Raw genomic sequence first — 461,373 nt, 5'->3', positions numbered from 1 at the left:
GAAATCAAACTGCAACAAAAAGATAGATAGTGGTCGGCCCGATGGTTCGCGAGAGCGAAACGTCGGAGTCGATCCACTAGCGCGTCAATGCGCGCTCAAGAAAGTCGAGACGGTCCTGGCCCCAAAACTTCTCGTCCTCCAAAACATAAAACGGCGCACCGAAAACTCCCGCGGCGATCGCTTCATCCGTATAGCCCTGGTAGGCGTCCCGCACCGCCGGATCCTCGGCGCGCGCCAGCAAGGCGTCACCGTCCAGACCGACCTCACCGGCCAGTTGACGCAGGGTGTGCGTATCGGCGATGTCCATTTCGCGCGTCCACACCGCACCAAGCACCGCGCCGACAAAAGCGCCCGGATCCTCGCCTTGCACGTTCAGGGCGGTCACCATGCACGCCGCCTTGGTTTCATCGGCGGGAAAGAATTTCGGCTTGAGGTTGAGAGGGATGTCCAAAAAACCCGACCATCTTTTCAGCTCGATCAAGCGATATTCCTGGCGCTGTGGCGCGCGCTTGGGCAACGGCAACCCCCCGGAGACGGGGAAAACCTTTCTCAATTGCATCGGCCTGTAGGCGATTGCGGCGCCGTGCTTCGCGGCGATGTCCCGAAGGCGTCCGTCGCCCAGATAGGTCCACGGAGAAATCAGTGAAAAATAATAGGTAATGCGTGCATCCATGACATGGCCTTCTCTTATTGAAATCTTGGATTGTGTTTTTTCCGGCTCCCGGCGCCATCGCCGACAAGAGCGCGTGGCGTAAACCTAGTGGTTTGAGTTTAACATTTGAGTCCGATGCAATTGGACACAAATGTGTGAAGAAATCAAACTGCAACAAAAAGATAGATAGTGGTCGGCCCGATGGTTCGCGGGAGCGAAACGTCGGAGTCGATCCACTAGGGTCAGGACCTAGTCGCCTGGAACCGAAATACGGTTCAGTTTCTCGCCTATTTTTTTTCCCATCAATGTCTTTCTCGCTTTGGCGTACTTTTCGTCGTTCCAAAACATTAAGCAGCCGTTACACCCCAAACCACAACAGCCGTCCAACCCCAATTTCGGGGCCTTGCCCTGAAGGGTGCGGCCTCTGAGGGCCGGGCGGGCGTTTTCGGCGCCGGACCCGCCACCGTCACCGCCAAGCCCGCGTTCGATATCCATCGCAACCAAGTTGGCGCGGAGCAATTCCCGGCGATCTTCGCTAAGATCCGACTTGATCCGGGCGATGGTTCCCACGGGTAATTTTTCTTTTATCCTCGCCGTGTCCTCGCTGTGAAAAAGCGCCGCGGGCAGACGCAGCGCCCGGTCGGCCCCCGGCGACGCCTTCTCGAAACGACCGGAGCCGTCCGCGCGTTCGAATGCGTATAGGCGCAGGCGGACGACATCCTTGTCATCGGGAGGCAGAAACTCGATCACGTCGCCCGCCCTCATGGCGTTTCGCGGCGCGAAGATCAGATCGTGGCCGTCCCACCGCTCGACGACGCCAGCGAACAGCCATCCGCCAACGGTCTCGGTCCGTTCGAAATTATGCGCCAAGGGTCCCAGCCGCCCGTCGTGAAAGCCCAACGTGTAGCCCCGGTTTTGCAGGCTGTAGATGTCCTCCAGATACGGCTCGGGGGTCCAGGCGTCGGGGTCGCGATACCACGCGTCGATCGCCCGACGGTAGGCCCGCGCCGTCACGCCGACGTAGTATTCGCTTTTATTGCGCCCTTCGACTTTCAGGGAATCGACCCCGACCTTCAAGAGATCGTCCAATTTGCCCATTAGGCACAGGTCCTTGGCGTTGAGAATGTACGCACCGCGGGCGTCCTCCTCGATCGGCATCAATTCGCCGGGGCGATACTGTTCCTCGATATAGAAATCGAAATCGTCGCGATTGTCCGGCGTAATCTCCACCTCCGCACCGTCCTTACACCGGGCCTTGCGCCGGGCGATGACCTTGTAGTTCCAACGGCAACTCTGCGCGCAATTGCCCTGATTGGCGCCGCGCTCGGCGAGAAAATTCGACAGCAGACAGCGCCCGGAATAGGTCATGCACATCGCGCCGTGGACGAAAACCTCCAGTTTGATGTCGGGGCATTTTTGCCGAATTTCCGCCAATTCCACAAAACTGACTTCGCGCGCCAGAACGCATAAATCCGCCCCCTGCGCCGCCCAGCTTTGCACCGTCAACCACGAACACACGTTGGCCTGGGTCGAAACGTGCAATTCCAGATCGGGGGCGTTTTGGCGCACGTAATGAAACACCCCCGGGTCGGACACGATCAGCCCATCGACCCCGGCGTCGCGCGCCGTGGCGACGAATTGGGCCAGTTTATCGACATCCCGATTATGGGTAAACAGGTTCACCGTCAGGTAAATCCGGCGCCCCCGGGCATGAACGAAACGCACGCCCTCGATCAGTTCGTCCAGGGTAAACGCCGACTGGGTGCGTAAAGATAAGTCCGGCGTACCCGCGTAAACGGCATCGGCCCCGTACAAAATCGCCGTCTTCAACTTGGCGAGCGATCCGGCGGGCATCAACAGTTCCGCTTGGCGCGGACGGGACGAACGGGGCATGACGGCACTCGTTATTGTGATTTTGAATGCGTGATTTTGAATACGGGGCGCGCTTAGCCCGCCATTATGGGATGCGCACCGCGCCGGGTTGGACCCAAGCCGTTATAGCAAAGATCACGCCGGGCGCGCGAAAATTTATCTCGGGGGCCGCCGTAATTAAAAAAAAGCGCTTGGCGCGGCCCTCCGCAAGGATTACGTCTAAGAGGTAACGCACACGCATTGGGAGAATGCGACCCAAGGAGAACACGGTCATGGGAAAGCGTATCGGAGTGGCGAAAGCCGCCAAAATGCTCGGCGTATCACGCTTGGAATTGAACAAGCGCCTTCTTGCGGCGGATATTCCAACTTTTGAAGGCCAGGTCGATTTTGAAAAAGTTAAATGTATCGCACCGGCGTTGGGGTTCAAGGAAAACGCCATCAACGAACGGGTCGAATTCATCCGTAAATTCGCCGTCACCAAGCGCCACACCTCTGCGAAGAACAGCCCCCCCAGGGAACCCGCGAACATTGACGTTAACAAACTGAAGACCGACCTTATGGTCGAAATGAACACGGCGCGGCAGTATCGTCAAATTATCGAGGATGTCGCCGCCAGACTGGGCGAGATGCAGGCCTGCGAAACCGGTGAACGACGCGAACTCGCCTTCGAAATCTGCGAATGGCTGCGCGGGCGCATCAGCGAGGGGGACGCAGAAAAATAACCTCCTAACGGTGCGGGCAAATCGAACGAGTCAACGCTTCGCTTTTGGCGTTCAACTGAATCCAGACGGTGATCCCCTCGCGGTAGGCTTTTTGAATTTCGACGCCGTTCTTTGGACACGCCAGCTTGGCGACGGTGAACTGTTCCATCCGGCTCAATTTTTTAATCTGGTCAACCTGTTGCTGCGAGGGGATCAGCACATCGACGATGATCTTCTTTCCCGATTCGGCGCGCACCTCGCGCGCCACCCAGTTGCCGTTGGGCGGGTTTTCCGCGTAATAGCCTTTCAGCCATTGGGCGACCTTGCCGGCATGGGAATTTTCGCCGCAAGCGCTTAGCGTCACCGCGCAGAAGAGGGCGCCGCCCCCCGCAATCATCATTTTTACCGATCTTTCGGAAAACAGCCCCGTCTTTCGCCAAGGCTTGAGGGCAATTCGCACCACGTCAAAAATCTTCAACGCATTGTCCGCCCCATTATCCGCCCAGGGCGCGCTTTTCTGCGTGTATTTTATCTGGGGCGTATTTTTTATACATTCCCCCGCCTCCTTGTACATTTTTAACATAACCGCAAAAACTTCCCGATCGCCACAGGGAAATCCCTACTTTTAAGGAGGGTTTCACCTAATTTCATCGCGCAAAAAGTGTGTTTAAAATCTTTCTATTCTAAAAAATATACCATAAAATAGGGAGGAATAACAATGCGATGGAAATGGGTCATGCAATCTATGCTAATCGTATCGGGCATCGGCCTGGGCGCCGCAAGCGGGTGGGCCAGCAGCGCTACCGAATTGAACAAGGACTACCGCACCTATTATCAAGATGGGCGCATCGAATATGGCAACATCGGCGATTCTTATAACGCCGATCTCGTGCTTTATCTCGCCGGCAATCAGTTCATGGTGATGGATGAACTGATCAAGGATTTCATGAAAAAGCACCCCAACATCAAGACCACCTACGTCGAGACCATCCCCCCGGGACAAATTCTCAAGCAAATACTCGGGCAAGGCCAAATCAACGGCCAGAACACGGCGATGAACCCCGACGTCTACGCCAGCGTCAATTTGGGGCACCTCAAACAATTGCACGAAAAGGGGCTGATGGACCGCTACGAAATCTATACCCACAACAAACTCGCCCTGATGGTCGCGGCGGGTAACCCCAAGGGCATTGCCGGACCGAAGGATTTGGCGCGCGACGATCTGGTGCAGTCCCATCCCAACCCGATAACCGAGGGCATTTTCAAGTTCTACGGCGCACAAATGCTCAAGGATCTGGGAATTTATGAAAAAGTGACGGGCAACGCCATGTGCAAGGAATGCTGGGCGATCAAGGGGAAGACCTGGTTCACGCAACGCCACCACCGGGAAACTCCCGACCGGATCGAACAGGGGCTCGCCGATGTCGGCATCGTCTGGACAACGGAAATCATCGAAGCCAAAAAACACGACCGCAAGATCGACGGCATCGCCATTCCCGCGCCCTTGAACATGGCCGACAAAGTCGGTTATGCCGCCGGCGTCCTGAAAACCGGACGCAACCACGACAACGCCATGCACTATGTCGGCTACCTGCGCACCAAGGCGGCCCAGGACATATACGCCGAATACGGCTTCATTCCGGCCACCCGCGAAGAAACCGCCCTCAAACCCATCCCGGCGATGTAAGGCGGCGTTATTTCCTTGGATTCTTGGGGGCCGTCTTCGCGACGGCCCCCCTTCACAGGGAAATTTCAGTAAAGAGGCGGGTCACCTCATCGATCGCATTGCGCTCGGAAGGCGACAGTCCCCGCGGGGTGTTGAGTAGAGGCAGATCCATTACGCTCAAGCCCTGCATGTACAAGTCCCGATAGATCACCCTTTCCGAAAATCCGGCCACCACCTTAAACCCAAAGTGACGCGCCGCGGCGTTTAGCGCGGTCGTCACTTGACGTTTATTTTGGGTGAACAACGTCGATATCCGATTGCGCATGACCAACCATTCGAAATCCTCGGTTAGGCGAAGCCTGCCGCGCGCTCCGGTTTGCTTTAGAACCATCGCGCCGTAATGACTGGGACCGATTACCGACATGTCCTCCTGGCGAATTCGAGCCAGGACGCCGATGTCGATAAAACTGTCGTTCAGGGGTGTGATCAATGTATTGGCGTAACTGTGGGCCAGCCGGGACAAGCCGCCGTCGAAGCCGGGCGTATCGATAACGATGACATCGTACGCATCGGATATTCGTGACATCAGTTCGTGAGCGCGCTCCTCCTCCTCGAAGGCGCGCATATAGCCGTCGGCGTCGGCGCTGGGGCGTAACTGGCGAAAATCGGGCGTCGGCAGATCTATCGCCTTTTGCGCGATGACGCGACGACGGTGGATCAAAAACTGACCAAAACTGGCCTGGCGATGATCCAGATCAAGGGCATGCACACGATACCCCATCATGGAAAAATACACGGCCACATGGATGGCGGTCGTGGTCTTACCACTTCCCCCTTTTTCGTTTCCCACGACGATAATGTGCGCACTCACGATAATGGTCCAAACTTCAAAAATCACGCGCCTCGCCGCATGCGCCCCATACAAGAAAAGAACCCCACCAAAACAAGGAATGCAGGTCCAACGTTCGCATGACGGTCACCCGGTGGCGTCGCAAAGGTTAAGCCCTAACCCAATGTCGCGCAACGGCGCACGAAAGACGCCCCTGCGGGCGTGAGCGCGCCCCCTCCCAAGAAAGACGCACCCCCAATTTCGTTCAAAATGATATTACCCGAAAAAAATATAGTATACATGCTTATAATATGTATGTATATTATAAGCACAATGTCCAATACACACATCCCCGAACGCAGCCTTGGCTTTATGATTAACGACGTCGCCCGCCTCATGCGGCGCAACTTCAACCGTCGTGTTCAAAAGCTGGGGTTGTCCCAGTCCCAATGGAAGGCGCTGTCGCACTTGGCCCGTAACGAGGGCGCCAGCCAAGCCTTCCTCGCCGACGTCATGGAAGTTCAGCCGATCACCCTGGCGCGCTTGATTGACCGCATGGTCGCCGCGGGCTGGGTCGAACGGGTTCCTAACCCTTCGGACCGCCGGGCCGTGCGGCTGTACATCACGGACAAGGCGCGTCCCTTTTTGGAGAAAATGCGCGTCCTGGCTGCGGAAACGCGCGAAGAAACCCTTCAGGGATTGGCTCCGCCCCTCCGGGAACAGTTGTTCGCAATACTGGAAAAAATGAAGTGCAATCTCATCGCGCAAGAAAACCCGCCCGCGCCGTCCTCCGGACAAGCGCCCGAACGCGCCCCTAAAAATAACACCAAAAATCAAGGCCAATAACCATATGACCACGAATCCCACGTCCGACTCCCCTTCGGCGACGTCTCCACGAAATGCCCCGAGCGCCGATCTCGCAGGGGATGAGGCGGCGACACAGACCCAGGCCAAGCCTTCGTCCAAGCGGCGTATTTTCAGGCGTATCGCATTATACCTTATTCCCGCGATCGTGATTGTGGGCGGGGTGTCCTTCTATTTTTCCCAGGGCCGCTATATCAGCACCGAAAACGCCTATATCAAAGCCGATAAAGTCGATATCAGCACACAGGTCTCCGGCCCCCTGCTTTCCGTCAACGTCCGCGAAAACCAGGACGTTAAAAAGGGCGATATTCTGTTTCGCATCGACCCCGCGCCGTTCAAGGTCGCCCTTGAGCGCAGCGAAGCCGAACTGGCTCGGGCGCGCAGCGCCATCGCGACGCTAAGGGCCGATTATCAGCGCATGGAGGCCGAACGCAAACTGGCCCAGGTTAATCTTGCTTACGCCCGAAAGGTCTTCGATCGCCAATCCCGCCTCGCCAAGACCAATGTGGTCTCGGTGACGGCGCTGGACGCCGCGCGCCATGACCTAAACGTCGCCCGGCAGCAACGCGACGTCGTCAAACAGCAAGAGGCGGGCATTGTCGCCAGTCTGAACGGCGACCCGAAGACCCCGACCGAGAACATTCCCAGCTTTCAAGCGGCCCGGGCCGCCCGCGATCAAGCCGCTCTGGAATTGAGCCATACCGATGTCAAGGCCCCGTTCGACGGCATCGCGAGCCAAGTCCCCCAAGTCGGTCAGTTCGTCGCCACCGGGACCCCCGTCATGAGCCTGATCTCAAGGCGCAACGTGTGGGTCGAGGCGAATTTCAAGGAAACCGACCTGACCAACGTTCACGCGCTTCAACCGGCGACGATCACCATCGACACCTATCCCGGGCGCACCTGGAAGGCCCGGGTGCAAAGCATCAGCCCGGGCACGGGGGCGGTGTATTCCGTTCTTCCGGCGCAAAACGCCACCGGCAACTGGGTCAAGGTGGTGCAGCGCATCGCGGTGCGCATCGCTCTTCTGCCCGAGACGGGCGCCCCACCGCTGCGCGCCGGCATGAGCGCCGTCGTCACCATCGACACCGGCGTGCGACGCACCCTGGGCTCGTTGTTGAGCGATCTTGGGCTGACGTCGAACAAGCGGGCGGACCGGTCGTAATGTCCGTCGCCACCCGCCTCGCCCCGAATGGAGAGCCGTCGCGCCCCCTGATCACCATATCGATCATGTTGGCCACCGTGATGCAGGTCATCGACACCACGATCGCCAACGTCGCCCTGCCCCATATGCAAGGCAGCCTTTCGGCGACCCAAGACCAAATCGCGTGGGTGTTGACCTCCTATATCGTGGCGGCGGCGATCATGACCCCACCAACGGGGTTTTTGGCGGCGCGGTTCGGGCGTAAGCGCATATTCCTGGCCGCCGTCGCCGGGTTCACTGTCGCCTCTATGCTGTGCGGCATGGCTACATCGCTTACGGAAATCGTTTTCTTCCGCCTGCTGCAAGGGGTGTTCGGCGCCAGCCTCGTCCCCCTGTCGCAGGCGGTTCTTCTGGACACCTACCCGCGTGAGCGCCACGGCTCCGCTATGGCGATTTGGGGCATGGGGATCATGGTCGGCCCGATTTTAGGGCCGACCCTGGGCGGATATCTCACCGAATTTTACAATTGGCGCAGCGTCTTCTTCATCAATCTTCCGTTCGGCATTCTGGCGTTTCTCGGCATCCTGACGTTCGTTCCCGAAACCGGACAGAACCGCACCCGACCCTTCGATTGGTACGGCTTCGCTTTGCTCAGCACCGCCATCGGCGCCCTGCAGCTCATGCTTGATCGTGGCGTCTCGCAAGATTGGTTTTCCTCCGGGGAAATCATCATCGAAACGTTCCTCGCCGCCATCTGTTTTTACATGTTCGTCGTTCACATTTTGACCGCCGACAGACCATTCCTCGAACCGGGCCTGTTCCGCGATCGCAATCTGGTCTCCGGGCTGTTCTTCATTTTCGTGATCGGCATCGTTCTCCTGGCGACAATAGCCCTGCTGCCGCCGTTCCTTCAAACCTTGATGGGCTATCCGGTGCTGACCATCGGCCTCGTCCTGGCCCCCCGCGGGATCGGCACGATGGTTGCGATGATGATCGTCGGGCGCATCATCGCGCGCGTCGATCCGCGTTACTTGATCGGTCTCGGGCTTACTTTGACGTCGTTTTCCCTTTGGGAAATGGCCGCCTTCAACATGGATATCGGCGCTTGGGATGTCGTTCGCACGGGGCTCGTCCAAGGTTTTGGCCTGGGCTTCGTCTTCGTTCCCCTAAGCACCCTGACGTTCGCCACCTTACAGCCCCATTACCGCAACGAGGGCACGGCGTTGTTCAGCCTGGTGCGCAACCTGGGCAGCAGCATCGGTATCTCCATCGTCGTCAGTCAGTTGGCCCGCAACACGCAAATCAACCACGCCGTGATCGGAGAGTCCGTTACCGCCTTCAACCCCGCGCTAAAATGGGCCAACACCGCGCATTTTTGGAATCTGGATACATTGCGGGGGTTGCTCGCCCTCAATGGGGAAGTCACTCGACAGGCCTTGACGATCGCTTACCTTAACGATTTTAAATTGATGATGTTCGTCACCCTCATGGTTTTTCCGGTCTTGTTTTTGTTACGCAACCCCAAACACAAACCGGAGTGATCGCGCCGACAAAACCGGTGCGCGCATGGGGAAAATTCGTGCTTTTCCCCCTCGACGGTTGACACCGGCATGGGGAAACATCCATCTTCTTTACGGAACCTCACCCGGATGGGAATAACCGCAAGGCCGCCGAAGTATCCCTGAACGCGGAAAGACGATGGATCGACAAAACATAAATTTCTTTCGCGGCGCGGCGGGACCCGTTCGCCCCGTTTCCTTCTTTTTTTACCATATTCCCAAATGCGGCGGCATGAGCATTCATACGCTGGCCAAGACCTGTTGGGAACAAATGGCGAAACATGAAAGGTTCGCCGAACCGCTCGTCGAACGGGCCGACGACAAAGCCTCCGAGGCGCGTCTTAGAGGTCGCTCCTATGCGCTGATATCCTCCCATTTACCCTACGGGGTACACGCCCGGTTAATGGGCGCCCCCCTCCTTCTTACCGTGCTCCGCGATCCCGTGAGCAGGGTGCGCTCGGCCTACGCCTACCACTGCATGCACCACGGCGAAACGGTCGATCCGATCGGATTGGAGAAATTCGCGCGCCGGAAAGAAAACCGGAACACAATGACCCGGTTGCTGTCCGGCCTTGACGCCGGCGAAGAGGTCGATCCGGCGGCGCACGAACAAGCGCGAGAAAACCTCACGCAGAACTTCGCTCTGTTCGCCACGACAAAAGATATCCCGGCGCTTTGTGAAACCGTTTTGCAGGCATGCGCCTTGCCCAACGTCATTGCGCCGCACATAAACAAAACACCCGCCGAATATGGCATCGACGCAAGCGCGTTCACCGAAGAGATTAACGCCTGCAACTCCTATGATGCGCGCCTCTTTCAATACGTAAGCACGCATAAAAAGTGTGCGCTGAACGCGACCGACGGCGGCCAACCAACGGCCCGGGAACACCCGTTCACGGTCATACTCGTCGAGCAACGCCACGGGGAGGAAATGATCGCCAAGGGCTTCATGGTTCCCACCGCGTTCCTACGGGAAATCAAGCTCCTGGGGGAGGACGCCACCATCGATGATGATATCTACCGCGACTTTATCCGTTCCGTGCAGGCTCAGGGCGCCTTGGATTGACCCCCCTGCCCCCGCGACGGTTTCCCGATCAATACCCGCCCTTGCGTTTGGTTTCGGGGAGTCCGGCGATTTTGGCCGCCTGCTTGGACGGCTGCATCGGAAACAGCTCGTACAGTCCCTTGGTGGAAAATTTCTCCCCCCATTTTTCCGACATCGCCTTGACCATGGCCCGTTCATTGGGTTGATGCTGGTTATTGGAAAAATATTCGTCGCGCAAAAAATTGATGACGTCCCACTGCCGCGCGTTCAATGGCGCCAAGTCTTCGACCGCTGCGATTTCTCCGGCGATATCCTCGCTCCAATCGGATGTATCGAGCAGATACCCATTTTCACTTTGTTCCAAGTTTGCATAACTCATTTGTCTTTATCTCCCTTGCCCTTATTCTCAATCTACGCTCCCTTATCCGACCGCCGGTCGGCGTGGCGCTTTATACATTAGAGAAAATACATATAAACGAGTCGGGGTTCGTTTTCTAGAACTCTCTCCACCATAACGATAAAGCGACCTCGGAACGCAAACACGGGACGCTCCAACGCATTTTACCGCCTTGAAACGCCCCGTATTTTAAGAGCAACCAGGAAACACACCCGAAAGACCGATTATTCGCGCCGCCTCTCCGGCGTCCTTGTGCTCTTCCCCCCTTAGTCCACGATGGTTTTCAGCCCCCTTAAACCGACGGCTCGCGAGAGGGTGCGCCCTTGGCGTCTTCTTCGCGGTCGCCGTCATCGACCTCCTCGTATCCGGTGATCATCGCCTTGATATGGGATGTCGCAGTATGCCCCGTCGTCGCGAAGTAAATGTGCACGATGAAGAAGATCACCATCAGGAAGGCGGCGAATAGGTGAACCATGGCGACATCGCCCAAATGCAGCCACCCCAAGCCCAGCGCCTCCCACTGCGGGTAATACAGATAAAGCAATCCACTGATCCAGATCAGAGGATTGATCAGCAACTTGACGAACAGGTAAGCCAAGCGCTGCAACGGGTTATGCTTGGTCAATTGGGTCTGACGGAAGGGATGAGGGGCGTGGGTGAAGATGCCGGTCACGTAGTAGCGCATCATCGCCAGCAGATTTTCCGTGGTCGGAATGTACTGTTTCCATTCGCCGGTCGTGAAGTGCCAGAAAATGGCGAACACCCACAACCCGATCAGGAACCACGCCGCCGTGGTATGCGTGCTTTGCGCCGTCTCGTAGCCGAGCCAATGGTACGTGCCGTGGATTTCAAACCCCGTCACCCCCATGGTGACGATGAGAAGGGCCTGCGACCAGTGCCAAAAGCGTTCGAACCGTTTGAAGATATAGATCCGTTGCATGACTTAGCCCTCCTTCCGATGCATCCAGTAACGCAGAGCCCCATGGCCGAGCACGCCCAGCAGGGTCAGACCGGCGATCGTCCAGGCGATGGTGTCCAAAAGTCCGAAGCGGTCGCGACCGGGGATATAAAGGCCCGGGACGTCTTTCAGCCGGCTGTTCAGGCTGTGGCAGGATTCGCACGCCAGCGCATCCTCCTTGGGCGCGACCATATGCGTGATCGGCCAGGACATTTCGGTCCTCACGAACCCCATTTTTCCGCTATAGGTGGCGCCCACGGCCTCCATGCCCGCCGTCAACGCCTTGTCCCAATTGAAGTTGGTCCAATAGGCGCTGTCGTCGGCGCCAAAGGTGTGCACCACCGCCAGCGTTTGCAGACCCTTGTCATAGGCCTGCTTGCCACGCATCACCTTAAACGGCCAGATGCGTGAATTGGGGTCATTGGCGCTGCCGCCGTATTTATTGATCGGAACGACCTCGTCGCCGGTGACCTTGTCGCCGAACAGGGTGAACTTGACGTTGCCGTCGAACCAGCGGTATTCCGGGACCACATTGGCGCCCCAAGCGAAATCCCCCTTCATACCGTTGTAGATAACCTCACCTTTGGCGTTTTTGATTACCAAGGGCTTGCCGTCGGGGGTCAATTTTCCGGCGGTTGACCAGTCCCACCACATCTTGGTGGGATATCCGCCGCGGGCGAATTCCGGAATATGACAAGTCTGACAGGCGACACGATCGGTATGGTCGTTCAGTTTCGGATTGGCCGTGGCCGGATGGGGCCTCGCGCCATGGCACGATTCGCAGGTCGCCCGGCTGCCGTCGGTTCGCCCGGGAACGTCGATGCCGGACATATCCTTGGCGTTGGCGGTATAGCGGCTACCCTGCACCAAGTGTTTTTCCCCGCCATGACATTTCGAGCAGGTGAAATTCAATTTCTGCGGGCTCATATGGACATCCAGGTAGCGCCCGGGATTAATCAGCGAGACGTCCAGATCGCCGTGTTTGACGGCGTTTCCGCCGCCGCCCAGGAAGTGGCACATACCGCAACTGCGCCGGCTGGTGGGGCCGACGTGTTGCGCGATGTCGGCGAGATTGAGCGGCTGGATGAAGCGTCCGCTCTTGGCCGGCCATTCACTGGGCGTGTAGGCCGGATGCCCCGCCCCGGCGGGGAATTTACGATATTTCGATGTGCCGTCGTGACACACCAGGCAGTCTACGTTTTCCTGCTTGGCGAAGTCGAACTTGCCGTCCTTCCAGCCATAACCGATGTGGCAACTGGTGCAGCGCGGCTCGTTCGACACCACGGAACCGCAGAAATTGTTAATGATGTTCTTCTTGCCCAGGCGCTGGCCGGAGCGTTCGTTGACCACGTCCCAATTCCAGTGCTTGGTCTTGTGGACCTGTTTGGCGGCCTCGGTATGGCACTTCAGGCACGCCTTGGTGACGTCCGGTCCGGTGGCGAAGGGACCTTTGAGTTCCTCGAACTTGCTGTGATCGGCGGTGGACGATATGGCTTTGATCTTCGCCATCGTCGTTGATTGCGCCGCCGCGTCGTCCGACGCCCGCGCCACCTCGCACGGCGTCACCGCCGAGAGGGCCACCGCGCCCGTGAGAACAAGAATTCCGCTCAAGACGACCTTAGGAACTCCTGCCCATAGCCCTTGGGCTATTTTGAATACCTTGATCATTTTAATCCCCTACGTTTTCCCTGGAAGACCCTGGCGCGCAAAAGGTCGAGCGGCTGCGATCAGCAGCCCCCCAAATCCTTGATGCCGCCCTGACCGGATCCGCCGCTTCCACCGGGGCTCTTGCGAATAAGCGCCGGAGCGGGCTTGCTCGGATCGAAGGTAATGAATTTTTGCTGGTCGGCGGCGACCTTGCCCATGACCTCGGAAACCAGAGGTCCGAACAATTTGCCCATCAGACCGGAATTCAAAAGGCCGATGTAGGTTTTGCCGTCACCGCCTTCGTAGACGGTGATCGTGCACGGCATCAAAATCGAGAGAATGCGCGTGCCGTCATTCTTGAGCAGAGGCTTTGAGTAATCGGGATTGCAGGCTTCCACCAGAAGAACGTTGGGCACGGTGGCGCCCAGATGGCGGATGGTGTTCGACGGACTACGCAGCCCCGAAAGGGACCATCCCGCCTCTTTGATGTTGTGTTGAATTCGGGCCGCGGTTTCTTCCACGCCATAGGGGCTTGGATACGCCTGTATCATCAACTGGCCCGCGAATTGCCACGCCAAGATCGCAACGAACGCGATCCCGGCGAGAAAGCTTGAGAGGATCTTCAGCATGGCGATGCTCCTCTTCACTAGGATAGGCTTGATCCCTATATATTAGAGTGAGATAATATAAGTAACGCCTAATGAATGCAAGCTAATTCATTGATTTCATTAATTTATCAAAAGATAATTTCCACAAAAAATTAGTAGAATCCGAATGCTGGAGCATATCTTTTAAACTCTCTTTTCGAACCCTCCGGGCGCTGTGGGAGACGCTGCAATGATTGAAAAAATATCGCGATTCGCTATTTTGTTCTTAGCGGCGCCATGGTGCGCCCTCACCGCCTCCGCCCAGGGCGCCAGTCTCGACAAGGGGGCCGTGTTAACCCACTTCGACCAAGCCGCCCGAGACGGCTATCGGGCCTATTCCGCTGCGCCCGCGAACCGCGCCTTCGCCATCGCGCCCGGCGGCGCCTGGGCCTGGGTTTCCGGCGCCGACTTGCAGGAACAAGCCGAAATTCAGGCCCTCGACGCCTGCCGCGCGCACACCGAACAGCCTTGCCAACTCTATAGCGTCAACGACCAGGTGGTGTTCGACGCGGCGGCATGGTCGGCGTCTTGGGATCTGCATATGAGCGCCGCTGCCGCCACCGAGGCGCCAATGGGAACGGGACGCGGCCAGCGCTTTCCCGATCTCGCCTTAAAGGCGCCGGATGGTCGCAAGGTCGCACTTTCGGCCCTGCGCGGCAAACCCGTGGTGGTCCATTTCTGGGGCAGTTGGTGCCCGCCCTGCCAGGTGGAATTCCCAGACCTGCAAAAATTTTACAATGCGTTGACGAAAGACGACAGCGCCGCCTTCGTCCTGGTTCAAGGGCACGAGCCCATCGCCAAATCTCGGCGTTGGGCGCAAAGGCGCGGCTTCACCATGCCCCTTTACGACTCGGGGCAAAAAGGGCGCGGAAACGACACCTTCACCCTGGCCGACGGCACCGTGCTCAACGACCGCCGCTTGGCCGGCGTTTACCCGACCACCTACGTCCTCGACGCCAACGGCTTGGTGGTTTTCCGCTTGGATGGGCCGGGCAAGGAATGGGAACAATATGAAGGCATGATCCGCCATATCGCCGCCGAAGGCGCGAGGTGACGCCACGGCGATTGTGAGGGGACACTTGTTATTGGAGTAGGCGGGAAATAGAGGGAAATAGGGGGAAATTGTGGGATGGCCCTTGTGAACCGTCGGTTTCAGGCGTCAAGCGAAGAAAATTTCGCCGGGCGTTTTGTTTTTAGAGTGCGGCCCAAAAAAGGGTTTTTCGACACTTCGTTTTAGAGTTAGTACTTGTAAGGTGGCAGGCTGGCGAGGAGGGCGCGTCGGCGAGCGACATGCGCTGGTTCGTCATGGGCGGATTGGCCACTACTGACGCCATGTATGGCCTCGCAACTCATTTTTTTGTATATATTATATATAGTTACAGTTACCGGGACGTAAACGGTTACTTTATATGATCGGCCCTTAGCAAGGTGCTCGTCGCTATTTTCAAAAAGGCTTTTGCCTTTTAAGTTATCATTGTGGCCACACGCGTGGTTAACAACTCTTCTCAGCCTATCCTCAAACTCCATAACCACCCCACTCATATCAGCTACCTATAATGGTTGATGGTATCAGCACTTCTTCTTTTCCTCCAAGCCCTTTTCATAAATTATCATTAATATTTTTGCCTTGTATTCAGGCGTAAATCCCTGATTCCCAAACATTTCCTCGGCAATTTTATAGCTCACCTCAAGAACATCAGCATCCAATATGTCCGTCGGCTCCGTTACGTTCTTCGGTCCTTGACCTGTCGCAATCCAGTCGAGGGACACCCCGCATGTCTGAGCGATCTTTGAGAGGCTGACGATTTTGGGCTCAGTTGTTGCCGTTGTGTAGTTTCCAACCGTACGCAATGGAACACCGCTTTTTTCAGCAACGACGGCATTTCCCCCAGAATCTCGAATTACAGAACGGATTCGCTCCGCGATTTCGGACTTTAAGTCTGAAACTCCGAAATCTTCTCTGGAGTTATTTTTCTGTTGCGGAGTTTGGCTAACCATTTAAAAACACCGAATAATTTACAAAAAAAGCCGTATACATCATTTTTTAAACACCGAAAAACCGATAACGGCTTTACAAAACACTGAATATGGCTAAACTTGGTCCACATATTGACCAACTAGACCTTTAAAAAAGCGGCTCCCGCCGCATCTATGGGCACCCAATGGCCAAACAAAAAGACACGCACTGGTGGGACGTAAAAGCGGCCCTTGGCAAAAAGGGCATTAGCTTGTCCGAAGTCGCCCTCCGCCACGGCGTTAGCACGGCCGCAATCGCCAAGATCAAGCGTGTTCCCAACGCCCGTCTGCAATCGGCCATCGCCGAAGTCCTCGGCGCCGCGCCGCAAGACATCTGGCCGTCGCGCTATTACGTCTCCAGCGGCAGGCCTGTCCGTCCTTCCACCTGGTTGAGGAAGAATAACAGGACCATGCGCCGCGCACATGTAAAAAAATCGGAGGCCGCCTGACATGATGAATACCCCCTTTTCTGACCGCGATGCCGCCAAGGCCCATGCCCGGGCGCGCCGGGAATATTTCAACCAAGTATGTCAGTCTCGGTCCGCCGCTCCTGGTCCCATGGGTCAGGCCCATTTTGGCCGCGCTGAAGCCAGTCGTCGCGTTCGGCATATGTTACGCGGGTTGGCGGCCCGTCTTCGTCCTGGAGGTCTGCGATGACCTCAGTGCGCAATAAAGCCTTTGCAACGTCCTCGCGGGTGAGGAGACCTTTGGCCTCCAGCGTCACCACGATCTCTCGCAATGCGGTCTCGACCACGCCGAGGGCATCAAAGCCAGCTGGATTCATTTTTGCCTCCTGTTCTTCCGGTTTGTTAGCAGTTTCCCCGAGCATAGGAGACGGGGCGCCGTCCGTCACGCATGTGCTTCCTTGCCGATATGCTGGCGGCGCCCATCTTTTTGAGGAAACTCAGAATGCTCATTAAAATGATCGACATCGACAGCATCGAGGTTAAAAACCGTCTACGGCCGGTCACACTGAGCGCCGTCAAGGGGCTGGCCGAGGACATCGCCCAGCGCGGCTTACGCCAACCGATTGAGGTCGCGGCGCAAAGTGGCGGAAATAAATATCGCCTGGTCGCCGGCGCGCACCGATTGGAAGCGTGCAAGTCCGCTGGATTAACGGAGATTGCAGCCGTTGTCATTGTCGGCCCCGCCGCGGCGTTGCGCCGTCATGAGATTTTGGAAAACATTACGCGAAACGACTTAAGCAAGTTGGAGCGCGCACAGTTTTTGGCCGAACTGAAGCGCCTTTATCAGGTAGAAAACCCTCACGCCCGCCACGGCGGAGACCGCACAAATGAGCAAGATGCCACTGTTGGCAACTTGAACGATTGGTACGCAGAGGTCGCCACACGTTCGGAGCGCGCCGGCCGGACCATCCAGCGTGAAGCGTCCATCGGCGAACACTTGACGGCCGCCGCCGCCGCCGCGTTGCGAGGGTCCGATTTCGAGGACAACCAAAAAGAACTTTACGCTCTATCGCGGCTTCCCTTCGAAAAACAAGACGCGGTCGCCCAACGCCTGACCGCCCCGGAAGGCGCGGCGAGAACCGTCGCCCAGGCGGTCAAGATCATCGATGGCCACGTCGATCGCGCCGCCGCCGGCGACCCGTCTGAAAAAGCCCTCAACAAACTGAAAGAAACATGGTCCCGGGCCGACGCCAAGGCGCGCCGGCTGTTCGTTGAGCATCTGATCGATGAAGGCAGTCTCTCCGCAGACTGCACCAAGGGGGTGAAATGACCCGGCGCGACGGCCTGACCCTGGACCTTTTGAGTTGGGAACCGCCGACTTTGATTGAGCGGTTCGACGATGCGAGGGTCCGCACCGCGACATTGCGCTCGCGCATCGCTCGCGCGGTGGCCGAGACCCTGAAAGGCTCCGACATCCCCCGCGCCGACATCGCCGCCGCCATGAGCGACTGGCTGGGCGAGGACGTCAGCAAGGCCATGCTTGACGCTTATGCCAGCGAGGCGCGCGAAGATCATACCATCCCGTTTTTGCGTCTACTGGCGATGGTCCACGTCACCGGCGACGTGCGGTTGTTGCAAATGGGCGCGGAATTGTTTGCCCACAGCGTTGTGGACGACAAATATTTGCCGTGGGTCGAGGTCGGCCAACTCGCGGACCGCAAGGAAGACATCGATAAAGCATTCGAATACGCGCGCCGATCGGCGCGGCGGGGGGTCAAGCGATGAAAGAATGGTTCACCGCCGCCGATCTCGCCGCCCGCGCGCTGCCCGGATTGCCCGCGACAGATCGTGGCGTGCAAAGCCTTGCCCAACGCGAGGCCTGGGGCGATCGTAAAAACATGGCGGGCGGGGCGCTGGCCCGCAAGCGCGCCGGGCGGGGCGGTGGCGTTGAATATCATTACACCCTTTTGCCCGCCGCTGCGCAGGCCAAGATCATGATTGATCTGGCCCCGGAAAAGGCGAAAAAATCGGCCGCGCGGGACGAGACGTCCACCGCCGCCGCGTGGGCGTTTTACGAAAGCCTTCCCGATGCCCGAAAGGAAAAAACGATCGCGCGACTGGCGATTATCGAGGAGGTCAATGGGCTTTATCGTGGCGGACTGACCAAGAACCTGGCGGTCGTCACGGTGGGCAAGCGCCACGGGGTGACGCCGGCGACGATATATAATTGGTTCGGCTTGATCGCGGGCGTGGCGCGCGCCGACTGGCTGCCCGCCCTGGCCCCGCGCCACACCGGGCGGACGAAAACCGCCGCGTGCGATGAGGCGGCGTGGGAAATGGTCAAGTCCGATTACCTGCGCGCCGAGCGCCCGACCTTTGAGAGCTGTTATCGCCGCCTTAAAAGTGCCGCCGCCGCTCACGGTTGGGCCGTGCCATCGTCGCGGGCGTTGGAGCGCCGGATGGAGCGCGAGATCGCCGCGCCGGTCAAAATCCTCGCCCGCCGCGGCGTCGATACGCTGAAGGCGATGTACCCCGCGCAGCAGCGCGACCGGTCCGTTTTCCACGCGCTCGAAGCGGTCAACGCCGACGGACATAAATGGGACGTGTGGGTCAAATGGCCAGACGAAGACAAGCCCATGCGCCCGATGATGGTGGCCATCCAAGACCTTTATTCCGGCATGTTTTTGGGCTGGCGCATCGATAAATCGGAAAACCGCGAATCCGTGCGCCTGGCGATCGGCGACGTGGTCGAGGTTTACGGAATCCCCGGACACATTTATTTGGACAATGGGCGCGGTTTCGCCGCGAAGTGGCTGACTGGCGGAATCCCGAACAGGTATCGATTTAAAGTCAAAGACGAGGAGCCGGTCGGCATCCTCACCCAGTTGGGGGTCGAGGTCCATTGGACGAACCCCTATTCCGGCCAATCGAAACCCATCGAACGGGCGTTTCGGGACTTTTGCAACGATATCGCCAAACATCCCGCCTTCGCCGGTGCTTGGACCGGCAACACGCCGCTAAATAAGCCGGAAAATTATGGGTCGAAGGCGATCCCGATCGATGATTTCGTGCGCGTCGTCGCCGAAGGGATCGACGAGCACAACACCCGCACCGGGCGTCGCGCCACCGTCTGCAACGGGCGGTCTTTCGTGCAAACGTTCGCGCCGTCGTACGTCACCGCGCCGATTAAAAAAGCGACCGAGGAACAAAAACGCCTGTGGCTTTTGGCCGCCGAGGGGATCACCGCCGCCCGGCGCGACGGCGGACTGACCTTGATGGGCAACCGCTATTGGGGCGACTTTCTGCACGGTCACCGGGGTCAAAAACTGGTGGTGCGTTTCGACCCCGACAATCTGCACGACGGTCTACACGTCTATCGGCTTGACGGGTCGTATTTGGGTTTCGCCGACGTGATCGAAGATACCGGATTCAACGATGCCGCCGCCGCCCGTGATCACGGTCGCACCCGTCGCGCCTTTATCAAAAACACCAAGGTCCTGCTTGACCAGCACGTCAAGCTGACGGGCCGGGAGATCGCCGCCGGGCTGCCGACGCCCGAAAACCTACCTCCGCTGGAAAGTAAGGTCGTGCGCATGGCCGCCCAGCCCGGTTACGAGCCCTTGATGAAGCGCCCAAACGGACCGGAACCCGTCACGTTAAGCCCTGATGAGGAAGCCGAAGCCGCCCGCATCATCGCCGAAATGAACGGCGAGGACGCGCCCGGCGCCGAAATCGTCGCCCTTCCGGTATCGCCAGGACAGCGGCCCGATTTCAAAACCGACGAGGATTACGCGCACTGGGTTTTGGATAACCCAGAACTTGCGGATGAGGCGGATCGCGCCCGGGTTGGAGAACTGATGAACAACCCGTCGTTCCGCCTGTTGATGGGCGCTGAAGCCCAAGAAAAAAGCCGCCACGCCTGAGCGCGCAACGGCTTTGGTCGTCAAAAGGATGGGACATGCACAGGAATAAATTTGTTCACACGTCAAATGTAAAACGATTCCTCTTGGGGTTGTCGGAGCTCAACGAGCGCGGCGCGCCCGAAGCGTCGATCCTACTCCTGGAAGGCAACGCCGGCCTGGGCAAAAGCCGCACCGCAGAATGGTGGTCGATGCAACAAGACGCAATTTTCATCCGCCTGAAAGCGGCCTGCACGCCGCACTGGATGCTGACTGACCTGGTCAAGGAGCTGGGCGAGCAAGCCCCGGCGCATAGTTGCGAAAATCTCTACAATCAGGCCGCCGGAGTGTTGGCCAAAGACCCGCGGCCAATCGTTGTCGATGAGGTCGAGGCGGGCCTGAAAAACATCAAGGTGCTCGAAACCGTCCGCGACCTTTCCGATCTGGTCGAAATCCCGGTCGTTTTCGTCGGTCGTGAGTTTGTTTGGGGTGAATTGAAGAAAAAGCAGCACTTTCGCACCCGGGTCGGTGCGCATGCGTCATTTTTTCAGTGCACGTTCGATGACGTGCGGCTGTGCTTTGACGAACTTTGCGAGGTTCGGGTCGATGATAGCATCGTCGAAAAGACGCATACACAATCGGACGGCTATATCCGCGAGATCGTCAACGCGGTGGCAAATATTGAACGCATCGCCAAGCGCAAACGTCTAGATCTGGTGACCTCAGATGACGTCGATGGCGTCGATCTGGTGCGCGGGTTCCAACGTCCCGGCAAGATCAAGCGGGTGGCGTGACATGGCCAGCCTCACCAATCAGCTTTTCGAACGGATGCCGCCGCCGGGCGCGCCGGTGACCATCGCCGAGATGGCCGCCGCCCTGGCGCAGCCCAACCGAAAGGTGGTGTATGCGATGGACAAATTGCGCATCCAAGGCTTCGCGCAGCGCCTGCAAACGGGCTGCTATCAGCTGACCGAAAACGGGCTCGAGGCCCGCGCCGCCGGCAAGCGCGTGACGTCCGGCCCCAACGGTCCGTTGACGGGGCAAAAACGTGGCGGCAAAAAAACCCTGAACGCCAAGGTGTGGAAGGCGCTGCGCGCCCGGGGCAAGGCGACGCTGGACGATCTGATGCAACTGATCGACGATCGCACCCTGAAGGACCCGCGCGCATCGGCGCAGCGCTACCTTTGGACGCTCGCCCAGGCGGGTTATGTCCGCCCGCTGAAAAACCGCCGCCCGGGCACCGCGCCGACATCCAACGGATTTAAGGTATACGTCCTTTTGCCGGGCATGAACACCGGCCCGATGGCCCCGCTCTACAGTCACAAGCACCGCGCAGTTGTCGATTTTAACGTGATCGACCCCGCCACCGGCGCGCCTCAAAAAATCATCATCGCGGCGAAAAACCGCGAAGGCGGCGCGCGATGAGCCGCACCGGGAACACCCGCGACACCCGCAGCAACGTCGAAAAGGCCCGCGCCTCTTGGGGCGACCCTTTGCCCGACTGGGTGCTGGCGCTGGCCGATGAATGCGACGCCACCAGCCAGGGGAAAACCGGGCCGAAGATTGGCTACAAGGGCGCGGCGGTCGTTTGCGCCGTGCTGGGCAACAATTATCGCGGCGACCTCGCGTGTGTTGAAGACGCGGTGCGCGGCGCACTAATGGCCGTCACCGTCGCTTGTCCGGTGGACGGCGAGATCGCCAAGAACCTGTGCATCAAAAACCAACGTATGAAACTGACCACCACCAGCAACCGGCGCATCCGCCTCTACCGCGCGTGTCGCGGCGGCTGCGTCCATTCCAGGCATGGAGGGAAAAATGCTTAGCATCGACCTTAAAAATTTCGCCGACAGTCTCGGCAAGTATTCCGACACGGGGATAGAAATTTCCGGCGTGGGAATTTTGGCGATCGTCGAAACGGTCAAGTCCTTCGCCGATCAGGCCCGCGCGCTGGAGTCCAGCACCGCCCACCGGGTGGTCGATTTCGCCGCCGCGCGCGCCCGGCGCGACGGCGCCGCGGGGGCGCGGACGCAGGGCCTTAAAGCCCCCGCCGGCGTCGATGGCGATCCCGATCCGAAAGGGGCGGCGTGATGAACGCCCTGGAGACCCGCGTCGCCCTGGCGACCCTGCCCACGATCAAGCGCGCGGTCGCCCGCGAATTTTGCGTTCACGATCGCGCGCTGGACGCTAAATGGGGCGGTCGTCAAGCCGTCCGCGCGCGCTGGGTCGCCATCCACCTGGCCTGTCGCGTGATCGGCCTTCAGGCCGCCTTGGTCGCCGCGGCCTTCGGCTGCTCGGCGGCGACAGTCTACAGGACGAACCAGTGCATCGCGGAGATGCGGCGCGAGGCGGACACTACGGCGCAGATACGAAAACTGACCGATTTCACCCGCGCTGCGATCGCCCGCGCCCGTCGTTTCGCCGCCTTCGCCCGCCCGCCCGAAGAAGTCGCCCCCACCGACGACGACGCCATGGACGGCGCGCCGGAAACCCTGCGCACATGTCTTAAGTGCCGCAAGGCGTTCGCCGCCGACGGTCCGTTTAACCGCATCTGCCCCCCCTGCGCGCGTGTCAACGCGAACGCATCGGGCTCGCTTGGGGGGCTATATTTATGATCCGCCGCCGCGCCCGCGCGCGCCTCAAAAACCGCTTCATCCGCCCCGTTTTGGGCCTGATCGCGGTCCCGATAATGGCCCTTATACGGGTCCTTATCGACCCCCTTAAAAGACCGTTTTGACAAGGAGCCCGAACCATGGCGAAAACAGCCCGCATCAAACAAGCCGCCACGGCGCCCGTCCCGCAAAACGAGGCCGACGTCAACGCCGCGATCCGCAAAATCGGCGATCTGCAACGCGTGCAGGACGGCCTGAAAAACGCGATGGACGGCGAGATCGCCACCGTCAAGGCGGGCTACGAGGCCCCGCTGGCGCTGGCCGCCGCCGATCTTGAAACCCTCGCCCAGGGCGTGCGCACCTGGTGCGCCGCCAACCGCGACGGACTGACCGGTGGCGGCAAGGTCAAGACCGCGCGCTTTTTGGCCGGCGAGGTGTCCTGGCGCACCCGTCCGCCCAAGGTCACCGTGCGCGGCGTGGTCGCCGTGATCGACCGGCTGACCGACCTCGGACTGACCCGGTTTATCCGCACCAAGCGCGAAGTTGACAAAGACGCCATGCGCGCCGACCCCATCGTCGCCGCCGCCGTCGAGGGCGTCAAAATCGCCTCGGGCGGCGAGGACTTTGTCATCAAGCCGGACGAAACCAAGCTGGAAGAAATCATCTGACATTCCCCGGACAGGAGATCCCCGATGACCGCCCGATCGCCCGAACTGATGCAGGCCGCCCTGATCGATCTTCTGATCGCCGCCGCGCCGTTTCGCTCCGGGCGCGGGCTATCGGTTCCCCGCACGCGGCTCGGTTGCGCCATCGCCCGCGCCCGGCGCGCGCTGGACGCCGCCGCGCTGGACGGCGTCGCCGCCGACTGGAACGGCCTTAAACGCCTGGCGGCCGAGGCCGACGCCGAAGCCCAAAACCGCCCCGGCTACCGCGCCGATCTGGAGGGATAGCCATGGACGAGACACTTTTCCCCCACCTTTGCGCCGCGCCCGCGCCGGGTTTCGCCACCCTCGCCGATCAGGCCGCGGCGGCCGAGGCATGGGAGACGCCGCGCTGGGCCATCGCGGCTATTCTCGACGTCGAAATCATGACCGCCGCCATCCTCGACCCGTGCTGCGGCGCCGGCGCGTTGACCGTGGCGGCTGAGGACTACGGCTATGAGGTTCTCGCCATGGACCTCTACGATTGGGGCTTTTCCGCCCGCACCGGCGTCGATTTTTTAACCCTCAAGACCGCCGATCTTCCCGAACGATTTCAAGGCGGCGACTTCACCGTCCTGATGAACCCGCCGTTCAGCCGGGCGTGCGAATTCGTCGATCGGGCGCACGCCCTGGGCGCACGAAAGATCGTCTGCTTCCAGCGTCTCGCCTGGCGCGAAAGCGGGCGTCGCCGCGCCTGGTGGGACGCCCGGCCGCCCGCGCGCGTCTGGCTGTGCGGCGATCGCGCCCACACCTGGCTGTTCACCATCCCGCCCCAAGACCGCAAGGGCGGGCGCTTCATGCCCACGGCTTGGTTTGTTTGGGAGCGTGGGCATAAAGGCGCCGAAATCGGCGGCACGATTTGGAGGAATAAATCATGACGGCCCATCGCAAATACAAAACCACCCCGGTGCGCCGGGGGATGATCGCCAAGATCAAGATCGCGCAAAAGCAACTGGGCTGGTCCGACGACGCGTATCGCGACGTCTTGGCGCTGCGTTTTTCCGGGCGGCGATCGGCGACGCAACTCAACATCGGCGAGTTGGAAAACCTAATCGCCCACATGAAAGACGCCGGCTTCCGCCCCAAAAAGGCCGCCCCCAAACGGGCGGGCGTCCGCCCGCTGGCGGGCGGCGAGGAGGCGGCGAAAATGCGCGCCTTGTGGCTATCGCTCTATCACCTCGGCGTCGTGCGCGACCCGGCCGAACGCGCCCTGGCGCACTTCGCCCGCCGCCTGACCGGCAAGGAGGCCCTCCAATGGATGGACCCGTGCGAAACGGTCAAGGTGATCGAGGCGCTGAAGGCGATGGCGACCCGCCAGGGCGGCGTCGATTGGTCGCCGATCGCGGCGATCCCCACACCGCTTAACAACCCCCGCGCGCGCGTGATCGAGGCGCAGTGGCGCATCCTTTCCGCGCGGGGCGCGGTCGCGGACGGCAGCGACGCACTGCCGTTTTACGCCGCGAAAATCCTCGGCGAATGCCCGCCGATACCCTTGATCAATCTCACCGTCCGCGCCGCCGACCGCGTCATCGAGATTTTAGGCAAAAAAATCCGCGCCGCGAAGGGGGGTAAGCCATGACCGCCTCCGACCCCGCGCATCACCGCGCCGCTTGCGCGCGGCATGTCCGCCGCCGCGCCCGCCAGCGGGGCGTCGTCATTCGCGGCGACGGGATCGTGCGCCTGGAAGCCGCGATCGAGCGCCTGCGCCCGGCGTTCGAAACGCCGGACAGGCACCGCTTTTGGCTCACCGTCAAACGCCCCGGCCGGCGCATGCGGGTGCTGTACGACACCCGCCTGCACTGCCTGGTCACCGTTTGGCGTCTGCGCAATGGGGGTCTTTAATATGAACCTCCCCGGCATCCTGGCTGAGATCGCCGCCGTCGCCGGCGACGGCGCGGCGCTGGCGCTGGCCCGGGCGCGCGGCGGGACCGAGATCGAGGTTCCCAAAAACCCGCATCCCGATTGCCAGTTGGCGCGGATCGTCGGCCTCGACGCCGCGCGCGCCATCGCGCGGGAAATCGGCCATGGCCGCCTGGCGATACCGATGGCCGCCCTGCGCGGCCCCGCGGCGCGCCGCGCGGCCGCCGCCGCGATGTCCGATAAGGGCGCGTCGGCGGTGACGGTGGCGCTGTCGTGCGATATGTCCACGCGCACGGTGCGCCGTATCCGCCGCCGGTTGCGCCGCCCGTTGCCGCTGTTTGACGCGGGCGGCTAATCGGCGCACAATCGCCGGACGGCGGGCGCCCCCTGACACCCCGCCCCCCTGACATTTGTCACGGGGGCTTTGTTGCGCCCGCCGCCATATCCTCGCGGCATGGAAGACAAAGCCTTCACCGCCGCCGTCGAAACCGTCCTTAAACACGAGGGCGGATTTTCCGCCGACCCCAACGATCCGGGCGGGGCGACCCATTACGGAATCTCGCTGAGGTATCTGCTCTCGATCCACGCGGTCGATACCGACGGCGACGGATTTTCCGACTTTGACTTTGACCGTGACGGCGATATCGACGCCCACGACATCCGCGCCATGACGCGCGGCGCCGCGATCGAAATCTATCGCGACCATTTTTGGACGCCGAACGGGTACGGCGACCTGCCGCCTTTCGTCGGGCCGAAGGTGTTCGACTTGGCCGTCAACATGGGGCCGCGCCAGGCGCACAAATTGTTGCAGCGCGCCGCGCGCGCTTGCGAGGCGAACCTGACCGACGACGGCGTCCTCGGACCCAAGACCCGCGCCGCCATCGCCGGCCTGCCGCCGATGCAGGTGGTGGCCGCGACGCGATCGGAGGCGGCGGGCTTTTACCGCACCCTGATCGCGGAAAAGCCCAAGCTGGAAATCTACCGCACCGGTTGGCTCAGGAGGGCCTACGCATGAGTGGACCCGATATTTGGGACGCCGCGAAGGGCATATTGGCGACCGTCGCCCCCGCCCTGGGAGCCGCCATCGGCGGCCCCTTCGGCGGGATCGCCGCGCGCACCATTACCGGCGCCATTTTGGGCGCGCCGTCGGACGACCCCAAGGCCGCCGCCGCCGCCATCGCCGGGGCCACGCCGCAGCAGCTTGTGGCGCTTAAAAAAGCCGAGTCCGATTTCGCCGCGCACATGCGCGAATTGGACATCGAAATGGAATCCCTCGCCGCGCGCGACCGCGACAGCGCGCGACAGCGCCAGGTCGAAACCAAGGACAAAATGCCCGCCCTGATCGCGCTCGCCGCGCTGGCGGGTTTTTTTGGAATCCTGGGCGCGATGATCTTCGTCCCCATACCATCTGACGCCATGCAGCCGCTGGCCATCATGCTGGGGGCGCTGGGCACGTTGGTGACGCAGATAGGCGCGTACTACTTCGGCTCCTCGTCCGGCAGCTCGCGCAAAAACGCCATGATCGAACGCCTGATGGCGGGCAGCAAGGGGGGCGCCTGATGGATTTCGTCGCCGCCAAGTTTTGGCTCGACACCCTGGTGTTGGCGGGGATGGTGGTCAACGCCCTCTACACTTGGGCGATGAGCCGCCACCGCGCCAACCGCTCGGAGATCGAGGCGGTCAAAAACGACCACCTCGCCCTGATCCAGGACCTTACCCAGCGCGCGCTGGTGATGGAGGCGCGGATCGACGCGCTGCCCGGCGCGCGCGATTTTCACGGCGCACTGCAACAGATGACCAAGATGGACGGCGAAATCGGCATCCTCAACGAGCGGCTGGCGGGGTTCAAGGAATCCCTAGAACGGGTCGAACGCCCGCTCAATTTATTGGTCGAGGCGCAGATGAAAGGGGCGAAGATATGAGCGTAGTCAAGGACGTTTTCCGGCAGGACCGCCGTCTGGTCATCCTACGCCTGCTGGGCGAGGACCGCGCCGGATCGCTCAACGAGCGGGTCGTGCAAAAGGCGCTCGCCGCCTACGGCCATAATCTTAACGACGCCGAATTGCGCGGCGAATTGCAATTTTTGCAAAACGAGCTGGCGATCGATATCGAGCAAATCGCGGACGGCGCCCTATGGGTCGCGCACCTGGCGCGGCGCGGCGAACTGCACCTGACGCGCCAAGACGTCATCGCCGGCGTCGCCCGCCCGTCCCGCCGTTAAAGGGGGCTTTAATGGGCCAAAAAAGCACCATTCAGACCGGCCTTGAAGACGATGACCGCAAGGCGTTGGACGGCCTGATCGTCTCGGGAAAAATGACCCTGATGGGCCTCTTGGAATGGCTGGGCGAGCGGGGCTACGACATCTCCCGCTCGGCGCTGCACCGCCATGTCAAGAAGGTCGAAAAAATGGGCGCGAAGCTGCGCCAAAGCCGCGCCATGACCGAGGCGCTGGTCAAGGACCTGGGTCCCGACATCACCGAAGGAAAGCAGGGCCGTTTGCTGGTCGAGGTCCTGCGCTCATTGGTCTTCGACCACCTGTCCGCGAGCATGGAGAGCATGGACGATGACGGCGGTTTGGATACAAAAGACCTGTCCTTCTTGTCCAAAGCCCTGAAAGACTTGGCGGGGGCCAACAAAATCGACCTCGACCGCGAGATGAAAATCCGCGAGGACGCCGAGAAAAAAGCCAAGGCGGACGCCGCCGCGCGGGTCAAGGCGGTGCTCAAGGAGACCACAAAACAAGGCATCACCAAGGAAACCAGGGCCGCTATCATCGACGGCATCCTGGGGGCGGCGTGATGGACGCCGTCAAGGGATTTTTGGCCTATCAGCAGCGGGCGCTGGCGGCCATTTTCGCGTCGGCCGTCGTCGTCATCGAAAAGTCGCGGCGCATCGGCATGACCTGGGCGCTGGCCGCCGTCGCCGTTCTGCACGCCGCCGCCGCGAAGACGGCGGGCGGCATGAACGTTTTTTACATGGGCTACAACCTGGAGATGGCGCGGGAGTTTATCGACACCTGCGCTTGGTGGGCCGGGCTGTTCGACCAGGCCGCGCGCGCCGTCGAGGAGATTGTCATAAAGGACGAAGGCAAGGACGTCCTCGCCTTTCGGATTAAATTCGCCAGCGGTTTCGAGGTCGTCGCCCTACCGTCCAACCCGCGCTCCCTGCGCGGCATGCAGGGCCTGGTTATTTTGGACGAGGCTGCGTTCCACGACAATTTAGACGAGGTCCTTAAGGCCGCCTTCGCGCTGCTGATCTGGGGCGGCAAGGTGGTTGTGTGCTCGACCCACAACGGCGACGCGGGCGCCTTCAACGTCCTGGTCGGCGACGTGCGCGCCGGGCGCAAAAACTACCGCCTGATCCGTACCGATTTCGACGCCGCCCTGGCCGACGGTCTTTACAAGCGCATCTGCGAGACCCAGGGCAAGGCCTGGTCGGCCGAAGCCGAGGCTGCGTGGCGCGGCGAGATTATCAATTTTTACGGCGACGGCGCGGACGAGGAACTGTTTTGCATCCCGGCCCAGGGGTCGGGCACATTTATTTCCGCCGCCCTGATCGAGGCGCGCATGGACGCCGCCGCCCCGGTGGTGCGTTGGGCACAACCCGCCGGCTTCGCCGAGCTTGCCGACCACCTGCGCGAGGCCGAGTGCCGCGATTTTTGCGCGCGCGAACTGTCGCCGATTTTGGAAAACCTGGACCCGGCGCTGCGCCATGTGATCGGCGAGGATTTCGGCCGGTCCGGCGACTTGACCGTGTTGTGGCCGCTGGCCGTCGATCAATCGCTGATCCGGCGCACGCCGTTCGTTGTCGAATTGCGCAACATTCCGTTTAAGCAGCAAGAACAGATTTTGTATTACATCTGCGACCGGCTGCCGCGCTTCGGGGCGGGCGCGTTCGACGCGCGCGGCAACGGCCAGTATCTGGCGGAACGCGCCATGCAGCGCTACGGCGCGGGGCGCATCTATCAGGTCATGCTTTCCGCCGAGTGGTACCGGGAAAACATGCCGCCCTACAAGGCCGCGTTCGAGGACGGGGCGATCGCGTTGCCAAAAGACGCCGACATCCTCGCCGACCACCGCGCCATCGTCATGGACCGGGGCGTCGCCCGTATCCCCGAGAACGCCCGCACCAAGGACAAACAAGGCGGCCGGCGCCACGGCGACAGCGCCATCGCGGGCGCGCTCGCGCACTTCGCCAGCCGCCAGGACGCCATGGAGTACGACTACACCGCCGCGCCGCCGCCCGGGCGCGACGGGGCGGCGGACGGTCTGGTCGGGCGGGCGCGATTTAACGCAAAAGGAGCTTGGTGATGCTTACCGATCAATGGGGCCGGCCGATGAAAAAAAGCGACCTCGCCCGCGAGTTGTCCGCCCCGACCCTCAAAGGGGTGCGTGGGCTCCAGGGCGGCCACCCGGCCCAGGGCCTGACGCCGGGCCGCCTGGCGGCGATCCTGCGCGAGGCCGAGACGGGCGACGCCACGCGCTACCTGGAGATGGCGGAGGAGATTGAAGAAAAGGACCTGCACTACCTGGGCGTGCTGGGTACCCGCAAGCGCCAGGTCGCGCAGCTGGAGTTAACCGTGATCCCCGGCGGCGACACCCAGGACGATCTCGACAACGCCGATCTAATCCGCGGCTGGCTCGATCGCGAGGAGTTGGAGGATGAGCTGTTTGATATTTTGGACAGTGTCGGCAAGGGTTATTCCGTTGCCGAGATCATGTGGGACACCAGCGGCGGGCAGTGGACGCCCACCCGCCTGATCTGGCGCGACCCCAGGTGGTTCCGCTTCGACCCCATGGACGGGGTGACGCTGCGCCTGATCGGCGCGGGCGGCGCGCTTGAACCGCTCGCGGCCTATAAATTCATCCGCCACCGGACCAAGGCCAAATCCGGCTTGCCGATCCGGGGCGGCCTGGCCCGCGCCGCCGCGTGGGGATATCTGTTTAAAAATTTCGACGTGCGCGATTGGGTGATTTTCGCCGAACGCTTCGGCCATCCCTTGCGCGTCGGGCGCTATGGCGCGCACGCGACGAAAGAGGAAAAAGAGGTTTTGCTAAGCGCGGTGGCCAACATCGCGTCGGACGCCGCCTGCATCATCCCCCAGGGGATGGAGCTGGAATTTATCGAGGCCAAAATCACCGGCAACGTCGATATGTTCGAAAAGTTCGCCGACTGGATCGACCGGCAAATATCCAAGGCGGTGCTGGGCCAGACCCTGACCACGGAGGTCAAGGGCGGATCGCTGGCCGCCGCCCGCGTCCACGGCGGGGTTAAAGACGACATCGAACGGGCCGACGCCAAGGAGCTGAGCGCGACGCTCAACCGGGATCTCGTCCGGCCGATGATCGATCTCAACAAGGGACCGCAAAAACGTTATCCCAAAATCAGGATCGGCCGCGCCGACGAGACCGACCTTGCGCAGATGACCGACAGCCTCGCCAAGCTGGTGCCGGTCGGCCTCAAAGTGTCGGCCAAACAAGTCCGCGATAAACTGGGCCTGTCGGCCCCGACGGCGCCGACGACGTGCTCACCGCGCCCGCCGCCGCCCCGCCATCCGCCGCGCCGCCCGGGCCGTCCGTGTCCGCCTGGGCGAGGGCCGTCGCCGTGGGCGAAACCGCCGGCGACGTCCACATTGCCCCGCCGCCCCCGCCGCCCCCGACGCCATCGAAACCTTCATCGCCGAGCTGGCCGCCGGCGACGATTGGGCGGCGGCGATCGACGATATCACCGGCCCGCTGATCGATCGCGTCGAAAACGCGAAAAGTTACGACGACCTGATCGCCACCCTGGCCCGGGCGCTGGACGGCATGGACGCCGGCGCACTCGCCGAAAAGCTGGCCCGCGCCACCTTCCAGGCCCGCCTCGCGGGCGGCGAGGCCGCCGACCTAAAGGCCAAAAATGGCGGAAATTAAATTCAAAGACCTGCCCCCGAAGGAGGCGGTCGCCTATTTTAAGCGCAAGGGCTATGCCGTCGGCTTCGCTTGGCAGGATGTCTTGAAAGAAGAACACGCCGTCGCCTGGACCGTCGCCAAGGTCGTGCGCCTGGACGTCCTAGAGGACATCCGCGGCGCGGTAGACGCCGCCATCGCCAAGGGCGTCACGCTGAACGATTTTAAAAAAAACATCCGCCCCATCCTGCAAGCCAAGGGATGGTGGGGTCAAAAAATGATGACCGACCCCAAGACCGGGAAAGTCAAAATGGCGCAGTTGGGCTCCGACCGCCGCCTCAAGATCATTTTCGACATGAACATGCGAACGGCTTACGCCGCCGGTCATTGGCAACGGATCGAACGGGTCAAGGCGCGGCGACCGTATTTGCGCTACGTCGCCGTGATGGACGGGCGCACACGGCCCCGGCACAAGGCGTGGAACGGCACCGTGCGGCCGGTGGACGATCCGTTTTGGTCCACCCACTACCCGCCCAACGGCTGGCGTTGTCGATGCACCGTTCAGCAGCTGTCCGAACGCGATCTGAAACGCTTTGGCCACCGGGTTTCCCCACCGCCCAAAACACAGACCCGTCCCTGGACCAATTCGCGCACCGGCGAAACCTCCCATGTTCCCGTCGGCATCGACCCCGGATTCGATTACAATGTCGGCAAGGCCGCTCAGCGCACGCCTATCGACCCGGCGAAATACCGAATGCCCGCCATCGGCCACGAGTCCGCACGCTTGGCCGTGCAGCAGCCGGACTTCGAAAATTTCCTGAAGGGCCGGACGGACGGGACATTCCCGGTGGGCTATGTCGACGACACTCTGGCCAACGCGATCGGCGCGACCGTGCGCCGGGTGGACTTGAGCCGGGACACAATGCTCAAGCAGCTGGACAGCCACCCGGAGCTCACGGTCGATGAGTATCGCGTACTCCCCAACATCATGGCGCTCGGGCGCGTGGTGCAGGACGGAAAGCGCACCTTGGCGCTCCATCACCAGGCAGGCCAGTTGTACTACGCCGCGATGAAGACGACTCAAACCGGGAAGGCCATGTTCCTGCTCAGCTTCCGCCGCGCGAATATGGATGACGTCAAGCGCGTCACCACAAGGGGCGAGGTCATCAGGGATTGGCCCGAGGATTTTAAGGGGAAGTGACGCGCGGGGTGAGGACTCCCAAGTCCCTCACATAGCACTCCGGTTCCAGGCGATGCTGTGACCGTGTTACGGCTGGGAGGTTCACCGCGTCGCCCGCGCGTTCTCAGATTATAGCCCCAATCCCCCCCAAAATCCACTTCCACGAAAATTCGCCCCGTCAGGCCCTTTACGGGGGTTTGAGCGACCAACCCCGCCGCGCCACCCCATGACCCATTAAATGCCCCCTTAAATGGCCCGGCAATCGGGCACATACGCCCGCAAGCGGTGCGCCGTTCGTGGCGGGTGGGATGTTTATGGTGGGCTTTTCTATGGCGGGGGTGGGATCGGTTTTGCGGGTCGGTCCCCTGACACCCGGGCTTCGGCCCCCCCTGACAATTGTCCGGGGGGACGGCCGCGCCGCATCCCCATAAGCTGCCACCAACAGCCAAGCGAGGCAACCCTTTATCAACCAGCCACGAGGACGCGAGAATATGTCCGCCATTTACGCCACCTGCGCCAGCCGGATCCCGGACGGCGCGCCGGACTGGATTAAATTGATGCCCGCCGGCGCGATCGACGCCGCCGATGGGCGTAAATGGCGCGTGGCCGATCCCGCCGCCGTCGCCGCCGCCAGCGACGCGGCGATCGACCTGGTCATCGACTACGAGCATCAAACGGATTTTTCCCCCAAAAACGGCCAGCCCGCGCCGGCCGCCGGTTGGATCAAACGGATCGAGGGGCGGCCCGACGGCGTCTGGGCGCGGGTCGAATGGACCGACCGCGCCCGCGCCCACCTCGCGGCCAAAGAATACCGCTACCTGAGCCCGACGTTCGAGATCGACAAAAAAGGCGACGTTCGGCGGATCATCCGCGCCGCCCTGACCAACAATCCCGCCATCCACGACCTGCCCGCCCTCGCGGGCGCCCAAACGAAAGGACCCCAAGTTATGCCTCCCCAAGTTATGGACGAAGAACACCTCAAGGCGCTCGCCGCGGCGCTCGGCCTGCCCCATGCGGCCAGCGCCGACGCCGACGGCCCCGCCATCATCGCCGCCGCCACGGCGCTGGCCGCCGCCAACGCCCAAAACGTCGGCGTCATCGCCGCGACCGCCGCCGCACTGGAATTGGAGGGCGACGCCCGGCCCGAAGACATCGCCGCCGCCGTGGCCGCCCTAAAGGACGGTAACGTCGCCACCGCCACCGCGCGGCCCGACCCGAGCCAATTCGTCTCGGTGGCGGCCTTTCGCGAACAAAGCGCCGCCTTGAAGGCGTTGCAAGACGACCTGGCGGAAAAAGACGCCGCCGGCGCCGTTCAAAAAGCGATGGCGGCGGGCAAGATCACGCCCGCCAACAAGGACTGGGCGTTGGCGTTGGCCAAAAAGGACTTGGCCAGCTTCAAGGAATTCGCGGGCAAGGCCCCGGTCATCGTCGCCCCCGGCGCCGCCACGGGCGACGCCCCGCGCGGCGTGAAGACGGGCGAAATCGCCATCGCCGCGCGCGCCTATCAGATCGAGATGGCGGGCAAGGGCGTCACCGTCAGCACTTCGGACGCCGTCGATCACGTTATGAAAGGAGCCAAGTGATGGACTTGGGATTGATCAAAAATTACACCGCCGCCGCGGCCATTTTGCCCCGGCGCATCGTCAAGTTCGCCGCCGCCGCGGGCGCGGTCGAACAGGCCGCCGCCGCCACGGATACGCTCATCGGCGTCACCGGCGCGCGCGGCGCGGCGCTGCCCGGCGATCGCATCGACGTGATTTTTAGCGGCGTCGTCGATGTCGATTTCGGCGGCGCGATCGCCCAGGGCGACCTGGTGACGACCGACGCCACCGGGGCCGCCGTCGCCGCCGCGCGCCACACCCACACGGAAAACACCGCCGCCGCCTACACCCAGAACGCCACCACGTCGGCGGCCACCGGCGAGCGCATCATCGGCATCGCCATGGTCGGCGGCGTCGCCGGCGACATCGGCGGCATTTTGATCGCCCCCGGCGTCGCCTGACCCAGCAAAAGGAAAAATCCATGCCCACGTACACCCAATACACCGAAGACCCCGTCCTGACGGCGATCGCCGTCGCCTACCACAACCCCGACGCCAGCCTGATCGCCGACGACGTGTTGCCCCGCGTCAAGGTCGGCGGGCTGAAATTCGGCTACCAGATCTATAACGAGGCGGACGCCTTCGCCGTGCCCGACACGCGCATCGGGCGGCGGTCCAGCCCGAACATGGTCGAGATCGACGGCCAGGATGCCACCGCCGAGTGCACCGATTTCGGCATCGCCGTGCCGCTCGACAACGACACCATCGCCGAGGCCGACCGAAAGGGCTTCGACCCCCGCAAGCAGGCCGCCGAACGGGCGACCAACATCGTCGTCCTCGACCGTGAGCTGCGCGCCCGCGACATCGTCTTCAACGCGGCGAGTTACAACGCCGCCAATAAAATCCAACTGGCCGGAACCAGCCAGTTTTCCGACTTCGTCAATTCCGATCCGATCGGGCAGATTACCGACATGCTCGACGCTTGCTTCATGCGGCCGAACAAACTGGTCTTCGGTCAACGCTCCTGGTCGGTCACCCGCCGGCACCCCGATATCCTCAAGGCGATCAACCACAACGGCGGCGACAAGGGTATGGCGTCGCGCCAGGCCATGGCCGACCTGTTCGAGGTCGATCAAATTTTGGTCGGGGCCTCGCGCGTCAACCTCGCCAAGCCCGGCCAGCCCGCGGGGATCGCCCGCGTCTGGGGCAACCATATCGCGGGCGTCTTTATCGACCGGACGGTCAACACCGGCGGCGGCGTCACTTTCGGTTTTACCGCCCAGTACGGCGATCGCGTCGCGGGGACCAAGGACCTCGACATCGGCCTGCGCGGCGGGGTCTCGGTGCGCGCCGGCGAGACGGTCAAGGAGCTGGCCATCGCCAACCGCGCCGGGTGCTTCATCCAGGATGCAGTGGTGTAAGGGAGACCGGATCATGACCACGAAAAAATACCTTTTAAAGGGCGACATGCCCCTGCTGATGGACGGCAAATTGTACGCCGACGGCGACACCGTCGATATCGACGAGGCCGCCGCCGCGGCCCACGTCGCCGCCGGACGCCTGGAGCCCGTCACGACCCCGACCCCGAACACGCCCTCGCCGGACGGAAAGGCGCCGGGCGCAAAAGCGGGCAAACCGCCGAAGGAATAACCCAGAGGCCGAAACGGTCCGGGCGGTGGATCGTTTCGCAAAAGCCTAAAACTTCCTCGGGCGGACGCCGCCCCGCCCGCCCGAGGACTCTCTTATATATAAGGAACCATCCGTGTGACCTACGCAACCGCGCAAGACATGATCGACCGTTTTGGTGCGCAGGAGCTGATCGAGCTGACCGATCGCGCCGACCCGCCGCTGGGCGCGATCGACGCCCAAGTGCTCGCCGGCGCGCTGGCCGACGCCGACGCCGCCATCGACGGCTACATCGCGGTGCGCTACGACCTGCCGCTGATCGCCACGCCCGCCCTGTTGGTCAAGGTCGCCTGCGATATCGCGCGCAAACATTTATACAAGGACGCGCCGCTGGACGAGGTCACCGCTGCTTATAAGGACGCCATCGCCCTGCTGCGCGATATCTCGCGCGGCGTCGCCGAATTGGATATCGCAGGGGCGGAGCCCGCCGCCGACACCACCGGCGCGCCCGCCATCGCCGGCCCGGCGGCGGTCTTTAACAAAGACAGCATGGGGGGCTTTTGATGACCGGCGTCGCCATCCATATCGACACCCGCGATCTCACCGCCATCGACGCGCGTTTTAAACGCCTCGCCGCCCGCGTGGCCGACATGACGCCGTTGATGGACGAGATCGGATCGATGCTGGTCGCCTCCACCATCGATCGATTCGAAAACGGCGTCGATCCCACCGGCGCGCCCTGGACGCCGTCGATCCGCGCCCTCAGCGAAGGCGGCAAGACCCTAATCAATAGCGGACGCTTGATGACGTCGGTCACCCACGACCCCGGTCGTGACGCGGTCGAGGTCGGCACCAACGTGATCTATGCCGCGATCCAGCAGGCCGGCGGGCGGGCCGGGCGGGGCCACGCCGCGACCATCCCGGCGCGACCGTACCTGGGCCTGTCGGCCGGTGACGAACGCGAGATCGGCCATATCGTCGATGACTATCTGGCGGAGGCGATCCAATGATCGGGGCCATCGAACAGGCGATCATCGACCGCGTCGCCGCCGCGGTTGCCGCCGGCGCGTTGGGGTGGACCCCGCGCGCGGTGGAAAGCTACGGCGATCAACTGGGCGGCGCGAACCTGCGCCAGGCCACCCAATCGTTCCCCGCCGTCTTCGTCATGTACGGCGGCGAGCCCCGGCCCGAGGACGGCCCCGGCGGCAAGACCCGCCACCGACCGGCGTTCACCGTCTTCCTCTGCCAAAAAAACCGCCGCAACGAAGCGGCCCAGAGGCGCGGCGCGGGCGGCAAGGTCGGCACCTACCAAATGCTTGAGGATATTCGCGCCTTGTTGGACGGCCGGGACCTTGGCCTCGCCATCGATCCCATCCGCCCGGGCGCGGTGCGCTCAATCCTGCAAAACAAGGACGCCAGCATCTACGCCCTGGAACTGCACACGTCCTACGACGAAAACCCGCGCGCCGTCGATGCCGGTGCGCTGGGCGCATTTTCCACCTTCCACGCCGATTGGGACATCCCGCCCCACGGCAACGTCGCCCCGCCGCTGCCCGCCGCGACCCCGGACGCCGCCGACACCCTGACCAATTTGGAGATCTAACGATGCCCCCCGCCAAAACCGTCCACATTATTCCCACCGCCGGGCTCAAGGTCCGCGATCCCAAGGGCGGCCATCTTCCGCCCACCGGCGCGGACGTTGACGCCGCCGATCCGTACTGGCGGCGCCGTCTTCGCGCCGGCGACGTGGCGAAATCCGCCGCGATCGAAAAACCCTTCGAAATCGCCGACGGCGACGCCGCCAAGCCCGCCCCGGCCCCCACAAAGGCCCCCACCAAAGCCCCTGCCAAAGCTAAGGAGTCCGGCAAATGATTTCCTTCAACCAAATCCCCATCGATCTGCGCACGCCCGGCGCATATCTGGAATTCGACAACAGCGCCGCCGTGCGCGGCCTGCCCGGGATGCCGTCGCGGATTTTGGTCATCGGTCAAAAATTGGCCGCCGGAACCCAGCCCGCGTTGACCCCGGTGCAAATCCTGGACGAGGCCGCCGCCGAGGCCGCCTTCGGGCGCGGCTCGATGGCGCACCTCCAGTTCCGCGCCCTCAAAGCCGCCAACACCTGGACGGAAAGTTGGGCGATCGCGCTGGATGACGACGTCGCCGCCGCGCCCGCCGCCGGATCAATCCTGTTCGGCGGCGCCCTCGGCGCTGCGGGAACGATCAATTTATACATCGCGGGCCAGCGCGTGCGCATCGGCGTCGGGGCCGCCGACACCCCGGCCGCGGTCGCCACCGCCACCGCCGCCGCCATCAACGCCGCGACCGATCTGCCGGTCACCGCCGCCGTCAACGCCGTCACATTGGCGCAGGTGGACATCACCGCGCGGGGCGCGGGCGCTGCGGGCAACGACATCGACCTGCGCGTTAATTATAATTTCGGCGAGGCGCTGCCCACCGGGCTGACCGCCGTCATCACGGCGATGGCGGGCGGGGCGACCAACCCCGATATCGCAGGCGCGATCGCCGCCTTCGGCGACGCCTGGTACACCGACATCGCCATGCCCTACACCGACGCCGCCAACCTGACGGCGTTGGAAAGCGAGCTCGCCCGCCGCGCCGGTCCCCTGGTGATGATGGACGGCCACGCTTACGCCGCCGCCACCGGAACCCACGCCGCGCTGACCACCTTGGGCAATGCGCGAAATTCCGAACACCTAACCATCATCGCGGCGACGGGCAGCCCGTCCGCGCCGTGGGCGTGGTCCGCCGCGCTTTGCGCCGTCGCCGCTTTCCACATCCGGATCGACCCGGCGCGCCCGCTGCAAACCCTGGCGCTGGCCGGCGTCATGGCCCCCGACGCCGGCCAGCGTTTCACGCTGGAGGAACGCAATTTGCTGCTGTTCGACGGCGTCTCCACTTTCCGCGTCGATGACGGCGGGCGGGTGTTGATCGAACGGGCGATCACGACGTACGAAACCAACGCGGCGGGCATCGCCGACCCGTCGTACCTCGACTTGACCACGATCAAGACGCTGGCCTATCTGCGTTACTCGGTGCGCGCGCGCATCGTCTCCAAGTTCCCCCGCCACAAACTGGCGTCGGACGGCACGGAATATGGCGCCGGCCAGGCGATCGTCACCCCGTCCGTGATCCGCGCCGAGCTGATCGCCCTGTTCAAGGACTGGGAAAACGCGGGGCTGGCCGAAGGCATGGCGCAGTTCAAGGCGGACCTGGTCGTCGAGCGCGACGCCGGCGACGTCAACCGCGTCAACGCCCTGATCCCGCCCGACGTCGTCAACCAGTTCCGCGTCTTCGCGGGCAAAGTTCAATTTCGCCTGTAAGGAGGGCTGAGACATGAATCCCAACAAAAAAGTCGGCAGGGTCACGATCAAGGTCGATGGCGACGTCATCGAAAGCCACCCCGACGCCGAAATTTACGTCGGCGGCCCGGAACGCACCGACAAGGAAAACGGCAATCACCCCGGCCACTGGTCCGAACAACTCAAGGCGGGCGAGGTCAAGTGCAATATCGACTGGGGCGCGGGCGACAGCACGGCGAAAATGGCCGCCTGGACCGACGTCACCCTAACCTGCGAGCTCGACACCGGCCAGACCTATGTCGGAAACCACTACGTCCTCAAAGCCGTACCACACATCAAAAACGACAAAGTCGAACTGGAGTTTTTCGGCCCGGTGATGGAGGAGATGAAAGTTGCTTAACGATAATACCGTCCGGCTTCAGTACCCGATTGTGCGCACCCTGACCGGGAGTGGCGGCGTGCGCGAGGAAAACATCGAAACCGTCACCCTGCGCCGCGCCAAGCTCAAGGATCTTCGCGGCCTCAACCTGAAGGCGTTGGAAACGCTTGAAGGCGATACGCTGGAAACGTTGATCCAACGCCTCTCGGGTTTAAGTAAGGTCGAGGTCGGAGAACTTGATCTAGCCGATCTGGAAGGACTGAGTTTGGTGATCGAGGGTTTTTTTCCGAAACCCAAAAGTTAGGCGGGGTCCCCGCCGACCCGTGGGCGCTGGCGGGGGAATTGGCGTTCGGGTACCACTTCGCGCCCGATGACATTTGGAATCTCGATCTGATCGACGCGGTGCGTTGGCATCGCGAACTGAGGACAATCAATGAGCGACATGACAGCACGCTTTCGGTTTGAGGCCGTAGACAGAATGTCGTCTACACTTCGGCGCGCAACGCGTCAAATTCAGGCGAGTATGCGACAGGCCGGGCAGGCGGCGGAAGCGACGGCGCGGCGGCTCGAACATGTGCGCAACGCATCGCGTAAAATCGGCGATGTGGGAAAATCCATGTCGCTGAAAATGACCGCGCCGATCGTCGGGTTGGGCGCGCTGACGATCCGTTCGGCGGCGCAATTCGAACAATCGATGAACCGCGTCGGGGTGCTCACCAATGCCACGGGAGGGGACTTCAACCGCCTGCGTGCGCAAGCGCGCAACCTTGGGAAAACCACCCAATACTCGGCGACCCAAGCCGCCGAGGGCATGGGATTTCTCGCCATGGCCGGGTTTAAGACGGAAAAGATTATTGCGGCTCTGCCAGGGACCTTGCAATTGGCCGCATCGGCGCAAATGGACCTGGGCCAGGCCGCCGATACCGTCACCAACATTATGTCGGGGTATGGTTTTAAGGCGGAAAGTATCGGGCGAATTAACGACGTCTTGGTGAAGACCTTCACATCGTCAAACACCGACCTACAGCAGCTGGGAGTGGCGTTAAAATATTCCGGTTCGGTCGCCAAGGGAGCGGGAATTAAATTCGAAGAAGCCGCCGCTGCATTGGGGTTAATGGGTAGCGCCGGATATCAAGGATCAATGGCCGGAACGGCGCTGCGCGGGGCGCTGTCGAGATTACTCAACCCGTCGCGGGAGGCGCAAAAGGTTTTAAGTCGCCTCGGCATCAAAAAAAGCGATATCAAAACCTCGGAAGGCGGCATTGTCTCGCTCTCGAAAGTGATTCAAGAGCTCAACAGTCATGGCGCGGGCATCGCTGAAATGATGACGATTTTTGGGGATCGCGCCGGTCCCGCATTCCAGGCGCTGGCGAAGGAAGGCGCGCCGGCGCTGGATAACCTCACTAAATCCTTGGAGACGTCAGGCGGCATTGCCAAAAAGGTATCCGAAGCGCAAATGAAAGGCGCGACAGGTGAATTGCGCCGCCTTACATCGGCGTTCGAAGGGTTGCAATTAACACTCGCTGACGCCGGTTTACTTCGATGGTTCACAGACATGGTCAAGGGACTCACGAGGTGGATAAGCGCCCTCTCGAAATCGTCCCCGATGATGTTCAGATTCGTTTCCGTCCTCGCATTGATCCTCGCTGTCGTCGGACCTCTCCTGATGGTTATCGGGCAGTTGGGAATGGGGTTTTATGGCCTGTCAATCGGAATCCCCGTCATCGCATCCCTTGCCGGATCGATCTGGGGCGCCGTGACGGCCACATGGGCCTGGACGGCAGCGCTGTTGGCCAACCCAATATCATGGGTCGTCATTGGCATCCTGGCCGTGATCGCGGCCCTGGTTCTGCTGTGGCGAAAATGGGGCGCCGTGACGGCATTCGTCAAAAAAATAGGGGCCGAGATCGAGGCTGTTTTTTACAGCGGCATGATGTCGCTGGTTAAATATCTCCTTGGCACTAACATGGTTTCCGTCGGGGTAAAGTGGATTGGCGGATTCGTCGATGGCGTCGTCGCCAAATGGCGCGCGTTGACGACATGGTTGTCCAATGCAATAGCCGGGTTGACCCGGATGATACCCGATTGGGTCAAAAAACGGTTGGGGATTTCCGCCGCCGTGACGACGACCAATGTTAATAAATCGGATACGACACCTAGTTTCACGAGTGCTTATAGGGGCCGGCACAGCGCTGCACACGCCACCGTTGGCGGTGAGCTGCACATCAAGATCGACAGCGATGGCCGCCCGCATGTCAAGGCGCTCAAAAGCGATAATCCTAATTTTGGAATCAATGTCGATGCCGGGCTGGTGATGGGGGGAGCGGGGTGAAAAACTGCGTCTCAATTATAAGCCGACAAGGTGCGCATTGGTCTCAGTGCGGGAACGCGCCGAAAGCCTGTCTCATTGATGTTGCACAAAATTCGAGCGGGCTTTTTCGTCGCTTGGATCCCCGTGTCCACGCCGCTGCCCAGAAAGTAAAAAAGTGTCTGGTACGCCGCGCTTCTGATCATCGTTTTCGGATCGTCGGTCACGTCAATTTCGACGGTGAGATACTTTTTCCAGCCAAATTTATTTGGAACGCTCCCCTTAGCGGACTCACGCAGGGTCGCCCGCGCGCCGGTGACGTCACCCCAACTTTTGAACAGCGGCCCGCAGCTTTTGCGAAACGTACCAAGGGCATTGGCGACAATATCGACGTCCCCTTTTTTATGCACGCCGGTGACGGTAAAGGTGACGTCCTTTGCCGCCCCATCTCCACACGCCGTAAGGGCCAGCAAGCAGAAGATCGTCGCAATCAGGTTTTTCATCCCCACTCTCCCATCCAATCGACAAAAAGGAGAGTAGCACGATGAGCTGGAGAGACAACCTTCGCAAAGCATCGTTTCGGGGCGCGTCGTTTTTCTATTCGTCGGCCGACGGCGAGTTGGGGCGGCGGTTTCAGGTTCACGAGTATCCCGGGCAGGACCGCGCCTATCACGAGGACTTGGGCGCGAAGACGCCGCGCCATCGGATCGAGGCGTATGTTTGGGGCGCCGGCGCCCTGGACCGGGCGGCCCGCCTGCGCGCCGCGATCGCCGCGCCGGGATCGGGCGCGCTGGTCCATCCGGTTTTGGGCGAGCTGACGGTGGCGTGCACCGAGGCCCGCGAGCGCCACACCACCCGCGACGGCGGTTATGTCGCCTTTTCATTGACCTTCGAGGAGACCGGAGACGTCCCCCGGCCGCGCGCCCGGGCGGCGACGGGGGCGCGCATCGACCATGCGGCGGGGGGCGCGATGGGCGCCGCGCAAAGCGACTTTAAAAACACCTTTAACGTCGGCGGATTGCCTCAGTTCGTCGCCGCCGACGGCGCGGATAAGGTGCGCGCCGGGATCGATGCGCTGACGCGGGCGTTTTCGGGGGTGCGCCTGGGCGGGGCGGACGCCGCCGCCTTCGCCTCGGGCGCCGGGGCGGCCCGCGATCAGGCGGCGAGCCTGGTGCGCGATCCGGCGGGCCTGGCGCAAAAACTGGGCGGCCTGATCGCCCTGCCGCTGGACCTGCCGGGCGGGCGTCTGGCGGGGGCGCTGGGCCGGCTTTACGATTACGCCGGCCCCGCATCCGCCCCGACCGCCGCCGCCCCGCCGACCGCGACCCGCCGCGCCCAGCAAGGCAACGCCGACGCGCTGAGCGCCCTGATCCGGCGCACCGCCGTGATCCACGGCGCACGCGCCGCCGCGCGCGAGACCTTCGCCAACCGCGCCGCCGCGCTGACGCGCCGCGACACCCTGGCCCAGGCGTTGGAGGGCGAGAGCCTGACCGCCCCCGATCCCACCTATCGCGCCTTGACGGCGCTGCGCGCCGAAGTCGTCCAAGGCCTGGACGCGCGCGCCGCGGGGTTGCCGCGCTTGCGCGCCGTCACGCCGATCGCCACGCGCCCGGCGCTGGCCCTGGCGCACGATATTTACGGCGACACCCCGGCGGCGGCGGTGGGGATGGCCGATGCATTGGTCCGGCGCAACCGGGTGCGTCACCCGGGCTTCGTGCCCGGCGGCGATACGTTGGAGGTCACGGTCGATGCCTAACGCCGCCCGCGCCAGCCTGATCATCGACGCCGCCGCTTGGCGGGGCTGGGAAGATATCTCGATCACCCGTGGGATCGAACGGATCGCGGGGACGTTCCAACTGACCTTGACCGATCGTTGGCCGGGGCAGACCACCCGGCGGCCGCTTGCCCCCGGCGCGCCCTGCCGGGTCGAGCTTTACGGCCGCCCGGTGATCACCGGACATATCGACGACGTCGAGGAGGCGATCGAGGAGACGTCGCGCACCTTTACGGTGCGCGGGCGCGACCGGGCGGGCGACCTGGTCGATTGTTCCGCCGTGCACAAATCGGGCGGCTGGAAAAACGCCCGGCTGGAGGACATCGCCGCCGACATTTGCGCGCCGTTCAAAATCAAAGTCACCGCGCCGGCGGGGACCGGCGCGCGGTTCGAGACCTTTCGGATTCAAGAGGGCGAGACCGCGTTCGAGGCCATCGAGCGCGCCTGCCGACAGCGCGCCCGCCTGGTTCGTTCGGACGGCGTCGGCGGCATCGTCATCGCCGCCGTGGCGGGCGCGGCCAACCCGAACGGGGCGCTGAAACTGGGCGCGGGCGGCAACGTCCTCAAGCTGCGCGCCACGGCGTCGCTTACCGAACGGTTTTCGACCTACACCGTCAAGGGCCAGGACACGGGCGGCGGCTGGAAGGACGCCACCGATATCGCGGGCGCGTCGGCTACCGCCGCGGACGGCGCCGTCACCCGCTATCGCCCGCTGATCGTCATCGCCGAGGAGCCTGGAAACGGCCCCACCTTCGCCGAGCGCGCGGCGTGGGAGTCCCGCGTGCGCGCCGCGCGGGCCAAGCGCATCACCGTTACCGTTCAGGGCTGGCGCGATGCGGCGGGCGCGCCGTGGCGACCGGGGGACCGGGTCGGCGTGGACTTCCCCCGGCTAAAGGGCGAGATGCTGATCGCCCAAATCACCCACACGTTGGGCGCGGGCGGCACGTTGAGCGACATCGATCTCGTCCTGCCCGGCGCGTTCGACGTGTTGCCCAAGCCCACCGACACGACAAACGCGGGGGGCGCGGGCGCGGGGGGTGCGGGATGGTGACCGAATCCGTGATCAACGCCATCGCCAAGATGACCCGGCCGCTCCAACGCCGGGTGCGGTTGATGATCGGCCGCGCCGTGATCGCCGCCGTCGCCGACGGCGACAGGTGCCAGACGGTGCAAATCACCGCCCTTGCGGGCGAGGTGCTGGACGGCGTCGAGCGCATCACCGACTACGGCTTTACCGCCCATCCCCACCCTGGGGCGGAGGCGATCTTGCTCGCCGTCGGCGGCAACCGCGACGCGGGCGTGGCGATCTGCGTCGGCGATCGGCGTTACCGCTTGACCGGCCTTGCGCCGGGCGAGGTGGCGCTGCACGACGATCAGGGTCAGATCATCAAGCTGGCCCGCGCCGGGATCGAGGTCGCCACCACCCGGCCCGGCGGCGTCACCGTCACCGCGCCCGCCGTCACAATCAATTCCACGGATATCCAATTGGCGGGCGCGGGCGGCGCGCAAATCGCCCGCGTCGGCGACCTGGTTGACGTGGCGTCGGGATCGTCCGCCGGAAGGTGGCCGATCGTCACCGGCTCGGCCAACGTGAGGAGCGCTTAATGGACGCAGTGATTTACCTTGACGAAAAAACCTTAACCGGCGATCTGTCGATGGACGGCGCGGGCCTCGCGGTCGATGGTGGGCTCGGCACCGCGATCGCCATATCGCTGTTTACCGATCGGCGCGCGCACCCGGACGACATCCTGCCCGGCGACGGCGCGCCAAGATCGGGGGGCCGGGGCGGCGGCGACCGCCGCGGCTGGTGGGGCGACGGCGCGCCGCCCGTGGTGGACGGCGCACCCGCCGAGGGCGATCGCATCGGATCGCGATTGTGGCTGCTCGGCCGCGAAAAGATCGTCCCCGAAACCATCGCCCGCGCCCGTACCTACGTGCGCGAGGCGCTGCAATGGCTAATCGACGACGGCGTCGCGGCGCGCGTCGATGTCGCGGTCGAGGCCGCGCCCGGCGGCGTGCTGGCGATCGCGATCACGGTCCGCCGCCCGACCGGCGCGAACGGGCGCTTCGATTACGTTTGGCGCGCACGGGCGGACCAAACCGCGAAGGGGGGGAACGGTTAAATGGCCTTTCAACGCCCGACATTAAGCGAGCTGATCGCCACCGCCGAGGCGGAGATCGCGGCCAACTTGCCGGGGGCCGACGCCGCCCTGCGCCGCACCGCCTTGGGCGTTCTCGCGCGCACCCTGGCGGGTGGGCTGCACGGCCTGTACGGATATCTCGACTTTATCGCCGATCAGGTGCTGCCGGATACCGCCGCCGCCGAATATCTCGACCGGCATGCCGACATCTGGGGCATTCAGCGTAAGGTCGCCGCCTTCGCCGCCGGCCAAGTCGATTTTACCGGGACCGACGGCCGGGCGATCCCCGCCGCCACGGTTTTAACCCGCGCCGACGGCGTGCGTTACGCCACCGTCGCCGAGGTCGCCATCGCCGCCGGGGTCGCCACCGCCGCCGTCGTCGCCGAGGTCCCGGGCGCGGCGGGGGCCGCCGCCGCCGGATCGCCTTTGTCCTTGATCACCCCGATCGCGGGCGTCGCCGGGGTCGCCACGGTCGCGGCGGGCGGCCTCGGCGGGGCCGCGGACGAGGAGGGCGACGCCGCCCTGCTGGCGCGCGTTCTGGACCGCATCCAGGAGCCGCCCCACGGCGGGGCCGATTTCGATTATGTCGCCTGGGCGCTCGGCGTCGTGGGGGTCACCCGCGCCTGGGTCTGGCCGCTGGAACTGGGTCTGGGCACGGTGACGGTGCGTTTTATGATGGACGGCGCGTATGCGGACGGCATCCCCTTGGCGGCGGACGTCGCCGCCGTGCAGGCCGCCCTCGACGCCGTGCGGCCGGTGACCGCCGCCGTCACCGTGGTCGCCCCGATCGCCGTCCCGCTCGACCTCACCATCGCCGGACTCAACCCCGCGACCCAGGCGGTCAAGGACGCCGTCACGGCGGAGCTGACCGACCTGATCGGGCGCGAGGCGGCGCCGGGCGGCGCGATCCTGATCAGCCATATCAGGGAGGCGATCTCCATCGCCGCCGGCGAGGTTGATCACGCCCTGACCGCGCCGATCGCCGACGTCGCCCACGCGACCGGCGAGATCGCGGTGATGGGAGCCATAACATGGGTGTGACGCATGATGGATAAATCCGCCTACCTCGACCAACTGCAACAGCTGCTGCCGCCCGGCGCGGCCTGGCCGCGCGAGCCCGCGGCGACTCTGACCCGGTTGCTCGCCGCCATGGCCGACGGCCTGGCCGACGCCGATGGCCGCGCGGGCGACCTGATCGACGAGGACGACCCGCGCACGACGTTGGAGATGCTCGCCGACTGGGAGCGGGTCGCCGGCCTGCCGGACAAATGCGCCGCCGGGGCGGCGGTCACCATCCAGCAGCGCCGCGCCGCGCTAACCGCCGCCCTGACCGCGCGGGGCGGACAATCTCGGCAATACTTCATCGACCTCGCCGCCACGCTGGGCTACGCGGTGACGATCGTCGAGCACGGCCCATTTCAGGCGGGATTGTCGGCGGCGGGCGCGCCCGTGAGCGCCGAACAATGGCGCTTCGTCTTCACCGTCGCCGCCCCCGCCGCCACTGTGCGCGATTTTCGGGCCGGCCTCTCGGCGGCGGACGAACCGCTGCGCACCTGGGGCAACAAGCCGATGGAATGCGCCATTACCGCCGATAAACCGGCCCACGCCTACGTCATTTTTACCTACGGAGGATAACCATGTTTAAGATCGACAACACCACCGCCGCCGCCGCCGCGCCCGCCGTCCCCGCCGCCGGCGTCGAAGGGTACTTTACCGGCGGCGACCCCGCCACCGGAACCCCGGCGACCATCGTCGAGGCTTGGTTCCTCAATATGATTCAGGCCGAGGGCGACAATCTTGTCACCGGCGCGGGTCTGGCGCGGGACAAGGCCAACAACGGCCAAGTCTACCAAGCCGTCAAGGCGCTTGTTGCGCGCGGCGATGATTTGGCGATGTCCATCGCCGCGCCGGGTTACGTCACCCTGCCGGGGGGATTAATTTTGCAGTGGGGCGAGGCCACCGCGGACACGGTGGGGGTCGTATCGCTATTTCCGATCGCCTTTCCAACGGTCGTCCTCGCCCATTTCGTAACCCTTCACGCCATCGCCGCGCCGACGCAATTTGTCGGCGGCGCGCCGACGACGACGCAAATAACAACCTATTGCAACACCGCCACGGCGGGGGTGCGGTGGCTCGTGATCGGGCACTAAAAATTAAAAAGGAGACGATTATGACGAAATATTTCAGCGCGGCGGCGACGGCTTTTTATGACGACTCCGTCGCCGGACTCCTTCCGCCCGACGCCGTCGCAGTAAGCGACGCCGACTGGTCCGCCTTGCTGACGGCGCAATCGGCCGGGCAGATCATCGCGGCCGACGCCGCGGGTCATCCGGTGGCCACGCCGCCGCCCCCCCCGGCGCTGGCGGACGTCCGTACAACGTCGCTCGCGGCCATCGACGTCGCCGCCGAAACGGCCCGGCGAAAACACATCACGCCGGGCGCGGGACAGGCGATGAGTTACCGCGGAAAAGCCGCCGAGGCCACTAATTGCCTGACCACTTACACCGCCGCCGCGCCGCCGCCGATCGGCGCATACCCCCTGCTCGACAGCGAGGTCGGCATCACGCCCAACGCCGACGGCACGGCGACGACCGACGCCTACCAGATCGCCGTCATCGTCGATGCCGCGCGCCGGGCCTGGGTGACGGCCGAGGCCGCCATCAACAAGGTGCGCGCCCAGGCCAAGGCCGACGTCAAGGCCGCCGCCACCGTCGCCGCCATCGACGCCATCCTCGCCGCCGTCGTGTGGCCGTGATGGGCGATCTCGACAAAATCCGTGCGCGTATCCGGCGCCTTCGCAAGATGACGACGGCAAACGGCTGCACCGAAGCGGAAGCGGCGCAAGCCGCCGACATCGCCATGAAACTCATGGGTAAACACGGATTCGGCGCGTGCGATTCAAAAAGGTGACCCGGCTTCGGCTTCCCGACCGGCGCTTCGACGGGGCGCGCGTGGCGGGCCATAAGGCGGGCAACCGCATCCAAATCGACCCCGGCGTGACCGGTCATAAATCGGCGCCGATTATGCTGGGGTAATAATCCTCCCGCGCGGCCTTTACCGGCCGGGCGGGGGCCGGGGTGCTTCAACACCCCGAACCGGGCGCGGACACGCCCACGACCAAGACCGGCCGAAATCTTGGCCACCCCGCCACCGGCGCACCGGCGGGGAGATTGTAAAGATATTATCCATGGAGTCTATAAAACCCATTCTTCCCATCGCCCCTTACATCGGGGGCAAGCGCAACCTGGCCAAGACTATCGTGCCGATGATCGACGCCATGGCCCACGCAACTTACGCCGAGGTGTTCGGCGGTATGCTGGGCATCTTCCTCAGGCGTGAGATCCAGCCCAAGGCAGAGGTCATCAACGACGCGTCGAAGGACGTGGCCAACCTGTTCCGCGTGCTGCAGCGCCATTACCCCCAGTTCATCCAGACCCTGCAGTTCCAGGTCACGTCGCGGGCCGACTTCCAGCGCCTGATGGCGGCCAACCCCGACACCCTGACCGATCTGGAGCGCGCCGCCAGGTTTCTCTACCTGCAGCGCACCGGCTTCGGCGGCAAGGTCACCGGTCGGGTGTTCGGCGTGCAGGTCAACGGCCCGGCGCGGTTCAACCTGTCCAAGCTGGAACCCATGCTCGCGGATCTGCACGAACGTCTCGCGGGCACGGTGATTGAGTGTCTTGATTTTCGGGAGTTTATCCCGCGTTACGACCGCAAAACGACGCTGTTCTACCTCGACCCGCCGTACTGGGACTGCGAGGGCGACTACGGCAAGGCGCTGTTCAAGCGCGAAGATTTCACCGATCTGGCGGCTATTTTAAGGGGCCTTAAAGGCCGCTTCATTTTATCCCTAAACGACGTCCCGGAGGTCCGCGAGCTGTTTTCCTGGGCCACCATTAAGGCCGTGGAAACGACCTACAGCGTCGGCGGCGGCAACAAGACAAAAAAAGCGGGCGAGGTGATTATTACGACCAAAAAAGACTGAAAAACCCGTTGACAAACACCTAGCCTAAGGCTAATGTGTAGTTATCAGGAGCCAGCGCGGCTCACCTTAAGCAAAGGAGATTATCATGGCTGGTTATAGTTTTATCGACGGCATGAGCAACAATGCCGTTGACGCTTACAACGCAGGCGTCAAGCCCCTCTCAAAAATCACCATAACCGATCTACGTGCAGCCGGCTGGGCGGGCACGAAAAAGCTCGCCGTCGCGCTGGCGAAAGATGGTTTTTGGCCCTCCTCCGAGTGGCACCACTCGGGCGGCACTTGGTACAATCGTGTTGATTTTTACGACCCCGCGCTCCTGGTTGATGCGTGGTCCGAGTTGGACGCCGCCGAGCGCACCGAGAAAAAGGCGATGGTCGAAAAAAAACCTGCGCAGCCGGAAGGCCGCCGCGTCACCGGCCAATATGCAACGTTCGGCGGATCGCGGCGGCGCCCAAGGTTTTTGGGCCACGTCGATTTTACCGGCACCCTCGTCGGCGACTGGATTGAAATCGATGGCGGCGGACGGAAAAAAGCCGCCGGAAACAACATTATTTGGAGCTACGCGGATGATTAAGGACAATGGTGTTCCAACCATGGTGCGCACCGCGCGCGCCATGTTTGGCAAGATTCTCGGCGTCGATCTCGGTCTAACCGACTTTGGGCACATCATCGGCTACGACGGCAAAAATGTTTTTCAAACAATCAAGCGAATTGAAACGGGCGATCGTGGCCTGTCCGGTCCCGCCGCCGTTCGCCTGCGCGACATGGTGCAAGCCGCGAGCTACGCCGCCTACCCCTTGATCATTATCCCCGAATGGTCGTTTGTGATCTCGACCAACGAAGACGATGACGACGGATCGACCTTGATGATCGAACGGCTGTGGTGGCCGCGCATGATTTTTGTCGCCACAGTCCAGGCCGAGGCGTGCCTGGCCGAGCTTAATTTTGAGCAGATTGGAATGATCCGATCGGACGAAATCGACCTCGATCAGATGTCGGTCTGGTGTTTGCAGATCGATCTTTTACCAAAATCAGAGTGGTACGCAAAATTTTACGAGCAGGCCGTAGACCTACTCGCCGCCGAAGCCAATCGGCAATATACTCTCGGAGACGTCTAGGGGGTCGGCGTTATTGGAGGCGGGTTCGATCCGTCCGGCGCTGGACGGGGAGTGGAGCGAAATTTTGGGGGAGTTCGGCCGACTGCTTTGGGGGGGTAACTGGCAAACGGAGATGAGCAGAGCTTTAGACGTTTCTGACAGGACGATACGACGGTGGGCTAAGGGTGACGAGATCCCAAGACCTAACGTTATCGGTGACCTGATGGACATCGCCGATGAACGGTCACGTGGCCTCAATCGCGCTGTGAGCAGGATGCGGGCGGTATTGACAAAAAGAACCCTCTAACAGAGCACAAAAATGGGGTCTCAACGTCGATTAGAGACCCCATTTTTGTGCTCAAAAAACAAGTGACGCTAACTCAAAAATCAAAAGTCGCGCTACAGCGATACGCCAAGACAAAAATCCCCGGCGCCTTGCAAGGCGCCGGGGATTGATTGGTAGCGGAGGAGGGACTCGAACCCCCGACACGCGGATTATGATTCCGCTGCTCTAACCAGCTGAGCTACTCCGCCACAGAATTGGAAGCAGCCCTATAGCGCTCGGCGGGGTGGGCTGTCAAGCATCGATCATCCTTCCCCGACATCCTTCCCCGACACCCTTCACGGCCCCCTCCGGTTCCTTCGATGGGCGCGCCGCCGAAAAGACGGCGCTTCCCCGCGATAATTCAGGCCCTAACATCGACCACGGTACGTCCCTTGACTTGCCCCTTGAGGATGGCCTTGCCCAACTCGATCACCTGTCCCAGGCCGACGACGGTGGTCATTTCATCCAGCTTGTCCATCGGCAAGGTCTCGGTTAAACGTCGCCACGCCTCAATCCGACGAGGTGTCGGACAGGTCACCGAATCGATCCCCAACAGGTTGATCCCGCGCAATAAAAACGGCAGCACCGTGGTTTCCAACTTAGGGCTGGCGGCGAGACCGACGGCGGCGCAACTGGCCCGCGAACGCAACCCGGCGAGAAGATTGCCAAGGATCACGCCGCCGACGTTGTCGATCGCCCCGGCCCAGCGTTCCGATCCCAGCGGTCCCTTGGCGGGGGTTTCCAGTTCCCCGCGCGACACGATGGTATGCGCGCCCAAATCCTTCAGGTAATCGTGGCTGGAGGCCCGGCCCGTTCCCGCCGCGACCTTGTAGCCGAGCGCCGCCAGCACCGCGACGGCGACGCTGCCGACCCCGCCCGCGGCCCCGGTGACCAACACCTCGCCCTCGCTCTCGGGCGTCAGCCCGTGTTCCTCCAGGGCCATGATCGCCATCATCGCCGTCACCCCCGCGGTGCCGATCGCCATGGCGCGTACGGGGCTGAGCCCATCCGGCTTTTTGACCAGCCATTCGGAGCGGACGCGGGCGCGGGTGGCGTAGCCGCCCCAGTGAATTTCGCCGACCCGCCAGCCGGTCAGAATCACGGCGTCGCCGGGGGCGAAATCGGGGCTGTCGGAGTGCTCGACAGCGCCCACCAAATCGACGCCGGGAACGTGCGGGTAATCGCGCACCAGCCGCCCCAAGCCGTTCATCACCATGCCGTCCTTGTAGTTCAACGACGAATGCGAGACGCCTATGGTCACGTCGCCATCGGGCAAGGCGTCGTCATCAAGGGTTTGGATCGACGCCGCGACACCGCCATCGGCTTGTTCCAGCACGATAGCCTTGAACTGATCAGGTGGGGTCATGATCTGGAAACTCCGTTTTGACATCTTCATTTTCATTTGATCGACGTGGAAATTCGTCTATTGTCCGCCGCCGACACGGCGACGTCAATCGCCTCGCGCCGCTTGCGCACACTTGACACATTTGTTACACAGATCGAGACTATCTCGACTTTGCGTAAAATTAAACACATTCACCACGTTTCCGCCCCGACGCCGCGACGCCGAGAAGGCTATATCTGGCGTAACGTCGGTGTGGAACACGAAGCCTTGGGCATGGATATGATCAGTAGCGGCACACCCGCCCTTGAAGTCACCGACATTCACAAACATTTCGGCGGCACCGACGTGCTTAAGGGTGTCTCGCTTACGGCGCGCGACGGCGACGTTATTTCGATCATCGGCTCCAGCGGGTCGGGAAAAAGTACGTTTCTGCGCTGCATCAATTTGTTGGAACACCCCAATCGGGGTTCGATCCGCGTCGCCGGCGAGGAAATGAAGCTGAAACCCGGCAAGGACGGCGCGTTAGAGGCGGCGGACGCCAAGCAAATCACCCGTCTGCGCGCCGAAATCGGGTTTGTTTTCCAAAATTTCAATCTGTGGTCCCACATGACCATTTTGGAAAACGTCATCGAGGCGCCGATCCACGTCCTTGGGCTATCGCGCGCCGAAGCGGTCGAACGCGCCGAGGCCCTGTTGGAAAAAGTCGGCATCAGTGAACGCCGTCACGTCTATCCGGCGCAGATCTCCGGTGGACAGAAACAGCGCGCCGCCATCGCCCGCGCCCTGGCGATGCGCCCCAAGGTGCTTTTATTCGACGAGCCGACCTCCGCGCTCGACCCCGAACTGGTCAGCGAAGTGCTGGCGGTGATGCGCAAGCTCGCCGACGAGGGCACCACCATGTTGGTCGTTACCCACGAGATGGGATTCGCGCGGGAAGTTTCCTCCAAGGTCGTGTTTCTACATCAGGGCCGGATCGAGGAGGAAGGCGCCCCGGCGCAAGTCTTCCAAAACCCGACATCCGATCGCTGTCGGCAATTTCTTGCCAGCCATTTGTAAAATACGGCCCATCGCCTCCGCGCGCGGGAGAACGCATCCACGACACAAATAAAAATTTAAAAATTTCATCACCGACGAGTTGAACGCATCGTTTAAAAATCGCGATTTTTTCGCACCTTGATCTGCCGTTTTTATCGCCGTTGTGTGTTTTTTGACACCCTGCTAAGAACGATACAAAGAAACGTCCCATTTTTACGTCCAGGGAACGACCGAAAGTCAACACCACAGGAGGAGTCTTTTACATGTTTTTCAAGAAAATCGCCCTAGCGGCCGTCGCCGTCATGGCCTTCGGCGCAACCGCCCAAGCAAGCGAGACCATCCGTATCGGGACCGAGGGCGCGTACCCCCCGTTCAACCAAATCGATCCCAACGGGAAGGTCGTCGGCTTCGACATCGACATCGCCAATGCGCTTTGCGATGTGATGAAGGTCAAATGCGAATTCGTCACCCAGGACTGGGACGGCCTCATCCCCGCCCTCAAGGTCAAGAAATTCGACGCCATCATCGCCTTCATGTCGATCACCGACAAACGTAAAAAAGCCGTTGACTTCACCGATCCCTACTGTTCCAACACCCTGGGCTACGTCGCCAAGAAGGGATCGACGCTGAACATCGACGATCTGAACGGCAAGACCATCGGCGCCCAACGTGCGACGATCAGCGCCACCTATCTCGCCGATCACGTCAAGGGGGCCAAGGTCAAACTGTACGACACCCAGGAAAACGCATATCTCGATCTGTCTACCGGACGCACCGACGCCGTGCTCGCCGACAATCCAGCGAACTACGAATGGCTGCGCTCCGACGCCGGCAAGGGCTTTGTCCAGGTTGGCAAGCCGGTCGACATCAACGATAAGATCGGCATCGCGGTGCGCAAGGGCGATCCCCTGCGCGAACGCCTGAACGCCGCCCTGAAGGTCATCCTCGCCAACGGAACCTATCAGAAAATCAACAAAAAATATTTCCCCTTCAGCATTTACTGAGGATAGGAAAAACGAAGACCGGGGCCGCTTCCCGACACGAAGCGGCCCCCCTTCATTTCCGCCCGCGACATGATCGATTTTCACGGATTTTTCGACCAACTTCTGCTCGGCGCGCTGATGACCCTAAAGGTCGCCTTCGGCGCCCTGGCGCTGGGTCTCGGCCTCGGACTTGTCGCCGCCGTCGCCAAGCTATCGCGCTCCACCGTGGCGCGCGCCATGGCGGGAACGTTCACCGGCGTCATCCGGGGCATTCCCGAACTGCTGGTCGTCCTCATCATCTATTTCGGCTCCGCCGGGCTGCTGACGCGCCTCGCCGAGGATTTCGGCCATACCGGTTTCGTCGAGATCAGCCCCTACGGCGCCGGGGTCATCGCGCTGGGTATGACCTTTGGGGCCTACGCCAGCGAGGTTTTTCGCGGCGCGATCATGGCGATCCCGGTCGGTCAGATCGAGGCGGCGCGCGCCATCGGCATGTCCAACAGTCTCATTTTCAGGCGCATCACCCTGCCTCAGTTGTGGCGCATCGCCCTGCCCGGGCTGGGCAATCTTTTTCTCGTCCTGCTCAAGGATACCTCGCTGATCTCGGTCATCGGGCTTGAGGAACTGATGCGTAAAACGACGATCGCGGTGGGCTATACCAAGGAACCTTTCACCTTTTATCTGGCCGCCTCGGTGCTTTATCTGCTGATGACCGTGGTGTCGATGACCGCGCTTTATTTCGCCGAAAAATCGGCCAACAAGGGTTTTATCCGGGACGGCGGTTGAGGCCCCCCGGGATTATGATCGGACAGCGATGAATTTTTCCGTTATTTTCGAAAATCTGCCCCAACTGTTGGACGGCGTGGGGGTGACCCTGGAGCTGGTGGGCGTCTCGTTGCTGATCGGGGCCTGCATCGCCCTGCCCATGGCCTTGATGCGGGTCAGCCGCAACCCGGCCCTGAAGACCTTCGCCTATGGTTATATCTTCTTTTTCCGCGGCACCCCACTTTTGGTGCAGATTTTCCTGATCTACTACGGCGCATCACAGTTTCCCAGCGTACGCGACAGCTTTTTGTGGCCGATCCTGCGCGAGGCGTACTGGTGCGCGATCATCGCCTTCGCCCTGAACACCGGGGCCTATACGGCGGAAATCCTACGGGGCGCCATTCAGGCCGTCCCCGCCGGCCAGATCGAGGCCGCCCGCGCGATCGGCATGACGCGCGCCAAGATGTACCGGCGTATCATCCTGCCCCAGGCCTTTCGCATCGGGCTGCCCGCCTATGGCAATGAAATTATTCTGATGCTCAAGGGATCGGCGCTGGCGAGCACGATTACCCTGCTCGATCTGACCGGCATGGCGCGCACCATCATCGCGCGCACCTACATGCCGGTAGAGCTGTTTTTCGCCGCCGGCGTCATTTATTTTATCCTGACCGCCATCTTGACCCAGGTCCTGAAACGGGTCGAACGACGCGTCAACCGCCATATGACGACGGCGAACACCTAAAAAAGGTTATCCCATGTCGCCGTGCTGACGCCACAAAATGGTCTCTCCGGCGCAAAACGGCGCGATCACGCCCTCCCTTTCGACGTCTATTTTTTCCGCCATGGGCCATGGCTCACGCGACAGGGTCAGGATTTCATCGTTGAGTGGTAGGCCGTAGAAGCGCGCGCCGTTGAGTGCGGCGAAGGCCTCGAACTTATCGAGGGCGTTTTGTTCGTCGAAAACCTGGGCGTATAATTCGATCGCCGCCGGGGCGCTGAAAATGCCGGCGCAGCCGCATGCCGCTTCCTTGGCGCTGACCGTATGGGGCGCGGTGTCGGTGCCGAGGAAAAAGCAGGCGTCCCCCGACGTCGCCGCCTCGACGAGGGCGAGGCGATGCTGCTCGCGCTTGGCGATGGGCAGACAATACAAATGCGGGCGTATGCCCCCCTTGAACAGGGCGTTGCGGTTGATCATCAGGTGATGAACCGTGATCGTCGCCCCAACCCGGGGGCCTTGGGCGCGCACGAAATCCACCGCCTGGGCCGTGGTGATGTGCTCGAGGACGACCTTCAGCGCCGGAAAGTCGCGAAGCAACGGGCTTAACACCCGGTCGATGAAGACCGCCTCACGGTCGAAGATATCGACCTCGGGGTCGGTGACTTCGCCGTGCACCAGAAGCGGCATACCAAGCGCCTCCATCCGTTCGAACACCGGATAGATGCCGCGCAGGTCGGCCACGCCGCGCGCCGAATGGGTGGTCGCCCCCGCGGGATACAGTTTGGCGGCGGTGAAAATGTTTTCATCGAAGCCTCGGGCCAGATCGTCGGGATCGGTCTTTGGCGTCAGGTAACAGGTCATTAGCGGTGTGAACGCGCCGTGCCCCGCCACCGCGGCGTAAATCCGCTCGCGATACGCCACCGCGTGGGCGGTCGTGGTCACCGGGTCGGGCAGGTTGGGCATGATGATGGCGCGGGCGAAACTGCGCGCGGTATAGGGCGCGACGGCGCGCAAAACCGGCCCGTCGCGCAAATGAACGTGCCAATCATCGGGTTTGGCGATCGTTATCGTCTCGGCAATCATGCATCCCCCATTGGCGCGGCCGACCCCGACCATGCCCCTTGTGTCGTCACCCCATCTTGGTAAATCCCCCGTCGGAGGCGGTCAAGGGGCGAGACCGTCGGACAGGACCTCGAAAACGTCGCCATCCGCATTCTTCCCCTCGATATGGACCCGGCGCCACAAGGCGTAGAACAGGATCGTCCACGCCGCCTTGCCGAGTTTTTGACGATCGCTGTGGGCGAACAGACGGCGCACCGCGTCGGGGCGGAAAATTTCCAAGATCGCGTCCTGGCGGGCGACAAGATCGCCCAGTTCGTCGCCACGCCGGGCGATCCACGCGCCGACCGGCACGGTAAAACCGCGCTTGCGTTCGAACGGGCGCGCGCCGGGCAGACCGGTTTCCAACCAGCGGCGCAGCAACCATTTACCCAGTCCCTTGTGCATTTTCAAATGATCGGGAAGGGTGAAGGCGAACGCCGCCAGCTTGGGGTCGAGAAACGGCACCCGACCTTCGATGCCATGGGCCATCAAGCAGCGATCGAGCTTGGTGAGAAGATCGCCCGGCAGCCAATCGGCGCAATCGACCGCTTGAGCGATTTGAAGGCGGGTGCGTCCCTTTAGCGCCGCCTCCATCTCGGCCCGCGCCATGCCGGCGCGCCAGGTTCGGGCCGTATCCTCGTGGCGCAAAATGCCCAACTCCTGAACAATTCCCTTCCTGCGCATCGCCCGGGCGAAGGGCCAAGTACGACATGCGGTACGGTAACGTCCGTAACCCGCGAAAGTCTCGTCGCCGCCCTCACCCGACAGGACGACCTTGATGCCGTTTTCACGCGCGGTTTGAGCCAGTTTCCAGGTCGGTAAAATGGCGTAATCGGCGGCGGGATCATCCATCGCGCGGGCGATCCTGGGCAGCAGGGTCCAGAAATCGTCGGCGCCGAATTCGACCTCGACATGATGGGCGCGCATGCTTTTGGCCAGCGCCCGGGCGTGGTCGCGTTCGTCGTGCACCCCCGCCCCCTCGGCGTCGCGAAAGCCCGCCGTGAAGGCGGTCACGGGTTGTTCGTTTAGCCGCGACATCATCGCCAACAACACCGACGAATCGATGCCGCCGGACAAAAACATGCCGTAGGGCACGTCGGCGCGCTGATGGACGGCGACGGCCTCGTTGAGGCCGTCGTCCAGGTCGCGCAACGCCGCGCCCTTGCCCGTGCGGCGCGGGCCGCCTTCGGGCAGCGCGGCGATGCGGTGGCGCACCGTGATCCGCCCGCCCTCGACAACCAGGGTTTCGCCCGGGGCGACGCGGCGGATACCGGCGAAGGCGGTTTGCATCCCGGTGGTGAATTGCAGGTTGAGCAGTTCATCGCGCGCCCGCGGGTTTTCCGCACGCGGACAAAGTCCCGCCGCGAGCAATGCCTGGGGTTCCGAGGCGAAGGCGAAACCGTCCTCGTTTTCAACATAGTACAGCGGCTTGACGCCGAATGGATCGCGGCTGAGGACGAGACGCCCCCCGGCGGCGCTCCCGCCGCGCGGGTCGTAAATCGCGATCGCGTACATGCCGCGCAAATGGCGCGCGAAATCCACACCATCGCGCAAATACAACAAAAGCGGCGGTTCGCAATCGGAACGGGTTTTAAACCGCTCTTCACCCAGGGTCGCGCGCAATTCGATGTAGTTGTAAATCTCGCCGTTGGCGATCAAGACCACGTCGTCGTCGCCACCCGCGCCACCTCGACTTCCCCCGGTTCGATCGGCGTACAAAGGTTGATCGCCACCCTCGATGTCGATGATCGACAGACGGGTCTGAACCAAGGCGACCCCCGCGCCGCGATAGCGTCCCGCGCCGTCCGGCCCCCGATGGGCGAGCGCCCGACCCAAGGCGTCGAGTTGGGCCTCGCCCGGAATCGCCGCCGCCTTCGTCATCACCCCGGCAATGCCGCACATCAGAACGCCTCCCGCCTGTTTTTTCCTCCGGCGAGCGTCTCGAAAAAATCCATGTAGCGCGCAACGACGACCTCTTCGGTAAAGTTTTCCCGATAGGCGTCGTGGCCACGCGCAACCATCTTCGCCCGCAAGGCGTCATCGGTCATCACCCGCGCGATCGCCCGCCCCATCGCATCGTCGTCGTCGATAGCCACCAGAAGACCGCTTTCGCCATCCTCGATCAGCGCCGCCGGGCCGGCGCTGGCGGCGGCCACCACGGGGGCGCGGTGGGCCCAGCCTTCGATGACCACGTTGCCCAGCGGTTCGTGGCGCGACGAACAGACGAAAACATCCGCCGCCGCCAACAGGGCCGCAACGTCGTCGCGCCAACCCGGCATGTGAACCCGACCGGCGACGCCCAGGTCCCGCGCCAGTTTTTCCAGTTCGCCGCGCAAAGGTCCTTCGCCGCCGATCACCAGATGGACGCCGTCCAGCCGCGCCACGGCGCGGATCAGCACATCGAACGCCTTGTTCTCATGGAGCCGTCCGAGGCCGAACACCAGCGGCGCCCCCGCAGGCACGCCGAGCGCCGAGTGCGAAACCGGCGGCGCGCCGTCGCCGGCGACGAAATTAGGCAAATAGTGCGCTCGTCCGGCGGGCCACCCCGAACGGGTCATATACTCCACCAAGTCGTGGGTATTGCCCACCAGATGGTCGCAGCGGCGGTAATATTTCAAATCGTAATAGCCCCCGAGGCGCGCCGTGAAGACGAACGGGTGCGCCTTTGTCGAACTGGGCATCTTGGCGGTGGCGCGGTTCATCCAGGTCATCACCACATCGGGGCGGAAGGCGGCGATTTCGCGCTTCAAGGCGCGCCGGGTTGTCCCATCGAAAACCCCAGAAAAGGGCAACTGAAGCGCCGAGACCCCGCCCTCGGCCAAGCGGGCGGCGCGCGCATCGTCGGTACGGATAACCACCCTTTGCGCCACGCCGCGCTTGTTGAGGGCGATGACGAGGCGTTCGAAAAAGCCCTCGGCCCCGCCGCTGTGCGCGCCCGCCATGGCTTGCAACAGGCGCATCAGTCGTCCTCCAGGCGGGCTTTGATATGCGACAACAAGGGGAACAGCCCCGCCATCAAGGCGATCAGGAAGCCGTAGACGCCCTCGCGATAGCCCTTGCGTCCGACATAGCACTTGAAAAAGCGCGAGAACAATCGCCGGATGTTGTCGGGCAGGGTGCCGATCTTGCCCGAGGCCCGCAGATCGCGCGCCCGCGCGCTGGAATAACGGTCCAGGCGCAAGATCATATCGGAAATATTCTTATCCACGTAATGGACCATGCGCTGCGTCAACCAGCCGCGTTCCCCCTTGAGGGTGACGCCGGGGTGGATGCGTTGATCGCCCCAGTGCTTGGCCCCCTTGGCGAACAAGCGCGCGGTGGCGCTAACCCCCCAGGACGCGCCCCAGCCATAGCGAACCAAGTGGTCGCCGACGTAATTGTCGAACGGAATCAGAAAATAGCCGAACGGGGCGGTCTCCATGGTGCGGCGAATTTCTTCGGCCAACGCGACGCCGACCCGCTCGTCGGCATCGACCTCAAGGATCCAGTCGCCGCCGCACGCCTCGATACCGGCCATCCGCCGGGGTCCTTCGATATCCCACGACCCCTCGATGATTTTTGCGCCGTGGCGTTCGGCGATCGCCTTCGAGCCATCGGTGCATTTGTCGAGCACGACGACAAGTTCGTCGGCGAACATGAGACGGTGCAAGCAATCTTCCAACTGCGCTTCTTCGTTATGGGCGACGACAAGCGCGCTCAACCGTTTTTTTCGTTCGCTCATCTTTTTCGTCCATCCATAGGGGCCGCTTTCACCCATTAGCGACCCTTCGATAAAGCCGCCGCGCGCACGCGCAAACGTCATCCACCGACAACGAGTCCATCAGACTTTCCGTCGTGCGGTGATTATAGTCGTCGGGGAACAGCCCTTCGATAGGAATTCGGGTCCGCACGAAATCCCCCTTCGCCCCCCACGGCGCGTAGTGTTCAGGGCGCGACGGGCCGAACAAGCCAACCGTCGGCACGCCCGCCGCCGCTGCCATGTGCATCAGCCCCGAATCGTTGCCGATAAACAGGCCCCCTCGGCGGAGACAGGCATGGATGGTCAACAAATGATGCGCCCCAATTAGGGATATCCGGCGCTCTTCGGGCAAGGCGTCCAAAACCGGGTCGAGCATCGCCCGCTCGCTTTCGTGGCCCAGCACGGCGATCCGCCCCCCAGGCAGGATGTCGCCGTCCGCCGTCAAGCGCAGGGCCGTCGCAACGAAGCGTTCGGCCATCCACACCTTACCTCGCCAATTGGCGCTGGGGGCGAGCAGCAGCACCGGTGCGCCCTCAGGCACAAGGTCCCGGGCGGCGCGTTCGTGCTCGGGCGACGTCCATAGCCGCGGCATGGGGGGGGTGTCCTCCAGCCCCAACACCGCGGCCAGGTCGATAACCCGATGGCGATCGCTGTTTTTCATCCGCGCCCCCAAACGACAGCGCCGCTTGGCGAACAACGCCAGAGTCAGAGGCGCGTTGCGCAAATCGACGACGATATCCCAAAACCGTCCGACGCAGCGTTTCCACAGATCGATCCAATGGCGTGAATAGGGCTTTTTGGTAAGGACGATAATTTCCTCGATACCGGGCACGGCCTCGAACAATTGCGCCGACGCCGGTCCACAAGCTACCGTGACCCGCGCGCCGGGATGGCGCGCGATCAAATGATCGAGAAGCCCCGTTGACAAAACACCATCACCAATGCGGGTCGAGGTGACGAACAAAATACGCATGCGTTTATGGTTCCCAAGGGACGCCCTCAATCAACGAAAAGCGCCTCGAACTTAAAGTCGCGCCTTTTATACGGCCTGCGTCACCCCTTGCCTAGGCCCAACTCCCTCTACCCCCGGGCTTGCCAAAATCAATTTCCCGCACCACCTTATAGCCTGGCTTACGGCCTGGATTTACGCCTCGAAAGCGAAGGATAACATTCCATGACAACACCCGCGTCCGCACCCCCCTCGCCGCCCGCACCTCCGGCCCCCATGCACGTCTGGCTTGAACACCGTGGCGTAATCGGCCTCGAAGGGCCGGACGCAGCCGATTTTCTTCAAGGCTTGGTGTCCAACGACGTCTCCCACGTCTCCCCGCAGAACGCTATCTGGGCGGCCTTTTTGACACCCCAGGGGAAATACCTGCATGATTTTTTCATCGCCCAAAACGACGCGCGCCTACTGATCGATTGCGACGCCGGGCGCCTTGGCGACCTGTTGCGCCGGCTTTCCATGTACAAGCTGCGCGCCGACGTCACCTTATCGGATCTGAGCGATCGGTTCGCCGTCGGCGTGGGGATCGGCGCGGCGGCCAGCGCCATCTTAAATTTAAACGAAGACGTCGGCGCGACCATCGCGATGAACGATGCAATTGCTTTTGTCGATCCGCGCCACCGCCAATTGGGCTGCCGCATCATCGCGCCCAAGACGAACCTGAATATCCTGAACGATGCGGGCATTCCTTCTGGAAAATTCGACGACTACGAAACCTTGCGCATATCCCTCGGCATCCCCGATGGACCGCGCGATCTGCGCGTGGAAAAATCCATCCTCCTGGAAAACGGCTTCGACGAATTGCATGGCATCGACTGGGACAAAGGGTGTTACATGGGGCAGGAATTGACCGCGCGCACGAAGTACCGCGGCTTGGTGCGTAAACGGCTGATGCCGGTGGCCATCGACGGCCCCGCCCCCGCGCCGGGAACCCCGATCATGGCCGGAGATCGCGAGGCCGGTGAAATGCGTACACACGCGGGCGACATGGGTCTCGCCCTACTGCGTCTGGAATTCGTCGCCGAAGATGTTCCTCTAATCGCGGGGAGCGCCCGCCTCAGCCCGAGAAAACCGGAATGGGCCGAGTTCTAGGGCATGCCTCCATCGCCCCCGAAACGTCGCAAGGGTACCGGAGCGTCCCTGGAGAAAATAGCCAATCACCTGCTGGTGATCGCGGGGGCCTACAGTTACCGGCTTCGCGAACGGGGACCGTCGGCCGGTGGCGTTTTCTGGAAAAACGACGACGGGCAAATATTGCGTTACGATATCTTACTGAGCATCCTCGACGAACGCGATCATCGAGACGGCGTCTCGATCAACGATCTGGGCTGCGGTTACGGGGTGTTGTTCGATCTGATCGAAGACCAACCGTTCATGCGCGAGGGACGCTTTTACGGCTACGACATCTGCCCCGACATGGTCGAGGAGGCGCGCAAGCTCCACCGTGACCCCCGAGCGCACTTTTCGATCGCCGCAACCCCCACTCACGAGGCCGATTACTCCTTCGTTTCGGGAACCTATAACATGTGCATTGAGGCCGAACGCGGCGCATGGAGCGATTATATCTTCGAAAGCCTGGCGATGCTGTGGAACAAAAGCCGGCGGGGGATCGCCTTTAACATGCTGGACGCCCGCACCCGGGTGCACATCGACGATCTGTATTACGCCGACCGCGCCGACTTCCTCGATTTCGCCCATACCTTGTCGGACGACGTCACCATCGTCGATGACTATCCCCTCGACGAATGGACGATCTTTATCCGCAGATCCCCGAAATGATACGGTCTTACACCACCGCCAATTCTCATTCCAAGCTCCGACGCAAAACGGGGGGCTGAGGCGGACCGATGGACGCCGCTACGGTTTCGTTCGATGAAATTCGCGGCAAAACACGCATCATCTTCGTCCTGAAATTGCGCACTCGTTTTATTTTGGACCCTGAAGCGGCGCGCGGACCCCCGGACGGGCTTCCGACGGGATCAGACGATCGCGGCATCGAGCGCCAAACGCCAATAAGCCACACGCGCCTTCAGATGCGATTTTCTGCCGTGGGGCGAAATATCTTGCGCGAGCCGCTCGACAATTTCAAACGTGAAGCTCTCGGCCCCGTGATCGCGCCAAGCCGCCTGCATATCTCGATTGGGGTTGCTGGCGAAACGCAGCGTGAACCATATCCGATTCTGGACGGTATCTAGGTTTGGACTTTGCCCGACCCATACCCGACCCGAAACGCGACACCGAACGGCGTATATTCCGGCGACGGTCTTGCGTTCTTTGTAGGCCATAATCGCCGTTTTTTTATCGTCACTACGCATTCGCCCACCTCATTCGGAGATACTCTGAGCCGTGCCGACGCACGACGGAACAAGATATTATTATACGGGTAATATTGACGCAAGAAATTTTACCCGTATAATAATATGGACCATCAATCATTCCGGGCCCACCGACATGTCTGAATACCATTCCAAACCCTGCACGGCTTTCGAGGGTACCCGACGGCTGCTCTGTGGCCCACTGATCGAAGTCGCCCTGGCGGTCAAGACGGCAACGGAACGCGGCGCGGCGGCGCCCATACTCACCTTTGACGATGCGACGGGCCACGTCATCGATTTCGATCTGCGCGGAACAAAGGCCGATATCGTAGAGAGGCTGACCCGATTATCGCCGAAAAATATCGATCCATCGTCGTCTCCACGGGCCGCCTCTTCGACGGCTTCGAAGAAATCGGGTGAGTCTCGCGGACGGGGACGTCCCAAGCTGGGCGTTGTTGGACGCGAAGTAACCTTGTTGCCGAAGCAATGGACCTGGTTGGCCGCGCAGCCGGGCGGCGCGTCCGTGACGCTCCGAAAACTGGTGAACGAGGCGCAGCGAACCGGGGGAGCCGCGCAAAAGATGCGCGCGGCGCAAGAACGCGCCTATCGCTTCATGTCGGCGATGGCCGGCGACTTACCCGGCTTCGAAGAGGCGACGCGCGCCTTGTTTTCAGGCGATCGGGCGCGCTTCGATCAACACGTCGCGGGCTGGCCGACGGATGTACGCACCTACGCAACCGGGCTCGCATTTGGCGCGGCGACCGATGGGCCTCCCGTCAAGACGACGCAAGACACCTAAAACGCCTCTTCCATCTCGAACCGACGCGACGAGCCGATCCCCGATGCCGTCCCGCAGGGATTTGTGAAAAATGCCCCAGGAACGTCGTCGAAGACTTTTGAGAGTGAACGGCACTTCCGGCAAGTCTTCTCCTAGTGGTTTGAGTTTAACATTTGAGTCCGATGCAATTGGACACAAATGTGTGAAGAAATCAAACTGCAACAAAAAGATAGATAGTGGTCGGCCCGATGGTTCGCGGGAGCGAAACGTCGGAGTCGATCCACTAGGCCGGTGACATTTTGCACAAACCAGACGCATCAGATGAAGAGGTCCTGACCCTAATATTGAAAAGTCGAGACCCTTAACTCGGTGGAAATTCCACAATCGACCCGACACGAAAAAGGAGAACACACCATGGCGAGAGTCAAGACAAACGGGATCGAAATCGAATATGACTGCTTCGGAGCGAGCGCCGGAGAACCGATTGTGCTGATCTCGGGTTTGGGCATGTCGATGATCCGCTGGACCGCACCGTTCTGCACCATGTTGGCGGCGCGAGGTTGCCGCGTGATCCGGTTCGACAATCGCGATGCCGGCCTTTCGACCCACTTCGACGGCGCGCCGACACCCAATTTCGCCGCCCTGACCGCGGCCGCCACACGCGGAGAACGTCCCCACGCACCTTACACACTCCACGACATGGCCGCCGACGTGGTGGGGCTTCTCGATTCCTTGGCGATCGCGCGCGCCCACATGGTCGGCAGATCGATGGGCGGAATGATCGCTCAACTGATGGCCAGTGAGCACCCGAAACGAACTCTGTCACTGACGTCCATCATGTCGAGCACGGGAAATCGAGAATTACCGCCGACCGCGCCCGAAGTGATGGCGGCGCTGTTCCGGCGCGCACCACACCCGCTTGAGGACGAGGAGGGTTTTCTCTCCCACAACATCGCCTTGTCCCGGCTGATCGCCGGGTCCGGCTACCCGTTCGACGAAATCGCCCAACGCGACCAAGCCTTGGCCGAGGCCAAACGAGGATACAACCCCGCCGGATTTGGTCGGCAAATCGCCGCTATCGCCGCGACCGGCGACCTACGCGCGCTTTTGGCGACGATCACCGCGCCGACTCTGGTGATACATGGGTCTGATGATCCTCTGGTCCCCCCATCCGGGGGAAAAGACACCGCGGCCAATATCCGCGGCGCTGAACTGCTTATCATCGAGGGCATGGGTCACGAACTGCCCCTAGCGTTGTACGAGACCGTAGCCGATGCTATCGCCCGCAACGTTCACCGTGCCTCCAGGGGGAATATGCCCTAAAAGGCGCCATATTCAGAAGTCGGGTTTTCTCGCACCTCGACCCGAGGAAAATCGGCGTGAAAACCGGCTAAACAAATATACCTTTAAAGACGCACGAGGTTGCTCTCGTGCGTCCGTGAAGATACGACAACGATGGATTGCGAAAAAACCTTTTCGAATTTCGACGTTCGAAAAGGTTTTTTCACCGCGGCCAAACCCGATGGATCAGGCCTCTTTCGCGTCCCTCTGCGCCAACGCCGCCTGGGCCGCGGCGAGGCGGGCGATGGGCACGCGATAAGGCGAACACGACACGTAATCCAACCCGACGCTTTGACAAAACATGACCGATGCCGGATCGCCGCCATGTTCGCCACAAATGCCGGTTTTCATCCCCGGACGCGCCGCCCGACCGCGTTCGACGCCGATGCCGACCAGTTCGCCAACCCCCTCGCGGTCGAGGGTGACGAAGGGATCGTTCTCGATGACCGCCTTTTCCCGATAAATCTGGATGAACCGTCCGGCGTCGTCGCGCGACAGGCCAAAGGTGGTCTGCGTTAAGTCGTTCGTTCCGAAACTGAAAAACTCCGCACCATCGTCTCCCGCGGCGATCTCCCCGGCGCGCAGGGCGGCGCGCGGAAGTTCGATCATAGTGCCGACCATGTAGTCCAGCGCCACGCCTTTTTCCGCGCGAACCTGCGCGGCGGCATGGTCGATCACCGCCTTCAAAATGGAGAATTCTTTTTTCGTGGCGATCAACGGGATCATCACCTCGGGGGTCACTTTGCCGCCGCCCTGGATAATTTCGGCGCACGCCTCGAAAATCGCCTGGGCCTGCATTTCGTAGATCTCGGGATAGGTGATCCCCAATCGGCACCCGCGATGACCCAGCATCGGATTAATTTCATGCAGGCTTTTCGCCCGCTCTTCAATAGCTTCGTCGGACACGCCGAGCGCCTTGGCGACGTCGGCGACATCCTTCGCGCCGTGAGGTAAAAATTCGTGCAGCGGCGGATCCAGCAGACGCACCGTCACCGGCAGGCCATCCATGATTTTAAACAATTCGATAAAATCGCGACGCTGGTAGGGCAACAAATTCGCCAAGGCGGCGCGGCGGTCCGCCTCGTTCGCCGCGAGGATCATCTCGCGTATGTGAATGATCCGCTCCTTGTCGAAGAACATGTGCTCGGTACGGCACAGGCCAATGCCTTCGGCGCCGAAATTGCGCGCCGTCTGCGCATCGAGCGGGGTTTCCGCGTTGGCCCGCACCCCCATGGTCTTAATCGCATCGACCCAATCCATCAGGCGCGAGAAATCACCGGACAATTCGGGTTCGATGGTCGGCACCCGACCGACCATGATCTCGCCGGTGGCGCCGTCCAAGGTAATAATCTCGCCCTCACGGACGACCTCGCCCAAGGCGCTCAAGGTCTTGGCGGCATAATCGACCGTAATTCCCCCCGCGCCCGACACGCACGGTTTGCCCATGCCGCGGGCGACCACGGCGGCATGGGACGTCATCCCGCCTCGGGTGGTCAAAATACCCTGAGCGACATGCATCCCACCGATGTCCTCGGGGCTGGTTTCGATGCGCACCAAGATGACCTTTTCACCTCGATCGGACCAGGCCTCGGCGTCTTCGGCGTTAAACACCACCCGCCCCGACGCCGCCCCCGGCGACGCCGGCAGCCCCTGCCCCAAAAGGGTGCGTGGGGCGTTGGGGTCCAACATCGGATGCAGAAGCTGTTCCATCTGACCGGGGTCGAGGCGACGCACCGCTTCGCTTTCATCGATTAGACCTTCATCCACCATGTCCACGGCGATTTTCAAAGCCGCCTTCACCGTACGTTTGCCGGTCCGGGTTTGCAGCATCCACAAACGCCCTTCCTGAACGGTAAACTCCATATCCTGCATGTCGTGATAATGCTGTTCGAGGCGATGACGCACGCCATCCAGTTCGGCGAACGTTTCGGGCATGGTTTCTTCCATCGCGGGAAGTTCGGTGTTCGCCGTTTTCTTTTCCAAAATGGTCAAGGGCTGCGGCGTGCGGATGCCCGCGACCACATCTTCGCCCTGGGCGTTGATCAGATATTCACCATAAAACAGATTTTCGCCGGTGGCGGGATTGCGCGTGAAACACACACCGGTCGCCGACGTATCCCCCATGTTGCCGAACACCATGGCCTGGACGTTGACCGCTGTGCCCCAATCGGCGGGAATATGGTGCAACCGGCGATAGGTGATCGCACGCTGGTTCATCCAGCTGCCGAAAACGGCGCCGACCGCCCCCCACAGCTGGTCGTGCGGATCCTGCGGGAAGGGTTGGCCGAGTTGGTCTGCGACCTTTTCCTTATAACGTTCGACCAAGATCTTCCAATCGTCGGCGGTCAAATCGGTGTCCAAGGTCAGGTCGCGTTCGTCCTTGTGGTCTTCGAGCAGGTCTTCGAAATGATGATGATCGACCCCCAAGACCACGTCGCCGTACATTTGGATAAAGCGGCGATAGCTGTCATAGGCGAAACGGGCGTCACCCGAAACCCGCGCCAGAATTTCCACGGTTTCATCGTTCAGACCCAAGTTAAGGACGGTATCCATCATACCCGGCATCGACGCCCGCGCCCCGGAACGAACCGAAACCAGAAGCAACCCATCGCCGCCCTTACCCCCGAACGAGGCCGACATGTCCTCTTCGACACGCGCCAGCGCGGCGTTAACCTGATCCTTCAGGTCGGCGGGATACGTTTTCTCGTGCTCGGTAAAATAGGTGCAGACCTCGGTCGTGATGGTAAACCCCGGAGGCACCGGCAGGCCCAGCGCGCACATCTCGGCAAGATTGGCCCCCTTGCCGCCCAGTAGTTCTTTCATATCCGCACGACCGTCCGCTTGGCCCTTGGCAAAAGGATACACCCATTTCGTCATCGTTATTAGCCTTCCAATTTGGAGAAATCCGCGATTTCTCCCATTGCCGATTGTATTTGCGAGAGAAGTTTAAGCCGGTTTTCACGCACCGGCGCATCGTCACTGTTGACCGTGACCTTATCGAAAAACGCATCGACGGGCGCGCGCAGTCCGGCCAAGGCGCTCATGGCGTCCTCGAACCGTTCCGCGCGAAGCGCCGGCGTGCTGTCGGCGCGCACGGCGGCCAGGGCCCGAAGCAGGGCGCGTTCCTCGTCCTGAGTGAACAACGCCTGTTCTGGATTCGCATCATAGCGCCGCCCGTCTTTCTTTTCCTCGATCTTCAAAATGTTCGCCGCACGGCGGTAAGCGGTCAGCAGATTGACGCCATCCTCGCGCCCGATAAACGCCTGCAGGGCATCGACCCGGGCGAGCAGACGCACCAGATCGTCCTCACCCCCCAGGGCGAGCACGGCGTCGATCATGTCGTGACGCACCGCGCGCCCTTTCATGTGCACCTTCAGGCGGTCGATGAAAAAGGCCAGTAGATCGGAGGCGATATCCTTGCCGTCGGCCCGCTCGAACACCGCCAGCAAGGGAAGGCGCAGGCCGTTCTCCACAATCAGGCGGATCACCCCCAAGGCGGCGCGGCGCAGGGCGTAAGGATCCTTCGATCCGGTCGGCTTCTCGTCGATCGTCCAGAACCCGACCAGGGTGTCGATCTTGTCGGCCAGGGCGACGGCCACCGATACCGGCGCGCGCGGGCACGCGTCATGGGGACCCAGCGGGGCGTAATGATCGCGGATGGCGTCGGCGACATCCGCGTGCTCGCCGTCGTGCAGGGCATAATAGCGCCCCATCACGCCCTGAAGTTCGGGAAATTCGCCGACCATGCCGGTCACCAGATCGGCCTTGCTGAGGCGCGCCGCCGAGCGCACACGATCCTTGTCCGCGCCGTCGATAAACCCGGCCAATTCGCTGGCCAGGGCCTGAACGCGATCGACCTTTTCGTCGATATTGCCCAGTTTGGCATGGAACACGATGTCCGCCAGATGAGTGGTCCGCGCCGCCAGCGAGGTCTTGCGGTCCTGATCCCAGAAGAACTTGGCGTCCGACAAACGAGCGCGCAGGACCCGCTCGTTACCCTTAATCACCGCCGCCCCTCGATCCGGGGTCTCCATGTTCGCCACGACGATAAATTTCGCCGCCAACGCGCCATCCGAGTTAAGCAAGGAGAAATATTTTTGGTGGCCACGCATGGAGCCGATGAGAACCTCGTCGGGCAGCGCCGTGTATTCGGGGGAGATGTCTCCCATAAGTACGACCGGCCATTCGACCAGACCCGTCACCTCGTCCAATAAAGCGTCGTCAGCGCGCAACGAAAGCCCGACCTCGGAAGCCAGTTTTTGCGCCTGCTCGAAAATTGACGCCCGTCTTTCCATGGGGCGTAACATCACCTTCGCCGCAGTCAACTTGGCCTCATAGTCGGAAAAACCGTCAACGGAAAAAGAATCCGGGGCGAGAAAACGGTGCCCCGCGGTTTCGCGACCGGAATCGACGCCGCCATAAGCGAGCGGAACGACCGCGCCGTCGAACAGCGCTAAAACGCCATGCAAGGGGCGCACCCAACGCTTTTCCTGGGTCCCCCAACGCATCGATTTCGGCCATGTCAGGGCGGTGACGGCATCGAGAAGAATGTCGCCCAGGACATCCACCGTCGCCCTCCCGCGGCGCTCAAGAACGGCGACGTAAAAGGTCTTGCCTTTGATTTCGCGTTGTTCGCAATCGTCCAGCGTCAACCCGCCCAACGATTTCAAGAAGCCGTCGATCGCCCGCTGCGGTGCGCCGGTTTGGGGACCTTTGCGTTCCTCTTTGACGTCCGGCTGTTTAATCGGCAGGCCATCGATAACCACCGTGATCCTTCTTGGGGTGGCGAAGGCTTCGGCGCGCGAGAACGCGAGTTCGGCGCTCTTGAGGCCATCTTCGATCAGGGCCTTCAACTCGGCGGCGGCGCGCGCCTGCATGCGCGCGGGAATTTCCTCGCTGAGCAATTCGAAAAGAAGCTCGGCCATGGCTCAGACTCCCTTCCCGGCGGCGCCGACCCAGGCCTCGCAACAGCCCTTGGCCAAGGCGCGGACGCGGCCGATGTAGGCCGCCCGCTCGGTCACCGAAATCACCCCGCGCGCATCGAGCAGGTTAAAGACATGGCTCGCCGCGATGCATTGCTCGTAGGCGGGCAGCGCCAGCGGCGCGGCGCGGCCGAGCAGGGCCTGGCATTGATGTTCGGCGTCGGCGAAGTGGCGGAACAAAATCTCGGTATCGGCGACCTCGAAGTTAAAGGCCGACTGCTCCCGCTCGTTGCGCAGGAAAACATCGCCATAACGCACCCCGCCGGCGTCGTCGGCAAGGCCGTTCCAATCCAGATCGTAGATATTTTCGACCCCTTGAATGTACATCGCCAAGCGTTCCAGACCGTAGGTCAGTTCGACCGCCACCGGATCGCATTCGATGCCGCCGACCTGTTGAAAATAGGTGAACTGGCTGACTTCCATGCCGTCGCACCAGACCTCCCAACCCAGGCCCCAGGCCCCCAGGGTCGGGCTTTCCCAGTCGTCCTCGACGAAACGGATGTCGTGGGCCAAAGGATCAACGCCCAGGGCGCGCAGACTGTCCAGATACAGCGCCTGGCTGTCGATCGGCGACGGCTTGAGCATCGCCTGGAACTGGTAATAATGCTGCAGGCGATTGGGATTTTCGCCATAGCGCCCATCGGTCGGGCGGCGGCAGGGCTGAACGTAAGCCGCCCGCCAAGGCTCGGCCCCCAAGGCGCGCAGCGTGGTGGCGGGATGAAACGTTCCCGCGCCGACACTCATGTCCTGAGGCTGCAAAATCACACAGCCCTGGCGCGCCCAGAAAGTCTGAAGCTTCAAAATCAGGGATTGAAAACACGTTTCAGGGTTAGGCGCGGGGGGCATGGGCGAACCGGAGAGATAAATGTTGCACTGCAGCGAAAGATAGCCCGGGGGTGTTTCCACGGTCAAGGCTCCCCTCGCCCCCAGCCTTTTCGAAACCGAACAGGCGCAAGAGTGTCATCGAATGATCTGGCACGTTTTATCCCTTCACGCGCCTTCGCGCGCATCCCCAAAAATCCCCGAAGGCCTCCGACCTCGCCTCAATCGTGCGGGCTTAAGCGTGTGGCCTTAACCGACATAAGGGCAGCCGTCGCGCCCGCACGATGTCGTCCCCTTGGCGGCGACATAGCTTTCGCAAACCGGGCACTTCACCATATCTTCGACGCTTTCGTCCGCGGCGCGCGCGCCCGACGCCCGACGCCCGGCGGCGGGATGGGCGGCGGGGCGACCGTTGCGGCGCACCTCCTCGCGAATGCTCTGGACCCGGTTCAGCCATTTAAAGCCGTACCAGACGACACCAACGATGAAGACGGTGAAAATAAACTTCGAAAGACTTAATCCAAACATGATCCCTTATTAGAGGCCCTTCGGGTAGCTGGTCAACAAAAGTCTCTAAAATTTAGCGCGCGCGCCTCCTGCAGAATATCTTGAGCGCGCGACGTATAGCCCCCACCCGCGTCATGCACGATCAAGGCGCTCAGCAATTGCAGTGGACCGGATACGCCCTTGCGCGCCCGCACGATCACGCGTTTGGCCTGCCGCCCGCTCCGAGAACGAATGGGCAGCACCGTGATCGCTCCGGCGCGACCGTGAAGGGCGGCCAGTACGTCGTCCAGTCGGTCGGCGCGATGAACAAACGTGACGTCGCCTTTGGTTTTGGTCATCGCCAAGGCGAATTTGACCCAATCGTCCAGACTCGACCGCCCCTCGACATGGGCGGCGGCGCGTGAGGTTTCCGGCGGAGGGTGTCCCTGGCCACGCTCCATATAAGGTGGATTGACCATGACGTGGTCGAAGCCTCCCCGTGCGATGGCGTCCGGCGGCGCGGCGATATCGCCAAGGACGACATCAACCCTGCCCTGAACGCCGTTCAAGGCGATATTGCGCCGGGCGAGGGCCGCCAATGGTTCTTGGAGTTCGATCCCCGTGACCGTGATATCCGCCACCCGCCGCGCCAAACACAGCGCCGCCGCACCGACCCCCATCCCGGCGTCGAGAACCCGCGCCCGGGACCTCGGGGCGATCGCCGCCGCCAGCAATACCGGATCGATCGCCGCGCGATAACCCGCCAAAGGCTGAAGCAGGCGCACGCGCCCACCCAACAAGGCGTCGTCGCTTACCTCCTCGGGAATCTCGCAGGATGCCGGGGAATCTCTGGAATCAAGGCCGGGATCGTTCGCACCGGGGGAATTCATGACCTTTTGCTCTCACCCGGCGCCATGGCTCAATCCTCGGCGCGAGCCAACGCCTCGCCCTCGGCCAGGATTAGACGCGCCAAGGGCAATTGGTCTTCGTCCACCATCACCCGGCGCGGCACCGCGCCGATCGACCCGTCCATCAACGCGGCATGTTGATCGAGCACGACAAAACGCACCCCCCGACCTTCGAGATGGGCGTTCAGCCAGGATAGAAAAACGGGGTCGTTGGTGCGGACTAATTCAATCATATGCGCGTGTAAAAACTTGACCGGATTGCAAACTGCGTTCTTATATGGCCTTTCTCGGGTGATAGTATAGACAATCGATCCAAAAGGGCAGGAGTTTTCAACGTGGGTGTGGCCGTCAATTTCGACGCAAAACAAGACGCGAAACAAAATACGGCCTCTGCGCTGGATCGCCTGACGGCCTTGCTCGCGGACGACCTGAAGGCCGTCAACCGGCTGATCATGGAACGGATGGACAGCCCGGTGGTGTTGATCCCGCAACTGGCCGGGCACATCGTCGCTTCGGGCGGCAAGCGCCTGCGCCCGCTGTTGACCCTGGCCACGGCCCGAATGTGCGGATACCCCGGCGAACGCCATGTGACGCTGGCGACCTGCGTCGAATTCATCCATACCGCGACGCTGCTGCACGACGACGTGGTCGATGAAAGCGATCTTCGCCGCGGCCAGGATTCGGCCAACGCCATCTGGGGCAACAAGCCCAGCGTGCTGGTCGGCGATTTCCTGTTCTCGCGCGCCTTCGAACTGATGGTGCTGGACGGGTCGCTGGAGGTGCTGCGCATTCTCTCCCAGGCCTCCTCGGTGATCGCCGAGGGCGAGGTGCTGCAACTGATCACCGCCAACGACACGACGACCGACGAGGCGGCCTATCTGGCGGTCATCAAGGCGAAAACCGCGGAACTGTTCGCCGCCGCCTGCGAGCTCGGCTCGGTGGTCGCCGACCGTCCGGCGCACGAACAGGACGCTTTGAAAAACTACGGCCTTAACCTGGGAATCGCCTTCCAGTTGATCGACGACGCCCTCGATTTTTCCGCCAAGCAGGCGACCTTGGGCAAGACCGTGGGCGACGATTTTCGCGACGGAAAAATCACGCTGCCGATCATCCTGGCGTTCGAACGCGCCGGCGAGGACGAACGCGCTTTTTGGCGGCGCACGTTGGAGGACGACGAGCAAAACGACGGCGACCTGGAACACGCCATCGCCCTGATGGAAACCCACGGCAGCCTCGACGACACCGTCGCCCGGGCCCGCGAGTATGGCAATATCGCACGGAAATCACTGGATATTTTCCCCGACGGCGAGGTCAAGAACACGCTTTTGGAGGTCATCGATTTCTGCGTCGAGCGCGCCTACTAATTTTCCCACACGATGGCTTGCCCTCGTCCGCACAGGGGTATATAAAACGCCACTTCAAGGTGACGGAGTGTAGCTCAGCCTGGTAGAGCACTGTCTTCGGGAGGCAGGGGCCGGAGGTTCGAATCCTCTCACTCCGACCAATGGAACCAACGCCTTAGCAGAATTTTGCTAAGGCGTTGGTTCGTATCTCGTCATATCCCCGAGAAACTCAAGCTTAAGAAATCGTCCTCTGCGCTCCCTGGATCGGAGCCAATGGAGCATTAGCGTGCCGTGTGGTTGCGGAGCATATAAAATTTCCCATATTTTTTATCCAGAGGCTTCCCCCATAATTTTTGACATGCGAAAAATTTATCTGCGTTTGAGTGTAATGCTGTCATAAGCTGTGTACATATATAACACTCTACCTCAAACTCGCTCATTGAGCAGATTGATTAAGAGGGAGCACATATCAATGACAGCGTCAACGTATGGAAAAATCGCCTATATGGTCGGGACTGTATTGTCCATCGCGGGGTGTCAAACTACGGCAGTTGGCCTCACCACGCCGAACGCAAGTTTGGCGAGAGAAATCGCATCCAGAAATTGTGCCATTGGCAATAAAAAAAGTGGAATATTTAGAGCCACTACAGAAATTAATCCATCAGAGATTTATGTCTATTCTGTCACTGAGAAAAAAAATGGCTGGAAAATTGCCAATTTCAGTACTCCTATGCTAAGAAGTAGGGTAAATCTTTACTTCAATACGGAAACGGCTGAATTTGCGTGTGGGACCGATAATTGGAGAGAATTATCAGATTCTCCGGTAACCAAACAGATGCCCAAAACATTCCTGATCACCCCAAACCAAGGCTTACGCGCCTCAGCTTCGCCGAGCAACGTTCAAAAACAAGCTATTGCGGTTCAATGGGACGGCTTTAGTCATTTAATGTCTGGCGTTATCGAAGAAACAAGAAAGGGCAAGGGCGGTGACATAAAAGTTATTCTGCCTGACAACCAAGGGACTTGTCTCGGTCGATATAACTACACCCAGGAGGGGAAAGGTAACTGGAGCATTGCCTGCGCAAACAATCTTGCCGCTTCGGGAAGCTTCACGGCTTTCGGCGATGGGAAAGGCACCATAGGCAAAGGCTTTGACGCGCGGGGCCGCGAAGTATTATACATGATGGCAGGCGCACTATGACCGAAAGCCAACGCAACAATTGACTATCGGTCTCGGCATGCATTTCGTGGTGATTTGACTTCTATTACAAAGCTCGAGGGTGGCGAGGTGAGGAGTGGTCATGTACGCCCTCATCACACCACCCGCCCGAACAAAGCGCCGATGGCGGCGGTGGCGGCCATGGCCATGGCGCCCCAGAGGGTGACCCGGAGCGCCGCGCGAAAGATGTTCGCCCCCCCGGCGCGTGCCGAGAGCGCGCCGAGAGCCGCCAGGGCGATCAATGACGTCAGGGAGACCCCGGGAATCGCCTGGCCTACCGGGAGCAGGGCCGCCGCGGCCAACGGCAGGGCCGCGCCCAGGGAAAACGTCAGTGCCGAGGTCAGCGCCGCCTGCACCGGGCGGGCGCTGAGGGTTTCGGAAATGCCCAGTTCGTCGCGGGCATGCGCGCCCAGGTCGTCGTGGGCCATCAGTTGCACCGCAACCCGCCGCGCGAGGGCGATTTCGACCCCGCGCCCGGTGTAAATCTGGGTCAATTCCTCAAGCTCGACCTCGGGACTGTCATCCAGGGCGGCGCGTTCTTTTTTCAGGTCGGCACGTTCGGTGTCGGCTTGCGAACTGACCGAAACATATTCCCCCGACGCCATCGACATCGCCCCGGCGACCAGACCGGCGACGCCGGCGAGCAAAATTCCGCTGCGGTCGGTCGCGGCCGCCGCAACCCCGACGATCAGGCTCGCCGTCGAAACGATACCGTCGTTCGCCCCCAGAACCGCCGCACGCAGCCAGCCGGTGCGATGAATGTAATGATGTTCACCCATGACTGAAAACCTCCCGAAAATGGGAACGCCTTATCTTTATTGGATATCTCGTCGAAAATTTCATCACAGCGTCTTCCTCGCCTTTCTTTTCGGCCCTCTTAAGCTTCGGCTCATGGCGTATTTATACACCAGGTCGAGGGAAAAGCGGACGATCAAGATTGTATTTTAGAAGGGTCCCACCTTCGATATGCCTTGCGAGAACATCCAAAGGTCGTCACAATTCGAGATTGCATTTCACCATCATAACAAGCAAGCCACCGTGCTCATAAAAAAACGGGGACACAGCAAAACGCGATACTAGGGAGGTTCACAGAATGTCGGAAACGATAAATATTGCACTGTTGGGGCTGGGCGCCGTCGGTCAGGAATTCGCGGCTCATTTTTTAGAACAAATCCAAGAAGGCCATAAACCCATTAAAATTGTCGCCGTCGCCGAAAAAGACGTCAAGTCACCGTTCGCGATGGGGTTCGCACAAAACAACGTCCCCGTATTCGAGGACGCCTGCGACGTCGCCACATTAGGCGATCAGGTCGACATCATATTCGACCTTACGGGGAACGCCGATATTCGCCAATCCCTGCGCAACGCCCTGCAGGAGAGCGATAACCGCCACACCGTCATCGCGCCGGAAGTCTTCGCCCGCTTACTTTGGAACTTTTTTGACGGCGCCGCACCCAATTTGCCAAAAAGGAAAAACGGAGGATACTGAGCAGGTCCGCTCACGAGAAAGCGCCCCTAGGCCCAATAGATACGCTGAGGCGTGATATACGGCGAGACCTGAAACATGTCGAGGCTTGTTGCCCCCGGCATTCCCGCACCAACCGTAATCCCGGGCCATCGACGGCGGCATGGGCGAGCGGACGGGTCGGCGTGAAGGCGCGCATGTCCGTCTTGCCGCTTGTGCGCGGGGCCGTTCCCTCATACCATTCCCGCCGCCTCGAAGGACAATGACCTTGCAAAGTCAGGGGGGAGGGAAAAATGCGCGACGCCGTGGTCGGAATAGTCATCGGATGCGTTGTCGGGATTATGCTCGGCGCCACCGTCATCGCCCCACGCATGAATGCGGCGCGTACGGATCATCCTCCCAAGCCGGCGGGATCGGAAACCCTGAATGCGTCACCGTCCACAGGCGAACAAACGTCCCTTCTCACCACGCACGATGGCGGGGCCACCACACACGGTGGCATGGCGCAAAGCGGCGTAACATTGAAGCTGGCCAGCGCGTTTTCCTTGCAAAGCCCCGATATGGGCGCACAGATCACACGCTTCACCGATCAAATCCAACGCGTTTCCAATGGCGCGGTACACGTGTCCGTACAAGCCCCAAACGCACCGATAGCCCCGACGGATTTCTTCGACGCGATTTCCGGCGGAGCGCTGGATGGCGCATTTATCGACCCTGGATTATGGGCCGGTCGCGCCCCGGCGCTTAATTTGTTTTCGTCCGTGCCTTTTGGTCCCGAAATGAACGAATTTTCGGCTTGGTACGCCACCGGCGGCGGACGCGAGGCTTTTGCCGACATCGCCAAGGGACTATCCATGCACGCCCTGGCCTGCGGCGTCGCCCCGGGCATGGCGGCGGGGTGGTTCCGCGTTCCGGTTACCTCGGCCCGCTCTTTTTTGCATTTGCGCATCGCCGCCCGGGGATTGGGGGCGCGCGTCCTCGCCCGCGCCGGGGCCAAGGTTTTCGACATGAAGCCCGCCGATATCTTCATGGCCATGGAGGAAGGTCTGTTGGACGCCGCCCAAGTGCCCCTCCCCACCGACGATTCCCGGATGGAATTCAATCCGGCGGCACAAACCTATTATTTTCCGGGGTGGCACAAACCCCTGACCTTGCTGGCCTTGATGATCCGACAACAACGCTGGGATGCGCTTACTCCAGCGCGCAGGGCACAAATTGAAACGGTATGCGGCGACACCATGCGCCAGGGCCTAGGATCTGGCGAAGCCGTGCAATTCGCCGCCCTGAAGACCCTAACCGCCGACGGCATAAACATCCGACGCCTCCCTCAATCGGCGATCAATACCCTGAAAAAAGCATGGGGCGCTGTCGTCCGTGAGGAAGCCGCCAAGGACAAAACCTTCGCCGCACTTTGGCGATCCCTCAGCGATTTTCGCGAGAATTACGGGATCTGGCGCGAACTGAGCACCCCTTAAGCGCACCCTGAGCGTCATGGGGAGCCTCGCGCCTTGGTCTTCCGGCCGTATCTTCCGGGGTTATGTCAATGCCCGAGATTTTGCCCCGCGCCACGCGCCAATGCGACCGGCAACTTCCCCACCCTGGACAGTAGGTATTCCAGATCATCGGAATCGAAATCGACCCCCAAATCGCCGTATTGCGTTAAAATCCGTTCAAGCATGCGCCGAGAATAACGCGCACGGTCGTTTTCTTCTCCGTCGTAATCCGTTTCGGTCGCGACATCTATGGCCGCGCGCACGGCAGGAAAAAAACTTTTCGGAAGATGCGCCCGATCAAAGATCGCCCGCAGCCCCAATTCACCGGAATCATGCACCAATATCCGGGCGTTCACCAAGGGCGTCCGCGCGAGAACGGCCATGGAGACCTCGAAAAAAGGCATATCCCCCATACACAGAGCGCGCAACACGATCGAGGGCGTTAATCGCCCGTTGTCGTGCATTTGATGGATCATGCCATACAGATCATGATCGCTTGAACCTTCCGTCAACCCAACGGTTACCCGCTCGCGGGACTGAAAAATCAAATCCGAGGCCAGCGAGGGGGGCAACTCATGGTGCTTCACCAAATCCTCGCGCAAGGTTTCCGAAACAAGAGCCACCAACCGCTCACCCACTTTAAGGGGGAGCTTGGGCCGGTGCGCCATTGCACCGTGAACGCGTTCGCTTTGGGTGAAATCATCTAGGACTTTCTGCAAGGCTCTTTCGGAAATTTCGGCCCCGTGGTTCTCGACCAAGACCGTCACCACGTTTTCGTTTTGCGTTTCCACCAAAGCATCCGAAATCGCGGGCGAGACATGCGTACGCTCGGCGATTGCGACCTGTTTCGTTTCGGCGTTTTCACGCACCAGTTCCAATAAATCGACGTCATTCAACACGTCGGAAAAACGTATCATCGGTAGGGAAACCCGATCCACATCGCGCGCCAAATTAAGCGCCACGTCATGGGGAACGTCCGGGTTTTCCTTGAGGTTTTGCGCCAACGCTTCGCGCACGCGTATGGCCGCATCCTTGACCATGACCCGAAAAATTTCTTCCGCCAGGGCGCGTTCGGACGAACTGAGCGACCCTAAATTAAAATCCATCGCAATTTTTGATGCGGTTATCGCACGTCGTTCCGGCGAAGGATCCTGCAACAATTTTTGCACATCGGTTTCGCTCAAAGTAGGTTTGATCATGATCGTCCTAATGGCCAAAGGCGATAAGTACCGCGGGGTCCCTGAGGAGGCACGGGGCCCTCTGCACGCACTGGGCCGCCATGCGTGCGAAAAACATGCATGCGAGAAAATTGCTTATACCTTTCCTCTCGTCACGCGGCCCTTAAGTATACCGCAGGTGGGCGCATCAAAACAAACATGTTCGCGATCATGACCAAAACACGTGTTCATTGCGCAACCACCTCATTTTTCCTAAAGACACAACCCATTAAATATATTAGATTTTTTACATGTCTCTCGGAGGCAGTTGCAGATTATTTTCAGTTAAGCTAATAAATCACACTGTTGTCCTTATATATTCTAAAGGCTCATTGGGACCTTTTGCATCGATTTGGAGTACGTTAAACCATGAAAGCATCACGTATACTCGCCCTTGGACTCGCCACCACGTTCGCGCTCGGCGTGGGCTCGGCCCAGGCCGCATCCAGCGCTGGTGAAAAACTTTTTCAAAGGAAATGTTCCACCTGTCACAAGCTGGACAAAAACGCCGTCGGACCGGAACTGACCGGAATCATCGGACGCAAGGCCGGTAGCGTCGCGGACTTCAAACGCTACAAAGCAATGAAGGGGGCGAAATTCACTTGGGACGAAAAGTTACTTGATGAATGGATCGCCAATCCTCGGAAATTCCTTAAAGAGCACGCCGATATCGTCGGCGGCAAGAGCACAAGCATGGTCGTCAAAATCAAAAAGGAAAAAGAACGTCAGGCGATCATCGATTACCTCAAAACCGCGAAGTAAGACACCGATAGAAGATCTATTTTCGAAACCCCCGCCCCTCACAACGAGGCGGGGGTTTTCTTTCCTCTAATTCTAAGATATTCTGTACCCCACCGTACACAGGTGTCTTTGATTGAAACGCCCCATTCCCTGGTTTGAGCGAGGGATTTTTGCGTTTTTTTCTGTGACCAAGACGATTTCCGGTTACGGGCGCATGAACCATTCACGATCTTTAGGGAAACGCATCCGCCCCTGGTCAGGGCGTGCGTATTTGGGAGGAGTTTAGATGAAAAATAAGACTGTATTAGGCCTTCTCATGGCGGCAACCGTGGCTTTCTCCGCCAGTTCGGCCATGGCCGCAAGCAAGGGCGAGAAGCTGTTCAAACACAAGTGCAGTGTCTGCCACAAAATCGATAAAAACGCCGTCGGACCGATGCTGAAGGGTGTCATTGGTCGCAAGGCGGGCAGCGTTGCGAGCTTCTCACGCTACAACGCCATGAAGGGCGCCAACTTCACCTGGAATGAAGCCCTGATCTCCGAGTGGATCACCAATCAGCGAAAATTCTTAAAAACGCACAAGGATATGGTTGGCGGAAGCCGCACGGCGATGATCGTCCATATTAAAAAGGAAAAAGATCGCAAGGCGATTATTGACTATTTAAAAACGGCTCAGTAACCCTTCTCGATTATTTATCCACCACGACCCGCCGTATCTTTATTGCGGCGGGTTTTTTTTATGAAGATTAGGGTCAGGACCACTTCATCTGATGCGTCTGGTTTGTGAAAAATGTCACAAGCCTAGAAGAAGACTTGCCGGAAGCGCCGTTCACTTTCAAAAGTCTTCGACGACGTTCCTGGGGCATTTTTCACAAACCCCTGCGGGACGGGATGAAGAGGTCCTGACCCTAAAGACATCTCCCTCTCTTGGCGCGCACTCTTAACGGTTTGAAAAAAGTATTTTTCCATCCGAAAGAGGATATCCTCGGCAAGTTCAAGACCGATCCGGCAATTGACGAACCGGAAAATTTAAGGCACTTGTGATTCTTCCCGCCCAAGCAACCGGAGCCCCCCATGTCCGCCGAAAACACCGCACCCGCCCCCCTGCGTTCCGACGAGGACGAGGACGATATCACGGCCATTCGCGAGGGCGTGCGCGCCTTGTGCGCCCAATTTCCGGGAAAATACTGGCGCGACGTAGACCGCGAGCGCACCTACCCTCAAGCTTTCGTCAATGCCCTCAGCGAGGCCGGCTACCTTGCCGCCTTGATCCCCGAAGGCTATGGCGGCAGCGGCCTGGGCATTCGCCACGCGGCGGCAATTTTGGAGGAAATTCACAAATCCGGGGGCAATGGGGCGGCCTGTCACGCACAGATATACACCATGGGCACCCTTCTGCGCCACGGAAGCCCCCGGCAAAAAGAAACATGGCTGCCGCAGATCGCCAGTGGCGCAGTGCGCCTCCAAGCGTTCGGGGTCACGGAACCGACCAGCGGTACGGATACCCTGAACCTGAAAACGACGGCGGTGCGCGACGGCGATAATTTCATCATCAACGGGCAAAAAGTTTGGATATCGCGTGCCGAACATTCCGATTTGATGATTCTGCTCGCACGCACGACCGCCGTGGACAAAGTGGAAAAGAAGGGGCTTGGGCTCTCGGTTTTTCTAATCGACATACGCGAGGCGCTAAAAAACGGCCTGACCATCCGCCCGATTCGCACCATGATCAACCATGCCACGACGGAACTGTTTTTCGACGACCTCGTCGTGCCCGCCGAAAATCTGATCGGCGAGGTGGACATGGGTTTTCGTTATATCCTCGACGGGATGAACGCCGAGCGCATCCTGATCGCGGCGGAATGTATTGGCGACGCTCGCTGGTTCATCCAAAAGGCGAGCGATTACGCCCGCGAGCGGGTTCTTTTCGGGAATCCGATCGGAGCCAATCAGGGCGTTCAATTTCCCATCGCACGCGCCTACGCCGCCACCGAGGCCGCCGATCTGATGGTGCAAAAGGCGGCCCGCTTGTTCGATCAAGGCGACAAACCCGCCGCCCAATCGAACATGGCCAAACTGCTGGCGTCCGAGGCGTCGTGGCAGGCCGCCGACATGTGTCTGCAAACCCACGGCGGGTTCGGCTTCGCCGAGGAATACGACGTCGAACGCAAGTTTCGCGAAACCCGCCTGTATCAAATCGCGCCGATCTCGACCAACATGATTTTGTCGTACATCGGCGAACACGTGCTGGACCTGCCCCGGTCTTATTGAGGGAACCGTAGCGCCCATGAATGCTCCACTGCAAAATCTTCTGGTGATCACCCTGGAACAGGCCGTCGCCGCGCCGTTCGCCTCTGCCAAGCTGGCCGAGGGCGGCGCGCGCGTGATCAAGATCGAACGGCGCGAGGGTGATTTCGCCCGCGGCTACGACAGCGTCGTGGACGGCGAAAGCGCTTATTTCGTCTGGCTCAACCAGGGCAAGGAATCGATCGCCCTGGATATCAAGGAGCCCGGCGACGCGGCGCTTCTAAAACGCATGATCGCGTCGGCCGACGTCTTCATCCAGAACCTCGCCCCCGGGGCCGCAGGGCGGGCTGGGCTGGGCGCGGACGATCTGCGCGCCCGTCATCCGTCCTTGATCACCTGCGACATCAGCGGCTATGGCGAGGACGGCGCGTACCGCGACATGAAGGCCTATGATCTTCTGGTGCAGGCCGAAACGGGCCTGTGCGCGATCACCGGAGGAGAGGCCGAGCCCGGGCGCGTCGGCATCTCCATCGCCGATATCACGACGGGAATGCAGGCGTTCAGCGCCATCCTCCTGGCCCTGCGCGCGCGCGATCGGAGCGGTCTTGGCCAAGCGATCAAAATTTCCCTTTTCGACACCGTCGCCGAACTGATGACGGTGCCCTATCTGCATCAGCGCTACGGCGGCGCGGCCCCGCAGCGGGTGGGGATGAACCATCCCTCGATCGCGCCTTACGGGGCTTACCGGGGCAAGGACGGCCGCCGGGTCGTGCTATCCATTCAAAACGAACGCGAATGGGTCCGCTTTTGCCGCGCCGTCCTGGATAACGAAAGGCTGGCGGACGATCCTCGCTTTGCCGATAACGAAAGCCGCGTCGCCCATCGCGGCGCGCTCGACGAGGCCATCGCCTCCGTCTTCGCCGCCCTCGACCGACCCGAGATCATCCACCGCCTGCGCGACGCCAAGATCGCCTTCGGCGCGCTGAACGCCGTCGCCGATCTTCAGACCCACCCCCAATTGCGCACGCACGCCTTCACGACGCCCTCCGGGACGGCCTGGGCCCCCGCCACGCCCGCCCGCATCACCCCCTCGTGCGACGACGGCTCGGCGCGCACGCACGTCCCCGCCTTGGATCAACACGGCGCCGACATCCGCCGGGAATTTGGCGACGCCCACCCCATGACCGAGGCGCACCGTCCATGAACACGCCTTTTGACGACATGACGCGTTGGATCGGAAACCGCACGCAAAGCGACGATGTGATCACACCGTCTTCCTGCGCCGCAATGGCCGCGACTCTGGGATGGGTCGGTCCGCCGCCGCGAGACGGCGAGGCGATCGGCCCGCTGTGGCATTGGATGTATTTCACCGACAAGGCGCGATCCGGACAACTGGGGGCGGACGGACATCCCGTTCGTGGCGGCTTCCTTCCTCCCATCGCGCTGCCCCGGCGCATGTTCGCCGGCGCGCGGGTACGCTTCGACGCACCACTTTATGTGGGTGAAAAAATTCACCGCCATAGCGAAATTACCGCCATCGCCGCCAAAAAAGGGCGCAGCGGCGCGCTGGTTTTCGTCACCATTCGCCACCGCATCGAAGGGCCGCAGGGTCCAGCCTTGGAAGAAGAACACGATATAGTGTTTCGTGGCGCACGAAGCGCGCAAGACGGGTCGCCCGAACCGAAGCCTTTTACCGGAGCCGTCACCCGACGCAGACGCGTCATGCCGGATCCGGTGCTCCTGTTCCGCTATTCCGCGCTGACCTTCAATGGACACCGTATCCACTACGACCACCCCTACGCCACCCACGTGGAAGGTTACCCGGACCTTGTCGTGCACGGCCCTTTGATCGCCACCTTGCTGGCCGACTTCGCCCGCGAAGCCGCTCCTGAACGGTCGCTGGCGTCGTTCACCTTCCGCGCCAAAGCCCCCTTATTCGCCAATCGCTCCTTCGATATTGTCGCCCTGGAGGAGGGCGGCGACCACGACAACGCGCCCGACACCGACGCGCGCGCCAGGGTGTGCGCCCTCACCCCCGAGGGCGCGCGCGCCATGGAGGCAAGCGCCACGTTCCACGTCCGACCGCCTGTCGGTTAATAAACCGAAATAGTCTTTGACGTCCCCCTCCGGCTCGGGGATAAGGTGGCCTCTTCCGCCCGAGACGGATGATCACGGAACGGGACGCCCAAAAATACGAAAGCCGTTTCCATATGAGCGCCAACGCCACATTGATTAGAATTTTCGCCCTCCTCCTGGGCGCCGGCGCTCTGAACCTGGGTTTAGGGCTGCAAGCAACCTTGCTCGGCGTGCGCGCGGGGATCGAAGGTTTCAGCACCAACGCCATCGGGTTCGTCATGTCCGCGTATTATGTCGGCTTTATCGCCGGCACCTTCTTAAGCCCAAAACTGATCAATCGGGTCGGCCATATCCGCACCTTTTCGGCGTTGGCGTCGTTGGCCTCGGCCGTCGCCTTGTGCTACATCCTTTTTGTCGATCCGATTTCATGGATGGTGTTTCGCGCCATCACCGGTATATGTTTCGCCGGACTCGCCATGGCGACGGAAAGCTGGCTCAACGAAAAATCGACCAACATCAACCGCGGCACCGTCCTTTCGGTATATATGGTCGTCATCCTAAGCGCGACGGCGGGGGGGCAAATGTTACTCAACCTCGCCGAACCGGGGGGGCATCTTCTATTTGTTCTGGTCTCCATCGTGATTTCCGTCGCCCTGGTCCCGGTCGCCCTAACCACCAGCGCGATGCCTGTGCAAATTCACACGACCCGCATGTCCCTCGGTCGCCTGTTTGGACGAACCCCGGTCGGGGTCATCGGGTGCATCGGCGCGGGGGTCGTGATCGGGTCATTCTGGAGTCTCGGCGCCGTTTATGCGCACGCCATCGGCCTATCCACTTTGAAAATATCCATTTTCATGACGTTGGTGATCGGCGGCGGCGTGATCTCGCAATTTCCCCTGGGCCGGTTATCCGATCACCATGACCGCCGCTACATCATTTTCGGCCTGAGTGTCTGTATCGCCGTCGTCGGATTTTTGATCGCGGTCCTGAACCTTGGACTGGTCGGCCTGTTTGTTCTCGCGTCGCTGTACGGCGCGATGATTTTGCCTCTGTATGGCCTGGCGATCGCCCACGCCAACGACCTGATGGAACCGGAGGAGTTCGTTCCGGCCAGCGCCGCATTGCTGTTGCTGTACGGCATCGGCGCGGCAACCGGCCCCATTCTGGCCGCCGTGGCGATGAGCCATGCCGGCCCCGGCGGACTGTTCCTCAGTTCGGCCACGGTCGCCGTTATTCTCGCGGCTTTCGTCGCTTTTCGCATCAGGAAGAAATCCATCCTACCGACCCAAACTCAAAGCGATTTCGTCCCCGCCCCGCGCACGACATCCGTAATTTACGAGATGGACCCACGCAGCGAAAGCGACGACGAGGCGCCCGAAGGCACACCCGAAGTCACACCCCCATAACATTCTCGTTTTTCCGTTCGCGCCTCACCCCGCCCGTTCTTTAGCCCCACCCGGCCCCCACCGGGGGCGTTCTAGTGGATCGGGCCGACGTTTCGCTCCTGCGAACCATCGGGCCGACCACTATCTATCTTTTTGTTGCAGTTTGATTTCTTCACGCATTTGTGTCCAATTGCATCGGACTCAAATGTTAAACTCAAACCACTAGATCTCGGTTTCGAAACCGGCCATTTTCCAGGCGAATATTCCCCCGGACAGGTGGTAAACGTCGCAAAAATCGCCAAGCGCCCGCGTCAGATGATGACCAAATTGAGCCGTGCGCGCACCCGAGGCGCAATAATAAACGACACTTTTTCCCTCGGCGACGGGAATTCGAGAGGGGTCGAAACACGACAACGGAACGTGGTGGGCCAACGCGATATGCTCACGCGCATGCTCATGGGCCTCGCGCACGTCCACCAAAATCGCCTTGTCCTGAACCAACCAGTCCTTAACCGTGTAGGGATCAATATCCTTAATGCCCATCTTTGCCTTCTCCATAGCCGATTGTCGTGCTTCGCCGCCCCCGGGATCGCTTTCGCGCCGGAAGGTTATGCGTTATCGCTTAATTGTTGAGGTTTATCTAATATAAAAGACGGGGGAATACAACGGCTCTGCATTCCCCCTCTTCGCAAGAAAGTTTCGTTCGCCGTGGAGCGCCAGACAACGTTCAATCAAACGCCTTCAGGTAGTCCATGAATTTATCCAGGGGAAGGGGGCGGCTGTAATAAAAACCCTGGATCAGGTCCCCCCCTTCTTTGGCGAAAAAATCAAGTTGATCCTCGGTTTCGACACCTTCGGCGATCACACACAACTCAAGGGAATGGGCCATGGCGATAATCGCGCGCACCAACTCGGCGTCTTCCTTATCGACGGTGACGTCATTGACGAAGGATTTATCGACCTTCAACGTATCGAGAGGAAACCGCTTCAAATAGCTCAAAGACGAGTATCCGGTGCCAAAATCATCGATCGATAATTTAACGCCGAGCGCCTTTAGACGGTCCAATTCGCTACTCACGTTACCTCCCTCGATCAAGAGGCTCTCCGTGATTTCAACTTCAAGACAGTCGGGCGGCAATTTGCTTTGCGCCAACGCCGTGTTTATGGTGTCGGCCATCGCCCCGTCCCTGTACTGCCGCGACGAGGTGTTGACCGCGACGAAAAGGTCACGCCCCGTTTGCTTGCGCCAGAGTTCGGCGTCGCGGCACGCCTTGTTCATCACCCACGCGCCGATCGGAACAATCAGGCCCGTGCTCTCGGCGATGGGAATAAAGGTGTCGGGACCGATCGCGCCCATTTGCGGGTTGTTCCAACGCAGCAACGCCTCGGCGCCGATCGGTCGGCGCGTTTGAATATCAACGATGGGTTGGTAATTTATGCTCAGTTCATTGCGTTCGAGCGCATAACGCAACGCCGTCTCAAGGCGCACGCGGCGCGCGGTTTTCTCATTCATTTCCGCGGTGAAGAACTGGTAGTTGTTGCGCCCGAGGTCTTTCGCCCTAAATAAGGCCGCATCGGCGTGCGATCGCAAAACCTGGGGATCATCGCCATCGGAGGGAAACAGCGTAATGCCAACGCTGGCGGAGATGAAAAATTCGTAACGATCGATATGAAAAGGGACGGTAAAGGCGTCGATGATGTCGCGGGCGGCCTGCTCGATCATAACGGACGATTTTTGAGCTTCTATAATAATTTCAAATTCATCCCCACCCATGCGCGCCACGGTGTCAACCTTACGCACACAACCTTGCAGCCGCCTGCCGACTTCGATCAAGATGCGGTCGCCGACATCGTGCCCCTTGGTGTCGTTGATCGATTTGAAATCATCCAAATCGACGAAAAATACGGCGCCGGTGCCGTCATCGCGCTTGGCTCTTTCGATGCTCTGGGTCAAACGATCCAAAGACAGAACCCGGTTCGGAAGGTCGGTCAGGTCGTCGTAGTTCGCCCGGTGCAAAAGTTGTTCCTCATATTTTTTGCGCACCGAAATATCTTCCATGATGGCGAGAAAATTGGTGATCAGACCGTGCTCATCCTTGATCGGCGAAATAGAGCTGTATTCCCAGTACTCTTCTCCGTTTTTACGCCGGTTAAGGACCTCTCCGCTCCATGTTTCCCCGGTTTCCATTTTTTCCCACAACTTGAGGTAGGCGCCGCTCGAAATTTCTCCGCTCGCCCCTTCGGTGGGGTTTTTCCCTAGTATTTCATCGGGCCGATACCCGGTGGTGTCACAGAATCGCCGGTTGACATACTCGATGACCCCATTGACATCGCTAATCACGACGCTGGCGGGGCTTTGTTCAACGGCCAAGGATAATTTACGGAGCAATTGGCGGTCGGCCTCGTGATCGGTAATATCCTGTACGATCAAAATGATTTTTACCGCACGATTGGCCACGCATTCGGCATTGATCAGAAAACGCAGGTAGCGGCGCTGACCATCACGGCGCACAATCGTGCACTCGATTTCATGATCCTCACACCCATGACGGCTATCATCCAGGGTTTTCAAAAAGCGGTCATGGTCGTTTTCGGAAATCGCCTTAACGATATCCGTGAGAAGCACCCTCGATTCGGACTCAACCCCGAAAATCCGGCAAAACTCCGCAGAAGCCCACACCGCGCCGCTATCCACCGACCACTCCCAGTTGCCCAGTTGCGCGATACGCTGCGAATTGGCCAACGACGCCCCGACCTTGGACAGGGCGTCTTGGGCGCGCCTGCGTTCAAAAACGCGCCCCAGCTGCCCGCCGATATCCAGCAGCATGTAAAACAGGCCGGCGTCCTGTTCCATCTCATCGGACGAAAAAAATTCCAATACGGCGACGACGTCTCGCCCGGCGAGAACGGGAAAGGCGAACGCCGATTTCAAACCAAGACCGACGGCCACCCGGGCGCGCGGAACATCCAGTTCATCGCGAATTTTCGTCACCCATACCGGCTCGGCGGTTGCGAGAACGCGCCCGGCCAACCCTTCCCCCCGGCACAGCCCCGTAGCCATGGTCAAACGGGTAAATTCTCCGTAACGCCTGGGATGTTGGTTCACCCAAAGATCCGAAGGTTTAAGGAGGTCCGGGGCGTCCTCGTGCACCATGTAGGCATGCGCCACGGGGCACCCACAATATGCCGCAATATCGCGCAAACAGATCAACAAAGCCTCTTGCGGCGTCTCCGACACGTTGGCCGCCGCCGCCACGGATTGTTGGAGGTCAATCAGCCCGCTCGATTCGCGCAGGGCCGTTTCGGCGCGGATTCGGCTTTCGATTTCCGCCTCCAAGGTCCGCGTTCGCTTTTCGATATTTTGTTCTAGGTTTTCATTGGCCTCCTTGAGGCGCAGTTCAAACTCCCGGCGCTTCGCCATGGCCGTGGCGATGGCGACGGCGCCGCCAAACACCAACATCACGATCGGAACAAACAGCCACAAAAGCTTCCACTTGATGCCGGCCACCCTGGCCTCTAGCGCCGATTGCGGCACAAAAGTGATTAGTTTCCAAAAATATTTCCCATCCCCATTGCTTGTCGGGCGCGCATCGACGTCTCCGCCTCTATGGGGGGGCGACAGCCGATTGTCTAGAGGGTGGATCGTTCGAAAGGTAAACAGACCGAGTTCCTGGTAAAATTGCCCCCGATCGCTGGTGATGATCTTACGCCAAGCTTCGGGGTATTTTTGTCGGAACGACCCGCCGTGATCCAATTGAAATCCCCACAATTCCCTCGGATCGGGACTGTGCAACCAATATCCACCGCGATTGAGGACCATGGCGTAACGCGCACTTTCCCCCAGACCGTCAAGGAACGTGTTGATAATGGCCTCCCCCGCGAGGGTAATGATCAGGGCGCCTTTTTTACGCCCCGCGCCGTCGAACATCGGTGCGCCAATGTGAATTTGCAGTCTATACGGATGAACAATTTTTCTGTTTTTACGCTCCAACTCAAAAGGAGAAATAAAAACCTGCCCTGCGTTCAGCCTGAAAACATCGGAGAAAAAACGTCGGTCGCGGTCGCGCTTCAGGGCCTGATCGGAAATCACCGTCCCCTTGCCTTTGTTGAAGTCGATGCGAACGCGTTCTTCCCCTTTTGCATCGAAAAGGCGAATCCGTCGATAGCTGTCGCGCCATCCCGCAAAAGCAAGGAGATGCTTGGACAGCACCTCCAGTCTCGCCTGTTCGGATTCATTTTCAAAGCGGCTCAGGCTCTGCAATCCGGTCAGGGAACGCAAATTCTGCAAGGCATGCCCGAGATGATCGCGCACGCGCTGAGCGCCCATTTCCAAATGTAATTCCTCGCGTTCGGCGACAAATACATTCTGGACCTCTTTTTCGGAGTAATAAGCGTATCCGAATACGGCTGCCAAAAACAAACAGCTTGGAACAAACAAGCGTAAAAAATACCGGCGCGCCCGACTGCGATACCCCAAAAAATCAATCCCATTTTCTATTCGAAAGGACGCCGAGAGTCGAAAACTCCATATCGTCCCGCCGTTGCCGAGAGTTGGTTATACCCGATCGGATGAAAACTATCCATCAAGGCGTTGTCTTACAAAAAGGCGCCCAATCGCCCTATTCCCGTATCTTGAGGTTGCCCCACCCTTGCGGAGGAGGACAGCGCATGCTGGACAGGATGTTATTTTTCGTCGCGGCGACCTTTTTGGTTTTGATGGTATACAGCGCGAACATATACATATCCCACAACATTCTTGCGCCAGGCGCGCACGCGCCGGGCCTTACGCCTCCCCCCTCGTTCCTTTTCAACCATCCCCTCATTTCCCATATCGGGATCGTACGCCAATACCCCTCACCCCATGGAGAGGCGCGCACGTCACGGAAAAAAAATAACGCCACTTCTACTTCAAAATAAACAAGCCATACGCTTAAGTACAAATAATAGTATTCATACCATAAAATGTAAATTTTAATTTTATAACTCAACTATAATTCAATAATTATAAAACATTGCACAATACATTGAAATATATTTATGTTTTTGTTTTATACATATGCAACTATAAATTATATATTTATATAAATCACAATAATTATACAATTAAAAATACAATATCCGTATGTAAGCATGCCGACCCCCTGACGTACCCCGGGCTTTATCTTCACGGGGCCGCCTTGTCCGCACGCGCAAGCCCCCAACGCGGATACGGCAGGCCCGTCGAGATGGCGGCGCATGATCGATATGCGAATATTTCGCGCGTCCCACGTAAAGGTTCTTCTCCTTGACGTCACGGTATTCTATATTCCGCACATGAATACGATATCCGGCCTAGATACGATATCTCTGATCGGTGAAAACGACCCTCCCGTTTTCGACGTTGTTTCCGCGCGCGCCTCGTGCCCTCTGTTCATCGTCGCGGACCATGCGGGGCGCGCGTTCCCCGACGCGATGAACACCTTGGGGCTGGCGCCATCACACCTTGACATGCACATCGCCTACGATATCGGCACGCGGCGCATCGCGACATCGCTCGCAAAAAAGATGCAGGCGACGGCGGTAATTGCGAATTATTCCCGCCTCCTGATCGACCTCAACCGTGCGCCGGGGCACCCACAATCCATCCCTGCCGTCAGCGATTGCGTGACCATTCCCGGCAACCAGGATGTCGGCGAGATCATGCAACACGCACGGCGTAAAACCTTTTTTACCCCCTATCACCGCGCCATTCACCGGCATATCGAAACCCTCGAAGGGCAAGGAACGGCGCCCGTCGTTTTTTCCGTGCACAGTTTCACGCCGCACATGAACGGGACGCATCGTCCATGGGAAATCGGCGTCTTGTGGAACCGCGACCCTCGTCTGGCGATACCGCTCATGGATAAATTACGCCAAAGCGGGCGTTTGAACGTGGGCGATAACGCGCCGTACTCCGGCCGGGATGTCGCCTATACCATGGAAAAGCATGCGGGAAGCCGAGGGCTGCCCCATTGCGCCGTCGAAATACGACAGGATCTTTGCGCGACCCCCGACGATTGCGACCGGTGGGCGGGCCTTCTGGCGAACGTCCTGACGCAAATTTTGGCCGAAAAAAAGCTCTACCGCTCCTCCGTCTTGGCCCAAGGTGCGAACGATAGCGAATTTTAAAGTCGTTTTTCCCGCACGCCCCAGGGCGGCGGGTATGCTTTATCGCCCCTTCTCATGATCGCCCCCTCTCATGGCGAACGTCATCAAACATTGAATTCGCAACGGATGGCTTGCCTCGCGGAAGGCGGCGCGTGTATCTTCGCCCTGCGCGAACGGTGGAGCCGTTCGCCGATCGTCAAACACACGACAAACCGCAAAAGGATATTTCATGACTGACGTAGGCGGCGTTGCGGCCGATCATCTGCGATCCTTCGTCGAACGTATCGAGCGTCTCGAGGAAGAAAAAACAGCCCTGGCCACCGATATCAAGGAAGTCTATTCCGAAGCCAAGGGAACGGGGTTCGATGTCAAAATTCTGCGCCAAATCATCCGGTTGCGCAAAATGGATCAGCAAGACCGTCAGGAGCAGGAAGAAATTCTCGACATCTATAAGCGAGCCCTGGGGATGTAGCGCAAAAGCGCTTGCCTCTCCAACTTATCCGCCCTGCCAAACTCCATGTATTGACCGTCGAAAACCCCGCCGGGGCGCGAAGTCAGCCGACCGCGCCGACGATGTGCGCGATCGCCGTGCTGACCCGGCGCACCAGGTCGTATAGTTGCCGCATCGGTTCGAACAATTCGGCATGTTCGCGCTGATAACTTTGCGAATCGTCCGACTGATAGCTCGCCGGTTCGCCGAAAAGTTCGGCGCCGAAGGTGCGCACGGTCTTGGGGAAGGTCGTACACAAAACTTCGAGGGCGTGGTCCAGATCGAGATGAAGAATATCGCTGATGACATCGTCCATGGTGAATTCCTGGTGGCTCGTAAACTTGGGCAGCTGGGTCGCCAACAGAAATATCTCGTGTATCAGAGCGATGCGCACGGCGTGCAGAAGATCTAGATCCGGATAGCACGCGCGCGCCATATCGGGCAGCATTGTCTCGGCCTTGACGGCCTCCAGCCCGCGATCGAGGTTGAGGGTGTCGTTAAGAAAAATCCGCAGGACGCGATTCATCTCCTCGTGCCGCCCTCCGGTGCGCAAAAGCCGCGCCAGAAGCTGCATCTGCTGCGCCCGTTTCGGGTCCTTTTCGACGAACGCCCGGCGCAACCAGATCACCGGATCGTAAAGGGCGACGTAGCCGTTCATGGCGTCTAGGTTGGACAGATTGCGCGCCGAGGCGACCAACGACACGAACCGTCGGCAACGGTCGGAGGCGGCAAAAATCTCGACAAAACGATCCGGATCCTTGGCGATCGCCTTGCCGATACCGCTCATTGAATTGGATAGGTACCCGATCTGTTGCAAGATACTGTTGTGAGGGATCGCTCTAATCTGCGAGGGATGGCTTTGGTCCGCGGCTCCCGCGCCTTCATATTGGCGCTTCACCTTGCGCGAGCCCGTCGGATACATCAGGTTGGGGCCGAACAAGTTCAGCATTCCGGCGTAATCGGGATTGTCGATCAGGCGATCGTTGAAATCCTTGGCGGTCAGGAAAAAGTCCAAGGAATAGTCCGTATCTTCGTAAAAAACATCGGGATCGTCATCCGCGCGATACGCCTTGCCGACGGCGTGGGTGAGCAGGCGGCATACCGTCGCGAACGCCATGTCCGGGGTGGAAAAATAAACATAGCCGTCGCCACCTTGAAAACTAACCTCTTGTTTGACAAAAACCCCGGCTCTGGCGAACGCTGCACGGGACGCGGGCGGATAGGTGTAATCCAAACGGTCGGCGAACGAAACCGGGTGCGCCCCGCGGCCTATGGATTCGCCGTGCGTGTCAAAAATCACAAGATCAATGCCCACCAAATCGTGCTTGGCGAGGCGGCGCGCCAACAGCATACGAATGCGTTCGATCGCCAGGGACGCCGAAACCTGGCCGATATAGCGCCCGGCGTCGGAAAATCCCGTTTGGATGCACAATCGCCCGCGCACGCGGATGTAGTCGCGGTAATGCGGGTTTTCCAAAAGCTCGCCAATAATGTCGTGGCCGTGTTCCATCGCCACGGGGGTTTCGAACAGTGGAGAGATATCGATTTTACTCTCGACGCCAAACAATTTGGCGAAATATAGCGCACATAGCACCGTGAAGGAGGTGTTGCACTCGGCGATCAAGAAGCGCACCGGTTCGTCGGCATCGACATACTTGAGCATTTTCGCGACAACCATGAAAATGCGCCGCGCCGACATGTTTTCACTGAGGATCGAGCCGAAATTGATCGCCACCGTTTCGACGTCATCCAACAGTTCGTTCAATTCGCGCATGAAACGGCGCTTATTGGTGGAATCGTCCGGTGCGCCATCCAACCCAATCTGTTTGCGAATGGCGTTGGTTAACTGGTTGGCGTTGATCCGCACGTGCGTATGGGCGTGGGCAAGACCGAAGTTGGCCATTTCCGCGCGCAGTACGCTCAACCGACGCACCCGATCCTCCCGCACGCTCTCTTGCGCACATTCCTCGGCAATCGCCGTGTTAACCGCATCAATCAGTTCCGCCACATGGACCAAGCGCGTGGGCAGCGTCGCCGACAAGCGACGCGCGAAGGCGGCGACCGCGTCGGGAGTAGACATTTCCGTTTTCAGTGTTTCAATTTCCGCGCACAGTTCGTCGTGACTGCGCACGAGCCGCAGGGCGCTTTCGCGCAGGGCATCGACCGCGCTCCGCCGTCCCTCATCCTGGTCCAGTTCTTCGGCGAAATCGTGCAGAGCATCGCGATAACGCTTGATTTGAATCGCCTCGACGACCATGCGCGCACACAAGGTGTCCGACCAGCCAATATCGGAACGGCCATCGAGATCGTAGCCGACCCAACTGGCGACCGTCAGCACGCGGGGCGTCAGCGTGCGCCAATCTTCCGGGTACAGGCGCGAGGCGACATCCAAGATAACCCCGTACACCCGTTCCAGGGCCGCGTGAATATTCCCGATCGCCATCAGGGCGAAGGCGTTTTCCGCCTCCAAATCAATCCGTTTCGCATCGCCGTGGGCGGCCTGGGTCGCCTCGCGCACCAGCGCGGCGACATCATCGCCGCTCAGCGAAACCCCCTCGCCATCGGTCCCGCTCGCCAATTGGGCGAGAATCCGGGTCAGACGCTGAGAGATCGAAAAGGTCGGGTGGGCGGTGATCACGATACCGAAAATTTCCCGCTCGACGCGTGCGCGAAATTCCGCGAAGGGTAAAAGGACGCCGTCCCCCCCCTCCGATGTTGGATTTTCGTGGGCCAATCCCTCGAACACCGCCGTCAGAAGGCGGGTATTTTCCGCGATCCCGGTCTCGCCGACGTAACGGCGCAGTTTTCGGGCGCGGTATAAAAAGGCATTCCCCGTCAGCAAATGGACCAAATCGCCCAAGTCTTTTTGCGTTACCCGTCCACCTTGGACCTGGCGAGAGAGGTAAATCGCCAATTGCCGCGAGGGTGATTGCAAGTGGCTTTCGCGGGCTTCTTCTTGATAGCCCTCCATGGCCGCCACCAGTTCACCGCGCAAAGCGCAAGCTTCGGGCAAAATCGATTCTTGGATCCGGCAAAGTTCATCCGGCGTCAATGTGCGTTCGGCGCTCACGGTCACAGCCCCCCCCTAATCGTTCCGGCGTTGCGCAAGAAAAAACTGAGCAAGAAACATACTGTCCGTTCGCGCTAAGGTCGGGATCGGTATATTTCTAAGAATGGAAATAACGTTGAGGTTGTAGCCCATCGGACGACGTTTGCAAAGGGTCGGCGCATATATTACAGCCCCTTAATTTATTACAGCCCCTTAATTTTTTAGATCTTTTTATCTTCGCCACCGTCGAACGGCCCCTTCCATCGCGCCCTTCTTTCGCCTTCCCCTCCCCCGGCCCAGCCCGGCGCGGCGCGCGCGTTATTTCTTAGCGAACCCGGCGACCAGTTCGACGTGCGCGGAATACGCAAACTGATCGATCGGCGTCAACGATTGTAAGGCGTAGCCGCCGTCAACAAGGATGCGCGCATCGCGGGCGAACGTCGCCGGGTTGCACGAGACCGCAACAATCGTGCGCGCCGCGCCGTGCGCCAAGGCCGCCGCCTGCGCCGCCGCCCCCGCGCGCGGAGGATCGAAAACAACGGTGTCAAATCGCTTAAGCTCCCGCGCATCTAGGGGCGCGCGATCGAGATCGCGCACCTCGGCCCTAATCATGCCACCCAAACCTGCCCGACCTGCCGCCCTTTCCAGTGCGCGTACTGCGGGAGCGAAGCCCTCGACGGCGAAAACCGGCGCGATTTGCGCCAGGGCGAAGGTAAAACTGCCCATGCCGCAATACAGCTCGGCGATGCGCGCCGCCCCGCCGACACGCCGGGCGATGGCCGCGGTAATGGCGCGTTCACCCTCGGCGCTGGCTTGTAGAAATCCCCCCTGGGGCAAGGCCACGCGCGTACCCGCAAAGGTCATATACGGTTCCCGATGCACGACGATGGCTTCGGGACCCGCGCCGTCGGCGTTGTCCCACGACACTCGGGCTAGGTCGAAGCGCGCGGCGAAATCGACGAGCCGTTGACGCATATTCAGGTTGGGCGCACAAGAAGCGCGGAACACGGCGTCGAGGCCGCCATCGCAGGCCGTCAGCAGGACTTGCACCGCCTTGTCCAGCGCCAGCCCCTCGCGCGCCAAGGCGGCGAACAGGTCGCGCAGCGGCGCGAACAAAGCGCACAACGCCGGCGCCGCCAGCGGGCACCCTTCCAGATCGACGACACGATGCGCGCGGCGCGCGTTGAACCCCAGGGAAACTTTGCCCCCACGACGCACCGCACTGAGCGTAAGGCGGCGGCGCGCGCCCAGCGGCGTCGTCACCAGAGGCTCAATTTCAACGTCGCCCAGCCCTCGGCGCGTCAAGGCTTCGCCAATCCGTTCAACTTTCCAAAGGCGGTACGCCGCATCCGACATGTGTTGTGCGACGCAACCGCCACATGCGCCGGCATGCCCGCAAAACGGACGGATACGCGTGGGACCGTCCTCATGGCGCACGATATCTTCCAGAACATGGCCGCCGCCGCGCGCAGCGCCCACCCGCGCCGTGATCCGGTCTCCGGGCACCGTGTCGGGAGCGAAATAAAGGGCGCCATCAAGGTGAACGAGGCCGTCGCCCTGCCCGCCGATGGTCTCGACCTCGGCGTCTATTTTGCGCCCATCTTGGGGCGACTTGGCGCCCTTCTTCGGGCGTCGCTTGCGCGGGCGCGATGCGAAGGTTCCCTGTTTCATTGGCCTTCCTGATTCATTGGCCTTCCCGATTCATTGGCCTTCCCGGGCCGAAACGCAGCCTTCTATAAAACCGGAAACACTCTCGATTTTGCGTCGAATTGTTCCGTGACATCGTCATTTTATACGAATGCGTCCCTGTATAGGCATAAGTCTGTGCACTGCAAAGCCGAAAGAACTAGGGGCAAAGCCGAAAGAACCTGGGGCGAAGCCGAAATGGGGGGATACCCACGGCCAGAATGGACATAAAACGCGAGCGCACGGGAAACACCTCGAAAAACGCGCCGGAACACGCCCGTCCGCACTGAATTTTGAGGACTCAAAAAAATATGAATCCTAATCAAATGTAATGATAATTACATATTATTATATACACGATATTAAACCACAATATACCAAACGAATCATCACCACATGAATATTAGATATTTAAAATAAACTCCATGTATGTATATGAAGAATATCTAAATAAAAGAAAAATTAATAATTTTTATGATTCTAATGAAAATTATATTTTTATATAAAAAACCAAAAACCGCTCTTTAATATGCCCCCTGAAAATTATCAAATGAAAATTATCTTCCCATCACCGCGGGCGTAAATATCCGTGCAGGCGCAACGCTTATCCATCCCCTTACATTCATGCGTATATGTAATTTAATCATTTGATATCAATATAATTTTTTAAAAACCCCTCCCCTAAACGGATGCGCCATTCCAATGAAATTTGGCTTTAATTCCCTTCTTTTTAAAAACACGTATAAGGGGATAATTTAAAAATTATTATCGTTTTTAGATTATTCATCTTTAGATTAGTTTAATAATTATCCTAAAAAATTTAGGGTATTACCCTATACAATCTATTTGACAGGCTATGGCGTAACACCATAATAAAAATAACTATTGGCTTGTAGTTATGCTCGGTTCCCGCGTGGAGATTTAATCAGGGATTGGAACCGCAAAGACACAACGCAAGACATCACGTATGCAGTCCGACACGCCCCTTGGGAGAGAGGGAGGACATGGATACGGGCTATTTTTATCTTTGTCGTCCAAAGGGGAGGGACAATGAACGAACACGCACCAGCGTCTGCTACGCACGTGGAATCCGCGCCGGAACAGCATCACGAACATCATTGGGAGACGAGTTGGGCGCCCTTGGCCATCGTGGCCGGGGTTTTCTTTTCCGTCATCTTGGCGTTCTCCGCCCATTTCCAATATGAAGACAACACGTTAACGATGGTCTTTATGGGGATCGGCGTTCCCCTGCTCCTCGCCGGGATCGCCAAATGGACCGATGAAGGGTTGAGCCAAACCCCCTTGATCGCCAACGTCGCCAGTGTCGGCTTGCCGATTTTCATCGTTTCGGAAGTGTTCATCTTCCTCGCGTTGTTCACCAGTTACTGGATGATGCGCCTCAGTTTCCATTCGTGGCCGCCCGAGGGCACGCCCGAGATCGAGCTTCTCAATCCCGCCATCATGACGGTGCTTCTGGTCAGCTCCTCGGTCACCATCCACATCGGCGAGGAAAAACTCGACCACGGCAACCATGCGGGCTTCAACAAGTGGTTGATCATCACCATTTTGCTCGGCGCCACCTTCCTGGGCTTCACCGTTCACGAATACCGCCATTTGATCGACCTGGGCTTCGTCCCTTCGACCAATGCCTACAGCACCGCCTTTTACGCCATCACGGGTTTCCACGCCTCGCACGTTTTCGTCGGCCTGGCGACGTTCCTCGCGGTTCTGATCCCTTCGCTGCGCGGGCGAACCAACCGGACGTTCGTGTTCTGCGCCTCGGTGTATTGGCATTTCGTCGATGTGGTGTGGTTCTTCGTCGCCTCGCAAATTTACTTCTGGTGAGAGCCGCCGTCGGACGGTGTATTGGGAACACAAACATGAACGCGTTCATACATTCCATAGCGCTTGCCCTCATGGGGTCCGTTATCGCCGTTTCCTCGGCGATGGCGGAATACGGCGGCGCCAACCCCAACTCGGACATCGACCCAAAAACATTTCAAATCAACGAGAAAAAGGTGTTAGGGACCAAGCTTGACGGCAAGACCGTGCTTATTGACGAGGCCGGCAACGCCTTTACGTTGGGCGATTATTTCGGCAAGCCGCTGATTTTGGTGCTGTCGTACTACACCTGCGACGGCAGTTGTTCGGTCATCAATCAGGACCTGCATTCCCTTTTGAATCAAGTCAAGGGGCTAGATATCGGGCGCGATTATCACGTCTTGACGGTGTCTTTCGATTCACATGACAGCCTAAAAACCTTGGGCGCTTTTAGGAAACATCTCGGGCTGACCGACAAACTGGGCCGAGGATGGACGTTCGCCACGTTCCAAAACCCGGATGACATCGCACCGTTTGCGAAAAAGATCGGTTACAAGTTTTTCTGGTCGCCCCGCGACGCGACCTTTTTTCATCCCGGCGCTTTTTTGTTCATCACGCCGAAGGGGCGGCTGAACCGGGTTCTTTACGCCCTGAACAGCAGTCCCAGCGACGTCAAACTTGCGGTTCTCGATTCAAAACAGGGGAAATTCAAACCGCGAGAGATTATCAATTTCGCCATAAGTCTTTGTTATAGCTATAACTATTCACAGGGCAGCTACACACTGAACATTCCACTATTCGTCGGCGCCGGGTCCCTCACTTTGGGCATTAGCGCCTTTTCGATTTCGGTCTTGGTTTTTCGGAGGCGGAAAATGAGGGAGGTACAATCATGAGGAGACTGGAAACAACGCTGTCCGGGATTTTTCTGGGGACCCTGGGCTCGGCCTTTGTGGCGGCAAGCGCTTTCGCCGAAGGGACCGGAGCGGACGGTTCGGCGGACGGATTTCCCGACCCCGCGGCAGGATGGGATCATCTATGGAAAGAAGTGCTTACGGACATCACCGTGATCGGTGTCGTCTTTATGATCGCCGCGCTTTACATGCTGATCAAGTTTAGGGCGAAAAGTCCCGATCAAGTCGGCGGCGGGCGCAAACTGACCGCCGCACAGGCGGTGGCGTGGGCGCTTATTCCGGCGTCCTTGTTCATGGCCGACGATTTTTTCCTCGCCGCCAATGGATGGACGCAATGGAACGTCCAACGCCGAGTCCCGGCGAACGCCATGGAAATCAAGGTCACCGGCCAGCAATGGTATTGGTCCTTCGAATATCCCGACGGCACGGAAACCGACCAACTGGTGGTTCCAATCGGCCAACCCATCGTGTTGCGCATGTCCTCCGATGACGTCATCCACTCGTTCGGCATGCCCGCTTACCGCGTCACCGAAGACGTCATGCCCGGACGCATCACTTACATCTGGTTCAATCCCGACAAGCCCATGGATACGGTGGTGACCTGTCGCGAGTTCTGCGGAATGAACCATTCGGTGATGTACACCAAGGTGCGCGCCGTTCCGCAAAAAGATTACGAGGCTTGGCTCAAAAAACAAGCCGCCGCCGGCTGATCGCGAGGGAGAGAGATCAATGAGTACACCTGCAAGTGCGACGCTACCCCATCACACCGGGTTTAATTTAAAAGAGTGGATACTCACCACCGATCATAAGCGGATCGGCATTTTGTACCTGATCGGATCGATGGCCGCGTTCGGCGTCGCCGGAATCATGGCGCTTCTGATTCGGATGGAACAAGCCCAGGTCGGCGCTCAACTCATCACCGATCCGACACAATACAACAGGTGGCTGTTCTTTCACGGCGCGGTGATGATTTTGGCCTTTTTGATCCCCGGATTGACCGGATTCGCCGCCAATTACTTTTTACCACTAATGATCGGAGCCAAGGACGTCGCCTTTCCGCGCATCAACGCCTTCAGTGTTTGGCTGTTTTATTTCGCCATCATCCTAGCATTGCTCAGTCTGGTCATTCCCGACGGCCCCGACATCATGTGGACGGGATACCCTCCCTATTCGGTCACCACGATGGCGAACACGTCGTTTTACGTGTTTACCATCCACCTGCTGGGGTTCTCGTCGATCTTGGGCGCCATCAACTTCCTGGTCACCGTGATCTACATGCGCGCACCGGGGATGGGATGGAACCAATTAAATATGTTCGTGTGGACGACGGTCGCCGCCTTTGTCCTGCAGTTGGTCTTTATTCCGGTGCTTGCCGCCGCCGTGACGCTTTTGCTGTTCGACAAGTATTTGGGCACCCACTTTTATGACCCCAGCGCGGGCGGTGACGTGCTGCTTTATCAGAACTTGTTCTGGTTTTATTCCCACCCTGCGGTCTACGTGATCTTCCTGCCCGCGGTGGGAATTTTATTCGAAATCATCGCCACCATGTCGAAGAATCGGATTTTTAATTATAAAATCGCGGTTTACGGCGGAATTTGGGGGATTATCGCCATCGGCGGTATCGTCTGGGTTCATCACCTTTACGTCGCTGGAATGCCCGACTGGCTCCGCCTGGGCATGATGGTGACCACCCTGCTGATTTCGGTGCCCGTGGGGCTTTTGGTGATGTCCCTATGGGGCACCTTGTACAAGGGGGCGATCACCTACAACGTCGCCATGATGTATGCGGCGGCCTGCCTGTATCTGGTCCTGGTCGGCGGTTTAACCGGCATTCCGCTGGCCCTGCCGTCACTGACCTTGCACCTGTCGGACACATCGTTCGTCCACGCTCACTTCCACTTCATCATGGCGTTGTTTTCGGCGTTCGCCCTGTTTGGCGGAATCTATTACTGGTTCCCGAAGATGACGGGACGCTTGGCCGACAGCAAAATGGCCGTGGTCAGTTTTTGGTGCAATTTCATCGGCGTCAACGTCACCTTCTGGCCGCTGTTTATTATCGGTCTCGAAGGCATGCCTCGGCGCTACTGGAATTATGAAATGTTCCCGCAATTCCAGCCCTACCACGAAGTCGCCACCGCCGGAGCCTTTCTCATCGGAATCGGCATGTTGTTGCAGTTTATCAACTTCATATACGCCGCCATCAACGGCCCGATCGCCGAAGACAATCCCTGGAAGTCGAAATCCTTGGAATGGACGCACTGCCCCAACCCTCCGGGTCCGGGTAATTTTCCCGAGGATGTCGTCGTCGATGAGAATTGGACGCCATACAACTACAACACGGACTGACCTGCTGGGCGGACGGGCGAAAACGGCGGAGATCGCAACACGATCTCCGCCCCGCCCCTTTGTCATACGGCAGATGGGTAAACGCAAAGCGACATAAACAATAAAGAAAAGATGCGGAGGGTTAAGGTGAATCAAAACAACACGACACCACGAAAAAAGTGGTCTTTATTTGCCGTTTTACTTGGTATATCGCTCCTTTTTTATGTGACGATCTTCTTCAAAATCGTTGAGTTTGGGCCATGATCCGCTTCAAAAAACATAAAAACCATAGCCGTTGATTCAGGCGTAATGGCAACCGAAGGCGGCATCCTCTCATGATTCAAATTTCAACGTTTCCGCACATTCTCGCGGCGCTGAACGCCCTCACGCTGATCCTGTTGATCGCGGGACGGATATTGATCAAAAACGGCAATCGTCAAGCGCACAAAAAAGCGATGATTTCGGCGCTGGCCGTTTCCGTCGTTTTCTTGACTTTTTACATCATCTACCACGCCAATTCCGGCCTCGCCCGGTTCGGCGGACACGGAATTATCCGCCCTATCTATTTCACCATCCTACTTATCCATGTCATCGGCGCCGCCGCCATCGTTCCCTTGGTGCCGCTGGCCGTATGGCGCGCCGCCAAGGGAGAGATCGAGCGGCACAAAAAAATCGTCCGCATCACCTGGCCGCTATGGGCGTTTACCGCCGCATCCGGCGTCGTCGTTTATTTTTTAGCCGTGCGGTTGTACCCCTATGCTTAGCAGATGTGATCACGCCCCATCATCGCCCCGCCCCCCTTTGTTCGAACGCTACGCCGAGGCGATGGACGATCCGACCAACCGCAACGAGTTGATGCGATGGATGGCGCTCGCCATCGGCGCCTTGGCGATCGCCGGGACCTTCGCCCTGCTGCTTGCGTTTTCACGCGTTCCCGATATTCAGGATTTTTTCCCCTGGCCCCTAAATTTTTTCAAAAAAGGGCTGGTGGTTCATGTCGTATTTTCATTCGTCGTCTTTTTTCTATGCGTCTTCGCCGCCATCGCACACTTGGCGACGGTGCGCCTATCGGGCGGCGCACCCCGCTTCAGGCCTCTTGGGTATCTTGCCTTTCGTGGTGCGGTCGTCGCCTTTGTTTTTCTGTTCGTACCGGCCTTGATGAACCGCGGCCAGCCGACCTTGAACAATTACATCCCGGTCATCACCGACCCGCTCTACTACATGGCGCTGGGCGTGTTGGGGGCGGCCATGGCGCTCATGGCGATCCGACTTTTGCTTAACATTCCGGCCCCATCGCGCACGGCGGCCCATCGTTTCGACGTGCTCAATCTGGCCGCCATCGCCGCCGCCGTTTTCTTTCTGTTCGCCGTGATTTATGTGCTATGGGCGTGGAAAAATCTGGCGGGAACCCCCATCGGCCATCCGTTCAACGAGGATCTGTTTTGGGGGGGCGGTCACATCCTTCAATTCGTCAACACAGCCCTGCTGATCGGGGCGTGGTACGCTCTGGGGGCGACCGCCCTCGGGCGCGCGCCGGTGTGTCCCATGGTCGCGATCGCCGCCCTAGCATGGTTAATGCTGGCGGTGGTGAGTTCGCTTGGGTTTTACCTCGCCTTCGATATGTTCTCCGGCGGGCAGATCATGGCGTTCACCCACCTTCAATACGCCCTTGGCCCCGCGCCCGCCGTCGTCGCGCTGTTCGGACTGATCAATCTACTTAAGCATCGCCGCGCGGGCGAAAAACTGCCGTGGCGCGATCCCGGATTTTTATGCCTTACGCTGTCTCCTCTGGTTTTCGCCATGGGCGGCGTTTTCGGCCTGTTCGTCGATGGCGCGGACACCCGCACGCCGGGACACTACCACGCCATCATCGCGGGCTTGACCCTGGCGTTTATCGGCATGTTCTACAGCGTTTTTCTGCCCCTTCTGGGGCGTAAGCCGAAAGCGGGAAAACTGTTGTTCGCCACGATTTGGTGTTTCTTCGTCGGACAAAGCACCGCGGCGGTGGGTCTGTTCATCGCCGGGGATTACGGCACGGCGCGCAAGGTCGCCGGCGCGGCGCAAGACCTGAGCGCGCTGGCCGCCAAGATCGGTATGGGATTGAACGGCGCGGGCGGCCTGCTGGCGGTGATCGGCGGCGCGCTTTTTGTCTGGGTTGTCGGATCATCCTTAATCCGGCGCCCTGAAAGGATTTAAACAATTGTAATTCGCAATTTCTAAACCAGGCGCCGCATAGGCCTGGCGGCACAAGGGACCGGTACGAAAACAATAGGGTTCCAATCACGGGATTTGTACCCAGGGGAGGGAGAGCACAATGATCGTATCTCAAGACACGACACACAAAAACGGCCTGGCCGAAGGTATCGGCACGGTCGCCGCCGAACGCGACAGCATCCGCTTTCGCATGGCGGACTACGCCAATCTCTTGAAACCACGCGTCATGGCGCTGGTCGTCTTCACCGCCCTGGTCGGTATGATGCTGGCCCCGGTACAGGTCGATCCCCTAAAGGCGTTGATCGCCATTGTATGCATCGCCGTCGGCGCGGGCGCATCGGGCGCAATCAACATGTGGTATGACCGCGACATCGATATCGCTATGGAACGAACGAAAAAGCGTCCCATTCCGGCGGGGAAAATCGAACCGGACAAAGCCTTGACGTTCGGCGTCATCCTGGCGGTGGCGTCAGTCGCCGTAATGTATATGTTCGTCGAAACCCGGGCCGCTGGACTCCTGGCGTTCACCATTTTTTACTATATCTTCGTCTATACCATCTGGCTGAAACGGCGCACCCCGCAGAACATCGTTATCGGCGGCGCGGCGGGGGCCTTCCCGCCGATGATCGGCTGGGTCGCGGCGACCGGCGAGTTCACCTTCGCGTCGGGCATTTTGTTCGCCATCATCTTTTTATGGACGCCGCCGCATACCTGGGCATTGGCGCTCTTTCGGCGTGGCGATTATGAGAAAGTCGGCGTTCCGATGATGCCCGTCGTGGTCGGCGCGAGAAAAACAAAAATCCAGATTCTTCTGTACACCCTCTTGCTGACGCCGGTGACCTTGATCCCCACGTTGATCGGACTGTCCGGCATTTTTTACGCCCTGGCGGCGCTGGCGTTGGGAACGTGCCTGATCCGCCACGCCGTATGCCTGCTTCGCGACACCGACGAACGGCGCGCACGAGGGATGTTTTTCTTTACCATCCTTTATTTGTTTTTGATCTTCGCCGCCCTTTTGCTAGACAAGACGATCTACTTTCCTCTGGATCGCCTGATCGGCTAAACGGACGCATTGATGCAAAAAACACCCTATCGAGACCTCGAAGCGCGGTTCGCGCGCCTCGACGCGCTGGAAGGCGCATCGGCCATGTTGCACTGGGACATGTCGGCAATGATGCCCGCCGGCGGTGCGGAAAGCCGCGCCGAACAGTTGGCCGTTCTCAAAACCCTGGGCCACGCCATGCTCTGCGCGCCCGAGATGGCCGATCTTCTCGGCGCGGCGGCCACGCAGAGCGACCTCGACCCATGGCAGCGCGCCAATATCACCGAAATGCGCCGACGCTGGGTTCACGCCACGGCCATCGACGACACCCTGGTCGAGGCGCTCTCGCGCGCCTGTTCGGCATGCGAAACGGTATGGCGCGGCGCCCGCGCGGAAAACGATTTCGCCCGCGTCCTGCCGTTCATGAAGGAGGTGCTGGCGCTGACCCGCGAGGTCGGCGCGGCGAAGGCGGAAAAATTAGGCGTTTCGGTGTACGACGCCTTGCTCGACGAGTACGAGCCCGATGGCCGCGCCCACGATATCGACGCTATTTTCGCCGACCTCGAAGCCTTTCTTCCCGATTTCCTATCCGATGTCATGGACGTCCAGGCGCGCAAGCCCGCACCCCTTCCCTTGGACGGCCCGTTTCCCATTGACCGACAGCGCGGGTTGGGCCTTTCGATCATGAAGTCCTTGGGCTTTGATTTCGAACACGGTCGGCTCGACGTTAGCCTCCATCCTTTTTGCGGCGGCGTTCCCGACGACGTGCGCATTACCACCCGTTACAGCGAAGACGATTTCGCCTCTTCTCTCATGGGGGTCATCCATGAAACGGGGCACGCCCTGTACGAACGCGGACTGCCGACGCAATGGAGCCGCCAACCCGTCGGCAAGGCGCGCGGCATGAGCTTGCACGAGAGTCAGTCCTTGCTGATGGAAATGCAGGCCTGCCGTTCGCTCCAGTTCCTCAGTTTCGCCGCGCCCATAATGCGCAAAGCCTTTGACGCCCAAGGGCCGGCGTGGACGGCCGACAACTTGGCGCGCCTATACACCCGTGTCGAGCCGGGTTTCATCCGCGTTGACGCCGACGAGGTGACCTATCCCGCCCATGTGATTTTACGCTACCGTTTGGAAAAGGCCCTGATCGGCGGCGACATGCGCCTCGAAGAACTGCCCGGGGCATGGAACGAGGGCCTGCACGCCCTGCTCGGGATCACCCCACCCAACGATCGCCTGGGGTGCCTACAGGATATTCATTGGTATGACGGGGCGTGGGGCTATTTTCCGACCTACACCCTGGGCGCGATGACCGCGGCCCAGTTGTTCGACGCCGCCCGAAAGGCGCAACCCGGATTGCCGGACGCTATCGCCCGGGGGAACTTCGCGCCCCTACTCGGCTGGCTGCGAAGCCACGTCCACGAACGGGCGTCCAGCGCATCGAGCACGGATATCATTACCGCGGCGACGGGAAAAGCGCTCGACGCCGACATCTTCAAAAATCATCTCAAGGCGCGCTACCTGGAAGCGACGTAAGACGGTCCGATCGGACACCGCCCCCGAATGCTCCCGAATGCTCCCACACGCCAAAGGGCGCCGGATTTCTCCGGCGCCCCCTGTCTTGGGATAGCTTCTCTCGGGGGGGATAGCTTCTCTCGGGATACCTCCCGCCGTCCTAAAACGGTCTGTCCGACGTCACTCGCCGTACCAGCCCTTTTCCGCACCGCTGTGGCAGGCCTTGCAGTTGGAAATGGTCTGCACCCGCTTGCCCGGTCCCACATAACGCGCCTCGACGCCGCGATGGGTGCCGACGAACCAACGCTGTTTACTGATCCGCAGCGAATCATTACCACCATTGCGCGGCGCCATCGCCATCATGTAGCGTTCGATATGAATACGCGTTTTTTTATCCAACGAGGCGTCTTCACCGAAGTGATTGCTCAGGTTGGTCATGATTTTTTTCCATGAGCGAGCCGGTAAAAGAGCCGGAGGATAGGGCATGTGACACGCCGAACATTCGTGTTTGGTGATCGCATCGGAGACTACCATGCTCGCCTGTCCCACCTTATTTCCCCGTTCGTCGTTATCGTTATCCGCCCACGCCAGCGACGATACGGCGAGCGCCGGTAAAATCACAGCTATGGCCAAGAGCTTTTTCATCATGGTCGTCGGTCCTTTGCGTTGGTGATTTCTTAAATAAGAGGCACCCTAACGGGCGGGCGCTGAACATATCCTGAACGCAGCGGACGAGACGTGGGTAACCCTGTGAATGGGTAACCCCATGAAGAAGAAGGCGGAAGGATGTCTCCCCCCGCCCCCATTCTTGCCAGGATCGAGAGCTTAGAGACCGGGGATGCCCCCGATGTACCCCACCGACGCTTTTTGCCGGTCGGTCCTTTGCATGATCTCCGCCTTCAGCGCCTTGTCGGCGACATCGACGCGCTCTCCGGCGTGTTGGAAGTTGCTCATGATGTAGGCGTGCCCGCCCAGGTTCTCGACCACCTGGAGCCCGGTCGATTCGGCACCGATCGGGGTCGAAAGGATACGCGACAGCTTCCGGCTATCGACATTGAACGCCCACAGATAATTGTTGGCGTGCATGCCGCTGTCCTCACCGATGAACAGCGTGCGCATCTTGTCGGAGAAATACAGGTTATCGGGATTGGCCACCTTGTTGAGTTCGGCGGAGTTGCCCATGGCGTCCATTTTCGCCATATCGACGCCGACCAGTTCGGGCACACCGCCCATGTACACGGCGACCAAATCGCTGTCGATCGGACGCCCTTCGGAGTCCTTAACGCCCCTATCCAAAGTCAAGGCAAAGGTTGCACCCGCCTTGAGTTTCGGAATACGAATGTCGTCCTTCGGACCGCCATCGTGCGGGGTCATGCCCTTTTCCATGTAAGACATCGCAATATAAACCGTGCGGTTGGTCGGATCAAAAGCGACGCCTTCCATCTTATTGAATTCCGTTGTCGCCCCGAGATAAGCCGCATAGCGCCGCGATTCCAGAAAAGCCGCGGCTTTTTCCTTGCCCGGGCGCAGGCGCACGAACTCGTCTTTCTTCTTCAGGCCGGCGCGGATGCGCTTGAAGCCGGGCTTGGGTTCGTCGGCGAATTCGAAAATCGTGCTTTCGCTGCCGGAGAATTTCTCCTGATTGGCCAACTTCTCGATCTCGCTGTCGGAGCCATGACCGAGGCGAATCCAAGTCAGCTTCGCCTCGCCGGCGTGCTTGTCGGAAACCTGATTCCACTTCGCCGCGTATAGCGTGCCCACACTGAGATCGCCGGGACGATCGGCGATAAACATGAACAAGCCGGTATAGGCGCCGTCATCGCCGAAATAGACGGTCCGTTCGTCCGACAACACCCGAGATTTTTCCCAACTGGCGCGGCCCATGGCGAAATGCTTGACCACCTGGGTTTCGCCGCCGGGGTTCACGCTGACCTCGACGATATGTCCGTACTGATAGGGGTTGGCTTTCTTTTGACCATCGAAATACAGATCGCTAAGGCCCTTGATCGCCTTATCGACCTTCGAGCGTTTGAACAGATCGTAATCTTCCTCGGACCCCAGGTGGGTATTCCAGGGCGATTGCGAGCCCGCGCAGGGAATCCACAAACCGCCGACCCCGGAAAAATCGACGTTGCTTTGATCGACCGCCTTCAGCCGCCCGCTAGCGACGTCCTGCGAAATTTTGGTCAACGACATGCTCATCGGCATGCGCGAATACCAGTTTTTGGCCTTGTAGGCGATCTCGCCGTTTTTCAGCAGCCAATCGTATTCCCAGTGGGTGACGAGGTACACATCGCCGCCCGGCAGCATCAGCAAGCTGTTGGCGTCGGGGGTCTCGGCGACCACCGGATCGCCGTTCATATCCTTGATCGGCGCGCCCTTGACGTCATAGAGCTGGCCCGCCTCGTTCGGATTCGAGCCGACCTTGTCGATATTGTTGAACAGCGTGACATAGTCCAGATTCTTGGTTTCCACCCGACCGTCGGCATAGCGCACCTCGACCTTGGCGTCGCTGTAGGTCTTGGTCATCTTTGCGGCGGTCGTCGGCGCGGGCATGCCGATGAATTCGACCGCGGCGACGCCGCCGGCGGCCAGCGCGCTCGACGACATCAACGCACCGGCGGAGAATATCCCCGCCGCCATGAAATTCTTAATCGTTCTTTGCATCATTTTCCCTCCAGATAAATGACACCGCGCGCCTGGTCACGCGATGATGCTTGCGAGAAAAAGACCTAACGCGATCGTGTTACAGTTTGATGTTTCCCGCCGCGCTTCACGTTCGCGAAGGCGGCCCGCGCGACGTCGGCAATTGCCATTTGCGCCCACCCGGACTATACCGGGTGCTCGATTGTTCGTGACAGCAAGGTTGCCCGTGAAATATATCAGCACCCGGGGACAGGCCCCCGCCCTTTCTTTCGACGACGTGTTGTTGAGCGGCCTCGGCCGCGACGGCGGTCTGTACGTTCCCGAAACCTGGCCACGGTTTACCCCGCAAGACATCGCCGCCATGGCGAGGATGAATTACCGGGACGTGGCCGCGGCGGTGATCGCGCCCTTCGTCGAGGGCGCGATCGGCATGGACGACTTGAAGGCCCTGATCGAAACGGCTTACGAAAATTTCGACGATCCCGAGATCGCGCCCCTCAAACGCCTGAGCGACGACGAATGGCTGCTCGAATTGTTCCACGGGCCGACCTTGGCGTTCAAGGACGTGGCCTTACAGTTCCTGGGCGGCATGTTCGATCACGTCCTCGGCGAACGGGGATCGAAAATCACCGTCGTCGGCGCAACTTCGGGCGACACCGGATCGGCGGCGATCGCGGCGTGCCGCGATAAAGACAGTATCGAGATTTTCATCCTCCACCCCGAAGGTCGGGTCAGCGACGTTCAACGCCGCCAAATGACCACGGTGCTTTCGAAAAACGTGCATAACATCGCCTTCAAAGGTAATTTCGACGATTGTCAGAATGCCGTGAAGGCGCTGTTCAACGATCTTGAGTTCCGCGACCGTATCCACCTGTCGGCGGTCAACTCGATCAACTGGGTGCGGATCATGGCCCAGATCGTTTACTATTTTTGGGCGGCGACGCGGATCGGCGCGCCGGAGAAAAAGATCCAGGTCGCCGTTCCGACAGGAAATTTCGGCAACATTTTCGCCGCTTACGGTGCCCGGAAAATGGGGTTGGGGATCGAAAAATTCATCATCGGATCCAACAGCAACGATATCCTGATCCGCTTCATTCGCTCGGGGAAAATGACTCCAAAGGGAGTTCGCCCGACCATCAGCCCGAGCATGGATATCCAGATTTCAAGTAATTTCGAGCGCCTTTTATTCGAAGTCTGCGATCGCGATCCGGCGCGGGTGCGCGCGTTTATGGCCGATTTCCGAGACAAGGGCGAATACGCCGTTCCCCCCGAGATTTTCAAAAAAATCACTGACCTGTTCGACGGCGAATATTTCGACGACGCCGAAACGAAGGGCATTATGCGCGCGGTATACGTGGAAACGGGCGAACTTCTCGACCCTCATACGGCGATCGGCGTCGGCGCGGCGCGGGCCGTTCGCGAACCCGGCGACGCCCCGGTGATTTGTCTGGCGACGGCCCACCCGGCGAAATTCCCCGATGCGGTTCACGACGCCTGCGGCGTTTATCCCGAATTACCGAAACGCCTGGCTGATTTGATGACGCGCGAGGAACGCGCCGACGCCTTGGACAACGACCTTGACGTCTTGCGCGAGTACATCGTTCATCATATCGAACCACAATAGGTTTTTCATGACCCGCACCATCCGCATCACGACCCTGGACAACGGTCTGCGCGTCCTCAGCGACCCCATGGACAGTGTCGAGACCGTCTCCGCGGGAATTTGGATCGAAGCGGGCTCGCGCTTCGAACAGCTGCCGATCAACGGCGTATCCCATTTCCTCGAACATATGACGTTCAAGGGGACGGCGCGGCGCTCGGCCCAGGCGATCGTCCAGGAAATCGAAGACGTCGGCGGACAAATCAACGCCTATACCTCGCGCGAGAATACCGCTTACTACGCCAAGGCGCTGAAGGAAGACTTGGGGCTAATTGTCGATATCATCGCCGATATCGTGCAAAACGCCCGGTTGGACGCGGAAGAATTGGAACGCGAACGCAGCGTCATTTTGCAGGAAATCTCCCAATCCGTGGATACCCCCGAAGACATCGTTTTCGATTATTTTCAGACCGCCGCGTTTCCCGACCAACCGATAGGGTGGCCTGTGCTGGGTTCGAGCGAAGGCGTGCGCGCCATGCCCCGAAAATCCATTCGGGACTACATGACGCGGTACTACACTCCTTCGCGCATGATTTTATCGGCGGCGGGCAAGATCGATCACGACCATCTTGTGGCGTTGGCCGAGAACGCTTTCCCCCGTGCATCGGGCGACGTTCGGGAAACCGTCGCGCCGCCGCAAAAATCCCGCTACCAGGGCGGCGAATTCCGTCAGTACCGCGATCTGGAGCAGGTTCAAATCATACTCGGGTTCGAAGGCGTGTCGTTCGACGACCCCGATTATTACGCCGCGTCGGTGTTTTCCACCCTCCTTGGCGGGGGCATGTCGTCTCGTCTTTTTCAGGAAATACGCGAAAAACAGGCCCTGGTCTATTCCATTTATTCTTTCTTGACCGCCTATGACGATGGCGGCGCCTTCGCCATCCATGCCGGAACCGGCGAAGAGGAGGCCCAAACATTGATGCCCCTGATTTGTGCGGAAATCCAAAAAGCGCGCACCTTCGTCAGCGCGGAGGAAATCGCCCGCGCCCGCGCCCAACTGAAGGCCGGCATCCTGATGGCCATGGAAAGCACCAGCGCGCGCAGCGAACAGTGCGCCCGACACGCCCTGATCTATGGCCGTGTCCTGGACAGCGCGGAAATGATCGCGAAGATCGACGCCGTCGATGAAAAGGCCGTCGGGCGCGCCGCCGAGCGCCTAACGTCCAGCCTGCCGACCTTGACCGCCCTGGGTCCGGTCTCGAAAATCGAATCGTTCGAGAAAATTTGCGCCCGCCTGACGTGACGCCCCCGGGACGCATCGGGACGCATCGGGGCGCGGGCGGACGGCGCGCTAGGCGTGCCCGGCGTACTCGCTGAGCATTCGCACATCGACGCCGATCTTAGCGAAGGCCCGTTCCCATTTGGTGTCTTGATCGTCACCAAAAACCAACGTCGTATCGGCATCGACCGCCATCCAGCCGTTGTCGAGCAATTCCCGGTCCAATTGACCCGGACCCCACCCGGTATAACCAACGGCGAACACCTTGTTTTTTGGGCCGTGTCCCTCGGCGATGGCGCGCAAAACATCCAGGGTCGCCGTCATGGCGACGGCGGAGTCCACGACCATCGTCGAATCGCGCATGTAGTCGGGGCTGTGGAGCACGAAACCCCGTTCGGATTCGACCGGTCCGCCAAAATGGACGGCGATATTTTCCGAAGGATGGGCCACCTCAATCTTCATTTGTTCGAGCAGTCCATCGAAGGAAACCTCGTCGAGGGTGCGGTTCAACACCAATCCCATGGCCCCATCCGCATTGTGAACACACAGATAGATAACCGTTTTTTCAAAACGCCGGTCATCCATTCCCGGCATGGCGATCAACAGTTTTCCCGCCAGATAGGGAGATTGTTTTTCCGCATTTTCCTGTGTTTGCGCCATCGTTTCACACCACCGACTGACAAAAAAACCCCCGTTTCGGCGCGTTTGCGCCAATACGATCGACACATACCGTGTTCGGCAGTATACGTCCGATAGTCAAAAGATAGGAAGAAAAACAAAAAAACGAAGCCATTCCGCCCATTATTTTTCATCAACACATCGTGAACGGGGCGATTCCAACAGCTTTAGGCATGATTTCGCCATGTTCTTCCCCTATCGTCACCCGTGACACTTTTTTTCGTATCGGGGAGCGCGCACCTCCCCTTCAGGGGAGTTACGCCGACGCCATGGCCACGTTTGTCTTTAATTTATTTCCTCGCACTCTACGCCGCTTTTCCCTGATCGTTGCCGCCGCGTTGGCGGTCGTAACGACGATCGGCGTCCCCGTCAACGACGCCGATGCGCAAGGCGCACCCTCGCTGGCATCGCCATGGTCCAGCGAACAATACGCCACTGTACGTCTGGAATCCGAACGCATCGCCACCGGCGACAAGTCGGCGATTACCCTAGGTCTGCATTTCAAGCTGAAGGAAGGCTGGAAAATTTACTGGCGCGCGCCGGGAGACGCCGGCTACCCGCCCCGGATCGATTGGTCCGGATCGCAAAACCTCGACGGCGCGCACTTCATATGGCCGCACCCGAAGCGATTTTCCGTCCTCGGTTTCGAGACCATGGGCTACAAGAACGAGGTCGTGCTGCCCATCCGCGCCCGCATCACCGACCCCACCAAGCCGCTCGTCCTGCACGCCAAAGTGGATTATTTGGCCTGCGCGGAACTGTGCGTCCCCTATACCGCCAACATCACCTTGAACGTACCCAGCGGCCCCGGCGCGCCGTCGGCCGAAGCGCACCTTATTCAACAATACGTCTCGCAAGTTCCGCTCACCGGCGCCGCCGCGCCAATCGCGGTAAAATCCGCGATTTTTCGCCCCGACCCAAACGATCCCGACAAGGGGATCCTGCGCATTACCGCCACGGCGCGCACGCCCTTCGTTTCGCCCGACGTTTTCATCGAAGGGGCGTCGGAGTTGGTTTTTTCCGCCCCGAAAACGACTCTCAACGGTGTGGACGCAATCCTGGACGTTCCCGTCGAGGGGGTCAAATACCTAAGCGCCCCCTTCACGGGACGTAAAATTACATTGACCGTCGTGGACCCTCCACTTTCCGCGCAGAGCGACGCCACGGTGAAGGCGGGCGCGCCCCTTGCCACGGGCCCCGCGCATACCGGAGGCGTTTCCCTGTTGGCCATCCTCGGGCTCGCCTTGCTCGGCGGGTTGATCTTGAATTTGATGCCCTGCGTGTTGCCCGTCCTATCGATCAAACTCCTCGGTGTCGTCCGCCACGGCGGCGGCGACGTACGCGACGTGCGCCTCAGTTTCATCGCCACGTCGGCGGGGATCGTCGCTTCCTTTCTGGTGCTGGCGGGCGCGTTGGCCGGACTGAAGGCCGCCGGAACCGTCATCGGTTGGGGAATTCAATTTCAGCAGCCCTGGTTCCTGATCGCAATGACCGTCATCATCACCCTTTTCGCCGGTAACCTGTGGGGATTTTTTGAGTTTCGCCTGCCTTATGCGTTTTCCGCCATCGGGACCGGCGGGCGCGACCATCAGGGCCTGGCTGGCCATTTCTTCAGCGGCGCCTTCGCCACCTTGTTGGCGACCCCCTGTTCCGCGCCTTTCTTGGGCACCGCCGTGGGATTCGCCCTAGCACGCGGAACAACCGAGATTTTCGCCATTTTCGCGGTGCTCGGTATCGGCCTCGCCCTACCCTATCTTCTGGTCGCGGCCTTTCCCCGGCTGGCCACGCGACTACCCAAACCGGGACGCTGGATGGAGGTCCTGCGCCGCATCCTCGGATTTGTCCTGGCGGCAACCGCGATATGGCTGTTGAGCGTCCTTAAGGCGCAAGTCGGCGACACGGCGGCAATCCTCATCGGCGCGTTGATGGCGACATCGATCGGCGTGCTTTGGCTGCACAAACGGCTACCCGAACGCTTCGCGCCCGCCGGCTGGGCCGCATTATTGTCCCTGTTCATCGTCGCTTTCCTTGTCCCCACGATGGCGTTTTTACGCCCCGCGACACCCCAGTCTCAATCCACGCCGGCTCTGAACGCCCTATGGAAGCCCTTCGACGAGGCCGCCATCTCCCGACTGGTCGCCCAAGGCAAGACGGTCTTTGTTGACGTAACCGCCGACTGGTGCATTACCTGTCAGGCCAACAAGGCGCTGGTGCTCTCCAAGGACGACATCATGAAACGCTTGGAGGCCGCCGACGTCATCGCCATGGAGGCCGATTGGACGCAACCCAACGACGCCATCGCCCGGTTTCTGTCGCGCTACGACCGTTACGGCATCCCCTTCAATATCGTTTACGGACCCGGCGCGCCCAAGGGGGTAGTGCTCCCGGAATTGCTGACCACGGACGCCGTTCTGAACGCATTGAACGCGGCCGCCCTGCATAAACGCTGAGGGGAAAATAAATAGCCGCGCAGACGCCCCCCGGCTTGTTCCGCGCCAATGTCCGACTATCTTTGTCTACGAGGTTTCGACTTATTTCATTTTAAAGAGGGAGCACGCCATGACCATAACCCCCGGAAGCGCCATTCCCACGGCAACCGTCTACGAGATGACCCCCGATGGCCCCCAGGGCGTGAGCACGGACGAACTGTTCAAGGGAAAACGCGTCGTCATGTTCGGCATACCGGGTGCGTTCACGCCGACCTGCTCGGCGCATCACCTGCCCGGTTTTGTCCAACATGCCGAGCGCCTGCGCGAAAAAGGGATCGATTCCCTGATTTGCATGGCGGTCAATGACGCCTTCGTGATGGGCGCCTGGGGCAAGGACCAGAGCGTCGGCGATACCGTGCGCATGATCGCGGATGGCGATGGTGAACTGACCAAGGCCATGGGCATGGAATTGGACTTGACCGGCAAGGGCCTGGGGCTACGCTGCCAGCGCTTCGCCCTGGTGGTCAACGACGGCGTCATTGAACGCGTCGAAATCGACCCCGCCGGAACGTTCGAATTCACAAGCGCCGAGGCCATTTTGTCGTCTCTTTGAAGACGGGAAATTTGGAATGAAGTCACGGGAGGCGCGGACCGGGATTGTATCTTAGATTTTTCCGCGCAATAAAAGCGCTGGAAATTGTTCGGCGGAAACCGGACGACTAAAGTAAAAACCCTGCACCTCGTCGCAGCCGTTGGCGCTGAGATGGGCGAGCTGAGCCTGGGTCTCGACCCCCTCGGCGGTGACCATCATGTCTAGGGCGCGACCGAGGTTAATGACCGCGTTAACGATCGCAGCGTCGTTGCCGTCGCTGATGATGTCGCGCACGAAAGACATGTCGATTTTAATCCGGTCCAAAGGAAACCGCTTCAGGTACGCCAACGAAGAGTAACCCGTGCCAAAGTCGTCCAGGGATATCTTCACGCCAAGCTGCGTGAGGTGATCCAGGATATCCGCCGTCTTGCTCGCGTCATCCATGGCCGTGCTTTCGGTAATTTCCAATTCGAGATATTGGGGATCCAATCCCACCTCGTCGAGAATATCGGCGACCATGCCGACCAAATAATCGTCGCGAAATTGAACCGCCGATAGATTCACGGCGACACCCAACGGCTTCAGACCCATATCCTGCCACGCCTTATTTTGGCTGGCCGCGGTGCGCAGGACCCATTCGCCGATGGGAACGATCAGGCCACTTTTTTCCGCCAGGGGGATAAAGTCCGACGGAGGGATATTGCCCCGTTCCGGATGATTCCAACGTATGAGGGCTTCCATGCCGACAATTTCACCATCCTTGCTCAGCACCTTGGGCTGATAAAGCAGATAAAATTCCTTGTTTTCCAAGGCGCGACGTAGGTCCTGCTCCATCTCGTTACGCGAACGAATGATGTCGCTCATATTGATGTCATAGAAGGCGAAGGTGTTGCGCCCTCTGGACTTGGCTTCATACATAGCGATGTCGGCGTTGCGCAGAAGTTCTTCGGGATTTTGATCGTCGAGCGGGTAGACGGTAATCCCGATACTCCCCCCGATGAAGATGTTTTTCGCACCAATTTGAAAAGGCTCGCTCAACCCCTTGAGTATCTTTTTCGCCAGCAGTTCGGCATCGTCAACATGGCGGATCGAGGGCTGAATCACGGCGAATTCATCCCCTCCCAGGCGCGCGACGGTATCGGTTTTGCGGATGACCGATTTGAGTTTTTTCGCCACCCCCACCAGGAGGGCGTCGCCCGCGCCATGACCCTCGCTATCGTTAACGTCCTTGAAAAAATCGAGATCGAGGAAGTGCAGCGCCACCATCCGGTGATCGCGGTCGCCCTGCAGTTGGGCCATCTCCAAGCGATCAAAAAAAACAGCCCGGTTGGGAAGCCCGGTCAAAGAATCGTAATTGGCTTGCTGCCAAATCGTTTTCTCCGCCTCCTTGCGATCCGTGACATCCTGAATGGCGGCGATGAATCCCCCACCCCCGCCAGAGGTATGATGTTGCAGATGCACCTCCACCGGATACAACGTTTCGTCCTCACGCATCAGCACCGTTTCGAAAATGTGGATGTCCTTTTCACCCTCCAAGAGGCGACCCAACATCTGGCGGAACTGAAGGTCGGTGAAGGTCGGCATCAGATCGAGCGGGGTCATCCGGCGCAATTCATCCAGGGCGTATCCCAGATTACGCCGGGCGGTTTTGTTGACGTGACTGAAAAGAAGCGTTTGCGCATTGAAGGCGTAAAACTCTTGCCCCACCAGATCGAACAAAGTCAAGGCATCGTCTTCAAAGGGGCCGTCGCCGGCCTTTTCGTAATGAATGACGAACCCGCCGTCACTCAACGCGTTAATCACGCCGTCAAGGTCCGCCCCATCGTACTCCTTGGGCAACAAAAAAGCGGCGTCGCATTTTTTTATCAACTCCAGGCCGCGCCCGATATGCCCATCGGGATCGCCGGGACCGTAGTCGCCACGCAATGACATTTGACGGATGAGGTCATCGACATACATGCCGACACTAATATCGGGGGGGAGAATATCCAACGCCCGGTAAAATGCACGATTGAAGACCTTCAGCTTTCTATCCGCGCCAAAGACCGCGATTCCCTGTCCTATGTGGTCAAGAAACTCAAATGGGCGCGCGCCACCGTCCGTCAGTTCATCGATCGGCACATCGTACATGTCCTTCATGCCATCCATATTTCGAGTCTTTTTCCCAGGGCGCACGCGGAGCCAGACCGCACACGGACAAATCGTTCGCGAAAAATACTTAAGACGGCCTAGCAAATCGATCCGCGAGAACAATTGGGCCGAAATCCCCCCGCAAACCGACCTTTATAAAACAATTGTACATGAAAATGCGTTCATATGTGAAGACTCTGATATATTTTCCACGAACGTGGAAAACTAAAAAATCAACACGCGGCGCCTGGACGCATCAGATTTAAGAGGTCCTGACCCTAGTCGGGGTTTAACACGACGCCCCGGCGCGCGAGGGCGTCGGCGCGCTCGTTCTCGGGGTGCCCGGCGTGCCCCTTGACCCAACGCCACGCCACGTCGTGGCGCGAAAGCGCGGCATCCAAACGCCGCCACAAATCGGCGTTTTTAACCGGCTTCTTGGCGGCGGTCTTCCATCCGTTTCGCTTCCAGTTATGGATCCATTTGGTGATCCCGTCGCGGACATAGGTGCTGTCGGTATGAACGATCACGCCGACCGGGCGCTTCAGGCTCTCCAGCGCGCGGATCGCGGCCATCAGCTCCATTCTATTGTTGGTCGTAGCGTCCTCGCCACCGAACAGTTCCTTTTCGTTACCATTCCAAAGCAGCAGGGCGCCCCAACCGCCGGGGCCAGGGTTCCCGCTGCATGCCCCATCGGTGTATATTTCGACGGATTTTGCCGGCGCTTCGCTCATATTTTTTCAATCCCTTGAGTCAATCTCTTGAGGTTGTATTCCTTCGCACGCGCCGCGCTTATTCGAGGCCATAATCCGACGGGTGGCTCACTTCTTGATGAAATCGCAGTTTCGCCAAATATTCCAATGGGTTTTTCGGCGTGACAAAAGCATCCTGCGGCGTGTTCAACCAATCATAAAGGCGGGTCAATAAAAAACGCATCGCCGCACCGCGCGCCATCAAAGGCAGCGCCGCCAACTCCCGTTCGGAAAAGTCGCGGTGACGACGGTAGGCGCTCAACATCCGCCGCGCCTTGGTGATGTTGAAGCTGTTGTCGGCCTCGAAGCACCAGGCGTTCAAGCATATCCCAACGTCGTAGGCGAAAAAATCGTTACAGGCGAAATAGAAATCAATAATCCCCGAAAGGCGTCCGTGGCGAAAAAAAACATTATCGGGAAACAGATCCCCGTGAATAACACCGCCGGGCAATTCTTTCGGCCAATGGGCCTGCAGATACGCCAACTCCCGCGCCAATTCCTCGGTCAACCCGGCGCGCACTTCATCGCCGCGCCCCCGGCACGAAGCCAAAACCCCTTCCCAGGCGTCGATCGTCAACCTGTTCGCCCGGCGCATCGGAAAATCCTGCCCCGCCAGATGTAGTTGCGCCATGCCCGCCCCCACTTCGGCGCAATGCTCCACCAGGATTCGCCGCGGCCACATTCCCGCCAAGAACGTCACGACCGCCGCCGGACGACCGCACAAGGTTCCCAAAGATTTTCCGTCGCGCCGTTTCAACGGCACCGGACAGGGAATACCCTTAGCCGAAAGATGCCCCAGCAAGTTCAAAAAATACGGCAAATCATCAGGCTCGACGCGCTTTTCATAGAGTGTCAGAATGTAGTTGCCGGTTTCCGTAATAAGTTGAAAGTTCGAATTCTCGATTCCCTCGGCGATCCCCTTGCAGGCGAGGATTTCGCCAAAATCGTAGCACCCGGCGAAGGCGTTCAATTCGGTATCGGAAACTTCGGTATATACAGCCATGCGGTCAATCCGGGGATGGGGATAAAGGGGGATCTGTGTTTTCATAGATACCCTCCATCGTTCTGACAAGGGGGTATCGAGACGACGGCGGGGTATCATCGAGACGACGGCAAGCCACGACAAGGGCACACGATGCGCTATTTGGAGACACACCCCGGAGTTTACGCCGAGGTTCGCCGAAAAAAAAATGTCCGGGGCCTTCGCGGCGCCCTCGGCGTGTTTTTAGGCCTCGGCCTGCTCGGGGTTCTTCATTTTTCCAACGCTTGGGCGGCCTACGGCGTGGATAGCGCGAACAAACAAATGGACGATGCCGCGCGAACCACCGGCGCGCCGCTTTTGTTGCCCGGATCCACGCTTTCCAAGCAAGCCATATTGAAAATTCAGCATTTCCTACGCGCCCAGGGCCTCTATCTCGGCCCACTCGACGGACGTGAAAGTCCAACCTTATCGCGTGCCGTGCGCGAATTTCAGAAAAAAACGGGATTGCCGATCGACGGACAAATCACCGACACCCTGGCGCGACGCATAGAGCAAAGCGAAAAAATAGACACCCTGCTGCGCCGTCTTGAAAAAAACCGGCGCGCCTCGACCATCAAGGCGCGCGACGCCTTGCGTAACCATCCCGAAACCCGATATCTGATCGAGGATCGAGACCGGATCAGCCGAGAGACGGCGGACCCCACGCGCCACCCCGACGCCTGCTTCGCCCATCCCACGCCGCGCTGCCTGCTTAGCGAGGCATTTCAAAGCGCCAAAGCGATCTATAAACCCGAGATGCGCGACTGGGCCCTAGGGGAGATTTTGGTCTCCCAAGCCAAGGCCGGGATTGCCGATGACGCCATGGAGGCCGCCCGACGCATTCACGATCCCCGTTTGATCATGCGCGCCTTGCGCGATATCGCCATAGGACAAGCTCAAGCGGGGCAGGACGCCGCCGCCATGAACGCCGCCCGGATCATTCCCGATCCACAAAAAAAGATCGAAGCCCTTATCGCCATCGCCGAGGCCCAATCACGGTCCCGAACTCAATCCCGAACTCAATCCCAAGTTCAATCCCAAGCCCGGACGCACGCCAAGTCCCACGCCCAGGCGATGGGTCGCACCATCGCGCGCGCCCGCACCCTGATCGAGACGTTCCCAAACTCGCGTCAACGCATTGAATTTTACGCCCGTTTAGGCGCCATTGCGCTGCGCGCCAACGGCTCGACCGCACGCATCGCCGAGGATATCCTTCGGCGCGCCGAGAGTCTGGCGCGTGGCCTTCCCACCCCCCGGGAACGGGCGCATGCTCGCGATCAACTGGCCCTCGCCTACGCCAGGGGCGGCCAGCCCGACATCGCCCTGCGTCTCATGAAAATCGGCGGTGACGCCAAACCCCGGGCACAACAAACGCCGGTGTTGGTGGCCAGCGCCCGTCAGCAAGTCCTGGCGGGCGACACCGCGGGCGCGCTCGACACCGCGAAAGCCATCGCCGGGGCGCGCTACCGCGCGGTCATCCACGCCTCCATCGCCGTTAGTCAGGCCAAGGCCGGCGCTTTCGCCGCGGCGCAGGACGCCATCGACACCGCGCTCAAGGAAGCCGAAGGAATTAAACTGCCCTTCGCCAAGTCCTACGCCTTGGCGCATATCGCCCTTTCCCTGGCCGAAATCGCCGATCTCGCCTCCCCTCGCCGCGAAGCGTCCACCCTCAATACCCGCGCGCTTCGCACCGCAAGCTCGGTCGGCGACGTCCGGCTGCGCGCTCAAACCCTGTGGTCTATCGCCGACATTCGCGCCGCCGGCGGCGACAACGACGCATACCGGCGTATTTCCTCCCGCGCCGAAGCCGCCAGCGCAAGCATCAAAAGCGCGCTCGCCCGGAGCTGGATGTTTGCCGATATCGCCACCCGGCGCGCCCAGGAAAACGACATTCCCGGCGCACGGCGCGCCTTCGCCCGCGCCCTGGACGAGGCGAAACGCATTGAGCCGTCCTGGGGCCGGGCGCGGGCGCTGGCGAAAAGCGCCGCCGCACTCAGCGAGATAGAAAGCATCGCGATGAACGCCGAACCATGACGCCCCCCCGGGCGCTTGAACGCTTGTAAGCGATCGTGCGCTCCTCTACATTGCGCAATTGCCGATAGGCTTTTCATTTCCCGACCGTGAAGAAGGATTCCTTTATGACCACCCCACACATTGCGCAAAAGGCCCCCTACGCCACCGAGCTTGAGGAAGGCAAGACCTACTACTGGTGCGCCTGCGGACACAGCGCCAAACAGCCGATGTGCGACGGCGCCCACAAGGGAAGCGATTTCAAGCCGATGGTTTTCACCGCCGAGAAAACCGGGACGGCTCACCTGTGCGGGTGCAAGGCCACCAAGACGCCGCCTTATTGTGACGGAACCCACTCGAAACTGTAATTTCCTCAACGTATCGGGCTCCGTTTTCGAATAACGCCCCTCCCCTTTCCACGCAAGGAAGCCTCACGCAGGAAAGCTCATGAAATTTCCCCCACGCACGGTTTTCGCCATCGCCGCCCTGGCGTTTCTGGGGGCATGTTCCTCTTTGCCCAATCCGTTCGCCGAAAAAATTCCCCCCGCGTGCCCGCGTATCGCCATTTTACAAAACGCCGGCGCAATCACCCACTTCACGCCGGATGGCGGACATGACATTACCGACATCCGCTATTCGGGCGATATCCTGCGCCTGAATTCGCTGTGCGAAAACGCCTTCGACAAAAACGGCGCGGGGACGATGACCGTGCAAGTCAGCCCCGTCCTTTCCCTCTCCCGCGGTCCCGCCAATACCGAAGGGACTGCCGCGCTCGCCTACTTCGTCGCCTTGTCGAGCAAGCAACACCCGTTGTGGATGCGCCGAACCTTTCCGTTGCACATCACCTTTCCCCAGAACCTGACGCGGGTGCTGTGGTCGGACGATGTCCCCATAACCCTGACAATTCCCGTTGAAAAGGGACAAAAACCGAGCGACTTCACCGTCTATGTCGGCTTCGTCTTGAGCCGGGACGAATATCAACACAACCTTAAAATCCGGGCCCAAGGCCAATAACGCCCACCGAAATCGAACTCCCCCCCCACGGTTATCAAAAAAACCGCGCATATCGCGCGCATGGCGATTGACGTGGTAAAGGCAATCTCTAGAATACCCCCGTCGGGGCGTGCTCCGACACAAGGACGAAAATAAGGTACCTCAACTACGTACCGCCACGGGAGAGACCGCCCCTTTCGCGTTTTCTTAATGCGAAGCGTCGGCGCCGAAGGAGCAACCACCCCGGAAACTCTCAGGCAAAAGGACCGTGGACGGCTAGAGGCTCTGGAAAGCAGGCGCCCGCAACATCCCGTAAAAGGGAAAAAACGGAGCGCCTCACCGAAGATGTAACCTGCTTCTCGCGAAGGTTCGTGGGGCGCCGGGAATCTTTCAGGTTCCAAGACAGAGGGGGCATTCACCGGCTCACGAACCGCGCCCGCGGGCCAGAACGCCGCCGATCTGTTGGAGAATTCCGTGAGCGACACCCCCCAGACTCCCCCCCTGAAAACCACTCCGTTGGACGCCCTGCACCGTGAATTAGGCGCCAAGATGGTGCCCTTCGCCGGTTACGACATGCCGGTGCAGTACCCGGCGGGCATTCTCAAGGAACATCTGCACACCCGCGCGCATGCCGCGCTGTTCGACGTCTCGCACATGGGCCAGGCTTTTCTGCGCGGCGAAAATGCCGCCAAGGCGTTCGAAAAAATCGTCCCCGGCGATTATCAAGGCATGGCCGCGGGCAAAACCCGCTACAGCATCTTGACCAACGACAAGGGGGGCATCCTCGACGATCTGATGGCGACCCAGTTGGGCGGCGATCTTTATCTGGTGGTCAACGCCGCCTGCAAGGAGCAGGATTTCGCCCACATCGCCCACCACACCGAGGGCGCGGCGACGTTGGAGATTATCGACGACCGCGCCCTATTGGCGCTGCAAGGACCCGAGGCCGAAACGGTGCTCGCCCGCCTCTGTCCGCCTGCGCGCCATATGCTGTTCATGAGCTTCGCCGAATTGACGATCGCCGCCATCCCCTGTTTCGTCACCCGTTCGGGTTATACCGGCGAGGACGGCTATGAGATATCGGTTCCCGCCGATCGCGCCCTGGAATTGGCGCGCATCTTGCTGGACGAACCCGAAGTCGCCCCGGCGGGATTGGGCGCGCGCGATTCGCTGCGCCTAGAAGCCGGATTGTGCCTCTACGGCCACGACATCGACCAGGACACGACCCCCAGCGAAGCCGGCCTGAATTGGGTGATCAACAAGCGCCGCCGCGAAGAAGGCGGTTTCCCCGGCGCGGATATCATCCTCGATCAGATCAAAAACGGCGTCCGGCGCAAGCGCGTCGGCATCCTGCCCGAAGGGCGCGCCCCGGCGCGCGAACACACCGAAATTCAGGATATCGACGGCGCGCGGATCGGCGAAATCACCAGCGGCGGTTTCGGCCCCAGCGTCGGCGGCCCCATCGCGATGGGCTATGTCGCCAGCGCCCACGCCGCCCCGGACACGCCGGTGCAACTGATCGTGCGCGGCAAAGCGCTGCCCGCCAAGGTCGTCAAAATGCCGTTTGTCGCCCATAACTACAAAATCAAATAAGACCGCTTTTTTCACCCCCATCACCAAGACCGTTAAAGGAACGCCCACCAATGAGCACCGTCAAATACACCAAGGAACACGAATGGGTCCGCGTCGAAGGCGACAGCGCCTACGTCGGGGTCAGCCAATACGCCCTGGAGCAGCTTGGCGATCTGGTCTTCGTCGAGGTGCCCGAGGCCGGGCGCGAACTGAAACAGGGGGACGAAGCCGCCGTCGTCGAATCGGTCAAGGCCGCCAGCGAGATCTATGCCCCCCTTTCCGGCGCCGTGCTTGAAGGCAACGCCGCCGTCGCCGACGACCCGACCGCGGTCAGCCCCGACGCCAATGGCGACGGCTGGTTCTTCAAGATGTCGATCGCCGACGCCGGCGAACTGGACGGCTTGATGGATGAAGACGCCTATCGGGCCTACACCGCGGGCCTCGAATAAGGAAAGACACCATGCGTTACCTGCCCCTGACCGACGCCGATCGCAGCGCCATGCTGGACAAAATCGGCGTCGGCGCGACGCGCGATTTGTATTGCGACGTCCCCGCCGGCGCCCTACTCACCGACCCCGTGGACCTGCCCCTGCACAAGGGGGAACAGGATGTCGAACGGACGATCGCCGCGCTGGGGGCGAAGAATATCAGCCCCAGCGACGCGCCGTGTTTCCTGGGGGCGGGGGCTTACCGCCACCACATCCCCGCCACCGTCGATTATATGATCCAGCGCGGCGAGTTTCTCACCGCCTACACCCCCTACCAGCCCGAAGTCTCACAGGGCACCTTACAGGCATTGTTCGAATTTCAGACCCAGGTCGCCCTGCTGACGGGGATGGATGTCGCCAACGCCTCGATGTATGACGGCGCCAGCGCCTGCGCCGAGGCGGTGATGATGGCGGCGCGTATCACCCGACGCGGGCGCGCCGTGCTTTCCGGCGGACTGCATCCCCATTACCGCGCGGTCGCGGACACCCACGCCCGCTTCCTGGGCCACGAGATGACCGGCCCCGCCCCCCGTCTTGAGGGCGACGAGGATATCGCCGGCCTAATCGACGACAATACCGCCTGCGTCGTGGTGCAGACCCCCGACGTCTTCGGACGCCTGCATGACCTCACCGCCCTGGCCGAGGCTTGTCACGAAAAGGGCGCGCTTTTGATCGCGGTCTTTACCGAGGCGGTTTCCCTCGGCCTGATCGCCCCACCGGGGGAAATGGGCGCGGATATCGTCGTCGGCGAGGGCCAGTCGATCGGCAATGCGCTGTCGTTCGGCGGCCCCTATGTCGGCCTGTTCGCCACCCGCGACAAATACGTGCGTCAGATGCCGGGCCGGGTCTGCGGACAAACCCGGGACAGTGAGGGTAAGCGGGGTTGGGTGCTTACCCTGTCCACGCGCGAACAGCATATCCGCCGCGAGAAGGCGACCAGCAACATCTGCACCAACGCCGGACTGTGCGCCCTGGCGTTCACCGTCCACATGTCGTTGCTGGGCGAGGACGGCCTGCGCCGCCTTGCCGAGATCAACCATGCCAAGGCGGTCATGCTGGCCGATAAGGTGGCCGCCATCAACGGCGTGCGCGTGGTCAACGACACCTTCTTCAACGAGTTTACCGTCGAACTGACGCGCCCCGCGGCGTTGGTGGTCGAGGACCTCGCCGCCAGGGGCATCCTGGGCGGGGTTCCGCTGTCGCGCCTGATGCCCGGGCGCGCGCAATTCGCCAACCATCTTCTTCTCGCCGCCAGCGAAACGGTCGGCGACGACGACATCGCGCGGCTGTGCGCCGCACTTAAAGAGGTTCTGTAAAATGGACGTATCGCAAGGACGCAAGGGCCAGCCCATGGCCGGCTCCATTTCCCCCGCGGGCGAGACTTTCACCGGCAATCGCGCCCTTCATCTGGAAGAACCGCTGATTTTCGAATTGGACGCCCAGGGCCGTTGCGGGGTCGATCTCGATCCCGCCCCCGCCGTCCAAGACCGCTTGGGCGGGTTGAAGCGCCGCGCCCCGGTCGGTCTGCCCGGTCTCAGCGAGCCTCAGGTCGTGCGCCATTTCACCCGGCTCAGCCAGAAAAACTACGGCATCGATTCGGGGATGTACCCGCTCGGCTCGTGCACCATGAAGCACAACCCCAGGCTCAACGAAAAGCTTGCCCGCGCCAAGGGATTGGGCGATCTGCACCCGATGCAGCCGGACAGCACCGCGCAAGGCGCGCTGGAGCTGATCGACACCCTGGCGCATTGGTTAAAAACGATCACCGCGATGCCCGCCGTCGCCATGTCGCCCGCCGCGGGGGCGCACGGCGAATTATGCGGAATGATGGCGATCAAGGCCGCCATCGACGTCCGCGGCGAGAAGCGCGGTCGCGTCCTGGTTCCCGAATCGGCCCACGGCACCAACCCGGCGACCGCCGCGGCATGCGGGTTCAGTGTCGATTCGATCCCCGCCAACGCACGCGGCCGGGTCGATCTTGACGCCTTCAAGGCGAAACTGGGCGACGACGTCGCCGCGATCATGCTGACCAACCCCAATACCTGCGGCCTGTTCGAAAACGACATGATCGCCATCGCCGAGGCGATCCACGACGCCGGCGGCTACTTCTACTGCGACGGCGCCAATCTGAACGCCATCATGGGCCGCGTGCGCCCCGGCGATCTGGGCATCGACTGCATGCACATCAACCTGCACAAGACGTTTTCCACCCCGCACGGCGGCGGCGGCCCCGGTGCGGGCCCGGTGGTGTTGTCGGCGGCCCTGGCCCCCTTCGCCCCGCTGCCCTATGTGGTTCATGACGCGGCGGGGTACCGCCTCGTCGAACACGACGAAGGCGGCGACGCCCAGCCGTTCGGCCGCCTGAAGGGCTACCACGGCCAGATGGGAATGTTCATCCGCTCGCTGGCGTATATGCTCAGCCACGGCGCGGACGGCCTGCGCCGAGCCTCGGGCGACGCGGTGTTAAGCGCCAACTATCTGCTCGCCAGCCTGCAAGATGTGATGAGCGCCTCGTTCCCGGGACCGTGCATGCACGAGGCCCTGTTCGACGATCATTTCCTTAAAGATACCGGGGTCACCACCTTGGATTTCGCCAAGGCGATGATCGACGAAGGCTTCCATCCGATGACCATGTACTTCCCGCTGGTCGTCCACGGCGCCCTGCTGATGGAACCGACGGAAAGCGAGAGCAAGGAAACCCTCGATCAATACATCGCGACCTTGCGGGCGCTGTGCGCGCGGGCGAAATCCGGCGATATCCAGACGTTTAAGGACGCTCCGCGCTTCACCCCGCGACGCCGGCTCGACGAAACCGCAGCCGCGCGCAAGCCGGTGCTGCGCTGGAAAGCCGAGACGGAGGGAACTTCGGCGGCGCAATAAAAACATCCCCCTCGGACGCGGCGGCGGTTAACGGACGACCCCGGACTCGGGCCGCCGCCCGCGTTCTTTCCGGGCCGGCGGCGAAGACATCAGAGCAGCAGACATCAGAGCAGCAACGAAGACAAGGCCGGCGACACGGCGGCGGGTTTAAAACAATCCGTCCTCGTCGGCGTCGGTCTGCGGCAAGGCGTCCTCGCCGCCGCCGAATAAGTCGTCCATATAGGCGAATTCCTTGCGCAGGCCGCGACGGGCGAGCAGCTTGCGTTGCGCCGGTTCGGGAAAATCGGAAAACATGATCGCACCCCGTTCGATCAGGATGTCGATCAAATCTTCCAAAATACGAATAATGCCCAAATCCGATTCGAGCAATTCCTGCTGGGCGCGGGCTTCGGGGCTATCGTTCTGAAGAAAGGACGTCAGCTCGTGATCGTTGGCCGCCACGAATTCGGAACCCTCGACCTCTTCGCTCAACACCGCAATAATGCGCCCTTCGGCATTGCGCATGATGTAGGGCATAAAACCCCTCCCGTCCAATCATTCGGAACATAAAAAGTTTATTATTCAATGATATAAAAAAGACCGCATCAAATGCCAGCGCATTATTCGCGCTAAGCATTATTTGCGCTAACGCCGGTTCACCGCCATCGCAGTTTTTCGGCACGCCTCCTAAATTCGGAAACTTTCTAGAAGGCGAGATAATCGCTCAAACCCGTTTTCCCGACACGGATATTGAAGGACAGGGCCTTGTGATATTTCCGTTTATAATCGCGGTACAGGGCCGCCGTGGACACGCTGTGGGGGAGATTGACGGCGATCTTGCTATTATCCCAGGCGAAAACGTCCTGGGGAAAGGTCAGCCCCTTAAACGCCGCGGACGGCCAGCGATAAGCGGCAAAATGGGTTTTTCCCCCGACACAGGCCACCACGGTCCAGTAAAAATCGGCGGAATTTAGTTCCAGCCCTTCGGGCGCGCCGGCGAACGCGCCGTCGCGGCCAAGATCGTCGCGCAAGGTTTGCATCTGCGTCGGGCTGAGCGTACGGTGCGCCTCCGCGCCGCGCCACGGCGCGAAAAGATCGCCCGGCGTCCCGACGGTAAAATCACTGACATCGGCGGGGCCGAGAACGCGTGTTTCCATGGTCGCGCCGCGCGCGCCGGTTTCCATGGCCGCGCCGGGCGCGCCGCCAATCTCGTACATACGCACCTGCTGAAGGTAAATGCCGTTGTAAACAAGACGATAGTGATCCGGCGCGCCCGCCGTGCACTGGCGGCGGATATCGTCTCCGTTAAGGTAGGAAAACCACGACAGTTTGCGCACCACGGGCTGATCGATCCCCCCCCGATAGGCGCATCCGGCGAGGAACAAGACAAAAACCAACACGGCGCCTTTTTTAATCATCACGATCCTCGATCACTTCGAAGTCATGGGTAATCTCAGCGCATTTCGCCAGCATGATCGAGGCCGAGCAATACTTCTCCGCCGAGAGGTCAATCGCGCGGGCGACGTGTTTGGGGTCCAGATTTTTGCCGCTAATTTTAAAATGGACATGAATCCGGGTAAACACTTTAGGGTCGGTTTCCGCCCGCTCGGCGGTAATTTCGGCGATGCAGTCATGCACCTTCTGGCGCGCCTTCTCGAGGATCATGGTCACATCGAACGACGTGCACCCCCCCAGTCCCAACAACAACATTTCCATCGGTCGCACGCCCATATTGCGTCCGCCATGCTCCGGCGCGCCGTCCATGATCACCGCATGACCACTGCCCGCCTCGCCGATGAACATCTTGTCCCCGGCCCATTTTATACGCACCTGCATGAAAATCCCTTTCGAGCGCCGACCTTCGGACCTCATCCGGGTCCATATCGGCATGCGATGACACGCCGCTTTTCCGCGAGCGACGCGTCATCGTAGCAAATTCATCGTGACGGTGCGATCTTTTCCACACGAAAAACCGGCGGCGGCGCACGGTGCGTTACGGCACGTCCACCAAGACCACTTCACTGTCCTCGCGGGCCTTGACGACGATCCCGTCTTCTTCGTCAATCGCCGCTCCCGAACGTTCGGAGAGCGCCACGCCATTGACCTCGATCACACCCCGAGCGGGAACGACATAGGCCTTGCGCCCCTTTTCGAGAGGATAGACGGCCTGTTCCCCCTTGTTCAGCACCGTGGCCGACAATGCGGCGTCCTGATGGATGAACAATGCGCCGTCATGCGCCTCGCCCCCTCGCCCACTGACCAACACTTCGAATCGCCCCTCGCGGGCGGGGGTATCGAAGCTGCGGGTTTCCCATCTCGGTTGGTGACCCGCGCGATCGGGTTCGATCCAGATTTGAAACAGGCGCAACGGCCCGTCCTCGCGGTTATGTTCCGCGTGCACTATTCCGGTGCCTGCGCTCATCACCTGAACCTCACCCTGGCGGGTGCGCCCCCGGTTGCCTAGGCTGTCTTGGTGGCTGACCGCCCCCTGACGCAGGTAAGTGATGATTTCCATGTCCCGATGCGGATGCATGTCGAAACCGGTCTGCGCCGCGATCAAATCGTCGTTCCACACCCGAAGCGCGCCGAAACGGGTACGTTCCGGATCGAAATAATCGGCGAAACTGAAATGATGGCGGGCGTTCAACCAACCATGGTCGGCATGACCCAAACTTTCAAATGAGCGAACATCAATCATCGTCTTTCCTTTTCTCCATCGGTTTTTCCGCGTGTGCGTTCATGCGGGAAAGGCGGCGGCCTAGGCGAACAATTTTTGAGCGATCTCCGCCACATGTGCGCCCTGAAAACGGGCGATGGCCAATTCGTTCGCGCTGGGCGTGCGTGAACCGTCGGGCGCCGCCATGGTTCCCGCGCCATAGGGCGTCCCACCGCTAATTTCATCCATGACCATCAATTCCTGACACGTACAAGGCACCCCGACCACGATCATGCCGTGATGGAAAAGGGTGGTGTGAAACGAGGTGATCGTGGTCTCATGACCGCCGTGCTGTGTCGCCGTGGACACGAACACGCTGCCGATCTTGCTCGCCAAAGCGCCTTTCATCCACAACCCACCCGTCTGATCGAGGAAATTACGCATCTGCGCCGCCATGTTGCCGAAACGGGTCGGTGTGCCGAAAATAATCGCGTCGAAATCGGCGAGCGCCTCGGGCGTCGCCAACGGAGCCTTTTGATCGACCTTAAACCCCGCACCCTGGGCGGCTTCGGACGACATCACCTCGGGAACGCGCATCAACGTCGCCTGTGCGCCGTCGATCGACCGCACACCGTCGGCCACCGCCTCGGCCATCGTTTCGACATGGCCGTAAGAACTGTAATAAAGCACCAAAACCTTACTCATGAGTGACTCCTTCCTGATAGATGGACGCCCGCAGCTGTGATCTCGTTCACGGGGGCAACAAAAATTCCGGCTGAAAGAAACCCTATTCATTTAATAAAAAATTGACAATCATAGCAAAATTCACAATATTGTTTCCCATTAAGAAACAATATTGTGAACCCTATGGACAAGCTCGCCGCCATGACGGTCTTCGCCCACGTCGCCGAAAGCGAAAGCTTCACCGCGGCGGCGAACGAACTGGGCATATCAAAGGCGGCGGCCAGCAAAATGGTCTCGACCCTGGAAGATCACTTAGGTGTGCGACTGATCAACCGCACCACGCGCCGGTTAAACCTGACGGAAGTCGGCAGCGCCTATCTGGAACGCACGGTGCGTATCCTTTCCGACGTCGAAGAGGCCGACGCCCAGGCCGGAAGCCTCAACGCCGAACCCCGAGGCACCTTGCGCATCAGCGCGCCGATGACCTTCGGGACCAAGCACTTGGCTCCGCATATCGGCGCATTGATCGCCAAACACCCTCGTCTGAGGGTTGATCTCGACCTCAGCGACCGCATCGTTGACGTCATCGATGAAGGGTATGATTTAGCGATCCGTATCGCGACGTTGTCCGATTCCAGTCTGATCGCGCAAAAACTGGCTCCGGTGCGCATGCTTGTTTGCGCATCGCCCGAATATTGGCGCGACGCCCCCGCCGTCCACCGCCCGGAAGACCTGAGGGCGCATAACTGCCTGCTTTATGCCTATACGCCGCCGGAATGGCGTTTCGAAACGTCCGAAGGCCCGATAATTGTCAAGGTATCGGGAAATTTTCGCACCAATAACGGCGAAGCCCTGCGCGCCGCGGCATGCGACGGCTTGGGGGTCATCCTCGAACCCGACTTCATCGTCGGACAAAGCATTCAATCCGGACGGCTGGTCAGCGCACTGGGCGACTTCCCCATCCCTTCGAGCGCGGTGCACGCGGTTTACCCGCCGGGACGCCACTTGTCGGCTAAGGTCCGCGCCTTTATCGCCTTCGCAAAAGAAACCGTCGGACGACGCCCCTATTGGGGTATCCCTGGAAACAACGCCCCATAAGACGTAACCCCAACGTCCCTCCCGGACACCCTTCCCCCCACGAGAAAACTGTAAAAGTATTTCGCAACCCGGCATGCGGATACCTATATCTAAGGTGATGACATGCGCTACAATGGGGAATTATGGCTAAAGGTTTTTCAAATATACATGGCGTCATACCCTTCCCCACCGGAACAGAGAACGATAAGGGTGGGGAGCATGCGCCCATGAATTCCAGATTTTTTTGCGGCGATCTCGACATTCGGATCGACCGCGAAGGTGGGTGGTTTTATAATGGAACTCCCGTCTTGCGTAAGGAGATGGTCTGCCTGTTCGCATCCGTTTTGCTGCGCGATGAGGAAGGTGATTTTTGGCTGGTCACCCCCGATGAAATGGGCCGCATCGAGGTTGAGGATACGCCGTTCATCGGGGTTGAGCTGTTCTTCGTGGGTAGCGGGGAAAATCAAGTGATCAGCCTACGCACCAACATTGACGAAATTATCACCATCGACGCCGCCCACCCGCTGCGCATTTCGATCAATCCCACAACCCACGAGCCGTCACCCGTCGTCACCGTGCGCGATGGGCTTGACGCCCGCTTGAGCCGTGCGGTTTATTATGAATTGGTCGAACGAGGCGAAGAACGCCGGGTCGGGGAAAAAACCTTGTTTGGGGTATGGAGCGCCGGCCTGTTTTTCGAACTCGGCTCACTTAACGAGCATGAGTGACAGGAGCGTGAGTGACGCGTGTCAGAATCAAAAAAGAGTGGCTTGTTCGCCATCTGAAAACACCTTCTCGTGGACAGAACCATGGCCTCGCGGGGGATCGCGACGTTGACCCCACCCTGCCGCGCGGCGACGTTCTGCGCGACGCCGCCGTTCTCATCGCTATCGTCCAGAACCCCAGGGAAAGCACCATTTTGCTGACCCGTCGCACCGATCATCTCGCCCATCACCCCGGCCAAATCAGCTTCCCCGGCGGACGTCTGGAGGACGGCGAAAGCCCCGCCGAGGGGGCGCTGCGTGAAGCCTGGGAGGAAACCGGGCTCGACCCACACGACGTCGATATCATCGGACGGCTCGATACCTACGTCACCGGCACCGGATTCTCCATAAGCCCCATCGTCGCCCTGGTAAAGGCCCCACTGACCCCGGTCCCCGACCCTTTCGAGGTCGCCGAGATTTTCGAAGCGCCTCTCTCATTCTTGATGGATCCGACCAATCACAAACGCCACGATGCCGTCATCAAGGGCGTGGCGCGCCACTATCACGCCATACCTTATGGCCCTTATTACATTTGGGGCGCGACGGCGAGCATACTGATAAATTTGTATCGACGTCTCGCCTAGGCTCAGGACCTAGTGGTTTGAGTTTAACATTTGAGTCCGATGCAATTGGACACAAATGCATGAAGAAATCAAACTGCAACAAAAAGATAGATAGTGGTCGGCCCGATGGTTCGCGGGAGCAAAACGTCGGCCCGATCCACTAGACCAGGGTTCCCCGCCACGAATGCCGCCGTCCCGCCCCACTCGGTTAACGCTTTCTTGCCGTACACACGATTAGAAGCGTATTTTTAGACGGAGCGCGCCCACGGCGCCCCATACGCATGCCCCAATGTCGCAAAAGGACGCCCCAACGTGGATCCGACAGGACAAATTCCTCGCCAACCGTGGATGCTTTGGCCCGAAACTCAGTCCGTGATGGCGGCCCTAACCGCGCGGGGGGACGAGGCCCGCTTCGTCGGCGGTTGCGTACGCGACAGCATTTTAAAGCGTCCCGTCAACGACATCGACATCGCGACCCCCGCCCCGCCGGAAACCGTGATCGCCTTATTGGAGGCCGCCGACATCAAGGCGATCCCCACCGGGATCGACCACGGTACGATCACCGCCGTGATCGGCTCTACGCACTTCGAGGTCACCACGCTGCGTATCGACGTCGCCACCGACGGCAGGCGCGCCCAGGTTGCCTATACCGACGACTGGACCCAGGACGCCGCCCGGCGAGATTTCACCATCAACGCCATGTCTTGTACCCAGGACGGCGATATTTTCGACCCTTACGGCGGCCTCGAAGACCTTGGGCTAGGCCGGATTCGCTTCGTCGGCGACGCCCGCCAACGCATCACCGAGGACGTCTTGCGCCTTCTGCGTTTTTTCCGTTTCCAGGCCGCTTACGGACGCCCGCCGCTCGATATCGAGGCGCGCAACGCCTGCCGGAATCTGGCGTGCCGCCTTCCCGAGCTTTCCGGCGAGCGGGTGCGCGGCGAGCTGTTTCGTATTCTGACAGGCCCCAATCCGGCCGACACCCTGATCGTGATGCGCGAGGAAACGGTGCTCGACTATATCCTGCCCGAGGCCCGCAATATCGCCCGCCTTAGGATGACCGAATGGCTCAGCACCCGGGCGGTCAGGGTCGAAGGGCTGGAACCCTCGCCCGTACGCCGATTGGCGGCGTTGATCGGCAAAGGCGGCACGCCCACCGATGGCGATCCCATCGCCGACCGCCTGAAATTTTCAAATAAGGAACGCGCCCACTTGCGCCTGATGTTGGCCCCACCGGAAGCCATCAGCCCGGACCTTCCAGTCGCGGCCCGCCACCGAATGCTCTATCGCTTCGGCAATACCAACGTCCGCGATCTCGCCCTGCTCGCCTGGGCCGATGAATTGACGCTAAACGCCCACCTTCCCCGCCCGCGCACCGACGCCTGGATCGCGATTGTCGAGGAAACGGCGACGTGGCGGCGACCCGAATTCCCACTCAAGGGCCGCGATCTTCTCGACCTGGGAATCCCGCCGGGCCCCCAAATGGGAAACTTTCTGAAGAATACGGAAGCCTGGTGGCAAGACGCCGACTTCGTTCCCGATCGCAGCGCTTGCCTGGAGCACCTGCGCCGGATCGCCGAAAGTTAATCCCCCCCCGGCAAGAAAAAGGGGTTGCGCCTCAAGGAGCGGCGTTTTATATGATGCCCACCCAAACGGGACCGGACCCATCCGCACCAAAAACCCACGCGCCGTCGTGACGCCCCTTGGAACGGATGCAAAGCCCTCTCCCTCAATCGCTGAAGCGCGATGAAAAACATTTGGGGCGCATAGCTCAGTTGGTAGAGCAGCTGACTCTTAATCAGCGGGTCGTAGGTTCGAGCCCTACTGCGCCCACCAATTCAAACAACGCCTTAGCTGGTATCGGCTGAGGCGTTGGTTTTTTCGGGTAAGCGATAGGTAAGCAGTGCAGGGATGGTAATGCCCCCGAAAAAGAGTGGTGATGGATTCAATTGGTCACAGCAACACCGTGTCGAGTCTATGAGCTGGCGTTTCGAAGTCCAATGTTTTTCTTGGGCGACTGTTAAGTTTTTCAGCAACTCTATTGAGGTCGCGCTGTGAATATCCTGACAAGCAATGTCCCTTGGGAAAATATTGCCGCAGCAATCCATTCGTATTCTCGTTTGTTCCTCGCTGCCAAGGGCTGCTTGGATCACAAAAATATACGTCCATGTTCGTTGCCATTGAGAACTTTCGGTGTGCGGCTAATTCTGTGCCCCGATCCCAAGTTAGACTTTGCCTCAAAAGGTTCGGTAGTTTTTTCATTTGCTTCGATAACGCGGTCACAACGGTCTCCGTGTCTTTTCCATCGACTTTCACCAAGACTGTAAACCTCGATTGGCGTTCCACAACCGTCGCAATGTAACTGTTCTTTGAACCGCAGATGAGATCGCCTTCCCAATGCCCAGGAACGGCCCGATCTTCGATTAAGGCCGGTCGTTCACTGATCGAAACACCGCCAACAATCGCTCCCCTGGAGGCCACTTTATGGTTTTTAGAATGCCTGAACTTGCGTTTGGTTCTCAGGTGGTTTCGCATTTCCTTTCGAAATAAACCACGCGTTTGTATAAACAAACTTTTGTAAATTGTTTCGGGGGACACGCGTAAACTTTCATCGTCTGGATATGTCAGTTTTAGCCAACCCGATATTTGTTCAGGTGACCAATTTTCAGACACTTTACGCGTAACCAGTCCTTTTAAGAGGATGTTTTTAGCAAGAAGGCATGGCTTTGGCCGTTTAGATCGTTGCCAAGCGGCCTTATCGGCATCTGCGGCTCTATATCGAAGGCGTCCTCCATTCTTCTTGATCTCCCGGCAGACAGTAGAGGCACTTCGACCCAGAAAGCTGGCAATCGATCGAATACTTTGACCCGTCACCACGCCTCTCGATATTTCTTCGCGCTCGCCCAAAGATAAAGACCTCGTGGATCGTATTCGATGACGAAGCTGGATCCCGCCGTGGTAGCGTAAATATGAGAATATCGTTGCTGGAGGTTTTTCAATGGCTCGGGCAATCTGAATCATGGGAATCCCATTTTTCCATTCATCCCAAATAACCGCCTTCTTTTGATCGTTCATAGGGGGTGGCTTTTGCATATACCGTAATCCTCATTATCTATAAGGCGTTCAGAGTATGTTGCATCGACCAATTGAATCCATCGTCTTCAAAAGTAGAATTTTCTCGTAATGTTTTTACAGGAGATTCAAATGAAGAAATCCCGATACACGGACAGCCAGATCATCAATATTTTGAAGCAGGCGGAGGCTGGCACGCCGGTTCCGGAGCTTTGCCGAGAGCACGGTATGAGCAATGCCTGCTTTTATAAATGGCGGGCCAAATATGGCGGCATGGATGCGTCACTGATGGGGCGGATGAAGGAACTTGAGGCTGAAAACAGCCGACTCAAGAAGATGTACGCCGATGTGCAACTTCAAAACAATGTCATCAAGGAAGCCCTGGCAAAAAAGTGGTGAAGCCGTCCCGGCGTCGTGAGATGGCACAATGTGCTGTCAACACGGGGCGGCTTAACATCCGGTCAGCGTGCGCGGCCTTCACGATCAGTGAAAGCTGCTATCGCTATCAGCCGAAGCTGAGCGATGAGAATGCCGAGATTGCCGACGGGTTGATCTTGCTGACGAACCGGCAACGCAACTGGGGCTTCAAGCTGTGCTTTTTGTATTTGCGTAACGTCAGGGGCTTTGGCTGGAACCACAAACGTGTTTATCGGATTTACTGCGAGCTGGCGCTGAACCAATATATTTTTGAAACGATTGACGAGGTACAGGAAGCAGCCACAGCATGGTTGTGGACTTACAACAATGAACGGCCCAACATGGCCATTGGCGGAATAACGCCAAAACAAAAACTTGCCATGGGCATGCCCATGGCAGCTTAAAACATTCTACTTGCAGAGACCATTCAAAAAGGGGGTATTACCCAGTAAGTTCCTTGCCTGCCTCTGCATCCCTGATCGCAACCTAAATCCGCCAGAGACCAGTCCAGAATCAACGCTCAGAATCGCAAAGGCTGCATCAAGCCGGGTTTTGATGGTCGTCTGCCGAGGCTTTCTCACAACCGTTTTTGCATCTTCCCTATCGATCAATATTCAGAAAAACGGGTCGCACGTCAGTTCCAGCCTTTGTAACCTGTCCGGGTTTCCAGGTTCACATCAGGCTAAAATTCCTGTTCCGAATATGGTTAAGGGCGTTGTGCTCACGTACGATCATGGCTATGTTGCGTTAGGTCGAAAGAATTATGGACAGTGAGGGAGCGGGAATCCAAATCAGGCCGCGCCGAGAGGCCGAGATGGATTCGGTGTGAGCTTACTGAGCTTCATTGAGTTGGATCAATATCCCTATGGGTGCACCTGTTCATTTCATCCGCAGCATCGTAAAATACCGCGAGATGGTCCTTGCGTTGGCGTGGCGCGATTTGCAAAGCAAGTATGCTGGGACCCTGGGAGGATGGCTTTGGATGATAGCCCACCCCGTCGCGATTGTGACGGTTTTCTACTTTGTATTTGCCGTTGGCTTCAAGGCGAAGGGGGGAGGTAGCGCACCCTACATACTTTGGTTCGTCAGTGGGTTGGTACCGTGGATTTTTTTTAATAGTTCTTTGATTTCCATAACAAATTCAGTTTCGAGAAATATGCATCTTGTTAAAAAAACAATTTTTCCGACCGAGATATTTCCGATTGTGTATCTCAGCTCTGAACTATTCACGCACGCTGTGTTTTTTGTGATATTATGCGGAATGCTTGTATTCTTTAATATAACATTTACTCCCGGTAGGTTGCTTTTCTTGTATTTTCTTTTTTCGACGTCGTTTCTTTTGCTTGGACTAGGGTGGCTGTTGTCGGCGCTACAAGTTTTTTATAAAGATATTTCTGAAGCGCTCACCATACTTCTTAACCTCTTATTTTGGGGAACTCCGATAGTGTGGTCGCCAAGTATTCTCCCAAAGGAGTATCTGGGAATAGTCGAATATAACCCAATGTACTACATCGTGGAAGGTTATCGTGGAACTTTAGTTTATGATCACGTTGTTCTACCTGGGATAACGCAAACAATTTCCTTTTGGACTATCGCGGTACTGGTATTTCTTGTCGGAAATTATGTTTTCCGACGTTTGCAGCCTGAATTCGCTGATATTTAGCAACTGAAATTACATGAACCCTGATTTATCCATTTCGATCCATAACGTTTCCAAGAAATTCAGGCTATTTAGTTCTCCGAAAGAGCGCCTTTACGAAGCCTTGCATCCCTTTCGCAGGCAATATCATCGTGAATTTTGGGCGCTGAACAAAGTTTCCTTTGATGTTGGTAAAGGGGAAATTGTCGGTATTTTAGGGCGAAATGGCTCGGGGAAATCGACCTTACTGCAAATTATCTGTTCCGTTATGCGTCCCACGTATGGCGATGTTCAGGTCAATGGGCGAATATCCGCGCTCTTGGAGTTGGGAGCTGGCTTTAACCCTGAGTTCACCGGGCGGGAGAATGTCATTATCAATGGCGCGATCATGGGGTTTTCGCGGAGGGAGATGCTGGAAAAGATGCCTAAAATTAAGGCATTTGCGGATATAGGCGAATTTTTTGATCAGCCCGTTAAGACATATTCATCCGGCATGTATGTGCGCGTCGCCTTTAGTGCAGCCATTCACGTCGATCCGGAAATTTTGATTGTTGACGAGGCATTGAGTGTCGGTGATGCCCGGTTTCAACATCGCTGTTTTCAACGTGTTCGTGATATTATGGAGCAGGGGAAAACTATTTTATTCGTCTCCCATAATACGGATACTTTGCTGCGCATTTGTAATCGTGGCGCTGTTCTGGATGGTGGCCGCCTGTGTTATTTCGGACCAATCGCCGATGCTGTTAATCATTATGCGAAACTTTTGTACGCGTCTACTGAAACGTCTCCGGAAGATGTTGCCGTTGAGAGCGAACCTCTTCGTAAGTCAACACATGACCGTCCAAGTTCCCTAACCCCAGACGTTCGAGATGCTATAGCCAACAATCCCTATTATAATCAGCATGAAACGCGCCTCGGAAATAATGAAGCCCAAATCATTGATTTTGACATTATTGTTGACGGGAGAATTAACCCGGAAGAAATACCAGCTCATAGGAGTGTGGAATTAATTATAAAAATATTTTTTCATAAAGATATAGATAATATTTCCACAGGGTTTGCTTTTGTAACTGTTGATGGAACGTACGTTTTTGGGACAAATTTTGAAAGTTTGGAGAGACCGCTGTTTTCTGGGCGTAATGGCAAGAGTGTTGCCGTTAAATTTTCTTGGAAATCCCATTTCACGGGGGGGGATTTATTTTTAAACGTTGGATGTCATACCTTCGTTAATGGTGAGGTTACGTTCCTCGACGTCCGGCGCTCCGTCGCGAAACTGAAATTTGCCGATACACCGGGTATTGCGGGCTTCGTTGACCTGGAAGTCGGGACGGAACTTCTTCAGATATCAGACGCCCCTTCATAATATTTTTGCCTGATGACGTGAGACCCGAGTTCCCTCCAGTTATGGGTAGGTCCCGGTTTCAAAACAATGCCCTTTGTGAGCACTTTGATCAAGCCGATATGGGGCATGCCCCATATCGGCTTGATCGGCAAATTCCACCGGCGTTGCTCCGCCATGCGCGGAATGCGGCCGGACGTAATTATAATCATGCTTCCAAGTTGCTAGTACGGCCCTGGCATGGCGCACAGAGCTGAACAGCGTCTCATTAAGGCATTCATCACGCAGCCGCCCGTTGAAGCTTTCCACGAAGGCGTTCTGCGTTGGCTTGCCCGGCTGGGTGTAATGCCACTCGATCCGCCGCTCCTGAGACCACTTGAGGATTGCGATGGAGGTCAGTTCGGTGCCGTTATCGCTGACCACCATGTGCGGCTTGCCTCGCCGCATGATGATCGCATTAAGTTCCCGCGCCACACGCAGACCTGACAGGGATGTATCAGCGACAAGCCCTATACATTCGCGCGTGAAGTCATCGACGACACACAGAATGCGAAACCGCCTTCCGTCGTCCAAGGCGTCTGAGACAAAGTCCAGCGACCAACGCTGATTCGGCCCCTGAGGCAGCAGCATCGGTGCCCGTGTGCCCAAAGCACGTTTGCGCCCGCCGCGTTTACGCACCTGAAGGCCTTCTTCTCGATATAAGCGCCTCAGCTTCTTCTGGTTCATGTGTACGCCTTCCCTGGACAGCATAATGTGCAAACGACGATAGCCAAATCCCCGACGTTCCGCAGACAACGCACGAAGACGCCCCCGGATCGGTGCATCGTCCGGTTTGATGGACCGGTAACGAACCGAGCTACGGTCCGTTCCTGTGGTGCGGCACGCCCGCCGCTCGCTCACCTCATAGGTTTTTCGAAGATGAGCGACAGCCTCTCGCCTGGCGGCGGGCGTCACCACTTTTTTGAATTGATGTCTTTAAGCATGGCGTTGTCGAGCATGGTCTCGGCCAATAGCTTTTTGAGCCGGTTGTTCTCCGCCTCCAGCGCTTTTAAGCGCTTGGCGTCTGACACGTCCATGCCGCCAAATTTCGACTTCCATTTGTAAAACGTGCCTTCGCTGATGCCGTGGCGACGACAAACATCAGCCGTCTTCTGGCCAGACTCTTGCTCCCGCAAAATCCCGACGATCTGTTCTTCCGTGAAACGTGAACGCTTCATATCCATCTCCTTCTTCGGTGATGGACTCTACTTTAAAATGGAGGAAATTTCGGGTCTCACGTCAGTTGGAAAGGCTTCTCCGGCTTCCCACGCTGCGATCTTCTTGAAGGAGGCTAGTGCCTCATCGACGGAATACCCTGCACGCTTACGCGCCCACGTGATTAAGGCAGGAGTGACAGGGATTTCTTTGCCGGACATATTCTCTCACACAGTCAATTTGTGATTCGTAACCAAACATACTGAACATTTGCCTTTTCTTAAACTGTCCAACTACACGGCGGACTGCCGATCCGCAGTGTGAGACACATATCATTATTGTAACCCATTGATCATAATAAATTTTTAGCTGCCGGAAAATTGCAGAAAGTCTGACGAAACCCGACCTAAAAATTGGTCGAAAAAGCAAAAAAACCAGCAGCTAAGCTACTGGTTTTTTTGATTGGCGGACAGGGAGGGATTCGAACCCTCGGTACGGGTTTACCCCGCACGGCGGATTAGCAATCCACTGGTTTCAGCCACTCACCCACCTGTCCTGCGTAGCGCTCGAAATGAGCGGCGAAGGCCCCTTACATAACCGCTGTTGCGCCATCAATCAAGCGCTTCGCGCACGACGGAGAAAACTATTCTCGGCGACGTTTTTTTTCGCGTCCGAACGACGGCGCGCCGCCTTACCGCAGGTAAAGAAAACGTCTTACTTCGGCACCTTCATGCCCTTTTGCACGGCGGGACGTTGGGCGATGGCGTCGAACCAGCGTTTGACGTTGGGGTAATGATCCAGGGAAACATCCTGCCAATCGCAGCGCGACACCCAGGGGAAGGTCGCCACATCGGCGATCGAATAGGCATCGCCCGCCATGTAGGCATTGTTTTGCAAGCGTGCGTCGAGGACGCCGTAAAGCCGCTTGGTCTCGTCACCGTACCTTTTTTTGGCGTAGGGAATGTCCTCGGGGGCGAAGCGCATGAAGTGGTGGCATTGGCCGAACATCGGCCCAACGCCACCCATCTGGAACATCAACCATTGAAGCACCTCGTAACGTCCGCGCGCGTCGGCGGGCAACAGGTCGGAGCCGGTTTTTTCCGCCAGATAGATCAAAATCGCGCCCGATTCGAACACCGTGATCGGCTTACCGTCCGGTCCCTCGGGATCGACGATGGCGGGAATCTTGGAATTGGGGTTAATCGCAATATATTCCGGCGTGCGTTGCGCCCCTCCGAGGATATCGATGGGATGGGCGGTATAGGCCAGCCCCACCTCTTCCAGCATGATGGACGCCTTGTAGCCGTTCGGCGTTGACCAGGTATATAGATCGATCATTTTTCCACTTCCTTTTTCGCGGCGCGGCGCGCCAATTCCACCTTCGTTGGCCAAGTACCCTACGCCTTCGACCCTACCGGAGGCAAACCCAATACGGCGGTGGAAAACTCTTGTGTGAAAAGTGGCACAATCAATGCACGAAACCGAGTATTAACGGCCCTGGCATTTAAATTTGCCGTTAAACATAGGTGACTTTGGCAAAATGAAACGCAAAATGCATTTGCCGTCGCACGTTACCGATTTATCCGTCGGCCAGAACACGCCGACATCCGCAACAACAGACCAAGAAATGGCCCCCAGGCTTCCTGCTGAGCAGGACGTCGCGCGAATGCTGATCGCCATGCACAAGCATGGGCTGGCATTAAGAAAATGCGTCATGTTGCATTTAAACGAGGTCGGTAAATACGTGCTACTGGATCAAGCCCGCAAGGAATTGGGCTACCCCCAAGCGTGGCCGATCGTCCGGACAACGGAAATTGATCGGCGATATCGCGAATTGCTCGCGTTTAGCGATCTAAACACGCCATAATAATTTGTGGGGAGCCCGCCGTGGAGAACGCGCGATTTTCAAAATGGAAACTCGCCGCCGTTCACGCATCCTCCGCGATCATTTCCTGCGCCCGGAGGAGAAGCTTTTTCATCAGATTATCCAGTTGAGAAATTTCTTCGGGTGCGAGACTGTCGAGCAACTGGCGCTCGCGGGCGCGGGCGCGCGGGATGATGTCCTGGTAAATTTTTCGGCCCTTCGCCGACATGCGCAGGCGCGAACGGCGTTTATCGCTAATATCCTGGCGACGTATCAACAAGCCGTGTTCCAGCATCCGCCCGATAGCGCGGGAAACCTGCACTTTATCCAAGTTCGCCCGCAAGCCAATCTCGCTCGCGATGAGGGGCTGCTCGTGCCCCAATACAGCCAAAATACGCCATTCATAAATGGTCAACGAAAACTGTTGAGCGTAAATCTGGGCGATGGTGCGCGTCACGAGACCCTGCAAAACGGAAAGGCGGTAGGGAAAGAAGCGGTCCAACTCCAATCGAGCCGAACCCGGCTCCAGAGCCTCAACCTCGCCCCCATGCGCCGCGCACGCGCGCACGCCTTCTTTATAGTCCGACATCCCCCCCCTCTGACGTGTCCCCGTGGACACTAGCCCCCATTGCCTTCCTCTTCCGCTCTCTCGGGTCAGGACCTAGTTCATCTCCGCCAGACGCTCAGATGAATAGGTCCTGACCCGAGTATTGAAGTTATTTCCAAAATACCAGCAAAGCAAGAAAATCGGGAATATTTTGCACCGCATTATTCTTGATTCTTGTCCATCTCGGGCGCGACGACGCCGAGCGTTCTTCCCCGGGTTTGCACGTGGATCGCCCTGTTAAAGCGATCCCACCGTGACGAAAATCGGCGCGCATCTACCCGCGACCATCACCTATTTCATAACGATTTCCATAACGGTCGTCGAACGCAAAGCAGAGCGGCAAACGAAAAAGCGAAGGGATGCCCCCCAACGGGCGCCACGCGAACGGGCGATTCCCCACTCCACGGTAAAAAATAGCCATTAACGATGGAAAAGGTCACCGGGGAGAACAACATACACAGGAGTATTTAACACAGTCATACAAGCTTAAGATCGATTGTCGGAACATGAATAAACGCATCCTTTTCGTCGACGACGAGGCGAACATCCTATCTGCGCTGCGGCGCATGCTACGCCCCATGCGCGATTCATGGGAAATGGCGTTTGTCGATAGTGGCGATAAAGCCCTGGAAATTCTTAAAAAAAGCCCCGTCGATGTCATCGTTTCGGACATGAAGATGCCGACAATGGACGGCGCCGCCTTTTTAGGCGCCTGTCGGAAAATTCAACCCGAAGCTCTGCGCATCATTCTATCGGGCTATGCCGATCAAGAAAGCGTTATCCGCACGATCGGCCCCGCGCACCAATACTTAGCGAAACCGTGTTCCAGCGAAGAACTTATCTTGAGCATCCAAAACGCGATGAAACTGCGCGACATCCTTACGGAACCCGAATTGCGCCGCCTCGTCTCCAAAGTAGAGCACCTGCCGACACCCCCGGCAAACTTCGGCGAACTTCTGCAAGAGCTGAACTCGGAACACGGGTCCGCAGGCAAGATTGCGGAAATCATCAACCATGACGTCGCCATGACGGCGATGGTGTTGAAATTGACAAACTCCGCTTTTTTCTCTCTCGCCGCGCCCGCGACCTCCCCCCTTCAGGCGGTGCGCGTCCTGGGTTTTGAGACGATCAAAACGCTCATCCTTTCCGGCGCTATTTTCAGCCGCTTGGAGCCTCATAAGGAATTGTCCGCAACCTTCGACACCCTGTGCTTGCGTAGCCAAGTCATCGGTCAGCTTTCCAAGGAAATCGCCATAACTCACGGTGTCGATAGACACGTGGCCGAACATGCCGAAATCGCGGGCGCCCTATCCCATCTTGGGATCATTCTCGAAATTTCTGAAATTCCCGATCAATTTCAGAAGATTATGTCCATGACGGACCGCGAAAAATGTTTGGTCACCACCGCCGAAAAACACGTCCTGGGCGCGACCCATAGCGAAATAGGCGGGTATCTTCTTGGCCTTTGGGGATTTTCCCACCCCATCGTCGAAGCCGTATCGTTTCACCACGCGCCATCGGATGCCCCCGATCAAGGGATTTCGCCGCTCCTGTTTCTCCATATCGCCCAGGAACTCGTACGTTTTTCCATCGACGAACTGGAAAATTTGCCTCCCACGCACACCCGTCTCGATCTCGATTATCTTGGAAAATTGGAGGTATTAGGGAAATTCCCGGATTGGATTTCCTGCGCCGTAAAAACCAAGCAGGGGTATGAAATATGAACACATCCACCGTGTCCGCCTAGGAAAGCGAGAGGTATGCCAGAGCAAGACGTCGTTTTATTGGTCGATGACGAGGAAAACGTTCTGTCCGCCCTGCGCCGGCAGATGCGGGGGATGCCGTTCGCCCTGGTTACCGCCAATAGCGCCTTACAAGCCTTGGAATTAGCCCATCAGGGCGGAAAATTTTCGGTCATCATCGCCGATATGAACATGCCCGCCATGAACGGAATACAATTATTGGAGGTGTTTCAAAAACATTTTCCCGACACTGTGCGCATCATGTTGACGGGTAACGCCGACCAGAAAACGGCCATGGACGCCATCAACCAAGGCAGCGTGTTTCGCTTTTTCACCAAGCCGTGTGAACGCGAACAGCTACAAAAGGGGATCGACGATGCGATCAAGCAATACCGCTTGGTCATTTCGGAACGGGTCCTGACCGAACAAACCCTGGCCGGAAGCATCAAGGTGCTCTCGGACGTGATGTCGATGATGAACCCAAAAGTCTTCGGACGCGGGATCAAAATCCGTGGGTGGACCCAGAAGGTCACCAAGACGATGGGCATACCCAACCCTTGGCAGTTGGAACTGGCGGCGATGTTGGCCCAGATCGGCGTCGTCGCCCTTCCCCAGGAGGTATTGAAAAAATCGGGTACGAGCGAGGCTCTCTCTCCGATGGAACAGGACATGGTCGCGAAAGTCCCCGAGACCGGCAAGAAGTTGTTGCAAAACATCCCCCGCATGCAGGAGGTCGCCCAAACGGTCTATTACCAAAACAAGTGTTTCGACGGGACGGGTTTTCCGCACGACAAGATCAGCGGTAAGGAGATTCCGCTAGGGGCGCGGTTGCTTAAAATTTTCCACGATATCGACGCCATACAGCCCGACCCGGAACCCAGTCCCGCCGCTATCGCGGCGCTTGAAAACAGGACCGGGTTGTACGACCCCCGTCTACTCAAGGTCGTCAAGTCGATTTTCCTAAGCAAAGAGGACCGCAGCAAAACGGCGCAACAGAAAGTACTCGAACTCAATGTTCCACAACTACGCTCCGGCTTGACATTGCTTTCCGACATCAAACTTCAACAAGGGCACCTGATTCTCGCCAAGGGAACGAAATTGACGGACACCCAAATCGAACGACTAAGGAATATTGCGCAAATTCGAAAATTCAACCTGCCCATCCTGGCTGTTCAGGAGACCGCCTGAGACGGCGGAAAACCGACTATTTTTCGTGAAATCGAAGGTATGACATGCTGTTATTCGTTGATGATGATCCAAATTTACTGGCGGCCTTCCGACGCAACCTTTCCATGAAGTACGACATGGATATCGCCCTCAGCGGAGACGAGGCCCTCAACCTGATCGCGACGCGTGGCCCTTATGCCGTGATTATCAGCGACATCAATATGCCCGGCATGAACGGCGTCGAATTTCTCACCAAGGCGCACCAAATCGCCCCCAAATCGGTCAAGATCGCCCTTTCCGGATGGGGCGAGAAGGATGATGTCATTCACGCCATCAACGAAGGACATATCTATCGCTATCTTACAAAACCGATCGCGCCGGCCAATTTGCGCGACGTCCTCGACGACGCCATCCGTCTTTTCCTGGAAAATCGCCAGGGCACGCATGTTCAAGAATTAACACCGGAAGATTTCGTCCGTTACGGGCGCGACCTGAAGGTCGCCGTCGAACAAAATCAGTTCTTTATCCGCTATCAACCCCAAATTAACATCGCCACCGGTCGCCCGCACGCCGTCGAGGCGCTGATCCGCTGGCGCCACCCCGAGCATGGCGTCATCGCACCCGCTCAATTCATTCCAGCGGCGGAAATCACGGGAGAAATTATTCCCATCACGCAATGGCTGCTGCATACGGTGTGTGAGGATATAGCGCAATTGCGAGAGCAGGGCCGAGAAATCATCGCCTCGGCCAATATTTCCGGGGCCTACTTCACGCAATTGGATTTGGTCACCTCGGCGCTGAACGCCACCAAATCCGCCGGAATTCCACCGCGTTTTCTGGAATTGGAACTCACGGAAACCGTTTTTATCGAAAACATCAACGACCTGAAAAAAACCCTTATCGAGTTGGCCAAGGCCGGCTTTTCCATCGCCCTGGACGATTTTGGCAGTGGATTCATGGGGTTTTCCTACCTCAGCGATCTTCCGGTACACAAACTAAAAATTGACGGGTCGTTCGTCCGTCACATGCTGAACGACACAAAAAGCGCCGCAATCGTCAAATCCCTCATTATCGCGGGTCAATCCATCGGTCTTGGCGTCGTCGCGGAGGGGATTGAAAACGCCCAACAGGTCGAAGTCCTAAAAACACTCGGCTGCAACATGGGGCAAGGCTTCCTTTATAGTGAGGCCCTCGATTTCGACGCATTGAGCACATGGTTATCCGCCCCCGAAAATCGCCCGGAAGGCCTTCCAAAGGCCGCGTGGGGAATTCACCATTGAGCGGAGAGACATCATGAATTTTCATTTCCTCCCCCCGGAGATGGATAAATCGTTGGCGCATACCGGGTCGTATGATCCCGTTTTGGTCGTTCTGTCCTATATCATCGCGGCGCTCGGCGCTTACGCGGCATTGAAGATCGTCGCCCATATTCGACACTCTGAAAACACGAAAAAGGCCCGCTGGGGCTGGATCATGGCCGGCGCCCTGGCGATGGGAAACGGCATTTGGTCGATGCATTTCATCGGGATGTTGGCGTATTCCACACCCGATTCGATTGACTACGATATCAATCTGACCGTTCTGTCGGGCGTAATCGCCATGCTGGCCAGCGCCGCCGTCATTCATATCGTCGGGAATTCCACAGTTTCCCTCAAACGTATCGCCGGCGGCGGACTCGTTCTCGGCGCCGGAATCGCCGGCATGCACTACGTCGGGTCCAGCGCAATGGTGATGGATGACGTGATATTCTATGATCCTGCGCGATTCTTGTTTTCCATCATCGCCGGCTTGTTGTTGTCCTCCTTTGGTTTGTTTGTTTTTTTTATCGTCGGGCGCCATAACTCTTCTTCAAAATCGCACGCGCTTGCATCGGATTTTTTCGGTGCGGCGATTTTGGGGCTGGCGGTCAGCACGACCCACTACATCGCCATGTCGGCGACGTATTTCTTCCATGCCGATTTTCAGCATGTCCCCAAATCCACAGAAATACACCCTTCCACCCTGGGCGCGGCCGTCGCCGTCGCCGCCCTGCTCGTCGTCGGACTCAGCGTGATCGCGACGTTCGTAGACCGCCACCTGCGACAAGCGATGGCCTCGGCGCAAGAAAGCCGCACGGCGATGTTCGACATCATGCGGGCGACGCCCCAGGGGGTGGTCGTTCTGGACGAGAACCTCAATATCGTCACGCACAACGATGCCTTCACCAACCTATTGCGGCCAATTTCTCGGCTTCTTGTCAAAGGCACGCCCTTGGAAACGTTGATTCGCGGGTGGTGCGAGGCGGGCATCGTCGATACCACGCCCCTTGATATCGAGAGCTACGTAAGCGCGCATCTTCAACGATACACCACGGCATCCGGAATTTACGAGGAACAATTTCGAGACGGCCGCTGGTTTTCAATCAATACAAAAAAAACATTTCAAGGCGGCGTCATCGGAATATGGACCGATATCACCAAGCACAAGCAGGCGGAGTTAGAGTCCCGTTCGCGTGAAGACTACGTACGCAAGATTCTCGACAACATCATTTCCGGTGTCGTCATCGTTGATGAGCAGGGAACGATATTGATGTTCAACTGCGTGGCGGAGGCCACGTTCGGTTATGAAAATTCCGAAATTCTGGGTGAAAACGTGTCGATACTCGTCCCTCACCCGCACCGCGATCGACACGATGACTATATCGCCGCACATAATTCGACCGAAACGCCGCGCATTCTTGGAACCGGCACTCGGGAGTTGGAGGGGCTGCGCAAAAACGGCGAGACCTTTCCCATTGAATTGGGCATCAGTAAATTAGACACCGAACAAGGACGGCAATTCATCGCCGTCGTTTCCGACATCAGCCAGCGTAAGAAAGACAAATTACACCAAGAAGAGCTTGAGCGGGATCTGATGCATGCTTCGAAAATGGAGGCCATCGGGCTTCTCGCGGGGGGCATCGCGCATGAAATCAACACCCCCACGCAATACATCGGCGACAACTTAACCTTCCTACAGGATGTTGTGGGAAATATCCTGGCGGTTTTGCGCCCGACGCATACGCTTGTGGAAGCCTTAAAAAATGCCCCCGATGGATGTCCCGTTGACGCCGAAGAGCTGGAAAAACTGGCGACACGCCTAAACGATCTGGATATCGACTATCTTGAAGAGGACATCCCCCAGGCCATCGAACAATCGCTGAACGGCGTCAAGGATGTCGCGCGTATCGTCCTGTCGATGAAGGAATTTTCCCATCCCAGCACCAAGGAAAAAACACTCGCCGACATCAACGCCTCGCTAAAAAACACCCTGACGGTATCCAGAAACGAATGGAAGCTTTTCGCCGACATCGAACTGGACCTGGACGAAAACTTGCCCCAAATTCAGTGTCTCCCCGGCGAAATCAATCAGGTCTTTTTGAACATGATCGTGAATGCCGCCCATGCCATTCAGGAATTGAATGCGTCGGAAAAGGGAACGATAGCCTTAAGCACCCGATTACGAGAGGACATCGTCGAAGTGAAGATATCCGATACCGGAGCCGGGATGTCCCCGAAGGTGCAGAAACACATGTTCGATCCCTTTTTCACGACTAAAAAAGTCGGCAAGGGAACCGGGCAAGGCCTCGCCATTTCCTGGGATATCGTGGTCAACAAACACGGTGGAACCATTCAGGTCCAGTCACACGCGGGCAAGGGCACGACATTTACCATTCAACTCCCGCTCACGGCGCCGGACATCGAGTAGACCGCGCGCCGAAACATCGACATCTCGCAGGCGGGGCGTTCAAGGGGGCGGCGTTCGAAATACCGGCGACTTGGGAGGCGCGGCATGCCTTCCCATGAAGCGTTCCAGTTCGTCAAGATAAGGCGCCTGCGCGCCGTGGCGGGTGCAGCACAGCGCCGCCGCCGCGCAGGCGAAATCGAGCATCCCGGAAACCTCCGCCACGCCTAGGCGGCGCAACGCCCGCGCCTCGTTCACGCCGGCGCGCATCAGCGCGGTGATAAAACCGGCGTTGAAGGTGTCCCCCGCGCCGACGGTATCGCCCACGACCACCTGGGGAGGACGGACGCGCGCCCATCCCCACGGCCCCAAAGCACGGGCGTCGTCGCCCCCCCGGGTCAGCAAGACCACGCTCCCTCCAAGGGAGGCGAGATGCTCGGCGGCGGCCTCGTCCGTCAGGTCGGGATAGCACCACTTTGCATCGTCGGCGCTGATTTTGACGATGGCGGACAGCGCGCAGAGCCGTTCCATCCGCGCCATGAACGCCGGGCGGTCGGAGACCATCGCCGGGCGGACGTTGGGATCAAAATAAACGATGACATCCCGCGCGTGGCGGTCCGCCAGCGCCTCGATCGCGGCGGCCGGGGGATCGACGATGGTCGCCAACCCTCCGATCAGGAGCGCGTCGGTTTCGTCGGGCAGCCGTTCGGGGAAGCGGTCGGGATCGATGATCGGCGTTTGCGGGCCGACGCCATGAAAAACGTACTGCGCGCCCTCGCCGCTTTCGTGAACCAGGGCGATCGGCGTCGCCAGCGCCCGCGATTGCAGCAGATCCATACGCACCGCGCTTTCGTGTAGACGGGCGCGCACCATGTCGCCCAGCCAGTCCGCGCCCAACGCCCCGAAAAAGGCGGTCTTTATCCCCAGGCGCGCCGCGCCGATCGCACTATTGAACGGTGCGCCACCGGGGATCGGGCGATATAGGCGTTCGGCCCCGGCGCCAACGCCGACGAAATCCACTAGGGCCTCTCCGCAGCAGACCAACATGGGCTTTTTCCTTCTGCTTTGTTCTTACGCCGACGCCCCTGCCGGCGCTCTTTGCAAGGCGGTCCCATCGGGCCGGAAGAGGTGACAGTGCGCACCCGAAATTTCGATGCCTATTTTCGCGTGTTCGTGCAACGGCGTATCGCCGCCGGCGCGCAACGTGATAATCCCCGTGTCGGTCCTAACATGCAGGAAGTGCGATTCGCCCAACTGTTCGAGCACCTCCACCGCGCCGTCGAGAACCGCGTCGCCCGCCGTCGGGGCGGCTGCGCCGGCCTCGATCTCGCGCAGGTGTTCGGGGCGCACCCCCAAGGTCAAGGCGTCGCCCGCATTGACGCCACCGCCCGCGACCCGAGCCACCACCGTGACCCCGCCTGCGATGGCGATTTTTACCCCGCCCGCGTCGGCGCTCACCACTTCGCCGTCGATAAAGTTCATCTGCGGCGAGCCGATAAATCCGGCGACGAAACGGTTCTGCGGATGATGGTACAGATCGAGCGGCGCGCCGACCTGCTCGACATTGCCGTCGGACAGGACGACGATGGTGTCGGCAAGGGTCATCGCCTCGACCTGATCGTGGGTGACGTAGACCATCGTCACTCCCAAATTTTCGTGCAGTTTGGCGATTTCGATGCGCATCTGCACCCGCAACGCCGCATCCAGGTTGGACAGCGGCTCGTCGAACAAGAACACCTGCGGCTCGCGCACGATCGCCCGCCCGATGGCGACGCGCTGACGCTGGCCTCCCGACAAATGTTTGGGCAGGCGATCCAGCAGCTCGCCCAGTTCCAAGATACCCGCCGCCCGGCGCACCCGCTGGTCGATCGTTCCCTGTTCCGCCTTAGCCAGTTTCAAGCCGAACGCCATGTTCTGATAGACCGTCATATGCGGATACAAGGCATAGGACTGAAAGACCATCGAAATGCCGCGTTCCTTCGGGGTCAACTCGTTGACCCGCCGACCGTCGAACAAAAGATCGCCCGACGAAATATCCTCAAGCCCGGCGATCAGGCGCAACAACGTCGATTTACCGCACCCCGACGGGCCGACGAAGACGGTAAACGCCTTGTCGCGAAGGTGCAGATCGACGCCGTGAATAACCTCCACCCTGCCGAAGGATTTGCTGACGTTTTTTAAGATAACCTCGGCCATTGTCCGTCAATCCTTCTTGTTGTAAACGCCGTACCACACGCCGTAGCCGCCCAGGGCGATGCTTCCCCGCGCCCCCCCGCCGGACGCGGCGAAGCCGTGGCCGTCGAGCGCCGACAAGCCGTCGAAGTCCGACACATCGACCTTTTGCGCCGCGCTCGACAGGTTGAACAGGCACAGGATCGGCGCCGTCCCGGTGCGGCTGAACGCCAGGATCGGTTCGGGTCGATCGTGAAAAACGATGCCGCCCCGGCGCAACGCGTCGTGGCCGCGCCGCCAGGCGATGAAACGCCGGGCATGGGCGAGCACGGACCCATCGTCGGTCTCCTGAACGCCGACGGCGCGGGCCGCGTGTTCGGGCGGCACGGGCAACCATGGCGCGGCGTCGCTAAAGCCCGCCGCCAAGCCGCCTTCGCGCCATGGCATCGGGGTGCGGCAGCCGTCGCGTCCCTTGTAGGCGGGCCAAAACCGTTTGCCGAACGGATCTTGCAGCAATTCGAAGGGCACGTCGGCCTCGCTCAGGCCCAGTTCCTCGCCCTGATAGACGCACGCCGAACCGCGCAGCGACAGCAACAGCGCCAAGGCCATCGGCGCGAAACGGTCGGGGTCCTTGCCCTTGTTCCAGCGCGTCACGACGCGGCGGATATCGTGGTTGGAAAACGCCCAGCACGGCCACCCACCGCCCACCGAGCGTTCGAACGTTTCCACCACGTCGCGAATGTGGGCGGCGGAGTATTCCTCGGTCAACAGGTCGAAACTGTAGGCCATATGAATGCGCTTGCCGTCCTCGGTATAAGCCGCCGTGGTCGCCGGCGGATCGGTGTCGGCGCCGATCTCGCCGACCGAGGAAATGGACGAATATTCGTCCATCAGCCCGCGCAGGCGTTCGAGAAATGCGAGGTTCTCCGGCTGCGTTTTATCATGGACGTGATCTTGAAAGGCGTAAGGGTTGTTGTCCTCGACTCCGGTCAGGGATTTCCCCTTGGGAAGCGGCGGGTTGTCGCGCAATTGGCGGTCGTGGAAATAAAAATTAACGGTATCGAGGCGGAAGCCATCGACCCCCCGATCGAGCCAGAAGCGGGCCGCGTCCAGAACCGCGTCCTGGACCTCGGGATTATGGAAATTCAAATCGGGTTGGCTGATCAGGAAGTTATGCAGGTAATACTGACGGCGCGCGGTGTCCCATTCCCACGCCGAGCCGCCGAAAATCGACAGCCAGTTGTTGGGCGGCGATCCTTCCGGCTTGGCGTCGGCCCAAACATACCATTCGGCCTTGGGGTTGGTCCTGTCGGCGCGGCTTTCCTTGAACCAGGCGTGCTGATCGGAGGTGTGGCTGATCACCAGGTCGATCATCACCCGAACGCCCCGGGCGTGCGCCGCCGCGATCATCTCGTCGAAATCCTCAAGAGCGCCGAATAGCGGATCGACGGCGTTGTAGTCGGAAACGTCGTAGCCGAAATCCTTCATCGGCGAGCGGAAAAACGGCGAAATCCAAATCGCGTCGGCGCCCAACTCGGCGATATAATCCATGCGCCGGGCGATCCCCTTGAGATCACCGACGCCATCGGCGTTGGTATCCTGAAAGCTGCGGGGATAAATCTGATAGATGACCGCTCCGCGCCACCAGTCGGGATCGTTCTTCAGTCCCAGCGTCTGCGCATCCGTCCCTGCCTTATCCGTCATCTCTGCGCCTTATCCCTTCACCGCCCCCGCCGTCAGGCCGGAGACGATCTTGCGTTGAAAAACCAAAACCAAAACGATCAACGGCACGGTCACGATCACCGAGGCCGCCATGATATTGCCCCATGGCAGCTCGAACTGGCTGCCCCCCGTGATCAGGGCGATCGCCACGGGCACCGTGCGCATGTCGTTGGACAACGTGAACGTCAGGGCGAACAAAAATTCGTTCCAGGCGGCGATGAACGCCAACAGCCCCGTCGTCACCAAGGCGGGCCACATCAAGGGCAGGAACACCCGGCGGATGATGATCCAATCGTTGGCGCCATCGACGATCGCCGCCTCCTCAAGCTCCTTGGGAAGTTCACGCATGAAAGTCGTCAACACCCACACCGTAAACGGCAGGGTCAGCATCAGGCTGGACAGCACCAGCCCCTGCAAGGTGTTGTACAGCCCCAATCCACGGATCAGTTCGAACATCCCCGACATCACCGCCACCTGGGGGAACATCGACACGCTTAAAATCGTCAACAACAACAGGCCGCGACCGCGAAAGCGCACCCGCCCCAGGGCGTACGCCGCCGTCACCCCCAAAAATAGGGACACTCCCACCACGGCGGAGGAGACGATCAACGAATTGAGGATGTTGCGGGCGAAGGGCTGTTCCTTGAACACCGAAATATAATTGGAGAAATCAAAACTATGGGGGAAATAGGAAACCGTGAACAATTCCGAGCCGAAACGAAAGGATGTCACCACCGCATAATAAAACGGGAACACGGCGAACAACACGATCACCACGACCAAGACCCCAAACGCCCCCTTCAGCAAAATCCGTTTCATCACCGTTCCTCTAATCCGATACCTTGACGCGACCGGCGAAAATAAAGACGATCGTCAGCGCCGCGATGATCAAGAACAGCAGCGTCGAGGCCGCCGAGCCGATCCCGACATCCTGGAAATCCACTAACTGCTGGCGGGCGTATACCGACATCGACATGGTGCCTTCGGAATTGGATGTCAGCACATAGATCAAATCGAAGATCCTGAGGGCGTCGAGCATCCGGAAAATGACCGCGACCATCACCGCCGGCCAAACCAGCGGCAAGGTGACGCGGAAGAACACCTTGACGGGATGAACGCCGTCCACCCGCGCCGCCTCGTAACAGTCGGACGGCAGCATCTGTAGTCCGGCCAGAATCAACAACGCCATGAACGGGGTTGTCTTCCAGACATCGACCATGATCACCGCCCACATCGCAGTATCCGGGTTGGCGGTCCAGGCGATCGGGTGGCTGATCAGGCCGAGGTGGCTCAACATATCGTTGATGATGCCGAATTGATCGTGCAGCATCCAGCCCCACATCTTCGCCGATACGATGGTTGGGATCGCCCACGGGATCAAGATGGCCGCGCGCACTACGGCGCGCCCGAAAAAACGCGCATTGAGAACCAAAGCGACGATCAGCCCGAGCACCGTTTCGAAAGAAACCGAGATCAAGGAAAAACGAACCGTGTTCCAAACCGCATGCCACCACACGGGATCGACGAGAACGCCATAGTACGCCCCTCCCGACTTGACCAGATAGTTATCCAAGCCAATGAAGTGATACACCGACATGTTCGAGAGAGACGCGTCGGTGAAGCCGAACCATATCGTACGGCCCAAAGGCCAGCCCGCAACCAGCACCAGAACGATAAGCATCGGCGCCAGGAAAATCCACGCGGCGCGCAAACGCGCACGCGTCAGGTTGGACCGTTTGGCCATGGCCTTTTACGCCCCCCACTCCAAAATATGCTCCAACGGCAACACGCCCGTCCGACAGCGGGAAAACCGAAGTCCGTCCTCCCGTGGTCGGCGTATGGGCGCGTTACATCCTGTAAGTTACCACTTGCCGCGCTTGATGCGCTTCAAATTGCCGTCCAGGCGCGCCAGCGACGCCTTGGCCGTCGCCCTGCCGGTCAGGACGTCATGCACCGCATTCCAGAACGCGCTGGACACGCGGTTGTATTTCGCGCCGGTCACCCGTGAGGGACGTGCCACCGCATTGGCGAAAGTGGCGCGCAGAGAGCCGAAAAACGGCACGGCGGCCAGAACCTCGGGATCTTCGTACAAACTGACAATCGTCGGATTGTATGACCGTTCGATAGCGCGACGCTTCTGTTCGGCGCGGCTGGTCAGATACATCACCAAATCCGCGGCGGCGGCCTGGTGCTTGGAATATTTCGACACCGCCAACTGCCAACCGCCAAGGGTGCCGGTATTCTTGCCGTTCACCCCACCTTTGGGCAGCGCGGCGACGGCGATTTTCCCCTTCACGGGACTGTCGGCCGAATTGCCCAACGCCCAGGCATAAGGCCAGTTACGCATGAACGCCGCATTACCCGATTGGAAGACGCCGCGGGCCTCCTCCTCGGCGTAATTGAGCACCCCCTCGGGGGCGATCTTGCCCGGCCAACTCGCCGCCATGGTCAAGGCCTCGACCGCCTTGGGATTGTTGATCGTGATATCGCCCTTGGCGTTGACGATGTCGCCGCCACCGTACGAATCAACCCACTCCAATGCATCGCAGGTCAATCCCTCATAGGCCTTGCCCTGGAACACGAAGCCCCAGAATTTTTTATTGCCCGCGGCGCGCTCGCCATCTTGGATTTTTTGCGCATCGGCGGTCAGCTCTCGCCACGTGGCGGGGACAGACAGGCCATATTTTTCCAGCAGGTCCTTGCGGTAGTAAAGCACCCCGGCATCGGTGAACCAGGGCATCGCCACCAGACGCCCGCCAACGGTATTGTTCTCGACGATCGCCTTGAAATGCGCTTTCTCCGCGCCCTTGGAGTACTTTTTTAAATCGATGAAATACTGTCCCAAAATGCCCGGCCAAATGACGTCGATTTGAAAAACGTCGATGTCGCCGGCGTGGGCGGCCAAAAGCTGTTGATACAACGCCAAACGTTCCGTCGTCGAATTCGGAGTCGAGACGACCTTGACCGTGTTTCCGGTTTTCGCCGCCCAGGCCTCGGCGCCGCTTTTACAGATGTTCAGCTCGGCCCCGACGGCCCCGCAGGAAATCGAAACCTCGACCGCCCGCGCCTGCGCGACCGTACCGAGCGCCATGACCGCGACAGCGGCGGGTAATAGGAATTTCTTAAGCATGATACGCCCCTTCTCCCTATAAAAATCATATTTTTCAATATGTTCGCATCCCGTCATCGACAATGTATATCGACGGTGGTGGATGCGCATTTATTTCTTCAAAAGCGACACTATTCAAAACGAATGTCAACCCCCCCTCCAGAAAGTTTTGGGAGAAACACCCATCTCGTGCCCGGCAAGGCCGTATGCCGCCAAAGGAACCTCCCTCGCCGGCGCGGAATTTTTACCGTGTGAAATTTTAAGGGTATTTAAAACCCAAGGGCTATGGCCGCGTCTCTTTAGTCACCACGAGATCAGTCTCCACGGGATCAACATCTATCCAGATCACGCTGCCGACGTCGAGCACACTTTCAAAACCGATCTCACAACCCATGGCGGTCGCTATTTTTTTCGCCACGACCAGGCCCACGCGCACCCCCTCCTCGTCATCATCACCGCTATCCAGCCGGCGCCGAGGGTGAAACAGGTCTTCAAAACTATCTTCGGCAAGACCCCCCCCCATATCCCGAACGGAAAAACGAAGTTTGCCGTTCTCGCCGTTCTCTATGAAAGTGCAGGAGACGCGCACTTCGCCGCCGGGGCGGGTGCATCTGGCGGCGTTGGACAGCAAATTTTCGAGGACGGTCTCAAACCCTCCTGGATCGACGAAAATATCGGGAAGGTCCCGCCCCTTGCAATCGTTTTGAACGCTGAGACGGCGTGCGTCCACCTCGGGCGCGATCCCGGCGAGGCAGGCCTCTATGATGGGAAGCGCCCGGACGGCTTGCGGGACCAATTCCATTGTCTCGTTTTGCATGTCGGCAAGCTGTAAAACGCCATCGATCAAATGTAAGAGATGGGAGCCCGCCTCGACGATTTGCGTCACATATGCGCGCTGATCTTCGTCAAGAGGATTATCTCCCTCCAATTTCAATAATTCCCCGAAACCGATAATGGCGTTCATCGGAGTCCTCAACTCATGGCTCACCGATGACAACAATTTGGATTTCGCACGGCTGGCTTTTTCCGCCCTGAACTTGGCGTCGATTAGATCCTGCTCGGCCTGCCTTCGTTGGGTAATATCACGCAAAATTCCGGTGAAATACCGCTTCTCATCGATGGTAAATTCACTGATCGCAACCTCCATGGGAAACATCGCGCCGCCCTTGCGGCGACCTTCCAATTGCCGCCCCACACCGATAATCTTTGATCGAACACCCCCTTCGTACGCCCGCATATAGGCGTCATGGCGCGCCGATATTTGAGAAGGCATCAGGATGCCGACCTTCTGGCCCAGGAGTTCCGTCTCGCCATAACCGAACATCTCCAACCCCGCCGGATTGACGCTCAAAATATACCCATCGCAATCGGTGGTGATGATGGTATCGGCAAGATTGTCGATAACCGTCTTCAGCATCGCCTGCGCGCGCGCGCGTTCAGACATCTCCAGTTCAAGCGCGCGCGTCCGTTCGCGCACCAGGTCTTCCAATTCGAACGACAGGACGCGCAAATCGTTTTCACGGGCGCGGACGCTATCGGACATGACGTTAAACGACCGGGCGAGATCCCCCAATTCATCCCCCGGACGAAAATTGACCAAGGCGCCATAGCGTCCTTCGGTGATCTGTTGCGCGCCGTGGCGCAACAGCGCCAGCGGCGTTGTAATCAGCCGGCGCAGCAAATAAATTCCGATCGGCAGCACCAACAAGGCGATAAGGGCCATGGTTTCGAGGCTCGCTACCGAAAACGCCTCGATTTCTTGCACGACTTCGCCCTTGCTGACGCCGGCGAAGAAATAAGCTCGGCGACCGTCAAGCAGGCTGACCTTGCCCCCTTCCAAGTAATACCCTCCGGTGGAGGCAAGGGCGTGGGACATTTTTTGAGCAAAAAGATCGGCGACGGCGCCGATATTCTCAAAAGCCCCGCGCACGGCCGACGGAGCGCGCAACGTCCCGACATTGTGCGCCGGACTTCCAATAAAATACGAAAAATTTATGCCGGGATGCGCCGTCACTCTTTCGATGAAGTCCGCATCGATGCGCCGCGCCACAACGATTTGACCCAACGGTTGGCTCCCTCCTCGGATACTTCTTTGGACAAGGGCGCGCGCGGCGGCCCGATATAAATAACGCCCATCACTCAGGTAGAAGGAGGTGTTTGGAAAATTCATGCCCAGACGGACGATCCGTTCGGCGAAAGTTCGCCCGCCAAACAAAACATGAAATTCGCCATCAACACGATCTTTCATAAAAAGGACCGCGTCTTTTCCCCGCCCGGCTCGGTAACCTTTCACAATCGGTAGGGAGGAAGTCCCTTCCTCGCTTTTCTCGTCGGCGGGGCGCTCGACAAACGCGTTCAATCGCCCATGAATATCCAGGGCGGCGATAAAATCCAGGTGCGATTCGCCGATGCGTTCCTCCAATTCATCGGCCAATCGCACCCTTTGCACGGCAACGTCCATCGCCACGAAAGGGTCGTCCATGGCGATGGATTGCGTCAACGCAACGAGTTCGCCCTGCCGGGCAAGCACATTGGCGATATCCTCTAAATGCAGGGTGTATGTCGTCAGGCCGGTGCGCACATGAAGCAAGGTTTCTTCCAATTTGGCGCGCGCATTGTCCTGCATGTGGGATTTGATCTGGTATGTAAACACGAGGCCGACCAAAAGCACCGCGCCAAATAGCGATCCCAGCCAAAAAAGCAGTAAACGTTGTTCTAACGTGAACCTGCGAGGCCGAAGCCCTTGACCTTTATCGCCTTGCATAAACCTAAAATTCCATCGCGCGCGCCAAACATCCGGTCTCCCGCTCTATAAATGGGGCGTAACGGCGCAAAAGAAATGTATTTTTCTTGCTCCGTTATTTTCTCCCCCCATTATTCCCCCACGAAGAAACCCGCACGCACGCGACCGGAGAAGGCATCGACCTCGCGCAATGGAGAAAACCGTTGACCCGGCCCTAAAATGTACGGGAACGCGCTCTCCGGGAAGGGGTTCCTTACATCAAGCCCGCTTCCTTGTCGTACTTGATCGCACCGGGGTGCAGCGGCGCGGACAGTCCATCCTTGATCATTTGCGATTTTTTCAAGTTCTTAAACGCCGGGTGCAGCTTCTTGAATTCATCGAAGTGCTCAAACACCGCCTTAACCACCGTGTAGACGACATCCACGGAAACGTCGGACGAGGTCACCAACGTCGCACCGACGCCGAAGGTTTTGACATCCTTAGGGTTCCCACGATACATGCCGCCTGGGATGGTGGCGTAACGGTAGTAGCCGTTATCCCTAACCAGCTTATCGATCGCGGGGCCGGTCGCGGGAACGAGAACGCCGTCACAAGCCGTGGTGGCGTCCCTGATGGAATCGGACGGATGACCGACCGAAAAAACCATGGCGTCGATCTTATCGTCGCACAGAGCCGCCGACTGTTCGGACGACTTCAATTCCAAAGCCAGGGCGAAATCGCTTTTCGTCCAACCCAACGCCCGCATCACAGCCTCCATGGTGCCACGCTGACCGGATTCGGGATTGCCGATGTTGACACGTTTGCCCTTAAGGTCGGCCAGGGTCTTAATGCCGCTGTCGGCACGGGCGACGATGGTGAACGGTTCGGGGTGGATGGAAAACACCGCGCGTAGTTTTTTAAAGGGACCCGCCGCAATAAAGATCGGATTTCCCGTCCCGTAGTAGGCATGGAACTGTGAATCGGATTGAACGACGCCCATGTCCAACGCACCGGAACGTATGGCGTTAAGGTTGTATATCGACCCGTTTGTACGCCTCACGGAGCAGCGTACGCCATAGTCTTTGCGCTCCTTGTTGATAAGGCTACAAATGGCTCCGCCCGTTGGATAATATACCCCGGTCACGCCGCCGGTACCGATGGTGATGAACTTTCCGGATGCCGCCTTGGCGCCCGGCGCGCCAAGGCCGAAGGCGGCGCCAATCACGGCCACCATCAACGCCATCACGGCAAATTTCTTCATAGGATCCTCCCAAGATAAAAATCATATGACGACAGCGCAGGGCGTGGGGTACCCGCCGTCTCCATCGCTCACAAAAACCTCCGAACGACGCATCTTCCTCGGCTCTCTCTTACTTGGGGTTTCCAACCGCCAACATTAACCTTTTTTCCAGACCCCTCCCAAATGAACCCTTCGACAGCAAAAACAATACGTATATTTTTGTTTTCAAAGCCAAGCCGGATTGCCGGTCGCGTAACGGATCGCTATGATTGTCCTTTCTTTTTTTCAGCCCGCCATTTTTTCGGATAACAACGGCCTATGGAACACACACCTATGGACATTAAAGATCATATTCGCGCGATCCCCGATTTTCCTAAAAAGGGTATCCTTTTTTACGATATCTCGACGTTGCTTTCCCACCCCGACGCATGGCAAGTCGCCATGGGGCGGATGGCCAAGATCGTCGGCCAACACCGTCCGGATATCCTTGTCGGCATCGAGTCGCGAGGATTTTTAGTCGCGGCGCCGTTGGCGCTGAAACTGGGGTGCGGCTTCGTGATGGCGCGCAAACGCGGAAAGCTTCCCGGAAAGACGGTGGAACACGAATACGACCTTGAGTACGGCACCGACGCCATCGCCCTTCAAGATGACGCCTTGGCGCCCGGGCAGCGGGTCGTCGTTCTCGACGACCTTCTGGCCACTGGAGGAACCTTGAATGCAACCATAGAGCTGTGCAAAAAAGTCGGCGGTAACGTTGTCGGAGCCGCAGGCATCATTGAGTTAACCTTCCTCAATGGACGCAGCCGGATTGATGTCCCCTTCGATTCTCTGATATCATACGACGCATGATGCGAGACGCATGATGCGATAGGTCGAGCCGGACGGCGTGCGCCATGCTTTTTCCGGGATGCTCGAAGCGACCGAGAAAGGCCGCCCTTCTCGGTCCAACAGGGAAGGGTTGCGATGAATACTCCGCCGCGCCTGAACGTGGAAGTCGTTGCGCAGTTGGTCCGCGATGTCGGCTATGAAGCCGCATTGGAATTGTGCCGGATGTTTGCCGATGACGCCCGCCGACGCGTCAAACACATCTCCGCCATGAACGTCTCCGGCGATATCGGGCGCATGGTCGAGGACGCGCACTCCCTAAAAAGCTTGGCGTACACCTATGGTACGGAGAGTTTGGGCGACAGGTCATCGTTACTCGAATCGACATGCAAAAGCGGCGACGCCCCTTCGGCGCGCCAACATGCGGCCGCCATCGAGAAACACATCTCCCCTTCTCTTCAGCTTCTTTTCGATTACTTGGAGGGCGTTCAAGCTTAGGCGCGCGCGGTGCGAGGTCCCTGAACGCCGGCTCACTCTTCATCCCACCCCGCCCGCTTGCGATAAAGGGTCGATGCGCTGACCCCCAGGCGCGCGGCGGCCTTGGGCACATTATCCCCACACAAAGCGATCGCGTGCTCGATAATCACCCGTTCCGTTTCCTCAAGGGGGCGGATGTCGTCCTCTTGGATAGGAAAACATTGGGCTTTTTCCCGCGCCACGCCTACCGCCACGGCGCGATCTTCCTCCTCGGACGTCGGCGCGGCGCCGTTCGTCGGCGGCAAACCGGTTCCCGCGTCCGCCCTGGGGAAATTCCGGGCATACTCATCCAAGGGCGCGGGCAGCATCTCCGCATCGATTTCCGCGCCATCGTTCAGCACCACGATATTGCGTAACACATTTTGCACTTGCCGAACATTCCCAGGCCAGGGATAGCGCAGAAAAACGGCCGTCACATCGGGCGCCAGGCGTTCGAATTTTTTGCCTTCTTCCTGGGCGAACCGATCCAAAAAAAACTGAGCAATGCTCAATACGTCGCTTTCGCGTTCACGCAGCGGCGGTAGATGAACGGGAATGACATGCAGGCGGTAAAACAGATCTTCGCGAAACCGCCCCGCGGCGACCTCTTCCATCGGATCTTTATTGGTCGCGCAGACGAAGCGAATATCGACCGATTCCAGCGTGCCGCCACCGACCTTCTGAAAAGTCCCGGTCTGAATAAAGCGCAGCAACTTGGTCTGCAGGTCCATATCCATTTCGCAGATTTCGTCGAGGAACAGCGTACCGCCTTCGGCGCGGCGGGCGGCCCCCTCGCGTTCGCTCAGCGCCCCGGTGAAAGCGCCCTTGACGTGACCGAAAATTTCACTCTCCATCAAATCGCGAGGGATCGCCCCACAATTGATAGCGACGAACGCCCTGTCCTTGCGCGGACTTTGGTTGTGCACGGCTTCGGCGGTAACCTCTTTTCCGGTGCCGCTTTCGCCGGTGATGAACACCGTGGCTTTGCTGGGTGCGGCGCTATCGATAATACGATAAACCGCCTGCATGGCCAGCGAGGAGCCGATAAAACCGCAATATTCCTGACGGTCGATATCCTTTTGGTAGGTCTCGACAATTTTTGTCAGACGATGACGCTCGAGGGCATTCTTTATGGTTGTCGTCAATCGGCCCGCGGAAAACGGCTTGAGCAGAAAATCCGCTGCGCCCAAGTGCATCGCCTCGACGGCGGTGTTCACCGACGCGTTGGCCGTGATTACAATCACCACGCACGGCAACTCGAACGCCCCGACATGGCGCAGGATATCCAGGCCGTTCATGTCGGGAAGCATCAAATCGAGAAGAACGACCTCGGGGGGCTCTCTCTCCAACGCCCGCATGGCCAAGTCTCCCGTTGCGACATGGGTGACGTCGTAGGGCTCGTTTTTCAAATATGAAATATACGTGCGCGCCAGCGGAATCGTATCCTCGACAAGAAGTACACGAGGCCTAGTGTAAGTTACCATCCTATGTTCGCGCTCCCCTCATCAATACAACCAAGAACACACGAAACGCATAGATCATAAAAAGGCATCATCTCTGATAAATGGTCACTCGATCAATTCACATAATTTCATTTTTGTCTATTGCAATCCATTTACTCGAACGTGACTAATTATTTTTTTCATCAACGTCGGCAGGGCAATATCCGAAAAATGGGACTCGCGGACCCACATCCCGGGAATATCATCGCCTACACGAGGGACGAGCACGCAAACCATCAATTCTAGACGAAAATGGGTAAAAACATGGATCACGACACCCGATAGAAAGGTAATATCTCCCGCTACGGGCGCGAAACGCGCGGCGGCGTTAGGGCCTATTTTTTGTTCTTCCAAGGGAGACATGGGAATTCCCATCATCCCCCCCAGCAGGCCTTTTTCTTCTCGACGTTGAAAGAAGACATCCCCATCTGGGCGGCGCAACCAATAGGCGACGCCATGGCGCGTCGGCTTTTTCTTCTTCGCCGTTTTCCGCGGGTAGTCCAGCGGCGTCCCCCGCGCATGGGCGCGGCAGTCGCCCTTCCACGGACAGTGGACGCAAAGCGCCTTTTTCGCCGTGCACACCGTCGCCCCCAGATCCATCATCGCCTGGGCGAAATCACCCGGTCGGCGATCCGCCGTCAAGGTTCCGGCGAGGGCTTCGATCTCGGCGCGTGCGTGGGGAAGCGCTGTGGATACGCAGAAGAGACGCGCCGTCACCCGCACCACATTACCATCGACGGGGGTCGCCTTCTGCCCGAAGGCGATCGCCATGATCGCCGCCGCCGTATAGGGACCTACCCCGGATAAGGCGCGTAAATCGGCCTCACGAGAGGGAAACCGCCCCCCCCATTGCGATACGATCTGACGTGCGCAGCGATGTAAATTGCGCGCCCGCGCGTAGTAGCCCAGACCTTGCCAGGCATGAAGAACGTCGTCCAGAGGCGCGCGCGCCAAGGCCGCGACATCGGGCCAGCGCGACAGGAACGCGCGATAGTATGGGATAACCGTCGCCACCGTGGTCTGCTGGAGCATGATCTCGGAGAGCCAAACCCGATAAGGATCGGCGCCGGGCGTATCTCCGTTTTCGCCTCCCCTCGGCGGCGTCCGCCACGGCAGCTCCCGGTACGTGCGATCGTACCACGCCAACAGGGAACCTTGCAGACGCGCGCGCGCATCCCGCGAGAAGGGGGGCGTTTCGGACGCTTTTTCCATGGGGATATTCACTGTTCTTGTTCTATACTTAGGCACGCCCTACTGTAACGCTTGGCGGTGCGACGGCAAAGCCCCAAGCCGCGCAAAGTTATGGTCCAGACATCCGCCGACAAAAAAGCCCGGCATCCGCCGACAAAAAAGGAAGCTCCCATGAGGCGCCCGTATCGAAGCAATGGCCCAAAGGCGTTGGCGCCGAGCATTGATAAAATCACGCGCCGTCTTTTCGGCAAGCGGGGCTTTACCGAAGCCGCCGTCCTCAACGATTGGCCGTCCGTCGTCGGCGAGGATTTGGCGCGTCATTGCTTGCCCGAAAAAATCACCTACCCGGACAAAAGTAAAATTCAAGGCACGTTACGCCTACGCGTTGCGAACGGCGCCTTCGCCGTGGAGATGCAGCACATGGAACCGGTGATCATCGAACGTATCAACGCCTTTTTCGGTTATCGCGCGGTCGCCCGGCTTCATCTCGTTCAGGCCCCGCTGCCGCAATCCTCTTCGCCTTCTCGGTCGGTCATCAAGGCGCAAAAACAAAAAAAAGAACCCGATCGCGCCCCCCCGGTCACCGGAGAAACCGCACATGACCTGGACAACGTCCAGGACCCCGAACTAAAAGCCGCGCTGGAGGCTTTGGGGCGGGCCATCACGCCCCCCACCACCCAGTGATACGCCAAGAACACGGCGACCCGAATACGGCGATACGGGTCGCCCGGAAAGCTAGTGGTTTGAATTTAACATTTGAGTCCGATGCAATTGGACACAAATGTGTGAAGAAATCAAACAGCAACAAAAAGATAGATAGTGGTCGGCCCGATGGTTCGCGGGAGCGAAACGTCGGAGTCGATCCACTAGGGTCAGGACCTATTCGTCTGATGCGTCTGGTTTGTGGGAAATGTCACAAACCTAGGAGAAGACTTCCCGTATCGGCGCCCCCGAAGAGTTATCCACCATCTTCGCCGCGCCGCGCCATGAGGCGTCTTGCCGAAAGTTTGTATCCTCGGATACAATCCAACAATATATAGTGCCGAAGGAGGCTAAATTGTCCCGCACCACACCAATCTTAGTTTTCGCTTTCATCCTCGTCGCTTCCGTCGTCGCCCCGTTGGGCGCGCGCGCGGCGAACGTTTCGCTGGACGAAGCGCTGTCCCCGAAGGTGATGGGCGACGCCAACGCGCCGCTCACCCTCAACGAATATTCCTCCATGAGCTGCCCGCATTGCGCCGCCTTCGACCTTGAGACTCTGCCTTTGATCAAGAAGGAATACATCGACACCGGCAAGCTCAAGCTGGTGTATCACGACTTTCCCCTCAACAGCCCGGCCCTTGCCGCGGCGATGGTGCTGCGCTGCGCCGGCAATGAAAAATATTTCGCGCTGATGGACATGCTGTTCCGTACTCAGGCGCAGTGGGCCGCGTCCAGCGATCCGGTCGCCGGCATCAAGGAGGTCGTGCGTTTCGCCGCCATTAGCGACACCGACGTCGATGAGTGCCTGTCCAACGCCACTTTGCTGCGCGCCATTCAAGATGCCTCGCAGAAGGCGCAAAAGGACCTCGGCGTGAACTCGACCCCGACCTTCTTCCTGAAAGGGACGAAAATCCCCGGGGCCCTGTCGATTGCGGATTTTCGCAGCCTAATCGACAGCAAACTGAAGGCCATGGGGAAATAGCCCCAAGGCGAAACATCGGATTTTACCGTGCGTTTTAAAAAACTCAGGTTGAGCGGCTTCAAGTCCTTCGTTGACCCGAGTGAGCTGCACATCGAACAGGGGCTGACGGGAATCGTCGGCCCCAATGGGTGCGGCAAGTCGAATTTGGTCGAGGCGCTGAAATGGGTGATGGGGGAAACCTCCGCCAAGCAAATGCGCGGCGCCGAAATGGACAACGTCATTTTTGGCGGTTCGGCCAACCGACCCCAGCGCAACGTCGCCGAAGTCGTCCTGCATATCGACAACACGTCCCGGCGCGCGCCTGCGCAATTCAACGACAGCGACGAGTTGGAGGTCAGCCGGCGGATCGAGCGCGAACGCGGGTCGGTCTACAAAATCAACGGGAAGGATGTCCGGGCCAAGGACGTCCACCTGCTTTTCGCCGACGCCGCGTCGGGCGCGCGCTCCGCCGCCCTGGTCTCCCAGGGGCGCATCAGCGCCCTGATTTCGGCCAAGCCGAAAGACCGACGGATGCTGTTGGAAGAAGCCGCCGGCATCACCGGCCTGCATTCGCGTCGCCACGAAGCCGAATTGCGTCTGCGCGGCGCGGAAAGCAACCTGGAACGGCTGGACGATATCCTGGTCACTCTGGAAAATCAGTTGCAAAGCCTCAAAAAGCAGGCGCGTCAGGCGGTGCGTTACCGCAACCTCTCCGACCATATCCGAAAGGCCGAAGCGACGCTTTTTTACCTGCGTTGGGTACGCGCCCTGGAGCACCTGGACAATCATCGCACGGCCCTAAAATCCGCCCAAGACATCACCGCCACGCTCACGGCGAAGGCCGCGGAAATTTCGCGAGGACAGTTGGAAGCCGCTGAAATTCTTCCTCAACTGCGCATGAAAGAAGCCGAGATCGCAGCCCAACTGCAACGCCTAAGCATCGCGCGCGATACCTTGGAGCACGAAGAACACCGTATCGCCGAGGCGATCGCGACAAATCGTCAACGGCGCGATCAGGTCGCGGGCGACATCGAACGCGAGCGCACCTTGTCCGCCGACGCCGAGCGTGCGATCGTCGCCCTGAGCGACGAAGCGACACGCATCGAAAGCGAACGCGCCGGCGAGGCGCAAGCGCGCCTGGAAGCCGAGGCGCGGCTTGAAAAGGCGCGCCGGACCGTCGCCGAGATGGAAGTCCGCCATACCGAACTGACCGAAAAGGTCGCCGCCGACGAGGCCGAGCGCGCCGCCTTGGCGCGGACATTGCGTGAACAGCAAGACCGCGAGGCGCGACTCGACGAACGGTGCGCCGACCTCGCCCGACAATATCAGGCGCTGCAAAACGATATCGCCGCGGCCGACGGTCTGCTCAAGACCGAACGGGATATGGAACAGGCGCAAAATGATTTGAACGACGCCCGCGACGCTCGCGAACACGCGGGCGCCGCTCACATCGCGGCGCGTGAAGCCTTCGAGACGGCGCGCGCACTTTTCGAGGATAAACGCGCCGCGCGCACCGCGTTGGAAGCCGAAGAACGCGCCCTGGCGCAAATTCTGGAGCATGACGCGGGGCAACAATGGCCGCCTCTGGTTGACGACCTGCACGTCGCGGAGGGCTATGAAAACGCCCTCGGCGCCGCCCTCGGTGAGGACCTGACAGGCGCTACCGATCCCGCCGCCCCCATGCATTGGCGCACCCTGCCCCCCTACGACGCCCCCCAGGCGTTGCCCGAGGGGGTGCGCGCACTGGCCGCGCACGTTCAAGGCCCCCCCGCGATCACCCGCAGCCTCGAACAGATCGGCGTTGTCAAAGACGACGCCCAAGGCGACGCGCTTCACGAAACCCTATATCCGGGGCAACGCCTGGTCAGCCGCGACGGCGCATTGTGGCGCTGGGACGGGTTCACCATCCGCGCCGGTGCGCCAACCGCCAGCGCGATACGGCTCGAACAGCGCAACCGGTTGCGTCTTACCCGCGAGCGTCTGCAATCGGCCCGCGCAAAAGAGGCGGACGGACACCGCGTCGCCGACGACGCCGAGAACGCGATGCGCGCCGCACAACAAAGCGAAACCGACGCCCGCGCCCACCTGCGGCGCTGCGAGGACGCGCTCGGCGTGGCGCGCGAAACGATGGTCGCGTTGCAAGCCCGCACCGCCGAACAAACGGCGCGCATCGCCAACTTGGAAACCGCGCGACACGCCGCCCTGAACGATCTCGACGAAACCCGCGGTCACATCACAAGCCTTCAGACCGAAGTCGCCGCCCTGGCGAACGTTCACGAAGACCGCGACGAAGTTAACCGGGTACGCGCCCAGTTGGCCGAACGCCGTACCGTTCACATCGAATGCCAAAGCGCCTACAACAGTCTTCAGCGGACCGCCGAGGAACGCGCCCGCCGCTTCGCGGATATTCACCGTGAAATCGCAACCTGGCGCGACCGGGATGCAGGCGCGACCCGACGGATCGACGATTTGACCGCGCGTATCGGCGATCTCGAGAGCGAACTTCAAGAACTCACCGTCCGTCCGGGCGAAATCGAAGCCCGGCGCCGGGAACTTCTATCGCAAATCGAAGACCACGAACGCCGACGCAAAAGCGCCGCCGATCGTTTGGCCGAAGCGGAAACGGGCTTGGCCGAGATTGAACGCCACCAACGCAACGCCGAGGTGGATCTGGCGAAGGCCCGCGAAACGCGGGTCCGCGCCGAGGGGCTGGTCGAACAGGGAAAGCAAGCCTGCGCGGCGATCGCCGAGCGGGTCGGCGAACATCTCGGCTGCACGCCCGACGAACTGGCGACGCTGGGAGAAATCGACGAAAACGCGCCCCTAGCGGACATGGAGGCCACCGAACGCAAGGTCGAACGCCTGGTCCGTGAACGCGACACCATGGGGCCCGTCAACCTGCGCGCCGAACGTGAAGCCCATGACATGGACGCGCAGATCGAAACCTTGACCGACGAACGCAGCGACTTGATCGCGGCCATCGAAAAATTACGCCACGCCATCGCCGAACTCAATGGTGAAGGGCGCACGCGCCTACGCGCCGCGTTCAAAGACGTCGATCGTCATTTTCAACAGTTGTTCGTGCGCCTGTTCGGCGGCGGCAATGCGCATCTGACATTGACCGATTCGGACGACCCCCTGGAGGCCGGCCTGGAAATTATGGCCAGCCCCCCGGGAAAACGTATGCAAACGCTTTCCCTGCTGTCCGGCGGCGAGCAAGCGCTGACCGCCCTCGCCCTGCTGTTCGGCGTTTTTCTCACCAATCCGGCCCCGATTTGCGTATTGGACGAGGTCGATGCCCCTCTGGACGACGCCAATGTCGATCGCTTTTGCACCTTGCTCGAAGAAATGGCCGAAAGCACGGGAACGCGCTTTCTGACCATCACCCATCATCGCATGACCATGGCGCGCATGGAGCGCCTCTTCGGCGTCACCATGGCCGAACGGGGGATTTCCCAACTGGTGTCGGTCGATCTCGAACGGGCGGAAGAATTACGCGAGTCGGCGCAAGCCTCTTAACATCACTGGTAACCCTAAATTATAGCTTTATAATCAATATGTTATGGGAAAATCATTCCGCCTTGACAGGATATGGGACGGACGATATGTTGCGGCGCTGTTCGGGCACCGCTCCAATTGAATCTTGAGAATTCCTAGAATTTTCCAGATTGATGGGGTATAGTCGCGTCGCTAGGTTTCCTGCGGGTTTTGAGCTATTCTAAGAGGTTTGGCAACACGTAGGAATTGCAAGATGGATGCTGATGGCCCACCGGGCGTAAAAGAAGACGCAAAGGAAACCATAGAAAAAAATACGGGCGAAAAGGCCAGGGGGAACCCAGAGAATCTGGGGGCGCGAATTCGAAACGCGCAGAACACTTCCCATCATCGGGAAACGCAACCGACCATCACCGGATCTTTAAGCGGGGTCGGCGCGGCGCTTAGAATTGGCAGTGAGTTGCTGGCGGCTTTGATCGTAGGGGTCGGCACGGGGTATTTCCTTGATGTTTGGCTGGGTACGCGACCATGGATGATGGTGGTGTTCTTTTTTCTCGGCTCCGGGGCTGGGATATTGAATGTTTACCGTGCGGCGTCCGGATTTACGTTTGCGGGCGAGAACGCGGTCAAGGCGCAGAAAAACGAACGCCACCAGGGCGTTCGCGCGCGGGACGAACACGATAAAAGCGGCGCCACGGAACGTGCGCGACGCGAAAACGCTACGCGGCGGCACAAAAAAGCACCCCCGCGCGAGAGTTGAGGGTATTCGCACTCGGTGGTGACGCCGGGCGCATGATTGAAATGTTATTGGAACGCAAGGCCCCTTCATTTTACAAGGGTGTCCGGGCATAGGGTAAACCGTGGTGACGCGACGCGACGCCCAGGGGAAACGAACGAGACAAACGTGGCCAGTCCTTTAGAACAATTCACGATTAAACCTCTGATTCCCGTCGAAGTGGGCGACATCAACATGTCGCTGACCAATTCCGGAATGGTCATGATCATAACGATCGTAACCATTTTCCTGTTTCTCACGTTGTCTATGCGTGGGCGCGCCTTGGTGCCCAATCGCTGGCAACTGATGGCCGAACTCAGTTACGACTTCGTCGCCGGGATGTTGCGCGACAACGTCGGCGCCGAGGGACGGAAGTATTTCCCCTTCGTCTTCTCGCTGTTCATGTTCCTGTTGTTCGGCAACCTCATCGGACTGCTCCCTTACAGCTTTACTTTCACAAGCCACATCATCGTGACCTTTTTCATGGCGCTCGTCGTTTTCGTCGGCGTCACCGTGATCGGCATCGCGCGCCATGGATTTCGTTTTTTCAGCCTGTTCATGCCCTCCGGCGTGCCGATCATTCTGGCGCCGATTTTGATCCCGATCGAAATTCTGTCCTACCTTTCCCGTCCGATCAGCCTATCGATTCGCCTATTCGCCAATATGATGGCCGGACACACGATGCTGAAAGTCTTCGCCGGGTTTATCATTCCGTTGGGTTTCATCGGCGGATGGGCGCCCTTGGGCGTCGATGTGGCGCTGACCGGGTTTGAATTTCTGGTGGCGTTCTTACAAGCTTACGTCTTCACCATTTTGACATGCTTGTATTTGAACGACGCCATTCATCTTCACTAGGGCGATAGCGTCCTTATGGAATACCGTCTCAACCAAGATCAATTGACAATCGAGGAATTGAAATAATGGAACTTGTGGCCGCAAAAATGATAGGCGCCGGGCTCGCAGTCGTCGGACTGGGTGGCGTTGGCTCCGGTATCGGCAACATCTTTGCATCGCTGGTCAGTTCGGTTGCGCGCAATCCCGCGTCGCGCCCGCACGTTTTCGGCATGGCGATGCTGGGCTTTGCCCTGGTCGAGGCGGTGGCGCTTTACGCCCTCCTCATCTCCTTCCTGATCCTGTTCACCTAAAACGGATGCCTCACCCCCAAGCGCCTAACCGCGTCTTGGGGGTGAGGAGCGTCCCTTGAATTTCGGAGCCCGCCCCATGCGGATTCTTTCTCCCGCCAGCCTCTTGTGTTCCGGATCCTGGCGTTCCGGCTTCTGGGTCTTAGCCCTCGCCCTCGGTTTTCCCGCCGAGGCGTTTGCGGCGACCCTGCCTCAGCTCGAAGTCGCGATGTTCCCGCCGCAGATCGTCTGGTTGGTGATCTCCTTCGTGGTGTTGTACATCTTGATGGCGAAAGTCGCCCTTCCTCGCATCGGTGAAGTTCTCGAAGAGCGGCAAAATCGGGTTGACGACAATCTGGCCAAGGCCCAAACCCTGAACGACGCGGCCGAAACCGCCAAAGAAGCTTACGAGAAGGCTTTATCCGAGGCCCGTTCGAAGGCGCAAGGCGATCTGCGTGCGGTCCGCGAGCGGGCCGACCGCGAGGCCGCGAACCAACAAACGGAACTGAGCGAAAAATTGAAGGCGACCGTCCTTCAAAGCGAAAAGGAAATCGCCGCCAGTAAAGCCGAGGCCATTGCCGGCGTGCGTGACGTCGCCGTCGATGTCGCCGGCGTCATCGTCGAAAAATTGATCGGCGAGGCCCCCGGGAAAGCTACGCTCGCCAAGGCCGTCGATTCGTTCAGTGACGCCTGAAGCTCCGCTTAACGACCTGACCAGTTAAGGACACTCCGACATGGAACCCCAAGCCGCCGCCGGCGCGATAGAACACAGCGAACCTTTTTTCCATTCTCCGGAATTTTGGGTCGCCGTCGCTTTCGTGATTCTGATCGCCCTTTTCGGCAAGAAAGTGTTCGTGATGATCGTCGGCGGACTTGACGACAAGATCGAGAAAATCCGCCACGACATCGACGCCGCCACCCGTCTGCGCGAGGAAGCGCAGGATAAACTGGCGCAATTCGAACGCAAACAACACGAAGCTATCGGCGAGGCCGAGCAAATCATCGCACGCGCCCATGAAGAGGCCGAACGGATGGCCCAGGAAAGCGCCGAGCGCCTGCAAGACAGTCTCCGTCGAAGCGAAAAATTGGCGAAAGAACGTATCGCTCAGGCCGAAGCGCAGGCGATCGACGAGGTCCGCTCCAAGGCGATCGAACTGGCGATCGAGGCCAGCAGGAAAATTCTCGCCGAGGATTTATCCACGCCGAAAGCCACGCAACTGATCGACGATGCGATCAAGGATATCGAAACCAAACTGCATTAACGATTCCTGTGGCGCTCTGAGGGAATGCATAAAAGAAAGCGGTCCTGGTGAGGCCGCTTTCTTTTATGCGGGGCATGTCTCTATTTTCAGGCTTCTCCCAACATCGCCATCCATTGGTCTTCGTTGAGAACGACAACACCGAGATCTTGCGCCTTTTTCGCCTTCGATCCCGCGCCCGGCCCGGCGATCAGGTAATCCGTTTTTTTCGATACCGACCCCGCCACTTTCGCCCCTAACGATTCGGCCCGGGCCTTGGCTTCTCCACGGGTCATTTTTTCTAAAGTTCCGGTAAAAACGACGGTTTTACCGCCAATCGGCGATGCGCCATGATCGGCGGCGACGAACGGCTCGACCCGATCGAGCAAGTCCGTCAGGTCATCGAGGACGTCGCGATTGTGCGCTTCGTCCATAAAAGACAAAATATCGTCGGCGACACGCCCCCCAATGCCGTCGATGCCAATCAATTCGCCGTAAGCCTCGCTTTCGCGATTGTGCGCCGCGTCCATGGCGGCGCGCCAACGTTCCAGACTGATGTATTGTTTCGCCAACAACCGCGCGGTCGCCTGGCCGACCTGGGGAATGCCCAGAGCGTAAATGAAGCGCGCCAAGGAGATCGTCTTGCGCCGACCGATCGCGGAAATCAGGTTATCGATCGATTTTTCCGCCCAGCCTTCCCGCCCACGAAGATGTTCGACCCGATCGGGAAGGCGAAAAATATCGGCGGGGGTCTTGATGATCCCAGCGTCTAGGAAATCGCGCACGTGTTTTTCCCCAAGACCCTCGATATCGAAGGCGCCGCGCGACACGAAATGCCGCAAGCGTTCGACCGCCTGCGCCGGACAAACCAGTCCCCCGGTACAGCGCCGGGCGACCTCTCCCGGCTCGCGCACGGCGTGGCTTCCACAGCGCGGGCAAAGCTCGGGAAAGACAAAGGGGATACTGTCTGCGGGCCGCCTTTCGCCGACCACGGCGACCACCTGAGGGATCACATCGCCGGCGCGCTGCACGATTACCGTATCGCCAATGCGGACGTCCTTGCGTGCTATCTCATCCTCGTTATGCAAGGTGGCTCGCGACACCACGACCCCCCCCACCGTTACCGGCGTCAATTCGGCGACCGGTGTCAGCACCCCGGTGCGCCCGACCTGGATGGAGATCGCCCTCAGCACCGTCTGCGCCTGTTCGGCGGGAAACTTATGGGCGACCGCCCAACGCGGCGCACGCGAGACGAAGCCCAACCGTTCCTGCCAATCGAAACGGTTGACCTTGTAGACCATGCCGTCGATATCGTAGGGCAACAACGCCCGCCGCGCGGCGACATCGCGATAGCTGGCGAGCATATCGGACACATTCACGCACAACCGGGCCAACGGATTGACCGAAAACCCCCAATCCTCAAGGCGCGCTAAAAATTCCCAATGGGTGGCGGCGATCTGCGCGATCCCCCCGCTGATTTCGCCACTGGCATAGGCGAAAAAATGTAGCGGACGGCGGGCGGTGACGGCGGGATCCTTCTGGCGCAGGCTGCCCGCCGCAGCGTTGCGCGGATTGGCGAACGGTTTCACGCCGGCGGCGACCTGTTCCGCGTTAAGGCGCGTAAAATCGTCCTTCGCCATATAGACTTCACCGCGCACTTCCAGCACCTCTGGAAGCGGCGCATCCGATTTGACCGCGATCCGTTTGGGAATATCTTTCAAAGACAGAAGATTGGCGCTGACGTCCTCGCCGCTGATCCCATCGCCCCGCGTGAGGCCTTGAACGAAGCGCCCTTTTTCATAGCGTAGCGAAATGGACAAACCATCGATCTTGGCCTCGCTGACCATCTCCAGGGAAAGCTTGTCGTCGTCGCGCAATTCTTTCAGGAAGCGACGCACCCCCGTGACGAATTCGACCAGTTCGTCCTCATCGAAAACATTCCCCAAGGACAGCATCGCCTTGGTGTGCTTAACCTTGGCGAAGCCCGATTGCGGCGCCGCCCCGACTCGCTTCGAGGGGCTATCGTCGCGAACCTGACGGGGAAACCGCGCCTCGATCGCCGAGTTGCGCCGGCGCAGGGCATCGTAGTCGGCATCGGAAACAGTCGGGGCGTCGTTCTGATAATACGCCGCGTCATGGGCGGCGATTTCATCGGCCAGGGCCTTCAGTTCGACAATCGCGTCCAGTTCCGTCAAGGCCTCCTCCGGGAGGTCCCTGAGATTTTTCTGCTTGGTTTTCACGGTTACGATTCCGTTCCCTGAAGCAAACTGTCGGCGGCGGCGCGGGCCTCGTCGGTGACCCGCTCACCGGCCAGCATACGCGCGATTTCTTCCTGGCGATCGGCCCGGCTCAATTCCTCGACCCGGGTGCGCACACCTTCGGGCGCGGCGCTTTTGGACACCCGCCAGTGGTTTTCCCCACGCGCCGCCACTTGCGGCGAATGGGTAACGACCAAAACTTGGACTTCATCCGCCATCCGCGCCAGACGTTGCCCGACGGCGGCGGCGGCGGCCCCTCCGATACCGCTGTCCACCTCGTCGAAAATCAGGGTCGGCACCGGATCGGCCTTGGACAGCACCACCTTCAGGGCCAGCATGAAGCGCGACAACTCGCCCCCCGAGGCGATCTTGCCGAGCGGCCCCGGCGGCGCGCCGGGATTGGTCGCCACCTCGAAGGCGATGCGGTCCCATCCGCCCTCGCCCCAGGCGTCGGCATCCCCGCCACCGGCGACGATGACGGAAAAGCGCGCCGCCCCCAGACGCAACGGCGCCAACTCCGCCATCACCGCGTGACTTAAAGTATCGGCGGCGGCAACGCGCGCTGCGCTAAGCGCGGCGGCGGCATCCTCGTAGGCTTTGCGGGCGGCGGCTTGCGCATGGGTCAATTTTCGCACCCCGGCGTCACCGTCATCGACTTCCGCGAGGCGCGCGGCGATGGTCTCGCGCAAGACTGCCAAATCATCGACCGTGACGTTATGCTTGCGCGCCAGGGCTCGCAAAGCGAACAAGCGTTCTTCCAACTGTTCGAGATGGTTGGGGTCAAGATCAACCCGTTGACTGGCGCGCTCCAACTGCAACAGCGCCTCGGAGATGTTTTCTTGGGCCAATTCCAACGGTTCGAGGACCGCCTTCAAGGCGCCCTCGGTTTTTTCCACCATCGGTTCGAGTGCGCGCACGGCATCGCGCAACATGCGTTCCACACCGCGCCCCTGCCCCAGGTCCTTGGCCGCCTGGTTCATGGCCTCAAGAAGCTTTTCTCCGTTCATCATCCCCTGGCGTTGGCGAGAAAGCTCGCTCTCCTCGCCGGGCTCCGGGGCTATATCGTCCAATTCGCCAAGGGCATGGCGAAGGAATTCCTCGTCGCGGCGGGCTTCCTCAAGGGCGTCAACGGCGCGTTTTCGCGCATCAACCGCCGCCCGCCAGTCGCGGTGCGCCGCGCCCACCGCGGCCAATAAATCGCCATGTCCCCCATAGGCGTCGAGCAGAACCCGGTGTACGGACGTATTAAGCAGACGTTGATTATCGAATTGGCCGTGGATTTCGACCAGTTCGTCACCGATCCGTCGTAACAACGACACGCTGACCGCCTGATCGTTGATGTATCCGCGTGAACGCCCGTCCCCCGCCAGAACACGGCGCAAGACCAACGGCTCGTCCCGCCCGACGGCGATGCCGTGCTCGGCCAACATATCCAGCACCGAATGTTCTTGGGGTAAATCGAATTCGGCGCTGACCACGGCCTGCGCCGCGCCGCCGCGCACCAGGCGAGCCTCGGCGCGCGCGCCCAGGGCGAGTCCCAGGGAATCGAGTAAAATCGACTTTCCCGCCCCGGTTTCCCCGGTAAAGACGCCCAAACCGATCCCGAAGGTCAGGTCGAGGCGATCGATCAAAACCACGTCACGAATGGACAGCGTGCGTAGCATCAAAGCCCCTACCAGAATTTGTACCAGGGGTTTTTTTGTGCCGTTGGGCCGATTTTTTTTCCTCCAACCAAACGGTAGGCATCGCCATACCACGTGCTGCCGGGAAAGTTATACCCCAGAACGGCCGCCACCTTGCGGGCTTCCGCCTTCAGGCCCAACGCCCAATAGGCCTCGACCAAGCGCAGCAGGGCCTCGGGGGTATGCGTGGTCGTTTGGTATTCGTCGATCACCCTCTTGAATCGATTGATGGCGGCTAAATATTCGCCCTTGCGCAGGTAATAGCGCCCGATCTCCATTTCTTTGCCCGCCATGTGATCGCGCGTCAAATCGAGCTTGACCTTCGCGTCACGGGCGTAGGGACTGGTCGGAAAACGGGCGATCAATTCCTTCAAGGTGGCGTAGGCGTTTTCCGTCATCTGCTGATCGCGCGCGACGTCGGAAATTTGCTCGTAATAGCATAGCCCCTTCAGGTAATACGCATAGGGCACATCCTTATTCGCCGGATGGAGCTGAATAAAACGGTCCAAGGCGTTGATCGCCTGATCGTAACGATTGTGCATATAGAGGCTATACGCCGCCATCAGCTGAGCCTTGGTGGCCCAAACCGAATACGGATGCTGTCGTTCGACCTCGTCGAACAATTTCGCCGCTTCGGCGTAATTTTCCTTCTGCAACTGATCGGCGGCGTTGTTATAGAGGGTCGCGACCGGCGTCTCCTTATAGGCGGGCTGGTCGGATTTTCCGCTAAAACTTGAGCAACCGGACAGAATCAAAAGGGAAACGACGCTTGCCCCGGCGAATTTCACGAGCCGGCGTCTTTTAGGGGTAACGTAAGCGTTCACCAGGACTTTTCCATGCGAGATAAGGTTGGGGCGAGACAAGGGTTGGGCATAAGGATTAAAGAGGGCGGATTATACCACGCACGCTCGCCCTCTTGGCAAGCTCCCATACGGCCCCACGACAAAAACGCGCCGCCAATGTTTTTCCCGGTGGTCAACATTTTTCCCGGAGAAACGGGCCGACGCGTTCCGGCTTTTTGGTTGAGATCAGGCGCGCGCGGCGGCGACGGTGTCTTTCGACCATGCCCCCGCGGGTTTCGTCGCCTTGACGGGCGCGGCGGACGACTGCACGTCATAGGTCCACGCGTCGGCATCCTTAAACAAGGCGCGCAGCAAGCGGTTGTTGACGTCATGGCCGGAACGCATCCCGCTAAACGCCCCGATAATCGGGCCGCCGGCGAGATAGAGGTCGCCGATCGCATCGAGAATCTTATGACGCACGAATTCGTCCTCGTAACGCAAGCCATCTTCGTTCATCACCGTGTCGCCGCTAAGCACGACGGCGTTATGCAAAGATCCGCCACGGGCAAGCCCCGCGGCGCGCATTTGTTCGACCTCGTTGAGGAAGCCAAATGTCCGCGCGCTGGAAATTTCCTTCTTAAAGACCTGATCGTTGACGTCCAAGGCGCAGGTCTGTCTGGCGATCCGCGCATTGTCGAAATCGATTTGAAAATCGACCGAAAAACCATCCCTCGGCGACAGCGTGGCGCGCCGCGCGCCGTCGTCCACGATCACCTCTTTAAGCACCCGAATCGCCCGGCGCGGCGCGGCTTGTTCGCAAACCCCCGCGCATTCGATCAGAAACAGGAACGGGGCGGCGCTGCCATCCATCGCCGGAACTTCGGCCCCGTTGATTTCGATGAGGACATTGTCGATACCGGCCCCGGCGAGCGCGGACATCAAATGTTCGACCGTCGAAATCGTCACCGCGCCACGACCGATCACGGTGCACATGCGGGTCTCGACCACATTATCCCAGGTTGCCGGAATCAGAACGCCGCCACCCTGAATGTCGGTGCGCTTAAAAACCACGCCGCTGCCGGGAGCGCCGGGAATCAAACGCATCGTCACCTTTTTACCCGAATGCAACGCAACGCCCGTGCACGAAATCGGGGCCTTTAGGGTTTTTTGCATGACCACGCCGGCATTTGAAAAAACGTACCCTTCGTCGCCGCGCGTCCTATCGATATCCATGAGCCCCATAAAATTTTTCCGTCCATTCACATCACACCGCCCTATCGAACAACAGGCACCCTATCGAACAACAGGCGCTCTATCGAACAACAGGTATGGCGCACAATCGCCGGGAGTCCGCAGCCCCCCCAATGCGACCTCGAAAAACGCGACCTCGAAAACAGCATCGAGGCCGAGGAACCGCGCAAAATCGAGGGGGGATAAAACGCTGAGTGCTCCAAGTAACGTTTTAGCAACGTCGCCTGAAGCACTCAAATCAAGGATTGTTACAGAATGTTACTTTTTCTCAGGACGTTAGACCATAAAATCCCTCAATTGGCCTGGCGACGAAGAAAGGCGGGAATTTCCAGCAAATCTTCATCCTTGCGCGCCGAGGGCAACCGATCGTCGGGATCGAGACCGCCCAGCATAGGTTGACTTGGCGGGGAACTTTTCTGTTCGCCGTCCTCGCCGCGCGGGGCATCCTTTCTGGCCCGGTTGCGCACGCTTCCCGTAACCAATTCAAACAGGCTTTGCGCCTTGGGCTTTTGGGCGGGCGCATCTTTCGGTGGTGTTTGGCGCGTGGGCTCCAGCGCGCCGTTGTGCATCGCCGCCTCGGCGAACGGATTGGCCTTGACGGTCTCCGGCCCATTGCGTCCGACCGGCGCCGGCGGAATGAACGGCGCGCGAACGTCTTCGGGGGGGGCCGCATTTTGCGCCGCGTCGCCGACAAAATCGGCTTCGGACGTGCCGTCAAGGTGGGGCACGTCGTGAACGCCTTTTTCCATTTTCGCCGTATTACCGTCCGCAGACGGCGCTTCGCTGCGGCTTAGGGCGACCGCCGCGGCTTGCGCCGCTTTTTCCGCGATGTCGGCGGCATCATCGACATCGTCACCGCCCGCAACGGGACGTTCCGTCATGGGCGAAGGCGTTTCCGGCTCGGCTTGCGCCGCCACCAGGGGAACAGGAGACGCGTTTTCCTCCACGGTATCCTCGACCTTGTCTTTCGCGACGCCATCGCTGAGGTGCAGATATTTCGGCTGTGGGCGTTCGCCGGCGACACGGTCGATCCCGGTCGCCACCACGGATACCCGCATCGAGCCTTCCATGGCCGCGTCGAAGGTCGAACCGAAAATAATATAGGCTTCGGGATCGACTTCGGCGCGAATCCGGTTCGCCGCCTCATCGACTTCGAACAGCGTCATGTCCATGCCGCCGGTGATGTTGATCAACACCCCCTTGGCCCCCGCCATCGAAGTGTCATCGAGAAGCGGATTGGAGATCGCCGCCTCGGCGGCATCCAGGGCGCGGCGTTCCCCGGCGGCCTCGCCGGTGCCCATCATCGCCTTGCCCATTTCGCTCATCACCGTACGCACGTCGGCGAAATCAAGATTGATCAATCCCGGCATGATCATCAGATCGGTCACCCCGCGCACTCCCGAATAGAGGACGTCGTCGGCCATGGTGAAGGCATCGGCGAAGGTGGTGTTTTCGGTCGCGACACGGAACAAATTCTGGTTAGGAATGATGATCAGGGTATCGACGTACTGCTCCAGTTCTTCGATGCCCTTTTCCGCCGTGCGCATGCGCTGCGGACCTTCGAACTGAAAAGGCTTGGTGACCACCCCGACCGTCAGGACGCCCTGATCACGCGCCGCCCGCGCGATCACGGGGGCCGCACCGGTACCTGTGCCCCCGCCCATGCCGGCGGCGATAAACGCCATGTGCGAGCCTTTGATGTGCTCTAGGATGTCCTCCATGGATTCTTCGGCGGCGGCCCGCCCGATATCCGGCTTCGCACCCGCGCCTAAACCTTGGGTTAGGGCGCTGCCCAGTTGCAGGCGGCGTTCCGTTCCGGCCAGGCTCAGGGCCTGTGAATCGGTGTTCGCCACGACAAACTCAACGCCCTCCAACTTGGCGTTGATCATATTGTTGACCGCATTTCCGCCCGCGCCGCCCACGCCGATAACGGTAATTCGCGGTTTTAAATCGTGCAGGGCATTGCCTTGCGGGACGCTCAAATTGATGGTCATAACTTCCTCCGCTCCTAACCAAATAGATATTTACCAGCGAATCGGTTTATTTTTTGTTAACCGATTGATTCTCAAAAATTTTCTTTTATCCATCGCCCAAGGCGGCTCCACCGGCCGTCGGACTCCTCACAGGGGCGGTACGCGCGCCCCGCCACGTCTTGCGAACTGCTCGCCGCGTACGACAACAACCCCACCGCAGTTGCGAACGCCGGCCCGGAGACCATTTCGGCCAACCCCGGAAGCGTCCGCGGCCGCCCGATACGTATTTGTTTTTGCAGTATTTCTCCCGCCATCTCCTGGACGCCGGGCAATTGACATCCTCCCCCCGTCAAAACCACGGTGCGCCCGGCCAATTTATCGAAGCCCGCCGCGCCGAGGCGATCGCGCACCAATTCAAAAGTTTCTTCGATGCGCGGGCGGATGATTCCGACCAACATCGAACGGGGCACCTGATTAATTTCGACATTTTCCTCTTCGCCGATCAGCGGGGCCTTGATAATTTCATGATCGTCCGACGGCGAGGCGATCGCGCTGCCATATAGGGTCTTCATCCGTTCGGCGTGAACGATCGGCGTCGCCAACCCCCGCGCGATATCGTTGGTGACGCTGGCGCCGCCAACGGGAATGCTTTCGACATGCACCAATTCGCCGTCGAAAAACACGGCGATGGTCGTGGTGCCGCCGCCCATGTCGATGACGCAAACCCCAAGATCCCGCTCGTCGGCGCTAACCACGCTCAGCGCCGAGGCGTAAGGCCCGACAAGCATGTTCTCGATCCCCAGGTGACAGCGTTCGACGCCCGCTTTCAGGTTGCGAACCGCCCCCGTGGATGCGCTCACCAAATGCAAATTGACGCCGAGGCGATCGCCGAACATGCCACGCGGATCACGCACGCCCTTGTGTCCGTCGATGCTGTACCCCACGGGAACGGTATGAATCACGTCGTGCTCGGGGGGCATGTCGCATTCGCGCGCCGAAGCTTCGAGGATGCGGCGAATATCGCCATCGCCGATTTCGTGCCCGGACAGGGCGACTTCGTAGGCGATCAAGCGCGAACGGTAATCGCCCCCCGACAAATTGACGTTGACGTGACGAATGTTATCGCCCGCCATTTGTTCGGCGGCCTCGACGGTGGCGCGAATGGAGGCCTCCGCCGCCTCCAAATTGACGATCGCGCCCGCGCGCACGCCCTTCGAGACCTGATGGCCTATGCCCACCACCTCCACGCCCTCGCCGCCGTGCACGCGAGCGATCAGACAGCACATCTTGGTCGAACCGATATCCAGCGCGGCGACCAAGCCCGTCCGTGTTTTCGTTTGTAACGCGCCCTTCGTCATGGCCTCTTCTTTCGCAAACGCGCGGTTTTTTTCAACATGTTCGGGGACCATCCCGGTTTTTGCCTTTGTTTCTCGCCCCGTACCCAAGGCCGGGTCATGTTTCGCGTCCCGAACCGGATGCGGAAACGGCTTTTGCGCCCCCCGACGTGCGAATGATCAAACGATCGGGTAGGCGCAGATCGAGGATCCGAACATCGCGCGCCAACACGTCATGCTCACGTTCGTAGCGCGCCAGACGCTTCCACGCCGTCAACGCGCCTTTTTCGGGCAGACGCACGGCTATCCCCCCCGCCAACCTCAAATCCCAGCGCCGGCCGCCAACGCGCACCGCGGCCCTGACCCGACGCATCAATGCCGGCTGACTGGACAGAATTTCCAATAATCCGCCGATATGCTCGGGCGCGTCGGGACCAACGACGACAAAGAGATCGGCGAAGCGTTCCAAATGCTTGCGGGTGATCACCTCGCCGTCTTCATCGATCAGGGCGAATTGACCGTCGTTTTGCCACAACGCCATCGGCGTGCGTTCGTGCACGCGGATCACCACGGTGTTGGGAAGCATCCGTTCGACCGACGCCGTTTTGACCCAAGGCAATTGTTCGATCCTTTCGCGCGCGGCCTTGAAATCGAAGGCCAAAATCGGCGCGCCGCGGCTTAGGCGCACCGCGTTCAACAAATCGCCGCGCGCCGTCATGCGCCGCCCGACAACCAGGATGTCCTTCACCGTCAGCCCCAGATCGGCGCTGCGCGCGATCGCCGCCCAACGAGCTTGCTCGTAAATTCGCGTCATCCACCCGCTCTGCCAAAGCAACCAACCCGTCATCCCCAGCGACATTCCGCCGAGAAAAACGGCAGCGAAGACCGCCATCGGCGTACGCCACAACGGCACCACACGGCGGCGCGGCGGCGGGGACGTTTTTTCGGCCTTGGCGCGAACTTTACGGGAAAAGAAGGAAAGCATACTCATCGGTCGCACTCCGCATGATCGACCATCCACGCCACCAGATCTTCGAACGACACCCCAACGAAACGCGCCTGTTCAGGCGCCAGAGAGGTCGGCGTCAATCCGGGTTGGGTATTGATCTCCAACATGAACAGATCGGCGCCGTCGAAACGAAAATCCGCCCGCGACACGCCCCGGCAACCCAGGGCCGTATGGCCCAACATCGCCTGGCGCAAGGCGGCTTGGTAAACCGGCTCGGGCACCGGCGCGGGCAAGATATGATGCGAACCGCCGGTCTCATATTTGGCGTCGTAATCATAAAAACCGTGGGATGTCGTGATTTCGGTGACCGCCAGGGGACGATCGCCCATCACCGTCACCGTCAATTCCCGCCCGGGAATGAAGCGTTCCACCATCACCGTGTCGCCGTAAGGCCAACCGCCTTGACCGAATGGCGGGGCGTTATCGCCTTCGCGCACGATGTGCACCCCAACGCTAGAACCCTCGTTCAACGGCTTAATCACATAGGGGCGCGCCATCGCGTCACCCCGCAGGACCGCGTCGCGATGCACGACTTTGTCTTCGGCGACCGTGATCCCCGCCGCGGCGAACAGGCGTTTGGACATCGGCTTGTCCATCGCCAGGGCCGAAGCCAGCAACCCCGAATGGGTATAAGGTATGCCCAAAATATCGAGCAATCCCTGCACGCAGCCATCCTCGCCGTAACGCCCGTGCAAGGCGTTGAAGACGACGTCGGGACGCGGATAAAGGCGGGTCAACAAGGCGCCCATGTCGCGCTGCACGTCGATCGAGGTGACCTCGTAGCCCTTGGCGTGCAGGGCGTTGGTGACGGCGGCCCCGCTAACGAGGGAAACCTCGCGTTCGGCGGACCATCCGCCCATCAAAACGGCGACATGCTTGCTCATGGGGTGGCCTCCCGTGGTTGCGGCGCATCACCGGCGCCATGCGGATCGACGCCGATACGCCGAATTTCCCACTGCAGGCGCACACCGCAGATTTTCAGCACGCGTGCGCGGACCTCCTCGCCGAGCATTTCCAGATCGCGCGCCGTGGCGTCGCCCATGTTGATCAGGAAATTGCAGTGTTTCTCCGAGACCATCGCACCGCCCCGTTTCAGCCCCCGGCAGCCCGCCCGGTCGATCAATTCCCAAGCCTTATAACCTTCGGGATTGCGAAACGTGCTGCCACCGGTCGGCGTGCGCAACGGCTGGGCATCTTCGCGAGCGCTGCGGATGGCGTCCATCGCCGCCTGGATGTCGCGGCGCGCCGTCCGGCGGCCGCGCATATGGGCGCGGGTGAAAATCCAATCCTCGGGAACGGCGCAATGGCGGTAGCCGAAACCCAGATCATCCCCGCTTAGGCGGTGAACGGTTCCCGTGCGATCGACCGCATCGGCGGCGATAACGACGGCTTTCATGTCGGCGCCATAGGCCCCGGCGTTCATACGCAAAGCGCCGCCGACGGCGCCCGGAATACCGGACAGGAATTCAAAGCCACCAAGCCCTTCCTTGAGCGCCGTCAGGGCGACACTGGCGTCGAGCGCCCCCGCCCCCACCGTGATCTCCTCACCGTGAACGTCGATATCGACGAAGCCCCGACCCAAGCGCACCACGACGCCGGGCACGCCGCCGTCGCGCACCAGGATATTGGAGCCGACGCCGATTACCGTCACCGCGACATCGCCGGGGCAGCCGCGCAGGAAAGCGGCCAGATCCTCGGCGTCGGCGGGCTTGAACAGCACCTCGGCGGGGCCGCCGACGCGAAACCAAGTATTCTTGGAAAGATCCGCGTTCTCACTCAGGCGACCGCGCACGGCGGGCAGACGCGCGATCAAGCTCAACGATTGCATGGCGGCCATCATGACGCACCCTCCCCGTCATCGCCGCGTCCGGCGACCCACGTGGATTTCGCGCCATAGCGCAACCGGCGCAGTTGTTCGGGAAGCGCGTTCGCCCATTGGCTGATGCTGCCCGCTCCCAGGCACACCACCAAATCGCCGGGCCGAGCGAGATCGCTGATGATTTCCGCCAGGGCGTCCGGCCCCGGCAAGGCCATCACGGTGCGATGGCCATGATGGCGCAGACCCGCCACCAGGGCGTCCTTGTCGGCACCCTCGATCGGGCCTTCCCCGGCCGCGTAGACGTCGGCCACCAAAACCGCGTCGGCGTCGTTGAAACAGGTGCAAAAATCCTCGAACAAATTATGTAGGCGGGAATAGCGGTGCGGCTGCACCACCGCGATCACGTCGCCCTGACTTGCCGAGCGGGCGGCCTTAAGTACCGCCGCGATTTCCACCGGGTGGTGGCCGTAATCGTCGATAATGGTGATGCCGTCGATTTCTCCGGTACGGGTGAAGCGCCGCTTGACCCCCTCAAACCCCATGAACGCCGTGGTGATGACGGCGTTGTCGATCCCCATTTCGCGGGCGATCGCAATCGCGGCGAGGGCGTTTTGCACGTTGTGTTCGCCGAACATCGGCAGACGCACGGCGCTCAATATCTCGCTTTCCTCGTCGTTGCGTCGGGTGAACTGAACGTCGAAGATCACGCCGGCGGCGTCGGCGCGCAGGTTCAACGCGCGTACGTCGGCCTGCGGGCTGAAGCCGTAGGTCACCACCCTGCGGTCCGAAACCCTGGGGATCAACGACTGTACTTCGGAATGGTCGATGCACAAGGCGGCGAAGCCGTAAAAGGGGATGTTTTCGACGAAACTGTCGAAGGCTTTACGCAGGGCGTCGAAACTACCGTAGTGGTCCAGATGCTCGGGGTCGATGTTGGTGACCACCGCGATCGTCGCCGGCAATTTCAAAAACGTGCCGTCCGATTCGTCGGCCTCGGCGACCATCCAGTCGCCCGACCCCAGGCGCGCATTCGTTCCCAGCGCATTGATGATGCCGCCGTTGATCACGGTGGGGTCGAACCCGGCGCTGTCGAGGACGGTGGCGATCAGCGACGTCGTGGTCGTTTTGCCGTGGGTGCCGCCCACCGCGATCGACCATTTCAGGCGCATCAGTTCACCGAGCATCTCGGCCCGGCGCACCACCGGAAGCAGACGCTTGCGCGCGCTGACCACCTCGGGGTTGTCCGCCTTGACGGCGGACGAAATCACGACGACGCCGCAATCACCCAAATTTTCCTCGCGGTGGCCGATGGCGACGGCGATGCCCAGGGCGCGCAGGCGGACGACGTTGGCCCCCTCGGCCTGATCGGAGCCCTGCACCTTGTAGCCCAGATTGTGCAGCACCTCGGCGATACCGCTCATGCCGATGCCGCCGATGCCGACGAAGTGAATGGTGCCGATGGTTAGGGGAAGCGCTCTCATGACAGCGACCTTTCAACGCCGGAAGGAACCGTTCGCACCGTTTCTTCGATCAGGGAAAAAACCACGTCGGCCAGCCGTTCGGCGGCGTCCACATGTCCAAATTCGCGGGCGCACTGGGCGGCGGTGGTTAAAATCGCGGGCAGGGAAAACAGCGATTCGAACCGCTCCGCCAGGGTTTCGGGGGTCAATGCCCGGTCAGGGATCAACCAGCCCGCCCCGGCGTCATCGACGGCATGGGCGTTTTCGCTTTGATGGTCATCGACGGCGTGGGGATAGGGCGCCAGGATCGACGGCCGACCGACGGCGGCGATCTCGGCGATGCTCGACGCCCCGGCGCGCGAAATAACCAGGTGGGCGGCGGCCATTCGTTGCGGGACATCGTCAAAAAAGGACGCCAACTCGGCGGGAACCCCCAGGCGCGCGTACTGCGCACGCACCGCGTCGATATCTTCGGGGCGACATTGCTGCACGATACGCAGGCGCGCGCGCAAGGCGCCGTGGACGCGCGCGACCGCGTCGGGCACAACGGTGCTGAGGATTTTAGCGCCTTGCGATCCGCCGAGAACAAACAGATTGATCGGCGCATCGTCGGTCGGCGGAACGTAGGGAATTTCGCGCATTTCGACAATCGCGGGGCGCACCGGCATACCGGTATGAACGACCTTGCCGGGGGCCGCCGCACCGAGACCCTGGGCGCGATCGAATGATGTCGCAATCCGCGTCACCCGGGACGCCAACAATCGATTGGCTCGCCCAAGCACGGCGTTTTGCTCGTGTATTATCGTCGGATAGCCGCCGAACGTCGCCGCCAGCATGGTCGGCGCCGATGGATAGCCGCCGAAGCCGACAACGACGTCGGGGCGCAAGCGCTTGATCAAACGGCGCGCCTGAAGCGTGCCCATCGCCAAGGCCGTCAGCGAGCGCATCCGAGCCAACGTTCCCTTGCCCGCCAAACCGCCGGCGCGCACATAGTGCGTCTCGCTTTTTCCCAACGCGCCCCCAAACGAACGACCGCGCCGATCGGTCACCAATGCCAGGCGGCACCCGCGCGCGCGCAACACGTCGGCCAGGGCCTCGGCGGGGAAAACGTGCCCGCCGGTGCCGCCGGCGGCGAGGACGATCAGGGGGGCGCTCATCGTGGACCTCCGGCGCCGGGGCTTTCGCGGGTCAGCGCCAGCACCATGCCCATGGTCAGCGCCAGCGCGATGGTGGACGACCCCCCGTACGAAACAAACGGCAGCGTCATGCCCTTAGGCGGCATTAAGTTGGTGGTCGAGGCGATGTTGATGATCGCCTGCAGTCCGAATTGGACCAAAAGCCCCGAAACGGCCAGCAAGGAAAACAAATCATTCCCCTTAAAGACCTTTGAAAAGCCCCGCAGGACGATGAAGGCGAATAAACCGACAATCAACAGGCACAACAACAAGCCGAATTCCTCGCCCGCGACCGCTAAAATGAAGTCGGTATGGGCGTCGGGCAGCAATTCCTTGACCCGCCCTTCGCCGGGGCCGCGCCCGAACAGGCCGCCGTTGCTGAAGGCGTCGAGCGCTTTTGTGACCTGGTACCCCCCGCCCAGCGCCGGATCGAAGAAACGATCGACACGTATCCGGACATGATCGAAGACGAAATACGCGCCGACCCCGCCGCCCAGGAACATCAGGGCGATCGCCCCGACCAGAACCAACGGCAACCCGGCAAGGAAAAACTCCACCGCCCACACCGCCCCGACGACGATCGACATCCCAACGTCGGGCTGTAACAGCAACAGGCCGACGACGACGACGAACAATCCACTGGCCAGCGCATACCCCGGCAAATCGTTACCGACGCGTTGTTCGGCGAACATCCACGCCGCCAGCACCGCGAAGGCGGGTTTGACGAACTCCGACGGCTGCACCGACAGCCCGGCGATCGAAATCCATCGCGCGGCGCCCTTGGTTTGCACCCCGACCAGAAGGACCGCGATCATCAAAATCAACGAGACGGCGCACATCAAAACCGCCAGACGGCGCACGCCCCTGGGCGACAGCAAAGATACCGCCACCATCAAGACCATGCCTGCGGGCAGGAACACGAACTGACGGCGCACGAAATGAAAGGCGTCATAGCCGATCCTCTCGGCGACGCTGGGCGAGGCCGCCATCGTCAGAACCGCGCCGATCGCGGCGATCACGATCACCGCGGCCAGGGTCCAGCGATCGACGGTCCACCACCAGCGCCCGATCAGGCTGGTATCCGTGCGTGCGAACGTGGTGCTCATGCGATCCCTTCCTCAGCGCAACTTCAGGGTTGAAAGGCCGATCAACGCCAGGATCGAGGCGATGATCCAAAATCGAATAACGATGGTCGCTTCGGCCCATCCCTTCTTCTCGAAGTGATGGTGCAGCGGGGCCATGGCGAACACCCGCTTACCGGTCAACTTGAACGACACCACCTGGACGATCACCGAAACCGTCTCCAACACGAAAAGCCCGCCGACGATGGCCAACACCAATTCATGCTTGGTGATCACGCTGACCGCACCCAGGGCGCCGCCTAAGGACAGCGACCCGGTATCGCCCATGAAGACCCGCGCCGGCGGGGCGTTAAACCACAAAAAGCCCAATCCGCCGCCGATCAACGAACCGCAAAACACCGCCAGTTCACCGGCGCCGGGGACATGATTAAGTTGCAGATATTGGGCGAAAACGGCGTTGCCGACGATATAGGCGATCAGGGCGAAAACGCCCGCCGCGATCATCACCGGCACGATCGCCAGGCCATCCAGGCCATCGGTCAAGTTCACCGCATTGGACGCGCCGACCATGACAAACGCGGAGAACGCCAGGAACATCCAGCCCAGGTTGATCATCACGCTTTTGAAAAACGGCACCGTCAGCGTCGTCTCCAAGGCGGGCGGCATCAGGCGCATGATCCATAACGTCGCGGCCACGGCGAACGAGACCTGCAACAGCAATTTGAGCTTGCCCGGCAATCCCTTGTGGTGACGTTTGCTGACCTTCAGATAGTCGTCCAGGAATCCGACGCCACCATACGAAATGGTGACCCCGAGGGCGGCCCAGATGTACCCGTTGGTAAGATCCGCCCACAACAAGGTCGCCAAAATGACCGCCAGCAAAATCAGAAAACCACCCATGGTCGGGGTGCCCTGTTTGCTCAATAGGTGGCCCTCGGGGCCGTCGTCGCGGATCGGTTGGCCGCCTTTTTGCTTGCTTTGCAGGTGACGGATCACGCTTGGGCCGAAAATAAAACTGATCAACAGCGCCGTCATCACCGCGCCGCCGGTGCGAAAGGTCAAATATTTAAAAACATTCAACGCCGCGAAATCGGACGCCAGCGGGAAGAGAAAGTTGTAAAGCATTATTTATTTTCCTTCCGCACAGGCGCTTCGCGCGCTGCGTCGCTCGGCGTTTTAAAAAATTCGTCCTGGCGCAACAAGGCGTTGACGACAACCTCCATGGCCACGCCACGAGACCCCTTGATCATCACCACGTCGTCCTCACGCAAAGCGTTAAGCAGGTCGCCCAGCATCGCGTCGGACGTCGCCAGATGGGCGGCGCGCATACCACGGGGCAACGCCCGAGACAAGGCCCGCATGTGCGTCCCGCAGGTAAAAACCAAATCGACCTTGCAGCGCTGCAGTTCGTCCACCAATTCACCGTGCAGACGATCCGCTTCGTCACCCAGTTCGAGCATGTCGCCCAAAATCGCGATCCGCCGTCCCGAACGCTCGGGGCGGGCCGCCGCCAGGACCTTGAACGCGGCGCGCATCGACGTCGGACTGGCGTTGTAGCTTTCATCTATGATGTCGAGAACACCCGCCCGCCAGGCGATGCGATGGCGCGCGCCGCGCCCCTTTGGCGCCTCGACCCCCGCAAAATCGCGGGCCGCCCGCGAGACATCGCCACCCGCCGCCGACACGCATCCCAGAACGCCCAGGGAATTGAGCGCCCAGTGCTCTCCGGCAACGTTCAGGCGATAGGCGATCCTTGTTCCCCGCACGATGGCCTCGACCTCGCCGCCGTCACGATCCGGACGGAAGGCCGTCAGGCGCACGTCGGCGTCGGGGTGGCGACCGAAGCCGATCACCTCGGAAATGGCGTTCTCTTCGGCGCGACCGGCCAGCAGGTCGAAAAACGGATTGTCGCGATTGAGCACCGCGATCGCCCCAGGCGCGGCGCCTTCAAAAATTTCCGCCTTCGCCAAGGCAATTTCTCGGGTCGATGAAAAATAAGCGCTGTGCACGGCCTCGACCGTCGTCACCAGGCAGACGTCGGGGCGGGCGATGCGCGACAGCGCCGCCAGTTCGCCCTCGTGGTTCATCCCCATTTCAAGAACGCCATAGGCCGCGCCGGCGGGCATTCGCGCCAAGCTGAGGGGAAGTCCCCAGTGATTGTTCAGGCTGCCCACGCTGGCCGAGGTCACGCCTTGCGCGCCGAGAACGTGGCGCAAGGCCTCCTTGACGCCGGTCTTGCCGACGCTGCCCGTCACCGCAATAATTTTCGCCCGGGTCCGCGCGCGGGCGAAGCGGGCCAGCCCCTCCAGTCCCTTCAAGGTGTCGTCGAGGACGAGCATCGCCTTGTCGGCGCCCACCTGTTGCGGCATTTGCGACACCATCGCCGCCGCCGCCCCCTTGGCGAAGGCCTCGACGACAAAGCCGTGACCATCGAAATTGGGCCCCTTCAGAGCGACGAACAGGTCCCCCGCCTTGATCGTCCGAGTATCGATCGACACGCCCGAGGCCCGCCACGGCAGGGTCGAACGCCCGCCGGTAGCGCGATCGGCGTCGTCATGGGTCCACAAGGGGGATGGGGCGTCGATCATCGTTGCCCCCCTGCCGCCCCGGCGCGGGGCAGGATATTCGCGGCGCGGAATTTTTCTATCGCGGCGCGGGCCATGGCGGCGTCGTCGAACGGAATTTTGCGGTCGCCGACGATTTGAACCGTTTCGTGCCCCTTGCCGGCCAGCAGCAGGACATCGCCGTCTTCAAGGCGTCCAATCGCGGTTTCGATCGCCAAGGCGCGATCGGCGATATCATCGGCGCGCGGGCAGGCCGCGATAACGGATTGGCGAATTTGGGCGGCATCCTCGAAACGGGGGTTGTCATCGGTGACGACCACGCGGTCGGCCAGGGCGCAGGCGATTTCGCCCATCGGCCCGCGCTTGCCCTTGTCACGATCGCCGCCGCACCCGAAAACCACGTCGAGACGGCCCCGGGTATGGGGACGCAGGGCCTTAAGGGCTGTCTCTAGGGAATCTGGGGTGTGGGCGTAATCGACATAAACCCGCGCGCCGCCGGGCGTCGTTCCCGCCCGTTGCATCCGCCCGGGCACCGCTTCGATCGCGGGCAGCGCGTCCAACGCATCTTCGAGCCGCGCCCCGCACGCCACCACCAGTGCGCAAGCGCACAGCGCGTTCAAGGCCTGGAAAGTTCCCACGAGGGGAAGCGCCACATCGCGGCGGCAACCCAACGCCTCAAACGTCGCATGAAGGCCATCGTCCTCGGCCCGGCAGGCGATCAAGCGGAAATCGCGACCCTCCCGACCATAGCTGAAAACCTGCAACCCTCTGGACCGACAGATGTCCGCGACTTGCCCCGCCTCTTTCATGTCGGCGTTGACGACGGCGGCCCCATCGGCGGCGACGACATCGGTAAAAAGGCGCATTTTCGCGTCGAAATAGGCCGCCATGGTGCGGTGGTAATCAAGATGATCCCGCGTGATGTTGGTGAACGCCCCGGCGCGCACCCGCACCCCGTCGAGGCGATACTGCGCCAAGCCGTGGCTCGATGCTTCCATCGCCAGGTGATCTACGCCGTCCTCGGCGAGGGACTTTAGCGCGCCGTATAAGGCGACCGGATCGGGCGTGGTCAACATCCCGGGGGCGTTCAGGCGCGGAGAAACCAACCCCAGCGTGCCCAAGCTGGCCGCGTCAATGCCCAGGCGGGTCCAAAGCTGGCGCACCATGGTGACGACGGACGTCTTGGCGTTGGTGCCGGTGACCGCCACCACCGTTTGCGGCGCGGGAGCGTAAAAGCGCGCAGCCAGTAAGGCGAAACGACGACGGGGGTTGTCGTCATGCAAAATACAGACGTCGTTTCGCACCGTCTCCACGTCCGTGCCCGGTGGGGCCAGAATCACCCGCGCGCCGCCGGCGATGGCGTCCGCGATGAAGGCGCGCCCGTCGCCGTGGCTGCCCGGCAGCGCCGCGAAAAGATAGCCCGGAGCGACGTTGCGGGAATCCGCGCTCAGCCCCGTGATCTCCTGGGTCCAATTTTCCGCGCCACACGCCAACTCGATTTTCTCTCCGTTAAACATATCAATAAGGCGCATGGGCGCCCCCTTGCAGCGCTACGCGCTGCAACGCGTTGTCGTGCGCCCCGGGGTCCGCACGCCCGTTCGTTCTCGCATCCGCCATAGTGGAGGGGATGGACAACGGGTTGCCCGGGGTGTTGGTGTCCTTCTCGACCCCGGTTTCGGGATAAATATCCTCGATCGGAGCCATTCGCGCGATCACGCGCCCGACCACAGGGGCCGCGACCCAACCCCCGGTGGCGTAGTTAAAGGTCGCCTTGGTGCCCTTGGGTTCATCCAAAAGGGCGAGCACGACGTAGCGCGGCGCGTTCATCGGAAACGCCCCGATGAACGAAGAAATCAGCGCTTTATTGACATATCGCCCGCCCTTTTCCTTTTCCGCCGTGCCGGTTTTTCCGCCCACCAAAAGCCCCGGCGCCGCGGCCTTCTTGCCAGTGCCGTAGCGCACCACAAGACGCATCAGCGCCCGCATTTCATCGCTGGTTTTTTTGGCGAAAATGCGGCGACCTTTGGGGACGTCGCCGGGGGCGCGTTTGAGCACCGTCATGGGACGGAAAATACCACCATCGACCACCGCCATCACGCCGCCGGCCAATTGCAACGGGGTCACCGCGATGCCATGACCATAGGCGATGGTCATGGTGTTGATGTCGCGCCATGGCGAGGGCGTCAGCGGCGATCCGATTTCGGGCAGTTCGATCGACGCCGGGGAAAGCATGCCCAGCCTGCCGAGATAGTCCTGCTGTTCCTTGGTGCCGACATCCAACGCCATCTTGGCCGAGCCGATGTTGGACGAATAGACCAGGATTTCAGGCACCGAGAGCCAGCGCTTCTTGGCGTGAAAATCGGAAATCAAGAAGCGCGCGACATGGATCGGCTTGGAGGCGTCGTAACCGTCGCGCAGGGTCACGGTGCCGGTGTCCAAGGCCATCGCCGTGTTGAACAGCTTGAAGGTCGATCCCATTTCGTAAACGCCCTTGGTCACCCGATTGAACCCGGCGTCCCCCAACGCCCCACTGCTTACGTTGGGGTCGAAATCGGGCAGCGAGACCATGGCGACAAGTTCTCCGGTACGCACATCGAGGACCACCCCGGCGGCCCCCTTGGCGCTGAATTGCGTCATTGCACGCGCAAGTTCCTCGTGCAGAATGCCTTGCACCCTAAGATCGAAAGACAGGACGAGCGGCTTCGGATTCGCCCTCAGGCGCGCATCGAATTGCTTCTCGACGCCGGCGATCCCCTTACCGTCAACATCCGTGAAGCCCAAGACCTGCGCCAATTGCGGGCCATTGGGGTAGACCCTGTGGTCTTCCTCACGAAACGCCAGTCCGGGTATTCCAAGGCGGTTGACATCATAGACCTGATTGGGCGTCAGGTTGCGCTTGATCCATATAAACCGCGCCCCCGATGACAATTTACGGCGAACCTCATTGACGTCGAGATCGTTCAACACGCCAACCAATCGCCGCGCAGCGGTGGCGGGATCGATAATTTCCTTCGTGTCGGCATAAAGCGATTGGGTCGGCAGACTGGTCGCCAGAATAAATCCGTTGCGATCGACGATGTCGGCGCGCGAAACCACATAATCCTGGGACAACGCCCGGCGGTGCGCCAAACGCTGGGCTTTGCCGTCAAACGCGGTCAAGTCGATCAGCCGCCCGCCGATGACGATGAACGCCATGGCGAAAACCAGCCCCGTCACCAACAATCGCGTGCGCCCCGTTTCCATCGCCTGGGCGCGCAGTCCTTCCCGGTGAACGCGCTTGGCGTTCAAATCCTCGAACGTCAGGGTATCGGGATCGATCGCGGCGGTCATTGGCGCACCCCCACACGGTCCAGCACGACGCCGGAGATCGAGGGATCCCGGGGAAGGTCCTTGGATGGGTCCCGGGGCGCCCCTTGAGGCCAATCCGCCGCCACCGAAGTTTTCCCTCCCGCGGCGCCGGGGCGCCGGGGCAGGTCGGCGAACGTCGTCAATTGGGCCGACGCCACCGGCGCCAGATTGAGATACTTTCCCGCCAAGGCGCGCAGACGCTGCGGCTCGTTGAGCAACGCCCATTCGGCGCGCAACACATGAATGGCCTCGTGGTCGGCCTTAATCGATCGGGTATAGGATCGCAGCGCCCCGTTGAGGTCCTGGACCTGATATTTCATCAAGAACAACACCAAGCTGAGTCCCCCCGCCAACAACAGGAACAACAAAGTGGTATGGCGAAAAAATCCTTTCATCACACCGATCTCCCGTCTTGCGCACATGGCGAAACCGTCGTGCGTTCGGCGGTGCGAAGGCGCGCCGAACGCGCCCGGGGATTGCGTGCACACTCCGCATCGCCGGGTTTGATCGCGCCTTTTTTCAACAACCGAAAAGTCGGCTTGCGCGCCGCAGGCGTCTGGGGCGCGTGGCGCGAAGCCTGCCCCGCCGTCGAACTGCGTCCGCGGAGGAACGTTTTGACCCTGCGGTCCTCCAAGGAATGGAAAGCGACGACAGCCAACCGCCCCCCCGGACGCAGCAGGACTTCGGCCCCCAACAGGCCGCGATCGATCTCGCCCAGCTCATCGTTGACATAAATGCGCAAGGCCTGAAACGTGCGGGTCGCCGGATCGATGCCATCGCGCGTACGCCCCACGACCCGGCGCACCAAACCGGCCAACTGGGTGGTGCGCTCGAAGGGCGTTTCCGTGCGGTCGTTGACGATCGCCCGCGCGATCCGGCGCGATTGGCGCTCTTCGCCATAACGCCAGATAATATCGGCCAGTTCCTTCTCGCCCGCCGTGTTGACGACATCCGCCGCACTAGGGGCCTTGTTGTGCGCGTCATCCCCGTGCGCGACATCCCCGGAAGCCCCCCCCATACGCATGTCCAAAGGACCGTCGGCGCGAAACGAAAAACCGCGCTCGGGGCTGTCGAGTTGCATCGAAGAAACGCCAAAATCCATCGCCACGCCATCGATTTGAGCGACGCCGACCCCATCCATCAAGGCCGCCATATCGCCGAAGCAGCCGTGCACCAAGGTGAAGCGCCCCGGGTAAATACCGGCCAATTGATCCGCGCGCGCGCGCGCATGGGGGTCGCGATCGATCGCCCACACCGTGCACGCGGCGGCGTCCAAAATGGCCCGGCTGTAACCACCGTCGCCAAACGTCGCATCAAGATAAACCCCACCGTCGCGAGGCTGGATGCACGCGAGAACTTCCGCCAACAAGACCGGGATGTGAGGGGGCTGGGACACGGCTCAGTCCTCCTCCGAAAGGTTGGGTTTGATCACGTTGGACCCTGCCCCCGACGCGGCGGCGGGACCCAACTTGACGGTCGCCCCGCGCACCCGCGCGCGCGCGAAAGCCTGGGCGCGATTTTCCTCGTAAGCGCCCGGAGACCAGATGCGAAACCGCGCGCCCCGACCTACGAACAAGGCCTGATCGGACAGTCCCGCATACGACATCAACTCCTCGGGCAGGGTGATCCGCCCTTCCGGATCGAAGGCGAGTTGGTGGGCGTTTTCCAGGGTGATGGCGACGATATCGTCCTGGTCATCGGAAAAAAGATCCAGATTATCGTCCAAGCTATCGCTGAGGCGCTGCATGAAGTGCTCGCCACACGCCTCGATGGCGTGAAACTTAAAAAAGGGAAAAGCGTAAATTCCGGCAAAACCACTGTCCGTAAGGGCGGCGCGAAAAACCTTGGGAACCGAGACCCGCCCCTTTTTATCGATCTTGTTGATGTGCCTGCCGACCAACAGAGCCATCGGGAAACCCCACCTTTTCTATATCCCACCACATCTGCGCCGATCTTTATCGCGCAACGGAATTCTTCCCAGAACACGAGATGGGATATTTTGGGATAACATGGGTAAGTATGGGCGTCAATGGTTCATAATGGTTACAATTTATCGTGAAAATAAAACTAAATTAAGAATAAAACCATCAAACGCTGCATTTCCATTATTCACAACATTATGAAATTACGGTTTTTTTTGATGATACTCTAAAAACAGCACTTGTTATTGTTCTTGCTTTGTTCTTGTTTACGCCCGCCCTGTCGCCCCGCCCTGTCGTAGGCCAAAAACACGCCCTAAAAAACCTCCTGTCGCAGGAGAGAAAAAAATGCCCGAAAAATGCCCAAAATGAGGACGAAAGCGATCGAGGAAGGGGGAATATCCCCGACAATCCTCAATCACCTATTTTTTGGGTCCTCTCACCTGATTGTGGAAAATTACGCAACGCCCCGGAATTACCCCAATTTCACAACCCAAATGGAACCACCCCGCCTAACGACGCCCCCGATATCCCCCATTTGACGCCGAACTTTTTTGGAACATCTGTTTTGGTGCGCCTTTAATGGTACAAAAATATCAAATTTTATTGACAGATATCATCCTAACATGAAATCCTACCCGGGGTGGAACGCACCACGATAAATTCGCCTTAAGACCGCCACATCAAAACAGAATACGCAGGCAGAATTACGTAGGGAGCCTGGAGCGAACAAAACCGGGCCTTGCGAAGCAGAAAATCGTGGTAAAACAGGGACGCGCGCAAAAGACAGGGGCGCGCGCAACACAACGATGGACGGGGACACTCGTGGCTCGGAGACCTTGGCCGAAAAAATCGCCCGACGGACGGAGCGGTTCACCAGGCTTGAAAAAGTTCTGGCGAATTATCTCTCGGTGCGCCCCGACAGTCTATTGATCGGAACCGGCGCGTCCCTCGCCGCACAAGCCGGGGTCAGCCCGATGACGGTCAGCCGCTTCATCCAAAAACTGGGGTTCAAAAATCTCGCCGAGGCCAAGAGGGCGCTACGCCGGGAAGCCCACGGCCCCACCGTTAGTCGGTTCAGCAGACGCTATGAGATGTTCCGCGAGACCGCGGGAAAAACGTTCGACGGTCAAGCCAATTACGAGTTGCAGTGCACCGCGATTAAAAAGGCCTACACCCTGCGCACGGAACCAATGTGGAAGCGTGTTATCGACATGGTCGCCCATGGACGCCATCTTTTCACCGCCGGATTCCAGACCACCAGCCATCTCGCCGACGGGTTGGCCATGCACCTGGAATACGTCCGCCCCAACGTTCAGCACCTGGACGGCGTCAACGGCACGTATGCCAACGTGCTGGGCGCCAACGTGCCGGATGCCGGCATACCGGGGGGGGACGCGGTCAAAAACACCCTAATCATCATCGATATTTTCCGTTATGGCCGCAACGGCCCGGAATTGGCGCGCGTGGCGCGAGACGCGGGGGCGGACGTCATCGTGGTTTGCGATGAATTTTGCGATTGGGCGGCCGGCATCACGCCCTACGTCCTTCCCGTAGCGACCAACATCGGCCTGTTTTTCAGTTCCACGGTGGCGATTCAGGTTTTGCTGAACCTACTTATTCACGACGTCGTTGACACCCTGGGCGAAGCGGCGGCACGACGCATGGAGAGCCTATCCGAGGCGCAAAACCGCTTTGGACAATACTTAAAATGAGAGACCGCGCAGGTCTCCGACGGCATAAAAAAAGAAAATGACGGGAACACCCGGCACGCGTTACCGCGACATCCAATGGGCGCGGCCCATGAAAACGAGTGGAGGATACCATGAGAACGAAGACTGCATATGCGCTTCTGGGCGCCTTGTGGCTGTTTACGGGAGGAATTTTCGCCGTCCCGGTCGCCCACGGGGCTTCCGACGTTTTGGTGATCGGTAAGGCCGAGGATCCGAGGACCCTCGATCCGGCGGTAACCATGGCGAACAACGCCTGGACGGTGACCTATCCGGTATATCAACGTTTGGTGCGCTACCAAACCAAGGACGGCAAGGGATTGACCACGGTGGAAGGCGAATTGGCCAAATCGTGGACGGTTTCGCCGGACGGCCTGGTATGGACGTTCACCCTGCGTGGCGGGCAGAAATTCGATGACGGGACTCCGGTCACCGCCCAGGCCGTGAAATTCAGCTTCGATCGGCTTCTCGCCATCAAGCAAGGTCCGGCGGACGCTTTTCCCTCGCTGGTCTCGATCGATGCGTCTAACGACACCACCGTGAAGTTCACCCTGTCCAAGCCCTTCGCTCCGTTCCTCTATACTCTGGCCAATGACGGAGCGGCGATCGTCAACCCGAAAATCGCCGCGCACGCCAAGAACGGCGACCGGGCGCAGGGCTGGCTGTCGGTGCATTCGGCGGGCAGCGGCGCCTATCGCGTCGCCAGCTGGGAAAAAGGGCAAAACATCGTGCTCGAACCCAATCCTTATTACGGCGAAACCAAGCCCGCGTTTTCCAAGGTGATTTTCAAAATGATCGGCGAAGCCTCGGCGCGGCGACTGCAATTGGAGAGCGGCGACATCGATATCGCCGAGAACCTGCCCAACGACCAGCTCGACGCTCTGCAAAAGACCCCCGGCGTGCGCGTCGGCGAATATCCCAGCCTCAGCGTGACCTACCTGTACCTGAACAACAAAAAGGGCGCCTTGGCCAACCGCGACGTGCGCGAGGCGATCTCCTACGCCATCGACTACAAGGGGATTATCGACGGTATCCTGTCCGGTCAAGCCGAACAGATGCGCGGGCCCATTCCCGATGGCATGTGGGGGCATGACAAGACGGTCCATCAATTCAGCCATGATGTCGCCAAGGCCAAGGCGTTGCTGAAAAAATCCGGCGTCAGCGTGAGCAAGCTCGGCTATCTGTACGCCACGCGAGACCCCAACTGGGAGCCGATCGGCCTCGCCGTGCAGGCCAATCTCGCCGACATCGGAATCAAGGTCGATATGGAAAATCTGGCCTACGCGACCATGCGCGATCGCCTGGGCAAGGGCGATTTCGACATCGCCATCGGCAATTGGGCGCCTGATTTCTCGGACCCCTACATGTACATGAACTACTGGTTCGATTCCGCCCGCCTAGGACTGCCGGGCAACCGCGCGTTCTACGTCAACCCCAAGGTCGATAAATTGATCCGCAAAGCGGCGACGCTCACCAAGCAGTCGGACCGCTTGGCGCTCTACCAAAAAGCGCAAAAAATCGTCGTCGCCGACGCCGCCTACGTCTACCTCTTCCAGAAAAACGCCCGCGTCGCCATGCGCACGAACCTTAAGGGCTTTGTCTATAATCCGATGCTGGACGAGATCTACAACATCGCCACGATGCATAAGTAAGCACGCTTCCCCCCCCCCCGGCGGCGCCGCAAGGACGCGCCGGGGGGGCACGATTTTCCAATACGCAACGATCGGATCGCCCATGTCCATCACCGTCATTATTCGCAAGCGCCTAGGATTTCTCGTCCTCGTCGTCTTCGGCGTGTCGGTCATTACCTTCGCCATCTCCCATATGATCCCGGGCGATCCCGCGCGCCTGATGGCCGGCGAGCGGGCGGACGCCGCCACCGTCGCGCACATGCGCCACCAACTGGGACTCGACCTTCCCCTGTACACGCAATATTTCAGATACGCCGAGGCCTTGGTCCACGGCGACCTGGGGACCTCGATCCGCACCCACCGCCCGGTCCTCGACGACATCCGAATTTTCTTCCCCGCCACCCTCGAACTTGGGGTCGTCGCCCTGCTCTTCGCCACCGCCCTGGGGGTGCCGCTGGGAGTACTGTCGGCGGTCCATAAGAACCGTCTGATCGACCATATCAGCCGAACCCTGGCGGTGACCGGCATATCCACCCCCGCCTTCTGGCTGGGGCTAAGCGCCATTACCCTGTTTTATGGAAAATTGGGATGGTTGCCCGGTTCGGGACGCATCGCCACCGGCCTCGCGCCACCGGAGCACATCACCGGCTTTTACCTGATCGACGCCCTGCTTACGGGAAATGGGGCGGCCTTCGAAAGCGCCCTGCGCCATATCGCCCTGCCCGCCTTGACCCTGGGCTTCGTCCACCTGGGCATCGTCGCCCGACAAATCCGCTCCTCGATGCTCGACGCAATGGGCGAGGATTACGTCCGCACCGCGCGGGCCGGCGGCCTCGCCCGGTGGACGGTCATTTTGAACCACGCCCTGCCCAACGCACTGATTCCCTCGCTGACCGTCCTTGGGCTGGCGTTTGGCGATCTTCTTTATGGCGCGGTGTTGACCGAAACGGTCTTCGCCTGGCCGGGCATGGGATCGTACGTGGTCAAATCGATCCAGGCGCTCGACTTTCCCGCCGTGATGGGGTTCACGGTGGTCGTCTCGATCGCCTATGTTTTGGTTAACTTGGCGGTCGATCTGCTCTACCTCGTTCTCGATCCGCGCATCCGGTGGAGAGACGCGTCATGATCCGCACGCACGCCCCCTCGCGAATCGCAAAGACGTTGGAGAAAGGGCGCTACATCGCCTTCCGCCTGCGCCAAAGACCGTTGATGACCGTGGGGATGGCGATCATCCTTTGTGTCGTGACCGCCGCCGTGTTCGCCCCCCTGATCGCCCACTACGACCCTTACGCCATCAATCTGCGCGCGCGCCTGCAGCCCCCCGGAAGCGCGCATTGGTTTGGCACCGACGAGGTCGGGCGCGATATCTTCAGCCGCATCGTTTACGGGGCGCGCCAATCGGTCAGCATCGGTATTTTCGTCGTCCTCATCGCGGGTGGCGTGGGCTCCACCCTGGGCGGCCTCAGCGCCATGATCGGCGGCTGGACCGACACCGCGATCATGCGCCTGATGGATGTTCTCTTGTCGTTTCCCTCGCTGGTGTTGATCATGGCGCTGGCCGCGGCATTGGGGCCGAGCCTGCTCAACGCCATGCTCGCCATCGCCATCGTGCGCATTCCCTTTTACGTCCGCCTCGCCCGCGGCCAGACCTTGTCCCTAAGGTCGATGGACTACGTCCGCGCGGCGCGTACCTTCGGCGTCGGCAACTGGCGCATCCTGCGCTGGCATATCGCCCCTAACGCCCTATCCCCGATCATCGTGCAAGGCACGTTGGACCTGGGCGGCGCCATCTTGATGGCCTCGGCGCTCAGTTTTATCGGCCTAGGGGCGCAGCAGCCGACCGCCGAATGGGGGGCGATGGTCGCCACCGGGCGCAATTTCATCCTCGATCAATGGTGGTATTCGGGATTCCCCGGCTTCGCCATCCTGATCACCGCCATGGGTTTCAATTTGCTGGGCGACGGCCTGCGCGACATCCTCGATCCCAAACAAAAGGAACGGCAATGACCGCGCCCGGCGAACCCCTGGTCGATTTTCACGACCTGAAGCTCGAATTCCCCATTTACGGCGGCGCGATCCAGGCCCTCAACGGCGTCACCTTGAATGTCGGCCAGGGAGAAATCGTCGGCGTCGTCGGCGAATCGGGCTGCGGCAAGTCGGTCACCGCGATGATGGCGCTGCGCCTGCTCCCCGAAGGCGGTTACCGGATCACCGGGGGAAGTGCGCGCATCATCGGGCGCGATTTGCAGGCGATCCCGGAACGCGACATGACCGCCATCCGCGGGCGCCGAATAGCGATGATTTTTCAAGAACCGCAGACGGCCCTTAACCCGACGAAAAAGATCGGCGCGCAGATGATTCAGGTGATTCGCCGCCACCAGGATCTCGACCACGACGCGGCGCGGAAGCTCGCCTTGTCATTACTGTCGCAAATGTGGATTTCCGAGCCCGAGCATGTCCTCGACGCCTATCCCTTCGCGTTGTCCGGCGGCATGCGCCAGCGGGTGCTGATCGCCATGGCCTTTTCCTGCGAACCCAGCCTGATCATCGCCGACGAGCCGACCACGGCGCTCGACGTGACGGTGCAAAAACAGGTTCTTTTGTTGCTGCGCGCCAAGGCCAAGGAACGTGGGGTCGCGGTGCTGCTGATTTCCCACGACATGGCGGTGGTTTCTCAACTGTGCGACCGGGTTTACGTCATGTACGCGGGCCAGGTCATCGAAAGCGGCCCGACCCGGGACGTCATCACCTCGCCCAAACATCCCTACACCCAGGCATTGTTAGCCGCGACGCCGCAAGGCGCGGCGCCCGGCGCGACGCTGCGCGCCATCGCGGGCAGTTTGCCCAATCTGGTCACACCGCCTTCGGGATGCCTATTTCGGGAACGTTGCGATGTCGCCTTCGCCGCCTGCGCCCGGCGTCCCGCGCTGAGCGCGATCGCGCCTCCGGCCACACACCTGAGCGCCTGTTGGCTGACCCAACAACACGGTGAGCCCGCGCCATGACGTTTTCCGATGACCCTACCGCGCGCCCACCAACCCCCGACGAGGCGGACGCGCCGGACGTCGCCCTATCCCTGAGAGAGATCGAGGTCTGCTTCCCCTTGGGCCAAGATTGGCGCGGACGACCCAAGGGGTACGTTCACGCCGTCAATGGGGTCACGGTGGATGTCCTTCGCGGCGAGACGCTCGGCATCGTCGGCGAATCCGGATGCGGCAAAAGCACCCTGGCGCAAGCGCTGGTCGGCCTGGTTCCCCTGAGCGGCGGCACGCTGAAAGGTCCCGCCACCCACGCCGACGCGCGGCGCATGCAGATGATTTTTCAAGACCCCCAGTCTTCCCTCGACCCACGCATGCGGGTATGGCGCATTATCACCGAACCGCTTAGCGCCCAGAGGCGCATGTCCAAGGACGAACTGCGCGAGCGCGCCGGACAGTTGGCGCAAAGTGTCGGCCTGCGCCCCGAACACCTGGACCGCTTCGCCCATGAATTTTCCGGCGGACAACGCCAACGCATCGCCATCGCCCGCGCGCTCGCCCCCGATCCCGAGGTGATCATCCTCGACGAGCCGACATCGGCGCTCGACGTTTCGGTGCAGGCGCAAATCCTAAATTTACTGCTCCAGGTGCAACGCGAACGGGGATTGACCTATGTTTTCATTTCCCACGACGTTTCGGTGATCCATCACGTCGCCAAACGCGTCGCGGTGATGTATCTCGGTCAAATCGTCGAACTGGGGTCAAGCGAAGCGGTTCTCGCCGCGCCGCGCCACCCTTACACCCGGGCGTTGCTTGACGCCGTACCGCGAATGATGCGCCCGCTCGAAAGCGACGCCCCGATCGACGCCTCGGAACTGCCCAGCAACCGGATATTGCCCTCCGGGTGTTTTTTCCTTGGACGCTGCCCGTTCGCCACGAAGGGCTGCCACGAGGCGCAAACATTGAGACCGGACGAAGGCACAGGTGAGGTTTTGGTGCGCTGCCACCGCGCGCAGGACCTCCCTCCGCTGGTTTTTCCCCCGGCAGACCTTCCCGGCGACGCTCCCGCGCACAATTCCACGCAAAAATTGGCGCAAGATTGAGGAAAAAGCATACAGAGGCGTTGAGCCACAGCGAAACATCCTTATATTCAACCCCTCGATCGTAGACAAACAGATCCCGTGCGATGCCCTGCGCGCCGCTAAAACCAAGGAGAACACCATGTCCAACCAACTCGCCGCCTCGCACATTCTGCTGATGTATGAAGGCTCCATGCGCTCGACCGCGACCCGCTCCAAGGAAGAAGCGCTTCAGGAGATCGAGGCGCTGAAGGCGCAACTGAACGACGGCGCCGACTTCGCCGAACTGGCCCGCGCGCACTCCGATTGTCCGTCGGGCGCCGGTGGCGGCAGCCTGGGGACTTTTTCCAAGGGGCAAATGGTTCCCGAATTCGAGGAAGCCACCCTCGCCCTGGAACCCGGCGCGCATAGCGACGTCGTCGAGACCTCGTTCGGGTATCACCTGATCCAGCGTGACGGTTGAAACAAGAGGCCGCGACCGCACCATCCGGTCGGAGAGCGGGACGAACGTCTCACAAAAACCCCCCGAAACCACGAGGTTTCGGGGGGAGAGACGGCGCCCCAGGTGGCTGACGCCCCAACATGTATCAATTAGATATATCAACTAGACGCCAATCAAGATCACGTTCGGCGGGTGTGACCGTTCGGGTGTGGCCGTTAACGGTCACGTGTTATCGAGATCGGTCGTGTTTTTTCTACCTTACGGCGCATCATATAAGCTGAAGTCGTTATAACTCATATTCCAAAAATCATGGTGTGACGGCCATCACAGTTACGCTTTTGATAGGAATAAAATGTGGAATTTCACACGCCAGCCCCTCTTTCCGAGCCCCACTTCCTCACGGATACCTCTTCACCTTTCTACGCGCCACCGAGCCTCCACCCCGGCAATACGCGGCATGGGGACTTTCTCCGCCGCGGTCCGACGCGCAAAAGATAGACACCCTTAAAACGAGTATATTGCCCATAGCCGTAGCGTATGGCGTCCATTGCGACTATATTGGAACGACACGTGTTTTAGGCGCTCATGCATCAACCGCACAGTCAGGCCTTTCTTTATTCATGAGACCACGCGAATCTTTGCCTGCGCAAAAAAATTCCCGCAACGATATCAGGACCATCCGCACCCTACTGCCCTATTTATGGCCGAAGGATGCCTTCGGTTTGCGCGCGCGCGTCGTCATCGCCCTGGTCCTTCTCGCCATCAGCAAGGTCGCCACAGTCGTCGTGCCGGTAATCTTGAAGCATGCCGTGGATACGCTCTCCAAGCCCGGCGCGGGGGGGGTCGTTCTGGTGCCTGTCGGCCTGCTTTTGGCCTATGGATTGGCCCGCATTCTGTCACAGGTCTTCCGGGAACTTCAGGGCGCGATCTTCGCCAAGGTCGCCGAACGGGCGATCCGTCAGGCCGGCCTGAAAACCTTCCGCCATCTGCACAAACTCAGCTTGCGTTTTCACCTCGACCGTCAGACCGGCGGTCTGTCGCGGGCCATCGAACGGGGCGCGCGGGGAATTGAATTCTTGCTCCGGGTGATGCTGTTCAACATCATCCCCACCATCATCGAAATTATCCTGGTCACCGGGCTGCTTTGGAAAATTCTCAATTTCTGGTTCGCCCTGGCGACGCTTTCGACCATCGCCGCCTATGTGGTGTGGACGCTGGCGGTGACCGAATGGCGCACCCACATCCGCAGGCGAATGAACGAAAACGATTCGATGGCGCACACCAAGGCCATCGATTCCCTGCTTAACTACGAAACGGTCAAGTACTTCGGCAACGAAGACCACGAGGCCCGACGTTTCGACGTCGCCTTACAGGGCTACGAGAAAGCCGCCATCGAGAGCAAGACCTCGCTGGCGCTGCTCAACGTCGGCCAGGGGGCGATCATCGCCATCGGCGTAACCATCGTGATGATCATGGCGGCAAGCGGCGTCGCCAACGGCGCGCTGTCGATCGGCGACTTCGTCCTGGTCAACACCTATTTGCTGCAACTGTATTTACCGCTCAATTTCCTGGGTTCGGTCTACCGTGAGATCAAATATTCCCTGGCCGACATGGAAGCCATGTTTTCCCTGTTGAACGAAGCGGCCGACGTTACCGACATCCCCGGCGCGCCGCCCTTGATCCCCAACGGGGCCGAAATCAGGTTCGAGGACGTCTCCTTCGCCTACGATCCCCGTCGTCCGGTCTTGAAATCGATGTCCTTCACCGTTCCCGCCGGGCGTACGGTGGCCATCGTCGGACCCAGCGGGGCGGGAAAATCGACCATTTCTCGGCTGTTGTTCCGCTTTTACGACGTCACTTCCGGGCGCGTCACGATCGACGGCCAGGACATCCGGCGGGTCGCCCAGAACAGCCTGCGCCGGGCCATCGGCATCGTCCCTCAGGACACCGTTTTGTTTAACGACAGCATCTACTACAACATCGCCTACGGTCGCCCCGAGGCGTCGCCCGCCCAGGTCGAGGACGCGGCGCGCATGGCGCGCATCCACGATTTCGTGATGAGTCTGCCCGACGGCTATCAAACCATTGTCGGCGAACGGGGGTTGAAACTGTCGGGTGGCGAAAAACAGCGCGTGGCGATCGCGCGCACCATATTGAAGCAGCCCGCGATCTTGCTCTTCGACGAGGCGACTTCGGCGCTCGACAGCCACACCGAGCGGGAAATTCAAGCCTCGCTGCGCGAGGTCTCGACCGACCGGACGACCTTGGTGATCGCCCACCGCCTGTCCACCGTGGTCGATGCCGACGAAATCCTGGTCCTTGAGGACGGCGTCATTAGCGAACGGGGCGGCCATACCGCGCTATTGGAGAAAAACGGCGTTTATGCCGCCATGTGGCGACGCCAGCAGGAGGCCAGTCAGGCATTGGAAACCCTAGAGCGCACCGGTGAGAACATGCGACACATCGACGAAGCGAGCGCGCTTTAGCAGAGCCGCGTCCCGGTTTCGGTAAAATCTTCGGCTTCGATCACACCGCCGCCCAAAAGCCGCGCGCCTTGATAAAAAACGCAAGCCTGACCGGGGGCGATCTGGGCCTCGGGTTTGGCGAACACGACCCGCGCCCGCCCGCCCGGCGCGCCGAACACCCGGGCCGCCACCGCCGGTTGGGTCGAACGCACCTTGACGCTAAGCTCAAGCCCCTGACCGTCCAACGGCGCATCGCCCAGCCAATTGACGCTCTTCACCGAAAGCCCGCCTTGCAACAACGCGCCCTTCGGGCCGACCACGATACGATTGGCGTCGGCGTCGATCCGAATGACGTACAACGGATCGGGGGCGGAAATGCCCAGCCCCCGGCGCTGGCCGACGGTAAAGTGTAAAATGCCGTCGTGCCGTCCCAGAACGCGACCGTCGCCATCGACAATATCGCCGGGCCGCCGCGCGCCCGGGCGCATGCGTTCGACGACGGCGGCGTAATCGCCCTCGGGTACGAAGCAGATGTCCTGACTGTCGGGCTTGTCCGCGACCGGCAAATCGTAGCGCCGCGCCAAGGCGCGGGTGGCGTCCTTGTCCAGGTCGCCCAACGGAAACCACAAGAAATCCAGCTCCTCGCGGGTGGTGGCGAACAGGAAATAGCTCTGGTCGCGCTTGGCGTCGCGGCCTTGATGCAACTGGGGACCGTGGAGACCGTCCACGCGGCGCACGTAATGGCCGGTCACCAGGGCGTGGGCGCCCAATTCGCGGGCGCGGGTCAGCAGATCCTGAAACTTGACCGTGCGGTTGCATTCGACGCAGGGGATCGGCGTTTGCCCGGCGAGATACGCATCGGCGAAAGGCTCCATCACTTTTTCGCGAAAAACCGCCTCGAAGTCGAGTACGTAATGGGGAATGCCGATGGCGTCGGCGACCTTTCGCGCATCCTTAATGTCGCGCCCGGCGCAGCACGATCCGGCGCGCGCCACCGCTTGTCCGTGATCGTACAGCTGCATGGTCACGCCGATGGTCTCAAAGCCGCGATCCTTCAAAAGAGCGGCGGTGACCGACGAATCGACGCCGCCGGACATGGCGACGACGACGCGGGTTTTTTCCGGCGCCCGAACGGCGGGAATATCGAGAACAGGCTTATCCATGGAGGGGAATATAACGGCCCGAGCACCCGACACAAGGGCATTGGCGGATTATTTCCTCTCGGCATGCCGCGCGTCCAACGCTCACCCTTCGTCCTCACCAAGCGCCTCACTGAGGGCCATCAGCGTCTTCGAGCGGAATTCCCGGCGATACAGGACGGCGACGACCCAAATTACGGCAACGGCGAAAAGGAGCGGGTTGATGAACCAACTGAGGATCGCCAAGCCGAAATAATAGGCGCGCAGGCCGCTGTTGAAATTGTACACAGCCATCGTGATGACCTTGGCCGCGCCCTTGGCGTAGCGCAGCGCCTGAGGGGTATCGCACTGACTGGGCGGGGGCGCGGCGCCGACCAGAACGATCGTGTAGTTGAACTGCCGGATCGACCAGGCGAACTTGAAGAAGGCGAAGACGAACACCACCAACATCGTCAACAGCTTCAATTCCCAAAGCGCGTGGGTGGTCTCGATCGCGAAGGGCAACGTCGTCACCACCGCCTGCGCCTTGTCCAGCGAGCCCAACATCGTGACCAGACCCGCTAGGATAAAAATCGTGGTCGAGGCGAACAACGTCACGCTGCGCATGATCGAACTTAGGATCGTCGAATCGACGACCCGGTTTTCCCGCGCCAACATCCGGCGCATCCACATTTCGCGGTGCCCGCGCATGGTCGCCATCAAGGTGCGGCCCCGAAGATGGACGTGATCGGCATAATACATATAGCCGCCCCACGACAGCACGAACCACACCACCACCAGAATGTCTTGGAGCGGAATTTTCACGGTGAAATCATCCCATCGTTAGAAAACAACCGCAACAGTGTACCACGACGCCGATGCAGGGCGAGGACGGATGAGCGGCGCCCCTCCCCGAGGGCGAAAACCCCTCCACCAAGGGCAAGGTTCGTCAAGATCATGGCCTTCAAGACCACTTCGCATCGGTTTTTTCCATGAAGCGTCGCACGTTGACGACGGCGCGCCGGTGCGTCCCCTCGCCGATCACCTCGATATCGTCGTACACCTTGACGGCAAAGGTGAGGATGCGCCCTTCGACGGCGAGCAGCTCCACCTCGGCCCGCGCGCGCATACCCACTTTGCTCGCAGCGACATGACCGACATCGACATGGATGCCGACGGTATGTTCACCCTCGTCCAGATGTCCGCGCAAACAATCCACGCACGTCGCTTCGATAAACCCCACCATGTACGCGGTGGCGAAAACCTTCGGCATATCGGCGAACCCGTCGAAGCGCCCCGCCAGACTGGGCACCGTCAAACTTTCATCGATCGCCAGTTCCCCCGTGCGCCGCAGCCCCGGTTTTAAAGTCGCCCTCATGGTCTTCCCCCCTCTATCTTGCGCCGGATTTACCCCGCCTCGACCCTCCGAGGGCTTCGCCGGGGGCGCGCACGTTGCAAAATCACCGTCGCCCCAAGCGTCATCAACAACCCCGGCCAGAGCGCGCCCCACGGCGCGGCATGGCCCAAGCCCAAACCGATGAGCAAGACCAGCGCCGGATTAAGGTAGCTGTAGGACATCACCTTGGTCGGCCCGATCACCGTCGCGCTCCACTGAAAACTGAAGAACGTGATGACGGTGGATATCCCCAAATAAACGATCCCAGCATAAACAGGAAAAGGCACCGCGGTCCACACAACCCCATGCAATCGCGGCAGGGACAGCACCAACAACCATGCCGCGCCGCACAACAGAGTCCAAAATGTCATCTGGGCCATCGGCTCGCCGCGATACAGGTGTTTCACCAAGGCGCCGTACAGACCCATCGAAATGGTGGCGAGCAGAAAGATGACGTCGCCGCGGTTTAAATTCAGCGCCAAAAACGCCGCGCCATCGCCGCGAAAGACGACCCACATCGCCCCGCCCATGCCAACCGCAAGCGCCGTCATCGCCAGTGCGTTCAGGCGGTCCTTCAACAAAATAAAGGACGCCACGGCGGTAAATGTCGGCAGCAGGGTGAAAATCGCCGCCGTATTCAGGGCCGAGGTATAGCGCAGGGCCGCAAACATGCCCCAGAAAAAGACGACGAAAAACAGACTGATCGCGCCATAGCGCGCCAAAGCGGCAAATCCGGGAAAGCGAAGACCGTAACGCCAGGCGACGAAGGGGGCGAGCAACGCCGTCGCCAGGGAAAAACGCAGCAGCGCGATCAGAAGACTGTCCAACCCCTGGGTGATCGCCGCGCCGACGGGGAACGACGTCGCCACCACCATCGTCGCCAAGAAACACAGCAGATGCGCTCGGCTTTCTCTCGACCTGTCCCCGGCGTCGCTCACTTCGTATTCCTTTCCCGTATGGCGCAAACGCCCGCTTCAGTCGCGTTCCTCCAGCCATGCCATTTGAATCGCTTCGAGAATTTTTTCGTTGGATTTTTCCGGATCGTCGTCGAACCCCGGCAAAGCCTGAACCCATTTCCATAAATCCGTGAAGCGCACGTGCATGACGTCCACCTCGGGATGGGCGTCCTCCAATTCAATGGCGATGTCGTAAACATCCGTCCAGCGCATGGGCCGTCCTCCCGATCTTATTCGACCAACATGTTGCGGGTCGCCGCGGGCAGCGTCACCACCAGGCCGTCCAGTTCCTCGGTCATCTTGATCTGACAGCCCAGGCGCGAGGTGTGGGTCAGGCCGAAAGCGAGGTCCAGCATGTCTTCTTCTTCCTCGCTGGCTTCGCCCAATTTATCGAACCACGCGTCATCGACAACGACATGACATGTCGAGCACGCCAACGAGCCCTCGCATGCGCCTTCCAGGTCGATATCGTTTTTGTGCGCAATTTCAAGGACGGAAAGACCTTCCGGGGCATCGACCTCAAGGGATTTTCCGTTGGCGTCGATGAAAGTCATCTTGGGCATTGTCGTTTCTCCTAAAACGTTCTTATGCGCTGGCGCGCTCCAGGTCCGCTTGCGCGTGGGCGCATTCGGTGTACTCCGCCGACCCCGATCGGGCAAGCATGTCAGGCATCGGGTGTGTCCGCTTGGCCGTCCAGATCCTCGACGCTGACCCCGCGCAGGGCGGCGCGGATGCCCCGATCCATGCGTTTTTCCGCGAACGGCTTGGTCGCGTTTTCCAGGTTTTCCGCCAGGGTCGCGATCCGTTCACGGTCGCTTCCGGCGATGGCGTCGCGCAGGGCGGCGATGGCCGTATCGATATCCCCACGCGCCGCCTTATCGAGCAAATCGCCGTCAACCTCAAGCGCCGCCGCCACCGCCAAGATGGCGCGTTCGGCTTCGACGCGAGATTCGGCGAGGAGGCGCGCCTGCATGTCATCCCGAGCGTGCTTCATGCTGTCGTACAGCATGTTCGACATTTCATCCTCGGACAGGCCGTAGGACGGTTTGACCGCAATTTCCTGGGCGATGCCGGTGACATCTTCGGTGGCGCCGACCGTAAGCAGGCCGTCGGCGTCAACGTTGAAGGTCACGCGGATGCGCGCCGCGCCCGCCGTCATCGGCGGAATGCCATGCAGTTCAAAACGCGCCAACGAGCGGTTCTGATCCACCATCTCGCGTTCGCCTTGCACGACATGGATCGCCATCGCGCTTTGGCCGTCTTTAAAAGTGGTGAATTCCTGGGCCTTGGCGACCGGGATCGGCGTGTTGCGTGGGATGATTTTTTCGACCATTCCGCCCATGGTTTCAATCCCCAAAGACAACGGCGTGACATCCAAAAGAAGGGTGTCGGAACCCATGGTCAACGCCTCGGCCTGCAGGGCGGCGCCGACGGCGACGACCTCGTCGGGGTTAATATCGGCCAACGGCTCGGCGCCGAACAGCTGTTCGACCTTGCGCCGGACGAGGGGCATACGGGTCGAACCGCCGACCAACACCACGCCGCGGATATCCGACGGGACGACGCCGGCGTCTTCCATCACGCTACGGCACAGCGTTAAGGTGCGCTCGACCAGGGGCGTGACCAAATCCTCGAAATCATCGCGGCTCAGAACATGTTTGGTCGGCTTGGCGTCAACGTCCATCACCCACTCGCCGGTGTCTTCCACGCTCAGGCATTCCTTCGCCAGGCGTCCGGTCATCAGGGCAAGCTTGACCTCGGAACTGGTCAAGGTCTTCTCGTGTAGGCTTGTCGCCCGTTCCTTCAAAAAATGTTCGGCCACGGCATGATCGAAATCGTCGCCGCCCAAGGCCGCGTCACCACCCGTGGAAAGTACCTGAAAAACCCCCTTTTCCATTTTCAGGATGGAAATATCGAAAGTCCCTCCGCCCAGGTCGTAAACGGCGTAAATTCCCTCGGCCTCGCTATCCAAACCATAGGCCAGCGCCGCCGCGGTCGGCTCGTTGACCAGGCGCAGCACCTCCAGACCGGCGAGGCGGGCGGCATCCTTGGTCGCGCTTCGAGCGGCGTCGTCGAAATAGGCGGGAACCGTAATCACCGCCTTATCCACCCGCCCGCCCAGATGATTTTCGGCGCGCTCTTTCAAGGCGCTCAGAATTTGGGCCGAAATTTCAACCGGCGTTAGGCGGTGGCCGGCCACATTCAGACGCACCATAGCGCTTTCATCGCCCTCGGAAGGGTCGATGTCGAACGGCAGCACGCCATCCAGCCCCTTAACATCCTCGGGACCGCGCCCCATTAGGCGCTTGATCGAGCCGACCACGTTTTCCGGCCGGTCGAGCAGTAGGCGTTTCGCCATTTGCCCGACGATCGCCGAACCGTCGGCGGCATAGGCCACCACCGAGGGGACCATCGCCCGACCGTCTTCATCGCGCAGGACCTCCGGCGCGCCGCCCGAACTGACGGCGACCACCGAATTGGTGGTGCCCAGGTCGATGCCGACGGCAAGCATGGCGTCTGCGGCGTGGGGGAGCGGGGTTTCGCCGGGTTCGTGAATTTGCAGCAATGTCGCCATGGTATCCGCCTTAATCCTTACACTAACAAAAACCTTCCGCTCGACCTCAACCCTGGGCCAACTGGGCCCGGCGCGCGCGGATTTCATCTTTTAATTTCATCAAGTATTTCAGTCGGGTGCTCAAGGAGCAGGCGCCCTCGATATCACCGCCGGCGAAGGCTTTCGACAGGCCGGTCAAGACATCCTGCGTTTCGGCCTTGGCCTTGGCGGCGATGGCGTCAACCGCGGCGACGTCGCCGGCCTCGCTCAGGGCCTCGCGCACCTCCATCGTTTCCATCAAAATATGCGGATCGTTGACCAGGTTGCACCCCTCCGGGGCGACATCGACGCCCAACAGGTGGACGAGACAATCCGCCCGTTTAAGCGGATTTTTGATGGTTTCATACGCCTCGTTCAGACTCACCGCTTGCTGTTGCGAAAGCATTTTTTCCCGCCCCGTCCGGCCCGCGAACCGATCGGGGTGGAGCTTGCGCTGCCAATCGAAATATACCCGATCGAGCGCCACGAGATCGACATCGAAGGTCATCGGCAAACCAAGGCGGGTAAACGGGTCAACGGCCCCCGGCGGCTGAACCGCGGCGCAGGTCGGACAAAACGCCACGCCGACGGACAGTGGGCCGTGACACGACCAGCACGCCACGACGGCAGGCGCCCGATCCGCCACTGCGGCGTTCGTCACCGCGTTTTTGATTTGGTCAACCGTCATAAATCCCCTCAAATTCGCTTATAAACAAGACGAAACCGCCCTCACGGGCGGTCTCACGAGCGTCGGCGTCGGACCTAAACGTGGAAAGATTCGCCACACCCGCAACGGCCTTTTTCGTTGGGGTTGGTAAAGACGAACCCGGTTTCGAGCTTGCCTTCGACATAATCCATTTCGGTGCCGATGATGAACATCGTCGCCTTGGGATCGATCAGCAGGGTCACGCCTTCGGTCTCGACGACCTCGTCGAACGCGTTCTTTTCTTCCGCGAACTCCAGCGTGTAGGACATCCCCGAGCAACCCTTGGTGCGCACGCCGATGCGAATGCCCGCCGTGGGTTTATCGCGCCCCTGGAGCAGCTTCTTGACCTGCTCGGCCGCCGCCGGTGTAATATTCATCATGGGAGGACGGTCAGTCATCATGGAACCTCGTCTGTGCTGTCTTTACGCGAAATCGCCGCATGCCCCCGGTTATTCCGCCGCGTTTTTCTTGGCCGCCTTGTCTTTATAGTCGGAAATCGCAGCCTTGATAGCATCCTCGGCCAACACCGAGCAATGAATCTTCACCGGCGGCAGCGCCAATTCCTGGGCGATATCGCTATTTTTGATCTTGCCCGCATCGTCGATCGACTTGCCCTTCACCCATTCGGTGACCAACGACGACGACGCGATCGCCGAACCGCAACCGAAAGTCTTGAACTTGGCGTCCTCGATGATGCCGTCCTCGTTGACCTGAATCTGCAAGCGCATCACGTCGCCGCACGCCGGCGCGCCGACGAGCCCGGTGCCGACCCCCTCGGCGTCCTTATCCATGGAACCGACATTCTTAGGGTTTTCGTAATGTTCGATCAGTTCTTTGCTGTAAGCCATTTTCTTCGCTCTCCTAAAGAGTATGCCGTTTACGCACGATGTCCGTGTCCGCGCGGTTTAGTGTTCGGACCATTGAATGCTTTTCAAGTCGATGCCCTGCTGCGCCATTTCCCACAACGGACTCATTTCGCGCAGCCGCTCCACCTCGGAGGCGATGCGCTCGACTGCGTAGTCGATATCCTCCTTGGAGGTGAAGCGCCCGAAGCCGAGGCGTAGGCTGGTGTGTGCGAGTTCTTCCTCGACCCCGAGGGCGCGCAGCACGTAAGAGGGTTCCAACGACGCCGACGTGCACGCCGATCCGCTGGAGACCGCCAGATCGTTGATCCCCATCATCAACCCCTCGCCTTCGACATAGGCGAAGCTGATGTTCAAATTGCCGGCGACGCGCTGTTCTAGGTCGCCGTTCAGATAAATGTCGGGAAGACGTTGCTTCATGCGATTGTAGAACATGTCGCGCAGAGTGCGCAGGCGTTCGGTCTCCGCGCCCATTTCCTTTTCGGCGATGGCGCAGGCCGCGCCGAAACCGATGCACAGCGGCGTCGGCAGAGTGCCCGAGCGCATCCCCCGTTCCTGGCCGCCGCCGGTGATCAGGGGCACCAAACGCACCCGCGGGCGGCGGCGCACATAAAGCGCCCCGATTCCCATCGGACCGTACAACTTGTGGCCTGAAATCGACATCAGATCGATATTCATATCCTCGACGTCGAGCGGAATTTTGCCGACCGCCTGGGCGCAATCGGTATGGAAAAAGACCTTACGTTCGCGGCAAATCGCACCGATTTCCCTAAGCGGCTGGATCACGCCGATTTCGTTGTTCACGCCCATGATCGACACCATCACGGTCCGGTCCGTGATCGCCGCGCTCAAGACCTCCGGGTCGATCAAGCCGTTCTGCCGAACCGGCAGATAGGTGACGTCGAAGCCTTCCTGTTCGAGGTGGCGGCAACTGTCGAGCACGCATTTGTGTTCGGTCACGCAGGTGATGATGTGGTTCTTTTTCTCTTTATAAAAATGGGCGACGCCCTTCAGGGCGAGGTTGTTCGATTCGGTCGCGCCCGAGGTGAAAATAATTTCCTTCGGATTGGCCCCGATAATCGAAGCCACTTGTGCGCGCGCCTTTTCCACACCGTCCTCCGCTTCCCAACCGAAATGGTGGTTGCGCGAATGGGGGTTGCCGAATTTTTCTGTCCAATAGGGGGCCATCGCCTCGACCACGCGCGGATCGCACGGCGTCGTCGCCTGATAATCGAGGTACAGCGGCGCGTTCTGGGTCCACTTTTTTCGAACGGTATCGGTCATCTCAAGTCACCTGTTTCCTGTTTTTTCATGCCGCCGGGTTCGCCGTGGCGGCGGTGTTGTGCATACGCGTATAGAGGACGCCCCAGGCGTCGATAAATCGGTCGATATCGCGCGCCGTCGAACCGTAGCCGAGGCTGACGCGAAGGGCGCACGAGGCATCGCGCGACGACGCCCCCATCGCGCCTAGAACATGGGACGGGCGGACCTTGCCCGAGGCGCACGCCGCCCCGGCGCTGAGCGCGATCCCGGCGAGGTCGAACGCCATCACCTGGGTCTGCGCGACGACGTCCGGCATCGTCAGGCACGACGTGTTGGCCAGGCGCTCGGCGGCGGCGGAAAAAATCCGCACATCCGAGCAGATCGCCCGCACGCGCCGTTCCAAATCGTCGCGCAAGGCTTTGACGCGCGCCATTTCCCGGGCGTCGAAGCGCACCGCCCGCGCCGCCGCGCCAAAACCGGCGATGGCGGCGACGTTTTCGGTGCCGGCGCGAAACCCCTTTTCCTGCGCGCCACCGCGAATTTCGGCGTCGATGCGCCCCCCGGCGGCAAGGAGCAACGCCCCTGCGCCCTGGGGGCCGCCGATCTTGTGGGCCGACAGGCTCATCGTATCGACGCCCAGTTCCGCCATGTCGAGGGCGACCTTGCCCACCGCCTGCACCGCGTCGCAATGCACCAAAGCGCCCGCGTCGTGGGCCAGACGCGCGATCTCGCGCAACGGTTGCAGGACGCCGGTCTCGTTATTGGCCGCCATGACGCAGACCATGGCCGGGGTATCGTCGTCATCCAGCATTCGCGCCAGGATGTTCAGATCGACGACGCCTTCGCCATCGACCGCGATGCGTTCGCAATCGCCATCAACCTCAAGCACCGAAGGGTGTTCGATCGCGCTCACCAAGACCCTGCGACAGCCGCTTCCCTTCAATGCCAGATTATTCGCTTCGGTGGCCCCGCTGGTAAAGATTACGCCTTCGGGATCGCCACCCACCAACGCCGCGACATCGCCGCGGGCGTCCTCGACGATGCGCCGGGCGGCGCGGCCGAAGGCGTGCACGGACGATGCGTTGCCCACGCCCAAGGCGGCGGTCAGGGCGGCGCGGGCGTCCTCGCGGATCGGCGCGCCGGCATTGTAATCCATGTAAACGGCATCTTCGGTCATGATGGTATCCGTCGCCGGTTTAAAGTCATCCATAGCCCCCTCGAAAAGGACGCATCCGCGTTCTACTGGGCCGCGGCGACGGCGTCGCCGTCGCCGTGGGGGAACATTTCCGCGCCGCGCAGCAAGATGCGTCGCTCGCAGACGTCGGCCAGCGAGACCGAGCTAAGAAACAAATAAATCTGGCGTCCCAGCGCCTCCCACAACTCGTGGGTAAGGCAACGGCCTTTATCCGAGTGACATCCCGCCGGAGAACCTGCGCTGCACCGGGTCGTGGAAATCGGCTCATCGACCGCCATGATGATATCGGAGACGCGAATATCGCCCGCGCCCCGGGCTAAAAGATAGCCGCCGCCGGGGCCGCGCACGCTTTTCACCAACCCCCCCTTACGCAACTTTCCGAATAACTGTTCGAGATAGGAAAGAGAAATTTCCTGACGCTGCGCCACGTCGGCCAGGGATACCGGGCGGGCGCCCGCATGGGTGCCCAGGTCGGCCATCGCCATCACGGCGTAACGTCCTTTAGTGCTTAATTTCACAATGCATACTCCTTCGCTTTAACCCTCGCATGGCCGCGAGGCCGTGGGCGTAACGTTTTGTTTTTGGTGGGCCATCATCGAAAACGCCGCCCGTTTTACGCCGTCCCTGTCTTTTCTTCTTCCCGTCTTGGCGTCACCGTCCCGCCATCGCGCCCATCGTGCAAACCATCGGTGGCGCGCGCAGGCGCGCCGCCCTCCAGTTCCTCGACCCGTTCCATCAAGGTTTCCACCTGGGCGCGCAAGTGTTCGATCGTACGCAACACCGGATCGGGGCAACCGTCCGCCGGCGTTCCATAAGGAATGAAATCCTTGGCCTTGGCCCGGTCGCGGGGCATGACGACGCGCCCCGGAATACCCACCACGGTGACCCCTTTGGGAACATCCTTGGTAACGACGGAATTGGCGCCGATTCGCGCCCCGGCGCCGACCGTGATCGCACCCAAAACCTGAGCGCCCGAACCGATAATCGCGTCATCGCCAATGGTGGGATGACGTTTTTGGTTGACCTGTTTATGCGAATCGACGCTGGGCGCGATACCGCCCAAAGTCACCGATTGATAAATCGTGACATCATCGCCGACCACGGCCGTCTCTCCAACAACCAGACCAACCCCGTGATCAATAAATAAGCGCCGTCCAATGCTCGCCGCCGGATGAATTTCGATTCCCGTCAAAAATCGTCCCGTTTGGGAAATCACCCGCCCCACAAACTTCCAACCATGACGCCAAAACCAATGCGATAGGCGATAAAACACGATGGCGTGGAACCCCGGATACAAAAGGGCGACTTCCAAGCGTGAACGCGCCGCGGGGTCGCGGGCGATAAACGAATCAATATCTTCCCTAAAACTCTTGAAAATCATGACCTTTGCTATATCTTAACGGCGTGCGCTGCCTGGTTTCAGGAGGGCGCGCCCGAACGGCGCGTGAACGGTGTGCGCCGGTGGGGCGTCTCCTCAGGGGATTGAGCCGAGTATAATAAACCCGACTAACATAGTCAAGTTTAACGATTAACTTATTGTTTGTGCACGATACAAATTCCAAGTTAATTTCTTGGTTATAGCCCAAAAACAACACGACGGATCCTCATCGACCATGCCAGAAGTCATCTTCAACGGGCCTGAAGGCCGCCTTGAAGGGCGGTATCATCATTCCAAAAAAGCCAATGCGCCGATCGCTCTTTTGCTTCATCCGCACCCCCAACACGGCGGCACGATGAACAACAAGGTGGTCTATGCCCTTTATCAAACTTTCGTAAAGCGCGGCTTTTCCACCCTACGCTTCAACTTTCGCGGCGTCGGGCGATCGCAAAGCAGCTTCGACAACGGACAGGGCGAAATGAGCGACGCCGCCTCGGCGTTGGATTGGATGCAGACTCACAACCCCAATGCCTCCAGCTGTTGGATCGGCGGTTTCTCCTTCGGCGCGTGGATCGCCATGCAATTGATGATGCGCCGCCCGGAGATTGTCGGTTTTATTTCCGTCGCTCCGCCCGCCAACATGTACGATTTTTCCTTCCTCGCCCCCTGCCCGGCCTCGGGGCTGATCCTTCAGGGCGACAAGGATGAAATCGTTCCCATCGCCTCGGTCGATAAATTGAATCAAAAATTATCAAGCCAGAAAAACATCGCCATCGATTATCGCATCGTCGAGGGGGCCGATCATTTCTTCACCGACCAGATGGACGTCCTAAATCGCCACTTCGAGGATTATCTCGACACGGCCCTGGCGGCGAAAGGCTAACCTTCCCTCCCAACGGAGCCGTCTTTCCTCGGCGGGCGACGTCAGGGCGGTTGATGGTAAACGCCGCCGCTGAGCGGTGTGGCGACGCCGGTCGTTCCCGGAACGCTCAACGCCAACTTCCGCAACGATCGCTGCGCCAAAAAGGCGAAGGCCTGCGCTTCCAGGGCGTCGCCATCCCAGCCCACGGCTTCCACCGGGTCGGCGGTCACGAAGCGATTCAACGCCTCCATCAGGCACCCGTTGCGCCGCCCGCCGCCACACACCAGCCAGCGGTGGGGCGCCTTGGGCATCGCCCGGCGCGCATGCGCCATGGCGCGCACCGAAAAGTGCGTCAACGTCGCCGCGCCATCGGCGGGATCAACCCCATCCAAGCGCTCCAGAACCGCCGCGAATTCATCCCGATCCAATGATTTTGGCGCCATGCGGGCGAAATAAGGATGCCCCATTAAATCGTCGATCAGCGCCTCGTCGGCATGACCCGCGCGCGCCAAACGCCCGCCTTCATCCATCGGGCGGCCGATCACACGCGCCGTCCAATCATCGATCAAGGCGTTGCCGGGGCCGGTGTCGAAGGCCAGGATATCGTCGCCGTCAATCCACGTAACGTTGGCCACGCCGCCGATATTGAGCACCGCCACCGGCTTCGTCAGCGGCTCCGCCAAGGCCCGATGATACAACGGCGCCAAAGGCGCGCCCTGACCACCGTGCGCGACGTCGTTGGCGCGAAAATCGCCGACCACGCCAATCCCCGTTTCCCGCGCCAACAGACCGCCATCGCCGATCTGGCGCGTGACCCCGTGGGCGGGATCGTGAAACAGAGTATGTCCGTGAAAGCCAATCACCGCGACGTCCTCACGGGCGACCGCGCCCTCGGCCAACAGTCGCTCGACCGCCTGGACATGCCACTGCGTGATCGCCCGTTCGAGTTCGACGTCTTCGGACGTCGCCTCGGGCTTGACCCGCCGCGCGCCGACGGCGCGCCCCAGGCGATGGCGAATATCCAGTGGGTAGGGCAGACTCAGAAAAGGCCCATGAGCTTCGACGAAAATTCCGTCGGTACGTATCAGCGCGGCATCGACACCATCCATCGACGTTCCGCTCATCAACCCTAATGACCACGGCATCATATGAATAATCCTTTGTTTTTTATATCCGTGTTTTTAGGCTGCGCTTTTTTTAAGATCAACATCTCGGTCTCACCTACCGCATCGCAACCACGAAGGGGGACTGTGGTGTCCCGTTGTTCGCCACCGGACAATATGCTAAACACACTCGCCGGGGCGCGACCTAAGTTTCGATCCCGCCCGCCTTCGCCCCCCGACTCCACCTCACGCCCACAGCGCCCATTCCCCGGAACTCAATCCATGACCGATCAAGCAAGCCCCCTGAAATCCGATTTCCTCCGCATTATCGCCGAACGGGGATACATGCACCAGTGCACCGATCTCGACGCCCTGGATAGCAAAGCCGTCGCCGCGCCGATCACGGCCTACATCGGTTTTGACTGCACCGCCGCCAGCTTGCATGTCGGCTCCTTGCTGCCGATCATGATGCTCCGCATTCTACAGAAAAGCGGCCACAAGCCGATTATTTTGATGGGCGGCGGCACCACGAAGGTCGGCGATCCGTCGGGCAAGGATGAAGGGCGCAAGCTGCTTGACGAGGAGACGATCCACGCCAACATGGCGGGGATCAAGGGTGTTTTCTCGAACTTCCTAAACTTCGGCGACGGCCCTACCGACGCCGTCATGGTCAATAACGACGATTGGCTGGCGGACCTTAAATACATCGACTTCCTTCGCGATTACGGTCGCCATTTCTCGGTCAACCGGATGCTCGGCTTCGAAAGCGTCAAGCTGCGCCTGGACCGCGAACAACCCCTGTCTTTTCTCGAATTCAACTATATGATTTTCCAGGCCTATGACTTTCTCGAACTGGCGCGCCGCAACGATTGCGTATTGCAGATGGGCGGGTCCGATCAGTGGGGAAACATCGTTAACGGCGTCGAATTGGCGCGCCGCGTCGATGGCCGCGAAGTGTTTGGCCTGACCACCCCGCTATTAACCACCGCTTCGGGCGCGAAAATGGGCAAGACCGCCGCCGGCGCGGTGTGGCTGAACGCGGAAATGCTCAGCCCCTATGACTATTGGCAGTACTGGCGTAACACCGAGGATGGCGACGTCGGTCGATTCTTACGTCTGTTCACCGAACTTCCCCTGACCGAAATCGCCCGCTTGGAGCGCCTTGAGGGCGCCGAAATCAACGACGCAAAGAAAGTCTTGGCCTTCGAGGCGACCCGGCTGTGCCACGGTGAGGCCGAGGCCGAAGCCGCCGCTCAAACGGCGCGGCGGACCTTCGAGGAAGGCGCCCTGGCCACGGATTTGCCGACGGTCGAAATTGCGGCCCAGGATATCGCGAACGGTATCGCCGCTTTCGATATCCTACGTTTGAGCGGTTTGTGCGCCTCGGGCGGAGAGGCCCGGCGCCTGATCAAAGGCGGCGGCGCACGCATCAACGACCGCCCCGTGACCGGAGAAACCCAACGGGTCTGCGACGCCGATATCACCACCGAAGGCGTGATCAAGGTATCCGCGGGTAAAAAACGTCACATCCTGATCAAACCCGTCTAATTTGGGGCGCTAGGCTTCGAGGTCCGTGACTTCGGTACGTTCGGCGGCGCCCGATTTTGCGGAGTCGGCGCGACGGGCGCCGGAATAGGCGTCGGCGAATTGCCCAAAATCGCACCGAAGATGTTGCGCAAAATTCCCGGCGCCAGAACCGACAAAGGGTTGACCGTGATTTCCGTATTGTCGGCGTCGCCCTTGACCCGGTACGTCGCGGCGAACATCCCCCCTCCTTTCTCGGTGCCGGTCAACAGCGTGCCCAAAACCGGAATTTTTCCAAGCACGCTGTTCAGCGCGTAGGCGGGGACGATGGTGCCCTTCATGTCCAACGTCTTCGCCGGACGATCGTACCAGCCGTCCATGGTCAAGCCGATCGACGCCCCGGACGCCCCGGCATTCTTGAATTGAATGACCCCTTTATTGTAGGCAAAAGGAACGTTGAGGTCGGCGAAGCTAATCCCCTCGCCGTTCAGGGCATCGACGATCCCGCTCAAGGCCATCAACGAGAGGAGGCGCGCCAGAACGGGCGCCTTGATAATTTGATAGTTCTTCACACTGACCGTGCCGCTAAGCGAGGTTTCCGGCGCTTGATCGTCGAAAACGCCATCGACGGCCAAGGTTCCGCCCACCATGTTGGGATAATAATCGAGAAGCCGCAACACCGCGCCCGCGTCGTCCGAGCGCATCGTCAGGCTGCGCGCCGCCGCCCCCTTGCGCGCGACATGCGCCACGAAGGTTTTGTGATCCGCGATATTGGCCGAGACGTCGAGCCGCTTCCATTTGCCCTCGCCGCGCACGAAAAGCGCCTTGACGTCGCGTATCGCATGCGCGCCCTTGTTGAGCCAAACCTTATCGATCTTGGCGCTGACGGTATAGGACAAGTCCTCCAGAAGACCCTTTTTTCCGCCCTCGCCCTGATCGCCGAGTCTCGACCACAGAGGGCCGAAATCAAAAGACGGGCCCTTTAAAACGACGCTCCACGCGCCCCCATCGAGAGAACTGATCGATCCGTTTAGATTGGAACGCCCGATAACGGCCTCGTTCAACACGACCCTCTTGAGAGCGCCGCCGGCGGTGTCGAAGTGGACCGCCCCCGACAGCTTCAAATCACGTGAGGTCGCGGAAAATTTCGGAATATCCCCAATCTTGTCCGCATCGTTCAGCTTGATATCCACCGAAGCCTTGCCGGCGACCCCCGCGGCCTTACGCCATCCCAATTCGGGAATCGATAAGCTCAACCCCGTCAGATCCAGCCCTGCGCGCACACGCTTGCGCCCATCCTGCAACACCGTCAGGGCGGCGTGCCCCCCAAAGGTTCCCGTAACGCCGTCATCGTGCAAGAAGGTTTCGAAAGACGTGGGGAGGCCGCCGCTCAACGCGCGCACCTGCGCCATGGAAATCGCATGCCCCTCGATATTGAATTGGCTGCGGAACAAGGCGGCGGGCTTAAAGTTTTCGCGCCACGACAACCCGACGGGCACGCCACCGATACGCGCGGCGCCAATCATGTCCAGCCCGCCATTATCGACTTTGATATCGAACTGCCCATCGCCAAGGTCGCGCCCGAGGACAACGCCGTCCAGGGACGCATCCTTGACGTGCGCCTTGGCGGAAACGGCGATCTCATCAAACTTCAATGTTTTTTTAAGGGGCAGCCCCATCACTAGGTCGATCGTGGCCCGACCCGAAGCATGGGCCGGGTCGAGCCCCACCCCTCGGGCGAATTCCAGGGGCTTGCTGTCGATAAATTCGAGCACATTGCGCAGCGGTCCCGTGATCGGAACGTGGACGTCGGCGTAGGGGATCGGGTCGCTCAGCTTGGTAAAAACGACGGTCCCGGAATCCGCGCGCATGCCGTGGCTTTGCGCCTGTTCGATTTGAATTTTGAATTGTTTGTCGTCGAACGTGGCGCGGGCGCGTCCGTCATGTAGAACCGGCAATGGCGGCAAAATGTCGATGCTCAGGTGATCGGCCTGCATCGTCCCACTCACCGAAGTTAGGGAAATCGCCCCCCCATGGAGCGCAAGCGCCAAATCGACGCTGACGTCATTCAATCGCCCGCCCAGAAAATGTTCATCCACCCAATCGCGCACGTCGCGCACCAAGCTCGGCGGCCAATAGTTCATCAACGGCTTCACGCCGACGTCGCCAAATCCGACCTTGGCGACGATCGCCAGATCGCCCCACGGCGACGTCGCGCCTCCCCGGGCGTCGATCGTCGCCGCCAAGCGGGCGCGGGGACCGTCCAAATTCATCTCCAGCGACGCCAGATCGATCCGCTTGCGCGCCGCGCTGTAGCTCCCCCGGGCCTTGAGCGTGGAAACCGGAAACGCCTTATCGACAGGTGCGGGAACGAAAATCTTGACGCCTTTGGTGAAATCGACGGTGACGTCATCAATCGCCCAATCGCCGCTTAATCCCGCATAGCGCCCCTTGATATGCATCCCTTCGATCGCCACGCGCTGCGCCAGGGGCAACATGCCCATGCGTTGGGCCACGGCGATAGGCACGGCGAGATGCCCCCGCCCCCCGGTCAGGTCGAAACCGATGCTTTCGAAGTCCCCCCGGGGGGTCAAACTTGCGGTCAGGGTGCCCTGTAGGGGAACGTCCAGTGCGGACAGGAAACCGATCCGGTCCGACAGTTCGGCGTAGGCGCTTGGATTGAGGGCGTCGAAACTGCCTCCCATGTCTATGCGGTTGGCCGCCTGATCATAGGTCCCGATGAGCGAGACTTCGCTTTTGCCCTGGGGGCCGTCCAGGTTGAGCGTCGCCTCGCCCTTCAGCCCCTTCGAATCACGGCGGATATCAATATCGGACGACGACGCATTCCAGACCAGGGCGGTACGCTCGTCAACAATATCGACTTCCGCGGCCATCATCCCCACATGCGTGAGGTAACTCATCGGACGCGCCACATTAGGCGTACTCATGATATCGGCGAAGATGCCCGCCACGAGATCGCCGGTCCCTTCCGGCGAGGTCGCCAGGTTGGCGAAGTCGAAATCCACCCCACCCGCCGCACGGCGCGTCACGCGGAGTCTGGGGCGAAACAGTTCAATACTTTTGGGCGCGATCACCCCATGCCACAGGGCCTTTGTGCTGATCGCCAAGGATATCTCGGGAACGCGGGCGATGGTCTTCCCGTCCGGAGCGTTCGCCTTGACGTCGAGAACGCGCACATCGACCGGCTGGCGCCATCCTCCCCAGGATACGACGGTGTCGGCCAGCGTGATGCGAAAGTTCCGATTGTGGTCGGTGTTGAGTATGTTTTCGATATACGGCGTCAGATAAGACAACGACACCGGGCCGCTGGAAAGCCGCCACGCCGTGAGCGCCAGCAAGACCGCCAGCCCCGCCACCAGCCCCGCGAAAAGATGCACCGATAGCCGCAACGCGCGTTTGATCATGTTTTACCTGCACCCACGTCGTGGACCCACACCACAAAAAAACGGCCCACGTTATAAATCGAGGTCACACCGCAAGGAGGGCGCGACAATTGCGATCATCGGTGTTCTTTGGTTGACCGTCCAGACACGATCGCCCACTCTTAAAGACATGCACAATACTCCCGCAAAGGCCATCGCGTTCAACCCCGACCTTCTGCCCTTGCCCGCCGATGGTGAACGGGCCAGGGTCGGGTTCGAACGCTGGCGCACGGCGCTGAGTGAAACGGGACTCGCATCGTCCGCCGCCGCCCTGGAGGCCGAGCGCCCCCTTCGCCGATTGCTTGAAGTCATTTTCGCCGACAGCCCTTTTCTTACCTCATGCGCCATCGGCGATCCACACTTCAGCTGCGATATGCTTACCCGCGGCCCGGACCACATGATCGAAGCCGTGCTCGCGCCCTTGCGCAACCCGCCACCGAGAGACGAGACCTTCGACAGCTTAAGCCGTCGCCTGCGCATCGCCAAGCGGCGCGTCGCCCTGATCACCGCGATCGCCGATATCACCGCCATCTGGCCGTTGGAAAAAGTGACCGACACCCTGTCCTCCTTCGCCGCCCTGGCGTTAGATAGCGCCTGCGCGCACCTGTTGCGCACGAGCGCGCAAAAAGGCGCCTTCGCCCTCGCCAACGAAGACGACCCCGTGCGCGGATCGGGTTTGATCGTCCTGGGCATGGGGAAATTGGGTGGGCGCGAACTCAATTACTCCAGCGATATCGATATCATCGTGCTTTTCGATCGCGAACGCATCCACAGCGAAAACCCCGACGGCCTGCAAAAGGCCTTCGTTCGTCTGACCCGCAATTTGGTCCGACTGTTGGATGAACATACCGCCCATGGCTATGTTTTTCGTACCGACCTGCGCCTACGTCCCGATCCCGGATCGACTCCCCTGGCGATTTCCGCCCTGGCGGCGGAAACCTACTATGAAAGTATCGGGCAAAACTGGGAACGCGCGGCGATGATCAAGGCTCGGCCCGTCGCCGGCGACATCGAGGCGGGCGAAGCCTTTTTGCTCCACCTGAAACCGTTTATCTGGCGTAAAAGCCTCGACTTCGCGGCAATCGAGGATATCCGTTCGATCAAGCGCCAAATCAACGCTCATAAGGGCGGCGATAAAATTACCCTTTTCGGACACAACCTGAAACTGGGGCGAGGCGGCATCCGGGAAATCGAATTTTTCGCCCAGACGCAACAGTTGATCTGGGGCGGACGGGAAGCCGGCGTGCGCGTGCGCGCCACGGTGGGTGCGATCTTCGCCCTGGTCGCCCATGGCCGGGTCGCGCGCCACAGCGCCGACACCCTGGTCGAAGCCTATCGTTTCTTGCGCCGGCTCGAACATCGACTGCAGATGATCGACGACAAACAAACCCACAGCTTGCCCGAAACTCCCGATGATATGGATAAAATCGCCCGCTTCATGGGCTATGGCGACACCGCGGAATTTATCGCGCGGGTTTTGGCGACGTTGCGTGCGGTCGAGGAAATATATGCCTCCTTATTCGAAGAATCGCCGGCGTTGAGCAGCGGCGGCGATTTCGGCGGAAACCTCGTTTTCACCGGAAGTGAAAGCGATCCCGAAACCCTGGCGACCCTTGAAGGCATGGGCTACGCCAAGACCAAAACCGTTGACGCCACGGTCCGCGGGTGGCACCACGGGCGCTACCGGGCGACACGCAGCACGCGTGCGCGCGAACTGTTGACCGAACTGATGCCGAGCATTCTCGGCGCCTTGGCCCACACCCCCGACCCCGACGCCGCCTTCGTGCGCTTCGACGCCTTTCTCGCCAATCTGCCCTCGGGGGTTCAATTATTCTCCCTGTTTCATTCCAATCCTCAATTGCTCGAATTCATCGCCGAGATCATGGGCACTTCGCCGCGCCTCGCCAGTTATCTCAGCCGCAAGGTTTCGGTCCTCGACAGCGTTCTCAGCCACGATTTCTTCGCCCCGCCTCTAGAACCGGACGATCTCGCAAAAGACCTCGATAACGCCCTTCTCGAAGCCCTGGATCTACAGGATACCCTTGACGTCACGCGACGTTGGGCGAAGGAAAAAAAATTCCAGATCGGGGTGCAAAGCCTCCGCGCCACAATCACCACCGAAGACGCCCAAAAAGCCCTGACGAACATTGCCGAAACGCTGATCCGCGCCCTACAGTCGCGCCTCGAAGATATCTTCGCCGAACGTCATGGCCGCCTTGCCGGCGGGGCCTTATGTGTCGTCGCTTTCGGTAAGCTGGGTGGGCGCGAAAAAACCCCGACGTCGGATCTCGACTTGATCTTCATCTACGATGTCGATGCGGGGGTGGAGCGCTCCGACGGCGCGCACCCTCTGCCGCCCAGCCTCTATTACGCTCGCCTGTGCCAGCGCCTGATTAACGCCCTCAATGTTCAAACCGGCGAGGGCAAGCTGTATGAAATCGATATGCGCCTCAGACCGTCCGGAAACGACGGTCCCATCGCCTCCACCTTGGAAGGTTTTCTGTCCTATCAAAAAGAACAAGCCTGGACCTGGGAACACATGGCGTTGACGCGCGCGCGCCCGCTGAGCGGACCGCACGCCCTGAGAGACCGCGTCGCGACGGGGGTTCGCGATATTTTGGCGCGCGAACGCGACCCCGACAAACTCGTCGCCGATGTCGCCCACATGCGCGCGCGCATGGATAAAAAGCACCACACCGCCTCGATATGGAATCTTAAATACCTGCGCGGCGGCCTGATCGACGTCGAGTTTATCACCCAGTACCTGCAACTGCGCCATGCCCACGCATACCCCGACATACTGTCCCCCACCACCGCCACGGCGCTGGAGCGGATCGCCGCCCACGCCCTGATCGCACAGCCCGACGCAAAAACCCTGCTGGCGGCGCTGGCGCTGTGGCAAAACTTACAGTCCATGATCCGTCTCGGCCTGACCCCGCGGGAAAGAGACGCCAAAGACATGACCATCCCCAAGGCGTTGGCGAAACGGCTGTGCGCCCTGGCCGGCGTGAAATCCCTGGCGCATTTGGAAACCCTAATTCGCGACACGGCGCGGGACGTCATGGCGATCTACCACGTCATGGTCACGCAACCCGCCCAACATGTCGGAGGCGCGCAGGATACCGGCGCGCCATCCGCCCCACCGCCATCTCCTCCATGATGATATTCCACCCAGCTCCGAGGAACACTGATGACACCCAACCCCGTGACACTCAATCCCGGCGATCCGGCTCCCGACGTCACCTTACTCACGGATAACGGACACCCCCTTTCCCTCGCCGAACTCAAAGGCAAGAAAGTGGTGCTTTATTTTTATCCCAAAGATTCCACTCCGGGATGCACCCAGGAAGGCGCGGATTTCCGCGATCTTCATGACGCCTTCACGGCCCGAGGCGTCGTCGTGTTGGGCGCGTCCAAAGATAGCGTCAAGCGCCATCAGAATTTCAAGGCCAAGCACGGCTTCACGTTCCCTCTTCTGTCCGATGAAGACGGCGCGTTGTGCGAAGCCTATGGCGTATGGGTATTGAAAAAAAATTATGGCCGCCAATACATGGGAATCGAACGGACCACCTTCCTGATCAACGAAGCCGGTATCCTGGAAAAAATCTGGCGTAAGGTCAAGGTCAAGGGCCACGCCCAGGAGGTCCTGGACGCCGTGACCGCGTAGCCGGAGCACGCGTCCGAGCGTCCTTGGAAAACCCGACCTTGAAGCTCGTGGCCCGTGCGCCCACCTTGTAAGGGGTCATGACCGCGCACAGGAAGGAAGCCCCCATGCCGTCAAAGTTCGTGCCCAACGCCGAGGATGTCGATCGTCAGCTAGAGAGTGAGTTTCTCGAAGACGTCAAGGATACCGTCAGCCAGTTGGATATTCAGTTGGCGAATTTGCGCGCCAACAAAAACCTGCTCGACGAGGGGCTCGCCCCGGTACGCCAATTGGTGCATAACCTGATGGCCCAGGGGCGCGGCGTCAATATGCCGACCATTCATCTTTTGGTTCACCGTCTCAACGAATACCTCACCGAGGTGAAGGCGCTCGACGACACGCATGTTGACAACATCCAGACCTTTGTCGATAAAATCAACGGCGTTCTCGACGGCGACATCGACCCCGCCGGCATCGACGCCACCCCAAAGCTGGTCCGCGAGCTACCGAAAAAGGTCTTCGCCGATATCGATTTCGGCGACATCACGCCGCAGGACGTCGAGGTGCTTCTGGTCATCCCGGAACGGTCGATGGCGCGCATCGTCGAGCAGGAAATGGCCGCATGCGGATACCGTACGTCCAACGCGAAAACATCCTACGAAGCCTTTAATCTGGCCATTCAAACCAAGCCCGACCTGATTGTCGCATCGATGGAGTTGGGCGATCTGCGGGGCGTCGATCTGGCCTGCGCCTTCGCCGCCATGCAGCCGACCCACGCCTTGCCTTTCTGCCTTTTGACATCCTACGAATGGGGCAATCCGGCCCTCGACCGCCTGCCGCTACGCGCCGCCTTGTTGCGTAAGGGACCCGCGTTCGGCAGCGATTTGGCCGAAGCCTTGGCGCGCTTTCGCATCACCTGACGCATCCAGACCGAGAGGCGAGAAAGATGGCCGCCGTAGAACTCTTGTCTCCCTCCCATGGGTCGGCTAGAACCAAATGGAGGTTCGCAAAGGGAATGGACAATGGCTGAAAGCGATCAGGAAAAAATCCCTGAAGACGGCGATCCACAGGACGTTTCCGATGCCGCCGAGGTCTCTACCGAAGAACAAAACGGTTCTCCGTTAAAAAAAGTCCTGACCCTCGTCAAAGCGCGAAAATATGCCGTGCTAGGGGGGATCGGCGGGGTCGCGGCGCTCGGGCTGCTGATCGCCTTCCTGTTGGGCGTTTTCTCCCCCCACGAGGAAAACGGCGTTCAATTGGATATTCCCGCGCCGCCCATTCTCTATGAAATGCCCAGAATATCGGTGGACCTCAAATCCAACCTCTTGATCGCGCCGATGATCAGTTTTGTTCTTTTGGTGGAAATTTCGCCAGAATCGAAACCCAAACTCGAAGCTCAAATGCCTCGCATCTTGGACGCCATCAACAAATATCTGCGCACCCAGACCCGAGTCGATCTATCCGGCGCGGCGGGTAGCGAGCACTTGCGGCATGACTTGAAAGCGATCATCACCAACGCCATGAAACCCGACATCATCGGGGAAGTTTTGTTCAAGAAGATTTTGATACGATAGACGCTTATTATTTAATTGGTTAAGCGGCGCTCATATGCAAAAAAACGGCGCGCCAACCATGGCGCACCGTTCTGTTTTCTTCTTTTTCCTCTTTTTCCTCTTTATCGCCTCCTCGGTCTTGCCGAAAGGGCCGGGTCTTGCCGAAAGGGCGGGGCGGAGGATAAAAATCTACCGTTCGAAAATAATTTCCACCCGACGATTTTTAGCTTCGCGCTGACCGTCCGGGGTTGGCACTTGCGGACTGGTTTCGCCGGCATATTTCGTGGTCACCTTATCGCGAGGAAACCCATCCTCCACCAGTGCGTTGGCCGCCGTATCGACGCGCGCGCGCGACAGCTTCATATTGTAGCTGTCCGAGCCCGAACGATCCGCATGGCCGATCAACACCACACCGGAGACCTTAGCCTCGCCGGCCGCCTTCGCCGCATCGTCGATGATCATCTTCGCCTGGGAGGTCAGGGCGGAACTGTTGAAGTCGAAATACACCTCATAGGGTCCGGGAATCGGCACGACCACGGGTGCAGGCATAGGCGCGGGCGCTTGCGCTTTCATCATCCTCAACATCGGTTCGGTCTTGAGAAACTCGCTTCGGCATTTGCTGTCGGTGTTGTTTTCGGCCTCTTCTTCGAGCCAACAATCGAACATCACCTGAGCATAAGCCGCCTTGGCGGGCATCCGATCGCGCGCGCCGGCGGCGAAATCATCCATCAACTGCGCCCGCGCCGTATTCAAATACGCCGCCCGATCCATGGATACCGGCCAATCGGAAACGACGAACGGTTCGACGCTTGCGCCCTTCGCCGCCTGTTCGGCCTTGCGCGCGAAACGCGCGGCATGATCCCATTCGCCAGCTTCATCAGCCTCGTGAATGGCGTAAGTCCGGTACTGGTTGCTCAGTTCGGAAGAAAACGTTCCCCCCACGCTCGGCGGCATGGCGCGCACGGAATCGACCGCGTTGATGTCTCCGAAAGACGCACACCCCGCTAGGGCCACGCCGGCAAGTCCGAGGGCGACGTATTTTACGTACGGTTTCATTGTCGGTAATCCTTCACCTATAACACCCGTGTCCAACGCACACGCCTTCGACGCACACGCGCGGAACCGCGATCTAACGCCGCGCGTCCCGTTCACATAGCCCTCAAAAACCACAATGAACGTGAGCCTATACCCCACCCAAGAAAACATCAACAAATAGTTGCAGTTTCAATACGCCGATACCGTTAATGTATATCTGCGAACGATGATATCAGCCCTCTTCGTCGCCGCCCTTCACCCGCTGAGCGAGTGCGGCGGCCATGAAATCGTCGAGGTCGCCGTCGAGCACCGCCGAGGTATTCGATGTCTCGACGTTGGTGCGCAAGTCCTTGACCATCTGGTAGGGCTGAAGAACATACGAGCGGATCTGATGCCCCCACCCGATATCGGTCTTCGCTTCATGCTCGGCCTGGGCCGCGGCCTCGCGGATATTCAATTCGTGCTCATAGAGGCGCGCCTTCAGCATTTTCATCGCCGCCGCCCGGTTTTTATGCTGGGAGCGGTCGTTCTGGCACTGCACGACGATGCCGGTCGGATTGTGGGTGATGCGGATCGCGCTGTCGGTCTTATTAATGTGCTGCCCGCCCGCCCCCGAGGCGCGGTAGGTATCGATGCGAATATCCTTGTCGAGAATTTCGATATTGATGCTGTCGTCAACCTCGGGATAAACCCAAACTGAGGAAAAGCTGGTGTGGCGGCGCGCCGAGGAATCGTAGGGCGAAATACGCACCAAGCGATGGACGCCGCTTTCGGTCTTCAACCAGCCATAAGCATTTTGGCCCGAAATTTTAAGGGTCGCGGATTTAATCCCGGCCTCTTCCCCGGGACTTTCTTCCAGCCACTCGGTCTTGTAGCCGTGGGCCTCGGCCCAGCGCAGATACATCCGCGTCATCATTTCGGCCCAATCCTGGGCCTCGGTGCCCCCGGCCCCGGCATGGATTTCGAGATAGCAATTATTGGCGTCGGCCTCACCCGAAAGCAGGGTCATCAATTCCGCCTTGCGCGCGCGCAAGGCGATCTCGCTCAGTTGGGCCTCGGCCTCACTGACGATGTCCGCGTCGTCTTCCGCCTCGCCCATTTCGATCAATTCGAGGTTTTCGTCCAGGTCGCCACGCAGCGTATCGACGGCTTTGATGCCGTCTTCCAGAACGGTGCGCTCGCGCATCAGGGCTTGAGCCTTAGCGGGATCGTTCCAAAGATCGGGGTCTTCGGCCTGGGCGTTCAGTTCTTCAAGTCGGAGCAGGGCGTTGTCGTAGTCAAAGATGCCTCCTCAGCAGTTCCAGCGACTGCTTGATGTCCTGAGTGATGCTCTCGATCTCGGCGCGCATAACCGCCCCTCCGCTCTTGGTGAAGTCCGAGACGCGTTCTTAGACGCGCCGAAGGGCGAAGGCAAGGTTTAGATGGTTCCCAAACACCGAATATGGCGGTTTTGCGCTTGGGAACAGGTTGAAATCAATAGAGACCGCCCGAACCCGAACCCACCGCCGGCGTCGGGGCTTCCCCGGAAACGGTCTCGACGCCGTCCAGGACCGCGGTCTTGCCCATGGGGATGGTCCCCGGCTTGAAGGCCTCCAAAATCACGTTGCGGTCCCCGGGAAGCGCCGGGCGGCCTGTCGTGGCGTCGACACGAACCAGACGGATACCCGGTGGAATACGAAACGGAGTCGGCGGCTTTCCGGTCAAGGCCTTGGCCATGAATTCACGAAAAATCGGCACCGCGACAGAGGCGCCTTGTTCGTGCGGCCCCAGCGAATGCGGGTCGTCGAACCCGGTGTACACCCCGACCGCCAAATCCGGTGAAAAACCGACGAACCAGGCATCCATGGCCTTATTGGTGGTGCCCGTCTTGCCCGCCAAGGGCCATTTCAGACTTCGGATGCGACGCCCCGTACCGCGTTGCACCACACCTTCGAGCATCGACACCATCTGATAGGCGCTCGCCGGGTCGGTCACCTGTTTTCGGACATCGGGGATCTGCGGCACGCTTTGACCCATCCACACATCCGCCCGGCACCCGGTACACACCCGCTTGTCGTTTTTAAAGATGGTCACGCCGTTGCGGTCTTGGATACGGTCGATGAAGGCCGGCGTAATGTATTTTCCGCCGTTGACCAGCATGGAATACGCGGACGTCAGCTTCAACAAGGTGGTCTCGCCCGCGCCCAAGGCCATCGACAACTGATGGGGAAGGTTATCGGTAACGCCGAAGCGTTTGGCGTAGGCGGCGATTTTGTCCATGCCCACCGTCTGCGCCAGACGCACGGTCATCAGGTTGCGCGATTTTTCCAACCCCAAACGCATCGTGCTGGGGCCGTAAAATTTCTGGGTATAGTTGGCCGGTCGCCATTTCGGCAGGCCCGGCCCTTGGTCGATCACGAACGGCGCGTCCAGGATAAGCGTTGACGGCGTAAATCCACTGTCCAACGCCGCCAAATAAACGAACGGCTTGAACGCCGAGCCGGGCTGACGATACGCCTGAACCGCCCGGTTGAATTGGTTCATATCGTAATCCCAGCCCCCGACCATCGCCAGAACGCGCCCGGTGTGCGGATCCATCGCCACGATCGCCCCTTGAATCGCGGGGATTTGGCGCAGCGCATAAACGCCCGTCGGAGAGACCACGGGCGTAGACGCCGAAACGGCGGTTGCCTTTGACGCCTCATCCGCGCGCACCGCCTCGACGGCGATCACATCGCCCACCTTGAGCACATCCGAGACCTTGCGCACCCGAGGCCCCACCCTTTCGCCCTTTTCCCAGGCCCGCGCCCAGGTCATCCGGGCAAGCGGCAACACACCCTTCGTTCCGTCCTTGAACCGTAAACCCGCCTCATCCGCGCGCACCGCCGCGACCAGGGCGACACGCCAATCCTTGAGGCCGGCGGGCCGCGTGAAGTGCGCCAATTTCAGCGCCGTGTCGGGGCCCGAAAAATGCGCCAACGGCCCGCGCCAGCCATGACGCCGGTCATAGGATTGAAGCCCGTCTTCAAGCGACTTTACCGCCATGTCCTGCATCGCGGGATTAAGCGAGGTGCGCACCGAAAGTCCGCCGTCGTAAAGCTTTTTTTCGCCAAAGCGGGCGACCAGTTCACGGCGCACTTCCTCGGCGTAATAGGGCGCGGTAACATATTCCGTGTCGTCGCGCCGACGCAGGCGCAACGGCTCGGCGGTCGCACGCGCGGCCTGGTCGGCGGTGATGTACCCGTTAATCCTCAAGCGGGATATGACCCAATCGCGCCGCTCCTTGGCGGCCTTGGGATGGCGGGCGATGCTGTAATTGCCGGGCGCCTTCAACAACGCCGCCAGATACGCCGATTCGGCGATCGTCAATTTGTCCATCGGCTTGTTGAAATAGTTCAGCGCCGCCGCGGCCACACCGTAGGAACGCCGCCCCAGGTAAACCTCGTTCAAATACAGCTCCAAGATACGATCCTTGGAAAAGGCGCGCTCGATGCGCAACGCCAAGATCGCCTCCTTGATCTTTCGCGTGATCGAAACTTCGTTGGTCAGTAAAAAATTCTTGGCGACCTGTTGCGTGATTGTCGAAGCCCCGATCGGCCTTTTTCCAGACCCGTAATTCTTAATATTGGTGATCACCGCGCGCAGAAGGGAAAGCGGATCGACGCCAAAGTGTTCGTAAAAATTTTTATCCTCGGCCGAGAGTACGGCGTGAATCAGCAATCGGGGGATCGAGCGGATCGGAACGAAGATACGCTTCTCGTTGGCGTATTCGGCCAGCAACCGCCCATCGCCGGCATGAACCCGGGTCATCACCGGAGGGTCGTAGTTGGCCAGTTGTTTATAATCGGGAAGATCGCGACCATAATGGACAAAAATAAATCCAACCGCTCCCGCCCCGATAAAAGCCAAGATCACCAATCCGCCCAGAAAGGTCGCCAGCACACGCCACATTACACATCAACCACAATTTTCAACATCCAGCCCCCATCCGAATAAAGCCCCCACCCGAACAAAGAGTGGGCTGCGCCCGCCCGTCATAGCCGAGATACCCGTCCGCGACCAGTCCATAGCAATGAAGGGTCAGTTCATAGCACTGAAATATGTCAACGTTTTGACGTCCCGCGCCTATTGCCCGCGCCTTCGTCACAAACGCCGGTGGCCAGCCTAAACGGCGAAGAATTAGTTGCGCCGCGCTTCCTCGACGCCCTTGAAGTGGGTATCGATACCCCGCAAAATCGCGTGCGCCAGCATGGCGCGATACCGCCGCGACTGCAGGGCTTTTTCATCCTGGGGGTTGGATAGAAACCCCAATTCGATGAGAACCGAGGGCATGTCCGGGGCTTTTAAAACCGCAAATCCGGCAAACCGATGCGTCTTCCTCAGGAGTTTTGTCGATTTGCGCAGCTCTTTCACCAGTTGCGTAGCGAATTGCGCCGATTGGTTCATGGACTCGCGTTGCGCCAAGTCGATCAGAATATTGGTGACGTCGGGCGATTCTCCGGTCAAGTCGATCCCCGCGATCAGGTCGGCCTTGTTTTCCTTCTCCGCCAAAGACGCCGCTTCTTTATCCGAGGCTCGCTCGGACAATGTATAAACGGACAAGCCACGCACCTTGCGGTTGCGCGTCGAATCGGCGTGGATGGAGATAAACAGATCCGCGCCCGCCGCGCGGGCCACGGCGACCCGCTGACGCAAACGCAGGAAAATATCCTTGTTTCGGGTCAGCACAACTTTGTAACGCCCCGTTTTGCGCAGTACGTCGCGCAATTCACGCGCCATTTTCAAGGTGATATTTTTTTCAAACTGGCCGTCGGCTCCAATCGTTCCCGGATCGACGCCGCCGTGGCCGGCATCGATCGCGATCACCATTTTGCGGGGCGTCCTGGGTTTCTGTGTCGATTTCGGCACGGGAACGGGACCCGCAATCAGCCCCGCCCCGGATATTTTCTCCGTCGTTCGGGGGACCGTCCCGCCCGAGGCCGCAACCTCTGCGGAAGCGCCGGTGGCGGCGGGAGCCGCAACCGGACGAGGGGTTCCTTTGGCGCGACGCGCTTTGCGCTGTTCGGAAAGAACAGTCCGAAAAACCGCCGGAGACACGCCTTGTAGATCCATCACCAAGCGGTAAGCGTGGCCATTTTTCGGCTTCAAGAGAAAGGTCTTTTTTATTCGCACCGGCCCTTTCATATCGAGAACAACGCGCGTCACGCCGGGGGAAAACAGGCCGTAGCGCAATTTATCCAGTTGGCCGACGCCGCTGGGCAGTGGCTTCGCGGGCAGACGCCATCCCACCTCGGGCAAATCGAGAACGACACGATAGGGCTGGGGTAGAACGAACGCATCATAGGTGATCTCGGTGTTGAGATCGATCACCACCCGGGTTTCCCCGGGGTGCGCGCCAACGCGGATGTTGCTCACGACGGTCGTGGGATGGGCGGCGGCAGGTTGTTGGGCGGCAGCCTCCGAGGCGCTTCCCATAATTGGCCCCATAATTGGCCATGCGAACATCGCGACGGCCACGATGAAGCCGAGCGCCAGCCCCCTGCATATCCCCTCGGTGCGTTTCCCCTGCCCCGTCACGCGCATCAATGAAGCTCTCCCGACCCTTCCGACCGTTATCCTCGCCCGGGGCGCGCCCCGGAAGGGTGTCGCGCCGCCTCGCATTTCATCCAAAAAGGCGATTGTCGAACCAAAATACTACGGTTATGTTAACAAATCGACGTTGTATGGATTGGTGTCTATCTCTGCGACGACGTCAACGTATATGATTTATATCCTTTAGAATGTTAAAAGGTGTATAACTATTCATAACAGGGTGCGCTTGCATCGTGTTCTGAACGAAGAACTATCGGAATATTGGAGGTTGATGCGTTTTCGCAAAGGCTGTTATCCGCCACGGAGGCGTTGTAGCGGTCTGGTGGTCGGCGTCTCGCCCACGAAAAATTCCCGGATACACGCCAAATCCCCGCCAAGGAGTCGGTTATGGCCGAAACGTCGGCGATGGCCCTCTTGATGGGGTATGTTTTTGGGATTTATCCTGGTAAACATATCTTGGAAGTTGGGTTCCTGGAATTTGAACCCTCGGGAAATCAATCGCCTGGAGGGTGGGCTTTCGGGAACCTAACCCGGGGAACGCTGTCTGGCGAAAGCGAAGAAAAGGGAACGTGTGGCCTTCGCCATGGGACTTACGCCATGGCCCTTGGCGGGCGGCGCGACCTGACATCACCTCGAGCGATTCCGGCGGGATGACCCGTTCAGCCCACAACTTGAAGGATTTACTCATGCTGGCGAAAGCCGCGCGCAACACTTTCCGTTATCGTCCTTTCGCTATCGCGAAGGGTCGCCGGGCTGCGTGCGCCGCCAGCATTTCACCAACACGCACGACGACCCCAACCCGGCCAACGCCGACACGGTCGCATGTGCATCGGAGTCACAAAATTAATGTCAACAAAACGCATGCTCATCGACGCTACCCACCCGGAGGAAACCCGGGTCGTTGTGGCGGATGGAACCTACCTAGAAGATTTTGACGTCGAAGTCGCTTCACGCCGACAACTCAAGGGCAATATTTACCTCGCTAAAATCATTCGCGTGGAACCGTCGCTTCAGGCGGCGTTCGTCGATTATGGCGGCAATCGCCACGGTTTTCTCGCGTTTAGCGAAATCCATCCCGATTATTACCAAATCCCGGTATCCGACCGCGAAACCACCGTCGAGCCCGCCCATGGGGCGGACGAGGGCGCGAACGAGACTTCCGCCGATGAGGCGGGCAGTGGCGAAAACGGCGGGGCGGAAGACGTCAACGATCATAATGGCGACGAGAACGACAACCACGTCGAAACCTTGGGCGGAGACGACACGGAGGCCGACGACGAAGATCTTATCCAGAACAAAACGCAAAACGACTATCGGCGCTATAAAATTCAGGAAGTCATCAAACGTCGCCAGATCATCTTGGTTCAAGTGGTCAAGGAGGAACGGGGCAACAAAGGCGCCGCGCTGACGACATATATCTCGCTGGCGGGAAGATACTGCGTATTGATGCCCAACACGGCACGTGGCGGCGGCGGCATTTCGCGCAAAATCACCAACAGCGCCGACCGCAAGCACCTCAAGGGCATTCTCAACGATCTGTCGATTCCCGACGGCATGGCGGTCATCGTCCGCACGGCCGGAATTCAACGCAGCAAAGCCGAAATCAAACGCGATTACGAATATCTTCTGCGCCTGTGGGACCAGGTCCGCGAACGCACGTTGGAATCGACGGCGCCAACCCTGGTTCACGAGGAAAGCGACCTCATCCGCCGTTCGATCCGCGATCTATACTCCCGCGACATCAGCGAAATTCTGGTCGAGGGCGACGCGGCTTACAGGCACGCCAAGGACTTCATGAAATTGTTGATCCCCAGCCACGCGCGCCGGGTCAAACAATACAAGGACGAAGAGACTTCGTTGTTCCGCGCCCACGGGATCGAAGACCAGCTCGACGCCATCCACAACCCGATCGTCCAGTTGAAATCCGGCGGTTACATCGTCATCAACCCGACCGAAGCGCTGGTCGCGATCGACGTTAATTCGGGACGTTCGACGAAAGAACGCAATATCGAGGAAACGGCGCTGAAAACCAACCTTGAGGCCGCCGACGAGGCCGCCCGTCAGGTCAAGCTGCGCGATTTGGCCGGTCTGGTCGTGATCGATTTTATCGACATGGATGTGCGCGCCAACAACGGTCAGGTCGAGCGGCGCATCAAGGAGGCGATGAAAAATGATCGCGCCCGCATCCAATTGGGCCGCATTAGCCCGTTCGGCCTTCTTGAACTGTCGCGCCAACGACTGCGCCCCAGCCTGATCGAAACCAGTTCCGAACCGTGCCCGCATTGTGAGGGCACCGGGGTGCGCCGCTCGACCGATTCGACGGCGCTAACGGTCCTGCGCGCGATCGAGGAAGAAGGTTCGCTTCACCGCGCCAGCGAAATCGCGGTGTACGTGCCGACCGACGTCGCCCTTTACATCCTCAATAACAAACGCAAGGCCGTAGCCGATATCGAGACGCGCTGCGCCCTAAAAATCGTCATGGAAAATGACGACACGCTGATCCCCCCCGCCCTGCGCATCGAACGCACCAAGGCCCCCACGGGCGAGGTCATTTCCGAAATGGTTTCGACGACCCGTCGCGGCGACGAGAACGCCGGCGACGACGGCGCGAAGAAACGCCGCCGCCGTCCCCGACGACGCAAATCGGGCGAGGATGGAGATTCAACGGAGGTCGAGACGCCCACCTCGAACACGAACGCGACCCATGGCGACGCCTCGTCGAGCGACGATGACAAGCCGGAAAACGCCGCCGAAGGCGTCTCCACGGAAGCGAGTGGTGACGGGGAAGATCGCCCCAAACGCCGGCGTCGGGGACGGCGCGGCGGACGGCGCCGGGGGCGTAAGGACGGAATGTCTCCATCCTCCGAGGGCGAGGGCAAGGGCGCGCCGACGAACGAAGGTGAAGACGGCGCGGACGCACGCCGGACAAACGCCGCCACGCCCCTGGAGCAAGATCGGGACGCCACCGCACAAGCGACCCCCGGCGACGACGTTTCCGTGAGCGCCGGCGACGTCGAGATTGCGGAAAATCGTCCGGAGGAAGTTCAAGAACAGAGCCGAGAATCGGCCCCGAAACAGGCCTCGGAGGAAACCCAAGAAGCTCCGAAACCCAAGCGCCAACCTCGCAAGCGGCGCGCCCCGACGAAAAAAGCCACGACGTCCGACGGCGGCGAAACCACCACGCCCGAGGCCGCGCAAGAGGTCGATGAGACCGAGGCGGTAAAGACCGAGGACGACCAAAACGGCGAGGAAAAACCCAAACGGCGCCGTTCGCGGGCCCGCCCCCAAGCCGCCGCCAAGACCGCGGCGCGCAAAACATCCCCGAGGAGCCTCCCGTAAAGGAAGAAACCTCTGCCGAAGCGCCCCCGCAACCCGCCCCGCGCCCGCCGCCCCGCCGTGGACACGGCGGACACGGCCACGCCGTCGCCTCAAACGCCGGCTCCGGCAACGCCCGATACAGGCGAAGAGTCCGCCGCTCCCCGCCCCCGGCGGCGTGGCTGGTGGAACCGCTTGACCAGTTAGGGCGAAATTTCCTTGTCGCCCCACCACCTTGTCGCCCCGCCAAGGGCGGCGGTGCGTCACCGATACGACGAAGGCCCGGACACATCGTTCCGGGCCTTCGTCGTTATGCCTCTTTTTGGTGTTTTCAGGCGTCGAGCACGGGACCGGGTATCAAGAACGGGGTGAAAAAACGCCCATCGAAAATCAATTACGCCGCCAGTCCTTCAAACGCCGGCAAGCTCGAATCATGTCCTCGTGCGCGCCGGCGAAGGACAGACGGATGAAACGATGCCCACGATGCGGATCGAAATCGACGCCGGGAGTCACGGCGACGCCGATTTCCGCCACCATGCGCCGACAAAGATCTTCACTGGACGCCGTTTGGTCCGATACGTCGGCGTAAAGATAAAACCCCCCCTCGGCGGGCGATAGTTTATCGAATCCGGCCTTGGGCAGTTCCTCAAGCAAAAGATCGCGGTTTTTGCGGTAACGGGCGACATTACCGTCCAATTCCTCGCGGCAATCGAACGCAGAAAGGGCGGCGATCTGCGAAAGTGTCGGGGGTGAAATAAACAAACTCTGGGCCAGACATTCGATCGGGCGCGCCAAATCCTCGGGCGCCACCAGCCACCCCAGACGCCAGCCGGTCATCGAAAAATATTTCGAAAAACTATTGATGACGACGCCCCCGCAATCGTACGCCAAGGCGCTGACACCCTGCACGCCATAGGTAATGCCGTGATAGATTTCATCGGAAATCAGACGCACTTCATGGTCTCTGCACCAGTCGCACAAGGCCTTCATCTCGGCGTCATGGAGCATGGTGCCCGCCGGGTTCGACGGGCTGGCGACAATTAACCCGTCGATCGGCTTCGCCAGCCCATCGAGGGCGCGCACGGTGGGCTGGAAGCGGGTTTCCGGGCCGACGGGAATATCCACGACCTCGATCCCCAGAGCGAGCAAGATATTGCGATAGGCGGGATACCCCGGACACGCCAAGGCGACGCGATCGCCGACATCGAACGCCGCCAAGAACGACAGCACGAAGCCGCCCGACGATCCGGTGGTCATCGCAATCCGCGCGGGATCGACCGCGACACCGTAGGTGTCGCGGTAGTGGCGCGCCAGGCGTGCGCGCAATTCGGGCAATCCAAACGCCGGCGTGTATCCAATGGCGTCGGTAAGCAACGCCTCGCGGGCCGTCGCCAAAACCTTTTGCGGAGCCTTGCTCGACGGTTGACCGACTTCCAGATGTACGATATCCGCGCCTTCGGTGACGCGGCGTTGGACATCGCCCATGATGTCCAGGGCGAGAAAAGGGGGAATCGTCCCCCGGGTGGAGATCTTTAAAGCCATTGAGAAATTGTTCCTTAGTGTTGCGCGCCGACGCCCAATCCCGCGCCGCGAGTGTCGGCGGAAACCTGGCAACTCCCGGGCTTAGGTGGAAGCCCATCGGGACATGAAATGGCGACCACGCGTCCTTGGTCCGCGGCTTTCCCGAGATGGTGGCCGCGCCGAGACAAGGCGTCGATAACCGCCTTTTTCATGGTCGGTTCATAAAAGGTGATATCGGGCGTCGCCGGGTTGAACACCCTAGGCGCTGCCATCGCCGCGCCCAGGCGCACCCCGGCCAACTGAGTGCGCGCGGCGACGTTGACGAGAGCCGCCGGCGCCGGCAATCCCCCGCCGGCGGCTGCGGCGAAATAGACCTCGTGAACGTTATCGTTGGTGACCAGCATCGGCGTCAACGCCAGGGAAGAACGCCCCCGGGCCGTCGGGTTTTCAGCAAGGAAAATGCCTGTACCTTGGGCGACTTTTCCGGTGCCGAACGCCGCCCCCAGGGTAAAGGCGCAGGCCACCGCATCGCCCTGGGGATCGACGGCGACGATGCTCGCCGCCGACGGCGACGTGCGCGGGGTCGGCGATAAAGGCGCGAAGTGCGACGCCGGCGTGTGCCGACGGGAATCGAAGGACGCCATCATATTTTTACTCCCGGTGTCGATTTGGGCGACGTTGCCGACCTGCCCGCCGCCGCGCTTGGCGAACGCGCGCATCGAAACCTCGGCCAGGAGATGAGCGCGCGCCGCCGCGTCGTCCGAGGCGAAACCGCCATCGCGCACGATCATCGCCCACATCCGGGCGGCCAACGCACCGCCTTCGGGCGGGGCCGCGAAATAGGCGGTGCGCGAGGAAATCAAGCTGCCAAAGGGGACTTTCAACGGTGCCCGCCACTGCGGCGAAAAATCACGCAAGTCGGCAAGATCGAGCGATCCACCCGCGGCGCGATCGGCGGCGACGAAACGACGCGCCCAAGGGCCTTGATAAAAATCGCCGACGCCCTTGGCGCGGATCAGGCTGAGTACCGACGCCAAATCCGGGCGCAGCAAAAGATCGCCCTCGCCGACCGGCGCACCGGTATCGCGTCGGGCAAGGATCGCCGCGACTCCCGGATCGGCCATCAGGGATTGTTTCACCGGATCGAGCTCGCGCGCGAAAGCCTTTGAGACCGGCGCGCCAAAGCGCGCCAAGGCCTCGGCCGGGGCGACAAGCTCGGCCCAACGGCGCACGCCATAGCGCGATTGCAAAGCGAACATGCCGCGCACGTTACCGGGCACCGCATCGGCGATGCGGGCGCCGGGCAACACCGTTTTCGGCGCACGGTTGAGAAAGTCCAGGGCCTCGACGGCGCCGCTTTTACGGTCATGGACAAGACATACCCCGCCCCCGCCCAGTCCCGCCGAGGACGGCAGGCCCACCGCCATCGCGAAATAACCCGCCGCCACCGCGTCCGCCGCCGTGCCGCCGGTGTTCAAAACATCCTGGGCGATCAGGGCGGCGCGGGGGTCGGCGGCGGCTACCGCCCCCGAAAACCCTTGGACATAGGTCAAAGTTCCCTGCGACACTCCCGACGTGGACGAACAGCCCGCGACGAGGACCAGCGCCGCGAGAACGCCAAATTGACGCCGGCGCGCCGCGTGACTACCTTTAGGCGAAACAGTAAGGCTCAATCCCTTGATAAACCGCATGCGCACGCTTTTTCCTTTTATCCTGAGAGGCCTAATCTTAAACCTAGGCTTCGTTCTTTGGCTTTCATCGGCGCCGCCTGCCAACGCCGCCGGCATCAACCTTATCCGCGACAGTGAAATTGAACGTACCATCCGCACCCTGGCGACGCCAATATTCAAAGCCGCAGGATTACACCCCGGGGATGTGAAAATCTACCTGGTTAACGATAACACCCTTAACGCGTTCGTCGCCGGGGGGCAAAATATCTTTATCAACACCGGATTGATCCTGAGAAGCGAAACCGCGTTGCAATTGGTCGGCGTCATAGCCCACGAAACCGGCCATATTCAAGCTGGCGATTTATCGCGTACCCCACAGGAACTCGCCAAGGCCAAGATGTACGGCATCTTGACGTCGGTCCTCGGCCTAGCCGCGGCGGTGGGCACCGGACGGGCGGACCTTGGCGAGGCCATCATCCTGGGCGGCCAGGGAACCGGTCAGCGCGCCTTCTTGAAATATTCGCGCACCCAGGAGGCCGCCGCGGATCAGGCCGCCATGCGTCTGATGGACGCCGCCGGGGAATCGTCCGAAGGCCTGCTCCAATTTCTCAATATCCTAGAACGCCAAGAGAAACTGAGCCTTGGCCATCCCAACCCCTACCTTTTGTCCCACCCCCTCAGTCGCGAGCGCGTCGAAGCGTTGGCTCAGCACGTCGCCCACTCGCCTTTTTCGACGGTCCCCATCCCGCCCGAAGTCCACGCTATGTTCGCGCGGATGAAGGCCAAGCTGTTCGCCTTTCTCAATCCCCCCGCGGCGACGTTGCGCCGTTATCCCACGACGGACACCTCCCTGCCCGCGCGCTACGCGCGGGCGATCGCCGCCTATCGCACGCCGGATTTGCCCAAAGCCCTCGACGAGATCGACGCCTTGATCAAAGGCCATCCCAAGGACGGCTATTTCTGGGAACTGAAGGGGCAAATGTTGTTCGAAAACGCCAAAGTGCCCGAGGCCATCGTCGCTTACCGGCGCGCCGCCGAGTTGTTGCCGAAGGCCTATCTTATTCGCAACGATCTCGCCCGCGCCCTGCTTGAGGCCGGCGACCCGAACCTGTTGCAGGAGGCTATTGACGATTTCAAGACCTCGCTGAACGATGAAGCGGATCAGCCGTTCATCTGGCGACAGTTGGGAATCGCCTATGGGCGCAAGGGCGATCTGGGCCAAAGCGCCCTCGCCCTGGGCGAGGCGGCCTTGCGCAGCGGCGACACCAGCGAGGCGATTTACCACGCAAACAAAGCGCAAGGCTTGCTGCCCCATGGATCGCGCGGCTGGCTACACGCCCAGGATCTTTTGGACGCCGCCCATCAGGCGAGCAAGGATAGCGGTAAGGCGCGATGAGGTCCGCCGCCGCGCGCCCCTTTATCGCCCACCCCCGGGTCGTCGTCTTATTTTTTTCGATACTGGCCGCCTGCGCCGCGCCGCGCGCGCCCGTCACGCCCGAAGGCCGTCTCGACGTGCTGGCCCCCGACCCGGGCTTTTTCTCCCGCGCCGCGCCGGGCGATTGGGTCGTCGAGGGTATGCACGATGGCAAAGGCGGCGGGAGCAAGAGCGGCGGAACTTGGTCGCTTTCCTCGTTGGACGGCGTACCCGCGATTAAGGTGGTCAACGGACGCGCGCCGTCGGTTGCGGTACGGCGCACCCAGGCCCTTGTCCTGGCGACGCCGTTTCTCAGTTGGTCTTGGAACGTCGGACCGTACCGCGGCGCATTGCACCCATTGCGCCTTATCGTCGGCTTCGACGGCGGCGCGCCGGATACCGGCAAGGGGTGGGACAATGGCCTGTTTCATGCCTTTGTATCGAAACTTCCTTCCCATGACCGGGAAATTTCTTTCGTCTGGGGACGTTCCGCCCTGGAAAGGGGAAAACTCTTCGCGCCCCCCTCGCACGGAAGAAAAACGCCCGCTCCCTACTACGTCGTACGCGGCGGACGTGAAAACACCAGCCAGTGGTGGTTGGAAACCGTTGACCTGTCCGATCTTTACAGCCGCGTCTGGCCCGGCGACGACATCGAAAAGGCGCGCATCGTGTTCATCGGTCTCGCCGCCGAAGGGGGACGCCCCCCTTCCAGCGCCTATTTTTCCGGCATTCGGCTCTCGCGTTAAACGTGTTCGGACACGCACCGTCATGTTCTCACCATAATTTGATCGCACGGTGCGCCTGATTCCTTGTGTCCTTCCTCCAGGCGGGGCAAGATGTCCAACCTTTCACGACGCCCTTTCAACCGATAGAGTTCCCATCCCATGACCGCAGCCTCGACAATACGCTCCTTCCTCGCCGCCGCAATGCTCACACTGGCGGCCTTCCTTCCCGCCTATGGCGCCGAAGGCGGGCAAAGCGCCTTGACGCCCGCTCAGGAAAAAGCGGTCGAAGGGGTCGTGCACGATTATCTTTTGAAAAACCCCGAATTGATCATCCAGGTCATGCAGGAGCTGCAAAAACGCGACGAAGCCCAACGCAAAAATCAAGCCAAAACGGTTCTCGGCCACGCCAAAAAAATGGTCGAGCACGACCCGACATCCCCGGTTTTGGGCAACCCTAAAGGGGACGTCACCGTGGTCGAGTTTTTCGATTATCGCTGCCCGTACTGCAAGCAAGTCTTTCCGGCGACGCAGAAATTGATCAAGAGCGATCCCAACCTGCGCTACGTTCTCAAGGAATTCCCGATCTTGACCCCCGAATCGCTGATCGCATCCAAGGCGGCCGAAGCGGTGTGGCTACACCAAAGCACCAAGTACGCCCCCTTTCACGCTGCGATGATGGAGGCGCGCGGGGGACTGAGCGAAGCCAAAATCTTCGATCTTGCGGCGAAAAGCGGCGTTGACGTCGCTAAGATGAAAGTCGAGATGAACGGCAAGGACGTCGCCAAGGCCATCGACGACAATCACCGCCTCGCCCAGTCCTTGAATATCACCGGCACGCCGACGTTCATCATCGGAAATGAGTTAACCTCGGGTGCATTGCCCATCGACGTCCTGCGCGCCAAGATCGCAGCGGCGCGCAAAGAGGCGAAAATGGCCCACTAGGGCAAGCGCACGTCTCGCAACTTTATTGCGGCGGGGGCATGGGCAGCTTCAACGGCGTCAATGCCCCCGCCGCCCCGCGCGATATCGAGTGCGGCGCGATCGGTATAAGGACGAAGCGCGACCCTGCCGCACCATCGACGAGGAGCAGCAGGTTCTTTCTCCCCGCCGCTTTCGCCTGCCGGTAAAGGGTCACCACCTGATCGGGCCGCCAGACGTCAACTTGGTTGACTTGACGAATGACCTCGCCGCGGACCAAAGCAGGCGTGGCGTCCGCATCTTCGGCATCGAGCATCGTAATGACAACGCCCGTCGTTTCCCAGCGCACGGCGAACAGCGTGCGCATCTTTTTCGTCAATGCGGCCACCGTTATACCGATCGCGGGAACAGACGCCACGGCGTCTCGGACAACACCGCGTGCGGGCGGTCTTTGTCCCACGACCAAGGACAGATCATGGTTTTCACCCATACGCACCACGGTGACGACGAGGCGTTTTCCCGGGGGGACCGCGCGCATCAACGTCATGATTCGCGCATAGTCCTTCACCCGCTTGTGAGCGAGAGCCGTGATCAAGTCTCCCGGTTTAAGTCCGGCGCGATCGGCAGGTCCGCCCAAATCCACGCCCCGGATCAAGACGCCTTCACGCGCCCCCGATCCCAAGGCCTCGCCGACCGCCGCATTGGCGCCCTGAACGGACAGCCCAAGATAGCCATCCTGGGCGCCAAACGCGAGGGCGGACACCCCCATCACGACGACGAGAATCCAAGAAAATCCCGCGCATATCCCCATCGCACGTCGTGCGAACACTTTGCCCTCCTAGTGGTTTGAGTTTAACATTTGAGTCCGATGCAATTGGACACAAATGCGTGAAGAAATCAAACTGCAACAAAAAGATAGATAGTGGTCGGCCCGATGGTTCGCGGGAACGGAACGTCGGCCCGATCCACTAGCATCGGGGTGATGTTATCGGCTTTATTTTAATCAACTTAACGTTGATGCTGAAGGTAGGATACTCCAGGACCATACGGCTAGGAATACCGTTGTCGAGAATTTGAACCTCGATGCTGTATTCCGGTTCGGCGGCCAGGCTGCCCGGCGGGTAAAACCCCATCCGCACGTTCCATCCGGGACGGTCGAGCAACGCGCCGAGCGTGCTCCCCGCCCCTTTTCCGGCGGAAAAGGGCTTGGAAATAAAGGCCTCGATACGACGGCCTTCATCAACCTGGGAACCGTCAAACACGGTGCTCGAAAAAATGTGCTCCCCGGCCTCGGCATGGGCGAGCAGACGGATGCTGTGCATGGTGGGAAACAAGACGTCGGGATCGAGGGCGATCGTCCGTGTCTCGGGTTGAACGAAAACCGCCTGCGCGCCGTCCGCGCCGTGGGCGGCGTGGCCTTGGATATCCTCGCTGAGGTTGCCGATAATATTACGCCCGGAAAACCGGTAGGATTTTCCGTCCAAAGACTCCCAGGTCGATAAAAAGGTGTGCTGCGGTGAATCGCGCCCATCGTTGCGCATCACATTCATCAACCAGCTCTGGTCGAACAGCCAGCCGCCGCACGTTTTTTCGAAGGAGCTCGTCGTCTCGCCGCGAATTTCAACGACGGAACCACTGTCGTCTCCCTTGCCCAGGGATAGGGCGTACGTGGCGCGATATCCCGCCAGATCAACGGCACGGGCCGTAGCCGGAAGGAATACCGTTCCCAAAATGATCGCCGCTAAGATGTTTTCAATGCGCCTCACCGCCTACTCCTTATTCGAAATTCCAAAACCCCGCCCAAAATTCCACGTCGGGGGCTCCTCTCCCCGTGCCTCCCCGCGCACCCCGTATTCACGAGGCTCGAAAAAAAGAGCCTATCGGCGCGCCAGGCGTTCGAACAGCTCCGCCAGGGTGTCGGCGAAACCCTGGACGTCGAGCAGCGGGCTTTTCTTCAACTGCTCCCTTAGTCCTCGGCGCAACTGGCGCAATTGCGCCCTGTCGTCCGCGAGGGCGCAAGCGATATCAACGTATTGCGCCGCATCGTCGGCACACCAGCGCGCGTTTCCGCTCGCCTTCAAAATGGTTTTTCCCATCAGCGAAGCCCTTCGATCGCCTTTCAGGGCGACCACGGGTACGCCCATCCACAGGGCGTCGCAGATTTCGCCAAGACCATTAACGTCGGGCGTATCGAGCAGGATATCGATGTCGCTCAAAAAGTGACCCCGCGGGGAGACGCCCTCTTCGTCATCCTGTATCGATATCCGTTCCAGCAACCCCGTTTGCGAGAAGGCGTCGGCCACCAGCGGCCACAACTGGCGTTGTTCAAGACCGCCGCCCAGCAATAAGCGCGAACGCTTGACCCGGCGCAAGACATCCGCCCACAAGGGGATGGCGCTTTGCATGCGGGCCAAATCCAAGACCCCGCCAAAGGTAATAAACCCCTTGCGCGCCACCGGGGTTTTATCGCTGCCCGGGGTCACCAAGGTTGGTCCGCCGGAATAGGCGAACAAGGAAGACCCCAGACTTTCGCAGGCGACCCCGCCACCGTCACGGCGATCGATATCCAGCATATCGTCACAGCTTAGAATGACATCGCAGCATCCTTTCGGCGCCGCCAGGGGCGTCCCCAACCAACTCACCCTGACCGGAGCGGGCCCGCGCGCCAACACGGCGAGGCGATGATCGGCTTGTACGGCGCAAGTATCGACGATCAGGTCCAGGGCGTCGTTTTGCATGATCCTGAACAGCGTATCGTCATCGATGTTGAACGTACCACGCCAATGATGGACCTCTTTTTCCAGACGCAGTGTCGCCGGATGGGTTTGCGTATACTGCTGATAGGCGAAAACCTTGAACCGTTTCGGATCGAGCCGAGAAAGCAAGCCGATCAGCAGTTCGCTCTTATCGGTAATCGCCGCGTGTCCGATGATCATGCCGATATGCAGGGCGTCGTCCCCTCGGGGACGCGATACCGGTTTATCGCCCGCGCTTCGCGCGCCTTTCGCCGCGGCTTTGTCTTTGTGCGTCGCGGCCACCAACGCACCTATCTTGGCGATGATCCCGGGATAGTCCCGCCAAGCGTCTTGATCGCCATACATCAGGGAAATCGCCTTACGGCACAGCGCGTCTATCCCATCCGGGGCGATCCGCATGGCCTTGTCGATATTCGCCATGGCCTCGCCGATACGCCCCTCCGCCAACAGGGCGTCGCTAAGATAGGTCCAGCATTCGGGGTTGTCCGGGGCCAGGTGGGCGGCTTTTGCAAGCACCTCGGCGGCGCGGGGGATGTCATTGACGTTGATCAACGCCCGCCCCAGCAAGATCAGACAATCGACATTATCCGCGTTCAGGCCCAATTCCCGTTCGCAGTAGGCGATGGTTTTCTTATAGTCGCGTTCATAAAAATGCACCGCCGCTTCCACGTAGTACCACGACAGCGCCACATTCTTCATGTTTTCTTCGAAATCGTCGAAGCCTTGAGGGACGTAGCGCTTGAGGGTCGGGTTGGAAACCAGCGTGGTCGCCAACTTGGAGTAATAAAGACTGTTCGACAAATCGCCGACGCGCGAATACATCGCACTTAGGATATCCGCGAACTCGCGCCAATCCGGTTCGCGCGCGTGACCTCGTTCGAAAAATTTAATCGCCCGCCCCAGATCGTCGAGCAAAAAAGAAACCAACCCAAGAACAAACAGGGCCTCGGCGCCTTCGGGATTGATCTTCAACGCCTGCTCGCACGAGCGAATGGCTTCATCATTGTCCGAGGATGTAAACGCCAGAAAAGCCTTTTCGACATGATCCAGATAGGCGTCTTCACCCGTATCGGTCGCAACCGTCATTCCGACGACTCCTTAACATAAACGTTCACCGCACGCGCACCGTTCCCGGCGATATATAGGCGGTCACCACGCGATCACCTATTGTATAAACACCATTGTGTCCTTCCGGTTAAGATTTCATATCGTACCCAACATCAACCTTCTCATCCACCCTCAACCACCCCATCCGCCCTCTCGCGAACATAGTCATCGCGGAGTGGGCATTTTTTTCCCCCCCTACCTATCCCTACACACCCTTATTTTCCCGTCTTGGGCAAAAATAATATAAACAAAAAAATAAAACATTTTAGTTTCAATTAGATATTCCTATGGCACACCCCTTGCAGAACTTCCGCCAGGATTCATTACGCGCGGAATTTTGCCATGGAAACCACTCCGATAAAGTCCAAGGACCTGCCCCCAGGCGTATCTCCTGTATCTAAAACGGGGGATCCTGCGGCTAAACTGCTCGATAAAATCGGCGGTTTCGGCGCCTATTTGCATAAAACCGGCGTGCGGCCCGGCGTCGGCAACGTCCTGTTTTCTTTAAAGGGATTGTTGGATGTCGGCAAATTAGCCCCAGGCAAGACCGACCGCCTGGATGCCCCTCATGTCAATACACCCGTGCGCGCCGACGATACGCAACAACAAGCCTCCGCCCCCAAGAACGACGCGACGTATGACCACGCGTCCCACACACACCACCCCGACGACACGCCCCACGACGACCGTCGGCGTCGGGAAAATAGCTCGCATAGGGATGATACGCCCACATCGAAGGCGACGTCGCGAAACGATGCGCAAGACCATACCCCCACGGCCACGGCCAAAAGTCACGATGACGCCCCGGACGTGAAACGCGCCGCCGGCAAGGATAAAAACAGGGACGATAACGCCCCCGCCGCGGCGATCGCCGCCGCCACGCCGGACACGGCCAAACCGCCCGCCGCTTCGGTTGTCGAGGTCGCCGCCCTGACCACCCAAGCGGCTCGCCGGAACGTGCGCGATACGCCCACGCCCCGGAACGACGACGGTTTGGCGGCGCCCCTAAAAAAGGACCTTGGCGGCAAGGCGCAAAACATTCCCCACCCCGCCGCAAACACGGCTCAGGAAGAAGCCGCGAAAGCGGCCGCGGCGGCAGGGAAAGTCACACCGGCAGGAAGAGGCAAACAAACCCACGAATTGGGTTCATCCCACGGCGCCCAACAAACCCAAGGCGCCCCGGCGGCGAAATTGGATTCCGAGGCTTCCGCACGCCAGCTGCAGGCCCAGGCGCTCGCGCGGACGCTCGGCGATGACGCCCGGATGAAAGTTCATGTCAACGTCAAGGATGACGCCACAACCCTAAAATCGCAGACGTCGGCCAGTTTGGCCCCGCAAGCGGCCTTAGCGAGCGCCCGGGGACAATCGCAGAGCGCCAAGCCGTCGAACGGCCACGGCGCGACTCAGACAAAGGCCTTGCACTTGGCGCAAGCCCCCGTTGTTCAACCTCAAGGCGCCGCCCAAATTGGCGCGGTCCAGGCCGCCTTCGACACCGCCCTGAAAGCCGCAAACGGCGGTGGCGCGGCGACGACGGCCCTTAACGCGTCCGGCGCGGCGGCAACGATGGGGGCTATGAGTGGTGGGGAAAGCGCGCAGGCGGCCTCCCTGGGAAGCCCGATGGGACTCCAGACGCCGACTCAGCAAAGCGCCGCCATTCATAAATCCGCACCACCACCGCCCACCCCCTCGCACAAACCGGTGGCCGAACAAGTTTCGGTCCAGATCACCAAGGCCTTGGCCGACGGTCTGGATAAAATTCGCATCCAGTTGCGCCCGGCGTCCATGGGCCGGGTTGACGTTCAGATCGAGCTCAGCCGCGATGGCCACGTTTCGGCCGTCATCTCGGCCGACAACAAACACACCCTGGACATGCTGAAACAAGATTCCCGGGAACTTCAAAAAGCCCTTCAAGACGCCGGCCTGCAGGCGGGAACGGGTGATTTAACATTTAACCTCAACGAGAACGGCGCACAAGGCGGCGGCGGCCCGGAACATCAGCCGCCTCGGTTGCGCGCTATGAAAGAGCCGTCACTCGAAGACTTGTTGAGCGCCGGTCCCGATCATACGGATGTCGTCACCAAAGATCGTGTCGATATCCGGGCCTAAGGAGAAATAAAAATGTCAATTTTAAGCGGCGTCGGCACCACGGGAGCGGCCGATACATCGACACAGTCCGGTCAATCGAAGAATAAGCTCAACAAGGACCTCAATCAGTTCCTCACCCTGTTGGTGACGCAACTCAAAAACCAGGACCCTTTGCAGCCTCTAAAGGCCAACGAGTTCACCAACCAATTGGTCCAATTCGCCAGCGTCGAGCAGCAAATCAATCAGAACTCCAATTTGGAAAAATTGCTGACCCTGCAAAAATCCTCTCAGGTTTCCTCGATGGTCAGCTATCTGGGGCGCTCGATCGAGGCCACCGGACAGCAGTTTCAATTACAGAAGGGCGTCGGAAAATTCAGCTATACCCTGGGCGCCAACGTGCAGGACACCACCGTCACCATCCAAAACGCCAAGGGCCTGACCGTGTATTCGGGACCGGGAGAAACCGCCTCGGGCAAGCACGTCTTCAACTGGGACGGCAAGAACAATAGCGCTCAGCAAATGCCCGACGGCGCCTATACGGTCAATATTTCCGCCAAGGACCATCTGGGCAATATCCAGGACGTCGCCCAAACCATCTTCGGCACGGTAACAGGAGCAGGTGTCGATGCCGGAAGCGCCATGCTCGACATGGGTGCGGTGCGCACGAAAATGGACAACGTGATATCCGTACAATAGCCCGCGACGGCAAGAAACAAGACCAAAACCGGCGCATGCCGCCGCAATGCTAAGGAGAAGAAAATGAGCTTGTATGGTGCACTGTTTTCAGGCGTTTCCGGCCTGACCGCCCAATCGAGCGCGATGGGCGCCATTTCCGACAATATCACCAACGTCTCGACCATCGGCTACAAGGGGACGACCACAAATTTTCAGACATTGGTGACCAAGCAAACCTCTTCGACGTTTTATTCCGCGGGCGGCGTACAGTCCAAGCCGCGCCAGCAAACCGACGTCCAAGGATTGTTGCAATCATCGACATCGCAGACCGATATTTCCATGTCCGGCGCCGGATTTTTCGTCGTCAATCAGGCGCCGGTTCCAGGAATTAGCGACCCGTACCTATATACCCGCGCCGGATCGTTTATCCAGGACGATCAAGGTTTCTTGAAAAATGCACAGGGCTATTACGTCCAGGGTTGGCCCACCGACCCCGCAGGAACGGTCATTCCGGCGAACACGAACTTGACCGTCCCCAATCAAAACGTCATTTCCTCGGACTACTTGGAAAGCATCAACCTTAATCGGGTCGGCGGCACGGCGGCGGCGACCAATACGGTCGCAATCGGCGCCAACCTGCCGTCCAGCGACGTCGCCGGAACCTCGCATAAAACGGACGTCCAGTTCTTCGATTCCCTAGGCAACGCCAACAACCTGTCGATCAACTACACCAAATCGACCACCGGAAACCAGTGGAACGTCGGAATCGCACCGCCACCGGGCACCGCCGTCAGTACTTTATACGACAATTCCGGGAACGTTTATTCCAGTTCGGGGTTGGTCGAATTCACCGCCATCCCCGCCGCCGGCAGCACCATTAAGATCGGCTTCGGATCGGCCACGGCGACGACTTATACCTTCGTCAACGGCGCACCGACCGGCAACCAGATCCAGGTTGACGGCGGGAAGACCTTGAGCCAGGTCGTCGCCGCGCTGGTCGCCAAGGTGCAAAGCGCCGATCAAGCCTTCGCCGTGCAGTCCAATCGCATAGAGGTCAAGCCCGGCGTATCGACCGCCATTCAATTCAACGAGGGCGGCGTTGGCGAAATTTACGTCGATCTTTCGGCGACCTTGAATTCCACTGGCGGCGCGGTGACCAATCAAACCGGATCGTTCACCGTCAAGCAGACGGATAACGCCTACAGCAATTACACCATGCTGCGCTTCGACCCGGCGAACCTTCCGGCCAACGGCGACACCATCTCCATTCGCGGCACCACATATACCTTCCAGTCGGCGGAGCCGGCGAGCGACGGCGACACCGTCATCACCACCAGCACCTTCGGCGCCATGATGGCCGACTTGGAGAACTCGATCGAGGCCAATGATTCGGTTCTCGCGGTGACCGGCAACCGGGTCAAGCAATTCGACCTGGACAACAACGGCACCAACGACACCCTGTATATCGAAACCGTCGCCAACGTCACCGACAACATCGACACCTCGGGCATGACCGCGGCGTCGCGGCCCAAGGACGGCGACTTGACGGCCTACGCCTCGACTACCATTCCGGTGGCGACGGCGTCGGGCATCGTGTTCAGCGCCGACGGCCTGCCCTCGACCTTCAACGTCAAGGATCTCGAATTGCTTGGCTTTGCCAACGGCGCGCAAAACATGAACAACGCCACCAATGAAGGCAAACGCATCACCTTTGACTTCGGCACCGTCGGACAAGCTAACGGACTGACTCAGTTCGGCGCCGAGTTCACGCCCAATTTCATCACCCAGAACGGGTCGAAATTCGGCACCTTCTCCGGCGTCACCATCGGCACCGACGGTCTTGTCACCGCCTTGTTCGACAACGGCGAAACGCGCAAGATTTTCAAAATCCCGGTGGCCACTTTCACCAACCCCAACCAGATGTCGTCGCAAACGGGAAACGTATGGACGGCGACCCAAAATTCGGGGGATTACACCTTACGCAACGCCGGTAGCGGGGCGGCAGGCCAGATCATTCAAAGCGCGCTCGAAGCCTCGACCGTGGATATCGGCGCCGAGTTCACCTCGATGATCGTAGTCCAGCGGGCCTATTCGGCAAGCACCAAAATTATCTCGACGGCCGATCAGATGCTTCAAGAATTGATGAACGTCAAACGATAAGTCCTTCCTTAAAAAAAGAAGGAAACGAAGCAAAAGCCGGGGGCGGAACGCCCCCGGCTTTTTTATGTTTTTCTCGAACGCAACCAACGCGCTCCACGACTCCGGCGGGCGAAATTTCGCATGGCGCGCGGTCTTTTTATCCTTATCTTTTTCCCGGATTAGGCATTCATTAACACGAATCCTCTATCAACAAAGGGCTTGAGGGAAAGAATGCAAGGTACAATGAAACACGATACATCCCACGACCGCCCCGTGGGCGGAACGATCGGTGGAGCCTCGTCCACGGCGAATATTGACCACGTCAGCACGGACGAGAGAGACATGGACGCCAACGAACTTCCGCCGGCGGACACAAAACGCTGGGTTAGCACACGCAAGGCCCAAGTCGTCACCGCCGTGCGTACGGGCGTCATCACATTGGAAGAGGCGTGCCGCCGATATGCGCTGTCGATCGAGGAATTCGTATCCTGGCAGCAAAAATTGGATCGCCACGGCACGGCCGGCCTACGGGTTACACACCATCATCGTCGGCGTGGATAGGGCGCGCACGTCGCCGCGCGTCCTCGTTCAGTCTCCGTCTGGTTTCAAACCCCACACGTCCCCGTCTCCCGAGGCGGCGGGGCGATGTTCGCCGGAATCTTGTTCTTCCTCGTGCGCTAGGGGAAAATCGACCCAAAACGTGCTTCCCACGCCATTTTCACTTTCGAAGCCGATGACGCCGTTCATCAAATCGACCAGCTTTTGGCTGATCGATAAACCGATTCCCGTCCCTTCGATTTTGGCGGCGTCCTCGCTTAAACGGGTGAAGGGCTGAAAGACCGCCTGCTGTAGCCGAGAAGGGATTCCCGATCCGTTGTCGGCGACGGAGAAACGGAGCATGCCATGGCCGGTTTGCGCACAAGACACGATAACCTTGCCCCCGGCGACGTTATATTTAATCGCGTTGGTCAGAAGGTTAAGAATGACCTGCTTAAAACGCACCGCATCGGCCAAAAAAATGGGCGCCTCGCCCTCACCTATTTTATTATGCACGGAAATTCCGCGCTCCCGAGCCATTTCACCGATCATGCCCAGACATTCTTCCATCGCGTCGTAAGCGACAATTTCACTGATATGAACCTTTAATTTACCAGCCTCTATTTTCGCCAGATCGAGAATTTCATCGACCAAGAACAGCAGGTGTTTTCCGCCCTTTCGTATTTGCCCAATGGATAACGAAAGATGCGGATGCGCCTCCACCAGAGGGTCGCTTTCCAACAGCTGCGCGAACCCCAAGACCGTGTTGAGGGGCGCCCTCAGTTCGTGGCTGAGGGAGGAAACGAAATCCGTTTTCGCCTTCGACGCCTTAACCACTGCTTCCTTATCGACAAGATCGGAGGCTTGGCGCGCGTTGTGCACCGCCATCGCCGTCGTCGCCGCCAAGGCGGACAGCGTCATGCGATCTTGTTCGGAAAATGGACGCCCCCCTAATTTATTGACAACCTCGAGAACGCCGATCGCCACACCCTGAATAATCATCGGCGCACACAGCAACGACAGCGTTTTAAACCCGGTCGCCTCATCGACCCTCCTCGAAAAATGCTGGTCCGCACTGACGTTATCCACGATCAGGGGGGCGCGCTCGCGAAGGGTCCGCCCGATAATGCCTTCGCCGGACGGCAGCCGCATGCCGAAAATATCTACCGGGCCCGAACATGCCTGACACACGTTCTCTTCCGTATCGATATCGATCAAAAACAACGATGCAGCCTCGGCGTGCAGGTGCTCCTTGATTTCACGCACCCCCGTTTCAAGCGTCGTGTCGAGGTCCAACGACGCGGCGAAGGCATTGTTGAGAGACTGCACAAGAGCCAGTAACCCGGCTGGGGAACCCGCGTTTTCCGTCACGGGCGTTTCCTCGTTGGCGGGCGTGTGACGCGCACCTGATGACGAAATGTTAACATCCGGCAGTATCATGAAAATTACCCACTCGATCATCCTATGGCCCGGGCGTCCTATGGCCCGGGATAAACCGCCCCCGTGCCGCCGGTCGCGGCGCACACGTTTTCCCGGTCGGATTCTTATCCGTTGGTATATATCTTGGCGTTGAACGTCTCCTGTGCAATATCCTTTTCAGACAGGGGGATAAATGGGGAAATTATACCCGCGCCGATCGGGGGGCGACCTCAGGAGAACAGCCCCCAAAAAGGAAGAAAAAAACAATATAATTTATTGTTTTATATGATGTTAGGCGTAATATCAGAATAATTTTAACATATAATGCTTGTAATATTTTTGCGCTATGTGATCATCGCCGCGACATTGTCTTCGCACCAACCAGACAAGGAGCCGCGCCGTGTTTCCTCAGCATGGAACCCCACCGCCGTTTACGCCGGTTCTGCTGGCCGGAATCGCCGCGCGACCCCTCTCACCGCGACTGCTTCAACCCCTTGTGGATAGGGCCTTCCGGCGTTTTCACCAGACTCAACCGGATTTATTCGACCGCCTTTCACAGTTGTCCGACCCGACTTACTTCATCGACCCCTGCGATTTGCCTTTCGCCTTTATTCTGGACGCCGACGGCGCCGGGGCGAACGTTGAGGTGACGCATGAAAAAACGCGGCCCACCGCCGCCACCATTCGCGGCCCCTTGATGAGTCTGCTCGATCTCTTGGAAGGGCGCATTGATGGCGACGCCCTGTTTTTTTCGCGCACCCTAACCATCGAGGGCGACACCGAAGCCGTGCTCGCCCTGCGCAACGCCGTCGATGGCGCCGAGGTCAACCTCATCGAAACCATCCTGCCCTCCTTCGGCCCGTTGTCTCGACCTCTGCACGGCCTGGCCCATGCCGGGGGACGCCTGTTCGAGCGGGCGCGCCGGGATCTCGAACTTTTGCAGTCATCATTGCTGGCCTCACGGCACGGGGGGAAAACGCCATGAGCGCCATGGAACTGGTTTGTCCCGCAGGCACGCCCGCAGCGCTAAAGGCCGCCGTGGACAACGGCGCCGACGCCGTTTACATGGGCTTTCGCGACGCCACCAACGCGCGCAATTTTCCCGGCCTCAACTTCAGCCGCCCCGAGTTGGAGCAAAGCCTGGCGTACGCCCACGCCCGCAATTGTAAAATTTTCCTGGCGATCAACACCTTTCCCGAAGCGGGCAACCCGGACCCCTGGTTTCAGGCGGTTGACGACGGTGCGGCGCTCGGCGTGGATGCGGTAATCCTCGCCGATATCGGCATGCTCGCCTACACCACGGAAAAACATCCCGACCTGCGTCGCCATCTATCGGTCCAAGCATCGGCGTCGAACCCGGAATCGATCCGCTTTTACGCCGACACTTTCGACGTCAAGCGGGTGGTCCTGCCCCGTGTCCTGACGCTGGGGGAAATTACCGCGTTGAACAAGGAAATTTCGGTCGAGACCGAGGTCTTCGTCTTCGGCGGCCTGTGCGTGATGGCCGAGGGACGCTGCGCCTTGTCGTCCTACGTCACCGGGCAATCGCCCAACGTCAACGGCGTCTGCTCGCCGGCCTGCGCGGTGCGCTACGAGGAAGACGGCGATCGCATGATCTCGCGTCTCGGCGATTTCACCATCAACATTTTCGAACAGGGCGAGGCCGCCGGCTACCCGACCCTGTGTAAGGGTCGCTTCAAGGCCGGGGGCAAGATATCGTACCTATTCGAAGACCCGGTCAGCTTGAACGCCGCCTCGATCCTGCCCGAACTGGCCGCGGCGGGCGTCTCGGCCTTGAAAATCGAAGGCCGCCAGCGCGGCAAGGCCTATATCGCCCAGGTCGCCGCCTCGTTCCGCAGCGCCGTTGACGCCATCGCCGAAGGTGGCGGCCGTGGCGCCCCGTCCGACCTGACGGCGATTACCGAAGGCCAACAAAAAACAGCTGGCGCGTACCAAAAAACCTGGCGTTAAAACTGGGCGCGGGCGCCACCGGACAGTGACGGAGAAAACGATGAGCCACCCCACAACCCTGGTCATGGGTCCGGTCCTTTACAATTGGGACCCGGAGGCCTGGCGGGACTTCTATTTTCGTATCGCCGACGAGGCCGATGTTGACGAGGTTTGCGTCGGCGAGGTGGTCTGTTCCAAGCGCACGCCCTTTTTCGAACCCTATATCGGCGACGTCATCGAACGCCTGTTGGCGGCGGACAAGCAGGTCACGTTATCGACGCTGGCGTTGATCATGACCAAACGCGAGATGCAGAGCGTCCGCGACTTGGCCGCAATGGACGACGACAACATCACGGTCGAGGCCAACGACGTCTCGGCCACCGCGCTTCTCAGCGGGCGGCCCCATGCCATCGGCCCCTTCGTCAACGTCTATAACGAAGGCACGCTGGCGTTTCTCGCCGCCCGTGGAGCGCGGTCGGTCTGCCTGCCCGTCGAATTGGGCCGGGACGCCATCGCCGCCCTAGCCAAGGACGCGCCCACCGCGCTCGAGGTGCTGGTCTTCGGGCGCTTACCCCTGGCGATCTCGGCGCGCTGCTATCACGCCCGCGCCCACGATCTGCATAAGGACGGCTGCCAGTACGTCTGCGCCAAGGACCCCGACGGCATGGAGGTCGAAACCCTGGATGGCAAGCCCTTCCTGGCGGTCAACGGGGTGCAAACTCTATCCCACGCCTATACCGACCTCGGCGCGCACATCGCCGAACTGCAATCCATGGGTGTTTCCCGCTTACGCCTATCGCCGCACCAAAACACCGACATGCCCTCCGTCGCCGCCATCGTGCGGGACCTCAGCGCCGGAACCATCGCCCCCGAGGAGGCCCGCGCCCGCCTCGCCGCGCTCAACCCCGCCGCCGATTTCTGCGACGGCTACTTCAACGCCGCCCCGGGCTGCGAACGAATGGACGGGTGAACGAACAGGTCACGGGACAACGAAAGCACATCCGTATATGATCGGGGAACCCGGGTCAACGCCGGCGACGACGCCGGATGGACAGGCCTTTTCCTAGACTTGTGACATTTTTCACAAACCAGACGCAGCAGATTAATAGGTCCTGACCCTAGAAACGAATATGGATTCTTCGCGTGAAAGCGAGCCATCTTTTCGGTGTTATCGGCGTGGTTTGCGCCCTCTGTCTGGGAGGCGCCGTCAGCGCGTTTCCGGCGGTTACAGCCTATCTTTGCCCGTCGTGCTATGGCCTCTCTCACCTTGGGCGGGGGCTTTATGTCGAAGATACGTCCCGAGCACAGAAGGATTTGCTCTTGGCTGCGGTTTCCACAGCCGAAGAAAAGGTCGGCTCTTTTTACGGCGCGTTTCATCATCGACCGACCCTTTTGGTTTGTTTCACCGATAATTGCGACCGACGGCTCGGCGGACGGGGCGCACGCGCCATGACGTATGGCGCCGCCTTCGTTTATATTTCGCCGAGGGGGCTCAATGGGACAATCCTTGCCCATGAGTTCGCGCACATCGAACTCAACCGTCGCATAGGCTTTTGGGCGATGCTAACAAACGCCGTTCCGGCATGGTTCAATGAGGGGCTCGCGGTCCTGATCTCCGGGGACGAACGTTATCTGCCGCGTTCCAAATCCGGCGGCGAGGGCTGTGGGGGGAAACGTTTCTTCGATCTCCCGGCGAATACGCGTGAATGGAGACGGCAGGCCGGAAAGCCGGGCGGAAGCATGTATGCGGAAGCCTTTTGCGATGTCTCTCTCTGGATTCGGCGGCACGGCGGCAAGGAAGGCGTTCGCGCCACACTCTCGGATATCCGCAACGGCGGCGTGTTTCCCACGCCATAGTACGGCCAGGACCATGTGATCACCTCAGTTTACCCCATAGGCACGGATATCAACCGAAAAAGACCGCGCGCGAAAAGGGTCGAAGCGACCGGAATCGGTAAAATAAAAAATGTGGGGCCGTCGTATTCCTGAAAATTTGCCCCCCGTCCATTGAACCAAAACCAATCACAAGCCGTATTTTAGGATGGGGCTTAAGATGTGACGACGGAACACACAACACGAAGCATCGTTTATATCTCATGGAGGGGTATTCGTTCCAAAGACGATTAAGATGTCTGTCGAACTTAGTACGAATGGGCTTATCTTCCGTGCCCATATTTTCTGAAGATGGGATTGAAAGGCGCCCATCAATTGCGCCGGGTGATCAGCCAGTATGTGATCCCCAACGCCAGGACGACGCTGGCCGTACCGTAAATATAATGCGGCGTAATCCGTTCGTAGTCGAAAATGATGACCTTCCGCGAAATCGCCATCAAGGCGGTGGCGACGACGAGGCGCACCGGGATGACGTTGGTGCTGAGGTACATGCTGATGTTTATGAATATCTCGATCGCGATCAACACCGCGAGAAACGCGCCGAAGGTGGCGAGGATGTCGCTGATCTGCAACAGCATGAAGGGCGGTTCCGTGACGCGCTGGTAGAGCACGAAGACGACGTCCCCTATGCCCCACACGATGACCATCACCATCAACACCGCAAGAACCTTGACGGCGACGCGAATGATCCGGTGGAGAACGCGTATAGTCGGGTCTTCGTGCTCAAGATGGAGGTCGTGGCCGGGTTCGTGCTGGCGCAATGTTTCGTCGTCGTCGGTCATGCCATCCCCATCACCAATTTCGCGCGGACCCGCGCCGCCGATGGGTCTAGGATCGGAACCTATTGCCCATAGTTCATGATGACTATACGCCCTCAAGGAAGATTCGGCCACCAAAGCGGGAGAGAGCGAGAAAAAAGGCCACACCCAAAACGCCCAAAAAATCAGGTTTAATCGTGGTACCCCTCGCCCGGCTTCACCTTGCCGCGGAACACCCAGTACGAATAGGCGGTGTAGCCGAGAATGATCGGCAGCAGGAAGGCCGCGCCGATCAGGAGGAACTTCAGGCTGACGGTCGGAGCGGCGGCCTGCCAAATGGTGATGCGCATCGGCACCATATCGGGGAAAACACCGATTCCGAGGCCGATATAGGACAGTAAAAACAAGCTCTGCGCCGCGAAAAAGGGAATGACGTCGTCGAAATTGGCCAGTGCGCGAAACAGTACAAGCCCCACCGCAACCACCAAAAGCGGGACGACGAAAACATAGACGGCGGCGACCCCGCTCAACCAACGTGTCACGAAGCGCGGGTCGAGCAGCAGCATCCAGACGCTGACCAGCACGATCATCACCAACAATCCGGCGGCGGCGCGCCGCGCCCAAACGTAGGCGCGCACCTGCAACGCGCCCTGGGTTTTCAAGATCAGCCAAGTGCTGCCCAGCAAGGCGTATCCGCACACCAGGGCGACGCCGCAGAGCACGCTAAACGGGGTCAACCAATCCCAGCTCCCCCCCGCGTAAGCGCGGTTGGCGTAGGCGATACCCTGCACCCATGCCCCCAGGACAATTCCCTGGCAGAGCGCGGCGAGTACCGAGCCGCCGGCGAAGGCGACATTCCAGACCGGGAGGAAACGCCGCGTTTTCCAACGAAATTCGAACGCCACCCCACGCAAGACCAGCGCCAAGAGCATAACGACGAGGGGGGCGTACAGCGCCGGCAAAATCACCGCATAAGCCAATGGAAAGGTCGCCAACAGCCCCCCACCGCCCAACACCAGCCACGTTTCGTTGCCATCCCAGATTGGAGCGACGGAATTCATCATCTGGTCGCGCGAGGATTCGCCCTCGGCGAACGGAAACAAGATGCCGACCCCAAGGTCGAAACCATCGAGCAGGACGTAAATAAGAACGGCGAGGGCGATCAGCAACGCCCAAATTAGAGGATAATCAATGACCATCAGAGCACACCCTCCACTTTCTCTGTCTCCGCGTGAACGCCTGAATCATTCTGCGGAGAAGCCGGGTCGGGATTTCGCCACGGCGTCTTTTTCATCTGACGGCCGATGTAGAAAAAGCCCGACGCAAACACCCCGAGATAAACGACCACAAACCCCAATAGGGAGGCCCCGACGGCGGCGAGGCCCAGCGGCGAGGCCGAATCGGCGGTCCGCAACAGACCGTACACGGTGTAGGGCTGACGTCCGACCTCGGTCGTCACCCAGCCGGCGAGAACGGCGATAAATCCGGCGGGTCCCATCGCCAAAGCCGCCCAGTGGAGGCGGACGTCGGTGAACAGCCGCTTCTTGCGCCGCGCCACGAAGCTCCAGAAACCAAGGGCGAAAATCGCAAACCCGATGGCGACCATCACCCGGAAGCTCCAAAATACGATCGGCACGTCGGGCCAGTCGCCGCGGGGGAAGGCCTCCAGTCCCTTGATCTCGCCGTTCCATTGGTGGGTCAGCACTTCCGAACCCAGGTGTGGAATTTGCACCGCGTACTCGACGGTGCGCTTGGCCATGTTGGGCAATCCGAACAGGATCAACGGCGCGCCCTTCTGGGTTTCGAAATGACCCTCCATGGCGGCGATCTTGGCCGGTTGATGCTTCAACGTGTTCAGGCCGTGCATGTCGCCGGCCAAAATTTGCAGTGGGCCAACGAACGCCGCCATCCCCATGGCCATCGAGAACATTACCCGCGCCGCCAAGTTTTCGCGGTCTTTCAATAGGTGCCACGCGCCGACCGCGCCGACCGCCAGGGCCGTCGTCAAATAGGCCGCCAACACCATATGCACAAGGCGATAGGGAAACGAGGGATTGAAAATTACCGCCCACCAATCGACCGGGACAAATTGCCCCGCGGGATTGATGGCGTACCCCGCCGGGGTCTGCATCCAGCTGTTGACGGCGATAATCCAAAACGCCGAGGCCAGGGTGCCCAGCGCCACCATCAGGGTCGCCATGAAGTGGACCTTGGGGCCGACTTTTTTCAGACCGAACAACATCACGCCCAGGAACCCGGCCTCAAGGAAGAACGCGCTCATCACCTCATAGCCCATCAAGGGGCCGATCACGGGGCCGGTTTTGTCGGAGAAGACGCTCCAATTCAGGCCGAATTCGTAACTGAGAACGATCCCCGAAACGACCCCCATGGCGAAGACGATGGCGAAAATCTTTAGCCAATATTGAAAAACGCTGAGATAGATATCCCGTTTGGTTATCAGCCACAGGCCCTCAAGGACCGCGAGATAGCTCGCCAAACCAATGGAAAAGGCGGGAAGAACGATATGGAAACTGATGGTGAACGCGAACTGGAGGCGTGCCAGGAATACTGGGTCGAACAAATCCATAACGTACTGACTTTCCGAGAATGTAATTATGTGAGACGCACCCGGCGAAGGTGTGTGAGTCGCGCCTGAAACACCGTGGGCGAGGTTTGCAAGGCGGCGCGTATCCGGCATCATGCGAAAACCTCACGGAACTCTAACCGTTATTATTATCGTGTGCAAATCCCCACCGTTTGGCCGCAATGAAGCCGACGGGAAATAGGGCGATCGACACCTCCCCGACATGTCCTCAAACGGCGCCCCCGGACGGCAACCGAAAAAGCCCCGGACGTCCTAGAAAAGTGGGGTGTTTTCGATACTTTTTGCCCCTTTACCATCCGGTCTAATTTTCGGACGCACGCACCGCGAGCGTAAAATCGAGGGTAGACATGACACCCCCACGCACCTCAGCCATGCCCCGACAACATAACTTTTGCGCCGCCGATATCCACCGTGATAGTCTTCGCGCCGTCATTCCCCCCCATTCGGGCGGCCCCGAAAGGAACTCCATGATCGGTCTGGCCCATTCCAGCGCGGCTGTTTCCGCCGCATTTCTGGCCTCCTTGGTCGAGTTCGTCGAGGCCTTGACCATCGTGCTGGCCATCGGCGCCGTGCGCGGCTGGCGATCCGCGTTGCTGGGTGCGGCGGCTGGAGTGGTCTTTTTGGTCTTGTTGGCCGCCGCCTTTGGACCTTTGCTCGGCGCGCTTCCGATCTCGTTGCTTCAGCTTGCGATCGGCATTCTTTTGCTGCTTTTCGGCATGCGTTGGCTACGCAAGGCGATTTTGCGTTCCGCCGGAATTCTCAAAATTCATGATGAAACCGCCATATTCAAGCGCGAAACCGCCGAATTGAAGACGCAAGCCCCCACCCATGGCCCTTGGGATGCGATCGCCCTGATCGGCAGTTTCAAGGCCGTGGTGTTGGAAGGGTTGGAAGTTATTTTTATCGTCATCGCCGTCGGCGCACCCACCGGCGCCCTTATCGCGGCCTCGGTGGGCGCGGGCGCGGCCCTTCTTGTCGTCGTCATATTGGGCGTCGCGATCCACCGGCCATTATCCCGGGTGCCGGAAAATACCCTGAAATTCGCGGTGGGGGTGATCTTATCGGGATTCGGGGTGTTCTGGATTGGGACGGGACTGGGCATTTCCTGGCCCGGCGAGGATCTTTCCATTCTGTGGCTTATTTTTGGATTTTGGGTGACGGCGATACTTTCCGTCCGTCTTTGTCGGGGCCGGACCACGGTACCTAGCGCCCCCCCGCGGGAGACCGCGTCATGACGGGACTGCGCCTAATTTTGCGCGAACTGTTTTCCATGTTCGTTGACGACGTCTCTTTTTCGTTGGCCATCGTCGCCTGGACCGCCTTTCTCGCCCTGGTGTTGCTGCCCGCAATGACGGGTGCGGCCACGGCGTTCATCGGTGTGCTGTTTTTCCTGGGGTGCGCGGCGATCTTGATGATCAGCACTTGGCGGGCGGCGAGCAAAACCGCCAAGGACGCCACCCGTCAAGGATAGGCGATATCTAAAATTTCGATCTCGTCTTCACCCGACGGCGTGTCCACGACAACCCAGGCCCCGACGGTCTTGCCCATCAATGCCCGACCGATCGGCGAGAACATACTGATGTGTCCCTTATCGGTGTCGATTTCATCGCGACCGACAAGGGTGACGGTGCGCGATGGATGACTTTGCGTGGCGACCGTCACCGTGGCGCCAAAATAGACTCGGTCGCGATTTTTCTGCCCGGCGGGATCAACCACCGTCAAGATTTCCAGCCGTTTACGCAGAAATCGAACGCGGGAATCGATTTGGCGTAGACGTTTCTTGCCGTAGATGTAATCACCGTTTTCCGATCGGTCGCCGTTGCCCGCGGCCCAGTGCACCGTGCGCACGACCGCAGGACGTTCTTGTTCCCACAAAGTGTCGAGTTCCTTTTTCAGGCGGGCGAGGCCTTGCGGCGTGATATATTCGGCAGAACCGTTCATGGCGTCCTATATAGCCCGTGACGCGGCGACAACAGAAGAAATTTACGAAAAAACGCCCCGGCCGCACGATAGGGCCGGGGCGCAAAAAACGAGCCGTCTTAAAAAATCAGGCTTTCTGCATGAACTCCAAGAATTCATCGACGCCCTTGCGTAGGTGATCCGCCTCGCCCAACAGGGCTTGCGAAGCCTCGCGAACCTGCCCCAGGGCGGCGTTCGATTCCCGTGACTTTTCCGCAACTTCCGAGATGTTGGCGGAAACCGCCTCGGTTCCGCGCGCCGCCTCTTCGACATTGCGGGCGATTTCGTTGGTTGCCGCCGATTGCTCTTGGACCGCCGAAGCGACCGAGGCGGCGACTTCATCGACGCCCTGGATATGCACGGAAATCCCCCGGATCGATTGCGCCACGGTCCCCGTTTGCGATTGCATTTCACCAATTTGACGGGCGATTTCGTCGGTGGCCTTGGATGTTTGCTTCGCGAGATTCTTGACCTCGTTGGCGACCACGGCGAAGCCCTTGCCCGCATCGCCGGCCCTGGCCGCCTCGATGGTCGCGTTAAGCGCCAGCAGGTTGGTCTGATCGGCGATCGTCGTGATCAATTCGACGACCTCGCCGATGCGCCCCGCCATGGCCTCGAACTCCGTCATCAGCGCCGATGTATTCGTCGCGGCGTCCTTAGCCTCCGACGCCATCCGTGTGGCGTTGGAAACTTGGCGGCTGATTTCCTCGATCGACGAGGTCAATTCTTCGGTCGCCGAGGCGACGGTCTGCACATTGGCCGAGGCCTGCTGCGCCGCCGCCGCCGCGGTCTGCGAATAACTATCCGTAGCCGCCGCAGCCGTTTCGAGTTGGGCCGTCTCGTTCTGCACTTCCTGGGCGGCCTCGGCGACATGCTCCGTTACGGCTTTGACCGCTTTCTCGAAATCGTTGCTCATTTGAACGTACTTGGTGACGTCTTCCCAGTTCAGCATCGAGGCGAGATAGCGCCCCTTGGCGTCGTAGATCGCCGTAATATGATTTTCGATGGTGATCCCACCCATGGTGAACTTGCCCTTGTAGGGCAACCGCTCGGGATTGGTGAGAAGATCGCGCACAACGTTCTCGTTTTTATGGAAGCGTGTCACCGTCGCCCCGATAATGCCTTCGACATTATCCGCGATCGGGTGATCCATGCGGGCGATCAGGTCTTTCGCCGCCTTGTTGGCGTAAGTGATTTTCAGGCTTTCCGGGTCGCACATCATGACGCGGGCGGGCTGCACCTCGACCATTTGACCAAGACGGAAAGCTTCGTTCACGGCGACGCGCAATTTCTCCATGGCCTGCGCCATCACGCCGATTTCATCATGACGATTTTGGTACGGAATGTCCTCTTCCAGGCTGTTTTCCGCAAGAAGCCCCAGCGCCTCGGAAAGACGCGGCAACGGTTTCAACATAAAGCGGAAAATAACCAGCGCCAGGGCGACGGAAATCGCCATCGCCACCAAGATCGTGAGCAACAGCGTCGTGGACACATTTTTCATCATGGCTTCGATCTCGGACTTGGAGACACCGGCATAGAGGATACCGTTGACCTTTCCCGAGGGACTGAAGATCGGCATATAGATCGTGTAATAGCCCTTACCCAAAATCGTCGCTTCGCCGCGATAGGTCTTGCCCGCCAGCATCGCCGGATAGACGGGACCATTTTTATTCAACACCGTGCCCACCGCGCGCTTACCGTCGGGTCCCACGATATTCGTCGTTTTGCGCACGAAATTTTTTGTTTTTTCGTCCCACTGAAAAATAGTCGCCGTCTCATCGGTCATATCGCCGATGCTGTCGATCAAGCTATGGCTTCCGAAGTAAGGAAACTGATCCATCATGATCCGCGTCAGATCGCCCGTCTTCGAACGCCGCACGACAATCGGCAATCGCGACAATTGCATCACCGTGGCGGCGACACGAAGACTTCTGTCCTGGCGTTCGATGACGGAGCGCTTCATCTCGTGTTTGATTTCGAGAACCGCCCCCCCCCCGGCGGCGAGGGTTGACAGCACGATCAGCGCCAGTGTCACCAATGTGGTCTTAGTCGTCAGCTTGATTTTGGACAAAAAAGTGGGCCGCATGAGTCATCCCCTGCTTCATGTAAGTCTCAGCACTGTTCGAAATTGCGCCGCCGAAAGAACGTGTCGAAAACGCTTTTAGCTGATCTGTGGTTTGGTGATTGCCGGTCGTGAATACTCTTTAAAACTTAAGAAACACAGAGAACTCGATAAAACTCTGAGACGTTTCTAACCTTTTGATTTGATATAATTATTTTTCAATCATCACCGTCTTTATCGTAATCCGACAACCCATCGCAAGCCTAAAATGGACTTAGAATAAAGCACCTATCGGATTTTCATGGCGCGCGCCCCAGCCCCGCCATACGCTGTTTCGCCCTTTAAGGTTGCGCCGCTCCTCGCCTCGATTGGCCCTCGCCCCGACAAAGCCGTTTATGACGGTGACGCAATAAATTTTCACTTCTAAATTCATTCGAAATATATAATTCCCAAATCGTTAAATAATTCGTCGTTTTATACGCGAAAGCAGAGAAAAGGAATGCCCGACAACCCAAGGTCGAGACCACGCCAAGCACTCGGCGTGCACGTATGCGGGGGCTTAGAATTTTAAAAAAGATCCCCTAAGGGTTGCTTTTTCGCCATGCAAAAAATATTTTTTACGTGCATAAAAAAATACTCGGATTCAAGACTGAAGCTCAACGTTCGGTAAGTCCGCTCACCACAAAGCGTACAATTCTGCTTTAAAGAAAAATAATAAAAATGGGGTCGAGAATCCCATGGGGATGCCCCGGGGAATCCCATGGAGGTGACTCGGGCCGGGCGCACGTCGGACGCATAGAGAGAAGAGGCGGAGCACGTTCCGCAGGACGGCGAAAATCAAGGCATGCCCCCATGGAGGGAGACGGTCCCGCCCTCTATGGCGTCAGTGTTTTTCCATCAGTAGAAAATCATTGTTCAGCCGCCCCATCGCCAACAAAAGTTGATAAACGGCGGTACGCTGATCATAAGCGGCGGAGGTATAGTTGATTTGCGCGTTGCTGACTTCGTTCTCGGCGTCGAGGACATTGATAACGGTTTCCTTCCCCGCGGCGCGCAATTTCTTGCGCGAGGCGAAAACCTCCGAAGCGATATTCACCGCGTTGGCCAACAATCGGGTCCGCTCTTGGGCCGTCAACAGAGTATGCCAGGCGATTTTCGCCTGTTCGATAACCTTGCTCGCCAAATAATCGCGATTGTCTTTACTTGCCCGGTAGTCAAATGCCGCCTGGGCCATGTCGGCCCGGGTGGCGAAGCCGGAAAAGAGGTTCCAGTTCGCCCGCAACACCACCGATTGATCGCGCTGAGTCCCGAGAATAGCGCCTGTATTTTTTTCATAATTGGCGCTGCCGACCAAATCAATCGTCGGATAGAGCGCCGATTGCGCCAAACGTTCCCGTTCGTGCGCCTGCTCGACCGTCAACGCCCCATTGTTGATGACCGGATTCTCCTTAAGCCCGATTTGGATCGCCCGCGCCAGCGAACTGGGGATCATCTCGGGCGGCGGCGCGGGATCGACCATGGCGCTCAACTGAGGAGCATGCCCGAAAAGCTGTTGGTAGGCGGCGATCGCATTTTGTAGAGCGCCCTCGAAACCGACGCGACGTTCCTTGGCGATTTGGAGCCTCGACTTAGCCTGCAAAACATCCACCGCGACGCCGGAACCGCGGCGCACACGCTCGTCTTCCAAATTCAATTGATGCTGAATCGTTGTTTCGTTGTCCCGCGCCATACCAACCAGGCGGCGCTGGCGTAAAACATTAATGTACGCCTTTATACCTTCGAACATGGTGTTCTGGCGCGTCCCCTCAAGCGACATACCGGTCACCCGATAGCCGAGTTCGGCGGAACGAATTTCGGCGCTGACCGCCTGACCGTCGAAAACACGCTGCGTGACCGTCAGGCTCGCCGTCGTTTTGGGACGCTGCCACGTGTCGCCCGGATGAGACGCCCTCTGCGCCGGGGTGTCGACGCGCTCGGGACCATGATCGAGTTGCATGGAAACCTGGGGAAGATTTTTGGATTCCGCCTTGTCGATGTCATAGCGCTTCGACTGCAATCCTTTTTCCGCCTGTTTAATCCGGGGGTAGTTTTGCAAAAGCCCCCGCAGTTCGGAAACCAGCGTGTCGGCGCGCGCCGGTGCGCCCGTCCACACCGATAGCCCCGCAACAACCAGGCCCACAACAACCAGGAATGACGCACTGCGAAACAAATCAAAACTCCCTACCGGACGACGAAGGCAAGCGATGGGCGGAACGGCGAGAAAGTCCCTTCGACAAAGCGCAGATTGCTGCGGGGACCAACTTTGGAACGCACCTAGTGGTTTGAGTTTAACATTTGAGTCCGATGCAATTGGACACAAATGTGTGAAGAAATCAAACTGCAACAAAAAGATAGATAGTGGTCGGCCCGATGGTTCGTGGGAGCGAAACGTCGGAGTCGATCCACTAGAAGAATAATTCTCGTAACGCCAAGATCAATGTTATAGCGTACGCATTGACAGAACCCAAGCCCCCGTGTTTGTCCCGCTCGGCGGCGGCGACGCGCCTCACACCAAATCTTTTCGCCCCCCGGCCACACCGTCTCCATATACGGACTTGCTCCATATACGGACTTGCCAAAAAACCGCACTCGTTTATTTTTCAGTCAGATCGCGGTCGGGCGCGCCGAAAATCCGCAAGAATTTACGTAAATTCCAAGGTGACATCATGAGTATATGGGGAAAAATGATCGGGGGCGTCGCCGGGTTCGCCCTGGGCGGCCCCCTCGGCGCGCTTCTCGGCGCGGCGGCGGGACACGCCGTGGACAAAATGCGCGCCGGCGCGGAACTTCCACACGGCGACGGCCACTCCGAGGCCGGGGCCGCCACACGCCAAGTCGCCTTCACCATTGCCGTGATTGCGTTAAGCGCCAAAATGGCGAAGGCCGACGGACGGGTCACGCGCGATGAAATTCGCGCATTCAAGGAAGTCTTTCGCATCCCCCCCCAGGAAATGAAAAATGTCGGGCGCATTTTCGACCAAGCCAAAACGGATACCGCGGGATACGAAGTCTATGCCCGTCAGATCGCCGCCATGTTTCGCGATCAACCCGCCGTATTGGAGGAACTGTTGGGCGGCTTGTTTCACATAGCCAAGGCCGATGGTGTCGTTCACCCTTCCGAATTGGAATTTATCACCAATATCGCGCGCATCTTCGGTTTCGACCCTTCGGTCGTCGAACGCCTGCGCGCGGCGTTCACGGCGGGCGCAGGCGCGGATCCCTACGGCGTTCTCGGCGTCCCGCGTGAGGCTTCGGACCAAGACGTCAAGAACGCCTACCGCAAGCTCATTCGTGAGAACCATCCCGATAAGTTGATGGCCCAGGGTTTGCCCGAGGAATTCATCGAACTGGCCAACGAAAAAATGACGGCGATCAACGGCGCCTACGACACGATCAAGAAAGAAAGAGGCTTGAAATGACCGCCCTTTCGCCCAACTTCGACGCCCGGGCGAAGGACACCCAAATCGACATGCTGGTGCTCCATTACACCGGCATGCAGAGCGCGCGCGACGCCTTGACCCGCTTGTGCGATCCTGCCGCCGGGGTCAGCGCCCATTACCTGATCGACGAAGACGGCGTCGTCCACCGCCTGGTCGATGAGGATAAACGCGCCTGGCACGCCGGGGTGGCGTGGTGGCGCGGCAGTATCGAAATCAACGCCCGGTCAATTGGCGTCGAGTTGGTCAACCCCGGCCATGAATGGGGGTATCGCCCCTTCCCCGAGGCGCAAATGCGATCCTTGATCGAGATATCGCGCGCCATCCTATCGCGCCACCCCATTCCCGCGCGCAACGTCGTCGGACACAGCGACGTCGCCCCCACGCGAAAAACCGACCCGGGGGAATTTTTCGATTGGGCGCGCCTGGCCGAAGCCGGCATTGGGTTATGGCCCGTAGGGGTAACGCCCCATCCGGCGCCCCCCGATCGCGCGCGCGCGATTTTCAGTGGATACGGCTATGAAATCAAAAATTTTCCCGCCACGGTGCGCGCTTTCCAGAGGCACTTTCGCCCCGACAACGTCACCGGCCAAGCCGACCCCGACACCCTCGGCGCCCTGGTCGGCTTGCTTGACCTGATACCCTCCTGACAGCGGACCGGACGCGCCGCGCGCACACGAAAAATGGCGGCGAAGATAATCTCCGACCATCCAAAAAGACCTTTCGACGACGTAAAAAACTCCCCCGCACCGGGGGTTACTGCTATAATAAGTTTCACCAGCAACGAGATCGCGACCTCATCGTGGCCTATGGTGGTATGTGATTTACCCCTTGTCGCCGGGCGGAAACAGCAGGTCCTAACGCTTGGCCGGGGAGTGATCGCACGGGCGCCCAAATCTTTGGCGCCGCGCCGGGACAACAAGGAGGGCCATGCTTAAGCACCGAACAACCGCCCTCGGGTTCGCCGTCATTATTCTCCTGTTTGCCGGATTGGGGTTTTTTTCCGTCGGCAAGATGCGGGAAATGACCGGCGATGTGGACAATATCTACCGTCACCCCTTTGCCGTCAGCAACGCGGCGAAGAACGTCAAAATCAATTTATTCGCCATGCATCGCGATATGCATGACATCCTTCTGGCGGAAAATAAAAGCCAGGTGGACGGCATCGTCGAACGGATCGACGCCCACGAACAGATCGTGCTTCAACAGTTCAATGTGTTGTTCGATCGGTTTTTGGGGGACATGGCGATCGTCCAACGGGTCCATCGCGCATTTGTCGCCTGGAAACCCATTCGCGACCAAATCATCGCTCTTGCCCGCAAGGGCGACCGCAAGGCGGCCCTCGCCCTCATCAGGGGGCGCGACGCGGCGCATGTCGATGTCCTGGACAAGGAAACCCAGGAATTGGTTGATTTCGCGGCGCACAAGGCCGAGTCCTTTCACCTGCGCGCCATGGAGAATGAAAGACGGACGCTTTTTATCCTCAGCATTTTGGTGATGTCCACCATTGGAGCCTCGCTCGTGGTCGCCATGCTGGTTCTTCACGATTTGAACGCCACCGACCGGGCTAACGCCCGTCGCGCCCACCTGATCGATCAAAATATCCTAATGTGCACCTATGACAAAAAGGGCCGAGTCCTTGACATCAGCAACGCACTGTGCCGATTTTTAGGTGTTTCAAAGGACGATATTTTAAATACGCACGTAAATTTCTTCGTCAATACGTCCGATGGCGGGCAAACCATCAACGAGATATGGAAAACGATTAAAACCGGCGCGCGCTGGTCGGGGGAAATAAAGCGGGTGCTGCGCGATGGGTCGGTAAAATGGGCGGCATCGATCATCGTTCCAATTTTAAGCGACAAGGCCGACAGCTACGAGCCCGAGGGCTATTCCAACATCCTGCACGATGCCACCAATAAGAAGTTATCGCTGACCGATCAGTTGACGGCATTGTACAATCGCAGGCGTTATGAAGAAATTGTCGACAGGGAAGTCAAAATCGCCCAACGCAACAAGACGTCCCTGACCCTCGCCATTTTGGATGTTGATTATTTCAAGAAATACAATGATTTTTATGGTCACCCCAATGGCGATAGCGTCCTGAGGACGATCGGAGGCATCTTAAAAAAGAACATGAAACGCCCCACCGACTACGCTTTCAGGATCGGCGGCGAGGAATTCGCCATACTTTTTTCCGGCCTGTCGTGCGAGGAATCGGCGGCTTTTCTCGAAGCCTTGCGCGCCAGTGTCGAAGCGACGCAGATCGCTCACGAAAAAAGTGACGTCAGCCCCTATGTCACGATCTCCATCGGAGCCTGCCTGAGCACGGGCGATCGTACTTTCAACAAGGAACTGCTTTATATCAACGCCGATAAGGCGCTCTATCGCGCCAAGGAAACGCGCAACACGGTTGTCCTCACCTAGTGGTTTGAGTTTAACATTTGAGTCCGATGCAATTGGACACAAATGTGTGAAGAAATCAAACTGCAACAAAAAGATAGATAGTGGTCGGCCCGATGGTTCGCGGGAGCGAAACGTCGGAGTCGATCCACTAGGACACAAGGGCGGGCCGTCGCCCGGCGCCCTCACTGTGCCTCGGTCGGCGCCCGCCGGCGTCAATCGGAGCTTGACGCGGTTATATCCGCTGGCGTCAATCGGAGCTTGACGCGGGGAAGATTGCGCTTATTTTGCGCCCTGAGATCAGACGGTTGGATGACCGCTCCCCGCCTTCGGGCGGGGGGAGGAAAGTCCGGGCTCCACGGAAGCACGGTGCCGGGTAACGCCCGGCGGGGGCGACCCTAGGGAAAGTGCCACAGAAAGCAAACCGCCCATGCGCGCCCCGCGACCCGACGGGTTCCCCTTGGGGTTCCCCACGCGGGGCAGGCGGCGGGTAAGGGCGAAAGGGTGCGGTAAGAGCGCACCGCGCCCCCGGCAACGGGGGCGGCACGGTAAACCCCACCGGGAGCAAGACCGAGTAGGAACGGCGCGCGGGCTTCGGCCCGCAGGCGGGCTTTCGCGCTGTCGTTCGGGTGTGTCGCGCGAGGCGTTCGGTAACGAACGTCCCAGATGAATGGTCATCCATCGCCTTCGGGCGGGGACAGAACCCGGCTTACAGACCGTCTGATCTCATTTCTTCCACATGCCCCTAAACTCACCCCCAAAAATGGCGAAAACCGCCCCCCGAAAAAGAACGGTGCTCTTCTTCATTGACCCGCTTGCAACGGATCATCGTTTCGGCTAGGTTGCGCCCCGTTCCCCCTGCCGGGTCCACTCGGCAAGGCCACGCTGCGGAGAGATGCCGGAGTGGTCGAACGGGGCGGTCTCGAAAACCGTTGTGCGCTTGCGTACCCAGGGTTCGAATCCCTGTCTCTCCGCCATTTTTTAAATCTCACGCCAATTCGCTTCGCTCATGGTTCCGATGGGCATGCGATGTCGGGTGGCCTCGAACGCCCCTCGCCTGCGCATTAAAACCCCTTGGGAGATAGACGCTCTTCCTTTAAATTGCTCTCAATTAAATTGCTCTCAATTAAATTGCTCTCAATTGGAAGCGCGGCCGTGGGCGGCGCGCGGATTTGACGCGTTGGACGGCATCATGAAGCTTGATCGTATCGGAATTGCTTTTGCGTTCGCCGCCGCCGTTCTTTTCGGAGCCAGCACGCCGTTGGCGAAAATGTTGCTGGCGGACACGAACCCGTGGCTTTTGGCCGGGCTTCTTTATCTTGGTTCGGGGATCGGCCTTTCCATTGTCAGGATCGTTCGCGCCTCTCGGGGTGACGCGTTGACCCGTTCCGACTGGCCATGGATGGCCGGCGCCGTCGTCACGGGAGGTATCGCCGGTCCCGTTTTTCTCATGTGGGGTTTGTCGGGAACGTCCGCATCCGCCGCCTCGCTTTTGCTCAACGCGGAGGGGGTTTTTACGGCTCTCCTCGCGTGGTGGGTTTTCCGAGAAAACTTCGATCGGCGCATCGCGCTGGGCATGGCGGCCATCGTATCGGGCGCCGTCGTCCTTTCGTGGACGGGAACGATCGCCGTGCGTTCCCCCTGGCCCCCGTTGGCCATATTGGCGGCGTGCTTGTGTTGGGGCATAGACAACAACCTGACGCGAAAGGTTTCGCTATCGGACCCGTTCCAGATTTCCGCGATCAAAGGGCTCGTCGCCGGCGCGACCAACGTTTTTCTCGCCCTCCTGTTAGGCGCGAACATCCCCTCAATTCCAACCCTTGCACTATCCGGCGTCGTCGGTTTTTTAGGGTACGGCGTCAGTCTTGCGTTATTCGTGCTGGCCTTGCGGGAACTCGGCACATCCAGAGCGGCGGCGTATTTTTCCACCGCCCCCTTTGTCGGGGCAATCATATCCGTCCCTCTGCTTGGCGATACGGTAAGCTTCTCGCTTGTTTTCGCCGGTGGATTGATGGCCTTCGGGGTTTGGCTTCACATTACGGAGAACCACGCACACGAGCATAAACACGCCGCGGTGGAACACACGCACGCCCATGTCCACGATGATAAACACCACCAGCACGACCACGAGACCCACCCCGATGGATCTCATATTCATCGCCACAGACACGAGCCCGTACGGCACTCGCATTCCCATTATCCCGATGAGCACCACCGCCACGCACACTAGGGTCAGGACCTCTTCATCTGATGCGTCTGGTTTGTGCAAAATGTCACAAGCCGAGGAGAAGACTTGCCGGAAGAGCCGTTCACTCGCAAAAGTCTTCGACGACGCTCGTGGGGCATTTTTCACAAATCCCTACGGGACGGGAGGCGTTCTCCTTGATTTTTCGACGGGTTGGTTTTATCCCTGTACTCACGGTTAACGGAACACGGTGAAAGTCCGTGGCGGTCCCGCCGCTGTAATCGGGTTTGGGGGATGTGGGCTTTACGCCCGGTCACTGATCGGCGACGCCGATTGGGAAGGCCAGTCCTTCATTATTCGCCCGAAAGCCAGAAGACGAACCGGAAAAATGGAACCTTAAGGGTCGATACCCGATGGCAAAGGGAATCGGTGGGCGCGTGCGTCTGCTGAGGCCCTTTTTTTATTTGTCACGGGAGATGACCAATGCGCAACACCTCGACCTCCGTATCCACCACGCCGACCCGGGAAAATTCCGCCGTCGATGACCCCGCCGCCGATGTCCGCGACGAAACCCAAGGCGCCCCTCTGATCTCCCCCCTGATCGCCCGGCGCAAATCGTGCGACGCAGACGGGACCGGACTGTCCCATTACATTTTGATGGATCGACAGGTTCCGCAATGAACGCGTTTGACAAAGCCGCGGTCTCGGGCTCCGAAAGGACCCGAGACCACCGCGGAGCGGCCGACGCGCCGCCCCGGTTTCACGTCTTCGACATCGACCATCCGCGCTATCGGGCGCTGATCGAACCGGACAGCGCGTTGTGGGCCCTGGTGGACACATCGAACCATGCGAAAACGGCGATCCCTCCCCGTCTCAGCCGTCTTTACGACGACACCCATGAGACATTGAACGGGGAAATGGACATGCTGCGCTTTCATCTGAAACCGTCGGCCGTTTATTTCAATCCCACCGAGCGGTGCAACCTAAACTGCTCTTACTGCTATATCCCCGGCGAAATGCGCAAACACGGCGAACATATGTCGGCGCATAAGCTGATCGACGCCCTCGCCCGTCTGAAGGACTATTTCGCCACCACCGTCCCCGAGGGCCGCTTGCCTCAAGTTATTTTCCACGGCGCCGAACCGTTACTGAACCGCGACGCCGTCTTCAAAGGCATCGAGGCTTTTCGCGACGATTTCCGCTTCGGCGTGCAGACCAACGCCACCTTGCTGGACGACGACGCGGTGGCCTTCCTAAAGGAGATGCGCTGTTCGGTCGGCCTGTCGCTGGACGCCGCGCAAAGCGCCATTGCCGACAAAACCCGCAAAACCTGGGGCGGGCGCGGCGTTTTCGATGCCGTCGAGGCCGCCATGGCGCGCCTGCGCGGTTACGAGGGTTGGAGCGTGATCTGCACCATGAGCAGCGAAAACCAGGACCATTTGATCGAGATGGTGGACTTTTTGCACCAAAATGAGGTTCCGACCTGCATGTTGAACGTTCTGCGCTGCACCATGGCGGGCGCGCGCCCCCTGCGTTCGCACGAGGAAAATCTCGCCGCCCGCTTCATCGCCGCGCTCGAACGCAGTCATGGACTTTACCGCGAGACCGGACGCAAGATGGTGGTCGCCAATTTCGCCAACATCCTGATCGCCATGCTGGCCCCGACGGCGCGGCGCTTGATGTGCGATATTTCGCCGTGCGGCGGCGGGCGCAGCTTCTTCGCCCTCGGTGCGGGGGGCGATCTGTTCCCATGCAGCGAGTTCATCGGCCTACCGGCGTTCAACGGCGGCAACCTGTTCACCGACGACATCCCGTCGGTTTTGGACAGCGCGCCGTTTCGCGCCGTCACCGAAAGGACCTGCGAGGCGATACCGGCCTGCGCCGGGTGTTCGATTCGCCACTTCTGCGGCGCGCCCTGTCCCGCCGAGGCCCATGAAATGAACGGGGCGATGGACCGGATCGGCGCATTTTGCACCTTTTACAAGGAACAAGCGCGCTACGCCTTCCGCCTGATCGCCGATCGGTGCGAGGACGATTTCCTATGGGACGGCTGGGACGACGGCGCACTCAGCCTTTTTGATATCGCCTAATCCCCATCGCGGCGCATGTAAATCGAGCGAAACGGGCGAAACAAGGGGCGTCCACCTGCCTAAAAACGGTCTCGACGGGCCTTTTCGGCGGGTGGGCGCCCCCCCCATGCGCAGACACAAAACAATGTGCAGACACAAAACAATGCGCAGACACAAAACAACCGGCGCGGTCGCATTCGAAAAATAAAGAGCGTTAAAACGACGCGCAAACCCCCGGAGCGCCCCCCCCACATCATCGGTCGAGTACTCAGGAGAAAAAACCCACCCCCATCGCGCGCAAATACACGCCCCGTCGCCCGTAAAAAAACTTTTTCCGTCAATCCATCCATCCTCGCTCAATTTTTTACTTGCCTGGGGACGCAATCACGGTGACTTTTATTCAAGGGTCAGGACCTCTTCATCTGATGCGTCTGGTTTGTGAAAAATGTCACAAGCCTAGGAGAAGACTTGCCGGAAGTGCCGTTCACTTTCAAAAGTCTTCGACGACGTTCCTGGGGCATTTTTCACAAATCCCTGCGGGACGGGATGAATTTAAGCGCGGATGTCGTTGGAAAATCCTTGCAATGAGGGCCATTGCGGCGGGTTCTCCGCCTAACCCACACTTAAATTCATCTCTGCCAGACGCATCAGATGAAGAGGTCCTGACCCTAGCAAAATTCTACCATCCCTAAGCCCATGACCCAATCGCGACAAAGACAACTTAATAAATTTCAACATGACCAATTTACGAGAGCGCAATAAGAAAGATCGGCGGAACCGCATTCTAGATGCCGCGCGCCAAAATTTTCTGGAACATGGTTTTGAGAATGCGACCATAGATTCGATCGCCGCGATCGCTGATGTTTCCGCCGTGACAATTTACAACTATTACGGAACAAAGGGAGGGCTTTTGTTAGCCCTGGCCGCACGAAGCGGCCAAATCTTGATCGAAAAAATAAAAAATGTCGCACCGAAACCCGCAAAAACGTCGATGGATGCGTTGGATGCATTGTGCCGTCTCTCGACGACGGTCAACGACCACGCCCTCGCCGACCTGGGCCGCGCCATTTGGCGCCATACGATCGCCACAAGTATCGTCGAGGGGCGTCCCGAACTCGGTCACGACTATTTCAGGATTGCTCGGGAGTTAAAGGCGCTTTTATGTGGTTGCGTCGCCACGCCGGAACGCAGGAGACGCGACGGCGGACGCGGACACCCCTCCCCGGGCGAGATCTTTTACAACATTCATAACGCGCGCTTTATCCAGTTTATAACCGACACGTCAATTCCCCGCGAGATGCTCGACGTTCTCGTCCGCAGGGATTACGCCTTTATCCTTGATGTGCCTTATACGGACGCGTGAATATCCCTAGTAAAGCCCCCCGTCACATCCGATTGCTGTCGGGTATCGAACGTCGCCGTCCCTTTTCCAACAACGCCCGTGGGTGTTGATTGCTTGTATCGTGCACGACGGCATCACGCGGAGAACCCTTTTTGCGCCTCTGCGCGTGCGCACATTTTCTCCCCTGGCGGCAAGGCGCGAGCCTTACAAGGGTTCGGCATGGGGGTTGCATGGAATTCAAGTGGCGAGAGGCCACGGGACGTGGTTTACCGGTCCCCTGTGATGATGGGGCGATAAAATACTTGACTTTGTTTTTGAAAATCATTATCAATTGCATATTATATATTCCTTAATAAACCCGCTTGGGAAAAAGCGCCGCGCAGAAGCAAAAAGCGATAAGAGAACGCGTTTACGGTGACATCGTAGAAAACAGGACGTTCCCACACTGTCCGTCCCGTCAAAGGCAGGAAAGGTTAAAGATTATGTCGTATGTGACCCTCAGCCAAACGGCCTTGATACTATTTCGCGAGGGCGCCGAGGCGCTGTTGATCATTGCGGCTCTGGCGTCCTACCTCACGCGCGTCAACGCCCCCGAAAAAACGCGCGTCCTCTATATTGGCGGCGGCGCCGGAATCATCGCCAGCATCATTCTGGCATACGTTTTCGCCACCTATTTCGACGGCAATCACAACGACGTCCTCGAAGGCGCGACCCTGGTCGTGGCGGCGTTGATCATGCTCTACGTCAGCGGCTGGCTTTTTTCCAAACGCGACGGCGCCGCATGGCAGGGGTATCTGCGCGGCCAGGTGGATTTGGCGCTGAAACGCTCGACCAATTTAATTTCCCTGGGACTGGTCGCATTTCTCGCCGTTTTCCGCGAGGGCGCGGAAACCGTGCTGTTCCTTCAAGCCGTGGCCAATGGCGAAAACGGCTGGTCTTTTTCGTTTGTCCTCGGTCTCGTCGTAGGCTTTGGCGCGCTGACCGTCCTTTTCCTGATTGTGCGCACGATGGCGGTGCGCCTGCCGCTGAAACCGTTCTTCACCTTCACCGCCGTATTTTTGTTCTACATGGCGGTGAACTTCCTCGGGCAGAGCGCGCAAGCGTTTCAGGAGCTCGGCTGGTGGGGCTTCACCAATGACAACCTGCCGCAATGGCTGATCAACATCGGGGCCAGCCCTTCGTGGGAGGGCTTCGCCATGCAACTCATCGTGATCTGTCTGGTCCCCGTGGTTCTGAGGTTGCCCGCAATGCGCCCAACGGCCAGCATAAGCCGCTCCTAGAGGGCCTACGCAACGAAAGGGCAAACACCAAAGTCGTGTGCTCACTTAATGGAACACCGCAAGCGCGCAAATTTGCTCATGACATTTCCATATCATAATTGGGCACACGACCAAGGAGCGATACCCCCCTTGACGTTGCACGCCTAAATTGACACACCCCACAAAATCGTGCACTGTCCCTCCTGCGGCGCCCATGCGCCTCGACCGAATGGATATCTCGTTTCATTCTCGCGCCGCCGGTGGCGAACTTCTTCTCAAATTTAGGCCTCCATACCGCATTCGCTCGTTTTTTGCGCCCTAGATTCGCCGACCTCTTAAGGAGGACCGAGCGAGTCCGATGGACGCGAACGGTCCGTGTTGCTTGGATCACATGACGGATCGGGCGTTCGAGGTGCGTGGCGCACGGCATGGCGTTTTAAAGAGGGTGACAACATGACCAGACGAGCATTAGACGACCGCGCTTTGGCTCGGGGTGAAGCCATTTTCCTAATACTAACGCTTATCGTCATGGGGCAAGCTTCGATCGATATCTACTTGCCATCGATGCCCGCGATGGCCTCCGACTTTAATGTCAACAGCGCGGTCATTCAGCTCACGGTGTCGCTATTCCTTTTGGGGTATGGCTTTTCCCAACTGTTTTACGGACCGCTTTCCGATCATTACGGCCGACGCGCGGTCCTCTTTTTCGGACTTCCTTTATTCACGGTATCGACGATCGCCTGCGTCCTCACGCATTCCGCCGGATGGTTGCTCTTTTTCCGCCTCTGCGAAGGGGTTGGAATCGGCACCGCCAGCGTGTCGGCGCGGTCGATAATGAGGGACTGTTTCTCTTCGGACGAGCTGCCTAGGATATCGTCATACATGGCGATGGCATGGGCGTTGGTGCCAACGACGGCCCCAATGATCGGCGGCTATATTCAGAATTTTCTCGGCTGGCGGTCCATTTTTCTGCTCCTGGTTGCGCTTTCGATACTCCTGAGCGTGTATGTCTTCTCCCGCGTCCCGGAAACCAACAAGCATACCCAAGCGGGACCGATCTCCTTGAAAGCGCCCTTCCATGCCTATAAAACCGTGTTGAGCAACAAGACCTTCGGCGGCAACATGCTCGTCCTCTCGGCGTTGTTCAGTATTTTTAGTATTTTCAACGCCTATAGCGCCTTTTTGTTCGAGGTGAAATGGGGCGCATCCCCTGTGATTTACGGATGGATATTGCTGTTCATCTCGTTCGGTTACATGCTCGGATCGTTTCTGAACAGCCGCCTGATCGCCCTGCTCGACGTGCGCAGGGTGACCAGTTTGGGGATGGCTGTGATTGTCCTGACGAGCGGAATTTCAGTTCTCATGCACCGATGGGGATTGATGAATGGGGTCGGGCTCGCCCTGGTTATGTTTCTTACCTATGCAGGGTTGGGGTTGATATTCGCCAACTCTATCGCCGCCAGCCTGCGCCCCTTCCCCAAGATAGCCGGAAGCGCCAGCGCGATGTACGGCTTCCTGGTCTTTACCGGCGGATTCGCATCAAGTGCGATCTTCATCAAATTGTTACACCCCGGACTTGGCGTGCTCGTGACGGCATTTTTGGTCCTGTCGCTGGCGATGGCGCTGACCTTTATGGTCATGGCGCCGAACCGACCGACGCCCCTGAAAAAATGAACCGCGCAACATCGGCAAATTATGTCAACGTGCATTAGGGTCAGGACCTCTTAATCTCGATACATAGGGACATTTTCCCAGTCGCCGATCATCTCGACCGTCAGGGCGCTTACCGCCGCCGTCAACGGACTGTTGGTCACGATATCGCCATCGCATTGCACCGGATCCCCCAACGCCGGCGCGCTTTCCGTCCCCGGCCCTTCCGCCGCGACAATGACGCGCGCCGCTTGCGCGGAGACGACCCGAAAGTCGCCGAAGCGATGTAAAAGACCCAAGGCCAGAGCCGCACAATAACGCAGCGCCGCCCCGGCCCCCGGCGTTTCAAACAGGCAAACCTGAAGCCCCGGCACGTCCAAGCGAGCCTCGGGGGCGCAAACGAAGCGCCCGCCATAATAACGGCCATTGGCGATAACGACGGCGCTCGCTCGATAAGGCACACCATCGATTTCGACGCGATAGTGATGACCGGCGTACAAGAAAGCGCCGATCAAACTGCGCCAAACATAAGCCAGTTTACCCCAGCGGCGCTTCAATTCGATCGATACAGAACGCACCACGAAGGCGTCGAAACCGATGCCCGCCATTTGGGCGAAACGTCTGCCGTTGGCTTCGCCCAAACGGCATGCACGCGCCGGAGCGTAAGCGATCAAGCGAGCGATACGAACGGGGTCGGCGCGACGTCCATTAATCACCCCCAATTCCAAAGCCAGGACATTAGCCGTCCCCAAGGGAATTACCGTCAACGGCGGCGATGCGTCATGCATGCCGTTGAGGACCTCGTTGATGGTGCCGTCACCCCCGGCGACCACCAGGACATCCCACGCGTCGCGCAAAACGCCGCGCGCCAATTCTTCACCGTCGCCGGGTTTTTCGGTTTCGCACAGGTGGGTAGAGCAGCCTTCCCGTTCAAGCTGGGCGACGGTCTCTTCGAAAAGCGCCCCCCGTCGCCATCCCGCCATCGGATTATGAATAATGAAGACACGCCTTTTATTTTTCGGTCTTTTATCTTTGGGCTGGTCCAAGAGATCCTCCACACCTGCGGCGGATACAACTAGTCCTGGTGTTTCGTGGCGTTTTTATGAAGGTCGTGTGATCTATTTATTCTACAAATATAAATTTTTTATCAAATGATCGCCAATCAACCATCTACATATAGACAAAAATACAAATATACACTCAACATTGGCCAACGAATACGAAGCAAGCACGAACTGTTCGATAGGTCAAAATTATGCACGGGCCCATACCGACACCTCAGGCGACGTTCCCCGTCAAGAAATACCGTACCATTTGGATATCCGACATTCATTTGGGCACACGCGGATGCCAGGCGGAAATGTTGTTGGATTTTCTCAAGCACACCGAATCCGATGTTCTGTATCTGGTCGGCGACATCATCGACGGCTGGCGCATGAAGCGGTCTTGGTATTGGTGTCAAAGCCATAACGACGTCGTTCAAAAATTGCTGCGCAAGGCGCGCAAGGGTACGCGGATCATCTACGTTCCCGGCAACCACGACGAAAATTTTCGCGATTTCACCAATCACAATTTCGGGTCGGTTTCCGTCGTGAACGAGGCCATCCACGTCGCCGCCGACGGCAAACGCTATCTGGTGCTGCACGGCGATCAATTCGACGGCGTCGTCAAATTCGCCAAGTGGCTCGCCTATCTGGGCGACAGCGCCTACACCGCGGCGCTAGCGGTCAATCATTGGTTCAATGTCGCCCGCCGGCGCCTTGGCTTCCCGTACTGGTCGTTGTCCGCCTTCCTCAAGAAAAAAGTCAAAAACGCCGTCGAATATGTCAGCCGCTATGAAGACGCCGTCGCCGCGGCGGCGCGCGCGCGCAATGTCGATGGGGTCATTTGCGGCCACATCCACTGCGCCGAAAAGCGCCCAATGGGCGACGTCATCTACTGCAACACGGGAGATTGGGTGGAAAGCTGCACCGCCCTGGTGGAAGACGATAAAGGACACATTGACATTTTGCACTGGTCGGACGTTCGCGACCTGTCGATCATGGGTGAACACACAGCATGCGCATCGTCATTATCTCGGACGCCTGGTTTCCTCAAGTCAATGGTGTCGTTCGCACGATCGACACGCTCAGGAACGGGTTGAAGGAACACGGGCATGAGGCCGTCGTCATCGGCCCGGACCGCTTTTCGAGCATCCCCTGCCCGACATACCCGGAAATTCGCCTCGCCATCGCCCCGGGGGGGAAACTGACGAAGCTAATCGAAGACGCCATGCCCGCCGCCATTCACATCGCCACGGAAGGCCCTTTGGGGGTTGCCGCCCGGCGCTATTGCCTGAAACGCGGGCATCCGTTCACCACCGCCTATCACACCCGTTTCCCGCAATACATCCATTCACGCTTTCGTATCCCTTGCGCCTGGAGCTATCGCTTCCTGCGCTGGTTTCACAATCCCTCGTCGGCGATCATGGTGGCGACGCAAAGCATCGAGGACGACCTGAGGGCGCGCGGATTTACCCGTATTCGCCGCTGGTCCAGGGGCGTTGACACCAAGATGTTTCACCCCCGGGACAAACAGTTCCTGAGCGGTCCCCGCCCGATTTCCCTGTATGTCGGACGCATCGCCGTGGAAAAGAACATCGACGATTTCCTCTCGTTGGATCTGCCCGGCACGAAATATGTCGTCGGCGACGGACCCCAAATGGCGCACTTGCAAAAACGCCACCCCGAAGTGCGCTTCGTCGGCATGAAAAGCGGCGAAGATTTGGCGCGCCATTACGCCGCGGCGGACGTTTTCGTTTTTCCCAGCCGCACCGACACGTTCGGCCTCGTCCTGCTGGAAGCGTTGGCCTCCGGGGTGCCGGTCGCGGCCTACCCCGTGGCGGGGCCTTTGGATGTCATCGGCGGCACCGACGCCGGCGTTCTCGACGAGGACCTGCGCACCGCCGTTCTAAAGGCCCTCGGCATTCCCGCCGAAACTTGCCGCGCCCTCGCCGGGCGCTACTCGTGGGCGGCCTGCACGGAACAGTTTATCGCCAATCTTCATCCGTTCGAAAACGCCTCTGTTCCGATACGAAGAGAGGCCGAAGCCCCCTCTATGGAAAAGCCATAGACCGCGCCGTTTTTTTAGGCACCCGTCTCGACCTCGGCGATATCCACCGTACGCTGGGCGGGGAAGATAATCTCGACCACCAGCCCCGCCGCCGTCGATGAGGCGATGCGCAACGTCCCACCATGACTTTCCATGAGCGCCTTCGACAAAGACAGCCCCAGGCCGGTGCCGCCTTGACCACGGGCGACTCCGTTGTCCGCCAGATAAAACGGTAAAAGAAGACTATCCGCTTCTCCGGGATGCAACTCCCGTCCCTCGTCCGCGACCGAGAAGCGCACCCGATCGCCTTGATCGAACATCACGTTAAGGCGTACCGTACCTCCCTCGGGCGAACGCAACACGCCATGGGCGAGCAAGACGGTCAAAATTTGGCGGACCCGGCGCTCATCGCAATGCAAGGCCGGTATATCCGGGGCGATCGCCGTCTCGATCCGGATTTCTTTATCGGCTGCCGCGGCGCGCGCATGTTCCAGCGTGGGTCGCACCAAGTCTGGAATAAGAACGGTCCGTTCCTCCAGCTTAAGCTGACCGATTTCCAAACAAGAAATATCCATAAGATCATCGACCAAAGAGAGAAGATGCGCCCCTGAGCCATGAATGTTTTCGACATAATCGACATAGCGCGGGTTTCCCATCGGGCCGAAAATTTGATTTCGGATGGCGTCGGAAAAGCCTAAAATCGCGTTCAGCGGCGTGCGCAATTCATGACTGACGCCGGCCAGGAAATTGGATTTCGCCCGATTGGCGGCATTGGCCTTTTTCGTCAACGCGGCGAGTTTGATCGTATTGGCGTGAATTTCATCCATCATGTGATTGAACGAAGCCGCCAGGCGGATCACTTCGCGGGGGCTGAACCGGGGCAAAGCCTCGACCCGCGAGGACAGAGCGCCCCGAGCGATGCGGTCCGTGGTTCGCACCACGGCGCGCAACGGACGCGACAACAGTCCCGACATCCCCCAACTGATCGCGATCGACATCAAGACGCCCAGGGCGGCGATCGCATACACCGCCCAGCGCAGGGCCCGCGCCTTGGCCTCGAGTTCCGCGTAGGGCTGCGGGACCATCACACCCCAGCCGACGCCGGGGACGACGGCGAATCCTGCGATCATTTTTTCTTTTGAATGTGGAGAATAGAAAATACCGACCCCACTTTTTCCCCGCATCATTTCCTGCACGATGTTCAATGCCGACAATGACTTCATCTCGGCGACGAAGCTGGGGTAAGGGTGGGCGATCACTCTTCCCACGCGATCGACGATGACCGCATGACCACGCCCACCGAAAGATATCAAGTGCTGCAGGGAAATCATGTGATCGGTCGCCAATTCGCCGATAACGACGCGCTCTCCCGGCTTCGCCATCAGCAGGAAAACCGTCGGTTCACCCTGGGCGTTTCTGAAAATATTGCTAAGAACCACGCGCCCCGGGACCGCCTTCGCGCGGGCGCGCGCTTTCGTCAGGGTACGAAAAACGGCGGCGGAAAAACCATCCCCCCGAGAACAATTGAAACCGCAAATACTGCGAACGAGTCGCCCGGAACGATCGACCTCGCGAACGGAGCGCACCCGCAATCCACGCAGCGTTTTTTCAATGCCCGCGGGCGGCCCCGAAAAATCCAGGTTTTGCGCCGCCAAGGCAAAAACAAGGCGCACATCCTTAACGTAACGACCGAGTGACTGAGTCAGGTTTTGCGCCAACAAAAGATGCTTCTCTTTGACGGTCTCTATTTCCCCGTTCATGGCGGAATGTTGCGCCCAAACGGAAAGGACGACAACGGGGAGAATGGACACGAAGAGCATCGCGAAAAATAATAATGTACGAAGTTGAAGTGAAAACCGTTTCATATCGTCTAACTTTTAATACTTTAATGGGCGCTTAATTAAACGATACTCGAAATCTCATGTGCGAGAGAGCGTATCACCCCTCTGGCGCAGGCTTGGCCAGAGACCTCCGTAACGACAAGAACCAATGCTCAACACACATTTAGGGAGCATTCTTTGGGCACTACAGGTCTTTTTTATGGCCTTTTAGGGGAAGCGGCCCTATTTTGCAACCCTGCAGACATGGTTCCTCGGATTTTTTGCGCCACCCTTCAACCGGTCGATAGAATGAAAAAAATAAAGAATATATTTTCGCACCGCAAGTATTGGGCGAGCCGCTTCGGCACTTCTCCCTTTTTACCGACCTCGCGCGAAGACATGGAGCGGTTGGGTTGGGACAGTTGCGACATCGTTCTGGTGACCGGCGACGCCTACGTCGATCACCCCAGCTTCGGGATGGCGGTGATCGGTCGCGTTCTCGAATCTCAGGGCTTTCGAGTCGGAATACTCAGCCAACCCGACTGGTCTCACCCCGAGCCGTTTACCGCCTTGGGACGTCCCCATCTGTTTTTCGGGGTCACCGGCGGCAACATGGATTCGATGGTCAACCGCTACACCGCCGACCGCCGCCTGCGCCATAACGACAGCTACACCCCCAACGACGAAGGCGGCAAACGCCCCGATCGGGCGGTCATCGTCTACGCGCAGCGCTGCCGGGAGGCGTACAAGGACGTCCCCATCGTGATCGGCGGGATCGAGGCCTCGCTGCGCCGGATCGCCCATTATGATTACTGGTCGGACAAGGTGCGCCGGTCCGTCCTGTTCGACAGCAAGGCCGACCTGCTGGTGTTCGGCAACGCCGAACGCGCCATCGTCGAGATCGCGCACCGCGCGGGCAAGAAAGAACACCCGCGCGACATGACCGACGTTCGCGGCACCGCCTTCGCCCGCGACGCCGTCCCCGAAGGATGGACGATGATCGACGCCACGGCCATCGACGAGGGTGACGGCGTGCACACCGGCGCCAAACTGCGCCCCACCGCCGCCGGTGGCGATCTTCACCACGTCGTCCGCCTGCCCGCCTATGAAACCGTCCGCGACGATCCCGTTCTTTACGCCCAGGCGTCGCGGATATTGCACCAGGAAAGCAATCCGTCCAACGCGCGCGCCCTGGTGCAGCGCCATGGCGATCGCGAATTGTGGCTGAACCCGCCGCCGATCCCCCTGACGACGGCGGAAATGGACGGCGTTTTCGAACTGCCCTACGCCCGCGCGCCACACCCCGCCTATGGCGACGCCCGCATCCCCGCGTGGGAGATGATCCGTTTTTCCGTCAACATCATGCGCGGGTGTTTCGGCGGCTGTTCGTTCTGTTCGATCACCGAACACGAGGGACGCATCATTCAAAATCGCTCGGAAGGCTCCATCCTGCGCGAGATCGAGGAGATCCGCGATAAAGTCAAGGGCTTCACCGGCACCATTTCCGACCTGGGCGGACCGACGGCGAACATGTACCGCCTCGCCTGCAAGGACGATAAAACGCAAAGCCTCTGCCGCAGGCTATCGTGCGTCTATCCCGACATCTGCAAAAACCTGAACGTCAACCACGACCCCCTGATCGACCTTTACCGCAAGGCGCGCGCCATTGTCGGCGTCAAGCGGGTGCACATCGCCTCGGGATTGCGCTACGACATCGCCGTGCGCAGTCCGCGCTATGTCAAGGAATTGGTCAAGCACCACGTCGGCGGTTACCTGAAGATCGCCCCCGAACACACCGAAAGCGGCCCGTTATCGAAAATGATGAAACCGGGGATCGGCGCTTACGATCGCTTCAAACAGATGTTCGATGCGGCGGCGAAAGAGGCCGGTAAGGAACAATACCTGATCCCCTATTTCATCGCCGCCCATCCCGGCACCTCCGACGAGGATATGATGAACCTCGCCCTCTGGCTCAAGAAAAACGGTTTTAGGGCCGATCAGGTGCAAACCTTCCTGCCCTCGCCGATGTCCCTGTCGGCGGCGATGTATTACAGCGAACGCGATCCATTACGCCCCGTGCGCAGGCGCGATGAAGACACCGTGCGCACGGCCAAGGGCCTGAAACAACGTCGCTTGCACAAGGCGTTCCTGCGCTACCACGACGCCGAAAATTGGCCGCTTCTGCGCGACGCCTTGAAACGCATGGGGCGCGCCGACCTAATCGGACCGTCGAAACGCCACCTGATCCCCGCTTGGCAACCCGCCGGAACCGGGCGCAAAGGCGGCGAGGGCGCGCGCGCCGGGCGCAAGCACAAGACGCAAAAATTCCTGACCCAACAATCGGGTCGAGGCCGTCGCCCACCGCCACAAAACAAAGAAGGCGCATAAACGCCCCACGGAAACCGCCCCGAGCCGAGAAGCCCTACGGACACCGTCCCCAGTCCGGTGGTTTATTCGAGGCAAGAAAGCCCGCCGACAGGCGGGGTGTTTTGTTGGAGAAAATTAAACCGTATCAAAAAAACACCGTCGGGACGCGACCCGGCGTTTCAGAATCGAAAAGTCGGAGTCAATCCACGAGGCTCAGGGCATTCCCCCAGAGTGACCGCTTCCGCCGCTTCCGCCACTTCCGCCGCTTCCGCCGCTTCCGCCACTTCCACCGCCGCCGCGCCCGCCATCCGACGCCGCGCCCCCACTGGAATTGCGTCCCCCCCACTTCGACGCGCCGCCGAAAACTGACTTATGCCTCGTATTTCGAGAACCTTCTTCTTGTTTCGCCCTCGCCGCGGCCTGCGGAGTCGGCGCGCCCGGCGCGCCGTCGAAGGCTTTGGGATCGAAACTGCGCAGAACTTTAAAGCCGCCTGCGCCGCCTTCTCCGACAACGCCGAAAACGATGACACGTTTTCCGTTTCGCAGTTCCGCGCCGCGAAGCGCACTGGAATCGAACGGAAGATTGTCGATCGACGGCGCGCCCTGGCGATTGACGTACCCTTCCAAGGAAAGGCGCGTTACCCGCCCGCCGAAAGGTGTCTTAGGTTGCACGTCGATGCGACGCGCCCGCATCACACCCCCCGCCAAGCGCCCAACAACGCGCACGATATCGCCCTTTTTCAAGCGTGTCCCCGACGGGCCGACCAAAACGCGCCGACCATTAACGATAACGGCGTTTTTGGCGACCGCTGAAACGGAACCCAAGAGGGCGGCGAAATCGGCGCGGGGCGCGTGCGCCACATATCCCGCCTCGATCACGGTCCCATGGCGCAGACCACTGATCATCACGTCTTCACCGACACGCAAATCCGCAATCCCCCCAGGGCGCGCGCCCAACTTCGGATCAAACCGGATTCGCGGCGGGAGGTGCACGATTTGTCCCATGATGCGCAACCGTGAAGCTTTTACATCAATCGCATCGATAGGGCCGGCGACTTGGTAACGCACTTCGATCGCACGAGCCGTCAGACGCCCCCCCTCCCGGCGCGCCTCGACCGCCACCAGTTGTCCGACGCTTAGGCTCGCCGCCGTTTGACCCTCGATGATCGTGTTCAACGCCATTTTCGGATCATAGGCGACATGCATTCCGTTAACGACAATACTGCCAAAGCCGGTAATCGTGCCGACGATGCCGGTGCCCCCGATTCCTCCTCGCCAAAATTCCATTCCGGTCCCCCCGATCCCCCCCTCGATCGAGGCCGAAAAAAGACGGTTTGAGGCGCTCGGCGCACAGGCCCCCAAGAGAATGCCGAGCGCCAAAATCGCCGGATATCGCGAGGCTCTCATTCCTTGTCGTCCTTGTCCATGGGCGCATCCTTTTCGCTTTTGAAAAAGTAAACGCCAAAATTCATCCGCAGGGTCGCGTCGGGATTTCCGTCATCCTTACGCGCAAGATGAAGCGCCTCGCGGTTCATCTTCACCAGGGCGTCCATTCCGATCGCGCGCGCGCGCGCCTCCAAATCGGCCACCGACCGGGGTGTCAAGCCGTCATAATAGGTAGACCGTTCCAAAAATGGCGGCGTCCCGCCTTCCAGGTTGTGCGTGGCGGCGGCGATATGATCGTGAAGATTACGTCCGTAATAATACGCCAGATCGTCGAACCCCCGATTGGGAATGAACGATTGCGTGTTAAGGCGGACCAACCCGTCGTCGAGCGTCACCATGCCTTGGCGCAGCCATTCATCGAGCAAGGTGCGGGAACGTAAATCCTTGCTGATACTTTCCACCAAGGAATCGAACGAAACCGGACCGCTGCGCGGCAACGCCCGAGGCGCGCCGGCGTCGTCCAGATAAGGGGCCCGGCCCGTCCAATGCCCCGCCACCTGGGCGCCGATCGTGACGTAGGGCGATCGGACGATCGCATCGCGCGGGGTCTCTCGCAAGCGCTTCACGTCTTTGCGATGCACGCCGGTGATCAAGCTGACCCTGCTGTCGGTCAGGCGCTTCCCCTCGACCGTGAACTCCCCGGCGACATCGACGAAAACCGACTTCAGGAGCGTGCAAAAATGGGGGAACGTCATCCCATGGGCGATTAACCCGCGCACCAAGGGACGCAGCAAAAATTTCAGAGCGCCAACATAGGCTTTCGGCGGTTCGATCGACTGCACTTGAGGACCCGTACCCTTCGATGACGAAACGGAAGCGGCCCCACGCATGGGGTGAAAACACCCCGCGCCGGATGAAACCGCCACCCTACAATGTATAGGTAAGTGAATTTATTGTGGGAATCAATCCCACTTTCTTATTGACGTGGGAAAATTTCCCGCATATAACAAAAATCATAAGTGGGAAATTTTCCCATATTTATTACTTCCTCACTCAAGGAGAGCCTCATGACACGTTCTCGTTTCCCCCTGACCCACCTTCCCTTCGCCGCCCTGGCGTTGATTTTAGCGGGGCCGATTTACGCCCACGCCCAGGAGGCGACCACGCCGACAACGGGCGCCACCGACGTTCAAAATTTGGCGACGTTTCCCGGCGAGCAAATGCTAACTCCCGCCGAAAAACAGCAGTACCAAGCGCAAATGCAAAACGCCAAGAGCGCCCAAGAGCGTCAAGACCTGACGCGGGCGCTGCGCGAGACCATTAAGGCGCGGATTCAGGAAAAGAAGGATCTTCTCGGCGTTCCAAACACGCCAAACGTCGCTGAAAACACCCAAAAAACACAGGAAAAACACGCTAAAGCGAAAAGCCTCTTTGGCCGAGGCGCCAGCATCTACGGTGAACGCGCCAGTCATGGCGGTTCCGGCGGCGGCATCGGCGGAGGTTCCGGCGGCGGCATCGGCGGAGGTTCCGGCGGCGGCTTTGGCGGAGGTTCCGGCGGCGGATCCGGGAGTTCAAGCGGTGGTGGACACGGTGGTGGTATGCGGTAATTAGCCCCCTTTTTACCCTACCATAACCGCTGCGGAAGCCCCCTTTCCCCGTTGGAAAGGGGGCTTCTCCCTTAACTACAGGCAGCGTAAGCGCAAGAGAACGCGGCGCGACGGACAGAACCGCCCGGCTTTAAAATGCCGGCGTGGCCTTACCACGGGATGCAGCGCTGCGAAGATGAAATCCATCACGAATCCGGGGCGTCTAGCGCGCGCGCCAAAGATTCACGCAGTTCCACTCGCAGGGCGTCTGTTTGCGCCTGCGCGCCGCGATACAAGGCGACGACCCGTGCGCCGAGAGGCGTGAGTTTGGCCCCCCCTCCCGAACGCCCTCCTTGCGTCGTCTGCACGACGGGCCGCCCTAAGGCTTGGTTTAGCGTCTCTATCAAAAGCCACGCACGGCGGAACGGCACACCCAACGCCCGCCCGGCGGCGGAAATCGACCCCTCCTTCTCCACATGCTCCAAAAGGGCGATCTTGCCTGGCCCAATCGTCCCATTTTCAAGACGTATTTTAAGCCGCAGCTGCAGATTTAGCGTTTCCTCGCTCGACATGTCGCCCCTCTCCTTTCGAAGCCCGCCAATTAACGCGCCCCGAACAAACAATAACAAAACACGCGTCTTGACAACCGTCGTTGACGTGAGTGAGGATGCCGCCGTTATGCTAATAATATCACAACGCGATTGATTTCTCTAAGGTTCACAACTTCGCCGCCCCGTATTTCAAATTTTTGGTCCAGCCAAGGAATTTAAATCATGAAAAAAACTTTTTTCGGAGCGCTACTCGCCCTAATCCTCAGCGCCGCGGCGATCCCGGCCGGGGCCGCCGAGCGCTTCATCACCGTCGCGTCTACGACATCGACGCAAAATTCCGGACTTTTGGATTATCTTCTTCCGATTTTCACTAAAAAAACCGGAATCCATGTACACGTCGTCGCGGTAGGCACAGGACACGCCATCCGCATCGCGAAAAATGGCGATGCCGACGTTTTACTCGTTCACCATCGCCCGTCGGAAGAAAAATTTGTCGCCGAAGGGTATGGTGTCCGGCGTTACGGCGTCATGTATAACGATTTCATCATCGTCGGCCCGAAAACCGACCCCGCCCATATCAAGGGCTGCAAAAGCGCCGCCCGGGCGCTTAAGGAAATCGCCGCCGCCAAACTTCCCTTCGTTTCCCGGGGCGACAACAGCGGAACCAACAAAAAAGAGAACGAGTTGTGGAAAAAAGCCGACGTCAATGTCAATAAGGCTTCGGGGACCTGGTACCGGTCCACGGGTTCGGGCATGGGCGCGACACTCAACACCGCCGCATCCATGAACGCCTATACCTTGAGCGACCGGGGCACCTGGATCAGCTTCAAAAACAAGGCCGACCTGAAAATCTTGTGCGCGGGAGACAAGGCCCTGTTCAACCCCTATGGCGTCATTTTGGTCAATCCGAAAAAATTCCCCCAAGTTAAAGCCAAAGACGGCCAGACTTTCATCGATTGGCTGATCTCGCCGGAAGGCCAGAAAACGATCGGGGCGTACCGCCTGCACGGCAAGCTTTTGTTCACGCCGGACGCCAATAACGGGTAACCCCCACTTTACCGCACGGCTGGGGCGCGACGGAAACATCGAAAGGCCGCCCATCGAAAGATGGGCGGCCTTTTTTCGCCTCGCGTTCTTCGCCACCACGAAGGCTTTCGCCCCCCAGGGCGACACGCTTTACTGTCCGCTGACGGCGCGGTCCAACACCGCCGGCGTGACCCCCGCAACGCGCTCGTAAATACTGTCGAAATACCTCCTCGACGTATCCAATCGACACAACACGCCAAAGGCTATTTTTTCCTTGATGTTGGGGTACGCGGTAACCGCCGGGGCGATGACATTGGATAACCAACCCTCACCGTGCTCCACGTCCAACGCACCATGATCGCTGTAGTAATTCAAGTTTTCGGCGCGAATGCCCTTACCTAGGCTGAGACTGACGATCAAATTCTGCACCACGGGATCGACCAGTTCGGCGAATCCCAAACATCCGATATTCTCGAAATACTGAGAACGATTGGTGGCGAAGCACATAAACAGGTTGAACCCGGCATACCCACGCCAATCGAAAAGACGCGTGGACAGTTCGACGATGTCCATGTCCGACAACTGGGCCTCATTGGATTCGAACAGCCGCACCAACTGACGGTACAAATTGGTATGCTTCTGTTTCGGATCTCCGCTGCCCAGTTCATCGAAAAGATTGCTCGCCGTTTCCATGAGGGCGCTGCCCCCGTTGCCGACCACCGAAAGGGCGACCAAATCGACGAACGTGCTGGCGACAAGCCCTTCAAACTTGAAGAAGGTGTAAAAATCTTCCAGAGACGATTCGTTCGACCCCAAATAATCGAACAGCGGATGTTCTTCCAATTTCGCGTCTTTCGCCAACTGAGCGACCCAATGGATGAAATCCGCGTCGTCGCCGTGAACCGCCCGGCGCAACTCGCTTCCCAATTTTTCCCGTAGAGACACCAACCAACGCTGCTCGATCATATGGCGCACCCGTGCGATCACCGGATGATTTTGGTTGACGCTGATTTCCGGCGACGGGCGCGCGATCGTGGTGAAATATATTTCAAAAAGAATGCGGTGCACGCTCAAAAGCGCCGCATCGTCATTCAACAGAAAGGCCTTATGCACCACCCGCTCGATCGCAGTGAAAAACACCTCGTTTTTTTCCGGCGTATCCAGCACGACGCTAATGTCGTCCGCCCGGTACACGGTCATAAAGGTCGAATACAGTTCAGTTTGCATGATGACGTCCTATTCATTTTGGAGGCTTCGTTCCGATAACCATAAAAAACACCGTCGCCACCCTTGTTGCGGCCACCACCGGCGCGGCGCCCGAGAAGGCGGATACCCAACGCCACGGTCCCTAAAGCAAGGCGCGGCAAATCGACAACGGAGTCATGTTTTCATCGCTCGTTCAGTCCAATATTTCTTTTCCTTTCAGAATCCGCCCCTCTTGGATCACGCCGCACACGCCTGAATAGATAACCGTGCGCGACAACTCACGCGCATACATATTGATGTATTCAAGGAATGAAACACAATATGATCCGCCAATCAACTATATAGTTGCATTGTTTATATATCATTACACTCTTTGGCGGATTGCCGTTATCGCTCTTGGCGCCTTTACGGACGCGGCGACGAGACGCCCTCCCTCCAAGTACGGCGTACGACGGGGCGAACTTAGGCAGGCCCGGGCGGACCTGAGCGGGGAGAAAAATTTAGACGGAGGGCGTTTTTTGGGTATGCGGATTGAATTTGTAGCCGACCCCCGTAATCGTCAGAATAAATTCTGGATTTTTAGGGTCACGTTCAATTTTTTTGCGAATCCGGCTGATATATGCGTCGATCATTCTATCGGAAGGGCCATCATCGCACCCGCTGAGCGCATCAAGGAGCTGACCGCGGCTCAAAACCCGCCCGGATTGACGCACCAGCGCGCCGAGAAGGGCAAATTCCCCTGGCGTCAAGGCCACATCCCGCCCATCCGGCGCGGTGAGGGTAAAACCATCCAGGTCCATCAACCAACCGGCAAAGACCAACGGCATGCGCGCCTTCCCTGCGCGCGAAGCCGCCGGCACGGAAGCTCCCGCGCCCGCCCGGCGCGCTAATAAATTACGCACCCGCAATAAAAATTCCTCGGGAGCCACGGATTTGGTGACATAATCATCGGCCCCCACCTCCAACCCGGCGATCCGATCTCCGCTATGCTCGCGCGCCGTAAGGATCATCAGGGGCACACCGGAACGCGCGCGCAATTTGCGCGCCAACACGATCCCATCCTCATCGGGCAGATTCAAATCCAGCAAAACGAGATCTGCCGGGGCTTTTTCCAACGCGATGAACATGTCATGTCCGGAACCAACCTGGACAACCCGATATCCGGCATTTTCCAAATAAAGCGCGATGAGCGCGCGCACGAATTCATCATCCTCGACAATCAAGATGCTTCGGCTCATTTCGGCGCCAGGTTCAGTCACAATCCGTTCACACCTCGATCAAACCCCAATCATGCCTAGGTCGTAATTTTGACCTCCGGGGCGCGAAGGGGGGTTTCCGCCCGAATCCGCCCCCCTCTTAGTTTTAAAAAAGCCCCCCCACTTAGTTTTAAAAAAGCCAAGGTCGCGAGGCGTAAAATGCAAAATACAGTATGCCGTTTTGGAAAATCTTTGATGAGCGCGACCTTATTGGCGCTCCTGGCGGCGTTTTCCTCAACGGCACACGCCACTGTGACATCGGGCGAAGCACGACATCAAGAGATATCGAAAATCCACAACCTGGACATTCGCCCCCTGTGTTACAAAGGCGCACCCGGATTTCGAGTCAGGAATGTTGGCGATGATTTTTCTCGCCGCGCCGTGTTCACCCTGAAGGCGGCGCGCATGGCCACATCGCTTCCATCCCGTAGCCTGCGTCTCAAACAAGGACAAAGTGCGACATTTCACGCCCATGAGCCGCGATTGCCATCGACCGAGAGCGTCTATCTATACATGACGCGCGCCGGAGAAAACAGCGCCCCCCAACCCTTGGCGCGCGTGATGTGCGCCCCACAAGAGCATGGACTGAAGAACAGAGGATAAGATTTTCCGCCTCGGGCGCCCTCCCCCTCTCGAACGCCCTCCCGTGTGCTTGTCTTTTTAAGAAATGCCCCTCGAAGAACCGCTCACTTTGATGTATCGGTCTCGATCGATTGGGTGGGCGGCGCCCAAAAGGATTTCATGGCCTCGGTCAATCGGGCGCGTTGCCGCTCACCGGCGACCAACCAGATCACGATCCAGACCACCATCGTCACCGCGATGGCCCCCTTCATAAGCGCGCGCGCGCGGGGGGCCGCCATGCGCGCCGCCACCCAACGCCGATTGGTGGCGTAAACATGAACCATAACGGCAAGCCCCCGAAACGGTGCTTCAAAAATAGTTTTCATCCACGCCATAATGAAAAAGAGGCTCCTTGTCATCGCAAGCATCGCCGGCCGAAACGCGAACGCCGGACAGTACGCCAAAACCTTGTAGAGGAAAAGCACGCTGAGCCCCCCCCTTGCGCCGCGACGGGAGCCTCCGATGCGCGGACATGACGGCGACGCCAAAAGCCCACAACTTAAAAAACCGCGCCACAACACGAGAATAACTCGCACAGGCCACGCAACATCCATATTCACATAAAATAAACGACCCCAACCAACGGACGCGCCCACAACACCCTAAAAGTAAAATTAGAATAATAAGAATACTTATTCATAATTTTATATCGAGCGGAACATATAAAATATTTCATAATGTTTAATTAAAAAAATAATGAGATAGCTTTATCTAATAAATAATAATTTTTTAAAAATTATTATTTATTAATTAGGTTATAGTAATATAATAAAAAACTTAAATAACAAAGCAAATATAAAGCATATAAGACATTACTAATCTTTAGCTATAATGGTAATTAAGTCTATTTTTTGCATTTTTTGTGAATCTTGTTTTAAATAATTTAGATTATTCCTTGATAAATTAAAAAATCCCCGCATAATAAAAAAAACATTAAAGGAGACGCCCCCCCGCGCTCCCACGCCTAAAAAGCATTCCGGGGCATGATGGGGGAAAGCGTGCATCTTGTGCTTTAGAGGGAGGCACCCGCTGCAAGGTTAAGCCACTCCGGCTTGGTCAGTCCTCGACAACCGCAGGCGTATATATCCGGCATCACCGCCGGAGCGTTAGGTGACTTCTCATTGCAAAACTTTTCTTGACGAAAAGGGGACGAAACATCGAGGGACTCGGAGAAAAGGCGCAAAGAGACGATTTTACATTTTTTCTCCGAGGAAAAGAACAAAGCACGCCGAATTTGACCACTATGCCGGCTTAATGCTTCGAGTTAGGCATCATCGTAACCTTTGAAGAAACATAAAAAAATGAGGGAGAGACTCTATCATGAGGGAGAGCTTTAATATGAAAAAATACCTGATTTTGGCCCTATTCGCTTTTGGGGTGAGCCTTACCCTGGTGCACGTCCAGGATGCGAAGGCGGCGGAAACCATTGTCAAGGTTCAAATGTGGAACGACGGCATGAACATGAAACTCAAACTTTCGCGGCACAGCGCGCCGGCCGGAAAAATCACCTTTCAGGGCACCAACACATCACAGGACGGCACCGTTCATGAAATGTTGGTCGTAAGGGTCAAGAACAAAAACGAAAAATTGCCCTACGACGCCAATTCCGGGCGCATCCCCGAGGATAAAATTTCCTCCCTGGGTGAAATTTCCGAAACCGACCCCGGCAAAACCGGCACCCTGACGCTCAACCTTACCCCTGGACTTTACGAGCTTTTCTGCAACAAACCCGGCCACTTCATGGCGGGCATGCACGAGTATTTTACGGTAAAGTAACCCACCCCGAGCCGCGCGCCCCGGCGCGCGATCAAACGAAAAACACCTGCCGGAAACATGTTGCCGGCAGGTGTTTTTTATCTTCTCGCAATCATCCGTATCTCGAGAAAACGCCCACGCCAGACCATGCGTTCCGCCCAATTACGCCGCATGACCACACCATGTAAAACGGCCCCATCACCTTGCAGGAGGATTACCCGCCGGAAAATTTATTGACCATCAAGGTCAATCCATTGAGCAATTTTTGCCCTTCGGGCCCGCCGTCGCCCTCCATGCGTTGAGAGATGATCAATTTCATTGCATTGACGTGCAGACCGATCATCTCGATTTCCTTCTTGCCGGCTTTTTCCCATTTTTCCACCAGCCGGCACAAACGGTCGCCGACGGCGGTCATCAGCGGGTAGTTAAAACTCCCGCCTTGGCCTTTCATATCATGGGAAATTTGGAAAATTTCATGGATTTTATCTTTGCTTCCCCCCGGATTCGCCTTGAGATCGCCAAACACCTTTTCCAGACGAACCAAATCATCTTCCGCCCACAGGAGGTAATCGCCGGCCAGATTTGCGATGACCTGTTCGGCCCGTTCCAACGCCGCCAGATCGACAGCGCCCGCGCCCCCCTTGGAAATTTTCCCTTGTAGGGTATTGGGTGGATTTATGATTTGTGGGAGCGTCGCATCATCTTCTGCCATTGGCCGACCTTTCTTAACTCTTTGTATTCGCCATCACACGTACGGGCGCCGCCCGCAACTCAAAAACCGGAACTTTTTATGAACACATCGACGGTCATGCCCCTTACCCGTTCAAAAGGGCATTCACCTCATCTTGGGAAAGCTCCCCGGGCTCTTCCTGTGAAGAAGAAGATTCGCCCTGGTTTTCCTTGCGTCTTTCCGGTCCCGAGTAATTGGGGTTTGTTTTTCGCCGCCGATCGGGGCCGAAATACAGCCCGGCGCGAACAAAGGGACGGGGTTGCTCGATAATTGAACGGATCCGCGAATACAATTTCTTCGCCGATATCGGCTTGGCGAGAAATTCGTGCACGCCCGAATCGCGCGCCTCCATCACCCGGTTCATTTCCGTGTGTCCGGTCAACATGATGATGGGGACAAAGGGATTTGGGCTATCCGCGCCGGTACGCACCAAGCGCACGAAGTCGAGGCCGTCGAGGGGAGACATGTTCCAGTCGCAAATAATCATGTCCGCGGGAAAATGGCGCAATTCCTTGAATGCATCGGCGCCGTCCTGCGCCTCAAGAACGTTCTTCACCCCCAAAGCGTGCAGAATGCTTTTGACAAGGGCACGCATATGCTTGTTGTCATCAACGATAAGAAAATTCAATCTTGTCAGGTCGTATTCAGCCATTCCGCTCTACCATTTTCCACCCGCACCGCAGATGGACCGACGTTGCATATGGGATGTTACGAGGGGTTATTCCAGAAACATATGCCCCAAAGCACAAGACCGCTCCGCAGAACCCTACCACAAGACGAGGAGGACGGCACGAACCGATTGCCCCCCCTCCGGCGAGGCCCGGGCCGCACAACGCCACACCGCACCGCACCGCACGATACAAACCATTTGAGACAGAGGCGCGTGAAAAGTATAGCTCCAACCTTGAAAAATGGACAAATACCATCTCCAACGCATGCGGAAGCACCATTTTCCACGCACCCTACAAGAGCCCCAACACCCGCAATTCACGCGCCATTTCCTCCGGCATATCCTGTGCGGAGGCCATGGACGCATCTAGGTCCTTGGGGGCTTTTTCTTCGCTTAAATAGCGCCACCCTTGGAACGGGCGGAAGGAAACGGGCTGCGTGCGCACAAGTTTGGGGTCAAGCACGAAGGCGCACAGCGGCGCGCCATCCTCGCGGCGCAGGCCGCTTTCGATATCGACGAGGCGCTGACGTGCGCGAATAACGCCACGGATGACCCAGTAGAGCGATCCTCCATCCAAAACGTCCTCCCGGCGACGCGGGGCGTTTCGCGTGAAATGGCGCAGGACGCCCTCTTTTTGTAGGCGTTCCTTTTGTATCCGCGAAAGATGGTCATTGTCATCGACGCCGACGGCGAGTTTCAAAAGATGCTGCGTCATTTAGGGGACCCAACGTAAAAACGGGGCGTAAAAACGGGGTGAGAACCCCGGACACGCCGAGACGGAGAACCACGCCCACGTCACCAGGGAATTTCCGTTCCGTCATAATTATAAAACCGCCCACTCGACGCCAAGGTCAACCCGGCGATGACTTCGCGCATGGCGCGGACGCTCTGCTCGGCGTCGATCGCGGCGCTGGCGCCGCCCATATCGGTGCGCACCCAACCGGGGTGAAGCATTGCGACGCTAATCTTGCGACCCTCAAGATCGACGGCGAGACTGCGCATCACGGCGTTAAGCGCGGCCTTGCTGGAGCGATAAATATACGATCCACCGGACGTGTTGTCGCCTTGGCTGCCCATTTTGCTGGAGATCGCGATGATTTTTCTCTGTTTCGAGGACCCGATGTGCTCAACAAAGGCCTCGCATATCTTCAGGGGCGCCATCGCGTTGATGCGCACGGTTTCCACCCAGTCGTCCAGGTCGATGGACCCAAACGGCGCCGGGCGCGGCCCATAAACACCGGCATTGTTAATCAACACATCGATCGCGGTTTTGCGAAGGGTCCGCGCCACCTCGCGAATTCGGACGATATCGGTGACATCCAAGGACAAAACGTCAAGCGACCCCGACAAAGCCGAAAGACCTTGCGCCTTACTCGGCTCACGGCACGTGGCGATGACCTTATCTCCATCGCCCAGATACTGCTTGACGAATTCCAATCCGATCCCCCGGTTCGCCCCGGTAATTAAAATCGTGCTCATTGATCGATCTCCTTTTTCGTTTTACCAGGGTATCCTTGCCGTGGCGCGTCGCGGCCTCGGACCGAACTTAAGAAATGGTATCGCACTCACAGCATCGCGCTCACAGGAGGAACAACGTCCCCAGCCCGAGAAAAACCAAAAAACCGACAACATCCGTCACCGTCGTTAAAAAAACACTAGAGGCGATCGCCGGATCGACACCCATTTTCTCCAACCCCAGGGGAATGGTCGCCCCGGCGAAACCGGCGACGATCATGTTGACCACCATCGCCAACGCGATCACGATTCCGATCATGGGACTGGCGAACCATGCCCATGCCACGCCCCCCATCAAGACTGCGAACAACACCCCGTTGACCGCGCCCACCATCAGTTCCTTGCTAACCTGGCGCAGGGTATTGGTGGACGTCAATTCCTTGGTCGCCAGGGCGCGCACGACGACGGTCAGAGTCTGGGTCCCGGCATTTCCGCCCATCGACGCCACGATCGGCATGAGGATGGCCAGGGCGACGATCTGGTGGATCGTCGCCGCGAAAACGCCGATCACCGAGGACGCCAAAATAGCCGTCAACAAATTGATTAACAACCATGAAAACCGCGTTCGCGTCGTCGCCATCGTCGCGCTGTACAGATCGTCTTCACGCACGCCGCCCATGCGCAGAATATCGTCCTCGTGTTCCTCGTCGATGACATCGACGACATCGTCGATGGTAATCGCCCCGACAAGGCGGCCCGCCGCATCGACGACCGGCGCCGACACCAGATCGCGTTGCCGAAACAAGTGCGCGACGTCTTCCTGATCGGTTTCCACCGAAATCGGATGCATTACCGCGGACATGATATCGGCCACGGGAAGCTGGCGTTTCGAACGCAGCAGCATGCTAAGGGCGATCCGCCCGATCGGGACACGCTTCGGATCAACGACGAAAATATCGTAAAAGATGTCGGGCAGTTGCCATTGTTCCGTCTCGGCGCTGGTGCGCATGAAATCAATGGCTTCCCCGACCGTCCAGAATAAAGGGACCGTCATTACCTCGCGCTGCATCAAGCGCCCGGCGCTGTCGTCGGGGTAGGCCAGCCCCTCTTCGATCAGCACGCGATCGCTGTCGGGAATCGCCTCCAGAACCGTTTGTTGATCTTTTTCGTCCAGTTCTTCAAGAACATAGACGGCGTCGTCGCTTTCCAGTTCGGCGATCGCTTCGGCGACACGCCCCAACCCCAATTGTTCGATAACTTCATCACGAACCGTTTCGTCCAATTCGGAAAGAATTTCCGGATCGAACGTGTCACGAACGATCGAGAGCACGGCGAGGCGCTGATCGAAACTGAGCTGTTCGAGAACATCGGCCGCGTCCGCGGGATGCATCTGCGTGAAAAGGGCGAGAACCCCCGCGCGATCGTCATCGCCGAGCGCCGAGGCTATTCGAGCCGAAAAGCCGGACGGGTTCAAGGCCGTTTCGGTTTGGCCCTCCCCACCCTCGGACGAGGGATCGTCACGGTGGAGGGGGGCGCCCGGGGAACCATCGCCGGGAGCATGATGTGGGTCATCTTTCGGGGTTTGTGGGCCGTCGTGCTGTGATTGCGTCACGAAACCTCTCCCTACCAACGATCCGACACGCCGATATGTATATCACACGCGCGGACGCCGCGGCGGCGACGCAGAGTGACATTTAAACCTATTCGACCGCGCCCCAACCTACGGCGTCGTTCTAAAAAAGCGCCCGTTTTTCATCTCGTATATTAGGCCAGATCCCAGCGTTCCCGATAGAGGCTTCATAAAATTGCCAAAAATGCCGCAGTCGAGAACACGTCCCGCCCTCATTCCCAAACAAAAGCCCCATTTCGGAAGACCTCAAAAGGAACCGAAATGGGGCTTTGTAAATGGTGCGGTCGAGAAGACTCGAACTTCCACCCGTGTTACCGGACAGCGACCTCAACGCTGCGCGTCTACCAATTCCGCCACGACCGCATAGCCAAACGCCGCAGCGCGCCTTAATGGGAAACCCCATGGGAATCTTCGGAAATTTAATCGATTTTCCGCCCGGCGCGCCATTGCATGGAGGGGAGATAGCAAATACTTTCGTTGCAATCAAGCGGCATCGCAGTTCTAGGGAAAGGTTTTATGCACAAGCGCGATCAGTCATCATCCTTTTTGCCCCAATCGGCCCCATCTCCGGACGACGCGCCGCGCGCGGTCGAATGGATCGTCGCCCCCGGATTGGTCGCCTATCCCGACGCCGTCGCCGCCATGGAAACGCGGGTGAAAGCCATTCGCGACAAGCGCTGCGCCCCCGCGATCTGGCTGGTCGAACACCCGCCGCTGTACACCGCCGGCACCAGCGCCCACCGCGCCGATTTACTCGACGACGGACGTTTCCCGGTCTACGCCGCCGGACGAGGCGGCCAATACACCTATCACGGTCCCGGCCAGCGGGTGGTCTACGTAATGATGGATCTGAAATGGCGCGCCAGCGACCTGCGCGCCTATGTGCGCGACCTGGAACAGTGGATGATCGACACCCTCGCCCAATTTTCCGTCGTCGGCGAACGGCGCGAGGGACGCGTCGGCATTTGGGTCGCGCGCCAAAACGCGGCCCTGCCCCGCGAAGACAAAATCGGGGCGATCGGGGTGCGGGTGCGCCGCTGGGTCAGTTTTCACGGCATGGCCCTGAACGTCGCCCCGGACCTCGGACATTTTTCCGGGATCGTTCCGTGTGGCATTCGCGAACACGGCGTGACGTCGCTGCGGGATTTGGGCATCGACGCCACCATGGCGGACGTCGATGCCGAGTTGCGCCGGACCTTCACCCGCGTTTTTGGTTATCGAACGGTGGACGCCTCCAGCCTCGTCGCCCCATCCCCGCCTCAGCCAGCCATGCCCGCAAGCGGGGGGAACCCATCCCCCTGAAAACGGATGCAGACGCCAAAGCCCCTTTCGTCGTCGTCCTTGAAGACAATGCGCGCGCCATGCAGATCGCTGACCGCCTTGACGATCGCCAACCCCAGGCCGCTACCCGGAGTCGAGCGGCTACGCTCCAGGCGATAAAAACGACGGAACACGTTATCCCGCTCGTCCGGCGGTATACCCGGGCCGTCGTCGAACACACAGAGCGAGACGGCTTTTTCCTCTTTGCGCAGGGCGATGTGCACGCGTCCCCCGGGGGGCGAATAATTCAGGGCGTTTTCCAGCAGGTTGACCAGCGCCTGCATCATCATGTCGCGGTCGCCCCGAATGGCGACCTCGGAATCTATGGTGCAGGTCAGGTCCCGGTTCTTATCTTCGGCGACCGCGGCGTAAGCATCGGCGATGGCCGAACAGACCGTCGACAAATCGACCGCGCCCAAGGCCAGACGACGCCCCCCGGCCTCGATCTGAGCGATCCGCAGCAAGGTTGCGAAAACGGTGAGAATGCCGTCGGCGTCATCCAGCGCCCCCTGAATGGCGGCGTCGTAATCGGCGGCGGTCTTGGCGTCGCGTTGCGCCGCCTCAAGACGCTGGCGCAGACGGCTGAGGGGCGTTTTCAAATCGTGCGCGACATCGCTGGAAACCTGGCGCATGCCGTCCATCAAGTGCTGTATACGCTCCAGCATGGCGTTCAAGTTGAGCGCCAAACGGTCCAATTCGTCGCCGCTGCCGCGCACCGTGAACCGGTCGTTCAGGCGCAGGGCATTGATTGACTTCAAGGTGCGGTTGATATCGTCGATGCGTTTGAGAAAGCGCCAGCTTAAAAACATCCCTCCCGTCAACGCGAGAACGATGGTCACGGCGAAGGCCCAAATGAAGGCGCGCACAATCGCTTCTTGAGCCTCAAAAATGGGGTGGTTGTCATACCCTACCCACAACCTCAAATCACCGGAAAGGCGAACCCCATACAAAAAAACCGAATACCCTTCGCGCGCGCTGGGCGGTTTATCTTCGCCGCGCAGGCTTTCGGGTAAGGGTCTTTCGACTATGGACCACCCCAACACCGCCGGCGCTTCGGGGAAATTTCCCGCGATCAGACCCTTGGAAACGCTTTGCAATCGGTAATACAAATCGGCGCGCATCGACGGTTGAGAACGGCTTTCTATTTCCAAAGCCAATTCTTTTTCGCCCTGGTGTTTGTAGACATCGCGCAACAGGGCGACGTCACGCATCACCGTTTCGCCGGCCTGCTTGCGCAGGGCGCTGCCCGCGGTCCAATAAATAACGCCGAAAAGAACGGCGACCGATAGGGAAAACGCCACCGCGAAAATCAAAGTCAGCCGAAAATGCGCAGTCGTCACATAACGCCGGGGCGTCTCAATCAAACGCGCGAAGGCTGTATCCCGCCCCGCGGACGGTTCGAATAAGTTCACAGTCAAATTCCCTGTCGATCTTGGCGCGCAGTCGGCTGATATTCGTTTCGACCACATTGGTCTGCGGATCGAAGTGAAATTCCCAAACATTTTCCAGCAGCATCGTTCGGGTCACAATCTGCCCGGCGTGACGCAAAAGATACTCTAAAAGGCGAAATTCCTGAGGCTGCAACGCGATCGCCCGGCCATCGCGGGTCACGGTGCGTTTCAAAAGATCCATGCGCAACCCTCCCACCGACAGCTCGGTCAACTGATCGGCCATGTGCGGGCGACGCAACAAGGCGTTCAGGCGGGCGAGCAATTCGGAAAACGCGAACGGTTTCGTCAAGTAATCGTCACCGCCCGATTCCAGACCCTCGACCCGATCGTCAATCCCGCCCATCGTCGTCAAAAAAAGCACCGGCGTCTTAACGCCCGCCCCGCGCAAGGTCTTGACCACGGCCAATCCGTCGAGACCGGGCAGCATGCGATCGACAATCAGAACATCATAGTTTTCCGAGGCCGCCAAAAACAATCCGTCTTTGCCGTTGGCGCTACGCTCGACCATGTGGCCTTGTTCGCCCAACCCCTTGCTCAGGTAGGCCGCCGTTTCATCGTCGTCTTCGATCAATAAAAGTTTCATCGCCCACGTACCCGTCCCACGACTGATTTTTTACCACGCCCCACCGTCCGCGCATTTCTTGAAACGCTCAGTTTATAGCGATCCGGATAAGGTAGACCTTTCGCGCGCTATACCGTTTTGTGATATCCGCACTTCCGCACAAAATGCGCTACACGGTCTCCAGTATGGTAAAATCCGCATCGTCCGCGCATAAAGACGACGGAGACGGCGCAAGGCCCCCCTGCGCATCATCGAAAAGTTCGACAACCCGCGAAACCTTGCCCCATGCGGGCCCTTCACGGCAACGCATCGCCATTTCATCAACCGCCTGGGGCGCGCCGCAAAAAAAGGCCTCGACCGCGCCGTCACGGCGATTGCGCACCCACCCGCCAATACCCCGGGAGCGCGCCTCGGCCCGTGTCCAAGCGCGAAACCCGACGCCCTGAACCCGTCCTTCAATGCGCAGCCGGAGGGTTTTGATGGTCTCTGTCTTCATCCGCCGCCTCATATTCGACGCTGCTTTTTCGATGCCGATTTCGCACCCACGATGACGTCAGGTCGGGGGAAGGAGGTGAAATTCGGTCCAAATGGGCTCATCGCCACGCAACGGTTTTTCATCGATACGCACCATTGACGCCGGTCCCTCGTCGGCGCCGCGGACAAACTCCAAAATCCGCTGAATGCCGCCGCAATCCCCTGCGAACAATGCATCGACCGAACCGTCATGACCACGCACCCGCACCCAGCCATCCATGCCCAGAAGCTGCGCCCGGTCGGCCACCGCCTGCGCAAAGACGCCATCGACCCCGGGTCCCGTGAATTTCACCTTCATAACTTTTTCGTGGCGCTCAAATCCCTTGGGGGAAAGCGGAGAATCCCTTTTTTTCGCCCCCCCTTTTCGAGACGAGATGCGTCCCGTCGGTGTTTTTTTGCGTCGTGGGGTGAATTTTACAACATTGCCGCCCTTTTCCGGCCTTTTTTTATCCCCGGGCATAAACGTTCCTCATACAAACTCCACGATCGTCTGATCGACGCGTAAGCTCTCGCCTTTTTGCGCGTGAACGGTTTTGACCACACCGTCTTTGTCGGCGCGCAGAACATTCTCCATTTTCATCGCCTCGATAACGGCGATCTCGTCCCCCGCCTTCACGCTCTGCCCGACATCCACCCTAAGATCGACAAGAAGCCCAGGCATCGGCGAGATCAGGAGGTTCGACACATCTCGACCCGGCTTATCCACCATCAAGCCGCTCAGGTGCGCCGCGCGTTCGGACAACACCCGGATATCAGCCTCACTTCCCGAGTTAATCAATCGATAGCCGACATTCAAGCGTTCGACCTGCACGCAATAAAAGGCGTCATTGATGCGCGCCTCGAACATTCCCTCGCCCAAACGCCAGGTCGTGACCACCCGATGGGTTTTCTTGCCGACCGCCACCTCGAAACCGCCCTCGACGATGCGCGCCGTCGCCCGTGTCCGCCGCCCCGGCGCAAGGATCACCCAGTCGTCCCTGACGGCGCGTTCATGGTTGGCCCATTGTCCGGAAATTTGAGCCGCACGCGCCTGATAGGCGCGGTGCATGCACACCGCGACAATATCGAGAATAACGGGATCGTCATGAACGACGTCGGCGGAACTGAAGCCGTCTGGATATTCCTCGACGATGAAATCGGTCGATAACCTCCCCTCGTTGAAGCGGGGGTGCCCGACCAACGCCGCCAGGAAGGCGATGTTGTGGCGCACGCCGCGAATGTAAAACGCGTCCAGGGCGAGGCGCATCCGCGCGATCGCCAGTGCACGGGTTTCACCGTATGTAATCAACTTGGCGATCATCGGGTCGTAGTGGATCGAAATTTCGCCGCCCTCATAGACGCCGCTGTCCACCCGCACGCCGCCCTCTTCGCCGGGAGCCCGGTAGCGCACCAGACGTCCGACCGAGGGTAGAAACCCGCGAAACGGGTCCTCGGCGTAAATTCGCGTCTCAATGGCCCATCCCTTGGGGCGGATATTTTTCTGGACGATCCCCAGCGGCGCCCCCTGGGCGACACGGATCATCAGATCGACCAAATCGACGCCATAGACCAGCTCGGTCACGGGGTGTTCCACCTGCAGGCGGGTGTTCATTTCCAAAAAATAGAAATTCTGCCGTTGATCGACGATGAACTCCACCGTCCCGGCGGAGACGTAATCCACGGCGCGCGCCAAGGCCACCGCCTGCGCCCCCATCGCCCGGCGGGTTTCGGGGGTGATGAAGGGGCTGGGCGCTTCCTCGACGACCTTTTGATGACGGCGCTGGATCGAACATTCCCGCTCACCAAAGTGAACGATATTCCCCTGCCTGTCGGCCATGATTTGAATTTCGATATGGCGCGGGTTTTCAATATATTTTTCAATGAAAACCCGGTCATCGCCGAAGCCGGACTTGGCCTCGCGCACGGCGGCGGGAAAACCCTCGCGGACGTCCGCCTCGTCCCTGGCGATACGCATGCCCTTGCCGCCGCCGCCCGCCGACGCCTTGATCATCACCGGATAGCCGATGGCCGCCGCCACCTCGATGGCGTGATCGGTGTCGCGCAAAGCGCCGTCAAACCCGGGCACCGTGCTGACTCCGGCTTTTTCGGCCAACCTTTTCGATTCGATTTTATCGCCCATCGCCTTGATGGCGCGGGGATCGGGACCAATGAACGTCACCCCCTCGCGTTTCAAGCGGCGGCAAAACGCGGCGTTCTCGGATAAAAAACCATACCCCGGATGAACCGCGTCGGCGCCGGTTTTCTTGATGGCGGCGATCACGGCGGCGATATTGAGGTAGCTTTGCGCCGACGGCGCCGGCCCGACGCACACGGCTTCGTCGGCTTCGATCACATGCAGGGCGTCGCGATCGGCCTCGGAATAAATCGCCACCGTCTTGATTCCCATGCCCTTGGCGCTGCGGATGACGCGACAGGCGATTTCGCCGCGGTTGGCGATCAAAATTTTACGAATTCGAACGCCGTCCTTACGCACGTTTTTTTTCACGGGGCTTTTCTTCACCCCCTGTTTCGCACCCGTCGTCTTGCGAACGCCACCGACCGTTTTATCTGACTTCGGCGCCATGGACGCCACCTCCCTTTTTACTTTTTGATTTGCGCCCACTCACGCATCGAACAACGCCATAACCTTGCGCGCTTTGGAAACGATCACGAACGCCCCGCCAAGCAGGACGACGACAAACCACGGGATCCTCGGCGTGTAGGCCAGATTGACGACCAGCGCCGCCGCAATCAAAAACAGAATTCCCGCCAATTGCGCGGCGAAACGACCCAGGCATCTCAATTTTTCCTTATGCGTATCTTCCTTACGCGCCAGCCGTTCCGTCATCATCGCCCCGCACCGTTCCCACGTTCTCCGATCCCAAATCGGCGCTTCACAGCGGGATGTTCCCGTGCTTCTTCCAGGGCGTTTCCAACTGCTTGTTTTTCAGCATGCGCAACGAGCGGCAGATGTTGGGCCGCGTGCTATGCGGCATGATAACGTCATCAATGAAGCCGCGCCTGCCGGCGATGAAGGGGTTGGCGAATTTTTCCCGGTATTCCTGCTCGCGCCGGGCGATTTTCGCACTGTCCGTCATTTCCTTGCGGAAAATGATCTCGACCGCGCCCTTGGGTCCCATGACCGCGATTTCCGCCGACGGCCAGGCGAAATTGACGTCGCCGCGCAGATGTTTCGAACTCATCACGTCATAGGCCCCGCCATAGGCCTTGCGGGTGATCACCGTGACCTTGGGCACCGTGGCCTCGGCGAAGGCGTAGAGCAGCTTCGCGCCGTGCTTGATGATGCCGCCGTATTCCTGCGCCGTTCCGGGAAGAAACCCCGGCACATCGACGAAGGTCACCAGGGGAATATTGAAGGCGTCGCAAAAGCGCACGAAGCGCGCCGCCTTGAGCGACGAGTTGATATCCAGACACCCCGCCAGCACCATCGGCTGGTTGGCCACGATGCCCACGGTGGAGCCTTCCATGCGGGCGAACCCGATCACGATATTGCCCGCATAATTGGGTTGCAGTTCGAAAAAATCCTCCTCATCGACGATTTTTTCGATTACCTCTTTGATATCGTAGGGTTTATTGGGATTATCCGGGACCAGCGTATCCAGCGACATTTCGCTGCGTCGATCGCTGTCTTGTGTCGGGCGCAGAGGCGGTTTTTCCCGGTTGCTGGCGGGCAGGAAGTCGATGAAGCGGCGCAGATAGAGCAATGCCTCGACATCGTTGACGAACGCGCGATCGGCGACCCCCGATTTTTGGGTATGGGTGGCGGCCCCGCCAAGCTCTTCGTGGGTAACTTCTTCATGGGTGACGGTTTTCACCACATCCGGCCCGGTCACGAACATGTACGAGGTATCCTCGACCATGAAGATGAAATCGGTGATCGCCGGGGAATACACCGCGCCGCCCGCGCACGGTCCCATAATCACGGAAATTTGCGGGATCACTCCCGACGCCATGACGTTGCGTTGAAACACCTCGGCATAACCGGCCAGCGAGCCGATGCCCTCTTGAATCCGCGCGCCACCCGAATCGTTCAACCCGATCACCGGCGCGCCGACCTTCAACGCCTGATCCATGATCTTGGTGATTTTCAAGGCATGGGTTTCCGACAACGAGCCGCCGAGCACGGTAAAATCCTGACTGAAGACGAAAACCAAGCGCCCGTTGATCGCGCCGTATCCCGTGACCACGCCGTCGCCCGGTATGGTTTGTCCCTCCATGCCGAAATCGGTTGAGCGGTGCTCGACGAACATGTCCCATTCCTCGAACGATTCGGGGTCGAGCAAAAGTTCGATCCGCTCGCGCGCACTGAGCTTGCCCTTGGCGTGCTGCGCCTTGACGCGCTGCGCGCCGCCGCCCTGGCGCGCCCGTTCGCGCTTTTCTTCCAATTGCCGAATGATGTCGTGCATGGACATCCCCCTCATCGTCGCTGCGATACCACGAATTTTTCCCGCGAGATGTCCCGTCGTGAGGACCATTTTTAACCGTTCGGTGGGGAAAATCGTTATTTTTGATACCACGCGCGCCGTGCATTTGCACTAGCGAAAAGCCCGCCCACGCCTTATGATCGCAGACGATGGCACATAACAAAAAAGCATTTCAGCGCATCGCGATGGAGGTCGGCCCTCTGGCCTTGTTCTTTGTCGTCAATGCCCGCGCCGATATTTTCTACGCCACGTTCGCCTTCATGATCGCCACCGTAGCGTCGCTGGGGTATGCCTATTTCAACGGTCGGCACATTCCGGCGATGCCCCTAATCGCGGGGGCGTTCATCCTGGTGTTCGGCGGTTTGACCTTGATTTTACAGGACGATACCTTCATCAAGCTCAAACCGACCATCGTCAACGCCCTGTTCGCCACGGCGCTGTTTGTGGGGCTGGCCCTACGCAAAAATCTGTTCAAAATCGCCCTGCAGGGCGCGATCCACCTGGACGAGGGGGGATGGCGCAAATTGACGTGGCGCTGGGCCTTTTTCTTTCTTTTCCTGGCGCTGGCCAACGAATACGTCTGGCGCACCCAGACCACGAATTTTTGGGTTGATTTCAAGGTGTTCGGGGTAATGCCGCTAACCGTTTTGTTCAGCGCCCTACAATTGCCCCTGATCATGCGCCACCAAATCGACGACCCCGGCGATGCGGAGCCTTCCCAAGAAGCGCAGCGTAACGAAACCTAAACCATCGCACCGCGGCCTCTCCGTCAGTCCCTATCCAGGGCCAGCGCGTTCACGGCATGGCCGATGTCCGTTTTCACGTTATCCCGGCGGATTCGCGCCTCTTCGTCTTGCCCCCAACGTTCGATTTGATAGGTTTCGTCAAGGTGCGAAAGCGCGAAAGCCTGCTCCGCATCAAAGTGGCCCTCGGCGGCGGCGGCGGCGATGATGAGCGAACCCGTCATCTCCGCCAGATCGCCCAACACCGTCAGGCTTAGATCACGAAACCCCGACACATACGCGCGCAGCGCCCGATGGTGGGTATCGGGTTGCTGAACAGGCATGATCCCCCGAGCAACCGTGAAACGCACGGCGAACCTGTCTTGCGCCCAGTCGAGGACCGGGTCCCACCGCGCACTTTGCCGTGCGACCAGGTCGGTGGGGTCCTCGGCGCGGTAACACAGCGCGTCGGTATCGACGTGACGTATCATCGCGTCGATGATACGTCCGCGCGCCGGCGCGATGCGGTCAATCGCCGTGCTGGCATAGCGGGTCAGAGGCATGGTGGCGGGTAAAATGGTCTCACCTTGGGCGCGCCATTCTCCGGCGACGGCGTCGCCCAGCGTCATGGTGCGCACCGCCAACACCTCCCCACCAGGGGTTTTGACGGTGCGCCCATCCAAGGCGATGGAAAATACGCCGTCGTGAGGAACAACGGCGACATCGGCGTAACGGCGCTTACTCATGAAATTCTCACGACGGTCTCAAGGCGGCGACGGACTCTATTTCTGGCGTTTTAGCGCCCTATCACCCCCTTGACAAGGCCTTCGACACCTTTACCCAGATCGCCCGACGGCAGGTTTAGGGGGGTGCTTTGCGGTGTCCGCGGGGATGCGTTTCCAGGCCGGGACGTTTCCGGCGTCTTGGGTTGTCCAGACGCGTTCCCAAGCGCCTTCAGGCAGGACGCGCTCAGGGCGGTCGCGTCGCCCCGAGCGCCGACAAGCGACCCCAACAACTGCGCCGGCGTGGACAACACGCCGCCCACGACCCCCAATGCGCCCGCCACGGCCCCGCCGACATCCGTGGTAACCTTGGGCTCTAGGAACGTGCCCTGTATTTTAAAGGGCAGCGCCAGTTTCGCCAAACTGACATTTTTCGCCGATGTCGAAACGGAAAAATCCAGTTTCTCATCACGCAAATCGGCGCTTCCCCGCCCCCACGCATCCAAAGCGGTGGTATCCATCATCAAGGCCTGGGCCGTCGCCAGACCTCGGTAAACGTCGAAACGGGCGACCGTACAGTTGATGGCGGTGGCGTTTTGGTCGTTGATCCAAGGCAGGACGTTCTGCAAGCCGGTCATCGCCGCTTGCAACGTGGTGTCGTTGAGACGCCCGTCGCGGCCCACCAACAGCACCCGCCCCCCCAGGGTCGCCATGATCTGCCGCACGGATCGCCCCGTTCCGTGAACGTCGATATCGCCGTCGAGCTTAAGATCCAGGTACGGCGGTTGACCCAGCAGCTTCAACATGGAACCGACATCCAGCGCACGGCTTTCCAGGCGCAAAGCCAGGCGAGGTTCCTGATCCGCCACGCTGGCGCTAAGCACGCCGTCAACTTTCGTTCCGCCCAGCTCCGCCGAAAGCGTTTTGCTGTTCAGTTCGCCGTCACTGATGGCGAACTGGGCCTCGACATGATCGATCTCCGTGCGGTGCGCTATCAATTTGCCCAGAGAGATCGAGGCTGTGACATCAACCTGTTTAAGCATCCCCCACGGCAACGGCGCGGCGGAAAAAAGCCGTTTGTCCGGCGCCCCCCCCTGGCTCACATCCGTCGCGGTGGACGCACCGTCCCACCCCGGCAAAATTTGATCCAGGTCCAGGCGCACCGCCGTGAGGTCGGCGGTCAACTTTGGGCGCGCACCTGAAAAATCGACATCCAGCCGCCCCCCAAGATCGCTGCGCCCGGAATGAACGGCGATATCTCCGAATCCGTAATGCGCGCCCGCCCCCTTAAGATTGAAGTTCACCGTCGTCTCGGCCACGACCGGCATACTCGCGCCCAGCGCCCGCGCCAAACGCTGGGTGTTCATGACCTGCGCCGAAACCGCGATATCCACCCCCAAGCCTTGGGCGGGTTGATCGACGCCCCCTTCCATCTTGACGGAAAGACCGGGCCCCTTGAGTTCGAGATAAACGGGGAACGTTTCGCGGCCACTTTCGAGCAATTGACGCAACGAGCCCGTTCTGGCCACCGCGGCGACCTCGGCGTCGCCCAAGCGGCCCAGAACATCCCAACGGATCGGCGCGTCGTAGGTTTGCGCGCGCGCATTCAGACGGTCCAGGGACAATGTCACATCCTGGGCGTCGCGATGATTAACAAAGCGCACCCGCACATTGCGCATCGCAATGTCGCTAATACGGGGCACGAAGACGCCTTCTCCCGTGGATGGGGCGCCCATGTCCGCCGTATTCTCCGCCGGCGGCGTTCTGGAAACCGAGGGAAATTCCCAGTTCGCCTTTCCATCGGCGCCGACTTCCGCCAAAATGGTAACCCCGTCTATCGCCAAATGCTGAATATGAACGGTCCCCAATAAGAGCGGCCACAAGTCCAACCGAGCCTCGACATGACGCACCGTAGCCATGGTGGGAGTCTGGCTCCAGGAAGCATTGGCGAAGGTTACGCCATCGACGCTTAGAGTCGGCGTCAGCGCCGTTTTCAACGTGATATTCCCCGTGATCTTGAGATCGCGGCCGGTGGCGGCCTTGACCTCGGCGCTGATGGTGTCCTTGAAACGATTGAAATCCATCTGCGACAGCATCACCACGGCGGATACCGCCACGGCGACGACCAGCAACATCGTCACGCCCGCAATTTTTAACACTCTGCGCATCACGCCGTCTCCATCATCGCGTCCAAGACCCCCGTCAAATCGGCGAAGCGCGCGATTACGCAGTGTGCGCCGGCATCGCGCAAGGCCGCCGGATCATGATATCCCCAGGCGACTCCGATCGCACGAACGCCGGCATTACGGGCCATTTCCATGTCGTAGGTGGTATCGCCGATCATGACGGCGGCGCGCGCCTCGACCCCGGTCTCACGCAGCGCCTGTAACATCATATCCGGCGCCGGCTTCCCGGCGGGGGCGCTGTCTGAGGTCTGAAGCGTGGCGAAGCGTCCTTCCAAGGCATGCGTTCCGATGGTGGCGTCCAGGCCACGGCGCGATTTTCCCGTCGCCACGCCAAGCAGCCAGCCGGCGCGCTCAAGCCCCCCGATCGCCTCGATCGCCCCCTCGTAAAGCGGCTCATGAACGCGACCCGCCCGACGCAATTGGGAAAAGGCGTCCTTATAGCTTTCGCATACATTTTGGTGACGCTCATGTGGGTGCTCCGGGAGCAACCTCGAAATCGCCTCGATCAGCGGCAACCCCACCATGGAACGGACATCCTCGGGGCGAGGGCGATCATGACCGTGCTTGATGAAGGCGCGGCGCATGGCATCGACGATCGCCTGTTGGCTGTCAACCAAGGTACCGTCACAATCGAAAACAGCGAGACGCAATGCGGGGGGCGTATTCATCAAATGGCATTCCTTTTCCTTTCGATAAAATGCGCTCGCCGCGCTTTAAAATCCATAAACAAAAAAAACTCAGCCAAATAATCCGCGATAGACTTTCCATCGCCCCCGAAGAGGCGGAACGGCGCGGCTTTTTTTCGTCAATGGTGCTATGATCCCGGAGATGAACCAGCCACCCCCCACCATCGCGTCCCCCGCGACGCCTTTCGCCGCCGCCCGGCGGATCGGCGTGTTGCTGCTCGGTTTCGCCTTCCTGCTCGCCCCGGCGATTTTCGCCCCGCCTCTTGGACTATCTTCCACCGCCTGGAAGACCGCCGCCATCGCCCTGACGATGGCGCTGTGGTGGGCGAGCGAGGCCATCCCCCTCGCGGCGACCGCCCTGCTGCCCATCGTCCTTTTCCCCGCTCTGAAGATCATCCCCCTGGACAAGGTCAGCCACGCCTACGCCAACCCCCTGGTTTTTCTTTTTATGGGAGGGTTCATGTTGGCCTTGGCGGTGGAGCGCTGGGGGCTGCACAAACGTATCGCCGTGCTGGTTCTGGCGCGGATCAGCGCCCGTCCACCCGCCGTTCTCGCGGGGTTCATGGCGGTATCGTGGGGTCTTAGCATGTGGATCAGCAACACCGCCACAGCGGTGATGATGTTGCCGATCGCGCTATCGGTGATCCGCGTCATCACCCCCGACGAGCGTTCCCGTTCCCCACGCCCCCTGCCGGCATTTCGGGACACGGTCCCGGAGGAAAGGCGACGTCATTTCGCCCAGGCGCTGCTTTTAGGCACGGCCTACGGCTGTAGCATTGGCGGTATCGCAACGCTGGTCGGCACCCCGCCCAATGCGTTCTTCGCCGCCTTCATGGCCGAGCGGTACGCAATCTCTATCGGCTTCGCCCAATGGATGGCCTTTGCCCTGCCGCTTTCGCTCGCTCTGTTGATAATGACATGGATCCTGTTGTCCCGTTTTATCTATCGCCTTCACGAACTGGACATCACCGCCGCCACCGACGTGATCGCGCGTGAACGGGCAAGTTTAGGGCGCATCAGCGGGCCGGAAAAAAGCGTGCTCGTCCTGTTTGTCGTCACCGCGCTGTTCTGGATTACCCGGCCCCTCATAAATCAGCTGACGAGCGTATTTTCCCTGAGCGATGCCGGGATCGCCATAACGGCGGGACTTTGCCTATTTCTGATCCCCGCCCGCCTCAAGGAAGGGGGGGGACTTCTCGACTGGCCGACCGCACGCCGCCTACCGTGGGGAATTCTGATCCTTTTCGGTGGCGGACTCGCCCTCGCCGACGCCGTTGCCGCCAGCGGACTGGCCGTTTGGATCGGCGAGGCATTGCACGGTCTTGCCGTGTTCCCGCCACTAATTCTCGGCGTCCTCCTGACCAGCGTCACCGTTTTTCTAACCGAATTGACCAGCAACACCGCCACCACGGCGACATTTTTACCGATTATCGCCTCGCTCGGCGAAAACCTGGGCATCGCCCCCATGGTGCTGGCGCTTCCCGTGGTCATCGGCGCCAGTTGCGCGTTTATGATGCCCGTCGCGACGCCGCCCAATGCGGTCGTTTTCGCCAGCGGACATCTGCGCATCTGGGATATGGCGCGCGCGGGGATACTGGTGAACCTGGGGGCGATTTTGCTGATCAGCGGATACACCGCCATTTTCGCGCGCGCGTTTCTCGTCACCTGGAACTGAAATACGGTGCATACGCATATGACACACGGAAAAAGGCTTCGGCTAGGGTCGGGACCTATTAATCCGATACGCCTGGTTTGTGAAAAATGTCACAGACCTAGGAGAAGACTTGCCGGAAGTGCCGTTCACTTTCAAAAGTCTTCGACGACGTTCCCGGAACGTTTTTCACAACGCCCTGCGGGACGTCGAACTTCCGCGAAACGTCGAACCTCGCCGAAAAAGACGCCACCGTCAGAAGGCGGCCCACGCTATCTGACGGTGGCTGCTGCCGTGATCCCTGGGGCGCCAGACTCTGACATAAGACCACGGCATTCTCCGCGACCCCAGGCGCGTGTACGAAAAAATCGCCCCCCGGAGCCATGACTCGAAACTCTCCGGCCTCTCTTTTTCTCCCTCGGCCGCTGGCCTTTGCTTAATTCTCAAACGAAAACCAAGACGGGATAAGGGTCACGCGCCTTGCGGTACGCCCTTAAAAAAAATTCAGCCAACAAATTTGTAGTGCGTTTACCCTCTTAACCAGAAAGGCGTCATTTCCCCGTAACCCCCGTGAAGCATATCTTTCAGGCCCCAAAACCGTGTTTCAAGGGCCTATGTGACAGGCGAACCTTACAACTTCCTGACAACAAGGAAGTTTGTCTCACACATTACGGAAATTTTTCCCCCTAGCGGGAACCTTGCACTGGAATACGCAAGGAAAACCGCGCTCCCCCGCCGGGCGCGTCCTCAACGGTCACTTTCCCGCCATGCATTTCCATGACCCTTTGCACGATCGAAAGTCCTAAACCCGCTCCACCACCGCGCCGATCGGCACGCAAGAAGCGTTTAAAAATGGATTCGCGCATGCCTTCGGGAATGCCGCGCCCCCGATTGCTGACCATGATGACATGTTCTTTTTCTCCGGCGAGCACCTCTAAGATAATTTTTGTGCCTCGGGGAGAATATTTGATGGCGTTTTCGATCAAGTTGCACAACGCCTGTTCCAGCGCGGGGGCGTTGCCTCGGACGATCAGGGGGGTTTCCGCACCGATGACCTCCAAGGAGCGGGCTTCGCTAATGGCGTAGGGCGCAAGAAAAGCGGAGATCGTTCGACTGACCTCGGCCAGATCGGCCTGTTCATTGACCGCGATGACCATCGAATCGAGCCGAGTGCGCGCCAACAGTTGCTCGACGATACGCGACATGATGGCGACGTCATGCCGCAGGGCGTCCAGCGGCGCCGGACGCGTGATGTCCAGAGCGTCGATATTGGCGCGTAAAACGGCCAACGGCGTGCGCAATTCATGGGCGACATCGGCGGCGAAATTGCGGTGACGCTCGACCTTCGCCTTAAGCGCTTTTTCGGAGCGCTGTAAGTCGCGGGCATAGCGAAAATTAAGAAAACTCGAAATCACGATCGCCAAGGCCGAAAAAACGATCGCAACGACGATATGGTTGATGTGCACCGCCATGGGTTCGGGTTGGCAATGCCCGTAGAGGAAAAGCTTGACCTGTTCTTGCAGAAAAAATTCACACGTGACCGCAAAAAGACACAAGGCAAGGAGTGTCATTACGGCATTGAGGATGATGCGCTGGACCATGACTGAAAAACCTAGCCCTCGCTTCCCTCGGAGAGGAGATACCCAACCCCGCGCAAGGTATGGATCGAGACGCTGGCCCCTGCGTTATTCAGGCGTTTCCTCAGTCTGGAGATGTGCGCCTCGACGGAATTGGACGAAACGTCGTCTTCAAACCCATACAACTTTTCTTCCAGTACATCCTTCGGCACCACGCGCCCGGCGCGGCGCATGAGTTGCTCCAAAACACCCATTTCCCGACGTGATATACCGATCGTACGGGTATCGACGCGAACCTCGCGAGCGGTGGTGTCGAAAAATAAATTCCCCGCGTGAAGGGTCAACCCCAAGGCGCCGCCCGGGCGGCGCAGCAGGGCGCGCATCCGCGCCACCACCTCCTCCATCGCAAAGGGTTTCAAAAGATAGTCGTCCCCCCCACTGTTGAGGCCCCGCACCCGGTCGCCGACGCCGTCGCGCGCCGTGAGGATCAACACCGGCGTACTGTCGCCCTTGGCGCGCATTTGCAAAAGAAGATCTATACCGTCGCCGTCGGGCAACCCCAGGTCCAGGGCCACGACATCGAATGTCGCCGCGTTCAACGCCGCCTCGGCGTCGGCCATCGTGCCCAGGGCATCAACCGTGAACCCCTCGCGCTCAAGTCCCTTTTGCACGGAAGCCGCAAGCCGGAGGTTGTCCTCAACCAACAAAACGCGCATGAAACCCTTTCGTTCGCCACACTCCCTCCAAAATCATAAGCTGGCGGGGGGGGGCACGCAAAGGTTTGTGCGTCACGGCATATCGCCGAACCCCTCCTCGGCCCCTTCGTGCCCTTCCTCAAAGCCCAGGAATCGCCACGTGGCGCGCATATGTTCGGGAAGAGGGGCGCTGATGCGAAGGGGGCTACCGTCGGACCGCGCGAACGCGATGCTCCGGGCGTGAAGATGCAGCTTGCGTCCCCCCGCCAGCCCTTCGAGAAAGGCGCCCTGACCGCCATATTTTCCATCGCCCAAAATCGGTGTCCCCACCCCCTGAGCCATGTGCACGCGCAATTGATGGGTCCGCCCCGTTAGGGGTTCCATCGCCACCCAGGCGGCCTTACGGCCGGCGCGGTCGATGATACGGTAAAGGCTTTGCGCCTTGCGTCCCCGGGACGCCTCGGGAACAACCTTTTCCCCACCCTTGCCGGGTATTTTGCCCAGCGCCAGATCGATCATGCCTTGATCCGGCGAAGGTACGCCAACCACGATCGCCCAATACAGCTTATGAACCTTTCGCTCGCGAAACAGCGCCGTCAGGCGGGCCGCCTCGCCTTGCGTGCGCGCCAGCACCAGGACACCCGAGGTGTCCTTGTCCAGGCGGTGGGTCAAACGAGGCCGATCGGCGCCGAAACGCAACCCGTCCAACATGGCGTCAACATGAAGGACCGTCCCCGTCCCCCCCTGCACGGCAAGACCGGCGGGTTTATTCAGGACGATGATTTTATCGTCCTTGTAAAGCACGCAATCACGCAGGGCTTGGACGTCCTCGGCGTGGGGTTCGCGCGCGGTGGACGGACGGACGGAAGGCCCGACGCCCTTTTCGCCGGCGCTCAACGGCGGCACGCGTACCGTTTGCCCTGCTTGTAACCGAAAGCCGGCATCCTTGAGTCGTTTGCCATCGACGCGAATTTGCCCCGTACGCAACAGTTTCTGTATCCGTCCCTGGGTGATCCCCGTAAAACGACGTTTCAGCCAGCGATCCAGCCGAACATCCGCGTCGTCCGCATCAACCGTGATGGTTTCCACCCCCGCCATACGCCCTTCTCTCAAGAAATGAGCAGGCGGAGCGCCGCCATCCCACCCCAAAACGCCAGAAATCCGAAAATAACCGAGGACAGGACATAGCCCGCCAACGGCATGAATTCGCCCCGCTCCATGAGAAAAAACATATCCATAGAGAAGGTCGAAAAGGTGGTGAACGCGCCCAGCGTCCCCACCACTAAAAAGGCGCGCAGGGCCGGACTGGGCGACCACATCAGGGCCATTGTTTCGATCAACGCCCCAAGAATAAAAGACCCGACAAGATTGACCGCCAGCGTCGCCAGGGGAAGGCCGCCATGGTACCAGTGGCCGATGACGGACATCACCACATAGCGTACAACGGCCCCGGCGGAGCCCCCCAAGGCCACGGCCAAAATCATGACCGGCGAAAGCGCCTGCATTCTAATCCCCCTTCTCCGTTCTCAATTTCGCCCAATAAGCAATGCGTTTGGCGACCTCCCGTTCGAAGCCGCGGTCCTTGGGCGTATAAAACTGATGACGCGCCATGCCCTCGGGGAAGTAGTCCTGCCCCGAAAAGCCCTCATCGGCGTCATGATCGTAACGATATCCCGCGCCATACCCCATCGATTTCATCATCTTCGTCGGGGCGTTTAAAATATGCTTGGGCGGCATTAACGAGCCGGTTTTTTTCGCCGTCGCCAGCGCCGCCTTGCCCGCCACGTAGGCGGCGTTCGATTTGGGCGCCGTGCCCAAGTAAATCACGCATTGGACCAGGGCCAGTTCCCCCTCGGGGCTGCCTAGGCGCTCGTAGGCCTCCCACGCCGCGATCGCCTGGGGCAAGGCCCCGGGGTCGGCCATGCCGATATCCTCCGAGGCGAAGCGCACCAGCCGCCGGGCGATAAAGCGCGGGTCCTCGCCCCCCGCCAGCATCCGGCTCAACCAATACAAGGCGGCGTCGGTATCCGATCCGCGCAGGGATTTATGCAGCGCCGAGATCAGATTGTAGTGCCCCTCCTGGGCCTTATCGTACAACGGCATACGCTTTTGCACGACATCGGCCAGGGCGGCGCTGTCCAGCGGGCCGCCTCGTTCCGGCAATGAAAGGATTTCGTCGGCCATATTGAGCAGATAGCGACCGTCGCCATCGGCCATCGCCCTGAGGGCGGCGCGGGCGTCGGCGTCGATCGGCAAGGGCCGTCCCTCGGCCTCTTCCGCACGGGCGAGCAGACGCTCGAGCGCCGCGTCGTCGAGACGGTTCAAGACCAGAACCTGGCATCGCGACAACAGGGCGGGGTTAAGCTCGAACGACGGATTTTCCGTCGTCGCCCCAACGAGGGTCACCGTACCGTCTTCGACGTAGGGCAGGAAGCCGTCTTGCTGGGCGCGGTTGAAGCGATGGATCTCGTCGATGAACAGCACCGTGCCCTGGCCGTCCGCACGGCGTTTTTGCGCCGCGGCGAACACCTTGCGCAAATCGGCGACGCCGGAAAAAACTGCCGATAAAGGTTCGAAGTGCATCGCCGTGCCATCGGCGATCAGGCGCGCGATGGTGGTCTTCCCGGTTCCCGGCGGCCCCCACAAAATCAACGACGACAACCGCCCCGACGCCAGCATGCGCCCCAGCGGCGCATCTTTTTTCAGCAGGTGATCCTGCCCCACCACGTCGTCCAACAGCTGCGGGCGCAGCCGATCGGCCAGGGGGCGCGGCGCCTGATTTTCGAAAAGGCTGCTCATCCTCCAAGCGCCAACGACAGTTTTTGCCCGTTGCGTTCGATCACGATGCGCCATCCCCTCCCGACGTTGCTCAGGGCCTGTTTGACCTGGGTAACCGCATCCGTCTTCATTCCGTTAATACGCAATATCCGATCCCCGGGCTGGAAGCCCAAACGACCGGCGTTGCTGGCTTCGAGGACATGCATGACGATCACACCCCGGGCGCCGTCCTCAAGGTCGTTTTCCTGCGCCAAGGCCGGGTTGATGTTGGCGATCACCGCGCCGGACAGTGGCGTCGCTCCCTTCACCTGCGTGGTGTCGCGCGGCGGCGTCTCCGGCGGCGCCACCAACGCCACCGTGAGCGTGATTGTCTTTTTATGTCGCAACACCTTCAGTCGGGTGCTACGCCCGACTCCCATCGTCGCCAGGCGAAAGCGAAGATCCTGTGGGGTTTCGACTTCTCGTCCGTCAATCGCCAGCACAACGTCTCCGACGCGCAACCCGCCTTTCTCGGCGGGGCCGCCGGGGACAACTTTACCCAACATAACGCCATAAGGCCGGTCCAACCCCAGCGCTTGCGCCATGTCGGCGCTGACCGCCTGCCCCGACGCGCCGAGCCAGGGGCGCACCAAGTGGCCGCTTTTTTCAATACTGGAGATGGCGGCGCGCACCAGGTTCGACGGGATGGCGAACCCGATCCCCATCGAACCGCCGGACTTGGAATAGATCGCCGTGTTCAGCCCCACCAAACGACCGTCCATCGCCACCAATGCGCCACCGGAATTTCCCGGGTTGATCGCGGCGTCGGTTTGAATGTAGGAATTCAAATCCGACAACCCCGCCTGCGTGCGCGCCAACGCCGAAACGATGCCGCTGGTGACCGTCTGACCCACGCCGAAGGGATTGCCGATGGCCAGCACCAGATCGCCGACCTGAACCTTATCGGAATCGTCGAATTTCAAGGTTGGCAAGCGTACGCCCTTGCCCGGGTTAATTTTCAAAACCGCAAGATCTACCCGGGCGTCGGTGCCCAATATCCGGGCGCTAAATTCCCGCTTGTCGGCGAGCACGACCTTAATTTCATCCGCCCCTTCGATGACGTGATTATTGGTGACGATCAGCCCCCGCCCATCGACGATGACCCCCGACCCCAGGGCATTTTGAACCTGCTTGCGCGTCCCGCCGAGGGTGTGGCCGAATTGATCGCCGAAGAAATGGCGAAAAAAAGGATCGTTGAAAAGCGGCGCGACCTGGCGCACGCGAACGGTTTTCGAGGTAAAAATATTGACCACGGCGGGAGCGACCCTGCGTACGATCGGCGCATAGGACAATTGAATTTCGGACCGCGATTCGGGCGCGCGCCGATCGACCTGGGACCAGGCCCCCTGCGAAAAAGCGATGCTGGCGCCCAACATCGCCGAAAACGTCAGCGCAATCTTCAACAGCCGGTTCATACTTAAATTCTTCCCCGTAAATGAGACCAATATATGGCGACATTTTAGTCCAAACGTAAAGAGGCAGCCCGAAGGCTGCCTCATAGATACCCGCTTTAAACGCGGATTATTCAGCGGAATCGTCTTCCGATGCAGCGGCTTCGGCGGCAACCCGAGCCTTGTCGGCGGCGCCCTTGGCGTCGGCGTCGCGTTCAACCAATTCGATCACCGCCATCGGCGCCGCGTCGCCGTAGCGCATACCGGCCTTCAAAACCCGGCAATACCCGCCGTTGCGTTCCTTGAACCGTTCGGCCAGCGGACCGAACAGCTTGGCGACGATGGCATCGTCGCGCAAAACCGAAAACGCCTGACGTCGAGCGTGCAAATCGCCGCGTTTGCCCAGGGTGATCATGCGATCGACGAAACGTCGAAGATCCTTGGCCTTGGGCAGCGTGGTCTTGATCTGTTCGTGCATCAGTAAGGACGCCGTCATGTTGGCGAACATCGCCTTACGATGGCTGCTGGTGCGGTTCAGTTTACGTCCACTCATACGGTGACGCATGACGGTCTCCTTTGTGATCTTGATTGCGCGCACGCAATCGATAATGCTCGACACGGCTCTGCTTTGCAGCGCAACGAAATTGCACATAAAGGCAAACACCGCGACGTCGGGCCACCCCGGCCCGGGTCGTTGACGTGAAGTTCCCGTTAGTAGGGCTCTTCGAGTTTCTTGGCCAGTTCCTCGATATTTTCAGGCGGCCAGTTGGGAATATCCATCCCCAGGTGAAGCCCCATTTGGGATAGGACTTCCTTAATCTCATTGAGCGACTTACGCCCGAAATTCGGGGTCCGCAGCATGTCCGACTCGGTCTTTTGCACCAAATCGCCGATGTAAATGATGTTGTCGTTTTTCAGGCAATTGGCCGAACGAACGGACAGTTCCAACTCATCGACCTTACGCAACAGATTTTTGTTGAAGGGCAAGTCGTCCTTGGCGTCTTCTTTCGCCGTCGCCGTCTCCGGCTCCTCGAAATTGACGAACAGGCGCAATTGCTCTTGCAGAATGCGGGCGGCCAGGGCCACCGCATCCTCGGGCGAAACCGACCCGTTGGTTAGCACGTCGAGAGAGAGTTTATCCAAGTCGGTATCTTGCCCGACACGGGTATTCTCGATTTTATAGCTGACCTTGCGCACAGGCGAGAAAACGGAATCGATCGGAATCAGGCCGATCGGCGGATCCTCGGGACGGTTCTGCGCCGCGGCGACATACCCCTTTCCGGTATCGACGTAAAACTCCATGTGCAGCTTGGAGCCTTCGTCGAGATGACAGATCACGAGATCGGGGTCCATGACCGCGATGTCGGGTCCGGTTTCGATCATCCCCGCCGTCACGGCGCCGGCTTTGGTCGCCGTCAAGGACATCCGTTTCTTTCCCTCGCTCGCGACGCCAAGACCCATCGCCTTGATGTTGAGGATGATATCGGTAACGTCTTCGCGAACGCCGGGAATGGACGAAAACTCATGTTGGACGCCATCGATATGAATGGCCGTCACGGCGCCTCCGCGAAGGGAGGACAAAAGAACGCGGCGCAATGCATTGCCGAGAGTCAAGCCGAAACCGCGCTCGAGCGGTTCGGCAACCACGGTCGCATGACGCGCCGGGTCCGCACCAGGGACGACCTCAAGCTTGCTGGGCTTAATAAGTTCCTGCCAATTTTTTTGAATCACGGGTGTGACCTCACGTCTGGCGATTTCACGACGCCCCCGATCGGGGACTTCTCATAGTTCAACCGTTTCCAAAAGGAAACGGTTGCCGGGTGAACCGGATAACCTGCGGTGCGCGTCGTTAAACGCGACGGCGCTTGCGCGGGCGGCAGCCATTGTGCGGAATCGGCGTCACGTCGCGAATGGACGTAATCGTAAACCCTACGGACTGCAGGGCGCGCAGCGCCGATTCACGACCGGACCCCGGACCCTTGACTTCGACCTCGAGGGTTTGCATACCATGATCCTGCGCCTTACGTCCGGCATCTTCGGCGGCCATCTGGGCGGCATAGGGGGTCGATTTGCGCGACCCCTTAAAGCCCTGGCTTCCCGCCGACGACCACGCAATCGCGTTGCCCTGGGCATCGGAAATCGTAATCATGGTATTGTTGAACGTCGCGTTCACATGGGCGACGCCAGAAACGATGTTCTTACGCTCGCGGCGACGGGGGCGCTGCGTGGATGGTTTTGCCATTTGTATTCCTCAGGTTAAACGGTCGGTATTGCTCGTTACCGATTATTTTTTCTTACCGGCAATAGACTTGGCCGGGCCTTTACGGGTCCGGGCGTTGGTGTGGGTGCGTTGCCCATGCACCGGAAGACCACGACGGTGACGCAAGCCGCGATAACACCCAAGGTCCATCAGCCGTTTGATATTCATGGCGACTTCACGACGCAGATCGCCTTCGACCCGATAGCCCGAATCGATGGTTTCACGGATGCGCAGGATTTCATCGTCGGACAGCTCATGGACGCGCCGCTCGCTGGGAACACCAACCTTTGCGCAGATTTCCTTGGCGTGGGTACGGCCAATGCCGTGGATATAAGTCAGCGAGATTTCGACCCTTTTAGCGGTCGGAATGTTAACGCCTGCGATTCGGGCCAAAGCCGGATCTCCTTAAACTTTGGTTTTAAACGATATTCATGACAGAATCCTGAATGAAGGGCGCGATTATATGCCGAAACATTCTCAAGTCAACATGAACTCGTCAAACCACGATTTCGTTCAACTGACGGGTGACCTCGTCGATCGCGGCCATTCCGTCAACACTCTTCAAAACCCCCTTGCCGGCATAGTATCCGGCGATCGGGGCCGTTTGCTCGTGATATGCGTCAAGACGCGCACGAACGGTCTCGGCGTTATCGTCGGCGCGGCGCTTAAACTCCGTGCCGCCGCACTTATCGCAAACGCCGTCCTGTTTGGGTTTCTGAAACGAGTCATGATAACCCGCACCACATTTCGCGCAGGTATAACGCCCCGTCACCCGTTCGACCATGGCGTCGTCATCGACCTTGATTTCGATGACATGGTCAATCTTCAGTGACTTATCCGACAGCATCGTGTCCAACGCCTCGGCCTGGGCCGTCGTGCGCGGAAAGCCGTCGAGAATAAACCCGTTTTTACAATCGTCCTGGTCGATCCGCGAGGAAATCATGTTGATGATCAACTCGTCCGAGACCAAGCCGCCCGATTGCATGACTTCTTTTGCCTGCTGGCCGAGGGCGCTTCCCGAAGCCACCTCGGCGCGCAGCATGTCGCCCGTGGACAGTTGTACGATGTTCAACGATTCTTCGAGCCGTTTCGCCTGCGTACCTTTGCCTGCACCCGGCGGTCCTAAAAGAATTAAATTCATAATTTAACGCCTTCCCCTAAGTTTTGATTTTTTGATTAAGCCTTCGTACTGATGGGCGAACATGTGCGATTGGATCTGCGAGACCGTATCCAAGGTCACTGTGACGACAATCAACAGGCTCGTTCCACCGAAATAAAAGGGTACTGAAAAACGTGAGATCAATATCTCCGGCAACAAACACACGGCGGCCAGATATGCGGCGCCCAGAACCGTGAGTCTGGTTAATATTTTATCCAAATAATGAGCGGTGTTCTTTCCCGGACGAATGCCCGGTATAAACCCGCCGTACTTCTTCAAGTTATCGGATGTCTCTACAGGGTTAAACACAACTGCAGTATAAAAGAAAGCAAAAAATACAATCAATAAGGTGTATATGGACAGATACAGCGGTTGTCCGCGCCCGAGAAGTGTGGCTACCGTGGACAGCCATGCCGGCCCCTGCCCCGCGGAAAGACCGATCAGCGTGACGGGCATCAGCAAAAGAGAACTGGCGAAGATCGGGGGGATCACGCCCGCCGTGTTGATCTTCAGCGGCAGGTGGGTGCTTTCACCGCCCATCACCTTATTGCCCTGCTGGCGCTTGGGATATTGAATAATGATTCGGCGCTGGGCGCGTTCCATGTAGATAATGAAAAAGATCACACCCACGGCCATCACCAACAAGCCGACGATGAACAGGGTGGACAGCGCGCCCGTGCGGCCCAACTCCAAAGTTCCGGCAACCGCCTGGGGCAGGTGCGCCACAATTCCCGCGAAGATGATCAACGAAATACCGTTGCCGACGCCGCGCGCCGTCATCTGCTCGCCCAACCACATCAAGAACATGGTGCCGCCGGTCAGCGTGATCACGGTGGTGAAACGGAAAAACATCCCCGGATCATGAACGGCGCTGCCCGCGCTCGAAGTCATCCCCTCGAGCCCGACGGCGATCCCGTAGGCCTGCATGACCGTGATCGCGACGGTCAAATAGCGGGTGTACTGGTTGATCTTCATCCGCCCGCTTTCGCCTTCTTTCTTCAGCGCCTCAAGTTGCGGCGAAACCGCCGTCATCAACTGGATAATAATCGACGCCGAGATATAGGGCATGATATTGAGGGCGAAAACGGTCATCCGCGACAAAGCGCCGCCGGCGAACATATCGAACATCCCCAGGACACCGCCGGAATTCTGACGGAAAATATCCGCAAGAACGACCGAATCGATGCCCGGCAGAGGGATGTACGTTCCCAGCCGATACACGATGAGAGCGCCCAGGGTAAACCAAAGACGCTTCTTGAGCTCCGTCGCCTTTTGGAAGGCTTGGAAGCTCATGTTCGATGCAAGCTGTTCGGCGGCGGATGACATCTGTGCGCGGTTCCTTATCGCAAAAAGCGGGTTATTTGTCTTCGGTATCCGCGGCCGCAGCCTTGGCGGGAGCGACGACGCTCACCGAACCTCCGGCCTTTTCGACCGCCATGATGGCCGACTTGGACGCACCGGCGACCTCGATCGCCACCTTAGCGGAAAGCGCGCCGTGACCAAGCAGACGTAGGCCGTCATATTGCCCCTTCAACATGCCCGCCGCGCGCAAGGCCGCTTCGTTGATCGGCTTTTTAACGTCCAACTTTTTGTCGTCGATCGCTTTTTGCAACTTGCCCAAATTGATTTCGGCGTAGTTTTTGGTGAACGGGTTTTTGAAGCCGCGCTTCGGCAAACGCCGATAGAGCGGCATCTGACCGCCTTCGAAACCGACCAGCGAGACGCCGGAGCGCGACTTTTGACCCTTGACGCCGCGTCCAGCGGTTTTACCGGTTCCCGAGGCGATACCTCGACCGACGCGCTTGCGCGCTTTGGTCGCACCCGAATTGTCCGACAGTTGATTGAGTTTCATTCTATTATCCTCATATTCCTTGCGCCGAAGGCGCCGCTTAGGCGGCGTCTTCGACTCGGAGAAGGTGTTTTACTTTTTCGATCATGCCACGCACCGAAGGGGTATCCTCCAGCTCACGGGTACGATGCAACTTATTCAGTCCCAAGCCGATCAAGGTGGCGCGTTGGTCGCTTTTACGACCAATCGGGCTTTTCACCTGAGTCACGGTCACCGTGGCTTTTTTCTTCGCAGGCATCGAGCTTACTCCTTACCGGCGCTGACGACGACATCGCTGTCGCCACGGCGCGTCACGATTTCGCTGACCTTCAGGCCCCGGCGCGACGCCACACTGCGCGGAGAGGCGCACCGCTTCAAGGCGTCGAACGTCGCCTTAATCATGTTGTGCGGGTTTGCCGTGCCGTTGGATTTGGCGACGACATCCTGAACGCCCATGGTTTCAAAAATGGCGCGCATCGGGCCACCGGCAATGACGCCGGTACCGGCGGGGGCGCTGCGCAAGATCACGTTGCCGGCGCCATAATGACCGACGATATCGTGATGCAAGGTGCGCCCGTCGCGCAACGGAACGCGAATCATTTTCTTCTTGGCGTCTTCCGTCGCCTTGCGAATGGCCTCGGGGACCTCCCGGGCCTTCCCGGTGCCGAAACCGACACGACCGCGCCCATCGCCAACGACAACTAGGGCGGCGAACGAAAAGTTACGCCCGCCCTTAACCACCTTGGAGACTCGGTTAATTCCAACCAGACGATCCAGGAGTTCGACCTCCTCGCGCTGGCGCGGTTGGCCTCGGCCCGACTTATTTCCACGGGGGGCATTTTGTGCCATCAAACGAACTCCTTAGAAAGACAGACCGGCTTCACGCGCCGCATCCGCTAAAGCTTTGACCCGACCATGGTAGCGATATCCGCCACGATCGAAAACGACGTCCTTGATCCCTGCGGCCAGGGCACGCTCGGCGATCAGCTTGCCCACTTCAACTGCGGCCAAAACGTTGGCGTTGGTGAACTTACCACGCAGATCCTTTTCCAAGGTCGAAGCGCTGGCGAGCGTGGCGCCCTGCTTGTCGTCGATAATCTGGGCGTAGACGTATTTGTTGGAACGAAATACCGACAAACGAATCCGACCACCAGCAAGACTGGCAAGGCGGGACCTGTTCCGTTGACGGCGGCGAGCAAAGAGTTTTTTCGCGTTTGCCATGGTTCTACTTCTTCTTGCCTTCCTTGCGGATAATGAATTCATCGGCGTAACGCACGCCCTTGCCCTTATAGGGTTCGGGGGGGCGATACGAACGGATTTTCGCCGCCGTCTGACCGACGCGCTGACGATCGGCGCCACTGATTTCGATGTGGGTCTGATCAGGACAGGCGATCGTGATGCCTTCCGGCGAGGGATGACGCACTTCGTGGCTAAAACCCAACTGAAGCACAAGATCCTTGCCCTGCATCTGCGCGCGATAGCCGACACCGCTGATTTCGAGCTTTTTGGTGAAGCCTTCGGAAACACCGACGACAAGGTTGTTGACGACGCTGCGCGACATTCCCCACATCGCCTGGGCCCGCGCCGAAGAGCCGGACGGAGCGACACGAAGCTCGCCGCTTTCTTGGGTGATCATGACTTCATCGGGCAGAGTGGCGCTGAGAAGACCCAATTTTCCTTTAACATTAACGTTCAAACCGTCGATTTCGACGGAGACGCCATCCGGTACGGGGATGGCGTTTTTACCAATGCGAGACATGGCTTATTCCTTCCCCTTCCTTAAAAGACTTGGCACAGCACTTCACCGCCAACGTTGGCGGCGCGCGCTTCGGCATCGCTCATCACGCCACGCGGAGTGGAGATGATCGAGATGCCCAAACCATTATAGACCTTCGACAGGTCCTTAATTTTCGAATAGACACGCCGTCCCGGCTTGGAAACGCGCGAGATCTCCTGAATCACGGGGCTGCCCTCGTGATATTTCAGTTCGATCTTCACTTCCTTGACGCCGGTACGAACCTCGGCCAACTCATAGCCACGAATAAAACCTTCGCGCTGAAGGACTTCCAGCACATTAGTGCGCAAATTCGACGCCGGAGCGTAAACGACGCTTTTTCCCGCGCGTTGCCCGTTGCGGATACGGGTCAGCATATCGCCTAAGGGGTCTGTCATAGACATTGGTTTTGTACTCCCTAACCTACGCGCTTACCAGCTCGACTTGACCATGCCGGGGATTTCTCCACGGGAGGCCAAATCTCGCAGGGCGATACGCGACAGCTTGAACTTGCGGTAGTTGCCCCGAGGGCGTCCGCTCAGTTCACAGCGCAGGCGCGCGCGCACAGGCGATGAGTTGCGCGGCAAGGCCGCAAGTTTCAATTGGGCGTTGAAGCGATCTTCGGCGGAGGCCTCGGAATCCTTCGTAATGGCCTTGAGCGCGGCGCGCTTGGCGGCGAACTTCGCAATCAGGCGTTCGCGCTTGGCGTTGCGTTCGACGGAACTCTTCTTAGCCATTTACTTGTCTCCTCCGGTCTCGCCGCGGAAAGGCATGTTGAACGCCTTCAACAGAGCCTTGGCTTCGGCGTCGGTCTTGGCGTTGGTGCAGATAACGATGTCCATGCCCCGAATTTTATCGACCCGATCATAATCGATTTCGGGGAACACGATTTGCTCCTTCAGGCCCATGGCGTAATTGCCACGACCGTCGAAACATTTTGCCGACACCCCGCGAAAATCGCGTACCCGCGGCAATGCAACGGTGATCAGACGATCGAAAAACTCAAACATGCGATCCCGGCGCAACGTCACCTTGCATCCGACGATCATATCCTCGCGCAGCTTAAATCCGGCGATGGATTTCTTGGCGCGGGTAATCACAGGCTTTTGTCCGGTGATCGCGGTCATGTCTTCCAACGCGCCCTCGATCTTTTTCTTGTCCTGGGACGCCTCACCGACACCCATGTTCAACACAATCTTCTCCAAACGGGGAATTTCCATCGGATTGGTGTAATTGAACTGAGCCTGCAGGGTCGGCACGACCTCGTCTTTATAAAATTCTTGCAAACGTGTCATTTTCGATCCCTCACTTGTCGATGACTTCGCCGGAGCGCTTGGCGAAACGCACCTTGCGACCGTCTTCGAGAACCTTAAAGCCGACACGGGTCGGCTTATCGTCGGAAGGATCGGCGATGGCGAGATTGGAAACGGCGATCGGCGCTTCTTTTTCAATAATTCCACCGGCCTCGGTCTGGCTCGGACGCGTGTGGCGCTTCACCGTGTTGACACCCTGAACGACGGCGCGATTGTCTTTCGGCTCGACGCGCAGAACCTCGCCGATCTTACCCTTGCTGCGGCCGGTGGTGACCACCACGCGATCGCCTTTTTTAATTTTCAGTTTCGTCGCCATCACAACACCTCGGGGGCCAGCGAAATGATTTTCATGTATTTCTTGGACCGCAACTCACGAGTCACGGGGCCAAAAATACGCGTGCCGACCGGCTCGCCCTGCTTGTTGATCAGCACGGCGGCATTGCTGTCGAAACGAATCGACGAACCGTCGGCTCGTTTGACATCCTTCGCGGTACGCACGACGACAGCGCGGGCGACTTCGCCCTTCTTGACGCGGCCGCGCGGGATGGCTTCCTTGACGGAGACGACGATAACGTCGCCCACCGAAGCATATTTACGCTTAGATCCGCCCAGCACCTTAATGCATTGGACTTTGCGCGCTCCGGAATTGTCAGCTACCTCCAGATTGGTTTCCACCTGGATCATTACTTCGTTCCTTTTTCAAGCATCACGGTCTCCGCCGGCAAGGTTGCCCTTGCTTTAAGCGGACTCGGTGACGACTTCCCAAACCTTACGCTTGGAGATGGGCTTGCATTCGCGGATCTTAACCAAATCACCGGTCTTGCAAACATTCGTTTCATCGTGAGCAGCATATTTCTTGGATTTACGGATGAACTTTTTGTAAAGCGGGTGCATTACTTTGCGTTCGACCAAAACCGTTACGGTCTTATCCATTTTGTCGCTGACCACGACTCCTTGCATTACACGCCTCGGCATATCGTGCTCCTTTACGCGGACTTCGCGCGTTCGTTCAATAAAGTCTTAATACGCGCGATGTCACGCTTGACCTGGCGCCGACGCGCCGTGTTTTCGAGCTGCCCACTGGCCGCCTGAAAACGTAAATTAAAAGATTCCTTGCGCCGGTCCAAAAGCTGATCTTTCAGCTCGTCGTCGCTTTTCGGTCGCAGATCTTGGGCTTTCATCTCAGTCCTCCTCGCCAAGGCGGGTGACCATGCGGGTCCCGATCGGCAATTTAGCGGCGGCCAGCTCGAAGGCGCGTTTTGCGACATCGTAGGGCACGCCGTCAACCTCAAACATGATCCGACCGGGTTTAATGCGCGCCGCCCAAAACTCAGGCGACCCCTTACCCTTACCTTGACGGACTTCGGCGGGCTTGCTCGAAACCGGAACATCGGGAAAAATCCGAATCCACACGCGACCGGCACGCTTCATGTGGCGCGTCATGGCGCGACGAGCAGCCTCGATCTGGCGTGCCGTCAGGCGCTCCGGCGATGTCGCCTTCAGGCCGTAGGTGCCAAAATTCAGTGTAAAGCCACCCTTGGCGACGCCATGGATGCGGCCTTTGTGCTGCTTGCGATATTTCGTACGCTTTGGGCTCAGCATGTGCTTGACCTATTCTTTCTTCACCTCGCGAACCGCTCAGCGGCTCGGCTGTTGGTCCTGGGCGCGTTTATCAACCGCCATCGGATCGTGGGCCAAAATTTCGCCCTTATAGATCCATACCTTGACGCCACAAGCGCCATACGTGGTGTGCGCCGTGGATACGCCATAATCGACATCGGCGCGCAACGTGTGCAAAGGCACCCGGCCTTCGCGGTACCACACCGTGCGCGCGATCTCGGCGCCGCCCAAACGTCCGGCGCAATTGACCCGAATGCCTTCGGCGCCGAGGCGCATCGCGGACTGCACGGCGCGCTTCATGGCGCGGCGAATGGAAACGCGGCGTTCCAGTTGCTGGGCGATTCCGTCGGCGACCAATTGGGCGTCAATTTCAGGCTTGCGGATTTCTACGATATTTACGTGAACTTCGGAACCCGTAATTTTAGAAACTTCCTGGCGCAGCTTTTCGATGTCCGCGCCCTTCTTGCCGATAATGACGCCGGGCCGCGCGCTGTGGATCGTCACACGGGCTTTTTTCGCCGGGCGTTCGATAACGATTTTCGAAACGCTCGCCTGCGCCAGGCGCTTTTTTAGGTACGTGCGGATCTTGAGATCCTCGTGAAGCATCACGCCATAGCTTTGATCCTGACCATACCAGCGCGAATCCCAGGTGCGAATGACGCCGACGCGAAAGCCGATCGGATTAATTTTATGTCCCATCAGACAGTTTCCTCTCGTTCACGTACGATGACGCGCAAATTGCTAAACGGTTTCATGATCCGCCCCGTACGGCCACGCGCACGGGCGCGCCAGCGTTTCATGACCATCGCGCGGCCCACGGTGGCCTCGGCGACATAAAGGCGGTCAACGTCGAGTTGATGGTTGTTCTCGGCGTTGGCGATCGCGGCCTCCAGGACTTTTTTTACTTCGCCGGCGACCCTACGCTTGGAGAACGTCAAATCCCCCAAGGCGCGTTCGCAGCTTTTGCCGCGAATAAATCCAGCGACCACATTCAGCTTTTGCGCGCTGGTGCGGATCATCTTCGACGATGCCATCGCTTCCGTATCGGCAAGCTGGCTGACAAAGGCTTTCTTACCCATGATTATCCCCTCTTGCCTTTTTTGTCGGCGATATGGCCGGCAAAGGTGCGGGTCGGCGAAAATTCACCCATTTTATGGCCGATCATATCCTCGGTCACCAGGACCGGGATAAACTTGCGTCCGTTGTAGACGCCGAAGGTCAGGCCGACAAACTGCGGCAGAACCGTCGAACGGCGCGACCACGTTTTGATGACCTGGTTGCGCCCGGAGGCGCGCGCATCATCGGCTTTTTTAAGCAGATAGGAGTCCACGAAGGGGCCCTTAGTGACGGAACGAGGCACGGTCGCCCTCCTTACTTCTTGCTGTGACGGCGGCGCACAATCAGGCGATCCGTCTTTTTGTTGCTACGCGTGCGCTTGCCCTTGGTCGGCTTGCCCCACGGCGTGACGGGATGGCGGCCACCGGAAGTCCGGCCCTCACCGCCACCATGGGGGTGATCGATCGGGTTCATGGCGACGCCTCGAACGCTCGGGCGTTTGCCCAGCCACCGCTTGCGGCCGGCTTTGCCCAACTTGATGTTCTGTTGGTCCTGATTGGATACGGCCCCAATCGTGGCCATGCATTCGGCGCGAACCAGGCGCACCTCGCCGGAACTCAGCTTGATCTGGACATAGCCCTGATCCTTGCCGACGATCTGCACGTAGGTCCCCGCGGAGCGAGCGATCTGCCCGCCCTTGCCTTGTTTCATCTCGACGTTGTGCACGATCGTGCCGACCGGGATGTTCGCCAACGGCAATGCGTTGCCGGGCTTAATGTCCGAACCGACGCCGCTGACGACCTGATCGCCCGCGGCCAGCCGCTGCGGCGCCAGAATGTAGCGCTTTTCCTCGCCATAGTTGACCAGGGCGATAAAGGCGGTGCGATTGGGATCGTACTCGATCCGTTCCACGGTGCCGACCACGCCGATGTTATCGCGCTTGAAGTCGATAATGCGATAGCGCCGTTTGTGGCCGCCGCCGATACGCCGCGCGGTAATCCGCCCGGTGTTGTTGCGTCCGCCCTTTTTACGCAGGCCTTCGGTCAGCGTCTTTTCGGGCTTACCTTTCCAGAGGCTGGAACGATCCACCAGGACCAGACCGCGTTGGCTGGGCGTTGTGGGATTGAATTGTTTAAGTGCCATGATCGATCAAACCCCCGTCGTAACGTCGATCGAATTACCCTCGGCAAGGGTAACGACCGCTTTTTTGGTATCGACGCGCCGTCCGATACGACCCCGGAAGCGCTTGATCTTGCCCTTCGTCAGCAAGGTGTTCACGGCCGTCACTTTGACCTTGAACAAAAATTCGACAGCAGCGCGAATTTCCGGCTTGCAGGCGTCCAGAGGAACCTGAAAACAAACCTGGTTGAATTCCGAAACGAGCGTCGCTTTTTCGGTGATCACGGGCTGGCGAATAAGTTCGTACATCCGCTCTTTGGTGGGGTTGGCGATACCGCTGTACTTCCTCATTTCAGGCGCTCCACAAGCTTTTCCACCGCGGCCTGGGTCAGCACCAAGGTATCACGACGCAAAATGTCGTAAACGTTGGCCCCCTGGCTGGGAAGAACATCCACGCCGACAAGGTTGGACGCCGCGCGGGCGAAATTCTCATTCACGCTTGCGCCGTCGATCAACAACGTCGATCCCCACCCCAGTCCGGCCAATACTTTGGCCAGCGGTCCGGTTTTCGGCGCATCCAGATCAACATTATCGACGATGATCAATTTCCCCTCGGCCTGTTTGGCGGACAACGCCGTCTTCAAGGCGAGGGCGCGAACTTTCTTCGGCAGGGCGTGCGCATAGGAGCGCGGCGTCGGTCCGAACACGATACCGCCGCCACGCATCTGCGGCGCACGGCTGGTGCCTTGACGGGCACGACCGCCGCCCTTCTGGTTGAACGGCTTTTTGCCGCCACCGGATACTTCGCTACGGCCCTTGGTCTTATGGGTTCCGCCGCGGCGCTTGGCGAGTTGCCAATTAACGGCGCGCGCCAGAAGGTCGGCGCGTACCTGGAGACCGAAAATCGTCTCATCCAGATCGACGCTGCCGACTTTTTTGTTTTCGAGACTGATGACGTCGCACTTCATAACATCTTATTCCTTTGTCTCGGCTTCGTCGGCCACGGCCGACGCCTGGTCTGCGTCAAGCGGCGCATCGCTCGCCGCAACGTCCTGGGTGCGCACGCCCCCCGGAAAGGGAAGTCCTTCCGGAGCGACCTTCTTGACGGCGTCCGAAATCAACAGATATCCGCCCTTGGATCCGGGAACCGCGCCCTTGACCAGCAACAGACCGCGTGCATCGTCCGAAGAGACGACCTCAAGGTTCTGCGCGGTCACCCGAACGGCGCCCATGTGTCCGGCCATCTTTTTGCCTTTGAAGACCTTGCCGGGATCCTGACATTGACCGGTCGAACCGTGCGAACGGTGCGAAATCGACACGCCATGCGAAGCCCGAAGCCCACCGAAGTTATGACGCTTCATGGCGCCGGCGAACCCCTTACCGATGGTGGTGCCGACGACATCGACATACTGTCCTTCGACAAAATGCGATGGGATAAGCTCGGCCCCGACCTCGATCATGGCGTCCTCGGAAATCCGGAACTCGGCCAGTTTGCGCTTGGGCTCGACCTTCGCCTTGGCGAAATGGCCGCGCAAAGCCTTGGTCATGCGCTTCGCCTTGGCGGCGCCGACACCGAGTTGCAGGGCCGTATAGCCGTCCTTTTCGTTCATTTTTTGCGCAACGACTTGGCAGCCGTCAACCTTAAGAACGGTGACCGGAACGTGCGTTCCGTCGTCCTTGAAAAGGCGCGACATGCCAATCTTCTGCGCAATCAAACCGGTACGCATAGTCTTATCCCTTACAACTTAATCTCAACATCGACACCAGCGGCGAGGTCGAGCTTCATCAGCGCATCGACCGTCTGCGGCGTCGGATCGACAATGTCGAGAACGCGCTTGTGGGTGCGGATCTCAAACTGCTCACGCGACTTCTTATCAATGTGCGGCGACCGCAAAACCGTAAATTTCTCGATCTTGGTCGGCAGGGGTATAGGCCCGCGCACCTGCGCACCCGTTCTGCGCGCCGTATTGACGATCTCGCTGGCCGACTGATCGAGCACACGGTGATCGAAAGCCTTAAGTCGGATGCGGATATTTTGATTATCCATTTTTGGACCTATCTCCTTGGCCCCCGAACAAAACGGGGGCCGTTATCCCTACGTCTAAACGCTTAGATTTAAGCGATCACCTTGGCGACGACGCCGGCGCCGACGGTGCGTCCGCCTTCGCGGATCGCGAAGCGCAGGCCCTCATCCATGGCGATCGGAGCGATCAGCTCCACCGTCATCTGGATGTTGTCGCCCGGCATCACCATCTCGACACCGTCGGGAAGCGCCACCGAACCGGTCACGTCCGTCGTGCGGAAGTAAAACTGAGGACGGTAGTTGCTGAAGAACGGCGTGTGACGTCCCCCTTCGTCCTTCGTCAGAATGTATGCTTCCGCCTCGAATTTGGTGTGCGGCGTGATCGAACCCGGCTTCGCCAGGACCTGACCGCGCTCCACGTCCTCGCGCTTGGTGCCGCGCAAAAGAACGCCGACGTTGTCCCCCGCCTCACCCTGATCGAGAAGCTTGCGGAACATTTCAACGCCCGTGCACGTCGTCTTCTGCGTGTCGCGAAGACCGACAATCTCGATCTCCTCGCCAACCTTGATCACGCCGCTCTCGACGCGGCCCGTCACTACCGTGCCACGGCCCGAAATCGAAAACACGTCTTCGATCGGCATCAGGAACGGCTTGTCCTTCGGACGCTCCGGCTGCGGAATGTAGTCGTCAACCGCCTTCATCAGCTCCAAAATCGCTTCGCGACCCGTCGCCGCGTCGCTATCTTCAAGCGCCGCCAACGCCGAACCCTTGATGATCGGAATATCGTCGCCCGGAAAATCATACGACGAAAGAAGTTCGCGGATTTCCATCTCGACAAGCTCAAGAAGCTCCTCGTCGTCAACCTGATCAACCTTGTTCATGAAAACAACAATCGCGGGAACGCCAACCTGACGCGCCAACAAAATGTGCTCGCGGGTCTGAGGCATCGGACCGTCGGCCGCCGAAACAACCAAAATCGCCCCGTCCATCTGCGCCGCGCCCGTGATCATGTTCTTCACGTAATCGGCGTGACCAGGGCAGTCAACGTGCGCATAGTGACGGCTCTCCGTCTCGTACTCAACGTGCGCCGTCGAAATCGTGATCCCGCGCGCACGCTCTTCCGGCGCCTTGTCGATGTCCGCGTACGCCGAAAACTCGGCCCCGCCGCTCTCCGCCAAAACCTTCGTGATCGCCGCCGTCAACGACGTCTTGCCGTGGTCAACGTGGCCAATCGTGCCGATGTTGCAATGCGGCTTCGTACGCTCAAATTTTGCCTTACCCATCTTTCTTACTCCGTTCGTGCCCGGCTCTCATCAGCCGGCGAGTTTGGTCTGAATTTCCGCAGCGACCGCCTGGGGCACTTCGGAATAATTGGAAAATTGCATGCTGTATTGGGCGCGGCCCTGAGACATCGAACGCAAGGTGTTGATATACCCGAACATATTCGCCAGCGGCACCATCGCCGTGACGACGCGGGCGTTACCGCGCTGCTCCATATCGTTCACCTGACCGCGGCGCGAATTAAGGTCGCCGATGATGTCCCCCATGTATTCCTCGGGCGTGACGACTTCGACCGCCATCACCGGCTCAAGAAGTTTCGGCCCGGCCGCCCGCATACCCTCGCGGAAGGCCGCGCGGGCGGCGATCTCAAAGGCGAGAACGCTCGAGTCCACGTCATGGTAGGCGCCATCGAACAGGGTCGCCTTGAAGTCGATCACCGGGAAACCGGCGATGACGCCCGTATCGCAGGCGCTCTTGAGGCCTTTTTCGACTCCGGGGATATATTCCTTGGGCACGTTGCCGCCGACGATCTTGCTTTCGAAGACGAACCCGGAACCGACCTCGCCGGGCTCGAATTTGATCTTGACGCGCGCGAACTGCCCCGAACCGCCCGACTGCTTTTTATGGGTGTAATCGACGTCATGCTCTTTCGAGATGGTTTCCCGATACGCCACTTGCGGCGCGCCGACATTGGCCTCGACCTTGAATTCGCGCTTCATGCGATCGACGATGATATCGAGATGAAGCTCGCCCATGCCGGAAATAACGGTCTGTCCGCTTTCGATATCGGAAGCGACGCGGAAGGACGGATCTTCCGCCGCCAAACGCGACAACGCGACGCCCATTTTTTCCTGATCGGCCTTGGTCTTCGGCTCGACGGCGACCTGAATCACAGGATCGGGGAATTCCATCCGTTCCAAGATTACCTTGGACGACGGATCGCACAGGGTATCGCCGGTCGTGGTGTCTTTCAGTCCGGCCAGGGCGACGATGTCGCCGGCGCGGCATTCCTTGATGTCCTCACGAGAGTTGGAGTGCATCAACAACATCCGGCCGACACGCTCGCGCTTGTCCTTAACCGTATTTTGAACCGACGTTCCCGTCTCCAAAACACCGGAATAGACGCGAATGAAGGTCAACGAGCCGACGAACGGATCGTTCATAATCTTGAACGCCAGCGCCGCGAAAGGCTCGTCATCGGAATTGTTGCGCTCGATCTCTTCTTCGGTGCCCGCCTTGATGCCCCTGATCGCAGGCACGTCGGTCGGCGCGGGAAGATAGTCGATGACCGCATCGAGAAGTGGCTGCACGCCCTTGTTCTTAAACGCCGTCCCACACAAAATCGGGACGAAGGCGCTGTTCAACGTGCCCTTGCGGATACATGTGTTGAGGAGCGCCTCGTCGGGCTCGGCGCCTTCGAGGTAGGCCTCCATCGCGGCATCGTCTTGCTCGACGGCAAGCTCGACCAGGTCCTGGCGATACTGCGCCGCCTTGTCGGCAAGATCGGCCGGGATATCGAGATACTCGAACTCGGCGCCCAGGTTCTCGTTCTTCCAAACGATCGCCTTCATCTTGATCAGATCGACGACGCCGGCAAAATCCGATTCGGAACCGATCGGCAGTTGGGTGACAAGCGGAACCGCGCCCAGGCGGCTGACGATCATATCGACACAGCGATAAAAATCGGCGCCGGTGCGGTCCATTTTGTTGACGAAACAAATCCGCGGAACGCCATACTTATCGGCCTGACGCCACACCGTTTCGGACTGCGGCTCGACGCCGGCGACCGAATCGAAAACCGTCACCGCACCGTCGAGCACGCGCAATGAGCGTTCGACCTCGATGGTGAAATCGACGTGTCCCGGGGTGTCGATAATATTGATTTGATGATCTTTCCACGCGCAGGTCGTCGCGGCCGACGTGATCGTGATGCCGCGCTCTTGCTCCTGCTCCATCCAATCCATGGTCGCGGCGCCGTCGTGAACTTCGCCGATCTTGTAGGATTTTCCGGTATAAAAAAGAATGCGCTCCGTCGTCGTCGTCTTGCCGGCGTCAATGTGCGCCATGATGCCGATATTGCGATAGCGATCGAGAGGTACTTTACGAGACATAATCGCCACCTATTACCAACGATAATGCGAAAACGCTTTGTTCGCGTCCGCCATTTTATGCGTATCTTCGCGCTTCTTCACCGCGGCCCCACGATTGTTCGCGGCGTCGGACAATTCGCCCGACAACCGACCCACCATGGTATGCTCGGAACGCTTGCGCGCCATATCGACGATCCAGCGAATCGCCAACGCCTGACGGCGATCGTTACGTACCTCGACGGGGACCTGATAGGTCGCCCCACCGACGCGCCGCGAGCGCACCTCGACGGAGGGCTTCACGTTATCGATCGCTTCATGAAAAAGCTTCAGCGGGTCGCTGCCCAGCTTCTGTTCCATGACGTCGAAGGCCCCGTACACGATACGCTCGGCGACGGACTTTTTGCCGTCGAGCATCAGGGAGTTCATGAATTTGGTGACCACCAGATCGCCATACTTGGCGTCGGGAAGAATTTCGCGCTTTTCGGCGGCGTGACGACGAGACATCTTATGACCCTACCCTTACTTAGGACGCTTGGCGCCGTATTTGGAACGGCGCTGACGACGACTGGACACCCCTTGGGTATCCAAGGTGCCGCGGATGATATGGTAACGCACACCGGGAAGATCCTTGACGCGACCGCCACGGATCATGACAACCGAGTGCTCTTGGAGGTTATGACCCTCGCCCGGAATATAGCTGGTAACTTCAAACCCGTTGGTCAAACGGACACGCGCAACCTTGCGAAGCGCCGAGTTCGGCTTTTTCGGCGTCGTCGTATACACGCGCGTGCAGACACCGCGCTTCTGAGGACACGCCTCAAGCGCCGGAACTTTATTGCGCACGACGGGAGCCTTGCGCGGCTTACGGATCAACTGGTTAATAGTCGGCATACCATTCTTTCCATTCACATACGCACAGCGCCGGGGCAGCCCGGCAACCATGCGATAACCGCCAATAGAATGGGAGCATCCCTGACCTATCGGCGGTGTTTCCCGGCGTCCAATTCGACGCCGCTATGTTAAAAAACGCTAACTCAGTCAAGATTGCGTCTAAGCCGCTTGGGCTTACCACCAACCCCCTGAGAAGGGCCGCATACTATGCAGGACCTCCCCCCCCGTCAAGCAAAACAATTGGTTTTTCCCCGCCGCCTACGCAGTTTACGCGCACAGCCCATGGATGATTCCATGGAAAACGCATAAAAACGGCGGAATTCCTCGTATATTCAAGGAATTCCGCCGTTTTTCGGATCGTCCATATTTATATGGGCCGGTCAGTCGGAAAGGCCCGATTTTCCAGCGTTGGCGCCCTCGTTCGCGACATCCGCGGCGAACAGGTTTTCCGCCGTGATCTCGTCGGCGACCTCGACCTCGGCGCTGGGCGGTGGCGCCAATTCGGCGTCCCGCTCGGCCGCCACCGCACGCAGACGGTTCATCACCGACCCCGTACCCGCCGGGATCAAGCGCCCGACGATGACGTTTTCCTTGAGCCCGATCAAGCTGTCGTGCTTGCCGGACACCGCGGCCTCGGTAAGCACCCGAGTCGTTTCCTGGAACGACGCGGCGGAGATGAACGACTGGGTCTGCAACGACGCCTTGGTGATACCCTGAAGCACGGGATTCGCCTCGGCGGGACGTTCGCCTTCTTCGAGCAACTTCGCATTGGTGATGTCGAATTCGATCTTGTCCACCAATTCGCCAACCAGATAGGTGGTGTCTCCGGGGGCCGTGATTTCGACTTTCTGCAACATTTGCCGGGCGATCACTTCGATATGCTTATCGTTGATCTTAACGCCCTGCAGACGATAGACGTCCTGAATTTCGTCAACCAGATATTCGGCCAGCGCCTCGACGCCGAGAACCGCCAGAATATCGTGAGGCACGGGGTTGCCATCCATCAGGGGGTCGCCGACCTTAACATAGTCGCCTTCCTGAACGCTGATGTGCTTGCCCTTGGGAATAAGGTATTCCCGAGGCTCGCCATCGCCCTCTGTCGGAACGACGATAATCCGCCGCTTGTTTTTATAATCCTTGCCGAATTCGACACGCCCTTCGATTTCACTGATGATCGCATGGTCTTTCGGCTTGCGCGCCTCGAACAGCTCGGCGACGCGCGGCAGACCGCCGGTAATGTCGCGGGTCTTGGCGCTTTCGCGGGGAATACGCGCCAACACATCGCCGGCATGGACCTTCTGGCCGTTTTCCACCGATAACACCGAATCGACCGACAGGAAGTAGCGTGCTTCCAGGCCGTTATCCAAGGCCAGCAATTCACCGGCGTCGTCACGCAGCGTAATACGCGGCTTAAGATCGCCGGCCTTGGGCTGCAGGGACTTCATATCGACCACGATCTTGGACGAAATACCGGTGGCTTCGTCCATTTGCTCGATCAGGGTGACCCCTTCGAGAAGATCGACGTAGTTCACCACGCCTTCCTTTTCGGTGATGATCGGCAGGGTGTAGGGATCCCATTCCGCCAAGCGGTCGCCGCGCTTGACGACCGCCTTGTCGGCGACCATCAGCTTCGCGCCGTAAGGAATGCGATGGCGCGCCCGTTCGCGCTTCTGGCTGTCGAGCAGGACGACCTCGGCATTGCGCGTCATCACGATCAACGCTCCGTCGGAGTTTTTCACCGTGGTGCAGTTCTCCAGCCGCGCCTTGGCGTCGGCCAGGGCTTCGGCGTAGGATTGCTCGGAACCGCGCTGCGCCGCGCCGCCGATGTGGAAGGTGCGCATGGTCAACTGGGTGCCCGGCTCGCCGATCGACTGCGCCGCGATCACGCCGACCGCCTCGCCGACGTTGACCCGCGTGCCCCGCGCCAGATCGCGGCCATAGCACGAGGCGCAGACGCCGATCTTGCTTTCGCAGACCAGCGGCGAGCGGATTTTCATGCTCTCCACTTCGGCCTCTTCAAGCCGACCCGCGATTTCCTCGTCGATGAGAACGCCCTTGGCGACGAGCACCTCGCCACCGGTCGGGTGGAGAACATCTTCACCCGCGGTACGACCGAGAACCTGTTCGGAAATCGGCGAGATCGTCTCGCCGCCTTGAACGATCGGGCGGGCGATGACGCCAAGGTCGGTGCCGCAATCTTCATCGTAAATAATGCAGTCCTGGGCGACATCGACCAAGCGACGCGTGAGGTACCCCGAGTTGGCGGTCTTCAGCGCCGTGTCGGCGAGTCCCTTGCGCGCGCCGTGGGTCGAATTGAAGTATTCGAGAACGCTGAGGCCTTCCTTGAAGTTGGCGATAATCGGCGTTTCGATGATCTCGCCCGATGGCTTGGCCATCAGGCCGCGCATGCCGGCGAGCTGCTTCATCTGCGCCACCGAGCCACGGGCGCCGGAGTGCGCCATCATGTAGACCGAGTTGATCGGAACGCCCGGTTTGTCGATCGACAGCTCTTTCATCATGGCGTCGGAAACCAAATCGGTGCAATGCGCCCAAGCATCGACGACCTTGTTGTATTTTTCGCCCTGGGTAATCAGGCCGTCTTGATATTGCTGCTCGTATTCCTTGACCTTTTCGTCGGTCTCATTGACCAGTTTTTCCTTCGAGGGCGGGATCACCATATCGTCCTTGCCGAACGAAATCCCGGCGCGGCACGCGTTGGCGAAGCCGATTCCCATCAGACGATCGGCGAAAATGACCGTTTCCTTCTGGCCGCAATGGCGGTAGACGACGTCGATGACGCTGGAAATTTCCTTCTTTGTCATCAGCTGATTGATCAGCTCGAACGGCACCTTGGGGTGACGGGGCAGAAGCTCCGACAAAATCATCCGGCCCGGCGTGGTTTCGGTGCGGATGATCTTCGGCTTACCCTCGGAATCGACCGTTTGAAAGCGCGCCGTGATCTTGGCGTGCAGACTCAAGATACCGGTATCGAGGGCCAATTGCACCTCGCCCTGATCGGCGAAGATCATGCCTTCGCCCTTCTCGCCTTCACGCATCATGGTCATGTAGTACAGCCCGAGGATGATGTCCTGCGAGGGGACGATGATCGGCTTTCCGCTGGACGGGCTGAGGATGTTGTTGGTGGACATCATCAGGACGCGGGCCTCAAGCTGGGCTTCCAGCGACAACGGCACGTGAACCGCCATTTGATCGCCGTCGAAATCGGCGTTGAACGCGGTGCACACCAGCGGGTGCAATTGAATCGCCTTGCCTTCGATCAGCTTCGGTTCGAACGCCTGAATGCCCAGTCGGTGAAGGGTCGGGGCGCGGTTCAACATCACCGGGTGTTCGCGAATCACTTCTTCCAGGATATCCCACACCTCGGGGCGCTCTTTTTCGAGCATCCGCTTGGCGGCCTTGATGGTCGGCGCCATGCCGTACAGTTCGAGCTTCGAATAAATGAACGGCTTGAACAGTTCGAGCGCCATTTTCTTAGGCAATCCGCACTGATGGAGCTTCAACTCCGGCCCCACCACGATCACCGAGCGACCCGAATAATCCACGCGCTTGCCCAGCAAGTTCTGACGGAAGCGGCCCTGCTTGCCCTTCAGCATGTCGGACAGCGATTTCAACGGGCGCTTGTTGGCCCCGGTGATGGCGCGGCCACGGCGACCGTTATCGAACAGGGCGTCCACCGATTCCTGCAGCATGCGTTTTTCGTTGCGCACGATGATTTCCGGCGCGCGCAGTTCGATCAAGCGCTTCAAGCGGTTGTTACGGTTGATCACACGACGGTACAGATCGTTAAGGTCGGAGGTCGCGAAACGGCCGCCGTCGAGCGGCACCAGCGGGCGCAATTCGGGCGGGATCACCGGAACGACTTCCAGGATCATCCATTCGGGGCGGGTGTTCGAGGCGATAAACGCCTCGACCAGCTTCAGGCGTTTCACCAGCTTCTTGCGCTTGGCCTCGGAATTGGTTTCCTTGAGTTCGACCTTGAGGGTCTCCAATTCCGTTTCCAAGTCGATCGCGCACAGCATTTCGCGAATCGCCTCCGCGCCGATGCCGACCTGAAAGGCGTCCTCGCCATATTCGTCGAGGGCGTTCTGGTACTGTTCCTCGGAGAGTAATTCATGGAGCTTCATCGGGGTCAGGCCGGGCTCGACGACGACGTAGTTTTCGAAATAGAGAACCCGCTCCAAGTCCTTCAAGGTCATGTCGGTAAGCAGGCCGATGCGCGAAGGCAGAGACTTCATAAACCAAATATGCGCCACCGGCGAAGCCAGATCGATATGGCCCATACGCTCGCGCCGGACCTTTTGCAAGGTCACCTCGACGCCGCACTTCTCGCAGGTGATGCCCTTGTATTTCATGCGCTTATACTTACCGCACAGGCACTCGTAATCCTTCGTCGGGCCGAAGATGCGGGCGCAAAACAAGCCGTCGCGCTCGGGCTTGAAGGTGCGGTAGTTGATCGTCTCGGGCTTCTTGATTTCGCCGAACGACCACGAGCGGATTTGCTCGGGCGAGGCGATCGAAATTTTCATGTGATCGAAACGCTGCGTTCCGGTGACCTGCCCGAAAACCTTCATCAATTCGTTCATGGGATATCTCTCCTTGAAAGGGGGTTTCGAGTCAGTTCAATTCGACGTTCAGGCCGAGCGCCTGAAGTTCTTTGACCAGAACGTTGAACGATTCGGGGATGCCCGCCTCGAACGAATCGTCGCCGCGCACGATCGCTTCGTACACCTTGGTGCGCCCCGACACGTCATCGGATTTCACCGTCAACATTTCCTGTAGCGTGTAGGCCGCGCCGTAAGCTTCGAGCGCCCACACTTCCATTTCACCGAAACGCTGGCCGCCGAACTGCGCCTTGCCGCCCAGCGGCTGCTGGGTGACCAGCGAGTACGGGCCGATCGAACGGGCGTGGATCTTATCATCGACCAGGTGATGAAGCTTAAGCATGTAAATGTAACCCACCGTGACCTTGCGATCGAACGGCTCGCCGGTCCGCCCGTCGATCAGGGTCACCTGACCGGAGGTCTCCAATCCGGCCTTGCCGAGCATATCGGCGATATCTTCCTCGCGGGCGCCGTCGAACACCGGGGTGCCGATGGGAACGCCGGCGCGCAGGTGGCCCGCCATTTCCAGGATCTGACCATCGTCCAAGGGGGCGATTTTCTCGGTGTATTCATCGGCGTAAACGTCGTTGAGCACCGCGCGAATTTTGCTTGTATCGCCCGAACCGTCGGCCCTCGCCGCATCCAGCATTTCGCCAATTTGCAAACCGAGGTTGGCGCACGCCCAGCCCAGATGGGTTTCCAAAATCTGCCCGACGTTCATACGCGACGGCACGCCCAGCGGGTTGAGCACGATATCGACCGGACGTCCGTCTTCGAGGAACGGCATGTCTTCCATCGGCATGATGCGTGAAATGACACCCTTGTTGCCGTGGCGACCGGCCATCTTATCGCCGGGTTGCAGCTTGCGCTTCACGGCGACGAAGACCTTGACCATCTTCATCACGCCGGGGCTGAGATCGTCGCCACGTTGCAGTTTATCGACCTTGTCTTCAAAACGTTCCTGCAAGGCCGCGATGCTGGCTTCGAACTGCCCCTTCAAAATTTCGACGTCGTTCATCGCCTGATCGTCGGCGACGACGATCTGCGATTGCTGGCCGGGCGTGTATTGGGCCAAAATTTCCTCGCCGATAACGGAACCGGCCTTGATCCCCTTGGGGCCGGACACGACTTTCTTGTCCAGCAATAGGGCCTTCAGGCGCGCGGTGAAGCTGCGCTCCAAAATCGCCCGTTCATCGTCGCGGTCCTTCGCCAAACGTTCGATTTCGGCCTGTTCGATGGCCATCGCGCGTTCGTCCTTTTCGACGCCGCGGCGCGAGAACACGCGAACATCGACGACGGTTCCGGCGACCCCCGGCGGCAGACGCAGCGAGGTGTCGCGCACGTCGGTGGCCTTCTCACCGAAGATCGCGCGCAGCAGTTTTTCTTCCGGGGTCATCGGGCTTTCGCCCTTCGGCGTCACCTTACCGACCAGAATATCGCCCGGTTTGATTTCGGCGCCGATGTAGACCATCCCCGCCTCGTCGAGGTTCTTCAATGCCTCCTCGCCGACGTTGGGAATGTCGCGGGTAATTTCTTCCTGGCCCAGCTTGGTGTCGCGGGCCATCACCTCAAACTCTTCGATATGGATCGAGGTGAAGACGTCGTCGCGCACGATGCGTTCGGAAATCAGGATCGAATCCTCGAAGTTGTAGCCGTTCCACGGCATGAACGCGACCAGCACGTTCTTGCCCAAGGCCAGATCGCCCAACTCGGTGGATGGGCCGTCGGCGATGGTGTCGCCGGCTTCGACCCGGTCGCCGACCTTGACCAACGGACGCTGGTGCAGGCAGGTGTTTTGGTTCGAACGTTGGAACTTCAGCAGGTTGTAGATATCGACGCCCGACGCCGAGTGCGAGGTTTCCTCGGTCGCCCGCACGACGATGCGCGTGGCGTCAACCTGATCGACCACCCCGGAACGGCGGGTGACGATGGTCGCCCCCGAATCGCGGGCGACGGCTTCCTCCATGCCGGTGCCGACCAGCGGCGCCTCGGCGCGCAACAGCGGCACCGCTTGGCGCATCATGTTCGACCCCATCAAGGCGCGGTTGGCGTCATCGTTTTCCAGAAACGGTATCAGCGCCGTCGCCACGGAGACCAGCTGCTTGGGCGAAACGTCGATGAACTGGATGTGCTCCGGGGTCACCATCACGAAGTCGCCGGCCTTGCGGCAACTCACCATATCGTCCCCGAAGCGCCCCTCGTCGTCGAGCTTGGCGTTGGCCTGGGCGATTACGTAACGCGCCTCTTCCATCGCCGACATGTAGACGACGTCATCGAGCAATTTACCGTCTTCAACCTTACGATACGGGCTTTCGATGAAACCGTACTTGTTGACGCGCGCGAAGGTCGCCAGCGAGTTGATCAGGCCGATGTTCGGACCTTCCGGCGTTTCGATCGGACAAATCCGGCCGTAATGGGTCGGGTGCACGTCGCGCACCTCGAAACCGGCGCGCTCGCGGGTCAAACCGCCCGGCCCCAACGCCGACAGACGGCGCTTGTGGGTGACTTCCGACAACGGGTTGGTCTGATCCATGAACTGCGACAATTGCGACGAGCCGAAGAACTCACGCACCGCCGCCGACGCCGGCTTGGCGTTGATCAGATCGTGAGGCATCACGGTATCGACATCGACCGAACTCATCCGCTCGCGGATCGCCCGCTCCATGCGCAACAAACCGACGCGATATTGGTTTTCCATCAGCTCGCCGACCGAGCGCACACGGCGGTTGCCAAGGTGATCGATATCGTCGATTTCGCCGCGACCATCCTTCAGATCGACCAGAATGCGCACCACTTCGAGAATATCTTCCCGGCGCAACACGCGCATGGTGTCGGGCACGTCCTCGAAACCACAACGGGCATTCATCTTGACCCGACCAACCGCCGAAAGGTCGTAGCGTTCGGGGTCGAAGAACATGCTGTTGAACAACGCCTGCGCCGTCTCCAGGGTCGGCGGCTCGCCGGGGCGCATGACGCGATAGATATCGATCAGGGCTTCTTCGCGGCTGGTGTTCTTGTCCACCGCCAGGGTATTGCGGATGTAAGGGCCGACATTGACGTGATCGATCGCCAGAGTCGCGATCTCGCTGACGCCGGCGGCGTCAACCGCCTCCATGATTTCCTCGGTCAATTCGTCGCCGGCTTCGGCAAAAATTTCACCGGTGGCGGCGTTGAACAAATCGACCGCGGCATAGCGTCCGATCATCTCCTCGCTGCTCACCAAGATATCGCTCAACCCACCTTCGACCATCTGCCTTAACTTGCGTGGGGTCAGTTTTTCGCCGGCCTCGGCGGCGACTTTGCCGGTTTTGGCGTCGATCAGATCCTGGGTCAGCTTGACGCCGCGCATGCGCTCGCCCTGGAAAGGCGTTTTCCAACCCTTCGCCGTGCGCGTAAACATTACCTGATCGTAGTAGTAGTTGAGGACTTCCTCCGGGCTCATGCCCTGCACTTCGAGGGTGTCGAGGATTTTGCCCTCCGCCTCCAACGCGGCGCGTTTCTGCACCGTCTGGGCGCTGTCCAGCGCCATCAGAAGAGTCGTTACCGGCAACTTGCGACGCCGATCGATGCGCACATAGACCAAGTCCTTGGCGTCGAATTCGAAGTCGAGCCAAGAACCGCGATAAGGAATGATCCGCGCCGCGAACAGGAACTTACCCGAGGAATGGGTCTTGCCCTTGTCGTGATCGAAGAAGACGCCTGGGGAGCGGTGCATCTGCGAGACGATCACCCGCTCCGTGCCGTTGACGACGAAGGTGCCGTGGCGGGTCATCAGCGGCATGTCGCCCATGTAAACGTCTTGTTCCTTGATGTCGCGCACCGAGCGCGCGCCGGTTTCCTCATCGACGTCCCAGACCACGAGACGCAGCGTCACCTTCAAGGGCGCGGCGAAAGTGATGCCGCGCTGTTGGCATTCCTCGACGTCATATTTCGGAGTTTCGAATTCATAGCCGACATATTCCAAGGTGCCGTGTTCGGAAAAATCTTGAATCGGGAAAACCGACTTGAAAACCTCCTGCAGGCCGGTATTGGTGCGCTCATCCTGGGGGACGTGCTGCTGCAAAAACGTCTCATAGGACGTTTTTTGGACCTCGATCAGGTTGGGCATTTCGACGGCGGCGGCGATCCTGCCAAAATCCTTGCGAACGCGCATACGCCCAGTATATGACAAACCCATGATACACCCTATTTTTCAAACGGTTAACCCGCCCCTCACGAACATCGGGAGAGACTCTTCACCCCGAGAGGGGCCTCAAACGCAAAAAACCCGGCGCGCACCCGCCCCCTCAGGGGCCCCGAATGAGTGCATCGTCGAGCTGGCGCATCCACTTTTCCGGCTTCGGCAGGCCAATGCGTGTGGACGCGGACTTTAAATTTTAGAGATGGCGGCGGTACGCATCGCGGTAGCCGCCGCCACCTAAAATAATTTCACCCAAGGACTTTCGCCCATGGGCGAAAAAATTATTTGACCTCGACGCCAGCGCCGGCGGCTTCGAGCTTGGTCTTGATCTCGTTGGCTTCGTCCTTGGTCACGCCTTCCTTGACGGGCTTGGGCGCGCCTTCGACCAGATCTTTCGCTTCCTTGAGGCCCAGGCCGGTGATGGCGCGGACTTCCTTAATCACGTTGATCTTCTTATCGCCGATCGAGGCCAGGATAACATCGAATTCGGTCTTTTCTTCGGCGGCTTCGGCGGCAGGCGCGCCGGCGGCGGCGACCGCGACCGGAGCGGCGGCGGAAACGCCCCATTTTTCTTCGAGCATTTTGCTCAGTTCGGCCGCCTCGAGGACGGTCAACGCGGACAGGTCTTCAACGATCTGCTCTAGATTAGCCATGAGTAGTGTCTCCTAAAATTGGCTTGAACGGTATTTAAATGGAGGTCCGGCACTAAGCCGCTTCACCCTTTTGAGAATAAGCGCCGATGACCCGAGCCAACTGACCCGCGGGCGCGGCGGTAACGCCGGCGATACGGGTTGCGGGCGTCGAGATCATGCCGACGAGTTTGCCGCGCAGTTCATCGAGCGAAGGCAGCGTCGCCAGGGACTTGACGGCTTCGACGTCAAGCACGTTGGCGCCCATCGCCCCACCCATGACAATGAGCTTGTCATTGGTCTTGGCGAAGGACACTGCGATCTTGGCCGCGGCGACGGGATCGGCGGAATACGCCACCCCGGTCGGGCCGGTGAACATGTCGGTCAGATTCTCGTACGCTGTTCCTTGAAGGGCGAGACGCGTAATCCGGTTCTTGGTCACTTTAAAGCCGGCACCGGCTTCACGCATTTTGTTACGAAGATCGGTGATCTCGCCGACGCTCAACCCGGAATAATGGGTGACGACGACAAGGTTCGATCCCTCGAACACCTTGCGCATAGTGCCGACCAGTTCTTCTTTTTGCGAACGGTCCACAGAACGTCTCCAGTTCTCGTGACGCGGTCCCGATTTCGGTTTGGGATCCGGCGCCGTTGCACGTAAACGACCTTCACTCCTCGCAGAGGAAAACGAAGGCCCCGGTATCCTGTCCAGTGCAACTGTTCAAGCCGCTTCGTCGTTTCCAACGGGAAACAAAAAAAACGCTAAACGCACCGTCTGTGCAGGCGGAAACCCATTAAACCCCACGCTTGGGGAACCTACAGTCTTGGACAGGTTTGAAAACGCACTCGCCTTCGCGTCTTTTGCGAAAACGCCTTGGGAACTTCATCGCCCCCACGAAACAAAAGCGAACACATTTTCGAGCCCCTCCGCGCCGTAACGCGAAGGGGCCATCTCATAGTCGATCTCAGGCCCGCCGTCAACCCTCGCCGGCGATCGCGCCCAGATCGAGGCTCAGGCCCGGCCCCATGGTGGAGCTGAGGGAAACCTTCTTCAAATAGGTTCCCTTGGCGCCGGAGGGCTTGGCTTTGTTGATCGCATCGATAAAAACGCGAACGTTTTCCAGAATTTGCTCTTCGCTGAAACTCGCCTTGCCGACCCCGGCGTGAATCACACCGGCTTTTTCGACGCGAAATTCAATCTGACCGCCCTTGGCGTCCTTGACCGCCTGAGCGACGTCCTGGGTCACGGTGCCCAGCTTCGGGTTCGGCATCAGGCCGCGCGGCCCCAGGACCTTACCCAATTTGCCGACGACGAGCATCATATCCGGGGTCGCGATGCAGCGATCGAAATCCATTTCGCCGCCTTGGATTTTCTCCGCCAAATCGGCATCGCCGACGATGTCGGCGCCCGCATCAAGGGCTTCCTTGGCCTTGTCGCCTTTGGCGAAAACCGCGACGCGCAGCGCCTTGCCGGTGCCGTTGGGCAGAGACACCACGCCGCGCACCATTTGGTCGGCATGCTTGGGATCAACGCCAAGGTTCATGGCGATCTCGATGGTTTCGTCGAACTTAGCCGTCGCGTTTCCCTTGATCAGCTTCACCGCCTGGTCGAGGGCGTAACTTTGGCTACGGTCAATTTTTTCTTTCGCCTGCTGAAGGCGTTTTCCATGCTTCGCCATTGTCTTACTCCACCACGTCCAGGCCCATCGAACGGGCCGAGCCAATAATCATCTGCACCGCGCCGTCGATATCGGCGGCGTTTAAATCGACCATTTTCTGCGCGGCGATTTCACGGCATTGCTCCATGGTCACCGACCCCACGGTCTGGGTCCCGGTGGTTCCCGCGCCCTTGGTGATCTTGGCTGCTTTTTTCAGGAAGAAGCTCACCGGCGGCGTTTTGGTGATAAAATCAAAGGAGCTATCCTGATAGGCCGTGATAACCACAGGGATTGGCATTCCCTGCTCCATGCCCTGCGTGCGGGCATTGAACGTCTTGCAGAATTCCATGATGTTTAGTCCAGCCTGACCCAACGCTGGGCCAATCGGCGGGGACGGATTTGCGGCGCCCGCGGGCACCTGTAACTTGACGATCGCTTTTACTTTTTTAGCCATTATGAATCCTCAGATTTCCTGTCTGTGCTTCTGAGACGGCGTGGTCCGACCATGGCTGGCCTCCCACACGACGAAGCGGCGTTACGCCGCACGCACCTCAGGCCTTTTCGACCTGGGTGTATTCTAATTCGACCGGGGTCGCCCGGCCAAAAATACTCACTGCGACCTTGAGGCGGGCGCGCTCCTCGTCAACTTCCTCGACCAAACCGTTGAAGGACGTGAACGGGCCGTCGCAGACGCGAACCTGCTCGCCGACCTCGAATACGATCGAAGGTTTGGGCCGATCGACGCCTTCTTGAACCTGATCGATAATGCGTTGCGCCTCGCGCTCGCTGATCGGCGTCGGACGATCCTTGGACCCGAGAAAACCACTAACCTTCGGCGTGTTCTTGACCAAATGCCAGCTCTCGTCGTTCATTTCCATTTTCACCAGGACGTAACCCGGGAAAAATTTACGTTCCGTATTGACCTTGGCGCCGCGACGAACCTCAACCACCTCCTCGGAAGGAACGAGAACCTTTTCGAGAAGATCTTCCATCCCCGCCTGACGGGCCTGCTCCTCGATCGATTGAGCGACCTTTTTCTCAAAGCCGGAATAGACATGCACGACGTACCACTTTTTCGCCATGGACTTATCCTCCCAGACCGAAAATCAGTTTCACGCCAAAGGCCAAAATTTGGTCAACAAGAAAGAAAAAAATTGCCGACACGATGACCATGACAAAAACCATCGCCGTCGAAACCATGGTTTCTTTGCGCGTCGGCCACGTGACCTTCGAGGCTTCCTGGCGCACTTCGCGCATAAACTGTGCTGGGTTGGTTTTCGCCATCTTGTCTAACTTACCACTCTAATTCAGGCCGACCCAATTCGGTCTTCGATGCACCGGCGGACCTTGTGAAAAAGCGCTCTTTCACCAAGAACGCATATCGTAAAATGGCAGGGGCACCAGGGCTCGAACCCGGGACCTGCGGTTTTGGAGACCGCCGCTCTACCAACTGAGCTATACCCCTACTGTGTATCCGAGGGCCTTCCCATAACGGAGAAGGGACAGGACGAGGCGCGCCCCTCCTGCCCGAACCGCTCAGCGCGGAAAGAGGGACATACCCCCTTCCCGCGCCAAAGTCCAGTATGTTTAAGCGATCACCTTGGCGACGACGCCGGCGCCGACGGTGCGTCCGCCTTCGCGGATCGCGAAGCGCAGGCCCTCATCCATGGCGATCGGAGCGATCAGCTCCACCGTCATCTGGATGTTGTCGCCCGGCATCACCATCTCGACACCGTCGGGAAGCGCCACCGAACCGGTCACGTCCGTCGTGCGGAAGTAAAACTGAGGACGGTAGTTGCTGAAGAACGGCGTGTGACGTCCCCCTTCGTCCTTCGTCAGAATGTATGCTTCCGCCTCGAATTTGGTGTGCGGCGTGATCGAACCCGGCTTCGCCAGGACCTGACCGCGCTCCACGTCCTCGCGCTTGGTGCCGCGCAAAAGAACGCCGACGTTGTCCCCCGCCTCGCCCTGATCGAGAAGCTTGCGGAACATTTCAACGCCCGTGCACGTCGTCTTCTGCGTGTCGCGAAGACCGACAATCTCGATCTCCTCGCCAACCTTGATCACGCCGCTCTCGACGCGGCCCGTCACTACCGTGCCACGGCCCGAAATCGAAAACACGTCTTCGATCGGCATCAGGAACGGCTTGTCCTTCGGACGCTCCGGCTGCGGAATGTAGTCGTCAACCGCCTTCATCAGCTCCAAAATCGCTTCGCGACCCGTCGCCGCGTCGCTATCTTCAAGCGCCGCCAACGCCGAACCCTTGATGATCGGAATATCGTCGCCCGGAAAATCATACGACGAAAGAAGTTCGCGGATTTCCATCTCGACAAGCTCAAGAAGCTCCTCGTCGTCAACCTGATCAACCTTGTTCATGAAAACAACAATCGCGGGAACGCCAACCTGACGCGCCAACAAAATGTGCTCGCGGGTCTGAGGCATCGGACCGTCGGCCGCCGAAACAACCAAAATCGCCCCGTCCATCTGCGCCGCGCCCGTGATCATGTTCTTCACGTAATCGGCGTGACCAGGGCAGTCAACGTGCGCATAGTGACGGCTCTCCGTCTCGTACTCAACGTGCGCCGTCGAAATCGTGATCCCGCGCGCACGCTCTTCCGGCGCCTTGTCGATGTCCGCGTACGCCGAAAACTCGGCCCCGCCGCTCTCCGCCAAAACCTTCGTGATCGCCGCCGTCAACGACGTCTTGCCGTGGTCAACGTGGCCAATCGTGCCGATGTTGCAATGCGGCTTCGTACGCTCAAATTTTGCCTTACCCATCTTCTTTTCCTACTGCTCACAGGCTTCCAGAAAAACCACTAAAACCACACGCATCATCAAACCGGACCAACCGGGAAAACCGATCGAACCAGAGCGCCTTGGAGCGGGTGAAGGGAATCGAACCCTCGTCGTAAGCTTGGAAGGCTTCTGCTCTACCATTGAGCTACACCCGCAAACTCCAAGATGCCCGGCCAACGGGCGCTTCGATCCGAGGCCGCAACGCCGCTTCGCGCCCGCCCCATGTGTCCCGACCCGTGTGCTTCGACCCACGTCTGTGCTTCGACCCACGTCTGTGCTTCGACCCACGTCTGTGCATCGACCCACGTCCAAGCCCCCGCACTCATGTGATGGTGGAGGGAGTTGGATTCGAACCAACGTAGGCGTACGCCAACGGGTTTACAGCCCGTCCCCTTTAGCCACTCGGGCATCCCTCCACGGCTCATCACACACACGCCGGCGCGCCGACGATGCGAACGAGCGCACTATGAGGATTTAGACCGCATTGTCAACTTTCAAAATACCCCAAAAGCGGTTCAATCATCATTTTATTTTCAAAATTTCGGTTTTGCTTGTCGCCGCCATCGCCCCGGCTTAAAAGAGGCCATGGCGAAACGAAAACGCAGAATACCGAACGCAGGGAAACCTCCCCGTCATACGGCGGATAATGCCCCATGGCCGCCCCATGGCCGCCCCGACGAGACGGTGGGCGCACCGCGCGAGGGAACGCACGCGCGCACGCGCGGCGCGCTTTGGCTCTATGGCGTCCACGCCGCCTTGGCGGCGCTCGCCAATCCCCAGCGGGTGATCTATCGCGTCGTAACCTCGGCGCAATCGAGCCTCGATGGCGACGCCAATGGCGCCGCCGAAATTGGCGAAACGAACGGCGCCGCCGCCCGGCCCAAGGCGGAGATCCGCGACCGCCGCGAAATCGACGCCCTGCTGCCCCCGCACGCCGTCCATCAGGGGATTGCCGTACAGGCCGAAATGCTGCCTGTCGTAAGCATAGAAGATCTCTGTCATGACCTTCGACGCGAGCCGGCGACGGCGGGTGATACGGCGGGTGATGAAGCTCGGCGACAGCACGTCGTCGTCGTCCTCGATCAAGCCACCGATCCGCAAAACATCGGGGCGGTGATCCGTTCGGCCGCCGCCTTCGGCGCCGCGGGGGTCGTCATCCACGACCGCCATGCCCCGGACGTTACCGGGGCCATGGCCAAGGCCGCCTCGGGGGGCGTCGAAAAAATTCCCCTGGTGCGCGTCACCAATCTGGCCCGCGCCCTGGACTATTTGAAAGGGGCGGGTTTTTGGTGCGTCGGTCTCGACGGGCACACCGACAAGATGCTTACCGACGGCGTCCTCGAAGGCGGCGACATCGCCCTTGTTCTCGGCGCCGAGGGGCAGGGGCTGCGCCGCTTGACCCTGGAGACCTGCGATCTCGTCGCCAAAATTCCGATGAGCGATGCGATCGAAAGTCTGAACCTTTCCAATGCCGCGGCGATCGCCTTGTACGAATTCGCCAGAACCCGCCGCACGTAACCGAATCGCGACCGAGCGCGCCTCGAAATCTTTTCCATGCGCGATAGATGCAGACGTTGACCGGGGCCGCGCTCCGGCCTTATAAAGGCGCGCGCCACGGTGACGTCGCTCGTGGATTGACTCCGGCTTTTCGATCCCGAAACGTCGGGTCGCTTCATGCGGTTGTCTTTTTGATAGGGTTTGATTTTCTTCAACAAAACGACCCGCCTGTCGGCGGATTCTTTTGTCTCAGTCAAACCCCTAGGGCCGGCTTAGCTCAGTTGGTAGAGCACCTGATTTGTAATCAGGGGGTCGCGGGTTCAAATCCTGCAGCCGGCACCATCCTTCCTGCGTATTCCCATTTCCCGTCTACGTACCGTATCCCAAGCCGGCCTTTCGTGTCGGCGCTCCGGCGCAAGATTTCCGGACACGAATTTCCGTTGGCGATAAAACCGCCTAGGCGTAGAGTTGCAAAATTAAAAATTCCGCCATGGGCAGACCCTATGTCCCGGCGGAATATCGTGCTAATACATTACTCTAATGAAAGGAAACCCTCACGCTCACCATCGTTTTTTCAATCTCGATTTCTGGATAAATTATGGAGAAAATCGGCTCGATATGGCGCAAAACAAGCACACGTTTCTTCATGATGATCGTGCTGATTTTGACGCCCTTGATCGTGGATATGTTTTATCAGGTCTATGTCCACCGCCAAGAGCAGTTGGAAAAAATCCGCGCCGACGTGGAAAGTATCTCCTCTTTGGTCGCCAAGGAACACCTCTCGCTGTTCAATTCCGCGCGCGAAGTCCTCGTCGCCCTCAGTCAAATTCCGCAAATTCGTGGCCATGACACCGCGGCGTGCTCGAAAATCCTGACCAATGTCGGGGCTCGATTTACCCAATACACCAATTTTTCCAAAGTCGATTCCACGGGACATATCGTGTGCAGTTCGACGCCGATGGACAAACCGGTGGACGCCTCAAAGGGAATCAATATTGTCGATGCGTTCGACAAAGGGGTTTTTTCTCTTAGCGGGTATCGCATCGGCCGTCTTACGGGAAAGCCGGTGATTGTCTTTTCGCAACCCATATTTTCCGCCGAGGGACAGGTCACCGGCACGGTCAACAGCGGATTGAACTTGAACTGGCTGAGCGCCTACCTTACCGATCTGTCGATCCCCGACAAGGCCAGCGTGACCGTCTTCGACCGCAAGGGCGTCGTCTACGCCTCCTACCCCAGCGGCCACCTTAAGATCGGCGTCTCGATCGCCCAAACCCCTCTCTTCAAATCCGTGATCACGGAAACCGGAGCGCAATACGCACGCTATAACGATCCGAAAATGGGGGAGATGTTGGTCGGCTTTCGTGAGGTGCGCAATGTCCCCGGGGGCGTTTTCATCACCACCGACATCCCCAAGTCCGTCGTCCTGGCCGGAATCGAAAAGACGACATGGGAACACGTTATTGTGGTTTTTTCCGTCATCGTCTTGAGCGTCTTGCTTGGATGGGTCCAATTTCACCTCATTTTCGGACGCTGGATCGAACGGTTGGCGGCCATGGCCCAGCACCTGGCGCAGGGTGATTTTTCGGCCCGCGCCCACGTCCCCTACAGCCAGGGAGAGTTGGGCGCGCTCGCCCACGCCTTCGATTCCATGGCGGAGCGCTTGCAAACCCACGATCAGGTCTTGCGTCAAGCCAAGGATAACGCCGAACACGCCAACCATGCCAAATCCGTGTTCCTCGCCAATATGAACCATGAACTGCGCACCCCGCTTAATTCCATCAACGGATTCGCGGAAATGATGGAATTGGAGATGTTCGGCGCCCTCCCCGCACAGTACAAGGAATACGTCAAAAACATTCATTCCAGCGCCGTGCATCTGGGTGGCGTCATCGATGACATTCTCGATATGGCCAAGGTGGAAACGGGAAAAATAGAACTTTCTGAAAAGGAGGTCGATGTTCCCCTCTTGATCGAGGACGCCCTGTTCATGGTCCATCGCATGGCCAAGGAAAACGGAGTCAAGCTGAAGCTCAACATCGATCGGAGCTGCTTCCTCATAGGCGATCCGATACGCCTCAAGCAATGCATCCTCAACCTGTTGTCCAACGCCATCAAATTTTCCCCCGGCGGCAGCGTCACCATCGCCACCCGATGCGAAGCGGGGTTTATTCTGGAAGTTCGCGACACCGGCATAGGGATGACCGCCGACGACATCAAAATCGCCCTGCAACCCTTCGGTCATGCCGAACAACGCGCCTTTACCCGACGTTTTCAAGGAACCGGACTGGGCCTACCGATCACCAAACAGTTGATTGAAATTCACGGTGGTGAATTGATCATCGAAAGCGAGATCGGGCGCGGCAGCACGGTCACCATTCGCCTCCCCACAGAGCGCGTATTCAAGCCCCCATCCCCGTCCGCCGGAGCGACGCGGGACGATGCGCCCAAAAATTCCCAAAAAAATTCCGCCGCAAACGAAGACCGAGACGAATAGTCCGACGGAAAGAGGGATGCCGACCCCCGAAAAAATAGAGGCGGAACGACCACCCTTCGCCTCCTTGGCGCGCGTTCAGCGCACCAAGGAGGCGAACATCCGCAAGGACGTTAAAAATAGGAACAACGCAAAAGCGCGTCGCAACCAGAGGGGGTGTATGTTGTGGGCGATTTTAGCGCCCAGGGGCGCCGTCACCATGGTTGCCGGAACGATCAAAGCGAACCCGATTAAATTGGCGTAACCGATGCTGAACGGCGGCAGGTCGGAAGCGCCCAGACCGCCGAGGATAAAACCAATCGTGCCCGGAATGCTGACGATCAAGCCGATCGCGGACGCCGTGCCGACGGCGCGGCGAATAGGATAGCTGAAGGCGCTGAGGATAGGGACCGTGAGCGTCCCCCCGCCGATGCCCATCATCACCGAAAAACCGCCGATGATAAATCCGATGAAGTGGCGCACGATACCTCCGGGCAAACGCTCGGCGATATGCATACCTTCCTTGCGAAAAGCCATGTTGAGCGAGACCAGAATCGCCACGACGGCAAAAACTCCCGTCAGCACGCTACCTTTGGCGACCCCCCCCACGATGGCGCCCACCACCACACCGACGGCGATGGCGACGCCCCAGCTTTTAAGCAACGCCATATCGACGCCGCCACGGCGGTAATGGGCGCGCATCGACATGATCGAGGTAGGGATGATCGTCGCCAGCGAGGTGCCCACTGCCAGATGCATGCGCACCGCTTCGTCGATCCCTAAATAGGGAAACAAATTAAACAAGACGGGAACGATGACGATCCCCCCCCCGACACCCAACAACCCCGCGAGCACGCCGGCGATCCCTCCGGTCGCCAATAACCCCAACGCAAAAGACAGCATAAATGTCGGATCGGCCATCATCGTGTTGATCATCTAATTATTTTCTCCCTTATTCGCGGTGTGTGCGGTTCCGACACGCCCCGCGCAAGAATCGAGTCTCCATCCCTTATCGTCGTTTCATGCCAGAGGAAACGATCAAGCGCAACGCCCCGTTCCGCTCCGGTCGATCTCTTTGTTCGTTTTTTCTTTTTACACGCCGCGCGAGATTGTTTTTCAATTATCTTTTGTAAATTCAAAAATTTATTCTCCCTCTTGCTCCGGCCGGCCATAAACGGGCTTGCCTAACCTCGTGGCGACGGGCGCGACGCACAAAGGAAAACGGCGCGGTCCACGGACGAATATTCCGGCGCGCTTTCTATGTGGTGAAACCATGGTGTAAAGTGAACCATGGTGCACAGTGTCTGGGACACGGTGCGAGAAATTCACCGCATGGCGACACCCTCATGAGACGGCGACATGGCGCGCAAGACGGATAAAATCGGCTTTTGGAGCGCCACCGCCATTGGCGTCGGCGGCATGGTCGGCGGTGGAATTTTCGCCGTATTGGGGTTATCGGTACAAGTTACCCGCGCCGGGGCCCCGCTTGCCTTCGCCCTTGCCGGAGGCGTCGCCCTGCTCAGCGCCTACTCCTACGTCAAGCTGTCGGTAACTTTCCCCAGCGAGGGAGGAACAGTCTCCTATATCGACAAAGCCTTTGGTCCCGGCCTGTTTAGCGGATCGGCCAACATTTTGCTTTGGCTGAGCTATATTATCATGTTGTCGCTTTACGCCCATGCCTTTGGCAGTTACGCGGCCCAACTCATGCCCGCAAGCCAACAGGTCTTCTGGCTTCATGCCTACATCAGCCTCGCCGTTCTCACGATGACCGCCTTGAACATGGGGGCGGTTAAAATTGTCGGCGAAGCCGAAGACGTCATCGTCGTGATCAAAATCTCTATTTTGCTCGTTTTCGTTCTTATCGGCGCGCTAAGCATCGACCCGTCCCGACTCGCCCCGTCGCAATGGGCGGCCCCGTTGCCCTTGGCGGCGGGCGGCATGCTCATTTTCGTCGCCTACGAAGGTTTCGAGTTGATCGCCAACACCGCCCGAGACGTCCGCGACCCCGTACGCACCTTGCCGCGCGCTTTTTATGCCGCGGTCGGTTTCGTCATCGTGCTTTATATTGCGGTCAGCGCCGTCGCCGTGGGCAATTTGACAATTCCCCAGATCATCGCCGCACGCGATTTTGCCCTGGCCGCGGCGGCGCAGCCTTTTCTCGGAGAAAGCGGCTATATGGTGATCACGATCGCCGCCCTGCTATCGACGGTATCGGCGATCAACGCAACCCTCTACGGCGCGGCGCGCCTGTCGTATGTCATCGCCAAGGACGGCGAATTGCCCCGGTTCCTGGAACGCAAAGTCTGGAGCCGCCCCGTCGAAGGCCTGCTCATAACCTGCGGCGCGACCCTCCTGACCGCCAATTTTTTCGACATTCAAAGTATCTCGACAATGGGAAGCACGGGTTTCCTGCTGATTTTCGCCATCGTCAATGCCGCCGGATTTATTTTGGCGGAAAAAACCGGTGGGCGGCGGTGGATCAGCGCCCTGGGCGGGGCGTCGTGCCTGGCCGCCCTGGCCAGTCTCATTTGGCGGACTGCCACCACCACACCATCGAAATTAGGGATTCTGGCCGCCATGATCGCCCTCGCCGTAGGCGTGGAAATCCTTTATCGCCTGTTCGTCCGCAAGACCAACGCGCGGGTTTAGGGTCAGGACCTAGGGTCAAGACCTCTTAATCTGAAGCCTTTCGGCGCCGACGCGCCCGCGTTCATCCGCGGGCTTCGCCCTCATAGCAACGCATTATTCCTTCCCCGTTCCTCTTTCTCAACACCGCCAAATATTCAGGACGGGTTCAGACTTAGCCGTTTAAATTAAATTTAATATGATATTGTTCAGTATATGGTGATAAATAGTGCGTACTTGCAAGTACTTCATGGCATTACCCTTTGTTTTTATATTACCTTTATTTACAATGGGATTTACTTCGGTTGCCGTGGCGGATACCCTGGATTACACCGTCCTACGCAACGGCGCCCCGATCGGCAGTCACGTCATCGACATTTCCGGCCCCGACGGAGGGCAAACGGTAAAAATCACGACAAAAATACGGGTTAAGGTTGTTTTTCTCACCGTATACCACTTTACCCACGTCGCCGAAGAACGCTGGCGCGACGGACGTTTGATCGCCCTGACCTCGAACACGAACGACGATGGCGTCAATAAAAGCCTCAGCGCCCACGCGACCCCGCAAGACATCGCCGAGCACGCCACCGTAAAAGGCAAGGAAATTGCCTATGGCGTCCCTCTCGACACCCTGCCCGCGAGCCTATGGCGCGAGGATATCGTCCGCCGGACGCAATTGATCAATACCCTGGACGGCCATGTGATGCACATCCGGGTGACGGACTTGGGCGCCGACCGGCTTAGCGTGCGCCACCACGATGTCGCAGCCCATCACTACCGGCTAAAGGGCGACCTCGAACGCGATCTTTGGTACGACGGCGCACAGACGCTGGTAAAGGTGCGATTCAAGGGATCTGACGGCTCGGACATCGTTTACGCCCTACGTTAACCCCACAATCGCCGGATCGGCCATCAGGATTATCGAGGTTTTTCATGACATTCACCATCATCGAACAAACCGACCCCGACCGCGGTCAGGCCGAGGAAACCGTGCGCGCCGCATTTGCCCGCCAATACGGCGCGTCGGTCGGCGAATTCGCCCCCACCCTGGTCGCCCTTAGGCCTGGGCGCGGCGATATTCATCGGGAAACTTGGAACAGGGAAACTTGGCATGGAGAAACTTTGGGCGGTATATCGTGCGTCGCCGGAATTCGTTTCGCCACCGACGGTTTTTTTTCCGAACGCTACCTCGACCAGCCGATCGAAACGCTGCTGAGACCGTTGTGGAACGCCCCCGTCCGGCGCGAGCACATCGCCGAGGTCACCAATCTTGCCGGAATGAAACCGAGAAGTTCCCAAATTCTGATCGCCTACGTCATTCATTTGTGCCGCCAACGATCGATCCAGTGGGCCTTTTTTACCGCCGGAGAACGCTTGCGCGCCGCGCTTCGACGAGCCGGAATTCTAACCCTGGATCTCGGGCCGGCATTGCCCGAGCGCATGGACAATCCCGACGCCTGGGGAACGTACTACGCCACCAATCCTCATGTCGTCGCCATTCACGATTCGATGGTCGCGATGCGTGGCATTCCCGCAAGAGATGAGCGTACTCCCCCTTTGCTGAAAGATTCCGCCCTTGCATAACGCTTTCGACGCCCTCGCCGAGCATATCCGCACCCGCCCCGACGCCGTCGCCGTCACCGACCATCTCGGCGACGCGCTGACCTACGCCGAATTGGGCCGGCGGGTCCAAGGCCTCGCCAACGCCCTCGCGGACGCTCCGCCGGTTTTGGGCGTCCTGATGACCAATACCGTCGCGTGGATCGTCGCCGATCTCGCCGTGAGTCTGTCGGGAAAGACCTTGGTCGCACTGCCGCCTTTTTTCTCTCCGGGACAACTGCGCCATATCATCGCCGACGCCGGGGTTGGGCGAATTTTACACGACGCCCCGCTAAGCGACTTGGCGAACGCGCTGGTGGAAGGCTCCAGTCTCCAAACTCGGATAGCCGGGCCGACACGCGCCCCTTTCGTCGTCGATCGGCGTGCGATCGCGCGATCGCGACGGCTGATTTACACATCGGGCACCACCGGCACGCCCAAAGGGGTCATCCTCGGCCCCGAACAGATCGCCGTTAGCGTCCAAGCCCTGATTGGAGCCACCGCGAGCACGCAGAGCGCACGCTATCTGTCGGTACTGCCGTTCGCCTTGCTGTTGGAGCAAATCGCCGGAATTTACGCCCCGTTGACGGTCGGCGCGCGTGTCCACATCGCAGGAACGGTGGCGCAGCAGTGCGCCCAAGGAAATTCGTCGGCGATCATTGCGGAAAGCGAAGCCTTTCGCCCGACCACGACGGTGCTGATCCCGCAAATTCTGCAGGCGTGGGTCGCCGCCCTTCAACACGACGTCAGGCGCGCGCCCGAAAGCCTGAACTTCATCGCCGTCGGCGGCGCTCCGGTCCCCAATCGACTCAGCCGCGCGGCATGGGCGGCCGGTCTTCCGGTTTACGAAGGTTATGGACTTTCCGAATGTTGCGCCGTGGTCTGCGTCAACCGCCCCGGCGCGCGGCGTGAGGGGAGCGTCGGACGCCCTCTTGAAGGACTCGACGTGACCATCGAGGACGGCGAAATTACCGTCGAGGGCCCCACCGTCATGGAAGGCTATCTACATCGTCCCGGCGCCGAGGGGCGCATCGCCACCGGCGACCTGGGGCATTTCGACGATGATGGGTTTCTCTACGTCGAGGGGCGCAAGGACACCGTCTTAAGCACCTCCGGGGGACGCAACATCACCCCGGAATGGATCGAGGCGGCGATCCTGACCGACACTAGAATTGAAACCGCCATCCTGTGCCTGTCCGGCGACGGCGCGCCGGGCGCTCTTCTGGTCGCCGCGCCCGGCGGCAGGGTCGCGCTCGCCGTCATGACGGCGGAAGAACTACGCCATGCGGTTCACCGCACGCTCGCGGATATTCCCCACTACGCATGGCCCGTTCACTGCCGTCTCGTCGATCGACAAACCGCCATCGCCCAAGGTTGGCTGAGCGCGACGGGACAGCCTATACGCACCGCCATCGCCCATAACGCGGCCGCTCTTTTCATCGCCCACAGCCACATGGCTTTATGAGGAACGTGCTCCAATGTCTTTTTTCCATACCCTAAGCGCCGAAACCGGCGGCGCGCGCGCCGCCTTCCTGTCGATCCCTCTTATCCGTCACACAGCACAGTTTGGCGCGCCGGCGGCGCTTTACGCCAAGTATCTCGCCGAGGCCTATCACCACGTGCGGTTCACGGTGCCGCTCTTGAAGCAGGCCGCCGGGCGCTGCGGTCCCGCGGACACAATATATAAAAAGGCCCTCGCCCATTATATTGAGGACGAACGCGGTCACCAAGAATGGATATTGAACGACATCCGCGCCCTGGGACGGGATGAACAGGCCGTGCGCCGGGGGCACGGTGGGCTGGCCTGCCGGGTGATGGTCGCCTACGCCCGCTTCGCCATCGATGAAATCAGTCCTTACGCCCTGTTGGGCATGGTTCACGTCCTCGAAGGAATGTCCGTCGCCCTGGCGCAAAACGTGGCGCAAAGCGTGGCCCAGGCAATTGCCGCCGATTTCCAGGGGTCTCCACCCGACGCCTTTTCCTATCTAACGTCCCACGGCGCGCTCGACACCGAACACGTCGCCTTCTTCGAGACCCTCCTCGACACCATCGACGATCCTCAAACACAAGGCGTCATTGTCCAGGCGGCAAGGGATTTTTACATTTTGTTCGGTGACATTTTCCGCACCCTTTCCCTCGACGCCAATCTCAAGCAGGTGGCGTTATGAATATCGACGGCGCAAATATCGTCCTGACCGGGGCCGGTTCCGGTATCGGTCAGGCCATGGCGTGTGAACTGTCACGGCGCGGAGCGTACTTGACCCTGGCCGACATCAACGCCCAGGGATTGGAGCAAACCCACGCGCTTCTAGCCAGGCCGGAGGCCGCCGCCATGGTTGTTTCGGACGTCACCACGGCCGAGGGGCGCGCGGCGATCGTGCACGCGGTCGAGGCCCGCTCGGATATCCTGGACATCCTGATCAACAACGCCGGCGTGGTCGCCGCCGGTCCCATCGACACCCTGAGCGACACGCAAATTGAACGGATCTGCCGCGTCAACATCATGGCCCCAATGGCGCTGAGTAGAGATTGCCTCCCTCTTTTACGGCGCGCGAGGCCGGGGATGGTGGCCAACGTCGGCTCGGTATTCGGCGACATCGCCTTTCCCCTGTTCGCCGCTTATTCAGCGAGTAAATTCGCCGTGCGCGGATTATCCGACGCCCTACGCCGGGAACTGGCGGATGACGATATTTTCGTCACCTACATTGCGCCACGGGCTGCAAAAACGGCGGCGAGCAGCACTTTCAAACACCTGATCGAACCTTTCCGAATGCGCCTCGACACGCCGGAAAAAGTCGCCCAGGGGGCCGTCAGGGCCATCGCGCGCCACCGCCGGACGGCCTACCCCATGGGCGCCGAGCGGTTTTACGTTTGTGTGCAGCGCCTCGCGCCGAATATTATCGACAGCGCCCTGACCCGTCAGATCGCCGCCTATCGCCGTCAGGGTCCTCGTCCCTAGTGGTTTGAGTTTAACATTTGAGTCCGATGCAATTGGACACAAATGTGTGAAGAAATCAAACTGCAACAAAAAGATAGATAGTGGTCGGCCCGATGGTTCGCGAGAGCGAAACGTCGGAGTCGATCCACTAGTGGTTTGCGTTTAACATTTGAGTCCGATACCCTTGGACGCAAATGTGTGAAAAAATCAAACCGCAACGAAAAGAGAGATCGCGGTCGGCCCAATCGTTTGCGAGGGCGAAACGTCGGCCCGATCCAGTAGGCCTGGGCAAGGAAGAAACGATCTGCGCCGAGACAAGGGGTTGATTTTTTCCTCCCCCGTGAAATGATGGCCCCATGAAATGATGGATCGAAAGTCCGTACGAGAAAGACGCTCCGCTGCGGTCAATGGGTTAAAAACAATAGGGCGCAGGAGACCATGCACGCACAAAGCGGTCAACAGCGGCGGGAGCCTTCCCCGGAACCTCGCCCCCCGACAAAAAGAACCCGGCTTTCCCGCGAAGAAAGAGAAAAACAAATCATCGACGGCGCCATACGGTTTTTTGCCGAAGTCGGTTTCGAGGGAAAAACTCGGGATCTGGCGAAACGGCTAGGCATTACCCAGCCGCTTTTGTATCGCTACTTCGACAGCAAGGAGACCTTGATCGAGCGGGTTTACCAGGAGCTTTTCATCGCCCGCTGGGACCCCAAATGGGAAACCCTCATTCGTCAGCGCAAGCGCACCTTGGAAGATCGTCTAATCACCTTTTACAAGGAATATTACCGCGCCACTTTCAATTACGAATGGGTGCGCATTCTCGTCTTCGCCGGGTTAAAGGGCGTCGATATCAATGGACGATACATCGAAATCGTCCGCGATAAGTGGATTCTTCCCGTTTGCGAGGAACTGCGCCTGTTCGCCGGACTTCCTCCCGCCTGCGAAATTCCGATTACCGACGAGGAAATGGAAATCGGCTGGGAACTGCACGGCAGTTTTTTCTACATGGCGGTGCGCAAATGGGTCTACACCATGGCGGTGCCCGGAGATGTCGAGCCGATCATCGAACGGATGATCCGCCTGTTCCTGAACGGCGCCCGCGACACCTTGCGCACCCAAATCGAAACTTGACGGCACTGCGACGTGAACGCCGCCCCTCGTCGAGGCCCCTACCCGGCGCCGTGCTCGCTGTCGATGGCGTAACCCGCCCCGCGAACGGTGCGGATGATGTCCGTGTCGTCGTTTTCATTAAGCGCCTTGCGCAAACGGCGAATGTGGACATCGACGGTACGCGCCTCGACATAAATATCGCGCCCCCACGCCATGTCGAGCAGGGATTCGCGGGAAAACACCCGGCCCGGCCGTTCCATCAAGATACGTAATAGACGAAATTCGGTTGGTCCCAGATGAACGGCGCGACCGTCTCGGGTCACCTTATGGGCGGCAAGGTCCATGGTGATGCCGCCATAGGAAATGTGCTCCTCGTCCAACCCCGGACGGGTGCGGCGCATCACCGCGCGGACCCGGGCGATCAACTCGCCGGGCGAAAACGGTTTCACCAGGTAATCGTCCGCCCCACTGTCCAGACCGCGCACCCGGTCTGATTCCTCGCCGCGCGCGGTCAGCATGATGACCGGCAGACGCTTGGTCTGGGTACGTTCGCGCAGACGGCGGCAGACCTCGATCCCGGACAATTCCGGCATCATCCAATCGAGCAGAACCAGATCCGGGCCTTCTTCCTCGACCACCAGCAAGGCTTCCTCGCCATTAACCGCCGTAACCACTCGATAACCCTCACTTTCGAGGTTGTAACGCAGAACCTCGACCTGGGCCGGTTCATCCTCGGCAATCAAAATCAGGGGCGTCATCGTTTTCGAACCTTTCCTACCGCGGATTTACCACCGTTGCGCTCGCCTCATCCTTTTTCGTTCGCTCGGTGGGGAACTTCGTTCCCGTGGACATGAAATGGACCTGTTCGGCGATCGACGTGACGTGATCGCCGATCCGTTCCACGTTCTTGGCGATAAAGAGGAGGTGGGTGCACGGCGTGATATTGCGGGCATCTTCCATCATGTAGGTCAGAAGCTCGCGGAAAAGACTGGTGTGATGCTGATCGACCTCTTCGTCGCGATTGCGCACATCCGTCGCCTTGGCGTCGTCACCGTTGGCGTAGGCGTCGAGGACGTTTTTGATCATGTCCTGCACCAACGCCGACATCCGCACGATGGACGCGGCGACACCGCTAATCGGATGAGAATGGGACAACGTAATCGTCCGCTTGGCGATATTCTTGGTGTAATCGCCGATCCGTTCCAAATTGCTGGCGATCTTAAGCGCCGCGGTGACCGAACGCAAATCGTCGGCAACCGGATTGCGCAGCGCCAAAATGCGGATCGTGACCTCGTCGATGGCCTGTTCCAGATTGTCGATTTGCCGGTCGTCGCGAACGACTTGTTCCGCCAATTCGCTGTCGCGGCGCTTCAAGGCGTCAACCGCCCGGGCCAGCTGAATTTCCGCAAATCCCCCCATTTCGGCGATCAAATTGTTGATGTGGGAGAGTTCCTCGTCAAACGACTTGACGATATGTTCGCCTTCCATTGTTTTTCTCCTTGGCCGCCGGACGTTCGAAGCGGCCTACCATACGGGCCGGTGTTCGTTCGCCGGAGGCGGTGTCAAAATAAGTTCCATCGTTCTGCGCCGCCCTTGAAAAGCACAGTACACGTCACCGCACATTCATAAGCAAGCCCCGACATGCCCGCAAAAGACTCCGGGAACGACAATGCCGGCGCGCACGTTGCGCCAAATGGGTGACAATGACAATGAGATAAGTATCGCGGAGTTCGCCGATAAATTCTTCCTTTTTCGCGATCGCCTCACCCGCTAATACCCCGACAAGTGACGCCGCGATCGCCCGGGCGGACCTTCCCGGCGATCGGTTGAACCCGGACGGAAACCGTCCTGTCGACACAAACGAAAAGAACCACAGGCCCTCAACAACGATGGAACGAATGTTTCGCCCTAAAAAACGGCAACCGTGGAGCTGAAGATCGAGAAACACCCGATTGCCTTCTCCACGGCGATCCGCGCATCGCACCCCCGGCGTGACGTACATCCGGCCTCCGCAGGGGCGCATTGCGGAATTCATAAAATTCATGTGTCTTCAAAAAGGCCGGCGCGAACCGCCTCCTTATCTCGACACGCAAACCCTAGGCGTCCCCGGGGTCTATTTTATGTCAAAGAAATTACACTTTTATGACGCCCTTGGGGCGTCGGTCGAGGCGGCTATGGCGTCTTGAATTCGGGCAGTTGAACGGTAAACGTCGCGCCCTCGCCGGGGGCGCTTTCGATCGTCAATTTGCCGCGATGGCGATTAACAATATGCTTGACGATGGCCAAGCCCAGTCCGGTTCCGCCGATCGCCCGTGAGCGCCCTTTGTCGATTCGGTAGAAGCGCTCGGTCAGGCGCGGAATATGCTCGGACGCGATCCCTTCTCCGGCGTTGCGGATTGCAACCGCAACGCCGGGAACCGCGATATCGACAATACGCGCGACGGCGTCGAGGCGCACTTCGACGGTGGTGTTTTCCGCGCCATACTTCAGCGCGTTGGACAGCAAATTGTTAAAAACTTCAACCAGTTGATCTTCATCTCCGGTGACGTCGGGAAGGTTGGCGCCTTCGCGAAGGACAATTTTGTTGCCCCGTTCCTGAGCCGTCTGCGCCAAGGTGGCGATAACCGTTTTAAGCAGCTCCGTCAGGTTTACGCGTCCCTGCGGGCGGACATGCTCGTTGACCTCGACACGCGAAAGCGAGAGCAGATCATCGACCAGACGAGCCATCCGCCAGGCTTCCATTTCCATGATCGACAGAAACCGCGCACGCGCCTCGGCGTCGTCCCTGGCGGGGCCTCGCAAAGTTTCAATAAACCCCGTCAGCGCACTCAGCGGCGTGCGCAGTTCATGACTGACGTTGGCCACGAAGTCCGATTGCATGCCCTCTAGCTTCAATCGTTCGGTGACGTCGTGAAAAACCAACATGGCGCGGCGGCGTGCGGGGTCTTCATGGTTAAGGGCGAGGACGTGAACATCGAACGTGCGCGCCAAAGATCCTGAAAATTGCGTTTCCAGGTGTTGGGCATCCCCGCTTTGAAAGGATTGCGACACCGCCGACAATAATTGCGGTTGACGCAACGATTGGGAAAGGTCGCGTCCCACCATTGCGGGGCCGATCATATCCTTCGCCGCCTTGGTCGCCGCCAAGACGGTACGACGGCTATCGACCAAAACCACCGGATCGGGAAGAATGTCTAAAATCGTCATTTCCGCTTCGTTGCGGTGGATTTCGGTTTTACTGTCCTTGCTCTCACGCTTCACGCGCGGCGACGGGCGCAAGAAATAGCCCATGATCAGCGCCGCGACGATCAGCGCCGCCGCAGGCGGGGTCATGGCGTCGATACCGGTCAGCACCAGCGTCGCCAGCAGCGCCGGCGCAAACGGCTTGACTCTTGACAATCCGTGCATCACTTCCCTCAATTCACGCATCCGCGACGTTCCCCCAACGAGAGGTTATCGCACGGAGCGGAGCGAATGGGAACCGTCGGCATAGCGACAGGCGCAGCGACCTTCTGGACATCGCCAGGGTCGGGACCTAAAGCGCGCCGCCCATCAAGGTATTGGGCAGCCAAGTTACGATTTGAGGGAAAAAGCACAAGATGACGATCGCCAGAACCATGCACAACATGAACGGCAGCGCCCCTTTCAGCACCGTCGGTAGCGAAACGTCGGGAACAATACCGTTGATGACATAAAGGTTAAGTCCCACCGGGGGCGTGATCAGGCCGATTTCCATGTTGATCGTGAAGACCACCGCGAACCAATATGGATCGAACCCGGCATGGACGATAATCGGCAACAAAATCGGCGCGGTCATCAAAATGACGGCGACCGGCGGCAAGAAAAATCCGGCGACCAGCAAGAACAGATTGACCGCCGCCAGCAACATCCATTTGTTGACCGACAACAACGCAATGGTTTCGGCGACCGACTGAGTCACCGACAGCGACGACAGGGTAAAGCTGAACAGCGCCGACGCGCCGATGATCATCAGGATCATCACGCTCTCGCGCATCGAGTCGGAGACGATCGTCCACAATCGGCGCGGGCTCCAAATTTTGTAGATGATCGCGACCAAAACCAGGCACAGCATAGCGCCGACGCCCGCCGCCTCGGACGGCGTCGCGACGCCGCCATAGAGCACGTACAGGACGCCGACAATGATCGTAAGGAAGGGCAACACCCGTGGCAGAATCTGAAAGCGTTCGCGCCAGCTCACCCGATTGTTCTCGTCGAAAAAATCATACCCCTGCCGCCACGCCGTGTACAACGACCAGCCCATGAACAACCCGGTCAACATCAGCCCCGGCAAAAGGCCCGCCAAAAATAGCCGTCCGATCGACGTTTCGGTGGCGATGCCGTAAACGATCATGGTGATCGACGGCGGGATAAGAATTCCCAAAGTCCCCCCCGCGGCGATCGACCCCGTCGCCAAGCCGTCGGGATATCCCCGCTTGCGCATTTCGGGTATCCCCATCTTTCCGATCGCGGCGCAGGTCGCGGGCGACGAGCCGCTGAGCGCCGCGAACACGGCGCACGCCCCCAGGTTGGATATGATCAGCCCACCCGGAACGCGGTGCAGCCAGCGATCGAGGGCCTCGTATAGGTCCTTGCCCGCCGGCGACGAGGCCACCGCCGCGCCCATCACGATAAACATCGGGATCGAAACCAGAGAAAATTCGTTGAGACCGGCGAAAAACACATCGGCGACGCCGGACAGGGAATCCAGACCGTCAAAGGCGACCATGAACGCTACCGCGACCAGGCCAAGACCGAAGGCTACCGGGATCCCCGAGGCCAAAACAAGGATCGTCGCCACGGCCACCAGCAATCCGATGATTAAAGGATCCACGGTTACTCACCCTCCAACGCGCTATGGGCCGCCATCGCGAAAGGCATCTCCCTCCCGCTAAGCAAGGCCAGGATATCCGCGACATATTGCAGCGCCATTAGGCCGATGCCGACGGGCATGGCGAGATAGGGAATCCATAACGGAAGCTCCCACACCGTTTCGGTGCGCCACCCCCCCTCCCAGGCTTCGAGGAAAAGATTGCCGCCGCTCCACGCCAAAACCAACGAAAACGTCAACCCGCCCAAGCACGCCAGCAACGCCAGAACGACACGGGCGCGGTGGCCAAGGTAATGGGGCAGCAATTCGACATTGACGTGGCCTTTGATCAACAGGACGTACGGGCTGCCGATCAGGGCCGCCCCAACCAGGGAAAACGTGATGTAGTCGGTTTGCCACACTGTCGATGCGTTGAGGAAATACCGCCAAACCACCATCTGGCAGACGACCAGAATCGCCGAGGCGACCAGCAAGGAAGCGAAAACGCCACAAGCCGTGGACATGGCGCGAATCGAACGAATGAAAATATCCACCTCGGGGAACCTTAACTTTGAGTGTCGCGCTGAAAAATCGAAAAAACGGTCCCGAAACAGGACCGGATACGGGCCGGAACTCAGAAGACGAACCGGAACCACCACCCACACAGGAGAGGGGTGATCATAACCATGGCTGGTGGTCCCGGAAAGGGCGCCGACGATACGGCGTTACTGAACGGCGAGGGCTTCCTCGATCAACTTCTTACCGCCCGGAACTTTTTTCTCGAATTCGGCGTAAGACGTTTTCTTGGCGATGGCGCGCCAGGCGTCGGCTTCGGCCTTGGTCATGGTGATCACCTTGACCCCGGCTTTCTTGAACACCTTGACCATCTTGTCGTCGAGGCCCTTGGCGGCGTCGAAGAAGAAGGCCTCGGCTTTCTTTCCGGCGGCGAGAATGGCTTTTTGCTGGGCCTTGTTCAGTTTGTTGAACGACTTGGTGGACATCAAAATAGGTTCGTACATAAACCACAGGGCCTGATCGCCGGGGGCCGTCATGCACTTGGCCTGTTCGTAGATGCGGTAAGAAACGAAACTGCCCGAACTGGTGTTCGCCGCATCCAACACGCCGGTCTGCATGGCGGTGTATATTTCGGAACTGGGCATCGAAGCGATCGACGCCCCGGCCCCGACCAGCATTTGCTCGAAAGCCTTACCGGCGGCGCGGGTCACCAGCCCCTTCATGGTTTCGGGACCGCGAATGCACTGCTTGCGCGAGGCGAACCCACCCGCAAGCCACGTATCGGCAATCACCATCACGCCGGATTTGTTGATGATTTTTTTGATGTCCGCCATGAATTTTGAATTGTTCAACCGGCGCGCATGCTCGTGGTTCTTGACCAACCCCGGCATCAACGTGGCGTCGAATTCGGGATGTTGCCCCGCGGCGTAAGCCAGCGGAAAGGCCGTCAGGTCAAGCTGGCCGCGCGTCAACGGCGTCCATTGTTCTTTCGGCTTGTATAGGGACTTCGACGGGTAAATTTTGATTTTCAGATCGACGTTCGCCTTGGCGACATCATCGGCGATGATCTGCATCATTTTATGGCGCACGTCGGAGGTGTTCCACTGATGGGACGCTTTGAGCGTCGTCGCACCGGCGGTCGGCGCGAAAAAACCGGCGGACGCCAGCCCCATGGATACGACAATCGCCGCGGTTCCCACCGCGGTCTTCAAAAATAGGGTCATTGATGTTCTCCCACACCTTGTATCATTTTCATGATGTCTTTAGACGACATCTTGATGTTGACAGCCTCCCCAGGCGTCGGGAACAATTTATGGCTCGGTTGAATACCTGTCAAACCAAATTGTATACAAAAAACTCTTCCCTTATTCTTTTTGATGGCGCTAACCTAGCCCTGTGTTGGGGCGCGCCACGCTGGGGCGCCCCACGGTTGTCGTTTGCGCTTTTTTCCACAGATCGCAATACTGGACCGACACGGTCGCCGGGGTATCACCGAAAGTATTAAGGGACCGGAACGAAAACCCGGACCCCGAGGATAGCGACAGGACGATCCGGGAACGAAGGAAGGCTGGACGGTAGGGAGGACGCTCTGTGTCAGGCGCAAAAATCCGCGCTCAAGTTCTACGCGCACAATTGGAGCAAGAGATCATCACCGGCGCATTACGCCCGGGAACACGGCTGGATGAAATGTCGCTAACGGTGCGCTTCGGCGTGTCGCGCACGCCGGTGCGCGAGGCCTTGCGCCAACTGGCCTCGATCGGCTTGGTCGAACTGCGCCCCAATCGCGGCGCGCTGGTTGCGACTATCGGCATTCGTCAGCTGATGGAAATGTTCGAAACCATGGCCGGTTTGGAAGGCCTGTGCGCGGGCCTCGCCGCGCGCCGCCTCACGCCGCAAGAACGCCGAGATCTTCGCGAAATTCACGACACCTGCGCCCGCCTCGCCCACCAAGGCGCCCCCGACGAGTATTACGCCGCCAACGTCCGCTTTCACGAAACGATCTACGGCGGTGCGCACAACGGCTATCTGGCGGATCAAACCCGGGCCTTACGCAATCGTTTGGCGCCATATCGCCGTCTGCAACTGCGCCAACACAACCGCCTGCACGCCTCGTTCGGCGAACACGCCGAAATCCTGGACGCCATTGTTTCGGGAGATGACGCGTGCGCCGAAAAACTGATGCAAAAACATCTCACCGTCCAGGGCGACATGTTCAACGACCTCATCGCCAATCTTCCCGAAGACATGTTGCGTCCCGCCATTTGACCCCCCCACTTTCAGGACTTCGAACTGCGAATGAACGCCAACCTTTTCGCACTGCTCGCCAGCCGCTTTCCGCAAAACCCCGACGCCGACGCCTTGCTGATCCCGGACGGTCCCACGCTGTCCTATGGATGGCTGGACGCGCAAACCGCACGATATGCGGGGCTGCTCAAAAAAATCGGCGTCGAACCGGGGGCGAGGGTCTGTGTACAGATCGAAAAAAGCCCGCAAAACCTGGTATTGTATCTGGCCTGCCTGCGCGCGGGTGCGGTTTACCTGCCGCTCAACACCGCCTACACGCCAAGCGAGGTCGCCTATTTCCTGGGCGACGCCACGCCCCGCCTTCTGGTCTGCGATCCGGGAAAGCTGGAAGCGCTGCGCCCCATCGCCCAAGAGGCCGGGGTCGTCCATGTCCTCACCTTGGGTTCCGACGGGACAGGCGACCTGAGCGAACAAGCGAATGTTTGCGCGCCGGACCCCTGGATATACGACGCCAAACCCGACGACCTCGCCGCGATTTTATACACCTCGGGGACCACCGGGCGCTCCAAGGGGGCGATGTTGAGCCACGCCAATCTGGCGTCGAACGCCCTGGCGTTGCATCAAATCTGGGGTTGGCGTCCCGGCGATGTGTTGATCCACGCCCTACCGATTTTCCACGTCCACGGCCTGTTCGTCGCCGTGCACTGCGCCCTGCTCAACGGCTCGGCGATGTGGTTCCTACCCAAGTTCGACGCCCAAACCGTCCTCGGATTGATGGACCGCGCCACTGTGATCATGGGTGTGCCGACGTTCTACACCCGTCTGCTCGCCCTGAAAAACCTAAACCGCGAGAGCACCGCCGCCATGCGTCTTTTCATTTCCGGCTCGGCCCCGTTGCTGGCGGAAACCTCGGACGCTTTCGCCGAACGCACCGGCCGGCGCATCTTGGAGCGTTATGGCATGACCGAGGCGGGAATGATCGCCTCCAACCCACTCGACGGCGATCGCATCCCCGCCACGGTAGGTTATCCGCTTCCGGACGTCGCCGCGCGCATCACGGATGACCGGGGTGCGCCACTTAAGGCCGGTGAAATCGGCGTGCTCGAAATCAAGGGACCCAACGTGTTCAAGGGCTATTGGAAAATGCCCGAGAAAACCGCCGCAGAGTTCCGCCCCGACGGTTTTTTCATTACCGGCGACATGGCGACGATCGCCGATGACGGACGCATTTCCATCGTCGGGCGGGCCAAGGATTTAATCATTTCCGGAGGCTTCAACGTTTACCCCAAGGAAGTCGAGCAGGCGATCGACGCCATCCCAGGCGTGATCGAATCGGCGGTGATCGGGCTCGCGCACCCCGATTTCGGCGAAGCCGTCGCCGCCGTGATCGTCGCCGACGGAAGTGCTCCGCTGGATGAACCCTCCGTCTTGGCCGCACTAAAAGATCATCTGGCGCGCTTCAAACAACCCAAGGCGGTCTTTTTCGTCGAGGAACTTCCGCGAAATGCGATGGGCAAGGTGCAAAAAGGTCAGTTGCGCCAATGCTACGAAGCCACTTTTCAGGCCTGAGCGAGACGCGACCTCGTCTTCCTTCCGAATATCATCGCCCCGCCGCCACCGAAGAAACATCCTGGGCGCGGGGCAGGCGGGTGACCTGAACGCGGCGGTTGACCGCGCCGTCCGGATGGCGCGGGTCGATTAGGCGCGCCTCGCCGAAGCCGCGCGTCACCAAACGCGCGGGAGTGATCTGGAAATGGTCGGTCAGGTACTTTTTCACCGCCTCGGCGCGCAATTCGGACAACACCCGATTGTAAGACGCGGAACCGACGGCGTCGGTATGGCCGGCAATTTCAAAGCGGACGTCCTTCAGCGCCGGCAACAACAAGGTCCGTCCCAGGGCGTCGAGAACGCCTTGGGCGCCGCCCTGCAACACCGCGGAATCGAAGCGGAAATGAACCTCAATATTGACCGAGGGCGTCGCCGATTTTTGCATCAGACGGGCAAACGGCGCCGTCTTGATTTCAGATGATGGCGCGTCGGTTTTCCCGGAACTGCGCGGGCAAGTCTCATCCTCGCCAAGGGCCGTCGGCGAGGGGGCGAAAAATGTTGCGCTCAACGTGCTCAGACGCGCCGCGCCGCAGCTCGGGCATTGCCCCTTGATGTCGAGGAATACGCCTAAATTAGCGTCGATTTGGCGGCGGTGGCGATCCAACGCCAAGGCGCGGCGCAAGGTTACGATGGCGTCGTCCATGCGCCCCGACAAAGCCTGGGATATCGCCAAATTATTCATAATCGCGGCGTTGTCGGGACACGCCTTAAGCGCCTCGGCGAACGCCGCCTGGGCGGGACCGTGCGCCCCCATCAGGTCGTTCGCCACGCCCAGGGACGACAACACGCGCCAGTCTCCCGGCGTTTGCGCCTCGGCCTTTTTGAGCGCCGCCAAACCTGCAGAAAAATCTCCCCGGGCGAGGCGAACCGCGCCCAATTCGGCCAAAAATCGTCCATTTTTGGCGAACCTTGCCGGGGCGTCGGCCAGCACCTTGGCCGCGGCATCGGCCTTACCCGCGTAACGCAGGTTGCGCGCAAGCGCCACCGTCAGGTCGATATCTTCGGGATGCGCGGCGCGCGCCCGGCGCAAGCGTTCGATGCTCGCGCCATAAGCGCCAAAAGGTTGCGTTGCGATGGCGCGCGCCTGAGGGGAAGCCGCGTTCCGCGCCCCGTCGCCAGGGGCCGCGCACGCCGCCAATACAAGGATAAGCCCCAAACAGCCCCCAAGGAATGGCGTGGCGCGCCAAGGGTTTCTCATCATCTTCGTATCCATGCTTTGGCCTTCCCGTAATTTCGCTCACCATGGTCTCAAAACCGGTTATTTTCAGTGATCATGGTCACAAAATGACCGAGGAGCGCCCGACGAAGCCGACGCCACGAAAATAACCACGCCCTATTGATAAATAAAATTTACAAAAAACAAAAATTCATCCCTCAACCATCTCATTTTTATGGAATACGAAATTGTAAGTTGTGTAGAATGTTTGACATCCGCCGGCGAACCCGTTCGCCGCTTTCTGCCCTAACGCATGCCTGAAGGTTCCGGACCATGAGCAGCGATATCGGCGCACGCCTCAAGGCGGTGCGCTCCATTTACAACCTATCCCAACGAGAATTGGCGCGTCTCGCCGGCGTGACCAACAGCACCATCTCGTTGATCGAGCAAAACAAGGTCAGCCCGTCGATCGATTCATTAAAAAAAGTCCTTAGCGGGTTTTCGATGTCGCTGATTACGTTTTTAACCCTCGATTTAGATGTTGAGGAGAAAGTGTTCTACGCCGAGGACGAACTGGTGGCGTTCGACGACAACGGCACGACGTTGCGCCTGGTCGGGGCGATGCGCAAACACCGCGCCCTGCGTTTCCTTCATGAAACCTACATCCCAGGCGCGCATTCGGGCGAGAAACTGCTGTCCTCCGACGGCGAGGAAGCGGGCATCGTCATCAAGGGAAAGGTCGAACTCACCGTCGGGCATAAAGTCCGCGTCCTGGAGGAAGGCGAGGCCTATTACATCGACACCAAGACGCCACACCGCTTTCGCAACACGTCGGACGCGGAATGCGTCGTCGTCAGCGCCGCCACCCCGCCATCTTTCTGATCCGCCGCCGTTATCGAAAAACCGCCGCACCCAACGGAGAAGCCATCATGTCAAGCCCGCGCACCTTCGAAGATTACAGCCAACGCGCCCAGGCGCTTTCCTTGCCGTCGAAATTGTTCATCGACGGGCGCTACCGGGACGCCGTCTCGGGCAAGACGTTTCCCTGCGTCAACCCCGGAACCGGAAAAGTCATCGCCGAGATCGCCGAAGGGGACGACGCCGACGTCGAGCTTGCCGTCGCCGCCGCCCGGCGCGCCTTTAATGCCGGCCACTGGTCCCGCATGGCCCCCAAGGAACGTAAAAAAATCTTGATCCGTCTCGCCGATTTGATCGAAAAGCATGGCGAAGAACTGGCGATCTTGGAGACCATCGACATGGGCAAGCCGATCGGCGACAGCCTGAGCGTCGATATCCCGTCCTCGGCCAACGCCATCCGCTGGAACGGCGAGGCGTGCGATAAAATTTACGACGAAATCGCCCCTACCGGCCCCGGCGCTCTGGGCGCCGTCACCCGCGAGGCGATCGGCGTCGTCGGCGCGGTGGTGCCCTGGAATTTCCCCCTTCTGATGGCGATGTGGAAGCTGGGACCCGCCCTCGCGGGGGGAAACTCGGTCGTCCTTAAGCCCGCCGAACAATCCCCCCTGACGGCCCTGCGCATCGGTGAACTGGCGATGGAGGCGGGACTGCCCGAGGGCGTCCTCAACGTGGTTTCCGGCTTCGGCCCCACCGCGGGGCGCGCCTTAGGTCTGCACGACGACGTCGATTGCATCGCCTTCACCGGCTCGGGCGAGGTCGGCAAGCTGTTCTTGCAATACGCCGGACAGTCGAACATGAAGCGGGTTTGGCTGGAATGCGGCGGCAAGTCGCCGAACATCGTCTTCGCCGACTGCGACGACCTGGACAACGCCGCTCGGCAGGCGGCGATCGGGATATTTTACAACCAGGGCGAGGTATGCACCGCGGCCTCGCGCCTCTTGGTGCAGGACACCATCAAGGACGCCTTCATGGAAAAGGTTCTGGCCACCGCCCAGGCCATGCACCCGGGCGACCCGCTCGATCCCGCGACGCGGATGGGGGCGATGGTCGAGGAAGGCCATATGAAGCGCGTCCTCGACTACATCGAAATCGGAAAGGACGAGGGCGCGCGCCTGTTGTGCGGCGGCGAACGCGTGCTGCACAACAGTGGCGGTTTTTACATCGCCCCCACGGTATTCGACAACGTCGTCAACACCATGCGCATCGCGCGCGAAGAAATTTTCGGGCCGGTTCTGTCCACGCTCACCTTCCGCGACGAGGAAGAGGCGCTGGCCATCGCCAACGACACCACCTTCGGCCTCGCCGCCGGATTGTGGACCTCCAATCTCAAGCGCGCCCACGCCGTCGCGCGGCGTCTGCGCGCGGGCAGCGTGTGGGTCAACTGCTGGGACGGCGGCGATATGACGATGCCCTTCGGCGGCTACAAACAATCGGGCAACGGGCGTGATAAGTCCCTGCATGCACTGGATAAATACACCGAAATCAAGGCAACCTGGTTCGACTTCGGCGAAGGGTGACCGGCGATGACGACCCCCACGGAATCGGGCTATGTCATGCCCGCCGAATGGCGCGAACATCGGCGCTGCTGGATGGCGTGGCCGACCCGCGCCGCTTTGTGGGGGGGGCGCATCGAAGCCGCGCGCGCGGCCTATGGCGAGGTCGCACGCACGATCGCCCGGTTCGAACCTGTGACCATGGTCGTCCCTCCGGCCGAGGCGGCCCAGGCACACGCCGTGCTCGGACCGGAAATCGATATTCTCTGCGCGCCGATCGACGATTCGTGGATTCGCGACAGCGGCCCCACCTTCGTCATTGACGGAAACGGCGGCCTCGCCGGCGTCGATTGGCGCTTCAACGGCTGGGGCGGCAAATACCGGCCTCATGACAAAGATGCCGCCGTCGCCGAGATTATTCTCAAGACCGAGGATATTCCCCGCTTCGCAGCGCCCCTGATCCTGGAGGGCGGGTCGATCGCGGTCGATGGCGAGGGCACGGTGCTGACCACCCGCGAATGCCTACTCAACCCCAACCGCAATCCCGACCTCGATCAAGATGAGATCGCGCGCCATCTCAAGGATTACCTGGGGGTGCGAAAGGTGATCTGGCTCGATCACGGCGTCTTCAACGACGAAACCGACGGCCATGTCGATAACCTGGCCTGCTTTCATGCCCCGGGCAAGGTGCTGATTTGCACGTGCGACCCCGATGACGGCGAAAACTATGACCGCCTTTCGCGCAATATCGACACCCTGAGCCGCGAAACCGACGCCCAAGGACGACCTCTCGAAATTACCCCGGTGCCCCTGCCCACGCCGATGTTCGGCGATGACGAGCAGCGCCTCGCCGCGTCGTACATCAATTTTTACGTCGCCAACGGAGCCGTCATCATGCCCGGCTTCGGCTGCCCCGAAGACGCCAAGGCCAGGGCCATTATCGCCGCCGCCTTCCCCGAACGCGAGGTCATCCAACTGTGCGCCGCCGCCCTCACCATTTTGCACGGCGGCGGCAACATCCACTGTATCACCCAGCAACAGCCGGTTCCCTGAGCCGGTCCATCTTAAGGAACGACAGATGAGCGCGTCAGCCGCGAAAAGCCCCCCCAACACGATCACCGTCGCCGCCACCCAAATGGCCTGTGGCGAGGACGGCGGGCAAAACCTGGATAACGCCGAGACCCTGGTGCGCGATGCTGCCGAACGCGGGGCGAACATCGTCCTGTTGCAGGAACTGTTCGAGACCCCCTATTTCTGCAAGACGCAGGAGCCGCGCCACTTCGCCCGCGCCCGCCCGTTTACGGACAACCCGACGCTCGCGCGCTTCGCCGCCCTGGCGCAAGAACTGGGCGTGGTGCTGCCGATCAGCTTTTTCGAAAAATCCGGCCCCGCCTACTTCAATTCTCTGGCCATGATCGACGCCGACGGCGGGATCCTCGGCCTGTATCGCAAATCGCACATTCCCCAGGGACCGGGCTATCAGGAAAAATATTATTTCAGCCCCGGCGACACCGGGTTTCGGGTCTTCGCCACCCGCTTCGGGGCCGTCGGCTGCGCCATTTGCTGGGATCAGTGGTTTCCCGAAGCGGCGCGGGCGATGGTCCTGGGCGGCGCCGAGGTGTTGCTCTATCCCACCGCGATCGGATCGGAACCGCAGGCCCCAGAAATCGATTCGCAAGCGCACTGGCGGCGCGCCATGCAAGGCCACGCGGCGGCCAACATGGTCCCGGTGATCGCATCCAACAGGATCGGCGCGGAAACGGCGGGGGACACCACCTTGACGTTTTATGGATCGTCCTTCATCGCCGACGGAACGGGGGCGATTGTCGCCGAGGCCGGACGCACGGAGCGCGCCGTCATCACCGCCACTTTCGAGCGGGACCGGCTTCAACGTGAACGTGCGTCGTGGGGTCTGCTGCGCGACCGCCGGGCCGACCTTTACGGTCCCCTGATGGGAATGGGCGAGGAAGCGCCGGGGTAAATCGGCCCCGCCGTTCAATCCGCCCGCGCGATCAACGCGGCGAGGTCGGGCGCCGACGGCGCGAACCAGTACGACCCGCTATGGGGCGTCGAAAAATCCAAAAGCCGATCGACGGTTCCGTCCGCCGTCGCCCCGTACATGCGCCGCAAAATCAGATCGAAGCGGTCGGGATCGGCGCTGAAGGCGAGGAAATAAAGGCCGTGCTCTCCCAGAGTTCCGTAAGGAAAGCTGCGCCGAAAAAGGCGCTGCGGCGCACCGTCAACATCGACGTCGGCGCGGGCGACGTGGGCGTTTTCGGGCATCGCATCGCCCTCGAATTCGATGCTGTCGGGCTTGGTGCGTCCGATCACGCGCTCTTGTTCATCGACAGGCAGGGCCTCGAACGGGGATAAATGATGGACCCACTTCTGGGTTATCATAAACGCACCCTCGCCGCCCGGCGCATCCTTGGGGACAAGGGCGGTCTCGACCCGCAAATCCCCCTCCGGGTTGGCCGAACCATCGACGAACCCGGTCAGGTCGCGGCTGTCGTGGTAGACGAAGCCCGACACCTCCAACGCCCGGCGGAACGCGCCGTCGAGCGCCGCATCGATCGCCTTGGCGGCGTCGAAAACGACATCGCGCGACGGTCCTTGCAACCAGACCAGAAGATCGTGCTGGGTCGCCGGCGCGGATTTTCCGTCGGTCCCCAAAATCGGCGCGAAGGCGCCGCCTTTTTCGGGCGCGGGGGCGGCGGCGTGAGCGCGATAAAAATTCAGACCGAACGCGATCACGGCGCCGGTTTTCCGTTCCCGGGCGGAGGAAAGCGCCGCTTCCAAGGCCGCCAAGGCCGCGAAAACGGTCGCTTCGTCGGCCTCGCCGGAGCGATCGTACTCCAACGCATATTGATGCGGTTGCGTGGGGGCGAAAATTCCTTCCTGCGCAAGCATGGTCTCTCCCGATATTCAAAGTGATAAAACAATCCGCCGAGTTTGGCGCGCGCCCTTGGGATAATCAACCCGATTACAGATACCAATCGTATTCAAGCCCGGAAATGTGTTCGCGGTAGCTGTCCAATTCGGCCTTTTTGGTCAGGGTATAGACCTCGACATAACGTTCTCCGAAATAGTCCTTGAGGATCGCCCCCTCCGCCGTGGCGGACAAGGCCTCGTCGATGGTATGGGGCATGCCCTCGCCGAACTCGGCGCTGGCGTTGCCGGTGTCGGGCCGACCCGGATCGATCGTGTCCTTGATGCCGTGATGCGCACCCGCCATTACCGCCGCCAGGGCGAGATAGGGGTTGGCGTCGGCCCCCGCGACCCGGTGTTCGATCCGTCGCGACGCGCCGTCGCCCGCCGGGATGCGAAACGCCAAGGAGCGATTGTTGACCCCCCAAGTGGCGCTGATCGGCACGTAAAGATTAGGCCGAAAGCGGCGAAAGGCGTTGCGGTTGGGCGCGAACACGGCCATCGACTGAACCAGGGTTTCCTTCAAGCCGCCAATGGCGTGGCGCAGGGTATCGGAACCAAAAGGATTGTCGTCGCCGGCGTCGAACAGGTTGCGCCCCGCCTCGTCCAATAGGCTGAGGTGAATATGCATGCCGTTGCCCGCCATATCGGTAAAGGGCTTGGCCATAAAGGTGGCGCGCATACCGTGACGCTCGGCGACCGCCATCACCACGCGGGTCAGCAACGAAGCATGGTCGGCGGCGGCGACGGCGCTGTCGGTGTGCATCAAGTTGACCTCGAACTGTCCCGGCGCATATTCCGCCGTGGCCGTATAGGCGGGGACGTTCTGTTCCTCGCAGGCGTTCTCGATGTCGCGCAGGATCGCGCCGTAACTGTCCATTTCGGCCATGCCGTAGACTTGGGTCGCGGTATCCCGTTCGCCGGTCGCCGGGGAAATCGGCGCCTGCGGGCGGCCGTCGCGGGTCCGCTCGCGGTCAATCAGGTAAAATTCCAACTCCAACGCGGCGACCGGGAAAATACCGTCGGCGTTGAGCCTCTCCTCGACCGATTTGAGAATATTGCGCGGCTCAAGCATGGCGTCGGGACCGTTGGCGCGCAGATAGGTGAACATTGCCTGAGCCATCGGCACGTCGGCCCAAGGGATCGTGGCCAGTGTGCCCGGCACCGGGGTCAACACCCCGTCCGGGTCGCCGTCGCCAAAACCGACGCCGCCCGCGCCGGACGAATTGCCCCGAATATCCAGCGCCATCACCGAATAGGGAAGTTGCATGCCTTTCTCGTACAAATGCAGGCAGTCGCGGCGTGGATACCGCTTTCCGCGCACGATTCCATTCATGTCGAAGGTAATGGCGTCGAGATATTCGATATCCGGATGACGTTCAAAAAAGCTATGGAATTCTTCCATCAGTAAGGTCTTCGGTGTCGCGGTCATGGCGTCCTCTTTTTGGCGTTTCATCTTAGGCGTTATCGGCGGCCATGCGTTCATTGCGCATGCGCTGCATTTCTTGGCGGCGGTTCAGGATCGAGGCGATCAGCACGCCGACGGCGACGATGCCGATCAAAATCGTCGAAACGGCGTTGATTTGCGGCGTCACGCCCAGGCGCACCTGACTGTAAATCCGCATCGGCAAGGTGGTCGCCCCGGGACCGGTAGTGAAACTGGCGATCACCAGATCGTCCAGCGACAGAGTGAACGACAGCAGCCAACCCGAAACCACCGCCGGCATGATCACCGGCAGCGTGATCAGGAAAAAGGTTTTTAGCGGCGGACAGCCCAAGTCCATCGCCGCCTCCTCGATCGAACGGTCGAACGAGGACAGCCGCGACTGAATAATCACGGCGACATAGCACATCGAAAACGTCGCGTGCGCCAGGGTGATGGTGACGATGCCCCGGTCGATCCCCATCGCCACGAACATCAACAACAGCGAAAGTCCGATGATGACGTCCGGCATCACCAGAGGGGCGAAAATCATGGCGCTAAACAACGTACGCCCCTTGAAACGGCGAAAGCGCGACAGTGAAAATCCGGCCATAGTGCCCAACACGACCGCCAGAGTGGACGACATCAAGGCCACTTTCAGCGTCACCACGGCGGCGTCGAGAATGGATTGATTGCGCGCCAACGCGCCATACCATTTGGTGGAGAAACCCGCCCAAACCGTCACCAGGCGCGATTCGTTAAAGCTGAAAATGATCAGCAGGATAATCGGGATATAGAGGAAAGAAAAACCCAAGATGAGCGAAATATAATTAAATGCCGTCAAGCCTTTGCGCATAATCGCGCCCTCCTCAACCGTTGCGTTCCGCGTGGCGCGCCTGGAGGCGCTGGAACAAAAGGATCGGCCCAACCAGAAACAACAGCAGCACGATCGCAACGGCGGACGCCAAGGGCCAGTTGCGGTTGTTGAAAAATTCGACCCACAGCGTCTTGCCGATCATCAACGTTGACGAGCCGCCCAACAAATCGGGGATGACGAATTCGCCCACGGCGGGGATGAACACCAAAAAGCAGCCTGCGACGATACCCGGCATCGAGAGCGGGACGGTAATTTTCCAAAACGCCTTGAGCGGCGCACAGCCCAAATCGGCCGCCGCCTCCAACAACGACCAATCCATTTTTTCCAGATTGGCGTAAAGCGGCAACACCATGAAGGGAAGATAGGAATAAACGATACCGATATAAACCGCGCTATAGGTATGCAGAATATTGAGCGGTTGATGGATGATCCCCAATCCCAACAAAAGGTGATTGAGATACCCTTCGTCCTTTAAGATTCCGATCCAGGCATAGACGCGGATCAGGAACGACGACCAAAACGGCAAAATCACCATCATCAACAACACCGCGCGGCGATTGCGGGGCGCCCGCGCCATGGCGTAGGCGATCGGATAGCCGACCAGCAGGGTGAGGAGCGTTGACAACGACGCGATTTCCAAGCTGCTCAGGTACGATTTCCAATACAGGGCATCGCCGACCAACGCCGTGTAGTTGTTGAAATTCGCCCTGATACCGACGACCGCGCCGTTGACCACGTCCAACAGCGGGCCGTAGGGCGGAATGGCGATGCGCACCTCGGACAGGCTGATCTTGGCGACGATCAGGAACGGCACCAGGAAAAACACCACCAACCACAAATAGGGCACGGCGATCGCCCCCTTGCGACCGTGACGCTCGATCAGCGCCCGCAGAACGCCTCTCCTTGCGCGCGGGGCGTTCGGTGTATCGCCGGCTGTGTCGGGCATCGTTTCCTCCTAATCGCGCAGCACGACCGCGGCGTTGGCCGACCAGGTGATATAAACCCGGTCTTCCCAGGTGATGGTCCGTTCGGTCTCGCGCAGGCGGTTGGTCTGCGTCACCGTCACCATCAACCCACTGTCCGTCTTCACGTGAAAAACCGACAACTTACCCAGGTAGGCGATGTCCCAGACTTCCCCGGCGATGCAATTGACCGACAAGTCGCCGGGCGGGGTCAGGCTGACCACCATTTTTTCCGGCCGAATCGCCGACCACACGGTATCCCCCGGGCGCGCGTCCAAACTGCGCGCCGTGCGCACGCGGCAGGGCATCTGCGCACTTTCGAGGTGTGCGCAATCTTTTTCCACGCTATCGACCCGGCACTCGAAGATATTCACCTCGCCAATGAATTCGGCCACTTTTCGTGAATTGGGCGCCTCGTAAATCTCGCTCGGCGTGGCGACCTGAACCACCCGCCCCTGGTCCATCAGGGCGATGCGCGAGGAGACGGTCATCGCCTCCTCCTGGTCGTGGGTGACGATGATAAAGGTAATGCCCAGTTTTTCCTGGATGTTCATCAGTTCGAACTGGGTTTCCTCGCGCAGCTTCTTGTCCAGCGCGCCCAGCGGCTCGTCGAGCAGCAAGATTTTGGGGTTCTTGACCAAGGCGCGCGCCAGGGCCACCCGCTGACGCTGGCCGCCCGACAATTGATCGGGCTTGCGCGCGGCGAATTTTCCCAGCTGCACCAAGGCCAGGATACGTCCCACCCGTTCGCCGATCTCGTCTCTGGAAATTCCATCCTGTTTCAATCCGAAGGCGATATTCTTTTCCACCGTCATGTGGGGAAACAGCGCGTAGGACTGAAACATCATGTTGACCGGGCGTTTGTGCGGCGGCACCCGCGACATGTCCTCGCCGTCGAGCAAAATGCGCCCGTCGCTCGGCGTTTCGAATCCCGCCAACATGCGTAGAAGCGTGGTTTTTCCGCATCCGCTGGGGCCCAACAGGGAAAAGAATTCGCGCTCGAAGATGTCGAGCGTAATATTATCGACGGCGACAAAATCCCCAAATTTTTTCGTAACCCCCTCGATCCGCACGAAGGGCTTGTTATCCGCATCGTCCCAAGGCGCCCAAACTTTGCGGGCCGGGCCGGTGGTTTCCACCATGATAAGATTACTCCTGTTCGCACGCGAGACGGCGTCCCGCGGCCGAACGCCACGGGACGCCGGAGCCACACCCCCGGTTATTGCCCGGTTTTGATTTTGGTCCACATCCGCGTCAGGATGCTTTGAGTCTCCGTCGAATAGGGCGTCGTGGTGTACAACGTCTTCATCACTGCGGCGGAGGGGTAAACCGCCGGATCGTCGAGAACGTCCTTGCTGATATATTTCTGCGACGCCAGGTTGCCGTTGGCGTAATGGACATAGTCCGAGGACTTGGCGATGACCTCCGGGCGCATCATGTAGTTGATGAATTTGAGCGCGTTTCCGGGATGCGGGGCGTCTTTGGGTATCGCCATTTCATCAAACCACATATAGGCGCCCTCCTTGGGCACGACATACTTGATTTCCACGTTGTTCTTGGCCTCCACCGCCCGGTCGCGGGCCTGTAGAACGTCGCCGGACCAACCCACGGCCAGGCAGATGTCGCCGTTCGCCAAACCGTCGATATAGGCCGAGGAATCAAACTTGCGAATATACGGGCGGATCGCGGCCAGCACCGGTTCGGCCTTGGCGATCACCGCGGGATCCTTGCTGTTGGGATCCTCGCCGATGTATTTCAGCGCCGCCGGGATCATTTCATCCGGGGCGTCGAGCATATAGACGCCGCAGTCGGCGAATTTTGAAACCACCGCGGGGTCGAAAATCATGCGCCACGAGTCGGTCGGCGCGTCGGGCATGCGTTCCTTGATCTTGGCCACGTTATAGCCGATCCCGGTGGTCCCCCACATGTAGTTGACCGAATAAGCGTTACCCGGATCGTAGGTCGCCACGCGCTCGGAGATGACCCCCCACATGTTCCCCAAGTTGGTCAACTTCGATTTATCGAGTTTCTGGAACACCCCGGCCTTGATCTGCCGCCCCAGGAAGGTTCCCGACGGCACCACCACGTCATAACCAGATCCCCCGGCGAGGAGCTTGGTTTCCAACACGTCGTTGGAATCGAAGACGTCGTAAACGACCTTGATGCCGGTCTCCTTCTCGAACGACTTCAAGACCGAAGGGTCGATATAGTCGGACCAGTTATAGACGTTGACGACCTTGTCTTCTTCCTTCGCACAACCCGCCAGCGCGGCGACGCCCGCCAACGCCAACAGGGAATTTCTCAGTAACCGTTTCATGTTCACCTCCCAGATAAATCGCAAACGTCACGCCACACGGCGCGACGCAAACTTACGGACGCTCCCCAAATCCGTCGTCCCCAAAAACGCCGCCTACGACAGGCCGACATCCCTGGCCGTCAAGTCAAGGCACATCCGCGCCTTGTCCATCATCTCGTCGATCTCGGCGCGCGTGACCACCAGGGGCGGCGACAACAGCATCGAATCCCCCGAAGCGCGCATGATCAAGCCATTTTCGAAGCAGTGATCGCGACAAATTCCACCAACCCGCCCGACATCGTCGAACAGGGCCCGACTTTTTTTGTCGCGCGCGATCTGCACCGCGCCGACCAAGCCCTTCCCCCGCACCTCGCCGATCAAGGGATGATCGGCGAATTCGCCCAGGCGTTTCTGAAAATACGGCCCGGTGTCGGTACGCACGATGTCGATGATTTTCTCATCTTTCAGGATCGTGATATTCGCCAGCGCCACGGCGCACGACACCGGGTGGCCGGAATAGGTATAGCCGTGGGCGAACTCGCCGCCGTCGCCGATCGTCTCGACGATATGATCTTTGACCATGACCCCCGAAATCGGCGCATAACCCGACGACATTCCCTTGGCCATGGTCATGATATCGGGCTCGAACCCGAAGGTCTCGCAACCGAACCAGTTGCCGGTGCGCCCGAAGCCGCAAATCACCTCGTCGGAAATCAACAAAATGTCGTTGGCGCGGCAGATTCGCTCAATCTCCGGCCAATAGGTCTCGGGCGGCACGATCACCCCGCCGGCGCCCTGGATCGGCTCGCCGATAAAGGCGCCGATGGTCTCGGCGCCCAATTCGGCGATTTTTTCTTCAAGCGCGCGCGCCGCCTTCAGGCCGTACTCGGCGGGGCTAAGATCGCCGCCGTTAACGTACCAATGGGGCTGTTCGATGTGCACGAAACCGGGCAGCGGCAACGGCCCCTGGGCATGCATGAAGCCCATCCCCCCCAGACTCGCCCCCGCCAGGGTCGAGCCATGATAACCGTTGATGCGCCCAATGATCGTTTTCTTGCCGGGCTTACCCCGCATATCCCAATAGCGCCACACCAGACGGACCACGGTATCGTTGGATTCCGAGCCGGAACAGCCGTAAAAAACGTGGTTGAAGCCTTCCGGGGTGACCTCCGCCAGAAGCCCGGAAAGTTCGGTCGCGGGCATGGTCGAGGTCTGAAAAAACGTGTTGTAATAAGCCAACTGGTCCATCTGGCGCGCCGCCGCCGCGCTCAGTTCCTTGCGCCCGTACCCTAAACCGACGCACCACAGACCGGCCATGCCGTCGATGATTTTTTCGCCCTCGCTGTCCCACAGGTAAACGCCTTCGCCGCGGGTAATCATGCGCGCGCCCTTTTTCTTCAGGACATTGATGTCGGTGAAGGGATGCAGGTGATGATCGCGGTCTTCATCCTGCCACTGTCGGGTGCTGTTGAGAACGGTGCTCATAAGAAGGTGCTCCAAACCAAAAATTCCACCGACCATCACCAAGCGATCGGCACGTTCAATACCCTAGACGTTCAACAGAAGGTGTTCGCGCTCCCACGAACTGATGACCTGCTCGTAGGTTTTCAATTCGCCCCGTTTCACCGAACACAGCGCCTTGACGAAACGCTCGCCCAAGACCATCGCGATCTGCTCGCTGCCTTCCAGGCGGTCGAGGGCGTCGGACAGGTGGCGGGGCAGGCGACGGGGAAGGACATAAGCGTTGTCCTGGGTCGGTTCGCTGGGCGTCAGTCCCTCGACCATGCCCAGGTAGCCACACGCCAGGGTGCCGGCGATACACAGGTAAGGATTGACGTCGGCGCCGGGAAGACGGTTCTCGATCCTTCGCGCCTGCGGGGCGGATCTGGGCACACGCAACCCGCAACTACGGTTATCCAATCCCCAATGGACGTTGATCGGGGCTTCTTCATAAGTGAAACGGCGATATGAATTCACGTTGGGGGCGAACAACGCCATCATTGACGGCGCATATCTCTGCAACCCCGCGATATAAGAGAGAAACAGACCGGAATCGCCGCCGTCCGGCAGGGAGAAAATATTCTCACCCGTTTCCATGTCCACGATGCTCTGATGGATATGCATGGAGCTGCCCGGTTCGCGTTGCATCGGCTTGGCCATGAAGGTGGCGTATATTTTGTGCGAAATCGCCGTTTGGCGCACGGTGCGCTTAAACATAAACACCTGATCGGCCAACGACAGCCCGTCCCCGTGAAGGAAATTGACCTCCATCTGGGCGACGCCGCCTTCGTGGTTAAGGGTGTCGATATCGATTTCCTGCGCCTCGCAGTAATCGTAAACATCCTCGAAAACGGCATCGAACTCATTGGTGGCGTCGATGCCGAATGCCTGACGTCCGGTTTCGGCGCGCCCCGAACGCCCCACCGGCGGCAACAAGGGATAATCGGGATCGTCGTTAACCTTCACCAAGAACAGTTCGACCTCGGGGGCGATCAGCGGCGCCCATCCCTTATTTTCGTAAAGCTGAAGCACCCGGCGCAAGACCTGACGGGCGGAAATATCGACCGGGCGCCCGTCGGGATAGCAGCAATCGCAGATTACCTGGGCGGTCGGTTCGTCATACCAGGGGACCGGGCGGATGGTCTCGGGATCGGGGCGCATGATCACGTCCTGATCGACCACCGAAACGATATCGTTGTTATCGGGAAAGTCCCCGGTCACCGATTGGACGAAAACGCTTTCCGGCAACCGATGAGAATCGCCGTCGATCCCCTTCAAAAATTTTTCCGCGGGCAAAATTTTACCCCGCGCGATTCCCGACATATCGGGCACCATGCATTCCACTTCGGTAATGCCGTGTTCCCGGCACCATTGCGCAACGTCAGGCATGTTCGCCCCCTCCATCGGACCGCCAACGGGCGGCGGCGCTATCGAGGCGCGCGCGGCAGGCGTCGCCAAAGGCCGCAAATAGGGCGCGCGAGATGGCGTTTTCCATCACCTTCCATTCGGGATGCCATTGCACCCCAAGGGCGAAGGTTTGCGCCCCCGTGACGCTGACCGCCTCGATCAGACCGTCCGGGGCGACCCCTTCGATCGTCAGGGCATCGCCCAGGCGGTCGATCCCCTGGCCGTGCAAGGAATTGACGCGAATTTTTTCGCGCCCCAACAAGCGCGCCAAATACCCCTCACGCGCAAGCGCGATGTCGTGGACCGGGGCGAAATAACCTTCCGGCGTTAAGCTGCGATCCTCACGATGATCAATCTTGCCCGCGACTTCGTGAACGCGCTGATGCAGGGTTCCCCCATAGGCCACGTTCAATTCCTGAAAGCCGCGGCAGATCGCAAACACCGGAAGACCGGCGGCGACGGCGGCGGGGATCATCGGCAAGGTTGTGGCGTCGCGCAGAGGATCGTGAAGGGTCCCCGAAACGCTGGGCGGCGCGCCGTAGTGGTGCGGTTCGATATTGGACATGCTGCCCGTCAACATCAATCCATCGACCAATCCCAGAATATCGTCGATGGCCAGGATTTCCCCCAGCGCGGGGATCAAAATCGGCGTGACGTCGCCGCCGTGGGCCAGGGCGTCAACATACTTCATGGCGACGGCGTAATTGGCGAAGCCGTCAACATCCTTCACGCACGTCGATACACCAACAACCGGCTTAACCCTGGGGCGCATGATCGAAGTCACTTCCCTGTTGAAACGCTTTAGCGTCGCACATTTCGCGTCGCGCCGCACCTGCCATTAAAAAAGGCGCGCGCACCCTGAATGCTTGATGATTATTTTTAACGCTATCATGGCGAAAAAAACCTTACAAGAGAGAAGATTATCACAACGACAAGCTAAAATAATCCTTATACATGATTGTTATATAAAATTAATTTGTATGATTTTTACGCATCGCCAAGTGTTTTTAAAAATTAAAGCTATCCGCGGAGCATCAAAAAAATGTTGGATAGTCTTGACAAAGACCCGGTGCAACACCGCATTATTGAGGATCGAGCTTGACCCGAACAGTCACCACCACGCGCAAAAAGAGGGCCGTCTCTCATGAAGGACAACATTCACCGTGACGGCGATGTTCACGCCCCCTCCTATTATGCCGCGAGCGCAAGCACCACGACCCTCCGCCCGCCCTTGAAGGGCGACGTATCGTGTGACGTGTGCGTTCTTGGGGCGGGGATGACCGGCGCCTCGGCGGCGCTGCATCTGGCGCAAAAGGGCTATAAGGTGATCGTGCTCGAAGCGCGCCGGGTCGGCTGGGGCGCGTCGGGGCGCAGCGGCGGGCAGGCGATCGTCGGGTACAACCGCACCCTCACCCAAATCGCCGCTCTGGTCGGGCGCGACGATGCGCAAAAGCTCTGGGAGCTGGGGCGGCAATCGCAGACGCTGCTGGACGACCTCATCACGCGCCACGACATCGACTGCGACCTCAAATGGGGGCATCTGCACGCCGCCGTGAAGCCTCGGCAAATTCGCGACCTGGAAGACATGAAGGCCGAGCACGACGCCGTCGGCGGCGATCTTGGCGGCGATTATCCCGGCACGCGCCTGCTGTCGCGCGAAGAAACCGTGCAGAGGACCGGCAGCGCCCATTACGTCGGCGCGTTGCATGATCCCCACAGCGGCCACCTGCATCCGCTCAATTACACCTTGGGGCTGGCGCGGGCGGGCGAGCACGCCGGGGCCGCGATCTTCGAGCAAAGCCCCGCGACGCAAATCACGCCCGCCCGGCGCGCCGGACAAAAAACCCGCATCGCGACTCCCGGCGGCGGCGTTTCGTGCGATCACCTGATTTTGGCGACCAACGCCTATATCGAAGACCTACAGCCCGATATCGCGGGCAAGATCATGCCGGTGGGCACCTATATCATCGCCACCGAACCTTTGAGTGCGGCGTTGAACGACACCATTTTACCGGACGACGACGCCGTCGCCGACGTCAATTTCGTCCTCAATTATTTTCGCAAATCCGCCGATCGGCGGATGCTTTTCGGCGGGCGGGTCAGCTATTCCGGGGTCGCGCCGTTCAACCTGGAACGCACCATGCGCCGGACCATGGCCAAGGTCTACCCCCAACTCGCGGACGCCCGCATCGATTACGCTTGGGGCGGTAACGTCGCCATCACCATGAACCGATTGCCCCATTTCGGACGGCTGGCGAATAACATTTATTTTGCCCACGGCTTCTCGGGACACGGCGTTTTCCTCACCGGCCTGGCCGGTCAGCTGATGGCCGACGCCGTCGCCGGAACCGCCGAACGGTTCGATGTCTTCACGCGTATCCCCCACACCCGTTTCCCCGGCGGAAAATTCATGCGCATGCCCGCCCTGGTGTTGGCGATGGCCTATTACAAATTGCGCGATCTTCTTTAGGGTCAGGCCCTCGGAGTTCAAATACGGCAGGTAAACGCGGTGGTCTTGCACACCGTGCGCAAGGCGAAATTGCTGCGAATGCGCGACACGCCGGGAAGCCGCGACAGGTGACTTTTGTGGATGCGTTCGTAATCGGCGGTTCCCGCGGCGGCGACGCGCAACAGGTAATCCGCCTCGCCGGCCATCAGATAACACTCCATGATGTCTCGGCATTCGCGCACCGCCCGCTCGAAGGCTTCTTGGCACTCCTGGCTTTGACTGACCAAGGTAATCTCGATGAAAATATCGTCGGGCCGACCGATCGCACGCTGATCGAGCAACATGACATAGCCCGCGATCACGCCTTCATCCTCTAGGCGGCGAACCCGGCGCAGACATGCCGACGGCGATAAATTAATTTTATCGGCCAGTTCCGCATTGGTCATCCGCCCATCTTCCTGAAGCAGATCCAATATCTTACGATCAACGACATCAAGATCAATCACAACAACTTCCTTCGAAAATAATTGAATTCAATCGAATGATATTAACATTATCTGCAAATTACGGCATAATTTAGCAAGTACATTCCACCCCTGAACGACTTATGATAAGGCCCTCTTGAAAGTCGCAATTTTATAATGCGGCACGCATCAAGGAACAGCTTCTCGAAAACGTCAATTTAAAGGAGATGGCCATGCTGATCGGTGTGCCCAAGGAAATCAAAAATCATGAATATCGCGTCGGCCTGACGCCCACCAGCGTGCGCGAGTTCGTCGCCCACGGCCACGCCGTGATGGTCGAAACCAACGCCGGCGTCGGCATCGGGTGCAACGACGAAGACTATGTCGCCGCCGGGGCCGCGATCGCCGCCGACGCCAAGGACGTCTTCGCCAAGGCGGAAATGATCGTCAAGGTCAAGGAACCCCAAGCGGTCGAGCGCAAGATGCTGCGTGAAGGCCAGCTCCTGTTCACCTATTTGCACCTCGCGCCCGATCCCGATCAAACCCGCGATCTGGTCGATAGCGGCGCGGTCTGCGTCGCCTACGAGACGGTCACCGATAGCCATGGCGGCCTGCCGCTGCTGGCGCCGATGTCCCAGGTCGCCGGGCGGATGTCGGTGCAGGCCGGCGCCCACAGCCTGGAGCGCGCCCACGGCGGGCGCGGCATGTTGCTGGGCGGCGTGCCCGGCGTGGAACCCGCCAAAGTGGTCGTCATCGGCGGCGGCGTGGTCGGCGAAAACGCCATTTACATGGCCCTCGGCCAAGCCGCGGACGTCACCGTTCTGGACCGCAACGTCAATGTCCTCAGCCACCTCACCAACCGCTTCGGCGCGGCGCTGAAAACGGTTTATTCGACCCGCGAGGCCCTGGAACGTCACGTCCTGGAAGCCGACATGGTGGTCGGCGCGGTCCTGGTGGCGGGCGCCGAGGCGCCCAAACTGGTCAGCGCCGAAATGGTCAAGGCGATGAAGCCGGGAAGCGTCCTGGTTGACGTCGCGATCGACCAGGGCGGCTGTTTCGCCACCTCCCACGCCACCACCCATGCCGATCCGACCTATATCGTCGATGACGTCGTACATTATTGCGTCGCCAATATGCCGGGCGCGGTGCCCAGGACCTCGACCTACGCCCTCAACAACGCCACCCTGCCGTTCGGTCTGGCGTTGGCCGACAAGGGCTACGCGCAGGCCCTGCTGGACGACGCCCACCTGCTGGCGGGTCTCAACGTGATCGGCGGCAAGGTGACCTACAAGGCCGTCGCCGACGATCTCGGTTACGATTACACCGCCCCCCGTACCGCCCTCGGCGCTTGATTGAACCGACGGCGTTCGGGACTCCCGGAACATTCTCGATTGCCTGTCTTGCGTTGCACGCGCTAGGCAAGGAAACGGTCGGCCTTCGCGCCGACCGTTTCATTTCCCCCGCCTCTAAGCCGCTTCGGGCGAAAAGCGGGGCGGCGATTGAATTTTCCTGCCTCCTGGGCTATGTGCTAGTGGATCGACTCCGACGTTTCGCTCCCGCGAACCATCGGGCCGACCACTATCTATCTTTTTGTTGCAGTTTGATTTCTTCACACATTTGTGTCCAATTGCATCGGACTCAAATGTTAAACTCAAACCACTAGGTCGGCCCCTTAACGCAACGGAGCGCAACGGATCATGAATACCCCGCCGAAAACGCCGCCCAAGGTGGGTATCGTCAGCCTTGGTTGCCCCAAGGCCCTGGTCGATTCCGAGCGGATATTGACCCGTCTCGCCGCCGAAGGGTATCAAATTTCCGACAGTTTCGAAGGCGCCGACGTGGTGCTGGTCAACACCTGCGGTTTTCTCGACAGCGCCCGCCGGGAATCCCTGGACGCCATCGGCGAGGCGATGAACCGGAACGGCCGGGTCATCGTCACCGGCTGCATGGGGATCGACGAGAACGCGATCCGCACCGTTCATCCCGACGTGCTATCGGTCACCGGCCCCCACCAATACGCGGCGGTGATCGACGCCGTGCACCGCGCCCGCCCGCCGGCGCACGCCCCCTTCGTCGATCTGGTGCCCAAGGAAGGCCTCCACCTGACGCCGCGCCATTACGCGTACTTGAAGATTTCCGAAGGCTGCAATCACGACTGCAGCTTCTGCATCATCCCCGACATTCGCGGCAAGCTCGTCAGCCGCTTAGCGGGCGACGTGCTGGGCGAGGCCGAACGCCTGGTCGAGGCCGGCGTGCGCGAATTGCTGGTCATCAGCCAGGACACCGGGGCCTATGGCCTGGACACCGGCTATGCCGCCGACACCTGGCGCGGCAACGCCGTCGAAACCCGGATCGCCCCCCTGGCCGAGGCCCTAGGGTCGTTGGGCGTGTGGGTGCGCCTGCATTACGTCTATCCCTACCCCCACGTCGATAACCTGGTGCCGCTGATGGCCGAGGGCAAAATTCTGCCCTATTTGGATATCCCCTTTCAGCACGCCAGCCCGCGCGTCCTCAAAGCCATGCGCCGCCCCGCCCACCAGGAAAAAATCCTGGGTCGGATCGAAAAATGGCGCGCCCAGTGCCCGGACATCGCCGTTCGCTCGACCTTCATCACCGGGTTCCCCGGCGAGACCGAGGAAGAATTCGAGTTTCTTTTAGACTGGCTCGAAGAAGCCCGGCTCGACCGCGTCGGCTGTTTTAAATACGAGGCGGTCGCCGGGGCCCAGGCCAACGCCCTCGCCGAGGACATCGACGAGGATATCAAGCAGGACCGCTGGGAACGCCTGATGGACCTGCAACAGGAAATCAGCGCCGCGCGCACCAAGGCCAAGGTCGGACGCACCTTCGACGTACTGATCGACCGGGTTGACGACGACGGCGCCGTCGGACGGACCTACGCCGACGCCCCGGAAATCGACGGCACGGTTTTGCTGGACGACGCCCAGGATATCAACGAAGGCGACATGATCCGCGCACGCATCGTCGCCGGCGACGAATACGATTTGTGGGCCGTTCGCGCCGACGGTAAAGCCCCTAAATCGGATTTTTAGGTCCCTCCCTCCTCTCCCAAGAAATACCGCGAAAATATCCGTAAAAAAAATGTGTCCTAAAAATTACAAATAAAACAGGGCACAAGAAACCTCCACGAATGTAATACCCGGAACAGTCACCAAACAGTCATTGACTTGTCACATGAAGGGGTGCGAAATTTTCGCAAGCCGTGCGAAATTTTGCACCGCCGCGAATGACGAAAACGAAGCCCCGCCGACCCAAGGGATCGGACGGACGGCGTAGGGGAGTGTCATTTCGCGGCCGTCGGCGCGTCGAAACACGATGTTTCGCCGCGCATCTGTTTACTTTTGGGAGGATACCAGTGACCCATCGTTTCCTTAAGGCGGCCGTGGGCGTCGGGCTTGCCCTGACCGCCGCCACGGCCCTGGCCGCAAGCGCCAGCGCAAAAACCCTCGTTTATTGTTCGGAAGCCAGCCCGGAAGGCTTCAATCCGGCGTTTTACACCACGGGCACCACGTTCGACGCCTCGTCGCACCCCATTTTCGACCGCCTGGTCGAATTCAAGCGTGGCACCACCGCCGTCGAGCCCGGTCTCGCCACCGGTTGGGATATTTCCAAGGACGGCCTGCACTACACGTTCCACCTGCGTAAGGGCGTCAAGTTCCAGACCACCAAGGATTTCACCCCGACCCGCGATTTCAACGCCGACGACGTGTTGTTCTCGTTCAACCGCCAGTGGGACAAAAAAGACCCCTGGCACAAGGTGTCCAACGGATCGTTCGAATATTTCAACGGCATGGGCATGCCGGACCTGATCAAGGCCATCGTCAAGGTCGATCCGTACACCGTGCGCTTCGACCTGAAACACCCCGAAGCCCCGTTCATCGCCGACATGGCGATGGATTTCGCCTCTATTTTCTCGGCCGAGCAAGCCGCCCAGTATATGGCCGCCGGCACGCCCGAGAAGCTCGACCAGACGCCGTCGGGCACCGGACCGTTCCAGCTGGTCGCCTATCAAAAGGATTCGATGATCCGCTACAAGGCCAACCCCACCTACTGGCGCGGCAAGGCGAAAATCGACACCCTGGTGTTTTCGATCACACCCGACGCTTCGGTGCGCTATCAAAAGCTGATGGCCAACGAGTGCCAGGTCATGCCCTATCCCAATCCCGGCGACCTGGCGTCCATGCGCAAAGACGCCAACATCAAGCTGCTGCAGCAACCGGGTCTGAACATCGGATACCTTGCCTATAACACCAAGAAAAAACCCTTCGACGACGTGCGCGTGCGCAAGGCGTTGAACATGGCGATCAACAAAAAGGCCATCATCGAGGCGGTCTTCCAGGGTGCGGGACAAGTCGCCAAGAATCCGATCCCACCGACCATCTGGTCGTACAACAAGAAGGTCAAGGACGATCCCTACGATCCCGCCGCGGCGAAGAAACTGCTCGCCGAAGCCGGGGTGAAGAACCTTCAAACCAACATTTGGGCGATGCCGGTGCAGCGCCCCTACAACCCCAACGCCCGGCGCATGGCCGAAATGATCCAGGCCGACTGGGCCAAGGTCGGCGTTGACGCCAAGATCGTCAGCTACGAATGGGGCGAGTATTTGAAACGCTCCAAGGACGGCGAGCACCAGACCATCTTGTTGGGCTGGACCGGCGATAACGGCGATCCCGACAACTTCCTGACCGTGTTGTTGGGCTGCGACGCCGTCGGCGGGTCGAACCGCGCCGAATGGTGCTACAAGCCCTTCAACGACCTGATCAAAAAGGCCGCCAGGGTCAGCGACAAGGCCGAGCGCACCAAGCTGTACGAAAAGGCGCAGGTCATCTTCAAGCAGCAGGCCCCCTGGGCGACCATCGCCCATTCGGTGGTCTTCATACCGGTGCGCAAGAACGTCGTCGATTACCGCATCGACCCGTTCGGCGGCCACGAATTTTACGGCGTCGATCTGAAGTAACGCCTTCTCTTTTCTCCTTGATCCGGGAGACGCCCCGCCGGGCGTCTCCCGGAATTTCTTTCGAACAACGCGCATCGGACCTCAATGTTAAAATTCTTACTCTCCAAGCTGGCGATGGTGGTGCCGACGTTCTTCGGGGTCACCGTGGTTTCGTTCGCCTTCATCCGCCTGATCCCCGGCGATCCGATCGAATTGCTGGCCGGCGAGAGGGGCGTTTCCGCCGCCCTGCACGCCCAATTGATGGCGCAATACGGGTTCGATAAGCCTCTGTGGGTCCAATATTTCACCTATATCGGTCATTTGTTTCACGGCGACCTGGGGATGTCGATCGTCACCCGACGCCCCGTTATTCATGAATTTTTCACCCTGTTCCCGGCGACCCTGGAACTGTCGATCTGCGCGATTGTCTTCGCCGCCGCGATCGGCCTTCCGGCGGGCATGATCGCCGGGGTCAAGCGCGGCTCCGCCTTCGATCATTCGGTGATGGGGGTCTCGCTGGTCGGCTACTCGATGCCGATTTTCTGGTCCGGGCTTTTGATGATCATCCTGTTTTCCTCGATCCTCGGTTGGACCCCCGTTTCCGGACGTATCTCGGCGATGTATTATTTCGAACCGGTGACCGGCTTCATGCTCATCGACAGTCTGTTGTCGGGCGAACCGGGGGCGTTCACCTCCGTCGTGCGCCATTTGATTTTACCGACCATCGTGCTGGGCACCATCCCGCTGGCGGTGATCGCGCGCCAGACGCGCTCGGCCATGCTCGAAGTCCTCGGTGAGGATTACGTACGCACCGCCCGCGCCAAGGGACTGTCGCCGATGCGCGTGATCGCCGTGCACGCCCTGCGCAACGCCATGATCCCGGTCATCACCACGATCGGCCTGCAAATCGGCGTCCTGATGGCCGGCGCGATCCTGACCGAGACCATTTTTTCCTGGCCGGGAATCGGCAAATGGATGGTCGATTCCATTTTCCGGCGCGACTATCCGTCCGTGCAGGGCGGCCTGTTGCTGATCGCGGGCATCGTCATGATCGTCAATCTAATCGTCGATCTATTGTACGGCCTGATCAACCCGCGCATTCGCCATAACGAGTAATATGATGACCCAGCCTCCTCACAACGCCCCCGCACGCCCCCCGGAAACCGTCGGGGCGGCCGCGACGCCCGACACCGCGCCCGAGGCCCCGCCCGCGCCGTTTCGCGTGTTTTGGAATTCGTTTTGCGAGAACAAGGGCGCGCTGGCGGGATTGGCGGTCATCGCCATCATCATCCTGCTCGCCATTTTCGCCAATCAGGTCTCGCCCCACGGACCCAACGAACAGTACCGCCAACACCTGTTGCAGCCACCGTTTTGGGAGCATGGCGGTTCGTGGGCGTTTCCCCTCGGCACCGACGCCATCGGCCGCGATATTTTCTCGCGGCTGATCCACGGCACCCGCTATTCGCTGTTCATCGGCGCGTTCGTCGTCGTGCTGGCGCTCACCAGCGGAATTACCTTAGGGCTGATCGCGGGCTTCCTGCGCGGCCCGGTGGAAATCGTCATCATGCGCGTGATGGACGTCATCCTCGCCTTTCCCAGCCTTCTCCTGGCCCTGGTCTTGGTCGCCATTTTAGGTCCCAGCCTGACCAACGCCATGATCGCCATCGCCCTGGTTTTGCAACCCCATTTCGTGCGTCTGACCCGGGCCCAGGTGATTTCCGAACGCTCGCGCGATTATGTCACCGCCAGCCGTGTCGCCGGAGCGGGGCCGCTACGCCTGATGTTCATCACCGTGCTGCCCAACTGCATGGCGCCGCTGATCGTCCAGGCGACGCTCAGTTTCTCGTCGGCCATCCTGGACGCCGCGGCGCTCGGCTTCCTGGGCATGGGGGCGCAACCACCGACCCCCGAGTGGGGCACCATGCTCGCCGAAGCGCGGGAGTTCATCCTCAGCGCCTGGTGGGTGGTGACGCTGCCCGGATTGGCGATTTTGATCACGGTGATTTCGTTCAACCTGATGGGGGATGGTCTGCGCGACGCCCTCGATCCGAAGATGAAACGCTCATGAGCCTGCTCGATATCAAGAACCTGCGCATTTCCTTCGGCGATTTCGTCGCCGTGGACGGCATCGACATCCGCCTCGACGAGGGCGAGGTGCTGGCCATCGTCGGCGAGTCGGGATCGGGCAAAAGCGTCGCCATGATGGCGGTGATGGGGCTGTTGCCGTGGACCGCGAAGATCGAGGCCGAGCGCATGGCCTTCGATGGCATCGACCTGCGCGCCATGCCCGCCGGCCAGCGTCGGCGCGTCATCGGCAAGGACATGGCGATGATTTTCCAAGAACCGATGACCTCGCTCAACCCGTGCTTCACGGTCGGCTACCAGATCAAGGAGGCGATGAAGGTGCACCTCGGCCTGGGTGGGGCCAAGCTGCATGCCCGCGCCATTGAAATGCTCGAACGGGTCGGCATCCCCGCCCCCGAACGCCGCCTGAAGGCCTTTCCCCACCAGATGTCGGGGGGCATGAGCCAGCGGGTGATGATCGCCATGTCGCTGTCGTGCAGCCCGCGCCTTTTGATCGCCGACGAGCCGACCACCGCGCTGGACGTCACCATTCAGGCGCAAATTCTCGACCTTCTGGTCGATCTGCAACGCAGCGAAGGCATGGCGATGGTGTTGATCACCCACGACATGGCCGTCGTCGCCGAAACCGCCAAGCGGATGGTGATCCAATACGCCGGCCAGCAGGTCGAGGAAGGCGATGTCGCCGCCCTTTTTCAAGCGCCGCGCCACCCCTATACCAGCGCCCTGCTGGACGCCTTGCCCGAACGGTCCCATGGCAAGCGGTTGAACGCCATTCCCGGCGTCGTCCCCGGCCAGTACGACCGCCCGACGGGCTGCCTATTCAATCCGCGCTGCGCCTTCGCCCAGGCCAAGTGCCGCAACGAAGCGCCACCCTATGAAAACGACGTGCGCTGTCACTTTGCGCTAAAAAGCGCCCCCCTATCGGAGCCCGCCTCATGAGCGATCAGCCCCTTCTTCACGCCGAAAATCTGGCCCGTCACTATCCGATTACCCGCGGTCTGTTTTCCAAACCCGTTCTGGTGAAGGCCTTGGATGGGGTCAGCTTTTCCCTACGCGCGGGCAAGACCCTCGCCGTCGTCGGCGAATCGGGATGCGGAAAATCGACCCTGGCGCGCCTGGTCACGATGATCGAGGAGCCGACCTCGGGAACGCTCACGATCGACGGCGAAGACGTCGCCACGGCAGGCAAGGCCACACTAAAGTCGATGCGCGGCGCGGTGCAGATCGTCTTTCAGGACCCCTACGGGTCGCTCAACCCACGTCAGCGGATCGGCGCGATCCTCGAAGAGCCGCTAAAAATCAACACCTCGATGAGCGCCCAACAGCGCCGCCAGGCGGCCCAGGACATGATGGTCCGCGTCGGCCTTAGGCCCGAACACTATGGCCGTTATCCGCACATGTTCTCGGGCGGCCAGCGCCAGCGCATCGCCATCGCCCGGGCGTTGATGCTGCACCCTAAGATCATCATCCTGGACGAGCCGGTGTCGGCCCTCGATGTTTCCATTCAGGCCCAGGTCTTGAATTTGCTGGCGGACTTACAAGAAGAGTTCAACCTCGCCTACATGTTCATTTCCCATGATTTGAGCGTGGTCCGCCACGTCGCCGACGACATCGTGGTGATGTACCTGGGCAAGGTCGTCGAGCGGGCCGGCCGCGACGCCCTGTTCGAAACCCCGGTCCATCCCTATACCCGCGCCTTGCTGTCGGCGACGCCGCGGACCGACCCTAAGGCGCGCCAGGAGCGGATCAAGCTGACCGGCGAACTGCCCTCGCCGATCGACCCGCCCGCGGGATGCCCCTTTCACCCGCGCTGCTTCATGGCCCAGGAAAGGTGCGCGAAAGAGATCCCCGCCCCCGAAACGGTCGGCGAGAACCACATCGCGGCGTGTTATTTTTGGCGTCGGGAATGAGCGAAAATCTCTATCGGGGATAGACGGCGGCTTCGTCGCCGATCACCTTGACGGCGATCCAATTGCGCAGTTCCGCCATACGCCGCACGGGGTCGAGAACGTCGATCCCGATCCGCATTTTTTGCGCTAGGGCCGCGTCTTCGGGGTTACCGTCGAGTTCGAACAGGCCATCTATGTAGGTCTCAAGTTCCCGCGCATCGCCAAAAAATCCCTCATCGATCAAACGCGACCCGTAACGCTGATGGACGCGGGCGATTTCGGCCAAATCGAATTCGGGGTGATATTGCACCCCCCAAAACGATTTTTTTCCTTGGCGAATATCCATGCCCTGAATGGCCGAGACCGCGTTTGCGGCCAGAACCACACCGCCCGGCGGCGCGGTCTCGATCTCGTCTAGATGCACGGTGATGGCGTCGAAGGGACCCGGTTTCCCCCGGTACATCGGGTGCCCCCGCCCGATGTCGGTCAAGGTGATGGCGCGACCGATGCCGATCTCGCGGCCCTTGGGGTTGGCCCGCACCACGCCGCCCAAGGCCGCGGTCATCACCTGAAGACCCCAACAACTTCCGAAAACGGGCGCCGCGCTGTCGAACGCGGCGCGGGCGAATTCAATCTGGGCTTCGACCTCGGGGCCGCCGGCATAGACATTGAGCGCCGATCCCGTCCACACGATGGCGTCGAAATCCTCCAGCGCGACCCCGACGGGCAGGCACCCCGCGCCGTTGTCCGCCGGGGCGACGACGACGCACCGCGCCACCCGTCCCAGGTCTCCACAAAGCCCTTGCAGAACGCGCGCGTACGCCTTGCCCGTGCCGACCCCGCCCAAGGCGCGGCTACGGTCGTTGACGGCCTCGGTATTGCCGTCGAAAACCAGGAAGGCGAGGGGCGAGACCATTCCCCTAGCCCAGATCGCCGGACACGGCCTTGCGGAAAATATCGCCATAACCGGCGGCACCGATGGCGATCGGATTGCCCCCCGCCGAAGGATCGGCGGCGGCCATTGCCCCGATGTCGTCGGCGCGCCCGGCGTCGAGGCCGATGTCCTTCAGGGCGTTCGCGATTCCCAGGGTCTTGCGGAACTCCAGGGCCCACTGGAAAACGCCGTCGAAATCGGCCCGATCCAGCCCCAGGACCCGCCCGACGAGCCCCATCCGGGGCGCGATCGCCGCCCGATTGGCGCGCATCACGTAGGGCAGTAAAATGGCGTTGGCGAGGCCGTGATGGGTGTCGTATACCGCCCCGATCGGATGGGCCAGGGCATGGACGCCGCCCAGGCCCTTTTGAAACGCGACCGCGCCCATCGACGCCGCCGCCAACATGTCGGCGCGCGCGACCACGTCGGCGCCGTCGGCATAGGCTCTGGGCAGGGCGCCCGCAATCAGACGCATGCCTTCCAGGGCGATGCCTTCGGCCATCGGATGGTATCCGGGGGCGCAGTAAGCCTCGAAACAGTGCACGAAGGCATCGATCCCGGTGGCCGCGGTGACATGGGCGGGCAGACCCACCGTCAACTCGGGATCGGAAATCACGATCCCCGGCATCATCCGGGGATGGAAAATGATCTTTTTTCGATGCCCGTCCTCGTCGGTAATCACGCTGGCCCGACCGACTTCCGATCCGGTGCCCGCCGTGGTCGGCACCGCGACCACGGGGACCATACCGTCTTCGTTGACGCGCAGCCAGTTATCGCCCTCATCGACGAAATCCCACAACGGGCGATCCTGGCCGACCATCAGGGCCACCGCCTTGGCGGCGTCCAGGGCGCTGCCGCCGCCGAAGGCGATAACGCCGTCATGCCCGCCGTCGCGAAAGGCCGCCACGCCGTCCTCAACATTTTTGCCGACCGGGTTGCCCTTGACCTCGGCGAACAGGCCCGTCGGCAGGCCCGCCGCCGCGTTGGCCGCGATCGCGGCGGCGATCATCGGCAGGTCCCTCAGGCCCCGGTCGGTAATCAGCAGGGGCCGGCGTATGCCCAGCGCCGCGCAACTGTCGGCCAATTGGGCGATCGTCCCCGGTCCAAATGTGATCTTGGTCGGAAAATTCCAGTTTCCCGCAATAATTTTCGTCATTTTCGTAGCGCCTTCAAAAAGAAATCCCACACTTAAATCTTGGTGCGGAAGTTGAAACTCATTGGCCGGGTGAGGCTTTCATAGCCGATCTGGGACAGCGTGCATCCGCGGCCCGAATTCTTGACCCCGGTCCACGCCAGGGCGGGGTCCAGATAATCGCAGCGGTTCATGTACACGGTGCCGGTTTCGACCCGCCCCGCCAGCGCCAGCGCCGCATCCTCGTCCTCGGTCCACAGCGATGCGGTAAGGCCGAATTCGCTATCGTTCATCAGGGCGAGCGCCTCGTCGTCACCGCCGACCTTCATGATCCCGACCACGGGACCGAACGATTCCTCGGCCATCACGCGCATGGTGTGATCGACATCGACCAGGACCTGGGGCGCCATGTAGGGGGTGTCCGGTCGGTCGGCGGGGAACGCGGCGGGGTCGATCAGGGCCTTCGCCCCGGCCGCGACGGCCTCGGCGATTTGGCCGCGAACGAACTGCGCCGACGATGTACGCACCATCGGCCCCAGGTTGGTGTCCGCCTCCAGTGGGTTGCCCAGGCGGTAGGTCCGCGTCAATTCGACGAAGCGCTCGACGAAAGTGTCGTAAACATCCTTGTGCACATAAATCCGTTCGATTCCGCAGCACGATTGGCCGGAATTGAAAAACGATCCGTCCACCAGATTTTCCACCGCATGGGCAAGGTTGGCGTCGGGGCGGACATAGCCCGGATCCTTACCACCCAGCTCCAATCCCGAAGCGATGAAGCGCCCGCCGATCGCCCGCTCAATGGCCGCGCCACCGCCGACCGAGCCGGTGAAGTTGACGCTATCGACCCGGTCGTCGGCGATCAGCGCCTCGGTGTCGGCGTGCGACAGGTGCAGGTATTGGAACACCCCCTCGGGAAGGCCCGCCGCCTTGAACGCTTCGTCGTAGCGTTCGGCGCACAGCGGCGTCTGATGGGAATGCTTCAAAATCACCGTGTTGCCCGCCATCAGGGCCGGAATAACCGCGTTGACCGAGGTCAAATACGGATAGTTCCACGGCGCGATGACGGCGACGACGCCCAACGGCACGCGGCGAATGAAGCGGTTGAAACCTTCTTTTTGCGGCGGAACCACATCGCCCAGGGACTGGGGGGCGATCGCGAGCATATGACGGGCGCGTTCCTCGAACCCCGCCACCTCGCTCGGGGTTTGAGTAACCGGGCGGCCCATCTGCCAGGTCAATTCCCGGGCGATGTCGCCGCCCTTGGCGAGGAAGGCGTCAACCGCCTTGCCGAGCAGTTCCCGGCGGGTCGCAAGCGGGGTTTCGCGCCAGGATTTTTGCGCCGCCTTGGCGCGGCTTAAGGCGTGGTCGATCTCCCGGGGACCGGCGAGATCGCGCTCGACATAAACGCTGCCGTCCACCGGGGATATGGTTTTCAGTGTCGTCATTTTTTACTCGTTTGCATAAAAGCGTTGCACAGGAGGCCTCTCGCGGCGCGAGGGGGCCGATTTCCCGCTTCTTAAATGATTTCGAAGTACCGTTCCATCTCCCAATCGGTGATATGACGGCGAAATTCCCTTTCCTCCCATTCGCGGGTCGCAGCGAAATGCGCGACGAAGGGATCGCCGAACAACTGGCGCGCCGGTTTGGAGGCTTTCAGACGCCGCGCCGCCTCCCACAACGTGTCGGGAAGGTGGAGCTTTTTGGGGAAGGTCTTGTCGTAGGCGTTGCCCGCGACCGGCGCTTCCGGTTGGGTCTGGTTTTGCACCCCCCAAAGACCCGAGGCGATCGCCGCGGCCAGCGCGATATAGGGATTGGCGTCGGCCGCGGCGACGCGGTATTCGACGCGCTGGGATTTTTCGCCGCCCGGGATGACGCGCAGGGCGCAGGTCCGGTTTTCGATCCCCCAGGTCGATTCGGTCGGCGCCCAAAACCCGGGGATCAGGCGCGTGTAGGCGTTGACCGTGGGCGCGATCATCGCCAGGAATTCGGGCATCAGCTTTTGCTGGCCGCCGACGAACCGGCGCTGAACGTCGCTCATGGCGTGATCCTCGGCGGCGTCGTAAAAGGCGTTCTTGCCGGTTTTCTTGTCGGTCAGGGAAATATGAATGTGACCGCTTTGGCCCGGCCAGTCGGGCGACCATTTGGCCATGAAGGTGGCCATCAGGCCGCGCTTTTGCGCCATCACCTTGATGAAGGTTTTGAACAAGGCCGCCTTATCGGCGGCGGCGAGGGCGTCATCGACCGCGATCGCGGCCTCCAGGACGCCGGGGCCGGTTTCTTCGTGAAGCCCCTCCAGACCCATGTCCATCGCCTCGCAGCCGGACAGAATGTCCCGGTAGAGGTCCGAATGCACGGTGTTGCGGACCACCGAATAGCCAAAATAATCCGGCGCGATCGGTTTGAGGTTACGAAAATTTTTCTCGCGCACGGAATCGGGCGTCTCGTCGAAGACGAAAAATTCATATTCGACCCCGGCGTTGACCCGGTAGCCCATCTCGTCGGCCAGGGCGAGGATCCGCTTCAAGGTCCCGCGCGGGCAGATTTCCTCGGCCGCGCCGGAAAATTCTCCGAGGAAAAGCAGCATGTTGTCTTCCCAGGGGATCGCCCGGCAGCTTTCCGGCAGCACCCGCACCGGGGCGTCGGGGTAGCCGGTATGCCAGCCCGTGTAGGTGACGTTGTCATAGAGCTGATCGCGCGAGTCCCATCCCAGGACGACGTCGCAAAAGCCAAAACCGCCTTTCAGAGCCGATTCGAACTTTTTGCGCGACATGTATTTGCCGCGCAAGACGCCATCGACATCGAAAACCCCAACCTTCACATGGTCCAGATTATAGGCGTCCAGCGCCTTAAGGGCGTCCGCCGCCGTTTTGACGTGTCTTGGGTTCATTTTTCGTACGCTCCTGTGCCCGGAGGGGCGCGCCCCTCGCGATGACTGCAATGGTGGGTATGGCGAAGAGGCGCCAAGCGCGGCGGACCGGGATCCCCTCCCCGGTCCGCCGCGGCGACGGCGCGCCATTACTCGATGGCGGTGTGGCCGTAACCTTCCGTCTCCGGATGGCCATGGTGGCCGCCGGTGATCGCGAATTCTTCCTCGGGGGACAGGATCAGTTTATGCCGCCCGACGAAGTAGAAGTAAACCAGTCCCGCGCCGAACCACGCCGCGCATCCGTAAATGCCCGGACGGTAGTCGGGGGTAAAGAACAGAAAAACCAGTGTGATCGCCGCGATCAGCGCGGAGACGATCGCCCCGCCGTTGCCCAGCGGGCTAACATAGGGCCGTTCGATGTCGGGATATTTCTTGCGCAGGATCACGAACGAAATCATCTGCATGACATAGGCGATCACGGCGCCGAACACCGCCATGTTGAGCAACACGCCGCCGACCGGAACGCCGCCGAATATCTTGTCGCCGAACTGGATAATCAGGGCCACCACATAGCCCACGACCGCGCCCAAAACCAACGCCACGTGCGGCGTCTTGCGTTTGCTGTGGGTCACCGACATCCAGTGCGGAAAATAGCCCGCCCGCGACAGCGAATAGATGTTGCGCCCATAAGCGTAAATGATGGTGTGAAAACTGGCGATCAGTCCGGCCACCGCGATCAACGCCAAGAGGGCCGCGCCCGCGCCTTCGCCGAAGATGGTCTTGAAGGCCAGGAACAACGGTTCGGACGATTTGCCGACCACCGCCGCGCCGGGCGCGATGCCGGCGTTGAGGAACAACGTCAGCACCGAGGCGATGATCAGCGTCAGGATGCCGTAAAGCAACCCCTTGGGCATGTCGCGCGCCGGATCGTGGGATTCTTCAGCCGCCAGGGGTAACTGTTCGATCGCCAGATAAAACCACATGGCGAAGGGCAACGCATAAGCGATCCCCATCATCCCCTTGGGCAACCAAGCGCCATGACCCGGATCGGGCGCGACGGTGAGCAGGTTGTCCCAATGGAACAGGGGAATGGCGCCGATCCAAAACACCAACAGGATCAACAGGGCGAGGAAGGTGATGAACACCGAAAACTTGAACGTCAGTTCCACCCCCCAGAAATTGAGACCGACGAAGACGGCATAGGAGACCAGCCACCATACCGGATCGGCGATCTGCACGCCGAACAGATCGTTGAAGATCGCCCCCATGTAACCGCCGATTCCGACCACGATCACCGCCGGGGTGAGCACGTATTCCATGTTTTCGGCAAGCCCCGTGATGAACCCGCCCCACGGCCCCATCGCCGTGCGTCCGAACGAATACGCGCCGCCGGTGTGAGGCAGCGCGGGCGACATTTCGGCCAGGGAATAACACATCCCGATGTACATCACGGCGATGATCACGGTGGCGTACAAAAGGCCGCCGAAGCCGCCCGACGTAAGGCCGAAGTTCCATCCGAAGAAATCGCCGGAAATAACCGCGCCGACCCCCAGCGCCCATAACGACCAAACGCCGGCGTAACGCCGCAAGCCGCGGTTTTCGAAATATCCGTCGTCGGCCTGACGATAGGTCACACTGCCGACTTTCTTTTTATCTGACATGGTCAATCACCCTTCGAGATTACGGGGACGGAAAAATATCTCCGTCCGTATCCAAAGGAGGCCACTGAAATCAGACAGCGCCCCCACCCCTTACGCACCCGAGACCTAACGCCCGAACGCGCGCAAACCGGCACGCCGTTGACGTTCTTTTTTTATGAGAGGCCACTCGATATCGCCGGAAGTAAAGCGCGCCCCCTTTAATTTTTATTTTTTGTGGAACAAACGTTACATTATCTTACTCCGAATACTCAATTGTTTTTTTCATAATGACTTAAATTCAATATGTTACGGTGGGTTTATCATAGACTTTTACACGTCGGCATGGCATGCCGTTATGCGCGCAATACGATTGCAAGGGCCGAATCAAGTTTTCCGATGGCTGTATCTTGACATGAACGAGCGCACCTTTGATTGTTACGTTTGTTACATTTTCGACGCTAAACCTTTAATGCTAGACCTTTTGATGACGCGCAAGACTAAGGAGATCCCTCCGCATTGACGACACATGCCGCGCACACCATCGCCGAACAAATTCATGGCCATTTCGAACGGTTCACCGCTTCGGAACGAAAGCTGGCGCAAATACTCTTGTCCAACTACCCCATTTCAGGACTGAGCACGGTCGCGGATTTCTCATCACAGGCCGGCGTCAGTGCGCCCACGGTCTTGCGTTTCGTAGGGAAATTGGGGTTCTCCGGATACCCACAATTCCAAGCGAAGTTACGCCAGGAATTGGAGGAGCGCCTACGCTCGCCACTCAGTAAAAACCAGCGTCCCGACGCCGTCCATCCGCAAAAACGCGATGGGCTCTTGCCTCAATTTTCCGAAATGGCGAGCGCGAACATTCATGATTCCCTGGAAGGCTTGTCCCCCGCCGAATTTGATCGCGCCGCGGCATTGATCGCCGACACCAAGCGTCCGGTGCATATTTTAGGCGGTCGTTTGAGCGGTGCGCTGGCGCATTATCTGTACGAACACCTACGCACCATTCGTCCGCGCGTACACCAAATATCAGGGCAAAATTCTTTTCTTACCGACCATTTGCTCGACATGGGCAAACGTCACACCCTGGTGGCGTTCGACGTTCGGCGTTATCAAGACGACATCGTACGCTTCGCCCAAACCGCGCACCAACAGGGCGTCAACGTCGTCCTCGTCACCGACCAGTGGCTGTCTCCGATCGCCCGCTTCGCCAAGCACATTTTTCCGTTGCGCATCGAGACCGGCACCACGTGGGATAGCGCCGCTGCGATCGTGGTCTTCATCGAAGCCCTGTTGGAAGCGACCGGGCAAAAAAACTGGCAAAGCACCCGCAGGAGAATCGAACAGTTGGAGCACCTACGCGACGGTTAGGCCGCCGCGCTACGAAGCATCCGCGACATAAACCGCCGTCTGCGCGCGGGCGAAAACCTCGGCCATCGCCGTGGACAGCGGCCTGTCGGTGAACAGGGCGTCGATTTGCGCGATGTGCCCCAGGCGGACCATCGGGCTGCGTTCGAACTTGCTGTGATCGGCCACCAGATAGACCCGGCGGGCATTGTTGACGATCGCCTGGGCGACGCGGACCTCCTGGTAGTCGAAATCCAAAAGCGCGCCGTCGGCGTCGATCCCGGAAATCCCGATGATCGCGCAATCGACCTTAAATTGGTTGATGAAGTCCATTGTCGCCTCGCCGATAATGCCGCGATCGCGCGTCCGCACCACGCCGCCGGCGACGATGACCTCGAAACGCGGCCGCGCCGAAAGAATGGTGGCGACGTTCAGATTGTTGGTGATGATTCTCAGGCTTTGATGGGCTTTGAGGTGCCGCGCCACCTCCTCGGTGGTGGTGCCGATATTGACGAACAGCGACGCCCGGTCGGGAATGTGCGCCGCCACCATTTTAGCGATGCGCTGCTTTTCCTTTAAAAACATGACCTGTCGGGTGTCGTAGGACATGTTTTCGACACTTGAGGACACCCCCGCCCCACCGTGGTAGCGGTGCAAGATACCCCGTTCGCACAACACGTTAATGTCGCGGCGCACGGTCTGGGCGGTGACCTTGAAATGGCGCGCCATGGCCTCGATGGCGACGAAGCCGCGGCGGCGGGCGAGATCGAGCATTTCGCGCTGGCGCGCGTTCAACCCGGGATCCTCGCCGGAGGGCATACGGTTCATTTCACGCCCCCTCCGTTCAACGTCGCATCGCCGGGATCACCAGATGTTCGATCCAGTTCCGGGTTTCGATTTGGCGGATATCGGCGTTGAGCACATCGTCGTCGAGGCCCAATTCCCACGCAATGTCGCCGCGCGCGGGGTCGCCGTGCAGGGTGTCGAGCCGCTCGATATAGGCCTTCGCCGCCGCATCGCCGGAGAAAAACCCTGCCTTGACCAGAACCTTGGCGCGGCACTGGGTCAGCCGGGCCATCTGGCGCAGATCGTATTCGGGGTGATATTGGACGCTCCAGAACGTCCCCCGGGCGTAATTGACGCTGACCGCCTGAACCCGGGTGAAGGCGTTGCTCGCCAACACCTGCGTTCCCGGCGCAACGTGCGTGATCTCGTCAACATGGCTGATAAAGCCGTCGAAGACCGAGGGCTTGCCCACATACATCGGATGGGCCCGGCCTTCCGCCGTCAGCGCAATCTTACGCGCCACGCCCATCTCCCGTCCGCGTGGGTTGGCGGCGACGCTTCCCCCCGCGGCGACGACCGCGATTTGCGCCGCCCAGCAACTGCCGAACGACGGCACGCCGGCCGCGAAGGCGGCGCGCGCCAGGGTGATTTGGCGATGAACCCGGGGATCGTCATCGTAAACGTTCAGCGAGCAACCCGTCCACGCCACGCCGTCGTAATCGCCGATCGCCGCCCCCGAAGGAAGCGCGGCGTCGGGGTCCGAGGGAAAGAGGACCTCCGTCGCCACGCCCGGATGGCAGCGGCGGAGCATAGCGACGTACAGCTCCGCCGCCACGGTCATGGCGCATTCGGTTAATTCGGCGCGGTGGTCCTTCGGATAGCCATCGACCACCAGTATCCGGGGGGGCTTTATTTTTGGTAATGCCGTCATTTCGTCCTCTGGTTATCCACCGGATTGACCCGGGCGCGTTTTTTTCCCGTACGACGGACGGCGGGACGTTTTCCGCGAATCGCCCTATTCCACCTCGTCCTCTTATTCGTTTGCGAATATTTCGGATAACCTGAAAAAAATCAATGTGTTTCATGCCGCTAACGATATCACCGTTTTTTTTATTTAACGTCGCGCCGCCCGAGCCGTTCACTTTCGAAAATTTTCCGCGCGCCGGAGCGGAAAATTTGCTGTTGCCAAAGAAAAACGCCCTTACTACTGTGCAAACAAGGGCGACGACGACCCGTCACCCATCCGGCGCTCGTCCGGGGTGAACACACGTATTTTAAGGGGGGAGATCGTGGTTCCGGGGGTTTCGGCGGCTGTAATAGATAATTCAGCGATCTCTGCGAAACCGTCATATCTACGAAACATTTCTTCCTTATACACGCCTCGTCCGGATGTTCGCAAAGCAACATCCCCGTGCTTGCCTGGCCCGATGGGTGGGCGAAGGCGGCGGGGGAACGCGGCGCGATGGCGAAGGTCGTCCCGGTGAAACCCGGTTTTGAAGAAGCAGGGCTTTCGATGACATGAACAGATACCGAGGCATGAACGGAGATTGGGATAGCGCCGGTGCGCTTTCGGACGCGAAAAAATTGAAAAAGGGGGCGTAGACATACACATCATCGCCCCACTATTCACACAGCCCATCACATAGCCCAAAAATTCACGTACCCCTAAATTTACATACCCATGGAGAATTCCAACATGTTGAACAGAACGAAAATGATTGCAGGCCTGATCGCCGGCGTCGGCATCGCCCTTAGTGCGGGCGGCGCTCAGGCGGAAACCTTGCGTCTGCTGACGTGGGGTGGATACGCCCCCGAGAAAGTGGTGCAGATGTTCAAGGCCGAAACCGGCATCGACGTCCAGGTCACCAATTCCAACAACGAGGAGATGATCTCCAAGTTGCGCGCCACCGGCGGGGCCGGGTTCGATCTGGTTCAACCGTCGCAGGACCGCATCTCCGGCGCCCAGGGCGATTTCAACATCTACAAGCCGATCGACCTGTCCAAGATCGACACGTCGCTGTTCATCCCTTCGCTTCTGGAAGGCACCAAAAAGAACACCACCTATAACGGCAAGGTCTATGGCGTTCCCGACGTCTGGGGCACCAGCGCCCTGACGGTCAACGTCAAGAAAGCGCCCGACGTCAAGGATTACACCGACCTGTGCGATCCCAAATACGCCGGAAAGGTGTCGTACCGCCTGAAACGTCCGACCCTGATCGCCTTCGCCTTCGCCATGGGGATGGATCCGTTCGCCGCGTACAACGACAGCTCCAAATACAAAGTGATCATGGAAAAGGTCGAAAAGAAGCTGATTTCCTGCAAGTCCAATGTCAAAGCCTATTGGTCCGGCGGCGACGCCCTGCTTAACCTGATGCGTTCGGGCGAAGTCGTGGCCGCCATGGCTTGGGACGGCTCGGGCTGGAAATTGAGCGCGGAAAACCCCGACATTCAGACCATCGCGCCGAAATCGGGCGCCCTGGGTTGGGTCGATACCTTCGCCCTGCCGCGCAAGACCAAGAACGAAAGCGCCGCCTACAAGTGGATCAACTTCGTGATGCAGCCCAAGATCGCGGCGATGGTGACCGCCGCCGCCGGCAACTTCACCGCGTCCAAGGGTTCGGACGCCTATGTCGAAGCCAGCAAACGCGCGCTGTATCAGAAGACCTTCCCGCCCGCCGCCATCGACAACATCAAATGGTACCCGCCGGTGCCCTCCGGTCTTGAAGATATGGAAGGCAAGGTTCTCGACCACGTGAAAGCCGCCAAGTAAGGCCGATCGAACACGAAGGGGCGCCCGGGATCAATTCTCCGGGCGCCCCTTGCGCATTTTCACAATCGCGATTGTTTTTTCAAGCGTCCGCGATCAGGGGTATCCCGACCCAACGATTTTACGGAGAATATAGGCGGCATGATGGCCAACGCAGACACCCCGGCTCTCGATCTTGAGTGTCACAACCTCACCAAGACCTTCGGGGATTTCCTCGCCGTGGACGATGTCTCCTTCTCCGTCCCCAGCGGCGCGTTCTTTTCCATTCTGGGGCCCTCGGGATGCGGTAAGACAACCCTTTTGCGCATGCTTGCGGGCTTTTTGGAGCCGACGTCGGGCGATATCGCGATCAAGGGGCAATCCATGCTGGGCGTCGCCCCCAACAAACGCCCCGTCAATATGGTGTTCCAGCATCTCGCCCTGTTTCCGATGATGACGGTGGGCGAAAACATCGCCTATGGCCTAAAGCGACGCGGAACGCCGAAGCGGGAGATTCCCACCCTGGTTCGGGACGCCCTGGAGCGCGTTAACCTGCCCGACGCCATCGACAAAAAGATCGACCAGCTTTCCGGCGGACAGAAACAGCGCATCGCCATCGCCCGATGCATGGTGTTGAACCCGGCTGTGCTGTTGCTTGACGAACCTTTGGGCGCGCTCGACCTGAAGCTGCGCGAACACATGAAGATCGAACTCAAGCAATTGCAAAGCCAATTCGGCACCACCTTCATGTACATCACCCACGATCAGTCCGAAGCCTTGGTGATGTCCGATCAGGTGGCGATCATGAACAAGGGTCGCTTCGAGCAGATCGGCACCCCACAGGAATTGTACTATCACCCCAAGACGGCCTTCGTCGCCGGCTTCGTCGGCGACAGCGACCGCTGGCGCGGCGCGGTCGAAAGCGCGGACGGCACAGGCGTGCGGGTGTCCACGAAAGACGGTATTTCCCTGCTGGCGACCCCGGCGGGCGGCATGGCTTTAAGCGTCGGTCAACAGGTCGATATTTTCGTCCGCCCCGAAGCGGTGATCATTTCCCAGGAAAGCGCGCGCATCCAGGATTTGGAAAACCGGCTCAACGGTACCGTCGTCAACCTGCTGTTCAACGGCGCCAACAGCCGAGCTTTGGTGCGCGACGAGAAAACCGGTGGCGAGCTTACCGTCGCCCTTCCCCAAACGGGAGAATTCAGCACCCTAAGGCGCGGGCAAACGGTCTATCTGGGATGGATGCACGACAAAGCGCTGGCCTTTGCGGTGAGCGGCGAGGATCAGCCATGAAAGCCTCAACCACGGGGAAGTTGAGCATTTACCTGTTGTTGGCCCCCTTGGCGGTGTGGCTGTTCACGCTGATCATCCTGCCCCACATCGACATGTTCCTGATTTCTCTGCATGAAAGGGTCGCGCCCCGGGTTTATCGGACGAGCCTCGCCAATTACGCCGAATTTTTCAATGAACCTTTGTATTGGCGCACCTTCGCGCGCACCGCGATCATGTCGATCGTGGCGACCGCGATCACCCTGGTCGTCGCCTTCCCGATTTCGTATTACATCGCGAAAATGCTGCGCGGACGCCTGAAGGCGGTGTTGTTTCTGTTGTGTCTGGTGCCGTTTTGGGTCAGCGAATTGGTGCGCACCTTCGGCTGGATGATTCTGCTGCGTGAATCGGGCATTTTCAGCGCCGTCCTGCAGTGGACGGGCCTGGCCAGCGCCCCGGTGGAAATGCTCTACAACGACGCCACCATCATGTTGGGACTGGTGTACACCTCGATGCTGTTCATGGTGGTGCCTTTGGTGACCACGCTGGACAGCCTCGACGACAGCCTGGTCGAGGCCGGCTACGATCTGGGCGGCAACGGCCTGACCGTGCTTCGCGAGATCATCGTCCCCCACGCCATGCCGGGAATCGTTTCGGGGTGCATCGTGGTGTTCATGCTGACCCTGGGCAATTATCTGACCCCGGTTCTATTGGGCGGCAAGGACAGCATGTGGTTCACCGCGCAGATCTACACCCAGTTCATCACCCGCTTCAATTGGGAACTGGGCTCCGCGTTCGGCTTCCTACTGCTCGGCCTGTCCTCGTTGATCGTCTGGAGCGGCCTCAAGCTCAGCCGCCAGACCCTTTCGGGCACCATGGGTTAGGAGACGCACAGATGATCCCTTCGATTCCCCAACCGAAAAGTTTCCGCGTCCTTTACGGCGCCTATGTCGGCCTCTTTTTCGTCTTCCTGCTTTTGCCGCTGGTCGTCGTCGCCGTGTTCGCCTTCAACGATGCGATGTTTCCCTCGCTGCCGTGGAAAGGCTTCACATTGGACTGGTTTTTCCACCCCAGCGCGCCACACCTGGGGTTGTTTTTCGACAATCGTCTGCTGCGCAGCATCGGCACCTCGTTTTACATCGCCCTTTGGGTCACGTTTTTGACCGTCACCGTCGGCACGACGAACGCCTTCTTGTTCGAGCGCGAGAATTTTCCCTTCAAGAACCTGTTTTACATGCTGATGCTAACGCCCCTGGTGATCCCCGGCGTGATCCTCGGCATTTCAATCTTGATCTTCTCCTCGACCATCGCCAATTGGTTCGATACGACGATGGGTTGGGACTTGGAATTTTTGCGGCCGAGCACGTTCCTGGTCATTCTCGGCCAATTTTCCTTCATCACCACCATCACCACCTTGGTGATCTCGGCGCGGCTGCGTAAATTCGATCTCTCGCTGGAAGAGGCGGCGCTCAATCTCGGCGCATCGAAGCTGAGCGCGATCCGGACGGTGACGATCCCCTACCTGAAGCCGGCGATTGTCGGCGCGGCCATCGTCGCCTTCTTGATGTCGTTCGAGAACTTCAACACCACTCTCATGCTGGTCGGATCGGACCAGCCGCTGACCATCGCCATGTACGGGCGCCTGCGCGAAGGTTCGACGCCGGTGCTCAACGCCTTGTCCTTGATGTTGATGTTGGGTTCGGGCGCGCTCGCCATCCTCAGCGTCTTCGTGCAACGCGGAGAAAAAAACGACTGAACCGCGGCCTGCGCCGCATCCCCTCTTCATCCCCAGTCATGGACCGCCTGTAATGGTTTTACCCTCGCCTTTCTCCCCGCCTGATCGCCCACCGCGGGGCCAGCGCCGACGCCCCGGAAAACACCTTGGCGGCGCTGTCGTTGGCCGCCGACCGGGGGGCGCGGATGATCGAAATGGACGCCACCGTCAGCGCCGACGGCGTCGCCGTCGTCCATCACGATTTCGAACTCGACCGCTGCACCAATGGAACGGGGCCGATCATCCAACATACCTACGAACAACTTCAGGCCCTCGACTGCGGCGCATGGTTCGATAAAAAATACCCGGACGCGCCGGTCAAATTCGCCGGCGAGCCCCTGCCCACGCTCGCCCAGGCGGCGCGTTTAATCCTGGACCGTTCGATGGCCCTCAATCTGGAAATTAAACCGAGCCTAGGCTGGGATGAGCCGACCGCCCGCGTTTGCGCCGAGACGCTCGCTCAAGTGTGGCCCGCGGACGCGCCGATCGTCGTCTCGTCCATGAGCGAGAGGGCGCTCGGCGTCTTCAAGGCGCACGCCCCACAATTTCCCCGCGGCCTGATCACCTACGCGATTCCCGAAAACTGGCGCGAACGGATGACGGACCTGGGCTGTGTCAGCCTGCATTGCAGCCATTTTTTCGCCACCCCCGGCACGATCAGCGAGGTTCAGGACGCGGGGTATAAAATCCTCGCCTACACGGTCAACGACACGGCCGAGGCGAAGCGCCTGTTCGATGACGGCCTGGACGCCGTCTTCACCGATCGGATCGGCGAAATGAACCCCCTTTACGGCGCCGCCGCCCCGGCATAAGGAACCCCCGAGAGCCGCGCCATGTCGCGATCCCAGGTCACCAAATCGTCGATGCCGAACTGATCGAGACGTCGATGCCCGCAGGCGCGCGCCATAACTTTCATCAGGTCGCAAGACGCAGTGAAGAAACGCGCCAGACGTTCGGCGGATTTTTGCACATCCAGGCGCGCGCGCAAGTGGGGCTTTTGGGTCGCGATGCCGACCGGGCAGTTGTTGGTGTGGCATGCCCGCATGGCGATGCATCCGATCGCTTGCATCGCCGCGTTTGACAGCGCCACGGCGTCGGCGCCCAGCGCCAGCGCCTTGACGAAATCCGCCGGGGTACGTAACCCGCCGGTGATCGCCAGAGTGACATCCCGCGCATCGCTGCGGTCGAGATGGCGGCGGGCGCGAGCCAGCGCGGGGATCGTGGGCACCGAAATGTTGTCGCGGAAAATCACCGGCGCCGCGCCCGTGCCGCCGCCGCGGCCATCCAAAATAATATAATCGACGCCCACCTTCAGCGCGGCGTCGATATCCTTTTCGATATGTTGGGCGGACAGCTTGTAGCCGACCGGGACGCCCCCGGTGGCGGCGCGCACCTCGTCGGCGAAATCGCGGTATTGGGAAAGCTCCGTCCAGTCGGCGAAGCGTGGCGGCGAGACGGCGTCCTCGCCGACGGAAAGACCACGGACCTCGGCGATTTTCGCCGTCACCTTGCTTCCCGGCAAATGCCCGCCGGTTCCCGTCTTGGCCCCTTGCCCGCCCTTGAAATGAAACGCCTGACAGCGCGCCACCCTATCCATGGAGAAACCGAACCGCGCCGACGCCAATTCGTAGAAATAGCGCGTGTTGGCGCGCTGTTCTTCATCCAACATGCCCCCTTCGCCGGAACAAATGCCGGTGCCCGCCATCTCGGCGCCGCGCGCCAGGGCCACCTTGGCTTCCTGGGATAGCGCCCCGAAACTCATGTCCGAAACGAACAACGGCATCGCCAGGCGCAGGGGTTTCTTCGCCTTGGGGCCGATCACCGTTTCGCTAATCACCTCCTCGTCGTCGAGCAAGGCCAAGCGCGCCAGTTGCGCCGTCAAAATTTGGATGTCATCCCAACGCGGCAACTGCGTCAACGGCACGCCCATCGCCGCCATCGGCCCGTGCCCGGCGCCTTTAAGGCCGTTTCGCGCCAGGGCGTGGATGTCGCCGACGAAGGGCTCTTCCGGGGTTCCGTGAATATCGGCGTACGCACCAAGATAGGCGTCACGGTTATACGGTTGGGGATTGTCTTCGCGCCAGGCTTCAAGCTCATCGCCGTCAATCCAGACCACGCCACCTTCGCGCCAGGCGTTGAACTTATGCAAGCGTTCCTCGTTGTTGTATTCGCTCACCCCGGACTCCAGGCGAAAATCCCAAAAATGCATGCCGCAAATCAGATTGTCGCCCGAAACCCGACCATCGGCGAGTAATGCGCCCCGATGCGGGCAGCGGCCGTATAAAACGCTGACCGCGTCATCGAAGCGGATCACCACCAGATCCACATCCGACAACAGCGCCGGGTACGGTTCGCGATCTCCTAGGCGGTCCCAATCGACAACTTTCAACGCGTTCATGTCATCCCTTCCTCTCGCTCGCACCCATGGCGTAAACGCACCGATGGTAGATTTTGCCCCCCGCTGAGACAACACAAAACACATCCGCAAAAGGTGTTTCCATCTCTCTTTAACATCTTGGCGTGTAAAAAAGCCGAAGAAAGCGCAAAAAAAAGAGGGCGGCTAAGCCCCCCTCTTTTCATCTTATTCTTCGCGCCTACAAGCGTATATCACGCAGCCTCAGGCAACTTTCTTAGACCTGCGGCTGGGCGTGGAGGGTTTACCCTTCTGCCACGGCTTTCCGGCATTTTGCTGAGAGCGGGCGTCGGAACGACGTTTTTTGAAGCCGCCTCTCTTTTTCGGTTTCGCCGCCCCGAATCCCGGATCGTTGGCGATCTCGGCGGAATGAAAAGGATGGTCTTCTTCGACCGTCACGCTTTGGCGAATGATTTTTTCGATGCTGCGCAGATAGCCGCGTTCCTCGCCATCGCAAAACGACAGGGCGATGCCGTCGGCTCCGCCGCGCGCCGTGCGGCCGATCCGGTGGACGTAACTTTCCGGGTCGTTCGGCAGCTCGAAGTTGATCACATGAGTGACCCCCTCGACGTCGATGCCCCGGGCCGCGATGTCGGTGGCGACGAGGGCGCGCAAGTGACCGCCGCGGAAGGCGCGCAGGGCGTTTTCACGGGCGCGCTGTGTCTTGTTGCCATGAATGGCGCCCGCTTTGACGCCGCATTGATCGAGGTGCTTGGCGACCCGGTCCGCGCCGTGTTTGGTGCGTGTAAAAATCAGCACCCGGGCAATTTTTTCATCGTCCATAAGGCTGGTCAACAGATCGCGCTTCTTTTGCTTGGCGACGAAAAGGACCCGCTGTTCGACCCGCTCGGCGGTCGTCGCCTGGGCGGCGACCTCGACGCGCACCGGGTCGTTGAGCAACCCTTGCGCCAGGGCGGCGACGGAGGGCGGCATCGTCGCCGAAAACAAAACCGTCTGATGGGCCTTGGGCAACATCGCCGCCATTTTCTTGACGTCGCCGACGAAGCCCATGTCGAGCATGCGGTCGGCTTCATCGAGGATAAACGTTTCGACCCCGTTCAGGCGCACGTTGCGCTGATTGATATGGTCGAGCAGGCGTCCCGGCGTGGCGACGAGGATGTCCACGCCGCGTTGCAGATCACGTACCTGCGGGCGCATCGGCGCGCCGCCGAAGACCACGGTGTGGAACAGCCGCAAATGGCGGGCATAGGTTTTGATGCAGGCGTCGATCTGGCTGGCCAACTCGCGGGTCGGAGCCAGGATCAAGGCCCTCGGCGCGCCCGAGGTCGGCCGCGCGCCGGATTGAACCAGACGCTGCAGCAGGGGCAGGGCGAACGCCGCGGTCTTGCCGGTTCCGGTCTGGGCGACGCCCAAAAGGTCCTTGCCGGCGAGAAGATAGGGGATCGATTGGGCTTGGATCGGCGTCGGGGCGGTATAGCCCTGGGCGGCGATGGCGCGCTCGATGGGTTCGATCAGGTTAAGATCGGTAAATTTCATATGAACTCTCAGTCTGTCATGGGGACACCGCGCGGCATTCCGCGTGGCAGGTGTGCGATCATAGGGCCGTAGCGACCGCCCATAACCCGCGGGACATCGACAATGATGCCTCCAAACGGTTAACGCCCACAATGCCAGAGAGAAAGAAAGGCAGCGCGTCGCTGCGGCTGCCCAGGACATAAGACGTCAGATCAATCCGACGCAAGGTATAGAGGTTTTGCGAACAATGTCAAGAAATCCCGTAGCGCACGCAAGAGATGCCCTCCTTAGGTCCCGGCGAGCCCGGCAACGTCACGATGCGCACCATATCCCTCTTGCGTGAAAACAACTCCGGCCCCCTCTTGCGTGAAAACAACTCCGGCAATGGCGGCGGCCATCCGTTCGAATACCCCCCGGCACGGCGTTTCGCGCGCGCGCAAGGTCAGATAGACGTCCGCGATATCCGGCAAGCCGTCCGCAAGATCCAACGCTCGAACATCCGGGATGTCGGCAATACTGTCTTTTTTGAGGACGGTAACCCCGAGGCCGCTCTGTACCGCGCTGCGGATCCCCGACCAGTGCGGAATTTCATAGGCGATGCGCCAATCTATCCCCGCCGCCTCCAGTGTGGAAATTGCGCGATTGCGGTAGGCGCAGCCCTGGGGATAGACGACCAACGGCACCGGTCTTTCCCGGTAGTTGAGGCTAAAGCGATCTCCAATCCAGCTCAATTTTTCGGATCCAAACCCCAGCGCATCATTGGGCGTATCCAATTCGTGGGCGATCGAAAGGTCGATCCGACCGCCATCGCGATACCCCCGCAACGCTTCGCTGGGGGCGGACAGGACCTCCAGGCGGATCGCCGGATTGGCGGCGGCGAAGCGGCCCAAAACCTCGGGCAGGCCGACGGCGGCGAAATCCTCGGCCACGCCCAGGCGCACCACCGTGACCTCGCCGTCGCGCCCGACCACGGTCCGCGCTTCCCTATCCAGGGCGACGATCCGCCGGGCATAACCGAGGTAACGTTCGCCGGGATCGCTCAAACGTACCGTCCGGTTGCGCCGGTCGAACAAAACCACGCCCAGTTCTTTTTCCAGGCGGGCGATCTGTTGGCTGATCGTCGATTGGGTGCGGTGCACCCGTTCTTCGGCCTTGGAAAAGCCGCCGCACTCGGCCACCGCGACAAACGTTTTCAGCACATCAATATCCATGGATGATCCTCGACGCTTTGCCCTGGACGCGAGACGGGCGCCATCATGGCGCCCACCGAAAGGGGTCGCCTTCAAATATTCATTTTTCAGATAGTTTACATTCAATCATTTAATTTTCAAATTTATCTTCAATCCCGTATCGTGGGCCACCCCGGCCGCCCGCTGGCCTCAACGCCCAAATCTAAGGTGATCCATGTCTCCAGCCCCACGGCTTTCGAGCGCGCCGTCTCCAAGCACCTTGTCCTCGGGGCGCTATTTCATCTTGATCGTGGCGTTCGTGCTGACCTGGAGTTCGGCCTTCGCCGTCGGCAAACTCTCGGTACAAGTCAGCCCCCCGCTTTTGTTTCTCGGCCTGCGCTTTCTTTTGGCGGGGGGGATTATGCTGACATGGGCGCATCTAAGCGGGCGCATCCCCGATCTGCGCGCCGTTGCCTGGGGGCGGCTCTGCCTGCTGGGGGTTTTGACCCAGGCCGGATACATCGGCCTCGCCTGGGTGGCGATGGAACGGGTGTCCTCGGCGCTGACCGCAATCATCATCAGCACCAACCCCATTTTCATCGCCGCCCTGGCCAAGCCGGTACTGGGCGAGCGCGTGTCCTTCATGCGCGCCTTGGGCCTAGTGCTGGGATTGGCCGGGGTGGCGATTGTCTTACGCCACCGGATCGTGATCTCCGGCGAGGACGCGGGCGGCGTCGCCTTGGTCCTGATCGCCCTCGGCTCGCTGGTCGTGGGGACCTTGATTTACAAAAAATGGTCGCCCCGCTATCCGCTGGCGGTGCTGGTGGGCGGGCAGTTCGTCGGCGCGGGTGCGCTGTTGATGGCTTGTGGCTTGGCGTTCGAAAGCCCGCTCGACATGCAGTTGGGGTTCACCTTCTTCTGGACGTTGGCCTACCATGTTTTCGTCGTTTCCCTGGGGGCGATCGTGCTGTGGTTCTTCCTGCTCGAAAGGATGAGCGCCACCTCGGCCAGCGCCTTTCATTTTTTGATGCCGCCCCTCGGGTTGGCGTTCGGATGGCTGTTCCTCAGGGAACCCGTCGATCCGTCGGAATTGATCGGCATTGTTCCGGTCGCCGTGGGCATTTGGCTGGTCACCCAAGGCGACGCCATCGCCGCCAGGATCATCGCCCGGTCCAGCCTGATCCGTCTGCGCTGGCGCATCAAGCCGCCGAACCCTTGAAAAACGGACCCCCTCGCCTACGCCGGGTCACTTTTGCGTGAGGGGGCTTGTCTGGGGCGCGCCCGGCCCGAATACTGAGCGGGCGTCCCGTCACAACAAACAAGTTTCAACCACCCGCCCATGTCTTCGCAACGGACCGCCGCCGTAACAGAAATTTACTGCACGAACACCGTCCTCGTGTTCGGCGGGCCATACAGCAACCTTCACGCCTGCCGAGCGCTGCTGGACGAAGCCGCCCGGCGCGCCATCCCCCCCCAGCGGATTTTCTGCACCGGCGATGTCGTCGCTTATGGCGCCGACCCGCAGGCCACCGTCGATCTGATCGCCCGTTCGGAGATCCATGTCGTGCAGGGCAACTGCGAATACGCTCTGGGGCAGGACCGCGCCGATTGTGGGTGCGGCTTTCCCGAGGGCGGCGCCTGCGACACGTTGTCCCGGCGCTGGTACGCCTACGCCCGCGCCCGGATATCCGCGGACGCACGCACCTGGATGCGCGCCCTGCCGCCCCGCCTCGATCTTCTCATCGGCGGCGCGCGTCTCGCCGTCGTGCACGCCACCCCTACCAGCCGGAACGCCTTTGTCTATGCCTCCACTCCGGCGCGCGAAAAATATGCCGAAATTCAAAAATCCGGGGCCGATGGCGTGATTGCCGGGCATGGCGGCATTCCCTTTACCCAAATCATCGACGGTCGCCTTTGGCACAATGCCGGTGTCATCGGCCTGCCCGCCAACGACGGGCGGGCCGATGTGTGGTACGCCATACTCGATCCGGACGACGACGGAGGCCTGATGGTCGAGCACCATGCTCTGCGCTATGACGCGGCGACGGCGGCGACGGCGATGCGCGCCGCCGGATTGGGCGAGGATTACGCCGGCGCCCTGGAATCCGGATTGTGGCCAAGCATGGACAGCCTTCCCCAAGGCGAGCGGAAAAACAGGGGCGCCCCCCTGTCCGCACCGCCGACCCGGTGGCGCGCCCCGGCGCCAAACGCCCGCCCCCCGTGGCGAAAGGACTTTCAATGACCTCGGCCAACGCCCTACCCTGGATCGTGCTTGGCGCATACGGCGTTTTGATCTGGATCATCTCTCCCCGGCATGTCGGCGCGGACCAATTTTTCAGCGGTCGGGGCCGCCGCGGCGACGAGCCGGGGTTCTGGCTGTTGGTGGCCAGCGGGGCGATTTCCTGGATTTTCGCCAAATCCATCGCCAATGCCGCGACCCTGGGTCAGGCCTTCGGAATCTGGGGGGGCATCGGATACGCCGCCTATTACCTAAGCTTCGTCGTGGTCGGCGTCACCGTCTATGTCATCCGCACACGGGGCGGATGGGGATCGTTGTCGGAATTTCTGGTGGCGAAATACGGCCCCTTGTGCGCCAAGCTGTTTTTGGCCGCAATCGCGATCCGCCTGTTTAACGAGATCTGGTCCAACACCAAGGTCACGGCGCTGTTCTTTGGCCCTGAAGGCAGCCTTCCCTATTGGATCGCGGTGCTCGCCGTCACCGCCTTCACCTTGTATTATTCGTGGCGCGGCGGCCTGCGCGCCAGCTTGCTGACCGACGGCGCACAAATGATCATGGCGGCGGTCCTCCTCGTGATCGTGCTCGCCGTCGTCGGCCCGGGCCTCGGGCGCACCGGACTGCCCCAAGTCGCCCCGGCGGCGCGGGACGCCGGAATAACTTTTTTCGTCCTCGCCCTGGTGCAGGCGTTATCCTACGGCTTTCACGATCCGGTGATGACCGACCGCGCCTTTATCACCCGCCCCGGTAAAATGTTGCGCGCTTTTATCGTCGCCGGTGTGCTGTCGGGCGGTTTTATTTTCCTGTTTTCGTTCGTCGGCGTCTATGCCCACACCCAGGGCCTCCGGGGCAATCCCGTGGTCGGTGTCGCCGGTTTGCTCGGCCCCGCGATGTTGGTGCTGTTCAACGCCATCATGTTGACCAGCGCCGGTTCGACCATCGATTCGGCCTTCGCCGCCACCGCCAAATTGGGCGCGCGCGACTGGGCCAACGACGACGCCCCGGTGACGCCCCGCCACGCCGATCGCGGACGACGGCTGATGGCGATCATCGCGGTCGTCGGCAACCTGCCCCTGCTCGCCCTCTATCTGGGCGATAAGGCCGGTCCCGCGGTCATCGCCGCGACCACGATCAGCGGCGCCATGGTGATGGGCCTGGCGCCTATCTTTTTACTGTCCTGGGTTAAATCGGCGGGGCGGCTCAGCTTTCACATGGCGTTCTGGCCGGGCGTCGCCCTGGGCGTGGCGCGCGCCGTGGAGACGGCGAGCGGGCGTGCTATCCTGCCCGCCTCGATGACGCTGGGCCAAGGAAAATACGCCCTCGACCTGGGGGTCAACGCCTACGGCCTGCTGCTGTGTACCGCCGGTTTCGTCGCCGGGGCGCTGGTCGCCCGGCAAACGGCGCAACACCGGAAGCTGGCCGCCTGACAAAGGCGGTCCCACGCCCGGCCTTATCGCCTCAAATATCGTCGCGCCCCGGTTTCGCCCGACCTTTTTTGATACCGCCGCGGTGGAGTTTACCTTGCAGGCGACGCGCCTTCGCGGCCTTGCTGGGTTTCGTCGCCCGGCGGTGTTTGCGGGGCGTCATCGCCTGAACGATCAGGTCGCGAAGCCTCTGCAAGGCGTCGATGCGGTTGCGCTCCTGACTGCGAAAACGATCCGAGCCGATCACGATGACGCCCTCCTTGGTCATCCTGCGTCCCGCCAAGACCTTGAGCCGGGCGCGCGCGGCCGAGCCGAGGTCCGCGCATACCCCGACGTTAAAACGCAATTGCACGGCGCTGGAGACCTTGTTGACGTTCTGCCCGCCGGGGCCGGAGGCGCGCACGAACCGCCATTCGATGGCCTCGTCGGGCACGCTTAGCGATGGTGTGATCTCGATCATTGTCCATGCCTAGCACACCCATGAACAAGCGGCCAGACGCGCCGCGTCATCCCCGTGACGATAAAGTGCCGTTCGGGCGCGCATTGCCTGTTGCACTCCCCCCTCTCAGTCGTGACAATGGCGCCCCGCGCGCGCGGCCCTCGTTAATTAAAAAAAGAAGACCCTCATGACTGAATCTCCCGCCAAAATTCTTTTGTGCGACTGCAACGGCGCCATGCGTTTCGATATCAAGACCCTGAGCAAAGCCCTAGGCTCGGCGACGATCGAGACCTTCAACGCCCTATGCCGACACCAAATCGACGCCGCTCGGCACGCCCTCGCGCAAGGTGGAGGGCGCACGGTGCGCATCGCCTGCACGCAAGAAGCGCCGATTTTTCTCGAACTGAGCGAAGGGAACGACGCGGAGGCCGCGCTTTCTTTCGTCAACATCCGCGAACAGGCCGGATGGTCGCGCGAGGGCGGCAAAGCGACGGCCAAAATGGCCGCCCTCATCGCCGAGGCCGGCGTTCATGCCCCCCCCGCTACGCAGGTCAGCATGCAAAGCGAGGGACGACTCCTTATCCTGGGGGCCGGCGACGAGGCGATACGCGCGGCGCAACGCCTGGACGGCCATCTCGATATCACCGTGGCGCTCTCCCCCGAGGTCGCGGGCGAAATCATGCCGCCGGCGGTCGCCTCGTTCCCCATTTTCTTTGGCGCGGCAACCCGCGCCGGCGGTCACCTAGGCAATTTTAACGTCTCTTTCGCATCGCTATCGCCCAGCGATCCATCATCGCGCAATGGCCTCGGATTCACGAAAAGCGGCGGAGAAAAAACGCTAAGCGCCGATTTGATTCTCGATCTGCGCGCCAAGACGCCTTTATTTCCGGCGGCGCAACGCCGCGATGGCTATGTTTTGTGCGCACCCAACGATTCGACCCATGTCGAACGCGCGCTGTTTGACCTGATCGACATGGTCGGCACGTTCGACAAGCCCCGGTACGTCAACTACGAATCCAATCTTTGCGCCCACGCGCGCAACGCCATTCAAGGCTGCCGTCAATGCCTCGACATCTGCCCCACCGGGGCGATCGGCCCCGACGGCGATCACGTCGCCATCGATCCTTATATCTGCGCCGGATGCGGGGGGTGCGCCGGGGTTTGTCCGACCGGGGCCGTCGAATACGCCATGCCCAGCGCCACCACCGCCCTGGCGCGCCTACGCGTGTTGATGCAAACCGCACGCAAAGCCGGGGAAAGCGCGCCCCGCGTTCTCATTCACGATCAAGAATTCGGCGCCGAGGCCATTACCCTGATGGCGCGATTCGGACAGGGGCTGCCCGCCCGCGTCATCCCCTTCGCGATGAACGAGGTAACGCAGTTGAGCGGCGACGTTCTGCTCGGTGCGCTCGCCCACGGCGCCTGTCGAGTTTTCGTCCTCGCGCCGCCGCACAAGCGCGAGGATCAAGACGGTTTGCTGCGCCAAGTCGCGCTCGCCAATGAAATTGTAGGCGCTCTGGGCTACGGCGAAGAACAAGTGTGCGTCATCGACAGCAACGATCCCGAGGCCATCGCGGCGCGCCTTTACCAAGATGCGGAACATGCGCCTGCCCGAAGCACGCCGACGGGGGGCTTCGCGTCGGTCGGCAAGAAACGTCACCGCCTTCATGTCATCTTGGAACACCTGCACGACCATGCGCCCACACCGGTCGATATTCTGCCTCTGACGCCCGGCGCGCCCTTCGGCGCCGTCATCGTGGACCAGAACAAATGCACCTTGTGTCTGTCGTGCGTCAACGCCTGCCCCGCGGCGGCATTAACGGACAACCCCAACGCACCGCAGCTCAATTTCCGCGAAATCAACTGCATCCAGTGCGGGCTGTGCCGTACGACCTGCCCCGAAGACGCCATCACCTTGGAGGCGCGCATCGACTTTACCCGCGCCGCCCTGACCCCGCGCACGGTGAAGGAGGAAGAACCCTTCGCCTGCGTGCGTTGCGCCAAGCCCTTCGGCGTACGCTCGACCATCGAACGAATGATCGAAAAAGTTAAGGACAATCCCATGTTCGCCGAACCCGAGGCGCTCAACCGCCTGCGCATGTGCGACCAATGCCGGGTGATCGACCTGGCGCTGTCGAACGAAGATCCGTGGGCCAGCACCGAGCGCCGCGTCAAGTCAACGGACGACTATCTCGCCGAGCGCGACAAGCTCCGTCAAGACGCCGCCACACAGCGTGGGAAAAGCGGTGAGGACGACGTCTAGGCGACGTTTTCGCAGCGCGCCCCGAGGGCGTTGAAGGCGATGATGAAATCCGTCAACGCCACGACATCGTTGAGATCGATCACCGGAACGGCGAGGTCATAATCGTCGAGCGGCGCATCGCTGGCGACGGCGATGATGGTGTCGTCCTCCAGGGCCAGAAGCTGTTGTTTATGCGCCGGACGGAAAACTTCCAACTTGGGGTGCTTCTCGCGTTTGAAACCCTCGATCAGCAAAAGATCGACCGGATCCATCTTGTCGATCAGTTCCGTCATCGCAGGCTCGGGCGTGTGGCGCAATTCATTAACCAAGGCCCAGCGCCCGGAGGAGGCGACCATGACCTGTCTGGCCCCCGACGCCCGATGGCGGTAAGAGTCCTTGCCCGGCTTATCGATATCGAAATTGTGGTGCGTGTGCTTCATCGTCGAGACGTCGAGCCCGCGCGCGGCCAATTGCGGAATTAACTTCACCAAAAGTTCGGTCTTTCCGCTGCCGCTCATGCCGACGATGCCAAAAATTTTCATCACGATCCTGGTTTTGGTTTTTGTTAAAGACGGCCGTTCACGCCGCGTCGGCGTCGAAATCGGGAAAACTGTTGATCGCCGCCATCGCCTGATAAGGCTTGACGCCGGCGGCCAGGGCCGCGCCGAAAGCGGCGGCGACGCAGCCGAAATGTTCGTCGGCGCACAAAGCCGAAAGATCGACCACGGGGACCGGGTCATCACCTTCCGTGGCGTCGAAAAGCGCACCGTCCTTAACGAAAACACCCCGCATCAACGTGGCGTTGCGCGAGACGGCGAGCACCCGCTGTTCGTTTTTATCCGCCAAGGTATCGTGCAGCATTTGGCCGTATGGTGTATCGATAACGACGACCGCCGCCCGAGGGTGGGTCTGGCGGCGAAACAATTCTGGGGCGAGCCGTTTAATATCCGAATCCTGTCCCCCCTCGCCATCGCCCAAAAAGACGGCGATATCGAACGTAATCGACACGGTATGTTCCAGGCGGAAAGGGGACATTTCCAGAACATAAGCCCCTTCCATGCCCAGAGGTTCACTGTCCAGCGCGCACGTCGGCGCCAGTCCGATCGTTTCGGCCTCGCGCCCGGTGACCGATAAGACATGGCCGATCAGGGCGCTTGTAAAAGCGCTCCCATTGGAACCGGCGACGCCGATGTACCCGCATTCGCGTTGGCTGCGGGCAAGCAATTCGATATCGGAGATAATTTCGCACCCCGCCGCGCGCGCGCGCGCCACAACCGCTGTCGCACGCGGATCGACGGCAATGTCCGGGCACGACACAACCGTGGTGAATTGGCGTAGATCCCCGTCCGTCCAATCGCGCACGGCAATCCCCATCTCCACCGCTTCATCCCGGCGACGGGGGTCAAAGTCCCACGCGACGACCTCGGCCTCGCTATGCGTCAAGGCGCGCGCCGTACCCACGCCATCGCGGCCCAACCCCAGGACGGCGACGGGATAGCCGGCGAAAGGAAAAATATTGATCACGGAAATATCCTGTCCACGATATTCACGAATGGCGCCGCAAAAAGACGGCGCCGATCCTGCTTGCGGTCAATCGTCAAGGTATTGCGCCACCAATTCGCTCAACCCCAAAACGGGAAGGGTCATCTCGTACTCGTCGATCGCTTCTTCGAGAACGTTACGACAATTTCCGCATGCCGTCACCAAGGCTTCGGGTTTGACGTCGTCCAGTTGCCGCTTCTTGGCGGCAAAGGCGGTAATGCGCAATTCCTCGGCGCGAGGGTTCGAACTGACGCCGCCGCCGCCGCCACAGCACACGTTGGCCGTGCCGCAGTTTTCCATCTCGATGAAATTGTCGCTGACGGCGTCCAGCAGGCGGCGCGGTTCTTGAACAATGCCGCCACGGCGCACGATCTGACAGGGATCGTGGAAGGTAATCCGACGATGATCCTTTTCCGACTTAGTCTTGATCCGCCCTTCGCGCAACAACTGATCGAGCAATTCAAGAATGTGTATCACCTTGAACTCATAGCTCTTGCCGACAAGGTTCGGACCTTCCCAGTTGAGCGCCGAATAGGCGTGACCGCATTCCGGGCTGACGACGTATTTCACCTGAAGTTTCTCGGCGGCGTCAACGATGCGCTGCACCAAGGTGCGGGCAACCCCCTTGTCACCCATTTGGATGCCGACATTGGTGGCCTCATAAGCCTCGGTTGAAATTGTCCACGACACCCCGGCTTGCTTGAAAATCCGCGCCAAGGCGCCGAAGATTTCATAAAAGTTGAGCATCTCCATCGCCGACAGAATGACCATGTAGTCGGCGCCGACTTTATCGAATTCGATCGGGATGCCGACCTCCTCGGCCTGCTCGGCGACGATTTTGCGCAACGTCTCCGGCTTAATTCCCAGCGGGCTGCCCGTTTCCAAGACTCGCTTGGCGGCCCCGGTCAGGCCGTCGGGGACCAGACCGGCGGCGACATAAGCCTCGCGGGTCTTGCGCACCACGCCCGCGATATCGATCCCCATCGGACACACAATGGTGCAGCGCCCGCACAAAGTGCAGGAATCGTATATGAGGGTTTCCCATTCCTTCAGAGTATCTTCGGTGATTTCGGCGGGAACGAGGCCGATCGCCCTCTTAAGGCCGGAAAAGGGCGCGACATGGCGCTTATAGACCCGGCGCATGGGTTCCATTTTCCAAGTCGGCGTGTAGCGCACATCGCCGGTCGTCTCGTAAAAATGGCAGGCCTCGGCGCACTGTCCGCAATGCACGCAGGCGTCGAAATACGACGCGCTCGACGCGTCTACATTGGCGATAAGGCTATCGACGGCCGATTGAACGTTCATGGCACAACTCCCCTACGCCCAAAAAATGCCCCCGTATATCCTCTTGCAAAAACGAAGGTAAAAGCATGCATCAGCCGCGAAAACGGGAAATACACCAACCAGATTTCGACACACAGCATATGTAAGGCGCGTAAAACATCGTGACTTTCCTGAAGCGCCATGCACCCCGTCATCATCACGATGAAGGTCAACCATGAACCGATGTGATCGTCCCAGTCCGAAATATGCCGCATTACCGGATCGGAGATACGCCGAATCCAGAGCAGAATAATTCCGGCGAAGGCGACCTCGGCGCTGAGAACGAAGCCCCACCGCGGGAGGGCCGGCCAACTGAAGCCAAGCACGTTTTTATCCAAAAAGGCGATATGCGGTGCGGCGAACAGCACCAGGATCAATAGCCCAAAATGAAACGCATACCCGGCGACCAAGTGGTATTGCGTGCGAAAGGTGAAGCCGCCATGGGGAACGAAGTGCAACAACTGCCCCTTGAGCGCCCCCATCACCGCCGAGGCGCGGGGGACGGAGATGTCGGGCTTTCGTCCAAAGCGAAGCACGGCGAAAATTCGCCACAGCACGCCAAGTACAAAAACGCCTGCCGCCAAGATCCACAATGGCCCCTGGGTAAGTTCGAGAAACGACATCCTAGTCCCCTTTCATCCCGGCGATGAAAATATCCACCCGCGTAGCGCCCGGCGCTAATGCGCGGACGCGCTTTTGGGCGCCCCTATGGCCTGTGGCGCCCCTTCGACGGGCGTATCCTGTTGGGCCATGACCTCTTTGGCCCACCATTCATGATGCTCGATCGCCCAATTTTCATCGACATACCCCTTGGTCATACCCTCAAGCGCACCCTCCACGCCGAGGGTCCCCAAGTAAATGTGACCCAGCGACGCCGCGACCAAAATCACCGCCATGCCGGCGTGAATGAGCTGGGCGATCTGCAGTTGGACAACGGCGCCGGCCAACGTCGGAAAGTCCAAAAACAATCCGGAAGCCGAGATTGCCAGACCGGCGAAGAACATCAGCCAGTACCACGTTTTTTCACCCAAATTGTATTTCCAGGACGGGGCGTGTTGACCTAGGAAAATTCCACCCTTCAATGCCCACGAGAAATCCCCGCGCTGGTACACATTGTCCTTGAAAAAATTAACCAACAAGATCACCAAGGCGATGATGAAAATAGGTCCCAGAAGGTTATGCGCCTGCAACGCGGCGCTGGCGAACACCGACCAGGCCTGCGCACCGACAAGCGCCTTAATCGTGTAACGTCCAAACATGATCAAAAGGCCGCTCGCCCCCAACATGATGAACAAACTGGCGACAAACCAGTGAATCCAACGTTCGGCCTGCGTGAACCGCGGCACCACGCGGCCCGAACGCCCATCCTTTAACTTAACCCGACCGCGCACGGCGAAAAATGTCGCGATCGCGGCGGTGGAAAACAGAATGAGGATACCGCCCCAATACGACAATGGACCATTGCGGATCGCGCGCCACTGTTCGCCCCGGGCCTGTATCAACACCGGCGTTCCCATTCCCGTTCCCGAAAGATCGAAGGTCTGTCCCCGGCGTATCATCCGCCAGATATCCGAATCCGACGTCGTGCCGTGCACATGCCCCGGCACGGCGCCGCCGACTTGGGCTTCGGCGGTTTGGAAATTTAGCGCCGGCGACGCGCCAAACCCCACGGCTGCGGCCCATAACAGCGCAAGGGCAAGCCCCAGGGCCGAAAATCCTCGCCGCCATACGTTCAATTTCATTGATTGCGCATCCATCGCTTTATTCTCCGGCTTGCAACAGCAACCGTTTATCCAGCTCCTGCACGTGTTTGTCGGTACGATCGGAAGGCGGGTTATCACCTACCAGCGACGGCAATGGACGCACCCGGGAAGGGGCATGCACGCCAACCTGAAACCATGTCCGCGCGCGAAGTTCGGTCAATTGTTTCGCACTCAACGGCCTGTCGGGCATTGGCCCCGCGTAGACGCCGGGCGTGTCAGTCAGCACACGGCCTTGTTCCTCGGCCCGGCATGCGCCAAGACTGAGAACCGCAACCAAAATCGCGCCGACCGCAACCACTTTCGATGTGCGCGCCACTCTCGATGTGTGTATGAGCATGTATGGATCCTTCAGCGAAAGCATTGCCGACGGGACGGCGTGAAAGCCGCCCCGTCGTGGCGGTTTTATCTGGCGACCGCGCGGTCTTTCTTTCCATAGGCCTTGCCCCAACCCCATGCCCCGGAACCGAAACCACGCGCGACGACACGTTCGCGATAAATATTGGAAACCTCGTTGCCGTCTCCGGCCAGGAGAGCCTTGGTCGAACACATTTCGGCGCATAGCGGCAGTTTGCCTTCCGCCAGACGATTGCGACCGTATTTCTTGAACTCGATCTCGGACATGTCCTTCTCGGGGCCGCCATTGCAGAAGGTGCACTTATCCATTTTGCCGCGCGAACCATAATCGCCCGACTGGGGATATTGCGGCGCGCCGAACGGGCACGCGTAAAAGCAATAACCGCAACCGATACACAGGTCCTTGGAATGAAGCACCACGCCTTGGTCGGTGGAATAAATCGTATCGACCGGACAGACCGCGATACACGGCGCATCCGAACAATGCATACAGGCCACCGACAACGAACGCTCTCCGGGAAGACCGTCGTTGATGGTCACGACCCGGCGGCGGTTGATCCCCCAAGGGACCTCATTTTCATTTTTGCATGCGACAACACAGCTATTGCATTCGATGCAGCGTTCCGCGTCACAGAGAAACTTCATACGTGCCATGATCTAGGGTCTCCTTTTACGCGGCTTCGACGCGGCACAGGGTTGCTTTGGTTTCTTGCATTTGGGTCACCGAATCATAGCCGTAGGTGCCGACCATGTTGGCCGCCTCGCCCAAAACGTAAGGATCCGCCCCCTCGGGATATTTGGCGCGCAAGTCCTTGCCCTGCCAATGCCCGCCGAAGTGGAAGGGCATGAACACAACCCCCTGAGCCACCCGCTCGGTAACCATCGCCTTGACCAGGGCCTTGCCGCCCTCGGGGCTGACCACCCACATGTCGGCCTTGTCGCGGATACCCGCGTTGTTGGCGTCCACCGGGTTGATCTCGCAGTACATTTCCTGTTGCAATTCGGCCAGCCACTTATTCGAACGGCTTTCCTCGCCGCCGCCCTCGTATTCCACCAAGCGACCCGTGGTCAAAATGGTCGGGAAGTCCTTGGCGTAATCGTTTTTCTGGATCGATTCGTACAGGGTCGGCAGACGATAGGCCCGGGTGTCCTTGTAGGTCGGATAATCCTTCACCAAGTCGCGGCGCGGCGTGTACAGCGGTTCGCGGTGCACCGGCACCGGATCGGGGAAGGTCCACACCACGGTGCGCGCCTTGGCGTTGCCGAACGGCGCGCAGCCGTGCTTGATGGCGACGCGTTGGATGCCGCCCGAAAGATCGGTCTTCCAGTTCGTCTTGTCGCCCGCGACTTTCTCGATCGCGGCGCGCTCCTCGGCCGTCAGATCCTTGTCCCAGCCCAATTTCTTGAGCATCGCCATGGAAAATTCCGGATAGCCGTCCTTAATTTCCGAGCCCGCCGAATACGATCCTTCGGCCAGCAGGTTCTCGCCGTTGTGCTCGACTCCGAAACGGGCGCGGAAGGTCAATCCGCCCTCGGCGACCGACTTGGAGGTATCGTACAAAACCGGCGTTCCGGGATGGCCCATCTCGGCGGTTCCCCAGCACGGCCAGGGCAAGCCGTAATACTCGCCATCGCACGGACCGCCGCGCGCCTGCAGCGTGGTGCGGTCGAAGGTAATCTTGTTGAGCGCGTGCTTTTTCAGGCGTTCGGGCGACTGCCCCGTGTACCCGATGGTCCACATTCCACGATTGAATTCACGCGTGATGTCCTCGATCAACGGTTCATCGCCATTGACCTTGATATTCTTGAACATCTCTTTTTCGATGCCGAATTTCTTGGCGAAACGGTACATGGTGGTGTGATCGGGTTGGGATTCGAAAACCGGATCGACCACCTTGTCGCGCCACTGGATCGAACGATTGGACGCGGTGACCGAACCATAAGTTTCGAATTGCGTGCACGCCGGCAGCACGTAAACGCCGTCCTGACGGTCGGGGATGACCGAGGCGAACGTCGGCACCGGATCGATGACCACCATCAGATCGAGTTTTTCCATCGCCGTTTTCATTTCCGGCAATCGGGTCTGCGAGTTGACCGCGTGCCCCCACAACACCATGGCGCGGACATTGTCGGGCTGATCGATGTTTTCCTTTTTCTCAAGCACGCCGTCGATCCAGCGCGAAACCGGAATACCTTTGGATTCCATCAATTTTTGCGAGGCGAAGCGCCCCTTCAGCCAGTCGTAATCGACATCCCATACCCGCGCCCAATGCTTCCAGGCGCCGGTGGATAGGCCGTAATACCCGGGCAGCGAATGCGACAGGATGCACATGTCCGTCGCACCCTGCACGTTGTCGTGACCGCGGAAGATATTGGCTCCGCCGCCCTGGGTGCCCATGTTTCCGAGCACCAATTGCATGGTGCAATAGGCCCGGGTATTGTTGTTGCCGGTGTGATGCTGGGTGCCGCCCATGCACCACACGAAGGTGCCCGGCCGGTTGCTGGCCATCAAGCGCGCGACACGCTTGACCTGCGTCCCGGGGACGCCGGTCACCCGTTCGACTTCATCCGGGGTCCACTTGGAAATCTCGGCCTTGACCTGATCCAACCCCCAGACACGCTGACGGATGAATTCCTTGTCTTCCCATTCATTGTCGAAGACATGCCACAAGATGCCCCAAATCAGGGCGACGTCGGTGCCGGGACGAAAACGCATGAATTCATCGGCGTGGGCGGCGGTGCGCGTGAAACGCGGATCGCAGACGATCAGCACCGCGTTGTTTTGCTCCTTCGCCTTCAAGATGTGTTGCAACGACACCGGGTGGGCTTCCGCCGGGTTCGAGCCGATCAGGAAGATCGCCCGCGAATTGTGGATGTCGTTGAACGAGTTGGTCATCGCACCGTAGCCCCAGGTGTTGGCGACACCGGCAACCGTGGTGGAATGGCAAATTCGCGCCTGATGATCGCCGTTGTTCGACCCCCACATGGCGTAAAATTTGCGGAACAGATAAGACTGTTCGTTATTGAACTTCGCCGACCCCAGCCAGTACACCGAATCGGGCCCGGAGGTCTTACGGATATCGAGAATTTTGTCGCCGACCTCGTCGATCGCCTGATCCCAGGAAATCCGCGTCCACTTTCCGCCCTCAAGCTTCATCGGATACTTAAGGCGGCGTTCACTGTGCGCGTGTTCACGCACGCTGGCGCCCTTGGCGCAGTGCGATCCAAGATTGAACGGGCTGTCGAAATCGGGGTCTTGGCGGGTCCATACGCCGTTCTCGACCTCGCCGATGACGCCGCAGCCGACCGAACAGTGGGTGCACACGGAACTGACCCGCTTGACCGCCTTTTTCGCCTGATCCGTCGCCGCGGCGGCCGGTTTAACATGCCCCAGGGTGCTGGCCGAAGCCAACGCGATCCCTCCGGCGGCGAGGCCGGAATTGCGCAGGAAGGAGCGCCGGTCGATGGTCCCGCCGGTGGCGCCGGACAGCGCCGCGCTCAAGCGGGCGCTCTTTGCCGATGCGCTTTTTCTTTTCGTCAACATGTTGTTCTCTCCTGCCTATCAGAACCGCGCCGCGGCGTAATACGCCCGAACGTGATCGGTTTCGCGATAACCCGCGTCACGAGGCGTTTCGACCCGCGCGGCTTGAACCGCCGCGGACGCCGACCCTGCGCCGCCCACCGCCAGCGCGGCAACCCCGCCGGTTGACAGCAAGGCCCCTTTAAGAAAGGCGCGCCTGGCGCGCAACTCCGGCGCGACGTTTTTTTGACTATCGGACATAAAATTCACTCCCTCCTAGGGCGAACCCGCGTTCGCCCATATATCGTTCGACGCGCCGTGAACATCAGGCGGCCATTTCGAATGCCTGTCGTTCTATTTGCATAAGCAACCGACCGACGCTGCCCAGCGGGACGTAAAGCGCCGCATTTTGCGCGGCCTCCAACTCGGCGAAAAAATTAGGCGCCCAGGGTAAAACATGGGCGGCGAAAAAATCCTCTTGGCGTTGGCGCCCATGCGAAGCGTCCCCATCCAAGATCAGCGTGTGCATAATTTCCAAAACCGTGGCGATATGATCTTCCGGTTCATGAACGTCCTCGTCTTGACGAAGACGAAGGCGGGCCATCTCGGCGCGCAAATCGGCAAGCGGGCGGTCATAAAGCAGGCCGCTCAAATAATGCGATGCGTAAGGCAACAGTTCGCCGCCCGCGCCAACGCCGTAAAAAAGGCGGGTATACTCATCTCGCGCATCATCCACCGAGCTTACCCGAGCGGCCTCGCGCAGGGCGCTCAAAGCGCACCCCATGGGGGTTTCGTCGCCATCCAGGGCGCGCAATAAATCCAGGGTGTCGGAATCGGGCGGGCAGCCCAAAAGGCGGGACAGCAGCGCATAAAACCGCGCACGCAAAAAATCGCTTTCATCTCGGGGCGAAGAGGTCTGCTCGTTTTGTTTTTTACGCATATTCGACCCCTATCGTTTCTTATTGCCGTTTTTTATACGCACCTGCATGACGAAGCTCTCTTTTCGATGCGCGATCGTGTCGCTTACGCCCATAAATATCCGCCAAAACGGCGACCCGACGCCTCGGGTTCCGTCCCCACACGCCTTGATGTCGAAGGCCATTTTATAAAACGCGACCGTCCTCACTTCTATCAACTCCCTCCGGCGAGCGCATTATGTTAAAAAAGACATAACGACATCCTCCTTCCCGTTTGGAAAGGTTCTTATCGGTCGTTTGAAAGGTTCTTATTGGCCCGGCGTTATACGGCCCGGAGCTCTACGGTCGCGGTCGGGGAGCTATTCCCGATCACGATCTCCAACGCCGCCCTCTTTCCCGTCCCTCTGGGCGCGTGACGCATCGACGTCGCCCACTTTCGCCGTCACCGGTTCGTTCGGACCGACCTGAGCGGCGGCGGCATGGGACGACGATTCGGGAGAGGACACGGGAGAGCCGGGATACGCGCGGGCGTCTTCTCCCGGGTCGTCCTGTTCCTCGAAAGTGGGCTTTACCGCCTCGAACACCGTTTCGACGATTTGCTCGACGATGCCGAGCGCCGAATAATCATCGTCATAATCGTTGAGGCCATCCAAATTCGATAACGCCGGGTCGCTGCGCCACAATTTTCGCAATGCCTTTTGCGCCAAGTCCCGCGGCACCCCTTCGCCGAGGAAAGGCGTATAGTCCGAGTCCCGGTCCAGGGTATCGATATCGGGCAACGCGGCGGCGATTTCTTCCGGAGTTTGCGCCGAACATCCATCGCCCAGAACACCATCACCCTCCCCATCGACCGCCTTGGAAAGCGGGGCGGCGGACATTTCGGAGCCGACGCCATCCTCATAGGTGGAATCCTTGGGTTCGTTTAAAACGGGCGACGGACCGCCCCCATCGGACGCATCGCCGATTATTTTTTGCGCCGACCACCGCCTCAAGAACGATTTACCCTCGGCCATCGGATCCTCCGCCATAATGGGGCCCCGATTTACGCGGGTCATAGGGTTTGCGTTGGCGCTTTTTAAACGGAACATCGACATGATAGCGCTCGACGTAGGCCTGCACCCAGGTGCGAATCGCCGGAGGCATCACCACGCCCTCGACCCATTCATCACCACTCTCGTCATAAGACTCCGCCTCGTAGGGACAAACGGTGACATGAAAAGGCGTAACCTCGTGCGGATGCGCGCCCTCTTCCTCGGGACGCAAAACGATGAAGACCTGCGGCACGGGTTGGCTGAGGTTGAGCTTGTAACCTTCGGTCTCGCGGCGAAACAATTCGAGGGTCAACGTCCCGGCGATAAAATGGGTTCGATCGTCGTCTTGGCGTAGAACGCGCCAATCGGCCTCTGCGTTTCCCCCCGCCCGTGCGCCCCGCCCCACGAGAACGCCGTTCGCCGTCCATCTGTAATCGACCCAGGGGTTGTCCACACGACGCCGTTCCAAAACGATCCCGACATCCATTGTCGCGGGGATGGGTTGCTGCGCGTCGTCCTTGTCCGTCATAAGGAAAACTCCTCCGCTACATGAAGATCGTCCACCGTATTGATGTTGAAAAAAGGATCGACGGGATCGCTGGTCCAAACAACATGTGCAATTTTATAGCGTGCGGTCCAGAGGTCGATTTTACGCATCTTCTCATCCTCCATCGCCCGGCGAAGCGCGGCGGCCAGCGCGACCGGCCACAACGCGAAAACGGGGTGCGTGCGTGCGCCCGTTTGCGCACAGGCCATCTCGGCCCCGTCGCATTCGATCGCCTGCGCCAAACGAGACGTCAAATCTTCCGGAAAAAACGGCGCATCGGTGGCGAAACTGGCGACCCAGGCCACCTCTGGGGCATGGGTATGGGCCCATTCCATCGCCGTCAATATCCCCGCCAACGGTCCGGCGAAACCTTCAATCGCATCGGGAACAACGGGAAAACCATATGACGCGAAACGTTCGGGGTCGCCCGCGGCATTGATGATCAGGGAGCCGACCTGCGGCCCCGCCCGATTGATGGCGTGCGTCAACATCGTTTTGCCGCCGACCGTGCGCAGACATTTATCGCCGCCCCCCATACGCCGGGCGAGGCCGCCCGCCAACAAAACACCCAAGATATTTTGCCGGGCGATCCTTTGTTTATCAATAGGTTGGCTTTCGCTCATCGTTCATCGCGCCGTCCCGCGCGCGCATCGTGCGTTGACGCGGCGGTGTCTTCGCTGGGAACATCGTCAAAAATAATCCTCTGCTGTCCCGACAGGGCGACGAAGCGCCGCCCCCGCGCCCGCCCCAACAGGGTCAATCCGACCTGCCGGGCGAGATCGACCCCCCAGGCGGTGAAACCCGATCGGGACACCAAGATGGGAATGCCCATTTGCACGGTCTTAATGACCATTTCGCTGGTCAGCCGCCCGGTGGTGTAAAAAATCTTATCCCCGCCATCGACGCCGTGACGAAACATGTAGCCGGCGATCTTATCGACCGCATTATGCCGCCCGACGTCTTCCATGTACAAAAGGGGCCGATCTTCCTGACACAGGGCGCAACCGTGAATGGCTCCGGCCTGCAAATACAGGCTGGGGGCCGTATTGATTTTCTTCACCAGGGCCGACAGCCACGAGGTTTTGACGACATGGCCTTCGGGCAGAGTGACGGTTTCAAATTTTTCCATCATATCGCCAAACACCGTCCCCTGGGCGCATCCCGATGTCAGGGTTTTTTTCTTCAGCTTCTCTTCAAAACTGGTTTCCCCATCGGTGCGCACGACGACGGTGTCGATATCGGGATCATATTCTACCGCCCGTACGCGCTCGCCATCGCGGATCATATTTTGATTAAGCAGGTATCCCAGGGCCAAATATTCCGGATAATCGCCGATCGTCATCATGGTGACAATTTCCCGCCCATTAAGAAACAGAGTCAGGGGACGCTCGACGGTCACGGACGTCGTTATCGGCCGGCCGGCATGGTCGATGCCGTCAACCCGGCGCGTCAAGCGCGGATCATCGGGATTTGGACGAATGATAAATTGTTCTTGCATGGCGGGACCTTTTCGCGCCGTTCAACACCTGCGAATCGATGTCATGGGGGCATGGGGGCATTGCGCCATTTGCGCCGCGATACGTTCCCCACATCGAACCGATGACGCGATACATATCGGCCCCACAGGTAAAGTTCAATACAAAGCCTGCACGACGTCATACGACGCGACGTTAGCATGAAAGGCGAAAAAAACGCACGGCGAAGCGAAACCGCGCCCCCTTACGGTTCGGAACCCGCATCCAGAAACATATCGGAAAATAAATATCAGGAGACACAAAAGGACGCCGCGGACGTGCGCACGCCCCCAAAACGCCCTAAAAGCTCAGGCTGTCGTATCCGTGGGCGTAAAACCCGTCACCGCCACGCCGCCGTCCCCTGTCGTGGGCGCCACCGCCGTGGATACCCCCACTACGGACGTTCCTGCCGTGGACGCCTCCGTCGCCGACACTGCGGAACCGCCGTCGCCGCCGGCCTGCAACGCGCCGCCCACAGGGCCGCTAACGGGGCCACTGGACGACCCGCCGCCGCCCGACGGAGCCACACCCGCCACATCGCCCCCCGGGGACGACGTCCGCACCGGAGTCGTTGGCGTCGATGTATCTTGAATAAGACCTTGCCTATAGGCGTTAACGACCTTGGCCGAAGGATACTGCACTTCGACTTCGCCCGTTTTGGAATCCCGAAATTGCAGGACATAAACCCCGCTCGCCGGATCCACGACTCCGACAGGAGACGTCAATCCCTTCGCCGGGTCCGCCCGCACGGGAACGGCCTCCGCCCTAGCGACCTCGGGCGCGGCCCCCACCCCAACACCAGAGCGGAGCGCATACGAAGCGCCGTGGCCGCCTGAGTTTATTGCGATGTCACCCATAGTTCTCACCGTGTGCCTTCTGCCAAACCTAGCAACTTAGAATGAGAATTCTACTCATGGATAATTATATCTTTAAAATAATCCTAAATGCAAGTTTTTATTGTATTTCATGAAATTAGGGTCATCGCCCTCCGATTGGTAAAAAATAAGGGGTTTGAAATCAATTCTCTAGCTTTATCGCGCCGGTCCATAAAATTGGGGTCGCCGAGCATACAACCTTTGGAGGCTTCGCGGGCTTTGGAGACTTCGCGGGCTTTGGAAACTTTGGAGGGACGTCGGAACGGGGAGCATCGAACACGCCCACCGGTTTGCGTTATGTCATGACCCCCACTCGGCCCCGGCCCCACTCGGCCCCACCCCCCCGATCACCTCTTGCCCCCTCGTTCGCCCCTTACCCATGCGAGGAGGTGACGAGGTGAGTCCGCGCAGCGTCGAAAAATGGACGAGTAGGCAAAATTTGCCGAGACATTAACGAGTTATTCACCATCCCCTTTATAATTTAGTGCGATGAATGAGGTTCGGGCCTCGCCCGGCCTCGCGCTTTCGATGGCGCACGCGACCCAGAAGGGGTGTCCGAAAAATACATCGAACGAGGATAAAAAAAGCCGTGGACACGCTGCAACAAATTCTCCGCAATCTTGGCCCCACACGATTAATCATCATGGGGGGGGTCCTGATCTCCTTGGTCGCGTTTTTCATTTACTTGACGACGCGCTTGACGACGCCGCAGATGGCGTTGCTGTACGCCGACCTTAGTCCGAACGATTCGGCGCAAATCGTCAGTCAATTGGAAAGTCGAGGGATTCCCTTCGAGACATCCAACAACGGCGCAAAAATCATGGTCCCCGGCGATCAAGCCTTGCGTCTACGCATGGATATGGCGGACCGCGGCCTGCCCAGCGGCGGCACCGTGGGGTACGAGCTGTTCGATCACCAAAGCGCCCTTGGCACCACGAATTTTCAACAGAACGTCACCTTGGTGCGCGCCCTGGAAGGTGAGCTTGCGCGCACGGTCCAGACCATCGACATCGTTAAAAGCGCGCGGATCCACCTCGTAATGCCAAATCGCCAATTGTTCAGCAGGCAGCGGCAAAAACCCAGCGCATCGGTCATCCTAAAAATGCGCGGATCCAATCGCTTAACCCGTGAACAGGTCTCTTCCGTTCAACACCTGATCGCGGCGGCGGTTCCCGGTCTCGTCCCCCAAAGTATTTCCGTCGTCGATGACAAAGGCTCGCTTCTCGCCCCCGGCTTCGAAGGCGACCCCAATTCCCCCGACCAAATCGCTTCGCGCGCGGAAAAACGCAAACTCGCCTATCAAAACCGCATGTCGCAAATGATCGAGCAACTGGTTGAAAAATCGATCGGGTTCGGCAAAGTCCGCGCCGAGGTCACGGCGGATATGAACTTCGACCGTATCACCACCAACGAGGAAACCTACAACCCCGACGGTCAGGTGGTGCGCTCGACACAGACCGTCGATCAAACCAACTCCAGCCAAAACCGCGACCCCGCCAATGTCAGCGTCGGGCAAAACCTACCCGATCCCAACGCCGCCAACGCCGCCGGCACCCAACAGGCCGCGGAAAGCCGGACCGAGGAAACGGTCAATTACGAAATTTCGAAAAAAGTCGTCAACCATATCCAGGACACCGGCGTCGTCAAACGCCTTTCGGTAGCGGTTCTCGTCGATGGCGCCTGGGAACTCGACGCCAAGGGCAAGCGCGTCTATCGTCCGCGCACGAAACAAGAACTCGCGCAATTGGCCACTCTGGTGCGCGGCGCGATCGGCTATAACGCCAAGCGCGGCGATGTCGTCGAGGTGGTCAACATGAAATTCGCCGAGGGCGAACCCGCACCCGAGGTCCCGCTCGATCTGTTCTTCGGCCTCGATCGCTCCAGCCTGCTGAAAATCGCGGAAATGCTGGTCCTGACGATCGTCGCCGTGCTCGTCATTCTTCTGGTGATCCGTCCGCTGATTTCGCGGATGTTCGAGGCGCTCCCCGCCGCGGCCGGCGCACTGGCCGAAGGCGGACGGATGATCGCCGATCACACATCGGCGGCGGCCGGCGCCTTGGCCGGTCCGCCAGTTCCCGGTGGCGATATGGTCGAAGAAGACCAATATGAAGAGTTGATCGATATCGATCGCGTAGAAGGCCGTGTCAAAGCGTCTTCGGTGAAGAAAGTCGGCGAAATCGTCGATAAGCACCCGGAGGAAGCGCTTTCCATTATCCGCAACTGGATGTATCAGGAAACCTGATGCTCTTTGCAGAGATAGGACGATCGAGGAGTTTCGCCGTTGGCGCGCGTTAAGGACGACTACAGGAGTTTAACCGGCCCCCAGAAGGCCGCTATTTTCATGCTCTCCCTCAACGAGGAGCAATCCGCCGCCATTTTCGAGAAAATGGATGACGAGGAAATCCGCGAACTGTCGATGACGATGGCTTCGTTGGGCACCATCAATTCGACCGTTATCGAGCGCTTGTTCGTCGAATTCGCCGATCAACTGTCCAGCGCCGGGTCGTTGGTGGGATCGTACGAAAGCACGGAACGCCTACTTTCCAAGGCCCTGGGCACCGACCGCGTCAACCAAATCATGGAAGAAATTCGCGGCCCCGCCGGGCGCACCATGTGGGACAAGCTGGGCAACGTCAACGAGGCGGTGCTCGCCAATTATCTGAAGAACGAGTACCCGCAGACCGTTTCCGTGGTGCTGTCGAAAATTCGCCCCGACCATGCCTCGGCGGTGCTCTCGCTGCTGCCCGAACACTTCGCCATGGAGGTCATCCAGCGCATGTTGCGTATGGAAGCGGTGCAAAAGGATGTCCTCGACCACGTGGAAAAAACCCTGCGCACCGAATTCATGACCAACCTGGCCCGCACCGCTCGTCAGGATAGCCACGAAATGATGGCCAATATCTTCAACTCGCTGGACCGCAACACGGAAACCCGCTTCATGGGCGCGCTGGAAGAACGCAACCGGGAATCGGCCGAACGGATTAAACAGTTGATGTTCACCTTCGACGATCTGACCAGAGTCGATTCCGGGGGCATTCAAATGCTCTTGCGGCAAGTCGAAAAAAGCCAGTTGGCGGTCGCCCTCAAGGGCGGATCGGACGACGTCAAGGACCTGTTCTTCGACAACATGTCCGAACGCGCGGGGAAGATTTTGCGCGAAGACATGGATGCCTTGGGTGCGGTGCGCCTGAAAGATGTCGACGAGGCCCAGGGCGAAATCGTCTCGATCGCCAAGCAGCTCGCCGATGCCGGCGAAATCGTCATCGCCGGCCAGGGCGAAGACGATGAACTGGTATACTAGGGCCGCCGGACCGATGTATCCCGGACCCAAAAGGGAAGCGACCTGATGAGCGCCCGTCAAAAATTCATGTTCGATAACGATTTTTCCCTGGTGGCGGTAAAACCCGTGAAAAATGTCGAACCCGACTCAAACCCGGCCCCGGCCCCCATGGAGGAGGAGGAGGAGGAAATTCCGCCACCACCGACATTCAGCGAGGAGGACATCGCCAACGCCCGCGAGGAAGGTTATGTCGAGGGGCGCAACGCAGCGCTTGAGGACGCCCAAAGCGCCCTTCAAAACCGCCTTAGCGCCGCATTGGAAGCCGTCGCCGCCAAATTTGACTCCGTTTTCGAAATCCAAAAGCGCGCCAATGAAGAAACCCTCGGCGATGCCGTCGCCGTCGCCTGCGTTCTCGTTCGCAAGTTGTTTCCGGCTTACATCAAAGCGCACGGCCTGACGGAAATTGAGGCCCTCGCCCACGAAACGGTAATGCATGTTTTCGAAGAACCCCGTATCGTACTTCATGTTCATGAAGACGTAAAATCGGAGTTGGAAAATCATCTTGTAAAATTTGCCGCCGAAAAAGGTTTCGAGGGGCGTATCATCGTCGCCGGCGCCCCCGCCATGGCGTATGGGGATTGCCGTATTGAGTGGGAACACGGCGGCCTATCGCGCGATCTATCCCTTCTTTGGAAGGAAATAGAAACCATCGTCGAACGCAATATGAACCACCCTCTTCCCGTTTTCGATGACGTCACGAACACGGCAAAGGCCTCCGAAGATGAGGACCAGGGGGAAAGTGAGGGTGAAAACCGGATCGGCGGCAATGCGTCCGCGCCCCCGAACGACGGCACATTCGAACCGACGAAAGAGGCCGACGACGATGAACGGAACGAGACGAACGCACATGGCGGTGCACATGGCGATGCAATGGCTGGCGATGCAACGGCGCCCCTGACACCCCCCGACAGCGCTCCGGCGCAAGGAGAAGACAATGGCCGATGAAAAGAATTTGGAACTAACCGAACTGGAGGACGCGGCGCCGCAGAGCGATAAAAACTCCGATGACGAAACCCTGGACGATATCGCCGATATCGCCGACATCGCCGATCTGCCCCGCAACGCCCGCGACCTGGAGGCGGTCTACGACATTCCCGTAACCGTCTCGGCGGTTTTGGGCAAGGCGACGATGCAAGTCAGCCAGTTGTTGAAACTGGGGCGCGGCGCGGTGGTCGAATTGGACAGGAAAGTTGGGGAAGCGATCGATATCTACGTCAACAACCGCCTTGTCGCCCGTGGCGAGGTGGTCGTCGTGGAAGACCGCCTAGGCGTGACGATGACGGAAATCATCAAAACCGATCGCACCTGACCGGGCGACGCCCAGGCATGGATACTTGAACAGGACGGGGAGTCACAATGGCGGATACCGATAGCAACGTTTCGGTCGGGAAATCGAGGTCCTCGATGGATCTGGCGACGATTGTCGGACTGCTGGCCGGCTTTGGGCTCATCGGCTTCGCCATTTACATGGGGGGGTCTCCCGCCTCGTTCGTCAACATTCCCTCCGTTTTGATCGTTGTCGGCGGCACCATCGCCGTCACCATGATGTGTTTTTCCCTGTCGGAGTTTTTAAGATCCTTCAAAGTGTTCGCCAAGACTCTGTCTTACAGCGCGCGCGATCCCGCGGAAGCCGCCGTCCAGGTTCTCAAAATCGCCGAATTGGCGCGCCGCCAGGGCGTGCTTTCCCTGCAAGGCGTCCTTGAACAAATGCAATCCGAACCGCTTTTGTATAAAGGCATGGCGATGGTCGTGGACGGCACCCCCGGCGAGGAGGTCGAAGCCATCTTAAAGCGCGACCTGATGGCGACCGCTCAACGTCACCGGCAAAGCGCGAACATTCTGCGCAAGGCGGCGGAATTTTCCCCGGCCATGGGATTAATCGGCACCCTGATCGGCCTGGTCCAGATGCTCGGCAATCTGGCCGACCCCTCGACCATCGGTCCCAGCATGGCCGTCGCCCTGTTAACGACTTTCTACGGCGCCGTCCTGGCGAACATGGTGTTCTCTCCGATGGCCTCGAAGCTCGATCGCAACTCCAGCGAGGAAGGACTGGTCAACAGCATTTATGTCATGGGCGCGGCCTCCGTCGGGCGACAGGAAAACCCCCGCAGGTTGGAAATGATGCTCAACAGCATTCTCCCCCCGGCGAACCGCGTTCAATATTTCGATTAACCCCAACTGGTTGACACTGAGGGACGGGAACCCATGCGTCTTTTGATTATCGGCACACTGGGCGGACAAATCGGCGCCGCCAGCAAAATCGCCATCTCGCGCGGCGCGAGGGTGGAGAATGTCGCCGATGTCGGCGCCGGGCTGGATGCGCTGCGCGCCGGTCAAGGCGCGGATTTAATCATGGTTGACGTCCGCCAAGACATTCAGCGGCTGGTCGAAAGCCTGAAGACCGAACGCATCCACGTGCCGGTCGTCGCTTGCGGCACCGACAACGACACCCAAGCCGCCGTGCGCGCGATCAAGGCGGGCGCCAAGGAATACATTCCCCTCCCGCCCAACGCCGAACTGATCGCGGCGGTGCTCGGCGCCATCGCCGAGGAAAGCACCGCCATCGTCTATCGCGACCCGAAAATGGCGGCGCTTTTGCGGATGGCCGATCAGGTTGCGCCCAGTGACGCCTCGATCCTGATTACCGGCGCGTCGGGCACCGGAAAGGAAATGTTGGCGCGTCATCTGCACAACAAAAGCCCCCGCAAGGACAAACGATTCGTCGCCATCAATTGCGCGGCGATTCCCGAAAACCTTCTTGAATCGGAACTGTTCGGCCACGAAAAAGGCGCGTTTACCGGCGCCGTCGCCCGCCGTCTGGGAAAGTTCGAGGAAGCCAACGGCGGCACCCTGCTGCTTGACGAAATTTCGGAAATGGACGCCCGCTTGCAGGCTAAGCTCCTGCGCGCCATTCAAGAACGCGAGATCGACCGCATCGGGGCCAACAAACCGGTCAAGGTCGATGTCCGCATTCTGGCGACCTCGAACCGCGACATGGACGCGGCGGTCGCCGACGGCAGTTTCCGCCAAGATCTGTATTTTCGCCTTAACGTCGTCAATCTTCGTATTCCCGACCTTAAGGACCGCCCCGAGGACATCAAGGTCCTCGCCGAATTTTTTATCGAAAAATATGCCGCTTCCAACGATCTTCCCCAGCGCCCGCTCTCGCCGCAAGCATTGAAAAGCCTGCAGGCGCACGCGTGGCCCGGCAATGTGCGCGAATTGGAAAACACCATGCACCGGGCCGTCCTCCTGGCCACCGGGGCGACCATCGACGGCCCGGCGATTTTACTCGGTTCGTCACCCTCTCCCCAGGGCCCCGCCGGCGCGCACGGCGATATGGGCGACGCCGGACACACGGCGGCGCTGGTTGGGCGCACGGTGTCCGATGTCGAACGCGATCTCATTTTGGACACCTTGAACCATTGCCTGGGCAACCGCACCCACGCCGCGAACATCCTGGGCATATCGATCCGCACCCTGCGCAACAAGTTGAAGTTGTACGATCATGAGGGCTTCACCGTCCCGATGCCCGGTGAGGGAGAGGCGTCGCCGGCATGACTTTTTCTCATCACCACACCCTTCCTCATCACCTCCGGCGAAGGCGCGCGCGCGTGATGGAATCGAGGCCGACCGACCATGGCTGAAGAACCCCCATCCAGCGCCGTAGCGCCGACAACCGTTCCGCCCCAGGACGGCGCGCAGAACAGTCTGCTGCGCATTTTCAATATCTTCCGCCATGGCGATATCTCGATGGCGCTGGCCGTCGTCGCGATCTTGGTGATCATGATCTTGCCGATGCCGACGTGGTTGCTGGATGCCGGTCTGGCGTTTTCCATCACCTTTTCCGTGCTTATCTTGATGACCTCGCTGTTTATCGAAAAGCCTCTGGAATTCAACACCTTCCCGACCATCTTGCTGCTCGCCACCATGATCCGGCTAGCGCTCAATCTGGCCTCGACCCGCCTGATTCTCGCCAACGGGCACGAAGGCACGGCCGCCGCCGGGCGCGTCATCGAGGCCTTCGGCGGTTTCGTCATGGCGGGCAACTTCGTCATCGGGATCATCGTTTTCGCCATCCTGGTGATCGTCAATTTCATCGTCATCACCAAGGGTTCGGGACGTATCGCCGAAGTTTCCGCGCGCTTTACTCTGGACGCCATGCCCGGCAAGCAAATGGCGATCGACGCCGACATGTCCACCGGTTTGATCGACGAGGCCGAGGCCCGGCGGCGGCGCAAGGAACTGGAAGACGAAAGCACCTTCTTCGGGTCCATGGACGGTGCTTCAAAGTTCGTGCGCGGCGACGCCGTCGCCGGCTTGTTGATTACCTTCATCAATGTCATCGGCGGCATGATCATCGGCGTCGCGCAAAAAGGCCTGACCTTTTCTCAGGCCGCCGACAGTTACACACGCCTGACCGTCGGCGACGGTTTGGTGACGCAAATCCCCGCCCTGATCGTCTCCACGGCCGCGGGTCTGATGGTGACCAAGGCGGGCATCACCGGAGCCACGGAAAAGGCGCTGTACAAGCAGCTCGGCGGCAAGCCGCGCGCCCTGGGCGTCAGTTCTTTCTTGCTGGTTTCGCTCTCGTTGCTTCCCGGCATCCCGATGGTGCCGTTTTTGTTCCTGGCCGGCGTCACCGGCGGCGGCGCCATCCTGCTCTATCGTTCGCAGAAAAAAATCAAGGATGAAGAGGCCGCCCAGGCCGAAGAAGAGGCGCAAAAACAGCCCCCCGTCGCCGACGAGCCGATCTCGTCCGCGCTGCGTATCGACATGCTGCGCCTTGAATTGGGTTACGGGTTGTTGAGCTTAATCAACAGCCCGAAGGAAGGCCAGCGCCTGACCGATCAGATCAAGGCCCTGAGACGCCAGTTGGCGATGGAGATGGGGTTTATCATGCCATCGGTGCGCATTCAGGACAACATGCAGCTCGACGCCAACGCTTACGTCATACGGGTTAAGGAAATTCAGGCCGGAAGCGGCGACATTCGGCCCAGCATGCTTTTGGTGATGGACCCCAGGGGCGAAGAAATATCCCTGCCCGGAGAAAACACCCGCGAACCGACGTTCGGCTTGCCGGCGATGTGGATCGACGAGGGCAACCGCGAGGAGGCCCTATTTCGCGGCTACACCGTCGTCGATCCGGCTACCGTGACGACCACCCACCTGACCGAGATCATCAAGGACAACATGTCCGACCTGCTGTCTTACGCCGAAACGCAAAAATTACTCGACGAATTGGACGAGGAACAGCAAAAGCTGATCGGCGAGATGATTCCCAACCAAATCGCCTTGGGCGGCGTGCAGCGGGTGCTTCAAAACCTGCTCGCCGAACGGATTTCAATCCGCGATCTGCCGACGATCCTGGAAGGGATATCCGAAGCCTGCGGCGTGACCCGCAACGTGTCGATGATCACCGAACACGTGCGCACCCGCCTCGCGCGGCAAATCAGCGACATGACCACCAACGAACAAGGCTTTATCCCCCTGCTTACGCTGACCCCCGAATGGGAACAATCGTTCGCCGAATCCCTGGTGGGCTCGGGCGACGAAAAACAATTATCGATGGCCCCATCGAAAATACAGGAATTTATCAACGTATTGCGTTCGGCCTTCGAACGTCAGGCGATGATGGGGGAAAGTCCGGTGTTGCTTGTCAGTCCAGCGATCAGACCCTATGTCCGTTCCATCATTGAACGCTTCCGCTCGTCAACCATGGTCATTTCGCAAAACGAGATCCACCCCAAGGCCAGGATCAAGACGGTCGGACAGATTTAAAGCAGACCATTTAAACCGCACCATATGGAGGCGCATATATCCAGCATAGTTGGGATTCGGGGAACGAGGGCGCATCCGCTATGAGGATCAAGGTGTTCAGCGCGCCCACCGTAGCCCAGGCCATGGAAGAAATTCGCCACGTCATGGGCGCGCAGGCGATTATCGTCTCGTCGCGGGGCGGCAGCAATGGAATTGCCGCCGAGGTCATGGCCGCCGTCCAGGAGGCTAACGACGATGCCGAGGAACGCCACGGCGAGACGAAGGAACCCCTTCCTTCGACCGACAGGGGCGACGCGATCATCCCTTTTTTACGTCAGACCTTACGCCACCACGCCACCCCCGAACCTTTCTGCGATCGCTTGATCGAGATCGCCCGCCACCTCGACGCCCCCGATCCGGCGCTGGCCCTGGCCGGGGCGTTGGACGCCCTTTTAACGTTTCACCCTTTTCCCTCCGTCCCGCCTCATGCGCCGGGACGCCGCTGGATGGCGATCGGGCCGCCCGGCGCGGGCAAGACCGTCACCCTCGCCAAGCTGGCCGCCCGTTCGGCGCTGGCGGGGCGCCCTATCGCCATGATGACGACCGATACCGTGCGCGCCGGGGGCACGGCGCAAATGGAGACCTTCTCCCGCCTCATGGGCTGCGAGGCCCGGCTCCTGCGCGACGGCGACGATTTGCGCGCCGCCCTGGATGGAAAAAAGGACGCGCGCACCCTTCCCAATCAGGATACTTTTATCGACACCCAATCGATCAACCCATTCGACGATGACGACGCCCGCCAAATCGAAACCCTTATCGCCGCCACGTCGGTCCATCCCTTTTTAGTCATGGCGGCCGGAGGCGACGCCTTGGAATCGGCCGATATCGCCGCCGCCTGCGCCCGGTTTGGGGCGAAATCTCTGCTCTTTACGCGTCTCGACATGACGGCCCGCCTGGGCGGCGTACTGGCTTCGGCGTACGCCAGCGCCCTCCCCCTAATCGGATTTAGCGACGCTCCCCATATCGCCCGCGCCCTCACCCCCGTCACACCTTTATTGCTGGCTCGGCTAATTCTTCCCGACGCTAACGAAAAAGAAACACCTTCTCGCCAAACTGGCGCAATCGAGGCCATATTATGACGTCAAAAAACCTTAAAGACCCCAATCTCGCCGCCCGTACCAACGGGCGCAACCTGATTGCGATCGCTTCCGGCAAGGGCGGCGTCGGCAAGACATGGTTGTCGATCACCCTGGCCCACGCCCTGGCCAAGACGGGCGAACGGGTGTTGTTGTTCGACGGCGACCTGGGCCTGGCCAACCTGGATATACAACTGGGGCTGATGCCCAAGCACGACCTGGGATCGGTGATCTCCGGGCGGCTCACCCTCAATCAGGCGGTATTCACCTTCGACGACGGCGGATTCGATATCATCGCCGGGCGCTCGGGTTCGGGCGGATTGGCGAACATCGCCCCCTCGCGCCTGCAAATGCTGTCCGACGACCTGGTCCTGCTCGCCGCCGGATATGACCGCGTGGTGCTCGATCTAGGCGCCGGCGTCGAACGCACGGTGCGCCAGCTCACCCACAACGTCGGAACGTGTTTCGTCGTCGCCACCGACGAGCCGACTTCCTTGACCGACGCCTACGCCTTCATCAAGTTGACGCATATGGAACGACCCACCGCCGCGATCAAGATCATCATCAACGCCGCCAACTCCACCCGCGAGGGCGAGCGAACCTACAACACCTTGCTCAAGGCATGCGAGGGGTTCTTGAAATTCGCCCCCCCCTTGATGGGGGTGGTGCGCCGCGACGGCAAGGTGCGCGATACGATCCGCGCCCAGTCGCCGATCCTGACCCGCTTCCCCAATTCCGAAGCCGCCGCCGATGTCCAGTCCATCGCTAAAAAAATTACGGAAAATTAGGGCGTTTCACCGTAAAATGCCCACTTGGGCGGTTCCGGGCGGTTTGCGGACGCCCGAACGGACAAAATAGAAAAAATCAACCGGCAAACCGCAAAAGGACGGCCCGTCGTGACAAGTATCGTCCCGCCACCCGCGGCCCCACCGCCGCGGGCTGTTCCGCCAACGGGTTTCAAGGCGCGCCTTGACGCGCCCGACGCCATCCTGTCGCGCCTCGCCGTCGCCCAGAAAATCGACGCCGTGATTGTCGATAGGCTCCCCCAAGGGCGCGCGCTCATCCAAACGCCGGTGGGCCAGATGATCGTACGCAGCGCAGCCCCGTTCCCATCATCGGGAAACCTTTCTCTCGTGGTTACCCGCCTTGGCGCGCCCGTGGGCGCGCGCATCACCCAGATCTCCGGCGAAGCCGTCTCTCCCGGCGCAGCGCCGAAGCTCCCCGGCGGCGCGCCGGCGTCCTCGCATCAAATCGCCACGCAAGATCAAAACCATTCCTCTTTACAGGGCAGCGCCAAAAGCGCCGCCGTCGCACCGGTGACCCTCAGCATTGGGATGAAGGTCACGGCGACCCTTTTAAAAGCGCACCCCTTCACGCCCGACCCCGGACAGGGCGCGCACGCATCTTCGGAAAAAAACGCCGCGTCGCCTCCCGTCGGAACGCGCGGCGGTTCGCCGGACCTTTCATTGACGCAAAAAGACGCCACCACAGCACAGCGCGGCGGCGCGCGGCGGCTCCAAATGTTGCCTATCGGAACCCGCTTCGGGGCGACAATTCGCGCGCTTACCCCACCATCACCGCACCTTTCGGCGCATATTCAAGCGCCGCCGGGACAGGTCGCTTCTCCCCCCCAGACTTCTACGGGCGCGGGCGCGGGCGCGGGCGCGAGCGGGCGCGCCATCGCCCTCAACATCGCCCCCGGACGAACGTTGAACGCGGTCGTTACAAACCATACCCCGCAAGGACAACCGATCGTACAATCCCAGGGCGCGGTGATGGTGTTGGATACCGCCGCCACGCTTAGCCGGGGCAGCACCCTAAGCCTCACCATTTCAAGCGCGCCCATGTTTCCCAAGCCATCTCCCGGATTACACGCCCAGGGCGCGCAAGGCGCGACATCGCCGACGCCTCTCGGGCAATCCTGGGATGTCCTGGACGATGTCTTAAGCTCGCTCAATCGCATCGACGCCGAGGCGGCGCGGGCGTTCATCCACGGCGCGCTTCCCCGCGCGGATAAACACTTCAGCGCCACGGTGTTGTTCTTTCTGTCGGCGTTGCGCGGCGGCGATATCGGCCTATGGTTGGGGGACAAGACCACGGCGCTTTTAAAACGCACCCGCCCGGGCGCGTTGGACAAACTGAACGATGTCTTCAAGGACAACGCCCATGGCGCGGCCCGGCCCGGCCCGGCGGATTGGCGCGCCATGGCGATCCCCTTTTTCAATGGCCAGCAGATCGAAGCCATTCACCTCTATATGCGCCGCCACGCCCAAGAAGAAGACGACGACGACGCCCATCGCGGCGGGGTGCGCTTCGTGTTTGATCTTATGTTGTCACGACTGGGCCGTCTGCAATTCGACGGTTTGGTTCGCCCGCATGAAAATCGCCTGGATGTAATCGTACGCAGCGAAAGCCCTCTGCCCGACGCCATCAAAGCGGAAATGTCGGAAATTTTCGCCCAAAGCGGGGCTCTGGAAAGATTGAACGGTGCGCTGGGTTTTCAATCCGACCCACCGCATTTCGTCAATAAAGAAGAAACAAAACCCTCGCCGTCCGGCCCATCCGGGGAAATTTGGGCCTGACGCCCCCCTTGAGGGCGGGAAAAAACAGGAAAGAGCTATGGATATCACCGAGAGACGCAACGTCCTTCAAGTTCATCCCAACCCGGATAGCAAAATCGACTACGTGGTCACGCTTGAAGGACATCTGACGCTCAAACCTTACGGGGATCGCATGAACGTCGTTCTGCGTTATGTCCCCGACCGTCATATCCTGGAGGCCGGATCCTTCGGAGACTACCTTGATCTCGTCATGCAGGAAGAATGGCCGACCCCCGAAGCCCTCGCCGTGACAATTCTCAGCGACGTCACCAACGAGACCGTCGCCCGCTGGCTGCAATTGGGCATTTCATCCGGGCAGAAACAACATCACGCCATCGACAGCCACGGCGTCACCTTGGAAGACCGTCAGCCCAAGTGGGATAACGCCTCTTTGTTGTCACGCATGCGCAAGTATTAAGTTCGCCGCCCGAGCCGATACCGGCTCCAATCATATCCGAGCCGACACCGGCTCCAATCATATCCGAGCCGATACCGGCTCCAATCATATCCGAGCCGACACCGGCTCCGGCTCCAACTACGACATCGGTTTGTCGATCGCTCGGTAACACCCGCGCTCGAAATCAACCGGCGCGTTGGCGCCGACGGTGGCTTTCTTGGCCCAGTTCGTCGAGAAAGGCTTGTTCGCGGCGGTCGCGTTCGCGCGCCTCACGCTGGTCTCGGTTGCGCTGCGTAATCTCGACCTTTTTCAAATCCTGAAAGGCGTCGGCCAGTTCGTCGCGCGCGGCGGTAACCACGGGATCCATTTGTTCCAAGGAATCCATCAGATTTTCCCGGCGCTTCAACGCCGCCTTGATATAGCTTCCGTAATACATACCACTTTCGGAGGGTTTCGAACGGGCGGCGAATTTTTCGCGCTCGACTTCGTCATCCAATTCGCGGACCCGGCGCTCCAAATCCGCCATCAACTTGAGCAAGTCCGACAGCTGACGGCGCTTCTCGTCAACGTTCCATTCACCCAAGCGTATCAGGTTATCCAACCGCGCACTCAATCGCCTACCCTTCCAAGTCGTAGGTTTAACCGATTCTCAACATTTAGCGAGAATTTGACGATAGCGACGCCCCATCTTCACGTTACGTGTCGCTCTTATATCTCGGCGTCGCTGCTTTGTATGTTCAGTATCTCCGCCAATCTTTGATATCCGCTTAACAAATCGGTCTGATCGTCTTTTCTTTGGGATAAAAATTCCTCAAGCGGGTCGTGATAAAAAATGGCTTCGTCAACCGCTGTATCGGTTCCCCTGCGGTATGCCCCCAGGCGAATCAGTTCGGCCATGTCCTCATAAGTGGACATCAAGCGTCTGGCCCGCGCGACGAGGACATTTTCCTCCTCACTGTTGCAATCGGGCATGGTTCTGGAGACGCTGCGCAAAATGTTGATCGCAGGATACCGCCCCCGCTCGGCGATCGCCCGATCAAGCACGACATGGCCATCCAAAATGCCGCGCACGGCGTCCGAAACCGGCTCGTTGTGGTCGTCGCCTTCAACCAAGACCGTGAACAGTCCGGTGATGCTGCCGCTGCCCTCGACACCCGGCCCCGCACGCTCCAGCAGGCGCGGCAGTTCGGCGAACACCGACGGCGTGTAGCCCTTCGTCGCAGGGGGTTCGCCGACAGACAGACTGATCTCGCGTTGCGCCATGGCGAAGCGGGTAACGCTGTCCATCAAACACAGAACGGCGCGACCGCGATCGCGAAAACTTTCGGCGACCGCCAGCGTGGTATACGCTGCTTGTCGGCGCACCAGAGGCGGCTCGTCGGAGGTCGCCACAACGACGACGCTGCGCGCCAAGCCTTCTTCACCCAGATCGTCTTCGATGAATTCGCGGGCTTCACGACCACGCTCGCCGACCAGGCCGATGACGCTGACCTCAGCGCTGGTGTGGCGCGCCATCATTGACAGCAGGGTCGATTTGCCGACCCCGGAACCCGCGAAAATCCCCATCCGCTGGCCTTCACAGCAGGTCAGGAAGGCATTCATCGCACGCACGCCCAGATCGACCTTGCCGCCAACCCGTTGGCGCTTGTGCGCCGGGGGCGGCGAATTGTGGATCGGATAGGTTTGGCGCCCAAGGGACAATGGCCCCTTTCCGTCGATCGGCTCGCCAAAGGCATTGACGACCCGCCCTAACCAGCCCTCGGCGGGATTGATCGTCAATTCGGTGGCGCCAATTTCGACCCGACAGCCCAGCGAAAC

General features: G+C 59.7%; 428 protein-coding genes, 10 tRNA genes, 1 other RNA gene, 1 pseudogene and 3 riboswitches (1 of these 443 running past the window's edge). Of the genes and pseudogenes, 213 read left to right on the top strand and 227 right to left on the bottom strand.

Translation table 11 applies throughout. The features are described from left to right. Nucleotides 1–76: 76 nt before the first annotated feature. Both P3M64_RS14350 and P3M64_RS14345 read right to left on the bottom strand, forming a co-directional pair. Nucleotides 77–673, bottom strand: a complete 597-nt coding sequence (locus P3M64_RS14350) for a 2-hydroxychromene-2-carboxylate isomerase (RefSeq protein WP_132938987.1) — start codon at nt 671–673, stop codon at nt 77–79. Nucleotides 674–901: 228 nt separating this feature from the next. Then, nucleotides 902–2,545, bottom strand: a complete 1,644-nt coding sequence (locus P3M64_RS14345) for a U32 family peptidase (RefSeq protein ID WP_132938988.1) — start codon at nt 2,543–2,545, stop codon at nt 902–904. A 251-nt stretch (nt 2,546–2,796) separates the two neighbouring features. Between P3M64_RS14345 and P3M64_RS14340 the strand changes: the two genes are divergently transcribed. After that, nucleotides 2,797–3,246 carry a hypothetical protein gene (locus tag P3M64_RS14340; protein WP_132938989.1) on the top strand — a complete coding sequence of 150 codons (450 nt, stop codon included), beginning with the start codon at nt 2,797–2,799 and terminating at the stop codon, nt 3,244–3,246. A gap of 4 nt (nt 3,247–3,250) precedes the next feature. Here the strand turns inward: P3M64_RS14340 and P3M64_RS14335 are convergent, their stop codons facing one another. Beyond that, on the bottom strand, nt 3,251–3,625 hold the full coding sequence (locus tag P3M64_RS14335; protein ID WP_276157037.1) for a hypothetical protein: 375 nt from the start codon (nt 3,623–3,625) through the stop codon (nt 3,251–3,253). A 336-nt stretch (nt 3,626–3,961) separates the two neighbouring features. Between P3M64_RS14335 and P3M64_RS14330 the strand changes: the two genes are divergently transcribed. After that, on the top strand, nt 3,962–4,912 hold the full coding sequence (locus P3M64_RS14330) for a molybdate ABC transporter substrate-binding protein (protein ID WP_165886307.1): 951 nt from the start codon (nt 3,962–3,964) through the stop codon (nt 4,910–4,912). Between the two features lie 52 nt (nt 4,913–4,964). Here P3M64_RS14330 and P3M64_RS14325 read toward each other — a convergent pair whose 3' ends face one another. Then, the gene (locus P3M64_RS14325; RefSeq protein ID WP_165886308.1) at nt 4,965–5,762 is read right to left on the bottom strand and encodes a division plane positioning ATPase MipZ; all 798 of its coding nucleotides are present in this window, start codon (nt 5,760–5,762) and stop codon (nt 4,965–4,967) included. A gap of 291 nt (nt 5,763–6,053) precedes the next feature. Between P3M64_RS14325 and P3M64_RS14320 the strand changes: the two genes are divergently transcribed. The 4 genes from P3M64_RS14320 (at nt 6,054) to P3M64_RS14305 (ending at nt 10,350) form a co-directional block, all read left to right on the top strand. Then, on the top strand, nt 6,054–6,566 hold the full coding sequence (locus tag P3M64_RS14320) for a MarR family winged helix-turn-helix transcriptional regulator (protein WP_132938993.1): 513 nt from the start codon (nt 6,054–6,056) through the stop codon (nt 6,564–6,566). 4 nt (nt 6,567–6,570) lie between these two features. Further along, nucleotides 6,571–7,746, top strand: a complete 1,176-nt coding sequence (locus tag P3M64_RS14315; RefSeq protein ID WP_132938994.1) for an HlyD family secretion protein — start codon at nt 6,571–6,573, stop codon at nt 7,744–7,746. Beyond that, entirely contained in the window at nt 7,746–9,266 is a 1,521-nt protein-coding gene (locus tag P3M64_RS14310; RefSeq protein WP_132938995.1) for a DHA2 family efflux MFS transporter permease subunit, read from the top strand. The genes P3M64_RS14315 and P3M64_RS14310 overlap by 1 nt, the downstream gene beginning before the upstream one ends. Nucleotides 9,267–9,516: 250 nt before the next feature. Beyond that, on the top strand, nt 9,517–10,350 hold the full coding sequence (locus P3M64_RS14305; RefSeq protein WP_132938996.1) for a hypothetical protein: 834 nt from the start codon (nt 9,517–9,519) through the stop codon (nt 10,348–10,350). A 28-nt stretch (nt 10,351–10,378) separates the two neighbouring features. Here P3M64_RS14305 and P3M64_RS14300 read toward each other — a convergent pair whose 3' ends face one another. The 4 genes from P3M64_RS14300 to P3M64_RS14285 form a co-directional block, all read right to left on the bottom strand. After that, nucleotides 10,379–10,708, bottom strand: a complete 330-nt coding sequence (locus P3M64_RS14300; protein WP_132938997.1) for a TusE/DsrC/DsvC family sulfur relay protein — start codon at nt 10,706–10,708, stop codon at nt 10,379–10,381. 310 nt (nt 10,709–11,018) lie between these two features. Further along, nucleotides 11,019–11,666, bottom strand: a complete 648-nt coding sequence (locus P3M64_RS14295; protein WP_132938998.1) for a cytochrome b/b6 domain-containing protein — start codon at nt 11,664–11,666, stop codon at nt 11,019–11,021. Nucleotides 11,667–11,669: 3 nt separating this feature from the next. After that, on the bottom strand, nt 11,670–13,352 hold the full coding sequence (locus P3M64_RS14290; protein ID WP_243644771.1) for a tetrathionate reductase family octaheme c-type cytochrome: 1,683 nt from the start codon (nt 13,350–13,352) through the stop codon (nt 11,670–11,672). Nucleotides 13,353–13,411: 59 nt separating this feature from the next. Continuing rightward, nucleotides 13,412–13,960, bottom strand: a complete 549-nt coding sequence (locus tag P3M64_RS14285; protein WP_132938999.1) for a DUF302 domain-containing protein — start codon at nt 13,958–13,960, stop codon at nt 13,412–13,414. A 208-nt stretch (nt 13,961–14,168) separates the two neighbouring features. Here P3M64_RS14285 and P3M64_RS14280 point away from each other — a divergent pair, with 208 nt between their 5' ends. After that, on the top strand, nt 14,169–15,032 hold the full coding sequence (locus P3M64_RS14280) for a TlpA family protein disulfide reductase (protein WP_165886309.1): 864 nt from the start codon (nt 14,169–14,171) through the stop codon (nt 15,030–15,032). Between the two features lie 515 nt (nt 15,033–15,547). On the opposite strand, the gene P3M64_RS14275 is transcribed toward P3M64_RS14280, so the two are convergent. Then, entirely contained in the window at nt 15,548–15,976 is a 429-nt protein-coding gene (locus P3M64_RS14275) for a helix-turn-helix domain-containing protein (RefSeq protein WP_132939000.1), read from the bottom strand. Nucleotides 15,977–16,140: 164 nt separating this feature from the next. On the opposite strand from P3M64_RS14275, the gene P3M64_RS14270 reads away from it, so the two are divergent. Continuing rightward, entirely contained in the window at nt 16,141–16,443 is a 303-nt protein-coding gene (locus P3M64_RS14270; RefSeq protein WP_132939001.1) for a helix-turn-helix domain-containing protein, read from the top strand. A 68-nt stretch (nt 16,444–16,511) separates the two neighbouring features. On the opposite strand, the gene P3M64_RS14265 is transcribed toward P3M64_RS14270, so the two are convergent. Beyond that, nucleotides 16,512–16,847 carry a hypothetical protein gene (locus tag P3M64_RS14265; protein WP_132939002.1) on the bottom strand — a complete coding sequence of 112 codons (336 nt, stop codon included), beginning with the start codon at nt 16,845–16,847 and terminating at the stop codon, nt 16,512–16,514. Between the two features lie 56 nt (nt 16,848–16,903). On the opposite strand from P3M64_RS14265, the gene P3M64_RS14260 reads away from it, so the two are divergent. The 34 genes from P3M64_RS14260 to P3M64_RS14095 all read left to right on the top strand — a co-directional run bounded on the left by P3M64_RS14260 (nt 16,904) and on the right by P3M64_RS14095 (nt 41,735). Then, complete coding sequence (locus tag P3M64_RS14260) at nt 16,904–17,731, top strand: ParB/RepB/Spo0J family partition protein (protein ID WP_165886310.1); 828 nt, start codon at nt 16,904–16,906, stop codon at nt 17,729–17,731. After that, the gene (locus P3M64_RS14255; RefSeq protein ID WP_132939004.1) at nt 17,728–18,186 is read left to right on the top strand and encodes a DNA transposition protein; all 459 of its coding nucleotides are present in this window, start codon (nt 17,728–17,730) and stop codon (nt 18,184–18,186) included. The genes P3M64_RS14260 and P3M64_RS14255 overlap by 4 nt, the downstream gene beginning before the upstream one ends. Then, nucleotides 18,183–20,324, top strand: a complete 2,142-nt coding sequence (locus P3M64_RS14250; RefSeq protein ID WP_132939005.1) for a transposase domain-containing protein — start codon at nt 18,183–18,185, stop codon at nt 20,322–20,324. Before P3M64_RS14255 ends, P3M64_RS14250 begins: the two co-directional genes overlap by 4 nt. Nucleotides 20,325–20,359: 35 nt before the next feature. Further along, nucleotides 20,360–21,094, top strand: a complete 735-nt coding sequence (locus P3M64_RS14245; RefSeq protein WP_132939006.1) for an AAA family ATPase — start codon at nt 20,360–20,362, stop codon at nt 21,092–21,094. Nucleotide 21,095: 1 nt separating this feature from the next. Beyond that, nucleotides 21,096–21,725, top strand: a complete 630-nt coding sequence (locus P3M64_RS14240; protein WP_132939007.1) for a hypothetical protein — start codon at nt 21,096–21,098, stop codon at nt 21,723–21,725. Next, a complete protein-coding gene (locus tag P3M64_RS14235; RefSeq protein WP_132939008.1) occupies nt 21,722–22,123 on the top strand; it encodes a transcriptional regulator in 402 nt (133 codons plus the stop codon). The genes P3M64_RS14240 and P3M64_RS14235 overlap by 4 nt, the downstream gene beginning before the upstream one ends. Then, entirely contained in the window at nt 22,116–22,388 is a 273-nt protein-coding gene (locus P3M64_RS14230; RefSeq protein ID WP_132939009.1) for a hypothetical protein, read from the top strand. The genes P3M64_RS14235 and P3M64_RS14230 overlap by 8 nt, the downstream gene beginning before the upstream one ends. After that, on the top strand, nt 22,388–22,912 hold the full coding sequence (locus P3M64_RS14225) for a hypothetical protein (RefSeq protein ID WP_132939010.1): 525 nt from the start codon (nt 22,388–22,390) through the stop codon (nt 22,910–22,912). Before P3M64_RS14230 ends, P3M64_RS14225 begins: the two co-directional genes overlap by 1 nt. A gap of 137 nt (nt 22,913–23,049) precedes the next feature. Beyond that, nucleotides 23,050–23,577, top strand: a complete 528-nt coding sequence (locus P3M64_RS14220; RefSeq protein ID WP_132939011.1) for a host-nuclease inhibitor Gam family protein — start codon at nt 23,050–23,052, stop codon at nt 23,575–23,577. A gap of 24 nt (nt 23,578–23,601) precedes the next feature. After that, the gene (locus P3M64_RS14215) at nt 23,602–23,859 is read left to right on the top strand and encodes a hypothetical protein (RefSeq protein WP_132939012.1); all 258 of its coding nucleotides are present in this window, start codon (nt 23,602–23,604) and stop codon (nt 23,857–23,859) included. A 2-nt stretch (nt 23,860–23,861) separates the two neighbouring features. Then, the gene (locus P3M64_RS14210; protein ID WP_132939013.1) at nt 23,862–24,488 is read left to right on the top strand and encodes a type I restriction-modification system subunit M; all 627 of its coding nucleotides are present in this window, start codon (nt 23,862–23,864) and stop codon (nt 24,486–24,488) included. Next, nucleotides 24,485–25,189: a gp16 family protein gene (locus P3M64_RS14205; RefSeq protein ID WP_132939014.1), complete on the top strand. Its 705-nt coding sequence runs from the start codon at nt 24,485–24,487 to the stop codon at nt 25,187–25,189. The genes P3M64_RS14210 and P3M64_RS14205 overlap by 4 nt, the downstream gene beginning before the upstream one ends. Further along, nucleotides 25,186–25,452, top strand: a complete 267-nt coding sequence (locus P3M64_RS14200) for a hypothetical protein (protein ID WP_132939015.1) — start codon at nt 25,186–25,188, stop codon at nt 25,450–25,452. Before P3M64_RS14205 ends, P3M64_RS14200 begins: the two co-directional genes overlap by 4 nt. A 1-nt stretch (nt 25,453) precedes the next feature. Then, the gene (locus P3M64_RS14195) at nt 25,454–25,825 is read left to right on the top strand and encodes a helix-turn-helix domain-containing protein (RefSeq protein ID WP_132939016.1); all 372 of its coding nucleotides are present in this window, start codon (nt 25,454–25,456) and stop codon (nt 25,823–25,825) included. Between the two features lie 72 nt (nt 25,826–25,897). Further along, on the top strand, nt 25,898–26,485 hold the full coding sequence (locus P3M64_RS14190; protein WP_132939017.1) for a glycoside hydrolase family 108 protein: 588 nt from the start codon (nt 25,898–25,900) through the stop codon (nt 26,483–26,485). Next, complete coding sequence (locus tag P3M64_RS14185; RefSeq protein ID WP_132939018.1) at nt 26,482–27,030, top strand: hypothetical protein; 549 nt, start codon at nt 26,482–26,484, stop codon at nt 27,028–27,030. Before P3M64_RS14190 ends, P3M64_RS14185 begins: the two co-directional genes overlap by 4 nt. Then, complete coding sequence (locus tag P3M64_RS14180) at nt 27,030–27,392, top strand: DUF2730 family protein (RefSeq protein ID WP_132939019.1); 363 nt, start codon at nt 27,030–27,032, stop codon at nt 27,390–27,392. The genes P3M64_RS14185 and P3M64_RS14180 overlap by 1 nt, the downstream gene beginning before the upstream one ends. Further along, nucleotides 27,389–27,691 (top strand): VpaChn25_0724 family phage protein, encoded by a 303-nt coding sequence (locus P3M64_RS14175; protein ID WP_132939020.1) that lies wholly within the window; start codon nt 27,389–27,391, stop codon nt 27,689–27,691. Before P3M64_RS14180 ends, P3M64_RS14175 begins: the two co-directional genes overlap by 4 nt. 11 nt (nt 27,692–27,702) lie before the next feature. Continuing rightward, nucleotides 27,703–28,269: a phage protein Gp27 family protein gene (locus P3M64_RS14170; RefSeq protein ID WP_165886311.1), complete on the top strand. Its 567-nt coding sequence runs from the start codon at nt 27,703–27,705 to the stop codon at nt 28,267–28,269. After that, a complete protein-coding gene (locus P3M64_RS14165; RefSeq protein WP_132939022.1) occupies nt 28,269–29,780 on the top strand; it encodes a terminase large subunit domain-containing protein in 1,512 nt (503 codons plus the stop codon). The genes P3M64_RS14170 and P3M64_RS14165 overlap by 1 nt, the downstream gene beginning before the upstream one ends. Further along, complete coding sequence (locus P3M64_RS14160) at nt 29,780–31,468, top strand: DUF935 domain-containing protein (RefSeq protein WP_276157036.1); 1,689 nt, start codon at nt 29,780–29,782, stop codon at nt 31,466–31,468. The genes P3M64_RS14165 and P3M64_RS14160 overlap by 1 nt, the downstream gene beginning before the upstream one ends. Then, entirely contained in the window at nt 31,369–32,559 is a 1,191-nt protein-coding gene (locus P3M64_RS14155; protein ID WP_132939024.1) for a phage head morphogenesis protein, read from the top strand. The genes P3M64_RS14160 and P3M64_RS14155 overlap by 100 nt, the downstream gene beginning before the upstream one ends. Nucleotides 32,560–33,029: 470 nt before the next feature. After that, complete coding sequence (locus tag P3M64_RS14150; RefSeq protein WP_132939025.1) at nt 33,030–34,121, top strand: phage protease; 1,092 nt, start codon at nt 33,030–33,032, stop codon at nt 34,119–34,121. Further along, nucleotides 34,121–34,540 carry a DUF2190 domain-containing protein gene (locus P3M64_RS14145; RefSeq protein WP_132939026.1) on the top strand — a complete coding sequence of 140 codons (420 nt, stop codon included), beginning with the start codon at nt 34,121–34,123 and terminating at the stop codon, nt 34,538–34,540. Before P3M64_RS14150 ends, P3M64_RS14145 begins: the two co-directional genes overlap by 1 nt. Nucleotides 34,541–34,560: 20 nt before the next feature. Continuing rightward, nucleotides 34,561–35,499 (top strand): capsid protein, encoded by a 939-nt coding sequence (locus tag P3M64_RS14140; protein WP_132939027.1) that lies wholly within the window; start codon nt 34,561–34,563, stop codon nt 35,497–35,499. A 13-nt stretch (nt 35,500–35,512) separates the two neighbouring features. After that, nucleotides 35,513–35,728: a hypothetical protein gene (locus P3M64_RS14135; protein WP_132939028.1), complete on the top strand. Its 216-nt coding sequence runs from the start codon at nt 35,513–35,515 to the stop codon at nt 35,726–35,728. A 114-nt stretch (nt 35,729–35,842) separates the two neighbouring features. Beyond that, nucleotides 35,843–36,268, top strand: coding sequence for a gp436 family protein (locus tag P3M64_RS14130; protein ID WP_132939029.1), 426 nt, complete (start codon nt 35,843–35,845; stop codon nt 36,266–36,268). Further along, on the top strand, nt 36,268–36,714 hold the full coding sequence (locus tag P3M64_RS14125) for a phage virion morphogenesis protein (protein ID WP_132939030.1): 447 nt from the start codon (nt 36,268–36,270) through the stop codon (nt 36,712–36,714). Before P3M64_RS14130 ends, P3M64_RS14125 begins: the two co-directional genes overlap by 1 nt. Then, nucleotides 36,711–37,307, top strand: a complete 597-nt coding sequence (locus P3M64_RS14120) for a phage protein Gp37 (protein WP_132939031.1) — start codon at nt 36,711–36,713, stop codon at nt 37,305–37,307. Before P3M64_RS14125 ends, P3M64_RS14120 begins: the two co-directional genes overlap by 4 nt. 2 nt (nt 37,308–37,309) lie before the next feature. Further along, nucleotides 37,310–37,576: a DUF2635 domain-containing protein gene (locus P3M64_RS14115; protein ID WP_132939032.1), complete on the top strand. Its 267-nt coding sequence runs from the start codon at nt 37,310–37,312 to the stop codon at nt 37,574–37,576. Further along, nucleotides 37,573–39,045, top strand: a complete 1,473-nt coding sequence (locus tag P3M64_RS14110; RefSeq protein WP_132939033.1) for a phage tail sheath subtilisin-like domain-containing protein — start codon at nt 37,573–37,575, stop codon at nt 39,043–39,045. The genes P3M64_RS14115 and P3M64_RS14110 overlap by 4 nt, the downstream gene beginning before the upstream one ends. 13 nt (nt 39,046–39,058) lie before the next feature. Beyond that, nucleotides 39,059–39,424, top strand: a complete 366-nt coding sequence (locus tag P3M64_RS14105) for a phage tail tube protein (protein WP_132939034.1) — start codon at nt 39,059–39,061, stop codon at nt 39,422–39,424. Continuing rightward, nucleotides 39,417–39,707, top strand: coding sequence for a phage tail assembly protein (locus P3M64_RS14100; RefSeq protein WP_132939035.1), 291 nt, complete (start codon nt 39,417–39,419; stop codon nt 39,705–39,707). Before P3M64_RS14105 ends, P3M64_RS14100 begins: the two co-directional genes overlap by 8 nt. 174 nt (nt 39,708–39,881) lie before the next feature. Continuing rightward, nucleotides 39,882–41,735 carry a phage tail tape measure protein gene (locus P3M64_RS14095; protein WP_165886312.1) on the top strand — a complete coding sequence of 618 codons (1,854 nt, stop codon included), beginning with the start codon at nt 39,882–39,884 and terminating at the stop codon, nt 41,733–41,735. An 11-nt stretch (nt 41,736–41,746) separates the two neighbouring features. On the opposite strand, the gene P3M64_RS14090 is transcribed toward P3M64_RS14095, so the two are convergent. Continuing rightward, entirely contained in the window at nt 41,747–42,214 is a 468-nt protein-coding gene (locus P3M64_RS14090) for a hypothetical protein (protein WP_132939037.1), read from the bottom strand. Nucleotides 42,215–42,255: 41 nt separating this feature from the next. Between P3M64_RS14090 and P3M64_RS14085 the strand changes: the two genes are divergently transcribed. The 13 genes from P3M64_RS14085 (at nt 42,256) to P3M64_RS14030 (ending at nt 50,729) form a co-directional block, all read left to right on the top strand. After that, entirely contained in the window at nt 42,256–43,467 is a 1,212-nt protein-coding gene (locus tag P3M64_RS14085) for a DNA circularization protein (protein ID WP_132939038.1), read from the top strand. Then, a complete protein-coding gene (locus P3M64_RS14080; protein ID WP_132939039.1) occupies nt 43,460–44,536 on the top strand; it encodes a phage baseplate assembly protein in 1,077 nt (358 codons plus the stop codon). Before P3M64_RS14085 ends, P3M64_RS14080 begins: the two co-directional genes overlap by 8 nt. Continuing rightward, nucleotides 44,530–45,090: a phage baseplate assembly protein V gene (locus tag P3M64_RS14075; protein WP_132939040.1), complete on the top strand. Its 561-nt coding sequence runs from the start codon at nt 44,530–44,532 to the stop codon at nt 45,088–45,090. The genes P3M64_RS14080 and P3M64_RS14075 overlap by 7 nt, the downstream gene beginning before the upstream one ends. Beyond that, nucleotides 45,090–45,608, top strand: coding sequence for a phage GP46 family protein (locus tag P3M64_RS14070; RefSeq protein ID WP_132939041.1), 519 nt, complete (start codon nt 45,090–45,092; stop codon nt 45,606–45,608). Before P3M64_RS14075 ends, P3M64_RS14070 begins: the two co-directional genes overlap by 1 nt. Then, a complete protein-coding gene (locus tag P3M64_RS14065; RefSeq protein WP_132939042.1) occupies nt 45,609–46,667 on the top strand; it encodes a baseplate J/gp47 family protein in 1,059 nt (352 codons plus the stop codon). 3 nt (nt 46,668–46,670) lie between these two features. Next, on the top strand, nt 46,671–47,261 hold the full coding sequence (locus P3M64_RS14060; protein ID WP_132939043.1) for a YmfQ family protein: 591 nt from the start codon (nt 46,671–46,673) through the stop codon (nt 47,259–47,261). A gap of 2 nt (nt 47,262–47,263) precedes the next feature. Then, nucleotides 47,264–47,776, top strand: a complete 513-nt coding sequence (locus P3M64_RS14055) for a gp53-like domain-containing protein (RefSeq protein WP_132939044.1) — start codon at nt 47,264–47,266, stop codon at nt 47,774–47,776. 20 nt (nt 47,777–47,796) lie between these two features. After that, nucleotides 47,797–48,381, top strand: a complete 585-nt coding sequence (locus P3M64_RS14050; RefSeq protein WP_132939045.1) for a hypothetical protein — start codon at nt 47,797–47,799, stop codon at nt 48,379–48,381. Then, nucleotides 48,381–48,536: a DUF2786 domain-containing protein gene (locus P3M64_RS14440; protein ID WP_132939046.1), complete on the top strand. Its 156-nt coding sequence runs from the start codon at nt 48,381–48,383 to the stop codon at nt 48,534–48,536. Before P3M64_RS14050 ends, P3M64_RS14440 begins: the two co-directional genes overlap by 1 nt. Then, nucleotides 48,518–48,661: a hypothetical protein gene (locus P3M64_RS14045; RefSeq protein WP_165886314.1), complete on the top strand. Its 144-nt coding sequence runs from the start codon at nt 48,518–48,520 to the stop codon at nt 48,659–48,661. Before P3M64_RS14440 ends, P3M64_RS14045 begins: the two co-directional genes overlap by 19 nt. A gap of 152 nt (nt 48,662–48,813) precedes the next feature. Beyond that, nucleotides 48,814–49,611 (top strand): DNA adenine methylase, encoded by a 798-nt coding sequence (locus P3M64_RS14040; protein WP_132939047.1) that lies wholly within the window; start codon nt 48,814–48,816, stop codon nt 49,609–49,611. 85 nt (nt 49,612–49,696) lie between these two features. Next, entirely contained in the window at nt 49,697–50,185 is a 489-nt protein-coding gene (locus tag P3M64_RS14035) for a hypothetical protein (protein ID WP_132939048.1), read from the top strand. After that, entirely contained in the window at nt 50,178–50,729 is a 552-nt protein-coding gene (locus P3M64_RS14030) for a hypothetical protein (RefSeq protein WP_132939049.1), read from the top strand. The genes P3M64_RS14035 and P3M64_RS14030 overlap by 8 nt, the downstream gene beginning before the upstream one ends. A gap of 436 nt (nt 50,730–51,165) precedes the next feature. On the opposite strand, the gene P3M64_RS14025 is transcribed toward P3M64_RS14030, so the two are convergent. Continuing rightward, a tRNA-Met gene (locus tag P3M64_RS14025) sits at nt 51,166–51,242 on the bottom strand. A 152-nt stretch (nt 51,243–51,394) separates the two neighbouring features. Continuing rightward, the gene (locus tag P3M64_RS14020) at nt 51,395–52,399 is read right to left on the bottom strand and encodes an MDR family oxidoreductase (protein WP_132939051.1); all 1,005 of its coding nucleotides are present in this window, start codon (nt 52,397–52,399) and stop codon (nt 51,395–51,397) included. Between the two features lie 252 nt (nt 52,400–52,651). Between P3M64_RS14020 and P3M64_RS14015 the strand changes: the two genes are divergently transcribed. The 4 genes from P3M64_RS14015 to P3M64_RS14000 all read left to right on the top strand — a co-directional run bounded on the left by P3M64_RS14015 (nt 52,652) and on the right by P3M64_RS14000 (nt 55,903). Beyond that, entirely contained in the window at nt 52,652–53,434 is a 783-nt protein-coding gene (locus P3M64_RS14015) for an ABC transporter ATP-binding protein (RefSeq protein WP_276157077.1), read from the top strand. A gap of 242 nt (nt 53,435–53,676) precedes the next feature. Further along, nucleotides 53,677–54,417, top strand: a complete 741-nt coding sequence (locus tag P3M64_RS14010; protein ID WP_132939052.1) for an ABC transporter substrate-binding protein — start codon at nt 53,677–53,679, stop codon at nt 54,415–54,417. Nucleotides 54,418–54,486: 69 nt separating this feature from the next. Then, nucleotides 54,487–55,182, top strand: a complete 696-nt coding sequence (locus P3M64_RS14005; protein ID WP_132939053.1) for an ABC transporter permease — start codon at nt 54,487–54,489, stop codon at nt 55,180–55,182. A gap of 28 nt (nt 55,183–55,210) precedes the next feature. Next, a complete protein-coding gene (locus P3M64_RS14000; protein WP_132939054.1) occupies nt 55,211–55,903 on the top strand; it encodes an ABC transporter permease in 693 nt (230 codons plus the stop codon). Between the two features lie 6 nt (nt 55,904–55,909). On the opposite strand, the gene pyrC is transcribed toward P3M64_RS14000, so the two are convergent. From pyrC to P3M64_RS13975, 5 genes are all read right to left on the bottom strand, one after another. Beyond that, nucleotides 55,910–56,962 (bottom strand): dihydroorotase, encoded by a 1,053-nt coding sequence (pyrC, locus tag P3M64_RS13995; protein ID WP_207893160.1) that lies wholly within the window; start codon nt 56,960–56,962, stop codon nt 55,910–55,912. Between the two features lie 81 nt (nt 56,963–57,043). Further along, complete coding sequence (gene asnB, locus P3M64_RS13990; protein WP_132939055.1) at nt 57,044–58,882, bottom strand: asparagine synthase (glutamine-hydrolyzing); 1,839 nt, start codon at nt 58,880–58,882, stop codon at nt 57,044–57,046. Next, on the bottom strand, nt 58,882–59,940 hold the full coding sequence (locus tag P3M64_RS13985) for a glycosyltransferase (protein WP_132939056.1): 1,059 nt from the start codon (nt 59,938–59,940) through the stop codon (nt 58,882–58,884). Before P3M64_RS13985 ends, asnB begins: the two co-directional genes overlap by 1 nt. After that, complete coding sequence (locus tag P3M64_RS13980) at nt 59,940–60,701, bottom strand: glycosyltransferase family 2 protein (protein ID WP_132939057.1); 762 nt, start codon at nt 60,699–60,701, stop codon at nt 59,940–59,942. The genes P3M64_RS13985 and P3M64_RS13980 overlap by 1 nt, the downstream gene beginning before the upstream one ends. A 28-nt stretch (nt 60,702–60,729) precedes the next feature. After that, a complete protein-coding gene (locus P3M64_RS13975; protein ID WP_132939058.1) occupies nt 60,730–61,692 on the bottom strand; it encodes a glycosyltransferase family 9 protein in 963 nt (320 codons plus the stop codon). A 201-nt stretch (nt 61,693–61,893) separates the two neighbouring features. On the opposite strand from P3M64_RS13975, the gene ygfZ reads away from it, so the two are divergent. Then, nucleotides 61,894–62,817, top strand: coding sequence for a CAF17-like 4Fe-4S cluster assembly/insertion protein YgfZ (gene ygfZ, locus P3M64_RS13970; protein ID WP_132939059.1), 924 nt, complete (start codon nt 61,894–61,896; stop codon nt 62,815–62,817). Between the two features lie 3 nt (nt 62,818–62,820). Beyond that, nucleotides 62,821–63,504, top strand: coding sequence for a class I SAM-dependent methyltransferase (locus P3M64_RS13965; protein WP_132939060.1), 684 nt, complete (start codon nt 62,821–62,823; stop codon nt 63,502–63,504). A 200-nt stretch (nt 63,505–63,704) separates the two neighbouring features. On the opposite strand, the gene P3M64_RS13960 is transcribed toward P3M64_RS13965, so the two are convergent. After that, nucleotides 63,705–64,040 (bottom strand): GIY-YIG nuclease family protein, encoded by a 336-nt coding sequence (locus P3M64_RS13960; protein ID WP_132939061.1) that lies wholly within the window; start codon nt 64,038–64,040, stop codon nt 63,705–63,707. 136 nt (nt 64,041–64,176) lie between these two features. Between P3M64_RS13960 and P3M64_RS13955 the strand changes: the two genes are divergently transcribed. Further along, on the top strand, nt 64,177–64,839 hold the full coding sequence (locus P3M64_RS13955) for a DUF2239 family protein (protein ID WP_132939062.1): 663 nt from the start codon (nt 64,177–64,179) through the stop codon (nt 64,837–64,839). A gap of 393 nt (nt 64,840–65,232) precedes the next feature. Further along, nucleotides 65,233–66,141, top strand: coding sequence for an alpha/beta fold hydrolase (locus tag P3M64_RS13950; protein WP_132939063.1), 909 nt, complete (start codon nt 65,233–65,235; stop codon nt 66,139–66,141). Between the two features lie 204 nt (nt 66,142–66,345). Here P3M64_RS13950 and ppdK read toward each other — a convergent pair whose 3' ends face one another. The 6 genes from ppdK to P3M64_RS13920 all read right to left on the bottom strand — a co-directional run bounded on the left by ppdK (nt 66,346) and on the right by P3M64_RS13920 (nt 73,590). Continuing rightward, entirely contained in the window at nt 66,346–69,036 is a 2,691-nt protein-coding gene (gene ppdK / locus P3M64_RS13945; protein WP_132939064.1) for a pyruvate, phosphate dikinase, read from the bottom strand. Nucleotides 69,037–69,041: 5 nt separating this feature from the next. After that, the gene (gene glyS, locus P3M64_RS13940) at nt 69,042–71,084 is read right to left on the bottom strand and encodes a glycine--tRNA ligase subunit beta (RefSeq protein ID WP_132939065.1); all 2,043 of its coding nucleotides are present in this window, start codon (nt 71,082–71,084) and stop codon (nt 69,042–69,044) included. 3 nt (nt 71,085–71,087) lie between these two features. Further along, complete coding sequence (locus P3M64_RS13935) at nt 71,088–71,987, bottom strand: glycine--tRNA ligase subunit alpha (RefSeq protein ID WP_132939128.1); 900 nt, start codon at nt 71,985–71,987, stop codon at nt 71,088–71,090. A 225-nt stretch (nt 71,988–72,212) separates the two neighbouring features. After that, complete coding sequence (locus P3M64_RS13930) at nt 72,213–72,491, bottom strand: hypothetical protein (protein ID WP_132939066.1); 279 nt, start codon at nt 72,489–72,491, stop codon at nt 72,213–72,215. Between the two features lie 32 nt (nt 72,492–72,523). Then, complete coding sequence (locus tag P3M64_RS13925) at nt 72,524–73,339, bottom strand: tRNA1(Val) (adenine(37)-N6)-methyltransferase (RefSeq protein WP_132939067.1); 816 nt, start codon at nt 73,337–73,339, stop codon at nt 72,524–72,526. A gap of 29 nt (nt 73,340–73,368) precedes the next feature. Continuing rightward, a complete protein-coding gene (locus tag P3M64_RS13920; protein WP_132939068.1) occupies nt 73,369–73,590 on the bottom strand; it encodes a putative signal transducing protein in 222 nt (73 codons plus the stop codon). Between the two features lie 102 nt (nt 73,591–73,692). On the opposite strand from P3M64_RS13920, the gene P3M64_RS13915 reads away from it, so the two are divergent. The 3 genes from P3M64_RS13915 to P3M64_RS13905 all read left to right on the top strand — a co-directional run bounded on the left by P3M64_RS13915 (nt 73,693) and on the right by P3M64_RS13905 (nt 75,901). After that, nucleotides 73,693–74,721: a polyprenyl synthetase family protein gene (locus P3M64_RS13915; RefSeq protein WP_243644772.1), complete on the top strand. Its 1,029-nt coding sequence runs from the start codon at nt 73,693–73,695 to the stop codon at nt 74,719–74,721. 63 nt (nt 74,722–74,784) lie between these two features. After that, nucleotides 74,785–74,861, top strand: a tRNA-Pro gene (locus P3M64_RS13910). A 311-nt stretch (nt 74,862–75,172) separates the two neighbouring features. Continuing rightward, nucleotides 75,173–75,901, top strand: coding sequence for a hypothetical protein (locus tag P3M64_RS13905; RefSeq protein WP_132939069.1), 729 nt, complete (start codon nt 75,173–75,175; stop codon nt 75,899–75,901). A gap of 113 nt (nt 75,902–76,014) precedes the next feature. Here the strand turns inward: P3M64_RS13905 and P3M64_RS13900 are convergent, their stop codons facing one another. Next, on the bottom strand, nt 76,015–76,698 hold the full coding sequence (locus P3M64_RS13900; RefSeq protein WP_132939070.1) for a VIT1/CCC1 transporter family protein: 684 nt from the start codon (nt 76,696–76,698) through the stop codon (nt 76,015–76,017). Nucleotides 76,699–77,012: 314 nt separating this feature from the next. Between P3M64_RS13900 and P3M64_RS13895 the strand changes: the two genes are divergently transcribed. After that, nucleotides 77,013–77,408, top strand: a complete 396-nt coding sequence (locus P3M64_RS13895; RefSeq protein ID WP_132939071.1) for a Rossmann-fold NAD(P)-binding domain-containing protein — start codon at nt 77,013–77,015, stop codon at nt 77,406–77,408. A gap of 269 nt (nt 77,409–77,677) precedes the next feature. Beyond that, nucleotides 77,678–78,859 (top strand): type 2 periplasmic-binding domain-containing protein, encoded by a 1,182-nt coding sequence (locus tag P3M64_RS13890; RefSeq protein WP_132939072.1) that lies wholly within the window; start codon nt 77,678–77,680, stop codon nt 78,857–78,859. 65 nt (nt 78,860–78,924) lie between these two features. Here the strand turns inward: P3M64_RS13890 and P3M64_RS13885 are convergent, their stop codons facing one another. Beyond that, a complete protein-coding gene (locus tag P3M64_RS13885) occupies nt 78,925–80,076 on the bottom strand; it encodes a DUF2336 domain-containing protein (RefSeq protein WP_132939073.1) in 1,152 nt (383 codons plus the stop codon). A gap of 387 nt (nt 80,077–80,463) precedes the next feature. Between P3M64_RS13885 and P3M64_RS13880 the strand changes: the two genes are divergently transcribed. The 6 genes from P3M64_RS13880 to P3M64_RS13855 all read left to right on the top strand — a co-directional run bounded on the left by P3M64_RS13880 (nt 80,464) and on the right by P3M64_RS13855 (nt 86,561). Further along, nucleotides 80,464–80,856 (top strand): c-type cytochrome, encoded by a 393-nt coding sequence (locus P3M64_RS13880; RefSeq protein WP_132939074.1) that lies wholly within the window; start codon nt 80,464–80,466, stop codon nt 80,854–80,856. A 265-nt stretch (nt 80,857–81,121) separates the two neighbouring features. Next, the gene (locus P3M64_RS13875; protein WP_132939075.1) at nt 81,122–81,511 is read left to right on the top strand and encodes a c-type cytochrome; all 390 of its coding nucleotides are present in this window, start codon (nt 81,122–81,124) and stop codon (nt 81,509–81,511) included. A 395-nt stretch (nt 81,512–81,906) separates the two neighbouring features. Continuing rightward, complete coding sequence (locus tag P3M64_RS13870) at nt 81,907–83,103, top strand: acyl-CoA dehydrogenase family protein (RefSeq protein WP_132939076.1); 1,197 nt, start codon at nt 81,907–81,909, stop codon at nt 83,101–83,103. Between the two features lie 16 nt (nt 83,104–83,119). Then, nucleotides 83,120–84,283, top strand: a complete 1,164-nt coding sequence (locus P3M64_RS13865; protein WP_132939077.1) for a CaiB/BaiF CoA transferase family protein — start codon at nt 83,120–83,122, stop codon at nt 84,281–84,283. Next, on the top strand, nt 84,280–85,176 hold the full coding sequence (locus P3M64_RS13860) for an FAS1-like dehydratase domain-containing protein (protein WP_165886315.1): 897 nt from the start codon (nt 84,280–84,282) through the stop codon (nt 85,174–85,176). Before P3M64_RS13865 ends, P3M64_RS13860 begins: the two co-directional genes overlap by 4 nt. Before the next feature lie 68 nt (nt 85,177–85,244). Then, nucleotides 85,245–86,561, top strand: a complete 1,317-nt coding sequence (locus tag P3M64_RS13855) for an MFS transporter (protein WP_132939078.1) — start codon at nt 85,245–85,247, stop codon at nt 86,559–86,561. A 201-nt stretch (nt 86,562–86,762) separates the two neighbouring features. On the opposite strand, the gene P3M64_RS13850 is transcribed toward P3M64_RS13855, so the two are convergent. Together P3M64_RS13850 and P3M64_RS13845 are read right to left on the bottom strand one after the other, a co-directional pair. Continuing rightward, complete coding sequence (locus P3M64_RS13850; RefSeq protein ID WP_165886316.1) at nt 86,763–87,083, bottom strand: rhodanese-like domain-containing protein; 321 nt, start codon at nt 87,081–87,083, stop codon at nt 86,763–86,765. A gap of 184 nt (nt 87,084–87,267) precedes the next feature. Then, complete coding sequence (locus tag P3M64_RS13845) at nt 87,268–90,867, bottom strand: EAL domain-containing protein (protein WP_132939080.1); 3,600 nt, start codon at nt 90,865–90,867, stop codon at nt 87,268–87,270. 908 nt (nt 90,868–91,775) lie between these two features. Between P3M64_RS13845 and P3M64_RS13840 the strand changes: the two genes are divergently transcribed. Together P3M64_RS13840 and P3M64_RS13835 are read left to right on the top strand one after the other, a co-directional pair. After that, a complete protein-coding gene (locus P3M64_RS13840) occupies nt 91,776–92,687 on the top strand; it encodes an N-formylglutamate amidohydrolase (RefSeq protein ID WP_132939081.1) in 912 nt (303 codons plus the stop codon). A gap of 208 nt (nt 92,688–92,895) precedes the next feature. Continuing rightward, nucleotides 92,896–93,138: a DUF2312 domain-containing protein gene (locus tag P3M64_RS13835; RefSeq protein ID WP_132939082.1), complete on the top strand. Its 243-nt coding sequence runs from the start codon at nt 92,896–92,898 to the stop codon at nt 93,136–93,138. Nucleotides 93,139–93,220: 82 nt separating this feature from the next. Here P3M64_RS13835 and P3M64_RS13830 read toward each other — a convergent pair whose 3' ends face one another. Both P3M64_RS13830 and P3M64_RS13825 read right to left on the bottom strand, forming a co-directional pair. Further along, complete coding sequence (locus P3M64_RS13830) at nt 93,221–96,226, bottom strand: phosphoenolpyruvate carboxylase (RefSeq protein WP_132939083.1); 3,006 nt, start codon at nt 96,224–96,226, stop codon at nt 93,221–93,223. Between the two features lie 297 nt (nt 96,227–96,523). Continuing rightward, the gene (locus P3M64_RS13825) at nt 96,524–97,876 is read right to left on the bottom strand and encodes a class I SAM-dependent RNA methyltransferase (protein WP_132939084.1); all 1,353 of its coding nucleotides are present in this window, start codon (nt 97,874–97,876) and stop codon (nt 96,524–96,526) included. 1,065 nt (nt 97,877–98,941) lie between these two features. On the opposite strand from P3M64_RS13825, the gene P3M64_RS13820 reads away from it, so the two are divergent. The 8 genes from P3M64_RS13820 to P3M64_RS13785 all read left to right on the top strand — a co-directional run bounded on the left by P3M64_RS13820 (nt 98,942) and on the right by P3M64_RS13785 (nt 107,737). Beyond that, nucleotides 98,942–99,736, top strand: coding sequence for a cytochrome c oxidase subunit 3 (locus P3M64_RS13820; RefSeq protein ID WP_132939085.1), 795 nt, complete (start codon nt 98,942–98,944; stop codon nt 99,734–99,736). Nucleotides 99,737–99,771: 35 nt separating this feature from the next. Next, nucleotides 99,772–100,605 carry an SCO family protein gene (locus P3M64_RS13815; protein WP_132939086.1) on the top strand — a complete coding sequence of 278 codons (834 nt, stop codon included), beginning with the start codon at nt 99,772–99,774 and terminating at the stop codon, nt 100,603–100,605. Beyond that, nucleotides 100,602–101,333, top strand: coding sequence for a cytochrome c oxidase subunit II (gene coxB / locus P3M64_RS13810; protein ID WP_132939087.1), 732 nt, complete (start codon nt 100,602–100,604; stop codon nt 101,331–101,333). The genes P3M64_RS13815 and coxB overlap by 4 nt, the downstream gene beginning before the upstream one ends. Nucleotides 101,334–101,352: 19 nt before the next feature. Then, nucleotides 101,353–102,969, top strand: a complete 1,617-nt coding sequence (locus P3M64_RS13805) for a cytochrome c oxidase subunit I (protein ID WP_132939088.1) — start codon at nt 101,353–101,355, stop codon at nt 102,967–102,969. A 314-nt stretch (nt 102,970–103,283) separates the two neighbouring features. After that, a complete protein-coding gene (locus P3M64_RS13800; RefSeq protein WP_132939089.1) occupies nt 103,284–103,712 on the top strand; it encodes a DUF420 domain-containing protein in 429 nt (142 codons plus the stop codon). Next, nucleotides 103,705–105,144 carry a cbb3-type cytochrome c oxidase subunit I gene (locus tag P3M64_RS13795; protein ID WP_132939090.1) on the top strand — a complete coding sequence of 480 codons (1,440 nt, stop codon included), beginning with the start codon at nt 103,705–103,707 and terminating at the stop codon, nt 105,142–105,144. The genes P3M64_RS13800 and P3M64_RS13795 overlap by 8 nt, the downstream gene beginning before the upstream one ends. 118 nt (nt 105,145–105,262) lie before the next feature. Beyond that, nucleotides 105,263–106,225 carry a heme o synthase gene (gene cyoE / locus P3M64_RS13790; protein ID WP_132939091.1) on the top strand — a complete coding sequence of 321 codons (963 nt, stop codon included), beginning with the start codon at nt 105,263–105,265 and terminating at the stop codon, nt 106,223–106,225. Nucleotides 106,226–106,237: 12 nt separating this feature from the next. Continuing rightward, the gene (locus tag P3M64_RS13785) at nt 106,238–107,737 is read left to right on the top strand and encodes a carboxypeptidase M32 (RefSeq protein WP_132939092.1); all 1,500 of its coding nucleotides are present in this window, start codon (nt 106,238–106,240) and stop codon (nt 107,735–107,737) included. Nucleotides 107,738–107,896: 159 nt separating this feature from the next. Here the strand turns inward: P3M64_RS13785 and P3M64_RS13780 are convergent, their stop codons facing one another. Together P3M64_RS13780 and P3M64_RS13775 are read right to left on the bottom strand one after the other, a co-directional pair. After that, the gene (locus P3M64_RS13780) at nt 107,897–108,364 is read right to left on the bottom strand and encodes a cytochrome C (protein ID WP_132939093.1); all 468 of its coding nucleotides are present in this window, start codon (nt 108,362–108,364) and stop codon (nt 107,897–107,899) included. Between the two features lie 177 nt (nt 108,365–108,541). After that, entirely contained in the window at nt 108,542–110,386 is a 1,845-nt protein-coding gene (locus P3M64_RS13775; protein ID WP_132939094.1) for a PhoX family protein, read from the bottom strand. Between the two features lie 202 nt (nt 110,387–110,588). Here P3M64_RS13775 and thrC point away from each other — a divergent pair, with 202 nt between their 5' ends. Further along, nucleotides 110,589–111,986 (top strand): threonine synthase, encoded by a 1,398-nt coding sequence (gene thrC, locus P3M64_RS13770; protein WP_132939095.1) that lies wholly within the window; start codon nt 110,589–110,591, stop codon nt 111,984–111,986. 7 nt (nt 111,987–111,993) lie between these two features. Beyond that, nucleotides 111,994–113,265, top strand: a complete 1,272-nt coding sequence (locus P3M64_RS13765) for a M16 family metallopeptidase (RefSeq protein ID WP_132939096.1) — start codon at nt 111,994–111,996, stop codon at nt 113,263–113,265. Nucleotides 113,266–113,313: 48 nt separating this feature from the next. On the opposite strand, the gene P3M64_RS13760 is transcribed toward P3M64_RS13765, so the two are convergent. Then, nucleotides 113,314–113,901 (bottom strand): YqgE/AlgH family protein, encoded by a 588-nt coding sequence (locus P3M64_RS13760; protein WP_132939097.1) that lies wholly within the window; start codon nt 113,899–113,901, stop codon nt 113,314–113,316. A 287-nt stretch (nt 113,902–114,188) separates the two neighbouring features. Here P3M64_RS13760 and P3M64_RS13755 point away from each other — a divergent pair, with 287 nt between their 5' ends. Continuing rightward, entirely contained in the window at nt 114,189–116,369 is a 2,181-nt protein-coding gene (locus P3M64_RS13755) for a protein-disulfide reductase DsbD family protein (protein WP_165886317.1), read from the top strand. Nucleotides 116,370–116,478: 109 nt separating this feature from the next. Then, entirely contained in the window at nt 116,479–116,961 is a 483-nt protein-coding gene (locus P3M64_RS13750) for a peroxiredoxin (RefSeq protein ID WP_132939099.1), read from the top strand. A 51-nt stretch (nt 116,962–117,012) separates the two neighbouring features. Here P3M64_RS13750 and P3M64_RS13745 read toward each other — a convergent pair whose 3' ends face one another. The 3 genes from P3M64_RS13745 to P3M64_RS13735 all read right to left on the bottom strand — a co-directional run bounded on the left by P3M64_RS13745 (nt 117,013) and on the right by P3M64_RS13735 (nt 120,822). After that, complete coding sequence (locus P3M64_RS13745) at nt 117,013–119,088, bottom strand: EAL domain-containing protein (protein ID WP_132939100.1); 2,076 nt, start codon at nt 119,086–119,088, stop codon at nt 117,013–117,015. 260 nt (nt 119,089–119,348) lie between these two features. Further along, nucleotides 119,349–119,801, bottom strand: a complete 453-nt coding sequence (gene rnhA / locus P3M64_RS13740; protein ID WP_132939101.1) for a ribonuclease HI — start codon at nt 119,799–119,801, stop codon at nt 119,349–119,351. A 58-nt stretch (nt 119,802–119,859) separates the two neighbouring features. Further along, the gene (locus P3M64_RS13735; protein ID WP_132939131.1) at nt 119,860–120,822 is read right to left on the bottom strand and encodes a homoserine kinase; all 963 of its coding nucleotides are present in this window, start codon (nt 120,820–120,822) and stop codon (nt 119,860–119,862) included. 132 nt (nt 120,823–120,954) lie between these two features. On the opposite strand from P3M64_RS13735, the gene P3M64_RS13730 reads away from it, so the two are divergent. The 7 genes from P3M64_RS13730 to gcvPB all read left to right on the top strand — a co-directional run bounded on the left by P3M64_RS13730 (nt 120,955) and on the right by gcvPB (nt 128,783). Further along, on the top strand, nt 120,955–122,874 hold the full coding sequence (locus tag P3M64_RS13730) for a peptidoglycan-binding domain-containing protein (protein ID WP_132939102.1): 1,920 nt from the start codon (nt 120,955–120,957) through the stop codon (nt 122,872–122,874). 104 nt (nt 122,875–122,978) lie between these two features. Next, nucleotides 122,979–123,218 carry a CDGSH iron-sulfur domain-containing protein gene (locus P3M64_RS13725; protein ID WP_132939103.1) on the top strand — a complete coding sequence of 80 codons (240 nt, stop codon included), beginning with the start codon at nt 122,979–122,981 and terminating at the stop codon, nt 123,216–123,218. Between the two features lie 79 nt (nt 123,219–123,297). Beyond that, nucleotides 123,298–123,864, top strand: a complete 567-nt coding sequence (locus P3M64_RS13720) for a hypothetical protein (protein WP_132939104.1) — start codon at nt 123,298–123,300, stop codon at nt 123,862–123,864. Nucleotides 123,865–124,012: 148 nt separating this feature from the next. Then, nucleotides 124,013–124,122: riboswitch (glycine riboswitch) on the top strand. 4 nt (nt 124,123–124,126) lie between these two features. Further along, nucleotides 124,127–124,251, top strand: a riboswitch (glycine riboswitch). Between the two features lie 66 nt (nt 124,252–124,317). Continuing rightward, on the top strand, nt 124,318–125,436 hold the full coding sequence (gcvT, locus tag P3M64_RS13715) for a glycine cleavage system aminomethyltransferase GcvT (RefSeq protein WP_132939105.1): 1,119 nt from the start codon (nt 124,318–124,320) through the stop codon (nt 125,434–125,436). Nucleotides 125,437–125,486: 50 nt separating this feature from the next. Beyond that, on the top strand, nt 125,487–125,864 hold the full coding sequence (gene gcvH, locus P3M64_RS13710; RefSeq protein ID WP_132939106.1) for a glycine cleavage system protein GcvH: 378 nt from the start codon (nt 125,487–125,489) through the stop codon (nt 125,862–125,864). A gap of 11 nt (nt 125,865–125,875) precedes the next feature. After that, nucleotides 125,876–127,219 carry an aminomethyl-transferring glycine dehydrogenase subunit GcvPA gene (gene gcvPA, locus P3M64_RS13705; RefSeq protein WP_132939107.1) on the top strand — a complete coding sequence of 448 codons (1,344 nt, stop codon included), beginning with the start codon at nt 125,876–125,878 and terminating at the stop codon, nt 127,217–127,219. Between the two features lie 34 nt (nt 127,220–127,253). Then, nucleotides 127,254–128,783, top strand: a complete 1,530-nt coding sequence (gene gcvPB, locus P3M64_RS13700) for an aminomethyl-transferring glycine dehydrogenase subunit GcvPB (protein WP_243644774.1) — start codon at nt 127,254–127,256, stop codon at nt 128,781–128,783. A gap of 147 nt (nt 128,784–128,930) precedes the next feature. Here gcvPB and P3M64_RS13695 read toward each other — a convergent pair whose 3' ends face one another. The 5 genes from P3M64_RS13695 to wrbA form a co-directional block, all read right to left on the bottom strand. After that, the gene (locus tag P3M64_RS13695) at nt 128,931–129,299 is read right to left on the bottom strand and encodes a hypothetical protein (RefSeq protein ID WP_207893161.1); all 369 of its coding nucleotides are present in this window, start codon (nt 129,297–129,299) and stop codon (nt 128,931–128,933) included. A gap of 167 nt (nt 129,300–129,466) precedes the next feature. Then, nucleotides 129,467–130,180, bottom strand: a complete 714-nt coding sequence (locus P3M64_RS13690) for a hypothetical protein (RefSeq protein WP_132939109.1) — start codon at nt 130,178–130,180, stop codon at nt 129,467–129,469. Next, nucleotides 130,173–130,598 carry an OsmC family protein gene (locus tag P3M64_RS13685; protein ID WP_132939110.1) on the bottom strand — a complete coding sequence of 142 codons (426 nt, stop codon included), beginning with the start codon at nt 130,596–130,598 and terminating at the stop codon, nt 130,173–130,175. The genes P3M64_RS13690 and P3M64_RS13685 overlap by 8 nt, the downstream gene beginning before the upstream one ends. A 157-nt stretch (nt 130,599–130,755) precedes the next feature. Further along, nucleotides 130,756–131,460 carry a pirin family protein gene (locus tag P3M64_RS13680; RefSeq protein WP_132939111.1) on the bottom strand — a complete coding sequence of 235 codons (705 nt, stop codon included), beginning with the start codon at nt 131,458–131,460 and terminating at the stop codon, nt 130,756–130,758. A gap of 60 nt (nt 131,461–131,520) precedes the next feature. Beyond that, entirely contained in the window at nt 131,521–132,123 is a 603-nt protein-coding gene (gene wrbA / locus P3M64_RS13675; RefSeq protein ID WP_132939112.1) for an NAD(P)H:quinone oxidoreductase, read from the bottom strand. 162 nt (nt 132,124–132,285) lie between these two features. On the opposite strand from wrbA, the gene P3M64_RS13670 reads away from it, so the two are divergent. From P3M64_RS13670 to P3M64_RS13650, 5 genes are all read left to right on the top strand, one after another. Next, nucleotides 132,286–133,200, top strand: coding sequence for a LysR family transcriptional regulator (locus P3M64_RS13670; protein ID WP_132939132.1), 915 nt, complete (start codon nt 132,286–132,288; stop codon nt 133,198–133,200). Nucleotides 133,201–133,406: 206 nt separating this feature from the next. After that, nucleotides 133,407–133,907, top strand: coding sequence for a DUF1285 domain-containing protein (locus P3M64_RS13665; protein WP_165886318.1), 501 nt, complete (start codon nt 133,407–133,409; stop codon nt 133,905–133,907). An 11-nt stretch (nt 133,908–133,918) separates the two neighbouring features. After that, complete coding sequence (locus tag P3M64_RS13660; protein WP_207893162.1) at nt 133,919–134,527, top strand: NUDIX hydrolase; 609 nt, start codon at nt 133,919–133,921, stop codon at nt 134,525–134,527. A gap of 291 nt (nt 134,528–134,818) precedes the next feature. Next, nucleotides 134,819–136,093 (top strand): CCA tRNA nucleotidyltransferase, encoded by a 1,275-nt coding sequence (locus P3M64_RS13655; RefSeq protein ID WP_243644773.1) that lies wholly within the window; start codon nt 134,819–134,821, stop codon nt 136,091–136,093. Between the two features lie 173 nt (nt 136,094–136,266). Beyond that, a tRNA-Lys gene (locus tag P3M64_RS13650) sits at nt 136,267–136,342 on the top strand. 117 nt (nt 136,343–136,459) lie between these two features. On the opposite strand, the gene P3M64_RS13645 is transcribed toward P3M64_RS13650, so the two are convergent. After that, nucleotides 136,460–137,599 carry an IS30 family transposase gene (locus tag P3M64_RS13645; RefSeq protein ID WP_132940198.1) on the bottom strand — a complete coding sequence of 380 codons (1,140 nt, stop codon included), beginning with the start codon at nt 137,597–137,599 and terminating at the stop codon, nt 136,460–136,462. A gap of 111 nt (nt 137,600–137,710) precedes the next feature. Here P3M64_RS13645 and P3M64_RS13640 point away from each other — a divergent pair. From P3M64_RS13640 to P3M64_RS13630, 4 genes and pseudogenes are all read left to right on the top strand, one after another. Then, nucleotides 137,711–138,255: pseudogene (locus tag P3M64_RS13640) on the top strand (transposase); the annotation flags it as partial. After that, nucleotides 138,232–138,399 carry an integrase core domain-containing protein gene (locus P3M64_RS14495; protein WP_456119838.1) on the top strand — a complete coding sequence of 56 codons (168 nt, stop codon included), beginning with the start codon at nt 138,232–138,234 and terminating at the stop codon, nt 138,397–138,399. The pseudogene P3M64_RS13640 and the gene P3M64_RS14495, both read left to right, overlap by 24 nt. Nucleotides 138,400–138,860: 461 nt before the next feature. After that, nucleotides 138,861–139,658, top strand: a complete 798-nt coding sequence (locus P3M64_RS13635) for an ABC transporter permease (protein ID WP_132940193.1) — start codon at nt 138,861–138,863, stop codon at nt 139,656–139,658. A gap of 13 nt (nt 139,659–139,671) precedes the next feature. Next, nucleotides 139,672–140,997, top strand: coding sequence for an ABC transporter ATP-binding protein (locus tag P3M64_RS13630; protein ID WP_132940194.1), 1,326 nt, complete (start codon nt 139,672–139,674; stop codon nt 140,995–140,997). Nucleotides 140,998–141,036: 39 nt separating this feature from the next. On the opposite strand, the gene P3M64_RS13625 is transcribed toward P3M64_RS13630, so the two are convergent. The 3 genes from P3M64_RS13625 to P3M64_RS13615 form a co-directional block, all read right to left on the bottom strand. After that, nucleotides 141,037–142,190, bottom strand: a protein-coding gene (locus P3M64_RS13625; RefSeq protein WP_276157035.1) for an IS3 family transposase whose coding sequence is annotated in 2 segments (ribosomal slippage) — nt 141,037–141,929 and nt 141,929–142,190 — 1,155 coding nt in all. Because the reading frame shifts where the segments join, the coding sequence is not laid out codon by codon here. 440 nt (nt 142,191–142,630) lie between these two features. Beyond that, a tRNA-Ser gene (locus tag P3M64_RS13620) sits at nt 142,631–142,723 on the bottom strand. Nucleotides 142,724–142,881: 158 nt separating this feature from the next. Continuing rightward, nucleotides 142,882–143,505: a glutathione S-transferase family protein gene (locus tag P3M64_RS13615; RefSeq protein ID WP_132939302.1), complete on the bottom strand. Its 624-nt coding sequence runs from the start codon at nt 143,503–143,505 to the stop codon at nt 142,882–142,884. A gap of 202 nt (nt 143,506–143,707) precedes the next feature. Here P3M64_RS13615 and P3M64_RS13610 point away from each other — a divergent pair, with 202 nt between their 5' ends. After that, on the top strand, nt 143,708–144,034 hold the full coding sequence (locus P3M64_RS13610; RefSeq protein ID WP_132939301.1) for a hypothetical protein: 327 nt from the start codon (nt 143,708–143,710) through the stop codon (nt 144,032–144,034). A gap of 61 nt (nt 144,035–144,095) precedes the next feature. Here the strand turns inward: P3M64_RS13610 and P3M64_RS13605 are convergent, their stop codons facing one another. Beyond that, nucleotides 144,096–144,620: a MarR family winged helix-turn-helix transcriptional regulator gene (locus tag P3M64_RS13605; protein ID WP_132939300.1), complete on the bottom strand. Its 525-nt coding sequence runs from the start codon at nt 144,618–144,620 to the stop codon at nt 144,096–144,098. Between the two features lie 524 nt (nt 144,621–145,144). Between P3M64_RS13605 and P3M64_RS13600 the strand changes: the two genes are divergently transcribed. Genes P3M64_RS13600 through P3M64_RS13585 form a run of 4 tightly spaced genes read left to right on the top strand, consistent with a single transcriptional unit; the run spans nt 145,145 to nt 151,273 of the window. Next, nucleotides 145,145–146,362 carry a response regulator gene (locus P3M64_RS13600; protein ID WP_132939299.1) on the top strand — a complete coding sequence of 406 codons (1,218 nt, stop codon included), beginning with the start codon at nt 145,145–145,147 and terminating at the stop codon, nt 146,360–146,362. Between the two features lie 36 nt (nt 146,363–146,398). Continuing rightward, on the top strand, nt 146,399–147,568 hold the full coding sequence (locus P3M64_RS13595; RefSeq protein WP_132939298.1) for an HD domain-containing phosphohydrolase: 1,170 nt from the start codon (nt 146,399–146,401) through the stop codon (nt 147,566–147,568). Between the two features lie 44 nt (nt 147,569–147,612). Further along, complete coding sequence (locus P3M64_RS13590) at nt 147,613–148,827, top strand: EAL domain-containing response regulator (protein WP_132939297.1); 1,215 nt, start codon at nt 147,613–147,615, stop codon at nt 148,825–148,827. Nucleotides 148,828–148,840: 13 nt separating this feature from the next. Continuing rightward, nucleotides 148,841–151,273: an MHYT domain-containing protein gene (locus P3M64_RS13585; protein ID WP_132939296.1), complete on the top strand. Its 2,433-nt coding sequence runs from the start codon at nt 148,841–148,843 to the stop codon at nt 151,271–151,273. 39 nt (nt 151,274–151,312) lie between these two features. On the opposite strand, the gene P3M64_RS13580 is transcribed toward P3M64_RS13585, so the two are convergent. The 8 genes from P3M64_RS13580 to P3M64_RS13545 all read right to left on the bottom strand — a co-directional run bounded on the left by P3M64_RS13580 (nt 151,313) and on the right by P3M64_RS13545 (nt 162,235). Continuing rightward, on the bottom strand, nt 151,313–152,296 hold the full coding sequence (locus P3M64_RS13580; RefSeq protein WP_132939295.1) for a carbohydrate kinase family protein: 984 nt from the start codon (nt 152,294–152,296) through the stop codon (nt 151,313–151,315). Between the two features lie 24 nt (nt 152,297–152,320). Next, nucleotides 152,321–153,445, bottom strand: coding sequence for an ABC transporter ATP-binding protein (locus P3M64_RS13575; protein ID WP_132939294.1), 1,125 nt, complete (start codon nt 153,443–153,445; stop codon nt 152,321–152,323). Between the two features lie 6 nt (nt 153,446–153,451). After that, nucleotides 153,452–155,125 carry an alpha-glucosidase gene (locus P3M64_RS13570; RefSeq protein WP_132939293.1) on the bottom strand — a complete coding sequence of 558 codons (1,674 nt, stop codon included), beginning with the start codon at nt 155,123–155,125 and terminating at the stop codon, nt 153,452–153,454. Between the two features lie 9 nt (nt 155,126–155,134). Further along, on the bottom strand, nt 155,135–155,962 hold the full coding sequence (locus tag P3M64_RS13565; protein ID WP_132939292.1) for a carbohydrate ABC transporter permease: 828 nt from the start codon (nt 155,960–155,962) through the stop codon (nt 155,135–155,137). Between the two features lie 10 nt (nt 155,963–155,972). After that, entirely contained in the window at nt 155,973–156,887 is a 915-nt protein-coding gene (locus P3M64_RS13560; protein WP_132939291.1) for a carbohydrate ABC transporter permease, read from the bottom strand. A gap of 117 nt (nt 156,888–157,004) precedes the next feature. Next, nucleotides 157,005–158,273, bottom strand: coding sequence for an ABC transporter substrate-binding protein (locus tag P3M64_RS13555; RefSeq protein ID WP_207893168.1), 1,269 nt, complete (start codon nt 158,271–158,273; stop codon nt 157,005–157,007). 262 nt (nt 158,274–158,535) lie between these two features. After that, nucleotides 158,536–161,016, bottom strand: a complete 2,481-nt coding sequence (locus tag P3M64_RS13550) for a sensor histidine kinase (RefSeq protein ID WP_132939290.1) — start codon at nt 161,014–161,016, stop codon at nt 158,536–158,538. A 232-nt stretch (nt 161,017–161,248) separates the two neighbouring features. Next, nucleotides 161,249–162,235, bottom strand: a complete 987-nt coding sequence (locus tag P3M64_RS13545; RefSeq protein ID WP_207893167.1) for a TAXI family TRAP transporter solute-binding subunit — start codon at nt 162,233–162,235, stop codon at nt 161,249–161,251. A gap of 312 nt (nt 162,236–162,547) precedes the next feature. Here P3M64_RS13545 and P3M64_RS13540 point away from each other — a divergent pair, with 312 nt between their 5' ends. After that, complete coding sequence (locus P3M64_RS13540) at nt 162,548–163,063, top strand: adenine phosphoribosyltransferase (protein WP_132939289.1); 516 nt, start codon at nt 162,548–162,550, stop codon at nt 163,061–163,063. A 114-nt stretch (nt 163,064–163,177) separates the two neighbouring features. Continuing rightward, nucleotides 163,178–163,537: an Hpt domain-containing protein gene (locus P3M64_RS13535; RefSeq protein WP_132939288.1), complete on the top strand. Its 360-nt coding sequence runs from the start codon at nt 163,178–163,180 to the stop codon at nt 163,535–163,537. 32 nt (nt 163,538–163,569) lie between these two features. On the opposite strand, the gene P3M64_RS13530 is transcribed toward P3M64_RS13535, so the two are convergent. Further along, on the bottom strand, nt 163,570–165,039 hold the full coding sequence (locus P3M64_RS13530; RefSeq protein ID WP_132939287.1) for a sigma-54-dependent transcriptional regulator: 1,470 nt from the start codon (nt 165,037–165,039) through the stop codon (nt 163,570–163,572). Between the two features lie 117 nt (nt 165,040–165,156). Further along, nucleotides 165,157–166,269 carry an A/G-specific adenine glycosylase gene (gene mutY / locus P3M64_RS13525; protein ID WP_132939286.1) on the bottom strand — a complete coding sequence of 371 codons (1,113 nt, stop codon included), beginning with the start codon at nt 166,267–166,269 and terminating at the stop codon, nt 165,157–165,159. Between the two features lie 150 nt (nt 166,270–166,419). On the opposite strand from mutY, the gene P3M64_RS13520 reads away from it, so the two are divergent. The 8 genes from P3M64_RS13520 to P3M64_RS13485 all read left to right on the top strand — a co-directional run bounded on the left by P3M64_RS13520 (nt 166,420) and on the right by P3M64_RS13485 (nt 174,564). Continuing rightward, nucleotides 166,420–166,932 carry a DUF721 domain-containing protein gene (locus tag P3M64_RS13520; RefSeq protein ID WP_165886332.1) on the top strand — a complete coding sequence of 171 codons (513 nt, stop codon included), beginning with the start codon at nt 166,420–166,422 and terminating at the stop codon, nt 166,930–166,932. Between the two features lie 373 nt (nt 166,933–167,305). Further along, nucleotides 167,306–167,932, top strand: coding sequence for a DsbA family protein (locus P3M64_RS13515; protein ID WP_132939284.1), 627 nt, complete (start codon nt 167,306–167,308; stop codon nt 167,930–167,932). A 27-nt stretch (nt 167,933–167,959) separates the two neighbouring features. After that, on the top strand, nt 167,960–171,430 hold the full coding sequence (gene smc / locus P3M64_RS13510) for a chromosome segregation protein SMC (protein WP_132939283.1): 3,471 nt from the start codon (nt 167,960–167,962) through the stop codon (nt 171,428–171,430). A 232-nt stretch (nt 171,431–171,662) separates the two neighbouring features. Continuing rightward, nucleotides 171,663–172,166 (top strand): AtpZ/AtpI family protein, encoded by a 504-nt coding sequence (locus P3M64_RS13505; RefSeq protein WP_132939282.1) that lies wholly within the window; start codon nt 171,663–171,665, stop codon nt 172,164–172,166. Between the two features lie 144 nt (nt 172,167–172,310). Then, nucleotides 172,311–173,036 carry a F0F1 ATP synthase subunit A gene (locus P3M64_RS13500; RefSeq protein ID WP_132939281.1) on the top strand — a complete coding sequence of 242 codons (726 nt, stop codon included), beginning with the start codon at nt 172,311–172,313 and terminating at the stop codon, nt 173,034–173,036. A gap of 65 nt (nt 173,037–173,101) precedes the next feature. After that, on the top strand, nt 173,102–173,326 hold the full coding sequence (locus P3M64_RS13495) for a F0F1 ATP synthase subunit C (protein ID WP_132939280.1): 225 nt from the start codon (nt 173,102–173,104) through the stop codon (nt 173,324–173,326). Nucleotides 173,327–173,402: 76 nt separating this feature from the next. Continuing rightward, nucleotides 173,403–173,996 (top strand): F0F1 ATP synthase subunit B family protein, encoded by a 594-nt coding sequence (locus P3M64_RS13490; protein ID WP_243644781.1) that lies wholly within the window; start codon nt 173,403–173,405, stop codon nt 173,994–173,996. Between the two features lie 40 nt (nt 173,997–174,036). Further along, nucleotides 174,037–174,564: a F0F1 ATP synthase subunit B family protein gene (locus tag P3M64_RS13485; RefSeq protein WP_132939279.1), complete on the top strand. Its 528-nt coding sequence runs from the start codon at nt 174,037–174,039 to the stop codon at nt 174,562–174,564. 86 nt (nt 174,565–174,650) lie between these two features. Here P3M64_RS13485 and ligA read toward each other — a convergent pair whose 3' ends face one another. The 19 genes from ligA to P3M64_RS13390 form a co-directional block, all read right to left on the bottom strand. After that, complete coding sequence (gene ligA / locus P3M64_RS13480) at nt 174,651–176,780, bottom strand: NAD-dependent DNA ligase LigA (protein ID WP_132939278.1); 2,130 nt, start codon at nt 176,778–176,780, stop codon at nt 174,651–174,653. Nucleotides 176,781–176,782: 2 nt separating this feature from the next. Beyond that, the gene (gene recN / locus P3M64_RS13475; RefSeq protein ID WP_132939277.1) at nt 176,783–178,462 is read right to left on the bottom strand and encodes a DNA repair protein RecN; all 1,680 of its coding nucleotides are present in this window, start codon (nt 178,460–178,462) and stop codon (nt 176,783–176,785) included. 8 nt (nt 178,463–178,470) lie between these two features. Further along, on the bottom strand, nt 178,471–179,304 hold the full coding sequence (locus P3M64_RS13470) for an outer membrane protein assembly factor BamD (RefSeq protein ID WP_407702160.1): 834 nt from the start codon (nt 179,302–179,304) through the stop codon (nt 178,471–178,473). A 204-nt stretch (nt 179,305–179,508) separates the two neighbouring features. Then, nucleotides 179,509–180,504 carry a UDP-3-O-acyl-N-acetylglucosamine deacetylase gene (gene lpxC / locus P3M64_RS13465; RefSeq protein ID WP_243644780.1) on the bottom strand — a complete coding sequence of 332 codons (996 nt, stop codon included), beginning with the start codon at nt 180,502–180,504 and terminating at the stop codon, nt 179,509–179,511. Nucleotides 180,505–180,806: 302 nt separating this feature from the next. Further along, complete coding sequence (ftsZ, locus tag P3M64_RS13460; RefSeq protein WP_132939276.1) at nt 180,807–182,507, bottom strand: cell division protein FtsZ; 1,701 nt, start codon at nt 182,505–182,507, stop codon at nt 180,807–180,809. Nucleotides 182,508–182,578: 71 nt separating this feature from the next. Further along, the gene (gene ftsA / locus P3M64_RS13455; RefSeq protein WP_132939275.1) at nt 182,579–183,844 is read right to left on the bottom strand and encodes a cell division protein FtsA; all 1,266 of its coding nucleotides are present in this window, start codon (nt 183,842–183,844) and stop codon (nt 182,579–182,581) included. A 94-nt stretch (nt 183,845–183,938) separates the two neighbouring features. After that, complete coding sequence (locus P3M64_RS13450) at nt 183,939–184,811, bottom strand: cell division protein FtsQ/DivIB (RefSeq protein ID WP_132939274.1); 873 nt, start codon at nt 184,809–184,811, stop codon at nt 183,939–183,941. Continuing rightward, nucleotides 184,808–185,713 (bottom strand): D-alanine--D-alanine ligase, encoded by a 906-nt coding sequence (locus tag P3M64_RS13445; protein WP_132939273.1) that lies wholly within the window; start codon nt 185,711–185,713, stop codon nt 184,808–184,810. Before P3M64_RS13445 ends, P3M64_RS13450 begins: the two co-directional genes overlap by 4 nt. Further along, a complete protein-coding gene (gene murB / locus P3M64_RS13440) occupies nt 185,710–186,669 on the bottom strand; it encodes a UDP-N-acetylmuramate dehydrogenase (RefSeq protein WP_132939272.1) in 960 nt (319 codons plus the stop codon). The genes P3M64_RS13445 and murB overlap by 4 nt, the downstream gene beginning before the upstream one ends. Then, on the bottom strand, nt 186,666–188,129 hold the full coding sequence (gene murC / locus P3M64_RS13435) for a UDP-N-acetylmuramate--L-alanine ligase (protein WP_132939271.1): 1,464 nt from the start codon (nt 188,127–188,129) through the stop codon (nt 186,666–186,668). The genes murB and murC overlap by 4 nt, the downstream gene beginning before the upstream one ends. Continuing rightward, nucleotides 188,126–189,265, bottom strand: a complete 1,140-nt coding sequence (murG, locus tag P3M64_RS13430) for an undecaprenyldiphospho-muramoylpentapeptide beta-N-acetylglucosaminyltransferase (RefSeq protein WP_132939270.1) — start codon at nt 189,263–189,265, stop codon at nt 188,126–188,128. The genes murC and murG overlap by 4 nt, the downstream gene beginning before the upstream one ends. Further along, on the bottom strand, nt 189,262–190,389 hold the full coding sequence (locus P3M64_RS13425) for an FtsW/RodA/SpoVE family cell cycle protein (RefSeq protein WP_132939269.1): 1,128 nt from the start codon (nt 190,387–190,389) through the stop codon (nt 189,262–189,264). Before P3M64_RS13425 ends, murG begins: the two co-directional genes overlap by 4 nt. 12 nt (nt 190,390–190,401) lie before the next feature. Further along, entirely contained in the window at nt 190,402–191,490 is a 1,089-nt protein-coding gene (gene mraY, locus P3M64_RS13420) for a phospho-N-acetylmuramoyl-pentapeptide-transferase (RefSeq protein ID WP_132939268.1), read from the bottom strand. Then, entirely contained in the window at nt 191,490–192,953 is a 1,464-nt protein-coding gene (locus tag P3M64_RS13415; RefSeq protein WP_132939267.1) for a UDP-N-acetylmuramoyl-tripeptide--D-alanyl-D-alanine ligase, read from the bottom strand. Before P3M64_RS13415 ends, mraY begins: the two co-directional genes overlap by 1 nt. Further along, complete coding sequence (locus P3M64_RS13410) at nt 192,950–194,461, bottom strand: UDP-N-acetylmuramoyl-L-alanyl-D-glutamate--2,6-diaminopimelate ligase (RefSeq protein ID WP_132939266.1); 1,512 nt, start codon at nt 194,459–194,461, stop codon at nt 192,950–192,952. The genes P3M64_RS13415 and P3M64_RS13410 overlap by 4 nt, the downstream gene beginning before the upstream one ends. Continuing rightward, nucleotides 194,448–196,259 carry a peptidoglycan D,D-transpeptidase FtsI family protein gene (locus tag P3M64_RS13405; RefSeq protein WP_132939265.1) on the bottom strand — a complete coding sequence of 604 codons (1,812 nt, stop codon included), beginning with the start codon at nt 196,257–196,259 and terminating at the stop codon, nt 194,448–194,450. Before P3M64_RS13405 ends, P3M64_RS13410 begins: the two co-directional genes overlap by 14 nt. Next, nucleotides 196,256–196,672, bottom strand: coding sequence for a cell division protein FtsL (ftsL, locus tag P3M64_RS13400; RefSeq protein ID WP_132939264.1), 417 nt, complete (start codon nt 196,670–196,672; stop codon nt 196,256–196,258). The genes P3M64_RS13405 and ftsL overlap by 4 nt, the downstream gene beginning before the upstream one ends. Next, complete coding sequence (gene rsmH, locus P3M64_RS13395; protein ID WP_132939263.1) at nt 196,672–197,673, bottom strand: 16S rRNA (cytosine(1402)-N(4))-methyltransferase RsmH; 1,002 nt, start codon at nt 197,671–197,673, stop codon at nt 196,672–196,674. The genes ftsL and rsmH overlap by 1 nt, the downstream gene beginning before the upstream one ends. 3 nt (nt 197,674–197,676) lie before the next feature. Further along, nucleotides 197,677–198,186: a division/cell wall cluster transcriptional repressor MraZ gene (locus tag P3M64_RS13390; protein WP_132939262.1), complete on the bottom strand. Its 510-nt coding sequence runs from the start codon at nt 198,184–198,186 to the stop codon at nt 197,677–197,679. Between the two features lie 819 nt (nt 198,187–199,005). Here P3M64_RS13390 and P3M64_RS13385 point away from each other — a divergent pair. The 8 genes from P3M64_RS13385 to P3M64_RS13350 all read left to right on the top strand — a co-directional run bounded on the left by P3M64_RS13385 (nt 199,006) and on the right by P3M64_RS13350 (nt 208,542). Next, complete coding sequence (locus tag P3M64_RS13385) at nt 199,006–199,911, top strand: MurR/RpiR family transcriptional regulator (protein WP_132939261.1); 906 nt, start codon at nt 199,006–199,008, stop codon at nt 199,909–199,911. Nucleotides 199,912–200,021: 110 nt separating this feature from the next. Next, the gene (locus tag P3M64_RS13380) at nt 200,022–201,578 is read left to right on the top strand and encodes an ABC transporter substrate-binding protein (protein ID WP_132939260.1); all 1,557 of its coding nucleotides are present in this window, start codon (nt 200,022–200,024) and stop codon (nt 201,576–201,578) included. An 82-nt stretch (nt 201,579–201,660) separates the two neighbouring features. Next, entirely contained in the window at nt 201,661–202,683 is a 1,023-nt protein-coding gene (locus tag P3M64_RS13375; RefSeq protein WP_132939259.1) for an ABC transporter permease, read from the top strand. Beyond that, nucleotides 202,680–203,564 (top strand): D,D-dipeptide ABC transporter permease, encoded by an 885-nt coding sequence (ddpC, locus tag P3M64_RS13370; RefSeq protein WP_132939258.1) that lies wholly within the window; start codon nt 202,680–202,682, stop codon nt 203,562–203,564. Before P3M64_RS13375 ends, ddpC begins: the two co-directional genes overlap by 4 nt. Further along, complete coding sequence (locus P3M64_RS13365) at nt 203,561–204,562, top strand: ABC transporter ATP-binding protein (RefSeq protein WP_132939257.1); 1,002 nt, start codon at nt 203,561–203,563, stop codon at nt 204,560–204,562. The genes ddpC and P3M64_RS13365 overlap by 4 nt, the downstream gene beginning before the upstream one ends. Further along, nucleotides 204,559–205,638 (top strand): oligopeptide/dipeptide ABC transporter ATP-binding protein, encoded by a 1,080-nt coding sequence (locus tag P3M64_RS13360; protein ID WP_132939256.1) that lies wholly within the window; start codon nt 204,559–204,561, stop codon nt 205,636–205,638. The genes P3M64_RS13365 and P3M64_RS13360 overlap by 4 nt, the downstream gene beginning before the upstream one ends. Before the next feature lie 118 nt (nt 205,639–205,756). After that, a complete protein-coding gene (locus tag P3M64_RS13355) occupies nt 205,757–206,077 on the top strand; it encodes a peptidylprolyl isomerase (protein ID WP_132939255.1) in 321 nt (106 codons plus the stop codon). A gap of 599 nt (nt 206,078–206,676) precedes the next feature. Beyond that, nucleotides 206,677–208,542: an ABCB family ABC transporter ATP-binding protein/permease gene (locus tag P3M64_RS13350; RefSeq protein ID WP_132939254.1), complete on the top strand. Its 1,866-nt coding sequence runs from the start codon at nt 206,677–206,679 to the stop codon at nt 208,540–208,542. On the opposite strand, the gene mnmA is transcribed toward P3M64_RS13350, so the two are convergent. From mnmA to cysE, 14 genes are all read right to left on the bottom strand, one after another. Then, nucleotides 208,539–209,684 (bottom strand): tRNA 2-thiouridine(34) synthase MnmA, encoded by a 1,146-nt coding sequence (gene mnmA / locus P3M64_RS13345; protein WP_132939253.1) that lies wholly within the window; start codon nt 209,682–209,684, stop codon nt 208,539–208,541. The two genes, P3M64_RS13350 and mnmA, sit on opposite strands and share 4 nt — an antisense overlap. An 81-nt stretch (nt 209,685–209,765) precedes the next feature. Beyond that, complete coding sequence (locus P3M64_RS13340; RefSeq protein ID WP_132939252.1) at nt 209,766–210,464, bottom strand: DUF599 domain-containing protein; 699 nt, start codon at nt 210,462–210,464, stop codon at nt 209,766–209,768. A 139-nt stretch (nt 210,465–210,603) separates the two neighbouring features. After that, nucleotides 210,604–211,017 carry a thioesterase family protein gene (locus P3M64_RS13335; protein ID WP_132939251.1) on the bottom strand — a complete coding sequence of 138 codons (414 nt, stop codon included), beginning with the start codon at nt 211,015–211,017 and terminating at the stop codon, nt 210,604–210,606. A 29-nt stretch (nt 211,018–211,046) separates the two neighbouring features. Further along, nucleotides 211,047–211,973, bottom strand: coding sequence for a DMT family transporter (locus P3M64_RS13330; protein ID WP_132939250.1), 927 nt, complete (start codon nt 211,971–211,973; stop codon nt 211,047–211,049). Between the two features lie 36 nt (nt 211,974–212,009). Next, nucleotides 212,010–212,204 (bottom strand): Fe-S cluster assembly protein IscX, encoded by a 195-nt coding sequence (gene iscX / locus P3M64_RS13325; protein ID WP_132939249.1) that lies wholly within the window; start codon nt 212,202–212,204, stop codon nt 212,010–212,012. A gap of 17 nt (nt 212,205–212,221) precedes the next feature. Further along, nucleotides 212,222–212,554 (bottom strand): ferredoxin family 2Fe-2S iron-sulfur cluster binding protein, encoded by a 333-nt coding sequence (locus P3M64_RS13320; RefSeq protein WP_132939248.1) that lies wholly within the window; start codon nt 212,552–212,554, stop codon nt 212,222–212,224. 101 nt (nt 212,555–212,655) lie between these two features. Further along, complete coding sequence (gene hscA, locus P3M64_RS13315) at nt 212,656–214,566, bottom strand: Fe-S protein assembly chaperone HscA (RefSeq protein WP_132939247.1); 1,911 nt, start codon at nt 214,564–214,566, stop codon at nt 212,656–212,658. 46 nt (nt 214,567–214,612) lie between these two features. Next, nucleotides 214,613–215,272, bottom strand: coding sequence for a Fe-S protein assembly co-chaperone HscB (gene hscB / locus P3M64_RS13310; RefSeq protein ID WP_132939246.1), 660 nt, complete (start codon nt 215,270–215,272; stop codon nt 214,613–214,615). Between the two features lie 74 nt (nt 215,273–215,346). Beyond that, entirely contained in the window at nt 215,347–215,667 is a 321-nt protein-coding gene (locus tag P3M64_RS13305) for a HesB/IscA family protein (RefSeq protein ID WP_132939308.1), read from the bottom strand. 72 nt (nt 215,668–215,739) lie between these two features. Further along, nucleotides 215,740–216,138, bottom strand: coding sequence for a Fe-S cluster assembly scaffold IscU (gene iscU, locus P3M64_RS13300; RefSeq protein ID WP_132939245.1), 399 nt, complete (start codon nt 216,136–216,138; stop codon nt 215,740–215,742). Nucleotides 216,139–216,195: 57 nt separating this feature from the next. After that, nucleotides 216,196–217,437, bottom strand: coding sequence for an IscS subfamily cysteine desulfurase (locus P3M64_RS13295; protein ID WP_132939244.1), 1,242 nt, complete (start codon nt 217,435–217,437; stop codon nt 216,196–216,198). A gap of 25 nt (nt 217,438–217,462) precedes the next feature. After that, entirely contained in the window at nt 217,463–218,593 is a 1,131-nt protein-coding gene (locus P3M64_RS13290) for a cysteine desulfurase family protein (protein ID WP_132939243.1), read from the bottom strand. Nucleotides 218,594–218,655: 62 nt separating this feature from the next. Beyond that, nucleotides 218,656–219,129 (bottom strand): Rrf2 family transcriptional regulator, encoded by a 474-nt coding sequence (locus P3M64_RS13285; protein WP_132939242.1) that lies wholly within the window; start codon nt 219,127–219,129, stop codon nt 218,656–218,658. Nucleotides 219,130–219,224: 95 nt separating this feature from the next. Continuing rightward, nucleotides 219,225–219,992, bottom strand: a complete 768-nt coding sequence (cysE, locus tag P3M64_RS13280) for a serine O-acetyltransferase (RefSeq protein ID WP_132939241.1) — start codon at nt 219,990–219,992, stop codon at nt 219,225–219,227. Between the two features lie 232 nt (nt 219,993–220,224). Between cysE and P3M64_RS13275 the strand changes: the two genes are divergently transcribed. Beyond that, nucleotides 220,225–220,872 (top strand): alpha/beta hydrolase, encoded by a 648-nt coding sequence (locus P3M64_RS13275; protein WP_132939240.1) that lies wholly within the window; start codon nt 220,225–220,227, stop codon nt 220,870–220,872. Between the two features lie 41 nt (nt 220,873–220,913). On the opposite strand, the gene P3M64_RS13270 is transcribed toward P3M64_RS13275, so the two are convergent. Further along, complete coding sequence (locus tag P3M64_RS13270; protein WP_407702159.1) at nt 220,914–221,999, bottom strand: anhydro-N-acetylmuramic acid kinase; 1,086 nt, start codon at nt 221,997–221,999, stop codon at nt 220,914–220,916. Nucleotides 222,000–222,236: 237 nt separating this feature from the next. Between P3M64_RS13270 and tyrS the strand changes: the two genes are divergently transcribed. After that, complete coding sequence (tyrS, locus tag P3M64_RS13265; protein ID WP_132939239.1) at nt 222,237–223,502, top strand: tyrosine--tRNA ligase; 1,266 nt, start codon at nt 222,237–222,239, stop codon at nt 223,500–223,502. Here tyrS and P3M64_RS13260 read toward each other — a convergent pair. Continuing rightward, a complete protein-coding gene (locus P3M64_RS13260) occupies nt 223,499–226,903 on the bottom strand; it encodes a YhdP family protein (RefSeq protein WP_132939238.1) in 3,405 nt (1,134 codons plus the stop codon). The genes tyrS and P3M64_RS13260 overlap by 4 nt on opposite strands. 148 nt (nt 226,904–227,051) lie before the next feature. Here P3M64_RS13260 and P3M64_RS13255 point away from each other — a divergent pair, with 148 nt between their 5' ends. The 4 genes from P3M64_RS13255 (at nt 227,052) to P3M64_RS13240 (ending at nt 232,138) form a co-directional block, all read left to right on the top strand. After that, the gene (locus tag P3M64_RS13255) at nt 227,052–230,081 is read left to right on the top strand and encodes a bifunctional [glutamine synthetase] adenylyltransferase/[glutamine synthetase]-adenylyl-L-tyrosine phosphorylase (RefSeq protein WP_243644779.1); all 3,030 of its coding nucleotides are present in this window, start codon (nt 227,052–227,054) and stop codon (nt 230,079–230,081) included. 30 nt (nt 230,082–230,111) lie between these two features. Continuing rightward, nucleotides 230,112–230,588 carry a thioredoxin-dependent thiol peroxidase gene (gene bcp / locus P3M64_RS13250; protein ID WP_243644778.1) on the top strand — a complete coding sequence of 159 codons (477 nt, stop codon included), beginning with the start codon at nt 230,112–230,114 and terminating at the stop codon, nt 230,586–230,588. Nucleotides 230,589–230,692: 104 nt separating this feature from the next. Then, nucleotides 230,693–231,484 (top strand): response regulator, encoded by a 792-nt coding sequence (locus P3M64_RS13245; protein WP_132939237.1) that lies wholly within the window; start codon nt 230,693–230,695, stop codon nt 231,482–231,484. Nucleotides 231,485–231,586: 102 nt separating this feature from the next. After that, entirely contained in the window at nt 231,587–232,138 is a 552-nt protein-coding gene (locus P3M64_RS13240; protein WP_165886331.1) for a flagellar basal body-associated FliL family protein, read from the top strand. Nucleotides 232,139–232,306: 168 nt separating this feature from the next. Here the strand turns inward: P3M64_RS13240 and P3M64_RS13235 are convergent, their stop codons facing one another. The 4 genes from P3M64_RS13235 to P3M64_RS13220 all read right to left on the bottom strand — a co-directional run bounded on the left by P3M64_RS13235 (nt 232,307) and on the right by P3M64_RS13220 (nt 238,606). Beyond that, complete coding sequence (locus P3M64_RS13235) at nt 232,307–233,173, bottom strand: OmpA family protein (RefSeq protein ID WP_132939235.1); 867 nt, start codon at nt 233,171–233,173, stop codon at nt 232,307–232,309. A gap of 211 nt (nt 233,174–233,384) precedes the next feature. Then, nucleotides 233,385–234,501 (bottom strand): peptide chain release factor 2 gene (gene prfB, locus P3M64_RS13230; protein WP_132939234.1). Its coding sequence is split into 2 segments (ribosomal slippage): nt 233,385–234,431 and nt 234,433–234,501, totalling 1,116 coding nucleotides; the frame shifts between segments, so codons are not numbered across the junction. A 124-nt stretch (nt 234,502–234,625) separates the two neighbouring features. Beyond that, nucleotides 234,626–237,082 carry a penicillin-binding protein 1A gene (locus P3M64_RS13225; RefSeq protein WP_132939233.1) on the bottom strand — a complete coding sequence of 819 codons (2,457 nt, stop codon included), beginning with the start codon at nt 237,080–237,082 and terminating at the stop codon, nt 234,626–234,628. A 228-nt stretch (nt 237,083–237,310) separates the two neighbouring features. Then, the gene (locus P3M64_RS13220) at nt 237,311–238,606 is read right to left on the bottom strand and encodes an N-acetylmuramoyl-L-alanine amidase (protein ID WP_165886330.1); all 1,296 of its coding nucleotides are present in this window, start codon (nt 238,604–238,606) and stop codon (nt 237,311–237,313) included. 963 nt (nt 238,607–239,569) lie between these two features. Here P3M64_RS13220 and P3M64_RS13215 point away from each other — a divergent pair. Then, nucleotides 239,570–242,062 carry an Rne/Rng family ribonuclease gene (locus tag P3M64_RS13215; RefSeq protein WP_322111243.1) on the top strand — a complete coding sequence of 831 codons (2,493 nt, stop codon included), beginning with the start codon at nt 239,570–239,572 and terminating at the stop codon, nt 242,060–242,062. Nucleotides 242,063–242,428: 366 nt separating this feature from the next. Here the strand turns inward: P3M64_RS13215 and P3M64_RS13210 are convergent, their stop codons facing one another. Continuing rightward, nucleotides 242,429–243,580: a pyridoxal phosphate-dependent aminotransferase gene (locus P3M64_RS13210; RefSeq protein ID WP_132939230.1), complete on the bottom strand. Its 1,152-nt coding sequence runs from the start codon at nt 243,578–243,580 to the stop codon at nt 242,429–242,431. 14 nt (nt 243,581–243,594) lie between these two features. Further along, nucleotides 243,595–245,250, bottom strand: coding sequence for a gamma-glutamyltransferase (locus tag P3M64_RS13205; RefSeq protein WP_165886329.1), 1,656 nt, complete (start codon nt 245,248–245,250; stop codon nt 243,595–243,597). Between P3M64_RS13205 and P3M64_RS13200 the strand changes: the two genes are divergently transcribed. The 3 genes from P3M64_RS13200 to P3M64_RS13190 all read left to right on the top strand — a co-directional run bounded on the left by P3M64_RS13200 (nt 245,249) and on the right by P3M64_RS13190 (nt 248,310). Next, nucleotides 245,249–246,625 carry a M48 family metalloprotease gene (locus P3M64_RS13200; protein ID WP_243644777.1) on the top strand — a complete coding sequence of 459 codons (1,377 nt, stop codon included), beginning with the start codon at nt 245,249–245,251 and terminating at the stop codon, nt 246,623–246,625. The two genes, P3M64_RS13205 and P3M64_RS13200, sit on opposite strands and share 2 nt — an antisense overlap. Continuing rightward, a complete protein-coding gene (locus P3M64_RS13195) occupies nt 246,622–247,389 on the top strand; it encodes a DUF3047 domain-containing protein (protein ID WP_132939228.1) in 768 nt (255 codons plus the stop codon). The genes P3M64_RS13200 and P3M64_RS13195 overlap by 4 nt, the downstream gene beginning before the upstream one ends. A gap of 138 nt (nt 247,390–247,527) precedes the next feature. Beyond that, on the top strand, nt 247,528–248,310 hold the full coding sequence (locus P3M64_RS13190; RefSeq protein ID WP_132939227.1) for a DsbA family protein: 783 nt from the start codon (nt 247,528–247,530) through the stop codon (nt 248,308–248,310). Between the two features lie 22 nt (nt 248,311–248,332). Here P3M64_RS13190 and P3M64_RS13185 read toward each other — a convergent pair whose 3' ends face one another. The 3 genes from P3M64_RS13185 to P3M64_RS13175 form a co-directional block, all read right to left on the bottom strand. Further along, nucleotides 248,333–249,115 carry a PDZ domain-containing protein gene (locus P3M64_RS13185; RefSeq protein ID WP_132939226.1) on the bottom strand — a complete coding sequence of 261 codons (783 nt, stop codon included), beginning with the start codon at nt 249,113–249,115 and terminating at the stop codon, nt 248,333–248,335. 139 nt (nt 249,116–249,254) lie between these two features. Then, nucleotides 249,255–250,052, bottom strand: coding sequence for an EipB family protein (locus P3M64_RS13180; protein ID WP_132939225.1), 798 nt, complete (start codon nt 250,050–250,052; stop codon nt 249,255–249,257). 111 nt (nt 250,053–250,163) lie between these two features. After that, entirely contained in the window at nt 250,164–252,128 is a 1,965-nt protein-coding gene (locus P3M64_RS13175) for a tetratricopeptide repeat protein (protein ID WP_132939224.1), read from the bottom strand. A 363-nt stretch (nt 252,129–252,491) separates the two neighbouring features. On the opposite strand from P3M64_RS13175, the gene P3M64_RS13170 reads away from it, so the two are divergent. From P3M64_RS13170 to sciP, 4 genes are all read left to right on the top strand, one after another. Beyond that, the gene (locus P3M64_RS13170; protein ID WP_132939223.1) at nt 252,492–254,255 is read left to right on the top strand and encodes a flagellar hook-length control protein FliK; all 1,764 of its coding nucleotides are present in this window, start codon (nt 252,492–252,494) and stop codon (nt 254,253–254,255) included. Between the two features lie 12 nt (nt 254,256–254,267). Then, nucleotides 254,268–254,930 (top strand): flagellar hook assembly protein FlgD, encoded by a 663-nt coding sequence (locus P3M64_RS13165; RefSeq protein ID WP_132939222.1) that lies wholly within the window; start codon nt 254,268–254,270, stop codon nt 254,928–254,930. Between the two features lie 63 nt (nt 254,931–254,993). Beyond that, nucleotides 254,994–257,069: a flagellar hook-basal body complex protein gene (locus tag P3M64_RS13160; protein ID WP_132939221.1), complete on the top strand. Its 2,076-nt coding sequence runs from the start codon at nt 254,994–254,996 to the stop codon at nt 257,067–257,069. A gap of 222 nt (nt 257,070–257,291) precedes the next feature. Then, nucleotides 257,292–257,609 carry a CtrA inhibitor SciP gene (gene sciP / locus P3M64_RS13155; RefSeq protein WP_322111141.1) on the top strand — a complete coding sequence of 106 codons (318 nt, stop codon included), beginning with the start codon at nt 257,292–257,294 and terminating at the stop codon, nt 257,607–257,609. Between the two features lie 27 nt (nt 257,610–257,636). Here the strand turns inward: sciP and P3M64_RS13150 are convergent, their stop codons facing one another. After that, entirely contained in the window at nt 257,637–258,956 is a 1,320-nt protein-coding gene (locus tag P3M64_RS13150; protein WP_165886328.1) for a GAF domain-containing sensor histidine kinase, read from the bottom strand. Between the two features lie 448 nt (nt 258,957–259,404). Here P3M64_RS13150 and ubiT point away from each other — a divergent pair, with 448 nt between their 5' ends. From ubiT to P3M64_RS13130, 4 genes are all read left to right on the top strand, one after another. After that, nucleotides 259,405–259,989, top strand: a complete 585-nt coding sequence (ubiT, locus tag P3M64_RS13145) for a ubiquinone anaerobic biosynthesis accessory factor UbiT (protein WP_132939219.1) — start codon at nt 259,405–259,407, stop codon at nt 259,987–259,989. Beyond that, nucleotides 259,986–260,975, top strand: a complete 990-nt coding sequence (gene ubiU / locus P3M64_RS13140; protein WP_132939218.1) for a ubiquinone anaerobic biosynthesis protein UbiU — start codon at nt 259,986–259,988, stop codon at nt 260,973–260,975. The genes ubiT and ubiU overlap by 4 nt, the downstream gene beginning before the upstream one ends. 40 nt (nt 260,976–261,015) lie before the next feature. Continuing rightward, nucleotides 261,016–261,924 carry a ubiquinone anaerobic biosynthesis protein UbiV gene (gene ubiV / locus P3M64_RS13135; RefSeq protein ID WP_132939217.1) on the top strand — a complete coding sequence of 303 codons (909 nt, stop codon included), beginning with the start codon at nt 261,016–261,018 and terminating at the stop codon, nt 261,922–261,924. A gap of 173 nt (nt 261,925–262,097) precedes the next feature. Then, nucleotides 262,098–262,811, top strand: a complete 714-nt coding sequence (locus tag P3M64_RS13130) for a hypothetical protein (RefSeq protein WP_132939216.1) — start codon at nt 262,098–262,100, stop codon at nt 262,809–262,811. Between the two features lie 347 nt (nt 262,812–263,158). On the opposite strand, the gene P3M64_RS13125 is transcribed toward P3M64_RS13130, so the two are convergent. The 3 genes from P3M64_RS13125 to P3M64_RS13115 all read right to left on the bottom strand — a co-directional run bounded on the left by P3M64_RS13125 (nt 263,159) and on the right by P3M64_RS13115 (nt 266,192). Then, the gene (locus tag P3M64_RS13125; protein ID WP_132939215.1) at nt 263,159–263,629 is read right to left on the bottom strand and encodes a phosphate-starvation-inducible PsiE family protein; all 471 of its coding nucleotides are present in this window, start codon (nt 263,627–263,629) and stop codon (nt 263,159–263,161) included. 167 nt (nt 263,630–263,796) lie between these two features. After that, complete coding sequence (gene cydB / locus P3M64_RS13120; RefSeq protein WP_132939214.1) at nt 263,797–264,804, bottom strand: cytochrome d ubiquinol oxidase subunit II; 1,008 nt, start codon at nt 264,802–264,804, stop codon at nt 263,797–263,799. Next, the gene (locus P3M64_RS13115; protein WP_132939213.1) at nt 264,804–266,192 is read right to left on the bottom strand and encodes a cytochrome ubiquinol oxidase subunit I; all 1,389 of its coding nucleotides are present in this window, start codon (nt 266,190–266,192) and stop codon (nt 264,804–264,806) included. The genes cydB and P3M64_RS13115 overlap by 1 nt, the downstream gene beginning before the upstream one ends. A gap of 485 nt (nt 266,193–266,677) precedes the next feature. On the opposite strand from P3M64_RS13115, the gene P3M64_RS13110 reads away from it, so the two are divergent. Both P3M64_RS13110 and P3M64_RS13105 read left to right on the top strand, forming a co-directional pair. Then, nucleotides 266,678–267,445 (top strand): COG4280 domain-containing protein, encoded by a 768-nt coding sequence (locus tag P3M64_RS13110; protein WP_132939212.1) that lies wholly within the window; start codon nt 266,678–266,680, stop codon nt 267,443–267,445. After that, nucleotides 267,442–267,681, top strand: a complete 240-nt coding sequence (locus P3M64_RS13105) for a hypothetical protein (protein WP_132939211.1) — start codon at nt 267,442–267,444, stop codon at nt 267,679–267,681. Before P3M64_RS13110 ends, P3M64_RS13105 begins: the two co-directional genes overlap by 4 nt. On the opposite strand, the gene greB is transcribed toward P3M64_RS13105, so the two are convergent. From greB to P3M64_RS13090, 3 genes are all read right to left on the bottom strand, one after another. Next, nucleotides 267,672–268,151, bottom strand: coding sequence for a transcription elongation factor GreB (gene greB, locus P3M64_RS13100; protein WP_132939210.1), 480 nt, complete (start codon nt 268,149–268,151; stop codon nt 267,672–267,674). The genes P3M64_RS13105 and greB overlap by 10 nt on opposite strands. A gap of 106 nt (nt 268,152–268,257) precedes the next feature. Next, nucleotides 268,258–270,255, bottom strand: coding sequence for a methyl-accepting chemotaxis protein (locus P3M64_RS13095; protein ID WP_132939209.1), 1,998 nt, complete (start codon nt 270,253–270,255; stop codon nt 268,258–268,260). Between the two features lie 859 nt (nt 270,256–271,114). Then, a complete protein-coding gene (locus P3M64_RS13090; protein WP_132939208.1) occupies nt 271,115–272,440 on the bottom strand; it encodes a TolC family protein in 1,326 nt (441 codons plus the stop codon). Nucleotides 272,441–272,936: 496 nt separating this feature from the next. Here P3M64_RS13090 and P3M64_RS13085 point away from each other — a divergent pair, with 496 nt between their 5' ends. From P3M64_RS13085 to P3M64_RS13035, 11 genes are all read left to right on the top strand, one after another. Further along, a complete protein-coding gene (locus P3M64_RS13085; RefSeq protein WP_132939207.1) occupies nt 272,937–273,689 on the top strand; it encodes a TerB family tellurite resistance protein in 753 nt (250 codons plus the stop codon). Further along, on the top strand, nt 273,686–274,357 hold the full coding sequence (locus P3M64_RS13080; RefSeq protein WP_132939206.1) for an N-acetylmuramoyl-L-alanine amidase: 672 nt from the start codon (nt 273,686–273,688) through the stop codon (nt 274,355–274,357). The genes P3M64_RS13085 and P3M64_RS13080 overlap by 4 nt, the downstream gene beginning before the upstream one ends. A 280-nt stretch (nt 274,358–274,637) precedes the next feature. Next, the gene (locus P3M64_RS13075) at nt 274,638–276,134 is read left to right on the top strand and encodes a GGDEF domain-containing protein (RefSeq protein WP_132939205.1); all 1,497 of its coding nucleotides are present in this window, start codon (nt 274,638–274,640) and stop codon (nt 276,132–276,134) included. A 276-nt stretch (nt 276,135–276,410) separates the two neighbouring features. Continuing rightward, an RNA gene (gene rnpB, locus P3M64_RS13070) (RNase P RNA component class A) lies at nt 276,411–276,838 on the top strand. A 161-nt stretch (nt 276,839–276,999) separates the two neighbouring features. Then, nucleotides 277,000–277,087 (top strand) — tRNA-Ser (locus P3M64_RS13065). Nucleotides 277,088–277,302: 215 nt separating this feature from the next. After that, complete coding sequence (locus P3M64_RS13060) at nt 277,303–278,340, top strand: DMT family transporter (RefSeq protein WP_132939204.1); 1,038 nt, start codon at nt 277,303–277,305, stop codon at nt 278,338–278,340. A gap of 172 nt (nt 278,341–278,512) precedes the next feature. After that, nucleotides 278,513–278,694: riboswitch (cobalamin riboswitch) on the top strand. An 84-nt stretch (nt 278,695–278,778) separates the two neighbouring features. Further along, complete coding sequence (gene cbpA, locus P3M64_RS13055; RefSeq protein ID WP_132939203.1) at nt 278,779–278,976, top strand: modified peptide precursor CbpA; 198 nt, start codon at nt 278,779–278,781, stop codon at nt 278,974–278,976. Then, the gene (cbpB, locus tag P3M64_RS13050; protein ID WP_132939202.1) at nt 278,973–280,385 is read left to right on the top strand and encodes a peptide-modifying radical SAM enzyme CbpB; all 1,413 of its coding nucleotides are present in this window, start codon (nt 278,973–278,975) and stop codon (nt 280,383–280,385) included. Before cbpA ends, cbpB begins: the two co-directional genes overlap by 4 nt. A 715-nt stretch (nt 280,386–281,100) precedes the next feature. Next, nucleotides 281,101–281,727, top strand: a complete 627-nt coding sequence (locus P3M64_RS13045; protein ID WP_132939201.1) for a TetR/AcrR family transcriptional regulator — start codon at nt 281,101–281,103, stop codon at nt 281,725–281,727. A gap of 461 nt (nt 281,728–282,188) precedes the next feature. Next, the gene (locus P3M64_RS13040; protein WP_132939200.1) at nt 282,189–282,986 is read left to right on the top strand and encodes an FTR1 family iron permease; all 798 of its coding nucleotides are present in this window, start codon (nt 282,189–282,191) and stop codon (nt 282,984–282,986) included. Nucleotides 282,987–283,418: 432 nt separating this feature from the next. Continuing rightward, nucleotides 283,419–284,639: a multidrug effflux MFS transporter gene (locus tag P3M64_RS13035; RefSeq protein WP_132939199.1), complete on the top strand. Its 1,221-nt coding sequence runs from the start codon at nt 283,419–283,421 to the stop codon at nt 284,637–284,639. Between the two features lie 50 nt (nt 284,640–284,689). Here P3M64_RS13035 and P3M64_RS13030 read toward each other — a convergent pair whose 3' ends face one another. Further along, complete coding sequence (locus P3M64_RS13030; RefSeq protein ID WP_132939198.1) at nt 284,690–285,661, bottom strand: diacylglycerol/lipid kinase family protein; 972 nt, start codon at nt 285,659–285,661, stop codon at nt 284,690–284,692. A gap of 209 nt (nt 285,662–285,870) precedes the next feature. Here P3M64_RS13030 and P3M64_RS13025 point away from each other — a divergent pair, with 209 nt between their 5' ends. Both P3M64_RS13025 and P3M64_RS13020 read left to right on the top strand, forming a co-directional pair. After that, a complete protein-coding gene (locus P3M64_RS13025) occupies nt 285,871–286,758 on the top strand; it encodes a UDP-2,3-diacylglucosamine diphosphatase (protein WP_132939197.1) in 888 nt (295 codons plus the stop codon). Beyond that, on the top strand, nt 286,674–287,726 hold the full coding sequence (locus tag P3M64_RS13020) for a glycosyltransferase family 4 protein (RefSeq protein WP_132939196.1): 1,053 nt from the start codon (nt 286,674–286,676) through the stop codon (nt 287,724–287,726). The genes P3M64_RS13025 and P3M64_RS13020 overlap by 85 nt, the downstream gene beginning before the upstream one ends. A 14-nt stretch (nt 287,727–287,740) precedes the next feature. Here P3M64_RS13020 and P3M64_RS13015 read toward each other — a convergent pair whose 3' ends face one another. Then, entirely contained in the window at nt 287,741–289,465 is a 1,725-nt protein-coding gene (locus P3M64_RS13015) for a sensor histidine kinase (protein WP_165886327.1), read from the bottom strand. A 369-nt stretch (nt 289,466–289,834) separates the two neighbouring features. On the opposite strand from P3M64_RS13015, the gene P3M64_RS13010 reads away from it, so the two are divergent. Beyond that, nucleotides 289,835–291,913, top strand: coding sequence for a YgiQ family radical SAM protein (locus P3M64_RS13010; protein ID WP_132939194.1), 2,079 nt, complete (start codon nt 289,835–289,837; stop codon nt 291,911–291,913). A gap of 192 nt (nt 291,914–292,105) precedes the next feature. Here the strand turns inward: P3M64_RS13010 and P3M64_RS13005 are convergent, their stop codons facing one another. Both P3M64_RS13005 and P3M64_RS13000 read right to left on the bottom strand, forming a co-directional pair. Then, nucleotides 292,106–293,299: a DUF5666 domain-containing protein gene (locus tag P3M64_RS13005; RefSeq protein ID WP_132939193.1), complete on the bottom strand. Its 1,194-nt coding sequence runs from the start codon at nt 293,297–293,299 to the stop codon at nt 292,106–292,108. Beyond that, nucleotides 293,296–294,168 (bottom strand): DUF6502 family protein, encoded by an 873-nt coding sequence (locus P3M64_RS13000; protein ID WP_165886326.1) that lies wholly within the window; start codon nt 294,166–294,168, stop codon nt 293,296–293,298. The genes P3M64_RS13005 and P3M64_RS13000 overlap by 4 nt, the downstream gene beginning before the upstream one ends. Before the next feature lie 177 nt (nt 294,169–294,345). Between P3M64_RS13000 and P3M64_RS12995 the strand changes: the two genes are divergently transcribed. Next, nucleotides 294,346–294,885, top strand: a complete 540-nt coding sequence (locus P3M64_RS12995; protein WP_132939191.1) for a hypothetical protein — start codon at nt 294,346–294,348, stop codon at nt 294,883–294,885. A gap of 185 nt (nt 294,886–295,070) precedes the next feature. Here P3M64_RS12995 and P3M64_RS12990 read toward each other — a convergent pair whose 3' ends face one another. Further along, nucleotides 295,071–295,436: a winged helix-turn-helix domain-containing protein gene (locus P3M64_RS12990; protein ID WP_132939190.1), complete on the bottom strand. Its 366-nt coding sequence runs from the start codon at nt 295,434–295,436 to the stop codon at nt 295,071–295,073. A gap of 201 nt (nt 295,437–295,637) precedes the next feature. Here P3M64_RS12990 and P3M64_RS12985 point away from each other — a divergent pair, with 201 nt between their 5' ends. Then, on the top strand, nt 295,638–296,462 hold the full coding sequence (locus P3M64_RS12985; protein WP_132939189.1) for a substrate-binding domain-containing protein: 825 nt from the start codon (nt 295,638–295,640) through the stop codon (nt 296,460–296,462). 129 nt (nt 296,463–296,591) lie between these two features. Here P3M64_RS12985 and P3M64_RS12980 read toward each other — a convergent pair whose 3' ends face one another. Continuing rightward, a complete protein-coding gene (locus P3M64_RS12980; RefSeq protein WP_132939188.1) occupies nt 296,592–297,668 on the bottom strand; it encodes an iron-containing redox enzyme family protein in 1,077 nt (358 codons plus the stop codon). Between the two features lie 479 nt (nt 297,669–298,147). After that, the gene (locus P3M64_RS12975; RefSeq protein WP_207893166.1) at nt 298,148–298,906 is read right to left on the bottom strand and encodes a response regulator transcription factor; all 759 of its coding nucleotides are present in this window, start codon (nt 298,904–298,906) and stop codon (nt 298,148–298,150) included. A 192-nt stretch (nt 298,907–299,098) separates the two neighbouring features. Between P3M64_RS12975 and P3M64_RS12970 the strand changes: the two genes are divergently transcribed. Further along, entirely contained in the window at nt 299,099–299,506 is a 408-nt protein-coding gene (locus tag P3M64_RS12970) for a hypothetical protein (protein ID WP_132939187.1), read from the top strand. Nucleotides 299,507–299,589: 83 nt separating this feature from the next. On the opposite strand, the gene P3M64_RS12965 is transcribed toward P3M64_RS12970, so the two are convergent. Continuing rightward, nucleotides 299,590–299,859, bottom strand: coding sequence for a hypothetical protein (locus P3M64_RS12965; protein ID WP_132939186.1), 270 nt, complete (start codon nt 299,857–299,859; stop codon nt 299,590–299,592). 1,003 nt (nt 299,860–300,862) lie between these two features. On the opposite strand from P3M64_RS12965, the gene P3M64_RS12960 reads away from it, so the two are divergent. Then, a complete protein-coding gene (locus P3M64_RS12960) occupies nt 300,863–301,300 on the top strand; it encodes a hypothetical protein (RefSeq protein WP_132939185.1) in 438 nt (145 codons plus the stop codon). Nucleotides 301,301–301,493: 193 nt separating this feature from the next. Here P3M64_RS12960 and P3M64_RS12955 read toward each other — a convergent pair whose 3' ends face one another. From P3M64_RS12955 to P3M64_RS12930, 6 genes are all read right to left on the bottom strand, one after another. Further along, a complete protein-coding gene (locus P3M64_RS12955; RefSeq protein ID WP_132939184.1) occupies nt 301,494–301,991 on the bottom strand; it encodes a phosphorelay protein in 498 nt (165 codons plus the stop codon). 103 nt (nt 301,992–302,094) lie between these two features. Further along, a complete protein-coding gene (locus tag P3M64_RS12950; RefSeq protein ID WP_132939183.1) occupies nt 302,095–302,661 on the bottom strand; it encodes a response regulator in 567 nt (188 codons plus the stop codon). 310 nt (nt 302,662–302,971) lie between these two features. After that, on the bottom strand, nt 302,972–303,394 hold the full coding sequence (locus P3M64_RS12945) for a DUF1489 family protein (protein ID WP_132939182.1): 423 nt from the start codon (nt 303,392–303,394) through the stop codon (nt 302,972–302,974). 80 nt (nt 303,395–303,474) lie between these two features. Continuing rightward, a complete protein-coding gene (locus P3M64_RS12940) occupies nt 303,475–304,158 on the bottom strand; it encodes an SDR family oxidoreductase (protein ID WP_132939181.1) in 684 nt (227 codons plus the stop codon). A gap of 100 nt (nt 304,159–304,258) precedes the next feature. After that, on the bottom strand, nt 304,259–305,746 hold the full coding sequence (gene mgtE / locus P3M64_RS12935; protein WP_165886325.1) for a magnesium transporter: 1,488 nt from the start codon (nt 305,744–305,746) through the stop codon (nt 304,259–304,261). Nucleotides 305,747–306,040: 294 nt separating this feature from the next. Continuing rightward, nucleotides 306,041–306,127, bottom strand: a tRNA-Leu gene (locus tag P3M64_RS12930). 153 nt (nt 306,128–306,280) lie between these two features. Here P3M64_RS12930 and lipB point away from each other — a divergent pair. After that, nucleotides 306,281–307,066 (top strand): lipoyl(octanoyl) transferase LipB, encoded by a 786-nt coding sequence (gene lipB, locus P3M64_RS12925; RefSeq protein WP_132939179.1) that lies wholly within the window; start codon nt 306,281–306,283, stop codon nt 307,064–307,066. Here the strand turns inward: lipB and P3M64_RS12920 are convergent. The 7 genes from P3M64_RS12920 to P3M64_RS12890 form a co-directional block, all read right to left on the bottom strand. Continuing rightward, a complete protein-coding gene (locus P3M64_RS12920) occupies nt 307,024–308,496 on the bottom strand; it encodes a sensor histidine kinase (RefSeq protein WP_165886324.1) in 1,473 nt (490 codons plus the stop codon). The two genes, lipB and P3M64_RS12920, sit on opposite strands and share 43 nt — an antisense overlap. Beyond that, entirely contained in the window at nt 308,441–309,118 is a 678-nt protein-coding gene (locus P3M64_RS12915) for a winged helix-turn-helix domain-containing protein (RefSeq protein WP_132939177.1), read from the bottom strand. The genes P3M64_RS12920 and P3M64_RS12915 overlap by 56 nt, the downstream gene beginning before the upstream one ends. Nucleotides 309,119–309,266: 148 nt before the next feature. Then, on the bottom strand, nt 309,267–309,593 hold the full coding sequence (locus tag P3M64_RS12910) for an acylphosphatase (protein WP_132939176.1): 327 nt from the start codon (nt 309,591–309,593) through the stop codon (nt 309,267–309,269). Nucleotides 309,594–309,650: 57 nt separating this feature from the next. Next, nucleotides 309,651–309,929, bottom strand: a complete 279-nt coding sequence (locus P3M64_RS12905) for an acylphosphatase (protein ID WP_165886323.1) — start codon at nt 309,927–309,929, stop codon at nt 309,651–309,653. A 171-nt stretch (nt 309,930–310,100) separates the two neighbouring features. Next, the gene (gene accC, locus P3M64_RS12900; protein WP_132939174.1) at nt 310,101–312,194 is read right to left on the bottom strand and encodes an acetyl-CoA carboxylase biotin carboxylase subunit; all 2,094 of its coding nucleotides are present in this window, start codon (nt 312,192–312,194) and stop codon (nt 310,101–310,103) included. Between the two features lie 39 nt (nt 312,195–312,233). Further along, nucleotides 312,234–312,461 carry a hypothetical protein gene (locus P3M64_RS12895; protein ID WP_132939173.1) on the bottom strand — a complete coding sequence of 76 codons (228 nt, stop codon included), beginning with the start codon at nt 312,459–312,461 and terminating at the stop codon, nt 312,234–312,236. Between the two features lie 43 nt (nt 312,462–312,504). Beyond that, nucleotides 312,505–314,037 (bottom strand): acyl-CoA carboxylase subunit beta, encoded by a 1,533-nt coding sequence (locus P3M64_RS12890; RefSeq protein WP_132939172.1) that lies wholly within the window; start codon nt 314,035–314,037, stop codon nt 312,505–312,507. A 167-nt stretch (nt 314,038–314,204) separates the two neighbouring features. On the opposite strand from P3M64_RS12890, the gene P3M64_RS12885 reads away from it, so the two are divergent. Then, nucleotides 314,205–314,801, top strand: coding sequence for a septation protein A (locus P3M64_RS12885; RefSeq protein ID WP_132939171.1), 597 nt, complete (start codon nt 314,205–314,207; stop codon nt 314,799–314,801). A 23-nt stretch (nt 314,802–314,824) separates the two neighbouring features. Here P3M64_RS12885 and P3M64_RS12880 read toward each other — a convergent pair whose 3' ends face one another. The 3 genes from P3M64_RS12880 to P3M64_RS12870 are packed head-to-tail and all read right to left on the bottom strand — an operon-like array spanning nt 314,825 to nt 318,353. Next, complete coding sequence (locus P3M64_RS12880) at nt 314,825–315,523, bottom strand: ATP12 family chaperone protein (RefSeq protein WP_132939170.1); 699 nt, start codon at nt 315,521–315,523, stop codon at nt 314,825–314,827. Nucleotides 315,524–315,573: 50 nt separating this feature from the next. Beyond that, nucleotides 315,574–317,667, bottom strand: coding sequence for an AsmA family protein (locus tag P3M64_RS12875; RefSeq protein WP_132939169.1), 2,094 nt, complete (start codon nt 317,665–317,667; stop codon nt 315,574–315,576). After that, nucleotides 317,667–318,353 (bottom strand): HAD-IA family hydrolase, encoded by a 687-nt coding sequence (locus P3M64_RS12870; RefSeq protein ID WP_132939168.1) that lies wholly within the window; start codon nt 318,351–318,353, stop codon nt 317,667–317,669. The genes P3M64_RS12875 and P3M64_RS12870 overlap by 1 nt, the downstream gene beginning before the upstream one ends. A gap of 160 nt (nt 318,354–318,513) precedes the next feature. Here P3M64_RS12870 and P3M64_RS12865 point away from each other — a divergent pair, with 160 nt between their 5' ends. After that, entirely contained in the window at nt 318,514–320,046 is a 1,533-nt protein-coding gene (locus P3M64_RS12865) for an SLC13 family permease (protein ID WP_132939167.1), read from the top strand. A 662-nt stretch (nt 320,047–320,708) separates the two neighbouring features. Here P3M64_RS12865 and P3M64_RS12860 read toward each other — a convergent pair. The 49 genes from P3M64_RS12860 to P3M64_RS12620 all read right to left on the bottom strand — a co-directional run bounded on the left by P3M64_RS12860 (nt 320,709) and on the right by P3M64_RS12620 (nt 359,217). After that, nucleotides 320,709–321,623, bottom strand: coding sequence for a sensor histidine kinase (locus tag P3M64_RS12860; RefSeq protein WP_132939166.1), 915 nt, complete (start codon nt 321,621–321,623; stop codon nt 320,709–320,711). Nucleotides 321,624–321,634: 11 nt separating this feature from the next. Next, complete coding sequence (locus tag P3M64_RS12855) at nt 321,635–322,315, bottom strand: response regulator (RefSeq protein WP_132939165.1); 681 nt, start codon at nt 322,313–322,315, stop codon at nt 321,635–321,637. Between the two features lie 72 nt (nt 322,316–322,387). Further along, nucleotides 322,388–323,392 carry an RluA family pseudouridine synthase gene (locus tag P3M64_RS12850; RefSeq protein WP_132939164.1) on the bottom strand — a complete coding sequence of 335 codons (1,005 nt, stop codon included), beginning with the start codon at nt 323,390–323,392 and terminating at the stop codon, nt 322,388–322,390. 11 nt (nt 323,393–323,403) lie between these two features. Next, the gene (gene crcB / locus P3M64_RS12845) at nt 323,404–323,799 is read right to left on the bottom strand and encodes a fluoride efflux transporter CrcB (protein WP_243644776.1); all 396 of its coding nucleotides are present in this window, start codon (nt 323,797–323,799) and stop codon (nt 323,404–323,406) included. A 1-nt stretch (nt 323,800) separates the two neighbouring features. Continuing rightward, on the bottom strand, nt 323,801–325,093 hold the full coding sequence (locus P3M64_RS12840) for a replication-associated recombination protein A (RefSeq protein ID WP_132939163.1): 1,293 nt from the start codon (nt 325,091–325,093) through the stop codon (nt 323,801–323,803). Beyond that, nucleotides 325,090–326,526 carry a DegQ family serine endoprotease gene (locus P3M64_RS12835; RefSeq protein WP_207893164.1) on the bottom strand — a complete coding sequence of 479 codons (1,437 nt, stop codon included), beginning with the start codon at nt 326,524–326,526 and terminating at the stop codon, nt 325,090–325,092. Before P3M64_RS12835 ends, P3M64_RS12840 begins: the two co-directional genes overlap by 4 nt. A 106-nt stretch (nt 326,527–326,632) precedes the next feature. Beyond that, complete coding sequence (rplQ, locus tag P3M64_RS12830; RefSeq protein ID WP_132939161.1) at nt 326,633–327,067, bottom strand: 50S ribosomal protein L17; 435 nt, start codon at nt 327,065–327,067, stop codon at nt 326,633–326,635. Nucleotides 327,068–327,213: 146 nt separating this feature from the next. After that, a complete protein-coding gene (locus P3M64_RS12825; protein ID WP_132939160.1) occupies nt 327,214–328,233 on the bottom strand; it encodes a DNA-directed RNA polymerase subunit alpha in 1,020 nt (339 codons plus the stop codon). Nucleotides 328,234–328,351: 118 nt separating this feature from the next. After that, complete coding sequence (gene rpsK, locus P3M64_RS12820; RefSeq protein WP_132939159.1) at nt 328,352–328,744, bottom strand: 30S ribosomal protein S11; 393 nt, start codon at nt 328,742–328,744, stop codon at nt 328,352–328,354. A gap of 42 nt (nt 328,745–328,786) precedes the next feature. Further along, entirely contained in the window at nt 328,787–329,155 is a 369-nt protein-coding gene (rpsM, locus tag P3M64_RS12815) for a 30S ribosomal protein S13 (protein WP_132939158.1), read from the bottom strand. Nucleotides 329,156–329,258: 103 nt separating this feature from the next. Further along, nucleotides 329,259–329,903: an adenylate kinase gene (locus P3M64_RS12810; RefSeq protein ID WP_132939157.1), complete on the bottom strand. Its 645-nt coding sequence runs from the start codon at nt 329,901–329,903 to the stop codon at nt 329,259–329,261. A gap of 3 nt (nt 329,904–329,906) precedes the next feature. Then, nucleotides 329,907–331,247, bottom strand: a complete 1,341-nt coding sequence (gene secY, locus P3M64_RS12805) for a preprotein translocase subunit SecY (RefSeq protein WP_132939156.1) — start codon at nt 331,245–331,247, stop codon at nt 329,907–329,909. A gap of 31 nt (nt 331,248–331,278) precedes the next feature. After that, entirely contained in the window at nt 331,279–331,773 is a 495-nt protein-coding gene (rplO, locus tag P3M64_RS12800; protein ID WP_132939155.1) for a 50S ribosomal protein L15, read from the bottom strand. A gap of 37 nt (nt 331,774–331,810) precedes the next feature. After that, complete coding sequence (gene rpmD, locus P3M64_RS12795; protein ID WP_132939154.1) at nt 331,811–332,008, bottom strand: 50S ribosomal protein L30; 198 nt, start codon at nt 332,006–332,008, stop codon at nt 331,811–331,813. A 5-nt stretch (nt 332,009–332,013) separates the two neighbouring features. Continuing rightward, nucleotides 332,014–332,598 (bottom strand): 30S ribosomal protein S5, encoded by a 585-nt coding sequence (gene rpsE, locus P3M64_RS12790; protein WP_132939153.1) that lies wholly within the window; start codon nt 332,596–332,598, stop codon nt 332,014–332,016. A gap of 12 nt (nt 332,599–332,610) precedes the next feature. Next, nucleotides 332,611–332,970: a 50S ribosomal protein L18 gene (gene rplR / locus P3M64_RS12785; protein ID WP_132939152.1), complete on the bottom strand. Its 360-nt coding sequence runs from the start codon at nt 332,968–332,970 to the stop codon at nt 332,611–332,613. Nucleotides 332,971–332,974: 4 nt separating this feature from the next. After that, nucleotides 332,975–333,508, bottom strand: coding sequence for a 50S ribosomal protein L6 (rplF, locus tag P3M64_RS12780; protein ID WP_132939151.1), 534 nt, complete (start codon nt 333,506–333,508; stop codon nt 332,975–332,977). Nucleotides 333,509–333,528: 20 nt separating this feature from the next. Then, nucleotides 333,529–333,927 carry a 30S ribosomal protein S8 gene (gene rpsH, locus P3M64_RS12775; RefSeq protein WP_132939150.1) on the bottom strand — a complete coding sequence of 133 codons (399 nt, stop codon included), beginning with the start codon at nt 333,925–333,927 and terminating at the stop codon, nt 333,529–333,531. A gap of 27 nt (nt 333,928–333,954) precedes the next feature. Beyond that, nucleotides 333,955–334,260, bottom strand: a complete 306-nt coding sequence (gene rpsN, locus P3M64_RS12770) for a 30S ribosomal protein S14 (RefSeq protein WP_132939149.1) — start codon at nt 334,258–334,260, stop codon at nt 333,955–333,957. Continuing rightward, on the bottom strand, nt 334,261–334,818 hold the full coding sequence (gene rplE, locus P3M64_RS12765) for a 50S ribosomal protein L5 (protein WP_132939148.1): 558 nt from the start codon (nt 334,816–334,818) through the stop codon (nt 334,261–334,263). Nucleotides 334,819–334,828: 10 nt separating this feature from the next. Further along, nucleotides 334,829–335,152: a 50S ribosomal protein L24 gene (gene rplX / locus P3M64_RS12760; RefSeq protein WP_132939147.1), complete on the bottom strand. Its 324-nt coding sequence runs from the start codon at nt 335,150–335,152 to the stop codon at nt 334,829–334,831. Further along, nucleotides 335,152–335,520 carry a 50S ribosomal protein L14 gene (gene rplN, locus P3M64_RS12755; RefSeq protein WP_132939146.1) on the bottom strand — a complete coding sequence of 123 codons (369 nt, stop codon included), beginning with the start codon at nt 335,518–335,520 and terminating at the stop codon, nt 335,152–335,154. The genes rplX and rplN overlap by 1 nt, the downstream gene beginning before the upstream one ends. A 54-nt stretch (nt 335,521–335,574) precedes the next feature. Beyond that, on the bottom strand, nt 335,575–335,811 hold the full coding sequence (gene rpsQ / locus P3M64_RS12750; protein WP_132939145.1) for a 30S ribosomal protein S17: 237 nt from the start codon (nt 335,809–335,811) through the stop codon (nt 335,575–335,577). A gap of 11 nt (nt 335,812–335,822) precedes the next feature. Then, complete coding sequence (gene rpmC / locus P3M64_RS12745; protein ID WP_132939144.1) at nt 335,823–336,017, bottom strand: 50S ribosomal protein L29; 195 nt, start codon at nt 336,015–336,017, stop codon at nt 335,823–335,825. Nucleotide 336,018: 1 nt separating this feature from the next. After that, entirely contained in the window at nt 336,019–336,438 is a 420-nt protein-coding gene (gene rplP, locus P3M64_RS12740; RefSeq protein ID WP_132939143.1) for a 50S ribosomal protein L16, read from the bottom strand. A 36-nt stretch (nt 336,439–336,474) separates the two neighbouring features. After that, nucleotides 336,475–337,155, bottom strand: a complete 681-nt coding sequence (gene rpsC / locus P3M64_RS12735) for a 30S ribosomal protein S3 (protein WP_132939142.1) — start codon at nt 337,153–337,155, stop codon at nt 336,475–336,477. Further along, the gene (rplV, locus tag P3M64_RS12730; RefSeq protein ID WP_132939141.1) at nt 337,155–337,535 is read right to left on the bottom strand and encodes a 50S ribosomal protein L22; all 381 of its coding nucleotides are present in this window, start codon (nt 337,533–337,535) and stop codon (nt 337,155–337,157) included. The genes rpsC and rplV overlap by 1 nt, the downstream gene beginning before the upstream one ends. A gap of 2 nt (nt 337,536–337,537) precedes the next feature. Further along, on the bottom strand, nt 337,538–337,816 hold the full coding sequence (gene rpsS / locus P3M64_RS12725) for a 30S ribosomal protein S19 (protein ID WP_132939140.1): 279 nt from the start codon (nt 337,814–337,816) through the stop codon (nt 337,538–337,540). Between the two features lie 11 nt (nt 337,817–337,827). Further along, complete coding sequence (rplB, locus tag P3M64_RS12720; protein WP_132939139.1) at nt 337,828–338,655, bottom strand: 50S ribosomal protein L2; 828 nt, start codon at nt 338,653–338,655, stop codon at nt 337,828–337,830. 6 nt (nt 338,656–338,661) lie between these two features. Next, complete coding sequence (locus P3M64_RS12715) at nt 338,662–338,982, bottom strand: 50S ribosomal protein L23 (RefSeq protein ID WP_132939138.1); 321 nt, start codon at nt 338,980–338,982, stop codon at nt 338,662–338,664. Next, entirely contained in the window at nt 338,979–339,599 is a 621-nt protein-coding gene (rplD, locus tag P3M64_RS12710; protein WP_132939137.1) for a 50S ribosomal protein L4, read from the bottom strand. The genes P3M64_RS12715 and rplD overlap by 4 nt, the downstream gene beginning before the upstream one ends. Before the next feature lie 6 nt (nt 339,600–339,605). After that, entirely contained in the window at nt 339,606–340,358 is a 753-nt protein-coding gene (gene rplC / locus P3M64_RS12705) for a 50S ribosomal protein L3 (protein ID WP_132939136.1), read from the bottom strand. Nucleotides 340,359–340,369: 11 nt separating this feature from the next. Continuing rightward, the gene (rpsJ, locus tag P3M64_RS12700; protein ID WP_132939135.1) at nt 340,370–340,678 is read right to left on the bottom strand and encodes a 30S ribosomal protein S10; all 309 of its coding nucleotides are present in this window, start codon (nt 340,676–340,678) and stop codon (nt 340,370–340,372) included. Between the two features lie 68 nt (nt 340,679–340,746). Next, nucleotides 340,747–341,937 (bottom strand): elongation factor Tu, encoded by a 1,191-nt coding sequence (gene tuf, locus P3M64_RS12695; RefSeq protein WP_276157034.1) that lies wholly within the window; start codon nt 341,935–341,937, stop codon nt 340,747–340,749. A gap of 30 nt (nt 341,938–341,967) precedes the next feature. Beyond that, nucleotides 341,968–344,046 (bottom strand): elongation factor G, encoded by a 2,079-nt coding sequence (gene fusA, locus P3M64_RS12690; protein ID WP_132940155.1) that lies wholly within the window; start codon nt 344,044–344,046, stop codon nt 341,968–341,970. Nucleotides 344,047–344,058: 12 nt separating this feature from the next. After that, entirely contained in the window at nt 344,059–344,529 is a 471-nt protein-coding gene (gene rpsG, locus P3M64_RS12685; protein ID WP_132940154.1) for a 30S ribosomal protein S7, read from the bottom strand. A 15-nt stretch (nt 344,530–344,544) separates the two neighbouring features. Continuing rightward, a complete protein-coding gene (gene rpsL / locus P3M64_RS12680; RefSeq protein WP_132940153.1) occupies nt 344,545–344,916 on the bottom strand; it encodes a 30S ribosomal protein S12 in 372 nt (123 codons plus the stop codon). A gap of 380 nt (nt 344,917–345,296) precedes the next feature. Continuing rightward, nucleotides 345,297–349,520 carry a DNA-directed RNA polymerase subunit beta' gene (gene rpoC / locus P3M64_RS12675; protein WP_132940152.1) on the bottom strand — a complete coding sequence of 1,408 codons (4,224 nt, stop codon included), beginning with the start codon at nt 349,518–349,520 and terminating at the stop codon, nt 345,297–345,299. A 31-nt stretch (nt 349,521–349,551) separates the two neighbouring features. Beyond that, nucleotides 349,552–353,715 (bottom strand): DNA-directed RNA polymerase subunit beta, encoded by a 4,164-nt coding sequence (rpoB, locus tag P3M64_RS12670; RefSeq protein ID WP_132940151.1) that lies wholly within the window; start codon nt 353,713–353,715, stop codon nt 349,552–349,554. A 284-nt stretch (nt 353,716–353,999) separates the two neighbouring features. Beyond that, nucleotides 354,000–354,371: a 50S ribosomal protein L7/L12 gene (gene rplL / locus P3M64_RS12665; RefSeq protein WP_132940150.1), complete on the bottom strand. Its 372-nt coding sequence runs from the start codon at nt 354,369–354,371 to the stop codon at nt 354,000–354,002. A gap of 52 nt (nt 354,372–354,423) precedes the next feature. After that, the gene (gene rplJ / locus P3M64_RS12660; protein WP_132940149.1) at nt 354,424–354,942 is read right to left on the bottom strand and encodes a 50S ribosomal protein L10; all 519 of its coding nucleotides are present in this window, start codon (nt 354,940–354,942) and stop codon (nt 354,424–354,426) included. Nucleotides 354,943–355,324: 382 nt separating this feature from the next. Further along, entirely contained in the window at nt 355,325–356,026 is a 702-nt protein-coding gene (gene rplA / locus P3M64_RS12655; RefSeq protein ID WP_132940148.1) for a 50S ribosomal protein L1, read from the bottom strand. A 4-nt stretch (nt 356,027–356,030) separates the two neighbouring features. Then, entirely contained in the window at nt 356,031–356,459 is a 429-nt protein-coding gene (rplK, locus tag P3M64_RS12650; RefSeq protein WP_132940147.1) for a 50S ribosomal protein L11, read from the bottom strand. Between the two features lie 97 nt (nt 356,460–356,556). After that, entirely contained in the window at nt 356,557–357,087 is a 531-nt protein-coding gene (gene nusG, locus P3M64_RS12645; protein ID WP_132940146.1) for a transcription termination/antitermination protein NusG, read from the bottom strand. Between the two features lie 4 nt (nt 357,088–357,091). Then, on the bottom strand, nt 357,092–357,289 hold the full coding sequence (gene secE / locus P3M64_RS12640; protein WP_132940145.1) for a preprotein translocase subunit SecE: 198 nt from the start codon (nt 357,287–357,289) through the stop codon (nt 357,092–357,094). Between the two features lie 105 nt (nt 357,290–357,394). Continuing rightward, a tRNA-Trp gene (locus tag P3M64_RS12635) sits at nt 357,395–357,470 on the bottom strand. Between the two features lie 122 nt (nt 357,471–357,592). Further along, nucleotides 357,593–358,783: an elongation factor Tu gene (gene tuf / locus P3M64_RS12630; protein WP_276157034.1), complete on the bottom strand. Its 1,191-nt coding sequence runs from the start codon at nt 358,781–358,783 to the stop codon at nt 357,593–357,595. A gap of 99 nt (nt 358,784–358,882) precedes the next feature. Further along, nucleotides 358,883–358,956 (bottom strand) — tRNA-Gly (locus P3M64_RS12625). A gap of 175 nt (nt 358,957–359,131) precedes the next feature. Further along, nucleotides 359,132–359,217: transfer RNA gene (locus P3M64_RS12620), tRNA-Tyr, on the bottom strand. A 169-nt stretch (nt 359,218–359,386) separates the two neighbouring features. Here P3M64_RS12620 and rlmB point away from each other — a divergent pair. From rlmB to P3M64_RS12605, 3 genes are all read left to right on the top strand, one after another. Beyond that, a complete protein-coding gene (gene rlmB, locus P3M64_RS12615) occupies nt 359,387–360,319 on the top strand; it encodes a 23S rRNA (guanosine(2251)-2'-O)-methyltransferase RlmB (RefSeq protein ID WP_132938369.1) in 933 nt (310 codons plus the stop codon). A 245-nt stretch (nt 360,320–360,564) separates the two neighbouring features. Beyond that, nucleotides 360,565–360,640: transfer RNA gene (locus P3M64_RS12610), tRNA-Thr, on the top strand. Nucleotides 360,641–360,896: 256 nt separating this feature from the next. Beyond that, nucleotides 360,897–362,795, top strand: a complete 1,899-nt coding sequence (locus P3M64_RS12605; RefSeq protein ID WP_132938370.1) for a sensor histidine kinase — start codon at nt 360,897–360,899, stop codon at nt 362,793–362,795. A 75-nt stretch (nt 362,796–362,870) separates the two neighbouring features. Here P3M64_RS12605 and P3M64_RS12600 read toward each other — a convergent pair whose 3' ends face one another. After that, entirely contained in the window at nt 362,871–363,707 is an 837-nt protein-coding gene (locus P3M64_RS12600) for a sulfite exporter TauE/SafE family protein (RefSeq protein WP_243644726.1), read from the bottom strand. 423 nt (nt 363,708–364,130) lie between these two features. Here P3M64_RS12600 and P3M64_RS12595 point away from each other — a divergent pair, with 423 nt between their 5' ends. From P3M64_RS12595 to P3M64_RS12565, 7 genes are all read left to right on the top strand, one after another. Further along, nucleotides 364,131–365,420 (top strand): APC family permease, encoded by a 1,290-nt coding sequence (locus P3M64_RS12595; RefSeq protein ID WP_132938371.1) that lies wholly within the window; start codon nt 364,131–364,133, stop codon nt 365,418–365,420. Nucleotides 365,421–365,706: 286 nt separating this feature from the next. Beyond that, a complete protein-coding gene (locus tag P3M64_RS12590) occupies nt 365,707–366,285 on the top strand; it encodes a DUF6134 family protein (protein WP_132938372.1) in 579 nt (192 codons plus the stop codon). Between the two features lie 44 nt (nt 366,286–366,329). Continuing rightward, entirely contained in the window at nt 366,330–366,980 is a 651-nt protein-coding gene (locus P3M64_RS12585; protein ID WP_132938373.1) for a thermostable hemolysin, read from the top strand. Further along, complete coding sequence (locus P3M64_RS12580) at nt 366,973–368,460, top strand: AMP-binding protein (protein ID WP_165886250.1); 1,488 nt, start codon at nt 366,973–366,975, stop codon at nt 368,458–368,460. The genes P3M64_RS12585 and P3M64_RS12580 overlap by 8 nt, the downstream gene beginning before the upstream one ends. A 13-nt stretch (nt 368,461–368,473) precedes the next feature. After that, nucleotides 368,474–369,163: a TenA family transcriptional regulator gene (locus P3M64_RS12575; protein ID WP_132938375.1), complete on the top strand. Its 690-nt coding sequence runs from the start codon at nt 368,474–368,476 to the stop codon at nt 369,161–369,163. Next, the gene (locus tag P3M64_RS12570; RefSeq protein ID WP_132938376.1) at nt 369,160–369,954 is read left to right on the top strand and encodes an SDR family NAD(P)-dependent oxidoreductase; all 795 of its coding nucleotides are present in this window, start codon (nt 369,160–369,162) and stop codon (nt 369,952–369,954) included. Before P3M64_RS12575 ends, P3M64_RS12570 begins: the two co-directional genes overlap by 4 nt. A 417-nt stretch (nt 369,955–370,371) precedes the next feature. Then, the gene (locus P3M64_RS12565) at nt 370,372–371,061 is read left to right on the top strand and encodes a TetR/AcrR family transcriptional regulator (RefSeq protein WP_132938377.1); all 690 of its coding nucleotides are present in this window, start codon (nt 370,372–370,374) and stop codon (nt 371,059–371,061) included. A gap of 38 nt (nt 371,062–371,099) precedes the next feature. Here P3M64_RS12565 and phoB read toward each other — a convergent pair whose 3' ends face one another. From phoB to dctP, 6 genes are all read right to left on the bottom strand, one after another. After that, nucleotides 371,100–371,798, bottom strand: coding sequence for a phosphate regulon transcriptional regulator PhoB (phoB, locus tag P3M64_RS12560; protein WP_132938378.1), 699 nt, complete (start codon nt 371,796–371,798; stop codon nt 371,100–371,102). Between the two features lie 16 nt (nt 371,799–371,814). After that, entirely contained in the window at nt 371,815–372,528 is a 714-nt protein-coding gene (gene phoU / locus P3M64_RS12555; RefSeq protein WP_132938379.1) for a phosphate signaling complex protein PhoU, read from the bottom strand. Nucleotides 372,529–373,212: 684 nt separating this feature from the next. Then, nucleotides 373,213–374,469 carry an ATP-binding protein gene (locus P3M64_RS12550; protein WP_132938380.1) on the bottom strand — a complete coding sequence of 419 codons (1,257 nt, stop codon included), beginning with the start codon at nt 374,467–374,469 and terminating at the stop codon, nt 373,213–373,215. Nucleotides 374,470–374,575: 106 nt separating this feature from the next. Further along, on the bottom strand, nt 374,576–375,892 hold the full coding sequence (locus P3M64_RS12545) for a TRAP transporter large permease (protein WP_132938381.1): 1,317 nt from the start codon (nt 375,890–375,892) through the stop codon (nt 374,576–374,578). A gap of 2 nt (nt 375,893–375,894) precedes the next feature. Continuing rightward, nucleotides 375,895–376,422 carry a TRAP transporter small permease gene (locus tag P3M64_RS12540; RefSeq protein WP_207893120.1) on the bottom strand — a complete coding sequence of 176 codons (528 nt, stop codon included), beginning with the start codon at nt 376,420–376,422 and terminating at the stop codon, nt 375,895–375,897. Nucleotides 376,423–376,593: 171 nt separating this feature from the next. Then, nucleotides 376,594–377,607: a TRAP transporter substrate-binding protein DctP gene (gene dctP / locus P3M64_RS12535; RefSeq protein ID WP_132938382.1), complete on the bottom strand. Its 1,014-nt coding sequence runs from the start codon at nt 377,605–377,607 to the stop codon at nt 376,594–376,596. Nucleotides 377,608–377,974: 367 nt separating this feature from the next. Between dctP and P3M64_RS12530 the strand changes: the two genes are divergently transcribed. Both P3M64_RS12530 and P3M64_RS12525 read left to right on the top strand, forming a co-directional pair. Further along, on the top strand, nt 377,975–378,649 hold the full coding sequence (locus tag P3M64_RS12530) for a GntR family transcriptional regulator (RefSeq protein ID WP_132938383.1): 675 nt from the start codon (nt 377,975–377,977) through the stop codon (nt 378,647–378,649). A gap of 30 nt (nt 378,650–378,679) precedes the next feature. Further along, the gene (locus tag P3M64_RS12525; protein WP_132938384.1) at nt 378,680–380,197 is read left to right on the top strand and encodes a malonate--CoA ligase; all 1,518 of its coding nucleotides are present in this window, start codon (nt 378,680–378,682) and stop codon (nt 380,195–380,197) included. A 31-nt stretch (nt 380,198–380,228) separates the two neighbouring features. On the opposite strand, the gene P3M64_RS12520 is transcribed toward P3M64_RS12525, so the two are convergent. Next, nucleotides 380,229–381,437 (bottom strand): OmpA family protein, encoded by a 1,209-nt coding sequence (locus tag P3M64_RS12520; protein ID WP_165886251.1) that lies wholly within the window; start codon nt 381,435–381,437, stop codon nt 380,229–380,231. A gap of 288 nt (nt 381,438–381,725) precedes the next feature. On the opposite strand from P3M64_RS12520, the gene P3M64_RS12515 reads away from it, so the two are divergent. The 4 genes from P3M64_RS12515 to aguB are packed head-to-tail and all read left to right on the top strand — an operon-like array spanning nt 381,726 to nt 385,784. Then, complete coding sequence (locus tag P3M64_RS12515; protein WP_132938386.1) at nt 381,726–382,274, top strand: cupin domain-containing protein; 549 nt, start codon at nt 381,726–381,728, stop codon at nt 382,272–382,274. 47 nt (nt 382,275–382,321) lie between these two features. Then, nucleotides 382,322–383,827: an aldehyde dehydrogenase gene (locus P3M64_RS12510; RefSeq protein WP_132938387.1), complete on the top strand. Its 1,506-nt coding sequence runs from the start codon at nt 382,322–382,324 to the stop codon at nt 383,825–383,827. 6 nt (nt 383,828–383,833) lie between these two features. Next, the gene (locus P3M64_RS12505) at nt 383,834–384,856 is read left to right on the top strand and encodes an agmatine deiminase family protein (RefSeq protein WP_132938388.1); all 1,023 of its coding nucleotides are present in this window, start codon (nt 383,834–383,836) and stop codon (nt 384,854–384,856) included. A gap of 25 nt (nt 384,857–384,881) precedes the next feature. Next, complete coding sequence (aguB, locus tag P3M64_RS12500) at nt 384,882–385,784, top strand: N-carbamoylputrescine amidase (RefSeq protein ID WP_132938389.1); 903 nt, start codon at nt 384,882–384,884, stop codon at nt 385,782–385,784. 14 nt (nt 385,785–385,798) lie between these two features. On the opposite strand, the gene P3M64_RS12495 is transcribed toward aguB, so the two are convergent. The 9 genes from P3M64_RS12495 to P3M64_RS12455 all read right to left on the bottom strand — a co-directional run bounded on the left by P3M64_RS12495 (nt 385,799) and on the right by P3M64_RS12455 (nt 395,968). Beyond that, nucleotides 385,799–386,713, bottom strand: a complete 915-nt coding sequence (locus tag P3M64_RS12495; RefSeq protein WP_132938390.1) for a Dyp-type peroxidase — start codon at nt 386,711–386,713, stop codon at nt 385,799–385,801. Nucleotides 386,714–386,786: 73 nt separating this feature from the next. Further along, nucleotides 386,787–388,163 (bottom strand): glutamine synthetase family protein, encoded by a 1,377-nt coding sequence (locus P3M64_RS12490; RefSeq protein WP_243644727.1) that lies wholly within the window; start codon nt 388,161–388,163, stop codon nt 386,787–386,789. A gap of 25 nt (nt 388,164–388,188) precedes the next feature. Beyond that, nucleotides 388,189–389,010, bottom strand: a complete 822-nt coding sequence (locus tag P3M64_RS12485; RefSeq protein ID WP_132938391.1) for an ABC transporter permease subunit — start codon at nt 389,008–389,010, stop codon at nt 388,189–388,191. A 13-nt stretch (nt 389,011–389,023) separates the two neighbouring features. Beyond that, nucleotides 389,024–389,977 (bottom strand): ABC transporter permease subunit, encoded by a 954-nt coding sequence (locus P3M64_RS12480; RefSeq protein ID WP_132938392.1) that lies wholly within the window; start codon nt 389,975–389,977, stop codon nt 389,024–389,026. 9 nt (nt 389,978–389,986) lie between these two features. Beyond that, nucleotides 389,987–391,135, bottom strand: coding sequence for an ABC transporter ATP-binding protein (locus P3M64_RS12475; protein ID WP_132938393.1), 1,149 nt, complete (start codon nt 391,133–391,135; stop codon nt 389,987–389,989). 77 nt (nt 391,136–391,212) lie between these two features. Next, on the bottom strand, nt 391,213–392,310 hold the full coding sequence (locus tag P3M64_RS12470) for a polyamine ABC transporter substrate-binding protein (RefSeq protein WP_132938394.1): 1,098 nt from the start codon (nt 392,308–392,310) through the stop codon (nt 391,213–391,215). A gap of 93 nt (nt 392,311–392,403) precedes the next feature. Continuing rightward, the gene (locus P3M64_RS12465; protein WP_132938395.1) at nt 392,404–393,774 is read right to left on the bottom strand and encodes an aspartate aminotransferase family protein; all 1,371 of its coding nucleotides are present in this window, start codon (nt 393,772–393,774) and stop codon (nt 392,404–392,406) included. A 63-nt stretch (nt 393,775–393,837) separates the two neighbouring features. After that, nucleotides 393,838–395,178 carry a glutamine synthetase family protein gene (locus P3M64_RS12460; RefSeq protein WP_132938396.1) on the bottom strand — a complete coding sequence of 447 codons (1,341 nt, stop codon included), beginning with the start codon at nt 395,176–395,178 and terminating at the stop codon, nt 393,838–393,840. After that, entirely contained in the window at nt 395,171–395,968 is a 798-nt protein-coding gene (locus P3M64_RS12455) for a gamma-glutamyl-gamma-aminobutyrate hydrolase family protein (RefSeq protein ID WP_132938397.1), read from the bottom strand. Before P3M64_RS12455 ends, P3M64_RS12460 begins: the two co-directional genes overlap by 8 nt. Before the next feature lie 372 nt (nt 395,969–396,340). Between P3M64_RS12455 and P3M64_RS12450 the strand changes: the two genes are divergently transcribed. After that, nucleotides 396,341–397,666 (top strand): NAD(P)/FAD-dependent oxidoreductase, encoded by a 1,326-nt coding sequence (locus tag P3M64_RS12450; RefSeq protein ID WP_132938398.1) that lies wholly within the window; start codon nt 396,341–396,343, stop codon nt 397,664–397,666. Nucleotides 397,667–397,683: 17 nt separating this feature from the next. Here the strand turns inward: P3M64_RS12450 and P3M64_RS12445 are convergent, their stop codons facing one another. Further along, on the bottom strand, nt 397,684–398,151 hold the full coding sequence (locus tag P3M64_RS12445) for an Lrp/AsnC family transcriptional regulator (protein WP_132938399.1): 468 nt from the start codon (nt 398,149–398,151) through the stop codon (nt 397,684–397,686). 191 nt (nt 398,152–398,342) lie between these two features. Here P3M64_RS12445 and ald point away from each other — a divergent pair, with 191 nt between their 5' ends. The 7 genes from ald to P3M64_RS12410 all read left to right on the top strand — a co-directional run bounded on the left by ald (nt 398,343) and on the right by P3M64_RS12410 (nt 407,058). Then, nucleotides 398,343–399,461, top strand: coding sequence for an alanine dehydrogenase (gene ald, locus P3M64_RS12440; protein WP_132938400.1), 1,119 nt, complete (start codon nt 398,343–398,345; stop codon nt 399,459–399,461). Between the two features lie 345 nt (nt 399,462–399,806). Beyond that, on the top strand, nt 399,807–401,159 hold the full coding sequence (rimO, locus tag P3M64_RS12435) for a 30S ribosomal protein S12 methylthiotransferase RimO (RefSeq protein ID WP_132938401.1): 1,353 nt from the start codon (nt 399,807–399,809) through the stop codon (nt 401,157–401,159). A gap of 323 nt (nt 401,160–401,482) precedes the next feature. Then, nucleotides 401,483–403,084, top strand: a complete 1,602-nt coding sequence (locus P3M64_RS12430; protein WP_243644728.1) for an ABC transporter substrate-binding protein — start codon at nt 401,483–401,485, stop codon at nt 403,082–403,084. A gap of 84 nt (nt 403,085–403,168) precedes the next feature. Continuing rightward, nucleotides 403,169–404,179 carry an ABC transporter permease subunit gene (locus tag P3M64_RS12425; protein ID WP_132938403.1) on the top strand — a complete coding sequence of 337 codons (1,011 nt, stop codon included), beginning with the start codon at nt 403,169–403,171 and terminating at the stop codon, nt 404,177–404,179. Nucleotides 404,180–404,183: 4 nt separating this feature from the next. After that, nucleotides 404,184–405,131 carry an ABC transporter permease subunit gene (locus P3M64_RS12420; protein WP_132938648.1) on the top strand — a complete coding sequence of 316 codons (948 nt, stop codon included), beginning with the start codon at nt 404,184–404,186 and terminating at the stop codon, nt 405,129–405,131. Further along, nucleotides 405,128–406,087, top strand: a complete 960-nt coding sequence (locus P3M64_RS12415; protein WP_132938404.1) for an ABC transporter ATP-binding protein — start codon at nt 405,128–405,130, stop codon at nt 406,085–406,087. The genes P3M64_RS12420 and P3M64_RS12415 overlap by 4 nt, the downstream gene beginning before the upstream one ends. Beyond that, complete coding sequence (locus P3M64_RS12410; protein ID WP_132938405.1) at nt 406,084–407,058, top strand: ABC transporter ATP-binding protein; 975 nt, start codon at nt 406,084–406,086, stop codon at nt 407,056–407,058. Before P3M64_RS12415 ends, P3M64_RS12410 begins: the two co-directional genes overlap by 4 nt. 10 nt (nt 407,059–407,068) lie before the next feature. On the opposite strand, the gene P3M64_RS12405 is transcribed toward P3M64_RS12410, so the two are convergent. From P3M64_RS12405 to P3M64_RS12385, 5 genes are all read right to left on the bottom strand, one after another. Continuing rightward, nucleotides 407,069–407,953 (bottom strand): type 1 glutamine amidotransferase, encoded by an 885-nt coding sequence (locus tag P3M64_RS12405; protein WP_132938406.1) that lies wholly within the window; start codon nt 407,951–407,953, stop codon nt 407,069–407,071. Between the two features lie 4 nt (nt 407,954–407,957). Next, nucleotides 407,958–409,127: an iron-containing alcohol dehydrogenase gene (locus tag P3M64_RS12400; RefSeq protein ID WP_132938407.1), complete on the bottom strand. Its 1,170-nt coding sequence runs from the start codon at nt 409,125–409,127 to the stop codon at nt 407,958–407,960. A gap of 32 nt (nt 409,128–409,159) precedes the next feature. Further along, entirely contained in the window at nt 409,160–410,548 is a 1,389-nt protein-coding gene (locus P3M64_RS12395) for an aldehyde dehydrogenase family protein (protein WP_132938408.1), read from the bottom strand. A gap of 71 nt (nt 410,549–410,619) precedes the next feature. Beyond that, nucleotides 410,620–411,990, bottom strand: a complete 1,371-nt coding sequence (locus P3M64_RS12390) for a glutamine synthetase family protein (protein ID WP_132938409.1) — start codon at nt 411,988–411,990, stop codon at nt 410,620–410,622. Between the two features lie 128 nt (nt 411,991–412,118). Then, nucleotides 412,119–413,630 carry an amino acid permease gene (locus P3M64_RS12385; RefSeq protein ID WP_132938410.1) on the bottom strand — a complete coding sequence of 504 codons (1,512 nt, stop codon included), beginning with the start codon at nt 413,628–413,630 and terminating at the stop codon, nt 412,119–412,121. Between the two features lie 495 nt (nt 413,631–414,125). On the opposite strand from P3M64_RS12385, the gene P3M64_RS12380 reads away from it, so the two are divergent. Continuing rightward, nucleotides 414,126–414,983 (top strand): MurR/RpiR family transcriptional regulator, encoded by an 858-nt coding sequence (locus tag P3M64_RS12380; RefSeq protein ID WP_132938411.1) that lies wholly within the window; start codon nt 414,126–414,128, stop codon nt 414,981–414,983. A 9-nt stretch (nt 414,984–414,992) separates the two neighbouring features. Here the strand turns inward: P3M64_RS12380 and P3M64_RS12375 are convergent, their stop codons facing one another. Beyond that, complete coding sequence (locus P3M64_RS12375) at nt 414,993–415,787, bottom strand: DeoR/GlpR family DNA-binding transcription regulator (RefSeq protein ID WP_276157032.1); 795 nt, start codon at nt 415,785–415,787, stop codon at nt 414,993–414,995. Between the two features lie 16 nt (nt 415,788–415,803). Further along, nucleotides 415,804–416,676, bottom strand: coding sequence for a type 1 glutamine amidotransferase (locus P3M64_RS12370; protein ID WP_132938412.1), 873 nt, complete (start codon nt 416,674–416,676; stop codon nt 415,804–415,806). Nucleotides 416,677–417,441: 765 nt separating this feature from the next. On the opposite strand from P3M64_RS12370, the gene P3M64_RS12365 reads away from it, so the two are divergent. The 5 genes from P3M64_RS12365 (at nt 417,442) to P3M64_RS12345 (ending at nt 422,349) form a co-directional block, all read left to right on the top strand. After that, nucleotides 417,442–418,515, top strand: a complete 1,074-nt coding sequence (locus P3M64_RS12365; RefSeq protein WP_243644729.1) for an extracellular solute-binding protein — start codon at nt 417,442–417,444, stop codon at nt 418,513–418,515. Nucleotides 418,516–418,653: 138 nt separating this feature from the next. Then, nucleotides 418,654–419,787 (top strand): ABC transporter ATP-binding protein, encoded by a 1,134-nt coding sequence (locus tag P3M64_RS12360; RefSeq protein ID WP_132938414.1) that lies wholly within the window; start codon nt 418,654–418,656, stop codon nt 419,785–419,787. Further along, complete coding sequence (locus tag P3M64_RS12355; protein WP_132938415.1) at nt 419,784–420,647, top strand: ABC transporter permease; 864 nt, start codon at nt 419,784–419,786, stop codon at nt 420,645–420,647. The genes P3M64_RS12360 and P3M64_RS12355 overlap by 4 nt, the downstream gene beginning before the upstream one ends. An 11-nt stretch (nt 420,648–420,658) precedes the next feature. Further along, the gene (locus P3M64_RS12350; protein WP_132938416.1) at nt 420,659–421,519 is read left to right on the top strand and encodes an ABC transporter permease; all 861 of its coding nucleotides are present in this window, start codon (nt 420,659–420,661) and stop codon (nt 421,517–421,519) included. A 125-nt stretch (nt 421,520–421,644) separates the two neighbouring features. Continuing rightward, a complete protein-coding gene (locus P3M64_RS12345) occupies nt 421,645–422,349 on the top strand; it encodes a glycerophosphodiester phosphodiesterase family protein (protein WP_276157031.1) in 705 nt (234 codons plus the stop codon). Here P3M64_RS12345 and P3M64_RS12340 read toward each other — a convergent pair. The 3 genes from P3M64_RS12340 to P3M64_RS12330 form a co-directional block, all read right to left on the bottom strand. Beyond that, complete coding sequence (locus P3M64_RS12340; protein ID WP_132938418.1) at nt 422,325–423,935, bottom strand: glutamate synthase-related protein; 1,611 nt, start codon at nt 423,933–423,935, stop codon at nt 422,325–422,327. The two genes, P3M64_RS12345 and P3M64_RS12340, sit on opposite strands and share 25 nt — an antisense overlap. Nucleotides 423,936–424,154: 219 nt before the next feature. Beyond that, the gene (locus tag P3M64_RS12335) at nt 424,155–425,447 is read right to left on the bottom strand and encodes a DEAD/DEAH box helicase (RefSeq protein WP_132938419.1); all 1,293 of its coding nucleotides are present in this window, start codon (nt 425,445–425,447) and stop codon (nt 424,155–424,157) included. 266 nt (nt 425,448–425,713) lie between these two features. Beyond that, a complete protein-coding gene (locus P3M64_RS12330; protein ID WP_132938420.1) occupies nt 425,714–426,637 on the bottom strand; it encodes a LysR substrate-binding domain-containing protein in 924 nt (307 codons plus the stop codon). A 193-nt stretch (nt 426,638–426,830) separates the two neighbouring features. Here P3M64_RS12330 and P3M64_RS12325 point away from each other — a divergent pair, with 193 nt between their 5' ends. The 3 genes from P3M64_RS12325 (at nt 426,831) to P3M64_RS12315 (ending at nt 430,258) form a co-directional block, all read left to right on the top strand. Further along, on the top strand, nt 426,831–427,814 hold the full coding sequence (locus tag P3M64_RS12325) for a DMT family transporter (RefSeq protein WP_132938421.1): 984 nt from the start codon (nt 426,831–426,833) through the stop codon (nt 427,812–427,814). Between the two features lie 120 nt (nt 427,815–427,934). Then, complete coding sequence (locus P3M64_RS12320; RefSeq protein ID WP_132938422.1) at nt 427,935–428,837, top strand: metallophosphoesterase family protein; 903 nt, start codon at nt 427,935–427,937, stop codon at nt 428,835–428,837. Further along, nucleotides 428,834–430,258 carry an SLC5/6 family protein gene (locus P3M64_RS12315; protein WP_132938423.1) on the top strand — a complete coding sequence of 475 codons (1,425 nt, stop codon included), beginning with the start codon at nt 428,834–428,836 and terminating at the stop codon, nt 430,256–430,258. Before P3M64_RS12320 ends, P3M64_RS12315 begins: the two co-directional genes overlap by 4 nt. Nucleotides 430,259–430,289: 31 nt before the next feature. Here the strand turns inward: P3M64_RS12315 and arfB are convergent, their stop codons facing one another. Next, on the bottom strand, nt 430,290–430,715 hold the full coding sequence (gene arfB, locus P3M64_RS12310; protein ID WP_132938424.1) for an alternative ribosome rescue aminoacyl-tRNA hydrolase ArfB: 426 nt from the start codon (nt 430,713–430,715) through the stop codon (nt 430,290–430,292). A gap of 166 nt (nt 430,716–430,881) precedes the next feature. On the opposite strand from arfB, the gene P3M64_RS12305 reads away from it, so the two are divergent. Beyond that, a complete protein-coding gene (locus P3M64_RS12305; protein WP_132938425.1) occupies nt 430,882–432,957 on the top strand; it encodes a 4Fe-4S binding protein in 2,076 nt (691 codons plus the stop codon). Here the strand turns inward: P3M64_RS12305 and mobB are convergent. The 15 genes from mobB to P3M64_RS12230 all read right to left on the bottom strand — a co-directional run bounded on the left by mobB (nt 432,954) and on the right by P3M64_RS12230 (nt 446,196). Continuing rightward, on the bottom strand, nt 432,954–433,478 hold the full coding sequence (mobB, locus tag P3M64_RS12300; protein ID WP_132938426.1) for a molybdopterin-guanine dinucleotide biosynthesis protein B: 525 nt from the start codon (nt 433,476–433,478) through the stop codon (nt 432,954–432,956). The genes P3M64_RS12305 and mobB overlap by 4 nt on opposite strands. 37 nt (nt 433,479–433,515) lie before the next feature. Next, nucleotides 433,516–434,460, bottom strand: a complete 945-nt coding sequence (locus P3M64_RS12295) for a Mur ligase family protein (protein WP_132938427.1) — start codon at nt 434,458–434,460, stop codon at nt 433,516–433,518. Nucleotides 434,461–434,526: 66 nt separating this feature from the next. Continuing rightward, on the bottom strand, nt 434,527–435,783 hold the full coding sequence (locus tag P3M64_RS12290) for a (Fe-S)-binding protein (RefSeq protein WP_132938428.1): 1,257 nt from the start codon (nt 435,781–435,783) through the stop codon (nt 434,527–434,529). Further along, complete coding sequence (locus P3M64_RS12285; protein ID WP_132938429.1) at nt 435,780–436,424, bottom strand: hypothetical protein; 645 nt, start codon at nt 436,422–436,424, stop codon at nt 435,780–435,782. Before P3M64_RS12285 ends, P3M64_RS12290 begins: the two co-directional genes overlap by 4 nt. Before the next feature lie 54 nt (nt 436,425–436,478). Further along, a complete protein-coding gene (locus P3M64_RS12280) occupies nt 436,479–437,543 on the bottom strand; it encodes a formate dehydrogenase subunit gamma (protein WP_165886252.1) in 1,065 nt (354 codons plus the stop codon). Nucleotides 437,544–437,562: 19 nt separating this feature from the next. Then, a complete protein-coding gene (locus P3M64_RS12275) occupies nt 437,563–437,901 on the bottom strand; it encodes a hypothetical protein (protein WP_132938431.1) in 339 nt (112 codons plus the stop codon). Nucleotides 437,902–437,966: 65 nt separating this feature from the next. After that, nucleotides 437,967–438,572, bottom strand: a complete 606-nt coding sequence (fdh3B, locus tag P3M64_RS12270) for a formate dehydrogenase FDH3 subunit beta (RefSeq protein WP_132938432.1) — start codon at nt 438,570–438,572, stop codon at nt 437,967–437,969. Nucleotides 438,573–438,588: 16 nt separating this feature from the next. After that, nucleotides 438,589–441,462, bottom strand: coding sequence for a formate dehydrogenase subunit alpha (locus P3M64_RS12265; RefSeq protein ID WP_132938433.1), 2,874 nt, complete (start codon nt 441,460–441,462; stop codon nt 438,589–438,591). An 18-nt stretch (nt 441,463–441,480) separates the two neighbouring features. Continuing rightward, nucleotides 441,481–441,699, bottom strand: a complete 219-nt coding sequence (locus P3M64_RS12260) for a hypothetical protein (RefSeq protein ID WP_132938434.1) — start codon at nt 441,697–441,699, stop codon at nt 441,481–441,483. Between the two features lie 64 nt (nt 441,700–441,763). Beyond that, nucleotides 441,764–442,378 (bottom strand): TorD/DmsD family molecular chaperone, encoded by a 615-nt coding sequence (locus P3M64_RS12255; protein WP_132938435.1) that lies wholly within the window; start codon nt 442,376–442,378, stop codon nt 441,764–441,766. 336 nt (nt 442,379–442,714) lie between these two features. Further along, nucleotides 442,715–443,383, bottom strand: a complete 669-nt coding sequence (locus tag P3M64_RS12250) for a DUF3306 domain-containing protein (protein WP_165886253.1) — start codon at nt 443,381–443,383, stop codon at nt 442,715–442,717. Next, nucleotides 443,355–443,915: a DUF3305 domain-containing protein gene (locus P3M64_RS12245; RefSeq protein WP_132938437.1), complete on the bottom strand. Its 561-nt coding sequence runs from the start codon at nt 443,913–443,915 to the stop codon at nt 443,355–443,357. The genes P3M64_RS12250 and P3M64_RS12245 overlap by 29 nt, the downstream gene beginning before the upstream one ends. Next, complete coding sequence (mobA, locus tag P3M64_RS12240; protein ID WP_132938438.1) at nt 443,912–444,556, bottom strand: molybdenum cofactor guanylyltransferase MobA; 645 nt, start codon at nt 444,554–444,556, stop codon at nt 443,912–443,914. Before mobA ends, P3M64_RS12245 begins: the two co-directional genes overlap by 4 nt. Beyond that, nucleotides 444,553–445,431, bottom strand: coding sequence for a formate dehydrogenase accessory sulfurtransferase FdhD (gene fdhD / locus P3M64_RS12235; protein WP_132938439.1), 879 nt, complete (start codon nt 445,429–445,431; stop codon nt 444,553–444,555). The genes mobA and fdhD overlap by 4 nt, the downstream gene beginning before the upstream one ends. A 324-nt stretch (nt 445,432–445,755) precedes the next feature. Continuing rightward, the gene (locus P3M64_RS12230; RefSeq protein WP_132938440.1) at nt 445,756–446,196 is read right to left on the bottom strand and encodes a hypothetical protein; all 441 of its coding nucleotides are present in this window, start codon (nt 446,194–446,196) and stop codon (nt 445,756–445,758) included. Nucleotides 446,197–446,911: 715 nt separating this feature from the next. Here P3M64_RS12230 and fliF point away from each other — a divergent pair. The 11 genes from fliF (at nt 446,912) to P3M64_RS12175 (ending at nt 459,576) form a co-directional block, all read left to right on the top strand. Then, nucleotides 446,912–448,564 (top strand): flagellar basal-body MS-ring/collar protein FliF, encoded by a 1,653-nt coding sequence (fliF, locus tag P3M64_RS12225; protein ID WP_132938441.1) that lies wholly within the window; start codon nt 446,912–446,914, stop codon nt 448,562–448,564. Between the two features lie 39 nt (nt 448,565–448,603). Then, nucleotides 448,604–449,623 (top strand): flagellar motor switch protein FliG, encoded by a 1,020-nt coding sequence (fliG, locus tag P3M64_RS12220; RefSeq protein ID WP_132938442.1) that lies wholly within the window; start codon nt 448,604–448,606, stop codon nt 449,621–449,623. Nucleotides 449,624–449,668: 45 nt separating this feature from the next. Further along, the gene (locus P3M64_RS12215; protein WP_132938443.1) at nt 449,669–450,607 is read left to right on the top strand and encodes a FliH/SctL family protein; all 939 of its coding nucleotides are present in this window, start codon (nt 449,669–449,671) and stop codon (nt 450,605–450,607) included. Beyond that, complete coding sequence (gene fliN, locus P3M64_RS12210) at nt 450,597–450,971, top strand: flagellar motor switch protein FliN (protein ID WP_132938444.1); 375 nt, start codon at nt 450,597–450,599, stop codon at nt 450,969–450,971. The genes P3M64_RS12215 and fliN overlap by 11 nt, the downstream gene beginning before the upstream one ends. A 47-nt stretch (nt 450,972–451,018) precedes the next feature. Further along, the gene (locus P3M64_RS12205; protein ID WP_165886254.1) at nt 451,019–451,834 is read left to right on the top strand and encodes a motility protein A; all 816 of its coding nucleotides are present in this window, start codon (nt 451,019–451,021) and stop codon (nt 451,832–451,834) included. Nucleotides 451,835–451,867: 33 nt separating this feature from the next. Then, nucleotides 451,868–453,223, top strand: a complete 1,356-nt coding sequence (flbD, locus tag P3M64_RS12200; RefSeq protein WP_132938445.1) for a sigma-54-dependent transcriptional regulator FlbD — start codon at nt 451,868–451,870, stop codon at nt 453,221–453,223. A gap of 78 nt (nt 453,224–453,301) precedes the next feature. Continuing rightward, complete coding sequence (gene flhA, locus P3M64_RS12195; protein ID WP_132938446.1) at nt 453,302–455,443, top strand: flagellar biosynthesis protein FlhA; 2,142 nt, start codon at nt 453,302–453,304, stop codon at nt 455,441–455,443. Nucleotides 455,444–455,523: 80 nt separating this feature from the next. Beyond that, a complete protein-coding gene (locus P3M64_RS12190; protein WP_132938447.1) occupies nt 455,524–456,561 on the top strand; it encodes a flagellar biosynthesis protein FlhF in 1,038 nt (345 codons plus the stop codon). Then, nucleotides 456,558–457,346, top strand: coding sequence for a nucleotide-binding protein (locus tag P3M64_RS12185; protein WP_132938448.1), 789 nt, complete (start codon nt 456,558–456,560; stop codon nt 457,344–457,346). Before P3M64_RS12190 ends, P3M64_RS12185 begins: the two co-directional genes overlap by 4 nt. A 108-nt stretch (nt 457,347–457,454) precedes the next feature. Beyond that, complete coding sequence (locus P3M64_RS12180) at nt 457,455–459,140, top strand: hypothetical protein (RefSeq protein WP_132938449.1); 1,686 nt, start codon at nt 457,455–457,457, stop codon at nt 459,138–459,140. Nucleotides 459,141–459,177: 37 nt separating this feature from the next. Next, on the top strand, nt 459,178–459,576 hold the full coding sequence (locus P3M64_RS12175) for a hypothetical protein (protein ID WP_132938450.1): 399 nt from the start codon (nt 459,178–459,180) through the stop codon (nt 459,574–459,576). Between the two features lie 163 nt (nt 459,577–459,739). Here P3M64_RS12175 and P3M64_RS12170 read toward each other — a convergent pair whose 3' ends face one another. Further along, on the bottom strand, nt 459,740–460,156 hold the full coding sequence (locus P3M64_RS12170) for a flagellar FliJ family protein (RefSeq protein ID WP_132938451.1): 417 nt from the start codon (nt 460,154–460,156) through the stop codon (nt 459,740–459,742). Between the two features lie 107 nt (nt 460,157–460,263). Continuing rightward, nucleotides 460,264–461,373, bottom strand: partial view of a flagellar protein export ATPase FliI gene (gene fliI, locus P3M64_RS12165; protein WP_132938452.1) — the 3' portion only. The gene runs 237 nt beyond the window's last position; the window shows 1,110 of its 1,347 coding nt (coding positions 238–1,347); the start codon falls outside the window, past its right edge; the stop codon is at nt 460,264–460,266.

Source organism: Varunaivibrio sulfuroxidans (genome assembly GCF_029318635.1).
GTDB lineage: Bacteria > Pseudomonadota > Alphaproteobacteria > Rhodospirillales > Magnetovibrionaceae > Varunaivibrio > Varunaivibrio sulfuroxidans.
The sequence above is the reverse complement of the archived record's forward strand: the minus strand, read 5'-3'. Positions and strand labels throughout refer to the sequence as shown.

What these genes read in the sequence shown, in the direction of transcription:
- P3M64_RS14350 (WP_132938987.1), bottom strand. Translation starts at nt 673, where the DNA reads ATGGATGCACGCATTACCTATTATTTTTCACTGATTTCTCCGTGGACC.
- P3M64_RS14345 (WP_132938988.1), bottom strand. Translation starts at nt 2,545, where the DNA reads ATGCCCCGTTCGTCCCGTCCGCGCCAAGCGGAACTGTTGATGCCCGCC.
- P3M64_RS14340 (WP_132938989.1), top strand. Translation starts at nt 2,797, where the DNA reads ATGGGAAAGCGTATCGGAGTGGCGAAAGCCGCCAAAATGCTCGGCGTA.
- P3M64_RS14335 (WP_276157037.1), bottom strand. Translation starts at nt 3,625, where the DNA reads ATGATGATTGCGGGGGGCGGCGCCCTCTTCTGCGCGGTGACGCTAAGC.
- P3M64_RS14330 (WP_165886307.1), top strand. Translation starts at nt 3,962, where the DNA reads ATGCAATCTATGCTAATCGTATCGGGCATCGGCCTGGGCGCCGCAAGC.
- P3M64_RS14320 (WP_132938993.1), top strand. Translation starts at nt 6,054, where the DNA reads ATGTCCAATACACACATCCCCGAACGCAGCCTTGGCTTTATGATTAAC.
- P3M64_RS14315 (WP_132938994.1), top strand. Translation starts at nt 6,571, where the DNA reads ATGACCACGAATCCCACGTCCGACTCCCCTTCGGCGACGTCTCCACGA.
- P3M64_RS14310 (WP_132938995.1), top strand. Translation starts at nt 7,746, where the DNA reads ATGTCCGTCGCCACCCGCCTCGCCCCGAATGGAGAGCCGTCGCGCCCC.
- P3M64_RS14305 (WP_132938996.1), top strand. Translation starts at nt 9,517, where the DNA reads ATGAGCATTCATACGCTGGCCAAGACCTGTTGGGAACAAATGGCGAAA.
- P3M64_RS14300 (WP_132938997.1), bottom strand. Translation starts at nt 10,708, where the DNA reads ATGAGTTATGCAAACTTGGAACAAAGTGAAAATGGGTATCTGCTCGAT.
- P3M64_RS14295 (WP_132938998.1), bottom strand. Translation starts at nt 11,666, where the DNA reads ATGCAACGGATCTATATCTTCAAACGGTTCGAACGCTTTTGGCACTGG.
- P3M64_RS14290 (WP_243644771.1), bottom strand. Translation starts at nt 13,352, where the DNA reads ATGATCAAGGTATTCAAAATAGCCCAAGGGCTATGGGCAGGAGTTCCT.
- P3M64_RS14285 (WP_132938999.1), bottom strand. Translation starts at nt 13,960, where the DNA reads ATGCTGAAGATCCTCTCAAGCTTTCTCGCCGGGATCGCGTTCGTTGCG.
- P3M64_RS14280 (WP_165886309.1), top strand. Translation starts at nt 14,169, where the DNA reads ATGATTGAAAAAATATCGCGATTCGCTATTTTGTTCTTAGCGGCGCCA.
- P3M64_RS14275 (WP_132939000.1), bottom strand. Translation starts at nt 15,976, where the DNA reads ATGGTTAGCCAAACTCCGCAACAGAAAAATAACTCCAGAGAAGATTTC.
- P3M64_RS14270 (WP_132939001.1), top strand. Translation starts at nt 16,141, where the DNA reads ATGGCCAAACAAAAAGACACGCACTGGTGGGACGTAAAAGCGGCCCTT.
- P3M64_RS14260 (WP_165886310.1), top strand. Translation starts at nt 16,904, where the DNA reads ATGCTCATTAAAATGATCGACATCGACAGCATCGAGGTTAAAAACCGT.
- P3M64_RS14255 (WP_132939004.1), top strand. Translation starts at nt 17,728, where the DNA reads ATGACCCGGCGCGACGGCCTGACCCTGGACCTTTTGAGTTGGGAACCG.
- P3M64_RS14250 (WP_132939005.1), top strand. Translation starts at nt 18,183, where the DNA reads ATGAAAGAATGGTTCACCGCCGCCGATCTCGCCGCCCGCGCGCTGCCC.
- P3M64_RS14245 (WP_132939006.1), top strand. Translation starts at nt 20,360, where the DNA reads ATGCACAGGAATAAATTTGTTCACACGTCAAATGTAAAACGATTCCTC.
- P3M64_RS14240 (WP_132939007.1), top strand. Translation starts at nt 21,096, where the DNA reads ATGGCCAGCCTCACCAATCAGCTTTTCGAACGGATGCCGCCGCCGGGC.
- P3M64_RS14235 (WP_132939008.1), top strand. Translation starts at nt 21,722, where the DNA reads ATGAGCCGCACCGGGAACACCCGCGACACCCGCAGCAACGTCGAAAAG.
- P3M64_RS14230 (WP_132939009.1), top strand. Translation starts at nt 22,116, where the DNA reads ATGCTTAGCATCGACCTTAAAAATTTCGCCGACAGTCTCGGCAAGTAT.
- P3M64_RS14225 (WP_132939010.1), top strand. Translation starts at nt 22,388, where the DNA reads ATGAACGCCCTGGAGACCCGCGTCGCCCTGGCGACCCTGCCCACGATC.
- P3M64_RS14220 (WP_132939011.1), top strand. Translation starts at nt 23,050, where the DNA reads ATGGCGAAAACAGCCCGCATCAAACAAGCCGCCACGGCGCCCGTCCCG.
- P3M64_RS14215 (WP_132939012.1), top strand. Translation starts at nt 23,602, where the DNA reads ATGACCGCCCGATCGCCCGAACTGATGCAGGCCGCCCTGATCGATCTT.
- P3M64_RS14210 (WP_132939013.1), top strand. Translation starts at nt 23,862, where the DNA reads ATGGACGAGACACTTTTCCCCCACCTTTGCGCCGCGCCCGCGCCGGGT.
- P3M64_RS14205 (WP_132939014.1), top strand. Translation starts at nt 24,485, where the DNA reads ATGACGGCCCATCGCAAATACAAAACCACCCCGGTGCGCCGGGGGATG.
- P3M64_RS14200 (WP_132939015.1), top strand. Translation starts at nt 25,186, where the DNA reads ATGACCGCCTCCGACCCCGCGCATCACCGCGCCGCTTGCGCGCGGCAT.
- P3M64_RS14195 (WP_132939016.1), top strand. Translation starts at nt 25,454, where the DNA reads ATGAACCTCCCCGGCATCCTGGCTGAGATCGCCGCCGTCGCCGGCGAC.
- P3M64_RS14185 (WP_132939018.1), top strand. Translation starts at nt 26,482, where the DNA reads ATGAGTGGACCCGATATTTGGGACGCCGCGAAGGGCATATTGGCGACC.
- P3M64_RS14180 (WP_132939019.1), top strand. Translation starts at nt 27,030, where the DNA reads ATGGATTTCGTCGCCGCCAAGTTTTGGCTCGACACCCTGGTGTTGGCG.
- P3M64_RS14175 (WP_132939020.1), top strand. Translation starts at nt 27,389, where the DNA reads ATGAGCGTAGTCAAGGACGTTTTCCGGCAGGACCGCCGTCTGGTCATC.
- P3M64_RS14170 (WP_165886311.1), top strand. Translation starts at nt 27,703, where the DNA reads ATGGGCCAAAAAAGCACCATTCAGACCGGCCTTGAAGACGATGACCGC.
- P3M64_RS14165 (WP_132939022.1), top strand. Translation starts at nt 28,269, where the DNA reads ATGGACGCCGTCAAGGGATTTTTGGCCTATCAGCAGCGGGCGCTGGCG.
- P3M64_RS14160 (WP_276157036.1), top strand. Translation starts at nt 29,780, where the DNA reads ATGCTTACCGATCAATGGGGCCGGCCGATGAAAAAAAGCGACCTCGCC.
- P3M64_RS14155 (WP_132939024.1), top strand. Translation starts at nt 31,369, where the DNA reads ATGGCGGAAATTAAATTCAAAGACCTGCCCCCGAAGGAGGCGGTCGCC.
- P3M64_RS14150 (WP_132939025.1), top strand. Translation starts at nt 33,030, where the DNA reads ATGTCCGCCATTTACGCCACCTGCGCCAGCCGGATCCCGGACGGCGCG.
- P3M64_RS14145 (WP_132939026.1), top strand. Translation starts at nt 34,121, where the DNA reads ATGGACTTGGGATTGATCAAAAATTACACCGCCGCCGCGGCCATTTTG.
- P3M64_RS14140 (WP_132939027.1), top strand. Translation starts at nt 34,561, where the DNA reads ATGCCCACGTACACCCAATACACCGAAGACCCCGTCCTGACGGCGATC.
- P3M64_RS14135 (WP_132939028.1), top strand. Translation starts at nt 35,513, where the DNA reads ATGACCACGAAAAAATACCTTTTAAAGGGCGACATGCCCCTGCTGATG.
- P3M64_RS14125 (WP_132939030.1), top strand. Translation starts at nt 36,268, where the DNA reads ATGACCGGCGTCGCCATCCATATCGACACCCGCGATCTCACCGCCATC.
- P3M64_RS14120 (WP_132939031.1), top strand. Translation starts at nt 36,711, where the DNA reads ATGATCGGGGCCATCGAACAGGCGATCATCGACCGCGTCGCCGCCGCG.
- P3M64_RS14115 (WP_132939032.1), top strand. Translation starts at nt 37,310, where the DNA reads ATGCCCCCCGCCAAAACCGTCCACATTATTCCCACCGCCGGGCTCAAG.
- P3M64_RS14110 (WP_132939033.1), top strand. Translation starts at nt 37,573, where the DNA reads ATGATTTCCTTCAACCAAATCCCCATCGATCTGCGCACGCCCGGCGCA.
- P3M64_RS14105 (WP_132939034.1), top strand. Translation starts at nt 39,059, where the DNA reads ATGAATCCCAACAAAAAAGTCGGCAGGGTCACGATCAAGGTCGATGGC.
- P3M64_RS14095 (WP_165886312.1), top strand. Translation starts at nt 39,882, where the DNA reads ATGTCGTCTACACTTCGGCGCGCAACGCGTCAAATTCAGGCGAGTATG.
- P3M64_RS14090 (WP_132939037.1), bottom strand. Translation starts at nt 42,214, where the DNA reads ATGAAAAACCTGATTGCGACGATCTTCTGCTTGCTGGCCCTTACGGCG.
- P3M64_RS14085 (WP_132939038.1), top strand. Translation starts at nt 42,256, where the DNA reads ATGAGCTGGAGAGACAACCTTCGCAAAGCATCGTTTCGGGGCGCGTCG.
- P3M64_RS14080 (WP_132939039.1), top strand. Translation starts at nt 43,460, where the DNA reads ATGCCTAACGCCGCCCGCGCCAGCCTGATCATCGACGCCGCCGCTTGG.
- P3M64_RS14075 (WP_132939040.1), top strand. Translation starts at nt 44,530, where the DNA reads ATGGTGACCGAATCCGTGATCAACGCCATCGCCAAGATGACCCGGCCG.
- P3M64_RS14070 (WP_132939041.1), top strand. Translation starts at nt 45,090, where the DNA reads ATGGACGCAGTGATTTACCTTGACGAAAAAACCTTAACCGGCGATCTG.
- P3M64_RS14065 (WP_132939042.1), top strand. Translation starts at nt 45,609, where the DNA reads ATGGCCTTTCAACGCCCGACATTAAGCGAGCTGATCGCCACCGCCGAG.
- P3M64_RS14060 (WP_132939043.1), top strand. Translation starts at nt 46,671, where the DNA reads ATGATGGATAAATCCGCCTACCTCGACCAACTGCAACAGCTGCTGCCG.
- P3M64_RS14055 (WP_132939044.1), top strand. Translation starts at nt 47,264, where the DNA reads ATGTTTAAGATCGACAACACCACCGCCGCCGCCGCCGCGCCCGCCGTC.
- P3M64_RS14050 (WP_132939045.1), top strand. Translation starts at nt 47,797, where the DNA reads ATGACGAAATATTTCAGCGCGGCGGCGACGGCTTTTTATGACGACTCC.
- P3M64_RS14440 (WP_132939046.1), top strand. Translation starts at nt 48,381, where the DNA reads ATGGGCGATCTCGACAAAATCCGTGCGCGTATCCGGCGCCTTCGCAAG.
- P3M64_RS14040 (WP_132939047.1), top strand. Translation starts at nt 48,814, where the DNA reads ATGGAGTCTATAAAACCCATTCTTCCCATCGCCCCTTACATCGGGGGC.
- P3M64_RS14035 (WP_132939048.1), top strand. Translation starts at nt 49,697, where the DNA reads ATGGCTGGTTATAGTTTTATCGACGGCATGAGCAACAATGCCGTTGAC.
- P3M64_RS14030 (WP_132939049.1), top strand. Translation starts at nt 50,178, where the DNA reads ATGATTAAGGACAATGGTGTTCCAACCATGGTGCGCACCGCGCGCGCC.
- P3M64_RS14020 (WP_132939051.1), bottom strand. Translation starts at nt 52,399, where the DNA reads ATGACCCCACCTGATCAGTTCAAGGCTATCGTGCTGGAACAAGCCGAT.
- P3M64_RS14015 (WP_276157077.1), top strand. Translation starts at nt 52,652, where the DNA reads ATGGATATGATCAGTAGCGGCACACCCGCCCTTGAAGTCACCGACATT.
- P3M64_RS14010 (WP_132939052.1), top strand. Translation starts at nt 53,677, where the DNA reads ATGTTTTTCAAGAAAATCGCCCTAGCGGCCGTCGCCGTCATGGCCTTC.
- P3M64_RS14005 (WP_132939053.1), top strand. Translation starts at nt 54,487, where the DNA reads ATGATCGATTTTCACGGATTTTTCGACCAACTTCTGCTCGGCGCGCTG.
- P3M64_RS14000 (WP_132939054.1), top strand. Translation starts at nt 55,211, where the DNA reads ATGAATTTTTCCGTTATTTTCGAAAATCTGCCCCAACTGTTGGACGGC.
- pyrC (WP_207893160.1), bottom strand. Translation starts at nt 56,962, where the DNA reads ATGATTGCCGAGACGATAACGATCGCCAAACCCGATGATTGGCACGTT.
- asnB (WP_132939055.1), bottom strand. Translation starts at nt 58,882, where the DNA reads ATGTGCGGCATTGCCGGGGTGATGACGAAGGCGGCGGCGATTCCGGGC.
- P3M64_RS13985 (WP_132939056.1), bottom strand. Translation starts at nt 59,940, where the DNA reads ATGCGCCTGTTGCAAGCCATGGCGGGCGCGCACAGCGGCGGGGCCGAG.
- P3M64_RS13980 (WP_132939057.1), bottom strand. Translation starts at nt 60,701, where the DNA reads ATGAGCGAACGAAAAAAACGGTTGAGCGCGCTTGTCGTCGCCCATAAC.
- P3M64_RS13975 (WP_132939058.1), bottom strand. Translation starts at nt 61,692, where the DNA reads ATGCGTATTTTGTTCGTCACCTCGACCCGCATTGGTGATGGTGTTTTG.
- ygfZ (WP_132939059.1), top strand. Translation starts at nt 61,894, where the DNA reads ATGACAACACCCGCGTCCGCACCCCCCTCGCCGCCCGCACCTCCGGCC.
- P3M64_RS13965 (WP_132939060.1), top strand. Translation starts at nt 62,821, where the DNA reads ATGCCTCCATCGCCCCCGAAACGTCGCAAGGGTACCGGAGCGTCCCTG.
- P3M64_RS13960 (WP_132939061.1), bottom strand. Translation starts at nt 64,040, where the DNA reads ATGCGTAGTGACGATAAAAAAACGGCGATTATGGCCTACAAAGAACGC.
- P3M64_RS13955 (WP_132939062.1), top strand. Translation starts at nt 64,177, where the DNA reads ATGTCTGAATACCATTCCAAACCCTGCACGGCTTTCGAGGGTACCCGA.
- P3M64_RS13950 (WP_132939063.1), top strand. Translation starts at nt 65,233, where the DNA reads ATGGCGAGAGTCAAGACAAACGGGATCGAAATCGAATATGACTGCTTC.
- ppdK (WP_132939064.1), bottom strand. Translation starts at nt 69,036, where the DNA reads ATGACGAAATGGGTGTATCCTTTTGCCAAGGGCCAAGCGGACGGTCGT.
- glyS (WP_132939065.1), bottom strand. Translation starts at nt 71,084, where the DNA reads ATGGCCGAGCTTCTTTTCGAATTGCTCAGCGAGGAAATTCCCGCGCGC.
- P3M64_RS13935 (WP_132939128.1), bottom strand. Translation starts at nt 71,987, where the DNA reads ATGCCCCCCGCGCCTAACCCTGAAACGTGTTTTCAATCCCTGATTTTG.
- P3M64_RS13930 (WP_132939066.1), bottom strand. Translation starts at nt 72,491, where the DNA reads ATGTTTGGATTAAGTCTTTCGAAGTTTATTTTCACCGTCTTCATCGTT.
- P3M64_RS13925 (WP_132939067.1), bottom strand. Translation starts at nt 73,339, where the DNA reads ATGAATTCCCCCGGTGCGAACGATCCCGGCCTTGATTCCAGAGATTCC.
- P3M64_RS13920 (WP_132939068.1), bottom strand. Translation starts at nt 73,590, where the DNA reads ATGATTGAATTAGTCCGCACCAACGACCCCGTTTTTCTATCCTGGCTG.
- P3M64_RS13905 (WP_132939069.1), top strand. Translation starts at nt 75,173, where the DNA reads ATGACAGCGTCAACGTATGGAAAAATCGCCTATATGGTCGGGACTGTA.
- P3M64_RS13900 (WP_132939070.1), bottom strand. Translation starts at nt 76,698, where the DNA reads ATGGGTGAACATCATTACATTCATCGCACCGGCTGGCTGCGTGCGGCG.
- P3M64_RS13895 (WP_132939071.1), top strand. Translation starts at nt 77,013, where the DNA reads ATGTCGGAAACGATAAATATTGCACTGTTGGGGCTGGGCGCCGTCGGT.
- P3M64_RS13890 (WP_132939072.1), top strand. Translation starts at nt 77,678, where the DNA reads ATGCGCGACGCCGTGGTCGGAATAGTCATCGGATGCGTTGTCGGGATT.
- P3M64_RS13885 (WP_132939073.1), bottom strand. Translation starts at nt 80,076, where the DNA reads ATGATCAAACCTACTTTGAGCGAAACCGATGTGCAAAAATTGTTGCAG.
- P3M64_RS13880 (WP_132939074.1), top strand. Translation starts at nt 80,464, where the DNA reads ATGAAAGCATCACGTATACTCGCCCTTGGACTCGCCACCACGTTCGCG.
- P3M64_RS13875 (WP_132939075.1), top strand. Translation starts at nt 81,122, where the DNA reads ATGAAAAATAAGACTGTATTAGGCCTTCTCATGGCGGCAACCGTGGCT.
- P3M64_RS13870 (WP_132939076.1), top strand. Translation starts at nt 81,907, where the DNA reads ATGTCCGCCGAAAACACCGCACCCGCCCCCCTGCGTTCCGACGAGGAC.
- P3M64_RS13865 (WP_132939077.1), top strand. Translation starts at nt 83,120, where the DNA reads ATGAATGCTCCACTGCAAAATCTTCTGGTGATCACCCTGGAACAGGCC.
- P3M64_RS13860 (WP_165886315.1), top strand. Translation starts at nt 84,280, where the DNA reads ATGAACACGCCTTTTGACGACATGACGCGTTGGATCGGAAACCGCACG.
- P3M64_RS13855 (WP_132939078.1), top strand. Translation starts at nt 85,245, where the DNA reads ATGATCACGGAACGGGACGCCCAAAAATACGAAAGCCGTTTCCATATG.
- P3M64_RS13850 (WP_165886316.1), bottom strand. Translation starts at nt 87,083, where the DNA reads ATGGGCATTAAGGATATTGATCCCTACACGGTTAAGGACTGGTTGGTT.
- P3M64_RS13845 (WP_132939080.1), bottom strand. Translation starts at nt 90,867, where the DNA reads ATGGGCGCTCAGCGCGTGCGCGATCATCTCGGGCATGCCTTGCAGAAT.
- P3M64_RS13840 (WP_132939081.1), top strand. Translation starts at nt 91,776, where the DNA reads ATGATCGATATGCGAATATTTCGCGCGTCCCACGTAAAGGTTCTTCTC.
- P3M64_RS13835 (WP_132939082.1), top strand. Translation starts at nt 92,896, where the DNA reads ATGACTGACGTAGGCGGCGTTGCGGCCGATCATCTGCGATCCTTCGTC.
- P3M64_RS13825 (WP_132939084.1), bottom strand. Translation starts at nt 97,876, where the DNA reads ATGAAACAGGGAACCTTCGCATCGCGCCCGCGCAAGCGACGCCCGAAG.
- P3M64_RS13820 (WP_132939085.1), top strand. Translation starts at nt 98,942, where the DNA reads ATGAACGAACACGCACCAGCGTCTGCTACGCACGTGGAATCCGCGCCG.
- P3M64_RS13815 (WP_132939086.1), top strand. Translation starts at nt 99,772, where the DNA reads ATGAACGCGTTCATACATTCCATAGCGCTTGCCCTCATGGGGTCCGTT.
- coxB (WP_132939087.1), top strand. Translation starts at nt 100,602, where the DNA reads ATGAGGAGACTGGAAACAACGCTGTCCGGGATTTTTCTGGGGACCCTG.
- P3M64_RS13805 (WP_132939088.1), top strand. Translation starts at nt 101,353, where the DNA reads ATGAGTACACCTGCAAGTGCGACGCTACCCCATCACACCGGGTTTAAT.
- P3M64_RS13800 (WP_132939089.1), top strand. Translation starts at nt 103,284, where the DNA reads ATGATTCAAATTTCAACGTTTCCGCACATTCTCGCGGCGCTGAACGCC.
- P3M64_RS13795 (WP_132939090.1), top strand. Translation starts at nt 103,705, where the DNA reads ATGCTTAGCAGATGTGATCACGCCCCATCATCGCCCCGCCCCCCTTTG.
- cyoE (WP_132939091.1), top strand. Translation starts at nt 105,263, where the DNA reads ATGATCGTATCTCAAGACACGACACACAAAAACGGCCTGGCCGAAGGT.
- P3M64_RS13785 (WP_132939092.1), top strand. Translation starts at nt 106,238, where the DNA reads ATGCAAAAAACACCCTATCGAGACCTCGAAGCGCGGTTCGCGCGCCTC.
- P3M64_RS13780 (WP_132939093.1), bottom strand. Translation starts at nt 108,364, where the DNA reads ATGATGAAAAAGCTCTTGGCCATAGCTGTGATTTTACCGGCGCTCGCC.
- P3M64_RS13775 (WP_132939094.1), bottom strand. Translation starts at nt 110,386, where the DNA reads ATGATGCAAAGAACGATTAAGAATTTCATGGCGGCGGGGATATTCTCC.
- P3M64_RS13765 (WP_132939096.1), top strand. Translation starts at nt 111,994, where the DNA reads ATGACCCGCACCATCCGCATCACGACCCTGGACAACGGTCTGCGCGTC.
- P3M64_RS13760 (WP_132939097.1), bottom strand. Translation starts at nt 113,901, where the DNA reads ATGGCGCAAACACAGGAAAATGCGGAAAAACAATCTCCCTATCTGGCG.
- P3M64_RS13755 (WP_165886317.1), top strand. Translation starts at nt 114,189, where the DNA reads ATGGCCACGTTTGTCTTTAATTTATTTCCTCGCACTCTACGCCGCTTT.
- P3M64_RS13750 (WP_132939099.1), top strand. Translation starts at nt 116,479, where the DNA reads ATGACCATAACCCCCGGAAGCGCCATTCCCACGGCAACCGTCTACGAG.
- P3M64_RS13745 (WP_132939100.1), bottom strand. Translation starts at nt 119,088, where the DNA reads ATGGATGGCATGAAGGACATGTACGATGTGCCGATCGATGAACTGACG.
- rnhA (WP_132939101.1), bottom strand. Translation starts at nt 119,801, where the DNA reads ATGAGCGAAGCGCCGGCAAAATCCGTCGAAATATACACCGATGGGGCA.
- P3M64_RS13735 (WP_132939131.1), bottom strand. Translation starts at nt 120,822, where the DNA reads ATGGCTGTATATACCGAAGTTTCCGATACCGAATTGAACGCCTTCGCC.
- P3M64_RS13730 (WP_132939102.1), top strand. Translation starts at nt 120,955, where the DNA reads ATGCGCTATTTGGAGACACACCCCGGAGTTTACGCCGAGGTTCGCCGA.
- P3M64_RS13725 (WP_132939103.1), top strand. Translation starts at nt 122,979, where the DNA reads ATGACCACCCCACACATTGCGCAAAAGGCCCCCTACGCCACCGAGCTT.
- P3M64_RS13720 (WP_132939104.1), top strand. Translation starts at nt 123,298, where the DNA reads ATGAAATTTCCCCCACGCACGGTTTTCGCCATCGCCGCCCTGGCGTTT.
- gcvH (WP_132939106.1), top strand. Translation starts at nt 125,487, where the DNA reads ATGAGCACCGTCAAATACACCAAGGAACACGAATGGGTCCGCGTCGAA.
- gcvPA (WP_132939107.1), top strand. Translation starts at nt 125,876, where the DNA reads ATGCGTTACCTGCCCCTGACCGACGCCGATCGCAGCGCCATGCTGGAC.
- gcvPB (WP_243644774.1), top strand. Translation starts at nt 127,254, where the DNA reads ATGGCCGGCTCCATTTCCCCCGCGGGCGAGACTTTCACCGGCAATCGC.
- P3M64_RS13695 (WP_207893161.1), bottom strand. Translation starts at nt 129,299, where the DNA reads ATGCCCTACATCATGCGCAATGCCGAAGGGCGCATTATTGCGGTGTTG.
- P3M64_RS13690 (WP_132939109.1), bottom strand. Translation starts at nt 130,180, where the DNA reads ATGATTAAAAAAGGCGCCGTGTTGGTTTTTGTCTTGTTCCTCGCCGGA.
- P3M64_RS13685 (WP_132939110.1), bottom strand. Translation starts at nt 130,598, where the DNA reads ATGCAGGTGCGTATAAAATGGGCCGGGGACAAGATGTTCATCGGCGAG.
- P3M64_RS13680 (WP_132939111.1), bottom strand. Translation starts at nt 131,460, where the DNA reads ATGATTGATGTTCGCTCATTTGAAAGTTTGGGTCATGCCGACCATGGT.
- wrbA (WP_132939112.1), bottom strand. Translation starts at nt 132,123, where the DNA reads ATGAGTAAGGTTTTGGTGCTTTATTACAGTTCTTACGGCCATGTCGAA.
- P3M64_RS13670 (WP_132939132.1), top strand. Translation starts at nt 132,286, where the DNA reads ATGGACAAGCTCGCCGCCATGACGGTCTTCGCCCACGTCGCCGAAAGC.
- P3M64_RS13665 (WP_165886318.1), top strand. Translation starts at nt 133,407, where the DNA reads ATGAATTCCAGATTTTTTTGCGGCGATCTCGACATTCGGATCGACCGC.
- P3M64_RS13645 (WP_132940198.1), bottom strand. Translation starts at nt 137,599, where the DNA reads ATGCAAAAGCCACCCCCTATGAACGATCAAAAGAAGGCGGTTATTTGG.
- P3M64_RS13635 (WP_132940193.1), top strand. Translation starts at nt 138,861, where the DNA reads ATGGGTGCACCTGTTCATTTCATCCGCAGCATCGTAAAATACCGCGAG.
- P3M64_RS13630 (WP_132940194.1), top strand. Translation starts at nt 139,672, where the DNA reads ATGAACCCTGATTTATCCATTTCGATCCATAACGTTTCCAAGAAATTC.
- P3M64_RS13615 (WP_132939302.1), bottom strand. Translation starts at nt 143,505, where the DNA reads ATGATCGATCTATATACCTGGTCAACGCCGAACGGCTACAAGGCGTCC.
- P3M64_RS13610 (WP_132939301.1), top strand. Translation starts at nt 143,708, where the DNA reads ATGAAACGCAAAATGCATTTGCCGTCGCACGTTACCGATTTATCCGTC.
- P3M64_RS13605 (WP_132939300.1), bottom strand. Translation starts at nt 144,620, where the DNA reads ATGTCGGACTATAAAGAAGGCGTGCGCGCGTGCGCGGCGCATGGGGGC.
- P3M64_RS13600 (WP_132939299.1), top strand. Translation starts at nt 145,145, where the DNA reads ATGAATAAACGCATCCTTTTCGTCGACGACGAGGCGAACATCCTATCT.
- P3M64_RS13595 (WP_132939298.1), top strand. Translation starts at nt 146,399, where the DNA reads ATGCCAGAGCAAGACGTCGTTTTATTGGTCGATGACGAGGAAAACGTT.
- P3M64_RS13590 (WP_132939297.1), top strand. Translation starts at nt 147,613, where the DNA reads ATGCTGTTATTCGTTGATGATGATCCAAATTTACTGGCGGCCTTCCGA.
- P3M64_RS13585 (WP_132939296.1), top strand. Translation starts at nt 148,841, where the DNA reads ATGAATTTTCATTTCCTCCCCCCGGAGATGGATAAATCGTTGGCGCAT.
- P3M64_RS13580 (WP_132939295.1), bottom strand. Translation starts at nt 152,296, where the DNA reads ATGTTGGTCTGCTGCGGAGAGGCCCTAGTGGATTTCGTCGGCGTTGGC.
- P3M64_RS13575 (WP_132939294.1), bottom strand. Translation starts at nt 153,445, where the DNA reads ATGGCCGAGGTTATCTTAAAAAACGTCAGCAAATCCTTCGGCAGGGTG.
- P3M64_RS13570 (WP_132939293.1), bottom strand. Translation starts at nt 155,125, where the DNA reads ATGACGGATAAGGCAGGGACGGATGCGCAGACGCTGGGACTGAAGAAC.
- P3M64_RS13565 (WP_132939292.1), bottom strand. Translation starts at nt 155,962, where the DNA reads ATGAAACGGATTTTGCTGAAGGGGGCGTTTGGGGTCTTGGTCGTGGTG.
- P3M64_RS13560 (WP_132939291.1), bottom strand. Translation starts at nt 156,887, where the DNA reads ATGGCCAAACGGTCCAACCTGACGCGTGCGCGTTTGCGCGCCGCGTGG.
- P3M64_RS13555 (WP_207893168.1), bottom strand. Translation starts at nt 158,273, where the DNA reads ATGCTTAAGAAATTCCTATTACCCGCCGCTGTCGCGGTCATGGCGCTC.
- P3M64_RS13550 (WP_132939290.1), bottom strand. Translation starts at nt 161,016, where the DNA reads ATGCAAGGCGATAAAGGTCAAGGGCTTCGGCCTCGCAGGTTCACGTTA.
- P3M64_RS13545 (WP_207893167.1), bottom strand. Translation starts at nt 162,235, where the DNA reads ATGAAGAAATTTGCCGTGATGGCGTTGATGGTGGCCGTGATTGGCGCC.
- P3M64_RS13540 (WP_132939289.1), top strand. Translation starts at nt 162,548, where the DNA reads ATGGACATTAAAGATCATATTCGCGCGATCCCCGATTTTCCTAAAAAG.
- P3M64_RS13535 (WP_132939288.1), top strand. Translation starts at nt 163,178, where the DNA reads ATGAATACTCCGCCGCGCCTGAACGTGGAAGTCGTTGCGCAGTTGGTC.
- P3M64_RS13530 (WP_132939287.1), bottom strand. Translation starts at nt 165,039, where the DNA reads ATGGTAACTTACACTAGGCCTCGTGTACTTCTTGTCGAGGATACGATT.
- mutY (WP_132939286.1), bottom strand. Translation starts at nt 166,269, where the DNA reads ATGGAAAAAGCGTCCGAAACGCCCCCCTTCTCGCGGGATGCGCGCGCG.
- P3M64_RS13520 (WP_165886332.1), top strand. Translation starts at nt 166,420, where the DNA reads ATGAGGCGCCCGTATCGAAGCAATGGCCCAAAGGCGTTGGCGCCGAGC.
- P3M64_RS13505 (WP_132939282.1), top strand. Translation starts at nt 171,663, where the DNA reads ATGGATGCTGATGGCCCACCGGGCGTAAAAGAAGACGCAAAGGAAACC.
- P3M64_RS13495 (WP_132939280.1), top strand. Translation starts at nt 173,102, where the DNA reads ATGGAACTTGTGGCCGCAAAAATGATAGGCGCCGGGCTCGCAGTCGTC.
- P3M64_RS13490 (WP_243644781.1), top strand. Translation starts at nt 173,403, where the DNA reads ATGCGGATTCTTTCTCCCGCCAGCCTCTTGTGTTCCGGATCCTGGCGT.
- P3M64_RS13485 (WP_132939279.1), top strand. Translation starts at nt 174,037, where the DNA reads ATGGAACCCCAAGCCGCCGCCGGCGCGATAGAACACAGCGAACCTTTT.
- recN (WP_132939277.1), bottom strand. Translation starts at nt 178,462, where the DNA reads ATGCTACGCACGCTGTCCATTCGTGACGTGGTTTTGATCGATCGCCTC.
- lpxC (WP_243644780.1), bottom strand. Translation starts at nt 180,504, where the DNA reads ATGGGGCTCATGGATATCGATAGGACGCGCGGCGACGAAGGGTACGTT.
- ftsZ (WP_132939276.1), bottom strand. Translation starts at nt 182,507, where the DNA reads ATGACCATCAATTTGAGCGTCCCGCAAGGCAATGCCCTGCACGATTTA.
- ftsA (WP_132939275.1), bottom strand. Translation starts at nt 183,844, where the DNA reads ATGACGAAGGGCGCGTTACAAACGAAAACACGGACGGGCTTGGTCGCC.
- P3M64_RS13450 (WP_132939274.1), bottom strand. Translation starts at nt 184,811, where the DNA reads ATGAGTATGCTTTCCTTCTTTTCCCGTAAAGTTCGCGCCAAGGCCGAA.
- P3M64_RS13445 (WP_132939273.1), bottom strand. Translation starts at nt 185,713, where the DNA reads ATGAGCAAGCATGTCGCCGTTTTGATGGGCGGATGGTCCGCCGAACGC.
- murB (WP_132939272.1), bottom strand. Translation starts at nt 186,669, where the DNA reads ATGATGGCCGCCATGCAATCGTTGAGCTTGATCGCGCGTCTGCCCGCC.
- murC (WP_132939271.1), bottom strand. Translation starts at nt 188,129, where the DNA reads ATGAGAGCGCTTCCCCTAACCATCGGCACCATTCACTTCGTCGGCATC.
- murG (WP_132939270.1), bottom strand. Translation starts at nt 189,265, where the DNA reads ATGAGCGCCCCCCTGATCGTCCTCGCCGCCGGCGGCACCGGCGGGCAC.
- P3M64_RS13425 (WP_132939269.1), bottom strand. Translation starts at nt 190,389, where the DNA reads ATGAGCACCACGTTCGCACGCACGGATACCAGCCTGATCGGGCGCTGG.
- mraY (WP_132939268.1), bottom strand. Translation starts at nt 191,490, where the DNA reads ATGCTTTACAACTTTCTCTTCCCGCTGGCGTCCGATTTCGCGGCGTTG.
- P3M64_RS13415 (WP_132939267.1), bottom strand. Translation starts at nt 192,953, where the DNA reads ATGATCGACGCCCCATCCCCCTTGTGGACCCATGACGACGCCGATCGC.
- P3M64_RS13410 (WP_132939266.1), bottom strand. Translation starts at nt 194,461, where the DNA reads ATGCGCCTTATTGATATGTTTAACGGAGAGAAAATCGAGTTGGCGTGT.
- P3M64_RS13405 (WP_132939265.1), bottom strand. Translation starts at nt 196,259, where the DNA reads ATGACCGCCGCGATCGATCCCGATACCCTGACGTTCGAGGATTTGAAC.
- ftsL (WP_132939264.1), bottom strand. Translation starts at nt 196,672, where the DNA reads ATGAAAGGATTTTTTCGCCATACCACTTTGTTGTTCCTGTTGTTGGCG.
- P3M64_RS13390 (WP_132939262.1), bottom strand. Translation starts at nt 198,186, where the DNA reads ATGGCTCTGTTGGTCGGCAGGCACATCAACAAGATCGATAAAAAGGGG.
- P3M64_RS13385 (WP_132939261.1), top strand. Translation starts at nt 199,006, where the DNA reads ATGGACGGGGACACTCGTGGCTCGGAGACCTTGGCCGAAAAAATCGCC.
- P3M64_RS13380 (WP_132939260.1), top strand. Translation starts at nt 200,022, where the DNA reads ATGAGAACGAAGACTGCATATGCGCTTCTGGGCGCCTTGTGGCTGTTT.
- P3M64_RS13375 (WP_132939259.1), top strand. Translation starts at nt 201,661, where the DNA reads ATGTCCATCACCGTCATTATTCGCAAGCGCCTAGGATTTCTCGTCCTC.
- ddpC (WP_132939258.1), top strand. Translation starts at nt 202,680, where the DNA reads ATGATCCGCACGCACGCCCCCTCGCGAATCGCAAAGACGTTGGAGAAA.
- P3M64_RS13365 (WP_132939257.1), top strand. Translation starts at nt 203,561, where the DNA reads ATGACCGCGCCCGGCGAACCCCTGGTCGATTTTCACGACCTGAAGCTC.
- P3M64_RS13360 (WP_132939256.1), top strand. Translation starts at nt 204,559, where the DNA reads ATGACGTTTTCCGATGACCCTACCGCGCGCCCACCAACCCCCGACGAG.
- P3M64_RS13355 (WP_132939255.1), top strand. Translation starts at nt 205,757, where the DNA reads ATGTCCAACCAACTCGCCGCCTCGCACATTCTGCTGATGTATGAAGGC.
- P3M64_RS13350 (WP_132939254.1), top strand. Translation starts at nt 206,677, where the DNA reads ATGAGACCACGCGAATCTTTGCCTGCGCAAAAAAATTCCCGCAACGAT.
- mnmA (WP_132939253.1), bottom strand. Translation starts at nt 209,684, where the DNA reads ATGGATAAGCCTGTTCTCGATATTCCCGCCGTTCGGGCGCCGGAAAAA.
- P3M64_RS13335 (WP_132939251.1), bottom strand. Translation starts at nt 211,017, where the DNA reads ATGAGGGCGACTTTAAAACCGGGGCTGCGGCGCACGGGGGAACTGGCG.
- iscX (WP_132939249.1), bottom strand. Translation starts at nt 212,204, where the DNA reads ATGCGCTGGACGGATGTTTACGACATCGCCATTGAATTGGAGGACGCC.
- P3M64_RS13320 (WP_132939248.1), bottom strand. Translation starts at nt 212,554, where the DNA reads ATGCCCAAGATGACTTTCATCGACGCCAACGGAAAATCCCTTGAGGTC.
- hscA (WP_132939247.1), bottom strand. Translation starts at nt 214,566, where the DNA reads ATGGCGACATTGCTGCAAATTCACGAACCCGGCGAAACCCCGCTCCCC.
- hscB (WP_132939246.1), bottom strand. Translation starts at nt 215,272, where the DNA reads ATGACGGTTGACCAAATCAAAAACGCGGTGACGAACGCCGCAGTGGCG.
- P3M64_RS13305 (WP_132939308.1), bottom strand. Translation starts at nt 215,667, where the DNA reads ATGAATATTACACCGGCGGCGGCCGAGCAGGTCAAGAAGCTGCTCCAG.
- iscU (WP_132939245.1), bottom strand. Translation starts at nt 216,138, where the DNA reads ATGGCTTACAGCAAAGAACTGATCGAACATTACGAAAACCCTAAGAAT.
- P3M64_RS13295 (WP_132939244.1), bottom strand. Translation starts at nt 217,437, where the DNA reads ATGACCGATACCGTTCGAAAAAAGTGGACCCAGAACGCGCCGCTGTAC.
- P3M64_RS13290 (WP_132939243.1), bottom strand. Translation starts at nt 218,593, where the DNA reads ATGACCGAAGATGCCGTTTACATGGATTACAATGCCGGCGCGCCGATC.
- cysE (WP_132939241.1), bottom strand. Translation starts at nt 219,992, where the DNA reads ATGATTTTCAAGAGTTTTAGGGAAGATATTGATTCGTTTATCGCCCGC.
- P3M64_RS13275 (WP_132939240.1), top strand. Translation starts at nt 220,225, where the DNA reads ATGCCAGAAGTCATCTTCAACGGGCCTGAAGGCCGCCTTGAAGGGCGG.
- P3M64_RS13270 (WP_407702159.1), bottom strand. Translation starts at nt 221,999, where the DNA reads ATGATGCCGTGGTCATTAGGGTTGATGAGCGGAACGTCGATGGATGGT.
- tyrS (WP_132939239.1), top strand. Translation starts at nt 222,237, where the DNA reads ATGACCGATCAAGCAAGCCCCCTGAAATCCGATTTCCTCCGCATTATC.
- P3M64_RS13260 (WP_132939238.1), bottom strand. Translation starts at nt 226,903, where the DNA reads ATGATCAAACGCGCGTTGCGGCTATCGGTGCATCTTTTCGCGGGGCTG.
- P3M64_RS13255 (WP_243644779.1), top strand. Translation starts at nt 227,052, where the DNA reads ATGCACAATACTCCCGCAAAGGCCATCGCGTTCAACCCCGACCTTCTG.
- bcp (WP_243644778.1), top strand. Translation starts at nt 230,112, where the DNA reads ATGACACCCAACCCCGTGACACTCAATCCCGGCGATCCGGCTCCCGAC.
- P3M64_RS13245 (WP_132939237.1), top strand. Translation starts at nt 230,693, where the DNA reads ATGCCGTCAAAGTTCGTGCCCAACGCCGAGGATGTCGATCGTCAGCTA.
- P3M64_RS13240 (WP_165886331.1), top strand. Translation starts at nt 231,587, where the DNA reads ATGGCTGAAAGCGATCAGGAAAAAATCCCTGAAGACGGCGATCCACAG.
- P3M64_RS13235 (WP_132939235.1), bottom strand. Translation starts at nt 233,173, where the DNA reads ATGAAACCGTACGTAAAATACGTCGCCCTCGGACTTGCCGGCGTGGCC.
- P3M64_RS13225 (WP_132939233.1), bottom strand. Translation starts at nt 237,082, where the DNA reads ATGTGGCGTGTGCTGGCGACCTTTCTGGGCGGATTGGTGATCTTGGCT.
- P3M64_RS13220 (WP_165886330.1), bottom strand. Translation starts at nt 238,606, where the DNA reads ATGGGAAGCGCCTCGGAGGCTGCCGCCCAACAACCTGCCGCCGCCCAT.
- P3M64_RS13215 (WP_322111243.1), top strand. Translation starts at nt 239,570, where the DNA reads ATGTCAACAAAACGCATGCTCATCGACGCTACCCACCCGGAGGAAACC.
- P3M64_RS13210 (WP_132939230.1), bottom strand. Translation starts at nt 243,580, where the DNA reads ATGGCTTTAAAGATCTCCACCCGGGGGACGATTCCCCCTTTTCTCGCC.
- P3M64_RS13200 (WP_243644777.1), top strand. Translation starts at nt 245,249, where the DNA reads ATGCGCACGCTTTTTCCTTTTATCCTGAGAGGCCTAATCTTAAACCTA.
- P3M64_RS13205 (WP_165886329.1), bottom strand. Translation starts at nt 245,250, where the DNA reads ATGCGGTTTATCAAGGGATTGAGCCTTACTGTTTCGCCTAAAGGTAGT.
- P3M64_RS13195 (WP_132939228.1), top strand. Translation starts at nt 246,622, where the DNA reads ATGAGGTCCGCCGCCGCGCGCCCCTTTATCGCCCACCCCCGGGTCGTC.
- P3M64_RS13190 (WP_132939227.1), top strand. Translation starts at nt 247,528, where the DNA reads ATGACCGCAGCCTCGACAATACGCTCCTTCCTCGCCGCCGCAATGCTC.
- P3M64_RS13175 (WP_132939224.1), bottom strand. Translation starts at nt 252,128, where the DNA reads ATGACGGTTGCGACCGATACGGGTGAAGACGCCTATCTGGATCATGTC.
- P3M64_RS13170 (WP_132939223.1), top strand. Translation starts at nt 252,492, where the DNA reads ATGGAAACCACTCCGATAAAGTCCAAGGACCTGCCCCCAGGCGTATCT.
- P3M64_RS13165 (WP_132939222.1), top strand. Translation starts at nt 254,268, where the DNA reads ATGTCAATTTTAAGCGGCGTCGGCACCACGGGAGCGGCCGATACATCG.
- P3M64_RS13160 (WP_132939221.1), top strand. Translation starts at nt 254,994, where the DNA reads ATGAGCTTGTATGGTGCACTGTTTTCAGGCGTTTCCGGCCTGACCGCC.
- sciP (WP_322111141.1), top strand. Translation starts at nt 257,292, where the DNA reads ATGAAACACGATACATCCCACGACCGCCCCGTGGGCGGAACGATCGGT.
- ubiU (WP_132939218.1), top strand. Translation starts at nt 259,986, where the DNA reads ATGAGCGCCATGGAACTGGTTTGTCCCGCAGGCACGCCCGCAGCGCTA.
- ubiV (WP_132939217.1), top strand. Translation starts at nt 261,016, where the DNA reads ATGAGCCACCCCACAACCCTGGTCATGGGTCCGGTCCTTTACAATTGG.
- P3M64_RS13125 (WP_132939215.1), bottom strand. Translation starts at nt 263,629, where the DNA reads ATGACCGACGACGACGAAACATTGCGCCAGCACGAACCCGGCCACGAC.
- cydB (WP_132939214.1), bottom strand. Translation starts at nt 264,804, where the DNA reads ATGGTCATTGATTATCCTCTAATTTGGGCGTTGCTGATCGCCCTCGCC.
- P3M64_RS13115 (WP_132939213.1), bottom strand. Translation starts at nt 266,192, where the DNA reads ATGGATTTGTTCGACCCAGTATTCCTGGCACGCCTCCAGTTCGCGTTC.
- P3M64_RS13110 (WP_132939212.1), top strand. Translation starts at nt 266,678, where the DNA reads ATGATCGGTCTGGCCCATTCCAGCGCGGCTGTTTCCGCCGCATTTCTG.
- P3M64_RS13105 (WP_132939211.1), top strand. Translation starts at nt 267,442, where the DNA reads ATGACGGGACTGCGCCTAATTTTGCGCGAACTGTTTTCCATGTTCGTT.
- greB (WP_132939210.1), bottom strand. Translation starts at nt 268,151, where the DNA reads ATGAACGGTTCTGCCGAATATATCACGCCGCAAGGCCTCGCCCGCCTG.
- P3M64_RS13095 (WP_132939209.1), bottom strand. Translation starts at nt 270,255, where the DNA reads ATGCGGCCCACTTTTTTGTCCAAAATCAAGCTGACGACTAAGACCACA.
- P3M64_RS13085 (WP_132939207.1), top strand. Translation starts at nt 272,937, where the DNA reads ATGAGTATATGGGGAAAAATGATCGGGGGCGTCGCCGGGTTCGCCCTG.
- P3M64_RS13080 (WP_132939206.1), top strand. Translation starts at nt 273,686, where the DNA reads ATGACCGCCCTTTCGCCCAACTTCGACGCCCGGGCGAAGGACACCCAA.
- P3M64_RS13075 (WP_132939205.1), top strand. Translation starts at nt 274,638, where the DNA reads ATGCTTAAGCACCGAACAACCGCCCTCGGGTTCGCCGTCATTATTCTC.
- P3M64_RS13060 (WP_132939204.1), top strand. Translation starts at nt 277,303, where the DNA reads ATGAAGCTTGATCGTATCGGAATTGCTTTTGCGTTCGCCGCCGCCGTT.
- cbpA (WP_132939203.1), top strand. Translation starts at nt 278,779, where the DNA reads ATGCGCAACACCTCGACCTCCGTATCCACCACGCCGACCCGGGAAAAT.
- cbpB (WP_132939202.1), top strand. Translation starts at nt 278,973, where the DNA reads ATGAACGCGTTTGACAAAGCCGCGGTCTCGGGCTCCGAAAGGACCCGA.
- P3M64_RS13045 (WP_132939201.1), top strand. Translation starts at nt 281,101, where the DNA reads ATGACCAATTTACGAGAGCGCAATAAGAAAGATCGGCGGAACCGCATT.
- P3M64_RS13040 (WP_132939200.1), top strand. Translation starts at nt 282,189, where the DNA reads ATGTCGTATGTGACCCTCAGCCAAACGGCCTTGATACTATTTCGCGAG.
- P3M64_RS13035 (WP_132939199.1), top strand. Translation starts at nt 283,419, where the DNA reads ATGACCAGACGAGCATTAGACGACCGCGCTTTGGCTCGGGGTGAAGCC.
- P3M64_RS13025 (WP_132939197.1), top strand. Translation starts at nt 285,871, where the DNA reads ATGCACGGGCCCATACCGACACCTCAGGCGACGTTCCCCGTCAAGAAA.
- P3M64_RS13020 (WP_132939196.1), top strand. Translation starts at nt 286,674, where the DNA reads ATGCGCATCGTCATTATCTCGGACGCCTGGTTTCCTCAAGTCAATGGT.
- P3M64_RS13015 (WP_165886327.1), bottom strand. Translation starts at nt 289,465, where the DNA reads ATGAACGGGGAAATAGAGACCGTCAAAGAGAAGCATCTTTTGTTGGCG.
- P3M64_RS13010 (WP_132939194.1), top strand. Translation starts at nt 289,835, where the DNA reads ATGAAAAAAATAAAGAATATATTTTCGCACCGCAAGTATTGGGCGAGC.
- P3M64_RS13005 (WP_132939193.1), bottom strand. Translation starts at nt 293,299, where the DNA reads ATGAGAGCCTCGCGATATCCGGCGATTTTGGCGCTCGGCATTCTCTTG.
- P3M64_RS13000 (WP_165886326.1), bottom strand. Translation starts at nt 294,168, where the DNA reads ATGCGTGGGGCCGCTTCCGTTTCGTCATCGAAGGGTACGGGTCCTCAA.
- P3M64_RS12995 (WP_132939191.1), top strand. Translation starts at nt 294,346, where the DNA reads ATGACACGTTCTCGTTTCCCCCTGACCCACCTTCCCTTCGCCGCCCTG.
- P3M64_RS12990 (WP_132939190.1), bottom strand. Translation starts at nt 295,436, where the DNA reads ATGTCGAGCGAGGAAACGCTAAATCTGCAGCTGCGGCTTAAAATACGT.
- P3M64_RS12985 (WP_132939189.1), top strand. Translation starts at nt 295,638, where the DNA reads ATGAAAAAAACTTTTTTCGGAGCGCTACTCGCCCTAATCCTCAGCGCC.
- P3M64_RS12980 (WP_132939188.1), bottom strand. Translation starts at nt 297,668, where the DNA reads ATGCAAACTGAACTGTATTCGACCTTTATGACCGTGTACCGGGCGGAC.
- P3M64_RS12970 (WP_132939187.1), top strand. Translation starts at nt 299,099, where the DNA reads ATGAGCGCGACCTTATTGGCGCTCCTGGCGGCGTTTTCCTCAACGGCA.
- P3M64_RS12965 (WP_132939186.1), bottom strand. Translation starts at nt 299,859, where the DNA reads ATGGCGTGGATGAAAACTATTTTTGAAGCACCGTTTCGGGGGCTTGCC.
- P3M64_RS12960 (WP_132939185.1), top strand. Translation starts at nt 300,863, where the DNA reads ATGAAAAAATACCTGATTTTGGCCCTATTCGCTTTTGGGGTGAGCCTT.
- P3M64_RS12955 (WP_132939184.1), bottom strand. Translation starts at nt 301,991, where the DNA reads ATGGCAGAAGATGATGCGACGCTCCCACAAATCATAAATCCACCCAAT.
- P3M64_RS12950 (WP_132939183.1), bottom strand. Translation starts at nt 302,661, where the DNA reads ATGGCTGAATACGACCTGACAAGATTGAATTTTCTTATCGTTGATGAC.
- P3M64_RS12945 (WP_132939182.1), bottom strand. Translation starts at nt 303,394, where the DNA reads ATGACGCAGCATCTTTTGAAACTCGCCGTCGGCGTCGATGACAATGAC.
- P3M64_RS12940 (WP_132939181.1), bottom strand. Translation starts at nt 304,158, where the DNA reads ATGAGCACGATTTTAATTACCGGGGCGAACCGGGGGATCGGATTGGAA.
- lipB (WP_132939179.1), top strand. Translation starts at nt 306,281, where the DNA reads ATGCACAAGCGCGATCAGTCATCATCCTTTTTGCCCCAATCGGCCCCA.
- P3M64_RS12915 (WP_132939177.1), bottom strand. Translation starts at nt 309,118, where the DNA reads ATGAAACTTTTATTGATCGAAGACGACGATGAAACGGCGGCCTACCTG.
- P3M64_RS12910 (WP_132939176.1), bottom strand. Translation starts at nt 309,593, where the DNA reads ATGAAGACAGAGACCATCAAAACCCTCCGGCTGCGCATTGAAGGACGG.
- P3M64_RS12905 (WP_165886323.1), bottom strand. Translation starts at nt 309,929, where the DNA reads ATGAAGGTGAAATTCACGGGACCCGGGGTCGATGGCGTCTTTGCGCAG.
- accC (WP_132939174.1), bottom strand. Translation starts at nt 312,194, where the DNA reads ATGGCGCCGAAGTCAGATAAAACGGTCGGTGGCGTTCGCAAGACGACG.
- P3M64_RS12895 (WP_132939173.1), bottom strand. Translation starts at nt 312,461, where the DNA reads ATGATGACGGAACGGCTGGCGCGTAAGGAAGATACGCATAAGGAAAAA.
- P3M64_RS12890 (WP_132939172.1), bottom strand. Translation starts at nt 314,037, where the DNA reads ATGCACGACATCATTCGGCAATTGGAAGAAAAGCGCGAACGGGCGCGC.
- P3M64_RS12885 (WP_132939171.1), top strand. Translation starts at nt 314,205, where the DNA reads ATGGCACATAACAAAAAAGCATTTCAGCGCATCGCGATGGAGGTCGGC.
- P3M64_RS12880 (WP_132939170.1), bottom strand. Translation starts at nt 315,523, where the DNA reads ATGAGTAAGCGCCGTTACGCCGATGTCGCCGTTGTTCCTCACGACGGC.
- P3M64_RS12875 (WP_132939169.1), bottom strand. Translation starts at nt 317,667, where the DNA reads ATGCGCAGAGTGTTAAAAATTGCGGGCGTGACGATGTTGCTGGTCGTC.
- P3M64_RS12870 (WP_132939168.1), bottom strand. Translation starts at nt 318,353, where the DNA reads ATGAATACGCCCCCCGCATTGCGTCTCGCTGTTTTCGATTGTGACGGT.
- P3M64_RS12865 (WP_132939167.1), top strand. Translation starts at nt 318,514, where the DNA reads ATGAACCAGCCACCCCCCACCATCGCGTCCCCCGCGACGCCTTTCGCC.
- P3M64_RS12860 (WP_132939166.1), bottom strand. Translation starts at nt 321,623, where the DNA reads ATGGTCCAGCGCATCATCCTCAATGCCGTAATGACACTCCTTGCCTTG.
- P3M64_RS12855 (WP_132939165.1), bottom strand. Translation starts at nt 322,315, where the DNA reads ATGCGCGTTTTGTTGGTTGAGGACAACCTCCGGCTTGCGGCTTCCGTG.
- P3M64_RS12850 (WP_132939164.1), bottom strand. Translation starts at nt 323,392, where the DNA reads ATGGCGGGGGTGGAAACCATCACGGTTGATGCGGACGACGCGGATGTT.
- crcB (WP_243644776.1), bottom strand. Translation starts at nt 323,799, where the DNA reads ATGCAGGCGCTTTCGCCGGTCATGATTTTGGCCGTGGCCTTGGGGGGC.
- P3M64_RS12840 (WP_132939163.1), bottom strand. Translation starts at nt 325,093, where the DNA reads ATGAGCAGCCTTTTCGAAAATCAGGCGCCGCGCCCCCTGGCCGATCGG.
- P3M64_RS12835 (WP_207893164.1), bottom strand. Translation starts at nt 326,526, where the DNA reads ATGAACCGGCTGTTGAAGATTGCGCTGACGTTTTCGGCGATGTTGGGC.
- rplQ (WP_132939161.1), bottom strand. Translation starts at nt 327,067, where the DNA reads ATGCGTCACCGTATGAGTGGACGTAAACTGAACCGCACCAGCAGCCAT.
- rpsK (WP_132939159.1), bottom strand. Translation starts at nt 328,744, where the DNA reads ATGGCAAAACCATCCACGCAGCGCCCCCGTCGCCGCGAGCGTAAGAAC.
- P3M64_RS12810 (WP_132939157.1), bottom strand. Translation starts at nt 329,903, where the DNA reads ATGAATTTAATTCTTTTAGGACCGCCGGGTGCAGGCAAAGGTACGCAG.
- secY (WP_132939156.1), bottom strand. Translation starts at nt 331,247, where the DNA reads ATGTCATCCGCCGCCGAACAGCTTGCATCGAACATGAGCTTCCAAGCC.
- rplO (WP_132939155.1), bottom strand. Translation starts at nt 331,773, where the DNA reads ATGAAACTCAATCAACTGTCGGACAATTCGGGTGCGACCAAAGCGCGC.
- rpmD (WP_132939154.1), bottom strand. Translation starts at nt 332,008, where the DNA reads ATGCCTGCGAAGAAAAAAGCCACGGTGACCGTGACTCAGGTGAAAAGC.
- rpsE (WP_132939153.1), bottom strand. Translation starts at nt 332,598, where the DNA reads ATGGCACAAAATGCCCCCCGTGGAAATAAGTCGGGCCGAGGCCAACCG.
- rplR (WP_132939152.1), bottom strand. Translation starts at nt 332,970, where the DNA reads ATGGCAAACGCGAAAAAACTCTTTGCTCGCCGCCGTCAACGGAACAGG.
- rplF (WP_132939151.1), bottom strand. Translation starts at nt 333,508, where the DNA reads ATGTCTCGCATTGGTAAAAACGCCATCCCCGTACCGGATGGCGTCTCC.
- rpsH (WP_132939150.1), bottom strand. Translation starts at nt 333,927, where the DNA reads ATGTCTATGACAGACCCCTTAGGCGATATGCTGACCCGTATCCGCAAC.
- rpsN (WP_132939149.1), bottom strand. Translation starts at nt 334,260, where the DNA reads ATGGCTAAGAAGAGTTCCGTCGAACGCAACGCCAAGCGCGAACGCCTG.
- rplE (WP_132939148.1), bottom strand. Translation starts at nt 334,818, where the DNA reads ATGACACGTTTGCAAGAATTTTATAAAGACGAGGTCGTGCCGACCCTG.
- rplX (WP_132939147.1), bottom strand. Translation starts at nt 335,152, where the DNA reads ATGGCGACGAAACTGAAAATTAAAAAAGGCGATCGCGTGGTGGTCACC.
- rplN (WP_132939146.1), bottom strand. Translation starts at nt 335,520, where the DNA reads ATGATCCAGGTGGAAACCAATCTGGAGGTAGCTGACAATTCCGGAGCG.
- rpsQ (WP_132939145.1), bottom strand. Translation starts at nt 335,811, where the DNA reads ATGCCGAGGCGTGTAATGCAAGGAGTCGTGGTCAGCGACAAAATGGAT.
- rpmC (WP_132939144.1), bottom strand. Translation starts at nt 336,017, where the DNA reads ATGAAAGCCCAAGATCTGCGACCGAAAAGCGACGACGAGCTGAAAGAT.
- rplP (WP_132939143.1), bottom strand. Translation starts at nt 336,438, where the DNA reads ATGCTGAGCCCAAAGCGTACGAAATATCGCAAGCAGCACAAAGGCCGC.
- rpsC (WP_132939142.1), bottom strand. Translation starts at nt 337,155, where the DNA reads ATGGGACATAAAATTAATCCGATCGGCTTTCGCGTCGGCGTCATTCGC.
- rplV (WP_132939141.1), bottom strand. Translation starts at nt 337,535, where the DNA reads ATGGGTAAGAAAGCCTTTGTCAGCCAGCTTGCCGATACGGAAGCGATG.
- rplB (WP_132939139.1), bottom strand. Translation starts at nt 338,655, where the DNA reads ATGGCACTTAAACAATTCAATCCCACAACGCCCAGCCAACGCGGTCTG.
- P3M64_RS12715 (WP_132939138.1), bottom strand. Translation starts at nt 338,982, where the DNA reads ATGAGGAAGTACAGCGGTATCGCCAACCCCACCAAAGAGCGGATGTAC.
- rplD (WP_132939137.1), bottom strand. Translation starts at nt 339,599, where the DNA reads ATGAAGTGCGACGTCATCAGTCTCGAAAACAAAAAAGTCGGCAGCGTC.
- rplC (WP_132939136.1), bottom strand. Translation starts at nt 340,358, where the DNA reads ATGCGTACCGGTTTGATTGCGCAGAAGATTGGCATGTCGCGCCTTTTC.
- rpsJ (WP_132939135.1), bottom strand. Translation starts at nt 340,678, where the DNA reads ATGGATAATCAAAATATCCGCATCCGACTTAAGGCTTTCGATCACCGT.
- tuf (WP_276157034.1), bottom strand. Translation starts at nt 341,937, where the DNA reads ATGGGTAAGGCAAAATTTGAGCGTACGAAGCCGCATTGCAACATCGGC.
- fusA (WP_132940155.1), bottom strand. Translation starts at nt 344,046, where the DNA reads ATGTCTCGTAAAGTACCTCTCGATCGCTATCGCAATATCGGCATCATG.
- rpsG (WP_132940154.1), bottom strand. Translation starts at nt 344,529, where the DNA reads ATGTCTCGTCGTCACGCCGCCGAAAAGCGCGAAATTCTTCCCGACGCC.
- rpsL (WP_132940153.1), bottom strand. Translation starts at nt 344,916, where the DNA reads ATGCCGACTATTAACCAGTTGATCCGTAAGCCGCGCAAGGCTCCCGTC.
- rpoC (WP_132940152.1), bottom strand. Translation starts at nt 349,520, where the DNA reads ATGAACGAATTGATGAAGGTTTTCGGGCAGGTCACCGGAACGCAGCGT.
- rpoB (WP_132940151.1), bottom strand. Translation starts at nt 353,715, where the DNA reads ATGGGTTTGTCATATACTGGGCGTATGCGCGTTCGCAAGGATTTTGGC.
- rplL (WP_132940150.1), bottom strand. Translation starts at nt 354,371, where the DNA reads ATGGCTAATCTAGAGCAGATCGTTGAAGACCTGTCCGCGTTGACCGTC.
- rplA (WP_132940148.1), bottom strand. Translation starts at nt 356,026, where the DNA reads ATGGCGAAGCATGGAAAACGCCTTCAGCAGGCGAAAGAAAAAATTGAC.
- rplK (WP_132940147.1), bottom strand. Translation starts at nt 356,459, where the DNA reads ATGGCTAAAAAAGTAAAAGCGATCGTCAAGTTACAGGTGCCCGCGGGC.
- nusG (WP_132940146.1), bottom strand. Translation starts at nt 357,087, where the DNA reads ATGGCGAAAAAGTGGTACGTCGTGCATGTCTATTCCGGCTTTGAGAAA.
- secE (WP_132940145.1), bottom strand. Translation starts at nt 357,289, where the DNA reads ATGGCGAAAACCAACCCAGCACAGTTTATGCGCGAAGTGCGCCAGGAA.
- tuf (WP_276157034.1), bottom strand. Translation starts at nt 358,783, where the DNA reads ATGGGTAAGGCAAAATTTGAGCGTACGAAGCCGCATTGCAACATCGGC.
- rlmB (WP_132938369.1), top strand. Translation starts at nt 359,387, where the DNA reads ATGGCGAAACGAAAACGCAGAATACCGAACGCAGGGAAACCTCCCCGT.
- P3M64_RS12605 (WP_132938370.1), top strand. Translation starts at nt 360,897, where the DNA reads ATGGAGAAAATCGGCTCGATATGGCGCAAAACAAGCACACGTTTCTTC.
- P3M64_RS12600 (WP_243644726.1), bottom strand. Translation starts at nt 363,707, where the DNA reads ATGATCAACACGATGATGGCCGATCCGACATTTATGCTGTCTTTTGCG.
- P3M64_RS12595 (WP_132938371.1), top strand. Translation starts at nt 364,131, where the DNA reads ATGGCGCGCAAGACGGATAAAATCGGCTTTTGGAGCGCCACCGCCATT.
- P3M64_RS12585 (WP_132938373.1), top strand. Translation starts at nt 366,330, where the DNA reads ATGACATTCACCATCATCGAACAAACCGACCCCGACCGCGGTCAGGCC.
- P3M64_RS12575 (WP_132938375.1), top strand. Translation starts at nt 368,474, where the DNA reads ATGTCTTTTTTCCATACCCTAAGCGCCGAAACCGGCGGCGCGCGCGCC.
- P3M64_RS12570 (WP_132938376.1), top strand. Translation starts at nt 369,160, where the DNA reads ATGAATATCGACGGCGCAAATATCGTCCTGACCGGGGCCGGTTCCGGT.
- P3M64_RS12565 (WP_132938377.1), top strand. Translation starts at nt 370,372, where the DNA reads ATGCACGCACAAAGCGGTCAACAGCGGCGGGAGCCTTCCCCGGAACCT.
- phoB (WP_132938378.1), bottom strand. Translation starts at nt 371,798, where the DNA reads ATGACGCCCCTGATTTTGATTGCCGAGGATGAACCGGCCCAGGTCGAG.
- phoU (WP_132938379.1), bottom strand. Translation starts at nt 372,528, where the DNA reads ATGGAAGGCGAACATATCGTCAAGTCGTTTGACGAGGAACTCTCCCAC.
- P3M64_RS12550 (WP_132938380.1), bottom strand. Translation starts at nt 374,469, where the DNA reads ATGCGTGAATTGAGGGAAGTGATGCACGGATTGTCAAGAGTCAAGCCG.
- dctP (WP_132938382.1), bottom strand. Translation starts at nt 377,607, where the DNA reads ATGACCCTATTTTTGAAGACCGCGGTGGGAACCGCGGCGATTGTCGTA.
- P3M64_RS12525 (WP_132938384.1), top strand. Translation starts at nt 378,680, where the DNA reads ATGAACGCCAACCTTTTCGCACTGCTCGCCAGCCGCTTTCCGCAAAAC.
- P3M64_RS12520 (WP_165886251.1), bottom strand. Translation starts at nt 381,437, where the DNA reads ATGATGAGAAACCCTTGGCGCGCCACGCCATTCCTTGGGGGCTGTTTG.
- P3M64_RS12515 (WP_132938386.1), top strand. Translation starts at nt 381,726, where the DNA reads ATGAGCAGCGATATCGGCGCACGCCTCAAGGCGGTGCGCTCCATTTAC.
- P3M64_RS12510 (WP_132938387.1), top strand. Translation starts at nt 382,322, where the DNA reads ATGTCAAGCCCGCGCACCTTCGAAGATTACAGCCAACGCGCCCAGGCG.
- P3M64_RS12505 (WP_132938388.1), top strand. Translation starts at nt 383,834, where the DNA reads ATGACGACCCCCACGGAATCGGGCTATGTCATGCCCGCCGAATGGCGC.
- aguB (WP_132938389.1), top strand. Translation starts at nt 384,882, where the DNA reads ATGAGCGCGTCAGCCGCGAAAAGCCCCCCCAACACGATCACCGTCGCC.
- P3M64_RS12495 (WP_132938390.1), bottom strand. Translation starts at nt 386,713, where the DNA reads ATGCTTGCGCAGGAAGGAATTTTCGCCCCCACGCAACCGCATCAATAT.
- P3M64_RS12490 (WP_243644727.1), bottom strand. Translation starts at nt 388,163, where the DNA reads ATGACCGCGACACCGAAGACCTTACTGATGGAAGAATTCCATAGCTTT.
- P3M64_RS12485 (WP_132938391.1), bottom strand. Translation starts at nt 389,010, where the DNA reads ATGCGCAAAGGCTTGACGGCATTTAATTATATTTCGCTCATCTTGGGT.
- P3M64_RS12480 (WP_132938392.1), bottom strand. Translation starts at nt 389,977, where the DNA reads ATGCCCGACACAGCCGGCGATACACCGAACGCCCCGCGCGCAAGGAGA.
- P3M64_RS12475 (WP_132938393.1), bottom strand. Translation starts at nt 391,135, where the DNA reads ATGGTGGAAACCACCGGCCCGGCCCGCAAAGTTTGGGCGCCTTGGGAC.
- P3M64_RS12470 (WP_132938394.1), bottom strand. Translation starts at nt 392,310, where the DNA reads ATGAAACGGTTACTGAGAAATTCCCTGTTGGCGTTGGCGGGCGTCGCC.
- P3M64_RS12465 (WP_132938395.1), bottom strand. Translation starts at nt 393,774, where the DNA reads ATGAGCACCGTTCTCAACAGCACCCGACAGTGGCAGGATGAAGACCGC.
- P3M64_RS12460 (WP_132938396.1), bottom strand. Translation starts at nt 395,178, where the DNA reads ATGCCTGACGTTGCGCAATGGTGCCGGGAACACGGCATTACCGAAGTG.
- P3M64_RS12455 (WP_132938397.1), bottom strand. Translation starts at nt 395,968, where the DNA reads ATGCGCCCCAGGGTTAAGCCGGTTGTTGGTGTATCGACGTGCGTGAAG.
- P3M64_RS12450 (WP_132938398.1), top strand. Translation starts at nt 396,341, where the DNA reads ATGAAGGACAACATTCACCGTGACGGCGATGTTCACGCCCCCTCCTAT.
- ald (WP_132938400.1), top strand. Translation starts at nt 398,343, where the DNA reads ATGCTGATCGGTGTGCCCAAGGAAATCAAAAATCATGAATATCGCGTC.
- rimO (WP_132938401.1), top strand. Translation starts at nt 399,807, where the DNA reads ATGAATACCCCGCCGAAAACGCCGCCCAAGGTGGGTATCGTCAGCCTT.
- P3M64_RS12425 (WP_132938403.1), top strand. Translation starts at nt 403,169, where the DNA reads ATGTTAAAATTCTTACTCTCCAAGCTGGCGATGGTGGTGCCGACGTTC.
- P3M64_RS12420 (WP_132938648.1), top strand. Translation starts at nt 404,184, where the DNA reads ATGACCCAGCCTCCTCACAACGCCCCCGCACGCCCCCCGGAAACCGTC.
- P3M64_RS12415 (WP_132938404.1), top strand. Translation starts at nt 405,128, where the DNA reads ATGAGCCTGCTCGATATCAAGAACCTGCGCATTTCCTTCGGCGATTTC.
- P3M64_RS12410 (WP_132938405.1), top strand. Translation starts at nt 406,084, where the DNA reads ATGAGCGATCAGCCCCTTCTTCACGCCGAAAATCTGGCCCGTCACTAT.
- P3M64_RS12405 (WP_132938406.1), bottom strand. Translation starts at nt 407,953, where the DNA reads ATGGTCTCGCCCCTCGCCTTCCTGGTTTTCGACGGCAATACCGAGGCC.
- P3M64_RS12400 (WP_132938407.1), bottom strand. Translation starts at nt 409,127, where the DNA reads ATGACGAAAATTATTGCGGGAAACTGGAATTTTCCGACCAAGATCACA.
- P3M64_RS12395 (WP_132938408.1), bottom strand. Translation starts at nt 410,548, where the DNA reads ATGACGACACTGAAAACCATATCCCCGGTGGACGGCAGCGTTTATGTC.
- P3M64_RS12390 (WP_132938409.1), bottom strand. Translation starts at nt 411,990, where the DNA reads ATGAACCCAAGACACGTCAAAACGGCGGCGGACGCCCTTAAGGCGCTG.
- P3M64_RS12385 (WP_132938410.1), bottom strand. Translation starts at nt 413,630, where the DNA reads ATGTCAGATAAAAAGAAAGTCGGCAGTGTGACCTATCGTCAGGCCGAC.
- P3M64_RS12375 (WP_276157032.1), bottom strand. Translation starts at nt 415,787, where the DNA reads ATGAACCGTATGCCCTCCGGCGAGGATCCCGGGTTGAACGCGCGCCAG.
- P3M64_RS12370 (WP_132938412.1), bottom strand. Translation starts at nt 416,676, where the DNA reads ATGACGGCATTACCAAAAATAAAGCCCCCCCGGATACTGGTGGTCGAT.
- P3M64_RS12365 (WP_243644729.1), top strand. Translation starts at nt 417,442, where the DNA reads ATGTTGAACAGAACGAAAATGATTGCAGGCCTGATCGCCGGCGTCGGC.
- P3M64_RS12360 (WP_132938414.1), top strand. Translation starts at nt 418,654, where the DNA reads ATGATGGCCAACGCAGACACCCCGGCTCTCGATCTTGAGTGTCACAAC.
- P3M64_RS12355 (WP_132938415.1), top strand. Translation starts at nt 419,784, where the DNA reads ATGAAAGCCTCAACCACGGGGAAGTTGAGCATTTACCTGTTGTTGGCC.
- P3M64_RS12350 (WP_132938416.1), top strand. Translation starts at nt 420,659, where the DNA reads ATGATCCCTTCGATTCCCCAACCGAAAAGTTTCCGCGTCCTTTACGGC.
- P3M64_RS12340 (WP_132938418.1), bottom strand. Translation starts at nt 423,935, where the DNA reads ATGAACGCGTTGAAAGTTGTCGATTGGGACCGCCTAGGAGATCGCGAA.
- P3M64_RS12335 (WP_132938419.1), bottom strand. Translation starts at nt 425,447, where the DNA reads ATGAAATTTACCGATCTTAACCTGATCGAACCCATCGAGCGCGCCATC.
- P3M64_RS12330 (WP_132938420.1), bottom strand. Translation starts at nt 426,637, where the DNA reads ATGGATATTGATGTGCTGAAAACGTTTGTCGCGGTGGCCGAGTGCGGC.
- P3M64_RS12325 (WP_132938421.1), top strand. Translation starts at nt 426,831, where the DNA reads ATGTCTCCAGCCCCACGGCTTTCGAGCGCGCCGTCTCCAAGCACCTTG.
- P3M64_RS12320 (WP_132938422.1), top strand. Translation starts at nt 427,935, where the DNA reads ATGTCTTCGCAACGGACCGCCGCCGTAACAGAAATTTACTGCACGAAC.
- P3M64_RS12315 (WP_132938423.1), top strand. Translation starts at nt 428,834, where the DNA reads ATGACCTCGGCCAACGCCCTACCCTGGATCGTGCTTGGCGCATACGGC.
- arfB (WP_132938424.1), bottom strand. Translation starts at nt 430,715, where the DNA reads ATGATCGAGATCACACCATCGCTAAGCGTGCCCGACGAGGCCATCGAA.
- P3M64_RS12305 (WP_132938425.1), top strand. Translation starts at nt 430,882, where the DNA reads ATGACTGAATCTCCCGCCAAAATTCTTTTGTGCGACTGCAACGGCGCC.
- mobB (WP_132938426.1), bottom strand. Translation starts at nt 433,478, where the DNA reads ATGAAAATTTTTGGCATCGTCGGCATGAGCGGCAGCGGAAAGACCGAA.
- P3M64_RS12290 (WP_132938428.1), bottom strand. Translation starts at nt 435,783, where the DNA reads ATGAACGTTCAATCGGCCGTCGATAGCCTTATCGCCAATGTAGACGCG.
- P3M64_RS12285 (WP_132938429.1), bottom strand. Translation starts at nt 436,424, where the DNA reads ATGTCGTTTCTCGAACTTACCCAGGGGCCATTGTGGATCTTGGCGGCA.
- P3M64_RS12280 (WP_165886252.1), bottom strand. Translation starts at nt 437,543, where the DNA reads ATGAAATTGAACGTATGGCGGCGAGGATTTTCGGCCCTGGGGCTTGCC.
- P3M64_RS12275 (WP_132938431.1), bottom strand. Translation starts at nt 437,901, where the DNA reads ATGCTCATACACACATCGAGAGTGGCGCGCACATCGAAAGTGGTTGCG.
- fdh3B (WP_132938432.1), bottom strand. Translation starts at nt 438,572, where the DNA reads ATGGCACGTATGAAGTTTCTCTGTGACGCGGAACGCTGCATCGAATGC.
- P3M64_RS12265 (WP_132938433.1), bottom strand. Translation starts at nt 441,462, where the DNA reads ATGTTGACGAAAAGAAAAAGCGCATCGGCAAAGAGCGCCCGCTTGAGC.
- P3M64_RS12260 (WP_132938434.1), bottom strand. Translation starts at nt 441,699, where the DNA reads ATGTCCGATAGTCAAAAAAACGTCGCGCCGGAGTTGCGCGCCAGGCGC.
- P3M64_RS12255 (WP_132938435.1), bottom strand. Translation starts at nt 442,378, where the DNA reads ATGCGTAAAAAACAAAACGAGCAGACCTCTTCGCCCCGAGATGAAAGC.
- P3M64_RS12250 (WP_165886253.1), bottom strand. Translation starts at nt 443,383, where the DNA reads ATGGCGGAGGATCCGATGGCCGAGGGTAAATCGTTCTTGAGGCGGTGG.
- P3M64_RS12245 (WP_132938437.1), bottom strand. Translation starts at nt 443,915, where the DNA reads ATGACGGACAAGGACGACGCGCAGCAACCCATCCCCGCGACAATGGAT.
- mobA (WP_132938438.1), bottom strand. Translation starts at nt 444,556, where the DNA reads ATGAGCGAAAGCCAACCTATTGATAAACAAAGGATCGCCCGGCAAAAT.
- fdhD (WP_132938439.1), bottom strand. Translation starts at nt 445,431, where the DNA reads ATGCAAGAACAATTTATCATTCGTCCAAATCCCGATGATCCGCGCTTG.
- P3M64_RS12215 (WP_132938443.1), top strand. Translation starts at nt 449,669, where the DNA reads ATGAGCGCCCGTCAAAAATTCATGTTCGATAACGATTTTTCCCTGGTG.
- fliN (WP_132938444.1), top strand. Translation starts at nt 450,597, where the DNA reads ATGGCCGATGAAAAGAATTTGGAACTAACCGAACTGGAGGACGCGGCG.
- P3M64_RS12205 (WP_165886254.1), top strand. Translation starts at nt 451,019, where the DNA reads ATGGCGGATACCGATAGCAACGTTTCGGTCGGGAAATCGAGGTCCTCG.
- flbD (WP_132938445.1), top strand. Translation starts at nt 451,868, where the DNA reads ATGCGTCTTTTGATTATCGGCACACTGGGCGGACAAATCGGCGCCGCC.
- flhA (WP_132938446.1), top strand. Translation starts at nt 453,302, where the DNA reads ATGGCTGAAGAACCCCCATCCAGCGCCGTAGCGCCGACAACCGTTCCG.
- P3M64_RS12190 (WP_132938447.1), top strand. Translation starts at nt 455,524, where the DNA reads ATGAGGATCAAGGTGTTCAGCGCGCCCACCGTAGCCCAGGCCATGGAA.
- P3M64_RS12185 (WP_132938448.1), top strand. Translation starts at nt 456,558, where the DNA reads ATGACGTCAAAAAACCTTAAAGACCCCAATCTCGCCGCCCGTACCAAC.
- P3M64_RS12175 (WP_132938450.1), top strand. Translation starts at nt 459,178, where the DNA reads ATGGATATCACCGAGAGACGCAACGTCCTTCAAGTTCATCCCAACCCG.